Origin of the sequence: Streptomyces mirabilis, from assembly GCF_018310535.1 — a bacterium.
Classification (GTDB): domain Bacteria; phylum Actinomycetota; class Actinomycetes; order Streptomycetales; family Streptomycetaceae; genus Streptomyces.
This window is the reverse complement of sequence record NZ_CP074102.1, coordinates 2,753,540-3,210,151: the sequence shown is the minus strand read 5'-3', so window position 1 is coordinate 3,210,151 and position 456,612 is coordinate 2,753,540. Positions and strand designations below refer to the sequence as shown.

Below are 456,612 nucleotides of genomic sequence, written 5' to 3'. Positions count from 1 at the left end.
GAACCCAGCTCCTCGCGCGCGGTGTTGAGCTTCTCGGTGCGCTGGGCCACGTCGTCGAGGAGGGAGTCGACGCGCTTGCGCTGCTGCGCGGTCTTCTCCCTCGTCGCGTTGTACTTCTCGGTCGCCGCCTCGGCCTGGTGGTAGAGGTCGTCGACCTTCTTCTCGACCTCTTCGACGCTCGGCTTGGGATCGGCCGAGGGCGCGGCGTTCGCCGTCTGGGAGAGCAGGGCCACGGAGGTGAGGGCCGCCGTGGCGAGGGCGGGGGTCCGTATACCCGCTATGCGTGTACCCGTAGGACTCCACTTGCGATGCGACGCCAAGGTGGCGACTCCTTCCGTCATCCGCCTACCGAGTTAGCTGTCGGGTTCGGGCGGGTGATTCCGGAAGGTTTGCCCTACGGTCCTTGTCCCAGCGGACAGTTGGACCGATTCACCCCAAGGTCGGTTGGGTCCCCGGCTCCGGCTGCCGCGTGGGCGCACCGGACTCGGCGGAGGCCGCACGGCCCGGCGGTGTTCGCCGGTTGGGTCGAGCGGCCTGCCCGGCACGCTAGCCAACTCATAAGTGTTCTGTGAAGTTTGATGTGCGATATGCCCGATACATTTTCGTGACCTTGATCCTGGAGGCCATTGATCGGGACCGACTGTGGCTGACCGTAATGAAACGATCCTGAACGGTGACGGCGTCCGCGGCGGAAAGAGTGGCGGAAAGGAATCAGGCGCGGTCACGGAAAGAGATCATGCGCGATCGCGGAAAAACCGGTCGGGTTTCCAGGGTGGCCGCGGGTTGTCAGTGGGGCCGCCTAGACTCGGAGAGCGATGAGCAGCCTCTTTGATGACAGCTTTCTGGCGGACCTCCAGCCTTCCGGGGCCCACGAGGAAGAGCCCCCGCCGCCGCCCGAGGACGGGGCGCCGGAGCCGCTTCCGGACGACCTGTTCGGCGGCCGCTTCGACGTGCCCGCGAGCCGGGACGCCTACTACCGCGACGGCGCGCCCCGCCCCGCCGTGGACCCGGCGGCCCTGCTGGACGGGTTGAACGAGAACCAGCGCGCGGCCGTGGTGCACTCCGGCTCCCCGCTGCTCATCGTGGCCGGCGCGGGCTCCGGCAAGACCCGGGTGCTCACCCACCGCATCGCCCATCTGCTGGGCGAGCGTCATGTCCACCCCGGCCAGATCCTCGCGATCACCTTCACGAACAAGGCCGCGGGCGAGATGAAGGAGCGTGTCGAGCAGCTCGTCGGCCCGCGCGCGAACGCGATGTGGGTGATGACCTTCCACAGCGCGTGTGTGCGGATCCTGCGCCGCGAGAGCAAGAAGCTCGGCTTCACCTCCTCGTTCTCGATCTATGACGCCGCCGACAGCAAGCGGCTGATGGCGCTCGTCTGCCGTGACCTGGATCTCGATCCCAAGCGCTTCCCGCCCAAGTCCTTCAGCGCCAAGATCTCGAACCTGAAGAACGAGCTGATCGACGAGGAGGACTTCGCCGCCCAGGCCGCCGACGGCTTCGAGAAGACCCTCGCCCAGGCCTACGCGATGTACCAGTCGCGGCTGCGCGAGGCCAACGCGCTCGACTTCGACGACCTGATCATGACCACGGTCAACCTGCTGCGCGCCTTCCCGGACGTCGCCGAGCACTACCGGCGCCGCTTCCGCCACGTCCTGGTCGACGAGTACCAGGACACGAACCACGCGCAGTACGCCCTGGTCAGGGAGCTCGTCGGCCCGGCCGCCGGTGACCGGCCCGAGGACGCGCCGCCCGCCGAGGGCGAGCTCGGGCCCGCCGAGCTGTGCGTCGTGGGCGACGCCGACCAGTCGATCTACGCCTTCCGCGGCGCGACCATCCGCAACATCCTCCAGTTCGAGGAGGACTACCCGGACGCGACGACGATCCTGCTGGAGCAGAACTACCGCTCCACCCAGACGATCCTGTCCGCCGCCAACGCGGTCATCGAGCGCAATGAGTCCCGCCGCCCCAAGAACCTGTGGACCAACGCGGGCGCCGGTTCGAACATCACCGGCTATGTCGCCGACACCGAGCACGACGAGGCCCAGTTCGTCGCCGACGAGATAGACCGTCTCACCGACGCGGGCGAGGCCAGGGCGGGCGACGTCGCCGTCTTCTACCGGACGAACGCCCAGTCCCGTGTCTTCGAAGAGATCTTCATCCGCGTCGGCCTGCCCTACAAGGTCGTCGGCGGCGTCCGCTTCTACGAGCGCAAGGAGGTCCGGGACGTCCTCGCGTACCTGAGGGTCCTGGCCAACCCCGAGGACTCGGTCCCGATGCGCCGCATTCTGAACGTTCCCAAGCGCGGGATCGGCGAGCGCGCCGAGGCCATGATCGACGCGCTCTCGCAGCGCGAGAAGATCAGCTTCTCGCAGGCGCTGCGCCGTGTCGACGAGGCGTACGGGATGGCGGCGCGGTCGACGAACGCCGTGAAGCGGTTCAACACGCTCATGGAGGACCTCCGCACGATCGTCGAGTCCGGCGCGGGTCCGGCGACCGTCCTGGAGGCGGTGCTCGAGCGCACCGGCTACCTCGCCGAGCTGCAGGCCTCGACCGACCCGCAGGACGAGACCCGGATCGAGAACCTTCAGGAGCTCGCAGCCGTGGCCCTGGAGTTCGAGCAGGAGACCGGCGAGGGCGAAGGCGAAGGCACGGGGGCGACTGCGGGTACGGCGGATGTCGGCGCCGGTGCGGCTGCGGGTGCTGGTACGGCGTCCGGTGGGCTCTCCGCGTTCCTGGAGCGGGTCGCGCTCGTCGCCGACTCCGACCAGATCCCGGACGAGGAGGACGGCAACGGCGTCATCACCCTGATGACCCTCCACACCGCCAAGGGCCTGGAGTTCCCGGTCGTCTTCCTCACCGGCATGGAGGACGGCGTCTTCCCGCACATGCGCGCGCTGGGACAGGTCAAGGAGCTGGAGGAGGAGCGGCGCCTCGCGTACGTCGGCATCACGCGCGCGCGGGAGCGGCTGTACCTCACCCGTTCGTCCATGCGCAGCGCCTGGGGTCAGCCCTCCTACAACCCGCCGTCCCGTTTCCTGGAGGAGATCCCGGAGACGCACCTGGAGTGGAAGCGCACCGGTGCGACCGCTCCGGTGTCCTCGGGGCCCGTCTCCGGTGTGGCCGCCTCGCTGTCGTCCTCGCGTTCGCGGTCCGCGGCGTCCGGCGCCTCCGGCTTCGCGACGCGCCGCGGGATCTCGGAGAAGCAGGTGGTCTCGCTGGCGGTCGGCGACCGGGTCACCCATGACCAGTTCGGCCTGGGCACCGTGGTCGGCGTGAAGGGAACGGGCGCGAACGCGGAGGCGACGGTCGACTTCGGCGAGGCGAAGCCGAAGCGGTTGCTGCTGCGGTACGCGCCGGTGGAGAAGCTGTAGTCCTACGGGTTCTACGGGGCGGCAGCTCGGAGCCCGGCGACGGCGTTCGGTCACGTCGTCGGGTGAGTCGGGTGAGGAGCCGGTGGGTTACGTCGGGTCCAGGCCGTGGCTGCGCAGCCACGGCAGCGGGTCGATCGCCGAACCGCCCGCGGGGCGTACCTCGAAGTGCAGGTGCGGACCGGTCGAGTTGCCGGAGTTCCCGGAGAACGCGATCTGGTCACCGGCCTTCACGACCGTCCCCGACGGCACCTTGTAGCTGGAGAGGTGGCAGTACCAGGTCTCCGTGCCGTCCATCGCGGTGACGATCGCCATGTTCCCGTACGCGCTGTTCCACTGCGTCCGTACGGTGCCGTCGGTCGCGGCCATCACCGGCGTGCCGTACGACACCGGGAAGTCGATGCCCGTGTGCACGGACATCCAGTTGATGCCGGCCTGGCCGAAGTAGGCGCTGAGGCCCTTCTGCGTGACCGGGAGCACGAATTTCGGCCGCAACCGCTCCTTGCGGGCCGCCTCCGCCGCCGCCTTCTGCTTCTCGGCGGCCTGCTGAGCCTTGAGGTCGATACGTTCCTGCGTCCGGCTGGCCCGGTCGGCGAAGTCGTCCGCGCCCGCGGAGAGGCTCTGGAGCTGGGTGTCCAGTTTGTTGTTGGCGGCCGACGGCTTCACCGCGGTCCCGTCGGACGCGCTGAGGGTCGTGTTGTCCTTGCTGTCGTTCCCGCCGATGGTGCCCACGGAGGCGGCGGCGATCCCCGCGACCCCCATCACACAGGCCGAGGGAACCGCGACGGTCAGCAAGGCGGAACGCTTCGCCGGGGTGCGCCGCCGGGAACGGGACGCGGACCGGTTCGCGACACGGGGGGCCGGAGTGACCTCTTCCATGTCCTCGAGCAGCGGCGCGTCCTGCGCGTCACCGGCGTCCTCGAACTCGTCCTCCGCGGCGCCGGGTTCCTCGTACGACACCTGCTCGAAGGCCGCGGTCGCCTGCTGGTCGAAGGGCCGGTCGTCCACGTCGGACTCGGGCACCGGCTGATGCTCGTAGGCCTCGGCGGCGAGCTGCTGCTCGTACGACTCGGCCTGCTGGTGCTGCTCGTACCCCTCGTACGGGTCGTGTTCGCCCGCGGTGTTCCACTGCGTGGCGTCGTACGCGCCCGTCTCCTGGGTGTGCGCGGTCCACTGCTGGGTCTGGCCGGTCTGTTCGGCCTGGAGCCAGGCGGCCGCGTCCCACTGGCCGGTGCCCTCGGGGCCCGGGCGCTGCGCGGGGATGTCGGCGAGCTGCTGGTATCCGCTCGCCCAGGCGGTCGTGTCGTAGGCACCGGTGTCGTACGCGGCCTGGTGCTGCGCGGCGTACGGGTCGTAGTGCGGCGTCTGGTGACTGCCGGTGCTCCACTGCGTGGCGTCGTACGAACCTGTGCCGCCGCCGCCCGACATGTCGCCGAAGAGGGGGTCCGCCGCGAAGGTCGAGGTCTCGAAACCCGTGGTCTCGAAGCTTCCGGTCGCGTAGGTACCGGAGGTGGCGTAGCCGTCGTACGAGGTGAAGTCGCCGTACTGGGCTTCCTGGCCACCGTACGACGCATAGGGCGCCGCGGCGGCATCGGAGGCCGGAGCCGGGGGCGTTACGGTCCCCGACGGGTGACGGTCGTTCACCAACTTCTCTTTCGCCTCGACAACAGGGGCTGGCAGAGCAGTGCGGTGACTGTACCCGGCGGTACGCGGGCGCGACAATCTTCGGCAGGTTTCCTCCACTCGGGAAACGGGCATTCGGCCGTGTTTCGGGGGAGGGCGGGCACGGCTTTGGCCTGGCGTTCGATTGCCGTTCGATGTTGGGGGTGTTCCGTGGAGGCGTTACGCCACTGTCAGACCCCCTGTCAGACCCCCGGTTTCGGCGGCGGGCGCGGCGGTGGGGCGGGCCTGCGTCTCCTCGAAGTCGAGTGCCTGCCGTATCCCGGCGGCGACCGCGGGGTGGACCGGCAGGGCGAGATGTCCGATTCCGCTCACTTGGACGCTCTGTGCGAGCAGGTCCGGATGGTCGATGGAGGCGGTCTCCAGCGGGTCCATCAGATGGTCGAGGTCGCTCCAGAAGCTCACGAACTGCGTACGGCAGTCGGGCGCGGGCTTGTGCAGCTCCTCGATCACCTCCGAACCCGGACGCATCTGACGGACGATCGGGTGCGCGTTCATCAGCGGAATGACCTTCGTGCCGGCGTGTGGCGTGCCGAGCGTGACCAGGGTGCGGACGCGCAGGTCTCCGCCGAGGCGCTGGACGTAGTAGCGGGCTATCAGTCCGCCGAGGCTGTGGCCCACTATGTCCACCTGATCGCGCCCGGTGCGCTCGCAGATGTCCTCTATGTGCCGTCCGAGCAGCTCCGCGGCGGCGCGGATGTCGTTCGTCAGCGGCGAGTAGTTGAGCGACTCGATGTGCTGCCTGCCGTGCTGTGCGAGGTTGCGGCGCAGCAGCACGAAGACCGAACGGTTGTCGATGAAGCCGTGCAGCAGCACGACCGGCGGCTTGGTCCCGGTGGGCAGCCGGGGCGCGTCGGGCGGGGGGAGCGCGGGGGTGCCGCGGCGCTCCTGGGTGATGCCGGACGGATAGAGGAGGAGGTGCCCGGCGAGGATGGCGATCTCCAGGGCCGTCGCCTTCAACAGGGCCACCGAGAGCCCGGGCAGTCTGCCGGGCAGCAGACGCCGGTGGAGAGGGAGAAAGGGCAACTCAGCCCCGGTGACCTTCATGGCCGACCTCCAGTCGGCACGCGACGGGACCGCTCTGTCCCCCGTGTGCCCTCGTGGAAAGCCGCGGTGGTGGTGCCGGTGGCGATGGCGTGGGCGGTGGCCGACGGTGCGTCCGTGGCGTGTGGTGCGCCGGTGACGCGACGGGATTCCCTGCCGTCGTGCTCCCGCCGGTGCGCCGCACCACCGTCGCGCCTCCCTGATGCGACGGTGGTGCTGCCACCTGCTGGCGGCTCTCCTTGCGCAGGCTCCGGCCACGGCCCGCGCGGCGCAGATCCCTGCGGCGCGTGTGCCGCAGAAACGCGGAGCGGTGCGCGGCGAATGTGTCCCACCGTGTGATTTCCCCCTCGGTCTTCAGCGGGAAACTGCGGTTTGCACGGATCTGACGATAACGTTCGTTCACTTCCCCTGCCGGAGCGGCGCGGGGCGGTTGATGAAGTCCGTTCATGGAGGCAGTGATGGGTGTGGCAGCCGGTCCGATCCGCGTGGTGGTGGCCAAGCCGGGGCTCGACGGCCACGATCGCGGGGCCAAGGTGATCGCGCGGGCGCTGCGCGACGCCGGTATGGAGGTCATCTACACCGGGCTCCACCAGACCCCGGAGCAGATCGTCGACACCGCGATCCAGGAGGACGCCGACGCGATCGGCCTCTCGATCCTCTCCGGTGCCCACAACACACTGTTCGCCGCCGTCATCGATCTCCTCAAGGAGCGCGACGCGGAGGACATCAAGGTCTTCGGCGGCGGGATCATTCCCGAGGCGGACATCGCGCCGCTCAAGGAGAAGGGCGTCGCCGAGATCTTCACGCCGGGCGCGACGACCGCCTCGATCGTGGAGTGGGTCCGGGCGAACGTACGCCAGCCGGCGGGCGCGTAGCACCTCTCCTGTGGGGGAGCGGTCCCCATGGCTCGTGGGGCGGCTGCGGGTGGGTGGGGGCTGGTCGCGCAGTTCCCCGCGCCCCTCAAGGGGCGCTCCTGTCAGTGTGGGCCCGCACCATCCAGCTCCGATGACATCACCGCGCGCAGACGCAGTGTGGTGACGAGGCGTTGGAAGGCCTCCGCCCAGTAGCCACCGGCACCGGGCGCCGCGTTCTCCGGCTCGTCGGCGACCGCCGTGAGTCCCTCCAGCCGCCCGGCCTCCGCCGGATCCAGGCACCGCTCGGCCAGCCCCATCACCCCACTGAAGCTCCATGGATAACTCCCCGCGTCCCGCGCGATATTGAGCGCGTCGACCACCGCCCGTCCCAGGGGCCCCGCCCACGGCACCGCGCAGACTCCGAGCAGCTGGAACGCCTCGGACAACCCGTGCGTGGCGATGAACCCGGCCACCCACTCGGCCCGCTCGGCGGAGCCCAACGTGGCGAGCAGTTTCGACCGCTCCGCCAGTGACACCGCCCCCGGCCCGCCGGCCTCCGGAGCCGACGGGGCGCCGAGGAGCGCCCGGGACCAGCCCGGGTCCCGCTGCCGCACCGCCGCCCGGCACCACGCGGCATGCAGCTCGCTCTGCCAGTCGTCCGCCACCGGAAGCGCCACGATCTCCTCCGGCGTACGTCCGCCGAGCCGTCGCGACCATGTCCCGAGCGGCGCTGCTTCGACCAACTGGCCCAGCCACCACGACCGTTCCCCTCGTCCCGCCGGAGCTTTCGGTACAACACCGTCGCGCTCCATGCTCGCGTCGCACTCGTGCGGCGCCTCGACGACGATCGAGGGTGTGACCCGCGTGCGGTCGACGGCCACGCACGAGCCGGCCCGCGCCCCCATCCGCGCGGCGAGCGCCGAACCGGGCAGCGCGGACAGCAGTTCCGCCGCCGTGGCCCGGACGTTGCGGCTCCGGTCGGCGAGCGCCCGCTCCAGGAACGGTTCGTCCGCCGCGCACAGCCCGGAGCGCAAGGAGTCGAGGAACATCAGCCGGTCCTCGGCCCGCTCGGTCGCCCACGTGGTGGCGAGCAGCTCGCGCGCGGCCCTGGGGTCCTGGGCCCGTATCGATGTGAGCAGTGCGACCCGCTCGGCGAAGAGTCCCTCCTGCCAGAGCTGTTGCGCGCGCCCGGGGTCCTCTGGACCGGGCAGCGCGGTGCCGCCGCCGGGCAGCGAACGCAGGGCGAAGCGCCACTCCGGGTTCAGCCGGGCGAGCCACAGGGCGCGCGGCCCCGCGAAGGCCAGGGCCGCCGGCCGCAGGTCCGTACGGCCCCGGGCCGCGTCGAGAAGCGCGGGCAGTGTCTCCGGGGGTGGCGCGAAACCCCGTGCGTTCGCCAGCGCGAGCCACTGCGGCAGCAGCTCCATGAGGTCGGGTGCCGTGCCCCTGCGGCCACCGCCTCCCGTGCCGGGCCGGTCCGCCAGCAGCGTCGCGAGTCGGTGGGTGGCGGCGGACGGGAGGGCCGGTCGTGGGTCGGGCGCGGCGGGCTCGGGACGGGCGGCCGCCCGCGCGGCCCGCACCCCGGCCCGCCGCCGCAGGGTTTCCACGGCGGCCGCGTCCAGCAGGGCCACCGGCGCCTCGCGTCCGGCGGCCCAGGCCGGAGGCGGGCGCCGCTCGGTCCCCAGCAGGGCCATCGTGACGAGCTCCTCCCAGGAACCCCCGACGGGCGCGCCCGCGGAAGCGGAGGTCGTGTTCATGAGCGTCCTTTCCGTGGGGAGGCGGTGGTGGGAACGGAAGTGGTGATGCGAGCGACGGAGGTCGGGCGGGTGGTGTGGGTGGTGCCGGTGATGCTGATGGTGCGGGCGGAGCCGATGGTGCGGGTCGTGCAGGAGTTGTCGGCGGTACGGGTCGTGCCGGTGGTCAGCACAGTGACACCGGCTCTCCGTCGCCCTCCGGCCAGGCCGTCAGGGGAGTGAAGCCGTGGTGGCCACACTCTCCGAAGACCGTGACGGGGGCGCCGCCGGAGAGGGCGGCGAGGCGCCACAGGCCGGGTCGGGAGAGAAGGGAAGGGGCGATCGGAAGTCCGAAGTCGCCCTCGGCGTCCGCCAGTTGCCAGGTGTCGTCGACGGGGGTGGGTATCACCCGGGCCAGCGTGACCGGCTGGGAGTCGAGCCAGGGGTCAGCCCGCAGGGCCTCGCCGAAGCGGGCCGCCGCCTGCGGAGTGGTCAGCCCCGGCGGTCGTGTCCGCGCGGGGGCGGGCGGTGTGAACCGCTCGCCCAGGGCCGCTCGGAGCTGTCCGGCGCCCGGATACGCGGACACCTCCGCCTCGAAGGCCAGCCCCACCGGCAGCGTCAGCTCCGGCGCGCGGCCGGCGGCCCCATAGGAGAGGAGCAGCACGGTGCGGTCGGTCTCCGCGCCGTAGAGCCAGATCCTGCGGGTCGTGAGCCGGGTGTCCGCCGTGTCGTGCTGGGCGAGGACCAGCCAGCGGTCCCGCACCGGCGGGCCGTCCGCAGAACCGGGCAGCCCCACCCGCGAGCGAACCGTCGCGGCCAGATCGTCCGGCAGCCGCTCACGGCGCAGCCAGCCCTGGTCGAGGAGATGGAGCAGCGCGCATTCCTCCAGCAGCCGCACCGGCCAGCCGGGTCCGGAGGAGGGAATCGCCCCCAACTCCCTGACCCGCGCGGCCAGTCCGGGCGCCTGCGCGTCGACCATGCGGGCCGCTGTCTCCTCCCACATCCCGTACCCCGCCTGCTCGGCCGACGCGAGGCCGCCCCGCAGCAGGTCCGCCAACCGCTGCTCCAGCTCCGCCGCCCCCGCGGTGATCCGCTCGGCCCGCCGCTGCGCCCTGCGCCGCGCCGCCTCCGGATCGCCCGGTGACGCCGTCCCAGATGCCCCGCCCGTCGTCCCCTTCTCCCCCGCTCGCTCTCGTCTCTCCTCTATCCACTGCTCCGCCCAGTGCGGCGCCGGCCCCCGCGACACCGAACCGTCCTCGCCCGCCCAGAGCAGCAGCAGTCCCAGCGCGTGCTTGCACGGGAACTTCCGGCTCGGGCAACTGCACTTGTACGCGGGCCCGGTGGAGTCCGCGATGTCGATGACCGTCTGATAAGGCCTGCTGCCGCTTCCCCTGCACAGTCCCCATACCGTCCCCTCGTCAGAACTGCCTGCCTCCGACCACGGCCCGGCCGCGCCGAGCTTGCTGCCGGCCGTACGTGACGCGGCATCAGGCGCCAGTGCCAGCACCTGATCCGCCGTCCAGCGCACCCCCTGCTGAGTCATGTCATCGAAGGTAGGTCCCGCCACTGACAATCGACCTTCGCGAGAGCATTTGTGCAGGTCAGAGCGCATTGTCAGTGGCGTGGTGCACGGTGGAACCAGATCCGAACCGGCCGAGCCGGAGGGGGAGCGAGCCATGTCTGTGCCCGTTGAGTCCGTTGAACCGACGACCGTCCGTCCGCCCGTGAGCGAGGGCCTGGGCGAAGGTGTGAGCGCAAGCGTGCGCGAGAGCGCGGGCGAGGCGCTGCGACCCCATGCCGAGCACGCCTTCGCCGCCGAACTCGCCGTGCTGGCCGCGCAGGACGACCGGTCGCGGCCCGCCCGCTGGCGGCTGTCGCCATGGGCGGTGGCGACCTATCTGCTGGGCGGCACGCTGCCGGACGGCACGGTGATCACACCGAAGTACGTGGGACCGCGCCGCATCGTCGAGGTCGCCGTCACCACGCTCGCCACCGACCGCGCCCTGCTCCTGCTCGGCGTGCCCGGCACCGCGAAGACCTGGGTGTCCGAGCACCTGGCCGCGGCGGTCAGCGGCGACTCGACCCTGCTGGTGCAGGGCACGGCCGGCACACCGGAGGAGGCGATCCGGTACGGCTGGAACTACGCGCAGCTGCTGGCCCACGGCCCCAGCCGGGACGCGCTCGTGCCGAGCCCGGTCATGCGCGCCATGGCAGAGGGCATGACGGCCCGAGTGGAGGAGCTGACCCGTATCCCGGCGGACGTACAGGACACGCTGATCACGATCCTGTCGGAAAAGGTCCTGCCGATACCGGAGTTGGGCCAGGAGGTGCAGGCCGTCCGCGGCTTCAACCTGATCGCCACCGCCAACGACCGCGACCGCGGGGTGAACGAGCTGTCCAGCGCCCTGCGCCGCCGCTTCAACACGGTGGTGCTGCCCCTGCCGGAGAGCGCGGACGCCGAGGTCGACATCGTCTCGCGGCGTGTGGACCAGATCGGCCGGTCCCTCGACCTGCCCGCCGTGCCCGAGGGCATCGACGAGATCCGCCGTGTCGTCACCGTCTTCCGCGAGCTGCGCGACGGGGTCACGGCCGACGGACGGACAAAGCTGAAGTCGCCCAGCGGCACGCTGTCCACCGCCGAGGCGATCTCGGTCGTCACAGGCGGCCTGGCCCTCGCCGCCCACTTCGGCGACGGCATCCTGCGCGCGTCCGACGTGGCGGCCGGCATCCTCGGCGCCGTCGTCCGCGATCCGGCCGCCGACCGGGTCATCTGGCAGGAGTACCTGGAGGCGGTCGTCCGCGAGCGGGACGGCTGGAAGGACTTCTACCGGGCCTGCCGGGAGGTGAGCGTATGACGGCCTTCACGGCGGGGCCGTTGCTGCTGGGGGTGCGGCATCACGGCCCGGGGTCGGCCCGCGCCGTGCGGGGCGCGCTGGAGGCGGCGAAGCCCGAGGTCGTACTGATCGAGGGACCCCCGGAGGCGGACGCGCTCATCCCGCTCGCCGCCGAGAAGGACATGCGTCCTCCCGTCGCACTCCTCGCCCATGTCGTGGACGAGCCCGGCCACTCCGCCTTCTGGCCGCTCGCCGAGTTCTCCCCCGAGTGGGTGGCGATCCGTTGGGCCCTGGAGCACGGGGTCCCGGCCCGCTTCATCGACCTCCCGGCGACCCACACGCTGGCGTGGGGGAGGGAAGAGGAGAAGGAGGCGGCGGAGGAGCAGGGGCAAGGAGAGAAGGGGGAGAGGGAGGCCGGTGTATCCGACCCATCCGTCGTCGCGGACGTGCGGATCGACCCCCTCGCAGTCCTCGCGGAGACGGCCGGTTACGACGATCCCGAGCGCTGGTGGGAGGACGTGGTCGAGCACCGGGGCGGGGCCGGGAGCGGGGCCGACCCGTTCGCGCCGTTCACCGCGCTGGAGGAGGCGATGGGGGCACTGCGGGAGGCCTACGGAGTCGGGGGACACGACCGGGACCTGGTGCGCGAGGCGTACATGCGGCTCCAGATGCGGGCGGCGCAGCGGGAGTTCGGGGAGGAGGTGGCCGTGGTGTGCGGGGCCTGGCACGCGCCCGCGCTGCGGCAGAAGACGACCGTGGCCGCCGATCGGGCGCTGCTCAAGGGGCTCCCCAGGGCCAAGGCCGACATGACGTGGGTGCCGTGGACGCACCGGAGGCTGTCGCGGGTCAGCGGGTACGGCGCGGGCATCGACTCGCCGGGTTGGTACGGGCATCTGTTCGCCGCCCCGGACCGTCCCGTCGAGCGCTGGATGACGAAGGTGGCGAGGCTGCTGCGCGACGAGGACCGGATGGTGTCGTCCGCGCACGTCATCGAGGCGGTACGGCTGGCCGACACGCTCGCCGCCATGCGCGGTCGCCCACTGCCCGGGCTGACCGAGACCACCGATGCCGTACGGGCGGTGATGTGCGAGGGCTCGGACGTGCCGCTGGGGTTCGTGCACGACCGGCTCGTGGTCGGCGATGTGCTGGGCGAGGTGCCTCAGGCCGCTCCCGCGGTGCCGTTGCAGCGCGACCTCGCGCGTGCGCAGAAGCGGTTGCGGCTCAAACCCGAGGCGATGGAGCGGCAGTTGGAGCTGGACCTGCGGGGGGAGACCGACGCCGGGCGGAGCAGACTCCTGCACCGGCTGCGGCTGCTCGGTATCGCGTGGGGGGAGCCCACCGCCTCGCGCGGCAGCACCGGCACCTTCCGGGAGACCTGGCGGCTGCGCTGGGAGCCGGAGCTGTCCGTGCGGGTCGCCGAGGCCGGGGTCTGGGGCACGACGGTGCTGTCGGCGGCGACCGGCAAGGCCGAGGCGGACGCCGTCGCCGCGCACGCCCTGGCCGACGTCACGGCACTGGCCGAGCGCTGTCTGCTCGCCGAACTCCCGGACGCGCTGCCCGTGGTGATGCGGGTCCTCGCCGACCGGGCCGCGCTGGACGCGGATGTCGGCCACCTCGCCCAGGCCCTGCCCGCGCTGGTCCGCTCCTTGCGGTACGGCGATGTGCGCGGCACGGACACACACGCTCTCACGGACGTCGCCGTGGGTCTCGCCGAGCGGATCTTCGTCGGGTTCCCACCGGCCTGCACGGCCCTCGACGCCGAGGCCGCCGAGCACATGCGACGCCATGTGGACGCGGTGCACGGCGCGGTGGGGTTGCTGGGGGAGCCGGGCACGCCGGCCTCCGGCGGGATGCGTGAGCGCTGGCACTCCGTACTCCGGGTGCTGGCCGGGCGGGACACCGTGCCGGGGGTGATCCGTGGGCGAGCGGTGCGACTGCTGCTGGACGAGGGGGAGTTGGGGCAGGACGAGGCCGCGCGGCTCATGGGTCTCGTGCTGTCGCCGGGTACGGAGCCGGGGGACGCGGCCGCGTGGATCGAGGGGTTCGTCGGCGGTGGCTCCGGGGGCGGGATGCTGCTCGTGCACGACGAGCGGCTGCTCGGTCTGGTGGACGCGTGGCTGACCGGGGTGCCGGCGGAGGCGTTCACCGATGTGCTGCCGCTGCTGCGGCGCACGTTCTCGGCGTACGAGGCAGGAGTGCGCAGAACGCTGGGTGAGCTGGTCCGGCGCGGCCCGGGGGCGCGGGGGAGCGCCGAGGCCGCCGCGTCCGGCATACCCGGGTTCGCCCCCGACCTCGACCCCGAGCGCGCCGACGCGGTCCTGCCGGTGCTGAGCCTGCTGCTGGGGCTCGACGAGTCCTACGACGACGACTTTGCGGGGGTGGCCCGATGACAGCGGCACCTGGGGAAGCAACCGGCTCGAACGGGCCGGCCGGGCCGGCCGGGCCGGCCGGACCCGCCGGACCCACCGAAGTCGCCGGCGAGCGGCTGCGGCGGTGGCGGCTTGTGCTCGGGGGTGAGGAGGCGGACGGCACCGGATGCGTGCTCGCGGGGCAGGACGCGGCGATGGACGGGGCGCTCACCGCGTTGTACGGGAAGGGCGGCAAGGGGCGGTCCGGGCGGGACCGTTCGGCGGGGCTCGGGACGTCGGCGCCGTCGGTCGCGCGCTGGCTCGGGGACATCCGGACGTACTTCCCCTCGTCCGTCGTGCAGGTCATGCAGCGGGACGCCATCGACCGGCTCGGGCTGTCCACCCTCCTGCTGGAGCCCGAGATGCTGGAAGCGGTCGAGGCCGATGTGCACCTGGTCGGCACGCTGCTCTCCCTCAACAAGGCCATGCCGGAGACGACGAAGGAAACGGCCCGGACCGTCGTGCGCAAGGTCGTAGAGGATCTGGAGAAGCGCCTCGCGAGCCGCACGCGGGCGACTCTCACCGGTGCCCTCGACCGCAGTACGCGCATCAGCAGACCCCGTCACCAGGACATCGACTGGAACCGCACGATCGCGGCGAACCTGAAGCACTACCTGCCCGAGTACCGCACGATCGTGCCCGAACGGCTGATCGGCTACGGGCGTGCCTCGCAGTCCGTGAAGAAGGAGGTCATCCTCTGCGTCGACCAGTCGGGATCCATGGCGGCGTCCGTCGTCTATGCCTCCGTGTTCGGCGCCGTTCTCGCGTCGATGCGGTCCATCGCCACCCGGCTTGTCGTCTTCGACACGGCCGTCGTCGATCTGACCGACCAGCTCGACGACCCGGTCGACGTCCTCTTCGGCACCCAGCTGGGCGGCGGTACGGACATCAACAGGGCGCTCGCGTACTGCCAGTCGCAGATCACCCGGCCCGCCGACACGGTGGTCGTGCTCATCAGCGACCTCTACGAAGGGGGCATACGTGACGAGATGCTCAAGCGGGTCGCGGCGATGAAGGCGTCGGGGGTGCAGTTCGTGACGCTGCTGGCGTTGTCCGACGAAGGGGCGCCCGCGTACGACCGTGAGCACGCGGCGGCGCTCGCGGCGCTGGGCGCACCGGCGTTCGCCTGTACGCCCGACCTGTTTCCCGACGTGATGGCGGCGGCGATCGAGAAGCGCCCGCTCCCGATACCGGACACCGCGTGAGGAGGCGTGAGGAGGCGTGAGGAGGCATGAGGAGTGTGGGAAAGCGGACATGACTACCCATCGGTAGCAGTGGCGACAGGGGGCTTGCGCGACCTCGGGAGACCCGTGCGAGGATCGACGCCTCTTCCCGCCGCATGAAGGATCACCCCGTCTTGACCCCGCCCGCCGCCGAACTGCCCTTCGCCGGTGCCGCTCTGCGCCTGACGCGCACGGCGGCCGGGCGACGTGCGCTGCAACTGGCACTGCTGGTGGCCGGGTTGTTCGCACTCGGGCTCCTCTGCGGGGAGCGGGCGCATGCGGCGGACGGGACGGACGGGTTGGTGCCGACGGTTCCGGCGAGTTCTTCGGTACGGGTGGTGAAACCGGCTGCTCCGCTCCCGGTGGCGCACTCGGCGGCCCAGGCTGTCACTCACGTCACGGACACCGTCGCTCAGGTCGGCGGCACCGTCACCCGGGTGACCGACACCGTCCGGCACGTCGTACGGCCGGCTGCCGACAGCGTAGTACGGCCGGTCGGTGATCTCGTGGAGACGGTGACCGGCGAGTTGGGCCAGGCTCCGCCGAAGTCCCTGCCGCCCCTTCCCTCGTTGCCGTCCAGGTCCTCTCTGCCTTCGCTGCCGGAGCTGCCCGGTCCGCCGGCGCTTCAGGGTGCGGGGGGTCAGGTTCCGTCCGCCGGTTCGGGGCCCCATCAATCGGGTGCGGGTGCCGTGACCTCGTCGTCGCACGCGGTGGTGCGGCATGCGGACCCCGGGCCCGTCGGCCCGGCGTACCACGGTCCCACCCGCCTCGGTACGGACACCGACGGTGTCGCCGTGAGTGGCGAGCACCGAGGTGTGGCGCCGGGGCCCGACCGTCAGGCACCTCCCGGCGACCCCACGGGCGCACTGGGCGGTCAGTCTGCCGTCGACAACGGCACGCCGCGCCACGGCGATCCTCAGGCTGTCACTCCGAGCCACCGGGCGCCGCTGCGGCTCGTGCCCGGCGTTCCCGCGGCGGTGACCGCGGCCGGGATCCGGGACAGGCACCGGGACATTCCGGTCTTCCCCGGCTAGGGCAGTCCTTCCCCCGCTGTCGACCTGCCGCGCGGGGGCGGAAACAGGTCTGCCCGCCGTCCGGACCCACTCCGGTCCCACTCCGGTCCCACTCCGGTCCCACTCCCGTCCCTGTCCGGACCCACTCCGGTCCCTGTCCGGACCCTCTCCGGTCCCCGGACGGAAGCCCAGGACTCTCGGAAACCCGAAGGATCTGACGTACACATGAACAAGAACATCCGCCGTTCCCTCGTCATAGCCGCCGGTGTCACCGGCGCGTGGGCGCTCGGCTCCGCCGTCGCCAGCGCCGATGAGCTGCCCTCTTCGTCGGCGTCGCTGCCCGACGCGACCGTGGGCGACACGGACACCTCCGCAACGGACACCGCCGCCACGGGGACCGGCAAGGTCGGCGACACCGCCGCCAAGACGGTGTCCACGGTCGAGGACACCGCCCGGACCGCCGTCACCCACCAGACCAAGAAGACCGCCCCCACGGTCACCCACCCCTCGGCCCCGCAGGACGAGGTCGACTACCTCTTCGGCCCGCTCTCGGCCTTCGCGCCGCAGCTGGACCGGAGCTCCGTCGACGAGACCGCGGCGGCCGCCCTGCCGCCGGTCGCGGCCGGCGCCGTACAGGGTGTCACCCCGGTCGTGCACCACGCCGTCGCGCAGGTCGCCGACGACACCGCCGCCTCCGTTCTGCCTCCCGTCGCCGCCACCGCCGTGCACGGCGTGGTCCCGGTCGCCGGGCAGGCGGTCGGGGACACGGGCGCTCTGGCGTCCGGAGCGGTGGGCGGTGTGCGGCCGCTCGCGGGCGGGGTCGTGGCCGACGCGGGCACCCTCGCGCACGGCGTCACCGGCCAGGTTGCCCCCTTCGCGCAGGGTGTCGTCGGCGCCGTACAGCCGGTCGTCGACCTCGTGCGGCCGGTCGTGGCGGGCGTCGAGGGCAGCGCCACCGGTCTGGCCTACGGCGTCCGAGGGAATGTCGGCGGCTTCGCGGGGGGCGTCGTGGACGACGTGCGGCCGTTCGCCGGCGGCGTGGTCGGCCAGGCCGGCCCGCTCGCGGGACACGCGGTCACCGGTGTCCAGGGCGTGGCCGAGTCCGTCACGCCGAGCTATCTGCACCACGCCCAGTACGGCGGCACGTACAGCGTCTGACCGCCCCTCCCGCGGTACGGCGCTACCGCTGTACCCACTGTCCGACTCCGCGGGGCCACGGTCCCGGACGGCCGAAATCCGTCGGCTGTGTCCGACCGAAACCCCGCGGATGGAGAGGGTGGTCCCCATTGGGGTGAGGACCACCCTCCCCGGGCCCCTCAGGGGCTGTTCGAGGGGCCTCACCAGGCAAACCCCAGCCTGGTGAGGCCCTGTCCCGGCCAGATCTGTGACAGGTATCACCGCTCAGGTGTGACCTGCGATTTAGGGACCCACGTCCTGCGGCGATAACCTGCGAGACGGACATGCCGCGCGCTCGGACATCGTGTGCGCCACCCTTGTGACAGCGGACGTCACGTTGCCCTTCGCGGCACGCCCACGCATCCAACGAACCGCGAGATCACTGATAGGGACGGACGCGCGTGGACCTGTTCGAGTACCAGGCGAGGGACCTCTTCGCCAAGCACGGTGTACCGGTGCTGGCCGGTGAAGTCATTGACACGCCTGAGGCAGCCCGCGAGGCGACCGAGCGTCTTGGCGGCAAGTCCGTCGTCAAGGCCCAGGTGAAGGTCGGTGGCCGCGGCAAGGCCGGCGGCGTCAAGCTCGCCGCCACCCCGGACGAGGCCGTCGCCCGCGCGACGGACATCCTCGGCATGGACATCAAGGGCCACACGGTCCACAAGGTGATGATCGCCGAGACCGCGCCCGAGATCGCCGAGGAGTACTACGTCTCGTACCTCCTCGACCGCACCAACCGCACCTTCCTCGCCATGGCGTCCGTCCAGGGCGGCGTGGAGATCGAGGTCGTCGCGGAGGAGAACCCCGACGCCCTCGCGAAGGTCCCGGTCGACGCCAACGAGGGCGTCTCGATCGAGAAGGCCCGCGAGATCGTCGCCCAGGCGAAGTTCCCGGCCGAGGTCGCCGAGCAGGTCGCCGAGATCCTGGTGACGCTGTGGGACACCTTCATCAAGGAGGACGCCCTCCTCGTCGAGGTCAACCCGCTCGCCAAGGTCGCCGACGGCCGCGTCATCGCGCTCGACGGCAAGGTGTCGCTGGACGAGAACGCCGAGTTCCGCCAGCCGGAGCACGAGGCGCTGGTCGACCACGCCGCCGCCAACCCGCTCGAGGCTGCGGCCAAGGCCAAGAACCTCAACTACGTCAAGCTCGACGGCGAGGTCGGCATCATCGGCAACGGCGCGGGTCTCGTCATGAGCACCCTCGACGTCGTCGCCTACGCCGGTGAGAACCACGGCGGCGTCAAGCCCGCCAACTTCCTCGACATCGGCGGCGGCGCCTCCGCCGCGGTCATGGCGAACGGCCTGGAGATCATCCTCGGCGACCCGGACGTCAAGTCCGTCTTCGTCAACGTCTTCGGTGGCATCACCGCCTGTGACGAGGTCGCCAACGGCATCGTCCAGGCGCTCCAGCTGCTCAAGGACAAGGGCGAGGAAGTCACCAAGCCGCTGGTCGTGCGTCTGGACGGCAACAACGCCGAGCTGGGCCGCAAGATCCTGTCGGACGCCAACCACCCGCTGGTCCAGCGCGTGGACACCATGGACGGCGCGGCCGACAAGGCCGCCGAACTCGCGGCTGCGAAGTAAGGGACGAGGGAAACAACCGCCATGGCTATCTTCCTCAACAAGGACAGCAAGGTCATCGTCCAGGGCATGACCGGTGCCACGGGCATGAAGCACACCAAGCTCATGCTGGCCGACGGCACGAACATCGTCGGTGGCGTGAACCCGCGCAAGGCGGGCACGTCCGTCGACATCGACGGCACCGAGATCCCGGTCTTCGGTACGGTCGCCGAGGCCATGGAGAAGACGGGCGCCAACGTCTCCGTCCTCTTCGTGCCGCCGGCCTTCGCCAAGGCCGCCGTCGTCGAGGCGATCGACGCGGAGATCCCCCTCGCGGTCGTCATCACCGAGGGCATCGCCGTCCACGACTCCGCCGCCTTCTGGGCGTACGCGAAGTCGAAGGGCAACAAGACCCGCATCATCGGCCCGAACTGCCCCGGTCTCATCACCCCGGGCCAGTCGAACGCCGGCATCATCCCGGGCGACATCACGAAGCCGGGCCGCATCGGCCTGGTCTCGAAGTCCGGCACGCTGACGTACCAGATGATGTACGAGCTCCGTGACATCGGCTTCTCGTCCGCCGTCGGCATCGGTGGCGACCCGATCATCGGTACGACGCACATCGACGCGCTCGCCGCGTTCGAGGCCGACCCCGACACCGACCTGATCGTCATGATCGGTGAGATCGGCGGCGACGCCGAGGAGCGCGCGGCGGACTTCATCGCCAAGAACGTGACGAAGCCGGTCGTCGGCTACGTCGCCGGCTTCACCGCGCCCGAGGGCAAGACCATGGGCCACGCCGGCGCCATCGTCTCCGGCTCCTCCGGTACGGCCGCCGCGAAGAAGGAGGCCCTCGAGGCCGCCGGCGTCAAGGTCGGCAAGACGCCGACCGAGACGGCGAAGCTGGCCCGCGAGATCCTCGCCGGCTGACCTTCTCCAGGCTGGACCTTCTCCAGACTGAACGGGCTCGCATCCCCACGGGGGTGCGAGCCCGTCGTCGTACCTGGCACAGCCCGTCGTCGTACCCCGCTCGGCCTGGTCCCGGAACCAGCTCAGCCTGGTTCCGGAACCAGGCGCTCCGGCCCGCTGGCCGTCTCCCCCTTGAGCTTGGCGCGCAGGGCCAGCTCCTCCGCGGACAGCGGCCCGGGCGCGACCCGGGGCGGCACCCCGAGCACCGTGGCGCCGGGCGCCAGCGGCGGTTCGTAGTGGTCCGGGGCCGTACGGAGCGTCAGCGTCGTGGCGCCGATGAGGACGACCGTGAAGGCGATGGCGGCGCGGGTCCAGTGCCGGGCGCGCTGCTCTCCGCCCCAGCGGACCGTGGTGGGCTTCGCGGCGCGCAGCCGCTCGGCGGAGGCGACCTCGGCGAGTCGCCGGTGCAGCTCCTTCGGCTCCGCCAGCTCCGGCAGCCGCTTGGCCACGGCCTCGCGCGCGTGCAGCAGCCGGTTGGCCGCCGCGGGCGTGCTCGCCTCCGTCTCGGCCGCGGTCTCCGGCAGATCGAGCCCGACCCCGTCGTAGAGCAGCAGGGTCCGCCGGTACACGGGCGGCAGCTGCAGGAGTACGTCGAGCAGCGCGCGGTCCGCGGGGGCGGTGGGCGGCGGCTCCGGGTCGCGGTGCCGGGGGCGCAGTCTGTGCCAGGGCGAGAGCGCGAACTCGTGCGCCGTCGCCCGCACCCACCCCGCCGGATCGCGGTCCATGGCCACCTCGGGCCAGCGGTGCCAGGCCAGCTGGAAGGCGCGCTCCACCGACTCGCGGGCCAGTTCACGCCGCCCGGTGAGCAGGTAGGTCTGCCGTACGAGGGCGGGGGCGCAGAACGCGTAGAGGGCGTCGAAGGCCTGATCGGGCGTCAGGGGAGCCGAAAGGGGTTCGAGTTCGGCTTCGGGGGCGAGTTCCGGTTTGGGTTCGAGCGCGAGTTCGGAGGCGGGTGGGGTTTCGGAGGGCGGCTCGGGGGTGGTTTCGGCGTGGTCGGGGGACGCTTGTACGGGGCCGGTGGCGGCGCCGACGAGCGCGGGAGCCGGGTTCTCCTGATGGGTGGTCACCTCCTCAGTGCCCGTCAGCAGCCGTGCGTACGCGTCCCGTCTACTGCCGCTCGGCGTCGTACGGCCGTTCTCCCACGAGTGCACCGTCGCACGGGTGACGCCCACCGCGGCCGCGATGTCGGCCTGGCTCAGCGACTGGGCCTCGCGCAGGCGGCGGCGCTCCTTGGGGGAGGGCAGCGGGGTCTCAGGGGTGCGTGTCATGTCGGACCCCATAGGGTGCCCCTTAGTACGAAAAGGTACATAGCTGCATATTGAGCGACACATCCAAGGTTCGCCTGTTACGAGGAGAAAGCGCGTGTCGTTGGGAGCATGGCGGACGTGACCCAAATGACCGCCCGCAGACTGTCGTTGTCGCCCCTGCTCACCCGGATGCGTCACCGTTCACCCGGACTGGGCGCCAGCCTCCTGGGTGGCGCCCTCGCGGCGGGGCTCGGACTCGGCTCGTTCGCCGTCCTCGTCATGATGCTGTGGATCAGCTCGCCCTATCCGGACAGCGGGCCGAGTGGATCGCTGCACGTGGCCGCCGCGTTGTGGCTGCTCGCGCACGGCGTGGAGCTGATCCGCACCGAGACCCTGTCCGGCCTGCCGATGCCGGTGGGTGTGACACCGCTGCTGCTGGTCGTCCTGCCCGTGTGGCTGCTGTACCGGGCGGCGCGCGGTGTGGCGGACGCCGAGGCCGGGGCGGAGCCGGGCACGGTGTGGACGGGGGTCGTCGGGGGCTATCTGACGGTCGGACTTGCGGCCGCGCTGTACTGCTCGGGCGGGGAGTTGCGGCCGTCGTGGGTGTGGACCGCCGGATGCCTGCCGTTGCTCGCCGGGAGTGCGGCGGCCGTGGGGGTGTGGGCGGCGTACGGTCGCGCCGACTTCCCCGTGCCCGCGCGGGTCCGGCGGTTGCTCGCCGTGGTGCCCGCCGGTCGACGCCGTTGCTCGCCCGAATTCTTCGCGGCCTCGGCGCGGGCGGCCGGGGCCGGGGCGGCGGTGCTCGTCGGGGGTGGCTCGCTCTTGGTGGCGGCGTCGCTGGTGTGGCACGGCGAACCCGCCCGGGACTCGTTCGCGCAGCTCACCGAGGTGTGGTCGGGGCGGTTCGCGGTACTGCTGCTCTGTCTGGCGCTCGTGCCGAACGCGGCGGTGTGGGGGGCCGCGTACGGGCTCGGGCCCGGGTTCGTGCTGGGGGCCGGGCATGTCGTGGGGCCGTTGTCCGCGGCGGGGCCGGGGCCGTTGCTGCCGGCGTTTCCGCTGCTGGCGGCGGTGCCGGTGCCGGTGCCGGTGCCGGTGTCGGGGGCGGTGTGGAGTGAGGTGGGGATGGGGGTGCCGGTGGCGGCGGGGGTGACGGTGGCGTGGTTCCTGGTGACCGCGGGGGCGCCGGGGGAGGGGCGTGAGGCCTGGTCGTGGGGGCGGGTCGTGGTGGGGGTGGGGGTCGCGGCCGTGATGTGCGGGCTGGTGATGGCGGTGCTTGCCGGGGTGGCGGGTGGGCCGTTGGGGGTGGCGGCGTTGGCTCACTTCGGGCCGGTGTGGTGGCAGGTGGGGGGAGCGGTGGTGGTTTGGACGGTGGGGGTGGGGGTTCCCGTGGGGGTGGGGTTGTGGGGGTGGAAGCTTCGGCGGCGGGGGGTTTCTTGGCCTACGTGGCTCTCTCGGCCCTCGTGGTTCTCGTGGGGGTCGTGCCGGTTGTGGTTCTCGTGGGGGTTCTGGGCGGGGCGGTCGCGGGGGGACGGAGGTCAGGTGGGGGTGACTCCGTCGGTGGGGGCGACTTCGGCCCCTGTCCCTGCCCCTGTCCTTGCCCCTGCCCCGGCCTCCGGGCCGGCTTCGGATCCGAGCTTGGAGCCGTACGACTTGTTGCCCTCCGATGGTGGGGAGGCGACGTCCTTGGCGGCGCCGCCTGAACAGGGTGAGTGAGGAGCCCTCGGTTTCCTCGCCCCCGCCGCCCCTACCCATTCCCGTCCTCTGGGGCGCAGCCCCAGACCCCGTCCGGGGCTGCGCCCCTGGGCTGTGGTGGCGTTTGCCGCGGATGGTGGGGGCTGGGCGCGCAGTTTCCCGCGCCCCTGACGGGGGCGCGTTCGAGCTAGCTGTGCGTTCCCAATTCGAGCTAGCTGTGCGTTCCCAAGACGCCCCTCAGGTCCTTCGGGAGGAGGTCGTTGCAGGACTGTTTGGCGGCGTTGGTGAGGGCGTCGTTCGTGCAGGAGTAGTAGTCGCTGTACACGAGCTGCGCGGTGAAGGTCGCGGCGACCATGACGATGGCCAGGGACGCGGTGACGAGGCCGCTCACCGCGGCGGTCGTCTGGGGGCGGGTGTTCGCTTCGGGGGCCGGGGTGTCCGGGTCCGGCGTGCGGGGCTTGGCGCGCAGGGCACTGCCGCCCCAGTACAGGGCGAGCGCACCGAGCAGCAGTGCCACGTACGGCCAGCTGAACAGGGCGAAGAAGAACGCCCACATTCCGGAGAGCAGCGCGTAGCGCGCGCGGCGCTGGGCGGGGTCCGTCGGGTCCCAGCGCATTCCGGCGCCCGGCCCACCGCCGGGACCTTCCGGGCCGCCCTGACCCTGCGGAGCCCCGGGACGGTCGCCGAAACCGCCGCCGGACGAACGCCCAGGCTGCCGGTCGCTCCACTGACTGCCCCAAGGGGACTGTCCGGGGGCGGAACCGTCGTTCTCGTTCGGGCTCTGGCCGGACGCGGGACGTCGAGGCTGCCAGGGGCGGTCGGGCGTGCCCTCCGGCGGCGGAGCGAAGGGATTGTCCTCGGAGCCGGAGCCGGAGCCGGAGCCGGAGCCGGAGTCTGTGTCCGGGCCGCGTCCGCCCGCGGAACCGTTCGCCCCCGCGGGCGTGTCCCCGCTCTCCCGCGGCGGGGTAGGCGAAGGGCGCCGCTCGCGCAGCAGGAGCGGAGGGAGTCGGAGACTGCGGTCCGGCATCAGGTGTGCGTCTTCCCCTTGGTGGTTCTGGCGGGCGGCGTGTCCACACGGCATCGTGCTCGCGACGCGCACCCCGAGCGTCCTGCCCGGGGCTCGCGCCCCGGGCGTTCGTTTCCAGGATCAGGACCCGGGATTCGCACCCCGGGTACCGATCCGTGGAGTCCCTGCCCCGGGTTTTCCGTCCGAGGCCCTCGCCCCGGACGTTCGCCCCCGGGGCTCGTACCCCGAACGTTCTACCCGTCCCAGGTCAACGTCCCAAGCGCACAGGGCGTTCCCCGTGCTGAACGGTGTTCCCGGGAGGATCCACCGCAGACGCTACCTTCCGGCCACGCCCCCGTCCCGTGGGGGCCGCCCGGTGTGCCGGTATCGTTGCTGACGGTCGGCCGCTTCGTAGACTTCCCCGTATCCAGGGGCGCGAAGCATTCGTACGACCGTACAAACGCTCCCCCGAGAAAGGGCCCCGTCGTGGCCAAGACCAAGCGCCTCGTCGTGCTGGTCTCCGGATCAGGCACGAATCTGCAGGCACTGCTCGACGGCATCGCCGCGGGCGGGCCGGAGGCCTACGGGGCCGAGATCGTGGCCGTGGGCGCCGACCGTGACGGCATCGAAGGGCTCGCCCGGGCCGAGCGGGCCGGGATCCCCGCCTTCGTCCGCCGCGTCAAGGACTACGACACCCGGGACGAGTGGGACCACGCGCTCGCCGAGGCCGTCTCCGACCACGAGCCCGACCTGGTGGTCTCCGCGGGGTTCATGAAGATCGTGGGGAAGGAATTCCTCGCCCGGTTCGGTGGGCGGTTCGTCAACACGCATCCCGCCCTGCTGCCGAGTTTCCCGGGGGCCCACGGCGTACGCGACGCGCTCGCGTACGGCGCGAAGGTCACCGGCTGCACCGTCCACTTCGTCGACGACGGCGTCGACACCGGACCGATCATCGCTCAGGGCGTGGTGGAGGTCCGGGACGAGGACGACGAGAGCGCTCTGCACGAGCGCATCAAGGAAGTCGAGCGAAGACTGCTCGTCGATGTCGTGGGGCGGCTCGCCCGCAACGGCTATCGCATTGAGGGACGAAAGGTAGTTATCCAGTGACCGCCGACAGCACAGTCACGGCCGAGAGCACCGAGGGCACCAAGCGGGTCATCCGGCGCGCGCTCGTCAGCGTCTACGACAAGACCGGGCTCGAAGAGCTTGCCCGCGGGCTCCACGAGGCCGGTGTCGAGCTCGTCTCCACCGGCTCCACCGCCGCCAAGATCGCCGCGGCCGGGGTCCCCGTCGTCAAGGTCGAGGACCTGACCGGCTTCCCCGAGTGCCTCGACGGCCGCGTCAAGACCCTGCACCCCAAGGTCCACGCCGGCATCCTCGCCGACCTGCGTCTGCCCGACCACCAGCGGCAGCTGGAAGAGCTGGGCGTCAAGCCGTTCGACCTCGTCGTCGTCAACCTCTACCCCTTCCGCGAGACCGTCGCCTCGGGCGCGACGCCCGACGAGTGCGTCGAGCAGATCGACATCGGCGGGCCTTCGATGGTCCGAGCCGCCGCCAAGAACCACCCGTCCGTGGCCGTCGTCACCAGCCCCGACCGGTACGGCGACGTCCTCGCCGCCGTGAAGACCGGCGGCTTCGACCTCAAGACCCGCAAGCGGCTCGCGGCCGAGGCCTTCCAGCACACGGCCGCGTACGACGTCGCCGTCGCCTCCTGGTTCGCCTCCGAGTACGCCCCCGTCGACGCCTCCCGGTTCCCCGACTTCCTCGGCGCCACCTGGGAGCGCGCGCACACTCTCCGCTACGGCGAGAACCCGCACCAGCCCGCCGCCCTCTACACCTCGGGCACCGGCGGTCTCGCGGAGGCCGAGCAGCTGCACGGCAAGGAGATGTCGTACAACAACTACACGGACACGGACGCCGCGCGCCGTGCCGCGTACGACCACGAGGACCCCTGCGTCGCGATCATCAAGCACGCCAACCCGTGCGGCATCGCGATCGCCTCGAACGTCGCCGAGGCGCACCGCAAGGCGCACGCCTGTGACCCGCTGTCCGCGTTCGGCGGGGTGATCGCGGTCAACCGGCCGGTGACGAAGGAGATGGCGGAGCAGGTCGCCGAGATCTTCACCGAGGTCATCGTGGCGCCCGAGTACGAGGACGGCGCCCTCGAAGCCCTCACCAAGAAGAAGAACATCCGCGTGCTGCGCGCCCACCGTGCGCCCGCGAACCCGGCCGAGCTCAAGCCGATCGACGGCGGCGCGCTGCTCCAGGTCACCGACCGCCTCCAGGCCGACGGCGACAACCCGGCGAGCTGGACCCTGGCGACCGGCGACGCCCTGAACGAGGGCGAGCTCGACGAGCTGGCCTTCGCCTGGCGGGCCTGCCGCGCGGTGAAGTCCAACGCGATCCTGCTCGCCAAGGACGGCGCCTCGGTCGGCGTCGGCATGGGCCAGGTCAACCGCGTCGACTCCGCGAAGCTCGCGGTCGAGCGGGCGGGCGCCGAGCGGGCCCGCGGGTCGTACGCGGCCTCGGACGCGTTCTTCCCGTTCCCGGACGGTCTGGAGATCCTCGCCGAGGCGGGCGTCAGGGCCGTGGTCCAGCCCGGCGGTTCGGTCCGTGACGAGCTGGTGGTCGAGGCCGCGAAGAAGGCGGGCATCACCATGTACTTCACGGGGACGCGGCACTTCTTCCACTGATCCGCGGCGGGTCGGTGCGTGCGCGGCGGTCCACCGGGGTTCCGGTGGGCCGCCGCTACCGTGCGGGCGCGGTGGTGGCGGCGCCCTTGACCGCGCGTTCGCAGTTCGGCCAGTCGTGGAAGTCGCGCTTCTTGCTCCACAGGCGTTGGGCCGCCCTGATGTTCCACTCCGGGTCCAGCGCCTGACGTGGGGTCCCGCCCAGCTCGCGCAGGCGCAGGTCGGAGATCTGGAACAGACCCCAGTTACGGGTGCCGTTGGTGTTGGGCAGGATGTGCAGCGGGTCGAGGAACGACTGGCAGTCCGCGATGGCGACCGCCGCGTCGGGTGCGTCGGTGAAGACCGCGCGGATGTGCGCCCGTACCTTCGCCGGCGGCCAGACGGTCATGCGTACGTTCGAGGTGTAGAGCGCCTTCTTGGTGGCGTCCCCGACGACTCCGTTGGGCTGGAGACCGGTGAACACCTGGAAGGCGGTGACCCGGCGCAACGTCTGCGGGCCGAAGTCCGAGTCGACGTCGATGTCCGCGCCCTTGGCGTGCAGCAGCCGTTGTACCTCGCCCACGCACGCGTCGTGCTGGCCCATGGCCACCACGGGCTGACAGGCGGCCGAGAAGAGCAGACGGCCGTCCGCCGCGGAGCCGCCGCCGCTGCCGGATGACGGGTGATCGGTCGTCAGGGCCCAGGCGGAGACACCGAGCGTCAGGACCACGGCCCCGATCACGACGACGCGGAACCGCCCCTGCCGGAACTGGTCAAGACGGAAACGGCCCTGACGGGCCGGCGGAACGGGCCCGACCTCCACCGCCGCCGACTCCTTGTCACCGTCACTGTCACCGTCGTCACCGTCCACGAGATCAGTGGCGACAACGGCATCTGCGGGATCCACCGCGTCCCCTGCGGCCTCCGTCCCCGTCTCCGCCTCCGCCTCCGCCTCCGACTCTGTCCCCGTCCCCGTCCCTGTCTCCGTCCGGGCGGCGTCGGCCAGGGCCCACTGCCGGTGCAGCGTCCGCAGTTCGTCCGGGGTCGCGCCGCAGGCGGTGGCGAACCGGTGCACGCTTCCGTAGTCCTGGGGCACCGAAGTGCCGCGGCAGTAGCGGTGCAGTGTGGACCCGGCGGTGCCGGTCCTCTTGGCGAGGGCCTCGTAACTCAGACCTGACCGGTTCTTCAGCGAACGCAACAACGCGGCGAACCGTTCGGTTTCCGGGCACGCGGGCATCGCTGTTCCCCCCTGGCACTTACGGCACGCTGGTCAGACGTTGCAATGGCTGGACACAGTAGCCGTCCCACGGCCGTCCCAAGGGTTAGAGAACGCGCCAAGTAGCGGGCGTCCGGCCGTCCCGGCGTCCCAGCCCGCCCGGTCTCCTTGCCCGGCCGGGACACGCGTTGCCACCTTCTGGCTGTCCGATCACCAGCAGCCGCATCGCAAGGAGAAACAGACCCATGAACCTTTCCGTACGTCGTCCGCGCCGCCTCTCCCCGCTGCTCGCGACCCTCGCCGTCAGCGCGGCGGCCGCCACGACGCTGGCCCTGCCCGCCTCCGCGTCGGCGGCGCCCGCCTCGGCCGCCGCCGTGGACTGCGCGTCGGGTGACGTCTGCTTCTGGACCGGCTTCAACTTCACCGGCAGCAAGTGCTCGTGGAGCGTCGCCGACCCCGATTGGCAGAGCGGCGCCATCAAGTGTTCCTGGGCCGCCACGACGAACGTGAAGTCGGTGTGGAACGCCGGCACCGGCTCGTACAGCGGTGTCGCCTTCTACGCGAACACCAACTACAACAGCCGGATCGGCTGCACCCGGCAGCAGCAGGGCGGCAACCTCGCCGGTACGTACAAGGTGCGGTCCCACCAGTGGATCACCGGTAACTGCGGCTGAGCCCTGGCGCACGTGCGCGGCGGTGGCTTCCGGCCCCCTCGGGGGAGGGCCGGAAGCCACCGCCGCACTTCTTTGCGCTCTCTGTACCCCTAGGGGTACGCCGGTGGGGCCGCACCGCCCAGGTCGCCCAGCCAACGGCCTCTACCTCACATGGCCGGAAGTCGGCCTGGAAGTCGGCCTGGAAGTCGGCCTCGTGGCGGCCGTGCCGCCGGTGGCCTCAGACCGAGTACTTCGGACGGTCGAACCAGGCGGCGCCGTCCGCCTTGCCGACGAACACCGCGATGAGGATGGCGAGCACGGTGTGCACCAGTCCGATGACGATGAACGGGTAGATACCGAGGACCGCGGTGAGGATGCCGAACACCAGTGCGGCGATGCGGACGCCGCTGCCGCCGTTCGCGCACTTGACGCCGAGCCAGATCGCGAAGACGCCCCACGCCAGGACCGCGACCGTGATGCCCCACAGGACACCGGCCGAGTAGTCCGCGAGCTGCTGGAACTGGACGTCGTTCTTGAGGTCCGCGTTGTTCTTCGCGGCGGAGACGGCGAGCGCCGAGATCGCGATCAGGATGGCGCCGAGCACCTGGAGACCGCCGATGACGAACAGCATCACGCGCGCGGCCTTGACCGTGCCGGGCATCTCCATCGGGCCGCCGGGGTAGCCGCCGTACGGCTGCTGGCCGAGCTGCGGGGCCTGCGGGTAGCCGTAACCGGGCTGCTGCGGGGCGCCCTGGGGGTAGCCGTAGCCGGGCTGGCCCTGGGGCGGGTAGCCGGCCGGCTGGCCCTGCGGGGGACCGTAGGGGTTGTTCGGGTCGCCGAAACTCATGGCGGGTTTTCCTCCGTTGCCTGGTGCGGGGACGCGCGGCAAGGTGCGGAGGAGAGTTCTACAGAGCGGTCCGTCCCCCCGGTACTGTCCGCGGCACTGTGATGTTCATCGTTCTAAATGCCTTACTTATTTGTCCAGGGCCCTTCCGATTGTGTTGTGCAGGTGTTGTGCAAGCGCAACATCGCTGATCACGGCTGATCGCGGCTGGTGGCGGAGGGAAAGGAGCGCCCGGATTGGAACCGGGAGCGGGTCATCCGCGAGGATGGGGCCATGACCGCCCAGATTCTCGATGGCAAGGCCACCGCAGCCGCGATCAAGTCCGATCTGACCGCCCGCGTGGCGGCCCTCAAGGAGAAGGGCGTCACGCCCGGCCTGGGGACCGTCCTGGTCGGCGACGACCCCGGCAGCCAGAAGTACGTCGCGGGCAAGCACCGCGACTGCGCCCAGGTCGGTATCGCTTCCATCCAGCGTGAACTGCCCGCGACCGCCACGCAGGAGGAGATCGAGGCGGTGGTGCGCGAACTCAACGAAGACCCCACCTGCACCGGCTACATCGTCCAGCTCCCGCTCCCCAAGGGCATCGACGAGAACCGCATCCTCGAACTGATGGACCCGGACAAGGACGCCGACGGCCTGCACCCGATGAACCTCGGGCGGCTGGTCCTCAACGAGCCGGCCCCGCTGCCGTGCACCCCCAACGGCGTCCTCACCCTGCTGCGCCGCTACGGCGTGGAGATCAAGGGCGCCGAGGTCGTGGTCGTCGGCCGCGGGGTGACCATCGGGCGTCCGATGCCGCTGCTGCTGACGCGGCGCAGCGAGAACGCCACGGTCACCCAGTGTCACACCGGCACCCGTGATCTCTCCGCGCACCTGAAGCGCGCCGACATCATCGTCGCCGCGGCCGGATCCGCCCACCTCATCCGCGCCGAGGACGTGAAGCCGGGCGCCGCCGTCCTCGACGTCGGTGTCTCGCGCAGCGCCGAGGGCAAGATCGTCGGAGACGTCCACCCGGACGTCGCCGAGGTTGCCGCGTGGATCTCCCCGAACCCCGGCGGCGTGGGCCCGATGACCCGCGCCCAGCTGCTCGTCAACGTGGTGGAAGCGGCGGAGCGCAGTGTCGGCTGACGGCGGGCCCGAGGACGCCGCGGCCCGCGACACCGACCCCGACGCCGAGTCGGCCGTACGGGAGGACGCGTCCGCGAACGGCGGGTCGGCCGTGCGGAGGGCGAGGGCGGTGAAGGGTGAGTCCGTCGTGCGGAAGGCGGGGTCCGTGAACGGTGAGTCCGTCGTGCGGAAGGCGGGGTCCGTGAACGGTGAGTCCGTCGTGCGGAAGGCGGGGTCCGTGAACGGTGAGGCCGGTTCGGGGAAGGCGGGGTCCGTGAACGGTGTGGCGGGTGTGCGGGAGGCGGAGGGCCCCGAGGGCGAGCCGGGTGCGCTCGACGCCGTGAGCGCGCCCGACGCCGAGGGGAAGCCGCGCCGCACCACACGGCGCTTCCCCCTGTTCACGCGGGACACCGCGCGGCCCGAGGGCGGCGGCCGGGCGGCGGGCGGCGACGCCCCGGCCCCGGCCCGCCAGTGGCCGATCCTCGCCGTGCTGTCGTCCGTCGGACTCGGCCTGCTGCTGACCGCCCTCGACGTGTTCCGGCTCGGCACGGTCCTGATCGGCGCCGCGCTGCTGGCCGGCGCCGTGATGCGCTGGATGCTGCCCGACGTGGGCATGCTCGCGGTCCGCTCCCGCTTCACGGACATGCTCACGTACGGAGTGCTGGGCGTCGCCATCGTGCTGCTCTCGCTGATGGCACAGCCCAACCCGTGGCTGGTCATCCCGTTCCTGGACGACACGCTGCACTTCACCGTCCGCTGAGACCCCCGCGCATGCCCTGAAGCAGGGCGCGGCCCGTCCCCTCCCCCGAGTAAGGACGGGCCGCGGCCGGGCGGCCGGACCGCCCGGGTCAACCCTTCTGCACAGGCACCGCCTGTTCAACAGCCGTCAGTTCCCTGTGGCACGGAAGTGACCATTCCGCCACGGTGTCCGCGTCGCGTGACGGGAACCGTCCACCGTCCGGCGTCGTCAATCGCTCACGGGGAACGACACGGGAGCGCCTGGGAAGCGCTGCGGGAGGTGGGTGAGCGATGGGTGCCTGGCAGCCGCTGCCGGAGGAGCTTCCTGCGGAGGTACGGCACTTCGTCGAGCAGTTGCGGCTGCTCAAGGACCGCACCGGGATGAGCCTGGTCGCGCTGGGCACGCGTACCGCGTACAGCAAGTCCTCCTGGCAGCGCTACCTCAACGCGAGCCAGCCGCCGCCCCGCCAGGCGGTCGTCGCCCTGTGCCGGGTCGCGGGTGTCGCGGGCGAGGAGACCGAACGTTTCGGGGTGCGCTGGGAACTGGCGGTGCGGGCCTGGCCGCGCGAGCCCGTGCCGCCCGTACCGCCCGTACGAGTACCGGTGGGCGGTCCCGTCCCCGGCCCCGTCTCCGTACCCGGCGGTGAACCTGCTCCCGGCGCCGAAGCCGCCGTCCCCGCCACGTACGCCGTTCCCGCCGCGCGCGGCCGTGACGGCTACGAGGAGGACCCCACGCTCCCGTGGTGGGACCTGCTCGACGAGGAGTCGTCCCGGCGGCCCCCCGCGTCCCGTACGTCCCGCCTCCTCCTCTACGCGGCCCTGCTCGCCGTCGTCCTCCTCCTCGCCGCCGTCGTGGGTGCCGTCACCCTCGGGTGAGCTGAGCGTTCTCGTGACGGGTGAGGTCGCGCCTGTGTTCCCGTTGTGTCGATGTCTTGACAAGTTCAAGGATTTACCCTGATCCGTCCCAACAACCCGGTTAGCGTGGCCAATCGGGACGGTACCGGACGTCCTGTTGCGGAGGACGAGGGTCCGATTGGCGGCCATGACGTCGATGGGACAATGGGCCGCAGCCCGCGGGGCGTGCAACGGTGCATGCCCGGGCCCGAATGCTCCCGTGCGCCCCCATCCCGGGAACTGAGATCCTGACCGATCGCATCCCTGTGGGTAGCCAGAACGGTGACCGTCGGGGGCCGGGGGGACTCGGCGCAGGGGTGCCGAACACGCGGGGGAACAGTCAGGCACGTACGGGGGGAAAGAAGCAGGGGGGAGCAGTAATGCCTCGTTGGAGGGACTTGCCGGATGAACTCGATCCGCAGGTCAGGGAGTTCGCCAGCCAGCTGCGTCGGCTGGTCGACCGGAGCGGGCTGGGCATCGCCGCGGTGGCCGACCGTACGGGCTACAGCAAGACGTCCTGGGAGCGGTACCTCAACGGTCGGCTCCTCGCGCCCAAGGGCGCGATCGTCGCCCTGGCCGAGGTGACCGGGACCAATCCCATCCATCTGACGACCATGTGGGAGCTGGCCGAGCGTGCGTGGAGCCGCTCGGAGATGCGCCACGACATGACCATGGAAGCGATCCGGATCTCCCAGGCGCGCGCCGCGCTCGGGGAGTTCGGGGCGCCCCCGGCGAAGAAGAGCAACGGCAAGCAGGCCCGTAAGGGCGGCAGCGCGACCGCGACGCCCGGCATCACGCCCGGGATCGCCGGGCCCGCGGGGGTGTCGCCGACGGTGCCACCGCAGCCGTCCGCCACGGAGGTGGAGGACTCGTCGTACGGCTCTTCGTCGTCGCTCGGGGGTGGGGCGCGCGGGGGTGCCGGGTACGGCGGGTCCTCTTCGGGCGGGCCTTCGGGTGGACCTTCGTCCGGTGGGGGCTCGCGTGGCGGGGGCTGGGGGGTCGTCGCCACGCCGTCCGGTGACGGGGGGCGGTACGGGCCGTCGACTCCGGCGGGGGCTGCGGGACCGGGGGGTTCTGCGGGGCCGGGGGCTTCTGCGGGTTCTGCGGGTCCGGGCGGTTCTGTGGGTCCGGCCGGGCCTGTCGGTACCGGTGGGTCGGGTGCGCCCGTGGGGGGATCCGCGGACGCGGCGGCGCGGCGTAAGCGGCGGCTGACGATGTTCCTCGCGGGGGTTGTGGGTGCGCTCGTGGTGATAGCCGCGGTCGTGTACTTCACCGGGGGCGACGACAGCAAGAAGGCGCAGAGCGCGCCCAGGACGCCCTCGACGTCCGCCGCGGTCAATCCCGATCTGCCGGCGGGGGTGAAGTGCAGTGGCGCCGGTTGCACGGGCAAGGACCCGGAGAACATGGGGTGCGGTGGGCAACTGGCGACGACCAGCACCAGCATCACCGTCGGTACCACCCTCGTCGAGGTGCGCTACAGCAAGACCTGTGCCGCGGCCTGGGCCCGCATCACCCAGGCCGTGATCGGTGACTCGGTGCAGGTGACGGCCGGTACCGCTGCCAAGCAGACCGGGACCGTCGACAATGCCACCGATGCGTACACCCCGATGGTCGCCGTCAAGGACGCCGCCGAGGCGAAGGCGTGCGTCACGTTGAAATCGGGCCAGAAGGGCTGCACGAAGTGAATTAGCCCGGGGAACTTGGCTGGGGCGGGTGGGCACGCACAACACGGTCCCTCGCCCCCGCCGCCCCCACCCGTCTCATACCCGGGGGCTCCGCCCCCAGCCCCCCGATCGGCCTGAACGCCCTCGTCCTCGAACGCCGGACGGGCTGAAGACATGGCCTGGCCCGGGTGGGCGGGGCATTGGTCTCCGTCCTCGTCCTCAGGTGTCGGACGGGTTGAAGGCGCGGTGTGGTCGGGGTGGGTGGGGTATCGGTCTCCGTCCTCGTCCTCAGGTGTCGGACGGGCCGCGCCCCTCAGGGGCGCGGGGAACTGCGCGCCCAGCCCCCACCAACCGTCGGCCAAAAGACAACAGGCGGCCGGAATTTCGGGGCGTAGCCCCGCCTCAGGGGCGCGAGGAACTGCGCGGGCAACCCCCGCTCACCCGCAGTCGGAGAACCCACCCTCCGAATCCGAGCCCCCAGGAATGTTCCGGCGCCGCTGGGGCAGGCGCACCGTACCCCCACGGGATCCGGCCCCGGCCGGTCACCCCGACGGCGGCCGTCGTGTCATCCTCTCCCGGACCGACGGCCGCCCCGCCGGGGGGTTGTGGGGTGGGCCACACGGGACCCGGCCGTCCGGGATCCTGGATGCGCGATAGCCTGACGGCGGATCTCTCTTGACGCCGAGAGATCGATCATCGGTTCCTTTGATCGATCATTGCGGTGGACGCAGGGGACGATCCTGCACCCCGGGGCAGGGACGCCCCACCGCCTGCTGTCATACGGAGAACGCCATGACCCGCACTCCCGTGAACGTCACCGTCACCGGCGCGGCCGGCCAGATCGGTTACGCCCTGCTCTTCCGCATCGCCTCCGGCCAGCTGCTCGGCGCGGACGTGCCGGTCAAGCTGCGCCTCCTGGAGATCACGCCGGCGCTGAAGGCCGCCGAGGGCACCGCGATGGAGCTCGACGACTGCGCCTTCCCGCTGCTCGCGGGCATCGACATCACTGACGACCCGAACGTCGCCTTCGACGGCACCAACGTCGGTCTGCTCGTCGGCGCCCGCCCCCGTACCAAGGGCATGGAGCGCGGTGACCTGCTCTCCGCCAACGGTGGCATCTTCAAGCCGCAGGGCAAGGCCATCAACGACAACGCCGCGGACGACATCAAGGTCCTCGTCGTGGGCAACCCGGCCAACACCAACGCCCTCATCGCCCAGGCCGCCGCCCCGGACGTACCGGCCGAGCGCTTCACCGCGATGACCCGCCTGGACCACAACCGTGCGCTGACCCAGCTCGCGAAGAAGACCGGCTCCACGGTCGCGGACATCAAGCGCCTGACCATCTGGGGCAACCACTCCGCCACCCAGTACCCGGACATCTTCCACGCCACGGTCGCCGGCAAGAACGCCGCCGAGGTCGTGAACGACGAGAAGTGGCTCGCCGAGGACTTCATCCCGACCGTCGCCAAGCGCGGTGCCGCGATCATCGAGGCCCGTGGCGCGTCCTCCGCCGCCTCCGCCGCCAACGCCGCCATCGACCACGTGTACACCTGGGTCAACGGCACCGCCGACGGTGACTGGACCTCCATGGGTATCCCGTCGGACGGTTCCTACGGCGTGCCCGAGGGGATCATCTCCTCCTTCCCCGTCACCACCAAGGACGGGCAGTACGAGATCGTCCAGGGCCTGGACATCAATGAGTTCTCCCGCGCCCGTATCGACGCCTCCGTCAAGGAGCTCGAGGAGGAGCGCGACGCGGTCCGCGGTCTCGGTCTGATCTGACGTACCCGACTCACCTGAGTCACTCGCAACTCATCGGCCCCGTCCGGGAAGTGTCCCGGGCGGGGCCGACGCATGCGTACAGAAAGTACGCATCGAACGTACGTGCTTTCTCGCTGTATGCGGGGGTGCACGGGGAGTAACTCTCGCTATCGTCGTGACGTACGGTCCGGTAGGGGAGCGCAGGGCTGCTCAAGAGAGCTGGGGCGCGGCCGGGGGAGACACACGGGGGTGGTCCCAGTGACGGAATCGGAGAGACGGTACGCACACAGCGAGGCGACACGGCTGTTGTGTGCCGGAGTGCATCTGGACACCGTGTTCCGGGCACGGGTCATCGACGAACTCATAGGGCACGAGGAGCGGCCCGCGGCGCCGTCCCTCGGTGTCGACGTCGTCGCCGTGCTCGCGCACGCGCTGCGGGCGCGCCGCAGGGAGGCCCTGACCGGGCTCGGGCTGCTGGCCATCTGGATCGTGTTCTTCCTGGTGGAGATGGTCCGGGCCGCCACCGGCGTCGCGGACGCGGGAGCCCAGGGCTTCGCGGAGGCGTTCGGCGCCCTCGCGGTGTTCTTCTACGCCGCCGTCTGCTTTCTGCTGTGGTCCGCGCGGGCCGCGTCCGGGTGGGGCATGAGCATGTACGCCGCGAGCCGGGACGAGTCCGCCCGGCTGCGTCTGCCACGCAGGGCGACCGCCTGGGGGCTCACCTTCATGGCGCGCGCCGCGGAGCTCGCCTACTGGGTCTACGCCCTCACCCAGTTGCTGCACGACCCCTTTCTGGTGATCTTCCCGCTCCTGCTCACCTTCGTGATCGGTGCCCACCGCTCCCAGGTGGCCGCGGTCATGAGCGTCGAACTCTCCCGGGACGCCTTCGCCCGTACGTCCGTGGCACTGCCCATGGGCAGCGAGCGTCAGCTCCGGGTCGCGCGGGCCGTCACCTGGGAGCAGCACGCGTCCGTGGCGCTCTACGACGCCCACCGGCCGTTCGTCGGTGCGGGAAAGCCGTACGAGCCCTGGTCGTTCGCGATGGAGATCACCCCCGCCAAGAAGCCGTTCGACGGTCTGAACGGCAAGCTGCCCGAGCAGACAGGCGACGGTTCGGCGAACGGGCACCGGCCGCCGGTGCAGTTGACCAACCGGCAGATCCTCGATCTGGTCGTACCGAAGCTGGAGGCGCTGCGGGAGTCCGCCGCGCGCACCAGCCGGGACCGGCTCAAGGACCTGGAGGTCGAGGAGTTCGTCTACCTGCCGTACGGCGTGGGCCGCAACCAGGGTGTGTACGAGCCGTCGTCGGCCCGGCTGCACCTGGACGGGGCGGTGGACGAGGGCGGCGAGGCGCGCCGTCACTTCCTGCGCGTCAGGGTCGGTGCCTGGGACGAGCAGGTCGTGGTCTCGGTGCTGGTCCGCGTCCACACGCAGGGCGGGATGCTGGTCCTGGAAGTCGTACCGCACGTGCTGGGGCCGATCTTCGAGGAGTACCGGCGCGTCGACTTCATCGCGGCCTCCGGCGAAGGCGCGACGGGGCGCGAGGTGCTGCGGACGGTGCTGTCCGCCCCGTCGACGGGTGTGGTGGCCGGGTTCTCCATGCTGCGCACTCTCGCCCAGTGCCTGCGCACCTGGCTGGCCCGGCCCGAACAGGCCCCACCGGACGCCCCGTTGGTGTCCGTGCGGGAGATGGGCAGCACCGACCGGCTGTCGCTGTTCCAGGAGATGGACGTCAGTCGTTACATCAAGACGGTCGAGGACCGCATCGCGAGCGGGGTGCGTGAGGCGCTGCGGCGCAGCGGCTGCGAGACGGGCAGCTTCGAGCAGAACATCTTCAACGTGGCCGCGGGCGGCCAGTTCATCGGGCAGATGAGCGGTGGCACCGCGGTGGGCCGGATCAGCAAGAGCGCCGTCTCCATGGGCAGTGGGGGCGCGTCGTACAACGAGGGGAACAGGGATGACTGAGGGCTCGGGCGGGCGGGTCGACCGGATCACGCGCAGTGCGGTGAACTTCGGCGACCACGGCACCGCGAACTATCACGAGGCGCCGCCCGCGGCCGGCGCCGACGAGACGACCGTGGCGCTCCTGGAGGCCGTCCGCACATTGCGTGAGCATCTGCGGCTGCTCGCGGAGACCGACGACACGACCGGGCTCGACGGCGAACTGGCCGTGGTGCAGGGGGAGATCGAGAGATCGGGTCAGGCGGACCCGGCGCGGCTCGGCCGGCTGCGGATGCGCCTGGAGACCGCCGCCGCGGCCGTGGCGGGGCTGGCGTCGACGGCGGCCGTGGTGCAGGTGATCGCGCAGCTGGCCGGATAGGGCCTGTCGTTTGGATCAGGTCGTTTCAGGAGACGGGGCTCGATCAGTGCTGGTGTGCGTGCCAGACCCCGCGGCCCAGGCCTGATCCGAACGACAGGTCCCAGCGGTCGGCGCGGGATCGGTCTAGTGGGAACGGGGTGACGAGGTGGCGCAACGGTGGGATGAGGACCGCCAGCGGTGGGTCGACGACGACGGTGCGGGCGGGCAGGGCAGAGCAGGGTCCGGCGGTGGCGGGGTGCCACCGGACGCGGAGCAGCAGTGGTGGGCGTCGGCGACCCAGGCGGGGCCGCCGCGCCCGCCCGAGACGCCTCTGCCGCCACCGTCGTGGTCCGGGCCCGGCGGGAGTCCCGGCGGCGGCCGGGGGCCGGCCCCCACGGACTCGCGCCGGCTGCTGGTGGTGATCGTGGCCGTCGCCGTCCTCGCGGGCGGCGTCGGAGGCGCGGTGTGGGCGCTGACCAGGGACGACTCGTCCGGGCACACCGGCGCGGACCCGTCGCGCCCGGCGGTGACCGTCACGGCGACCCAGAGCGTTCCTTCCCCGGACACCGGGTACACCTCCGGGAGTCCGGACACCTACGCCGGCCCCGGCGAGTCCAGCGACCCGGCGACGCAGCCCACGACCCCGGAGCCGTTGCCCGGCTACAGCAGGTCGGTGGATTCGGTCGGCTACACGGTGGACGTGCCGGACGGCTGGGTGCGCGAGGAGGTGCAGGGCAAGCTGGCGCCGGTCGTCACGTACACGGCCCCCGGTGGCAGCAGCAGGCTCATGCTGTTCGAGGTCAAGGAGAGCTCCCTGGCCGAGTCGTCGTCCCAGGCCGAGGAGATCTCGCAGAAGCTCCCGGGGTACCGGCTCATCGAGCGGCAGAACGGGTCCGACTGGACGGAGGTCACCTACCGCTACGACAGCCCGCAGAAGGGCGCCACGCACGTGGTCGACCACCGCTTCCGCGCCGCCGACGGAACGCTCTACGCGATCAACGCGAGCGGTCCCGAGGGCGTGGACATGACCGGCCCGCTCACCACGGCCCTGAACTCCTTCTGCCCCACCGGCACGAACTGCGCGAGCAGTACCTAGGGCCTGTCGTTCGAATCCTCCGACGGGCGGGGCAGCCGCTTCTCGAACCAGTGGGCGGCGTAGACGTTGTCGTCGTAGCGCGGGATCTCGGTGTAGCCGCACGCCCGGTACATCGCCTGCGCCTCGGTGAGCACCGCGTGGGTGTCGAGGCGTACCACGCCGTACCCGCACGCGACGGCCGCCCGTTCCAGTCCGTCGAGGATCCGGCGGGCGAGGCCGAGCCGCCGGGCCTCGGGCCGCACCCACACGTGCCGGATCTCGCCGGTGTCCGGTGTGAGCCGCCGCAGCGCCCCGCACCCCACGGGACGCCCTTCCTCGTACGCGACCAGGAAGGCACCCGAGTCCCCGGACACCTCGTCGGGCCGTACGAGGGCGTCGGGGTCGAAACCCTCCGGGAACCGCGCGTCGATGTCGGCGGCGTACCCGGCGAGGCAGTCGCGCGCGTCACGCGAGGCACCGTCGACGGACTCGACGGTGATCGCGGCCAGCCGCAGCAGCCGTTCGGCGGCAGTGATGGCGGCGGTGAGTTCGCCGCGCCGGCGCTCGTCGAGGGAGCCGAGCAGTCCCTTGGCCAGCGCGTCGGCCCGCCGGTTCTGCTCCTCGACCTCGACCCGCCCGGCCGGCGTCAGCTTCGCGACCCGCAGTCGGCTGTCCTCGGCCGGCACGCTCACCCGCACCAGCCCCTGCGCCTGAAGCGCCCGGACCATCCGGCTCAAGTACCCGGCGTCCAGGCCGAGCCGGCCGCGCAGCTCCCGCAGCGAGGCCCCGTCCCCGATCTCGAACAGCAGCCGCGCCTCGCCGAGCGGCCGGTCCTGCCCGAGGTAGTGGTCGTCGAGGGCTCCGATGCGCCGGGTGAAGTACCGGTTGAAGCGCCGCAGCGCCCGCACATCCTCCGCTGACACCGACAGAGTCATCCTTTGACTCTAGTCAAAGAAAGCCACCTCCGGGGTGCCGGTCACTCTCAGCCTGTGTTTTGCGGTTTCTGGTCGTATTTCTTCCTATTTTTCAGTGACGCCGGGCACTTTTGGTCACTGGTTGTGCATGCATTCCGGGTCGAGGGGCAGGCGCTCCCGGTCCCCGAGAGTGACACGCGTGTCACATACGGACACGCAGGGGCACGGAACAGGAACGGAAGGCAACACCGACCATGGCCGGACACCAGGCGCACCAGGCTCAGCAGGCACAACAGACGCTTCACGTGGGTGGAGAGTGGCGGGGGGCCGTCTCCCGTGCCACCCGCGAGATCCTCGATCCCGCGGATGCCAAGCCGTTCGCCGTGGTCGCGGAGGGTGACGAGCGGGACGCGGACGCGGCCGTCGCCGCCGCCCGCCTCGCCTTCGACACGGGGGAGTGGCCCCGTACCCCCGTCGCCGAGCGCGCCGCGCTGCTGCGCCGTGTCGCCGACCTCCTCGTCCGGGACCGGGAAGAGCTCGGGCTGCTGGAGAGCCGGGACGCGGGCAAGACCCTCGAAGAAGGGCGCGTCGACATCGACTGTGTCGCGGACGCCTTCCGGTACTTCGCCGACCTCGTCGTGGGGGAGGGTGGCGGGCGGGTCGTCGACGCCGGGTCCGACGACATCCACAGCGTCGTCGTGCACGAGCCCGTCGGTGTATGCGCGTTGATCACCCCCTGGAACTATCCGCTTCTGCAGGCCAGTTGGAAGATCGCGCCCGCCCTCGCGGCCGGGAACGCCTTCGTGGTCAAGCCGAGCGAGATCACCCCGCTGACGACGATCGCGCTGATACGGCTGCTCACCGAGGCCGGACTCCCCGCCGGGGTCGCGGGCCTCGTGACCGGCCCGGGGCACACGGTGGGCGCCCGCCTGGCCGAGCACCCCGACGTCGACCTCGTCTCCTTCACCGGCGGCCTGGTCAGCGGCACGAAGGTGGCGCGGGCCGCCGCGGAGAGCGTCAAGAAGGTCGCCCTGGAGCTCGGCGGCAAGAACCCCAACGTCGTCTTCGCCGACGCCTGCGCCACGGACGAGGACTTCGACACCGCCGTCGACCAGGCTCTCAACGCCGCCTTCATCCACAGCGGCCAGGTCTGCTCGGCCGGATCCCGGCTCATCGTCGAGGAGTCCGTGCGCGAGCGCTTCGTCGCCGAACTGGCCCGCAGGGCAAGCAGGATCAGGCTCGGACGCGGCACCGAGGACGGCGTCGAGTGCGGCCCCCTCGTGTCGGAGGGGCAGCGCGAGAAGACCGAGGCGTACGTCGCCTCCGCACTCGCGGAGGGCGCGGTGCTGCGGGCGGGCGGCCGGCGCCCGGAGCCGTCCGCCGAACGGCCCGCCACCGGGTACTTCTACGAGCCGACCGTCCTCGACCAGTGCCACCGGGAGATGAAGGTGGTCCGCGAGGAGGTCTTCGGGCCCGTCCTGACCGTGGAGACCTTCCGCACCGAGGACGAGGCCGTCGCGCTCGCCAACGACACCGAGTACGGGCTCGCGGGCGCCGTCTGGACCACCGACGCGGGCCGCGCCCGCCGCGTCGCGGGACGGCTGCGGCACGGCACCGTCTGGATCAACGACTTCCACCCCTACCTCCCGCAGGCGGAGTGGGGCGGCTTCGGGAAGAGCGGCGTGGGGCGCGAACTGGGCCCGGCGGGCCTCGCCGAGTACCGCGAGACCAAGCACGTCTACCAGAACCTGGCGCCGAAGCCGGTCCGCTGGTTCGCGGGCGGACCCCAGTGACGTAACCCCACCACCCCACACAGCACTTGCACCTTGCACCCTGGAGCACCCCCATGCACGAAAGCACGCACGAGAACGCGTCCGAGAACACGTACGACTACGTCGTCGTCGGCGGCGGCACGGCAGGCTCCGTCATCGCCTCCCGTCTCACCGAGAACGCCGACGTGACGGTCGCCGTCATCGAGGGCGGTCCCAGTGACGTCGGCCGTGAGGACGTCCTCACCCTGCGCCGCTGGATGGGCCTGCTCGGCGGCGAACTGGACTACGACTACCCGACGACCGTGCAGCCGCGCGGCAACTCGCACATCCGGCACAGCCGGGCCCGCGTCCTCGGCGGCTGTTCGTCCCACAACACGCTGATCGCGTTCAAGCCGCTGCCGTCCGACTGGGACGAGTGGGAGACGGCGGGCGCCAAGGGCTGGGGCGCGGTGCCGATGGAGGCGTACTTCGCGCGGCTCCTCAACAACATCGTCCCGGTCGACGAGAAGGACCGCAACGCCATCGCCCGCGACTTCGTCGAGGCCGCCCAGGGCGCGCTGGGCGTGCCCCGCGTCGAGGGCTTCAACAAGAAGCCGTTCACCGAGGGCACCGGCTTCTTCGACCTCGCCTACCACCCCGAGAACAACAAGCGCTCCAGCGCGTCGGTCGCGTATCTGCACCCGGTGATGGACGAACGGCCCAACCTCACGCTGCTGCTGGAGACCTGGGCGTACCGGCTCGAGCTGGAGGGGACGCGCGCCACGGGCGTGCACGTACGCGCCAAGGACGGCACGGAGAGCCTCGTACGGGCCCGGCGCGAGGTCCTGCTCTGCGCGGGCGCGGTCGACTCGCCGCGGCTGCTGCTGCACTCCGGGATCGGACCCGCCCACGACCTGGCGGAGCTCGGCATACCCGTCGCCCACGACCTGCCCGGCGTCGGCGAGAACCTGCTCGACCACCCCGAGTCGGTCATCGTCTGGGAGACCGACGGGCCGATCCCGGAGAACTCGGCGATGGACTCCGACGCGGGCCTGTTCGTGCGCCGCGACCCCGAACAGGCGGGCCCCGACCTGATGTTCCACTTCTACCAGATCCCCTTCACGGACAACCCGGAGCGGCTGGGCTACGAACGCCCGGCGCACGGCGTCTCCATGACCCCCAACATCCCCAAGCCGCGCAGCCGCGGCCGCCTCTACCTGACCAGCGCCGATCCATCGGTCAAGCCCGCCCTGGACTTCCGCTACTTCACGGACGAGGACGACTACGACGGCCGCACCCTCGTCGACGGCATCCGCATCGCCCGCCGGATCGCCCGCACCGAGCCGCTCGCCGGCTGGCTCAAGCGCGAGGTGTGCCCCGGGCCCGAGGTCACCGACGACGAGGAGCTGGGCGCGTACGCCCGTCAGGTCGCGCACACCGTCTACCACCCGGCGGGCACCTGCCGGATGGGCGCCACTGATGATCAACTGGCCGTGGTAGACCCCGAGTTGAGGGTACGCGGCCTCGACGGCCTGCGGATCGCCGACGCGTCCGTCTTCCCGACGATGCCCGCCGTGAACCCGATGATCGGAGTGCTCATGGTCGGGGAGAAATGCGCGGAGCTGATCGGGGGCGGTGCGTGATGAGTACTGATTCCGTCTTCTCCGTCGACGGCCTGTGGAAGGTGTTCGGGCCGAAGGCCGAGCGCGTCCCCGCCGACCCCGAGCTCGCCGCCCTCACCCCCGCCGAACTCCGCTCCCGCACCGGCTGCACGGCCGCCGTCCGGGACGTGAGCTTCGACGTCCGCAAGGGCGAGGTCTTCGTCGTCATGGGCCTGTCCGGCTCCGGCAAGTCCACGCTGGTCCGCTGTCTCACCCGGCTGATCGAGCCGACCGCGGGCGCGATCGTCATCGACGGCGAGGACGTACGCGCCATGGACAAGAACCGGCTGCGGGAACTGCGCCGCCACCGCGCCGCGATGGTCTTCCAGCACTTCGGCCTGCTCCCGCACCGCTCGGTGCTCGACAACGTGGCCTACGGCCTGGAGATCCAGGGTGTCGGCAAGGCGGAGCGCCGCGAGAAGGCCGCCGAGGTCGTCGCCAAGGTCGGCCTCGAGGGCATGGAGCAGCGCAGGCCCGGCCAGCTGTCCGGCGGCCAGCAGCAGCGCGTCGGGCTCGCCCGCGCGCTCGCCGTCGACCCCGAAGTCCTGCTCTTCGACGAGCCGTTCAGCGCGCTCGACCCGCTGATCCGGCGCGACATGCAGGAGGAGGTCATCCGGCTGCACCACGACGAGGGCCGCACGATGGTCTTCATCACCCACGACCTCAACGAGGCGCTGCGCCTCGGCGACCGCATCGCGCTCATGCGCGACGGCCGTGTCGTCCAGCTCGGCACCCCCGAGGAGATCGTCGGCTCGCCCGCCGACGACTACGTCCGCGAGTTCGTCCGGGACGTACCGCGCGAACAGGTCATGACCGTCCGTACGGCCATGCGGGCCGCGTCCGCCGCGGAGGCCGCCCGGGGCCCGGCGCTCGCTCCCGACGCGACCGTCTCCGAGGCCATCGAGGCGGTGGCCCGCTCGGGCGACCCCGCCCGCGTGATGGACCATGGACGCTGCGTCGGCGTCGTGGACCCGGCGGCGCTGCTCGGCGTGGTGGCCGGCGCGGACACGCCCGCAGCCGGGGCGCCGGACGGCCCCCGTGGGGAGGCCGCCTGATGGCCACCGTCACCGCGACCGTCGGTCACTCCGGCATCGCCGCGCTGCTCAAGAACCTCGGCAGACACCGGGCCGTCGGCAAGCTGCTGCTGCTCGCCGTCGCGGCGGCCGTGATCGTCCCGGTCCTCGACTCCCACTGGGCGAGCGGCACCTGGCCGGGCGCCCTCACCGTCGACCTCTCCGCACCCCTCGGCCGAGCCAGCGGGTGGATCATCGACAACCGGGACAGCCACCCCCTGTTCCTGTACTTCTTCGGGTACGTCAGCAGCGCCGTCGTCCTCTCCGTGCGCGCCGTCTACGTGGTGCTGCTCGCGGCGGGCTGGGCCGGTGTGACAGCCGTCGCGGCACTCGTCGCCTGGCGCACGGCGGGCGTACGGCTCGCGCTCGGCACGGCCGCCGCGTTCCTCGCCTGCGGACTGCTCGGCATGTGGGTGCCGACCATGCAGACCCTCGCGCTCATGGTGGTCGCCGTCCTCGCGTCCGTCCTGCTGGGCGCGCTGCTCGGCCTCGCCGCCGGGCTCTCCGACCGCACCTACCGCGCGCTGCGCCCCGTCCTCGACACCATGCAGGTGCTCCCGGCGTTCGCGTACCTCCTCCCCGTCGTCCTCGTCTTCGGCATCGGCGTCCCCGCCGCCGTCCTCGCCACCGTCGTGTACGCCGCCCCGCCCATGGCCCGCCTCACCGCGCTCGGCCTGCGTGACGCCGACGCCGGGGTGATGGAGGCCGTCACCTCGCTCGGCGCCACCGCCCGTCAGCGCCTGCTGACCGCCCGCCTCCCGCTGGCCCGCAAGGAACTCCTCCTCGGCCTCAACCAGACGATCATGATGGCCCTGTCCATGGCGGTCATCGCCTCCGTGATCGGCGCGGGCGGCCTCGGCGACCGCGTCTACCAGGCCCTGGCCTCCGTCGACGTGGGCGCCGCACTCGCCGCCGGTATCCCGATCGTGCTGCTCGCGGTCGTCCTGGACCGGGTGACGGGAGCGGCCGGGGAGCGGCTCGGCTCGGACTCCGGGGCGACGGCACTGCGCTGGGTGTACGCCGCTGCCGTGGCCCTCGTCGTGGCGCTGGCCGGACACCTCACCGGCCGTCTCGACTGGCCCGCCTCCTGGACCCTCTCCATCGCCGAGCCCGTGAACCGCGTCGTCGACTGGATGACCAACCACCTGTACTCCGGCGTCCCCTACATCGGCGGCACCGCCGACTGGGCGGGCCACTTCACCACCTGGGTCCTGGACCCCGTCCGGGACGGCCTTCAGTGGCTGCCCTGGTGGTCGGTCCTGCTGATCGTCGCCGCCCTGGCCTGGCTGATCGGCACGTGGCGCACCGCCCTCACCGCGGTCCTCGCGATGGCCGCGATCGGGGTGCTCGGCGTGTGGAAGCCGTCCCTGGACACGCTGTCGCAGGTCCTCGCGGCGGTCGCCGTGACCCTCGTGCTCGGCTTCGCGACCGGCATTGCGGCGGCGCGCAGCGAGCGCGTCGAGCGGCTGCTGCGGCCGGTCCTTGACGTCTTCCAGACGATGCCGCAGTTCGTCTACCTGATCCCGGTGGTGGCGCTGTTCGGCGTGGGCCGCGCGCCCGCCGTGGCCGCCGCGGTCGTCTACGCGCTGCCCGCCGTCGTCCGCATCACCACCCAGGGCCTGCGCGCCGTCGACCCGGCCGCGCTGGAGTCGGCCCGCTCGCTCGGCGCCACCGGCGCCCAGCAACTGCGCCAGGTCCAGCTGCCGCTGGCCCGCCAGTCGCTGCTCCTCGCCGTGAACCAGGGCGTCGTGCTCGTCCTCGCCGTCGTCATCATCGGCGGTCTGGTCGGCGGTGGCGCGCTCGGTTACGACGTCGTGTTCGGCCTCGCGCAGGGCGACCTGGCGACCGGTCTCGTCGCCGGCGCGGCGATCGTCTGCCTCGGCCTGATGCTCGACCGGGTGACCCAGCCGACCGCGCGGACCACGAAGAAGGGAGCGTGACATGCGCCTTCGTACGACTTCGGTGATGGCCGGTGCGGCCGCGCTGCTGACGCTGACCGGTTGCGGCGCCGTCGACATGACCAAGCAGGCCTCGCCCTTCGCGAACGCGCGGGGCTCGAAGAGCCTGACCCTTTCCGTCCAGTCCTGGGTGGGCGCACAGGCCAACGTGGCCGTCGCGCAGTACCTGCTGGAGCACGAGCTCGGCTATCGCGTCGACACCGTCCAGGTCGACGAGGTCCCCGCGTGGGACGCGCTCAGCCAGGGCCGGGTCGACGCCATCCTGGAGGACTGGGGCCACCCCGACCAGGAGAAGCGGTACGTCGAGGACAAGAAGACGATCGCCCCCGGCGGGGACCTGGGCGTCACCGGGCACATCGGCTGGTACGTCCCGACGTACTTCGCCAAGCAGCACCCCGACGTGACCGACTGGAAGAACCTCAACAAGTACGCCGACCAACTGCGCACCGCGGAGAGCGGCGGCAAGGGCCAGCTCATGGACGGCTCACCCTCCTACGTCACCAACGACAAGGCCCTGGTGACCAACCTGAAGCTGAACTACCAGGTGGTGTTCGCCGGTTCGGAGGCCGCGCAGATCACCCAGATGAAGCAGTTCGCCAAGGAGAAGAAGCCCTTCCTCACCTACTGGTACTCGCCCCAGTGGCTCTTCAAGAAGGTCCCCATGACGGAGGTGAAGCTGCCGCCGTACAAGGAGGGCTGCGACGCCGACGCGGCCAAGGTCGCCTGCGCCTACCCGCACACACCGCTCCAGAAGTACCTGAACGCCGACTTCGCGAAGAGCGGCGGCAAGGCGGCCGCCTTCCTGAAGAAGTTCAAGTGGACCACCGAGGACCAGAACGAGGTCTCCCTGATGATCGCGAACGACAAGCTGTCGCCGCAGGACGCGGCGAAGAAGTGGGTCGACAGCCACGCGTCGACGTGGCGCGCGTGGCTGTCGTGACCCCGGCTATCTCAGGTGCGCGGCGATCTCCCGCAGTGCCCCGGTCGCGCGGCGCTGGAGGCCCGGCCCGAAGGTGATCCGGGTGGCCCCCAGCTCGCCGAGTTCGGCGGCCCGGGGGCCGTCGAGCCGTGCGAACACGTTGATCGGGCCCTGGATCCCCGCCCGCAGCAGCGGCAGTACGCCGACGGGGGCGCCGATCGGATACACGCAGTCGGCGCCCGCCGCGACGTACAGCGCGGCCCGCTCGATCGCCCGCTCCGGATCACCGTCCCCGCGGGCGAAGGTGTCGACGCGGGCGTTGACGAAGAGCCGGTCGCCCGCGGCGGAGCGCACCTCGGCCAGCCAGTCGGCGTGCCGGGCCGGGTCCTTGAGGGCTCCGCCGTGGGAGTCCTCAAGGTTGCACCCCACGGCCCCCGCCTCCAGCAGGCGTGCCACCAGCTCCTTCGGCGCGAGCCCGTACCCGTCCTCGACGTCCGCCGACACCGGCACCTCCACGGCCCGCACGATCCGCGCGACCGCCGCGAACATCTCGGCGGCGGGCGTGGCCCCGTCCTCGTACCCGAGCGAGGCGGCGATCCCCGCGCTGGGCGTGGCGAGCGCGGGGAACCCGGCGTCCACGCACACCCGCGCGGAGACGGCGTCCCAGGGGCCGGGCAGGACGAGGGGATCGTCGGGGAGGCGATGGCGATGCAGTGCCCGTAAGACCTCGACCCCGCTCACGGCGCGTATCCCCCCGGCGGGATCCGACGGCTCACCATCACCCGGTTCCAGCCGTTGATCGCGGTGATCAGGGCGATGAGGTGCGCGAGCCGGACGTCGTCGAAGTGCTCGGCCGCCCGCGCGTACACCTCGTCCGGCACGAAGCCCTCCGTCAGGACGGTCACCGCCTCCGTCAGCGTCAGCGCCGCCCGCTCGCGCTCGCTGTAGAGATCCTCCGCTTCCTCCCAGGCGTTGAGGAGCTGGATGCGGTCCTCGGACTCGCCGTTCTTGCGGGCCAGTTCGAGGTGCATGTCGAGGCAGAACGCGCAGTGGTTGAGCTGGGAGGCGCGGATCATGACGAGTTCGGCGAGCGCGGGCTCGCCGAGCCCCTTCTTCGCGGCGGCGCTCAACGCGGACAGGGCCCGCCCGACCGCCGGGTCGAGCACCTTCGGGCGCTCCCTGGCGGGTTCGGCGCGCTTCGTCACTGGTGCTGGCCCGCCTCGTAGTGGCCCGGGACCATCCGCGTGCTCACGCCGAACCGGTTCCACGCGTTGATCACCGTGATCGCGGCGATCAGCTGCGCCAGCTCGGCCTCCTCGAAGTGCTGTGCCGCCTTCTCGTACACCTCGTCCGGTACGAACCCGTCGGTCAGGACGGTCACGGCCTCGGTCAGCTCGATCGCCGCGAGTTCCTTCTCCGTGTAGAAGTGCTTCGACTCCTCCCACGCGCTGAGCTGGACGATCCGCTGCACGCTCTCCCCGGCGGCCAGCGCGTCCTTGGTGTGCATGTCGAGACAGAACGCGCAGTGGTTGAGCTGCGAGGCACGGATCTTCACCAGCTCGCGCAGCTTCGGCTCCAGCCCCTGCTGCGCGGCCGTCTCCAGCCGGAGCATGGCCTTGTAGACCTCGGGGGCGTGCTTGGCCCAGTGCAGTCGGGGGCTGTGCTCGGGGGCGTACTCGGTGGTGGTGGCGGTGGTGGCGTCGTTCGTCGTCATGTTCTCGACCCTACGAGCGAAGCAGCCCAGGAGTATGGTCCATTTACATGGCGAAATCATGGGCCACTTTCGGGGTCGACCTGCACGTTGAGCCGACCGGACCCGGTGTCCGCAGAGGTCTGACGGAAGCCCTCCGCGAGGCGGTCCGCAGCGGCCGCCTCGCCCCCGGCACCCGGCTGCCCTCCTCCCGCTCCCTCGCCGCCGACCTGGGTATCGCCCGCAACACGGTCGCGGAGGCGTACGCGGACCTGGTGGCGGAGGGCTGGCTCACCGCCCGCCAGGGCTCGGGCACGAGCGTCGCACGCCGCCCGGTGCAGGCCCCCTCCACCACCTCCGCGCCCGGCCGCCCGGCCCACGCCCGCCCGGCGTACGACCTGGTCCCCGGCTCCCCCGACCTGTCCTCCTTCCCCCGCGCGGCCTGGCTGAAGGCCTCACGCCGCGCCCTGGCCGTCGCCCCGCACGAGGCCCTCGACTACGGCGACCCGCGCGGCCGGGTGGAACTGCGCACCGCCCTGGCCGGATATCTGGCCAGGGCCCGGGGCGTTCGCACGGACCCGGAGCACATCGTCATCTGCTCAGGCTTCGTGCACGGCCTGATGCTGCTCGGCCAGGTGCTGCGTGGGCGGGGACTGACCTCGCTGGCCGTGGAGTCGTACGGGCTCGACGTCCACTGGCGGCTGCTGGAGCAGGCCGGACTGCGGACGGTGCCGCTCGGATTCGACGAACTCGGCACGCGTACGGAGGAGTTGGCGGCCGGTCCACAGGGCGGGGACGCGCTGGGAGGCGTACGGGCGGTGCTGATGACCCCCGCCCACCAGTTCCCGATGGGCGTACCGCTGCACCCCGACCGGCGGGCGCAGGTGGTGGACTGGGCGCGGCGTGGCGGCGGTCTGATCCTGGAGGACGACTACGACGGGGAGTTCCGCTACGACCGCCAGCCGGTCGGCGCACTCCAGGGCCTCGACCCCGATCACGTGGTCCATGTGGGCACGGCCAGCAAGTCCCTGGCCCCCGGTCTGCGGCTGGGCTGGCTGGTGCTGCCGCCGTCGCTCGCCCCGGAGGTGGTCGCGGCGAAGGGCGGGGTGGACTGGTCGTGCGGGGTGCTGGACCAGCTCACCCTGGCGGAGTTCATCACGTCGGGCGCCTACGACCGCCACGTCCGGGCGTCCCGGCTGCGTTACCGGCGCCGCCGGGACGCCCTGGTGGCGCGGCTCGCCGAACAGGCCCCCGGAGTCCGGGCCACGGGCATCGCGGCGGGCCTGCACGTGGTGCTGCGCCTGCCGCCCGGCACCGAGCAGGAGACGCTGCGGGCGGCGGCCTGGCAGGGGCTCGCGGTGCACGGGCTCGACCGCTACCGCCACCCGGAGTCGCCCGCCGAGCGGACCGACGCGCTGGTGGTGGGGTACGGGACACCGCCGGACCACGGGTGGTCGGGGGCGCTGGACGCATTGTGCGCGGCACTGCCTTTCGACAGCACTTTCAACGGAACGTTCAACAGCACTTTCGACAGCACCTTCAACGGTACTTTCCACAACGAGGGAGTCGGCGGCCCTTTTCATGGAATAGAGTCGCCTCATGAGCAATAGTGAAGCCCTGTCCCGTGTGGCCCTGAAGACGATTACCCCCGAGGCGTCCGGCGCCATGGGTGCCCTGCACGGCGCCGCCGTTTCCGCGGCCCAGGACGCCAAGGTCGAACCGGAACTCCTGGAGCTGATCAGGATTCGCGCCTCGCAGCTCAACGGCTGCGCGTTCTGCCTCGACATGCACACCAAGGACGCCCGCGCCGGGGGTGAGACCGAGCAGCGGATCTACGCCCTGAACGCCTGGCGGGAGACCCCGTTCTTCACCGAACGGGAGCGTGCCGCACTGGCGTTGACCGAGGCGGTGACACTGGTCCACGACGGACACGTGCCGGACGCGGTCTACGCCGCGGCGGCGGAGGTCTTCGACGAGGCCCAGATCGCGGCGCTGATCTGGGCGGCCACCGTCATCAACGCGTACAACCGGATCGCGATCGCGACCCGTATGGTGCCGGGCGCCTATCAGCCCGCCCAGAAGAAAAGCTGAATTCGGGTACGAGGGAGAGTGCCGGGTCGAATTGAATTCGACCCGGCGTTTTTTCCCGGTGATCCCGTCTTTTTTCCCGGTGATCCCGCCCGGAATCCGGTCGACTCCGGAATTCAGTCGACCGGCAGCGGTTCCATGACGTCGTGCAGCCACTGCCGCCATTCCGGGGCGCGCACGGCCGGCGCCGGGCTCATCGGCCGCGCCGTCCAGGCGGTCACCGGCCGGATCCCGTGCAGCGCGTTCACGAGCCACACCTCACGGCCGTCGAGCTCGGCCACGGTCCGTTCGCGGTGGGCGACACGGATCCCGGTCCGGTGGGCCCGCTCCTGGATGAGGCCGGCCGTCACTCCGGCCAGGACGGGCAGCTGCGGCGAGGGCGAACACAGGGTGTCGTCCTCCCACCACAGCACGCTGGCCGTGGCCGCCTCCAGCACCACACCGGAGGACGCGATCAGCACCGCCTCCTCCGCGCCCTCCCCGGAGGCCCGCCGCCTCACCCGGGCCAGGGTGTCCAGGTCGGGCCCCTTGCGTCGGGGGACGGTCCGTGGATCGCTCTGCCCCGCCGCCCAGACCCGCACGCCCGTGCCGAGCGGCGGCGCGTGCCGCAACAGCAGCCGCAACTCCATGGAGCCCGCGGCGAGTTCGACCCGGGGGAACCACTCCCCGGTGCGCGGCAGCGCGGCGGTCATGTCCCGCCAGAACGCGACGAGCCGGTCCAGCGGTGGGCCGCCGCAGTCGCCGCAGGCCCGCAGGAAGCGTTCCCGGTGCCGGTCGAAGCCGCGCATCCGGCCGTCGCGCAGCAGCCACGAGTCCGCGACGAGCAGCCGCCCGCCCGGCAACGTGCCGGGGGCCGGTCCGGAGGTCAGCCCACGGCCGGGTGACCACGCCAACAGCTCCTCCGCGATGGCCGGTTGTGTCACTGCGTACCCCTCTCGGTCTCAGTACTTGCGGCCCGCGACAGCGGGCGAACCGTTCCGTGGCCCGTACGGCGCGTGCTCCAGCCAGGAACCGCACCACGGCAGCACGGGCGCGAGCGCCGCCGCCGCCCGCTGCTTGACCCGGACGATCCGGCGGTGCGGCCGCAGATGGTCCAGCGCGCTGCCGGCGGCCGCGCTGTTGAACAGGGCCGCCGCCCGCCGGACCTCGGCGAACCCGGCGACCGCGGCGGCCGTCCCGTCGGCGATCGCCCGCGCGGCCGCCGCCGCGTCCGCGATCCCGCTGTTCATCCCGCGCGCGCCGAACGGCGGGAACAGGTGGGCGGCCTCGCCGACGAGCAGCACCCGCCGCTGCGGGTCGCTGAACGAGGCGGCGACCTTGCGCAGGAAGCGGTACGTCGACACCCACAGAACGCGCTCGGCGTACCCGTCGTCCACCACCGCGGGCAGCCATTCCCGTACGGCCTCCTCGGTCCCGTACGCCTCCTGCGTGTCGTCGTCACGGCACTGCAGGTCGACCTGGAAGCCCCCGGTGAACGGCACCTGCATCACACTGCGGCCGCCCACCCCCGGATGCTCGTAGTGGAAGACCCGCTCCAACGGCAGCTCGGCGTCCGGCAGGTCGGCGACGTCCACGACGACGTGGAAGCCGTCCGCGCGCGTCCCCTCCATCGGGATGCCCAGCTCGCCCCGGACCGCCGAGCGTGCCCCGTCCGCGGCGACGGCGTACGTGCCCGTCCAGACGCGGCCGTCCGCGCCGCTGAGCACGACCTCCGTCGGTGCGACGCGCACCCCCGTCACCCGCGCCCCCCACGCGAACTCCACTCCGGCCGCCTCGCACGCGGTGCGCAGGAAGCGCTCGGTGTCCACCTGACGCAGGCTGGTGAAGGGCGGGAGGCCGGGCGTGGACGGCGGCGGGAAGGTGCGGGCGTACACCTCACGGCCCCGGTACAGGGTCCGTCTGGTGTGCCAGGTACGCCCGTACGCCGTGATCTCGGCGGCCAGCCCCGGGCGCATCCCGTCGAGCAGCCGCAGGGTCTCCCGGTGTACGAACAGGGCGCGGCTGCCCGGGCGTTCGCGCTCCTGGGGGTCCGCCTCCAGGAGCACGACCGGCAGCCCGTGCGCGCGCAGCGCGAGCGCCGCCGACAGCCCCACGGGCCCGGCACCCACCACGAGGACCGGATGGCCGGAGGCGCCGCTCACGTGCGCGCGCCCTCGGCCAGCATGCGGGTGATCTCCACCCGCTTCACCTTCCAGGTCGCGGTCATCGGCAGCTCCTCGAAGCGCCACTGCCGGGGCTCGGCCAGGGGCGGCAGATCGGCCGTGGCCTCCCGCCAGCGCGCCGGGTCCAGCGGCCGTTCGCCCCGTACGCACACCACCGGCACCGGTTCCCGGTCCGCGCCGGGCACGATGACCACCTCACGCAGTTCCTCCAGCCGGTCCATCAGGGCGTCCTCGACCTCCAGATTGCTGTGCACCGAGTCGATCCGATCGATCTCACGGTCGATCAGATACAGCCCGCCCAGCCGTCCCTGGTACCCCATGTCGCCCATCTGCCACCAGCCGCCGCCGTCGAGCTGGCGTAGGTACTGCTCCCGGGCGCCGAGGTAGGTGAGGATCCGCCCCCGGGTGCGGGCCTCGATGCGGCCGGGCGTGCCGGGCCTGGCCCGCCCGCCGGAGTCGTCAGTGACCCGGACCCGGGTGAAGCCGGGGATCCCGATCCCGACCCGGCGCCCGTCCGCGCGGGCGGCGCTGCGCCGGGTGAACCACTGGAAGGCCACCGGACCCGTCTCGCTCTGCCCGTACAGCTGCATCAGCCAGGGCATGCGCCGCTTCGAGGCGTCCAGCAGCCGCCGTACGGTGCGCGGATGGATCGCGTCGAACGTGGAGCCGTACGAGCGGACCCGGGACAGCGGCGCTCCGGGCGCGTCGGCCAGCTCCTCCCACAGCACGAACGTGTTGGGGTGGGTCTCGACGATGCCGGGGCGGTGCCGGGTCAGCAGCGGTCCCACCGTGGCCGGGTCCGGGTCGGTGATGAGTACGAGCGGGCTGCCGAAGTGCAGCAGGACGCCGAGCAGATGGTAGAAGCGCGAGTGCACGAACGACATGTGCAGCGCGGCGGTCTCGCCGCGGGTGGGCCAGCCCATCGCCTTCTGCGGGACGAGCCGGTTCCACATGGTGTTCGCGCAGTGCACGGCGAGCTTGGGCAGGCCGGTGGTGCCCGAGCTGTGGGTGATCAGGGCGGGCTGGCGCGGATGCAGCCGGACGGGAGAGGGGGTTTTTGCCCTGGCGTACTTCTCCAGGGGTTCGGCCCCGGGCGCGTCGTCCACGGAGAGCGTCCGGCGTACGAGGCTGGAGAGGTCGACTTCCTCCAGCGGGCCCTCCAGCTTGGCTCTGTCGGTGATCAGCCAGGGTTGGTGGAGCCGTTCGAGGAGCCGGCCCACCACCGGACCGGCGAGCGCGGGGGACAGGAGGACGGGAACGGCCCCGATACGGGAGACGGCGCAGGTCAGCAGAACGATGTCGACGTTGTCCCTCTTGTGGACGACCACCTCTTCCGAGGGCCGGACCCCGGCCTCCCACAGCCGTCCGGAGAGCTCCTCGACCACTTCGGCCAGCACCGGATAGCTGAGGTCGACCCCGAGGCCGGGATTGACGTCGAGCGGCCGGTCCAGGGTGACGAAGACGGCTCCGTGGCGGTCCGCCGCGTGCCGGAACATCGGGCCCAGGTAGAAACCGCGGTCGGCGAGCAGGGGCTGCTGTTGTCGCATGTGCCCGTTCCCTTCTGTCCTGTGGTCTGTGGCTGTGGTCTGTGGTCGTGGTGCCGCGGTGGTCACCAGGCGCCCTGGCGGACGAGGTGGCGGCGGAGCTTTCCGGTCGAGGTGCGGGGCAGGGACGGGACGAAACTGATGGCTCTGGGGACCTTGAACGCGGCGAGGTGCTCGCGCGCCAGGCCCACGAGTTCGGTCTCGAGACCGGACGGCCCGGACAGTCCGGAGAGGCCGGGCGGCAGGGGTGAGACGGGGACGACGAAGGCCCGCAGCCGGCTGAAGCCGCGCCAGTCGGTCATGGCCGCGACCGCGACCTCCTTCACCGCCGGATGGGCCCGCAGCACGGCCTCCACCTCCAGCGGGGAGATGGTGATCCCGCCGACCATCTCCAGGTCGTCGGTGCGTCCCAGGTGCCGGTAGCTGCCGTCCGGCTCCCGGCGCGCCCGGTCGTGGGTGGCCAGCCAGCCGCCGACCAGGGTGCGTTCCGACTCCTCGGGCCTGTTCAGATAGCCGGGCGTCAGCGTCGGCCCGCGCACCCAGAGTTCGCCCTGCGCGCCGTCCTCCACCGGCATACCGGCTTCGTCGCGCAGCTCCACCTCGAAACCGGGGACCGGGCGGCCGACCGTGCCCGGGTGGTTGTGCTCGAAGCTGTTGGCGCAGAACGCGTGACCGGCCTCGGTGGAGCCGATCTGCTCCAGGACCGGCGCGCCCAGCAGTTCGGTGACCTGCTTCCCGAGCCCCTCGGGCAGGCCCTCCCCGGCCGACACGGCGGCGCGTACGGAGACGAAGCAGGCCGCGTGACCGCTGCCCCGGTCGGCGACGAGGGCGGCGTACGCGGAGGGCACGGAGTAGAGCAGGGTGACCCGGTGCCGGGCGACGAGCTCGTCCACGGCGGCCGGGTTCGGACGCCGGTCCACCAGGACGGCGGAGGAGCCGGAGAAGAGCGGGAAGACGAAGGCGTTGCCGAAGCCGTACGCGAAGTACAGCTTCGACACCGACAGGGTGACGTCGTCCGGGGTGATCCGCAGCAGCCGCCGGCCGATGAGGTCGTGGTACGTCTTCGGGTCGCCGTGACAGTGCACGACACCCTTGGGCCGGCCCGTGGTGCCGGAGGTGTACTGGACGTAGAGCGGGGTGTGCGCGTCGACCGGGTGCGCGGCGGCCGGCTCGGCGTCGGCGGTGAGCGCCATCAGCTGGTCGGCGCCGAGACGCACGCGGTCGGTGAAGCGGTCCTCCAGGCCCGGTCCGGTCACGCAGAGCACGGCCTTGGCGTCCTTGGCCATGAACGCGTGCTCGGCCGGGGGCAGTTCGGGGTTGACCAGGACCGCGACGGCTCCCATCCGGGCGGTGGCGAGGAAGGCCGCCACCCAGGCGATCCCGTCGGGCAGCGCGAGCAGCACCCGGTCGCCCGCACCCACGCCGTGCGCGGCGAGCACACCGGCCGCACGGCCCGCGAGCTCGTGCACCTCGCCGTGCGTCCAGGCCCGGTGACCCTGGTGGAAGGCGACCCGCTCACCCCAGCCGCGCCGCTCGGCGAGCGCGGCGAGATGGGTGGCGAGATTGCCGGGGGCGTCGGCGTCGGCGTGGGTGCCGGTCGGCGACTGCGGAGTCGGCGTGGACGTGGGGATCGTCACCGGGCGGGCTCCTCTACGGCGGCGCGGCGGGGGGTGTCCGTCCGACGGGCGCTCACCCCTGCCGGGGTGGCTTCCTGGTGCTCCCGCAGGGCCCGCATCTGTGCCGCCGTCTTCAGCAGCATCTCGTCGTACTCCGCGACCGGATCGGAGTCGAGGACGATCGCGCCGCCCGCGCCCAGGTGCATCAGCCCGTCCGCGAGTACGGCGGTACGGATGACGATGCTGAGGTCGGCGCCGCCGCTGCATCCCAGGTAGCCGAGGGCCCCGGAGTACACCCCGCGCGCCTCGGTCTCCAGCGTCTCGATGATCTCCATGGTGCGCAGCTTCGGCGCGCCGGTCATCGAGCCGCCGGGGAAGCAGGCGCGCACGCAGTCCACCGCTTCCGTGTCCGGGCGCAGCCGGCCCTCGACGGTGGAGACGAGCTGGTGCACGGTGGCGTAGGTCTCGGTGGCCATGAGCCGGGAGACGCGTACCGTCCCGGTCCGGCAGACCCGGCCCAGGTCGTTGCGGAGCAGGTCGACGATCATCAGGTTCTCGGCGCGGATCTTGGCGTCGGCGGCGAGCGCGTCCCGCAGGCGCGCGTCCTCCTCCGGGGTGTCGCCCCGGGGCGCGGTGCCCTTGATGGGCCGGGCCTCGGCGACGCCGCCGCGGGTGATCCGCAGGAAGCGCTCGGGGGAGGCGCTCGCCACGTCGAGGTCGCCGAACCGCAGGAAGGCCGCGTACGGCGCCGGGTTGACGCGGCGCAGCACTCGGTAGAAGTCGTACGCGTCGGGCGGCGCGGGCAGCCGGGCGGCGTTGGTCAGACAGATCTCGTAGCTGGTGCCCGCGCGCAGTTCACGCGCGCAGGCCTCGATGTCCGCGAGGTAGGTGGCCCGGTCGCGGACGAGCCACGGCTCGGCGGCGCCGAGGTCGGGCTCGGCAGACACGGGTGCGGGCGGTAACGGCTGCGGGTCGGCGCCGACGAAGGTGAGCTGGGCGAGTGCGCCGTCGAGCCAGTCGGTGGCCTCCCGGGTGGCCTGGGGGGTGTCCTCGGCCACACAGACGGCGTAGGTGAAGCCCTCCTGGTGGTCCACCGCGATCAGCCGGTCGGCGAACAGCCAGCAGGCGTCGGGGGTTTCGGCCTGGTGGCGGTTCGGGGAGCCGCAGTCGGCCTTGGTCTCGTACCCGAAGTAGCCGACGTATCCGCCGGTGAAGTCGAAGGGCAGCCCGGTGGCGTCCACGCGCCGGTTCGCCAACTGCCGCTTGAGGTAGTCGAAGACGCTCGCCCGGACCTTGCGCGGCGGTCGTCCGGCCCGCTCGATCTCGCAGCGGCCGGTCGTGACGTCGTACCGGACGAACTCCGACAGCGGCCCGGAGCCGTCACCGAAGAACGAGAACCGTGACCGCCCCTCCTCGACCCGCGCGCTGTCCAGCCAGAACGCCCGCGGGGAGGTGGCGTACATCCGCGTGAAGGCGGCCTCCGCGTCGATGGCGGTGGCGATGCGGCGGGTGTGCAGCCGGTGGGCGGGGCGGACGGTCCGCGTGGGGCGGGAGGGCGTGGCCGGGGCGGGGATGGCCGCCGCGGACGGGGTGACCGCGGTGTTCTTCGTACGAGTCTTGCGGGCGCGTTGCGCGGTGAGGTTGCGGAAGTTCACGAGCATCCGGTGGCCGTACTCGGTGAGGACGGACTCCGGGTGGAACTGCACGCCCCACAGCGGCCGGGTGCGGTGCCGCAGTCCCATCAGGACGCCGTCCTCGGACCAGGCCGTGGCTTCCAGCGTCTCGGGCAGCGGCTCGCGCACGGACAGCGAGTGGTAGCGGACCGCGGTGAAGTGCTGCGGCAGCCCCTGGAACAGGTCCCGCTCGGCGTGCCGGATTCTCGACAGATGCCCGTGCCGGGGCTCCGGGGCGGGCAGCACCCGGCCCCGCTCCCCGAGGGCGATGCCCTGGTGGCCCAGGCAGACACCGAGCACCGGGATCGTGGACTCCGCGAGCACTCTGGCGCTGATCCCGAAGTCACGGGATTCGGCCGGGTGCCCCGGTCCGGGCGACACCACCACATTGTCGAATTCCGAGAGATCCGGAATTCTTCCGCCTGCTCCTTCGGGGGCGGCGTCGTTGAGGATCACCACCGGCTCCTCGCCGTTGACCTCGGCGATCAGCTGGAACAGGTTGTACGTGTACGAGTCGTAATTGTCGATGAGCAGGGTCTTCACCCGCCCACCTCCCTTTGATCGTTCTCGGGCCTACGCGGTCCGTCTTTTATGACGTCCGCGGAGCGCCTGGAGCGGTGGGTACAGCCATTTCTTGAAGAATCGCTGAAGTCGCGGCATGAGAATCCAGGTGACGAGGGCCGTCACACACAGACACAGCAGCAGCGTACGGATCAGTGGGTTGAGACCGCCGAGATACGGAATCACGAGCAGATTGAATAAGAGAACCGGTGGGAAGACCGCACTCATATTCACGAACCAAAGCTTCCATTTCGCGGGCGGGAGCGGTGCGGCCGGCGGTTTCGGCGCGCCGGTCTGGGCGTCGAACCAGCTCTTGGAGCCCCGCACGCTCCGCCGGCCCGTCTCCCGGGCGAACGGGTCCGCCCGGGTGGCCCACTGCGCCCGGATGATCGAGTCTTCCCAGGCCAGGGCCGACCCCTCGCTGTCGAAGCGGTAGACCACATGCCACTCCGCCTCTCCGTCGGCAAGTACACCACCCCCCAGGAAGCCCGGTTCGCGCGAGCTCGCCCGCAGCACGGCCCACCCCCAGGAGTGGAAGTCGGTCTCGCGGCCCGGGATCACGTGATACGCCACGGTGACGGTTACGGGATTCCTGGTCACGCTACCGAGTACGGAAAGCGCATACAGCGCGTTCAAATATTCAACGAAGTTTTTCGAGTGTCCGGATCGTGACCTTTTGTTTATCTTTCGGTTATCTTGACATCTTCTGTCGATCGATACTCCTGGTAACTCTCCCGTGATTTCCGAAAGTGCTTGCGGGGTCCGTCGATAAAGCTGCACGATCGCCATTCATCGCCGCTGTGGCCCCCATCTGTCACCAAGAAGGAGATCCCATGTCCAGGTACGACTGGAATATGAACCACGAGGGAATCGAGCGGGCGCGTTCCGTGATCGAATCCGCTCGGAAAGAGGTCACCACCCACCCGATTTACCAGCGGATAGGCAGCCGGGAGGACATGGCGACGTTCATGGCGCACCATGTGTTCGCGGTATGGGACTTCATGTCGCTCCTGAAGTCCCTCCAACGGGAACTGACCTGCGTCGACGTCCCCTGGGTGCCGCGCGGCACGGAGGTCGGCCGGCGCCTGATCAACGACATCGTCCTGGTCGAGGAGAGCGACGAACTGAACGGCGGCTTCACCAGTCACTTCGAGCTGTACCGCGCGGGCATGACCGAGGCGGACGCCGACGCGACCAGGATCGACACCTTCCTCGCTCTGATCACCGAGGGCCACGACGTGCCCTCGGCACTCCGGGTCGCCCAAGTCCCGGGCCCTGCCGCCGAGTTCGTCCGCACCACCTTCGAGATCATCTCGGACCGGCCCCTGCACTGCCGGGCGGCCGCGTTCGCCTTCTCCCGGGAGGACCTCATCCCCGACATGTTCGACCAGGTCATCAAGAAGGAGGGCACCGACCGCTTCCCGCTCTTCTGCGACTACCTGGCCCGACATATCGAGGTCGACGGCGAGGAACACACCCCCATGGCCATGCAGATGGTGGCCGACCTCTGCGGCACGGACGACATGCGCTGGCAGGAGGCGGTCGAAACGGCGACGCTGGCCCTTGAGGCGAGGGTCCGGTTGTGGGACGGGATCGTGGAGGCGATGGCCTGAGATCCCGGACAACGGTGGTGCCCCCGACCGGGGGCCGGGGCGCAGGTGGAGGGGCGGGGGTGTTGGTCGGCAGCCGGACCTCGATGCGCTCGGTCAGGTCGCGCGGAGATCCGCCACTGGCAGGGCGGTCGCACGCGGTCCCCGGAACCCGGCGAGTGCTCCGAAAGCCTTCTGAATGGCTGACACCAGGTCAAGACGCCTCTGTTGCAGGGCTGTTGAGGATCGCCACGTACTGTGGTGATCAACACGGCGCCCGCCAGCGCCCCTCATGCAACGGAGAAGAACCACCATGCGCCTGTGCCACGCCGCCACCGCACTCGCCGCCACGTCCGCGCTGGCCCTGACGCTCACCGCCTGCGGGAACGGCAGCGGCAACGACGCCTCGGGCGACCAGTCGTCCGCACCGACGTCCTCGTCCTCGGCCACTGCGACCGGCGGCGCCCCGGCCGAAAACGCGGATGCCGCCAAGGACGCGGGCAGCAGCACGGGCAGCGGCAGTACGGGCACCAGCACCGGCGGCACCGGCGGCACCGGCAGCAGTGGCGGCACCGGCGCGAGCCGCTGCCACACCGCCGGGCTGGGCTTCTCGTTCGGAGCCGGCGACGGCAAGGTCAGCAGCTCGGACGACCAGCAGCAGCTGGCCGTGGTGCTGAAGAACAAGACGTCCGCCGCGTGCACCATCCAGGGCTTCCCCGGGGTCGACCTGAAGTCCTCCGGCGGCAGCTGGTCGCTGACCCGCAGCGGTGCGACGCCCAAGAAGGTCACCCTGGCCGCGGGCAGCAGCACGACGTTCACCATCACCTTCCTGCCGTGGAACCAGGGCAGCGGCACCGAGTTCAAGGCCACCTCGGTCGTCGTCACCCCGCCGAACGAGACCACCTCGACCACCCTGGCCTGGCCCGGCGGCAGCGTCCTGCTCCAGGACGGCGCCACGCACCCCGGCACCTACACCGGCCCCGTCGGCGGCTGACGGCCTGTCACCGCGTCCGCCGCCGGGACGGGCTCAGTGTGAACCGGGGGCCGCGTAGCTCCTCGCGCCCCTGAAGGCCTCGGCGTGCCCGGCATTCGAGGGCGATGCCCCAACGCCGGGCCCGTCGCCCCGTCACTCCTCCTCCACCGGCGCCTCTCCGAACCGTGCCAGTGCCAATGCCCCCGCCACCGCCACCGCGAATCCCAGCACGGCCAGCCAGGCCAGGCCCTCGCGGGTGCGGTCGCCCAGCCAGATCACCCCTACCAGGGCCGGTCCGATGGTCTCACCGATGACCAGACCGGCCGTGGCCGTCGTCACCGAGCCGCGCTGCAGCGCCGAGGTCAGCAGGATGAACGCGGCGCCTCCGCCGATGAGCAGCGCGTACGTCGCCGGGTTGGTCAGCAGGGTGGCGGGTGCGAGGTCGTCGATCAGCCGTACCGACACCTCTACGACGCCGAAACCGAACCCGGCCCCGAGGCCGAGGACCAACGCCCGGCCGCGCCCGGACATCCGCCCGCCCACCAGACCGAGCAGCAGCACCACCACCGCGGTCCCCAGCATCCAGTACTTCAGCGTCATGGACCCGGCCTCGCTGCCCTCCGTCCCGGACGCCAGTCCGAGCATCGCCAGCCCCGCGCACACCACCCCTACCGCGGCCCACTCCACCCCGCTCAACCGCACATGCAGCAGCCGCGCCGCGACCACCGCCGTCACGGCGAGGCTCGCCGCCAGCGCCGCCCCGACCGCGTAGATGGGGATGGAGCGGAGTGCCGCGATCTGCAGCAGGAAGCCGAGCCCGTCCAGCGCGAGGCCCGCGAGATACCGCCACTGCCGCAGCGCCCGCAGCAGCAGCGCCGCGTCCCCGCCCGAGCCGCCGCTGTCGGCCGCCGCCCGCGCGGCGATCGCCTGCAACACCGTCGCCGTACCGAAACAGACCGCCGCACCAAGTGCGCACACCATTCCAAAGAGCACGAAGTGACTGTAGGGGACGCCGAAAATGAGGGGGCTGCCGCCCACCTGTCGGAGCCGTTCCCTAATCTGATCGCTTGCGCCCAGCAGGGCACCCACCAGGACGCTCAACAGAACGCACTGTCACGACAAACGGGGGATCGAAGATGGCGGACACACGACGGCAACTGCGCTCGGGCACGGTCGTGCTCGGCGGCATGGGACTCCTCGCGGCGGCTCTCACCGCCTGCTCCTCGGAGCCGGACAAGCGCTGCGTCGACCGCGACAGCTACACCTCGGCCAGGGGCTACAAGGTCGTCGCCGACAAGAACTGCAAGAGCACCAAGACCTCGGTCAGCAGCGGCTGGTACTACGGCGGCAAGAAGAAGAGCGGCTGGGTCGACGGCGGCTCCTTCACCAAGGCGAGCAAGGGATCCGGCAGCAGCACCGGCGGCGGCAGCCACCACTCCGTCGACCGCGGCGGCTTCGGCAGCGGCAAGGGCAGCTCCGGCGGCTGAGCGTCCCCTACGTCACCACACCTGTAGGACGCGCCCCGCACCGATCGGACCCGTACGCCATGGAACGCCGCACCATCGAGCCCCGCCCCGGCTGGCAGCAGACCGTCGAGCACCAGGGCCTCGTCTACCCGCTGACCCGCTACCCGGACGACTCCCTGCGCCCCTACTGGGACGAGAGCGCGTACTACGCCTTCTCGCTCCCGGAGGTGGAGGCGCTGGAGGAGGTCGTCGAGGAACTGCACCGCATGTGCCTGGAGGCGGCCGAGCACATCGTCACGGAGAATCGTTTCGCCGACCTCGGCATCACCGACCCGCGCGTGGTGCGGGCGGTCGCCGAGGCCTGGCGGCGCCGCGACGAACTCCCCTCCGTCTACGGCCGGTTCGACCTGCGATACGACGGCACGGGCCCCGCCAAGATGCTGGAGTACAACGCCGACACCCCGACCTCCCTCGTCGAGGCGGCGAGCCCCCAGTGGTTCTGGATGGAGGACCGTTTCCCCGGCGCCGACCAGTGGAACTCCCTCCACGAACGCCTCGTCGCCGCCTGGAAGAAGCAGTCCGCCCTCCTGCCGCCGGGCAGCCCCCTCTACTTCGCGCACTCCGCCGCCGACGAACTCGGCGAGGACCTCATGACCGTCGCGTACCTGAAGGAGACTGCGCAGCAGGCGGGCCTCGACACCGACTGGATCTCGGTGGAGGAGATCGGCTGGGACCCCCTCTCCGGCCGCTTCGTCGACAACCAGCTCCGTTTCATCCGCAGCTGCTTCAAGCTCTACCCCTGGGAGTGGCTCACCACCGACCGCTTCGCCGACCACGTCCTGGACACCCTCGACAACGGCGGCGGTACGGGCACGACCCTGTGGATCGAGCCCGCCTGGAAGATGCTCCTCAGCAACAAGGCCCTCCTCGCCGTCCTCTGGGAGCTGTACCCGGGTCACCCCAACCTCCTCCCCGCCCACCTCGACGGACCCCGGGAGCTGGCCACCACCCAGGGGTACGTCGCCAAGCCGCTCCTCGGCCGCGAGGGCGCGGGGGTGACGGTGCACGCACCGGGCGCCGCCCCCGTCGTACGCGAGGACGAGCCCTGTTGCTACCAGGAGCTGGCCCCGCTGCCCGCGTTCGACGGCAACCACGTGGTCCTGGGCGCCTGGGTGGTGGAGGGGGAGTCCGCCGGTCTGGGCATTCGCGAGTCGTCCGGGCTGATCACGGACGAGTACGCCCGCTTCCTGCCCCACGTGATCCTCTAGGGCCTGATCGGCCGGACAGGCCAAGGCGTTCAATCGGCACCCAGCACGGCACGCAGCTGAGCCAGCCCCCAGTCCAGGTCCTCCTTGCTGATGACCAGTGGCGGGGCGATCCGGACCGTGACCCCGTGGGTGTCCTTGGCCAGGACACCCCGGTCCATCAGCCGCTCGGAGATCTCGCGTCCCGTGCCGTACTCGGGGGCGATGTCGACGCCCGCCCACAGCCCCCGCCCGCGCACCGCCGTGACATGCCCCGTGCCCGTCAGCAGCCCCAGCTCCCGGTGCAGATGGTCACCCAGTTCCGCGGCACGCCGCTGGTACTCGCCCGACCGCAGCATCGCGATCACCTCAAGGGCCACCGCGCAGGCCAGCGGGTTCCCGCCGAACGTCGATCCGTGCTCACCGGGCCGGAACACCCCGAGCACCTCCCTGCTCGACACCACCGCCGACACCGGCACGACCCCGCCCCCGAGCGCCTTGCCCAGTACGTACATGTCCGGCACCACGCCCTCGTGCTCGCACGCGAAGGTGCGGCCGGTGCGCCCCAGCCCGGACTGGATCTCGTCCGCGACGAAGAGGACGTTCCGCTCCCGCGTCACCTCCCGCACCCCGGCGAGGTAGCCGGGCGGCGGCACCAGCACGCCCGCCTCACCCTGGATCGGCTCCAGCAGCACCGCGACCGTCTCCTCGGTGACCGCCGCCCGCAGCGCGGCCAGGTCCCCGTACGGCACGATGTCGAAGCCCGGTGTGAACGGCCCGAAGTCCGTCCGCGCCTCCGCGTCCGTGGAGAAGCTGATGAGCGTCGTCGTACGGCCGTGGAAGTTGTCGCTCGCCACGACGATCCTCGCCCGTCCGTCCGGGACGCCCTTGACGCGGTACCCCCACTTCCTGGCCGTTTTCACGGCGGTCTCCACCGCTTCCGCGCCCGTGTTCATCGGCAGCACCATCTCCATGCCGCACAGCTGCGCGAGCTGCGCGCAGAAGTCGGCGAACCGGTCGTGGTGGAAGGCCCGCGAGGTCAGCGTCACCCGCTCCAACTGCGCCCGGGCCGCGTCGAGCAGCCGCCGGTTGCCGTGGCCGAAGTTCAGCGCCGAGTAGCCGGCCAGCAGGTCGAGGAAGCGGCGGCCCTCGACATCCGTCATCCAGGCCCCGTCCGCCGTCGCCACGACGACCGGCAGCGGGTGGTAGTTGTGCGCGCCGTGCGCTTCGGCGGAGGCGATGAGTCGTTCGGTGGTGGTCACGGGATCTCCGTTTCCTGCAGCGCGGGGATCGCTGCCGCACGGGGGTGGGGCTCGTGGCTCTCTTCCTATCGTCGCTCGCATGGTGGACGGGGGAACCCGGCGATCCGGCGCGCCCGGTAGGCTGGCCGACGGGGCCGTGACTGGCGCGCTGGGATGGGACCGACCATCGGGGAGCGGCCCCATGAACTGTGTGCCGTGCGCCTGGGCCGACCCGTGAACGCTGAACGCCACGTCCGGAGGCCGTCAATGCCCGAGCCCCTCTCCACCGAGTCCACCGCCTTCCGCAGCGCCCTCGACGTGATCCGGGCCGTGGAGCCCCGCGTCGCCGACGCCATCGGTCAGGAAATCGCCGACCAGCGCGACATGCTCAAGCTGATCGCGTCGGAGAACTACGCCTCCCCGGCCACCCTGCTGGCCATGGGCAACTGGTTCAGCGACAAGTACGCCGAGGGCACCGTCGGCCGCCGCTTCTACGCCGGCTGCCGCAACGTCGACACCGTCGAGGCCCTCGCCGCCGAGCACGCCCGCGAGCTCTTCGGCGCCGAGCACGCCTACGCCCAGCCGCACTCCGGCATCGACGCCAACCTGGTCGCCTTCTGGGCCGTCCTCGCCGCCCGCGTCGAGGCCCCGGCCCTCGCGAAGGCCGGGGTCCGCAACGTCAACGACCTTTCCGACGCCGACTGGGCCGAGCTGCGCCAGGCCTTCGGCAACCAGCGCATGCTCGGCATGTCCCTGGACGCCGGCGGCCACCTCACCCACGGCTTCCGCCCGAACATCTCAGGAAAGATGTTCGACCAGCGTTCCTACGGCACCGACCCCGCCACCGGCCTCATCGACTACGAGGCGCTGCGGACGTCGGCCCGTGAGTTCAAGCCGCTGATCATCGTCGCCGGCTACTCCGCCTACCCCCGCCTGGTGAACTTCCGGATCATGCGGGAGATCGCCGACGAGGTCGGTGCGACCCTGATGGTCGACATGGCGCACTTCGCCGGTCTGGTCGCGGGCAAGGTCCTCACCGGCGACTTCGACCCCGTCCCGCACGCCCAGATCGTCACCACCACCACGCACAAGTCGCTGCGCGGCCCGCGCGGTGGCATGGTCCTGTGCGACGAGAGCCTCGCCGAGCAGGTCGACCGCGGCTGCCCGATGGTGCTCGGCGGCCCCCTCCCGCACGTCATGGCGGCCAAGGCCGTCGCGCTCGCCGAGGCCCGCCGCCCCGAGTTCCGCGACTACGCCCAGGCCGTCGTCGACAACGCCCGCGCCCTCGCCGAGGGCCTGATGCGGCGCGGCGCCACCCTGGTCACCGGCGGCACGGACAACCACCTCAACCTGATCGACGTCGCCTCCTCCTACGGCCTCACCGGCCGCCAGGCCGAGTCCGCGCTGCTCGACTCGGGCATCGTCACCAACCGCAACGCCATCCCCGCCGACCCGAACGGTGCCTGGTACACCTCCGGCATTCGTATCGGCACGCCCGCGCTGACCACCCGTGGCCTGGGTACCACCGAGATGGACGAGATCGCCGGTCTCATCGACCGCGTCCTCACCGCCGCCGAGGCCGGCACCACCGCCAAGGGCGCCCCCTCCAAGGCCCAGCACGTCCTGGACCCGAAGATCTCCGACGAGATCTCCCACCGCGCCACCGACCTGCTGGCCCCGTTCCCGCTCTACCCGGAGATCGACCTCGGCTGACCCGCCCCTGGCCAGGCCTTTCGGGCCCTACAGGCCAGGCCCTTGGGGCCCTACAGATCGATCAGCTCCTGTCGTGGTTCCCGCGGCGGTCCGGCGCCATCCCGCCGGGCCGCCGCGCGGCGTACGAGGACGGTGCCGCCGACCCCGAGGAGCAGACCCGCGCCCAGCCCGGGCAGCACCCGTCGCGCACGCTCCGCGACACCCCGTTTCGAGGCCGGTGCGCCTGCGGCGGCCTCGATCAGCCTCCCTCGCCCCACCACCCGCTCGAACAGCGAGCGCGGCGCGCGGTGCCAGCGGATGTCGTCGTCCACCACGTCGGGCGAGGGGTCCGTGCGTACCCAGGGCGTGCCGTCCGCGGCCAGGAACAGCTGGTCCTGGCGCGCCATGGCGACATCGCCCCCCGGCGCGCTGTCGGTCTGCGGCCAACCCCCGACCCCGCTCAGCCCCCACATCACGGTGGCCCGTACCGGCGGGAAGTCGCCCGCCGCCCACGCGTCCGGCACCCGCTCCGTCCCCATGTAGGTGGGAGTCAGCAGGTCCCACAGCTGTGTGAAGTCACGCTCCCCGGAGTGCAGCGCGGTCGTCCGCCCCGTGCCGCCCTCGACGACCAGGGCCATGTCCGGTCCTCTCCGCCCCGCGGCCGGTGCGGAAGCCCGCGCCTGGTCCGCCCCCAGCACGGCGAGCACCACACCCGCGAACACCGCGATCCCCGACCTCGCCCGTCTGCCCCGGCCCGCCATGCGTCCCCCGTCCGCCCCAGGTACGTACCTTGAGTACCCGCCCGAGTATCCGCCCGGGTCGCCCTCGGGGGGAGAGCTCTGTTCCCACCTGTTCCCGAGCTCCCGGGCACACCTGAGAGAATGGTGAGCATGGCCTCTGAACGTCCCCGCGTGCTCTCCGGAATCCAGCCCACAGCAGGCTCGTTCCACCTCGGCAACTACCTCGGCGCCGTCCGCCAGTGGGTGGCTCTGCAGGAGTCCCACGACGCCTTCTACATGGTCGTCGACCTGCACGCGATCACCGTTCCGCAGGACCCGGCGGACCTGCGCGCGAACACCCGGCTCGCCACCGCGCAGCTGCTCGCCGCCGGCCTCGACCCGGACCGCTGCACGCTCTTCGTCCAGAGCCATGTCCCCGAGCACGCCCAGCTCGCCTGGATCATGAACTGCCTCACCGGCTTCGGCGAGGCCTCCCGCATGACCCAGTTCAAGGACAAGTCCGCCAGGCAGGGCTCGGACCGCGCGTCCGTCGGCCTGTTCACGTACCCGATCCTCCAGGTCGCCGACATCCTGCTGTACCAGGCGAACGAGGTCCCGGTCGGCGAGGACCAGCGCCAGCACGTCGAGCTCACCCGCGACCTCGCCGAGCGCTTCAACGGCCGCTTCGGCGAGACCTTCACGATCCCGAAGCCGTACATCCTCAAGGAGACGGCGAAGATCTACGACCTCCAGGACCCGTCGATCAAGATGAGCAAGTCGGCGTCCACGCCGAAGGGCCTCATCAACCTGCTCGACGAGCCGAAGACCACCGCCAAGAAGGTCAAGAGCGCGGTCACCGACACGGACACCGTCATCAGGTATGACAGCGAGCACAAACCGGGTATCAGCAATCTGCTGACCATCTACTCGACCCTCACCGGTACCGGTATCGCGGAACTGGAGGAGAAGTACGCGGGCAAGGGCTACGGTGCGCTCAAGACGGACCTCGCCGAGGTCATGGTCGATTTCGTGACGCCGTTCCGGGAGCGCACCCAGGCGTATCTGGACGACCCGGAGACGCTCGACTCGATCCTGGCCAAGGGAGCCGAGAAGGCGCGCGCCGTCGCCGCGGAGACGCTCGCGCAGGCGTACGACCGGGTGGGCTTCCTGCCCGCCAAGCACTGAGGCGTACGACCGCACACACGTACCGCTGGGCAGAGCGCTGCACATCACTACGGCTGCGCCTGCCCACGACACAGCCGTGGCCTTACAGTCGATAGCCGGACGGCTGAGTACGAACCAGACAACGCGCCCGGCGACGCGAATGACAACGCAACCGGTGACGCGACCGACAACGCACCGGACACGACGACAGGAGACGACGTGGGGACCGTAACGATCGGCGTGTCGATCGCGGTCCCGGAGCCTTACGGCAGCCTGCTCCAGGAGCGGCGCGCGGGCTTCGGCGACCCCGCGGCTTGTGGCATCCCCACGCACGTCACCCTGCTGCCGCCGACGGAGGTCCACGCCGCCGACCTGCCGGCCGTCGAGGCGCACCTGACCGAGGTCGCCGTGGCCGGGCGGCCCTTCCCGATGCGGCTGTCGGGCACCGGCACCTTCCGGCCCCTGTCACCGGTGGTGTTCGTGAAGGTCGTCCAGGGCGCCGAGGCCTGCACCTGGCTCCAGCAGCGGGTCCGCGACGCCTCCGGTCCCGTGGCACGCGAACTGCAGTTTCCGTACCACCCGCACGTCACGGTGGCGCACGGCATCGACGACGCGGCGATGGACCGCGCGTTCCAGGAGCTCGCCGACTACGACGCCGCGTGGCCCTGCACGGGGTTCGCGCTCTACGAACAGGGCCCCGACAGTGTGTGGCGCAAGCTCCGGGAGTTCGCCTTCGGCGGATCCGTGGTGCCACCGCAGGCGGGCCACGTGGACGTGGAACGCGGGACCATCGCTAGCCGCTAGCCGCTAGCCGCTAGCCGCGGTCGATCTAGATCGGCAGGCGGCGGAACAGCGCTCGCGGTACGTGCCGCAGCGCCGCCATCACCAGCCGCAGCGCCCCCGGCACCCACACCGTCTCCGAGCGCCGTCGCAGCCCCACCTCGATGGCCGTCGCGACCGCCTCCGGTGTGGTGGCCATGGGTCCTTCCGCGCGCCCCGCGGTCATCTTCGTACGGACGAACCCCGGGCGTACGACCATCACGTGGACGCCGGTGCCGTACAGCGCGTCGCCCAGACCCTGGGCGAAGGCGTCCAGGCCCGCCTTGCTCGACCCATAGATGAAGTTGGAGCGGCGGGCGCGCTCGCCCGCGACCGAGGAGAGCACCACGAGGGAGCCGTGCCCCTGCGTCTGGAGGGCCCGCGCGCACACCAGCAGGGCCGACACCGCACCCGTGTAGTTGGTCTGCGCGATCCGGGCGGCGGCCACCGGCTCCCGCTCGTCCCGGGCCTGGTCGCCGAGGACCCCGAAGGCGAGCAGCACCATGTCGAGGTCGCCCTCGGCGAAGACCTTGCCGAGGACCGTCTCGTGAGACTCGGGGTCGAGCGCGTCGAAGGCGAGGGTACGGACGTCCGCGCCCAGTCCGCGCAGGTGCTCGGCGTCCCGCTCCAGGGACGGCGAGGGCCGTCCGGCGAGCCACACCGTGCGGGTGCGCCGGGCGATCAGACGGCGCGCCGTGGCCAGCGCGATCTCGGACGTGCCGCCGAGGATCAGCAGGGACTGCGGGGCTCCGAAAGCGTCCTTCATGACAACTCCTAGAGGGGTGAGGAGGCGGGACGGTTCTAGAGGTCGAGGCGGCGGGACAGGTCGGAGGTGAACACGCCGCGCGGGTCCAACTCGGCCCGCAGCTGCCGGAATTCGGTCAGCCGTGGATACATGCAGGCCAGCAGTTCCGGCCGCAGTCGCGCGTCCTTCGCCAGGTACACGCGTCCGCCCGCTCCGGCGACCTGCTCGTCCAGCTCGTCGAGGAAGGCACCGAGGCCCGGCAGGTTCGCGGGGATGTCCAGGGCGAGGGTCCAGCCCGGCATCGGGAAGGAGAGCCAGCCCGGATCGCCCTCACCGAAACGCTTCAGGACGGCGAGGAAGGACGGGCACCGGCGTTCGGCGATGCGCCGCACGATGTGCCGCAGGGCCTCCTCGCACCCGTGCCTGACGACGAACTGGTACTGCACGAAGCCACCGCGCCCGTAGACCCGGTTCCAGTGCGGCACCCCGTCGAGCGGGTGGAAGAAGGCCGAGATCCGCTGTAGCTCACCGGCACGCGCGCGGGGCGCCTTCCGGTACCAGAGCTCATTGAAGAGGCCCACCGTTCCGCGGCCGAGCAGACCCTCCGGTACGAAGGCGGGCGCGGACGGGAACCGCGGTGGGCGGAACGCCAGCGGGCGCCGGCGCGCGCGTGCGGGGAGCGCGTCCAGGGGGGCGTGCTCCCCGCGGGTGAGCACCGAGCGTCCCGTCGAGCGGCCGCGCGCGAGCAGGTCGATCCAGGCGACCGAGTACCGGTATCGGTGGTCCGTGGCGGTGAGACGGGCCATCAGGTCGTCCAGGTCCGCCGCGCGTTCGGTGTCGACGGACATCAGCGAGGTGGCGACGGGCTGGAGCCGGACGGTCGCCGTGAGGATCACCCCGGTCAGGCCCATGCCGCCCGCGGTGGCGTCGAAGAGGGGGGTGTCCCGGCCCACCGTGCGGATCGCGCCGTCCGCGGTCAGCAGTTCGAAGGAGAGGACGTGGCGGGTGAACGAGCCGGACACGTGGTGGTTCTTGCCGTGGATGTCCGCGCCGATCGCGCCGCCGACGGTCACATAGCGGGTCCCGGGCGTGACCGGCACGAACCAGCCGAGCGGGAGCAGGACTTCCATCAGCCGATGCAGGCTCACGCCCGCGTCGCAGAGCACGGTCCCGCCGGCGACGTCGATCGCGTGGACGCGGTCGAGGCCGGTCATGTCGAGCACGGCCCCGCCCGCGTTCTGCGCCGCGTCCCCGTACGCCCGGCCCAGGCCCCGGGCGATGCCTCCGCGGACCCCGCAGGCGCGGACGGCGGCCGCCGCTTCCTCGTAGGTGCGCGGGCGGACCAGACGGGCGGTGGTCGGGGCGGTGCGGCCCCAGCCCGTGACGGAGACGGGTTCGGCCGGGTCGGAGGCGGATCCGGCCGGGTCGGAGGCGGTGTCGGCAGGCATGACCGTGACCGTATCGGCGAAAAAGGCGCATAAAGCCCTCACCTCTCCCGTCGTCGCGGCTCCTCACCGAAATGGGTGATTAATGGGATGTCGTACAAGATTTCCGTAATTCTGTGGCCACTCCCTAGAAGAGTGAGATCACATGGACGACCTTGACGACATGGACCGCCGAAGGTGGGACGGCATGGACCGTCGGCTGCTGTCGGCCCTCCACGAGCGCGGCACGGATCCACGCGTGGCGGCCGTCGCACGCGCCCTGTCCTGGAGCGGGGAGCACGGCGTGCTGTGGCTCGCGGCCGGGCTCTCGGGGGCGGTGGTCGACCGCGGGCGGCGCGGCGCGTGGCTGCGCGGCACGGCGCTCACCGCCACCGCGCACCTCGCCAGCATGGGCGTGAAGCGGATCGTGCGCCGTCCACGCCCGGCGCACATCGTCCCGCTGGTGCGCACGGCCGGACGTCACTCGTTCCCCAGCTCCCACGCCGCCTCCGCCACGGCCGCGGCGGTCGCCTTCGGCGCGCTCGGCGTCCGCCCGCTTCTTCCGCTCGCCGCCGCGATGTGCCTCTCCCGGCTGGTGGCCGGCGTGCACTACCCCTCGGACGTGGTCGCGGGCGCCGCCCTGGGCGCCCTGACGGCCCGTCTGGGAGCCCGCTGGATCGAGGCCGGCCATGGCTGAACGCACGGTGCTCCTGGACCCCACGCCGACCGCGCCGGTTCCCGTGCGGACCCTCTCCGGCCTCGCCCGGGGTCTCCTCAGGACCACCCGTCCCCGCCAGTGGGTGAAGAACCTGCTGGTCGTGGCGGCCCCGGCGGCGGCGGGCCAGCTCTTCTCCCGGCACGCGGTGGTCCAACTCGCTCTCGTCTTCGTCCTGTTCACGGCCTGCGCCGCCGCCGTCTACCTGATCAACGACGCCCGGGACGCCGAAGCCGACCGCGCCCACCCGGTCAAGCGCCACCGCCCGGTCGCCGCGGGCCAGGTCCCCGTCCCCCTCGCGTACGCCGCGGGAGGCGTCCTCGCCGTCCTCGCCCCGACCGCCGCCGCCCTGCTGGCCTCCCCGGTCACCGCGGCACTGCTGACCGCCTACCTCGGCATGCAACTGGCCTACTGCGTCAGCCTCAAGCACGTCCTGGTCGTCGACCTCGCCGTCGTGACGACCGGGTTCCTGATGCGGGCGATGATCGGCGGGCTCGCCCTCGGCATCCCGCTCTCCCGCTGGTTCCTGATCACCACGGGCTTCGGGGCGCTCTTCATGGTGGCGGCGAAACGGTACTCCGAGGCCCTCCAGCTGGCCGGGAACGCCGGTGCCACCCGCGCGCTGCTCACCGAGTACACCACCGGATATCTGCGCTTCGTCTGGCAGCTGGCCGCCGGGGTCGCCGTCCTCGGCTACTGCCTGTGGGCCCTGGAGGAGGATGGCGTGCCCAGGGCCGGGGTGCTGCCCTGGCGCCAACTGTCCATGGTCGCGTTCATCCTGGCCGTCCTGCGCTACGCCGTCTTCGCCGACCGGGGCGCGGCGGGCGAGCCCGAGGACGTGGTCCTGCGCGACCGCGCGCTCGCCCTGATCGGACTGGTGTGGCTCGCGATGTACGGGCTCGCGGTCGTGAACTGGTGAGCCTCGCCCAGCGGCCCCTGACCCAGGAGCTCCTGGGCTTCGCCACCGTCGGCGTCCTCGCCTACGCCGCCGACCTCGGACTCTTCCTCTGGCTGCGCGGTCCGGCGGGCCTCGACCCGCTCACCGCCAAGGCGCTGTCGTTCGTGGCGGGCTGCTCGGTCGCCTACACCGGCAACGCGCTCGGCACCTACCGGCGCCACCCCGTGCGGGGGCCCCGCCGCTACGCCGTCTTCCTCGCTGTGAACCTCGCGGGCGCCCTCGTCCAGCTCCTGTGCGTCGCCGTCAGCCACTATGGCCTCGGGCTCACCTCGCGGCGCGCCGACACGGTCTCCGGCGCGGGGATCGGTATGGCACTCGCCACGGTCCTGCGTTTTTGGGGTACCCGGACATTGGTCTTCCGAGGTGAGGGCAGAGTCGGATCATGGACTGGCTGAAGAAGCTTCCGGGCGTGGGGCCGTTGGTCGCCCGCCTGATGGCCACGCACGGGTGGCGCTCGTACGAGCGCCTGGACCGGGTGAAGTGGACGCGGCTCGCCGCCGCGATGACCTTCATCAGCTTCGTGGCGCTCTTCCCGCTGCTGACCGTCGGCGCCGCGATCGCCGCCGCCACCCTCACCAGCCAGCGGCAGAAGGAGCTCCAGGACAAGATCGCCGATCAGGTGCCGGGCATCTCCGACCAGCTCGACATCAACGGGCTGGTCCAGAACGCCGGCACCATCGGGCTCATCGCGGGCGCCGTCCTGCTGTTCACCGGCATCGGCTGGGTCGGCTCCATGCGGGACTGTCTGCGCGCGGTCTGGGAGCTGCCCGACAGGGAGGAGAACCCCCTCCTGCGCAAGCTCCTGGACGCCGGGATCCTCGTCGGACTCGGCGGTGCCGTACTCGTCACCATCGCCGTCTCCACCGTCGCGTCCTCGCTGGTCGGCTTGACGGCCCGGCAGCTCGGCATCGGCGAACACGACTGGGGGAGTGTGCTGCTGCAGTCCGCCGCGTTCGCCGTCGCCGTACTCACCGACTTTCTTGTGCTCCTGTACGTCCTGACCCTGCTGCCGGGCGTCGAGCCGCCGCGCCACCGGCTCGTCGTCGCCGCGCTGATGGGCGCCGTCGGCTTCGAACTGCTCAAGCTGCTGCTCAGCAGCTATATGCGGGGCGTGGCGTCGAAGAGCATGTACGGCGCCTTCGGTGTGCCCGTCGCGCTGCTGCTGTGGATCAACTTCACCTCGAAACTGGTCCTGTTCTGCGCCTCCTGGACGGCCACGGGACATGCCGACTCCGGCCCGAAGCAACGTGACGACGAGCCCGACGAGCCCGCGGAGCCCGGGGACTTCGGGGAGGTCAGTGGCGGCGGCGCATCAGGTCGGGGAGGGGCCAGCGGCGGTTGACGAGGAAGACGGCGCCGGCGACCAGGGCGAGCAGGCCGCCCGTGATGGCCAGGGCGATCCCGATCCCGCTGGAGCCGTCCTTCGCCGCCGCGGAGGCGGCCACCGGCTTCGACGAGGCCTTGGCCCCCTGGCCCCCGGTCGACACCGGCGTGTTGGATCCGGCGGACGCGGTCGCACCCGCCTGCGCACCGGTGTCGACGCCCTTCGGCGGCACCAGCTCACCCACCGGTGTGACCTTGCCTGTCGCGCTGAAGCCCCAGTCGAGCAGCCGCGCGGCCTCCTTGTAGACCTCGTTGTGCTCGTCCTTCTCGGGGTTCATCACGGTGACCAGCAGCACCTTGCCGTTCCGCTCGGCGACGCCGGTGAAGGTGGCGCCCGCGTTGGTGGTGTTGCCGTTCTTCACCCCCGCGATGCCCTGGTACGTGGAGACGTCGGTGTCGCCGGTCAGCAGCCGGTTGGTGTTCTGGATCTCGAAGGACTCGCGGGTCGTCTTCCCCTTGTCGTTCTTCTTCGTCTCGCCCGGGAACTTCGCCCGCACCGTCGAGCAGTACTCCCGGAAGTCCTTCTTCTGCAGCCCGGAACGGGCGAACAGCGTCAGGTCGTACGCCGACGACACCTGGCCCGGCTGGTCGTAGCCGTCCGGGCTGACCACATGCGTGTCGAGGGCCTGCAGGTCCTCGGCGTGCGCCTGCATGTCCTTGACCGTCTGCTCGACACCGCCGTTCATCGCCGACAGCACGTGCACGGCGTCGTTGCCGGAGCGCAGGAAGACACCGAGCCACAGATCGTGCACGGTGTACGTCTCCTCCTCCTTTATCCCCACCATGCTGGAGCCCGCGCCGATGCCCGAGAGGTCGGTGACGGCGACCTTGTGCTGCTCGGTCCTGGGGAACTTCGGCAGCACGGTGTCGGCGAAGAGCATCTTCAGCGTGCTCGCCGGGGGCAGCCGCCAGTGCGCGTTGTGGGCGGCCAGCACGTCGCCCGACTCGGCGTCGGTGACGATCCAGGAGCGCGCGGTCACATCCTTGGGCAGCACCGGGGCGCTCGCGCCGAGATTCACCTGGGTCCCGGCCTGTCCCAGACGGGCTCCGCCCACCGTCGACATGTTCGCCGGGGGAGTCGCGCTCGGGCTCGCCGTCGGTGACGGCGACGACGACGGCTTGTCGGCCGCGAAGACGGGGACGGTCGTCGTCAGCGAAAGAGACAACAGGGTGGCGGAAGTGACCAGCATCGATCGCCGAATGGTCTTTTTGGTGACGGGCACGGTCGAGAAAGTACAGGGCGCGGGCCGGGAAGTCCCATCACCGGGACCTGGAGTCCCCAGGTCCCGGCCACCCCGGTGCCGGGTCCCGGCCGGCGGCGGCGATACTGGACCCATGAAGCTCAGCCGCCCCGTCTCCTGGTTCCTGCTCGCCTTCGGAGTGTGGAGCTGGATCATCTGGGTCACTTTCGTCAAGAATTTGTGGAAGGACGGCAGCGGGCTCGCGTTCAACGACGCGGGGGATCCGACGGCGTACTTCTGGGTGCACCTGACGCTCGCGGTCGTCTCCTTTGTCTTGGGGACGGTCGTCGGAGGCATCGGGTTCCGCGGACTGCGCGCATTGCGCCAGACGTCATAACAACAGGGGACGAACGGGGAACAACCGAACATAACGGCACGCGACGGGGGATACGGCGTCTTGGTCATCGTCTTCGTACTGGTGGGACTGCTCGCCCTGGCCGCGGTCGCGGGGCTGTACTGGTACGTGTGGCGCCGCTTGGTGCGCGACACGACGTCCGGTCCGGGGCTCGCCCGGCGCGCGGGCACGGTGGTCTTCGTCGCCGGGCCGGTGCTGATGATCGCCGCGGTCGCCGCGGAGCGCGTCGGTGCGCCCTTCTGGCTCCAGCGGGTGCTGGCCTGGCCCGGGTTCCTGTGGATGGCGCTGTCCATCTATCTGCTGCTGGGGGCGGTGGCGGGGGAGGTCGTACGACCCCTGCTGCACCGGGTCGTGGAGCGGCGCGAGGCCCCCTCCGCGGCCGTACCGAACCCGGCACCCGTGCCGCAGACGGAGTCGGTGCCGCACATGGAGTCGGTGCCGACGGGAGCGGCCCCCCAGGAGCTCCCGCCTGCCGAACCGCCACGACTCGTCACCACCCCCTCGCGACGGCTGTTCGTCGCGCGTGCCGTCGGCGGGGCCGCCGCGGCCGTTGCCGTGGGGACCGTGGGATACGGGACGTACGGGGTTCTGCGCGGGCCCCGGGTGAAGCGGGTCACCGTGCCGCTGGCCAGACTGCCCCGGTCCGCTCATGGGTACCGGATCGCCGTCGTCAGTGACATCCACCTCGGGCCCACCCTCGGGCGGGACTTCTGCCGGCGGGTCGTCGACACGATCAACTCGACGCAGCCCGACCTGATCGCGGTGGTCGGGGACCTCGTCGACGGGAGTGTGAAGGACCTCGGACCCGCCGCGGCGCCCCTCGCGCGGCTGCGGGCACGGCACGGCTCGTACTTCGTCACGGGCAACCACGAGTACTACTCAGGCGCCGCGCAATGGGTCCGGGAAGTACGGGAACTGGGTCTGCACCCGCTCGAGAACGCCCGGACGGAAATGGCCGGATTCGATCTCGCGGGCGTCAATGACGTCGCGGGGGAGAGCGAGGGGCACGGGCCCGACTTCGAGAGGGCGCTGGGGGACCGGGACACCGCGCGGGCCGTGGTGCTGCTCGCCCACCAGCCGGTCCAGATCCACGATGCCGTCAAGCACGGTGTCGACCTCCAGCTCTCCGGGCACACCCACGGCGGACAGCTCTGGCCGGGCAACTACATCGCGGAACTGGCCAATCCCACGGTCGCGGGCCTGGAGCGGTACGGCGACACGCAGTTGTACGTCTCCCGGGGCGCGGGTGCGTGGGGGCCGCCGACCAGAGTGGGCGCGCCGTCGGACATCACCGTCGTGGAACTGGCGTCCCTGCAAGCCTGATGGCGCGAGCCTGAGAAAAGCGCCCGAGAAAAGCGTCTGAGAAAAGCGCCTGAGAAAGCGAACCTGAGAATCGGCTGTGAAACAGGGGCGAAACGGTCTTTCCCAATACCCCGTTTGATTCTTCGGACACCTCTTCCCTCAGACGAAACACCTGTGGTTGGGTGATCCGCGTCACTGGGGAGTGACACGGGGCGTGGCCTGGGGAGGGGCGCCGATGCGATCGGTTCGCATACGAATTCTCGCGGTGCTGGTGGTACTGGCGGCCGTGGGTGTGGGCGGCTGGCAGTTACTGCCGTCGAAGGAGAACGACAACAGGACCATCACGGTCGGGACGACGGACGCCGTCACGTCACTCGACCCGGCGGGCGCGTACGACGCCGGCTCCTGGGCCCTGTTCAGCAATGTGTTCCAGTCGCTGCTGACGTTCGAGCCCGGTGGCGCAGCCCCCGTGCCGGACGCGGCGAAGAGCTGCGGGTTCGTGGGCACGGGACTGCGGACCTACGCCTGCACCCTGCGCGACGACCTGACCTTCCCGAGCGGGAGCAAGGTGACCGCCGAGGACGTGAAGTTCTCCTTCGACCGGGTCAAGGCCATCAACTCCGAGGTGGGGCCCGCGTCCCTGCTCTCCACCCTCGGCTCGGTGGACGCCAAGGGCCTCAAGGTCACCTTCCACCTGTCCTCGCCGGACGCCACCTTTCCCTTCAAGGTGGCCACCGGAGCCGGGTCGATCGTCGACCACACCCGCTACCCGAAGCGCGCCCTGCGCAAGGACGCGGGCGCCGACGGCACCGGGCTGTACGTACTGAAGGCGTATACGAAGGACAAGCGGGCCGTCCTCGCGCCCAACAAGCACTACAAGGGCGCCGTCGAGGGGAGCGGCACGCCCACCGTGCTGCGCTACTACGCCACCCCCAAGGCGCTGGAGACCGCCTGGAAGGCGAAGCAGGTCGACGTCGCGACGCGCCAGCTGCCGCCCGCGACGCTCGCCACCCTCTCGCCGAGCGACCCGAACCAGCACGTCACCGAGTCCGACAGCGCCGAGACCCGCAACCTCGTCCTCAATGTCCGCGCGAACTCGCCCCTGCGCAACCGCCTCGTACGGCAGGCCGTCGCCGCGCTGATCAACCGCGAGGAACTGGTCAGCCAGACGTACAAGGGGACGACCGATCCGCTGTACGGGCTGATCCCGGCGGGCATCACGGGGCACTCGACGTCGTTCTTCGACGCCTACCCCAAGCCCGACGCGAAGAAGGCGAAGGCCCTGCTGACCGAGGCCGGGGTGTCGCTGCCGGTGCGCTTCACCTACGGGTACGCCGAGGGACGGGGCGCCGCGGGTGAGGAGGCCACCGAGCTCAAGCGGCAGCTGGAGGCGAGCGGCCTGTTCAAGGTGGACATCAAGGGCTACGAGTGGACCGACTTCCAGAAGCGGTACGCCGAGGGCCAGTTGGACGCTTGGGCGGTCGGCTGGGTCGCCGACTTCCCCGACCCGGACACCTTCAGCACCCCGCTCGTCGGCACCGGCAACAGCATGAAGAACGGGTACAGCGACAAGGACGTGGACCGGCTGATTCAGGACAGTCAGCACTACGAGGACCGCAGCCGTACGGCGGACGACTTCCAGGCGCTGCAGGAAATCGTGGCCCGCGATGTTCCCCTGATTCCCCTGTGGCAGCGCAAGGAGTACGTACTCAGCAGCGAGGACGTCGGAGGCGGCCAGTATCTGTCCGACGGGACCGGTGTCTTCCGCCTCTGGCGGCTGAGCTGGATATGACATGTGACGTGATCTCGCGGGGTGGCCCCCCACCCCGGTGACGCAGCGCTCTCGCCCGACGCAGCACCGTGTGCGCACTATGTGCCGGTGATGTGTGCGGGGTGAGGAGCTGAGGTGTTGAGACGCAACGCGTTCCGGCTGCCCCGGCATCCGGTGTCCGTCGGACTCGCCCGGCGCCGGGTGCGCGACCATCTGCGGGACTGGGGCCACAGCCCCGACGGCCCGGCGCTCGCGGACGTCGTCCTGATCGTCTCCGAGCTCGTGACCAACGCCGTACGCCACGGACCCCTTGATGAAGGGGAGTTCGAGGTCGCGGTGACCGCCCTCGCCGACGGCTCCTGCTTCGTCGAGGTCTCCGAGGAGGGTCTCGCCGCACCACGGCTGCGGCCGGTCTCCGTGGGGGAGGAGACCGGCCGGGGCCTCCACCTCGTGGAGGGCGTCGCCGTGGCGTGGGGCGTGTGGAGCCGGGGCCGCTACGGCAAGACCGTGTGGGCCCTCGTGGCGGCCCCGGCGCCCTGAATCACGGCGCCGGGGTCGAGCCGTACGCCGTCAGGAAGCGGTCGCGGAAGGCGTCCATCTTCCAGACCGGGGTGTCCTGCTTCGGCTGCAGGCCGTCCGCCCAGTTCCAGTCGGCGATCTTGTCCAGGACCTTCGGGTCCTTGGCGACGATCGAGACCGGCACATCACGGCTGGCGTGGTTGCCGCTGACCCGGGCGATGGGCTGGTGGTCGCCGAGGAATATCAGCACGGTGTTCTTGTTGCCGTACTTCACCAGGTAGTTGATGAGGCTCGACACCGAGTACTGGATGGACTTGCCGTACTCCTGCTTCGACTTGGTGGAGTCGGTGATGATGTCCGCGGGCTTCTTGCCGGCCTTCTCGATCGCGTTGTAGATCGAGCCGTCACCGACCTGGTCCTGCGGGACCAGCTTGGGGATCGGCGCCCAGGGCTGGTGGCTGGAGGTCAGGATGATCGTCGACATCAGCGGCTTGTCGTGCTTCTTGCTGTGCACCAGACGCTCGAACGCGGTCAGCGCGTACTGGTCGGGCATGGTCGACCAGCTGAACTTCGGTCCCTTGTAGCCGAGTTTGTGGGAGTCGTAGAGCTTGTCGATGCCGTAGAACTTCTGCTCCGGCCAGGCCTTCTGGATGCCCGGCATCACGCCGACCGTGTCCCAGGCGCCCGTCTTCTTGAACGCGCCCGGGAGGGTCAGGCGCTCGCCCGCGGTGACGGTGCGGTAGCGCTGCTGGTTGCTGATCCACAGGCCCGACATGAAGGTGGAGTGACCCAGCCAGCTGCTTCCGCCGTATGTCGCCGAGGTCAGCCAGCCGCTCTTCGCCGCGAACCCGGCGTCGGTCAACTTCTTGTTCTCGGCGGTGAGCGTCGCGTCGACGCCCGGCGCCATGACCGGGTCCTCGATCGCGCTGCGGCCGTAGCTCTCGATGAAGGTGATCATCATGTCCTTGCCGCGCAGCCCGGTGAGCAGCTGGTCGGGCGGCGTGTTGGCGAAGTTGTCCTTCTTCGCGATCTTGCGGAACGCGGCCTCGTCCCGCAGCGTCTGCCGCACCTGGTCCGCCTTGAACTGGAGGGCCTGCATGGTGTGCTCCGAAGCGATGGGCACCCCCTCGGCGTACTGCACGCCCAGCGCCGCGCAGGTGACCCAGGCGATGGCCAGCACCAGCGTCGTGCGGGTCGCCGTCTCGGTGTTCCGGGCCGCCAGGTTGCCCAGTCGGATCACCGACATCGTCGTGAGGGCGAGTACGGCGATCACGAGCGTCACGGCCAGGGCCGCGATGCCGAGCGCGCCACCCTCGCCGAACGTGTCCTGGAGGTATCCCTGCGCGTCACTGAAGAGCGACCAGTCGAGGACGACGTTGAAGCCTCGCCCGAGGTATTCGTTGAAACCGATGTCGAGGAAGTTCACGACGGTCAGGGCGCCCAGGCCGAGCCCGGCGAGCACCGCCACGGCGATCCGCGGCTTGCGGGGCAGGACGATCAGCAGAGCGGCGCCGAAGATCGCCTCCACCGGGAGACGCACGAAAGCGGCCAGCCGGAACTTGTCCGCCTGGGTCGGCATGAGCAGCGCGGCGGCCACGACAGCGAGGGCCACGGCGGTGGTGGTCCACGCGAGAACGCGGGCCGCGACCGGGTACTTCTCCCGCCACCCACCCCAACCACGCCGCCGCCACCAGCGTTTGTGGGGGGTGGCGGGGGCGTCGGGGGTATCGGACGCGGCGGGGGCGGGGGCGGGTGTGGCGGCGTCCGGTCCCGGGACTTCGGCCTCCGGAACACCGGCCTCCGGGGTTTCCGCCTCGGGGGTCTCGGCCTCCGGGGCTTCCGCCTCGGGGGTCTCGGCCTCCGGGGCTTCCGCCTCTGCGGCCTCCGCCTCCGGGGCTTCTGCCTCGGGGGTCTCGGCCTCCGCGGCCTCCGCCTCTGCGGCCTCCGCCTCCGGGGCTTCCGCCTCGGGGGCCTCCGCTTCAGGAGTCTTCGCCTCTGGAGCACTCACCTCGGGAGTCTCCGCCTCACGGGTCTCCGCCTCAGAGGTCTCCGCCTCAGGGATCTTCGCTTCCGGGGTTTCCGCCTTCAGGGGGTCGGCCTCCGGGGGCTTCGTCTCCGGCGCTTCAACCTGGACGGTGTCCCTCGGAGCGGGGGCGTCCAGAGGCGTGACCTCCTGCGAGGGCAAGCCCTCCGGCGCCTCGTCCGTTTTCGACAGCTGTCGAGAGCTCGTGTTGAACGACAACCCGGCGGTCCTTCCGTGCGAAGCCCGGTGGTGGCGCGGCGGACCAGGCTGAGGTCGGGGCCGCCTTCATCTGTTGGGTACGAGGTCGTACCGGCCGGTGTTCAATCATCCGGGTTTGCTTATGTTCAAGCGAGTCACCGAGCTTGTTCAAGCACCTCACTGTGCTTGTTAAAGCAGCTCACCGCGTCGGCAGCGTCACCGTGACCTCCAGCCCCGCTCCCGGCGCCGTCCGTACCGCCACGGCACCCCCGTGCGCGGCCACCACTCCCTGCACGATCGCCATCCCCAGCCCGCTGCCCGCACCACCGCCCGCCCGGAAGAACCGGTCGAAGATGCGCGCCGCGTCCTCCTCCGCCAACCCGGGCCCCTGGTCCGCGACACACAGCCGTACGATCCCGTCCTCCCGTTCGAGACCGAGCCGCACCGGCACGTCGGCGGGTGTGTGGGTACGTACGTTGGCCACGAGGTTGCCCAGCACCTGCCGCAGCCCCGACTCGTCGGCGTGCACCAGCAGTGTCCCGTCGGCGCCCACGGTCACCGGACGCCCGGGCTGCTGGGCCCGCAGATCCTCGGCCGCGTCCCGTACGAGACGGCTCAGGTCGACGTTCTTGAAACGCAGCTCGGGGCTCTGGTCGAGGCGGGCCAGGATGAGCAGTTCGTCCACGAGGCGTCCCATGCGGTCCGCCTCGGCGTTCATCCGGTCCCAGGCCCGCAGGCGCTCACCCGGCTCGCGCAGCATCCCCTTCTCGTACAACTGGAGGTAGCCGCGGATCGCCGACAGCGGGGTGCGCAGCTCGTGCGAGGCGTCCGCGACGAACCGGCGCAGCTGCGCCGCGCTGCGCTCGCGGGTCCGGTACGCCGATTCCACCTGGTGGAGCATGGAGTTGAGGGCGAGCCGCAGTTGTTCGACCTCCTGGGTCGGATGGTGGCTGGAGGGCACGCGCCGGGTGAGGTCTCCCTCGGCGATGGCGGACGAGGTCTCCACCATGTCCTCCAGCGGCCGCATCCGGCGACTCACGCTGATCATGGTCAGCGCCGCGAGCAGCGACAACAGCAGGGTTCCGACGCCCATGTCGAGCTTGAGGGCCTTGGCGACGCCCTTGTGCAGGGCGTCGGTGGAGGCGGCGAGCAGCACGTAGGTGCCGTCGGCGAGCCGGGCCCCGGTGACCCGGTAGGAGGCGCCGTGCACGGTGGTGTCGTGCAGGGCGGGGTCGTGCGCGAGGGCGCTCGGGTCGTCCACCGCGGCGACCAGTGCGCGCTGGATGTCGGTGGGCTTGAAACCGCCGACGCTGAGGGGGGTCCCGTGGCCGTCCACCGCCGCGAAGATCGAGTCCGGCTTGTCGGACCGGTCCGCGCCGGGGACCATCCGCTCGCGTACGAAGGCGAGCGCGGTGAGTGAGTCGATCTGGTGGAGGGTGAGCCGCGAACCGGTCAGCGAATCCCGCGTCTTGGACAGTTCCGTGTCGACCTGGTCGAGCAGATAGTGCCGCATGCCCATCAGACTGACGGCTGTCGCCACGATGATGCCCAGCGCCAGCAACGCCACGTTCGTGAGCGTCAGCTTGCCGCGCAGCGAGTGGACCCCGTGGTGCCGCCGGGGGCGCCGCACACTCACATACACGGGAATCCCCACACAGAGGGGGAGCTCGGTCGGGGGTGCGGTTTCCGCGAGGGGGGAGGGCTTCGCGGGCTCCGCGGCGACCTCACGGTCCGGGGACGCCGGGGTCATGCGAGGCCGTATCCGACGCCCCGGCGGGTCTGGATCACCGGTGGGCCGAGGGGTTCGAGTTTGCGGCGCAGATAGCTGATGTACGTCTCGACGACGGTCGACTCGGCGGAGTGTTCGTACTGCCAGACGTGCCGCAGGAGTTGCTCCTTGGGCACGATCCGGCCGCCGTTGCGGACGAGGAAGCGCAGCAGGGCGTACTCGGTGGGGGTGAGCTCCACCGTACGGTCCCCGCGGTGTACGGAGTACGTCGTCTCGTCCAGCTCGAGTTCGCCGTAGCGAAGGGGCGGGCGCTGCGGAAGGACGTCGTCGGGGCGCGTGCGGCGCAGTACGGCCGTGATCCGGGCGACGACCTCGTCGATGTTGAACGGCTTGGTGATGTAGTCGTCACCGAAACCGAGCGCGCCGACGATCTCGGCGGGCGCGTCCCGCGCGGTGAGGAAGACGATCGCCAGGTCGGGTCGGCGCAGGCGCAGTTCACGGCCCAGCGCCCGCCCGTCGCCGTCCGGCAGCATCACGTCGAGCAGCGCCGCGTCGGGGCGGGTGCGTTCGGCGAGCGTGAGCGCCTGGCGGACGGTGCCCGCGGTCATCACCTCGAAGCGGTGGTAGCGCAGGGCGATGGCGAGGACGTCCGCGATGCTCGGCTCGTCCTCGACGACGAGTACGGTGGCCCCCTCGTGAGCGGTCATGCCCCCAGTATCCGCACGCGGGTCGCGCCAGGGGGCGGCTCCCCCTTTGGAGTTCCTTGAGAGTCATGGGCGGTCTGTGTCGTCGCTCGAGCGCGCCGGTCGATGGTTGGTTCCAGGACCTGGGGGACCAACCGACAACCGAACGACCGGATGACCGGTCGACTAAGGAGCGTTGAGCGTGGCGACATTGGCACGGTGGTGCTATCGGCACCGGCTGGTGGTCCTGTTGCTGTGGGTGGGGGCACTGCTCGGGCTCGGGGCCGCGGCCTCGACCGCGGGCACGGATTACGCGAACGTCTTCTCCCTTCCGAACACGGACTCCAAGCGCGCGTACGACCAGATGGAGAAGGCCTTCCCGGAGCGCGCGGGCGACACCGACACGGTGGTGTGGAAGGTCGACACGGGAACCGTCCGGGACCAGTCCGTACAGTCCCGGATCCAGCCCGCGCTGGAGAAGATCGACAAGATGGCGGGGGTCGGCGGCGTCACCAGCCCGTACGCGGGCGACCGGGGCGCGGCGCAGATCAGCGCCAACGGCAAGATCGCATACGCCCAGATCACCTTCGCCAAGCAGGCGAACGCGGTGCCCAAGCAGCTGGTGCAGGACGTGGTCGACACCGCGCAGGGCGCCGAACGTGGCGGTCTGCACGTCGAGTTGGGCGGTCAGGCGATCCAGCGGGTGCAGGAACCGCCCACCGGACTCGCCGAGATGATCGGCATCCTGGCCGCGGCGGTCGTCCTCTTCCTCGCCTTCGGCTCGCTCTTCGCGATGCTGCTCCCGATCGGCATCGCGATCTTCGGGGTGGGCACGGGCCTGTTCTCCACCCAGCTGCTCAGCCATGTGACGTCGGTGCCCGACCTGGCTCCGCTGCTCGCCACGCTGATCGGCCTCGGTGTCGGCATCGACTACGCGCTGTTCATCGTCACCCGGCACCGGCGCGGCATCCTGCGCGGCATGGACCCGGAGGAGTCGGCGGTCACCGCCCTCAACACCTCCGGGCGCGCGGTGCTGTTCGCGGGCGGCACGGTGTGCATCGCGCTCGCCGGGATGCTCGTGACCAACCTGCGCTTCCTGGACGGCGTGGTCATCGGCACCTCGCTCACCGTCGTGTTCAGCGTGCTCGCGGCGGTCACGCTGCTGCCCGCGCTGCTCGGCTTCCTCGGCTCCCGGGTGCTCAGCCGCCGCCAGCGGCGCAAGCTGGCCGCCGAAGGCCCCGAGCCGGAGCGGGCCAGCGGCTTCGCGGCACGCTGGTCGGCGAGCGTCCAGAAGCGCCCGCGCTCGATCGCGGTGATGGCCCTCGTCGTCATGGCGATCCTCGCGATCCCGGTGCTGTCGCTGCGGCTCGGCGCGACCGACCAGGGCAACGACGACGCGTCGACGACGACGAGGAAGGCGTACGACCTCCTCGCGGAGGGCTTCGGACCCGGCTTCAACGGCCCGCTCCAGGTGGTCTCCACCAGCGGCGACACGAACAAGCTGGTGCAGGGCATCCGCGCGACCGACGGCGTCGCCCAGGTCGCGGCGCTGCCGCCCGCGCAGGGCGTCACGGTGATCCAGGTCGTACCGACCACGTCACCGCAGTCCGAGAAGACGGACCAACTCATCGACACCCTGCGGGAGAAGGTGATCCCGGACGCGGGGGCGCAGGCGCATGTCGGCGGTGTGACGGCGATCTCCAAGGACTTCTCGACCGTCACGGGTGACCGGCTGCCGCTCTTCATCGCCACCATCATCGGCCTGGGCTTCCTGCTCCTGATGGTCGCCTTCCGCTCCCTGGTGGTGCCCCTCACCGCCGCCCTGATGAACCTGATCGCGGCCGCCGCGTCCTTCGGCGTCCTCGTCGCGATCTTCCAGTGGGGCTGGGGTCTGAGCCTGCTGGGCCTCGGCAAGGAGGGCCCGATCAACGCCTTCCTGCCCGTCATCATGCTCTCCCTGCTCTTCGGCCTCTCCATGGACTACCAGGTGTTCCTGGTGAGCCGGATGCACGAGGAGTGGGTGCACACGAAGGACAACGCGCGGGCGGTCCGGGTCGGCCTCGCGGAGACCAGCCGTGTCATCAACTCCGCCGCCCTGATCATGGTCTGCGTCTTCCTCGCCTTCGTCCTCAGCGGTGACTCGGGGGCGGCGATGGCGGGCGTGGGCCTCGCGGCGGCGGTCGCGCTCGACGCGTTCATTCTCCGTACGGCGCTGGTGCCGGCCGCGATGCATCTGCTGGGCAAGTCCAACTGGTGGCTGCCGGCGGGTCTGGAGAAGCGGTTGCCGCACCTGGCGGTGGAGCCTGCGGAGGAGGCGGAGTCGCTGCCGCGGGCTTCGGCGGGAGGACCGACGGTCGTGCACGGCTTCGTCCGCGACGCGGAGGGCGCGCCGGTCGACGGGGCGGTCCTCACCCTGCTCAGCAAGGGCGGGCGTCAGCTGGACCGAGTGACCTCACTGGCGGACGGCTCGTACATCGTCTCGGTACCGGCGCCCGGCACATATCTGCTGTCGGCGACGGCCTCGTCGTACGGCGCCCGCGCCCGGCACATCCTCGTGACCGACGAACCGCTGGTGCACGACCTGGAGTTGACGGAGGGGGAGGTGGACGCCGTCAATTAGCCTTCGGCTGCCCGGCCTTGAGGATCTCGTTGGCGTCCAGAGTGACCTCGGCGCCGATGGAGCGGGGAAGGATGACGATTTCGCCGGGGGCGTGCACGCGATGGGTTGCGTACGTGTCTCCGGCGGGGTCGGTGAGGACGTGGAGGCGTTGGTGTTCGCGGTCGACGACGACGTAGACGGGGACCTTGGCTTCGGCGTAGGCGGTGACCTTCGCACGGAGGTCGGTCCTCCAGTTGCTGGAGGTGACTTCGAGGATGAGGCGGAACACCACGGGGTCGTAGGCGTTGTTCTCGATGAGGTGCTCGTCGATGTCGGCTTCGACGAGGCAGAAGTCGGGGATCGCGTAATCCTCGAGACCGCCCGGCAGCCAGATGCCGATGCCTTGGAGCACCTCGGTCTCACCCTCATCGAGACCTGCTGATTCGAACGGGCGAGTCACCTTCTTGAGCGCCCGCGCGTGAGCGACGTCAGGAGAGGGCGTCACGAAGATCTGGCCTCCGATGATCTCGACGCGGCGGCCCGGAAGACGGTCCATGATGCGGTTCGCCTCGGCGATCAGCGGCCGGTCCTCATGCGGTCGCTCGACAGCTGCTGCGGACATCACGTGCCTCCCATGGGCTGGTGTCGAGAACATCATCGTAGGCCGCGTCCGTCCCCCCTGCCCCGTATCACCGGCGTCACCCGATCGTGGAGCCCCGCCCCGGATCCGGCAGCATCTTCGTCATCCCCGGCAGGAAGTCCGTGAACAGCTCGTGCACCTCGTGGACGAGCGGGCGCAGGACGCGGAAGCGGGCCAGCGAGACGCCCCGGGTGGTGAGGCGGGCGCCGCGCTCGGCGAGCCGGTAGCTGCGTTCGCGCCCCTCCGTGCGGTCGAAGACCCAGTACAGGACGAGCCCCATCTGCGACAGCCACATCAGCTCGGGCAGGACGTCCCTCAGTTCCTCCGGAACCTTCGCCTTCGACCCGGCGAGCACCTCGCGGTGTATGGCGATGGCCTCCTCGCGCGGGCCCGCCGACTCGGTGGAGAAGGGGCTGAGCGGGCTCTCCGGGTCGGCGGCGTTCTTGAAGAACTGCGCCGCGAACTCGTGGTACGGCTCCGCCACGTCCAGCCACGCCTTCAGGACTCCCGCGATCCGCGCCTCCAGATCCTTCTCGCGCTCCAGGACCGGCCGGATCGCCGCCTGGTGCTCGGCGCCGATCCGGTCGTAGAAGCCCTGGATGAGGTGCTCCTTGCCGGCGAAGTAGTAGTACGCGTTGCCGACGGAGACCCCGGCCTCCTGGGCGATCGCCCGCATGGTCGTCTTGTCGTACCCCCGCTCCTGGAACAGCCGCAGCGCGGTCTCCAGGATCAGGGCGCGGGTCTGCTCGCTCTTGGCGGGACCCTTTTCCTGGGCCTTTCCGGGCGCGCCGGTGTCGTCCGGGCCGGGGCTGTCTGTCGGTGCTGGCACGGGAACGAGCCTAACGAGTCGAACAGGAGCCGCTGTCACAGCCGGGAGGCTGGTACGTCCACCCGACGCCCGGCTCGTACACCCACCCGTCGCCCCGCCGGTACGCGCCCCCGCCCCACCCCTGCTGGGCGTGCGTGGAGCGCCACTTCGCGGCGGCGAGCATCGCGCCCTTGGCGAGCCGGGCCCCGGCCGGGGTGCTCAGCCGGTGGGCGAGCGGCCGGTGCTCGCGCAGCGCCCACAGGCAGACGACCCAGGCGGCGGCCCCGCGGTAGACCTGACCGCCGTCCCCGACGACGGTGATCTCGTCGAGGGTGGCGCGGTGGTCGAGGGCGGGGAAGAGCGCCCTGGCCTGCTCGGAACCGGCCGGCACGAGCCGCAGCGGCACCAGCTGGGGCTGCTTGCCCAGCCAGTCGCGCAGGAAGGTGCACAGCGAGCACGAGGCGTCGTAGAGGACGGTGAGCCCGAGGACCGGGACGCGTGCGGCGTCCCGGTCACGGGTGGCCTCGAGGCCGGTCACGGTGCTCACGCCCCGGCCGCCGGCGCGACCCAGTCCGTCGGCGCGACGGGCGGCAGCTGCTCCCGCTCCATGACGCCCCGCCGCCGGATCCTGTTGAGCACGTACACGTTGCCGAGGTGCATGACCCCGAGGACGAGCAGGACGACGCCGAGCTTGGTCGACAGGGCTTCGAAGATCCCGCGGGTGTCGGTGATCCTGCCGTCGTCGCCGTTCAGATAGAGCGCGACGAAGCCCAGGTTGACGAGGTAGAAGCCCACCACCAGGAGGTGGTTGACGGCGTCGGCGAGCTTCTCGTTGCCGTGCAGTACATCGGCGAGGAAGATCCGCCCGTTGTGGCTGAGCGTGCGTGCCACCCAGACCGTCAGCGCGATGCTGACCAGCAGATAGATGACGTACGCGACGACCGTGAGGTCCATGTCCCCACCCCTTCTTGAACGCGTTCAAAACGCTGTCGAGAAGGAATGTAGACCTGCTTTTGAACATGTTCAAGTCAGAGTGGAACGAGGTACGACGGAGTGAGGGGGGTCACGCCTGATGGCGGCCCAGCTCGGGCCGCTTGCCGTAGTCCGTGAAGCCGATGACGTTGCCCCAGGGGTCGGCGATCTCGACGGTCCAGCCGGTGGCGACCGGGAAGACGGGGGCGAGCGGCTGGATGCCCACCGCGGCCAGCGCGTCGGCCGTGGCCCGCGCGTCCCCGACCTCCAGCCACACCCGCGCCGAGGCCCACGCCGGCGGCCGGAGACCGAGCTCCTCCTCCAGTCGCAGCAGCAGCCCCGGTGTCTCCTTGCCCACCTTCAGCAGCGCGATCCCGGCCTCGTCGAGCCGGAACGCCACCGGAATGCCGGCCCGCCCGTAGAACTCCACCGCGGCGCCGAGGTTCCCGACGGGCAGCAGTACGTTGTCGAAGCCGAGCAGCTCGTACGACACATCATCTGACATGCCATCAGATTAGGTACGGGCCACCCCGGGAGCCCGGTGGCTGACCGTGCGGGTCCCCCGGGTGGTGCAAGGCCGAGCGCGCAGTGTCTCCTTCGAGGGCGACCGCGCGCTCGCCGTCGATCCGCTTTCCGGTACCGTGCCGGGCTGATCGTCTGTACAGACGGGCGGTTGTGTCCATACTGGTGAGGACTCAGGGGCGTTCGGGGCGTATGGGGAGGCGGCTTCGTGCGGCGGCTGCTCATGGTCGGTTTCGTGCCGTGCGGGCTTCTCGTCGGCGGTTTCTGGAGCCTTGTGCGCGCCGGAAGCTTCACGGGGCACAGCGACTGGGCCCGGGTGCTTCCTGTCGGCCCTGGCGCCACGGTCGTCGCGCTGCTGGCGCCGACCGCGTGCGCATGGCTGCTGGCCCTGCTCCTCCAGCCCTTTCAAGTCCGGGCCGTACGCGTGCTGGAGGGGTACTGGGACCGCTGGCCGGCAACCGCCCGAGTGGCCGGCGTGCTTGTGGAGATACAGCGACGTCGCCACCTGGCGCTGCGCGACAAGGCCTCCCGCCCCGGTGCGGCCTCCGCCGATGCCCTGCGGCGCCTGGCGGCCCGGCCGCCTGTCGAGGTTCTGCTGCCCACGGAGCTGGGCAATGCCCTGCGTGCCGGCGAGCTGAGTGCGGGTGAGCGCTACGGCCTGGCCACCCTGTCCGCCTGGCCGCGCATCTACATGCAGGTGTCCGACCGGCTGTCGCAGTCCCTGCGCTCCACGCGGGACGCGCTCGACGCAGCGGTCAACCTGTGCTGGTCCTTTCTGGCTCTCGCCGCCGTTCTGGCTGCCGGGCTGTACGACGAGTCCGGTGCGCGCTGGCTTCCGCTGGTGGCACTCGTCCTCGCAGCCGTCGCGTACAAAGGGGCGGTCATCGCCGCCCAGGCGTACTCCGGGTTGATGCATGTGGTCTTCGATCTGCATCGCTTCGATCTGCTGGAGGCGCTGCACCATCGTCTGCCCGCGGAACAGGAACAGGAACAGGAGGTGTTCGAGAGAGTCTCGAAGCGCTTGGTGGGACTGCGCGTACCCGACCTGCCGTACGAGCACGGCAGGGGCGTCTCAGACCCGCGCGATGCTGACGGCCGCGCAGAGACCTAGTACATGGATCGTGAACCGACCCTTGCCGCGAGGCGTTTCGGGTCCGCTGTCCGTCACTCGTGTGAGTGCGGCGCCTGTTCGGTGCACCGATACGGGACACTCCTTGGGCACCATCAACCGCACATGCCCGCCGACCGCCGTGACGTGCACCGTCACCTGGTCCTCCGTGGCGTCGATCCGCGACAGATCCGCTCGCAACTCCCCGAGCACGGCCCGTACCGTCAGCAACGGCCCTGAGCCCGCCGGTGCCACGACCCGTCCGGTCGAGAGCACTCTGGACCATCGCGTCGTCCGCCCGCTCCGGCCGGCGGACAGCACCAACACCGCACCGGCCACGGTCAGCCCGACGGGGACGAGCCAGTCCTCCATGGTCCGCTCGCCGCCTTGTTGTGACAGGGCGAGCCCGCCCAGCGCGACCGATCCGAGGATCAGCGGTCCGATCAGCGCCTCCGCCGCTACGGCCGACCGGAGCAGATTGACCAACGCCAGCCCGAGCAGTACCCAGGGCCACCACCGACCGGTCACTTGGGCCGCGCTGCGGACCCGGTCGGCGGTGTCGCCGACGGCATAGCATCCCAGGGCGACGGCGAGGAGCCCCACCCACGTGCGGGCGCGAGACGAACGGCCACCGCTCCCGCCACCGTCTGCCATCGCTGTGCGCCGTCTCCCGGTTCCAGCGGGCCGGGGGGCGGCGCCGCGGCGCACATCGTACCGAGGAGGTCAGGGAGCGGTCAGTCCTGGCAGAGCAGTGCCTTGAGCTCCGCGGCCAGGTCGATGGCCTCCTGGCCCGAGAGCTTGTACAGGGCTGGTCCGGGCAAGGGAATCGCCGGGCAGGGCCCGTCGCGCCGGGTGCCGTGCTGGAAGCGGTCCCCGTCCTTCACCAGGTAGCGGGTGATGGCGTCCTTGTCGCGGGTTTCCCACAGCCGGGACCAGTGCGGGGGATCCGCGACCGAGTAGGTGTGGTCGGGGTCGGGGCGTGCGCCGCAAACTACGCATTCGATCAACAGGAGGTCAAAGCCGGGCAGTTGGACGTCGTACATCATGGTGCCGTACTCCTCTCGACTGCTGCCTTCTCCTTCGACTGCTTCTTGTTCTCCTTCCTGCTCTCCAAGGCCTGTCGGCGAGCGAGGCGCAGGGGGAAGTAGACCGAGTACGACCAGAGGGCTTCGCCCCCGGTGGCGGCGAGGATCAGGCCGGCGGTGATCCATCGCCACAACGCCAGCGGGCCCGTCCCCTCAGGGGTGAGTACGGCGGCTACGCTCAGGAGGAGGAGCACCGTTCCGAGGTTGTACGCGATGCTCGCGAGGAACGTCTTGTCCAGCCACGTGAGGTAGTCCGTGTGCTGGTTCTCCACGAACTTCGGTTCGGGATCCTCGGCGCGCCAGTCCTTGAGGTCCTGGTACGAGTAGAGGTACTGCCGTGCCTGATAGCCGAGTTGGATGCTCGTGATGAGGCTGAGCACGGTGAGGACGAGGAGCAGCAGCGTGGGGCCCGGCCAGCGGAACTTGTCCGCGTCCGCGCAGACGACGCCGATCAGCGACAGCGCACCCGCGGTGAGCAGTGGAGCGGCGATGGTGAGAGCCACATCTGCGGCGTGCACGAGCCCGAGTGGCTTTGGATATCCGACGTGCAGGGCAGGGTCGAACTTCGCTTTGTCCATGCCGCCCCCGTTGATGTGGACATCGGGGTTCGAAGTGTGGCAGAGGGATCGGATTGACGGTATACGGTCAAATGTGGAAAGAAAAACCCGCCTCCGTACGTAGCTTGTACGGAGGCGGGGTTCTTGGTGCGAAAGCTGACAGAAGCGTCAGAAGCGACGCGTGATCAGCGCGCGCTTCACTTCCTGGATCGCCTTGGTGACCTCGATACCGCGCGGGCAGGCGTCCGTGCAGTTGAACGTGGTGCGGCAACGCCACACGCCGTCCTTGTCGTTGAGGATCTCCAGGCGCTGCTCGCCCGCTTCGTCACGGCTGTCGAAGATGAAGCGGTGCGCGTTGACGATGGCGGCCGGACCGAAGTACTGGCCGTCGTTCCAGAAGACCGGGCAGGACGACGTGCACGCCGCGCACAGGATGCACTTGGTGGTGTCGTCGAAGCGCTCGCGGTCCTCGGCGGACTGCAGACGCTCGCGCGTCGGCTCGTTGGTGTCCTTCGTGATCAGGAAGGGCATCACATCGCGGTACGCCTGGAAGAACGGCTCCATGTCGACCACGAGGTCCTTGAGGACCGTCAGGCCCTTGATGGGCTCGACCGTGATCGGCTTGTCGGGGTTGATGTCCTTGATCAGCGTCTTGCAGGCGAGGCGGTTTTTGCCGTTGATCCGCATGGCGTCCGAGCCGCAGATGCCGTGCGCGCAGGACCGACGGAAGGTGAGGGTTCCGTCCTGGTCCCACTTGATCTTGTGGAGGGCGTCGAGGACGCGCTCCTTCGGGTCGATCTCCAGCTGGAAGTCTTCCCAGACCGCCTCGGCCGCGACCTCGGGGTTGAAGCGGCGGATGCGGAAGGTGGCGGTGATGTACGGCGAGTCGGCGAAGCCCGCCTCGGGCTGGCCGGCGCTGTCCGCCTTGTCGAGGGTCGGGGTAGCCATCAGTACTTACGCTCCATCGGCTGGTAGCGGGTCTGGACGACCGGCTTGTAGTCGAGACGGATGGACTCGGTGCCGTCGTCGCCGACCTCGCGGTACGCCATGGTGTGGCGCATGAAGTTGACGTCGTCGCGGTTCGGGTAGTCCTCGCGGTAGTGACCGCCGCGGGACTCCTTGCGGGCGAGCGCGGAGACGGCCATGACCTCGGCCAGGTCGAGCAGGTTGCCCAGCTCGATGGCCTCAAGGAGGTCCGTGTTGAACCGCTTGCCCTTGTCCTGGATCGAGACGTTCCGGTAGCGCTCGCGCAGCTCGGCGATCTTCTCGACCGCCGTCTTGATCGTCTGCTCGGTGCGGAACACCATCACGTTGGCGTCCATGCACTCCTGCAGCTCCAGGCGCAGCGCGGCGACCCGCTCCGTGCCCGTGGAGTTGCGCAGGTGCTCGACCTGCGAGACGACCTGCGAGGCCGGGGCCTCGGGCAGCTCGACGTAGTCGGCCTTCGCGGAGTACTCGGCGGCGGCGATGCCCGCACGGCGCCCGAACACGTTGATGTCCAGGAGCGAGTTGGTGCCGAGGCGGTTGGCGCCGTGCACGGACACACAGGCGACCTCACCGGCGGCGTACAGGCCCGGCACGACGGTCGTGTTGTCGCTGAGCACCTCACCCTGGACGTTCGTCGGGATGCCGCCCATGGCGTAGTGCGCGGTGGGCTGGATCGGGATCGGGTCCGTGTAGGGCTCGATGCCGAGGTAGGTGCGCGCGAACTCCGTGATGTCCGGGAGCTTGGCGTCCAGCTGCTCCGGCGGGAGGTGCGTGAGGTCGAGGTAGACGTGGTCGCCCTCGGGACCGCAGCCGCGGCCCTCACGGATCTCCGTGTAGATGGAGCGCGAGACGACGTCACGGGACGCGAGGTCCTTCATGACCGGCGCGTACTTCTCCATGAAGCGCTCGCCGTCCTTGTTGCGGAGGATGCCGCCCTCACCGCGGGCGCCCTCCGTCAGCAGGATGCCCATGCGCCAGATGCCGGTCGGGTGGAACTGGAAGAACTCCATGTCCTCCAGCGGCAGCCCGCGACGGTAGACGGCCGCCTGGCCGTCACCCGTCAGGGTGTGCGCGTTGGAGGTCACCTTGAAGAACTTGCCGGTGCCGCCGGACGCGTAGATCACGGCCTTCGCCTGGAAGACGTGGATCTCGCCGGTCGCCAGCTCGTAGGCGATCACACCGGCCGAGTGCTTGACGCCGTCGACCTCGGTGATCAGCTGGTCGAGGACGTAGAACTCGTTGAAGAACTCCACGCCCTCCTTGACGCAGTTCTGGTACAGCGTCTGGAGGATCATGTGGCCGGTGCGGTCCGCGGCGTAGCAGGACCGGCGGACCGGGGCCTCGCCGTGGTTGCGGGAGTGACCGCCGAAGCGGCGCTGGTCGATCCTGCCCTCGGGCGTCCGGTTGAAGGGAAGGCCCATCTTCTCCAGGTCGAGGACCGAGTCGATGGCCTCCTTCGCCAGGATCTCGGCGGCGTCCTGGTCGACCAGGTAGTCACCGCCCTTGACCGTGTCGAAGGTGTGCCACTCCCAGTTGTCCTCCTCCACGTTGGCGAGCGCGGCGGCCATACCGCCCTGCGCGGCGCCCGTGTGGGAGCGGGTGGGGTAGAGCTTCGTCAGCACGGCGGTGCGGCTGCGCTTCGTCGCCTCGATGGCGGCGCGCATGCCGGCGCCGCCGGCGCCCACGATGACGGTGTCGTACTTGTGGATCTGCATGAGTCGGTTACCTCAGCCCCGTGCCTAGCGGATGTTCGGGTCGAAGGTGAAGATCACCAGCGTGCCCAGCAGGATGGTGAACACCGTGGCGGTGTAGAGCAGGCCCTTGAGCCACAGCCGGGTGTTCGCGCGCTCCGCGTAGTCGTTGATGACCGTGCGCAGGCCATTGGCGCCGTGCAGCATCGCGAGCCACAGCATCGCGAGGTCCCAGGCCTGCCACCACGGGGAGGCCCAGCGGCCTGCGACGAACGCGAAGCCGATCTTGGAGACACCGCCGTCGAGGACGAGCTGGATGAGCAGGTGGCCGATGACCAGGACGACCAGCACGATGCCGGACAGGCGCATGAACAGCCAGCCGTACATCTCGAAGTTGCCACGGGTGGACTTCGGGGTCTTCTTGGTGCGCTTGCGCGGGGCCTCGATGAACGGCGCCGGGTTGTCGACGCTGTACGCGGAGAACTCACCCGCGCCCTCGACGGGGCCGATACCGGAAGCGGCGGTCTCAGTGGTGGACATCGGCGTCAGCTCCCGAAGACTTCGCGGAATGCGTGACCGAGGACCGGGTACAGGGCCCCGATCATCAGCACGACCCAGATACCGACGACGGACCAGAGCATCTGCTTCTGATAGCGCGGGCCCTTCGACCAGAAGTCGACGGCGATGATGCGCAGGCCGTTGAGCGCGTGGAAGAGGATGGCGGCGACGAGGCCGTACTCCAGCAGCGCGACGATCGGATTCTTGTACGTGGACACGACCCTGTCGTAGTCCTCGGGGGAGACACGGACGAGAGCGGTGTCCAGCACGTGTACGAACAGGAAGAAGAAGATGAGGACGCCGGTGACTCGATGAGCCACCCAGGACCACATTCCTTCCCGGCCGCGGTACAGCGTTCCAGCCGGCACGGAAGAACCCTCCGGGAGCGGGGATTGGGGCCTGCCGGCTTCTGTGTCGGTCGGCCCGGCCGGGTACGGTCCACCGGCCCTGGCCATCGTAGCGACGACTTGTCGGAACGTTTACAGCGGCCCTATCTATGTGATCAAACTGGCAATCAATCAGGCACGTTCGGGCTATTCCGGACGGGCCAGGGCCCCGCGTCCCCGAGGAGGCGCGTCAGACGGCCCCTGGCCAGACGGCGCAGCTCCTCCGCCGCGACGAGCCGCTCCTCTTCGGGATCGTTTGTCAATCGTGACCGGATTCCGACGAGTACCTGATCCAGTGATTCCTCCGGGGAGAAGTCGTCCAGACAGATGACGAACACGTGCCCGAATCGGCTTTCGTAGGCCGCGTGGGCCGCGCTCAGGGCCGTGTGGGCGGCGGAGTACGCGCCGTCCGGGAGCAGTGTGAGGGACTCGCTCGCGAGGGCCTCGGTGAGGTCGGCCGGGGCGAGGTCGTAGGCCGCCTCGTCGGCCGCGGCGAGGAAGGCGTCCAGGTCCGGGTAGGGCCGGTGATCGGCCAGCCGGTGGGCCCAGCGCAGGCTGCGGCAGCAGGTCAGGAGCGCGCGCACGACGGAGTCGGCGGGCGCGGAGTTGAACGGCTCCAGGCGCGCCGGGGACGACGGCGCGCTCTTCTGCTCGGGTAGGGCGACCTGGCCGGGGAGGCGTGGAAGACGGTGCGAAGGCAGCGTGGGTCCTCGGCGGTGGGATGACGACGGGATGCCGTGACGTCCTGTGAACGTCACGTGTGGTGCGGCAGGGGAAGAAGTGAGAGTTGTGCCACCACGGTATCGACGATTGACGTGAGGTGCCCGACGGATGCCCGAATTTCACCCGGACGGGAGAGTTTCGGAACCTGCGGTGGACGGGTGCCGTGGAGAGGGGGACCGTGGAAGATCCGGGGGTGTACGACGTGAGGTGTACGAGGCGCTCGATGCGTACGACAGGGTGTGGGCCTCGGTTACCGAAGCGAAGGGCGTGGTGCGGTGAGCACGGGCAGGCGACGACGGGCGCCGGTGCAGGACGGGAAGCGGCCGGTACTCATAGCGGTCGGCGTGGCGGCGGTGACCGGTGCCGTGGTGGCGACCGTCTCGCTGTGGCCGTCCGGCGACGCCGGCGCGCCGACCGGGGCGAGCGTCGCTCCGGACCGGACGGCGGCCGGGTCAGCCAACCGGACCGGGGCCGCGCCGTCTCCCACGCCGACCCGGACCTACCCCTTCTCTCAGACCCCGCGCACCATCCCCGCCGTACGCGAGCACACCCCGGCGCGCGGCCCCGGCTGGCGTCCCGCCTCGGGCGCCCGTGTGGTCGTCGACGACGCCGGCCTCGCCGACGAGGGGAAGCTGCTCGCGGGCGAGCTGAAACTGTCGTACGCCGGACAGACGGCGGCCAAGGACGGAGACGTCGAGCTCGGCCTGAACACCAGCGGCGCCGACCCGGAGTCGTACACCCTGACCGTCAAGAACCGCCGCGTCACCATCTCCGCGCCCGGCGAGGCGGGCGTCTTCTACGGCACCCGCACCCTCAAGCAGGAGGTGCACGGCGGCGGTACGGCGTCCGAGGGCGTCGTGCGCGACCAGCCCGCCAAGCCGCGCCGCGGGTTCATGCTCGACATCGCGCGCAAGCCCTACTCCGCGGCCTGGATAGAGGACCGGATCCGGGAACTGGGCGATCTGAAGTACAACGAGCTGGGGCTGCACTTCTCCGACGACCAGGGCTTCCGCATCCAGTCGGACACCCACCCGGAGATCGTGTCGAAGGACCACCTCAGCAAGACGGACGTCCGCAACATCGTCGCCCTCGCGGAGAGCCGCCACATCCATGTCGTCCCCGAGATCGACTCGCCGGGCCACCTCGGCGCCGTGATCGCCGCACACCCCGACCTCCAGCTGCGCAGCGTCTCGGGAGCCACCCCGCGTGGCACCGTCGACATCTCCAAGCCCGCCGCGGCGAGCATCGTCGACGACCTGCTGAACGAGTACGCCGATCTCTTCCCCGGCCCGTACTGGCACCTCGGCGGCGACGAGTACCAGGCACTGACCGTGGCCAGCCCGTCGACCTCCTTCCCGCAGCTGGCCGCCGCCGCCAAGCAGGCCTACGGCCCCGGCGCCACCGTCGCGGACCTCACCACCGGCTGGCTCAACGACCGCGCCCAGGTGATGCGCGGACACGGCCGGACCCTGCGGGCCTGGAACGACGGGTTCTTCAGCGGCGGTACGGTCCAGGCGGACAAGAACCTGGAGGTCGCGTACTGGACCGGCAAGGAGCTCGGCGCGCGCCCGCCCGTCGAGTACCTGAGCGCGGGCCGCAAGCTCATCAACTACAACGACGAGTACCTCTACTACGTCCTCGGTGAGCCGCAGACCTTCGTCTACCCGACCGGGCAGCGCATCTACGAGCAGTGGACCCCGCTCGTCGTCCGCGGCACCACGCCGGTCCCCGCGAAGTACGACGGCCAGATCCTCGGCGGGAGCTTCGCCGTCTGGTCGGACCGCGCGAACTCGCAGACCCAGGACCAGGTGGCGGCGGGGATCAGGATGCCGCTGCGCGCCACGATCCAGAAGCTGTGGGATCCCGGTCGGCCCGCGCTGTCCTGGACGGATTTCAAGAGCCTGGCGAACCGGCTGGGCTGAGGCGTATCTTCCCTTTGATTCGTGTGCCGGGCGTGCCTTGGGGAGGGGCGCGCCCGGCTTCTTGTGCCGACGTGGTCTCACATGCCGGTGATTCGGGGGGTTTTCATGTCCAGTACGCCCATGCCCATGCCCGTGCCCGGGGGCACCATGGTGCCCCCGCACGGGGTTGCCCGGCTGCGCTCGCCGGTGGGCCTCGGGCGAGCGGTCGCGGTGCTGCTCGGCGTGGTCGTCGCCGTGGATCTCTTCGCGATCTGGGCGGGCGTCAAGGTGTACGACGTCACGGGCACCGTCCTGGACGGCGGGGTCGGCGAAGCCGTCCAGCGGGACGTGGACCACGCGGACTCGGTCATGGCCGCGGCCGGGGTCGTGCAGCTGGTCTCCCTGGCCGCCACGGTCGTCTTCTACCTCGTCTGGTTCTACCGGGTGCGGATCAACGCCGAGGTGTTCGACCCGTTCGGGCACGAAATGGGGCGGGTCTGGGTGGGCTGGGGCTGGTTCGTGCCAGTGGTGAACTTCTGGTTCCCGCGCCGGATCATGCTGAACACCTGGGACGCGAGCCGTCCCGCCGGCTCCCGCACCTCGCACGGGCTCGTCAACGCCTGGTGGGTGATGTGGACCATCACGCTGTTCGTCGGCCGGAGCGGGTTCGAGAGTTACCGCAAGGCCGAGACCGCCGTGGAGCTCTACGTCGCCGCGGGCGACGTGTTGTTCGCGGACGTCACCGGCGTCGTGGCCGCCGTACTCGCCATCCTCGTCGTCCTGCGGCTGACCCGGATGCAGAACGAGAAGGCCCTGCGTGGCCCGGTCCCGTCCGGAGAGCCGGTCCCGGCGCCCGTCAGGGACCACCGCTGACGGGCGGCGTTGGGCCGTTGGGGGCGGGCGGCGCGCCGGTTCGGCTGATTCCCTGGCCAACTCCCTGACCTCTGTGGTGTATTCGGCGCGGCCGAACCGAAACACCACCGGGGGGGAAACCGGCATGGGCTACTGGGGCTACTACGTCGTGGGCAGAAGCGAGAGGCCGCTCGCGGAGCTGGACGCGCTGGGCGCGGCGCACGGGATGGTGCTGCGGACCACGGCGCCCGACGGCTGGCAGGTCTGGGAGTACCCGAGCGGTGACGGCGACGTCGGGAGCATGAACACGCTCGCCCGGGAGACCGGCGCGCCCGCGCTCTTCGGGTACGTCATGAACAGCGACTGCGTGGTCGTCGAGGCGGCCGGTCCCGGGAGCGGCGCGTGGACGACCTGTCTGGCGCGCACGGCGATGGCCGCGCGTCTCGGGCAGAGCGAGGAGGGGCTCACCGTCGACGACTACTTCCTGGAGCCTCCCGACGCCGCCGCACGGGCCGTCGCCTGGGCCGCGGAGGCCGGGCACACGGTGGTCGCCGAACCCCTGCTCGCCGTGCTGACCGCGGACGCCGACCCCTTGGCCGAAAACCTGCTCTTCCGGTTCCTCGACCGGCTCGGAGTGGTGCCCCTGTGACACTCCCGCTCCGGAGCACGCAGTAAGGGAAAGTGCGGGCTCCGTAAGCGGGAGCGCCCTGTCGAGGGAGGCGTGATGAGCCTGGTGGACCTGATCGCTCAGGCCGACGAGCGTGGTCTGGCAGCGAGCGGGCTGGCTTGTTTGGATCGGTGCGTGCCCCTGCTGGGCGACGATGACGAGGTCCTGCGGCCGCTCTGGACGAGTCTCGCGGACGGCGACGCCTGGGGCGAACGGCTCGCCAAGGCACGGGCGGAACTGGACTCCGCCGACGCCGACGCCGAGTCCGCCCCCGCCCCCGGGGCCGAGGCCGCCGTGAGTGACGAGGACCGCGCCGCCGCACTCGCCCGCCGTATGCTCGCCGCCGCCCCCGACGACCCCTGCGCGTCCGCCCTGCGCGCCTGGGCCGACGCCTGTTCGGCGGCGGCCCTGCAGATCCACCGGCTCCTCGATGTCGCCGCCGACGGCGACGGCCCCCTCGTAGCGGCCGAACTGCGCCGCCAGGTGGCCGTCCTGGAACTGCTCGCGGGCCGCGGCGCGGGCGGACTGCGCCCCGCCCTGGCGGTGTCGACGGAGGGACGGCGCGTCCTGCGCGCGGTGGTGTCACGCCGGGCGCGCGGACGGTCGTAAACCTGTTTACCTGAGGGGTTCCTGTGACCGTCCTGGGGCCGGAGATGGGGGTCCTGGGCCGGTGTCGCGAAGGCGCCAGGAACACGTGACGAATCCCGCCCGGAAGGCGCTCTTCCGAGTGTGAACGCAACGAGTGCGAACCCGATCCGGGTGACCAGGCCCACCGCCGCGACCAAGCCCGTGCGCTGGGCCGCGGACACCGTCGCGACGATGCGCGAGGGCGCCCGGCTGCGCCTCGACTACTCGGCGCAGAGTCTGTGGCGCGTCGACCGGCTGATCGAGGAGATACGCCGGGAGGGGGCGCCGTACGCCGCCGTCCACACCGTGCTGCGCGGTTTCGGCGCGTACGCCGGTGAGGTCGTCGTCCGGTGCACCGGTGCCGAGTGGTGGGAGACGGGCGGCGAGCACTGGCTGCGCACCCCCGACGGGCGCCTGTGGGACCCCGTCGACGAGGCCCGCCGCTGCTACGCGGGCGACGGCTCGCTGCGGCTGCTGTGCCGCGAGGCCGGGGGATAGGGGGGAGCGTGCCGAACGGCGGCGAGATTTCCGGTTCTTAAGGTACGCGACCGTTCCCAAACGGCGGTCTCCGGAGTGAACATGAGGGCAACCGCCGGACCCGGGAGGCCTCGTGGCCGACAACCGCCGTTGGTGGGCGCTCGTCGTCATCGCGCTCGCCCAGTTGATGGTCGTCCTCGACATGACCATCGTGAACATCGCCCTGCCCTCCGCCCAGACCGACCTCCACATGTCGGACGGCAACCGGCAGTGGGTCATCACCGCGTACACCCTCGCCTTCGGCGGACTGCTGCTGCTCGGCGGCCGGATCGCCGACCTCGCCGGTCGCCGGCTCACCTTCATGATCGGTCTGTTGGGCTTCGCCGCGGCGTCCGCGCTGGGCGGCGCGGCCGCGAACTCCGGGATGCTGTTCGGGGCGCGCGCCCTCCAGGGCGTGTTCGCGGCGCTGCTCGCCCCCGCCGCCCTGTCGCTGCTCACGACGACGTTCACCGACCCCGGGGAACGCGGCAAGGCCTTCGGCGTGTTCGGCGCGATCGTCGGCGCGGGCGCGGCGTTCGGGCTGCTCGCGGGCGGCTTCCTCACCCAGTACCTGGACTGGCGCTGGTGCCTGTACGTCAACGTCCCCATCGCCCTGGTCGCGTTCGCCGGTGCCCTGGCGGTGCTCAGTAGCGGCGGCCGCTACGAGGACGCCCGCCTCGACGTGCCGGGTGCGGTGCTCGGCTCCGCCGGAATGCTCTCGCTGGTCTACGGCTTCTCGGAGGCGGAGTCGAGGAGCTGGGGCGACGGACTGGTCCTCGGACTGCTGGCCGCCGGGGTCGTGCTGCTCGCCGTGTTCGGGCTCTGGCAGACCCGCGCCCGGGTGCCGCTGCTGCCGATGTCGGTGGTCAGGGACCGGCAGCGGGTCGGGGCATTCCTCACCATCCTCTTCGTCACCATCGGGATGTTCGGGGTCTTCCTCTTCCTCACCTACTACATGCAGCGCGTGCTCGGGTACTCGCCGATGAAGACCGGACTCGCCTATCTCCCCATCACCGTCGGCATGATCACCGGCTCCACGCAGGTCGCGGCCCGCCTCCTGAACCGGGTCCCGCCGCGTGCCCTCATCGTCCCCGGGCTGCTGCTGGCCGCGGGCGCGCTGGCGATCATCGCGCAGGTCGGGGTGGCACCCGCGTACGCCTCGCACATCCTGCCCGGCATGCTGATGCTCGGCCTCGGCATGGGCACGGCGATGATGACCTCCATCTCGCTGGCCACGGTCAGCGTCGCGCCCCGGGACGCGGGCGCGGCCTCCGCCACCTTCAACACCGCCCAGCAGGTCGGCGGTTCGATCGGTACGGCGCTGCTCAACACGATCGCCGCGAGCGTGACGACCCGGTACGCGACCGCGCACGCGACCCCCGGTGTCGACCGTCGCGCCCTCGCCTCCCGGGCCGCCGTGCACGGCTTCAACGTGGCCACCTGGTGGGCGATGGGAGCGCTGTTGCTGGCCGCCCTGATCGCCGGGATCGTGGTGGACGCGGACCGGATGCCGGCCCCAGAGGGGCGACCGGCACCCGTGCCGGAGCCGGTGGACAGCAAGGGCTGACCACCGGCTCCGCGGAGGGGTGCCGTACGGGACTACGGCGTCAGCGTCTGGCCCAGGTGCGCCCCCGTCGGTGTACCGAGCTGTGTCCTGCCGTAGACCTTGGCCTGGCTCAGGCCGAGCCCTGTGCTGCCGCTGGGGACGTGGAGCAGGACGCCGTCGCCCGCGTCCTCGCCCTCCGTGCCGACCGTCAGGTCGGTGCGTCCGTATCCGGTGAGGTCGGTGAGCGATACGGCCGAGCCCAGCTGGTCGCCGGTCTCGGTGGAGCCGGGGACGCCGGAGGAGTCTTGCGAGACGGCCACCGCGCCCGAGCCGGTGAGGCCCGTCGAGGCGCCCTTGAGGAGGATCGCCGTACCCGCGTTGGAGCGGTTGACGCCGTCCCGTGTGATGGCCTCGTTCGGCGCGCCCGCGAGGACGTCCGCGTAACCGTCGAGGTTGTGGTCGCCGACCGACGCCGAGGCACCGAGCGCGTCGCCGGACTCGTTGGCGCCCGGAACGCCCGTGGTGTCCTGCTGGATCGTCGTCATGCCGGTCGTGGTGAAGCCGGTGGCGGTGCCGGGGACCAAGGTGACCTGGCCGCCGGAGACCGCGCCGGACTCGGAGGTGCTCGGTCGGATAGCCGTCACGGTGACCGGAGATCCGGTTCAGGGTCACCAACTGGCCCTGTGTGTACTTGCCGTTGTCCGCGCCCGCCGCCATCACCACGGTGCCGGACGGGTTGATCCCGTACAGCCCGAGCTTCCACGCGGCGAGCTTCGCGACGGAGTTGCGCACGGCCTGCGGCGCGATCGCGGTGTTGTAGTCGCCGAGGACCGCGACCCCGCTGGTGTCGGTGTTGAAGCCGAAGGTGTGCGCGCCGTAGACCGGCTTGTCGACGCCGCCCGCGCGGCCTTCGAAGACCGTGCCGCACTTGTCGACCAGGAAGTTGGTGGACGAAGATGCCGCGGTTGATCGACGCCGACTCGGCGCGTTGTGTCTCCGTGTCACGCGCGACGATGGACCGGATCATGGCCTGGATCGAGCCGGGCGCGCATCCGCGCATCGCCATCGGCTGATCGACGGATGGCCGCGTCACAGTCCGGCCGGCCCGGCCGAGACGGTTCCTGAGCGCTCTCGCGAGGCGTGAAGCGCGTTGAGACGCTCGAATGACGCGAATGGTTGTACGAAACCGAGAACCTCACCCCATGAAGTTCGTCACGCGCGTCACACGTGATGTTCGGCGCCCTCGTCCCGCTGGGTCTGGTGGACCGGGACGTGACCGCGCCCCGGATGTGTGCCCCGGAGGTACGGGGTCATGTGGACATGGGGGCGAGGTGCGGGGAGTCGTGGAGGAGCGGACGCCGGCCGAGGTGTGGATGCGGCGGCACGCGGCACAGTTCGTGCGGCAGATAACGGCGCGGAACCGGCTGCCGATGGACTACTCCGTGAACAGTCTGCGGGTCGTCGACTTCATCGTCGACGGGGTGCGGAAGGGGAAGTCCGAGCGCGCCGACGTACAGCACGTGCTGTTCGGGCTCGGCGCCTACACCGGTGAGGTGCTCGTGCGGCGCGCCGGGGCACAGTGGGTCGAATTCGATGCCGACCAGCGGGAGTTGTTCGGTCAGCCCGTCGGCGTACGGATGCCGGACGGGCGCGTGTGGAACCCGCTCGGCAAGGTCGTGAAACGTTTCGAGGCAGGCGAGCGGGAGTCCGTACGGATGCTGTACCTGCAACTGCACGGGCGGGCCCCCAGGCCCCTCGCCTGCGAGCCGTGGTCCGCCTGAGTGGGCAGAAGTGTCCGAGACGGCAGGGCGCCTGACACGCTGTGACATTTCTGTGGAGGCCGACGCTGATGAGCATGGAGATGTCGACGCGGCCGTCCGTGTCGGGCAGAGCTGATTCGGCGAACTCGGTGCGAACGAGGACAGTGTTGGGCCAGGGAGGGGAATCCCGCCGCGTGCAGGCGTACGACGGGGAACTGGGCGAGGCCGTCGTGCGGGCGCAGGAGGGGGACGAGGCGGCCTTCGCGGTCGCGTACCGGATTGTGCAGCCCGGACTGCTCGGGTACCTGCGTGGGATCGTCGGTGACGACGCGGAGGACGTGGCGTCCGACGCGTGGCTGGAGATCGCACGGGACCTGGGGCGGTTTCGCGGAGACGGCGCCGGGTTCCGCGGCTGGACCGCGACCATCGCCCGGCACCGGGCACTGGACCATCTGCGGCGGCTCAAGGTGCGGCCCCGGGGGACGACCCTTGAACAGGACGTACTGGAGCTGCCCGGCACGCGCAGCACACACGACGAGGCGCTGGAGACCCTCTCCACGGAGTACGCCCTGGAGCTGGTCTCGCGGCTGCCACGAGACCAGGCCGAGGCCGTGCTGCTGCGGGTCGTGGTCGGCCTCGACGGGCCTGCGGCGGCGCGGGTGCTGGGCAAGCGCCCTGGAGCGGTGCGCGCCGCCGCCCACCGTGGACTGAAGAGGCTCGCTCGGCAGCTCGGTGCCAAGAGCGTGGCGGATGAGCGACCCCGGACGCTGGGGGAGCCGGGGTGAACGGCAAGAATTCGCCGAACGGCAGGACGCCGTCGGGCAGGGATGGAAAGGGGACCGGACGTGGGTGAGCGGCAGAGCGACGGCGGAACCCCCGACCGTCGGGTCGCGCACCAGGCGAGTTCCCCGAGCGAAGAGCCCGCCGTGAAGGTTCCGCGGACTCCGACTCCCCAGGCGCCCGCTTCGGAAGGACATGCCCTGGAAGTGCTGCTCGCCGCCGCCGTGCGCGGCCGTGCGGACGACGCCGAGGCGGAGGCGCAGGCCGTCGCCGCATTCCGTGCCGCGCGGGACGGCGGCGCGCACGCCGCGCGTACCCGGAGGCGGGACGACTGGCGACCGCGTGAGCAGCGGCGGGTGGGCCGTTCGTTGAAGGCCACGTTGGCCGTGTTGCTGGCGAGCGTGACGCTGGGCGGTGTCGCCGTCGCGGCCATCGGTTCGTCGTCGGACGACGACAGCGAGGATCACGGCAGGGCCGGGATCCGGCCGTCGAGCAGCGCCCCGGGCCGGTCCGCCTCCGAGGCCGCGCAGCCGGGTGCGCCCGAGGCTCCCGATCCGTCCGCCCCCGGCACCTCCGGCCAGGCCGACCCCTCCGGCCACCCGACGCAGGCTCAGGACACGCAGGCCCACTGCCGTGCGTACGAATCGGTCAAGGGTCGGGGCAGCGCCCTGCACTCGACGGCCTGGCAGCGGCTCGTCGAGGCCGCGGGCGGCGCGGACAAGGTCGCGGCGTACTGCGCGGAGCAGTTGAGCGACGACACCAGGTCCGCGAACACGAACACGAAGAAGCCGGACAGCATGTCGAGCCCGGCCGCGACAGCCGCGGCGACGCCGAAGCCGACGAAGTCCAAGGGCAAGCGGTAAACACAGCCGGGAAGCCGGGAGGCGGTGGGCCCGAGTGTCGGCCGGTGTGCCCGACGCACGCGCTTCCGTCCTCGCCGATGGCAACGGCCGGGGCCGCCACCCCCCACAGGAGAGGCCCCGACCGTCGCGCGGCACGGGCCGCGCGGCGGCCCGTACTCTCTACAGCGCCACGGCTGCGTTTTCTGTCACACCTCGCTGTGTCACCAGTTAGTTGCATGCTGTACGAACATGGACGGGGAGCGGTTTCAGGCCGTAACGTGCCATTCGCGCCGGGGTGCGGAGGACGGACAACCGCACCCGTGAGGGGCCTAGGACCGCTACCAATTGAGGAACCACAACGGCGAGCAACCCGGTCCGCGAAAGCGGCGCCGGCTTAGGCGCAGAAGGGCGCGCGGTGCTGGGGGACGACGCGGAGCTGACCGCCGCGGTGCTTGCGGCGCAGGACGGGGACGAGACCGCGTTCCGGACTGTGTACCGCTCGGTGCACCCACGGCTGCTCGGATACGTACGGACGCTGGTCGGCGACCCGGACGCGGAGGACGTCACGTCCGAGGCCTGGCTGCAGATCGCCCGTGACCTGGAGAGGTTCAGCGGCGACGCGGACCGCTTCCGAGGCTGGGCCGCCCGGATCGCCCGCAACCGCGCCCTCGACCACATACGGATGCGCGGGCGCCGCCCCGCGATCGGCGGTGACGAGACGGAACTGACCGCGAAGGCCGGCGATTCCGACACCGCGGGCGAGGCGATCGAGGCGCTGGCCACCGACAGCACCCTCTCGCTGATAGCCCAACTCCCGCAGGACCAGGCGGAGGCCGTCGTACTGCGCGTGGTCGTCGGCCTCGACGCCAAGACCGCGGCCGAGACCCTCGGCAAGCGGCCCGGAGCCGTCCGCACCGCGGCGCACCGCGGTCTCAAGCGGCTCGCGGAACTGCTCGGCGCAGATCCGGAATCCGCCGGCGGCCTCGGTGTCGTCCCCCCACAACGAGAGTCGCGCACACGCGCGGTGACGTCCGCGGGTGTGACGCATACGCGTTCGCGGACGCAGAAGGACATGTGATGGCCGACGAGCAGGACAAGTGGCTGGACCGTGACGCCGCGGAGCGTCTGCTGCGTGGTGAGCCGCTGGAAGCCGTCGACGCCGACACCCAGGGCCGGGCCAAGCAGCTTGCCGACGTGCTCGGTGCGCTGGCTCCCGAACCCGCGCCGACCAGCGCCGAACTCCCCGGCGAGGCTGCCGCGTTGGCCGCGTTCCAACGGGTGCGCGCGGGCCGGAACGGCGAGTTGGTCCAGCTCGGCCGCCGGGGGCGCCCGAGGGCCGCGGCCCACTCCGCCGACGCGGGTCTCGTCCGGCTGGGCCGTCCGGCTCCGGCCCTGCGGGGCCCCCGTTGGGGCCGTCCGGTGCGCCTCGGGATCGTCGCCGCGCTGGCCGCGGGGATGATCGGCGGAGTCGCCGTCGCGGCCGGAACCGGAGTGCTGCCGACTCCGTTCCGTGACGACTCACCGAACCCGGCCGCGACGATTTCCGCGGCGCAGACGCCGCGGCAGCCGTCCCTGTCGCCGTCGCCCGGAGCGTCGAAGACCGATGGTTCCGAGGTGCCGGTCCCGGGAGCCACCACGAGCGCGCCGACCGGTGCCGGCTCAGGCGACGACGAGGCCCAGGGGCCCGGCGCGCCGAGCGGACAGCCCGACTCCTCCGACGCCGGGCGGTCGGCCCGCGCCCGCGAGTGGTGGGCCAAGACACGCTCGTACTGCCGCGACGTGCTGGACGGCAAGAGCCTGGAGTCCGGCCGCAGACGTGTTCTGGTGGACGCCGCGGGCGGCGGCCGGCGCGTGAAGAAGTACTGCACGGGCGTCCTGGGCCAGACGGGCGCCGCAGCGGGTGAGGGCCGGGGCGACCAGGACCAGCAGGGCGCCACGGGCTCGGACTCCGGCTCCGACCAGGGGGCCGGGGGCGGTTCCGGCGACGGCTCGGGCGGCGGCGCCGGTGGCGGGGACAACGGCGGTGACGGCGAAGGCCACACAGGTTCGGGCGGCGAGGGAGGCCACCACGGCCGCAACGGGATCCTCGCCCCGTCGCCGCGCTCGGTCGTCGCGCCGCTGCTGCCGACCTCCTGAGCAGCCGCTGCTGCCCACCTCCTGGGCAGACTTTCGGCCATCCGGACCGGGCGTGTTCTCAGCCACCCGGACTCCGAGAACCCTGCTATCTGCCCTCTGACCTGCGGTTTCGCATTCCTTCGGAATTTTCTTCCGCCCGGGTGTGACGTTTTCGGCCGCGCCGACGCAGTACTGGGTGAGCCGACTGGTCATCGGCCGTCGCACTGAGCCGGGGTTCCCCCCGTACCCAGGCCTGGTGCACATCGGCGCGGGCGGGACACGTTCCCCCGGTCCCGCCCGCGCCCCATCACTCCTTCCGCCCTCCGGGCCGGCCGTCACCAGTAGACGACGACCTTGTCCCCGTCCCGGACCTGTGCGAACAGCGCCGCGATCTTCCCCTCGTCCCGTACGTTGACGCAGCCGTGCGAGGCGCCGTAGTAGCCGCGGGCCGCGAAGTCGGGGGAGTAGTGGACCGCCTGGCCGCCGCTGAAGAACATCGCGTACGGCATGGACGTGTGGTAGATCGTCGACACGTGGTAGCGCGATTTGAAGTAGACGCTGAAGACCCCTTCGCGGGTCGGCGTGTACTGCGAGCCGAACCGCACGTCCATCTCCGAGACCGTCTTCCCGTCGATCATCCAACGCAGGGTGCGGCTCGTCTTGCTGACGCACAGCACCCGGCCCGTCATACAGCGCGGGTCGGGCCGCGCGGCGGGCTGCCCGCCGTACGGGTACAGCTCCCACGCGGCCGGCTTGTGCGTCATCCCCCGCAGCCGCTCCCAGGTGACGGCGTCCAGCTCGCCGGTCCGCGGCAGCCCGCGCTTGCCCTGGAACCCCTTCACCGCGGTGACCGTCGGGGTGTCGTACGTCCCCGTCGGCGCCGGGATGAGCCAGGCGACCTGGTGCAGCCGGGCCTGGACCTCACGGACGTCGTTCCCCTTGTCGCCGCGGGACCAGAGGACCTTGGGGGCGGCGGACGGCGTCGTGCCGCCCGGCTTGTCGTCCCCGGGCGCGGCCGAACGGTCCGTCTTCGAGGCGGACGGCGGCGTCTTGCCCTGCGTGCTCCCCGGCGTCTTCCCCCGCGCGTTCCCGTGCGCGTCCACGGCCTGGGCCGTACAGCCGCTCACCGCGACGAGTGCCACGAGGGCGGCCAGCGATCTGCTCATACCAGTCGTACGCATTCCAACCCCCGGTACGTCGTCGTGTCCCCTGAGATGCTCCCCAGGCGCGCCCGGTTGCGAACGACGCGCGATCCTGGGGAATGAAGCCTGTGAGCAATGAAGCCTGTGAGGAAGGTCCCAGCGCGGTCCTCTCCATCCCGCGCACGGCCGCCGCTACAGTCCGTGGCGAGGGTCGGACCTACCAGTAAGTAACTTCAGTGGGAGGCACAGCAATGGCGCGCGAGTCGGAGTCCGGACTGCCCATCGAACCGCTCTACGGACCCGAGGTTCTGGACGGCTGGGATCCGGCCGAGAAGCTGGGCGAGCCGGGCGCGTACCCCTTCACCCGCGGTGTCTACCCGTCGATGTACACGGGCCGCCCGTGGACGATGCGCCAGTACGCGGGCTTCGGCACGGCCGTGGAGTCGAACGCGCGCTACAAGCAGCTGATCGCGAACGGCACGATGGGCCTGTCGGTCGCCTTCGACCTGCCCACCCAGATGGGCCACGACTCGGACGCGCCGATCGCGCACGGCGAGGTCGGCAAGGTCGGCGTGGCCATCGACTCGGTGGAGGACATGCGGATCCTGTTCGGCGGCATCCCGCTGGACAAGGTGTCCACGTCGATGACGATCAACGCCCCCGCGGCGCTGCTCCTGCTCATGTACCAGCTGGTGGGGGAGGAGCAGGGCGTCCCGGCCGATCAGCTGACGGGCACGATTCAGAACGACGTGCTCAAGGAGTACATCGCGCGCGGCACGTACATCTTCCCGCCCAAGCCCTCCCTGCGGCTGATCGCGGACATCTTCAAGTACTGCAAGGCCGAGATCCCGAAGTGGAACACGATCTCGATCTCCGGCTACCACATGGCCGAGGCCGGTGCCTCGCCCGCGCAGGAGATCGCGTTCACCCTCGCCGACGGCATCGAGTACGTCCGCACGGCCGTGGCCGCCGGCATGGACGTCGACGACTTCGCCCCCCGCCTGTCCTTCTTCTTCGTCGCCCGTACGACGATCCTGGAGGAGGTCGCGAAGTTCCGCGCGGCCAGGCGCATCTGGGCACGGGTGATGCGCGAGGAGTTCGGCGCGAAGAACCCGAAGTCGCTGATGCTCCGCTTCCACACCCAGACCGCCGGGGTCCAGCTGACCGCCCAGCAGCCGGAGGTGAACCTGGTGCGCGTCGCGGTCCAGGGCCTGGGCGCGGTCCTCGGCGGCACACAGTCGCTCCACACCAACTCCTTCGACGAGGCGATCGCGCTCCCGACGGACAAGAGCGCGCGCCTGGCGCTGCGGACGCAGCAGGTCCTGGCGTACGAGACGGACGTGACGGCGACGGTCGACCCCTTCGCCGGCAGTTACGTCATCGAGAAGATGACCGACGACGTCGAGGCGGCCACGGTCGAACTGATGGCGAGGGTCGAGGAGCTGGGCGGCGCGGTGTCCGCGATCGAGCACGGTTTCCAGAAGGGCGAGATCGAGCGCAGCGCCTACCGGATCGCGCAGGAGACCGACTCCGGTGAGCGGGTCGTGGTCGGCGTCAACCGCTTCCAGCTCGACGAGGAGGAGCCGTACGAGCCTCTCCGCGTCGACCCGGCCATCGAGGCGCAGCAGGCCGAACGCCTCACCAAACTCCGCGCCGAGCGCGACCAGTCGGCGGTGGACGCGGCCCTCGCCGACCTCAGGAAGGCGGCCGAGGGCACGGACAACGTCCTCTACCCCATGAAGGACGCCCTGCGCGCCCGCGCGACGGTGGGCGAGGTGTGCAACGCGTTGCGGGGGGTTTGGGGGACGTATGTGCCGAGCGATGTGTTCTGAGGGTGCCGTTCCGGATTCGCTCTGTGAACAGGGTGTATCCGGAGAGGAGTTGGCGTGGCGGTGCCATCACGGCGGCGGACGACTGTCATCGAGGCCGAGGCCTGGCTCACCCGTGAGCTGGAGGGGTACCGGGGGGAGATCCTCTATGGGAGGCTCACCGCCACGCCGTGGGCCGACGGTCCGCATCAGGGGACACTGACGCGTCTCATCACGACGTTCTTCGACGCCGGACTGGAGCACGCAGGGCTTACGTGTCTGCTGGGGATCGGGTTGTGGCTGCCCACAGGGCCGGAGGACTTCGCCGTTCCCGACCTCTCGATCGTCGAGGCGGACTTCCTGAGCACGCACGTCCAGATCAACTGTTATGCGCCCCGCGCCTTCCGGATGGTCTTGGAGGTGACCGCCTGCAACTGGTCCGACGACCTCGGCCTCAAGGTCGCCTGCTACGCCGAGGCGGGAATTCCCGTCTACGTCGTGGTCGACCGCCGACACGACGAGGTGCTGCTCCACCAGAACCCGGTCGACGGGAGATACCCCGCGCCCCAGCGCTTCAGGCGCGGGCAGACTGTCCCCGTGCCCGAGTTCGTCGGTGTCACGCTCGACCTCTCCGTCGACACCCTCCTGGACGGGGATCGACCCTCGGCACCCGCTGGGTCCGTTGTCGTACTCTCGTGCGACACTCCACCTCATGCTTGGTGTTATCGACCTCCCGACCTATCTCGCGGGACTCGTGCTGATCGTTCTGCTTCCCGGTCCGAACTCGCTGTACGTGCTGTCCGTCGCCGCCCGCAAGGGCGTACGCACGGGGTACACGGCCGCCGCGGGTGTCTGGTGCGGGGACACCGTGCTGATGACCCTGTCCGCGGCCGGAGTCGCCTCGCTGCTGCAGGCCAACGCCGTGCTGTTCGGGATCGTGAAGTACGCCGGGGCCGGATATCTGACGTGGCTGGCGTTCGGGATGCTGCGCGCCGCGTGGAGCATGTGGCGGACCCGGCACGAGCGGGCCGAGGAGAGCGAGGCGGCCGCGGCGCCGGCGGCCGAGGAGCGGCCCTTCCGGCGGGCGCTGGTGATCAGCCTGTTCAACCCGAAGGCGATCCTGTTCTTCGTCGCCTTCTTCGTGCAGTTCGTGGATCCGGGCTACGCCTACCCGGCCCTCTCCTTCGTCGTCCTCGGCGCCTTCGCCCAGCTGGCCAGCTTCCTGTACCTCACCGCGCTGATCTTCAGCGGGACGAAGCTGGCGGCGGCCTTCCGGCGGCGCAAGCGGCTGTCGGCGGGGGCCACGACCGCGGCGGGCGCCCTGTTCCTGGGCTTCGCCGTGAAGCTCACCCTGGCCAGCGCCTAGGTGTATTGACCCGCAGGGTTGTTCACGCGGGCTTCACCCTCGCCCAGGCGGTCCGGGCGGCCACGACGGCCTACCTCTACACCCTCGGGTTCGTCACCGAGGAGCAGGGCGTCCAGCCGCTCGCCGGGGAGCGCCGCGAGGGATATGACGGGGACGACCGCGCCCGCCGGATGGCCGACTTCCCTCTGTCGGCCGCGGCGGGCGCGGAGATCTTCGAGGACTACGACCGGCACTTCGAAGAAGGGCTGGCCCTGGTGATCGCTGGGATCGGGACGCGTTACGGGATCGGCTGAGGTCGGGGCTTCGACAGCGCCGTGCGCAGTCTCGGCGTCAGCCAGTTCTCGACGTACCGGTTCAGCAGCCAGGCCAGCAGCAGCATGCTCGCCGCCGTCAGCAGGAACGTGGCGTACGAGGGGATGTGCAGCCCCTGGTGGAGTGCCTTGATGACGACCCAGCCCAGGTGCTCGTGGACGAGGTAGAAGGGGTACGTCAGCGCGCCCGCGACCGTCAGCCAGCGCCAGTTGGCCCAGCGCAGCCAGCCCAGGGCGATCGCGGCGACGGCGACGTAGCCGAAGGTGACGACGAGGACGATGCCGTAGCTGGTGCGGTAGGAGAAGCCGTTCGCCTGCGGGGCGTGCCACAGTCCCTGTACCGCGTAGTGCTGGCCGATCAGCCAGCTCACGGCCACGATGCCCCAGGCGTACACGTCCTTGCGGTCGCGGTGCACCAGGTAGAGGCCGACGCCTCCGATGAAGTACGGCGCGTACTCGGGCATCAGGACGATGTCCAGCAGCGGCATCTTGGCGCCCTGCGCGATGGCGTAGGCCAGCGTCCAGCCGGCGCAGAACATGATCACGCGGCGGCGGTTCGCGCCGGGCAGGACGATGCACAGCGCGAAGAGGGCGTAGAAGCGGACCTCCGCCCACAGCGTCCAGCACACGCCCAGTACCCGGTCGACGCCGAGCGGATACTGCAGCATCGTCATGTTGACCAGGGTGTCGCTCGGCGAGACCGTCTTGAACGCGACCATCGGCAGTGCGAACACCACCGTCACCAGGATGATGGCGGCCCAGTACGCGGGCAGCAGCCGGGAGGCGCGGGAGGCGAAGAACGAGCGCAGCGGGCGGCCCCAGCCGCTCATGCAGATGACGAAGCCACTGATCACGAAGAACACCTGGACGCCCAGGCAGCCGTACGCGAAGTACCCGTGCAGCACGGGGAACTGGTGGCGCGGCGAGCTGCCCCACGCCTTCGCGACCTCACCGTCGCGCCCGCCGTAGTGGTACGCGGCCACCATCAGCGCGGCGACCAGCCGCAGTCCGTCCAGTGCGCGCAGCCGCGTCTCCCGGGGCCCCGCCGGTTTCGCGGGGGGCGGTACGTCCGTGGGCGGCAGGACGGTGCGGGCCACGGTGCCCGTGGAGGCCACTTGGACGGCCTCGCGCGAGTCGATCACAGGTTTCCCCTCAGCGGGACTCATGGGACCCACAGCACACTAATCCGATTAATAGGGTTTACCTGGCCGTCCGACCGACGATTCGCCCGACGGTCCGTGCGCGTTCACCTGTACGTCGTTTCGGGTTCCCGGGCCGGCCCGCGACGGCCCGGCCCAGGAGCCGGATCAGCGACCCACCGCCCGCTTCAGCGAGCGGGCGCGGCGTGCCACCCGGCGCACGGTGGCGTTGCGCGGGATGAACGCCAGCTGCGCCGGGACCGCGCCGGGCAGCGCCAGCGAGGTGAGGCGCTTGCGCTTGAAGTAGCGCCGGGTGTGGTGGTTCAGATGCCTGGTCAGGAAGGTCTCTGTGGCCGGGCGCAGATCCGGGTAGATCTTCGGCTGCATCGCGAAGCCGACGGCCCGGACGAGGTCCGTCAGTTCCGCCACGTCCATGCTCCGGCGCTGCTCATTGACCGCCGACTCGTCCGTCAGTTCGGGCAGCAGCGCGTCCACGATCGTGACGGGGACGCGGTTGCTGTTCTCGTACGGCGTGAGACGGTCGAGGAGGGGGCCGGTGCCGACGCGGGCGACCGGCAGGCCGTACAGCGCCGACGCGGTGAGCAGCGCGGTGGAGAAGCAGCCGACCACCAGGGCGGGGCGCATCCGCTGGTAGAGCACCTCGGCGAGGACCGGGGTGTCGAGCACGGTGAGGTCGGCGCCGAGCTTCTCGGCCTCCTTCTCCAGCAGGCGCGACCAGCGGGCCGGGGCCGAGGGATGCGGCTTGAACACCACCCGCGTGTGGCCGAGCGCGAGGGCGCCCTTCAGCATTCGTACGTGGAGGTTCTCCTCCTCCTCGGCGGTGAGTATGTCCAGCGCGGAGAGGTACTGGCCGAGCAGGAGGGCCGGTTCGTCGATGAAGGGCAGCTCGTCGCCGGTGTCGACCAGCTCGGCGAGCACCTTCGAGAACGCGTCCGTCGGCACGATCTCCGGTTCGACGCCGAACTCGGTGAGCAGCAGCGGCTTGAGGCCGGGCACGAGGTCCAGGTGGAGCAGGCGGGTCACGCGCGTGCCGACCAGCGGGTCGATCTTGTTGCGGGTGGGGCCGTAGCTCATCAGGCCGTCCGCGTACACGGTGACGGGCGCGCCCATGAAGATCTGCGAGATGCCGAGCGCCGGGTTGACCTGGATCGACTCGACGGCCAGCTCGATGTCGTCGTCGCCGAGGTTCCAGGCGAGCCGCAGATGCCGCTCCCACAGGGGAACGTCGTCGGGCCGCGGGGCCCAGCCGCCCGGGTGGAAGGGGGAGATGGCCTCGTTCCACGAGATCACGTCGTCGAAGCGGCCGCGCAGCTGCTCGAACCCGGGCATCTCGTCGACGCCGGGCGTCGTCTCGGGCGTCGCCGCGTTGTTGGAGACGAGCAGGATGCGCCGGTCGGCGGGGCGGAAACAGTCGGTGTCCAGGGCCGCGGCCAGCGTGGCCGTGCCGTACAGCGTGGACGCCATGAAGATCTGGGTGGTCACGCGGCCACCCCCGCGGTGGGAGCCGGACGGCGGCGCAGCCGGCGCAGCCGCGTGGCGCGCTGGACGTCCATCGAGTCGAGGGCGTCGTCGAGCACGTCCTGCGGCATGTTCCGCAGAGCGACGGCGCTCATCGACTTCAGTTTCCGTGCCACTGCCGGCTCGAACCTTTCGATGGATCCCAGATGATGGGAAATAATCGCGCAATAGGTGCGCACGGCCTTGGGCAGGAGTTTTTCGGCGTCGCGGTCCGCGGCGGTTTCCGCCACCACCTGGTCGAACGCGCGAATGAAGTCGAGCTGGCGCACGTCCCCGATCTGAGTGAGAGAGGAGGCCACACCACGCCGGTAGAACACACCGAGAAGACCCACCGTGGCGAAGGATTCCGCCTCCCGGTGCAGCTTCCAGATCCAGGGCCGGTCCTCGGCCGTCCGCAGGCCGTCGGTGAAGTGCAGCAGCCCCCGGTCGACCAGCCGGCGGTGGTAGATGCCCGCCCAGGCGTAGGCGTAGTCGACGGAGGTGGAGCGGTCGGCGGGCAGTATCGCGTCGCGGGGGTTCAGTACCACTCCGCGCCGGCCGTGCGGGACCCTGTGGATGGTGCGGGCCCGCGCGGTGCACTGGACATGGTCCGTACGGACGAAGTCGCAGCCCAACTGCTCGATGGAGGCGACGAGTTGTTCGTAATAGCCGGGGGCGAGCCAGTCGTCCCCGTCGAGGAACGTGAGGTATTCGCCGTGCGCCGCGTCGATGCCCGTGTTGCGCGCGGTCGCCAGTCCTCCGTTCTTCTCGTGTCTGACATACACCGCGCCGGGGAGCTCGCGCTCCGCGCGCGCGAGAATGTCCGGTGTCTCGTCTCGTGAACAGTCGTCCACGAGAACGAATTCGAAGTCCTCACGTGCGTTCGCACGCAGGCTCTTCAAGGTGTCGGGTGCGTATTGCTGCACGTTGTAGAACGGCACGATGACGGAGAGCTTGACCACCCACGTGACGTTAGGCGGCGGCCCGGCATTCGTCTTGACCGTTGGTGAGATGTCAGGTGAACGACGCGTGGCGAAGCCGTGAACCCAGCTGATTTCCGGCTGGATCACGGCCCGATTCGCCATTCGTCGATGTGCTGTTAACCGTTTGTTGCATTCAGGTTGGGCCGCAACTCGGAATGGCTTCCTAGCGTCTTGGACGTGCCAGCAAGTACCAGGAAGTCCCTGCGGGTCGCCGTTCTCGCGGATTCCGATACCCGGTGGAAATGGGGTTCGCTCACCGCGAATCGCATTTCACCGACTGAATCGGACATTCTGCTCGACGGTTATCTCCTGCGTGGCCGAGCCACCCCCACCGCCCGCCAGCTCGAAGAAGTCGGCGTCCGCGCGGATTCCCTCCGCGAGGTCACCGCCGTCGAATTCCTGCGCGCCATGGAAGGGGAGCCGTACGACGTCCTCGTCGTCGCCCTCGTGGGCGGCGGTGTGCAGGCGATCCTGCACGGCCTGGCCCACGTCTGGGAGGGGCGGACCAAGCGGCCCGTGGTCGTCACCGGCTATGTCGGCGTCGTCTACGAGAAGCTCGCCGACGGCCTGCTGCTTCGGCACGGCGCGGACCTCGTCCTCGCCAACTCCCGACAGGACGCGGAACGGTTCCGGGCCGTGTACGAGGGAGTGGGCGCCGACGCCTCCTCGGTGACGGAGGTGGCACTGCCCTTCCTGGGCGGCGCCGGCTACGAGAAGCACGACCCGTACACGGTCGTCTTCGCCGCCCAGCCCTCCGTCCCGGAGAACCGCAAGGACCGTACGTACCTGCTGAACCGGCTGATCCAGCACGCCCGCCTCCACCCGGACCGCGAGGTGCTGCTGAAGCTGCGCTCCAAGCCGGGCGAGCACACCACGCACATCGAGGAGCTGCCCTACCAGAAGCTGGCGCAGAAGACCGACCTGCCCGCCAACTTCCGGCTGGTGTACGGCCACATGGGCGAGGTGCTCGACCGCACCGACCTGCTGGTCACCATCAGCTCCACGGCGGCCCTGGAGTCCCTGCACCGCCGTATCCCCACCGTCGTCCTCAGCGACCTCGGGGTGCGCGAGGCGCTCGGCAACCACCACTTCGTGGGCTCCGGCTGCCTCGCCTCCTGGGACCAGCTCGACGCCGGGTACGAGCCGGCGCCAGACCCGGCGTGGGTGGCCCGGCAGGGCGTCGCCGCCGACGGCCGGTACGAGACGGCCTTCGACGAGGCGCGCGCCCGGATCACCGGCCTGCTGGCGGCCCCCGGACTGCTGCCCCTCGCCCCCTACTACACGCCCGTCACCGCCCCCGGCTACCTCCCCGGGATCCTCGCCCGCCACCACCTCGCCCCGGACGGCAGCCCGCTGCCCGGCGCCCCCGCGGCCGACAAGGAGCCCAGCCCCGTACGGCAGATCGTCCGCCGGGCGGCCCGCGGCGCCTACCGCCACGGAGTGCAGCGCGTGGCCCCCGTGATCCGGCGGATGGGGGAGCTGTGACCACCGCGGATCCCTCAAGCCTTCCGCCGATCCCTCAAGCCCTCCCCATGTCCCTCGTCAAGGAGAACAGCGCATGACCAACTCGGAAGCGGGTCAAGCGGCGCCGGTGCGCCGGGTGCTCGCGGTGATCCCCGCGCGCGGCGGCTCCAAGGGCGTCCCCGCCAAGAACCTCCTGCCGGTCGGCGGAGTGCCGCTGGTGGCCCGCGCGGTGCGCGAGTGCCGGGCGACGCGGCTCGTCACGGACGTCGTGGTCTCCACCGACGACCAGGCGATCGCCGCCGCCGCCCGCGAGGCGGGCGCCGAGGTCGTGCTGCGCCCCGCCGCCATCGCCGGCGACACGGCCACCTCCGAGGCGGCCGTCCTGCACGCCCTGGACGCCCACGAGGCGCTGCACGGATCCGCGGTCGACGTGGTCCTGCTCGTCCAGTGCACCAGCCCGTTCATCACGCGGGAGGACATCGACGGGGTCGCCGGCGCGGTCGCCGAGAACGGTGCCGACACCGCGCTGACGGTGGCCAACTTCCACGGCTTCATCTGGCGCGACGCCGCCGACGAGTCCGCCGAGGGCGGCAACGGCGTCAACCACGACAAGTCCTTCCGGCCCCGCCGCCAGGACCGGCCCCAGGACCTCCTGGAGACCGGCGCGGCCTACGCCATGGACGCCGCGGGCCTGCGCAAGCACCAGCACCGCTTCTTCGGCCGCACGGAGCTGGTCCGCACCGACCCGGCCCGCGTGCTGGAGATCGACGACCCGCACGACCTCGCCCGCGCCCGCGCGCTGGCCCCCCTCTTCGACGCGAACCGCCCCGGTTCGCTGCCGACCGCCGAAGACATCGACGCGGTCGTCCTCGACTTCGACGGCACCCAGACCGACGACAGGGTGCTGATCGACTCCGACGGACGGGAGTTCGTCTCCGTGCACCGCGGAGACGGGCTCGGTATCGCCGCCCTCCGCAAGAGCGGGCTGACGATGCTGATCCTGTCCACGGAACAGAACCCGGTGGTCGCCGCCCGGGCCCGGAAGCTCAAGATTCCGGTCCTGCACGGCATCGACCGCAAGGACCTCGCACTGAAGCAGTGGTGCGAGGAGCAGGGCATCGCGCCTGAGCGCGTGCTCTACGTCGGCAACGACGTCAACGACCTCCCGTGCTTCGCCCTCGTGGGCTGGCCCGTGGCGGTCGCGAGCGCCCACGACGTCGTGCGCGGCGCCGCACGCGCGGTCACCACCGTCCCCGGCGGCGACGGCGCGATCCGAGAGATCGCCAGCTGGATCCTCGGCCCTTCTCTCGACTCCCTCGACAAGTAAGGAACTTCTCCACCATGAGCACCAACTCCCGTCTGCGCACGTTCGGTTCGAAGACCGCCGGCCCCGGCCACCCCGTCTACGTCGTCGGCGAGATCGGCATCAACCACAACGGCGAGCTCGAGAACGCCTTCAAGCTGATCGACGCCGCCGCCGAGGCCGGCTGCGACGCCGTCAAGTTCCAGAAGCGCACCCCGGAGATCTGCACCCCGCGCGACCAGTGGGACATCGAGCGCGACACCCCCTGGGGCCGCATGACCTACATCGACTACCGCCACCGCGTGGAGTTCGGCGAGGACGAGTACCGCCAGATCGACGAGTACGCCAAGAGCAAGAACATCGACTGGTTCGCCTCCCCGTGGGACACCGAGGCCGTCGCCTTCCTGGAGAAGTTCGACGTCCCCGCCCACAAGGTCGCCTCCGCGTCCCTGACCGACGACGAGCTGCTGCGCTCCCTGCGCGCCACCGGCCGCACGGTCATCCTGTCCACGGGCATGTCGACCCCGAAGCAGATCCGCCACGCGGTCGAGGTCCTGGGCAGCGACAACATCCTGCTCTGCCACGCCACCTCGACGTACCCGGCGAAGGCCGAGGAGCTCAACCTCCGCGTCATCAACACCCTCCAGGCCGAGTACCCGAACGTCCCGATCGGCTACTCCGGCCACGAGACGGGCCTGCAGACCACGCTGGCCGCGGTCGCCCTCGGTGCCACCTTCGTCGAGCGTCACATCACCCTCGACCGCGCGATGTGGGGCTCCGACCAGGCCGCCTCCGTCGAGCCGGGGGGCCTCACCCGCCTCGTCCGCGACATCCGCACCATCGAGGCCTCCCTCGGCGACGGCGTCAAGAAGGTCTACGAGTCCGAGCTCGGCCCCATGAAGAAGCTGCGCCGCGTCACGGGCGTCGTCGCCGAGGCCGAGATCGCCGCGGCCGCGGGCGAGCCGGTCGCGGTCTGAGGTCCTGACCCCTCGAACCCCCCACGCGTTACCTCCCACCTCTCTACGACAACTCCTTACGACAGGACGGTCGTACGTCGATGAGCCCCCGCGCCGGATCCACCGGCCCCCACACTCTCGCCTTCGTCGAGAGTCCGGTACAGCTCCTGAACGTGCTGGAATGGGCACACACCTCTGTCCACCACGGCACGGCGCCCGGCGCGGGGCTCACCCTCGTCGTCCTGTCCCCCAACGACCCGATGACCCGTGGCCAACTGCGCCGCATGGCCGAACTGGCCCGCGACGAGGGCCACCAGGTCCGCTGGGAGGAGGCGCGCGGTGGCACCACGGCGCCCTTCCACACCATCGGCGGCCTCGCCCCGCTGCTGCGCAGGGCCCGCCGCATCGTCATGGGAGACCCGTTCTCCCGCTATGTGCAGCTTCTTCTGACCATCACCCGCGCCCCCGACCTGGTCGTGGTCGACGACGGCACGGCGACGATGGAGTTCGTCGCCCAGCTCGCCCGTGGCGAACGCCTGGTCCGCTGGCACCGCAAGGGCGGCCGCCCCGGCCCGCGCGACCTGGTCTTCGCCCCGGTGTCCTCCTTGGCCCGGCGCCGGCTGACGCCCGGTGAGCACCGTACGGTCGAGGTGTTCTCCTCGATGCCGATCGACGAGACCCCGATCGGTGTGCGCGTCACCGCCAACGACTTCTCCTGGACCCGGGCCCGCTTCGGGCCGCCCCGCCTCACCAAGGGCGCGGACCTGGTCGGCACGTCCCTCGTCGAGACGGGTGTGGTCGACGGGGACCGCTACCTAGAGGCGGTCCGCACCCTCGCCAAGGCCCACGGCGCCACCCGCTACTTCGCCCACCGCCGCGAGAGCGCCGAGAAGCTCCACCGGCTGGCCGCGGAGACGGGCCTGGAGATCGTCCGCCCCGACCTCCCCCTGGAGCTGATCGCCCGCCGCGGCCCCATCGGCCGCACGATCCTCAGCTTCCCCTCCACGGTCGTGCACACGCTGCCGCTGGCCCTGGCCGGCACCGAGGTCCGCGTCGCCGTCTGCGACATCGACCCGGCCTGGCTGACGGAGAACGCCTCGCCACGGGCCCAGGGCTTCCTGTCCGGGGTGACGGGGACGGCCCGGGACGTACACCGGTTGTCGGCGGTGGCGGCGGTATAGGACTTTTCCTGGCCCGAAGGGCCCTTCGGGCATTCACCGCCCGGCGGGCCCTTCGGGCTTTCCGCGTTCCCGGCCCGCCACCGACACCGCCGAGAAGGTCATCGCCGACTTCGGCTTCCTGAACGAGTCGTACAACGGCTCGGTCAACCCGGCCAGGCACGCCGAGCTCGGCGGCCTGGAGGAGTCCGGCGTCGACACCGCGACGCCGTCCGCACCCGCCCTGAAGGCCACCCCCGGCGACGCGAGCCTCAAGCTGACCTGGACCGCCCCCACCCCCGCCCCCGCGCTGCCCGTCACCGACTACCGCGTCACGCTGACCGGTTCGGACGGCGCCGTCGTGGCCGTCAAGGACGTCCCGGCCACCACCACGTCGTACAGCTTCACCGGCCTGGCCCTCGGCACCTACACGGCCACCGTCGCCGCCGCGAACCTCAACGGCAACGGCCACCGCCGGGACACCCCGCTGCCCGGACAGTCCGGCACCAGCGTGCTGATGGGTCGCGCGGCCGCCTACGGAGGTCCCTTCGGCCGTCTCGACCAGCTCGCCGCGGGCGACACGTTCACCGTGACCACCGGCCAGGGCAAGGCGAAGTACCAGGTCCTCGGCCTCCGCCGGGCCGGCGACCCGGCGCCCGCCGCCGTGGCCTCCGGCAAGGGCCGCCTGGTCCTCGTCACGGCCACCGGCCCGCACTTCATGCCCGGCGGGGTGCTGCGCGTCGACGCCGACCTGATCTCCACCCCCGCCCAGACCCCGGCGGCCGTCATCCGCTCCGGCACGCTCCCTGAGTCCGAACAGCCCCTCGCCCACCCCTCCGGCGTGCCGTGGCCGCTGGTCATGTGGCTCCAGGCGCTGGTGGCCGCCGCCGTCGCCGCGGTGTGGACCTGGCACCGCTGGGGCCGGCACCAGACGTGGATCGTGTTCGCCCCCGTGGTCGCGGTCCTGGGCCTCCAGGTGGCCGTCCGCACCACGGAACTGCTGCCCAACCTGCTGTGAACTCTCCTGTGAACTCCCCGTGACCCGCCACTCCTACGAGCAAGACGAGGTGCCCGACGTGCCCGATGCGACCGCTACCCCCGATACGACGGTGGCCGACACCGTAGTCCTGCCGCCCCTCGCGTCCGTCGCGCCCATCGAGCCCGGCGCGGCGGTGGGGACCGTGCGGGGAGCCGCGAAGGGGGCCGTCGCGCCCGCGACCCTCGAAGCCCGCGCCGTCTCGGCCTGGTTCGGCAGCCACCAGGTGCTGCAACAGGTCTCCCTCACGATGCCTGCCGGGCAGGTCACCGCCCTGATCGGCCCCTCCGGCTGCGGCAAGTCGACCTTCCTGCGCACGCTCAACCGGATGCACGAGCTGATCCCCACGGCCGCGATGGGCGGCGAGGTGCTCTTCGACGGCGAGGACATCTACGCCCCCGAGCGCCGCCTGACCGACGCCCGCCGCAGGATCGGCACGGTCTTCCAGAAGCCCAACCCGTTCCCCGCCATGTCGATCTACGACAACGTGGTGGCGGGTCTGCGCCTGACGGGCACGCGCGTCGGCCGCCGTGAGAAGGACGAGCTGGTCGAGGAGAGCCTGACCAGGGCAGGCCTGTGGAAGGAGGTACGGGACCGACTTCGCCAGCCCGGCGGCGCGCTCTCCGGCGGCCAGCAGCAACGCCTGTGCATCGCCCGCGCCCTGGCCGTACGTCCCCAGGTGCTGCTGATGGACGAACCGTGCTCGGCGCTCGACCCCACGTCCACCCGCCGGGTCGAGGAGACCATCCACGAACTCGCGGGCCAGGTGACCGTCGTGATCGTCACCCACAACATGCAGCAGGCGGCCCGCGTCTCCCAGCAGTGCGCGTTCTTCCTCGCCGAGCAGGGCACCCCCGGCGGCATCGTCGAACACGGTCCCACCGAACACATCTTCGGCACCCCGGAGGATCAGCGCACGGCGGACTATGTGGCGGGCCGCTTCGGCTGACATCCTCGGCTTCCGTGATGATCAGACGCCGTACTCTCCTGACCGCGCTCGCGACCACCCCCGTCCTGAGCGGCGTCGCGGTGACCACGACCGCCACGCCCGCGGCAGCCGCCGAACCCGCCTCGAACACGGCCCTCTACGCGGACCCCACATGGACCGAGGGCGTCCACTGGGGCCGCCGCTCCAGACGCCACCTGATCGACGACCAGAGCAGGACCGACCGCGCCCCCTTCCTCCGCTCCACGGTCATCGCCCCGCACGGCGGCGGCATCGAAGGGGGCACCTCGGAACTCTGCCTGGCGATAGCCGGTTACCACCCCGCCGACCTCGCACCCACCCCGGTGGCGGGCCCGGTGCACGACTTCTGGATGTTCGAGGGCCTGATGAGCAGCGGAAACGGAGCGCTGCACGTCACCTCCACCCACTGCGACGACACGATCGCCCGCTCTCTGTGCGCGGGCAGCCTCAACGTCGTATCCCTCCACGGCTGCCAGCCGGAGCAGGCGGGCCTGGAACCAGGCGCCGCTGCCGTCCTCGTCGGCGGCCTCAACTCCACCTTCCGCCAGTACCTGATGGAGGAGTTCACCGCGGCCGACATCCGCGCGGTGACGGCCTCGGGGGAGGAGGAGATCGCGGGCATCGACCCGGACAACATCTGCAACCGCACACTCCTCGGCATGGGCGCCCAGCTGGAGATGACCACGGCCCTACGCACCGCGATGTTCGCCCCCGGCAAGAACACGGTCGCCGACCGCGCCACCAACCTCCTCCCATCCTTCTGGACCTTCACCGCCGCGACCCGCAGGGCGATCGACCGGGTGGAGGCGGGGCAGACCGCGCTGTGAGCCAGCCGTGCTGAGCGTGAGTTGTTAGGATCGCCAGTGCGAATACGGGAGTTGACGGACTGACGCGACGGGGGTCGGCGTGGGAGACCGTACGGGCCATCAGGGCAGCCCAAAAGATCTGCGAGCTTCCCACCAGGACCTGACGAAGCTGGCTGACGACCTCGACGACATGCAGGACCACTTGGACCAGCAGGTCAAGCGCATGGACTCGATCGTCGACCGCATCGAGGCGGGCTGGCGGGGCCCCGCGGCGACGGCGTACCGCGAGTTCCACCGGGCCGCAGCCGAGGACGCCGTACGCATTCGCGATGTGATGAAGCATCTGGAGCAGGCCGTGCGGCTGAGCCGCGACGGCTTCACGGAGCAGGAACTGGCCGTGGTCGAGCAGATGCGCCAGATTCGGGTGGACGTGGGCAGCGAGGTCGACCGGCTCTCCACGCCCAACCCGGACGCCGCGTCGGCGACCCCACCCGCGCGCCCGAGCAGCGGCCTCGACGCCCTCTGACCTCCCACAGACCACGAAGCACTTTTCACGTACCGGGGGAAACATGCAGCCTGGAGATGCCGCCGACGACCACATAGCCGTCTCCTTCACCACCCTTCACGACCTCGCCGTCGAACTGGAGGACATCCTCAAGAAGCTCAACGGCAAACTGGACGACCTCTACGACCGGGCCGTCCCTGTCGTCCTCTCCTGGGAAGGCGAGGCCCGCGAGGTCTTCGTCGACAAACTCGACGAGTGGGACCACTCGGCGCAGGACCTCCAGGCCGCACAGAAGTGGCTGCACGAATACGTCACGACGGGCCACGCCAACTATGCGGCGGCGAACCGGGCGGTGCTGCGGGGCTGGGGAGGTGCCTGATGGCCGACCGTCCCAGCGACGCCCAACGCAAGCAGGAGCGGGACCAGTTGACGCCGGCGACGCCCGGCAGCGGTGGTGGGTTCGACGTACAGCCACCGCACCTGTACTACTCGTCGGCAGTGGTGCGTGACGGGCAGTTCGACTACGACAAGGGCGCCACCCAGCTGGTCGAGGCGCTCAATCAGTACAGCCAGTCGGCGGGTACGGGGTGGGGTCCCGATTCCTTCGCCAACGTCTACATGCAGATCACCGAGAAGTTCATCAAGACCTGGGCGACCAGCGTGGTGAGCGTCGGCGGTGTCGCGGTCGGGCTGACGGTGACGGCCAACAACTACCAGGCGGCGGACTGGTTCGCGCGCAAAATGCAAGGACCGCCGCCACGCCGCATGCCCCCGGTCGTCATCGACAAGGAGCCCAACTACGGCAAGGTCAACGACATCAGGTGGTCCGGGACGGGCGAGGACGCCGACTCCTGGGCGATCTCCGGGGCGCTCGGCGAGATCCCGGACTTCCTCGCGGACGTGATCCGGCCGGCCATCGAGTACGGGCTCAACCTCGGCAAGACCCACGAGATCACCCCGGGTGCCCGCGAGGACGACCTCAAGGGGATGGCCACCGCGTGGCGCCAGGCCGGGAGCACTGCCCTGAAAGCGGGTGACAACTTCACCTCCGCCATCAGCTATATGACGGACCCTCAGGGCGACAGTGAGTGGCAGGGCGCGATGAAGTCGTTCTGCCAGGCGATCTGGGGGACTACCGCCTGGGGCCGCAACCGGGACGCGCAGGGCAACATTGCCCAGCAGGGCGGTCGCAGCTGGAAAACCTCGGGAACGGTGGCGCCCGCCCAACGCCGTCCGATCCTGGAGGTTCTTCACCACACCGCCGACACCATCCAGAAGACCTGCGACGACCTGGCCCAGGTGGCGAAGACCTGCCGGGAGACCACCACCAACCTGGCCAAGACCGCGGCCAAGGGGATGGTGGAGGACTTGACGACCGGGCTCGACGTGCTGGAACTGCTCGAACTCGCCGGCAGCGCCATGTTCGGCAAGCTGGTCATGACATTCCGCCAGCACATGGACCGGGCGGCCGCGGACAAGGCCGTCGAGATCTACCAGCAGAAATTCAGCGACGCGGCGAGCACACTGCTCGAGCTGGAGTGGGAACTGGACGAGGCGCTCAAGAGCGCGCCCACGTTCAACGCGGAGGAGGCCAGGGCGGAGGCCTTCGGCGCGCGGGCGCTCAACGACTTCAAAAAGGAACACAAGTGGACTGTTCCGAATGACGCGGCAGGAAACCACAAGTACCCGCTCGACCTGGCGAACCAGGAATACATCGAGAACTCGCACGGTGTCGACAAACATATTGGGAAGACGGACGACCAACTCGCCCAGCGCCTTCGGGACCAGAGCAATATTCCGGCGGCTTCGACCTTCAAGGACATGGCTGACGCCCAGAAGTACACGCAGCTCACCATCGACAAGGAACAGGCCGCGATCGAGACCTACTTGAAGAGCGGGCCTCCGTACAACCCGCCGAGCAAGGTGTTCACTTACCATGATCCGAACGGACCGGTGACGGGTACCAGCATCTCCAAGGACGACTACCAGTACGGTCTGCAGCACCGTCAGGATCCGCGGGTCGTCGAGTCCCATGGTGTACAGATCAGGGTGAAGCCGGACCCTGACCCGAACACGAAACTGGACCCCCCGTTCACGCTTATCACCTCCACACCGACGAAGAACTGAGGAGCGGCGCAGCAGCATGCTCAGCGAAGATACGCTCAACCACTTTCGCTTCGAGGGAGCACGAGTTCTGTTGTCCGTGTTCCGTGGTCGCGGTATTCCCGTGGAGCCGGAAGAACGTGACGCCGCGCTGGAACCCGCGATCCGTGCCCTGTGGCAGGCGGGTGAGGGCGGAGGGCGGAACCTCTACGAGGTGGCGGGAGAGGTACGTCTGATTGCTGACGCCCTGAGCCCGGAGGCTCGGGAGCGCGGCGGGGTGCCCGCTGATCTCGTCGAGTTGGCAGTGGGCTCGGTGCCGGACGAGCCATGGAGGGTTCTGCGGGATATCGCTCTCCAGGTGGAATCATGGCCCTCGGGATTCGTGGCCAGACTTTCTCACGCGACACCGACGAGCTGGGAACTCGGTCGCCGGTTTCCGCAGCTCGGTGAATTCCTGCTGAACTACTTCGGCCAGGATGGAATGGCGACGGACGGCGACCTGACAGAATCCGAGGGACTGCAGCTCTATATCGAGCACTGTCATCCGATCTGCCTATGGCGACTTCCTCGGATTGTGGCGGAGTGCACGGAAGCGCTGACCATTTTCCACGATGAGGAATCGCTGTCGAGGTTCTTCGATATCGAACACGGACTCGGTTCGGGAAACCTTGCATGGTCGGACTGGCTGCCACTCATCGCCGACACCTTCACCACGCACATGCGTGAACTGCACCCTCCGCACTGGGTTTCCGCGTAGTTCGCACAGCCAGGAGCCACGACATGCGTACCCGTTCCGCCACCTACCCCGACCGCGAAACCGCCCAATGGGCCACCCAGCAGGTCGTCACAGCCAACGAGCAGCTGATCCACCGCTGGCTCGCCCTGGCCACCCGCCCCCGTCTGACGATCGAGGCGTCGTGGCCCTCGCGCACCGAGCCGGTCGGCCGGGTGCTGATCCAGGCGATGATGCTGGCGGGCCGTGAGCCCGTGGACGTACGCGCGGCCCGCGTGGTGCTCAGGCGCGACGCGACCCGTCCCCATGGCTTCGTCGTCCAGGCCACCTTCCCCGTCTATCTGTAGAGCCCCGTAGAGACCAGTAGAGGCTGATCACCGTGCCCCTGAGCCCCCTCGAACACGACCGCCGCCACGGCGAACTGGACCAGGTGATCCGCGCCTACGCCGGGCAGCCCGCCGACGACACCCCGGACAAGCCCAGCCAGGCCCTGACCGCCTACCTCCGCCACACCTGGCACACCCGACCCTGGGCACTGGCCACGGCAGAGACCCAGCTGCGGGAGTACGCCCGCAACCCGCCCGGCCGACTCCGTCTGCGCCTCGGCGAGTTCTACGCGATCCCGGACGTCGGGCTGCCCGAGTCGGACATCGAGCAGTGGCTGACCTGCCTCGCCGACCACATCAAGCACAGCGTCGAGACCGGCGAGGCCCCGCCCCCGGCCACCCCCACCACCCACTGGGAATGGCACGCCCGCTCCCCCGAACTCGCCCAGTTCCTCGGCGGCTGGTTCTCCCAGGACATGCCGGACGAGTTCGACGACCACGATGCCGCCGTCGACGACTACGCGGCCGGCACCCACCCCCAGCTTGTCGCCCGCCTGGCTGGCGAACTGTGCGAACTCCTGGCCCTGGACCTGGACGAGTCCGACTACGCCTTGGCCGTCGCCGAACTGGGCATGGAGGTCGACCCACCTGCCCCCTACAGCCCCAGCGGCTGGCTCACCCTCGTCGCCGAACGGCTCGCGGCGCCGCGAGCGGACTACGGGCCGGACGCCGGTCAGTGAGGTGCGCGGCTCGGTCGCTGCCCCACGTGCACCGCGAACGCCGCCCAGGTGGACGGGGCGACCACGACTATGGGCCCGTCCACGTCCTTTGAGTCACGGACGGCGACGGTGCCGGGTATGTTGCGGGCGACTTCGACGCACTCGCCGTTGCCGCTGCTGTGGCTGGACTTGGCGAACTCGAACTGCGGCACGGCTCACAACTCCTTGCGGATACGTTCGATCAGGGCGGTGGAATCGCGAAGAGCGAGTCCGCTCCGGGCGATCCGCTCGAATGTGGCGTTGTGGCGCGCGGCGTCGGCCTCGCTCTCCAGCCACAGGGTAGACGAGGTGGTGTCCATGTAGACCACGTCCATCGCGCCGGGTTCGGCGAACGAGACGATGCTGAAGGCGCTGGTCATCCCGGGATGGGAACCGGCGAGGAAGGGAAGCACCTGAAGCCTGACATTGGGCAGACGGGACGCTTCCGCCAAGTGCGCCAGTTGTACGCGCATGACCTCGCGGCCGCCGACAAGTTGGCGCAGTGCGCCCTCGCCCACGACAGCCCACAGGCTGAGAGGGTTCGTGTCCGTCAAGCGTGCCTGCCGCGCGATCTTCGCCTCGACGAAACGCTCGATGTCGTCGGGGTCATCCCAGTCGGCGTTGCCGATCGCGAGAGCCCGGGCGTAGTCCGGAGTCTGCAAGAGGCCGGGGACGAAGGCCCCTTGCCAGGTACGGATTCCGGTCGAGATGTCCTCGAGGGCCACGTACTCAACCAGAGAGCGAAGCTCGGGGTACTGGTTCCACCATCCCTTGGCCTTACGGCGACCCCGGTCGGTCTTGGCGAGGTTCAGCAGCCGTTCCACGACCTTCGGGTCGGTCACGCCGTACACGTCGCACAGGATCTGGATGTCGGGATCGCGGAAGGGGACCCAGCCGCGCTCCATCTTGGCGACCTTGGCCGCAGTTGCCGACAGTGCCTCCGCGGCTTGTGGCTGCGTCAGGCCGGCTGTGTCACGCAGCGTCAGCAGCTCACCGCCCAACTTGCGGGCGAGGACGGTGGATACGCGGTTGCCGCGCGTGAACGGGACTGCGGTCACGTCGGATTACCTCCCGGGTCGCGGCCAGTGTGCAGGTCGCCGAGCAGGGTTGCAAAGCTGGGGGACACATTTCCCCGAGACTTCTTGCTCGCTATGTCGCCACTCCGCTACTGTCAGTTTTCAAACGACTACCCAACGGCACCAGTTGGCGGAAGCGCACCGTGCTGCCCAAACCGGCCCGCGCGGCAAAGCCACCCCACCTGGCGCCCGCCCTCGCGCAAGGAGACCCACCCCGTGACCAAGTCCTGCCCTCCCCCTCGCTTCCCCAAGGGCAACGACCGCTATGACTCCGTGGACTACACCCCCTACCCGGGCAACATCCCCCGCGCCCGCAGGCGCGTCGCCCAACTCGCCGTCGACTGGGGTCACCCCGACGCCGCCGGCGACGCGGCGCTGCTGGCGAGCGAGTTGTGCACGAACGCCCTGCTCCATGGGTGCTTACGGGACCGCCTGTTCCGCGTCGAGACGTCGCTGACCGGCAACGCACTGCGCGTCGCCGTGACCGACCCGAGAGGTGAGCGGCTGCCGTATCCGCCCACGCCCGTCGCGGATGACCAGTTCGGCCGAGGCCTCCTCATCGTCCGCGCACTCGCGAACCGCTGGTCCGTGGAGAAGCTCACCGTCGGCAAGACCGTCTGGGCGGAGCTGGAAATGCGTGGGGATCTAGATGCCTGACCACGTAGGAAACGGCGAAGACACCGGCGCGATCAAGATCCTCATGGTCGGCGGTACGGCTGTCCGATGCCGTCGACCGATCAGGCGCCCCAGGTCATCCCCGCGCCCCTCCGGCGCGGACCCAGGCGGCCCCTCGCGCCCGGGTCGACAGGGAGTGGTGTTCGGGCATCCGTGCGCATGATCTTGGTCGGGTCTGTGGGACCGTAGGGGACGGGAATGGGCTCGGTCACCCCGAGCGTTCCCCTATAGGAGTTCGCCGGCAGCCCCGGCGGACTGGATCGAGAGAGGGGCGGCGGCCCGCATCAAGGGCCCGCGTCACCCCGTGGTCACGGGCCGTCACCGCAGTCGGCCATTGTGGCGGACTTGGCAGTCGGCCATCGTCCCGGACGCGGCAGTCGGCCTTCGGCCCGGATGCGGTCCGGGCACGGCGCGCATACCGTCTGGCTCAAGATCCCATCGTCCGGAAAGGCGGGCGAGCATACCCATCCCACTGGAAACCTATGCGGCGCGTGGCCAAGTTTCTTCCCCTAACGGGCTGAAGTTTTGTTGATCGTGGGTCAGTTGGCCGCCCCGCCGCCCTACCCTTCAAAGGGTGAACCAATTGATGTCCCGAGAGTACGAGGCCGATGTCCCCGGGGGAGCAGCGCTCCCCGGCACCCTGCCCGACGCCCTGCGTGCCGAGCTGATCGCGTTCCGGCGCGACATGCACATGCACCCGGAGCTCGGCAACCAGGAGTTCCGCACCACCGCGGCACTCAAGGCGCGCCTGGAGCAGGCGGGCCTCAAGCCCCGCGTGCTCGACATCGGGACCGGGCTCATCTGTGACATCGGGATCGACGCCGGTGAAGGAGCGGGGGAGGGCGAAGGGGGCGGGGCGCGCGACCGCGCACGGGACCGTGTGGTCGACGGCGGACGCGGCATGCTCGCCCTGCGCGCCGACATCGACGCGCTGCCCATCCCGGACACGAAGAGTGACTGCGCGTACCGCTCGACCGTGCCCGGCCGCGCGCACGCCTGCGGCCACGACGTGCACACGACCGTCGTCCTCGGCGCCGGGCTCGTCCTCGCCGAGCTGCATCGCCAGGGGCTCCTGCCGCATCCCGTACGGCTGATCTTCCAGCCCGCCGAAGAGGTCCTGCCCGGGGGCGCGCCCGACGCCATCGAGTCCGGAGTGCTGGACGGCGTGGGGCGGATCATCGGCGTGCACTGCGATCCGAAGGTCGACGCCGGACGGATCGGACTGCGCCACGGTCCCATCACCTCCGCCTGCGACCGGCTGGAAGTCTCACTCGACGGCGCCGGCGGCCACACCGCGCGCCCCCATCTCACCACCGACCTCGTCACCGCCGCCGCGCGCGTCGTCACCGACGTGCCGTCCCTCGTCGCCCGGCGCGTGGACGCCCGCAGCGGGCTCGCGGTGACCTGGGGACGCGTCGAATCCGGTCACGCCTGCAACGTCATCCCGCAGCATGCCGAGCTCTCCGGGACCGTACGCTGCCTCGACCTCGAGGCCTGGCGGCAGGCGCCCGACCTGGTGCACGCGGCCATCGACGAGATCGCGAACCTGTACCGCGCCAAGTCCGAGATCAACTACATCCGGGGCGTCCCGCCGGTCGTCAACGACCCGGCGGTCACGGAGCTCCTCCATGACGCCATGACCTCGCGGCGCGGCTCGCACTCCGTCGAGGACACCGAGCAGAGCCTCGGCGGCGAGGACTTCTCCTGGTACCTGGAGCACGTGCCCGGCGCCATGGCCCGCCTCGGCGTCCGTACGCCGGGCGAGCGCACCACCCGTGACCTGCACCGCGGCGACTTCGACGTGGACGAGTCGGCCATCACGGCCGGAGTCGAGCTCTTCACCGCGGCGGCCCTGCTGGACGCGATCCGCTAGGTCTTCCAGGGCCAGTAGGTCCCCCAGGTCCGCTACGGCCTGCGGGGCCTGGCCGGCATGATCCGCCGGACAGGCCCTGGACGCGGTCCCACGAACGCGAGACGCTCACCCGGAGACGGCGCACAAATACGGCGCACAAATGACGTAGGGGTACCCGGGCCGCCGGCCCGTCCGATGCCCCGATCGGCACCCCTTTGTCCGCTTGCGTCACCCCGTCGTAACGGGTGGCGCGCAAACGTAACCCGGTGGCGGCACGGTTCGATAACGGCCAGGAGAAACACCGTTCCCCTCCCCTTCTACGCGCGTTACTGTGCGCCGAAATCGCTGCGTCGGCGGCGTGTTGGGGAAGCGGACCGGCGACGGCCGTGGGGATGAAGGGTGCTTGCTGTGCGTCTGATGTCTCGGAGGACCAGGTTCTCCCAAGCAGCGGTGGCCGTCTCGGTCATCGCCCTCGCGGCGGTCGGTTGTGGCAAGTCGAGCACCGACACGAGCAGCGACTCCAAGAAGAGCTCGTCGGGCTACGCCGGGAAGGGCATCGGTCTCGCGTACGACATCGGTGGCAAGGGCGACCAGTCCTTCAACGACGCCGCGTTCGCCGGTTTCCAGAAGGCCGAGACCGAGTTCAAGATCGGCGGCCGGGACATCGAGCCGCAGGACGGCGAGTCCGACGCCGACAAGGTGCAGCGCCTGGAGCAGCTCGCCAAGTCCGGCTACAACCCGGTGATCGGCGTCGGCTTCGTGTACGCGCCGGCCGTCAAGGAGGTCGCGGCGAAGTACCCGAAGACCACCTTCGGCATCATCGACGACGAGCAGGACAAGGCGGCGAACATAGCCGACCTGGTCTTCCACGAGGAGCAGTCCTCCTACCTCGCGGGTGTCGCTGCGGCGAAGGCCACCAAGAAGAACCACATCGGCTTCATCGGCGGCGTGGACATTCCGCTCATCCACAAGTTCGAGGCGGGCTTCGACCAGGGCGCGAAGTCGGTCAACCCGAGCATCAAGATCGAGTCGCAGTACCTGACGCAGACGCCCCAGGAGGGCGGCTTCGCCAGCCCCGACAAGGGCAAGGACGCGGCGGCCGGCCAGATCGAGAAGGGCGCCGACGTGCTCTACCACGCGGCCGGCCTGTCCGGTCAGGGCGTGATCTCCGAGGCCGCCTCCAAGAAGGTGTGGGCCATCGGCGTCGACTCCGACCAGTACGCGCAGAGCTCCCTGGCCAAGTACAAGGACTGGATCCTCGGCTCGGCCCTGAAGAACGTCGGCGGCGCGGTGTACGACCTGGCCAAGTCCGTCGTCGACGGCAAGCCGCTGAGCGGTGTCGTGCGCGGTGACCTGAAGTCGGGCGGCGTCGGCTTCGCCGACTCCAACCCGAAGTACAAGGCCATGAAGGATGTCGTCGCTGCGGTCGACAAGGCCAAGCAGGACATCATCGACGGCAAGGTCACCGTCAAGACGACCCAGTGAGTCGTGCCTGTCGCGGCTGATCACCGGTGAGGGAGCCCCCGGCCCGTTGTACGGGCCGGGGGCTCCCTCATGCATGCGGTCGTGCGGGGTCGTTGGTGAACACCTCGACGCCGGACCACGGTGCCCGACAGAACAACGCCGATACCCGGCGGGAACCTGTCGAAAAGATCAAATCTGGGCAGAATCTCGGAAAGTACCATGGTCTGATGCATGGCATCGCATACGTCGACGTCGGGTCCCGGGGCCGGGTGGCTTTGCCGAGTGGAAGCCCCAGGTGCGCCCTTGGTGTTCGGAGTTTGTTCTCCGAGGGTTCAAAACGGTCGGATAACACTCTGGCGACGTGGGTTCTCTGCTATGTCTACGCGCGTTACGCTGCGGCGGAATCAGCGCCTGGTTTGGGCGCCTGCACAAAGGAGTCACGTTCATGCGCCGGGTGTCCCGAATCGCGGTTGCGGGCGTTGCGACCGCATCCCTCGCCGTTGCCCTCTCCGCCTGTGGCGGATCGTCCACCGAAGCCTCGAGCGGCGGCTCGGCCAAGACCAAGGGCATCGGCCTTGCGTACGACATCGGCGGCAAGGGTGACCAGTCCTTCAACGACGCCGCGTTCGCCGGTTTCCAGAAGGCCGAGAAAGACCTCAAGATCGGCGGCCGGGACATCGAGCCGCAGGACGGCGAGTCCGACGCCGACAAGGTGCAGCGCCTGGAGCAGCTCGCCAAGTCCGGCTACAACCCGGTGATCGGCGTCGGCTTCGTGTACGCGCCGGCCGTCAAGGAGGTCGCGGCGAAGTACCCGAAGACCACCTTCGGCATCATCGACGACGAGCAGGACAAGGCCGCGAACGTCGCCGACATGGTCTTCCACGAGGAGCAGGCCTCCTACCTCGCGGGTGTCGCGGCGGCGAAGGCCACCAAGAAGGACCACATCGGCTTCGTCGGTGGCGTGGACATCCCGCTGATCCACAAGTTCGAGGCCGGGTACGTCCAGGGCGCCCAGTCGGTCAACCCGAAGATCAAGATCGAGAAGCAGTACCTGACCCAGACGCCCCAGGAGGGCGGTTTCTCCAGCCCCGACAAGGGCAAGGACGCGGCCGAGGGTCAGATCGAGGCGGGCGCGGACGTGATCTACGCCGCCGCGGGTCTGTCGGGTCAGGGCGTCATCCAGTCCGCCGCCTCGCACAAGGTGTGGGCCATCGGCGTCGACTCCGACCAGTACAAGCAGGACGCGCTGGCCAAGTACAAGGACTACATCCTGACTTCGGCCACCAAGGACGTCGCCGGGGCGGTCTACAACCTCGCGAAGTCCGTGGCGGACGGCAAGCCCGCGACCGGTGTCGTCCGTGCCAGCCTCGCCACCGGCGGTGTCGGCCTCGCCGACTCGAACCCGGCGTTCAAGAACAACGCCGACCTGCAGGCCGCGCTGAAGAAGGCCGAGGCGGGTATCAAGGACGGCTCGATCACGGTCAAGACCTCCTGACCCGAGTCCTGATCCCGGCCCAGGTCACGACGTCATCACCAGACGTCGAAACCATGGCCATGGCAACGCTGTAATGGCAGCGTTACGGCCACGGAACGGGGCGTGGGGAGGATGACCTTCCCGTGCCCCGTTCGCGCGGCAGAATGCTCGGATCGGATCGGATCGGACCGAAAGCAGTCCGAAAAGAACCCGGTCCGTCCGAGTGCAATTCAAAGCAGGGGCGCTACGCGCGTAGATAGGCCCCTTTTCCAAGGAGAGTGCGCCATCGACGCGTCCAGCAGCCCTCCGCTCACCGCGCAGTCGACCGCGGTCGAGCTGGCGGGGATCACCAAGCGTTTCCCCGGTGTGGTGGCCAACCATGACATCCACCTGACGGTCCGCAAGGGCACGGTCCACGCCCTCGTCGGCGAGAACGGTGCCGGCAAGTCGACGCTGATGAAGATCCTCTATGGCATGCAGAAGCCGGACGAGGGCACGATCACCGTCGACGGTGAGCAGGTCACCTTCCACAACCCCGCCGACGCCATCGCGCGCGGCATCGGCATGGTCCACCAGCACTTCATGCTCGCCGACAACCTCACCGTCCTGGAGAACGTGGTCCTGGGCAGCGAGAAGCTGTACGGCATCGGCGGGGGCGCCCGTAAGAAGATCAAGGAGATCTCCGACCGGTACGGGCTGAACGTCCGCCCGGACGTCCTGGTCGAGGGCCTCGGTGTCGCCGAGCGCCAGCGCGTGGAGATTCTCAAGGTCCTCTACCGCGGCGCCCGCACCCTGATCCTGGACGAGCCCACCGCCGTACTGGTGCCGCAGGAGGTGGACGCACTCTTCGACAACCTGCGCGAGCTCAAGTCCGAGGGCCTGGCCGTCATCTTCATCTCGCACAAGCTGGGCGAGGTCCTCTCGGTCGCCGACGAGATCACCGTCATCCGGCGCGGTACGACGGTCGGCACGGCCGTCCCCGCCGAGACGACCCCCCGCCAGCTCGCCGAGATGATGGTCGGCAGCGAGCTCCCGACCCCGGAGACCGCCGAGTCCACCGTCACGGACAAGCCGGTCATCCAGGTCGAGGGCCTCACGGTCTACGCCAGCGGTGCCCCCTCCCTCGGCGAGCTCGCCGAGCCGACGGGCGCCGGTCTGGTCATAGAGGACAGGGCCGAGACCGCCGCCGCGGTGCGTCGCATCCTCGACGACGTCACCTTCACCATCCACGCGGGTGAGGTGATGGGCATCGCCGGTGTCGAGGGCAACGGCCAGACCGAGCTCATCGACGCGCTGATCGGTCTCAAGCACGCGGACTCCGGAGCCATCAGCTTCCTCGGCGAGGAGATCACGGGGTGGGCCACCCGCAAGCGCCGTGAGAAGGGCATCGGGTACATCCCCGAGGACCGACACCGTCACGGCCTGCTGCTGGAGGCCCCGCTCTGGGAGAACCGCATCCTCGGCCATGTCACCGAGGCCCCGAACGCGAAGGGCTTCTGGCTCGACATCAAGGGCGCCCAGGAGGACACCAAGCGGATCGTCAAGGAGTACGACGTCCGCACCCCCGGTATCGACGTCACCGCCGCCTCGCTCTCCGGCGGCAACCAGCAGAAGCTGATCGTCGGCCGCGAGATGAGCCACAAGCCGCGCTTCCTGATCGCCGCCCACCCCACCCGCGGTGTGGACGTCGGCGCCCAGGCCGCGATCTGGGACCAGATCCGCGAGGCCCGCCGTGAGGGCCTGGCCGTGCTGCTGATCTCGGCCGACCTGGACGAGCTGATCGGCCTGTCGGACACCCTGCGGGTGATCTACAACGGCAGGCTCGTGGCGGACGCCGACCCGGCGACCGTCACCCCGGAGGAACTCGGCTCGGCCATGACCGGCGCCGCCTCCGGACACCTGGAGCACGTAGCGGAAAGCGCCGCCCCGGAGGACGAGGCCCGATGAAGAAGTTCGACAAGGAGCGCGTGCTCCTCGCGGTGGCCGGCCCGGTCATCGCGCTCGTCGCGGCGATCGCGCTGACCTCGGTCGTGCTGCTCGCCTCGGGCAAGAGCCCGTTCGAGCCGTACTCCCTGATGCTCCAGCAGGCGACGTACTCCGACACCCAGGTCCTGATCATCAACCAGGCGTCGCTGTACTACATCGCGGCACTCGGTGTGGCCATCGGCTTCCGCATGAACCTGTTCAACATCGGCGTCGACGGCCAGTACCGCCTCGGCGCGATGATGACCGCGGTGGTCGGCGCGCATCTCGCGCTGCCGTCCTTCCTGCAGATCCCGGTGCTCATGCTCGTCGCGGTGTTCACCGGCGCCTTCTGGGCCGGTATCGCGGGCGTCCTGAAGGTCACCCGCGGTGTGAGCGAGGTCGTCGCGACGATCATGCTCAACGCGATCGCCACCAGCCTCATCGGCTACCTCACCGCGGAGAACATCTGGGGTGTGCAGGTCGGCAACAACAACACGACCGGCATCATGAAGAAGTCCGGCTGGTTCCCTGGCATCAACCTCGGCGCGGACGTCGGCGAGATCTACGGCATGGTCTTCATCGCGATCCTCATGGGCGTTCTGTACTGGCTCGTCCTCAACCGCACCCGCTTCGGCTTCGACCTGCGCGCCACCGGTGCCTCCGAGACCGCTGCCGCGGCCTCCGGCGTCGACGCCAAGAAGATGGTGCTCACCGCGATGCTGATCTCCGGCGCGATCGCGGGCTTCTCCGGTCTGCCGCTGCTGCTGGGTGACGCCCACACCTACAGCCTGAGCTTCCCGGCCGGCCTCGGCTTCACCGCCATCGGCATCGCGCTGCTCGGCCGCAACAACCCGGGCGGCATCGCGCTCGCCGCGCTCCTGTGGGCCTTCCTCGACAAGGCGTCCCCTGCGCTCGACTACGCGACCCCGGTGGCGTACGAGAAGGAGATCGCCACGATCATGCAGGGCCTGATCGTCTTCGCGGTCGTCATCTCGTACGAGGCCGTACGTGTCTGGGGCCTGCGCCGCCAGCAGAAGCGGGTCGGTGAGGAACTGGCCGCGGCCGCCGCCAACAACAACTCCCCGAAGGAGGTGGCTGCCCGATGAGCACCGCGACCGTCGCCAAGCCGCAGGCGCAGCAGCCCGGCAAGGGCAGCCGCCGATTCTCGCTCCCCGTGCTCCTGCTGATCATTGCGGGCGTACTCATCCTGACCTCGGTCGTCCGCCTGATCACCGGCGCGGACGGCATCACCTCGACCGGACAGATGTCCACGGCGCTGCGCCTCGCGGTGCCGATCGGCCTCGCGGGCCTCGGCGGCCTGTGGTCCGAGCGCGCGGGCGTCGTCAACATCGGCCTCGAAGGCATGATGATCCTCGGCACCTGGTTCGGTGCCTGGGCCGGCTACCAGTGGGGGCCGTGGACCGGTGTCGCCTTCGGCATCATCGGCGGCTGCCTCGGCGGCATCCTGCACGCCATCGCCACGGTGACCTTCAACGTCAACCACATCGTCTCCGGTGTGGCCATCAACATCCTGGCGCTCGGCACCACCCGCTACCTCTCCAAGTTCACCTTCGAGAACGCGCCGCAGGGCTCCTCCAAGCAGTCCCCGCCGATCGACTCGCTCGGCACCTTCGACATCCCAGGGCTGTCCAGCTGGCTGACCACGCTCAACGGCAAGCACTGGTTCCTGATCTCGGACATCGCAGGTCTGCTCGGCGGACTGGTCACCGACCTGTCGCCGCTCACCGTCGTCGCGGTGGCCCTCATCCCCGCGACCTGGTGGGTGCTGTGGCGCACGGCCTTCGGCCTGCGCCTGCGTTCCTGCGGTGAGAACCCGGTGGCCGCCGAATCCCTCGGCGTCAACGTCTACAAGTACAAGTACCTCGCCGTGATCATCTCGGGCGGCTTCGCCGGCCTCGGCGGTGCCTTCCTGTCGATCGTCGCGTCCAACGTGTACCTGGACGGTCAGACGGCCGGCCGCGGATACATCGGTCTCGCCGCGATGATCTTCGGCAACTGGATGCCGGGCGGCCTCGCCCTCGGCGCGGGCCTGTTCGGCTACACCGACAGCCTCAACCTGCGCGGCGGCGGCACCAACGTGCACGCGCTGATCCTGCTCCTCGCGATCCTGCTGGTGTTCGCCGTGGCCTACCTGGCATGGAAGAAGCGGGTCGTGCCCGCGGTCATCACGGCCGTGGTCTCGGCGCTGATGTTCGTCTGGTATCTCGCCACCGACGAGGTCCCGCAGCAGTTCGTGAGCGCCACGCCGTACGTCGTGACCCTGCTCGTGCTCTCGCTGTCCGCGCAGCACCTGCGGATGCCGAAGGCGGACGGCATGCCGTACCGGAGAGGACAGGGCAAGTGACGTCCGTCGGCGCCGGGTCCACGGCCGTCGACTGGGAGGCCCTGCGGGAGCTCGCGCGGGACGCCATGTCCCGGGCGTACGCCCCCTACTCGGGCTTCCCGGTCGGCGTCGCGGCCCTCGTCGACGACGGCCGGACCGTCACCGGCTGCAACGTCGAGAACGCCTCGTACGGGCTCGGACTGTGCGCCGAGTGCGGTCTGGTCTCCCAGCTGCTGAACACCGGGGGCGGTCGGCTGACGCACTTCACCTGCGTCGACGGACAGGGCGAGATCCTCGTCCCGTGCGGACGCTGCCGCCAGCTGCTGTACGAGTTCGGTGGGGCCGATCTGCTCCTGGAGACCCCGGCCGGAATCCTGCCGCTCTCCGAGATGCTGCCGCAGGCCTTCGGGCCGGAGAATCTCACCAAGTAACGCCTGCGCGGCCCCTCCCGACAACCGGACGATGAACGACCGGTCGGGAGGGGCCGCGGATTTTCGGAAGTCTTCGGAAGGAAAGCCATGGCCATGGACGCCGTCTCCGTCATCCGCACCAAGCGGGACCGCGCCGAGCTCAGCGACGCGCAGATCGACTGGGTCATCGACGCGTACACCCGCGGCGAGGTCGCCGACTACCAGATGGCCGCCCTCAACATGGCGATCCTGCTCAACGGCATGAACCGCCGTGAGATCGCCCGCTGGACCGCCGCGATGATCGCCTCCGGCGAGCGCATGGAGTTCTCCTCCCTCTCCCGCCCGACCGCCGACAAGCACTCCACGGGCGGCGTCGGCGACAAGATCACCCTTCCGCTGGCGCCGCTGGTCGCCGCGTGCGGCGCGGCGGTCCCGCAGCTGTCCGGACGCGGCCTCGGCCACACCGGCGGCACGCTGGACAAGCTGGAGTCGATCCCCGGCTGGCGCGCCCTGCTGTCGAACGAGGAGATGCTGAACGTCCTCGACACGACCGGTGCGGTCATCTGCGCCGCGGGCGACGGCCTGGCCCCGGCGGACAAGAAGCTCTACGCGCTCCGTGACGTCACGGGCACGGTGGAGGCGATCCCCCTCATCGCCTCCTCCATCATGTCGAAGAAGATCGCGGAGGGCACGGGCTCGCTGGTCCTGGACGTGAAGGTCGGCACCGGCGCCTTCATGAAGACCATCGAGGACGCCCGCGAACTCGCCTCCACGATGGTCGGGTTGGGCACCGACCACGGAGTGAGGACGGTCGCGCTCCTCACGGACATGTCGACCCCGCTGGGCCTGACGGCGGGCAACGCGCTCGAAGTACGGGAGTCGGTGGAGGTCCTGGCGGGCGGCGGCCCGGCCGACGTCGTCGACCTCACCATCGCCCTGGCGCGCGAGATGCTGGACGCGGCGGGCATCAAGGACGCCGACCCGGCGAAGGCCCTCGCGGACGGCTCGGCGATGGACGTCTGGCGCCGCATGATCGCCGCGCAGGGCGGTGACCCGGACGCCGCGCTGCCCACCTCCCGCGAGCAGCACGTGGTGACGGCCCCGTCCTCCGGCGTCCTGACCCGCCTGGACGCCTACGACATCGGCATCGCCGCCTGGCGCCTGGGCGCGGGGCGCGCCCGCAAGGAGGACCCGGTGCAGGCCGCCGCGGGCGTCGAACTGCACGCCAAGCCCGGCGACACCGTCACCGCGGGCCAGCCCCTGCTGACCCTCCACACCGACACCCCCGAGCGCTTCGAGTACGCCCTGGAGTCGGTCGAGGGTTCCTACGACATCGCGGCCGCGGGCACGGACTTCAAGGCCACCCCCGTCGTGCTGGAACGTATCGCCTGACCTGCGCTTTCCTCGTACGGGTGAACGGGATCGGTGGACGTCCACCGATCCCGTTCGGCATGCTGGACTTGGTGACGCCTCGATTGGAGACCGCCGTGAGCGCACTCACCGTCGACCACGACCCCGAGCAGAACTGGGACGACCTCGTCCGGTTCTGGGAGGAGATGGAGTGGCCGGACGGCAGCAAGGTGGAGATCATCGAGGGGATCGTCACCGTGTCACCCGCTCCCGCATACCACCACAACGTGATCGCGGCGCGAATCCACCGCCGCCTGCTCTCCGTCATTCCCGAAGACTGGGAGGTCTTCCAAACCCTGGCGGTCGCCGTGCCCTCCCGGTTGGGCATGTTGATCCCCGACCTGGTCGTAGCGCCTGTGGTGGAGGGGGAAGGCCTGAGCAGTCACATCCCTGCAGGCATGGCGGAACTCGTCGTCGAAGTCACCTCGAAGTCCAACGCCGCGCATGACCGCGTCAGCAAGCCCGCCGCCTACGCCGCCGGGGGCACCCCCTTCTACCTGCTCGTCGACCGATGGGCGACCGGCGGCCCGACGGTGACGCTGTACGGCGAACCCGCAGGCGACGTCTACCGCGTCCTGCGTGCCGGAAAGTTCGGCGACGCGATCACGCTGCCCGAGCCCTTCGACCTCACCTTCGACACCAGCGTGTTCCCCGTCGACTGACGTACCCGAGGGGCGGCGCCCGGTTTTTGTGCGCCGACCCCTGTCGAACGCTGGTTGGCCCACCGTCAGCCGAGCACCGCCGCGATCACCACCAGCACCGGCACCGACAGGATCGTCGACAGCAGGATCGACTCCCGGGCCAGCGTCTCGCCGACCCGGTAGCGCGAGGCGTAGGTGAAGAGGTTCTGGGCGGCCGGCAGTGCCGAGGTGACCACGACGTCGAGCAGCGGCGCGCCGTGCAGCCCGAACAGGCCCACGGCCAGGGCCCAGGCGGCCAGCGGCTGGCCCACCGACTTCAGGGCGACGGACAGCAGCACCGGATACCGGTCCGCGCCCCGGCCGGGCAGCGTGCTGCCGCACAGCGAGATGCCGAACGCCAGCAGCACCGCGGGCACCGACATGTTGCCGATCAGCGTGAGCGGGTCCATGACCGGCCCCGGCAGCGTCAGACCGGTCGCCGACACCGCGACCCCGGCGAGGGAGCCGACCGCGATGGGATTGCGCAGCGGTGTGACGAGCCGCTGCCACAACGGGCCCTTCTCGCCCTTCCCCGACAGATCGAGGACGGTGAGCGCGATGGGCGTGACCATGATCTGCTGGAAGAGCAGTACAGGCGCGACGAGCGAGGCGTCCCCCAGCACGTACACCGCGATCGGGATACCGAGGTTGCCCGAGTTGACGTAGCTGGAGCAGAGCGCGCCGATCGTCGTCCGGCCCACGCCCCAGCCGCGTACGACCCCGATCGCGACGAAGACGCCGGCCGCCGCGGCCGTGCTCATCGCCGTCACCAGGAGCCGGCTGGAGAAGATCACCGACAGGTCGGCCCTGGCGAGCGTGGTGAACAGCAGCGCGGGGGAGGCCACGTGGAAGGCGAGCTTCGTCAGCACCTCCCGCCCGTTCTCCCCGAGATAGCCGCGGCGCCCGATGACGTAACCGACCCCGATGACGACGGCGATGACCGCGAAGCCCGTCAGCACCCCTTGCACGGTGCCTCCTTCGAGCGGAGGAGGCCGTCGGGTATCACGGAAGGCGCTGATTCATGGGGCATACACCCAACCCTCTGTGGCGGGAGGGGCGCAGGTCAATGTGATCCTTTGCGGGCGCGCGCCTCGAACGGGTCCGCTCTCCGCGATGAGTTCCGTGCCCCCGGCCGGTCTACTGACCGTGGACGCCACGACACCCGCCGTACTCGTGCTGCCCGGCCCCGTCACCCGTGACCAGGTGCCGAGGCTCTGTGACGATGTGCGCGCGCGGCTGGCGGCGACCGGTGCCGGGGTGGTGGTCTGCGACGTCGCGGGCCTTGGTCCACCCGGCCTGGCCACCGTCGACGCCCTGGCCAGGATGCAGCTCGCCGCCCGCCGGGCCGGGGGCCGCATCCGCCTGCGGGCCCCGGCCCCACCGCTTCTCCTGCTTCTCGATCTAGTCGGACTCCGCTTCGAGCTGGAGGGGGAGGCCGAAGAGCGGGAACCAGCGCTTGGTGTCCAGGAAGCAGTGGAACCCGGTGATGCGGCCGTCTGAGATCTCCAGCGCCTGGATCGCCCAGGCACTGAAGCCGCCCTCCTCCGGGTCCGGCTTGTAGTGCGCGAATCCCGGCAGACCGTTGACCGCGACCGGCAGCAGGCGCGAACCCGCGCAGGAGGCACCGAGGGTCGTCATGAAACCGGTGATGTCGCCCGTGCCGCGCAGCCACAGGTCGAACGGCGGCATCGTCATGATCGCGTCCTCGTGGAGCAGCGCGGTCAGCGCCGTCATGTCGTACCCCTCGAACGCCGCGACATAGCGCTCCAGGAGCTTCTGCTGCTCCTCGTCGAGCGGGTCGGAGACGGCGGCCTCGGCGCTGTCGCTCTCCGCGAGGGTCGCGCGGGCCCGCTGCAACGCGCTGTTGACCGAGGCGACCGTCGTCCCGAGCAGTTCGGCGACCTCGGCCGCCTTCCAGGCCAGGACCTCGCGCAGGATGAGCACGGCGCGCTGCTTGGGCGGCAGCTGCTGCAGGGCGGCCATGAAGGCGAGGCGCACCGATTCCTTGGCCACCGCGGCCTCGGCCGGGTCACTGATCGTGGGCAGCACACGCGCGTCGGGCATCGGCTCCAGCCAGACGTTGTCCGGGCGCGGGGTGAGCGCCGCCTGAGCCAGGGGTGAGGGACCACTCAGATCCATCGGACGAGCCCTCCGGTTGCCGGCGTTCAGCATGTCGAGGCAGACGTTGGTGGCGATCCGGTACAGCCAGGACCGCATCGACGAACGGCCCTCGAACTTGTCGAAGCTCCGCCAGGCGCGGACCATCGTGTCCTGCACCGCGTCCTCCGCCTCGAAGGAGGAGCCGAGCATGCGATAGCAGTACCCGGTCAGCTCGACCCGGTGCTTCTCCAGCCGGACGTCCAGATCTGTCGTCGTCGCCGTACCGTCGCTCATGGCCAACCCGCCCCTATGGCTGTTCCCGTCGTACCGTCGCCTCGTTGCGCCGGCACTTCGGAAGCTACCGCAGCCCACTGACAATGGCCCCCGAAGTGGGAAAAAGCGCAGCTCAGACCAATTGCTTCACGGACATGAGCAGATGCCGGTACGCACCGTCCGCCTCGCCCCCGGCGTCGGCCTCCGCTTCGGCCCCGGCCGCCGATTCGGCCCCGCTCAGCAGCGCCCGCTGCCCCGGCCCCAGCAGCTCCAGCCGTATCCGCGGCTCCTCGAAGGAGTTCAGGGCGTCCAGCAGATACGCCGGGTTGAAGGCGACGGTGAGCTCCGCCGTGCCGGTCAGCGCCGCGGGCAGCCGCTGCGAGGCCACGTCGTCGGCGTATCCGGCGCGCAGCAGAACGGATCCCTCGCCGTCACCGGTGAAGTCCAGCCGCACGGGACTGTTCACCTCGGCGACGACGGCGACGCGCCGTACGGCCTCCGCCAGCGCCTCGCGCTCCACCTCCGCGACCGCGGCGTCGGACACCGAGAACAGCGAGCCGTGCCGCGGCAGCCGCCCCTCCATCAGCCGCACCGCCGTCCGCATGGACCCACCCTCGAAGCCGATCATCCCGCCGCCCGCGGGGTCGAGCCCGATGCGCACCTCACCGGAGCGGGCCAGCGAACGGGCGATCTCGTGCAGCCGACGCGCGGGCAGCAGCGCCTCCACGACGTCGTCGAGGGGGGCCTCGGGTTTCCAGGCCAGGGCGCGCACGGCGTACCGGTAGCGGTCCGAGGCGGAGAGTGTCATTTCCTCGCCGGACAACCGCAGTTGTACGCCGGTGAGGACCGGCAGCGTGTCGTCGCGCCCGGCCGCGACGGCGACCTGGGCCACGGCGGTCGCGAACGCGGCGGCGTCCACGGTGCCGCGCGGCTCGGGTGGCACCGGCAGCGCCGGGTACTCGTCCTTGGGCAGCGTCGACAGACCGAACCGTGTGCCACCCGCCTCCACCGTGAACCGCGTCCCCTCCAGCGCGCAGCTCACCTGCCCCTGCGGCAGCACCCGGCAGATGTCCAGCAGCCGGCGCCCCAGCACGAGGATCCGGCCGTCCGCCCCCGTCTCGGCATCGATCTCGATGCTCGCCGCCGCCTCGAAGTCGAACCCCGAGATACCGAGCCGTCCCGGACCGGCCTCCAGCAGCAGCCCGCCCAGCACCGGTACCGGCGAGCGGCTGGGCAGGGTGCGGGCTGCCCGGGCCACCGCCTCGGCGAGGTCGTCGCGATCGACGCGGAACTCCATGAAAGATCCCCCTGTTCGGGCCAGTTGACCGGGTGGAGGCTAGGTGCCGCCACTGACAACGGGGTCCGACCAGGGGGAACGCAGGAGCTGGGACGCTCAGTGCGCCAGGGCAGGCTCGCGGCGGGCCTGTGTGCGGGCCGCGTGGGAGCCGAGCAGCGTGATCGTGACGACGCCGAGGACCGCGAACAGTCCGAGTGTCACCGTCCCGGCCCACCCGCCCGCGTGGAAGGCGACCGCGCCGAGCGTGCTGCCCGCGCTGGAGCCGATGTAGTACGCGGACTGGTAGAGGGCCGAGGCCTGGGCGCGGCCCTGCTTGGCGGTGTGGCTGACCGAGGAGGACGCCACCGCGTGGCCCGCGAAGAAGCCCGCGGTGATCAGCACCAGGCCGAGCAGGACGAGGGGGAGGGAGTCGACCAGAGAGAGGAGCAGGCCGGCGGTCGTGGTGCCGCCCGCCAGGTACAGGGAGCCGCGCCGGCCCAGGCGGGCGACCAGCCTGCCCGCCGTGGACGCCGACACCGTACCGACCAGATACACCAGGAAGATCGAGCCGATGATGCCCTGGGGGAGGGAGAACGGGGCCTCGGTCAGGCGATAGCCGATCACCGTGTAGACCCCGCCGAAGACCATCATGAACAGCGCGCCGATCGCGTACAGCCGGCGCAGCAGCGGGTTCGCGAGGTGGTCACGGACCGTACGGGCCAGCACCCGCGGCCGCAGCGAGCCGGGCGTGAAGTGCTTCGGCGCGGGCAGCAGCAGCCGGAAGGCGACCGCGCAGGCCACCGCGATGATCCCGATCGTGGCGACGGCCACCCGCCAGCCCCACTCCTGCGCGACCCAGCCGGTGATGACCCGGCCGCTCATGCCGCCGACGCTGTTGCCCGCCACGAAGAGGCCGATCGCCGTGATCAGGGCCTTGGGGCGGACCTCCTCGGCCAGATAGGCCGTCGCGGAGGCCGGAAGCCCCGCCAGGGCCGCGCCCTGCACCGCCCGCAGCGCGACCAGTGCGCCGATCGACGGGGCGAAGGGGACCAGGAGCCCGACCGCCACCGCGACCGCCAGCGACGCCGTCATCAACGTACGCCGTCCGAAGCGCTCCGACAGCGCGCTCATCGGGAGAACGAACAGCGCGAGGCCGCCCGTCGCCGCCGACACCGTCCAGCTCGCCTCGCTCGCGCTGACCCCGAAGTCCGTGGAGACGAGCGGGAGGAGGGCCTGCGTGGAGTAGAGGAGCGCGAAGGTCGCCACACCCGCGAGGAAGAGCGCGAAGCTCATTCGGCGGTAGCCGGGCCCACCCGGGGTGAGACGGGAGTCGACGGCGGCGGTGGAGGACGTGGCGGAGGAGGTGGCGCCCACGGTGGTGGACGCCCCGGTACTGGCGGAAGGCATGCTTCGAAACTAAAGATTCGTCGCTCATCCGTCCAATGCATGGAATCGCCATAATCGTTCCCATGGTGCATCAGCAAAGGTCACAGGCTCACCTGTCACCGTCCAGTGACACAGAAGACAGCGCGGGAATGTCGAGGTTGCTCGCCCCACGCCTCGCGTACTTCGCCGGCGTCGCCCGCACGGAGCACGTCACGCGCGCCGCGCAGGAGATGCAGGTCCCCCAGTCGACCCTTTCGCGCGCCATGGTCCGGCTCGAACAGGACCTCGGCGTCGATCTGTTCGCACGCCGGGGCCGCACGGTCTCCCTCACCCCCGCGGGCCGTACGTTCCTCTCCTCCGTCGAACGGGCCCTCGCCGAGATCGAGCGCGCAGCCGAGGAGGTGCGCGCGGACGCCGACCCGGCCACCGGCAAGGTCGCGTTCGGCTTCCTGCACACGATGGGATCGGAGACCGTCCCCGGCCTGATCCGCGCCTTCCGCGCCGACCACCCCCGGGTCCGCTTCAGCCTCGTCCAGAACTACGGTGAGGCGATGCTGGAGGGGCTGCGCTCGGGCGAGCTGGACCTGTGCCTCACCTCGCCGGTGCCGGACGCGCCCGACCTGGTGGGCCGCCGCCTCGACGAGCAGAAGCTCCGGCTCGTCGTCCCGGCCGACCACCGCCTCGCCGCCCGCAAACGCATCCGCCTCGCCGAGGCCGCCGACGAGACCTTCGTGACCCTCGAACCCGGCTACGGCATGCGCCGCATCACCGACGACCTCTGCCAGGAGGCCGGCTTCAGGCCCCGGATCGCCTTCGAGGGCGAGGAGGCCGAGACCCTACGGGGCCTGGTGGCCGCCGGCCTCGGAGTCGCCCTCCTGCCACCCCCGGCCGTGCCCCGCCCGGGGGTGGTCGAACTGACGGTCACGGCCCCGAGAGCGGTCCGCGAGATCGGGGTGGCATGGCTGGACGGCCACCCGGACACCCCACCGGTGGCGGCCTTCAAGAAGTTCCTGCTGTCGAGGAGGGGCCACCTGCTACCGGACTGAGGGGCGGACGCGCCCCGCTTTCAGGGGCGCGAGGCTGTGACATGTGCGGCTCCGCCGCGTGGGCGCGACCAGCCCCCACAGACCCGCAGCGAACCCACGACCTATCGACGCAACGCCTTCCCGAAGCCGGAGGCAAGCGGCATCCGCAACCCCAACGGCGGCGGAGCGGCCAGCGCATCCTCCAACGGCCGGGCCAGCCCGCGCCCGAACAACGCCCCCATCACGAAGTCCTCCGCCAGAGCGTGCACTTCGGACCGGTACTGGTGCAACCCGTGCCCGTCGGAGTGGACCTCGAACCGGCAGATGTCCCGGTTGGACTTCTTCGCCCGCGCCGCGAGCCGGAAGGACAACTCCGGGTCGGTGCGCTCGTCGTTGGTGCCGTGCACGATCAGCACGCGCCGCCCGGAGAGCTGCTTCACCGGTTCGAGTGGCGCCGCCACGTCGTCCTCGGGCAGCCAGGGGGCGAGCGCCAGAACGGAGTTGACGGCGGTGTGCCCGGCCGCCCGCAGCGCCGCCCGGCCTCCCATGCCCACACCGGCGAGGCACACCGGCACGTCCCCGTAGCGGCGTACGACCTCGTCGGCGGCCCAGGACGCGTCGCTCGCGAGATGCGCCTCGCTGCCGTTCCAGCCGCGGAAGCGGTAGTGCACGACATGGGTCGCCAGGCCTTCCGCGCCTCCCGCGCGCATGAGCCGGCGGCCGAGCGCGCGTACGGAGGCGGTCGCCAACATCGGGGACGGTCTGCGCGCGGAGACCTCGTCGCCGCCCGGGAGCAGCAGAACCACTCCGCTGACCGCCGTCGGCTCCGGGCCGATCGCCCTCCCAAGCCGGGCCCTGCGAACCGGCGTCGCTTGCTGTGCCATGACAGAACAGTGTCAGAAGTGACCGTGTACGCCACCCGTCCGCCTGGTCACCGTTACGTATCGACGGACGGCGTGACAGGAGATCTACGCGCGTAGGGTCTACAGTGCGAAAATGACGAGCCAGATCCAGAACACCCCGAGCTCGGAACAGATCCGCCGGGCACCCAAGGTCCTGCTGCACGATCACCTCGACGGGGGCCTGCGCCCCGGGACGATCGTGGAACTCGCCCAGGAGACAGGCTATTCCGGGCTCCCCGAGACCGACCCCGACAAACTCGGCGTCTGGTTCCGCGAGGCCGCGGACTCCGGGTCCCTGGAGCGGTACCTGGAGACCTTCGCCCACACCTGTGCCGTCATGCAGACACGCGAGGCGCTGGTGCGGGTCGCCGCCGAGTGCGCCGAGGACCTCGCCGAGGACGGGGTCGTCTACGCCGAGGTGCGGTACGCGCCGGAACAGCACCTGGAGGCCGGGCTCACCCTCGAAGAGGTCGTCGAGGCGGTCAACGAGGGCTTCCGGGAGGGTGAGCGGCGTGCCCGGGAGAACGGCCACCGCATCCGGGTCGGCGCCCTGCTCACCGCCATGCGGCATGCGGCCCGCGCCCTGGAGATCGCCGAACTGGCCAACCGCTACCGCGATCTGGGAGTGGTGGGCTTCGACATCGCGGGCGCCGAGGCGGGCTTCCCGCCCACCCGTCACCTCGACGCCTTCGAGTACCTCAAGCGCGAGAACAACCACTTCACCATCCACGCCGGCGAGGCCTTCGGGCTCCCCTCCATCTGGCAGGCGCTCCAGTGGTGCGGCGCGGACCGGCTCGGCCACGGTGTGCGGATCATCGACGACATCCAGGTCGCGGCGGACGGCTCGGTGAAGCTCGGACGGCTGGCCTCGTACGTCCGTGACAAGCGCGTCCCGTTGGAACTGTGCCCCAGCTCCAACCTCCAGACCGGCGCCGCCGACTCCTACTCGGAGCACCCGATCGGTCTGCTGCGGCGCCTGCACTTCCGGGCGACCGTGAACACGGACAACCGGCTCATGTCAGGGACGAGCATGTCGCGCGAATTCGAGCATCTGGTCGATGCGTTCGGTTATTCGCTCGATGATATGCAGTGGTTCTCTGTCAATGCTATGAAGTCAGCATTCATTCCTTTCGATGAACGACTGGCGATGATCAATGACGTGATCAAGCCTGGATATGCAGAGCTCAAATCCGAATGGCTGTTCCAGCAGACCGCCTCCACCAGTGGTTCCTTGGAGGAACGGGGCTGATCGAAGGAGCGAAAAGCAGCCGGGTCTTCACTTGTTCTCCATGACTCGGCTGCTTTTTGATGTTTGCGGAGGGTGGCTCTGCGTGTTTACGTTTTTGGACCGCTCACATCCCCGTCACACGGATCCAAGGACGCATTCAATATGAAGCAGTCTGCTGCCAAGACCCTCGGTGTCGCCGCTCTCGGTGCCGCATTCGCCGCCGTCGGCGCGGGCGCCGCGAACGCCGCCCCGGCCGTGCCGGACGCCTCCCAGGCGCTGGGTACCGTCACCCAGACGCTGCCCGCGCAGAACGCCGCGGCGGCGCTCCCGGGTGCGGGAGAGGCGCTCACCCACGGGCAGGGCGCGCTCGGCGCGGGGGTGGCCGCGGCCCAGCCCGCCATCGCGAAGGTCCTTGCCGACGGGCCGGCGGCGCCGGTGGCCGGGCTGCTCGGGGGGCTGCCGCTGCAGGGCCTGCCGACGCACGGTCTGCCGGTGAACGGGCTGCCGCTCGGCTGACGCCTTCCGCTTGTTTCGGCCTTTCGCCTGTACGAACGCCGGTGGGGCGCACCCTGATTGGGGTGCGCCCCACTGGCGTGTCGTGCCGTCGGAGCGGCTGGGGGTCACCAGGCCGTGCGGGCCTTGTCCTCGGAGGGGAACAGGATCCACAGCGCTATGTAGAGCAGGAACTGCGGGCCCGGGAGCAGGCAGGAGAGAACGAAGATCACGCGCATCGTGGTCGCGGAGGTACCGAAGCGCCGCGCCAGCGCTGCGCACACTCCGCCGATCATGCGGCCGTTGGTGGGGCGGGCAAGGGCGGTCATGAGGGCTCCTTCGTGAACCGTGGCTGGACGCCGGGATGTCGGCGCATCGAGGTCTTCTTCGATGTCTTCAACGCTACGGTGACGAAGCGGGCGAAGCGTCGCTCTACGGGGCGATGCCGACCCTGGGAATCGTCGGGGTCCGACCCTGAGCCATGTCCTCCCGGGGGAGGGCCGCGCGGCGCCGGGTCTCGGCCCGGCGGCGGAGCCTGACCCTGGCGGCCGGCACGATCGCGAGATGGGCCAGGGCGACGCCGACCGTGTTGAGCAGCAGGGAGTCGACGTCCACGACCTGGCCGGGTACGCCGGTCTGCAGCAGTTCGATGCCCAGCGAGATCAGGGCGCCGGCGGCGACCGTGCGGACGAGGGAGCCGAGCGGGGATGCCGTCAGCTTGCCGCCGGCCATGGGGAGCAGGACGCCGAGCGGGGCGAGCAGGCCGAGGCCCTGACCTATCCGGCGGGCGGCTTCCGCCGGGCCCAGCGCGAGGTCGGCCCTGATGCCGGCGAACGGGCGGAGATTGGCGGGGCTCACCCAGGGGACGTCCAGGGGACGCAGGGTGAGCCAGGCGACGAGCGCGAGATGTGCGACGAGGAGGAGAGCTCCTGTCGCACGGACGCGGGTCACGGCGCTGCCGCCGCCTTCGCCTTGACGTTGCACGCCTCCCAAGACGCGGGGGTCGGCAGGATCGGTTCCGGGTTGTCGGTGAGCTTGGGTCTGAGGGGTGAGGGATGCGCCACACGTACGGTGCGGAGCGGGCACGGTTCGGCGTCCGCGGGCCGGTGGGGGCGGGTCGCGCAGTTCCCCGCGCCCCTGAGGCCGGGGCTTCGCCCCGGATCCGCGGCCGCGCGTATGTGTTCGGCTGCCGGCCGGTGGGGGTTGACCGCGCAGTTCCCCGCGCCCCTGAAAGCCCGCACTCCGGCCGGCGTCTTCAGCCCGTCCGGCGTTTGAGGACGAGGAAACAGTTGCGCGAACGATTACGCGCCGGAGATCGGCCTGGACGGCGGGGACTTGGTGGTGGGGTTGGCGCGGACGTCGGTGGGGCACTCGTAGCTGCGCAGTGGGGTGGTGTCGGGGCCGCCGAGGATGACCGAACCGTCGTCCTGCGCGGCGGCGGAGTCGGAGAAGGTGCAGATGATCTGGGCGAGGGCGGCGGAGGTCAGGTTCTGGGGCGGGGTGCTGAGGCGGAGCGCGTCCTCGGGGTCCTTGGGCCGAGGCCCGCTCACCGTCATCCCGCCCCGCACGTCGGTCGTGTAGCCGGCCTGCTGCTCGGGCGTGGAGGGCGTCTCGGCGAGCTCGTCGAGGAGCCCCTGCGCCACCAGAACCCGCCGCGCCCCCTCCGCCGTACCGTCGGGAATCCGCACGGACCGGTCGACCGTCACCAGTTGCCCGGAGCAGATCAGGAAGACCTGGACCGGGATGCCACGGGAGGTCTGGGTGGTGATGTCCGGGCCGGACAGCGCGCACGGGACCCGGGACGGCGCCGGGCCGAAGTCCGTCGGGACCTGGGTGGAGCGGATACCGCAGCCCGCGAGCAGGACGGTGAGGAGGGGGAGGGAGAGGAGGGAAAGGGAGGCGAGAGGCGTCCGTCGGCGCCCCTCTCGGCCTCGTACCAAGGTCGTCATCCGGCGCTGCCCTCCGTACCGTTCCCGTTCCTTCCGCGCTCGCGCTCGTCGTCGGCGAGCAGCTCCGACGCGTCCTGTGGGAGGCGGAGCGTGAAGACGGCGCCCCCCTTGGGCGCGTTGGCCGCGGTGATCTCGCCGCCGTGGATGTGCGCGTTCTCCAGGGCGATGGACAGGCCCAGACCGCTGCCCTCGGAGCGGGGGCGGGAGGCGCTCGCCTTGTAGAAGCGGTCGAAGACGTGCGGGAGGACGTCCTCGGGGATGCCTGGCCCGTGGTCCTGGACCTCGATGAGAAGGTCGTCGGCCTCTTCGCGGACCGAGACACGGACCGGGCTGCCGCCGTGCTTGAGCGCGTTGCCGATGAGGTTCGCGAGGATCACGTCCAGGCGGCGCGGGTCGAGGCGCGCCATGATGCCGCGCTCGGCGTCCAGGTCGACGGCGTCCAGCCAGGCGCGTGCGTCTATGCACGCGGTGATCTGGTCGGCGATGTCCACGTCGTCGAGGACCAGCCGGGCGGTGCCCGCGTCGAAGCGGGTGACCTCCATGAGGTTCTCGACGAGGTCGTTCAGGCGGCGGGTCTCGCTGACGACCAGCCGGACGGCCGGTTCGATCATCGGGTCGACGCTGCCGGTCTCCGCGTCGAGTTCCTCTTCCAGGATCTCCGTCACGGCGGTGATCGCGGTGAGCGGCGTACGGAGTTCGTGGGACATGTCCGCCACGAAGCGGCGGGACGCCTCTTCGCGGGCGCTCATGTCGTCCACGCGCTTTTCGAGGGACTCAGCGGTGTGGTTGAACGTACGGGAGAGGTCCGCGAGCTCGTCCGTACCCGAGACGCGCAGCCGGGTGTCGAGCTTGCCCTCGCCCAGGCGGCGGGCCGCGATGCCGAGGCGGTGCACCGGCTTGAGGACCGTCGTCGCGGCGGCCTGGGCGAGCAGCGCCGAGCCGATCAGGGCCAGGCCGGTCGCGATGCCCAGTGACCAGGCCAGCGAGTTGAGGTCCTTGGCCTCGGGCTCCAGGGACTTGAGCATGTAGCCGGTCGTCGTCCCGCCGATCACCTTCGCGCCGCCGACCAGGTACGGCTTGTCGTGGTCGGTGATGCGCTGCCAGTACAGGTGGTAGGTCGACTTGTTGTTCGAGGAGAGCGGCTGCTCCTTGTTCACGGCCTTCTGGAGGGACTTGGGTACGTCGTTCAGTGTGAAGGTGTCCAGCGCGGAGTTCCCGATGACCGTCTTGCCGTTGCCGTCCTGGGCGACGAGGAGCACGCTGAAGCGCTGGCTGCTGTTGGCCATCTGGCCCGCCGTGCGCTGCAGTTCGTCCTGCGCCGGGTGCACCGGCAGCATGCTCGCGTGGTTGCGCATCTCCTGCTGGAAGTCGCGCAGCACCGCGTCCTGCGTACGCGTCAGCACCGCCTCGCGGTTGAGCCAGTACGCGATGCCCGACGCCGACACGGCGGCCGTGAGCGCGACGAGTCCGAACACCACGACCAGCCGCAGTCGCAGGCTCGTGAAGCGCAGTCCCGCCAGGATCGCCCTGCGCGCCGCGGCCCAGCCGCGGAGCTCGTCGTGCGGTGGGGTCACTGAGGAGTATCCAGTCGGTAGCCGACTCCGCGGACCGTACGGATCAGGGTGGGCGAGGACGGAACGTCCTCGATCTTCGCGCGCAGCCGCTGGACACACGCGTCCACCAGCCGCGAGTCGCCCAGGTAGTCGTGCTCCCACACCAGTCGCAGCAACTGCTGGCGGGACAGCGCCTGTCCGGGCCGGCGGCTCAGCTCCAGGAGCAGCCGCAGCTCGGTGGGCGTCAGCTGCAGATCCTCGCCGTTCTTGGTGACCGTCATGGCCGCCCGGTCGATGACGAGGGAACCGAACGTCGCCGAGTCGTTGGCCTCGCGCTCCCCGCGCCGCAGCACGGCCCTGATACGGGCGTCGAGTACCCGCCCCTGCACGGGCTTGACGACATAGTCGTCGGCGCCGGACTCGAGCCCGACCACGACGTCGATGTCGTCGCTGCGCGCGGTCAGCAGAATGATCGGCAGCTGGTCCGTGCGCCGGATGCGCCGGCACACCTCGAACCCGTCGATGCCGGGCAGCATCACGTCCAGCACGATCAGATCCGGCCGCTGCTCACGCAACAGTTTCAGACCGTCCTCGCCGGTGGCAGCGGTGGCCACCCGGTGTCCCTGGCGCGTCAAAGAGAGCTCCAGGGCCGTACGGATGGCGTCGTCGTCCTCGATCAGCAACAGGGAAGGCACGAACGTCATTCTGGCCCATGGCGAGGGACTCTTTCGACAGTTGGAGCGCTCCCATCCATCTCCCGCACAGAAGGGGGCCTCCGAAGGGCGTCCGCGGAGGCGTACCGCTCTCCTCTGTGACCTCGCTGTGATCGTGCCGTGACGCGCCTGGGGAGGGGCCCTGTGACAGGTCTGTGACAGTCGGCGGACACGGCCATGAAGTGGCCTGGGCAAGCTTTTCGACACAAGCAAGAGAGCAAGACGGCAAGACCGCAACACAGCACGACGGAACGAACCGAAGAACCGGAACTCCACGACGGGGGGCGCGAGATGAACACGCTGCACAGCACCAGCACTAGCGCAGTTGTCACGCGGCTCCACGACGTCAGGGGTTCGGAGAAGTCCGGTGCCGTGAGCGGGCGGGGGTGCGCTCGCGGCACCGGGCGTCAGCACACCACGTACATGACGGTGGTTGACGCCTTCACGGGGGAGAGCGGCGGTAACGGGGGAGCTCACGGGGGAGCCGCGTACAGGGAGGTCACGGGGGAACGTCGCTCGGTGTCGGAGGCGGAGTTCACCGCCTACGTCCAGGAGCGCCGAGCCTCCCTGTACGCAACCGCCTACCACCTGACCGGGGACCGCTTCGAGGCCGAGGACCTGCTGCAGAGCGCGCTGTTCTCGACGTATCGGGCCTGGGACCGGATCAGTGACAAGGCCGCGGTGGGGGGCTACCTCCGCCGCACCATGACCAATCTGCACATCAGCGCGTGGCGTCGCCGCAAGCTGAACGAGTACCCGACCGAGGAACTGCCGGAGACCGCCGGTGACACGGACGCGATGCGCGGCACCGAGCTGCGCGCCGTGCTGTGGCAGGCGCTGGCCCGGCTGCCCGAACTCCAGCGCACCATGCTGGTCCTCCGTTACTACGAGGGCCGCACGGACCCGGAGATCGCGGAGATCCTCGACATCAGTGTCGGCACGGTGAAGTCGAGCATCTGGCGGTCGCTGCGCCGGATGCGCGAGGACGAGGTCCTCAGCTTCGGCCGTGACGAGGAGGAGTCCTTCGGGGAGCTCGTCGCCTGAAGGTCTGTGGGGGGAAGCAGGTAGCCGGTTGTACCGGTTGGTACGGGGGAGCGGTACCGGGGGAAAGAAACCAACGGGGTCGGGGGACCCCTGCGGAGCACGGGGGAAACGAGAAAAGGTCCGGGCGGACGGGGGGTCCGCCTGGGCCTCTTTTCGTGTCTGGTCTCTTTGCGTGTTTCCGTGAAGGGGCCCGTACTACGCCGGTGTCGTGCAGCGTCCGGCGGCCGCCGCGGTCAGTCGGCCCAGGGCCTCGGCCTTGTCGCAGGGGTGGGCGCCCAGCGCGCTCTGCCGGGCCACGATCGAACGTTCGGCGCGCATCAGGCGCCAGCCGCGGCGCAGCAGGAACGGGACCGACTTGCGGCCCTCCCGCAGATCCCGCAGGAAGCGGCGGCGGAACGTGGTCAGCGGGCCGCGGGACAGACACAGCGCGTCGGCCAGCATCCCCAGTTCCCGGCAGCGCTCGACGATCTCGGCGGCGAAGATGCCCTCCGCGATGAACAGCGGGGTCCGGCCGATGTGCAGGGCCTCCGCGCCGGTACGGGCGCTCAGCGAGATGTCGTAGACGGGAACGGTCGTACGTCCCGTACGGCACAGCTCCTCGATCGCCGCGACCGCGATGTCCGCGTCCCACGACTGCGGATGGTCCCAGTCGATGTCGGAGCTGCCCTCGACCTGGGGAAGCGTCGGGTCGGTGCCCTCTTTGTAGAAGTCGTCGAGGCGGAGCACGGGAAGCCCGGAGTCGGCCGCGAGAAGGGACTTTCCAGAGCCGGAGGGGCCGCAGAGCAGCACCACGCGGGTGGGTATCGGAGGATGGGAACCCAATTCTCTGTACCTTCTGTGACTCGGCCGGGCCACGCCGCGCTTCGGCAGGCCTCCGGAACATTATCCCGAAGGATTATCTGGGTTACGTCCGTATGTGTGTTGACCCGGACAGGGGAATCCGCCGCCATCGCCGCCCGGAACGGCATCCGGGTCAACTACTCTGCGTGCGAATCCCGTTGCTCTCCGCTCGCATTCGTTACGTTCACCGAAGAGGACATCCGATGGCGCGACACGCACACCAGCAGACCCCCCTGGCCCGCACCACCGCGCGCATCGCCGTCGCGTTCGGGGTGGTCGCCGCCGGTGCGGCCGCCGCCGCGAGTCCGGCCGTCGCGGACGCGGCCCCCGCCGTGGATCTGATGCGCACCCAGCCCACCTCGCTGGGCAACCTCGACCCGCAGGCGGGCCTGGGGGCCCTGACCGGCACGGTGGGACATGTCACCGGTCCGGTCGCGGGCCTCAAGCCCAACCCGCTCGCCGGCACGGGGGTCGACCCGCTCGACAACGGGGTGGGCACCCAGCTCGCGGACTTCAAGCCGCTGACCTCGCAGGCCCTGACGGGGCCGCTGGCGCAGGCGCCGTCGCTGGGGAGCGTGCCGGTGGTGGGGCAGGCGTTGGGGTTGCTGGGGGGTGTGTGAGTGAGCTCTCCCGCGCCCCTGGACGGGGCGCGGGGAACCTCAGTAGGACGAGCCGGATGCGCCGAGCGCGCCCGTCGGGTGCCAGACCGTCTTCGTTTCCAGGAAGGCCGTCAGGCGCTCGATGCCGGGCGTCTGCGAATAATCCACAGGCTGTGGACGGACGACCCGCTTCAGGTTGTCGGCCGCGGCGATCTCCAGTTCCTTCGCCAGTACGGCGTCCGCGCCGGCGAGGTCGATCGCGTTGACGTCCTGGTGCGCGGCGAGGGGAGCGGCGATCTCCGCCGTCTTGCCGGAGAGGACGTTGACGACGCCGCCCGGCAGGTCGGACGTGGCCAGCACCTCGCCCAGCGACAGCGCCGGGAGCGGGGACTTCTCGCTCGCGATCACGATCACCGTGTTGCCGGTCGCGATCACCGGGGCGATCACCGAGACCAGGCCCAGGAAGGACGACTCCTGGGGGGCGAGGACGGTGACGACGCCCGTCGGCTCCGGGGTCGAGAGGTTGAAGAAGGGGCCCGCGACCGGGTTGCCGCCGCCCACGACCTGGGCGATCTTGTCGGTCCAGCCCGCGTACCAGACCCAGCGGTCGATCGCCGCGTCGACGACCGCGGCAGCCTTGGACTTCGACAGGCCCTCCGCGTCCGCGACTTCACGGACGAACTGGTCCTTGCGGCCCTCCAGCATCTCGGCGACGCGGTAGAGGATCTGACCGCGGTTGTACGCCGTCGCGCCGGACCAGCCGCCGAACGCCTTGCGGGCGGCGACCACCGCGTCACGGGCGTCCTTGCGGGAGGAGAGGGGCGCGTTGGCCAGCCACTTGCCCTTGGAGTCCGTCACCTCGTACACCCGGCCGCTCTCGGAACGCGGGAACTTCCCGCCCACGTACAGCTTGTAGGTCTTGAAGACGCTCAGTCGCTGCTGCTCGGTCTTGTCGGTCTTCTCAGACATCGAGGTACGCCTCCAGGCCGTGGCGACCGCCCTCGCGGCCGAAGCCCGACTCCTTGTAACCGCCGAACGGCGAGGTCGGGTCGAACTTGTTGAACGTGTTGGCCCAGATGACGCCCGCGCGCAGCTTGCTCGCGACGGCGAGGATCCGGGAGCCCTTCTCGGTCCAGATGCCGGCGGAGAGGCCGTACTGGGAGTTGTTGGCCTTGGCTACGGCTTCGTCGGGGGTCCGGAACGTGAGGACGGACAGGACCGGGCCGAAGATCTCGTCGCGCGCGATGGTGTGCGCCTGGGTGACGTTCGTGAAGAGCGTCGGGGCGAACCAGTAGCCGGAGGAGGGGAGTTCACAGGCCGGGGACCAGCGCTCGGCGCCCTGGGCCTCGCCCTGCTCGACGAGCGAGGTGATACGGGACAGCTGCTCGGCGGAGTTGATCGCGCCGATGTCCGTGTTCTTGTCCAGGGGGTCGCCCAGGCGGAGGGTGGACAGGCGGCGCTTGAGCGAGTCCAGCAGCTCGTCCTGGATCGACTCCTGGACGAGGAGACGGGAGCCCGCGCAGCAGACCTGGCCCTGGTTGAAGAAGATGCCGGTGACGACGCCCTCGACGGCCTGGTCGATGGGGGCGTCGTCGAAGACGATGTTCGCGCCCTTGCCGCCGAGTTCGAGGGTGACCTTCTTGTCCGTGCCCGCGACCTGGCGGGCGATCGCCTTGCCGACGGCGGTGGAGCCGGTGAAGGCCACCTTGTTCACGTCGGGGTGCTCGACGAGCGCGGCGCCCGTGTCGCCGTATCCCGGAAGGATGTTGACGACGCCCTTGGGCAGGCCCGCCTGGCGGCAGATGTCCGCGAAGAACAGGGCGGACAGGGGGGTCGTCTCGGCGGGCTTGAGGACGACCGTGTTGCCGGTCGCCAGCGCCGGGGCGATCTTCCACGCCAGCATCAGGAGGGGGAAGTTCCAGGGGATGACCTGGCCCGCGACGCCCAGGGGACGAGGGCTGGCGCCGAAGCCGGCGTGGTCGAGCTTGTCGGCCCAGCCCGCGTAGTAGAAGAAGTGCGCGGCGACCAGGGGGAGGTCGGCGTCGCGGGTCTCCTTGATCGGCTTGCCGTTGTCGAGGGTCTCCAGGACGGCGAGCTCGCGGGAGCGCTCCTGGATGATCCGGGCGATGCGGAAGAGGTACTTGGCGCGCTCGGAGCCGGGCAGCGCCGACCACTTCTCGAAGGCCCTGCGGGCGGCCTTCACGGCGCGGTCGACGTCCTCCGCGCCCGCCTGGGCGACCTCGGACAGGACCTCTTCGGTGGAGGGGGAGACGGTCTTGAAGACCTTGCCGTCCGCCGCCTCGGTGAACTCGCCGTCGATGAACAGGCCGTAGGAGGGCGCGATGTCGACGACGGAGCGGGACTCGGGCGCCGGTGCGTACTCGAAAGCGGATGCGGATGCCATGGTGATCAGTCCACCGTCACGTAGTCGGGGCCGGAGTAGCGGCCGGTGGCCAGCTTCTGACGCTGCATCAGCAGGTCGTTCAGGAGCGAGGACGCGCCGAAGCGGAACCAGTGGTTGTCCAGCCAGTCCGCGCCCGCGGTCTCGTTCACCAGGACCAGGAACTTGATGGCGTCCTTGGTGGTGCGGATGCCGCCGGCGGGCTTCACGCCGACCTGGACGCCGGTCTGGGCGCGGAAGTCGCGGACCGCCTCCAGCATGAGGAGCGTGTTCGCCGGGGTCGCGTTGACGGCGACCTTGCCGGTCGAGGTCTTGATGAAGTCCGCGCCGGCCAGCATGCCGAGCCAGCTCGCGCGGCGGATGTTGTCGTACGTCGAGAGCTCGCCGGTCTCGAAGATGACCTTCAGGCGGGCGCTGGTCCCGCAGGCCTCCTTCACGGCGGTGATCTCGTCGTACACCTTCATGTACTTGCCCGCGAGGAACGCCCCGCGGTCGATGACCATGTCGATCTCGTCGGCACCGGCGGCGACCGCGTCGTGTACGTCGGCGAGCTTCACGTCGAGGGCCGCGCGGCCGGCCGGGAAGGCGGTGGCGACCGAGGCGACCTTCACGCCGGAGCCGGCGACGGCGTCCTTGGCGGTGGCCACCATGTCGGGGTACACGCAGACGGCCGCGGTGGTGGGCGTCGTACGGTCCGTGGGGTCGGGGTGGACCGCCTTGGCGCCGAGCGCCCGGACCTTGCCCGGGGTGTCCGCGCCTTCCAGCGTCGTCAGGTCGACCATCGAGATGGCGAGGTCGATGGCGTACGCCTTCGCGGTCGTCTTGATGGAACGGGTGCCGAGCGAGGCGGCGCGAGCCTCCAGGCCGACCGTGTCGACGCCGGGGAGCCCGTGGAGGAAGCGGCGCAGCGTGCTGTCTGACGCGGTTACGTCGCCGAGTGCGGGTGCAGTGGTGGGCATGGTCACGAGCTGAGCATATCTACGCGCGTAGCGGCTGTACAGCCCCGGGGGTGGGTGTGGGGGAGTGCGCACCGGGCGAGTCTCGCCCCCGCCGCCCCCACCCCCCAAGCTCTCGGCTTCGCTCGAGCAGGGGACCCCCATCATCCCAGGGGCTGCACCCCTTCGACCCCTGCGGGGCTGCGCCCCCGGTCCTCTGCGGGGTTGCGTCCTGGAGCGTCCTCGCTTTCGAGCGTCGGGCGAGCCGTGGTTTTTAGGGGCACGGGGAACTGCGCGGCCGGGCCCCCACTCGCCCGCAGCCGAGCGACCAGGAGCGGCCGGGGGATTCGGGGCGGAGCCCCGCGGACGCCTGGCCGTAACGAAGCGGCGGCGTGGGGCGGGGGTGAAGGAAGTGTTCAGGGGGCGTCGGGCAGAATCGGGGGCATGACGACCCCGGATGACCAGCCACCCGTGCCGGACGCCTCGCGACCCGAGTCGCAGGACCGGATCTACCGGTCACACGCCGGCATCGCGGGCGGCGTACTGCTGCTCGCCATCACGGGCTGGCTCGGCATCGACGCGCTGGTCTCCGGCCACGGCCGCACCCCCTGGCTGGCACTCGCCGCGCTGATCCTCCTGGTTCCGCTGGTGGCCGCCTTCACCCTGCGCCCCGCGGTCTACGCCAACGAGGACCGGCTGCGTGTCCGTAACCCGTTCCGTGTCGTCGTGCTGCCCTGGAGCAAGGTCGCCTCACTGCGTTCCGGGTACTCCAACGAGGTGGTCGACACCGAGGGCGCCAAGTTCCAGCTCTGGGCGATCCCCGTCTCCCTGCGTGCCCGCAAGTCCGCGGCCCGACGGCAGGCGCGCAACGCCGCCGCCGACAGCAGCGGACGCACCTCCTCGGTGGCGAGCGGGCCCACCCGTTCCCAGGCCGACCAGGTCATGGACGACCTGCGCGAACTCGCCGAGGCCCGGGCGGCCACGGAGGGCGCGCAGGGCGAGGTGAGCGTGCGGTGGGCGTACGAGGTCATGGGTCCCGCACTCGCGGGGGCCGTGGTCCTGGCGATCCTGCTGGCGGTGGGGTAGCCCCCGCCTGCCGCACGCAGGCCCCGTGTCAGCTCTCGGCTCGTCACGGCTCGTCCCGGCCTGTCTCGGCTCGTCCCGGCCTGTCACGGCGCGCTCGGCCACACCAGCGCCATGTACCCGCTCCAGTACGCCGAACCCAGCAGCGCCGCGGTCAGGGTGAGGGCCCGGAAGCGGGGTGAGGCGCGGGACAGATGGAGGGCCAGCGGGAGCAGGAGCGGGAAGCCGGGCAGGAGGAAGCGGGCGCGGGGGAAGTAGACGCCGCCGCTGCCCAGCACGATCAGCAGCAGGACGCCGGTGAAGACCAGCAGGGGGAGCGGCTGCCGGTCCCAGGCGCCCAGGGCGAAGAGGACCACGGACACGATCAGCGTGACCGTCACCATCACCAGGAAGAGCTCCGGCCTGGAGTCGTGCGCCAGGACCTCCCCCATACGGCGCAGGGTCTCCGCGCCGCCGTCCCAGTCGTTGTGCCACAGCCGCTGTACGGCGAAGTAGCCGTCCCATCGGCCCAGGCGCACGCCCACCCAGCCGACGTACCCGAGCCAGCCCGCCGGGGCGAGGGCCGCGGCCGCGAGGACGCGCGGCGAGAAGCGGCCCCGCAGGGAGAGCAGGGCCGTGACGGTGACCGCGGCCGCCGCCGCGATCCCCGTCGGGCGGGTCAGGCCCGACAGCGACGCCAGGGTGCCCGCCCAGAGCCAGCGGCCGGTGAGCACCGCGTACAGCGACCAGGCCGCGAACGCCGTGAAGAGGGACTCCGTGTAGCCCATCCACTGGACCAGGCCGACCGGGAGAGCCGCCCACAGGAAGGTCAGCAGCAGGGCCACGCGCCGGCCGTGGAGATGGTGGCCGACGGCGAAGACTCCCCACGCGGCGACGAAGGAGGCGGCGATCGAGATCGCCACGCCCGTCGTGGCGCGCGTACCCGGGGTCAGGACCGCGACCGCCTTGACCAGGAACGGGTACATCGGGAAGAACGCGAGGTTGTTCGCGTCGTACCGAGTGCCCAGGTGGTGGGTGTAACCGTGCTGGGCGATGCCCAGGTACCAGTCCGCGTCCCACTGCGTGGCCAGGATCGGCCACAGGCCGTGGTGCTGATGGTGCGCCCACTGGGCGAGGAGCAGCAGGCTCAAGAGGCGTACGGCCCCGTAGGCGAGGAGAGCGGGGGCCGCCCGGCGCAGGTGGGTGCGGAGGGCGCACAGAATGCCTGTGCTCGCATTCGTGCCCCCAACCGTGCCCGTACTTGCGTTCGGGTTCGCGGGGAATTCGCCGGGAGCGTTCCGGGGTGGGGAGGATGTCGGCCGGGAAGCGGTCGAGGACACGCGGCAGCTCCTGGGGCTCGGCGGTGCGCTACCGCCAACCGTTCCTCGGTCGGATGGTGGCGCACCGGAGCGCTGCGTCAACTGCCGGGCGGAAATCACCCGTAAGTGGCTGAGTCCTGGACCTGGGCCCTCGCGGAGGCGCGGGATCCGAGGCGCGGGATCCGAGGCGCGGGATCAGATGCCGGCCGCCGCCGACAGGTCCCGCTTGATCCCCGCGAGCAGCTCGGCGGCCTTCGCGTGGGCCGTGGGCAGCTCGGCGTGCGAGCCGACCGGGACCACGACCTCCAGGTAGCACTTCAGCTTGGGCTCGGTGCCGCTGGGGCGGACGATGACGCGGGCGCCGTCCAGCGTGTAGCGCAGCCCGTCGGTCGGCGGAAGCGTGTCCGTGCCCTTCGTCAGGTCCTCGGACCTGGTGATGGGCAGGCCCGCCAGCTCCGTCGGGGGCTGCTCGCGCAGTCGGCCCATCGCGTTCGCGATGACCGACAGGTCCTCCACGCGGACCGAGAGCTGGTCGGTGGCGTGCAGACCGTGCTCCACGGCGATGTCGTCGAGGAGATCGAGGAGGGTGCGGCTCTCCTCCTTCAGCTCGGAGGCGAGTTCCGTGATGAGCAGGGCCGCCGTGATGCCGTCCTTGTCGCGTACGCCGTCCGGGTCGACGCAGTAACCGAGCGCCTCCTCGTAGCCGTAGCGCAGGCCGTCCACCCGGGCGATCCACTTGAAGCCGGTGAGGGTCTCCTCGTAGGGGAGGCCCGCCTTCTCGGCGATCCGGCCGAGGAGGGAGGAGGAGACGATCGACTCCGCGAAGGTGCCGCGCGCGCCGCGGTTCACCAGGTGCTGGGCGAGCAGCGCGCCGACCTCGTCGCCGCGCAGCATCCGCCAGTCGGCACCGTCCCTGACGGCCACCGCGCAACGGTCCGCGTCCGGGTCGTTGGCGATGATCAGGTCGGGGCCGGTCTCGCGGGCCTTCGCGAAGGCCAGGTCCATCGCGCCGGGCTCTTCCGGGTTGGGGAAGGCGACGGTGGGAAAGTCGGGGTCCGGCTCCGCCTGCTCGGCGACGAGCGCGGGCTCCGCGAAGCCGGCCCGGGCGAAGGCGGCGAGCAGGACGTCCTTGCCGACGCCGTGCATCGCGGTGTAGACGGTGCGGGCGGTGCGGGGGGAGCCCTGGGCGAGGACGGCGTCCGTACGGGCCAGGTAGGCGTTCAGGACGCCCTCGTCGAGGGTCTCCCAGCCGGAGTCCGGGCGGGGGACGTCGGCGAGGCTGCTGACAGCGGCGATCTCGGCGGCGATCCCGGCGTCCGCCGGGGGGACGATCTGCGAACCGTCGCCCAGGTAGACCTTGTAGCCGTTGTCGCGGGGCGGGTTGTGGCTGGCGGTGACCTCCACGCCGGCCACGGCGCCGAGGTGCCGTATGGCGTACGCCAGGACGGGGGTGGGCAGGGGGCGGGGGAGGACGGCGGCCCGCAGGCCCGCGCCCGTCATCACCGCGGCGGTGTCGCGGGCGAAGTCGGCGGACTTGTGGCGGGCGTCGTAGCCGATGACGACGAGGCCGTCCGTCTCGCCCTGCTTCTTGAGGTACGCGGCCAGGCCGGCGGCGGCGCGGATGACCACCGCGCGGTTCATGCGCATCGGGCCCGCGCCGAGTTCGCCCCGGAGGCCGGCGGTGCCGAACTGGAGGGTGCCGCTGAAGCGTGCGGTGAGCTCGGGGACGTCCTTGGCGGCGATGAGCTCGGCGAGTTCCTCGCGGGTTTCCGGGTCGGGGTCCTCGGCGAGCCATGTCTCGGCCCGTGCGATGAGTTCGTCCTGCACGTCGGGTGAACCTCTCTGTTTGTGCTGCCCTTGGTGTGTACCCGGCCAGGGGTGCCTTCTCTCGCCCCCGCCGTGCCTACCCGTCCGGGTGCGATGGTCGGCTGCGGGTGGGTGGGGGTTGCCCGCGCCGTTCCCCGCGCCCCTGGGGTCGGGGCTTCGCCCCGGATCCCCGCCGGTGCGAAGTGCCTCGGCTGCGGGCCGGTGGGGGTTGCCCGCGCCGTTCCCCGCGCCCCTGGGGCGGGGCTTCGCCCCGCATCCGCCGTCCGCCTTTTGCCTTTTGGCTGCCGGTTGGTGGGGGCTGGTCGCGCAGTTCCCCGCGCCCCTGGGGCGGGGGCTTCGCCCCGCATCCGCCGTCCGTCCTTTACCTTTTGGCTGCCGACCGGTGGGGGCCGGTCGCGCAGTTCCCCGCGCCCCTGAAAGCCCCGGCCCGCGTCTTCAGCCCGTCCGGCGTTCGAGGACGAGGCCGTTCAGGCCGACAGAGGGGTCTGGGGGGTGCAGCCCCCAGGGATGGGACGGGTAGGGGCGGCGGGGGCGATGAACCCCTACAGGCGGTCCAGGACCTGGGTGAGGAGGGCGCCCATGCGGGTTGCGGAGTCGCGGCCCGCCTGGAGGACCTCCTCGTGGTTGAGGGGCTCGCCCGTCATACCCGCGGCGAGGTTGGTGACGAGGGAGATGCCGAGAACCTCCGCACCGGCCTCACGCGCGGCGATCGCTTCGAGAACCGTCGACATGCCGACGAGGTCCGCGCCGAGGACACGGGCCATCCGGATCTCGGCCGGCGTCTCGTAGTGCGGCCCGGTGAACTGCGCGTAGACGCCCTCCTCCAGGGTGGGGTCGACCTCCTTGCAGAGGGCGCGCAGCCGCGGCGAGTACAGGTCGGTGAGGTCGACGAAGTTCGCCCCGACGATCGGGGACGTCGCCGTCAGGTTGATGTGGTCGCTGATCAGCACCGGCTGGCCGGGGCGCATGTCCGCACGCAGACCACCGCAGCCGTTGGTGAGCACGATGGTCTTGCAGCCCGCGGCGACGGCGGTACGCACGCCGTGCGCGACGGCGGCGACTCCGCGGCCCTCGTAGTAGTGGGTGCGGCCGAGGAAGACCAGGGCCCGCTTGTCACCGATCTTGTACGAGCGGATCTTGCCGCCGTGCCCCTCGACCGCCGGCGGGGGGAACCCGGGCAGCTCGGTGACCTGGAACTCGGCCTCGGGGGTGCCGAGGGCGTCCACGGCCGGAGCCCAGCCGGAGCCCATCACGAGCGCGACGTCGTGGGTCTCGGCGCCCGTGAGCTCCCGCAGGCGGGTGGCGGCGGCGTCGGCGGCGGCGTGGGGGTCGCCCTGGATGTCGTCCGGAAGAAGAGATGCGTTCACGCGCATGAGGGTAGCCGGTCCAGGCCTACGCGCGTAGATGACAGAGGTCACGGTCTTGCGATCGTTGTCTTGTTGTTTCCGACGAAGGGGTGGGAACGGGGTGGGCCGGCGTTTCCCGCGAGGGGTGTCGTCGGCAGGGGCGCTCGGGGCGCGGGAAGGGCCCTCAGCAGGGACGCTTGCGCAGCTCCATCACATAGTCGTGGGGCGCGCCCGCCGACTCCGCCGCGTCGGCGATCTCACCGAGGTAGCGCGCGGAGGGGAGTCCGCCCTCGTACCCGTTCAGTACGTACACCCACGCGGGTTCCTCGCCCTCCAGCGTGTGCACCCGTACGCGCATCCGGCGATATATGTCGAGGCCCACGCCCTCCCAGCGGTCCATGGAGTCCTCGTCCAGGGGGGCGATGTCGTACAGCGCCACGAAGACCTGCGAGCGGGGGGCCTCGACGAGGGTCACCAGCGCGCCTTCCCAGCCCATGTGCTCGCCCCCGAACGTCAGCCGCCAGCCGTTCAGCCAGCCCGTGGCGCGCAGCGGCGAGTGCGGGGCGCGGCGCGTCATGAGCCGCGGGTCGAGATTGCCGGCGTACGCGGCGTAGAGCGACATGAGGTCGAGGGTACGGCAGGGAACACAGGAGCCTCTTGCGTAACAGAACGCATGGGCGCATAACCGGTGAGCGCATAACGGAAGGGGCTCGGATGGGGGCGGGCGCGGCCCCCGGGCGGAAGCATCTTGAAGCGTGCGGGACAATGGAGTACGTGACTCGGATCGTGATCATCGGTGGCGGACCCGGCGGATATGAGGCGGCGCTGGTTGCCGCCCAGCTCGGCGCGGAGGTGACCGTCGTCGACTGCGACGGTCTGGGCGGGGCGTCGGTGCTCACCGACTGCGTGCCGTCGAAGACCCTTATCGCGACGGCCGAGGTGATGACCACCTTCGACTCGTCGTACGAGGAGCTGGGGATCATCGTCGCCGACGACACCCCACCCATGGAGCAGGCGGCCCGGGTCGTCGGTGTCGACCTCGGGAAGGTCAACCGGCGTGTGAAGCGGCTCGCGCTCGCGCAGTCGCACGACATCACGGCCTCCGTGACGCGGGCCGGCGCGCGGGTGCTGCGCGGGCGTGGACGACTGGAGGGCATGCAGGCCCTGGACGGCTCGCGCAAGGTCGTCGTACGGGCCGTGGACGGGACCGAGGAGACACTCGTCGCCGACGCGGTGCTGATCGCCACCGGCGGGCATCCGCGTGAGCTGCCCGACGCGCAGCCGGACGGTGAGCGGATCCTCAACTGGACCCAGGTCTACGACCTCGACGAGCTCCCGGAGGAGCTCATCGTCGTCGGTTCCGGCGTCACCGGTGCCGAGTTCGCCGGTGCCTACCAGGCGCTCGGGTCGCGCGTCACGCTCGTCTCCAGTCGCGACCGCGTGCTGCCGGGCGAGGACCCGGACGCCGCCGCCGTGCTGGAGGACGTGTTCCGGCGCCGTGGCATGAACGTCATGGCCCGCTCCCGCGCCGAGTCCGCCAAGCGGGTCGGCGACCGGGTCGAGGTCACGCTCTCCGACGGCCGGGTCATCAGCGGCTCGCACTGTCTGATGGCCGTCGGAGCCATCCCGAACAGCAGCGGCATGGGTCTGGAGGAGGCCGGGGTCCGGGTCAGGGACTCCGGGCACATCTGGACCGACAAGGTCTCCAGGACCACCGCCCCGGGCGTGTACGCCGCCGGTGACGTGACCGGCGTCTTCGCCCTCGCCTCCGTCGCGGCGATGCAGGGACGTATCGCCATGTACCACTTCCTGGGCGACGCGGTCGCTCCGCTGAACCTGAAGACGGTCTCGTCCAACGTCTTCACCGACCCCGAGATCGCCACCGTCGGCTACACGCAGGCCGACGTGGACGCGGGCAAGATCGACGCCCGGGTCGTCAAGCTGCCGCTGCTGCGCAACCCGCGCGCCAAGATGCAGGGCATCAGGGACGGCTTCGTCAAGATCTTCTGCCGCCCCGGCACCGGGATCATCGTCGGTGGCGTGGTCGTCGCGCCACGTGCCTCGGAACTGATCCATCCCATCTCGATCGCGGTCGACAACAATCTGACGGTCGAACAGATCGCGAACGCGTTCACCGTGTACCCCTCCCTTTCGGGCTCGATCGCCGAGGTCGCACGGCAGTTGCACACCCGCAAGGCGGGCGACGAAGGCTGACGTCTCACCTCGACTTCCCGCTGGTCACGGGGAGTTGTCGACCATTCGTACGGCATAGGCGGCGCGAGTAGGCGCGTATACCACTTCGCGTACTGCCATGCGAACAACTTCTGTTATTCGGCGCAAACTGCTGAAAGCAGACGGTCGTTGGGGTTACTGTCAGTTTCGTGTTCGCTGCAGAACGTCGCCAATTGATCCTCGAAATGGTGCGAGCGAACGGGGCCGTGTCGCTCCGTGAGCTCGCCCGCGTCGTCCAGACCTCCGAAGTGACCGTACGGCGGGACGTGCGCGCACTGGAGGCAGAAGGACTCCTCGACCGCCGGCATGGCGGTGCGGTATTGCCGGGCGGGTTCACGCGGGAGTCCGGCTTTCCGCAGAAATCGCATCTCGCGACCGCCGAGAAGACGGCCATCGCCGATCTCGCCGCGGGTCTCGTCGAAGAGGGCGAGGCCATCGTGGTGGGCGCGGGCACCACGACGCAGGAGCTGGCACGCCGGCTCGCGCGGGTCCCCGGGCTGACCGTCGTCACCAACTCCCTGCTGGTGGCGCAGGCGTTGGCCCATGCCAACCGCGTCGAGGTCGTGATGACCGGCGGCACCCTGCGCGGTTCCAACTACGCCCTGGTCGGCAGCGGTGCCGAGCAGTCCCTCCAGGGGCTGCGGGTCTCGCGGGCCTTCCTCTCCGGTAGTGGGCTCACCGCCGAGCGTGGCCTGTCCACCTCCAACATGCTGTCGGCGTCCGTCGACCGCGCGCTGGTGCAGGCCGCCGGGGAGGTCGTCGTCCTCGCCGACCACACCAAGCTCGGCACCGACACCATGTTCCAGACGGTGCCGACCGATCTGATCACCCGCCTGGTCACGGACGAGCCGCCCGCGCACGACGACCGCGCGGTCACCGAACTGCAGGCCCTGGCTGACCAGGGCGTACAGATCGCGGTGGCCGGGCAGGCGGGCGGCGGTGCGGGAGGGGATACGGTCCCGACGGGGCGCCAGCCGCGCCGCGACATGCCCCTCCCCGGTCCGCGCCGCGGCCAGGTGCCGGGCGCGGGACCGCAGTTGCGCAGCGCCACCGTCCTGGGCGAGCAGTCCCCGGGAGAGCGGGCGCGAGTGGCGGATTTGCGCCGCCGCTGACCGACTCGACCGGCCTGCACCCCCATGGGCCGTATGGCGTACGCCGGGCACCCTCCACTCGGCCGTCCCCCGGCCGCGATACGGGGAAGCGGTGCAGCTCACGGCACACGAGTGCGGTTTGTCCGCATGTGCCCCGGCTTGCGACGGCTCCTTGTCCACCCGCAACCTGTCCCTGACACGGCGACGGGAGGCGGTGACGTACAGGTGAACGACGGATCGCGCCGTTCGCACCAGCGACGGATGCGGTACGTCGTCCTGGGGAGCCGGCCCGCCCGCGGAGCGGGGGCGGTGGCACGGGCCCGTACGGCGGGGACGGCGATCCGGCGTGCCGCGGAGCGCGACGCGGTGCCGGTGAACCAGGGGCTGCGGGTGGCCGCGGCGTACGCATGGCGGCTGCTGGTGCTCGGGGTGGCCGTGTACGCGGCTTTCAAGATTGTGGGCCGGTTGCAGCTCGTCGCCGTGGCGCTGTTCCTCGCACTGGTGGTCACCTCGGTGCTGCGTCCCCTGGCCGATCTGCTGGCGCGGCGCATGCCCCGGCCCCTGGCCGTCGTGGTGAGCGTGATGGGCAGCCTGGCGCTGATACTCGGGCTGCTGGCGCTGGTCGGCAGCCTGGTCGCGGGCGAGTCGGACCAGTTGGGGCAGGAGTTCGCCGGGGGTATCGGGCGGATCCAGCGGTGGCTGGAGGGCCCTCCCTTCCGTGTCCGCCACACCGTGCTGTCGAACCTTCAGGGCAAGGTGACGACGTACGTCAAGGAGCACCGCTCCACACTGATCAGCAGTGCGCTCAGCGGTGCCGGGCGGGCGGTGGAGGTGCTGACCGGAGCGGTGCTCGCGCTGTTCTGCTCGCTGTTCTTCATCCACTCCGGGGACAGGTTCTGGCACTGGTTCCAGGGCCTGCTGCCCGAGAGCGCCCGGGATCCCTGGGGCCGCGCGGGACGGGTCGCGTGGCGGACGTTCGCCGGGTACACCCGCGGCATCATCATCGTGGCCGCCACCAACGCCGTACTGGTCGGGATCGCCCTGTTCGCGCTGCGCGTGCCGCTGGCCCTGCCGCTGACCCTGCTGGAGTTCTTCGCCGCGTTCATCCCGCTGGTGGGCTCGCCCATCGCGCTGGGCGTGGCCACGGTCGTCGCGCTGGCCTCACGGGGGCCGGTCATCGCGCTCGTGGTGCTCGCCCTGATCGTGGTCGTCGGCCAGATCGAGGGCCATGTCCTGCACCCGCTCGTGCTGAGCTGGGCGGTCCGGCTGCACCCGGTGGTCGTGGCCCTGTCCGTCATCTCGGGCGGCATCCTGGCCGGTGTGATCGGCGCGGTCGTGGCCGTCCCGATGGTGTCGGTGGCCTGGTCCGTGATCAGCGAGATGCGGGCCCGGCCCGAGCCGGCCCATCCCGGCCGCTCACCCGGCTGAGACGACGAATTCCCCGGCCCGCCACCGGGAGGGACGGTCTGCGGGTCGCCGCCGGGGAAGAGGATCCCCTGCCCGCCACCGGAAACGCCGAAGCGCCCGTCGGACCGATTGCTCGGTCCGACGGGCGCTTCGGATGTCGTACGACGGTGTCGTCAGTCCTTGATCTCGCAGATCGCGGCGCCGGAGGTGATGGACGCGCCGACCTCCGCGCTCAGGCCCTTGATGGTGCCGGAGCGGTGGGCGTTGAGGGGCTGTTCCATCTTCATGGCCTCCAGGACGACGACGAGGTCGCCCTCCTTGACCTCCTGGCCTTCCTCGACCGCGACCTTGACGATCGTGCCCTGCATGGGCGAGGCGAGCGTGTCACCGGAGGCGACCGGGCCGGACTTCTTGGCGGCGCGGCGCTTGGGCTTGGCGCCGGCGGCGAGGCCGGTGCGGGCCAGCGACATGCCCAGCGAGGACGGCAGCGAGACCTCCAGGCGCTTGCCGCCGACCTCGACGACGACCGTCTCGCGACCCGGCTCCTCGTCGGTCTCGGTGTCCGCGGGAGCCGTGAAGGCGGGGATCTCGTTGGCGAACTCGGTCTCGATCCAGCGGGTGTGGACCGTGAACGGGTCGGCGGAGCCCGTCAGTTCGGGGGCGAAGGCCGGGTCCTGGACCACCGCGCGGTGGAACGGGATGGCGGTCGCCATGCCCTCGACCTGGAACTCCTCGAGGGCGCGGGCGGCGCGCTGGAGCGCCTGCTCGCGGGTGGCGCCGGTGACGATCAGCTTGGCGAGCAGGGAGTCCCAGGCCGGGCCGATCACACTGCCGGACTCGACGCCCGCGTCCAGGCGGACGCCAGGACCCGACGGCGGGGCGAACAGCGTCACCGTGCCGGGGGCGGGCAGGAAGTTGCGTCCCGGGTCTTCGCCGTTGATGCGGAACTCGAAGGAGTGGCCGCGCAGGGCGGGGTCGCCGTAGCCGAGTTCCTCGCCGTCGGCGATGCGGAACATCTCGCGGACGAGGTCGATGCCGGCGACTTCCTCGGTGACGGGGTGTTCGACCTGGAGGCGGGTGTTGACCTCGAGGAAGGAGATCGTGCCGTCCATGCCGACGAGGAATTCGACGGTGCCGGCGCCGACGTAGCCGGCTTCCTTGAGGATCGCCTTGGAGGAGGAGTACAGCTCCGCCACCTGGGCGTCCGACAGGAACGGCGCCGGGGCCTCTTCCACCAGCTTCTGGTGGCGGCGCTGCAGCGAGCAGTCGCGGGTGGAGACGACGACGACGTTGCCGTGGGTGTCGGCCAGGCACTGGGTCTCGACGTGGCGGGGCTTGTCGAGGTAGCGCTCGACGAAGCACTCGCCGCGGCCGAAGGCGGCCACTGCCTCGCGGACGGCGGAGTCGTAGAGCTCGGGGACTTCTTCGAGGGTGCGGGCGACCTTCAGGCCGCGTCCGCCGCCGCCGAAGGCGGCCTTGATCGCGATCGGCAGTCCGTGCTCTTCGGCGAAGGCGACGACTTCGTCGGCGCCGCTCACCGGGTCGGGGGTGCCCGCGACGAGGGGGGCGCCGGCACGCTGGGCGATGTGGCGGGCGGAGACCTTGTCGCCGAGGTCGCGGATGGCCTGCGGGGGCGGGCCGATCCAGGTCAGGCCGGCGTCCAGGACCGCCTGGGCGAACTCGGCGTTCTCCGACAGGAAGCCGTAGCCCGGGTGGATGGCGTCCGCGCCGGAGTCCTTGGCGGCCTGGAGGACCTTGGCGATGTCCAGGTAGCTGGTGGCGGGGGTGTCACCGCCCAAAGCGAACGCCTCGTCCGCCGCCCGGACATGCGACGCGTCCCTGTCTGGTTCCGCATACACGGCAACGCTCGCGATCCCGGCATCCCGGCACGCCCGGGCCACGCGGACAGCGATTTCGCCACGGTTGGCGATGAGCACCTTGCGCACGATGGCTCCCTCCTTGAAACAAGCCGAGTTTAGGGACTGCCGACACGACCTTTCGACCCGTCCCCAATGGTGAGCTTGCCCACACGGAGCGTGATTCGAGGCTCGCTCGACCCGCGAGATCCCTTGTCACACCGCGGTACGCAGGAATCCTTGGCTGAACCCTAGCCCTCCTCTGTGGCCAAGGTCTCTGTGCGGCCGTGCTGCGACGCACAGCGTTTCTTTGTGGAGTCCCTACGAATGGCCCAACGATTCTTTGCCCGCGGCCGAACCCTTGTCCCGGCGTTTACCCGTTAGTAGCGTTCGGGAGGTCTCGAACATACTTGGGGTAACAGCACTCGGAAGTGGGTGGGGACCGGTGGTGCGTAGACCGGTGGCGTGGGTGGCGGCGATCGTGCTCTTCGTGGAGGCGATCGGCATCGCGCTGCTGAACTGGTTCCTCGGCGTGGTCGTCGACCGCCAGGACATGTCCCTGGCGGGTCTCGACTCGAACATGATGTCCGTCTCGTCCAAGGTCGGGGGGCTGGTCTTCGGCTTCTACTTCGCGCTGTGCGGCGTCGCCGCGCTGCTCGTCGCGGTGCGCGGCCGCGCCCCTGGTCTCTTCGGCCGCATCCTGCTGATCAGTGCCGCAGTGGTGCACGGTCTGCTCGGCGCGTTCACGGTGGGTCTGGTGGGCTGGGGCGCGTTCGTGTTCATGATGGTGGCGCTCGGGCTGATCGTGTTCACTCTGTTGGCCTTCGACCGCGGGGCGGGTCCCGCCGACGCCGCGCCGGGCGACGGCGCGGGCGGCGAGGACGGCAACGGAGGCACGAACGGCGGAACGAACGGCGGTACCGGGGGATCCCCGGTCACGGCGCCCCCGACGCCGAGCGCGTCCTGATCACTTCTCCCGCGGGGCCCACAACTCCGTGATGCCCACGCCCAGTTCGGCCAGCAGGCGGCGCACCAGCGGCAGGGAGATGCCGATGACGTTGCCGTGGTCTCCGTCGATGCCCTCGATGAAGGGGGCCGAGCGGCCGTCGAGCGTGAAGGCCCCGGCGACGTGGAGCGGCTCGCCCGAGGCGACGTAGGCGGCGATCTCGGCATCGGTCGGCTCGCCGAAGCGGACCACCGTGGACGCGATCGCCGACGCGTAGCGCTTGGCCGTCGTGTCGTAGACGCAGTGCCCCGTCTGGAGGGTGCCGGCCCGGCCGCGCATCGCCTTCCAGCGTGCGGTGGCCTCCTCGGCGTCCGCGGGCTTGCCCAGCGCCTCGCCGTCCAGGTCGAGGACCGAGTCGCAGCCGATCACCAGGGCGCCCTGGACCTCGGTCCGGGCGGCCACGACGGAGGCCTTGGCCTCGGCCAGGGCGAGTGCGAGTTCGGCGGGGGTCGGGGCGGAGACAGCGTCCTCGTCGACGCCGCTCACGATGACCTCGGGGTCGAGTCCGGCCTGGCGCAGCAGGCCGAGCCGGGCGGGGGACTGCGAGGCGAGCACGAGGCGGCGGCGCGGCTGATCAGTCATGCGGTCAGGGTATCGGCGTGGGCGTGTCGCCCCCTGTCGCCCCGTCTCACATCACGCCCACCACGTCACGCCCATCACGTCACACTGATCACATCACGCCGAGGACGATCATCGCGAGCAGCATGGCCAACGCCATGAGAAGGCCGAGCCGCCGCAACATCTCCTGCATGTCGCGAAGTTCCTTGGGCGGCTCGTTCTCCGGGTCGGACCACAGCATGCCTCCGATCGTGCGGCGGCGAGGGCGCCGACCGCCTGAGTACGCATACTCAACTTGCTCTCGACCCGATTAAACGGGTCCAGGGTTCCTTTAACGCGTGTCCGCCTGCTACGGTCATGGCATTTACTAAAGGAACTCTGGTCCCTTTTAGGGAGGCAGCTGCCGTGTTCACCACCGCCTGGACCGCATCGCCCCAGCTCCCCGCCGTGGGCTTCACCCCCAACTGGTCCCAGGAGGGTTTCTGGCGTCAGTCCCTGCGCCAGGTCGTCCGCATCGGGGCGGGTGGCGGCCGGGTTCGTATACGGCTGTCGAACGCGTACGGCACCTCGCCGCTGCGGATCGCCGGGGCCACCGTGGCCCGTGCGGGCGCGGGGGCCGGTCTCGAGCCCGGCTCGCTGCGGCGGCTCACCTTCGAGGGGGCCGGGGGCGTCGAGATCCCGGCGCGCGGACAGGTCGCCAGTGACCCCGCCGAACTCGTGGTGGAGGCCCTGGAGTCCGTGACCGTCACCCTGTACCTCGACGCCGTCACCGGGCCCGCGACCTTCCATGCCCAGGCCTTCGCGACGAGCCACCGGGGCGAAGGGGACCGCCTCGACGACCTCGACGGCGACGGATTCGGCGAGACGAGCGAGTCCTGGTACTTCCTGTCGGCCGTCGAGGTCGACGCGGGCCGTCGGGACGGTGTCGTGCTCTTCGGGGACTCCATCGTGGACGGGTTCGGCTCGACGCCGGGCGCGAACCGCCGCTGGTCGGACGCGCTCGCCGAGCGCACGGGGCGGCCCGTTCTGGGCGCGGGCATCGGCGGGAACCTGTTGCTGAACGACTCCGCCTGGTACGGGGAGAAGGGCGTCCGGCGGTTCGGGCGGGACGTTCTCGAACAGGCCGGGGTCGAGGCGGTCGTCGTGCTGCTGGGGCTCAACGACATCGGGTTCAGCGAGACGGACGAACAGCCGACGTACAAGCCCGCACCGGTGCTGGCGTCCGATGAACTCATCGACGGGTACCGGGAGTTGATACGACAGGCGCGTGGGCGGGGGCTGCGGGCGATCGGGGCGACGCTGCTGCCCTTCGGGGGGTCCGATCACTGGGGTGAGCGGGCGGCGAAGGTGAGCCGTGAGGTGAACGGGTGGATTCTCGGGGCGGGGGAGTGGGACGCGGTGGTGGATCTCAACGAGGTGTTGGCCGATCCGGGCGATCCGGATCGGCTACGGGGTGTGTACGACTTCGGCGATCACCTGCATCCCAATGACGCCGGGTACGGGGTGATGGCCGAGGCGGCGGCGGGGTGCTTCTAGGCAGGCCAGTACGTGCGCGTCCAGGCCGTGGGGCCCGGCTGGGGCAGGTGCTGGCCGGCTATGCGGGACGGGTCCGACCAGGAGTCCCGGGTGCCGGGCGCGCCGGGTGGCGTGGTGGTCGCCACCGCGGCGCGCGCTCGGACCACCGCCAGGGCGGCGGCCAGCTCCTCCGGGGTCGGATTGCCCCGTACGACCTTGATCGTCATGTCTGCTCCCAAGGGTCCGGGGTTCTAGAGCGGGATGTTGCCGTGCTTCTTCGGAGGGAGTGATTCCCGCTTCGTGCGCAGCTGACGCAGGCCCCGTACGACGTGGGAGCGGGTGTCGGAGGGCATGATCACCGCGTCGATGTAGCCGCGCTCGGCCGCCGTGTAGGGGTTGAGGAGGGTGTCCTCGTACTCCTGGATCAGGCGGGCCCGGGTGGCGTCACCGTTTCCGGTGCTCTCGGCGTCGGCGATGGTGCGGCGGTGCAGGATGTTCACCGCGCCCTGCGCGCCCATCACCGCGATCTGGGCGGTCGGCCAGGCGAGGTTGAGGTCCGCGCCCAGGTGCTTGGAGCCCATGACGTCGTAGGCGCCGCCGAAGGCCTTGCGGGTGATGACCGTGATGAGCGGGACGGTCGCCTCGGCGTAGGCGTAGATCAGCTTGGCGCCGCGGCGGATGATGCCGGTGTGCTCCTGGTCGACGCCCGGGAGGAAGCCGGGGACGTCCACGAACGTGATGACGGGGACGTTGAAGGCGTCGCAGGTGCGCACGAAGCGGGCCGCCTTCTCGGACGCGTCGATGTCCAGGCAGCCGGCGAACTGCATCGGCTGGTTGGCGACGATGCCCACCGGGTGGCCCTCGACCCGTCCGAAGCCGGTGAGGATGTTCGGCGCGAACAGCGCCTGGGTCTCGAAGAACTCGGCGTCGTCCAGGACGTGTTCGATCACCGCGTGCATGTCGTACGGCTGGTTCGCGCTGTCCGGCACGATCACGTCCAGCTCGCGGTCCTCGTCCGTGAGGGCGAGGTCCGCCTCCTCGGGGAAGACCGGGGGCTCGCTGAGGTTGTTGGACGGCAGGTACGACAGCAGCTGCTTGACGTACTCGATGGCGTCCTTCTCGTCGCCCGCCATGTGGTGGGCCACACCCGACACCGCGTTGTGGGTGCGCGCGCCGCCGAGCTCCTCGAAGCCGACGTCCTCGCCCGTCACCGTCTTGATGACGTCCGGCCCCGTGATGAACATGTGCGAGGTCTGGTCGACCATGACCGTGAAGTCGGTGATCGCGGGGGAGTACACCGCGCCGCCCGCGCAGGGGCCGACGACGAGCGAGATCTGCGGGATGACGCCGGAGGCGTGGGTGTTGCGGCGGAAGATCTCGCCGTACATGCCGAGCGCGCTGACGCCTTCCTGGATGCGGGCGCCGCCGGAGTCGTTGATGCCGATGACCGGACAGCCGGTCTTCAGCGCGAAGTCCATCACCTTCATGATCTTCTGGCCGAAGACCTCGCCCAGGGCGCCGCCGAAGACGGTGAAGTCCTGGGAGAAGACGGCGACCGGGCGGCCGTCGACCATGCCGTAGCCGGTGACGACACCGTCGCCGTAGGGCCGGTTGTTCTCCATGCCGAAGTCGGTCGAGCGGTGCTGCGCGAACTCGTCCAGCTCGACGAACGAGCCCTCGTCGATCAGCAGCTCGATCCGCTCACGGGCTGTCAGCTTGCCCTTGGCGTGCTGCTTTTCGACAGCGCGTGCCGAGCCGGCGTGCGTCGCTTCCTGGACGCGGCGCCGCAGGTCCGCGAGTTTGCCCGCGGTCGTGTGGATGTCGGGGTGGTGCAGCTCTTCCGGCTCGGACATCGGGGTGCGGCTCCCTGCCTGCTCAGTGGGAAAATGAGGGTGATGTGCTCAGGGGGTTGCTACTGACTCGTAGGGTAGTGGTGCCGATACCGTTCGGCAGTGCGGCGTTTACCACACCTAGGGTGGGTTGCATGACGCCGCGAGATGCTTCAGACGCGAACGACAACCGGTGGTCCGACCTGGACCGTCCACCGCTGAACGGGACAGCCCTGCGCCGGGCTCTGGTGCGCGAGGGCGGGCTCTGGGGTGATGTCCGGGTCACGCCGCGCACCGGGTCCACCAACTCCGACCTCGTGGCCCTCGCCACGGACGAGAAGGCCGACGAGGGCGTCGTCCTCGTCGCCGAGGAGCAGAACGCCGGGCGGGGCCGCCTGGACCGCCAGTGGACCGCACCGGCCCGCTCGGGCCTGTTCTTCTCCGTGCTGCTGAGGCCCACCGGGGTTCCCGTCGAGCGCTGGGGCTGGCTCCCGCTGCTCACCGGGGTCGCGGTGGCCACGGCCCTGTCCCGGGTGGCGGGCGTCGACACGGCACTCAAGTGGCCCAACGACCTGCTGGTCACCGTGGACGGCGAGGAGCGCAAGACGGGCGGCATCCTCGCCGAGCGCGCCGGGAACGACGCGGTCGTCGTCGGCATCGGCATCAACGTCACCCTGCGTGAGGACGAACTCCCCGTGCCCGGCGCGGGCTCCCTCGCCCTCGCGGGCGCCACGACCACGGACCGTGACACGGTGCTCCGGGCCGTCCTGCGCTCCCTGGAGCAGTGGTACGAGAAGTGGCGGGCCGCGGGCGGCGACCCCGCCGCCTCCGGTCTCCAGGAGACGTATGCCGCGGGATGCGCGACCCTCGGAAGGGTGGTGCGGGCCGAACTGCCCGGCGGCACGTCGATCACCGGGGAAGCGGTGGCGGTCGACGGGGACGGGCGTCTGGTCCTGGCCACGGAGGAGGGCGTACAGCAGCCGGTGGGAGCGGGGGACATCGTCCATCTGCGACCGGCCTGAGCCGAGGAGGTCGGCAGACCGTACTCAGCTGTGGAGCCCGGAACCGATCGTGGTGCCGAGCTCCGGCCGGGCGTACGAGTCAGGAGTGAGCCAGCGCACACCTGCCGTAGAGTTGAGCGCGGTCGATACCTGACCACGGCAGATCGGAAGGGCAGCAGGCGTGACCGTCGACGACACGGGCTCCGGCACGGGTGCACACGCCCCCGACGGTGAGCCGGGGCGTACCGCCGGGCCGGTCACCGACCCGGCGCCCGCACGCGTCGACACGAACGGTGACATGGCCGCCGGGCCGACCGGCGAGACGACCGGGCGGATGGACGGGCAGAGCCGCTTGGAGGCGCAGAACCGGATCGACGAGGAGTCCGTCGACTCCGGCGAGGACCCCCTCGCGCTGCGCCTCGAAACGCTCATCCTCGGCGCCGAGCGCCGCTACACCCCCTTCCAGGCGGCCCGCAGCGCAGGCGTCTCCATGGAACTGGCCTCCCGTTTCTGGCGGGCCATGGGCTTCGCCGACATCGGCCAGGCCAAGGCGCTGACCGAGGCCGACGTGCTGGCGCTGCGGCGCCTCGCCGGTCTCGTCGAGGCGGGCCTGCTGAGCGAGGCGATGGCGGTCCAGGTCGCCCGCTCCACCGGGCAGACCACGGCCCGCCTCGCCGAATGGCAGATCGACTCCTTCCTGGAGGGCCTGACCGAGCCCCCCGAGCCGGGCATGACGCGCACCGAGGTCACCTACCCCCTGATCGAGCTGCTCCTGCCCGAGCTGGAGGAGTTCATCGTCTATGTGTGGCGCCGCCAGCTCGCCGCCGCGACCGGCCGGGTCGTCCAGGCCGGTGACGACGAGGAGATGGTCGACCGCCGTCTCGCCGTCGGCTTCGCGGACCTCGTCGGCTTCACGCGGCTGACGCGCCGGATGGAGGAGGAGGAACTCGGCGAGCTCGTCGAGGCCTTCGAGACCACCGCGGCCGACCTGGTGGCCGCGCACGGGGGGCGCCTCATCAAGACCCTCGGTGACGAGGTGCTGTACGCCGCGGACGATGCCGGGATCGCCGCCGAGATCGCCCTGCGCCTCATCGAGACGATGGCCAACGACGAGACGATGCCGGAGCTGCGCGTCGGCATCGCCTTCGGCACCGTGACGACCCGCATGGGCGACGTCTTCGGTACGACGGTGAACCTCGCCTCGCGGCTCACGTCGATAGCGCCACGGGATGCCGTGCTGGTGGACGGCGCCTTCGCGGAGGAACTGATCCGCACCAGGGACGCGCCCGCCTCCGAGGCGGAGGCCGCCGAGGCCGCGGTCGCCGCGGAGAAGGAGGGCGAGGAGCCACCCGTCTACCGCTTCGCGCTCCAGCCGATGTGGCAGCGCCCCGTCCGCGGCCTCGGCGTGGTCGAACCATGGCTGCTGGCCCGCCGGAACGGCGACCAGCCGTAGGTCCTGTTTCTTCAATGGCCTCCGGCGGGGCCCGCCAGATCGTTCACACAGATGCCGACGATCGGCACGCACAGACCCGGCGGGTTCTGGCCGGGCGTCGGGGTCGGGGCGTGGGTGGTGGGGCTCGGGGCCGGCGGCTGCTGCGTGTGTGACTGCGACGGTACGACGACGGGCGCGGTCGGGATGCCGGTGGTGTCCGGCAGGCTCCCCACGGGGGCGCTCGCCCGGGCGGACGGGATCGTCGCCGTCGATGAGGGTGCGGCGGCCGTCGACGGTGCCGTGGCCGCCGGGCTCACGCCCGGGGCCGGGGTCGTGCTCGCCCCGCCCCGCGCGGCGGTCGCGCCCGCGGACGCGGGAAGCGCGGAGGGCGCGGCCCACACCGTCGGCGCGGCGTCGATCGCCTCGTCCGTGGCGACCCCGGGCCTCGGCTCGGCCTCCGCGTTCCCGCTCCCGCCGCCGACCACCGACTCCGGCGCCATCCGCGCCAGACTCAACGCCCCCGCGGCCAGGGCGAGCCCACCCACGGCGAACAGCGCCCGCCGGGGCCGCGGCTTTCGGTGCCGCCCCCGCCCGGCCCGCTCCCGGAGCGGACCGATCGACTCGTCCTCCGCGAGGCTCGCGGAGGCGCCACCGGCGGGTGCGGGGTCTGCCGCCGGGCGACCGGCCGGCGTGCGGTCGGCCCCCGCAGGGCGGGGCACGGGGAGGGTTGCCGCGCCATCGGCCCCCACTGAGGTGGCCCCGGCCACGCCACCGGTCGGCCTGGGATCCGCCGTCGCCCGGTCGGCGGGCGGGCGGCCGATCGACGGATCGGCTGTCGCCGTGCGCCCTGCGGGAACGCGGCCGGGTGCCGCGGACCCTGCCGCGGGCCGGTCGCCCGGCACCCGGGCCATCAAGGGGTTGGCGGTCGGCACACGCCCCGCCCGGCGGGTTGCCGAGCCGCCGGGCGGCGAGGGGGCGGCCGACGGCCGCGCCCGCGTGCCCGCGGAACCTTCGGAGGAGCCCGCCGAACCCCCGGCGGGACTCGCCGGAACCCCGGAGGGACCCGGGCCCCCGGGTTCACGCGTACCCGGAGGTACCGGTGCGCGCCAGGCCGTGGGCAGGGAGTACGGGGTGCGTGGAGTGTCCGTCGGTGTTCTCGACTGCCTCGTCACGTCTGTCGTCGTGCCGTTCGTCATGGTCATCCCTCCCCGATGTGCCGCGCCCCCCCCCGAAGCGCCGGGCGGTGCGCAGGTTATGCGTCTTTTGGGGGCGTGGGGCGGGAGTTGGGCGGGATGTCACTCGAACGGGGAGCGGCGGTCGAAGGGAGGGGAGGGAACGGGTTTCGCCGGGCGAGGGTGGCTGCGATGATCGGAGGCATCGGGAGTTAACCTGCGTTAACCGTTCACCGGGAGGGTGTCATGGCGGAGCAAGGGGACGAGCGGCGGTTCGGGGAGTTCGTCGTCGTACGGCGGCACGGGTACGTCGCGGAGCTCGCCCTCGACCGGCCGAAGGCCATGAACGCCGTGTCCACGGACATGGCCCGCTCCATCACGGCCGCCTGCGAGGCGCTCGGCGGCGAGCGCGACGTACGCGTGGTCGTGCTGACCTCCACCGCCGAGCGCGCCTTCTGCGTCGGCGCCGACCTGAAGGAGCGCAATTCCTTCAGCGATGCCGACCTGGTCCGCCAGCGCCCCGTCGCGCGGGCTGCGTACACCGGCGTCCTGGAGCTGCCGATGCCGACGATCGCCGCCGTGCACGGCTTCGCGCTCGGCGGCGGCTTCGAGCTGGCCCTGTCCTGCGACCTGATCGTGGCCGACCGTACGGCGGTGCTCGGGCTGCCCGAGGTGTCGGTCGGGGTGATTCCCGGAGGTGGCGGTACGCAGTTGCTGCCGCGGCGGGTCGGGGCGGCCCGCGCGGCCGAGCTGATCTTCTCGGCGCGGCGGCTGGAGGCGGATGAGGCGCGGGAGTTGGGCCTCGTCGACGAACTCGTGGACGCGGGCCAGGACCGTACCGAAGCCCTCGCGCTCGCCGACCGTATCGCCGCCAACTCCCCCGTCGGCCTGCGTGCCGCCAAGCGCGCGCTGCGGCTCGGGCACGGGCTCGACCTGCGCGCGGGCCTGGAGGTGGAGGACGCCGCCTGGCGGTCCGTCGCCTTCTCGGGGGACCGTGCGGAGGGCGTCGCCGCGTTCAACGAGAAGCGCAAGCCGCAGTGGCCGGGGGAGTAGTCCCGCACGCTTCCCGGCGCCCTCCGGCCGGTACGGCCACTCGGACCCCTGTTCGCCTCACCAATATCCCGAATCGCCGTAAATATCCCTAGCCTGGAGTGATGGGTGAGGACAGACGGCTGAGGGCCGTGGTGGAGCTGGCGCAGGGGATGGCGGCGGCACGCACCCCGCGCGAGTCCTGGCGGGCCGCGGCGCTCGGTGCATGCCACGCGCTCGCCGGGAGCTTCGCCGCGCTCTCCGTGTGGGAGCGCGAGCTCGGCCGGCTGCGGGTCCTGGTGAACGTGGGCGAACGCGCTCCGGACGAAGAGGAGTTCCCGGACGGCGAGGCCTACCCCGTGCACCAGTTCCCCGAGATCACCGAGTTCCTGCACGAGCGCTGGGCCGGCGGCGGCGGCCCGAACGCCTGGGTGGAGACCGCCGAGGGGCCGGCGGCCGGTCCCGTCGGCCACTGCCACCTGGGGGCACCTCCCAGCGTTGGCTGGGGGAGGGCCGCCGCCCTGCGCCGGCGCGGCCGGGGCTGTTGCGTCGTCGCCCCGATCGTGCTGCACGGGCGGGCGTGGGGCGAGCTGTATGTGGCCCGCCCGGCCACGGCCCCCGTCTTCGACCGGGCCGACGCGGACTTCGCGACTGTACTGGCCTCCGTCGTCGCCGCCGGGCTCGCCCAGACCGAGCGACTGGAGGAGGCCCGGCGGCTCGCGTTCACGGACGCCCTCACAGGACTCGCCAACCGCCGCGCGGTCGACGTACGCCTGGACGAGGCCATCGAGCTGCACCGGCAGGAAGGGGCCGCGGTCAGTCTCGTCGTCTGTGACCTCAACGGACTCAAGAACGTCAACGACACCCGCGGGCACGCCGTCGGCGACCGGCTCCTGGAACGGTTCGGATCGGTGCTGTCGCTGTGCGGGGCGATGCTCCCGGGCACCCTCGCCGCCCGCCTCGGCGGTGACGAGTTCTGCCTGCTCGCGGTCGGCCCGCCGGCCGACGAGGTCGTCCGCATCGCCGACGAACTCTGCCGTCGCGCCGCCGAGTTGGAGCTGGGGGAGGGGGTGGCGTGCGGGGTCGCCTCGACCGCGGACCCGATCGGTCCGGTGCGCTCGGCGCGACGGCTCTTCCGGCTGGCCGACGCCGCCCAGTACCGCGCGAAGGCCGTACGGGCCGCGAAGCCCGTCGTCGCCGGGCGCGAGGGCCCCGACGACCCGGTCGTGCGTCTCGCCGACGCGCCCTCCCCGGCGCAGGGGGAACGCCGCCGCTTCCGGGGGCGCCACGAGCACCCCCGCCCCTGAGTCCGCGCGGGCGTGTGTGACGTACGTCGAAGTAAGGGGTCAACCGCCCACCCACTAGTGACATCATCGAATTCACTGCGTACGCTCCTGAATATGGATATGCACACTGTGGTGGTGGGGACGTCCGGAGTGACCGCGTCCGACGTTCTCGCCGTGGCGCGCGGCGGCGCCCGGATCGAGCTCTCCGAAGAGGCGGTGGCGGCCCTCGCCGCGGCCCGCGAGATCGTGGACGCGCTGGCCGCCAAGCCGGAGCCGGTCTACGGCGTCTCCACCGGGTTCGGCGCCCTCGCGAGCCGGCACATCAGCCCGGAGCTGCGCGCCCAGCTGCAGCGCAACATCGTCCGCTCGCACGCCGCAGGCATGGGCCCGCGCGTGGAGCGCGAGGTCGTCCGCGCGCTGATGTTCCTGCGGCTCAAGACCGTCTGCTCCGGGCACACCGGTGTGCGGCCCGAGGTCGCCCAGACCATGGCCGACATCCTCAACGCCCGGATCACCCCGGTCGTCCACGAGTACGGCTCCCTCGGCTGCTCCGGCGACCTGGCCCCGCTCTCCCACTGCGCGCTGACGCTGATGGGCGAGGGCGACGCCGAGGGCCCCGACGGTGTCGTACGGCCCGCGGGCGAGCTGCTCGCCGAGGCCGGCATCACCCCCGTCGAACTGCGCGAGAAGGAGGGCCTCGCCCTCCTCAACGGCACCGACGGCATGCTCGGCATGCTGGTCATGGCCCTCGCCGACCTGGAGACGCTCTACAAGTCGGCCGACGTCACCGCCGCGCTCTCCCTCGAAGCCCTCCTCGGCACGGACAAGGTGCTCGCACCCGAGCTGCACGCCATCCGCCCGCACCCGGGACAGAGCGCCAGCGCCGCCAACATGCTGGCCGTGCTGAAGGGCTCGGAGCTCACCGGCCACCACCAGGACGACGCCCCGCGCGTCCAGGACGCCTACTCCGTGCGCTGCGCCCCGCAGGTCGCGGGCGCCGGACGCGACACCCTCGCGCACGCCCGGCTCGTCGCCGAGCGCGAGCTCGCCTCCGCCGTGGACAACCCGGTCGTGCTGCCCGACGGCCGCGTCGAGTCGAACGGCAACTTCCATGGCGCCCCGGTCGCCTACGTCCTCGACTTCCTCGCCATCGCCGCCGCCGACCTCGGCTCGATCGCCGAGCGCCGCACCGACCGGCTGCTCGACAAGAACCGCTCGCACGGTCTGCCGCCGTTCCTCGCGGACGACGCGGGCGTCGACTCGGGCCTCATGATCGCCCAGTACACCCAGGCGGCGCTGGTGAGCGAGATGAAGCGCCTCGCCGTACCGGCATCCGCGGACTCCATCCCCTCCTCCGCCATGCAGGAGGACCACGTCTCCATGGGCTGGTCGGCCGCGCGCAAGCTGCGCACCGCCGTGGACAACCTCACCCGTATCGTCGCGATCGAGCTGTACGCGGCCACCCGGGCGATCGAACTGCGCGAGGGCCTGACCCCGGCTCCCGCCTCGCAGGCCGTCATCGGTGCCGTCCGCGCGGCCGGCGTCCAGGGCCCAGGCCCCGACCGCTTCCTCGCCCCGGACCTGGAGGCGGCGGACGCGTTCGTGCGCGGCGGTCAGGTGGTGGCGGCAGTGGAACCGGTGACCGGACCGCTGGCCTGACCGGAGTACCGCGGGCCGCCGCTGTCACAGCGGCGGCCCGAAGTGTGCTACTGTCTCATTGATACGTTTTTGGTACCCATTTACTTTGTGCGCCTGATCGGAATCCTCCGCAGGCGCGTTTTGTTTTACCGGCATCTCCGGCTTTTCCCGGTGCATCTCCGGATTGGGGCCCTACCTATTCAGGAGAAAAACATGGCAACTGGCACCGTGAAGTGGTTCAACTCGGAAAAGGGCTTCGGCTTCATCGAGCAGGACGGCGGCGGCCCCGACGTCTTCGCCCACTACTCCAACATCGCCAGCTCCGGCTTCCGTGAGCTGCTGGAGGGCCAGAAGGTCTCGTTCGACGTCGCGCAGGGCCAGAAGGGCCTGCAGGCGGAGAACATCATCCCCGCCTGATTTCGGGGACGCGCTTTTCCAGAGCCGGGGCCCGCACCTTCGGGGTGCGGGTCCCGGCTCGTGCTGTGAGTGCTTGTCAGTTGCGAGCGCTGTGCGTGCAGTCCGTGGGGCCCAGGAAGGAAATCCAGATCCAGCATGACTCGATCCGAACGTCCCGTCCGTAAGCGGCCGGCAAACGCACGCGGTGGCGCCCAGACCGGCGGCTTCGCGAAGGGCGCGGGCCGCGGCGGCGGCCGTGGCACCGGCAAGGGCCCGGCCCGCAAGGCCGTGGCGCCGCAGGAGTTCTCCCTGCCCGAGACCATCACCCCGGCGCTGCCCGCCGTCGACTCCTTCGACGCGCTCGACATGCCGGCCGCCCTCACCAAGACCCTCGCCGCGCAGGGCGTCACCGAGCCCTTCCCGATCCAGGGCGCGACGCTGCCCAACTCCCTCGCCGGACGCGACGTCCTGGGCCGTGGCCGCACCGGCTCCGGCAAGACGCTCGCCTTCGGACTCGCCCTGCTGGCCCGTACGGCGGGTCGCCGGGCGGAGTCGAAGGCGCCGCTCGCGCTCGTCCTCGTCCCCACGCGCGAACTCGCCCAGCAGGTCGACGACGCGCTCACGCCGTACGCCACCGCGGTCAACCTGCGCGTGGCCACGGCCGTCGGCGGGATGTCGATCGGCCGGCAGGCCGGCACGCTGCGGCGCGGCGCCGAGGTGCTCGTGGCCACCCCCGGGCGGCTCAAGGACCTCATCGAGCGCGGCGACTGCGTCCTCGACCAGGTCGCGATCACCGTCCTCGACGAGGCCGACCAGATGGCCGACATGGGCTTCATGCCGCAGGTCACCGCACTGCTCAAGCAGGTCGAGCCGGGCGGTCAGCGACTGCTCTTCTCGGCCACGCTCGACAAGAACATCGACCGGCTCGTGAAGATGTTCCTCACGGACCCCGTGGTGCACTCCGTCGACCCCTCGGCGGGTGCGGTGACCACCATGGAGCACCACGTGCTCCACGTCGCCGACGAGACCGACAAGAAGGCCGTCGCCCTGCGGATCGCGGCGCGCGACGGCCGGGTGATCCTCTTCGTCGACACCAAGCGCGGCGCCGACCGGTTCACCAAGCGGCTGCTCGCGAGCGGCGTCCGGGCCTCCGCGCTGCACGGCGGGCGCAGCCAGCCGCAGCGCAACCGCACCCTGGACCAGTTCAAGAACGGTCAGGTCACCGCGCTCGTCGCCACCAACGTCGCGGCGCGCGGCATCCACATCGACGACCTCGACCTCGTGGTCAACGTCGACCCGCCGACCGACCACAAGGACTACCTGCACCGCGGCGGACGCACCGCCCGGGCCGGTGAGTCCGGCAGCGTCGTCACCCTCGTACTGCCCGAGCAGCGGCGGGAGATGACGCGGCTGATGGCGGACGCCGGCATCACCCCGCGCACGGCACGGATCGCGTCCAGTGACGAGGAACTCGCCCGCCTCACCGGCGCCCGCGAGCCCTCCGGCGTCCCGGTCGTCATCGAGGTGCCGCAGCCGGCCGAACAGCCGAAGAAGCGGTCACGGCCGCGGGTCGGAGGCGGGGCGAGGCGCCCGGCCGGAGCGGGTTCGGGTGCGGGTTCGGAGTCGCAGGGCCGTCAGCCGCGGCGTGCCGCCGGCGGCACGTCCGGTGGCGGCACGGGCGGCGGTACGGGGGGTGCGGGTCGCTCCGGTGGCCGTGGACGTGCCCCGCAGCAGCAGCGGCGTACGGAGCGCGGCGGGCAGGGCGGCGGCGGGCGTCGCGCTGCGTAGCCGCTCCGCTTGTGGCTCGGTTCACATCAGCGGGCCGGTGGGGGCTGCTCGCGCAGTTCCCCGCGCCCCCAGGGGCGCGCCCCTGGGGGCGCGCTCCCTAGGGCGCCGGAGGTTCTCAGTAGTCGTCGAAGTTGCCCAGGAAGCCCGGGTCGATCTTGTCGAGTTCCAGGCCCGTGCCTCGGTGCAGATCCATGAGCTCCGACATGTGGACGGCGCGGCGGCGGGCCGCGGGAAGGTCGCGGCGGTTGGCGGCCGTCCACAGCACCGGGTCGAAGGTGATCCCGTGGGACCCCGGCATGGGCCCCGTCTCGGCGCGCCAGCCGGGCCAGCGCAGGGTGTCGTAGAACTGCTCTATGCCGCCTTCGTCCAGGAGCCAGCTGAGCCAGTCCGCGTGGCCCACGCCGAGCGCGTCCCAGCGCAGCGAGTCCGGTGCGAAGTACAGCACCTCGCCGGGACCGCCGGGGCGGTTGGCCTGCGCGGGGTCGGGTCCGTTGACCACGAAGACGCCGCCGAGGACGTCATGGGCGATGACGAGCCCGCCCTCCGGCCGCCACGCCGGGTCGAACCGCTCGGGGAGGTCGTTGACCTCGGCGAAGCTCGGCGTCCCCGCAGGCGCGTCGTCGTCGGGGCTGCCGTAGATGCGCAGCCAGCCGCTGTCCAGCAGCACCCCGCCGCAGTTGAGCACGAAGGAGCCGAGCCAGGAGCGCGCGGTGAGTTGCAGTTGCAGCAGGGATCCACGGGCCTGCGCCGGGTCCACCGGCAGCACATCCATGGACACCCTGCTGTTGGAGATCGCCTCGGAGAGGAGCGGCCACGCGGGCTCCTCGACATCAGTCAGCTCGGTCAGGTCTCGCATGGGTATCCCGTGGGTTCCGGGCCGGAGCGTCGCGCTCAGAAGGCCGCCGTGCGCTCCCGGCGCACCGAGTAGGTCACAAAGCCGGCGCCGAGGCCCAGGAAAAGGGTTCCGCCGATGACGTACGGCGTCGTGTTGACGCTTCCGGTATCGGCGAGCCGGGTTCCGCTGTCGTGCGACCCGGTGGTGTCGGAGCCTGTGTCGTTCGCTCCGGCGTCGCTCGCATCGGCGACGCCCGACTGGGTGTCGCTCGACTCCGTGGACGCCTGCACCGCGGTTCTCGACGTGGTGTTCGTCGACATATTGCTGTGCTGAGCAGGCTTTTCCGGGGTCGCGTTGGCGGACGGGACGAACCACAGGGCCCCCAGAAGGGTTCCCGCTGCGGTGGCGGTCAGCAACGAGCGACGAGCGGCGGACACGTAATATCGATCCCCTTGTGGCGCTGGCGAATTGGCCGTGTGGGCCGATGCTAATGAAAGGCGCGGGTCGTGGGAAAGTCGCGGGAGCCACGGGCCGTACGCTCCGTCTCATGAGTACTCCTGAGACATCACGATTTGTCCGGCTTCGTGTGGAGCTGGTGTTGGAAGTCGACGACGCGGACGCCGTCACCAAGGCCGCGTTGCGCCGCATCGCGGACGACTCCGGTATGCCGGCCGACGAGCGGACCCACGCCGAGAACGCAGTGACGGAAGACACTGCCGAGGCCCTCGCCTATCTCGTCGACCCGTTCGACCTGGTCAGCGAAGTACCCGGGGTCGACCTCGCCCAGGCTTCCTGGAGCAGCGAGCCGATCGACTACGACCCCGATTCGCCGGAATGGGACCTCGACGAGGATGATGGCGGCGAGGATGACGACGAGGAAGTCGGAGTCGGCTGACGCCTCTTGGGGAAAATGTGACCCCGGGTGGCAACCGCTGCCCGGGGTTTTTCGTCTCCGACGACGCACCGACCACCTCCGTACCAGAAATTCGGTCCGGCTGTCGGTAACCACTCGATCGGGGTCCGGCGGCCCGGGTCGATTCGGTTGACGCCGTCGATCGACGTGGTGTTACCCACACCTCAGAAGTATGTGGAACGGGACGAACCGGTCCTAGCGTGGATGGTTCGAACGGGGCTTATGTGGTTTCAGGTGATTCGGCAACGATGGAGAAGCGTGTGATGACGGACAGTAAGCGGCGCAAGGGTCTGATGGCCGCGTCCGCACTGCTCGGCGGAGTGCTGGTGCTCTCTGCGTGCAGCAGCGGGGGCGGCAGCAAGGCCAGTGCCTCGGACGGCGAGACCTCGCAGGCCCAGGCCGACGCGGCGGCGGCCAAGAAGAGCTCCCAGGCCCAGATCAAGATCACGCCCGCGGACGGTTCCGACAACGCCTCCATCAACAACGCCGCGGCGGTCACCGTGAGCAAGGGCACGCTCTCGTCCGTCACCATGACGACCGAGACGGGCACGGCGGTTTCCGGTCAGATATCCGCCGACAAGAAGAGCTGGAAGCCCACCTCCCAGCTCGAGCGCGCCACTACGTACAAGGTGGCCGCCGAGGCCACCGACTCCGCGGGCCTCGTCGCTCACGAGAACGCCTCGTTCACCACGGTCTCCCCGGCGAACAGCTTCATAGGCAACTTCACGCCGGAGGACGGTTCCACCGTCGGCGTCGGCATGCCGGTCTCGATCAACTTCAACAAGGCGATCACGAACAAGGCCGCCGTGCAGAAGGGGATCACCGTCTCCTCCAGCAGCGGCCAGGAGGTCGTCGGCCACTGGTTCAGCGCCAACCGCCTCGACTTCCGTCCCGAGAACTACTGGACCGGCGGCTCCACCGTCACCCTCAAGCTCAACCTGGACGGCGTCCAGGGCGCGAGCGGTGTCTACGGCGTGCAGCAGAAGACGGTCACCTTCAAGATCGGCCGCAACCAGGTCTCGATCGTCGACGCGCAGACCAAGACCATGAAGGTCACGCAGGACGGCAAGACGATCAAGACGATCCCGATCTCCTCGGGATCCCCGGAGCACAAGACGTACCAGGGCCAGATGGTGATCTCCGAGAAGTTCAAGGAGACCCGGATGAACGGCTCGACGGTCGGCTTCACGAAGACCGACGGCAAGGGCGAGTACGACATCAAGGACGTGCCGCACGCCATGCGTCTGTCGAACTCCGGCACCTTCATCCACGGCAACTACTGGGGCGCGAAGTCCATCTTCGGCGCGGTGAACACCAGCCACGGCTGTGTGGGTCTGTCCGACACCAAGGGTGCGAACGACCCGAACACGCCCGCGGCCTGGTTCTACGACCACTCGCTGATCGGTGACGTCGTGGTCGTCAAGAACACCGGCGACAAGACCATCGCCCCGGACAACGGCCTCAACGGCTGGAACCTGAGCTGGTCCGCCTGGAAGGCCGGCTCGGCAGCCTGATATCCCGCTCCACCCTCCCCTGTTCGCCGATGGCGGCGGTGGCCCCTCACGGGCCGCCGCCGCCATCGGCGTTCTCACAGCCTTCAGGGACCGCCCACAGGTGAATTCCCGGGCTGCCACAGCCTTCTCATCCTTCTCTTATGCGGGGCTTATCCCGCCATCACGCGCCGTACCTAGCTTTCCGCCATGTTCTTCACCTACCTGAGGCGCGAACTGCGCCGCCGCAGGAAGGCGGCGCTCGTCGTCGCCTCCGGACTCGCCCTGGGCATCGCCCTGGTCATCGTGGTCAGCTCCGTGTCGTCCGGCATGGAGAAGGCGCAGGGCAAGGTCCTCCAGTCGCTGTACGGACTGGGTACGGACATGACCGTCACCAAGGCGGCGGCGCCGGCGACGAGCACCAGCCAGCGTCCGCGCTTCAACTTCGACGCGAACGACAACGGCTCCACCAAGGAGCAGAGCAGCGACCGCGTCATGGTGCAGGGCTTCCAGACCCTGGCCGCCTCCACGGTCACCAAGGTCGACTCCCAGAAGGGCGTCGCGGACTCCGTCGGCGGGCTGAGTCTCCAGGTCATCAGGATCAACGGCCAGTTCACGCGGGGTCAGTTCCGCCAGCAGAACCAGAGCGGTGGCGCCGCCCAGGGCGGCGGGCGCCCGAACGCCCAGCAGTCCCCGCAGGGCCGTGTCGAGGGCGGCGGCGCCAACTTCGACGTCAACAACTACTCGGTGTACGGCACCGACGTCACCAAGCCCGCCCTCGGCCCGCTGACCTCCTCGAAGATCACCAGCGGTCGTACGTTCAAGACGTCCGAGACCGATACCAAGGTGGTCGTCGCCGACGTCTCGTACGCCAAGGAGAAGAAGCTCAAGGTCGGCTCCACCGTCACCATCAAGAGCGTCAAGTACAAGGTCATCGGCATCGCCACGCCCGACAGCGGTGACGCGGCGGCCAACCTCTACATCCCGCTCAAGCAGGCGCAGACGCTCAGCGGCTCCAAGGACAAGGTCACCACGATCTACGTCAAGGCGTCGGACTCGCAGCAGATCTCCAGCGTGAAGAGCACCATCCAGAAGAACATCTCGGGGACGACGGTCACCACCTCCGCCGATCTCGCGTCCACCGTCTCCGGCTCCCTCTCCACGGCTTCCAGCCTCGCCTCCAACGTCGGCAAGTGGCTGTCCATCGCGGTGCTCGTCGCCGCGTTCCTGGTCGCCGGTCTGCTCACCTCCTCCGCCGTGTCGAGGCGCGTGCGCGAGTTCGGCACCCTCAAGGCGCTCGGCTGGAAGTCGGGCCGGGTGACCCGGCAGGTCGTCGGCGAGGCCATGGTCAACGGCCTGGTCGGCGGCGCCCTCGGTATCGCGATCGGCCTCGCGGGCGCCTACGTCGTCACCGAGATCAGCCCCACCCTGCAGGCGCAGGTGGGCGGTTCGGGCGGCGGCGGAGGCCAGGGCGGCCCCGGTGGCGGCTTCGGCGGTCCCGGCCGGCAGGCCGCGGCCAAGGCCCTCGACGTCGCGCTCACCGCGCCCGTCAGCCTCGGCACCATCGTCGGCGCGGTGGCCCTCGCCGTCACCGGCGGTCTGATCGCCGGCGCCTTCGGCGGCTGGCGTGCCTCCCGGCTCCGTCCCGCGGACGCCCTGCGCCGCGTCGAATAGGCCCCAGCCCCTTTCGAGGGGGTGCCCGCCGTCGCCCGCTGTACCGGGCACCCCCTTCACCTCATCCAGGAGTTGCACCATGTACGAACTCAGAGGCGTCACCAAGCGCTATACCCGGGGCAAGGAGACGATCGACGCGCTCGCCGGGGTCGACCTGACCATCGCGGACGGCGACCGGCTCGTCATCCAGGGACCCACCGGTGGCGGAAAATCCACCCTTCTTCAGATGCTCGGCGGTCTCGACCGGCCCACCGCGGGCAGCGTCGAACTCGACGGTACGGACATGGCCAAACTGTCCGAGGCGAAGCTCACCAAAGTGCGCAGCGAGAACATCGGATTCGTCTTTCAGAGCTTCAACCTGATTCCCACGCTCACCGCCCAGGAAAACGTGGAGACCGCCCTCGTGCCCCTCGGTGTGAAGGTGAAGGAACGGCGGCAACGGGCCGCCGACGCACTGGAGTCGGTGGGGCTCGCCGAGCGGCTCGGTCATCTGCCCGCCGAGCTCTCCGGTGGCCAGCAGCAGCGTGTCGCCATCGCCCGCGCCCTGGTCAAGCAGCCGAAGGTGCTGCTCGCCGACGAGCCCACCGGCAACCTCGACGAGTCCATGCGCGACGAGATCATGGAGGTGCTCGAGGCCATGTGGAAGGAGCACGGGCTCACTTTCATCATGGTCACGCACGATTCCGCGATCGCGAAGAAGGCCCCGCGCCTCGCGACGATTCGCAAGGGGAAGATTTCCGTCAAGGAAAACGCGGGTGCCTAAAGAAGTGCAAAAGGAGCGTGCGGGAGCTTAGCGGAACAACTCCGTCAACTCTTCACCCTCGCCCCGCTATTGAGGGGGCGATCACCCCCCGGGCATACTTGCGTATTCCGGGGGGTGTACGTGCATGCGTACGAGGCTTCCCCCGACCGGATGAACGGGGATTCGTCCGGACCTGATCTCCAGGGGGAGACTTGCGCAGACAAGTGAAAAGAGCGTGTGCTGCGAGCATCGCCATGGCGGCGTCCGTGGCGCTGGCGGCGGGTATGACCAGCCCGGCGTCGGCGCGGGCGGAGCAGCGCGCGGCGGGCGTGTCCGCGGCCGGGAAAGCGGCCGGGATCACGGCCAAGCACCGCATCACCCTGATCACCGGTGACCGGGTGGTCGTCGATGCCAAGGGGCGCGTCGTCGGCTTCGAGCGGGCCAAGGGCCGCGAGCACGTGCCCGTACAGATCCGCAAGGCCGACGGCCACACCCTGGTGGTGCCGGCCGACGCCCAGGCGCTCATAGCCGGCGGCAAGCTCGACCGGCGGCTCTTCGATGTCACCGAGCTCAACAAGGCGGCGGTCCGCAAGTCCCAGCAGCGGGGCCTGAAGGTGATCGTCGGCTACCGGGGAGCCGCGGCGGCCGCCAAGGCCGACGTCCGCGAGGCCGGCACGCTCCGCAGGAGCCTGAAGGCGCTGAACGCGGACGCGGTGCAGACGCCGCAGCGGGACGCGGCCGAGCTGTGGTCCGCGGTCACCGACGACGGGAAGACGGCCTCCGGCATCGCGCACGTCTGGCTGGACGGCGTCCGCAAGGCGAGCCTCGACAAGTCCGTGCCGCAGATCGGCGCCCCCACGGCATGGGCCGCCGGATACGACGGCAAGGGCGTCAAGATCGCCGTCCTGGACACCGGCGTCGACGCGAGCCACCCGGACCTCAAGACCCAGGTGATCGAGTCCAAGAACTTCTCCACCGCCGCCGACGCCACCGACCACTTCGGCCACGGCACCCACGTCGCGTCCATCGCGGCGGGCACCGGCGCCAAGTCGGGCGGCAAGTACAAGGGTGTCGCGCCCGGTGCGAAGATCCTCAACGGCAAGGTCCTCGACGACACCGGCAGCGGCGACGACTCGGGCATCCTCGCGGGCATGGAGTGGGCGGCCGAGCAGGGCGCCGACATCGTGAACCTGAGCCTGGGCGGCCAGGACACCCCCGACATCGACCCGTTGGAGGCCGAGGTCAACAAGCTCTCGGCCGAGAAGGGCATCCTCTTCGCGATCGCGGCGGGCAACGAGGGCCCCGAGTCGATCGGCTCGCCCGGCAGCGCGGACGCCGCGCTCACCGTCGGCGCCGTCGACGACAACGACAAGCTGGCGGACTTCTCCAGCACCGGCCCGCGCGTCGGCGACGGCGCCATCAAGCCGGACGTCACCGCGCCCGGCGTGGACATCACGGCGGCGGCGGCCCCGGGCAGTCTCATCGACCAGGAGGTCGGTGAGAAGCCCGCGGGCTACCTGACCATTTCCGGTACGTCGATGGCGACCCCGCATGTCGCGGGCGCCGCGGCCATCCTCAAGCAGGAACACCCGGACTGGACGTACACCGAGCTCAAGAGTGCGCTGACGGGCTCCGCGAAGGGCGGCAAGTACACGCCGTTCCAGCAGGGTTCGGGCCGGATCGCCGTCGACAAGGCGATCAAGCAGACCGTGATCGCCGACCCGTCGTCGGTGAGCTTCGGCGTCGCGCAGTGGCCGCACACCGACGACACGGCGACGACCAAGCAGCTGACGTACCGCAACCTCGGTACGAAGGACGTCACCCTGACCCTGGCGATCTCCGCGACCAACCCCAAGGGCCAGGCGGCTCCGGCGGGCTTCTTCGCGCTCGGCGCCAAGACGGTCACCGTCCCGGCGGGCGGCAAGGCCGCTGTCGACGTCACCACGAACACGAAGCTCGGCGGCACCCTCGACGGCGCGTACTCGGCGTACGTGACGGCGAGCGGCGGCGGCCAGGCCGTGCGCACGGCCGTCGCGGTCGAGCGCGAGACGGAGTCGTACGACGTCACCTTCAAGTACGTCAACCGTGCCGGTGAGACGCCCACGCACCTCACCGACCTGGAGGGCTACTCCGGCCTCGGTGAGGCGCGGGACTACACGTCGCAGAGCACGTCCGACACCGCGACCCTGCGTGTTCCCAAGGGCAAGTACGTGCTCAACTCCCTCTTCGTGAAGGACCTGGTCGAGGCGAAGGGCGGGGTCGACTGGCTGATCCAGCCCCGGCTGAGCGTCACCAAGAACACCACGGTGACCCTCGACGCCCGAACCGCCAAGGGCGCCGACATCACGGTGCCGGACGCGGGGGCGAAGCCGCTGTCGGCACTCGTCAACTACTTCGACGACGCCACCGGGCTCGGTACCGGCATCGGCCTGGGCTCCTTCCAGGACGTGCGCGTGGCGCACGTGGGCCCGGCGGTCTCCTCCGGCCTCTTCCAGAGCTGGTCCGGGCAGTGGAGCAAGGGCGCGGGCGCCGAGTACGACACCTTCACCGGTACCAAGACCACCAAGCTCCAGGGCGCGCACGTCAAGCACTACAAGGCGAGCGAGCTGGCCAAGGTGAAGGCGAACCTCGGGGCCGCGGCCTCCGGTAAGACGGGCGCGGTCACCGCGTACGGCTTCCTGCCCGACGACGACAGCATGAGCGTCGGGGTCAGCCAGAAGCTGCCGTCCTCGCGCACGCTGTACGTGTCGACCGGTGAGAAGGTCCAGTGGGCGTTCGACTTCGAGCAGGACGCCGGCGTCGACGCCACCGGGACCCCGATCATCGAGGCCTACTACACGGACGACTATCCGCAGATCCTCAAGGCGGGCAAGAGCTACACGAGGACGTACAACACGGCCGTCTTCGGTCCGAAGATCAACGCGGACTACGGCGTCTTCCGGGAAGGCAACAGCATCGCTGGCTACCTGCCGCTGTTCGCCGACGGGGGCGGTCACCCCGGCTCCTCGCTGTACACCTCGGTGACGACGACGCTGTACCGCAACGGCGCGAAGGTCGGCTCGAACGACGACCCGCTCGTCGGGATGAAGGAGTTCAAGGTCCCGGCCGCCGAGGCCACCTACAAGCTCACGACCTCGGTCAAGCGCACGGTGAAGGTCGCCGCGGCCTCCACACGGATCGACGCGAGCTGGACCTTCAAGTCCAAGAAGGCCGACTTCGCGAAGCTGCCCACCTCCACGGTCCGCTTCAACGCCACCACCGGCCTCGACAGCCGTGTCGCGGCCGGCAAGACGGTCACGATCCCGGTCTCCGTGCAGGGCTCGGCCGCGGGCAAGAACCTCAAGTCGCTGTACGTATACGTCTCGTACGACTACGGCCAGACCTGGAAGATGCTCAAGGTCAAGAACGGCAAGATCACCGTCAAGAACCCGGCGAAGGGGAAGGGCATCTCCTTCCACGCGAAGATCACCGACAAGCAGGGCAACAAGTCGACGGTCTCGATCTACAACGCGTACTACGGAAAGTGATCCCGTAGCGCGGCCATGTGAAGTGTGCCGATAGCGAACGGCCCGGCGGAAGAGCAGCTTCCGACGGGCCGTCCGTGTTTCCGTGGGCCCATGACCACCCAGACCGTGGAGTACATCCGCTACCTCATTCCCGAGGAGAAGTCCGCGGAGTTCCTGGCCGCCTACACCCGGGCCGCGGCCCAGCTCGCCGCGTCCCCGAGTTGTGTGGACTACGAGCTGGCGCGCTGCGAGGAGGACTTCGAGCACTTCGTCCTGCGCATCACCTGGACCTCGACCGAGGACCACGTCCAGGGCTTCCGGAAGTCGGAGCTGTTCCCCGGCTTCTACGCCGAGATCCAGCCCTACATCCCCTACATCGAGGAGATGCGCCACTACACGCCGACGACGGTACGGGGCGTGGGCGCGTCGGTCCCCACCCTCTACGCCTGGGCCGGGGGCGCCGAGGCCTTCGCCCGCCTCACCGAGGCGTTCTACGACAAGGTCCTCAAGGACGACGTCCTCGCACCGGTGTTCCAGGGTCTGGCCCCCGAACACGCGACCCATGTCGCCCTCTGGCTCGGCGAGGTCTTCGGCGGTCCGCCCGCCTACTCCGAGACCGAGGGCGGCCATGGCCACATGGTCGCCAAACACCTCGGCAAGAACATCACCGAGGCGCAGCGGCGCCGCTGGGTCAACCTGCTCCAGGACGCGGCGGACGACGCGGGCCTGCCTACGGACGCCGAGTTCCGCTCCGCCTTCCTCGCCTACGCCGAGTGGGGCACACGCCTGGCCGTCCACTTCTCCGCCCCCGACGCGACCCCTCCGGGAGACCAACCGGTACCGAGGTGGACGTGGGGAGCGGCCCCGCCGTACCAGCCCTGACCGGGGCTTTCAGGGGCGCGGGGAACTGCGCGAAAGCTACTGGGGCGTCGTCGCGCCCGCGCGGGTCGCGTCCGTGCCCCAGCTGGCCAGCAACCGCAGCGCCTCCGCCGAGGCGGACCCCGGTTCCGCGTGGTAGGTGACCAGCGACTGTTCGCTGTCGTCGGGCAGCCGGAACGACTCGTACTGGAGGGAGAGATCACCCACCAGCGGATGCCGCAGCCGCTTCACCCCGTGGCTCTTCTCCTTCACGTCGTGCGTGGCCCACAGGCGCCGGAAGTCCTCGCTCTTCACCGAGAGCTCACCGACCAGGGCCGAGAGTCGCGGGTCGTCCGGGTGACAGCCCGCGTCCATGCGCAGCAGACAGACGATGTCGATCGCCTTCTGCTCCCAGTCCACGTACAGATCGCGGTACTCGGGCTTCAGGAACACCAGCCGCGCCCAGTTCCGGTCCTGCGGCGCCAGCTCCGACCAGTCACCGAACACGGCCGCCGCCATCCGGTTCCAGGCCAGGATGTCCGAGCGCCGCCCGCTGATGTACGCGGGGACGCCGTCCAACGAGTCCAGCAGCTGCCGCAGCGCCCCCCGTACCTGCTGCGGCCGCGCCGGCTGCTTCTTCTTGTGCGCCTTGGGCTTCGCGAGGTGCGTGAGATGCGCGTGCTCGGCGTCCGTCAGCCGCAGGGCGCGGGCGATCGCGTCGAGTACCTCCGCCGACACGTTCCGTCCGTTGCCCTGCTCCAGACGCGTGTAGTACGCCACGGACACCCCGGCCAGCTGCGCCAGCTCCTCGCGCCGCAGCCCGGGCACCCGGCGGTGCCGGCCGAAGTCGGGCAGCCCCACGTCCTCCGGCTTCAGCCGGGCCCGGCGGGTGCGCAGAAACTCGCTGAGCTCGGCACGCCGGTCCAGGGGTGGGGAGGGCTGTTCGTCCATACGTCCAGTATTCACGGTCGTACGCCGGTGAACCTGACCCCGCCAGTAGTAGGACCAGCGAACGTACGCAAAGCCGTGACCTGGGTGAAGGCTCTCCCGTGGGGCAGGCTGAGCAGCGTGCCCGACCGAAGGCAGCCGGGCACAGGACTTACCACTCCCTAGGAGAACCCCCGGCATGACCACTGTTGCTGCGTACGCCGCCCCCGCCGCCAAGGCTCCGCTGGAGCGCACCACCATCGAGCGCCGCCCGGTCGGTGAGTTCGACGTCCTGATCGACATCAAGTTCGCCGGTATCTGCCACTCGGACATCCACCAGGCCCGGGAGGGCTGGGGAGAGGCGATCTTCCCGATGGTGCCGGGTCACGAGATCGCCGGCATCGTCTCCGAGGTCGGCTCCGGCGTCACCAAGTTCAAGGTCGGCGACCGTGTGGGCGTCGGCTGTCTCGTCGACTCCTGCCGCGAGTGCGATAACTGCAAGGCCGGCCTGGAGCAGTACTGCACCGGCGGCGGCGTGGGCACGTACAACGCCCTCGACAAGAACGGCGAGCCGACCTACGGCGGCTACTCCGAGAAGATCGTCGTCGACGAGAACTACACCGTCCGCATCCCCGACGGCATCTCCCTCGACGTGGCGGCGCCGCTGCTCTGCGCCGGCATCACCACGTACTCCCCGCTCAAGCACTGGAACGCCGGCCCCGGCAAGAAGGTCGCGATCCTCGGCATGGGCGGCCTCGGACACATGGGCGTCAAGATCGCGGACGCGCTCGGTGCCGAGGTGACCGTCCTGTCGCAGTCCCTGCGCAAGAAGGACGACGGGCTGAAGCTGGGCGCCGACCACTACTACGCCACCAGCGACCCGAAGACCTTCGAGGAGCTGCGCGGCACCTTCGACCTGATCCTGTCGACCGTGTCCGCCCCGTTGGACCTGGACGCCTACCTGTCCCTGCTGAAGACGGACGGCGCCTTCGTGAACGTGGGCGCCCCGGAGGAGCCCGTCAAGCTCAACCTCTTCTCCGTGATCGGCGGCCGCAAGACCCTCGCCGGTTCCGGTATCGGCGGCATCCAGGAGACCCAGGAGATGCTGGACTTCTGCGCCGAGCACGGCTTCGGTGCCGAGATCGAGCTGATCAGCGCGTCCGAGATCAACGACGCCTACGAGCGGGTGCTGGCGAGCGACGTCCGCTACCGCTTCGTGATCGACACCGCCACCATCTAGTCACGGACGGAGTTCGGAGGGCGCCGATCGGTCGTACGACCGATCGGCGCCCTCGGCGTTTCCACCGTACGTACAGCAATCCCGTCAGCGGCGGCCCGACCTGCCCAGCAGCCAGAGCAGATAGGGACCGCCCACCAAGGACGTGAGCGCCCCGACCGGGATCTCCAGCGGCGGCACCAGCGTGCGGGCCACCAGGTCGGCGCCGACCACGATCAGCGCGCCCGTCAGGGCGGAAGCGGCGAGGGGGAGTTGCGGGGTGCGGGCGAGGCGGCGGGCCAGTTGCGGGCCGGTGAGGGCGACGAAGCCGACCGGGCCGGCCGCGCCGGTCGCGACCGCGGCGAGCACCACCCCGAGGACGGTCAGGCCGAGCTGGGTGCGCTGGACGCGGACGCCGAGCGCGGCGGCCGTGTCGGCGTCCAGCCCGAGCGGGCGCAGCGCGCGGCTCGCCCACACCAGGGCGGGCAACGAGAGGAGGAGGACCCAGGCGAGGGGGCCCGCCTGCTCCCGGCCGCGCCCGTTCAGACTGCCCGTCAGCCACAGCTTGACCTGCTCGGCGGCGGCCAGTTCGCTGTCGGTGAGGTAGAGCTGGACGACGGCGGAGAGGGCGACGCCGATGCCCACGCCCGTCAGGACGAACCGGCTCGGCTGCATTCCGTGCCGCCAGGCCAGTACGTAGACCAGGGCGGCGGCCGCGAGACCGCCGGTGACGGCGACGGCCGGCAGCGCGCCGGGAGAGGTGACGGTTCCGGTGGCCAGCGCCAGTACGGTCGCGGCGGCGGCACCGTGCCCGACCCCGATGACGTCCGGGCTGGCCAGCGGGTTGCGCGTCACGGTCTGTACGAGTGCCCCGGAGAGCCCGAGCGCCGCCCCGACCAGCGCGCCGAGCACGATCCGCGGGATCCGCAGTTCGCCGACGACCAGGTCGTACAGGCCGCCGTGGCCGCGCAGCACCCGCCAGACCTCGCCCGGCGGGACGTACGTCTGCCCGACGCATGCCGCGAGCAGCATCGCGCCCGCGAGGAGCAGCAGGAGGACGGCGACGACGGCCGCGGCGCGCCGGTGCAGGAGGAGGGAGAGGCGCCGGTGGCGGAGTACGGAGAGCCCGGCCGAGTGCGGGTACGTGGTGCGGCTCGCGGTGGGCTCGGTGGGCGTCGTGGGGGCCGTGGTCACGAGGCCATGCCCTTCCGCCGTACGAGTACGACCAGGACCGGTACGCCCACCAGCGCGGTCATCACTCCGGCCGGCACTTCCGCCGGGGCGCGTACTACCCGGCCCGCCACGTCCGCGGCGAGCAGCAGGGCGGCGCCGAGGAGTGCGGAGAGGGGGAGGGTCCAGCGGTGGCCGCCACTGACCAGTCGGCGGGCGAGGTGGGGGACGGCGAGGCCGATGAAGGCGATGGGGCCCGCGGCGGCGACCGCGGCCGCGGTGAGCACGGTCGCGCCGAGCGCCGCACAGCCCCGTACGAGCGTGACGCGGTGGCCGAGCGCCCGTGCGGTGTCGTCGCCGAGCGCGAGCGCGTCCAGGCCGCGGGCGCAGGCCAGCACGAGGAGTGCCCCGGTGGCGAGGAAGGGCAGCATGTGCCCCACCGTTTCCGCGTCGCGCCCGCTGAGCGCGCCCACCTGCCAGAACCGGAACTGGTCCAGCGTGGCCGAACTCGACGTCAGTACGACGGTCGTGGCCCCCGCCGTCATCGCCGACAGCGCGGTTCCGGCGAGCGCCAGCTTCACCGGGGAGGCTCCGCCGCGTCCGCGCGAGGCGATGGCGTACACGACGCAGGCGGCGAGGACCGCGCCGGTGAAGGCGTACCAGACGTACCCGTCGAAGCCGTTCGCCCGGCCGAGCGCGATGGCGAACACGACACCGGCCGCCGCGCCCTGACTGAGGCCGAGGATGCCGGGGTCGGCGAGCGGATTGCGGGTGACCGCCTGGAGCGCCGCCCCCGAGAGTCCGAGGGCGGCACCGGCGGTCACTCCGATCGCGGTCCGCGGCATCCGCAGGGACCGTACGACCAGCGCGTCCGGTGAATTCCCGCCGTGCACCAGCGCGTCGAGGACGGCGGACAGCGGGACGGGGCGGGTGCCGACGGCGAGGCTGAGGGCGGCGGCGGTGACGGCGAGGAGGAGGGCCACGCCCAGCCAGGTCGCACGCCGCACGCCCGCCGGGGCGGATGTGCGGCGTGCGGCAGAGGTAGGACCGGTCACTTGCCGAGGGTGTCCGCGAGCTGTCGTACGACGAGGCGGGCGGCGGTGGGGCCGGCGTTGAGGTACCAGGGGTCGTCGTCGACCTTCACGGCGTGCTTGGCCTTGACCGCCTTCATCGACTTCCACAGGGGGCCGGCGAGCACGCTGCCCGCGTCGGTCTTGGAGGCGTCGCCCTGCACCGAGTAGAAGATCCAGTCCCCGTCCGCGACATCGACGCTCTCCGCCCCGATGTCCTGCGAAATGGCGTTGAACTGCTGCGACTTGGGCCGGGCGAGCCCCATGTCGACGGCGATGGAGCCGGTGAACGACGACACTCCGAACATCCGCGTCCGGTCCGGCGTGAACCGCAGCATGGACACGGCGGGATCGCCGAGCTGCTTCCCCCGCGTGGCGGCGTCGCTCACGATGCCGTCGAGCAGTGCCTGCGCCTTGTCGCCCTTGCCGACCGCGTCACCGACGAGGAGCAGATCCCGCTTCCAGTTGATGCCGTTGCCGGCCGTCACGACGGTGGGCGCGATCTTCGACAGCTTCGGGTAGAGGTCGCCGAGCGAGTCGTTGATCAGGATCAGATCGGGCTTGGCGGCGGCGAGCGTCTCCAGGTTGGGCGCGGTACGGGTCCCCGCGTCGGCCATGGCCGACAACTGCTTCTTGTACGTGGGGAAGGCGCCGTTCAGATAGTCCGGCGCCAGCCCGGCGTTGTCCGCGCGGGTCGTCACGGTCGGCACGATGCCCAGGGTCAGCAGGTCGTCCAGCTGTCCGGTGCTGAGCGCGGCGATCTTCTTGGGCGCGCTCTTGATCTCCGTCTTGCCCTCGAAGTGCCCGACGGTCCGAGGGAATTCGCCGTCCTCGGCGCTCCCCGCGCCCATCCCGGCGGCGACAGCGCCGGGGGCGACGGAGGGGCCCTCGGAGGCCCCGCTCACGAGATTGCGGTCGCCGCTGGAGGTGTTCTTGCCCCGCGAGGAGCCGTTGTCCCCGTCACCGCTCCCGGACGAACATCCGGCCAGCAGGCCGCCGACGACGGCAACGGCCAGGACGGCCTTCGACCCCAAGGTACGCACGAGTACTCCGATCAATGGATAAGGCAAGCCTAACCTTAGCCTCCGTTTCGGGGTGACGGGGTCTGCTCCGATGGGGGACACACCGTGCCGGGTTCGAGGACATATCAGCGTAAAACGTGTGTTATTCATTCATGCACTCACCTACGCGGCGCACCGTGCTCGGTGCCTCGATCGCGGCCGCCGGCTCGGGACTCCTGGCCGGCTGCTCCGGGTCCGACTCTCCCTCCGGACCTGGCTCGCACCCCGGCCCCGGCGAGCACCAGGGGAGCGGCCACGGCGGCAGACCCTTCGTCCCCAGGGGACCCAAGGGGTACGTGAACCCGTCCGATCCCGAGGTCCTCGCAGTCGAGAGGAAACGCGGGTCCGGCCCCGTTCGCTCGTTCAGGCTCACGGCCGCCGAGACGACCCTCGACCTGGGTGGACGGACCGTCAGGTCATGGGCGTACGGCGACTCGCTGCCCGGCAGGGAGGTGCGGATCAAGTCGGGCGACATCCTCGATCTCAACCTGGCCAACCATCTGCCCGTGTCCACGACGCTGCACTCGCACGGTGTCCGCATGCGCTGCGACATGGACGGAGTGCCCGGCCTCACCCAGCACCCCATCAGGCCCGGCGCCGACTTCAACTACCGCTTCGCCGTGGACCACCCGGGCACGTACTGGCTGCACTCGCACTCGGGGCTGCAGCTCGACCGCGGCCTGTACGCCCCGCTGATCGTCGAGGACCCCAGGGAGCCGTTGTCCTACGACAAGGAGTGGGTCGTCATCCTGGACGACTGGGTGGACGGCGTGGCCGGCTCCACCCCCGACGGTGTGCTCGCACAACTGCTCGACGGCAAGGGCATGGCGACGGGCATGGGCATGGGTGAGGACGACGAACCCGGGGGCAAGGCCCATGACAAGGCCGCCCACGAGAAGCCCCACGGTCCCTCCCGCGTCCTGCGGAACTCCCACAGCCGCATCCTGCACAGCGAGGGAGGCAGCGTCGACTACCCGTTCTACCTGGTCAACGGCCGTCTCCCAAAGGCTCCTTCGGTCTTCCGGGCCCGCAAGGGGGACCGCATCCGGCTGCGGATCATCAACGCCGGCGCCGAAACGGCCTTCCGGGTGGCGCTGGGCGGCCACGAGATGACGATCACGCACACGGACGGCTACCCCGTCGAGCACACGCAGACGGACGCGCTGCTGCTCGGCATGGCCGAACGCTACGACGTGCTGATCACCGCCAAGGACGGGGTGTTCCCACTGGTCGCGCTCGCCGAGGGCAAGAACGCCAGGGCCCTGGCCGTCCTGCGCACCGGCAGTGGGGACAATCCCCGCCCCTCCGTGCACCCGGACGAACTCGACGGCAAGCTCGTCCCGGCCAGACGCCTTGTGCCGGACGACTCCGTGGCCCTCAGCGACGACGAACCGGACCGCGAGCTGCGCATCAGACTGACCGGCGGGATGAAGAAGTTCGACTGGGCCTTCGACCACCGGCCGTACTCCGTCGAGCAACGCCACCCGGTCAGCTACGGCGAACGGATCCGCCTGACCCTCATCAACGCCACCGACATGTGGCACCCCATGCACCTGCACGGCCACACCTTCGCCCTCACCGGCTTCGGCGTGGTCGGCGCCCGCAAGGACACCGCCCACGTGGTGCCGCACCACAAACTCGTCGTCGACTTCTACGCCGACAACCCGGGCCTGTGGATGCTCCACTGCCACAACCAGTACCACTCGGAGTCCGGCATGATGACGATCCTCGGCTACCGGAAGTGAGGCATCAGCCACCGACGGGTTGTCACTTGATCACGCGGAAGCGGGGTGATCCGGCCGGGCGGCCAGGAACTCCCGGTCGTCGACGTGGCTGTACGGGCCTCGGCGAGGCGAGCTTCCGCGGACGGGCGGTCGTGCCGTCGCATCCTCCGTACATCAGCCGCGGCGCTGCCACCAGCGGCGCTTCGGTCGGGGTGTCGGAGGAAGCGGTTCGGTCGGTTCATGGGCTGTCGCGGTGTCCGGGGCAACGGTGCGCAGCGCGGTGCGGATGCGGTCGAAGGTCGCGATCGTGTGGTGACCGTCGCCGGGCAGCGCCACCCCGACGCAGACGCACAGGAACTGAGTTCGTGGCCGCCTTCGCGCCGGCCCTGGCCGCGCTCGACGCCAAGAACGCCCCGTCCTGAATCCTCACCGTGCGGACCACGTGCGCGGGGGATACGCTTTTGACGGCAAGGTCAGGTTCTCCGGGCGGTTTTGCAGACGCCGAGGCCTCATTCGCGATGATCGATTCTTCCTGCGGAAACCTGCCGACTCCCTTCTTCGAGGAAGGCGTGACTCGCGCTTCGGGCGCCGTAGGAGTGCTGCCTCAGGACCCGCGGCTTCGCGGTCCCTGCAATGGAGGTCGGGATGAGAGTTGTCGTTGATCTTTCCCGGTGTCAGGGGTATGCGCAGTGTGCGTTCCTGGCCCCGGACGCGTTCCGGATGCACGGCGAGGAAGCGCTGATGTACGCCTCGAACCCTGACGACGCACAGCGCCAACAGGTGTTGCGCGCCGCGGCGGCCTGCCCGCTCCAGGCCATTCTGGTCGACCAGCTGGAGGGCCGGGACGCGCCGGTGGGGACGTCGCCGTCATGAGCACTGCCGACACCCTGCAGGGGTTCAAGCGTGACGGCCGCGTCGTGATCGTCGGGGCGTCTCTGGCGGGACTGCGCGCCGCGGAGGCCCTGCGCGACGAGGGGTTCACCGGGAAGCTGACCATGATCGGTGACGAGTTGGGGGAGCCCTATGACCGCCCCCCGCTGTCCAAGCAGGTACTGACCGGATGGGTGCCGGCCGACGGCACCACCCTGCCACGGCGTCGTGACATCGACGCGGAGTGGCTCCTGGGCGTCCCCGCCGACGGACTGGACCTGGCGGCCAACCACGTGCGGCTCGCCGACGGCCGCACGATCCCCTTCGACCGCATGCTGATCTCCACCGGCGTACGGGCCCGGCCCTGGCCCGTCGAGGCCGAGGCGGCCCTGGACGGTGTGTTCGTGGTCCGCACGCGCGAGGACGCCGCCGGCCTGCAGCGGGCGGTCGCCGCCGGGCCCTCCCGCGTACTGATCATCGGCGCGGGCTTCACCGGCTCCGAGATCGCCTCCGTCTGCCGTGAGCGCGACATCCCGGTGACCGTTGCCGAACTGGCGCCGTCCCCGCTGGTCGGAGGACTCGGCGCCATGATCGGCGAAATCGCGGCGGACATGCAGCGCGCCCACGGCGTCGACCTGCGCTGCGGAGTCAAGGTCACCCAGCTGGAGGGCGACGCGCAGGGGCGGGTTCGCCGCGCCCACTTCTCCGACGGCAGTGCGGTCGACGCCGACGTGGTGGTGGTGGCGCTCGGGGGCATCCGCAACACCGAGTGGCTGCGCGACTCGGGACTGGCGGTGGGCGTATGGGGAGTCGCCTGCGACGCGGGCTGCCGCGCCTTCGACCTCAACGGCCTGGTCACCGACGACATCTTCGTCGCCGGAGACGTGGCACGCAGCCCGAACCCGATCTACGAGTACCGGTTCATCTCGCTCGAACACTGGGCCAACGCCGTGGAGCAGGCCGAGATCGCGGCGCACAACATGGTCAGCACCCAGGCGGACCGCTGGCCGCACCTGTCCATCCCGGCGTTCTGGTCGATCCAGTTCGGCGTCAACATCAAGTCCGTCGGTGTGCCGACCTACGCCGACGAGGTCGTCATCACCCAGGGATCCGTGGCCGACCACCGTTTCGTCGCCGCATACGGGTACCAGGGCCGTGTCACCGCGGCGGTCAGCTTCAACAACGCGAAGTGGCTGGACCACTACCGGAAGCTGATCGAGACGGCCGCGCCCTTCCCGCCCCCCTGCCCCACGCCCGACCAGCCCGTCGACGCGAAACCGGTACCCGTCGACTTCCCCGGCCCCACTCTGCTCGCTCAGGGCGCCACGGTGGTCGTCACCGGCCATGACCCGGGCGAGCGGCGCGTCACCGCCATGCGGCAGCACCGCTAGGAGGGAACAGGAGGGAAAGCGACATGACCACGACCGAGACGCCCGGCATCCTGCCCCGGATCCTCGACTACTCCACCCGGGCCGACCCGTACCCGCTCTACGCCGAACTGCGCAGGACTCCGGTGGCCCTGCAGGAGGACGGCAGCTACGTCATCAGCACCTACCGCGAACTCAGCGGCATCCTGCACAACCCGCACCTGAGCTCCGACGTCCGCAATCTGACGCATCCGATGCCCGCGATGCAGGAACGCGCCACGCCGTCGTTCATCAACCTCGACCCGCCCGAGCACGACCGTCTGCGGCGCCTGGCGATGCGTCACTTCGGCCCCCCGCACACCCCGGGACTCGTGACCGGTATGGAACCAGACCTGACCGCCATCGTCTCGGGTCTGATCGACGACTTCGCGGGCAAGGAGCGGATCGACATCGTCGACGACTTCGCCTACCCGTTCCCCGTCACCGTGATCTGCCACCTGCTCGGTGTGCCGCGCGAGGACGAACCGCGTTTCCACGTGTGGGTGAACGCCATCATCGACTCGATCGACTTCAACCCCAAGACCGACCCGCAGGAGAAACTGGACAACGGCGTACAGGCCACCAAAGACCTGCGCGAGTACCTCGGCGGACTGCTGGAACAACGCCACGGCCGCCCCGGCGACGACCTGCTGACACGGCTGGCCAACGACGACGGGCCCGACGGGCGGATGACCGACGCCGAAATCGTCAGCACCGCCAACCTGCTGCTCATCGCCGGCCACGAGACCACCGTCAACCTCATCACCAACGGCATGCTGACGCTGCTGCGCCACCCTGAGGTGCTGCAACGCCTGCGCGCCGAACCGGACCTGGTCGTACGGCTGGTCGAGGAACTGCTGCGCTACGAGCCCCCCGTGCACATCATTCCGTGGCGGGCGGCGTACAGCGACATCTCCGTCGGCGACACCGTCATCCCCAAGGGCTCGAAGGTCATGCTCATGCTCGCCTCGGGCAGCCGCGACCCGGACCGCTTCCACGATCCCGACCGCTTCGACCCCGATCGCCAGGACAACCAGCACCTGGGCTTCGGCAGCGGCATCCACCTGTGCTTCGGCGGCCCGATGGCCCGACTGGAAACCCAGATCGCCCTGACCGAACTGGTACGCCGCCTCGCCGACCCCACGCTGGTAACCGACCCACCCCCGTACCGCCCCAGCCCCGTCCTACGAGGCCCCATCCACCTACTCGTCGACCAGAACTGACAGCGCGTTCGAGTCCGGCACGTCGCTGCTCGTGTCGCCCCTCATCGGTTTGGCGACCGTCCGTTAGGCTCACGTCGCCACACAGGACCCGGTCTTCACGGAGGGCAGCACGGCGGGGATGAATCGAGAGCGCCTCGTCAGAACGCTGACCTTCTGGCTGCGTCCTGCCTTCGCGTTGCGGGTCATCAACCGGTTTCAGAAGATCGTGGGTTTCGACCGCTCGATGGCTCTGGCGTCCAGCGCCTTGACGGCGTTGGTCCCGCTCTCCATCCTCCTTGGCGCCGTCCTCGGCAACTTCGTGCACTACGACGCCGCCGAGCGGATCATCAAGCGCTACAACCTCACCGGAGCAGGCGCCATGGCGGTCAGCTCCCTGTTCTCTCCTGCCGAAGGCACCAGTGCGAGCGTGGGCATCTTCGGGGTGGTGTTTCTGACGATCTCGGTGCTCAGTTTCGCGCGAGCCGTGCAGCGGCTCTTCGAACAGGCATGGGAACTCAAGCCTCTCAGTGTGCGCAACACGCGCAACGGCTTGTGGTGGATCCTCACTCTCGGTGGCTATGTACTGGTCACCGCGATGCTCTCCGCGCTCCTTGGCGGGGGTCCGATGGGTCTTGTCGCCTCGGTGTGTCAGGTACCGGTGACCGCCGCATTCCTTGTCTGGAGCGGCTGGATCCTGTCGGCGAAGCGGATCAGCCGGCCGGACCTGCTCCCCTTCGGCGTCACCGCCGCCGTTCTGACGGTGGCCTATTCCGTGGGCGCAACCATCTACATGCCGCGCCTCTTCAACTCCTCCGCCGCACGCTACGGGGTGGTCGGTGCCGTCTTCGCGATGATCTCCGCCCTCTTCGCAGCCATGCTCGTTCTGGTCGCGTCGGCGGCACTGGGACGAGAAGTACGAGACGAGCTCAGCCGGATCCGTCAGGGCCACCGCCCTTCCGACCACGAGGTCCACCGACAGTGGGACAGCGTGGTCGAGCAGACCCGGTCACGGTGGCGGACGGCACGGGAACAGGTCTCTCATCATCAGATCAAAGGCTCGAACCATTGAGTGGGCGGGGCAGAGGAGAAGGGACCGCTGACCTCGAACGTGCCCCTGCCCATCCCATACGTGCGGCAGCCGTCCGTTGCCGCATGCCCTGTCAGCGGTGAGGCCGTCAGGCTTCCTGCGTGATCCGCCCGGACCAAGCTCATCGATCACTGCGCGACCCTAGACGCGCCGGCACTTCCTCGCCGAGGGGATAGGGCCGCTCCTCGGGCAGCAGAGCGGTGGCCCGGTCGAGCTCGCCTTCCCGCACGAGCCCATGGATCTCGGCAGCGAGCGGGGTCACATCCTCCACCCCCACGATCCACTCGTCCGCGTACCGCCGTACGGCCTCACCCGCGAGGCCGGGCTGCAGCGAACGGTATGGCAGCGGATTGAGCCGCACATCGCGCTCCGGGGCCCACTGCACCCGGGTCGGAGCCTGCCTCAACTGCCGCTCCCATGCCGCCCTCACGGTCGTTACGCAACACAAGGTTGCGGATCGTCGACGTGGTCACTAGGGTCATACGCAACCGATGGTTGCTTATTGGAGGTCCGTTGTGGAGTTCGGAAAGCTGGAACGCGAGATCCGCATCGACGCGGCACCGGAGATCGTGTTCGACGTGGTGAGTCGTCCCGAGCACATCAAGATGTGGTGGTCCGACGACGCGTCGTTCGAGCCCACGCCGGGCGCGGTCGGGGAACTGGTGTGGGGCGACCGCGCCGCGGTCGAAGCGATCACGGTGGTCGACGTGGATCCGCCCCGCAAGTTCACGTTCCGCTGGGTCGCTCCTGATGGTCAGCTGCCCGACGCGGACAACTCCCTCCTGGTCACCTTCGAGCTCGAGCCCTCCGGTGACGGCACGATTCTGCGCCTGACCGAGAGCGGCTGGCGGGAGAAGGGCTGGGAAGCCGCTGTGCTCGAGGAGGCCTTCCACGACCACGAGCGCGGCTGGGACATGTTCCTGTCCAGGCTGCGGAGCTACGCCCCTTCCGTGGTGACGCGATGACCGTCGCCTTCGACGACGAACTCTGGTCGGCGATCGGCGACCCGATCAGACGCCGCCTGCTCGACCTGCTGCTCGCGGAGGGCGTCGGTACGCCGACCAGCCTGAGCGATCGTCTCCCGATCTCACGCCAAGCGGTCACCAAGCACCTGGGCGTCCTCGATCGCGCAGGCCTCGTGCACGCGACACCGATGGGCCGCGAACGGCGCTACGAAGTCGACGAGGCACAGCTCACCCGCGCCGTCCGGCAACTGAATGAAGTGGGCAAGAACTGGGATGCACGACTGAACCGCATCAAGCGCATCGCAGAACAGATCCAGCGTCAGAAACACGACTGATCAACAGGCCACCGGAAGAGATCACTGGCGACCTATCACCCTGGGAGGACTCACATGAGTGCATTGCTGCTCGGCGGCAAGAACGCCGTGATCTATGGAGGCGGGGGCGCCATCGGCGGCGCCATCGCACGGGTATTCGCCCGGGAAGGCGCGAGGGTCTTCATCGCCGGGCGGACGCAGGCGAAGCTCGACGCCGTGGCGCGCGATATCGCCGCCACGGGCGGAACGGTCGAGACCGCTCAAGTCGACGTCCTCGATCAACCCGCGGTCGAAAAGCACGCCGATGCCGTCGCGGCGACGGCCGGCAGCATCGACATCGCCCTCAACGCCGTGAGTGTCATGCACGACCAGGGGACTGTGCTGGCTGACCTCTCGCTGGAGGAGTTCATGCGGCCGATCGACGGCTTTCTGCGGACGCTGTTCATCACAAGCAAGGCTGTGGCACAGCACATGGGTCGCGAACGTCCCGGCGTCATCCTGACGTTGTCCGAGCCGGGTTCCAAACTGCCTGTTGGCGGCATCCTGGGGCACAGCGTGAGCGCGGCCGGCAAGGAGGCCTTCTCCCGGGTTCTGGCCGCGGAACTGGCACCCAGCAACATCCGGGTGATCTGCATCCGTCCACACGCTGTCGTCGATGCGCCGGCAGCGGGTTCCTACACCAAGGACCTTTTCAAGCAAATGGCGGCAGCGGGCGGACAGTCGGTCCAGGAAATGCTCGAAGGCGGGGGAATGGTGCAGGGGACGCTTCTGAAGAGGCTGCCTACGCTCTCTGAAATCGCCGAGACGGCCGCGTTCCTGGCTTCAGATCGAGCTGGAGCCATGACCGGAACCATCGCCAATCTGTCCGCCGGCGCACTGGTCGACTGAGGCGGCCGTGTCCGATCAGGCCGACGCTTTGTCCGATCAGGCCGAGAAGGCCAAGCTGCTTCGTTCCCTGCACATCCCGGGTAGTCGTCGGCGCCGAGCTCGAAACCGGAAGCCTTGTCGTCGATCCGGTCGGCAGCGGTGAGCATGAGGATCGGGATGCCGCTGCCGGAGGCGACGATGCGCCGGGCGACCTCGTCGCCGGAGGGGCCGGGGATGTCGCGGTCGAGGACCGCGAGATCACCCGGTCCAGCCACAGGACGTACTGTGCGGTTTCGACCAGGACCGAGCAGCCCGCCCCGAGCGCCAGGATCCGCGGCACGGACGCCAGCGCCGCGAACCGCATCGGGGCGAAGAACCCCTGCGACGCGAAGACCAGCAGATTGCCGACGATCCCGAGCGGCCCCATCGTGACCAGGTCCCGCAGCGGTACCAGGCTCACCCGACGTGGAGCGGTGCCCGGCCCGGCGCCCGGCATCATGGTCAGCCATAGGAACGGCACCGTCCCCAGGACCATGCCCACCTCGGCCAGCGACTTGCGCCACGCCCACTCCGATGTGACGCCGGTGGCACGCCGAACGCGCGCCAGAGCCCACACCACCAGCGCGGCCAACGGCAGCGCGACCAACGTCATGAGCACCACACCGTTGAACGTGTCGAAGCAGCCGTGCCACCGCCCGGCCATGCACATCGGAGCGGACATCATGAGCGGCCGCCGTACGACGAACACGGCGCTCGCCAGGCCGAGGATCGCCAGGCCGAGAAGCACGATCCCGCGCGTGCGACGGGGCGGTGCTGACAGGGATGCGGCGCGGTTCATGCCCCCATTGGAGACGGAAGAATGTTGCGGTGGCGTATGCGATTTTCCATACGCCCGCGATACACGGAACCCCCGGCATCAAGGAACTGGCACAAGCCGGCAGTGAGATGGCCCCGCCGCTGGTGATCGCGCCGGCCCAGCTACTGCAGGTGCTGGAGGAGCACACCGGTGCCCCGGTAGCCGCCTTCGGCGATGCTCGGAGCTCCGCGACAGACCCGGTCAACGCCGGATTCGGTGAACGCCCGGCAGTCGTTGCGGGTGCCGGGCAGCGGATGGCCGATGGCCGATGGCCACCACAAGGCGACTGTCGGCGGCGATGACGACCTGCGGATTTGTCGAGTACCGGGCCCGCAAGGGTCCGGCACGTCCTCGGTCAGCGGATACGGCCGCTCCTCGCGCAACAGCACGGCGGCCCGGTCGAGTTCACCGGCCCGGACCAGGGAGCGCACCTCCCTGGCGAGCGGCGTCACGCCCTCGATACCGACGATCCGCTCGTCGGCGTACCGGGCCGGGGCCCTCCTCGCCAGGCCGAGTTGGAGCAAGCGGTACGGCCGCGGCGCGAGCCGCAGATCCAGCTCGGGATCCCACTGCATACGCGCGGACGCCCTCCTCGACTCCCGCTGCCCTACGGCCTGGTTCTCGTGCAACCCGCGCGCATAGTGCGACAGGCACGCCTCGCGCAGCGCCCACTCAAAGCTTTCACGCTCGATCTCGACAGCCAGTACGGTCCCGCGGACCTCCCGGACGGCGGGCAGATCGTGGATGCCGTGTGGAGCGCACGGATGCCGCGCTGCGGTTCTTCCATGGCGTATCCGGGCAGCCAGTGATTTTGGACCGCCTTCCGCGAGGCGACGTGGCTTGAGAGTCCCGTTGAGGAACCGCTTCATTGGCACCGTGACCATGGCACCGATGGACGGCAACCAGACTGTCGCCGGACAGATCTCACTCGGCGACGTCATCGCTCAACTACGCCGGCGCGGGCCGGTCTTCCATTCCGAAGCCGATCTGCAGCACAGTTTCGCTCGGGTGCTTTGGGAGCTGGCGCCGGACGTGCTTTCCAGGCTTGAAGTACCGCAGAGGCTGGTGGGCAAGACCGAATGCCTGGACCTTCCGTGTGTCGGCCCCTCGGTCAGCGTTTCTGCCGCCGGTCGGACCAGAACGGTCTTGCCATCACGCTGACCAACGACGCGTCTCTGTGGACTGCGCCCGGTGCCGGCCGTGGGCAGACTCGGGATCGAGACTTCAGCTACGTCGCTGTGCCCGTCGCTCCGGCTCCAGACGCGGCTGACGACATGCCCGCGCAGGGGCAGTCAGCGAGGGACGCCGGCCGTCGCCCGAGCGTTCCGGACCGGCCGCACCCTTAGGCTCGTGATCACGCGCAGCCTGTGAGGTGGTGATCCGGTCTCGGGCCCCTCCCTGCCGTCGGCGAGGTGCCATCGCCATCGAAGGTCGGAGCGCCACTGGCGGACGCTCATCGGTCATGAGTTGTTGGGTGCATGGGTGATGGCCAGCAGGGCCATGTCATCAGTTCTTCGGCCACCGGTGTGTCGGCACTGGTCGGCAATCAGAGCGTCAAGAAGAGCATCCGGGCCGGCACGGAGATGTTCCGTGCACGTGCCGATGGGGTCGAAGAAGGTACCCGTCTCGTCCCGTGCTTCCGTGAGTCCATCGGTGTAGAGCAGCAGACTGGCCCCTTCGGGGAACGGCACCGTGTCGACGCACTCAGGGTCGGCGTCGAGGGTCCCCAAGCCCAGGGGCAGACTTCGCCTACCGGGCTCGACATACTGCACCGTGTCTCCCAGGATCCGCAGGGGCGCCGGGTGGCCGCGGTTGATCAACCGAACTTCGTTGCCCCGCCGGGGGAACTCGACCAATACGCCTGTGACGAACCCTTCGAGCTCGGTCAGGTTCCCTGACTGCTGGGTCTCGAGGACGACGGCCTGCTCCAGCCGTTCCGAGAGACCGGTCAGGGTGGGCTCGTGCAGGGCTGCCTCTCGAAAAGTCCCGATGCCGACCGCGACCGCCCTGACTGCCCCCATCCCCTTGCCGCGCACATCGCCGATCACGCAGCGCACGCCGAACGGAGTGTCGACCACTACGTAGAGGTCCCCGCCGATCTGAGCATCCGCCCGAGCAGCCTCGTAACGTGCAGCAAAGCGCAGCGGACCGATTCTGTCCGGAGGGTGTGGCAGGACAGCACGCTGAACAGCCGCCGCAATGTCACGTACGGACTCCAGCTGCGTTTTCCGGTGGTACAAGAGGCGATTGAGGAAACTCGCGATCACGGTCACTGTCGCAACCGTGATCAGCTCGCTGATCGCGATCGCACTCCGGCGATAGCCGAAATACCGGAACATCATCCAGTCGATGACGAGCGCAAGCACCCCAGTGAGGACGGTGCCCCGCAGAGACAGCAGAGGAGCGGCCGACAAGATCGCAGCCGCATAGAGGGCCGCAGCGCTGACGGTGCGGGGCGTGTTGAGGTCGATCAATACGGCAAGCAGAAGCAGGACGGCCGGCAGGAGACGGCTCCACTTCCCCGCCCACTTCCACGCTCCCAGCCTTGCCACGCGTAGCTCCTGATGTTGCTGGGCTCCTGGGCTCCTGGGCTGCTCAGGCTAGCCGTCCCCTGCCCGCCCCGCTCCTCCGCGCCACCCGGCACGCTTACGCCGTGTTCCCACCCACGCCGGGCTACCACCCGAGCGGAGTACGTCATGGTGACTCATGCCGAAACGTCACCAAGCCCCTCGAGCAACGACGGCTTGATCCACGTCAACCGGGACAGCCTTGGAGGCCATCTCATGTGGCTGGTCCGAACGCCGTCATCCGGCAGCCACCACCTCCCCGGCCATGACCTGGGGAGGGTTGGGGAGCAGTGAAGCAAGGTTGTCCCGCACGAAGTCCGCAGCCCTCGAGATCGATTCGTCGGCACCGGCCTGGTCCTGGAAGACGCTGGTCGAGACCATCACTCCGTCCCCGGTATCGATCCAGTAGTAGGCCACGAAGCCGGAGACCTGGCGCATGAGCGGCACGAACCCCTCGTTCACGAGACGTGCGGCCTCGGCCGAATCGGTCACCCCTTCGTACCGCCGGACTGCTGCGTACATCGCCAATCTCCTCACGGAGTTCTGGGTTCGTCCTCTGCTGAGACGTCGTACCCCTGCGACGGCTGTCCGGCCCACGAGGCGTCCGAGAATCACCTGAAGGGCCGCCTTGTGTGATCCGAACGGCGGCCGCCGGCCCGGACGCACGGCTCTGCGCACGTCTGCCACGAGACGGCATCGACGTGGAGCAGAGCAGCCTCGGCCGATGGCGTGTCAGTTCGTGAACCTGGCGCTGTCGAGTCCTCAACTCAGTCGGGTTTCACGACCGCGTGGTCCAGCTGCCCGACCAAGCACGACCGCTTGACCGGATGCCGCCCTGCGGCAGCGCGGTTCGCCGGGGCCGGGGCGGGTGCGGGGTCCGTCCGGCGGTGATCTCCTCGTAGCGGACGGTGAGGCGTTCGAGGGCGCTCCAGACCTGCCCGGTTCGCGGCGAGTTGTCTTGCTCACGCAGTGGGCCGTTGCTAAGCCTTGGGCACTCAACTCTACGGAGGACGTTGTGTATCAAGAGCCCCCTCTTCCCGTTCCTCCGCGTTCACATGCCCGGGGATTCATCTGCGCCGTCGCGGCCATCGCCCTCGTGACGCTCACCGCCGCGACAAGTCCCCCCGACGCGGACACCCGGACCGCGGCGGTCCCGGCATCCGTGGTCCGCGAGTGGAACGCCATCGCCACCGACACGATCAAGACCAGCCTCGGCCCGCGCCCCTCCGGGCAGGCAGCGATCTGGGAGGGGTTCGTCTCCGTCGCCGTGTACAACGCCGTGGTGGGGATCGAAGGCGGCTACGCCCTGTACAAATGGCGCGAGCGCGGTCCGGCCAAGGCATCCTCCGCGGCGGCCGCCGCCACTGCGGCCCACGACGTGCTGCTCACCTACTTCCCTGCCTTCAAGGAGCGGCTCGACACCGCCTACGCGAACTCGCTCTCCGCTCTACCGGCCGGTCAGGCCAGAGACCGGGGCGTTGGCTACGGAAAGCGCGCCGCCGCCCGCATCATCGAACTCCGCGAAGGGGACGGAAGGTTCGCGGACGTTCCTTTCTCCGCTTCCCCGGCACCGGGGGTCTGGCGGCCCACCCCGCCCGCGTTCCAGCCCTTCATCGACACCTGGCTCGCCAGGCTCCGCCCTCTCCTGCTCGCCTCCCCGCAGCAGTTCCGCCCCGGCGGACCACCCGCCATCTCCTCGGCCGCTTACGCCGAAGATGTCCAGGAGTTGAAGGCCATGGGCGCGAAGACCGGCTCGGGCAGGAGCGCGCAGCAGACCGAGACCGCCCTCTTCTTCAGCGGCAACCTGGTCGAACAGGTCCAGACAGCCGTACGAGACCACGCCACCCGGCACCGGCTCGGCATCGCCGAGACGGCCCGGCTGTTCGCCGCGGTGAACGCGTCGGCGACCGATGCCGTCGTCACGGCATGGGACGCCAAGCTCCACTACGGCTCCTGGCGGCCGATCACCGCCATCCGCCTCGCCGACACCGACGGCAACCCCGCGACGACGGCAGACCCGGCCTGGGAGCCGCTGCTCCTCACCCCGCCACACCCGGACTACATCGCCGGCCATACGACCGTTGCCGCTGCCGTGGCACGCGCCCTGACCGGCGTCCTCGGCACCTCGCGCATCGACCTCTACGTCCCCTCCGAGGTCACCGGCACCACGCGCTTCTACGGGTCCGCCGACGACCTCAACCGGGACGTCGTCGACGCCCGTGTGTGGGGCGGCGTCCACTCCCGCACGGCGGACGTGGTCGGCTGCCGGGCCGGCACCCACATGGCCGCCTGGGCGCTGGACCACTACTTTCAGCCGGTCGCCAAGGACGGCACCCAGCCGTCCCCGCCGACACGAACGGCTCGGCAGGACAGGCTCGCCGAGCCGAAGTGCGGCGAGACCGACTGAACCACAGAGCCGAAGAGGATCTGGCGTCGCGCCGGGCTTCCGATCCGCCGCGACAGCGTCCGGTGGAACAGACACGCCCTCGTCGCGGGTCACACGTGCGGCAGGGGCTGCGGCAGGGGCTGCTCCGTCCAAACGGTCTTGCCGTCGTGGGCATAGCGGGTGCCCCACCGCTCCGTGAGCTGCGCGACCAGGAAGAGCCCGCGGCCGCCCTCGTCCGTGCTGAGGGCCCGTCGGAGGTGAGGGGAAGTGTGGCTGGTGTCGGACACCTCACAGATCAGGCAGTGCGTACGGATGAGGCGCAGGGTGACGGGGCCGGCCGCGTACCGGTAGGCGTTGGTGACGAGCTCGCTGGCGACCAGCTCCGTGGTGAAGGCCAGTTCCGGCAGCCCCCATTCGGTCAGTTTCTCCGTGGTCAGCTGCCGGGCACGGGCAGGGGCGGTTGCTTCCAGGGGCAGCTGCCAGGTGGCGACATCCTGTGGCGGTAGCACCCGGGTACGGGCGATGAGCAGCGCGACGTCGTCGGTGGGGAGGTGCTCCTTCGGCAGCAGCGCTTCGACCACGGCATGGCAGGTGCTGTCCAGAGGATTCGCGACGTGGGTGAGGCATTCGTCCAGGTGCTCCAGCGCGGCGTCGATGTCGCCGTTGCGCGCCTCCAGAAGACCGTTGGTGTAGAGCGTGAGCAGGCTGCCCTCGGGGAGGTCGAGGTCGTACGTTTCGAATGGCAGCCCGCCCAGACCCAGCGGTGGACCCGCGGGCAGGTCGAGCACGGTCACCTCGCCGTCCGGGGTGGACACCATCGGTGCCGGGTGACCGGCGCGTGCCAGGGAGCAGTGCCGGGAGACCGGATCGTAGACCGCGTACACGCAGGTGGCCCCGAGCATCTGCTCCACGGTGGACCCGCTGCCGTCGGCGTTCGCCTCCAGCTCGGCGGCCAGCAGGCTGACCAGATCGTCCAGCCGTGCCACCACCTCGTCCGGTTCCAGGTCGAGGCTGGCCAGGGTGCGCACGGCGGCGCGCAGGCGGCCCATGGAGGCCGCGGCGTGGAGCCCGTGGCCGACCACGTCTCCCACGACGAGTGCGACCCGGGCCCCTGACAACGGGATCACGTCGAACCAGTCACCGCCGATGCCCGGTTCACCGCTCGCCGGGAGGTATCGGCAGGCCACCTCGACCGCCGGCAGGTCGGACACCGCGCTCGGCAGCAGACTGCGCTGCAGAGTCAGAGCGGCGCTCTGCTGCTGGGTGAAGCGGCGCGCGTTGTCGATGCAGACGGCCGCACGCGAGGAGAACTCATGGGCCACCGCGGCATCGTCGTCCTCGAAAGGCTCCGAATGGCGTACTCGCCACAGGCTCACCACGCCCAGTACCAGGCCGCGAGCCACCAAGGGCACCACGATCAGCGAATGAACGCCGAGACCCATGGCGATCTCGATCCGCCGACGGTCCATGGCGTACCACTCGGGGCGGAGGGACAGCAGCCGGTCGAGAATCGGGCGGCGCTCGGCCAGGCAACGCGCCTGCGGAGAATCCGGAAGGAGCGGGACCACCTCGCCCTCCTGGTACGGGACCCGGCGTTCTGGAGGCGAGAGGGCTACCCGGAGCAGCGGACCTCTCGCACCGGGGGGTGGTTCGTCACCAAGTGTCACCGACTGCAGAAGGTCCACCGAGCAGTAGTCCGACAGGCCGTGTGCGGCCACCTCGGCCAGTTCCCGGGCCGTCTGGGCCACGTCCAGTGAGGTTCCGATCCGGGCGCTTGCCTCGTTCAGCAGGGCGAGCCTGCGTTGGGCCCGGTGGCGGTCGGTCACGTCCTCGATCGTCTCGGCCACGCCGAGCACCCGGCCCGAGGGGTCTTCCATCCGGAACGCCGAGACGGACACGATCCGGTCCCGGCCCGGATCATGGCGTGCCCGGGCCGACTGCTCCGTGAAGATCAACGGCTCGCCGGTCTCCAGGACGTGCCGTACCCGCTCCTCGGTCGGACCCGCGTCCTCGTCGACCATGAATTCGCGGGGGCGACGGCCCACCGGCGCCTCGGCCGGGACACCGCTCGCCTTCTCGACCGCACGGTTGACCCGGATCACTCTGCTGTCCGGGCCGTAAGTGACCAGACCGATCGGGGACCGGCGGTACAGGCCGTCCAGCAGCGCACGGTCCCGCTGCCAGGCACTGACCTCCGCGGCGGGGGCTCCGACCAGGACCCACTCCTGACTGTCCCCGCCCCGCGTGATCGCGCGGGCCCGGAAACCCATCTCCACCCGCCGTCCGTCGCGGTGCCGGACGGGCAGGATCCCGAACCAGCCGCCCGTCCTCATGGCGTCCACGACGACGGACCGCGCGACAGGCAGGTCACGGGCGTCGACCAGGAGGTCCTGCCACGCCCGTCCGATCACTTCCTTGGCCGGATAGCCCAGCAACTCCTGTGCACGTGCGCTCCAGCCGACCACGGTGCCTTGATCGTCGAGCGCAGCCGAGGCGCCACGCCCGAGCGCGAACGGATCCTCAGGACTCTCGCTGAAGTGCATCGACGGCGTCCCCATAGCCACCACCTTGCCTGTGTGACTCCGATGTTCCTCCCCACGGTCTCCGTTCGCGACCTCCCGTTCCTCCCGGCCCGGCGGTCCGGCAGGAGTGGTACGGCGATCAGGCGCTACGGCGAGACTCACCCCTCGGCGAGAGCCACGCCGACCGGGCACGAAACGCCCGTCCCGCCCATGCCGCAGTAGCCCGCCGGGTTCTTGTCGAGGTACTGCTGGTGGCGGCTCTCGCTCGACCAGCAGGGGTGTTTTGGCCCGCGCTGTCGGCTGCGCAGTGCTCGACGAAGCGAGATCGGCCGTGCGGTATTCGGCTCGCTGGACGCCGCCGTGGGACCGCCGGCCCTCCCCGCCGGGCCGAACGTCACTGGCCGCCGGAGCGGCGCGGTGCTGTCATGGGTAGGGGAGACGGCGTGGCCGAACGGCCGCGGAGGCCGGGGCGCCGTCCCGTCGCGAAGCGGAGGAGGCCGATGTCATGCTGCACCGCCGCACGGTCGGTGACGTGATGACCGAGGAGGTCATCACCCTCCGCCCCGACACACCGTTCCACGAGATCGTCGCCCTGCTGGACGCGAACGACATCGCCGCGGCCCCGGTCATCGACGACGAGGGCGCCCCCATCGGCGTCGTGTCCGCGTCGGACGTGCTGCGGCACGAGACCGGCATGCCCGAACCGCAAGGGCAGGACGGGAACGACGAGCGCGCCTGGGGCAAGGCCCGGGCCAGGACCGCGAGCGCGCTCATGAGCAGCCCCGTCGTCAGCGCCCGTGCCGACTGGACGATCCCCCGGGCCGCGCGGGAACTCCGCAGGCGGCACGTCAAGCAGCTGCCCGTGGTCGGCGACCACGGGCTCCTCGCCGGCATCGTCAGCCGCAGCGACCTGTTGGACACCTTCATCCGCTCCGACGTCGAGATCCGCGGCGAGGTCGTACGGGACGTCCTGGGGCGCATCCTCGGCCTGGAAGAGGGCACCGTCGTGGTCGAGGTCCGGGACGGGGCCGTTACCCTGCGGGGTCACGTTCCGGAACCGCGTCTCGTCCCGGTGGTCGTGGGCCTGTGCCAGGGCGTCGACGGTGTCGTCGCCGTGGATGCCCACCTCGCGTCCGCCCGGGCGGACTAGTCGTTGGTGACTTCGCGGGCCGGAGCGATGCGCGTCGAGCCGTACGCCCCTGTTTGATCGCTCGACGTCCTGGACTCACGGAACTGCCCAAGCAGGTACCCGTACGGGTTCCGTCGCAACTCAGGACCTGCTCGCCGACAGCGGGGTCTTTTCGGGCACCAAACACTCGCTTCCTCCACCGCGCCGACCCGGCAGCGTACTTCGACGTAGGCCACCGTGGCCGCGCCGGCCGCTGGGTAGCCGGTGATCCACGCGAGGCGCCGGCTGTGCGGGCAGGCTGATCTCCGGAGAGTACGCCTGGTAGACGGTGATCGTGGATTTTGCACAGGCCGCACGGATCCTGCGGTGCGGTTCTTCCACGGCGTACAGCGCGGGGCACGATCCGCGAAATCGAGTGCCTTGTCCGTCCCGGATTTCCGCGTAGATCACGGGAAGGGCATGCCGTCGCAGCAAGGTACGCCCAGGTCGGGTTGAAGCCGAGCGGACAGTAGCGCCCGACGGCACACCTCAGGGCCGTGTGACGTCGGGCGAGTGGCAACTGCTCGTCGCGCACCCTGCGCGGGTAGGTTCTGAAACCCGCCCGGCGACGTCAGCCTTCGGCCTTGGCAACGCCGATCGGGCAGGACACACCGGTTCCGCCCGACCCGCAGTACCCGTCCGGGTTTTTGCTGCCCGAAAGGTACTGCTGGTGATAGTCCTCGGCCGGGTAGAAGGTACGGCTTTCCGCGGGGAGGAGTTCGGTGGTGATGGTGCCGTAGCCGGAGGAGGTCAGGACCTTCTGGTAGGCGGCGCGGGAGGAGGCCGCGGTGGCTGCCTGGGCGGGGGTGTGGGTGTAGACGGCGGAGCGGTACTGGGTGCCGACGTCGTTGCCCTGGCGGAAGCCCTGGGTCGGGTTGTGGGACTCCCAGAAGACCTGGAGGAGGCGCTCGTAGGAGATGAGGCCGGGGTCGTGGACCACGCGGACGACCTCCGTGTGGCCGGTCAGGCCCGAGCAGACCTCCTCGTAGGTGGGGTGCTCGGTGAAGCCGCCCTGATAGCCGACCAGGGTCGTGTACACGCCCGTCGGGAGCTGCCAGAACTTGCGCTCGGCGCCCCAGAAACAGCCCATGCCGAAGTCGGCGATCTCCAGGCCCTCGGGGTAGGGGCCGAGGAGGGGGTTGCCGAGGACGGTGTGGCGGTCGGTGACCGTGAAGATCGGCTCCGGGCGGCCGCGCAGTGCCTGTTCGGCGGTCGGGAGCTGAGGGGTACGGCTGTGCAGGAACATGTGGTCTCCACGGGGTCACAGGGGCACGGGGCCGGGGCGCCGTGGTGTTTTCAACGTGTGAGCCCCGGTCGTGATTCCGGGGCTCGTACGTCCTCAGCGGGGCAGTGACGCCGGCGTTCCGCCGTTCGCCTCGTAGCCCGCCACCGCCAGGGCGCGGTAGAGCGCGTAGTCAGCCGCCGGGTCGGGTGTGAGGGTCCAGGGGAGGGCGCCCACGTGGCCGTCCACGTGCACCAGCTGGTTCATGGCCTCCGCCCAGCGCTCGCCGCGGACCAGGAAGAGCACCAGGAGGTGGCGCACGTGCGCCAGCATCGGGTCGTCGGGGCGGGCCGCGTGCACCGCGTAGAGCGCGCCGTGGACCGCCTTGGTGACGACCTCGCTCTGGTAGAAGCCGCGGACCAGGTTCACCTCGGGGAGGTGCTCGAAGACCGCGAAGAGCGGCATGGCGGCCAGCAGGGAACCCTGAGGGGCGCGGGCCGCCGCGGCCTCCGCGAAGGAGTACGCCACCTCGCGCGAGCCGTGCCACTTCTCGCACCAGTAGTGCAGGGCCGCCAGATGCGCGCCCATGTGGGCCGGCGCGCGGTCCAGGATCTTCAGCCAGAGCGCCTCGAACTCAGGCCGGGAGTAGGCGAGTCCGCGGGCCACCGACAGTTCGATGATGTACGGGATCGGGTCACCGGGGGAGAGCAGGGCCGCCTCGCCGCATGCCGTCCTCGCCTCCTCCATGATGATCCGGAACTCGTTCGTCCCCGGTGTCGACGTCCGCCACGCCTGCTGCACCAGGAACTCCGCGTGCACCGCCGCGCCGCCCGCGTCCTTGGGCTTCTCGGCCCGCCACACCCGCAGCCACTGCCCGCCCGGCGTCTCGCTGACCCCGCCCGGGCGCTGCTGCAGCTCCAGGGACGCGGCGCCGGCGAAGGCCTGCACCCGCTGCCAGCGCGTCTCGCCCGAGATCTCCGTGCCCGCCAGGAGCTGCGAGGCCGCTTGGTAGTCCTGTGTGCGCTGCACCAGGTCCAGGACGTCCAGGAGGTCCCCGTCCGGTCCGGGCATGCGGATGTCCAGCTCCTCCTGACGCAGGAATCCGTAGTTCTCCGGGTCCGCCGCGTCCGGGTCGCCGGGCGAGACCAGCTGAATGCCGGTGCGCCTGCGCCTGAGGACCGGCAACAGGACCAGGCTGAACATGGCCAGCGCCATCAGGACCCAGAGAATCTCCATGCCTCAAGCGAACCAGACGGGTCCGACAATTGGCCAACCCGGTCCGGTCCCGGCCGCCCGCGCAGACCACGAGGTGCCTCCGCGCAGACCACGAGGCGCCCCGCACAGGCCGTGAGCCGCCATCAGCCCCGCGGGCGCACTACGCTCGGGACCCATGAGCGACAGGCACATCAGTCAGCACTTCGAGACCCTCGCGATCCACGCGGGCAACACCGCCGATCCCCTCACCGGCGCGGTCGTCCCGCCGATCTACCAGGTCTCGACCTACAAGCAGGACGGCGTCGGAGGGCTGCGCGGCGGTTACGAGTACAGCCGCAGCGCCAACCCCACCAGGACCGCCCTGGAAGAGAACCTCGCCGCCCTGGAGGGCGGTCGTCGCGGCCTCGCGTTCGCGTCCGGACTGGCGGCCGAGGACTGCCTGTTGCGTACGCTGCTCAGCCCCGGCGACCACGTGGTCATCCCGAACGACGCGTACGGCGGTACGTTCCGCCTCTTCGCGAAGGTCGTCTCGCGGTGGGGCGTCGAGTGGTCCGTGGCCGACACCAGCGACCCGGCCGCCGTACGGGCCGCCCTCACGCCGAAGACCAAGGTCGTGTGGGTGGAGACCCCCTCCAACCCGCTTCTCGGCATCACCGACATCGCCGCGGTCGCGCAGATCGCGCGTGAGGCGGGCGCCCGGCTCGTCGTCGACAACACCTTCGCCACCCCCTACCTGCAGCAGCCGCTCGCGCTCGGCGCGGACGTCGTCGTGCACTCGCTGACCAAGTACATGGGCGGCCACTCGGACGTCGTCGGCGGCGCGCTGATCGTCGGCGACCAGGCGCTCGGCGAGGAGCTGGCGTACCACCAGAACGCGATGGGCGCGGTCGCCGGGCCCTTCGACTCCTGGCTGGTGCTGCGCGGCACCAAGACGCTCTCGGTGCGCATGGACCGGCACAGCGAGAACGCCACCAAGATCGCCGACATGCTCACCCGGCACGCGCGCGTGACCCGCGTTCTCTACCCGGGCCTCCCGGAGCACCCCGGTCACGAGATCGCCGCCAAGCAGATGAAGGCGTTCGGCGGCATGGTCTCCTTCCAGGTCGAGGGCGGCGAGGAAGCGGCCGTCGAGGTCTGCAACCGCGCCAAGGTCTTCACCCTCGGTGAGTCCCTGGGCGGCGTGGAGTCCCTGATCGAGCACCCCGGGCGCATGACGCACGCGTCCGCCGCCGGTTCGGCCCTGGAGGTCCCCGCCGACCTCGTCCGCCTCTCCGTAGGCATCGAGAACGTCGACGACCTGCTCCAGGACCTGCAGCAGGCCCTCGGCTAAACCCACCACCGGCCCCTCGGGGTCACCAGCCCGTCAGCGGTGGGGTCGTCTGCGAAGGCGGCTCCACCCAGGGACGGGCCATCGACGCCCACACCACGAAGGCGACGGTCGCGGCGAACAGCAGCAGCCACATCACCCGCCGGGCCAGCGTCCTGCGGCGCAGCATCCGGCTCCCGCGGCGCACGACGTCCGCGTACAGGTCGGGCGGCACGGGGGGCTGCTTCTGCTCCAGCAGCCGCCGTACGTTCGCCTCGCGCTCGGGCAGGTTCACGACCGCATCACCAGCCTCACGACCACACCACCGTGCTTCATGACCACACCACCGTGCTTCATGACGGCACCACCTTCGCCATGGTCGGTGCCGGTCCGCGCGGTGGGTGCAGCAGTGTCGTCATCGCCCGGGCACAGATCGCCCGGACCCGTTCCACGGGGAGCCCGAGCAGGGCCGCAGTCTGTTCCTCGGCGACCCCCTCGTACATCCTCAGGACCAGGATCAGCCGCTCCTGGGGCGTCAGGCGGGCCAGGACGGCCACGGAGCCCGGGCCGGAGCCGGATGGGGATGGGGATGGGGATGGGCGGGAGCGTCCCAGAGCCCCGTACTGGTGCCACGCCCCACGCGCGAAGCGGACGGCCAGCTGCTGGCGGGCCCGGTCGTACGGGTCCTCACCGCGCAGCCGGTCCCAGGAGGCGTACGTGTGGGCGAGTGCCAGCGTCAGCAGGCGCCGCGCGCGCGGATTGGCGTTCGGCGGCTCCGCCGTGAGCAGTGTGGCGGCATGCAGCAGCCGCCCTGCCGCGCCCGCGACGAACGCCTCGAACTCCCGGGCCCGGCGGGCGCTTTGGAACGCACGCCGTTCTCGCACCACGCCTCCCGCCCGAGGACGACCCTGACGGAACCAAGGGCCCGGCCGTGTACGACGGGCCGCACCGTGTGCGACAAGGACCCGGTCTCATATGAGGCCAGACGCGGCCCCGCGGTCAAGAGTCCGGCGGGCACACACGTGTGAAGGCTCAAGAAGGCGGCGGGAGGCTCAGGAAGCCGGCTGTTCCCCCGCCGTGCCCCCTGTCGTGGCCATCCGGGACGAGAGAGCGCTGTTGAAGCGAGTGAGGAGCGAGCAGAAGGCCTCGCGCTCCTCCGGCGCCCAGTCGTGGGTCAGCTCGGCCATCAACTGGCGCCTGGAGGAGCGCACTTCGTCGAGGCGGGACTGCCCGCGCGGCGACAGCTGGAGCACCACGGCGCGTCCGTCCTCGGGGTGCGAGGTCCGCTTGACGAGACCGGTGTCGACCAGCGGGGCCACCTGCCGGGTGACCGTCGAGGAGTCGATGCCCATGCTCGCGGCGAGCGCCTTGACGCCCATCGGACCTTCCTTGTCGAGGCGGTTGAGCAGCAGGTATGCGGCGCGGTCCATGGAGTTGCGGACCTGCCCCACCCCACCGAGCCGGGTCTGTTCGGCACGGCGCGCGAACAATGCGACCTCGTGCTGAAGCGTGTCGAGAAGACCGGTGTCACCGACGGTCGTCATGTCCATCGACATCTCTGGTGTTGTGGGCATGGCCGGGGGCTCAATTCATGCGTGGGGAGCTGGGTTGGGGGAAAGGGTACGCGGCTCGGACGCGGGTCGTACCGACGCTGAGTAAAACCGGTCTCGGCCCGTGGTCACACCAGGAGTCCTCGGGTGTGAACTGCGAGACTGGTGGTCATGAGCTACAGCACGGCCGACTCCTTGCCCAGGGTGACTCTGGACGACGTACGAGGCGCCCAGAAGATGCTCACGGGCGTGGCGCGGATGACCGCGATGGAGGGCAGCAGGTACCTGTCCCAGCTGGTGGGCGCCCCGGTGCACTTCAAGTGTGAGAACCTCCAGCGCACCGGCTCGTTCAAGCTGCGTGGCGCGTATGTGCGGATCGCGGGGCTGCTTCCGGAGGAGCGCGCCGCGGGTGTGGTCGCGGCCAGTGCGGGCAACCACGCGCAGGGCGTCGCCCTCGCCTCCTCGCTGCTCGGCGTGCGCTCCACGGTCTTCATGCCGACCGGCGCCCCGCTGCCGAAGGTCGCGGCCACCCGCGACTACGGCGCCGAGGTGAGGCTGCACGGTCAGGTGGTCGACGAGACGCTGGCCGCCGCCCAGGAGTACGCGGCCGAGACGGGCGCGGTGTTCATCCACCCCTTCGACCACCCCGACATCATCGCGGGTCAGGGCACGGTCGGCCTGGAGATCCTGGAGCAGTGCCCGGAGGTGCGCACGATCGTCGTCGGGATCGGCGGCGGGGGGCTGGCCGCGGGTATCGCGGTCGCGGTGAAGGCGCTGCGCCCCGATGTACGGATCATCGGCGTGCAGGCGGCGGGCGCGGCAGCGTATCCGCCCTCGCTGGCCGCCGGGCGCCCGGTGTCGGTCGACAACCCGGCGACGATGGCCGACGGCATCAAGGTCGGACGGCCCGGCGATGTGCCGTTCCGGATCGTCGAGGAGCTGGTGGACGAGGTCCGCACGGTGTCGGAGAGCCACCTGTCGAGCGCGTTGCTGCTCTGTCTGGAGCGGGCCAAGCTGGTCGTCGAACCGGCGGGCGCGAGCCCCGTCGCGGCGTTGCTGAGCGAGCCCGGGACCTTCGAGGGCCCGGTCGTCGCGCTGCTGTCGGGCGGCAATGTGGACCCGCTGCTGATGCAGCGCATCCTGCGCCACGGCATGGCAGCGAGCGGTCGCTACCTCGCGGTCACGCTTCGGCTGACGGACCGTCCCGGTGCTCTGGCCACACTTCTCGGGGTGTTGTCAGTGGCGGACGCTAACGTCCTCGATGTGAGTCACGTACGGACCGATCCCCGGCTCGGGCTCACGGAGGTGGAGGTCGAGCTGCACCTGGAGACGAAGGGTCCGGAGCACTGCGCCGAGGTCGGCCGCGCCCTGCGCGAGGCCGGCTACACGGTCATCGAATGATCGACTGACATTCATCGTTCGAGGTCAGGACCCCTGTCCTCGAGGCTTGGAAGAATCTGTTGAGTAACGCGATACATCGCGTTATGGTGTGTGTCGCGCCCGGTCCCCGCCCGGCCTCTCGCTGCGCTCGTCGCAGTCTGTGGGGCGGGACGAGACGGGCAAAGGTAAGAAGTTACCGTGAAAATTCCCCAACGACGTGGAGAACTCACATGCCAGGCGCCATCTATGCCGAAGGCCTGGTGAAGACCTTCGGTGACGTAAGGGCTCTGGACGGCGTCGATCTCGATGTCCCGGAAGGCACCGTCCTGGGCCTGCTGGGACCGAACGGCGCGGGCAAGACGACCGCCGTCCGCTGTCTGACGACCCTCCTGCGCCCCGACAACGGCAAGGCGGTCGTCGCGGGCGTCGACGTGCTCAAGCACCCCGACGCGGTGCGGCGCAGGGTCGGCCTCTCCGGACAGTTCGCGGCCGTCGACGAGTACCTGACCGGCCGCGAGAACCTCCGGATGGTCGGCCAGCTCTACCAGATGAGGGCGAAGGCCGCGAAGGTCCGCGCGGCCGAGCTCCTCGAGCAGTTCAACCTGACGGAGGCCGCCGACCGCCCCGCGAAGACGTACTCGGGCGGTATGCGCCGCCGGCTCGACCTGGCCGCCGCGCTGGTCGTCTCACCGCCGGTGATGTTCATGGACGAGCCGACGACCGGCCTCGACCCGCGCAACCGGCAGCAGCTGTGGGAGGTCATCAAGCAGCTGGTCTCCGGCGGTACGACCCTGCTGCTGACCACGCAGTATCTGGAAGAGGCCGACCACCTCGCGCACGACATCTGTGTGGTCGACCACGGCCGTGTGATCGCCCGTGGCACCGCAGACCAGCTCAAGGCACAGACAGGCGGCGAGCGCGTCGAGGTCGTCGTGCACGAGCGTGAGCACATAGCGACGGCCTCGGAGGTGCTTCGCGGCTTCGGCAAGGGCGAGGCGACCGTCGAGGAGCACACCCGCAAGCTCACCGTGCCCGTCACCGGCGGCGCGAAGCTCCTCGCGGAGGTCATCCGCGAGCTGGACTCCCGCGGCATCGAGATCGACGACATCGGGCTGCGCAGGCCCACGCTCGACGACGTCTTCCTCTCCCTGACCGGGCATGTCGCCGAGGTGAAGGACGAGGAGAGCGGGGCGGCGGGGGACGCGAGGGGCCGCAAGCCGAAGGACCCCGCGAAGAAGGACCCGGCGAAGGACGAAACCGCGCAGACGGAAACCGCGCAGACGGAGGCCACGAAGTGAGTGCCGTGACAGACGCCGTCCCCGCGACGGCCCCCCAGGGCGCCGTCATCCAGTCCGTGCGCGACTCCCTGGTCATCGCCCGGCGGAATGTGATCCGCATGACCCGGATTCCCGAGATGGTCATTTTTGGGCTGATCCAGCCCATTATGTTCGTGGTGCTGTTCAGCTATGTGTTCGGCGGTTCGATCAACGTCCCGGGTGCGGGCCTCAGCCCGTCCGGATACCGCGAGTTCCTGATGGCGGGCATCTTCGCGCAGACCGTCACCTTCGCCACCGCGGGCGCCGGAGCGGGCATCGCCGACGACATGCACAAGGGCCTCATCGACCGCTTCCGCTCGCTGCCCATGGCGCGCGGCGCGGTCCTGACCGGCCGGACCCTCGCCGACCTGGTGCAGACGGCCCTCACCCTGATGGTCCTCGCGGTCGTAGCCGTCCTGGTCGGCTGGCGCACGCACGAGAACTTCGGCAAGGTGCTGGCCGGATTCGGCCTGCTGCTCCTGCTCGGCTACGCGTTCTCGTGGATCGGCGCGCTGATCGGCCTGTCCGTACGCACCCCCGAGGCGGCCACCTCCGGCGGCCTGATCTGGCTGTTCCCGCTGACGTTCATCTCGAACGCGTTCGTGCCGTCGGAGAACATGCCGTCGTTCTTGCGGACCATCGCGAACTGGAACCCGTTCAGCGCCACCGTGCAGGCCTGCCGGCATCTCTTCGGCAACCTCCCGGCGGGCTATCCGGTGCCGGACGCCTGGCCCATGCAGCACCCGGTGTGGGCATCGTTGCTGTGGTCCGTGCTGATCGTCGTGGTGTTCCGAACGCTCGCGGTACGCAAGTACCGTCGCGCAGACGCTTGATCACGCTTCTTCACTGCGCCCCCTGCATGGCCGCCGACTAGGCGCAGCCTGACCGAGCAAAGATGGACCAGAGGCCCTGGCAGACGCCGGGGCCTCTCTCGTTGCCTGTCAGGAGGTGAGGATGGAGATGCCGTCTCCGAGCAGCTTCAGCCCGAGAACGAAGAACAGGACTCCCATCACGGCGACATTGTGCTGGGCTGCCCAGTCCTTCCAGTTGCCGAGCGTGGTTCTGGCTCGCTCTCCTCCGAGCAGGAAGACTCCCAGTGGGGCCAGCAGGCCGAGGGTGGCGATCAGGACGAAGATCGCCAGCGAGGCGATCTCTTGCCCGACCGGCAGTCCGGCTGAGCCGATGGAGGCGGCCGCGGCGATGGTCAGCGGGGCGTTCTTGGCGTTGAGCGCGGCCAAGGCCAGGCCGAGTCCGAAGATCTTGACCGGCGTGAGGCGGTCGATCGCGCCCATCCACTTCGGCAGCTGGGCTTGTGAGGCATCCTTCGGCCGCCGGTGCCACAGCCGGGCGCCGAAGAGGACGAGGAGCACGCCCAGCGCGAGCTTGAGGGCTCCCACCCAGGTGGCCGGGTGATTGTGGGCGGAGGCATTTGCGGGGGAAGCGATTGCCAGCATCACCGCGCCCAGTGCCGAGAGCCCCAGGATCCAGCCGACGGTGAAGAGGGGGCCGTTGAGACGCCCCCGAGGCGTGGCGAGTATGAGGATGATGGCGATGATCGGGAGCGGACTGATCGCGACGCCGGCCGCAAGACCCAGCACGTCACCGAGAACTTTGCCCATGATTACCTCCTGGTGGATGGGGCAGGGCGGCGATCGAGTTGAGCAAGGCTTGGTGCGAGTGGGTGACCCGGCTACCTGTGCGGCCGGCTGTGGGACTGTCGTGGACCTGCGCCGGAACTGCTGGGGGTCCTGGGCCGGGGGCGCAGCCGTCCCGGAAGTGGTCCCTGTGAACGCCGAACTCCTCGGCACGGCCCTGGGAAAGCGGCTGCCCGGGAACGTGACGACGACCGACTCGGCAAGTTCCCGTTCCATCTTCCTGCGCCTTTCAGGATCTGTCCTCGGGAGCTCCTCAGGACTCGGGAGCTCCTCAGGACTCGGGCACCCTGGCCTTGGTCGGCCGACCGCCCGCATTGCCGCCTTCTCGGAACTGGACGGCAAGTCGGTACCCGAGGCGGCTTGCCTTACCCCCGGAGGGAGACGCCGATCACGTGTCGCCCTGGCGCTGGACGACGGACACCCATGGTCGAGGGTGCGAGGCGGTGCGCGTGGAGTAAGGATTGGACGTGAGGGCGATGGCGCCTCATATCCGAGCGCCTGGCGACCCTCAGACCTATCCGTGGCAGGAGAATCTCACGATGACCGCGACGACAGGTGCCACCCCATCGGCTCACCCCGAGCGCCCGGGCAGGTCGGACGGGGTCTGTGGCGAGTTCACTGTCATTACCAAGATCAAGCCGGGCCATGCTGATGCGTTGCGTGAGGATCTCGCCATGCTCGCCAGCGGGTCGGCTGATGCGAAATCCCGTGCGGCGCTGCACCAGATCGGCACCCTGCACGACGCACGGCACGTGATCTTCGACAACGACACCCGGTTCATGTTCGCCAGTGTCTTCGACGGCACCTGGGACACCTACATCGACGACTTCGCCCAGACGGTGATCGGGGCGAACTTCGACAAGGTCTTCTCGCACAGCGAAGGGTTCCCCGGCGTCGCTGACCCAGGGGTGAAGGACTGGTTCGTCGCCCACCAGGCCCCTGCGGGCGTCTTCGTCAGCTCGTACCCCGATCTGACCGTTCAGCAGATCTGGAAGGACCAGCGCGTGGAGGAGGCGTTCGAGGCGGTGCTGGACACCGCTGAGTTCCGGGCGGCGCTGGACAACCCGGCGAACGCCGAGTTGCTGGCCACGCCGGCCTTCCAGAAGCTGCTGGAGGAAGCCTCCGCATAGAACCCGAACACAACCAACCCTCGGAGCCGACCCCACATCTGTGGACCGCGTCAGCGGGCGCGGGTCGGCACTGCGGGGCTGCCCGGGCAGACGCCGATGTGGAGGCACAAGCAAGCATGAATGCAACGGCAAGCAGCAGTGCGGCCGGCGTGGGCGTGGAGATCGACGACGTCCAGAGCGGGGCACTGCGTCCACGGCCCGTGCCGTACGAGGGAAAGTTCGTCTTCCTGCGCGTCGACGACCGCCATGCCGGGCGAGCCCTGCTGCGGCGGCTGCTCCCGGTCACCGCGGGTGGTCTGCCCGGCGTGGACCGGAGCCAGGATGCCTGGGTGGCCCTGGCGTTCACCTACCAGGGACTGGAGGCCCTGGGCGTGCCTCAGGAGTCGCTGGACAGCTTTCCGCGGGCGTTTCGTGAGGGCATGGCCGCTCGGGCGGAGTTGATCGGTGACGTGGGCGAGAGCGCCCCGGCCCACTGGGAGGCACCGTTCGGAACGGGCGACATCCATATCGCGTTGAGCGCACTCTCCTCAGATACGGCGCAGCTGGACAAGGAGCTGGAGCGGGCCCGCGTCGCCTACGAGGACACGCCCGGTGTCCAGGTGATCTGGCAGCAGGAGGTCCACCAGCTCCCGACCGGGCGCACCACCTTCGGCTTCCGTGACGGCATCAGCCATCCGAACATCGAGGGCGTCGGACTGCCCGGCTCGAACCCGCAGGAAGCCCCCATCAAGGCGGGCGAGTTCATCCTCGGCTACCCCGACGAGACCGGCAACCTGCCGCCCATGCCCAGCCCCGATGTGCTGGGGCGCAACGGGACCTACGCGGCTGTGCGCAAGGTCCACACCAACGTGGCGGCCTGGCGCCGGTACCTGCGCGCGAACAGCTCCGGTGCCGAGGAGGAGGCACTCCTGGCGGCGAAGATGGTCGGACGCTGGCCCAGCGGGGCGCCGCTGACGCTGGCGCCGGAGCACGATGATCCGGAGCTGGCGGCCGATCCGCACCGCATCAACAATTTCCTGTACCGGGAGAACGACGATCGCGGCTACCGGTGCCCCGCCGGTGCGCACATCCGGCGCACCAACCCCCGCGATTCCACCATCATCGGCGACGCACGGATGCACCGCCTCATCCGCCGCGGCACCACCTACGGCCCGCCGCTACCAGAGGGCGTGCTGGAGGACGACGGCGCCGACCGGGGTCTGGTCGGAGTCTTCCTCGGAGCACACCTTGAACGGCAGTTTGAGTTCATCAAGGCCGAGTGGGTCAACGACGGCAACTTCATCGGCTACCCCGGCGAGAAGGACCCGGTGGCCGGGCATCACGGCGGAACCGGCAGCGTCACCATCCCGGAGAAGCCGGTCCGGCGCCGCCTGCAGAACCTGCCCAGCTTCGTGGTGACCCGGGGCGGTGAGTACTGCTTCGTGCCGGGTCTGCGCGCCCTGCGCTGGCTCGCCGAACTGGAGGACTGAGGGCAGTTCCTCCCCCCTGAGGCCCCACCACGGTCTTCGAGAAGAGGTCGACGTCATGGCAGCACAGTTCGTCCGCTACACGCCGGACGTCGAAGACGACGACCCGCACTTCGACCAGAACGTGCAGACGGTGATCGAAAAGACCGAGAGCTACATCGCCGAGTCGGTCGAGGCCGGTGGCACCGGCCGGGCCCTCCGCGACGCCCACGCCAAGGGCTACGGGCTGGTCCGGGGGGAAGTGGAGATCCTGGACGGGCTTGCGCCCGAGTACGCCCAAGGCATCTACGCGACTCCGGGAACCCACGATGCGCTCATCCGCTTCTCCAACGGCTCGCCGCACGCCGGAGCCGACGCGCGACTGGGCGCCGCCACCGGACTGGCGCTGAAGATGTTCGACGTCCCCGGCCCGACCCTGCTGGAAGACGAACCGGACACTGGCACGTTCGACTACGCCAACATCAACGGGCCGATCTTCTTCTGCAACACGGTCGAGCACTACCTGTTCATCCAGGAACTGTTCCTGAACGCGCCGGCCTACTTCTCCCAGGGCCGACCCGGCGCGCATCGCTTCTTCACCGAGTTCGTGACCGGCAAGGGAACGCTGGACCAGGACAACTGGGCGTGGGACGAGTTCCTGGCCTTCCTGCGGCTGTCGAAGACCCCTCCGGCAAACCTGCTGCTGTCGAGTTACTGGACGATGGGCGCGGTCCGGCACGGGGACTACATCGCCAAGGTGCGCATCACCCCCGATCCGTCCTGCGCCGCCGCGGTGGTCCGGCGCACCATCGACCCGACCTCCGCGCAGGAGGTCTTCCGACCGGCCCTGCAAGCCGAGCTGCAGGAGCGGCCCTACGCCTTCGACATCCAGGTCCAACTCTGCACCGACCTGGAGCGGATGCCGGTGGAGGACACCACCGTGGAGTGGCCCGAGCAGCTCTCGCCGTCCGTCACCGTGGCCAGACTGCGGCTGCCGCAGCAGGACATCTCCGGCCCGGAAAACCTGGAGAAGATGGACGCGCTGTCCTTCACGCCCTGGCGGGTCACCGCCGAGCACGCGCCCCTGGGCAACATCATGCGGGCCCGCAAGGAGGTCTACCGCCACTCCTCCATCGAGCGTCACCGACTCAACCAGCAGCCGCGCACCGAGCCCCGCAGCGCCGACGAGGTACTCGGCCCGGCCCGATGAAGCCGCTGCGGCGGCCTTTCGGCCAGTGCCTCGGCACTTCCCGGGGAGGCTCGGTCCCCTTCAGTTCATCGCCGGGACATGGATGACGACTTTTCCCCGCCGATGCTTCCTGCGCAGCGCCTCATACGCGTTGCGCGTCTCGGTCAGTGCGACGACGCGGTCCACGACCGGGGCGAGTCGGCCGTTCTCGATGAGCCGGGTGATCGCATCCAGCTCGTCGTGGTTCGGCTCGACGATGAAGAACGCGCCGCGGGCACCGTGCTCGGCTGCCTTCCTCGGATCTGGCGGCGACACGATGCTGACGAGGACACCGCCTGGCCGCAGGACGGTCCAGGACCGTGTCTGCGTCTCGCCCCCCACCAGGTCCAGAACGGCATCGACGTCGTTGACGTGGTCCTCGAAGCGGGTGCCCGCGTAGTCCAGGACCTGTTGGGCGCCGAGGCCGGTCACGAAGGCACTGTCCTGTGCGGCCGCCGTCGCGGTGACCTGTAGGCCGAGGGCGGAGGCTATCTGTACGGCGAACGAGCCGACGCCCCCCGCCCCGCCCAGGATCAGGACATGCTGTCCGGCCTTCACAGCGGCGTGGTCCACCAGCGCCTGCCAGGCGGTGAGCGCCGCCAGTGGAACAGCCGCCGCCTTGTCGTGTTCCAGCCCTGCCGGTTTGGCCGCCAGAACATCGACCGGCACGCTGACGTACTCGGCGGCCGCACCGTCACGTGTGAACGGGATGAGCCCGTAGACCTCGTCCCCCACGGCCACAGCGGTGACCCCGGGACCGAGCTCGGACACGACCCCGGACACCTCATGAGAGGGGACGATGGGGGTGCGGTCCTTGCCTGTCGCGTCGAGGCGGTCGGTCCAGGTGGCGTCCCAGGTGAGCTCGTCCGAGGTGATGGAAGCCGCCCGAACGGCGACGAGCACCTCGCCCGGTGCAGGCCGCGGACGCGGCGCCATCTCGTACACGAGCTGCTCGGGTCCGCCACGACTGTGGGCCCGTACGGCGTGCATGGTGTTCACGACGTGATCACTCCAAGAAGTCGGCCCGCCTCCCCTCTTCAGGGTCGCTCGCGGAACGCGCTCTCGACAGTCGGCCGCTCGGCTACCCGGGCTGTGGCTCCTCGTAGGGGATGCGGCGCAGGTGCACGACCGCGCCCAGGGTGCCCCACTCGTGGCCGCCGAGCTTGGTGAGCGGACGCAGACGTTCGGAGCTGGGCCGGTCGTCGACGATGTACTCCTCGTTCACTGCGGCGTGGAGCACCCGTCCGAAGACGAGGGTGGAGTTGCCCATCCGCAGGGTGGTGTGCGAACGGCACTCCAGGACGACGGGGGAGGCCGCCACCCTGGGCGGCCGTACATGGAGGCTTGGTTCGCGGTCGATTCCCGCGACGTCGAATTCGCTCACCGTCCGGGGGAAGTCGGTGGCAGTCGAGTTGATCAGCTCCAGCAGCGGTTCGGAGGAGAAGTTGACGACGAACTCCCCGGTGTCCTCGACATTGCGCAGGGAATCCTTGCGGCCGATCGAGGTGAACTGCACGATCGGCGGGTCGGTACTGGCGATGCTGAAGAAGGAGTGCGGGGCGAGGTTCTCGGTGGAGCCGTCCGACGTGACGGTGGAGATCCACGCGATCGGACGAGGGATGACAACCGACGTCATGAACCTGTAGAAGGCAGCCCCGCCCATGGCCTCGGGGTCGTAGTCGATGCGCATGGTGACAAGTCTCAAGTTCCACACGCTGTGGACGGGGCGCGGCACGCCTGACGGTGGTGACGCGGGTGTGACGATGCCCCCGGCGTGGCCGGGGGCATCGTCGCTGTGGTCGGTCCCGGCTCAGCCCTTGTAGGGCTCGGCCTTGAGGATCTTCACCGAGGCGAGCTTGCCGTTGGGCAGCTCGTACTGGGCGTCCTCGCCGATCTTCTTGCCGTTCACGCCGGAGCCCAGGGGGGACTGGGGCGAGTAGGTCTCGATGTCGGCGCTGGCGTACTCGCGCGAGGCGAGCAGGAAGTCCAGCGTGTCGTCCTCGTCGCCGTCGAAGGCGATGGTGACGACCATGCCGGGGGCGACCATGCCGTCCGCCGCGGGAGCCTCGCCCACCTTGGCGTTCTCCAGGAGCTGGGTCAGCTGGCGCACACGGAGCTCCTGCTTGCCCTGCTCTTCCTTGGCCGCGTGGTACCCGCCGTTCTCGCGCAGGTCGCCTTCCTCGCGCGCGGCCGCGATCTTGCCGGCGATCTCCGTGCGCGCAGGACCAGACAGGTAGTCCAGCTCGGCCCTGAGCTGGTTGTACGCCTCCTGGGTCAGCCAGGTGACGTTCTCGCTGGTCTGGGTCACAGGTGCTCCTCGTAGGTACTGGGAATACAAAGCATCGCCCTACCCAGAAGAATGTGCTTTCACGGGTGGGCGAAACCACGAGCCTAACAATTCCCAGGCAGAAGGGGGAGGACATAAGACATCAGAATTACGTCAACGCAGGTCAGCGCGTAGGTACCACGGGTGGTGCCGGAGGCGGCGGGCGGTGCAAGGGGTACTACAGCGGGTGGTGTCAGTCGGCGTGGCAGCCGAGCAGCTCCGCCGTGCCGCCGCGGGAAGTGGTACGGAGCGTGACGACCTTGTCGATACGGGAGGAGTCCTGGTCGAAACGGAAGTCCGCGCGGCCCACCTCGCTGCCGTCGTCGGCCTGCGAGCGCAGTGTGCAGTAGCCGTGGGCGCCCGCGTCCTTGCGCACCTCCAGATGCACCTCGACCGCGTTGTCCGAGACGGCCTTGAAGGTGATCACCTCGGCGCTGATCTTGTTCGAGAAGACGTAGTAGTACGCGAACCAGCCCATCAGGGCGAGCAGGGCCACGCCCAGCACAGTGCCGATGACCTTGAGTTTCCGGTCCGCGCGCTCGTCCTCGGAGCGGCCGTACCGGCCCTCGGGCAGCTGTGTGCTCGCCGTGCTCATGATCGTCCTCTCGGGGACGGGGTCCCGGAATTATTCGTCCCCCGATTCCGTCACTATAGAAGCCGCCCATGACGCCGAAACACGCCGGGCGCCGACTTGCCGACTGGCCTCACGGCCGACTTACTGAGGATCGAGTCTTGACTGACCAGCTGCGACTGATGGCCGTGCACGCCCACCCCGACGACGAGTCGAGCAAGGGCGCGGCCACCATGGCGAAGTACGTGTCCGAGGGGGTGGACGTGCTGGTCGTGACCTGCACGGGCGGGGAGCGCGGCTCCATCCTCAACCCGAAGCTCCAGGGCGACCAGTACATCGAGGAGCACATCCACGAGGTACGCAAGAAGGAGATGGACGAGGCCCGCGAGATCCTCGGCATCAAGCAGGAGTGGCTCGGATTCGTGGACTCCGGCCTTCCGGAGGGTGACCCGCTGCCGCCGCTGCCCGAGGGCTGCTTCGCGCTCGAGGACGTGGACAAGGCGGCCGGAGAGCTGGTCAGGCAGATCCGCTCGTTCCGTCCGCAGGTGATCACCACGTACGACGAGAACGGTGGTTATCCGCACCCCGACCACATCATGACCCACAAGATCTCGATGGTGGCGTTCGAGGGGGCGACGGACACCGAGAAGTACCCGGAGTCCGAGTACGGCCCAGCGTTCCAGCCGCAGAAGCTCTACTACAACCAGGGCTTCAACCGCCCGCGCACCGAGGCGCTGCACAACGCGCTGCTGGAGCGCGGTCTGGAGTCGCCGTACGGGGACTGGCTGAAGCGGTGGAGCGAGTTCGAGCGCACCGAGCGCACGCTGACCACGCACGTTCCGTGCGCGGACTTCTTCGAGATCCGTGACAAGGCGCTGATCGCGCACGCCACGCAGATCGACCCCGACGGCGGCTGGTTCAAGGTCCCCATGGAGATCCAGAAGGAGGTCTGGCCGACCGAGGAGTACGAGCTCGCCACCTCTTTGGTCGACACCTCCCTCCCCGAGGACGACCTCTTCGCGGGCATCCGCGACAATGCCTGATATGAGCGCAAGCCTGGCACTGACGCACCTCGTTCCCCTCGCCAAGGAGGTCGACGAGAACAAGGTCACCCCCGGCGTCCTCGGTTTCATCGTCTTCGCGGCGTTGGCCCTGGCGGTGTGGGGCCTGATGAAGTCCATGAACCGGCACATGGGGAAGGTCACCTTCGAGGAGGACCCGGAGCGGCCCGGGAAGGGCGCCGCGGCGGCCTCCGGCAAGGGGAGCGGCCCCGGCGGGAAGGCCTCGCCCGCGAAGGGCTGAGCCTGGTGTGCGGACTCCGGCCACGGGTGGCCGGAGTGCGCACCCTCACCCTCGGCACCGTCCTTTCGTACGCAGGGGTCCCTCCGTACGCTGGGGCGGCCGTCGGCGCGGTCACACCGTGGCCCGCTCCAGCCTGTTGTCCATGCCGCACTGCAGGGCGTACGCGAGGCCGAGCGGGTTGCTCCACGCGTCGGCGAAGTGCCGGGCGAGCCCGTGGACGATCCCGCCCGCGGTCTCCCGCCCGCCGAGATAGCGGGTGACGTAGGCGTGGGCGTACTCGGCGGCGAACAGCTGCGGCATCTCGATCTGCGGCGCCAGCACCCCGCCCGCGCCCGCCTCGATGAGCGCGCCGCCCAGGCGCGCCGGCTCGGCGGTGGCGGGCAGCCCGGCGTAACCGGCGTTGAGGAACACCAAGGGGCGCTGCGCGAGCAGAGGGTCGGCGGGGCCGCGCTCGGCGAGGACCGCAGGGACGTCGATGTCCTTGCCGTCGCTCAGCCGCAGGACGAACAGCGGGGCCCTGTCGTCGGCGACGGGTCTGAAGTGCCCGTGGCACCAGAAGTACATCAGCTGCTCGTCGAGCCCGTCGGAGCGCAGGGCGCGCAGCAGCTCGTCGCGCAGGGCGCGTTCGACGCGGACGGTGCCGGTGGCGAGGGCGCTTTCGACCTCGGCGGCCAGGGTGACGCCCTGCGGGTCGATGCCCTTGTCGTGGTTCAGGCTCACCACCGGTGACGAGGGCGGCAGCCCGGCGTGCTCGTCGTCGGCGGGTACCGGGAAGCGCGGGTGGTGGCCGCCGGTCTGCTCGATCTGGTGCCGGTAGCCGAGGAAACGGCGGAAGGTGTCGCTGCCGGGGCCACCGGGCCCGTTCGCGGTGTCCTCGGGCAGCGCGAGCATCGGCCAGGGCAGGAACAGGTCGGAGTCGACGCGGATGCGCAACGGCTCCTCGCGGCTCAGCGCGCCGGTCAGGATCTCGCCGAAGCGCCGGGTGCCCCGGCCGCCGTCGCCGAGCAGCTCCCCGTACAGCAGGTGGGAGCCCTGGCGGGCGAGCTCGTCGAGGATCCCGCGCAGTTCCTCCCGGGGTTCGGCGGTGAGATCCGGGCAGGTGGCGTACGGGAAGTGAGGGCGGCCCCCGACCGGGATCCCACGCTCGTCCACGGGCTGGAAGTCGACCAGTTCCCGTTTCCACAGCGCCCGCAGATGCGCCGCGGCGGCGGTGACGGCGGCCGGCTTCACATTCAGCCTCAGGGCGTGCTCTGTCGCGGACGGGGGCACGGCCGGGCCGTACACCCGGGCCCGGATGTGGTCGTCGGCGTGGGCGTCGAGAGCGAGGACCAGGTCCGGGTGACGGACGGTGGGGGCCGGGTGGCGGGTGAAGCCGCGGCTGGGGTCCTGGACGACCTGGCTGAGAAGTTCGCGGGCCATCGGGCTCAGGCCCTCCGCGCGGACGCGGGGCGGGGCGCGGGAGTGGCCGCGGTGGGCCGGTGCGGCCCCGGATCGGACGGGACCACGTCGATCTCGGCCTCGACCCGCTGGAGGACGGTCCCGGTGGCCGGGTCCTCGACGGTGAAGCGCAGCCGGTGCGAGCCGGGGCGGTGCGGGGTGAAGCGGAACTCCGCTCCGTCGGCGGGGACGCCGTGTGGGGGGTCGATCTCCGCGTGGCCGAGGGAGGCCGCGCGGGCCGTGAGCGGGGGGAGCGGGACGGTGGACCAGGGGTGCCCCGGCCCGGGTACGACCTGGAGGGCGATACGGGCGGGCACGTCCGGGACGGGTATGTCGTCGAGAAGGGTCAGCCGGACGTGGGCCCGGAAGTCGTCCGGGCGGTCGCGGTCACCGGGGCGCGGGAAGCCGGGACGCGGTTCGGGCTGGGTGTCACGGGCCGCGCGCGGGATCAGCGGATCGCCGGCCTCGGTCCACCCGAGCGTGTCCAGCAGGGCGGCGGGGTAGCGGCAGGCCAGTTCGTACGGTGGCTCGCCACCCGGGTACCGTCCGGCTTCGGCGAGGTCCACCCAGGCCTCGCCCGCCTCGTCGCCGATCCCATGGAACACATGGCGGATCTCCGCCGCCCACTCGCCGTTCAGGAAGCGGTGGGCGGGGGAGCGGAGCGCGTACTCGAGCATGGTCCAGGCCCGCCCGTGCGGGCAGTCCGCCTCTTCGAAGAGCGACAAGGCCCCCTCGAACAGCCGGTCCGCCTCACGCCGACGCTCATCCGTCCCGCCCGTTCGATCCACGCCGTCCGTCCCGTCCGTACGAGCCAGGGTCAGCGCGTGGTGGTGCAGTGTCCATGCCGTCCCGAGCCGGTCGGAGACCTCATGGAAGCGGCGCAGGACGTCCGTGAACTCCTCCTGCCAGGGAAAGCCGGGCTCGTCCGCCTTTGCCACGGTCCACCACAGGTGCGCCCAGGCGGCGCCGCGCCGGTCGCCCGCGCGCGCGTGCAGCCGACGCGCCTCGGCGAGGGCGTCCGGGGCCGGGGCGCCCGACCGAGCGGCCGGCCGCGCGAGTTCGCCGCTTGCCCACGCCACACCCCGGGCCTCACTGATCGCCCGGAACGTCTCCCGCGCGGCGCCCAGCAGCCTCCGCGCGTCCTCGGCCCGGCCGCGCAACAGGCACATCCGCCCGTACAGGAAGACCGCCCACGCCTCGCCGCGCCGGTCGCCCGCGACCTGGTGGGCCTCCACGGCCCGCCTCAGCAGCGGTCCGGCCGCCCGCGGATCACCCCGGTCGCAGTGGACGGCGGCCCGGGTGAGCAGCACCCAGCCGTCGGCGCACCGGTCTGAAGGGAGGGCGGAGAGGCGCTGCTCGGCCTCGCCGAGGCGGCCCCTGCGGTGGGCGGTGACGGCCCGTTCGAGGAGGACCGTGTGGTCGTCGGGGGCGTGGGCCAACGGTGGAGTGGTGCCCTCCCGGGCGTCCGTCGAGCCCACCAGAAGGAAGGACTCCGACCCGGCGAAGGCGTTGATCAGGTCGGAGAGAAGGGACCCGTCAGCCGTCCCGGTGGGGATTCCGTCGGCCGTCCCCGCGGGGACTCCGTCCACCACCACGACACAGGGATGTACGGCGAACACGCCCCGGCAGGCCTCGACGACCGTGTCCGCCACCTCGCCCGGCGTCCGCCCGGCCTCCCCCGACCGCTCCCCGGCGTCCGCCACCCGTAATCGGTGCACCGGAAGTCCCGCCTCGTCCGCGACCTCTCGTGCCACCGCGTCGAGAAAGGCGGACCGGTCGGAGTCGGGTCCGCCGCTCACCACCAGGAGCCGCTTGGTCTCCAACTCCCGCCGTGCCGCGGCGAGTTCGCGCGTGCGCCCGACGAACGACACCGAAGTCCCCCTCGTACCCGAACATCCCCACCGTGCTAGCGCGCCGCGGTCACCGTCACCCCCATGACCTCCCGGGCATGCCGGCTCGGCACCATTCCCAGGCGCCAAGCCTGCCATCCCGCGTCCAGGTCGACCCCCCGTTCGAGCAAGAGTTGGTACGCCTCCACGTAGTCGTCGAGCCTTCCGTCGCGGAGCGGGTGGCCGGTGCGGGAGAGCTGCGCCAGTTCCTCCTGGGCGACGGCGCTGCCCACTTCGAGGCCGCCCGGGGAGCCGTACGGCAGAAGGGTGCACCTCAGGAACCTGGCCCAGTCCTCGCCGCGCCGGTCCCCGTACGAGGCGAACAGGCCGGCCGCCTCGTCGCACAGGGCGAGGGCGCCCGGCGTACGGGCGTTTCCGGCGTCGACCACCGCCAGCTCCAGGCAGGTCCACGCCTCGCCGTGGGCCACGCCGATGCGCTGGAAGTCGGCGCGCGCGTCCACCAGGAGCTGGCGCGCGAAGCCCGAGTTGCGCAGGGAGCCGGTCTGGGCGGCCCGTTGGTCTCGGGTGACGCGCGCCGAGTGGTGGCGGGCGCAGGCGAGCCCGTACACGTCCCGCATCCGCGAGAACATCGTGCGGGAGCGCTCCAGTTCACGGACGGCCTGGTCCAGGTTGCCGGTCTCCTCCAGGGACTGGCCCAGGTAGTAGATCGTCCATGCCTCGCCGCGCGCGTCCTCGTTCTCCCGGTGCCGGGAGGCCGCCTGGCGCAGGCCGTCGACCGCGGTGGACGGGTCGCCGTCGACGAGGCGGGCGCGGGCCAGCTGGGTCAGGGCCCAGGCCTCGCCGCGGGCGTCGCGCGTACGGCCGTACAGGTCGAGCGCGTCACGCAACTCCCGTTCCGCGCACGGTACGTCGCCCATCCGCAGGCCCAGCTGGCCGAGCTGGAAGTGGGCCCACGCCTCGCCGTGCACGGACTCGCCCGCGCGGTGCAGGACCAGGGCCTCGGTGAGCAGGTTCAGGGCGAGGTCGAGATGGCCCCGGTCGCGCTCCACGGCGGCCAGCGCGTGCATCGTCCACGCGCGGTCCGTCGCCAGCTCGGGGGAGGCCTGCAGCTCCATGGCCTCCTGGAGCTTGGCGGCCGCCTCGGTGAGGTTGCCCTGGTGGTGGAGGGTGATGCCGAGGGAGCCCAGGGCCCGGGCCGCGCCCGCGTCGTGGTGCGCCTCGAAGTAGAGGTTCACCACGGACGACAGGGTGGTGTGGGCCTTGTCCAGCTCGCCGAGCTGGCGGGCCGCGATACCGGTGCGCCACTGCACCGAGCGCACCAGCAGGCCCTGGTCGACGGCCTGCGTCAACTCGCTGATCTCACCCAGGCGGTAGAGGTCCCCGCGCAGCAGGCAGTAGTCGCACAGGGCGCCGAGGAGGTTCAGTACGGCCGCTTGGTTCACGCCTTCCGCGTGGCGCAGGGTGGCCGTGATGAAGCTCGACTCGTCGTCCAGCCAGCGCAGGGCCGCGTCGAGGGAGGTGAAGCCGTGCGGCCCGAACTGATCCGCCCGCGTCGACGTCTTGCCGTCGACCAGGCGGATCACCGAGTCGGCCAGCTCCGCGTAGTTCACGATCAGGCGTTCCTGGGCCGCCGTCCGCTCGGACGGCTCCTCCTCGTCGAGCAGCCGTGCCTGGGCGAAGGCCCGGACGAGGTCGTGCAGCCGGTAGCGGCTGCCGCGGACGTGGTCGATGAGGCCCGCCTGTGCGAGCGCGGTGAGGTGGCGGGTGGCCTCCTGCTCGTCCGTCGCGAGCAGGGAGGCCGCGGCGGCGGCGCCGAGCGAGGCACGGCCGGCCAGCGCCAGTCGGCGCAGCAGGCGCCTCGCCGTGTCGGTCTGGTCGGTGTAGCGCAGCCACAGCACCCGCTCGACCGGCTCCACGGGGCCGTACGCGCCGAGGTCGGAGGCCAGTTGGCGCGGGGTGCGCGGGCCGAGGGAGGAACCCGCGATGCGCAGGGCGAGGGGGAGGCTGCCGCACAGCTCCCGTACCTGGTCGGAGGCTTCGGCGTCGTACGGGTCCGGCTTCTCCTGGGCCGCCGCGTTCAGCAGTTCCTCGGCGCCCGCCGCGTCCAGGGCGTCGACCGGGAGCTGGTGCACCCAGGCGGCGAGGTCGGCGGGCAGGTCGAGCGGTTTGCGGGCCGTGACCAGGACCAGGCTCTCCGAGCGCTCGGGGATCAGGGCGCGGACCTGCTCGGCGTCGCTCGCGTCGTCGAGCACGATCGTGACGGGCAGGCCCGTCAGATGCTGGTGGTACAGCTCGCTGAGGCGTCTGACCTGCTGGTCCTGCGAGGAACGCTCACGGAAGAGGAGCTGCTCGCGGGGTGCGCCGAGCCGGTTGAGGAGGTGGAGCATGGCGTCGCGGGTGGTGAGGGGAGGCTCCTCGGTGCTGTCGCCGCGCAGGTCCACCACGCACGCGCCGCGGAACTGGTCCTTCAGGCTGTGCGCCGCCCGGATCGCGAGGGTGCTGCGGCCTGAGCCGGGGGCGCCGTGCAGGACGACCACGGTCGGCTTCGTCTCGGTGCCGGCGCGAGCCGCGTGCACCCACTGCGCCACCCGGGACAGCTCGGTCCGGCGCCCGGTGAACGGGCCGGCCGGCTCGGGAAGCTGCCCGAACGACTGCTCCAGTACGTTGCGTCTGCGCGCCGCGGCACTCTTGTCGGTGCGCCGCAGCTGGGGAGCGCCCTGCTTGGCCCCCGCGGAGGCGCTGAGCACCCGATGCTGATCGAGGAACGGCCGGATGCCCCGTACCTCCAGCGCCGTCAGCCACTGGAGCCGCAACTGCTCGGGGCCGCCCGGCTGGCCCAGGGCTCCCGCCCGGCGGCTCGCGGCCGGTACGTGCGAGGCGGTCACCTTGAGCACGGTGGCCGCCGCGCCCACCACGGCGACGCTCGCCCCCGCGCCGACGGCCGTTCCGGCGCCCGTGCCCAGTGCCAGGTCCGCCGCGCAGGCCGCGACGGCGGCAACCACCGCCACCAGCAGGGGAGTTCCGGCGCCCTCCCGGGCGTACCGCTGTCCGAACGTCAGCCGGCCGGCCTCCGCCTCGTCCAGCGCCCGGGTGTACGTCCCATACTCCTCGGCGGCGGCCCCTGCCATGGTGTCGAGCGCGGCCCGGGCCCGTGACAGCAACACGGTCCCGTCACTCCGCCCGCCCGAGCGCCGCACCTCTTCCTCCACGGCCCGGGCCAACAGCCGCTCGGCCTCCGCCCGATGGCCTTCCCGCATGTCACGTCCCCCTCCGGCGGCAACTCCTTTGATTTCCAGTGTCCTTCGTGGGGGACGTGAGCGCGAGGGTGCGACGCGATCAATGGGCGGCTGCGCCCGGCGCGTCAGGGGCGGAGGACTGCGGCAGGATGGACCCATGCCGAACCGACTGGCCCATGAGACGTCCCCGTATCTGCTCCAGCACGCCGACAACCCCGTCGACTGGTGGCCCTGGTCGGCCGAGGCCTTCGAGGAGGCCCGTGAGCGGGGTGTGCCCGTACTGCTCAGCGTCGGATACAGCAGCTGTCACTGGTGTCATGTCATGGCGCACGAGTCCTTCGAGGACGAGGCGACCGCGGCCTACCTCAACGAGCACTTCGTCAGCGTCAAAGTCGACCGCGAGGAGCGGCCCGACGTCGACGCCGTCTACATGGAGGCCGTGCAGGCGGCCACGGGGCAGGGCGGGTGGCCCATGACCGTGTTTCTCACGCAGGATGCGGAGCCCTTCTATTTCGGGACGTACTTTCCGCCCGCGCCCCGGCACGGGATGCCGTCGTTCCGGCAGGTGTTGGAGGGGGTGCACGGGGCCTGGGCCGATCGCCGGGGCGAGGTCGCCGAGGTCGCGGGGAAGATCGTGCGGGATCTCGCCGAGCGGGAGATGAGTTTCGGGAGCGGCGAGGTGCCCGGCGAGGAGGACCTGGCCGGGGCTCTGCTCGGGCTCACCCGGGAGTACGACGCCTCGCGCGGCGGTTTCGGGGGCGCGCCCAAGTTCCCGCCGTCCATGGTGATCGAGTTCCTGCTGCGGCATCACGCGCGGACCGGTTCCGAGGGCGCTCTCCAGATGGCGCAGGACACCTGTGAGCGGATGGCGCGGGGCGGGATCTACGACCAGTTGGGCGGGGGGTTCGCGCGGTACTCCGTGGATCGCGAGTGGGTTGTGCCCCATTTTGAGAAGATGTTGTATGATAATGCACTTTTGTGCAGGGTTTATGCGCATCTCTGGCGTTCGACCGGCTCCGAGCTCGCCCGTCGCGTCGCCCTGGAGACAGCCGACTTCATGGTGAGCGAACTCCGCACGAACGAGGGCGGGTTCGCCTCCGCGCTCGACGCCGACAGCGACGACGGCACGGGGAAGCACGTCGAGGGGGCGTACTACGTGTGGACCCCGCGGCAGCTCCGTGAGGTTCTCGGCGCGGAGGACGGCGAACTCGCCGCCCGGTACTTCGGGGTGACGGAGGAGGGGACCTTCGAAGAGGGCTCCTCCGTGCTGCAACTGCCGCAGCAGGACGAGTTGTTCGACGCGGAGAAGGTGGCCGACATTCGGCGTGGGCTGCTCGCCGCGCGGGCCGAGCGGCCCGCTCCCGGGCGCGACGACAAGATCGTCGCCGCCTGGAACGGGCTCGCCGTCGCCGCCCTCGCGGAGACCGGCGCCTACTTCGACCGCCCCGACCTCGTGGACGCCGCGATCGCCGCCGCGGATCTCCTCGTACGGGTGCATATGGACGACCGGGCGCAGCTGTCCCGTACCAGCAAGGACGGGCGGGCCGGGGCCAACGCGGGGGTGCTGGAGGACTACGCGGACGTCGCCGAGGGGTTCCTCGCGCTGGCCTCCGTCACCGGGGAAGGGGTGTGGCTGGAATTCGCCGGGTTCCTGCTGGACCAGGTGATCGTGCGGTTCACCGATCCCGAGTCCGGCGCGCTGTACGACACCGCGGCCGACGCCGAGCGGCTCATCCGCCGGCCCCAGGACCCCACCGACAACGCCACGCCCTCCGGCTGGAGCGCGGCGGCCGGTGCCCTGCTGAGCTATGCCGCCCAGACCGGAGCCGAGCCCCATCGGGCCGCCGCCGAAAGGGCGTTGGGCGTCGTGAAGGCGCTCGGGCCGCGCGCTCCCCGTTTCATCGGCTGGGGGCTCGCGGTGGCGGAGGCGCTGCTCGACGGGCCGCGGGAGGTCGCGGTCGTGGGGCCGGAGGGGCATCCCCTGACAAAGGCCCTGCACCGGACGGCGCTGCTCGGTACCGCGCCGGGTGCCGTGGTGGCCGTGGGCACTCCGGAGAGTGACGAGCTGCCGCTCCTCGCCGACCGCCCCCTCGTGCAGGGCGAGCCCGCCGCGTACGTCTGCCGTAACTTCACCTGTGACGCTCCGACGACCGATCCCGACCGGCTTCGCACGGCTCTGAGCGGCTGAAACGCAGATCATCGGCCTGCTCATCAACCGGTTGAAACGCGACCAGCGTTCGAATTGTTCAGCAAATGATCCGACTGTGATGAAACACGCTCTTCACCAGAACAGTCTGTGCGCTTCACAGATCGCCCATAGTCTCTGCACCATGACGCGGCGGATGTGACACATCGTCGCGACTGGGGGTTTTGGGATCTGGGGGGATCTGTTGCTCACGTCTGTCTTTATTGCTGCCGTTTCACTGGCCCTGTTCTGGATGGCGGCGTTCACTCTCTGGTGGCAGATGCACGCGTGGCGCACGCCCGAAGTGCTGGCGTCCACCCGGTTCAGCAGACCGGACGGCGATGACCGGCTGGCGTTCTCGCTGCTGCTGCCGGCCCGCCACGAACAGGCCGTGCTCGACCACACCATCCAGCGACTGCTGGAATCGAGCCACACCGACTTCGAGATCATCGTCATCGTCGGGCACGACGATCCGGAGACCACCGAGGTCGCCCGGCAGGCCGAGGCCCGCGACGAGCGGGTGCGGGTCGTCGTCGACCACCACGAGAAGAAGAACAAGCCGAAGGCCATGAACACCGCGCTGCCGCACTGCCGCGGCGATGTCGTCGGGGTCTTCGACGCCGAGGACCAGGTCCATCCGGAGCTGCTCGCCCATGTCGACCACGCGTTCCGCACGACGGGTGCGGACGTCGTCCAGGGCGGGGTCCAGCTCATCAACTTCCACTCCAACTGGTACAGCCTGCGCAACTGCCTGGAGTACTTCTTCTGGTTCCGCTCGCGGCTGCACCTGCATGCGCAAAAAGGTTTCATCCCGCTCGGCGGCAACACCGTCTTCGTACGGACGGACGTACTGCGGGAAGCGGACGGCTGGGACCCCGAGTGCCTCGCCGAGGACTGCGACCTGGGGGTACGGCTCTCCAGCGTCGGCAAGAAGGTCGTCGTCGCCTACGACTCCGACATGGTGACCCGGGAGGAGACCCCGGGCAGCCTGGTGTCGCTGATGAAGCAGCGCACCCGGTGGAACCAGGGCTTCCTGCAGGTCTACCGCAAGAAGGACTGGAAGCAACTGCCGGGCTTCGGGCAGCGGTTGCTCGCCCGCTACACGCTGATGACGCCGTATCTGCAGGCCGTCTCCGGGGTGGTCATCCCGCTCAACGTGGCCATCGCGCTCTTCCTCGACGTGCCCGTCGGGATCGCCTTCATCACCTTTCTGCCGGCCGTGACCGCCCTGGTCACCTTCGTCTTCGAGCTCGTCGGACTGCACGACTTCGGCAAGCAGTACGGGCTCCGCGTCCGATTCGTCCACTATCTGAAGCTCGTGGTCGGTGGCCCCTTCTATCAGGTGCTCCTCGCCGGTGCGGCCGTCCGTGCCGTCTGGCGTGAGCAAAGGGGCCGCAACGACTGGGAGCTGACCAGCCATGTCGGTGCGCACCTCACCGAGGCCGAAGCGACCCACTAGGGCCCGAGGCCACCCACCGGGCATCCGATCCGAGATCCGGCGGGACGGCCTTGGTTCCGTATGCCCTGGCGCCGCAGGCCTTGGGCCCGTATCTACCGAAACATACCGAAAGTCCCGAGAGGACCTTCCCGCGTGACCTCGACACTTCCCGCGGTGACCACGTCCACGGTCCCCGCGACGCGACCCACCGTGCCCGACATCGTCCACGACCGCCCGCCGCTCCAGCGGCTGCGCACCTCGCGCGCCGACCTGCTGCTGTGCGGCACCCTGCTGCTGGCGATCATCGTCGTGCAGGGCTGGAACATCACCGACTACCCGGCCCTCAGCGACGACGAGGGCACCTACCTCGCCCAGGCGTGGGCCGTGCAGCAGGGCAAGGGCCTCGCGCACTACACGTACTGGTACGACCACCCGCCGCTGGGCTGGATCCAGATAGCCGCACTGACCTGGATCCCCGCCCACATCAGCCCCTCGCTGATGACGGTCGGCTCGATGCGTGTCGCGATGCTCGCGGTCAGCGCCGCCAGCGCGGTCCTGCTGTACGTCCTCGCGCGCCGTCTCTCGCTGCCGCGCTGGGCCGCGGGCCTCGCGATGGTCCTCTTCGGGCTCTCCCCGCTGTCGGTCGTGCTCCAGCGCGAGATCTTCCTCGACAACATCGCGGTGATGTGGACGCTGCTCGCGTTCTGCCTCGCCGCGTCCCCGAGCCGGCACCTCTGGCACCACTTCGGGGCGGGCATCGCGGCCGCGGCCGCCGTGCTCACCAAGGAGACGATGCTCGTCGTCCTGCCCGCACTCCTGGTCACCATGTGGCGCCACGGCCACCGCGACACCCGCAAGTTCGCGCTCACCGGAGCCATCACCGCCTGCGCCCTGATCGGCCTCGCGTACCCGCTGTTCGCCCTGCTCAAGGGTGAGCTGTTCCCGGGCGCGGGCCATGTCTCGCTCTGGGACGGCATCACGTACCAGATGAGCCGACCCGGCTCCGGCTTCATCCTCGACCCCGGCACCGGCTCGTCCGGCGTGCTGCACTCCTGGCTCTACTACGACCGGGTGCTGATCATCGGCGGCCTCGCCGGAGCCCTGCTGCTCCTGGCCACCTGGCGGTGGTCCGTCACCGCCCGGGCCCTCGCCGGACCCGCCCTCACGGTGGCGATCCTCGCCCTGGTGGCGCTGCGCCCGAGCGGCTATCTGCCCGCGATGTACATCATCCAGGCGCTGCCGTTCCTCGCGCTGGTTCTCGCCGGAGGCGCCGCCAGCCTCGCCCATCTGGTGCTGCGCAGGTGGCGGAGCGACGAGGAGAAGTCGTACGTCACCTGGGGACGGCGGGTGACGGCGGCCGCGCTCGTGGCGGTCGCCGCGCTCTACGTGCTGCCCCGCTGGTACGACGGCGACCACACGGCCGTCACCGCCGACGCCAACGCCCCCTACCGGGCGGCGGCCACCTGGCTGAAGACCGAGGTCCAGGACCCGGCGGCCACCCGGGTTCTGGTCGACGACGCCCTCTGGCTCGACCTGGTCCACGACGGCTACCGGCCCGGGCTCGGCGTCATCTGGTTCTACAAGGCGGACCTCGACCCCGCGGTGACCAAGACGATGCCGCGCGGCTGGATGGACATCGACTACGTCGTCGCCTCCCCGACGGTGCGGCGTGACGCGGTCGACCTGCCCAACGTCAAGGCGGCCATCGAACACTCGACGCCGGTCGCCACCTTCGGCAAGGGCGCCGACCGGATCGAGATCCGGCGGATCGACGGGAGCACGGGAAACACCATGACCACGACGACGTCCGGGGGCAGTCGATGAGCAGCTTCGAGAGCACTGTCCCCGAGGAGCTCGGCGATCCGGCCGTACGGGCGTCCACCGCGAGTGAGCCGGAGGGGCGCGCCGGTGTCGAGAGGGCGAACGCGCGGAGGCCCGAAGGGTTGAGCACGATCGCCCTCTCGACACCGGCTGGAGCGCCCCGGAGGCGAGCCGAGCGCGAAAACGCAGTCCCTGAACCGGGCGCCGTCACCATCGTCGTACCCACCTTCAACGAGTCCGCGAACATCCGCGAACTCCTGCGCCGGATCACCGAGTCGGTGCCCTCCCGGCTGCCCTGCGAGGTCGTCTTCGTGGACGACTCCACGGACGACACCCCCGAGGTGATCTCCCGGGAGGCGCAGGACTGCCCGTTCCCGGTGACCGTGCTGCACCGCGAGGAAGCCGTGGGCGGGCTCGGCGGCGCCGTCGTCGAGGGCCTGAAGGCGGCGAGCTCCGACTGGATCGTCGTCATGGACGGCGATCTCCAGCATCCGCCGTCCCTGATACCGGAGTTGGTGGCCTCGGGGGAGCGGTCCGCCGCCGGGCTCGTCGTCGCCAGCCGGTACATCAAGGGTGGCAGCCGCGAGGGCCTCGCGGGCGGCTACCGCGTCGCCGTCTCGCGCGGCGCGACCTGGCTGACCAAGACGCTCTTCCCGCGCCGGCTGCGCGGCATCAGCGATCCGATGAGCGGTTTCTTCGCGATCCGTCGCAGCGCGGTCACCGCCGACATCCTCCAGCCGCTCGGCTACAAGATCCTCCTCGAACTCGCCGTCCGCAGCCGCCCCCGCCAGGTCACCGAGGTGCCCTTCGTCTTCCAGGACCGGTTCGCGGGCGAGTCCAAGTCGACCGCGCAGGAGGGCTTCCGGTTCCTGCGCCATCTCGTCGGGCTGCGCACCGCCTCGCCGGTCGCCCGGATGGTCGTCTTCGGCCTGATCGGCGCCACCGGCTTCCTGCCGAACCTGCTCGGCCTGTACGCGCTCACCGCCGCCGGCATGCACTACGTACCGGCCGAGATCCTCGCCAACCAGCTCGGCGTCGCCTGGAACTTCCTGCTCATCGAGCATCTGCTGTTCCGCGAGCGCCGCAGGCACCGCACCTGGTGGGACCGGGTGGGCCGGTTCGGGCTGCTCGCCAACGCCGACCTGGTGCTGCGCATCCCGCTGATCGCCCTGTTCGTCGGCCACTTCGGGATGGGCGCTCTGTCCGCCACCGCGCTGGCCCTGGTGATGACCTTCGTCCTGCGCTTCGTGGGCACCGAGGCGCTGGTCTATCTGCCGCGCCGCAGCAGCGAGGCTGCGGGCGGGAGCCGCACAGCAAGGAGAGCCGCGTGAAACATCTGGCACGACCCAGACGGAGAACCTCACTGCTGGCCGTGGCGGGCCTGGCCGCCGGGCTGCTGCTCGTCTCGCCCCAGCCCGCCTCCGCCGCCAACCTCGTCACCAACCCGGGTTTCGAGACCGACGGCACGGACGGCATGCCGTCCTGCTGGGAGAAGTCCGGCTGGGGCGACAACGACTTCACCTTCGCCACCGTCGCCGACTCCCACTCCGGCTCCAAGGCCATGAAGGTCACGCTGACCCGGCGCGTCGACGGTGACCGCAAGGCCCTGATCACGGAGTCCGCGACCTGCGCGCCGGTGGTCACCGCGGGCAAGCAGTACGACCTCGGCCTCTGGTACAAGTCGACGACACCGGACACCGCGATCACCCTCTTCCGGCACGACACCACGGCGGGCTGGCAGTACTGGACCGACCTCAAGACGCTGGACATGGCGGCGAGCTGGACGCAGGCGAGCGTCCGTACGCCCGCCGTCCCGGCCGGTACCGACCGCATCACCTGGGGCGTCTCGGTGTACGGCACCGGCTCGGCGACCACCGACGACTACACGATGGAACAGGTCTCCGACCCGATCCCGCCGGCCACCTGCACCGCCACCGCCGACGAGTGCGCGGGCGGCCGCTGGGACGTGCTGCCCACGCAGAACCCGGTGCGCTCCATGCACTCCGTCGTCCTCAACAACGGCAAGGTGTTGTTGATCGCCGGGTCCGGCAACAGCGAGGAGAACTTCGACGCGGGCACCTTCACCAGCGCGGTCTACGACCCGGTGAAGGGCACGTACAAGGTGATCCCCACGCCGAAGGACATGTTCTGCTCGGGGCACGTCCAGCTCGCCGACGGGCGGGTGCTGGTGATGAGCGGCAACAAGGCGTTCCCGGTCGCGGGCGGGCACGGCTACGAGGGGTACAAGGACTCGTACATCTTCGACCCGGTCACCGAGACGTACAGCAAGACCAACGACCTGAACGACGGTCACTGGTACCCGTCGGCCACCGAGCTCGGCAACGGTGACGTCATCTCGTTCGGCGGACTGCGCGAGGACTCCACCGGGTCGGTGACGGCCGAGCGCTGGTCGGCGGCGCAGCAGCAGTGGCTGCCGTTCACGCAGGTCAACCAGACGTGGTCGTACTGGGGTCTGTACCCGTCGATGATCCTGATGCAGGACGGGCGGCTCTTCTACTCGGGCAGCCATGTCTTCGGCAACGGCACGCCCGGCACGGGCTCGGCGATCTACGACTACGACGCGAACACCGTCACGGCGATCCCCGGGCTCCAGAGCAAGGACGAGCGCGACCAGTCCGCGAGCGTGCTGCTGCCCCCGGCCCAGGACCAGAAGGTGCTGACGATCGGCGGCGGCAACATCGACTCCAACCCGGAGGCGAACCGGCTCACTGACATCATCGACCTGAAGGCCGCGAACCCGGCGTACACCGTCGGCCCGCAGATCCCGCAGGGCACGGTCGACCTCGGCAACGGCAAGGTCGCCGAGACCGGCAACCAGGGCAAGATGTACGTCTCCGCCGTCCTCCTGCCGGACGGCAAGGTGCTGGAGACGGGCGGCGGCCTGCACAACCGCGCCAACCCGGTCTTCGAGGCGTCGATGTTCGACCCGGCGACCTCCACCTTCGACCCGGTGGCCGCCGACCCCGAGGCGCGCGGCTACCACTCCTCCGCGTTCCTGCTGCCCGACGGCCGGGTGATGGCCACCGGCGACAACCCGGGCAACGGCACCTGGAACCACAACGTGTCCATCTACACCCCGCCCTACCTCCTCAAGGGCACCCGTCCGACGATCACCTCGGTGATCGACAACGAGTGGGTGTACGGGGACACGCAGCGCATCACGGTCGACCGGCCCATCGTGAAGGCCGAGCTGATCCGCCCGGCCGCGGTGACGCACTCCTCCGACCCGAACCAGCGTTTCGTGGACCTGCCGCTGTCGGTGGACGGCAACAACGTCGACCTGAACGTGACGAGCAACCCCAACATGGCCCCGCCGGGTTGGTACATGCTCTTCGCGGTCGACGCCAACGGCGTCCCCTCGGTCGCCAAGTGGGTCCACCTCCAGGGCCCCGCCGCCCTGGCCACGGACACCGCCTCGGCGCACGTCCACTCCTTCGCCGACTCCCTGGAGGGCACGGTCACCAAGGGCGGCAAGAAGCGCACCTCGCAGAAGGTCAGCACCACGATCTCCGGCTGCGACCGGCACTACGGCACGATCAACGTCTGCGTGCCGACCGTCTTCCCGGACGGCGTCAAGAAGACGACGGCGTCGCGCTGCGCCTGGCTGAAGACGAACGACTACGGCCGTCTGAAGGTCAACGGCAAGGACGACCCGCTGGGTCTCGACCCGAACAAGGACGGGCTGGCCTGCGGAGCCAAGGACCTCAAGCGCCGCTAGGCGTCTGGCTCCCGAACTCGGCGAGGGCGCGCTCCACGATGGCCTCAAGGCTGTCGTGGTGCGCGCCCTTCCAGTAGGCGCGCCCGCACTCCTCGCACTGGGCGAACACGTCGTAGGACCGCTCGGTGCCGCCTTCCAGCTGGTCCACGACCTGCTCCTTCGTGGCCTCCTTGAGCAGGCCGTTGCAGGCGGTGCAGCGCGTCCAGGGCCTCAGCTCGGGTGCGAACCGGCCGAGTACGTCCCGGAGTTGGTCATCGGGTCGGGTGCTGTAGACGAACGCGCCCGCCCACAGCTCGCGGCGGCGCAGCAGCCCCCGGTCGCGGCTGAGCATCACGCGCTGCTCGGCGGCGGAGCGCGCGGCGAGGGCCGGGTCGCCGATGTCCGTCGACTCGTACGCCGCGTCGATTCCGAGGAGGCGCAGCCGGCGCGCGAGGGTGCCGAGGTGGACGTCGAGGAGGAAGCGGAGCGGCGCGCCGGGGACCTGCTGGGGGCGCGTCACGGGCTGTACGGTCACGGACTCGCCGGCCGCCGGGATGTGCGACACGGGCAGTTCCCGGCCGTCCACGAGGAGTGTGCCGACCTCGGTCAGCGGAACGCCGAGGGATTCGACGACATGGCCGAGGGTCGAGACGCCGTCGGTGGTGAGGGCCCGGCGCCGCTCGCGCGGGACGAAGACCGTCAGTTCGGGGGCGAAGGCGACGTGGATCTCGGGTCCGTTCACCCGGTCAGGATGTCACGCCGGAGAGCCCTGGTCTCGGGTGTTTTCGGTGGGGAGGCCGTGTTCCAGGACGTCCATCGTGCGGTCCACCAGATCCGAGAACTCGTCCCGGTGGTCGTTCTCCGCCCAGTACAGGGAGGTCTCCATCAGGCCGCCGATGAGCGCCATCGCGTAGACCCGCACCTCCAGGCTGTCCGGGTCCCGGCCGGTGCGTTCGCCGATCGCCTGGCAGAGCATGTTGCCGGTGACCGACATGCTCTCCATCATCCGCGAGCGCACCGCCGGGACCTGGACCATCAGGTGGGTCCGCAGCCGGGACACCTCGGGGTCATCCTTGATGCCGAGCCGGATGGCCTTCTGCATCACATAGCGGAGGGTGTCCATCCACGGCTCGTCGGTGGGCCGGGCGCGGAGTTCCTCCATGATGAGCGGGTCGAACTCGTCCGTGAGGACGATGTCCTCCTTGGTGGGGAAGTAGCGGAAGATCGTCGACGGCGACACCTCGGCGCGCTCGGCGATCTGCTCGATCGTCGTCGCGTCGTACCCCTGTTCCTTGACCAGTGTGTACATCGCGGTGCGGATCGCCTCGCGGGTCTTGATCTTCTTGCGCTCGCGGAGTCCCAGCTGAGGGCGGTCGGCGGGGCTGAAGGGGGAGGGTGCGGCCGTCATGTTGCTCATTGTCCGGCATCCGCCGCAACGGTGACCATGGCCGGGTCCGCGTCCTCCTTCGTGGCGTGCGCGACGGGGGTGTTGGGCAGGAAGGCCGCGGCCAGCAGGGCGGTGACGAGGGCCGCGACGCCGCACACCAGCAGGACCAGGCCCATGCCGTGGACGTACGCGCTGTTCGCGGAGGCCACGAGATCGGCCGAGCCCGCCTTCTGGGCGACGATGTGCGCCGCGACCACGGACTCCCCGGCGGTGTCGGCGGCCTTCGCGGGCAGACCGGTGACGTCGAGGCGGTCGCGGAAAGTGCCGGCCAGCAGGCTGCCGAGGAGGGCGATGCCGATCGCGCTGCCGACCTGGCGCGTCGTCATGAGGAGCCCGGAGCCGCTGCCGGCCCGGTCGCGGGGCAGGGCGCCGAGGGCGCCGTCCATCGCGGGGACGACCGAGAAACCGAAGCCGAAGCCGGTGATGGACAGCCACAGCGCGGTGAAGCCGTAGCCCGAGTCGACGGTCGTACGGCTGCCGAGCAGCGCGGCGAAGGCCAGTACCACCAGTCCCGCGCTGACCACCGCGCGGGAGCCGAACCGGGCGACGACCGGCTGTGCGGCCCGGGCCGCGACGATCAGGCCGCCCATCATGGGCAGCAGCCGCAGGCCGGTGCCGAAGGCGTCGTGGCCGAGCACCGCCTGGAGATACGGCGGCAGCACGAACAGCAGGCCGGACAGGACGAACATCACCAGCGTCGCCGCGATCGTGTTGAACAGGAACCCGCGGTGGGTGAGCAGCGACATGTCGAGCATGGGGCGTTCCACGCGCCGCTCGCGCAGCACCAGGGCGGTGATCAGAACGGCGGCCCCAGCGAGCATGCCCACGATCAGCGGGTCGCCCCAGCCGCGGCTGGGCGCCTCGATGATCGCGTAGATGAGGGCGCCGAGGCCTGCCGCGGTGAGCGCGGTGGAGAGGGTGTCGACCTTGGGGGAGGCGGGGTCGCGGGTCTCGGGCAGCAGGAAGACGCAGGCGGCGATGCCGATCGCGGCCATCGGGACGTTGACCAGGAAGACCGAGCCCCACCAGAAGTGGTTGAGCAGCCAGCCGCCGATGATCGGGCCGAGCGGCAGACCGAGCGACGAGGCGGCGGAGATGATGCCGACGGCCTTGGTGCGCTCGTCGGGTCCGAAGAGCGAGGGCAGCACGGACAGGGCGAGCGGCATGACCAGCGCGGCGCCGAGGCCCATCACCGTGCGGGCCACGATGACCCAGTTGACGTCGTCGGCCAGGGCGCCGGCCACGGAACCGGCGAGGAAGATCCCGAGCCCCACGACGAGCATCCGCCGCCGCCCGAACCGGTCGCCGAGCAGTCCCGCCGGGAGCATCAGCGCGGCGAAGACGATCACGTACGCGTCCGCCATCCACTGCTGCTGGCCGGTGGTGGCGCCGAGTTCGCCCGCCATCGTCGGCAGGGCCACGTTGAGGATCGTCGTGTCGAATCCGAGCGTGAGCATGCTCGCGACCAGGGCCCCGAGGGCCCACCAGCGGCGCGGGTCGCGCCGTACGCCATCGTCTTGCGTGACAGTAACCATGAAATGAAAGTAACTGTCAAAAGGTGGCGCATGTCAATGGGGCTGCACTGTCAGGGCATACAAAAATGGCCACGGCTCGGAAGCCGTGGCCATTCAGGGAGGAAGGGGGGTGCGTTACCCGTGCTGGTAGGCCACCAGTGAGATGCCCACGTAGTGCACGACGAACGCCGCGAGAGTGAGGGAGTGGAAGACCTCGTGGAAGCCGAACCAGCGGGGTGAGGGGTTGGGGCGCTTGATCCCGTAGATCACACCGCCCGCGCTGTAGAGCAGTCCGCCGACGATCACCAGGACCAGCACGGCGATGCCGCCCGTGCGCATGAAGTCCGGGAGGAAGAAGACGGCCGCCCAGCCCATCGCTATGTAGCAGGGGGTGTAGAGCCAGCGCGGGGCGCCGACCCAGAACACCCGGAAGATGATGCCCGCCGCCGCGGCGGCCCAGATGCTCCACAGGAGCCACTGTCCCTTGGCACCGGGGAGCAGCAGCATCGTCAGCGGTGTGTAGGTGCCCGCGATGATCAGGAAGATGTTGGCGTGGTCGAGTCTGCGCAGCACGCCGTCCATCCGCGGGCTCCAGTTGCCGCGGTGGTAGAGCGCGCTCACTCCGAACAGGAGGCAGGCCGTCAGGACGAAGATCCCGCAGGCGATGCGGGCCCGCGTGGAACTGGCCAGAGCGGTGAGCACCAGACCGGAGATCAGGACGGCCGGGAACATGCCGAGGTGCAGCCAGCCGCGGAGCTTGGGCTTGACCGGATGCGACGGGGAGTGCGCTGCGGGACTGCGGCCTGCGGCCGGCGAGTCCGTGGGCGCGTCGGGGACGGGCGCAGTCATAGGTGGAATCCTACCTACGGAACCGTAAGTTACGTGTCAGTACGGCGCACTGAACAGCCAAGAATGGCCATGTTCTCACGAGCGTGGCGCAAGGCGGCGCACGCGCAAAAAAACCTTCAGCTGAACCCAACGTGTACGCAAAGAATCGCGGATACACGTGGCGATGGTCACTCCGCTCACGTGTGAGGCCCTCTGGACATATGGGCGAACCCGTCGGATGATCAAATGAGTGCGGTCGGCACCGGATGAGCGCCATGGGTCTCTACACCCCGAAGCATCCGGGTCGCAGCCCCCACGGGGCCTCAACAAAAAACCCCTCATCTAGGAGCAATCGTGGCGCGCGACATCGCGGCTCCCTCCACCGTCCCCACCCAGCACAAGGAACTGATCTCGTGGGTCAACGAGATCGCAGAACTGACCCAGCCGGACAACGTGGTCTGGTGTGACGGATCCGAGGCCGAGTACGAGCGCCTGTGCGAGGAGCTCGTTCACAAGGGCACCTTCAAGAAGCTCGATCCGATCAAGCGCCCGCATTCCTACTACGCCGCTTCCGACCCGACCGATGTCGCGCGGGTCGAGGACCGGACGTTCATCTGCTCCGAGAAGGAGGAGGACGCGGGCCCGACCAACCACTGGAAGGCGCCCGCCGAGATGCGGGAGATATTCGCGGGGGAGAAGGGCATCTTCCGCGGCTCGATGAAGGGCCGGACGATGTACGTCGTCCCGTTCTGCATGGGCCCGCTCGGCTCCGACCTCTCCGCGATCGGCGTCGAGATCACCGACTCCGCCTACGTCGCCGTGTCCATGCGCACCATGACCCGCATGGGACAGCCCGTCCTCGACGAGCTCGGGACCGACGGCTTCTTCGTGCGTGCTGTGCACACGCTCGGAGCGCCGCTGGCCGAGGGCCAGGCGGACGTGCCGTGGCCGTGCAACTCCACCAAGTACATCTCGCACTTCCCCGAGTCCCGCGAGATCTGGTCCTACGGCTCCGGCTACGGCGGCAACGCGCTGCTCGGCAAGAAGTGCTACGCCCTGCGCATCGCGTCCGTCATGGCGCGTGACGAGGGCTGGCTCGCCGAGCACATGCTCATCCTGAAGCTGACCCCGCCCACCGGTGAGTCCAAGTACGTCGCCGCCGCCTTCCCGAGCGCCTGCGGCAAGACCAACCTCGCCATGCTGGAGCCCACCGTCTCCGGCTGGACGGTCGAGACGATCGGCGACGACATCGCGTGGATGCGGTTCGGCGAGGACGGCCGGCTGTACGCGATCAACCCCGAGGCCGGTTTCTTCGGCGTCGCGCCCGGTACCGGTGAGCACACCAACGCCAACGCGATGAAGACGCTGTGGGGCAACTCCGTCTTCACCAACGTCGCGCTCACCGACGACAACGACATCTGGTGGGAGGGCATGACGGAGGAGACTCCGGCCCACCTGACCGACTGGAAGGGCAACGACTGGACGCCGGAGTCCGGTACGCCCGCCGCCCACCCCAACGCCCGCTTCACCGTCCCCGCCTCGCAGTGCCCGATCATCGCGCCCGAGTGGGAGGACCCCAAGGGCGTGCCGATCTCGGCGATCCTCTTCGGCGGACGCCGCGCCACCGCCGTACCGCTGGTGACGGAGTCCTTCGACTGGAACCACGGCGTCTTCCTCGGCGCCAACGTGGCCTCCGAGAAGACCGCCGCCGCCGAGGGCAAGGTCGGCGAGCTGCGTCGCGACCCCTTCGCCATGCTGCCGTTCTGCGGCTACAACATGGGCGACTACATGGGGCACTGGGTCGACGTCGCCAAGGACAAGGACCAGGCGAAGCTTCCGAAGATCTACTACGTGAACTGGTTCCGCAAGAACGACGCGGGCAAGTTCGTGTGGCCGGGCTTCGGTGAGAACAGCCGCGTCCTGAAGTGGATCGTGGACCGCCTCGACGGCAGGGCCGAAGGCGTCGAGACCCCCATCGGCATCCTGCCGGCCAAGGGCGCCCTGGACACCAAGGGACTCGACCTCTCCGAGGCAGACCTCGACTTCCTGCTCACCGTCGACAAGGACGTGTGGCGCGAGGAGGCGGCGCTCGTGCCCGAGCACCTCAACACCTTCGGCGAGCACACCCCGAAGGAACTGTGGGACGAGTACCGCGCGCTGGTGCGGCGCCTGGGCTAGCCCCCAGTGGACGGCGGTCTCGCGGCCGCAGTCCACCCTCGAACTCCGCGGCCGGTCCGACTTGCCCTGACCTGCGACGTCGCCAGGCCGGCCGCGGGGGCGACATCACGAACGGGCCCGGTGTGCGCGCCGTACAACGACGTACGGTGCGCACATCGGGCCCGTTTTCGTACACGGCACGATGTGGCCGGCGGCGGCGACTTCGCGTGATCCGCATCGGTCCTACCCTTATGCGCGCCATGAACGGTGTGAAAAGGGCTTATTCATGGGTAATTCGCCTATGGTGACGTCATGCGCGGAATCCTGTTGGCCGGGGGCACCGGCTCGCGACTTTGGCCGTTGACCCGCTCGGTGTCGAAACAACTGTTGCCGGTGTTCGACAAGCCCATGGTCTATTACCCGCTAACCACACTGGTGATGGCCGGTGTCCGCGAGATTCTGATCGTCACCACCCCCGAAGACCAGTTCCAGTTCCGTCGTCTGCTCGGCGACGGCACCCAACTGGGCCTGCGGCTGGAATACATGGCACAGGAGCGTCCGGAGGGCATTGCTCAGGCTTTCGTACTGGGAGCCGACTTCATCGACGGTGAGCCGGTCGCCCTGATTCTGGGCGACAACATCTTCCACGGCAGCGGCCTTGGCACACGGCTGGCCCGCCACGACGATCTGAAGGGCGGCAGGGTGTTCGCCTATCAGGTCGCCAACCCCTCGGCCTACGGCGTGGTGGAGTTCGACGAACTGGGCCGAGCGCTTTCCATCGAAGAGAAACCGGACCGGCCCCGCTCCCGGTACGCCGTGCCCGGACTGTACTTCTATGACAACCAGGTCGTGGACATCGCCCGCGCTCTACGGCCGAGTGCCAGGGGCGAGTTGGAGATCACCGACCTCAACCGCGTCTATCTGGAGGCCGGGGCGCTGCACGTCACCCGGCTCGACCGGGGCACCGCGTGGCTTGACACCGGAACCTTCAACTCCATGGTTCAGGCCTCGGAATTCGTTCGGGTGATCGAGGAGCGCCAGGGCTTCAAGGTCGGCTGCGTCGAGGAGGCGGTCTGGCGGGCAGGCCTGATCGACGACCACCGGCTCCGGCAGCTGGCCCAGCCGCTGCTCAAGAGCGGATACGGCCAGTATCTGCTGGGGCTTCTGGAGGACTCCCGCTACGTCGTCATGCCCCAAAGGGGCAGTGGATCGCGTCGCGAAGAACCGCTGCGGACAGGGCCGGGAGCTCCTGTGTGACGGTGATCGCCGCCGCCCGTCCCACCACCCTGCCCGCACAAGATGTGGGTGGACGGCGGCGGCCACCGGCACCCGGGAGAGCCGGTCCGGACGGACGCCCCGGCGAATGCCTTCGAGGCCCGATCAGCTCCGGTGGTGCGGCATCGCCTCCCGGTGGTGCAGCAGCACGAAGCCGCTCTGCTCCGCCACCAGGTCGTACCCCGTACGGCGGTTCTCCGCCAACTGCGACTGTTCCGCTTCAATGCTCAGTGGCTCGCCCGGCCACCCTCGTCCACTGTCCGGAACCCATGTGTCCACCATGATCCACTGAGGGTTGGGGCGGCTGCCCGGCGAGCCGTAGAGGCCGACGCTCGTACGGTGGACGAGCTGGGGTGCCAGCTCGTTGGACGCCTGGACCCTGGCGCCGTCGGGGATCTTGTCCATCAGGTGATGGGCGACGGCGACGCGAGGGTCGGTCCGCCAGGTGTCCGGCTGGACCAGTTGGAACAGAGAGAAGTTCGGAAGGACCATGAGGGTGATCGCGGCGGAGCCCACGAGGTAGCGGCGCAGACTGCGCCCGCTCGTCCCACGTCGCACCAGGGCGTCGATGAAGGCCGCGAAGACGATCGGCATCAGGACGAGCGAGTAGTGGAAGCCGGTCCCCCAGTGCAGGCTGTTGCTCGACGTGAAGCGCCACACCAGAGTCGGCAGGGCGACCCACAGCAGCGGGGACCGCATCGCCAGGAACACGGTGGGGGCGAGCACGAGAAGGAGTGTCGACACCTTGGTCTCGGGGGTGACCAGACCGATCGTGCCCCGGTGGAGCAGATCCAGCAGACCGCCCGCACTGGCACTGCCGACTCCAGGTGCTCCGGAACCGTCTTCGACCAGGGACCAATAGGCGAAGGACCCGCTCGGGTTGAAGGCCGGCAGAACCACGAACAGCGCCAGCACCGTCCCGCAGAGGCCGGCTGTGGCCGTGAACATTCCGAGCCCGCGATCGCCCCGCCGGGCGATGACGAGACCGATGAGGAGAACCGTGAGTCCGAGGTCTTCCTTCACGAACAGCAGGGGAAGAGCCCAGCACGCCGCGGCCATCAGCCGGTCATTCCCGAGGGCGGTCAGCGAGAACGCCAGGAGCGGAGCGGCGAAGGCCACTTCGTGGAAGTCGTAGCCGACCGCACTCGCGATTCCCCAGGCGAGCCCGTAGCAGGCACCGATCACCGCGCCGGCCGGGCCGCCCAGAGTTCGGCGCGCCCAAAGGGTCAGAGGGGCGACGCTCACCGCGATGAGCGCGGCCTGCACGACGAGAAGCGTTTCCGCCCCCCGCCACACCCAGTAAAAAGGCGCAACGAGCGCCAGGATGGGAGAGAAGTGATCCCCCAGGACGGGAAAGCCCTGGCCCTTCACTTCGGAGACCGGCAAGTGTCCTTCCGCGTATGAGCGGACGACCTGTTCGAAGATTCCCAGGTCATAGCTGCTCGTGAGCATGCGTTGGTGGAGACGGAGCGATACCGCCGAGTACATGACGAACAGTGCTCCCGCCATGGCCCAGATCCACCATGTGCCGTCGAAGAGGCCCTTGGGAGGCGGGTCGGACATCGCCTCTTTCTGCAAGGGCGGTTGTTGCGTCGGGACCGTTGCGTTTTTGGTGTGCGATGTCTGCATCGAGAGCCCTTCGGGAAACCGGGAGTGGCGGCCATCAAGATGCCAGCAGCGTGCGGTATTCGACCTCGGCCAAACTCCCGTGTAGTCAGAATCCTCCGAATGGCCGCACGCGACCGCCGCCGTGCGGCCTAAAGTCCCGCGACGGATGTCCCGAAGACACGGACGTAGTAGTCGGTGAAAAGACCTGTGCGGCGGAAGGAAGCAATCACGTGAGACCACTTGGCATCGAAGGGGCCTGGGTGGACACACCCAAGGCGTTCGCGGACAGCAGGGGGCGATTCCACGAGTGGTTCAAGAGCGACAGGTTCCACGATTCCATCGGCCAGGGGTTCCCACTCGAGCAGGCGAACTGCTCTCGCTCGGTTCGCGGAACTCTTCGCGGTATCCACTATGCGTCGGTCCCGCCGGGGCAGGCCAAGTACGTCACCTGCGTCAGCGGCGCCGTCCTCGACGTGGTGGTCGACATCCGCACCGGCTCCCCGAGTTTCGGGAAATGGGAGGCGGTTCGGCTCGATGACACGACGCACCGCTGCGTCTACCTCTCGGAAGGGCTGGGCCACGCCTTCATGGCGTTGGAGGACAACTCCACCGTCGTATACCTGTGTTCGCAGGGGTATGCGCCGCAGCGTGAGCACGGGATCGACCCGCTCGACCCGACGTTGGCCATCGCCTGGCCCGAGGACCTCGCACCGTGCCTTTCCGACAAGGACGCCGCGGCGCCCACGCTGGCGGAAGCCGAGCGGCAAGGTCTGCTGCCCTCCTTCGAGGACTGCAGTGCGTATCGCAGAAGTCTCGTGAGCAGGGACTGAGAAAGCTGCCCTTCGGCACAGCCCCGCCCTTGCGGCGGGGCGGCTCGCCGCCCGGATCAGAGGGTGTCAGCCTCCACGACATCGCGCTGTGAAAAGTCAGTACTACGCCGGATCAGCACCTCTCCGCCCGGCAATGGAAAATCCGGGGAAATCGCGGAGAAATTCGGCTGTTGTCGTCCCGGTCGTGCCGGATCGTCCGCCATTGAGGCCGCACGGGTGATCCTCGTTTACGACACGGGGCAACTCGTGATCATTCAATCGCGGAGAGTAAAGAATAGAGCTGTCCGTAGCCGTGGGCGTAGGCGTAGCCGTAGGCGACGCGACACGCTTGCGAGTAAAGCGCACCGAGTGCGCGCGCATGCGATGTGGTCACTCCAAGTTCGCAAGAAAGGTTCTCTGGTGAGCCGTAGAACGATCCGAAGTTCCCGCTTGAAGACCGCCACTCTGGTGTCGGCAGGTGCGCTTGCTGTCGCGCTCAACGTCGTCCCGAGCACGACGGCCATCGCCGACGCGATCCACAGGTCCGGCGCCGACGTCAGCGCGGGGCTGCCCGGCCCGAACGGCGTCAAGAGCGCCGTCGGCGGCGGTGGTGGTGGTCATGGTGACCGCGGGCCGCAGGGACCGCGCGGCCACGAGGGCAAGCGGGGCCCCCAGGGTCCGCAGGGTCCGCAGGGCCCCCAGGGCCCCCAGGGCCCCCAGGGCAAGAAGGGGCACCAGGGCGCCCAGGGTCCGCAGGGTCCGCAGGGTCCGCAGGGTCCGCAGGGTCCGCGGGGTTACCAGGGTGCGCAGGGCGCCCAGGGCGCCCAGGGCGAGCAGGGCGAGCAGGGTGTGCAGGGCAACCAGGGTGCTCAGGGCGCCCAGGGTGCTCAGGGCGCCCAGGGTGCTCAGGGCGAGCAGGGTGTGCAGGGCAACCAGGGTGCTCAGGGCGCCCAGGGTGCTCAGGGCGCGCAGGGCAAGACCGTCCACACGTACGTCGTCCACGACTCGTTCACCGAGCCCACCAAGTTCGTGGACATCTTCTGCCTGCCCGGTGACGAAGCCACCGGCGGCGGATACTCTTCAGGCGGCGCCAACGTCGCGCTCAACAGGCCCATCCCCAGCGCAACAGGAAACACCCCCATTGGGTGGCAGGTTGGCACCCCGGCCGCCATCGCGGCACCGCCCGGGTCTTCCACGACCGACGGCTACGTGGTCTGCAACGATCTGTAACTCCCACGCGAACGGTGGCGCACTGTCGGCCATCCGCTTTCGCTGAGATCGAGCGAACGGTGCCCCCGAGGCTTCGGCCTCGCGGGCACCGTCCGCGTTGTGTCCGCGTCCGCGACCTGGCGTCCGAAGCTTCGGTGCTGGACCCCGGGCAGTAAGAAAGACTCTGAGAACTATGCGCATCCTTGTGACCGGCGGCGCTGGATTCATCGGTTCGGAATACGTCCGGCGGCGGCTGAATTCGGACCCGACAGCGCGGATCACCGTCCTCGACAAACTCACCTATTCGGGGGTCGAGGCAAATCTGGCACCGGTGGCTGAACACCCGGGCTACACCTTCGTGCGGGGCGACATCTGCGACCCGGGTGTCGTCGACCAGGTGATTGCGGGCCAGGACGCGGTGGTCCATTTCGCCGCCGAGTCGCATGTGGACCGGTCGATCGACGGGGCCGGTCCGTTCGTCCGCACCAATGTGATGGGCACGCAGGTGCTCCTGGACGCGGCTCACCGGCACGGCGTCGGCCGCTTCGTCCATGTGTCCACCGACGAGGTGTACGGCTCGATCAGCGAAGGCTCGTGGACCGAGGGGTGGCCCCTGGCGCCCAACTCCCCCTACTCCGCGTCGAAAGCCGGCTCCGACCTGCTGGCGCTCGCCTACCACCGCACCCACGGCCTGGATGTCGTGGTCACCCGGTGCACCAACAACTACGGGCCGTACCAGTTTCCCGAGAAGGTCGTCCCGCTCTTCATCACCAACCTGATCGACGGGAACACGGTCCCCCTGTACGGAGACGGCCGCAACCTCCGCGACTGGCTGCACGTCTCCGACCACTGCCGGGGCATCGACCTGGTCCTGCACGGCGGCAGGGCCGGGGAGGTCTACCACATCGGCGGCGGGACCGAGCTCAGCAACCACAAGCTCACCGGCCTGCTGCTGGACGCGGTCGGCGCGGGCTGGGACAGGGTCGAGTACGTGGCCGACCGCAAAGGCCACGACCTGCGCTACTCGCTGGACGACAGCAAGATCCGCGAGCAACTCGGCTACGCGCCGCAGGTGTCGTTCACGGAGGGCCTGGCCGCCACGGTCGCCTGGTACCGCGAACACCGCTCCTGGTGGGAGCCGCTGAAGGAGAGGGCCGTGCTGTGACGACCACGAGCTGGCTGGTGACCGGTGCGCGCGGACTCCTCGGCCAGGACGTGCTGGCCGAACTCGCTGCCGATCCGGATGCCGCGGTGACGGGACTGGGCCGTGACCAGCTCGACATCACCGACCCGACGGCCGTCCGCGCGGCCGTCACCGGTCACGGGGTGGTCGTCAACTGCGGTGCCTGGACGGATGTCGACGGCGCCGAGCGGGCGGAGGCGGCGGCCACAGCCGTGAACGGCGCAGGCGTCCGCCACCTCGCGCGCGCCTGCGCGGACAGCGGCGCCCTGCTGCTGCACATCTCCACCGACTACGTGTTCCCGGGCGACGCCCGTCGGCCGTACCCCGAAGACGCACCGACGGGCCCCGTCAACGCGTACGGACGGAGCAAACTGGCAGGGGAGCGGGCAGTCGCCGAACTACTGCCGGGCACCGGCTACATCGTGCGCACCGCCTGGCTCTACGGCGCGCACGGCCCCAATTTCGTGGCCACCATGCTCGAACTGGCAGCCCGGCGCGAGACTCTGGACGTGGTGGCCGACCAGCACGGCCAGCCCACCTGGTCCCGTGCGCTCGCCCGGCAGCTGGCGGCCCTCGGCCGTGCCGCCCTGGCCGGTCGGGCACCGGCAGGCATTTACCACGGTACGGCGGCGGGCCACACCACGTGGTGCGGCCTGGCGCGTGAGACCTTCCGTCTCAGCGGACTCGATCCCGAGCGCGTCCGCCCGGTCGACTCGGACAAGTTCCCGCGTCCGGCCGCCCGTCCGGCGTTCGGTGTCCTCGGCCACGGCAACTGGCTGCGGGCCGGTCTCGCGCCACTGCCCCGCTGGGACGACCAGCTGACCGCGGCCTTGAAGGCGCCCGCCTTCGGCGCTCTGGCCGTCGCGGCGCGCACGAGCGGCGGAAGCCTGCCGACCTGAGGAAGCCAAGGTCACGACCGGGACGAGAAAGGGCTGAAGCACGAAGCGCACCCGGCGAACGCGGGAAGGCGCCCGGCGGAACTCGACAGTCCCGCCGGGCGCCTTCCCGCGTACAGGGCCTAAACCAGCAGCGGTCCGCCGCACCGCGGGGTGCCCTCCTTCATCGCGATGAGGTTGGCGACCACGTACGAGATGCCCTTCTGGGAGTGCCACTCGGTCGGGAAGTAGGTGACCAGCCGCGACGACTGGAACCGGGCCTCGATCTCGGGCACGAAGGCACGGTACTGGTCGTCCGTGTAGTACCAGAACGAGTTCTCGTTGTAGTAGGCGACGTGCGCCGGGTTCTGGTAGGCCCCGCGGCCGTCCGAGCTCGGCGACATGACGAGGAGCATGCCGCCGGGCGCCAGCAGCCGGTACAGCTCGTTGATCAGAGGCACCTTCGCGGGCACGTGCTCGAAGAACTCCACCGCCCGCATCAGGCCGACGGAGCCGTCGGGCAGGTCCAGCTTCCCGGGCAGGGTCGCGACGATGTCGACGCCCTCTTCCGGGCGCTGGTCCACGCCCACATAGCCGGGCGGCTTCCGGCGGGCCGCGCCGAGGTCCAGCGCGACCAGTCCGCGCCGCTGGGTCCAGGCGAGGGCGTTGGCCTCGATGTACTTGTCGTAGAGGGCGACGGTCTCGCGCTGGATGTGTTTGTTGATCTCCGGGTCGCTCTGGGTGTTAGCGGGGTGCACCCGCTGGAGGTACAGGCAGCGGTTGATGTGGTGGAAGTCGCCGATGTGGAAGAGGCGGCACATCAGGTCCTGGTCGTCCAGCACCGTACGCGCGGCGTCGTACCCGCCGGCCTTCTCGTAGCTGTCCTTGCGGAACGCGCGCACGTGGTTGGGCGCGTACCAGATGTAGGCGACGTTGTGCGGCGTCGGCGCCAGGGAGATGACCTGGAGCAGCTTGCGGCCGTCGACGTTCACCTCCTCGTACTGCCAGCCGCACGATTCGTCGAAACGGCTCTCGTCCCGCTTCCCGTCCTCGGTGATCTGCGCGGTGTTGCTGTAGACGAAAACGGCCTCGGGATGCGCGTCGAACGCCTTGCCGAGCTCCGTCAGGCAGGCCTTGGCCAGGAGATCGTCGTGGTCGAGTTCCACGAGGATCTCGCCGCGCGCCAGTTCACAGGCCCTGCGCTTGGCGGCGCCGACGCCGCGGAGGTCGTCCGCGATCTCCACCCGGACCCTCGCGTCGGGTCGCTCCGGCCGCCACCGGGCGCCGTTGTTGAGCAGGACGATCCACTCCCAGTCCGAACAGGTCTGCGCCTGCAGGGTCGCCAGGCACTCATCGAGAAAACGGGGCTGGTGGCTGGGCGTGAAGACGGAGAACCTCGGAGTCGCGGTCGACGTCATCTGGTGCTCCCTGCTTGGCTCGATGTCGGGGAGGGTGTTACGGAGTCCCCGAAGCTTTCGGGTACTTGGGAACGGAGGGAGGGATCGATCGCGACGGCATGACGGAATGCTTCCCCGGCCTCGTCGTCGCGGTCCTTTTCCGCCAGGACCTGCCCGAGTTGCAGATAGGCCGTTCCCGCCTTCGGATCGGCGGCGATGCACTTCTTCAGGAGTCCGATGGCCCGGTCGGGGTCGCTCGACTTCAGCAGGATGGCCTCGTTGAAGAGAGCCGACGTGAACGACGGATCGATCTCCAGGGCCTTGTCATAGGCTGTACGGGCATCGTCCGGCTTGCCGCCCTGCTGCCCGATGACGCCCAGGTTGTACCAGGCGACCTTGTTGCGAGGGTCCAGTTTCAGCAGCCGCCTGTAGGTATCGGCCGCCCCGTTGGAGTCGTGGACCTCACTCTGTTGCAGAAGGGCGGTCTGCATGAGCACGTCGACCTGATGACGCTTCGTCAAGGTTCCTGGCGCGGACTTGGATTCCGTGGCCGGGGTCGGATGGGGCTGAATCGCCCAGACGGTCACGCCTGTGGCAATCGCCAGCGTTCCGGCGAGCCCTGCCCACAATCGCCTACGTTTCACTTGGTCACATCTCGTGGAATAGTGAGGGACGGATGGATGCGGCTGATCTCAGGTGGCCGACAGCGAAAGACCTTGGCGTCGCCAGCGTTACCGGAACCCGAACCAACGTCATCTTCACCGACGTTACGAGGCCGCCCTGATGAGCCGCCATGCGGCAGGCGCTTGGGATGTGCAGACCACCCGAACGCCCCCTTCATCCTCTGATAGGCCATCATCACCGCGCTCACACCGATGAACGACGGCCGGAAGAGGCTCGACCTGTCGGAGTCCGACGTCGACTTCCCGCTCAGGCCGGCCGCAGCGAGCCAATGCCCACGGGTCGTGCGACGCCCTGGTGGTCGTCCCGGCCCAGCGCGACTTTCCTCGGCCCGCCGATCCCTCACCCCCGCCCGGCGCCACCCGAAGATCCCGTCACCGCATCCGGCGAGCACCCCCCGAGGTCACGCATTTTCCCCGTTCGCCGCCCGCCCCACCAACGCCTCCCAGCCGCCCGAACCGGCCTGGCCCAGGGCCGATGACGGCTCACCGCGAGCGGCCGCGGTCCTCCAGATAGCGCGTGTGCGACTCCTGGCGCCGGGCCTCGACCTCCCGCAGAGCCGCCGCGAGCCGGTCCCCCTCCTCGTGCAGCAGGGTGAGCTGGCGCTCCAGGTGGCGTTCCGGCGGTTCGGTGCCGGGCGTCAGCCGGGTCCACCACCGTGTCCGTACGAAGGTGTCGACGGCCTCGGGAATGTCCTGCCGTACGGCACGGGACAGCGCGTGCACGCCCTCCGGGTCCTGCGCGAGCACCTCGGCGACCCAGCCGGGATCCAGCAGCGCGGTCAGGAGCTCGGTCAGTTCGGTGAGCCGGCCCGCCGCCGCCGGGGGCAGTTCCACACCGTCCAGATACTCCCGCAGGCGGCCGAAGTCGCCACGTAGCTCATCCAGTTGGGCTGAGGGGTCCGGGAAGTCCGGCAGCGGAGGGCGCTCCGGCGGGGCGATCAGGGCGCCCGCCCCGTACAGCCCCGCGACGACGACCGGCCAGTACGGGCCCGCGACCCCCGCGAAGGTGAGGGCCAGACCGACGAGCCCGCAGGCACTGCCGGTGAGGTTCTTGCGGGACTCCAGATACCTCAGGGGGTTCTTATTGGTAGCCACGGATCTCCTCGAATGCGCCGTCGAGCGAACCCTTGCGGGCGTCGAAGAGGCGGCCGCCGGTCAGGTCGGCGATGTGCTGGAGCTCGCCCCGGTCGGAGTCGCCGAACAGGATCGGGAAGACCGGGATCTCCTTCTGCCCGTCCGGCAGCCGGCCGTAGAAGCCGTCGAAGTCCTCGGGGTCGGCGCCGCTCGTGTTCTCGCCGTCCGTCATCAGCACGATCGACGTGAACGTGTCGCCGCCCGCGCCCAGATGCTCGTACGCCTTCTCCAGCGACGTGTAGATCGCGGTGTTGCCGGAGGCGCTGAGGGCCTCGGCGTCCTTGCGGATGCCGTCGAGACCGGCCCCCGGGTCCTCGGGCCGCACCACGTGCGTGTGGACGCTCTTGACCTTCGAGCCGAACGGCATCAGCGTCACCTCCTCGCGGTCGCGGAAGTCGCCCGTCAGTCCGGTGAGCGCCTTCTTCAGCCGGGCGAGCCGACCGCCGCCCATCGAGCCGGAGGTGTCGAGGACGTACACGGTCCGGGAGGGCCGACGGAGCTTGTTCTCGTAGGAGTCCAGGAGGCGGTCGGCGACGGACCGGCTGCCGGGGAAGGCGAGTTCACGCCGTCGGCCGGTGTCGAGGCCGGCCGCCGGGGCGACGGAGGCGACGACCGGGCGGCGCCGCGTCTGCTGCGTGATCTCCCGCTGGACGGCCGGAGCGCGCAGCGCCTCGGTGAGGCGGCGGACACTCTCGCGGGTGTCCTTGCTGGAGGAGGCGAGCGAGGAGAGCGGGTAGTCGGCGGTCACCACGCCGTCGCGCGGGCGGATGACCGTCAGCCCCTTCATGCCCTTGAGGATCGACTCGTAGTTGAGCAGGGCGTCCACGGTGCCGCGCCGCTCGTACGCCGTCGCCAGCCAGCCCGAGGACCCCGACGTCAGCTTCTGCCCCTTGAAGAACTCCTTCAGCCGCGGGGTCGCCTTCGCCACGTCCGCGTCCGTGAGCGCCGACTGCGCCCCGGACAGGCCCGAGGCCACCGAGATCAGCGTGGAGAAACCGGAGTTGGAGCGGGCCGGATCGGTCATGCCGTATGTCAGCTTCCCGTCCGCGACGGCCTTGTCGACCTGCGACCAGGTGACGTCCTCGGGCTTCCAGCCCAGCGCGCTCACGGTCGCCGGCTTCACCCCGATCGCCACCGAGCTCGACATGATCGGCGTCTGGGAGACGACCTTCTTCGCCGCTTCGGGGCGCAGCCGCAGATAGTCGTCGGAGGACAGCCACAGCGCGTCGTACGCGCCGTCCACCTTGCCCTTCGCGAGCAGGTCGACGGCGGAGAGGGTGCCCATGTAGGTGGGGCGGACCTTGATACCGGTGTCCTTGCGGACCTGTTCGAGGATCGGCGCCATGTCGCTCAGCTCGCTGGAGGCGAGGACGCGCAGGGTGCCGGGCTCGGGGGCGTTGCTGTCGGACCGCTGCTTCTGGTCCTGCGCCGTGCAGCCGGTGACCGCGGCGGTGGCCGTGACGGCGAGCAGGGACACGACGGCGTAGGCCGTACGACGTCTCACGCGGAGCCCCCTTCCAGGGCGCCCTGCGAGCGGCTGCGCTCCAAGTAGGCGTTCGCGTACTGGAGTTCGGATGCGAGGGACTCGACGGTCGCGGCCATCGACTCGGTCGCCCGGACCTTGTACGTGTCGATGGCGTCGAGGGTGCGGTAGATCTGCTGGAAGGCGGTGCGCAGGGTCTCCGCGCCGACGGCCGGGTCGGCGGCGATGCGCTGGATCTCCCCGCTCTGGGTGGCGAGCATCTCGGCGTTGCCGCGGATCAGGTCCTCGGTCGTGCCGCGCAGGGCGTTGACCTGGTCGACGACCTTGCGCTGGTTCTCGAGGGCGGAGGCCAGCATCACGGAGATGCGCAGTGCGGACACCGTGGTGGTGGCGGCGCGGTCGACGCCCTTGATGAGCTCGTCGTTGTTGCGCCGGACCACGTCCATGGCCAGATAGCCCTGCGCGCACACCGCGAGCTGGGTCAGCAGGTCCTGGTGCTTCTGCCGGACGGGGAAGAGGACGTCGGCGCGCAGGGTGTCGGCCTGCGCGGGGTCCACGGCCTCGGCGGCGGCGATGTGCTCCTCGACCGCCGTGTCCAGGGCCCGGGTGAGGACGACGTACTCCTGGAGCTTGCCCATCGTCTCCCAGAGCCGGACGCGCTCGGTCTGCAACGCGGCGTTGTCGCGGCGCAGTTCGTCCTGGCCGCCGCGCAGCGAGCCCACGATCTTGTTCAGGGTGGCCTGCGAGGAGGCGTACTTGGCGACGTGGTCACGCAGCTTGTTGCTGCCGGGCAGCTTGGACAGGAACTTCCGGCCCTTGCTCGCGGGCAGGTCCCGCGGGTCCAGGTCCTCGACCACACGGCGGAGTTCGACCAGCGAGCCCGCCACGTGCGACTGGGCGTCCCCGCCCTTGTCGGGCAGGCTGCGCAGGGTGCGCTCCAGCATGCGGTTGGACTGCGCGGCGGCGCCCCGCATCTCGCTCGCGCCGAGGCCCGCGATCTCCCCGACCTTGCCCGCGAACTCGGGCGAGCGGGCGTCGAGGGCGGCGAGAGAGCCGACGTACTCGGCGGCCCGGCGCGCCATCTCGTCCTGCACGGACGGGTCGACGGGCACCAGCCCGCCCGCCTTCTCACGGGGCACGGGCGCGACGGCCTCGGGCGGTGTGAGGGTGAAGGTGTCTTCGGTCGTCACTTGCTTTTCCCCCCTAGTTCCCGGCCCGGCGCGCCATCTCGTGCAGCACCTTGTAGGCGGGCACGGGCGCCTGCCGGACGCCGGTCAGCTTCTGGTTGAGATAGGTGGCGTGGGCGGCGGTGGCCGCCGTGAACTCCCCGGTCGCGCCCTGCGGCCGGAACCCGTGCTTGACGGCGAGCCTGCGCAGGGTCGGGTCACTGCTGAGGAGCTCACCGAGCGCGCGGCCCTCGGGAGTGAGGGGTACGACGGTGTGGTCGCTGTTCGCCGTGGTGTCCGGGTAGAGGACGGTGAGGTCACCGACGTCCTGGCCCTGGTTGAGCAGCGCGGCGACCTGCGACTCGTACACGAGCACGAGCGGGTTCCCGGCCCCGCTGATGAAGTCACGGAACGCCGCGTCCGTGCTGGACTGCTGGGCGCCCTGCACGCTGACGAGCTTGTGCATGAGGGGCGCGGTGCGCCCGACGGCGGCGGCGCTGGACGCGACCCGGCCGCCGTCGGCGACGTACGAGGCGGCGGCGAGGTAGAGCGCGCCGGAGTTGGAGGTGTCCGGATCGGTGCTGGCGATGAAGAGCGTGCCGGTCAACTCGCCGTGCGCCGCAGCCCCCTTGAGCTGCTGCCAGGTCCGGTCCCGCCCGGCGGCCTTGAGGTACGCGGCCATCCTGAGCGTGCCGGTGCCCTTGCCGACGGTCGCGAGCCCGTTCGCCGCCAGAACCTCGGCGGCGCTGCGGTGCGCGACGACCACGAGGGGCGAGTAGAACGGGCGCGGCAGCGGCTGCCGTACGTGGTACTTGGCGGCCAGCTCGTCGGCCGGGGCCTGGCTGGAGGGGAAGGCGAAGTCGTACCCCTTGAGGTCCAGGCCGTCCATGGCCCAGGACCCGGAGGTCTCCGTCTTCACGGTGAAGCCCTTGGCAGCCAGGGCCTTCACCACGTCGGGATCGGCGAAGAACTCCGCCTTCTCCGATCCGATCACTCCTTGCACGGTCTTCGTTGCCGTGCCCTTGTCCTGACCTTCGCGGCCCCCGATGACGGCTGCTACCACGCCGCCGATCAACAGGACCGCCAGGACGATTCCCGCGATGCGTCTCACATCGAGGAGAGTGCTCCCGGAACCCAACATTCCCGGCCGCGCCGGGTGAACGGAGGGTGTCCGACCGATCTCGGTATGCAACCGGAACGGCGGCCTCCTGCTGCGGGTGTCACCAGGTGGAGGGCGCGGGGCTCACCAGGGGAGGGTGCCTCCGTTCTCCACGAAGGCGCCGCTCGGCGCGTCCGCGCCCGCGGCGGCGGTGGCGACGATGATCGAGTCAAGGGAGCTGCCGACGTTGACGACGACGGGGTGCTCCGCCTTCCGCAGCAGGGGGAGGAAGGCGTGCAGGGTGCGGACGGGGCCGAGGACGTTCGTGTCGTAGACCCGTTGCAGGTCCGGACCCGTCAACTCCTCAACAGGCTTGGCGGGTTGGGTGATGCGCGCGTTGTTGATGAGGATGTCGACGTGTGGCCTCCTCGTGGACGCGGTCCGCGCCGCCCGGGCGGTCGGACAGAGCCCTCCGCGTCGGGGGGACTGGCAGTACCAGGCTGTGGCGGCGCCGGGGGAGCACCATGGAGGGGTGAGCCAACGAGACCCTCGGGACCATCGCGAGCACGGAGAGCTCGGTACCGCGCTGCGGTACTGGCGCGACCGGAGCACACCCCAGGAGGCCGGGCTGCCGAGGGGCGGCGCGCGGCGGGCGCCCGGACTGCGCAGGGAGGAGCTGGCGCAGCTCGCCGGGCTCTCGGTGGACTATGTCACCCGCCTCGAACAGGGCCGCGCCACCGCCCCCTCCGACCAGGTGGTCGGCGCGCTCGCCCGCGCCCTGCGCCTGTCGGAGCCCGAGCGCGACCACCTCTACCGGCTGGCCGGGCAGGCACCGCCCGCGGCCGGACACATCTCGCAGCACATCCCGCCGAGCGTGCAGCGCCTCCTGGACCAGCTGAGCCAGTCCCCGATCGGGGTCCACGACGCGGCGTACAACCTCATCTCGTGGAACCCGCTGTGGGCCGCGCTGGCGGGGGACCCGTCCGGGTGGCGCGGGCGGGAACGCAACTACGTGTGGCGGCAGTTCACGGGTCTGCCCAGCCGCACCACGCACACCCCGGAGCAGGAGCAGAGGCTGCGCACGGCCCTGGTGTCGGATCTTCGGTCCGCCACCGCCCGCTATCCCGACGACCGGGGGCTGCGCTCGCTGATCGCGGATCTGCGGCGGGAGAGCGAGCCGTTCCGTGAGCTGTGGGCCTCGCACGCGGTCGGATTCCACAAGGCCGACACCAAGACGGTCCACCATCCCGAGGTGGGGACGATCCTCCTGGATTGCGACACGCTCGCGGTGCCGGGCGGGGACCTGCGGATCACGATCTGCTCGGCCGCGCCGGGCACGGAGGCGGCGCAGCAACTGGCGCTGCTCGCGACGCTCGGGTTGCAGACGACGGCCACTGCCCTCGGCTGACCGATGGGTGTGTGGCACCCGGTCCGCACGTCGCTGCGGGTGCGCGCGGACCGGGGCCGTACAGGGGGAGCCCGGGGGCTCGGACGCGGGCTCTCAGCGAGCCGCGAGTTCGCGGGGTTCGGCGGCCGGGGCGTGGGCGTCCATGCGCTCGGCGGCCAGGATCGCGCCCGCCGTGTCCGCGCGGGACGCGGCGACGACGAGGGCGCGGCCGGCGAGGGCGTGGGCCCGCTGGTGGAGAGCGACGACGTGCGGCTCGCGCACGGCGGCGGCCGACGACGCGCGGACCGGCGCCACTCCTCCCCGCAGCCGCGCCACCTGCTCGGCGAGCCGCTCGGCCGCCGCGTCCAGGTCGGCGGACGCTTCGATCGCGCGGATCTCGTCGGTCACCGCGAGGAGCGCCGCGAGGTGTCCGGCGAGCTGGATGTCCAGCTCCTCCTCGCGCGACCGGTGGGGAAAGTCGGAGGGGGCGCCGGCCGTCGTGTGGACCGACTTGGTGCGGATCGGTTCGTACATGGGGACGGCCTCCTGTGGTCTTTCAGGAAATCATCCTAGCTTGGATTTCGTCTAAAGTTGAGCCATGTCGCACATCTTGTCGTGTCGCGTACACAGCGTGAGTGTCAGGGCTGGCTGTAGCCGTCCAGGAAGTTCCCGATCCGGGTCACCGCGTCGGTCAGATCGCCCACGCTCGGCAGGGTGACCACCCGGAAGTGGTCCGACTCGGGCCAGTTGAAGCCGGTCCCCTGGACGACCATGATCTTCTCGCGGCGGAGCAGGTCGAGGACCATCTGCCGGTCGTCCTTGATCTTGAAGACCTTCGGGTCGAGTCGCGGGAAGAGATACAGCGCGCCCTTGGGCTTCACGCAGCTCACGCCCGGGATCTGGGTCAGCAGCTCGTAGGCGACGTCCCGCTGTTCCTTCAGCCGGCCGCCGGGCAGCACCAGGTCGTTGATGGTCTGCCGCCCGCTGAGCGCCGCGACCACGCCGTGCTGACCGGGCATGTTCGCGCACAGGCGCATGTTCGCGAGGATCGTCAGGCCCTCGATGTAGGAGTCGGCGTGCGCGCGGGGGCCGGAGATCGACATCCAGCCGACCCGGTAGCCCGCCACCCGGTACGCCTTCGACATGCCGTTGAAGGTGAGGGTGAGCAGGTCGGGCGCGACCGAGGCGGTCGGGGTGTGCGTGGCGTCGTCGTAGAGGATCTTGTCGTAGATCTCGTCCGAGCAGACCAGGAGGTTGTGGCGGCGGGCGATGTCGGTGAGCCCGCGCAGCATCGCCTCGTCGTACACCGCGCCCGTCGGGTTGTTCGGGTTGATGATGACGATCGCCTTGGTGCGGTCGGTGACCTTGCGCTCCACGTCCGCGAGGTCGGGCATCCAGTCCGACTGCTCGTCGCAGTGGTAGTGCACGGCGGTGCCGCCGGACAGGGACACGGCGGCGGTCCACAGCGGGTAGTCCGGCGCCGGTACGAGGACCTCGTCGCCGTCGTCCAGCAGCCCCTGCATCGCCATCACGATCAGCTCGGACACGCCGTTGCCGATGAAGACATGCTCGACGTCGGTCTCGATGCCGAGGGTCTGGTTGTGCATCACGACGGCGCGGCGGGCGGCGAGCAGGCCCTTCGCGTCGCCGTAGCCGTGCGCGGTCGACACGTTCCGGAGGATGTCCTCCAGGATCTCGGGCGGGCACTCGAACCCGAACGCGGCCGGATTGCCGGTGTTCAGCTTGAGGATCCGATGACCCGCCGCTTCCAGCCGCATCGCCTCCTCGAGCACCGGGCCCCGGATCTCGTAACAGACGTTGGCGAGCTTGGTCGACTGGATCACCTGCATGACGGTGAGCTTACGGCCGCGTAACGCTCGGCGGGGGGTGTTTTCCACCACGTGAGACGTGGCGTTTTGGGTCGCTTTCTTCCCTACGTTGTGCCGTAAGCCCTTGCGGTCCTTAGAATCCGCGCCCATGTCCTGGCAGAACGGTGAGAACGAGGCCGAGCCGAGGGTGTACCTCCCGAGCGGCGACGGCGAGGCGCCTCCGGTGTACGAGGCGTACGCGGATCCGGCGGCGGCGCACGGCTGGCAGGACGCGTACGACGGGCCGGGTGCGGAGAGGATCGACGACGGGTCGGGGGCGGGGACGGGCGGCGACGGGTCGGGGGCGGGGACGGGCGGCGACGGCGCCGCGGCGCGTACCGGGACCGGCCGCCGTGGCGGCTCGCGGCGCCGCCGCCCGGAGCGGCTCCCGCGGCGGCGGGGGGCGGTGGCCGGCGGGGTGGTGTGCGCGGTCGTCCTCGCCGTGGTGCTCGTGCGGCTGTTCGACTCCGGGTCGTCCGGGGGCTCCTCGCCCTCGGGGCGGAGCGACGGTGACGGCCGGGGAGCGTCCGCGTCCCCGGAGCCGACGGCTTCCGTGAGCGGCTCGGCCGCCGACGAGGCGGGGACGGCGCCGGGCGACTCGCCCGCCGCCTCCGGTGCGAACGCCGACCGGACCTCCCCGGGCGCGTCCGCGTCCACCTCGGCGGCGCCGTCCACCACGGCGCCGCGGCCCCCATCGGCAGGGACCTCCGCCTCTGCCTCTACCGCCACCACCCCCACCGCCAGCCCCACCGCGACCGCGGGCCACGGCGCCGCCAACGGCAATCCCGGCCACGGCCAGGGCGCCAGCAAGCGGCCGAAGTAGCCGTCGGCTCGCTCGCGTATACGACACGCCCCGTCCCGTCACTCCGGCATGCTCATGGCCGGAAACCGCTCCTTGTCCCTCCCGCCCCCTCGATTGACAATGCGCATGACAAGACTGGAAGTGGCCGGAAGATCTCCGGTCGCCCAAGTCGCAAGAGGGGACCCCCACATGAGAAAGCCTCTCGTCGCCGCGCTCTTCGCCCTGGTGATCACCGGGGCGGGCGTGGCACCCGCGGTCGCGGCACCCGCACCCGCGGCGGCGTCCACATCCGCATCCACGTCCGCGTCCGCGGTCAAGGCGGACACGAAGGCGGCGGCGCCGACCCTCCAGGCCGTCAGCCTCGCCGGGACCGTCGCGCTCAGCAACTGCTCCGGCTCCGTCATCCGCTTCCCCAACTCCGCGGACAGTGACCCGGCGCTCGTGCTCTCCAACGGCCACTGCCTGGAGACGGGCTTCCCGGAGCCCGGTGAAGTGATCGTCGACCAGGCGTCCAGCCGTACCTTCGGCCTGCTCAACTCCGCCGGGACCCGGGTGGCGACCCTGCGGGCCAGCAAGGTCGCGTACTCGACGATGACCGACACGGACGTCACGATCTACCAGCTCACCAGCACCTACACGACGATCAAGAACTCGTACGGCATCAGCGCGCTGACCGTGCAGGACACGCACCCGACCGTCGGCACCGCCATCACGGTCGCCTCCGGTTACTGGAAGCGGCTCTACAACTGCAGCATCGACGGGTTCGCGTACCGCCTCAAGGAGGGCGACTGGACCTGGAAGGACTCCATCCGCTACACCTCCGCCTGCAACACCATCGGCGGCACCTCGGGCTCGCCGGTCATCGACCAGTCCACCGGCAAGGTCGTCGCCGTCAACAACACGGGTAACGAGGACGGCGAGACCTGCACGGTGAACAACCCCTGCGAGGTCGACGCGAGCGGCAACGTCACCATTCACCCGGGCATCAACTACGCCGAGGAGACCTACCAGATCCCGGCCTGCTTCACGACCGGCAACAAGCTCAGCCTGAGCGCGAGCGGATGCACCCTGCCCAAGCCGTGACCTCTGTGCGGCGGCGGGCGGTCACCGGGGAGTCCGGCGGACCGCCCGCCCCGCCAGCACGTCCGTCCGCCGCCCGTCCTCGATCACGAACCTGCCGTCGATCAGGACGTACGGGATGCCCGTGGGGAGTCTGCGCGGGTCCTCGAACGTCGAGCCCGCCGCGACCGTGGCCGGGTCGAAGAGGACCAGGTCGGCGCGGTACCCCTCGCGGACCAGGCCGCGGTCGGGCAGCCGCAGCCGGGCGGCCGGGTGGCCGGTGAGATGGGCGACGCACTCCTCCAGGGAGAGGACGCCCAACTCCCGTACGTACTTCCCCAGATACTGCGGGAACGTGCCGTACGCGCGTGGGTGCGGCTTGTCGCCGCGCAGGATGCCGTCCGAACCGCCGGTGTGCACACGGTGCCGCATGATCGCGCGGACGTTCTCCTCGTGGCCGACGTGCTGGAGGATCGTCGGTCCCAGCCGGTCGTCGAGGAGGAGACGGCGGGCGGTCGTCCAGGGGCTCTCGCCGAGCCGGTCGGCGGACTGCCGGACCGTGCTGCCGACGTACGACGCGAGCGCCGGGTCGGTGACTCCCGAGATCTCGATCGTGTCCCACTCGATGGGCACGCCGTGGCAGCCGTCGGCCCCGATCACCTCCATGTGGTGCCGGATGCGTTCGGCCGTCTCCTCGTCCTTCAGGCGCGCGAGGATCGCCTCCGGGCCGCCCTCGCTCGCCCAGCTCGGCAGCATCGCCACGAGCGTGGTGCAGCCGGGGGTGTAGGGGTACGTGTCGAGGCTGATGTCCGCGCCCGCGGCGAGGGCGTCGTCCAGGAGGGCCAGCAGCTCCGGGGCCCTGCCCTCGTTGACGCCGAAGTTCATGGTGGCGTGGGCGAGGTGGAGCGGGCAGCCCGCCTCGCGGGTGAGGGCCACCATCTCCTCGTACGCCGCCAGGGCGCCCGCCCCGTACGAGCGGTGGTGGGGGCAGTAGTAGCCGCCGTACTCCGCCACCACCCGGCACAGCTCGGTGAGTTCGGCGTCCTGGGCGTACATGCCGGGGGTGTAGGTGAGGCCGGAGGACATGCCGACGGCGCCCTCGCGCATCCCGTCGGCCACCAGTCGCCGCATCCGCTCCAGCTCCCGCGCCGTCGCGGGTCGGTCGTCCCAGCCGACGGCGAGCATCCGGACGGTGCCCTGCGGGATCAGATACGCGGCGTTCACCGCGATGCCCGCGCCGTCGAAGCCGTGGTCGAGCCGGTCCAGGTACTCGCCCACCGAACGCCAGCCGAAGTCGATGTCGTCACCGGGGCCGTTCCAGCCGGTGATCGTGGACCGGACCTCCGCGAGGGTGCGGTCGTCGACCGGCGCGTACGACAGCCCGTCCTGGCCGATGACCTCCAGGGTCACCCCCTGTGCCGCCTTCGCGCTGTGGTCCGGGTCGCGCAGGAGGGCGAGGTCGCTGTGGGCGTGCATGTCGATGAAACCGGGGGAGAGGGCCAGGCCCTCGGCGTCAAGGACCCGCCGGGCGACCGGCCGCAGACAGCCGGCCGCCGCCCCCTCCTTGAGCACGGTGGTGATCCTGCCGCCCTCGATGCCCACGTCGGCGCGGTACGAGGGGCCGCCGGTGCCGTCGACGACCTCCGCGTCGCGGATGACGAGATCCATCACAGGGGCCTCCAAGGAACATTCGTCACAACGGCCTCTCAGAAGAACGTACGGACGTAGTCCACGACCGTGCCGTCCGCCTCCACCAGCGGAATCAGCTGCCACTTGTCGAAGGACGTGCAGGGGTGGGACAGCCCGAGGCCCACCCAGTCCCCGACCTGGACATCCGCCTCCGGGTCCGTGCGCAGCCACGCGTGCTGGTCGGAGAGCGCGGTCACCGTCAGACCCGTCGCCGGCCGCTCGGCACCGTCCCGCCGCACCACCTGGACCTCGGGCAGATCGAGGTCGTACGCCGCGTCGCGCTTCCCCGCGTTGACGAAGGCCTGCTCGGGGGAGGGCCGGGAGACGACCTGGGCCCAGAGGCGGAACGCGGGGTGCAGCGCGCCCTCCTCGGGGACCCGGGTGAAGGGGGTCAGCCGACGGTAGTGGCCGTCGTCGTGCGAGACGTACGCGCCCGAACGCAGCAGTTTCAGTACGGGCAGGGAGAGATCGGGGAGCTCGGAGAAGACGTCCGCGACGGCGTCGAACCAGGCGCTGCCGCCCGCGCTGACGACGATCTCCGCCACTCCTTCGAACCGGCCCGCCTTGTCGAAGTCCACCGCCAGCGCGGTCAGCCGCCGCAGCCAGGCGTGCACACGCTCGGGGTCCGCCCCCGGGACCTCGCCCTCGTAACCGGCCACGCCGACCAGCCGCAGGGTCCGCGTCGCGGCCACCGCGTCCGCGACCGCCGTGCACTCCGCCTCCGTACGCACCCCGGTGCGGGCCCCCGCGCCGGCGGCGAGCTCGACGACCACGTCCACCGGACGGGTGGAGCCGTGCAGCGCCGCGTCCATCAGCTCGACGCCGCGCACCGAGTCGACGTAACAGACGAAGCGGAAGTCCGGGTCGGCCGCCAGCTCGGACGCGATCCAGCGCAGCGCCGCCGCGTCGACGAGTTCGTTCGCGAGGAAGATCCGCTCGATCCCGAATTCCCTCGCCACGCGCACCTGGTGGGGCACGGCGAGGGTGATGCCCCAGGCGCCGTGCTCGATCTGCCGCCAGAACAGCTGGGGGGCCATCGACGTCTTGCCGTGCGGGGCGAAGGCGAGGCCGTGGCGGACGGCGTACGTCTCCATCAGTTCCAGGTTGTGCGTCAGGCGCTCGGCGGACAGGGCGAGGACGGGGGTGGTGAAGCCGCCGGTGAAGAGGTCGCGGCGCTGGGCGGCCAGCTCACCGACGGTCAGACCCTCGGCGTCCGGGGGGAGGCCCTTGAAGCGGTGGTCGACGCGGTCCGTGGCGAGACGGTCCGCCGCCAGACGGGCGGCGGCTTCGGAGGCGGTCATGGGGCCATCCCTTCCAGTGCGCTGCACTCTGTTGCATCATGTGCAACGGTCATTGCGTATGTCGTTTACTGCTGTCTAACATCCCAGCCAACGCAGGGTCAACGGTGCCGCCCGGTCCCCGTCGGCCGCGAGAGCGAGGAGCCCCAGACATCGTGACCCCCAACGGACCTGTCGACGCCCCGGACGTCGTGGATGTCGTCGCGCTCGGCGAGTCCATGGTCACGTTCCTGCCCACCCGGCCGGGGCGCCTCGCCGATGTGCCGTCGTTCGAGCGGGGGATCGGCGGAGCCGAGTCCAACGTGGCGTGTGTGCTCGCCGCGGCCGGGCACACCGTGCGCTGGGTCGGCCGGGTCGGCACCGACGGGTTCGGCGACCACCTCGTCGAGGCGATCGCCGCGTACGGCGTCGACACCTCCGCCGTACGACGGGATCCCGCGCGCCCGACGGGCATCTACTTCCGCACGGCGGGCGACCGGGCGAGCGACGCCCACGAGGTCGCCTACTACCGGGCCGGATCCGCCGCCTCCGCGATGAACAGGGACAACGTGGACATGGGCGCCCTGCGGTCGGGCCGCGTACTGCACCTGTCCGGCATCACCGCGGCGCTGTCCGAGGACTGTCTCGGCCTGATGCGCGAACTCACCGCGCCCCGCGCGAGGCGCCCTCTCGTCTCCTTCGACGTCAACCACCGCGCCGGGTTGTGGCGCGACGCCGACGGGCCGCGCGTCCTGCTCGACCTCGCGCGCGGCGCGGACATCGTGTTCGTCGGGGACGACGAGGCCCGCGCCGCCTGGGGGCTGCGCGGGGCGCGGGCGATCCGCGACGCGCTGCCGGAACCCGCCGTCCTCGTCGTCAAGCGGGGCGGGGACGGAGCGACCGTGTTCGAGAGGGCCACGGCGGGCGCCGCCCAGGACGCCCCCGACACCACCACGTTCGTACGCGCCCTGCGCGTCGACGTGATGGCGGCCGTCGGCGCGGGCGACGCCTTCGCCGCCGGGTTCCTCTCCGCCACCCTGCGCGCACTGCCCGCCCGGGACCGGCTCCGGCACGGCCACCTCATGGCCGCCGCCGCCCTCACCGTCCACGGCGACCTCGCCGTACCCCCCTCCCGCGACCACGCCGACCGGCTGGCCGCTCTGGACGACGACGCGTGGGAGACACTTCGACTCGGCCCCGGCTGGACCGAAGCCGTCACGCGGGCCCAGGAGGAGGTACGTACCCCATGAGCCAGACCGTCGACCGAGCGCTGAGCATCTTGCCGCTGCTCGCCGAGGGCCCCGCCGACCTCGGCCAGGTCGCCGACCGCCTCGGCGTCCACAAGTCCACCGCGCTCCGCCTCCTGCGCACCCTGCACGAGCACGGCCTCGTCTACCGCCAGTCCGACCAGCGCTACCGCCTCGGCGCCCGCCTCTTCGCCCTCGCCCAGGAGGCCGTCGAGAACCTCGACGTCCGCGAGATCGCGCACCCCCACCTCGTACGGCTCAACGAGACCTGCGGGCACACCGTCCACCTCGCGGTGTACGAGGAGAACGAGGTCCTCTACATCGACAAGGTGGAGAGCCGCTACCCGGTGCGCATGTACTCGCGGATCGGGAAGCCGGTCGCCATCACGGTCGCCGCCGTCGCCAAACTCCTCCTCGCCGATCTCCCCGAGCCCGAGCGCCGCGCCGTCGCGGACAAGCTCGACTACCCCATGTACACGGCCCGTTCGACCCCCAACGCACCTGCCTTCCTCAAGGAGTTGGCCACGGTGCGCGAACAGGGCTGGGCCACCGACCTCGGTGGCCACGAGGAGTCCATCAACTGCGTCGCGGCCCCCATCCGCGGCGCCGACGGACGCGTCGTCGCCGCGATGTCGGTCTCCGCGCCGAACGTCGTCGTCACCGCCGACGAACTCCTCACCCTGCTCCCGCTGGTGCGCCGGACCGCCGACGCCATCAGCCACGAGTACTCCGGCAAGCCCCCAGCCAAGGAAGAGAGTGCCCGACGTCCATGACCGAGAAGACCGCCCTCACCCCCAAGACCCACACCACGCCGCCGGCGAAGTTCTCGCACGGCGTGAAGAAGGGGAACATCCTCCAGGTCGCCGGACAGGTCGGCTTCCTCCCGGCCGAGGAGGGCAAGCCGCCCACGCCCGCCGGTCCCACTCTGCGTGAACAGACCCTCCAGACCCTCGCCAACGTCCAGGCGATCCTCGAAGAGGGCGGCGCGAGCTGGGACGACGCGATGATGATCCGCGTCTACCTCACGGACGTCGACCACTTCGCCGAGATGAACCAGATCTACAACACCTATTTCGAGGAGCAGGGCCTCACCGCGCCCCCCGCCGCCCGCACCACGGTCTACGTCGGCCTGCCGGCCGGCCTCCTCATCGAGATCGACGCGCTCGCCGTACTGGGCTGAGCGCCCCCCTCCAACTCCCGCACCCCGTACGTCATCACGGCACGGCGTCCATCCCCATGGGACGCCGTGCCGCGATCCCCCCTGCCCGAAAGCCGCATGCCCCACTTACCCGACTGCAGAGGTCCTCCGCTCATGTCCTCACCCCTGCCCCTGCTCGCCGCCACCACCGCACCACCGGCCCCACCCCACACCGGCGGCCTGATCGCCCTCATCCACGGCACCGCCGGTCTGCTGACCGTCGCCGCGCTCGGTATCGCCCTGCTTCTCGTCCTGATCATCAAGGCGAGACTCCAGCCCTTCGTGGCGCTGCTCGCGGTCTCCATAGCCGTCGGCCTCGCGGCCGGTCTCTCCGTCACCGAACTCTTCGGCACGGTCCAGCGCTCCGACGCCGTCTCCCTCATCGAGTCCGGCATGGGCGGCACCCTCGGCCACATCGCGATCATCATCGGGCTCGGCACGATGCTCGGCGCGATCCTCGAAGTCAGCGGCGGGGCGGAGGTGTTGGCGTCCCGGCTGCTGAACCTCTTCGGTGAGGAGCGGGCGCCCCTCGCCATGGGCCTCACCGGCCTCATCTTCGGCATCCCCGTCTTCTTCGACGTCGGCATCTTCGTCCTCGCACCGATCGTCTACGCGGCCGCCAAGCGCGGCGGCAAGTCGATCCTGCTCTACTGCCTGCCGCTGCTCGCGGGTCTTTCCATGACCCACGCGTTCCTGCCGCCGCACCCGGGCCCGGTCGCCGCCGCGGGACTGCTCCACGTGCAGCTCGGCTGGGTCATCCTCATGGGCATCGTCTGCGGCATCCCCGCCGTGCTCGCCGCCTGGGCCTGGTCCGCGTGGATCGGCAGGCGGATCTTCGTCCCCGTGCCGCAGGACATGGCCGAGGCCGCCGACGAGGCGAGGGCCGCGCTGGTCGAGGAGCAGCGGGCCGCCGGGGTCGCGCCGCAGGAGAAGCCGGTGCCGCTCGGCACGGTCCTGGCCATCATCGGTACGCCGCTGGTGCTGATCCTGCTCGCGACCTTCTCCTCGATCGCCTTCGACCCCTCCACGGGCCGCTCGGTCATCGAGTTCTTCGGCCACCCCTTCGTCGCGCTGACGATCGCGCTGCTGCTGGCGTACTACCTGCTCGGCATCCGCCGCGGCTGGTCCCGCAAGTCGCTGGAGACGGTGTCCACGGCCTCGCTGAAGCCGGTCGGCAACATTCTGCTCGTGGTCGGCGCGGGCGGGGTCTTCGGCGCGGTCCTCAAGGGCAGCGGGGTCGCCCAGGCACTCTCCGACACCTTCAACGACGTCGGCCTGCCGGTGATCGTCCTCGCCTACCTCATCTCCCTGGTCCTGCGTGTCGCCCAGGGCTCGGCGACGGTCGCCATCGTCACCACGGCCGGCATCGTGGCCCCGCTGCTGACCGAGGGCGACCACTCCCAGGCCTTCGTCGCCCTGGTCATCATGGCGATCTCGGCGGGCTCCATCTTCGCCTCGCACGTCAACGACGGCGGCTTCTGGATGGTGGCGAAGTACTTCGGCATCTCCGAACGGGACACCCTCAAGACCTGGACGGTCCTGGAGTCGGTGCTGTCGGTGGCGGGCTTCGCGGTGGCGGCGGTGGTGAGCCTGTTCGTGTAGGTACGGGGCGTCTTCGTACAACGGTCGCGTTGCCAACTTGGGGGCTGGCTGTGTCCGACACAGGATCTTCGACCATACTGCCCGCTGTGGAGCAGCGCATAGGTTCGAAGAGCCAGCCCCTGGACGCCGCCGCGGTGAACCCGGCGTACATCCCCGGGCTCACGTCACCCGCGAAGGCGGAGCCGAAGGACGCGGCCGTCGAGGAGGCCGAGTCCGAAGAGACCGCCTCCGAAGAGGTCGCGTCCGAGGAGGCGGTTGTCGAGGACGCCGCCCCCGAGGACGAGGTCTCCGAGGAGGCGCCCGCCGAGGCCGAAGAGGAGGCCACCTCCGAATCCGACTCGGACTCCGAGCCCGAACCGGACCCGGACGGGCCGGTGTTCGAGGCGTCCGACCGGCGCGCCTCGATCAAGGCCGACCAGGGCGGCGTACGGCTGCGTCTGGACGACCAGGAGGCCGAGTTCCGCTGGGACGAGATCGGCGCCGTCGAGACGGAGTCGCCCCGCTTCGGGAAGCGGTTCACCATCACGGTGCACACCCCGGACCGTCGCTGGTACCCGATCGAGATCGAGGCGACGGCCCGGGCGCGCTTCAAGGAGTGGGAGGACCAGCTGGACGCGGTCCTGGACGCCTACTTCGAAGACGGTGAGGATTCCGAGGAGGCCCCGGACGAAACTGCCCCGTAAGGGGCGTGGGGAACTGCGCGACCAGCCACATCCGGCCCGCAGTTCCCCACCGACCGGTCTGTCCCGCTCCTAGCTGCAGTACTGCGTCGCCTTCCCGATCGACCGGTACATGCAGTCCGCGTTCTCCAGCAACTGCAACACCGCGTCCCGGTTCCGTGAGGTCTCCCGCTCGATGACCTCGTCGGGCGGGTAGAACCCACCTCCGGAACTGGACGTCGGATACATCTCGAAGGTGTAGTCGAAGATCTTCTGACTGCCCCAGAGGTAGTCGTCGATCGACCCGTCGGTGATGTAGAGGTCGCTGGACTGCTCGGGGGTGTACCCGTTGCTGGCCGCCATCTTCTGGCCGACGGCTTTGAACGCGGCGGCGTCGTCCGCTGTCATGCCGGTCGCGGTGTCGGCGGTGGTGTACCCGAAGGGCCACAGCACGAGTTCGCTGTACGTGTGGAAGTCGATCCCGGCCTTGATCTGCTGCTTCCCGCCGACGACCCGGCTCCGCACGAAGTCGGCGACGACCTTCACCTCGGGCGCGGACTCGGCGGAGGCGCCGCGGTAGGTCTCGGAGGACGTGGAGCCGGAGGAGCCGCCGCAGCAGCCCCACTTGTAGTTCCAGTTGCGGTTGAGATCCGTACCGACGTACGAGGAACCGGAGTTGGGCTGGCGGTTCTTGCGCCACGAGCGGTAGGAGCCGGTCGCGATGTCGTACTCGCCGCCGTCCGGGTTGAGGTCGGGGACGATCCAGATCTCGCGGTTGTTCACCATGTCGGTGACCCGGGAGTCGCTGCCGTACCCGGCCCCGAGCTCGCGCAGCAGATACAGCGCCATCTCGACGGTCAGGTGCTCTCGGGCGTGCTGGTGGAAGGTGAGGAGGACCTCGGGCTCGTTCTCGTCGGTGGCCACGTTGTCGCTGACCTTGATGGCGACGATGTCCCGGCCCTGGTACGACTTCCCGATCACCCGCTTGCTCATGATGCTCGGGTAGGCCGCGAGCCGCTGGTCGATCTCCGTGTTCATCTCGGCGTAGTTGTGGTACTTCGAGTCGGCCGAGGGGAAGTCGAGGAGGCGGACGTCGCCGGCGCCGCTCGACCGGTTCGGCGCGGACCCCAACAGCGAGACCTCGTAGCCGAGTCGGCGCAGTTTCGCGACCTGGTCGGCGCGGCCCGAGACGACGACGGTCTCCTCGTCGGCCTCGTCCACGGTGACGCCGGTCTGCTGGATGGCGGTGCGGGTCACCGGGGTGGTGCTCTGGTGGATCTCGTACTGACGGATGTCGTCGGCCGAGGGTGCGGGGGCCTTCGCTCCCGTCGCCGTGGCGTGGGTGGCGGTGGCGGTGATCGGGGCGGCGAGGGCGAGCGCGAGCAGGGTCGCGAGGGTGACGGTGCGCCTGCCGCGTCTGTGAAGTCGCATGAATTCTCCTTGGCGGAGTGTGGGGGGTGGAATCAGTGCGACGTACGGAGTGCGGGTGTGGCGCTCATGGTGAGTGCTTGGCATGGGCAGGTCAAGAGACGACAAAGAGCCGGTGGCGGAAACCGGTCATGCGTCGGACCCCGCCGACAGGTCTGCCCGACGGGGCCCGACGCGTGAGAGCGGCGAGGGAACTCAGCCCAGACCGCGCCACTTCGCACTGAGGGCGATCGCCCGGAGCTGCTTCGTCGTGAGGGCGGGGGCGGTGCGCGTCGCGGCGGTCTCCTGGCTGCCGGAGTTGAAGGCACTGACCACCACACGGAACCCGTCGGTCCTGATGGTGTCGGCGGTCCACATGACGACGCCGGCGCCGCCCTTCTCGCCCGGCTCCTCGTGCGTGACGACCTTCGTGCCGTCGGCCAGCTTCTCGGCGTCCGCCCCGAAGAGCTGGTGCTCGACGGCCGACATGTTCGGCTGCACGTTGATCTGGACCAGGCTCCTGCCCTTGCCGTCGTCGACGACGACATAGCCGTACCCGCTGTCCGGGCCGCTCTTGGCGACCACCTTGACGCCCTTGGGAAGCAGCGAGACGAGCGTCGAACCGATCGCGCGGCCGCTGACGCCGGAGGGCTGTGTCGCAGCCGCCGTCGGGGCCTTGGGATCCACCGGGATCGCGTCGACGACGCCCAGCCACACGCCGGCCGTGGCGAGAGTCTTCAACCGCGCCGGGGAAAGGGGTGGTTCGGCCCTGCTGACCGGCGCGCCCTTCTCGGCCGCGGCGTTCCATTCGCTCACGCTGACGTGCTGACCCTTGGGGGTGACGAGGTCCGCCGTCCACAGCTTCGTGTCCGCGCGGCGGTCCGGGTACTCGTACCCCTGGAAGACCTTGAGCGCCGAGCCGTCGGGCAGCCTGGTCACGGCGCAGCTGTCGTACCGCGTCAGGACCTTGTCCGGGCACTCGACGGTCTGGCGGGCCTGCTCGGTGCCCGGCAGGACCCGGTTGAAGCCGACGGCGATGGCCGCCTCGCCCTTGCCGTCGTTGTGGACGACCTGCGCGTACGGCGGCAGCTTCTCGTCCGTGCCGCGTGCCTCCGCCGTGCCGAACTTGCCCCGAGGGAGCAACTTCTTGAGGATGCCGATCAGTTCGTCGCCGGTGTACGACACCTTGGGGGCGGCCGAGGCGACGGGGGTCTTCGCGCCGGTGGCCACGGACTGCCGCCCGTCGTCGCCCCCGGGGACGAGGAGTGCCCCGCCGAGACCCACGAGCGCGACCGAGGCCACGCCCCCCACGACGGCGGCCCTGCGCCGCAGCAGCAACCTGTGGCCGCGCGCCTCGCCGGCCGCGACCAGGGCACGCCGGTCGGTCTCGTAGGCCCCGCCCGCGTGGTGCAGGGCCTCGCCGAGCCGTTCCTCGAAACGGTCCTCGTGGTCGTGTCCTCGGTGGTGGTCGTGGTATCGATCGTGGTCGCGGTCGTCAACGGGCATGGCGAATCACCCTCTCTGCTCTCCGTAAGTGCTGTCTGTCGGAGCGGTCTGTAAGGTCGTCGGCGCCGGCGCCGGGCCGGGGTCAGGATCTGGCGTGCTCGCCGAGGGTGTCCCCGAGCAGCAGCCGCAGCCGGGCGAGCGCGCGGGTGCAGCGGGTGCGTACGGCGGCCGAGCTGACGTTCATGGCCTCGGCGGTCTCCTCGACGCTGCGGTCCTCCCAGTAGCGCAGCACGACCACGGCCCGGTCCTTGGCGGACAGCCGGCCGAGTGCCTCGACCAGGGTCAGCCGAAGGGGTGTGTCGGTGTCGGCCGCGCGCGGGTCGGGAAGGTCGGGGAACTCGTCCGTGGCGCGTTCCCGGCTGCTGCGGCGCCGCTGGTGGGCGAGGAACGTACGGGTGAGGACGGTCTGGGCGTACCCGGCGGGGTTGTCGACGCGGGAGACCCGGTACCAGCGGACGTACAGGCGACCGAGGGTCTCCTGCACCAGATCCTCGGCGAGATGGGTGTCCCCGCCGGTGAGCAGACAGGCGGAACGGTAGAGATGCCCGGCCCGCGCCGCCGCGAACTCGGCGTACTCGTCCCCCCGGACCTGTCTCATCCCGCCCCCGTGTCTTTGGTATCGCGGCCTTCACTCCCTTGATGCGCCGGCCCCCCGGAAATGTTTCAGGGGACGGAAAGAAGGTTCAGAGGGGGCCTACAGGGAGCCCTCCACGTAGGGGATCCGCGTACGCCGGGTAGGTTGCCGGAGTGACAGACCAGCCGCCCGCTTCCACCCCACCGGGCTTCGGCCCGCCCCCGCCGCAGTACGCCCCAGGGCCACCCCAGCCCTCGGCGCCCGGACCGGAGTTCCTGGCGGTCGACAAGCACAACTCGGTCGTTGTCGACGCGTCGGGTGTGGCCTTCGAGATGTACGACATCACGGTCGACTTCCCCTGGGTCGAGATCCGCAGCGTCCACTACAAGGCGAGCCCCAACGGCAAGGCCCTGATGGTCGCCGTGGTCCACCTGGACGGCAGGGTCTACGAGTGCGTGGTGACCGCGAAGCCGCGGGAGTTGTTGCGGGGGTGGTTCGCACAGTTGGCGTGGGTGCTGGGGTACTACCGGCCGTTGGGGTAGCCGTCCGGCGGCTCAGAGGAGGTGGTCGGCCCTGCCCGCCTTGATGTCGAGGATCATGGTGCGGAGCGCTTCGCGGGTGTCGGTGAGGTAGTGGTCTTCGGCGCCGGCTATGGCGATGTAGGCGTTGCCGTCGGGGTCGGTGCCGAGGCGGAAGCAGCTGGCTCCTTCGCCGCAGAACGCGTCCTCCCAGGTGATGTTGTCCATCGGGCGTCTCCTCACAGACTGTTGGCGATGTCGCGGATGAAGTCTCGTGATGCCTCTGGGGAGAGGGCCATGCGTTCCATCCAGTCCAAGTGCGCACGGTACTTGGCCAACTGCGCGGCACCGCCGAGGAATTCCGGGCCGTGTGAGTTGTCGACCTGGACGGTGTCGAGCTGCGGCACGGACGCTTCCAGGTAGTTGACCGTGTTGCCGGCGCCGGGGAACGTCCCTGCGGCGAAGGGGATGACCAGGACACGGATCGGTGGGCGCTCCGACAGACTGAGCAGGTGCTCCAGCTGGGCGCGGGCCACCTTGCGGCCACCGAACTGCATGCGCAGCACGGCCTCGTGCACCAGGCCGACGTACTCGGGCGGGTTCTCGCCTTCCAGTACTTGCTGCCGCTCCACTCGGTAGGCGAGTCGCAGGGCGACCTCGCGCTCGGGCAGCGGTGGCAGTACGGCCCTGAAGAGTTCGAGTGCGTGATCGCTGGTCTGCAGTACCCCCGGAACATGGATGGTGTGGGCCGTGCGCATCCTGACCGCGTATGACTCCAACTCCGCGATGTCCAGCAGGCTGGAGGGAAGGGAGCCCCGGTAGCGCTCCCACCAGCCACGACCGCTGGGCTGAGCCATGGCCACCAGCGCCTCCACGTACGCCGGGTCCGAGCAGTCGCAGTTGCAGGCGAGGGTGCGCAGCCGCTCTGGGCTGATGGTACGGATGCCCGTCTCTACGTTGGAGATCTTCGCCCGGTCGAGACCGAGCAGCCCGGCGGCATGGTCTGCGGTCATTCCCGCCGCCGTCCGCATCTTGCGCAGCTCGGCGCCCAGACGCTTCTGACGCTCCGTGGGTGTCGTCCTCGGTGGCATGGCCTCCCTCTCGCGCGGCTCGGCAGCAGTCTGCCGTTACTGGCCGTCGATGGACCACGTATGGGTCAATTTCTCTATTGAGGTGGCAATGTAACCATCACTCGCTCTACGTTGAGTAACGCACCTGCTACTGACGGCAGTTGGAAGTGCATCGCAGGCCCCTGCCCGCGACAAGCCACCGCTGCCCTCCCCCCTCAGGAGGACCGATGTCCCCATGCCCCCTCGCGACCGCCTACCCCGCCGACCCCACCCGGCCCAGCCCCGAAACCCTCGCGTACAGCCTCACCCTCCCGGCGGCGCTGGCCAGCCCGACGCTCGCGCGAGCGGCCACGCGCGCGTTCCTCGCTGCGCACGACCTGCGCGACATCATGGACGCGGCACTCCAGGCGGTCGGTGAACTGAACGCGGCCGCGTGTCAGTTCACCGAATCCCCCGACTTCTACCTGTCGCTCCGCTATCGGGGTGACGCCTTCCGCGTGATCGTCTACGACCGTCACCCACGCCACACCCACCCCCGCCTGGCCGCCGCCTGCGACGCCCGCCGCCGCGCGGCCCTGCGGGTCCTGGCCTGCGTATGCCGGGCCTGCGACGGCGACTGGGGCTTCGGGGAGTCGCGGGAGCCGGGCGGGGGGACGCGGATGTGGGCGACGCTGCCGCGGGCGAGCGCGGCTGAGTACGGATCGGAAGCGCCGTTCATCTCGCTGAGGGCTGTCCCGTAAATGATCTACGCCATGTCGGTTGACCAGCTTGGTTTCCGTCAGTTGGCGAGGCTGAGGTTGTGGAGTCGGGCGATGCCGAGCATGGCGTGGTGGAGCCGACATACTCCAGCAGCGCGCCGACCTCGCTGGTGAACGATCCCGTCTGTGGGCCGAGGAGGACCTGAGTGGTCTCGAGCAGCTCCTCTGCTTCGCCGCGCCTGCGCCGCATCTGTCGCAGCACGGCGACCGTGTCGCCGCTTTCACCGTCGCGGCGAGCGGCATCGGCGAACGCGGGGGCCACCGCGGCGGACGTGGACGGCGCGTCCACGACTCCGCACCAACCGAGCCGGAGAGGCGCTCCTGCCTGATGGAGGCTGGTGAGTGCCTGTCGATAGGAGGCGATCAGTCCGGTCTCCAGGTAGTCCACGCCCAGTTCCTCGCAGTAGTGCCGAAGGAGGACCCGGGCCTTGCGCAGGTTGGGACTGGGCATGGCTCGCGCCGCCACGGGGCTCCCTCGCCTCATCGGCCGCCGGCAGGCGTTCCTGTGAGGCGCGAGGACCGCCCAGGTAGGTCTCTCTCGGTCGCAGCTGGCGTCCCGGCTCAGCCCAGCTTGTGCCTGTGGTCGGGAAGGGCGCCTGACCTGCCTGTTCTTCTGCGCCCGTCAGGGCGTGAGCAGGTCGGCGAGTTCTGTTCGGGAGCTGATGCCGAGCTTGGGGAACGCGCGGTAGAGGTGGTGGCCGACGGTGCGTGGGCTCAGGAACAGGTGCGTGGCGATTTCGCGGTTGGTGGCGCCGGTGGCCGCGAGGCGGACGACTTCGCGCTCCTGGGCGCTCAGGCGGGTCAGGGGGGAGTCGGTGGCGTCGGACGGGTCGTGGGTTTCGCCGGCTGCCTGGAGTTCCGTGCGAGCGCGGTTGGCCCAGGGTCGGGCGTTCAGCTGATCGAAGATTTTCAGTGCGGTGCGCAGTTGGTCGCGGGCGTCGATTTTGCGGCGCGAGCGGCGCAGCCATTCGCCGTAGAGGAGTTGGGTACGCGCCCGATCGAAGTCATTGCCGTCGGTGTGCAGGTCCAAGGCGGCCAGATAGTGCTGCTCGGCCTGTGTGTCCGGGCTGGTCAGGGCCGCGCAGCGGTGCGCTTGGGCCGTGAAGTGGAGCTGGCCGAGGTCGGCCGCCCATGTCATGAGCTGGTCCGCGGGTGCCCGCGCCCCTTCCGGATGTCCGGCGCGCACGGCCGCCTCGATCAGATCCGGCAACAGGTGCCGGGCCAGGAAGGGGTGGCCCGCCGCCTGCCGGGCGGCCTCCAGGTGGCGCAGCGCGTCCTGCGCCCGCCCGAGGGCGAGGTCGAGCAGCCCCAGCGCCCACAGCGCCTCCGCCGCGCCCCGTCCGACCTCGCGCGGGCGGGTGTACTCCAGTGCCTGTTCGGCCATTTTCCGGGTCTGCGCCTCCTCCCCTTGGGTGGCGGCCAGCACCGCCAACAGGGCGCGCAGATGGGCTGCTCGGTGGTCCAGGTCGTAGCCGTCGGCCAGCCGGAGCGCTTCGGTGGCGTGTGCGTGCGCGTCGTCGAGCCGGCCGAGCGCCAGCTCCACCTGGGCGCGCAGATGCAGCGTGGTGGGCAGCCATCCACCGATACCCTGCTCGCGGCAGTGGGCGACCGCCGCGGCGGCCAGTTTGTGCGCGGTCGCGTGATCGGCGATCAGGTGGCAGTAGATCGCGGTCACCAACTGGTCCATGAGCCCGACGTCAGCGAGGCGTCCGGCCCGTACGAGAGTGTCCAGGGCCCGGCGCGCGCCGGGCAGGTCGCCCGCCAGGAGGCGGGCGGGCACGGCCAGGATCGGCAGATGGGGTGTGCGGACGCCGATCTCCACCATGAGGGGTGCGTCGCCCGCGCAGAGGGCCGCGTGGATGGCGTCGGTCAGCAGCGGCGCGAGCTTGTCGGGGCGGTCGGCCGAGATCGTGTCCGCGCAGTCGGCCAGGATGCGGGCGGCCCGGCGGGGGCTGCCGTAGCCGAGCTCGACCACGGAGCGTACGCGGGCGAAGTCCGCCGCCATCCCTGGGTCCCGCAACGGCAGTGGCACCTGGTCGGTGAGAGCGCGGCACCGTTCGTCCTGGCCGGCCTCGCTCGCCTTCTGCGCGGCGGTGATCAGCCGGCGGGCGTGCCGGTGCGGATCGGCGGTCAGGCGGGCGGCTCGCTCGTACGCCGCGGACGCGGACGCCATCGCCTGCCTGGTTCCGGCCCACTCGGCGACCCGTTCCAACTCCGCGGCGACCTCTTCGTCCGGGCCGGTCGTCGCGGCGGCCAGGTGCCAGGCGCGCCGGTGCGCGTGCTGGGCACCGTCCAGGTCCGCCGCCAACGCCCGGTGCGCCGCGATCCGCCAGGCCAGCGGGGCCTGTTGGTAGGCGGCGAACCGGATGAGGGGGTGCCGGAAACGCAGTTTCTGCGCGGAGACGAAGACCAGTCCGGCCCGCTCGGCGGGCTCTAGATCCCTGACCTCCCCGTCGAGTCGGCCCGCGGCTGCCAGCACGGTGGGAAGGTCCCCGGTGTCGTCGGCCGCGGCCACCGCGAGAGTGCGCTGGGTCGCGTCGGGAAGGCGGCGGATCTGCTGCGCGAACGCGTCCTGGAGCTGATGGGGCAGCTCGGGCCGCGCCTCGGCCGGCGCCAGCGGCCCCAGCTGTCCGGCGCGTTGCGCCGGGGTCAGTGCGGCGGCCAACTCCCGCAGCGCCAGCGGGTTTCCCTGCGCCTGGTCGAGGATGTGCTCGGCGACCGGGGGAGCGAGGCCGGGCAGCAGCGCCACGGCCGACCGCCGGTCTATGCCGGTGACGTGTACGCGCGGCAGCGCCTTCGATCCGCTCTCCGGCGAGGTGCCGCGGGTGGCGAAGAGCATGACGATGCCTTCGTCCCGCAGCCGCCGGGCGGCAAAGGTCAGCGCGTCCCCGGACGGCCGGTCGAGCCATTGCAGGTCGTCGACCAGGCACAGCAGGGGGTCGTCCGTGGCCGCCTCGGACAGCAGCGACAGCGTGGCGAGCCCCAGGGTGAGTCGGTCCCGTACGGGCTCGTCGCTCAGGCCGAAGACGGCGCGCAGAGCTCCGGCCTGCGGTCCCGGCAGCCGGTCGAGTAGATCGAGCACCGGCAGGAAGAGCTGATGGAGCCCTCCGAAAGCGAGCTCCATCTCCGACTCGATGCCCTCGACCCGCAGCACGCGCATGCCGTCCGCGTGGGCGGCCGCATGCTCAAGGAGAGTGGTCTTGCCGATGCCGGCCTCGCCGTGCAGCAGCAGTGAACTGCTCGCTCCGCGCCGAGAGTTGGCGAGCATCCGCTCAATGTGGCGTCGTTCGTCTGCGCGCCCCTGCACCGTCCGCTCCCCCCGGCCAGCAACCGAGCATCATGATCGACACTGTACGTCGGGGGAGGGGCGATGCCGCAACGGGCCGTCCTCAGGCGCCTTCGAGCACCGGCCAGATCTCGATGGTCTCCAAGGTGCCGAGCCCCTTGGCGAGTTCCACGGCTTCCTCACGGTCGGCCACGTCGATGACGAACCAGCCGCCCAGGGTCTCCTCGCCGGGGTGTGCGGGCCCGTCGGTCACCGTGGCGGGCGCTGCTTCGGTGGTCTTGCGCAGGGTCGTCGCGGAGGCCGACTCGGTGTCCAGGGCATCGCCACTGATCAGTTTGCCTGCCGCCGCGATCTTGCCGATCCAGGTCTCGTACGCCGCTCGGTGAGCTGCCTGGTCGGTCCGGATCCGGTGGCGCGACTCATCGGTCTCGAAGATCACGAGTGCGTACTTCATGAGTGTTCCCTTTCGTTCCCTCGTTGTTCGTTGCTTCGTTGCGTGCGGACACGGACGCCGACGCGGGCGAGTGCGCCGATTTCCAGCGCTGTCCACAGAGCTCCGTCCGGGCCCAGAGCGATCCCGTGCGGTTCCGAGCCCGGGGTCGGCAGGTCGTGCACGGTGACAGTGCCGTCGGGGGTGAGGGAGCCCACCCGGTTGCCGGCCCACTCGGTGAACCACAACGTGCCGTCGCTGCCGGGGGTGATGGCATGCGGCCGGGACGTGCGGTCGGGCAGCGGGAACTCGGTGATCCCGCCGTCGGGAGTGATCCGCCCGATCTGCCCTGCACCGATCTCGACGAACCAGACTGCCCCGTCGTGCCCGGCCGTGATGCCCACCGGGCCGGCGGACCTGGTCGGCAACGGGTGCAGAGTGACGGCTCCGTCCATGCCGATCCGCCCGATCGCGTCGGCCTGGTTCAGGGTGAACCACATCCCGTCGTCGGCGCCTGCCGTGATCGCGGAGGGGCAGGACCCCGTGGCCGGCAGCGGGAACTCGGTCACCCGGCCGTCGCTGGTGATCCTGCCGATCCGGTCGGCGGCGGTCTCGGTGAACCACAGCGCTCCGTCCGGGCCGGCGGCGATTCCGAACGGACCGCACTCCGCGGTCGGCACGGTGAATTCCTCGACCTTGCCGTCGAGGGCGATCCGGCCGATGCGGTGCGCCCGGTGCTCGGTGAACCACAAGGCGTCGTCCGGCCCGACAGCGATGATCGTCGGCCCGCAGTCCGGATCGAGTTGATGGTGCGTGAGTACCCCTCCGGGCACGAGACGCCCGATGCCCCCGCTGTGAACCAGCGTGAACCACAGCGCCCCGTCCGGGCCCGTGGTGAGCGCGTAGGGACCGCTGTCACTCCCGGCCAACGTGAACTCTTCGATGAAAACCGGCATCGGACCGGCTCTCCTCTCTTCATACGGCTCATACGGCTCATACGGCTCTCTTCATACGGCGCGCCCGCTGCCGCCCTTCATCAACCGTCCGTCTCCCTCGGGCGAGGGGGCCTCCGTCTCTCCGCCCTACGCCACCGGCGCCGAATACAGCATGCGGATCTCCGAAGTCCGGTAGCCGGCGCGGGCGAAGGCCGCGGCCATGGGGGCGTTGCCGGTGTCCGTGGTGGCTGTGATCAGTTCGGCACCGGACTCCGTGTGGATGAGGGTGATCTCGGTGAGGAGGTCGTCCACGTACCCATGGCCGCGGAACTCGGGGACGACGCCCAGGTAGCCCACGTTGCGGGCATACGGTGTCGCGGAGGGGAGGGCGAGGCCCGCGACCTGCCCGTCCGGGGTGTGGGCCACGCGCCACCACTCGCGCCGACCGGGGCAGCCGAGATAGAAGTCCATCTCGTCCCTGGCCGTGGCTTCGGCGCCCTTGACGGCGATGTTCCTGCGTGTCTCGTCGTCCAGGCTGCCGACGGCTATCCGACGGAACAGCCGGAGGAACTCCTCGTCCGAAGCGGGGGCGAACGTCAGCCGGCCCCTGGACGTGGGGAGGCCGACGTCGGCCGTCCATTGCAGGCGCAGCCGTTCCACCTCGTGTGTGAGGCCCGCTGCCACGGCGGCCCGGCGCCGCCACTCCACGGCGGCCACCGCGGCCGGGGTGTCACGCCAGCCGACGGGCAGCGTCAGGTTGTACAGCGGAGTTTTGGGCGCACCGGCGTCGGCGAACGCCCGCAGCGCGGCGGTCAGCAGCCCGGCCGCCACCTCCGCGCGGTCGGGGAGCGCCGGGTCGACATGCAGACAGTCCAGGGCGACGGGGTGAGCGCTGTCCTGCTGCCCCCACCACAAGGAACGGCCCACGATCCGCCCGTCGTCCTCGGCGATCCAGGTCCACTCCGGCCGGTACATCCCCTGCTTCAACTCGTCCAGATAGCGGTCGGCGTCGATCCAGCCCACCGGTTCATCCACGATGACTGCTGCGACACGCTCTTGATCGGCCTCGGTCGTGGGGCGAAACAACATCTGTGCTCCTACTGCTTGGTGTACGTGGTGACCGTCGCGCCGGTGGCGAAGACCCGGAAGTCGGTCAGCGTGAAGGCGGCAGGGTCGAATGCCGCGTGGAACAGCGGAACGCCGGCCCCGAACACCACCGGGTGGCGGTGGACCACGAGCTTGTCGACCTCGCGCAGCAAGCGCCCGGCCAGCACCGGGCCGCCGCACAGCCAGACGCCCATGCCCGGCCGCCGCTTCAGCCCGCGGACGAACTCCGCCGGGTCCCCGGCGACGACATCGACCCCTGACGCGGGTCGTTTCAGGGACGAGGAGACCACGTACTGCCGCAGCCAGGGATACGGGCTGTCCGCACCGGCCGCCCGAGCGGATTCGTAGACGCCGCGCCCCATGACGACCGTGTCGAACAATCTGTTCGCCGTGCTGACGACGCCCAGCGGCCTGCGGGCATGGTCCGGAACGGTCTCGGGGTACTCGGCCAGAACGGCGGCCTTGAGATCGCCGTCGAAGGCGAAGGGGTCGCACTGTCCGTCAGGACCGGCGGTGAAGCCGTCGACACTGCAGCCGACGAGGTACGTGAGCAGACGCATGCGGGTCCGATTCCGATCCGTTGCCACCAGGGACGAGATGACACTAGGCACCCCGATTCAGGAGGGCATCGGTCATCGCGACGTAACGTGACCCGCCTCGCCCGGGACGGCATCGGTAGCGGTGTCGGGGTCGGTACCGGCGGGCCGGGGTGTCAGGGCCGCCCCTTCTCCCACGCCTCCCGATCCCCTGTGTACCGAGGGGGCTCCGCGACGATCGACCGGGTCTGGGCCGTGCCACGGCCCAGGTGCCGGCGCACCGTGCCCCTGACTCGGGACGCGCAGGAAGCGATGAAGTGGTCGCAGACGGTGCGGAGTTCACCGAACCAGCGGCAACCCGACCAGACAGACCTCCCCGCCTGGAAAGAGGAACGGGTTGTCGGAGCTGTTTCAGCGGGTGCCGGCGCCCGCACCGCCGCTACGAGCGCAAACCCGACCACTTCCTGGCTTTCACCGCGATCGCGGCCATCCCCATCTGCTACCGCCGACTCCCGAAATGAAATGGCCTGTCAGCCGCGCTCCCGGCTGCGCCAGGTGCGTCAACCGGTCCGGTCGTCGCCATCCCGGTGTAGTCGGAAAGCCGGGACCCGCGCATGTCTCCCGCTGTTGCCCCCGTCATCCGTCACAGGTGGATTCATCACATCGGCGCATTATCAAACGCAACGCCGACAGGCGAGTGCCGGCCACCCCTGCATGGGGTGGCCGGCACCGTGTCCGGCCGAAGGGCGCCTTTCTAGCCGAGCCCGTGCACGTGCGGCCCCACCGAGTTCGACCACGCGTTGCCCGCCGCCGCGTCCCAGTTCGTCGACCAGGTCATCGCGCCGCGCAGGTCCGGGTAGGTCTCGGAGGGCTTGAAGGAACCGCAGTTGGTGCCCTTGGCCAGGCAGTCCAGGGCGTTGTTCACCACGGAGGGCGAGACATAGCCGCTGCCCGCGCCGCTCGTGGAGGCCGGGAGGCCCAGGCCCACCTGGGAGGGGGCCAGGCCGCCCTGGAGCTGGATGCAGGCGAGGGCGGTGAGGAAGTCGACCGAGCCCTGGCTGTAGACCTTGCCGTCACAGCCCAGCATCGAACCGCTGTTGTAGTACTGCATGTTGACGACCGTCAGGATGTCCTTGATGTTCAGGGCGGTCTGGAAGTACGTGTTCGACGTGGACTGCATGTCGATCGTCTGCGGGGCCATGGTGATGATGAGAGACGAGCCGGCCTTCGAGGAGAGCGACCGCAGGGCCTGCGTCATGTACGTCGCGTTGAGGCCGTTCTCCAGGTCGATGTCGACGCCGTCGAAGCCGTACGTCTGCATGAGGGAGTAGACGGAGTTCGCGAAGTTCGTCGCGGACGTGGAGTCGCTGATCGACACGGTGCCGTTCTGGCCGCCGATGGAGATGACGACCTTCTTGCCCGCGGCCTGCTTGGCCTTGATGTCCGCCTTGAACTGGTCGACGGTGTAGCCGCCGAGCCCGGCCGAGTCGAGGTTGAAGGTCACCGCGCCCGGCGTGCCCGTCGCGTCCGCGAACGCCACCGCGATGATGTCGTACTGGGACTGCACGTCGGAGATCTTCTGGACCGTCGCGCCGTTGTTGAAGTTCTGCCAGTAGCCCGTGACGGCGTGCTTGGGCAGGGTGCCACCGCCACCGCCGCCCGAGGAAGCGGTCGTCGTGCCGGTCACCGCCGTCGACTTCGTCGACTCGCCCGCCGCGTTCGTCGCCGTGACCTGGAAGGAGTACGAGGTGGAGGCCGCGAGGGACGAGACGGTCGCCGATGTTCCCGTCGTCGACTGGACCTTCGTACCCGCCTGGTAGACGTTGTAGCCCGTCGCGCCCGACACCGTGTTCCAGGAGAGGGAGACGGAGGAGGACGTGGTGGAGGAGACCGTCAGGCCGGTGGGTGCTGCCGGGATCGTGGGCGCCGGGTCGCCGCCTCCGCCGCCGTCGGGGCCGAAGACCGAGAGATCGTCGGCGTAGTACGGGGCCTGGCCGTACCACCCGTGCGTGTACACCGTCACCGAGGTCGTTGACGCGCCCGTGGTGAAGGTGGTCGAGAGCTGTTTCCAGGAGGCGGAGTCGGGGGTCCAGGTCGAGACGTCGGTGGTGCCGGTGCCCGTCACGCCCAGATAGGCGTACCCGCCCTGCAGCCACGCGCTCAGTGTGTACGTCGAGTTGGGCTTGACCGCGACGGCCTGGGTGCACTGGGCGTTGTCCTGCCCGGCGGGCGTGCCCTTGAGGGCGGCCGAGCCGCCGTGCACCGGCGAGGAGACGGTCGTACCGCTGCCCGCCGTGCAGGTCCAGTTGCTCAGGCCGGACTCGTAGCCGCCGTTCTTGGCGTTGTTGACGTCCGCCGCCTGGGCCTGGCCGGCCAGACCGGTGAGGGAGAGGACGGAGGCGGTGACGACGGCGGCGAGGGCGCCCGCCCATCTCCGTCGGGGCGGTCGGGGCATACGTATGACGCGGTCCACTGGGACCTCCGGTGAGGGGAGGGGAGGGGAGGGGGGAGAGGGGGATGCGGAACGGTGGCCACCGTCGTACGTTGCTGGCGTACAAGTTGGTCCAGACCAATTGGGTTGTCAAGACCTCTGGTGGGTGACAGGGGTGACCGGTTGCCTCAACGGGCCCCAAGTGTGGGCGACTTGTGGCATATTCGTCTCACTCTCCGTTGATCAAGGCCGTACCTTCCGTGAGTTGATGTGGAAGATTCGGTGTTGAGGCGGCCATGCCGTGGATATGGTGCTGATGCAAGAGGACGTCACAGGGGCCATCTGAGGCGGTGGTCGACCACCCCGCCACAGTGAACGGGGTGTGTGCAGCGTGCCGACCGCGATAGCCGTCACCAGTCCCGATCTGGTGCTCCCGCCGCACGACCGGCAGACCCCACCCGCCGTGGTCCAGCCCCTCGACAGCCTCGAAAGCTCCCTCACGGGCATGCACGCCCTCATCGAGCAGCACGGGTACGTCATCTCGCTCTACCCGGCCTCGGTCGAGGACGCGGTCACCCGGCGGCTGCACACCGTCCGCTCCGTCCTGGAGAGCGACCGCATCGCCCTGCTCGGCATCGACCTGCCACCGCTCGGAGTGGCGTTGCTGGCCCAGCAGTTGCGGCAGCTGTCGGTCTGCGACTTCAGCCCGGGCGTGCTCGCCTCCTCCGCCCGGCTGCTCGCCCACTACATCTACGCCGGCGCCCTGCTCGGATCGGTCGCCAAGCTCGACCGGGTCCCGGTGACGCTGAAGTCGCACGCCAAGTCATGGGTGCCGGGCGCCCAGTTCGCCGTACTGTCCCATCCGCGCCCGCAGCTGGCCCGGATCGGGCAGGACGAACTCCCCGGACCCGAGTTCGGCACCCGGCTGCTCGTCGCCGCGGGCCAGCCGCCCTCCGACTGGGTCACCGCGACCCTCGCGCCCGCCTGGAGTGTGCAGGGCGTCGCGACCGTACCGCTGCCGCAGGAGTCGGCGCGCTGGTGGGGCACCACCAAGCTCGCCGAGTTCGCCGCCGGTCTGTACGACGTCTCCGTGCTCTACCAGCTCGTGTCGTCCGTCCGCCGGGAGGAGTGCCACTGGTGCGGCCTCGAACTCATCGGTGACCGCTGCGGGTTCTGTGCCGCGCCGCTGCCCCCGCCTTCCGAGCTTCCGGCGGCCACTGTGCGGGCAGCATCCTCAGTACGCGCTCTGCCCCGAGGCGCCACGTAAGCCACGTCCGTACGCCCGAACAACACGCTGATCGACACGTCGAACAACACGTCGAAGAACACGTCGAAGAACACACGCTGAACCACGCCAGGCACGACCGCTCGACCCCGCCCGTCCCCGCCCCACGATCGAGGTTGTCCGCGTCATGAACTCACGCCAGCGCCGCGGCGTCATCCTGCTGGTCCTCTCGGTCCTGTGCGCCCTGGGCGCCTTCGCCGGAGTGCTCTCGGTGATCCGCGACGTGAACTCCAAGGTCGGCCCGGAGGTGGCGGCGTACCGCCTGAAGGACGACATCGCGCCCTACAAGGAGCTGTCGGCCGACCAGTTCCAAAGGGTCTCGATGCCCAAGCGCTGGCTGTCGAGCACGGCGGTCACGAGCCTTGGCCAGATCCGCGGGAAGATCGCCGTCACCCAACTGGAGAAGGGCTCCCTGCTCCAGACCGACATGATCGTGGACCGGCCCGCGCTGGAGGCGGGCCAGCAGGAGATCGCGATCATGATCGACGCGGCGACCGGTGTGGCCGGAAAGATCGACCCGGGCTCCAGGGTCAACATCTACGCCACCTTCAAGGCCGAGAACGACAAGCAGAAGGACCAGTCCAAGGTCATCGTGGCGAACGCCCGCGTCATCGACGTCGGCAAGCTCACCGCCCTCGACCCCGGGCAGTCCAGCAACGACCGGCGCAACAGCGCCACCCAGGCCGTCCCCATCACCTTCGCGCTCGACACCGCCGACGCCCAACGCGTCGCGTACGCCGAGTCGTTCGCCGAACACGTCCGCCTCGCCCTGGTCGCGGGCGGCTCCGACGCGACCGTCGCCCCCGGCGACCGTACGTACACCCTCGACGAGGACAAGTAGGAGGCCGCGCATGAGGTCCATCCCCACGGGACTGCGCCGATGGCCCCGCACGAGGCCGACGACTACGGGGTCGACGACTACGAGGCCGACGACTACGGGGTCGATGACTACGGGGCAGCGCCGATGACCATCCGTATCCTCCCGGCCGTCAGTGACGTCGACTCGGCCCGCGCGCTCGCCACCCTGCTGAGCCAGCTCGCGGACGCCGAGCCGGCCCCGCCCGTCCCCGACTCGACGGCGCTCCTCGACACCCTGGCGCGGCTCGCCGCCGAGTCCCTCGACGAACTGCCCGAAGTCGTCCTGGTCCACGAACGCATAGGTCCCGTACCGGCGTTGGACCTGATCCGCGACGTGGTCATGCGCTTCCCCGCGATCGGCGTCGTCTTCATCACCGCGGACACCAGCGCCGGTGTCCTCACCGCCGCCATGGACTCCGGCGCGCGCGGCATCATCGGCCTCCCGCTGGGCTACGACGCCCTCGCCGAACGCGTCCAGGCCGCCGCCGGGTGGTCGCTCGGCATGCGCCGGCACCTCGGCAGCGGCACGCCCGAGCTGTACGCGGGCCCCGGCGGCACCGTCGTCACGGTCACCGGGGCGAAGGGCGGCGTCGGAGCGACGGTCACCGCCGTCGAACTCGCCCTCGCCGCACAGGCGTCGGGGCGCAGCGTCGCGCTGGTGGACCTCGACCTCCAGTCCGGGGACGTGGCCTCGTACCTGGACGTCCAGTTCCGGCGGTCGATCGCCGACCTCGCCGGAATCAGCGACATCAACCCCCGCGTCCTCCAGGATGCCGTCTACACCCACGACAGCGGAGTGGGCCTGCTGCTGGCCCCGGCCGAGGGCGAACGCGGCGAGGAGGTCACCGACCGGGTCGCCCGCCAGGTGCTGAGCGCCCTGCGCTCCCGCCACGACGTCGTGGTCGTCGACTGCGGCGCCCAGATGAACTCCGCGACCGCCGCGGCCGTCGAGATGGCCGACCGGGCCCTGCTCCTCGTCACCCCCGACGTGGTCGCCGTGCGCGCCGCCAAACGCATGGTCCGCATGTGGGACCGCCTCCAGATCCGCAAGGCGGAGGAGACGACCACGGTCGTCAACCGTTTCGGCCGCGGTACGGAGATCCAGCCCTCCCTCGTCGAACGCGTCACCGGCACCAAGGTCGCCCGCACCCCCGTCCCCGCCGCCTTCAAGGAACTCCAGTCCGTCGTCGACGCGGGGCGCCTCCAGGACCTGGACACCCGCTCGACGGTCAAGCAGGCGCTGTGGACGCTGGCGGGGGAGCTGGGGCTGGTGGTCGCCCAGGAGACCGGCGGGGGAGGCGGCAGGCGCCGCAAGGCCTCCTCGGACCGGGGCGCACTGGCCCTGCGGCGCAAGGGCGGCGACCGGGGCGCGGTCACCCTCGAATTCGCCGGTATGTTCCCCATCCTGCTCGTCGTGATGACGATCCTGTGGCAGTGCGTGCTGTACGGCTACTCGTACTCGTTGGCCGGGAACGCGGCGGACGAGGCGGCGCGGGCGGCGACGGCGGCGTACGCGGTCAACGGTGACGTACCCGGGGCGTGCCAGACGGCCGGGAGCAAGCATCTGCCGGGCGCCTGGAACGGTGCCCAGATCAGCTGCGCCGCGTCGGGCTCGGTGATGAAGGCCACCGTCGACGTCAAAGTGCCCCTGTTCTTCCCCGGCTTCGACGCCGGGTGGCGCGTGAAGGGGAACGCGGGCGCCGCGCTGGAGGGGAACAACGGATGAGGCCCCTACGGTGGCTGAAGCGCCGGCTCCGTGACGACCGGGGCGTCTCCATGCTGGAGTTCGCCGGGTTCCTGCCCATCCTGCTCGTCATCGGGATGGCCGCCATCCAGCTCGGCCTCATCGGCTACGGGATCAACCAGGCGGGGACGGGGGCGCGGGCGGCGGCACGGGTCGAGTCACAGGGCGGCGACGGCACCGCGGCCGGACAGGCCGCCGTGAGCGGCTGGCTCAAGCCGAACGTGACGCCCGACGAGGGCGCCGACCTCACCACGGCGACGGTCACCGTGAGTGTCCCCGGAGTGATCCCCCTCTTCGGCCCCTACACCGTCACCCGCCACGCCACCATGCCCACCGACAACTGAACCGGAAACGGACAACCGACCAATGACCGGGAGGAGCTGAACCCATGAGCCTGCGCAGCCGACTCTCCACCCCCGACGAGTCGGGCCCCGCCCGCGAGGACGGACACCTCGTCGCCGTCTACCGAGCCAAGCTCCTCGAGGAGATCGACCTCGCGGAGATGTCGAGCCTGGCGGCAGCCGAACGCCGGGTACGCCTGGAGCGCGTGCTCGGCCACATCATCAGCCGCGAGGGCCCGGTCCTGTCCTCCGCCGAGCGCTCCCAGCTGATCCGGCGGGTCGTCGACGAGGCCCTCGGCCTCGGCGTCCTCGAACCGCTCCTCGCCGACGCGTCGATCACCGAGATCATGGTCAACGGGCCGGAGTCCATCTTCGTGGAGCGCGCGGGACGGGTCGAACAGCTCCCTCTCCGCTTCGCCTCCCACGACCAGCTGATGCAGACCATCGAGCGCATCGTCTCCACGGTCAACCGCCGCGTCGACGAGTCCAACCCCATGGTCGACGCCCGGCTGCCCACCGGCGAGCGCGTCAACGTCATCATCCCGCCGCTCGCCCTCACCGGCCCCACCCTCACGATCCGCCGCTTCCCCCGCGCGTACACCCTGCCCGAACTCATCGATCTCGGCTCGCTCGACGAGCAGATGCTGATGCTGCTCGCGGCCTTCGTGCGGGCCCGTTTCAACGTCATCGTCAGCGGCGGTACCGGCAGCGGGAAGACCACCCTGCTCAACGCCCTCTCCGGCCTCATCCCCTCCCGCGAGCGCATCATCACCATCGAGGACTCGGCCGAACTCCAGCTCCAGCAGGAACACGTCATCCGGCTGGAGTCCCGCCCCCCGAACGTCGAGGGCAAGGGCCAGATCACCATCCGCGACCTGGTCCGCAACTCGCTGCGTATGCGCCCCGACCGGATCATCGTCGGTGAGGTCCGCGGCGGCGAGACCCTCGACATGCTCCAGGCGATGTCGACCGGTCACGACGGGTCCCTGGCCACCGTCCACGCGAACTCCGCCGAGGACGCCCTCATGAGGCTCCAGACCCTCGGCTCGATGTCCGAGGTCCAGATCCCCTTCGAGGCGCTGAAGGACCAGATCAACTCGGCCGTGGACGTCGTCGTCCAGCTCACCCGCCACGCCGACGGCTCCCGCAAGGTCACCGAGATAGCCCTGATCGTCTCGCACGGCCGCGAGCAGTTCCGTGTCGTCCCCGTCACCCGCTTCGTCCCCCGCCCCGCCGGCCCCGACCGTGTCGTGCACGGCCGTTTCGAGCACCTTCCGCTGCCGCGCCAGGTCGCCGAGAAGCTGTACGTCGCCAACGAACCGCTGCCGCCCGCGTTCGGCGTGGCCGAGGTCCTCGACGTACTCGACACGAGGCGGGCCATCGGATGACCAACCCCGTCCACGAAGGGAGGCAGCCATGAACGACCCCGCACTCCTCGCCCTCGGCGCCACCGTGCTGTGCGGCACCCTCGCCGTCGCGGGCGTCCACACGTACGCCTCGGGCCGTGCCCAGCGCCAGGCCCTCGTCGACCGCCTCTCCGGCGGCGGCCCGCTGCGCACCGCGGCCGGCCGCGTACGCCGTTTCGCCGCGATCGACCGCCGGCTGCGCCGGACCCGCCTCGGCCGGGCGATCCACCTGCGCCTGTCGGCGACGGGCCTGGACGTGACGGCGGGGGAGTTCGCCACGTACGTCACCGCCGTCGTCGTCGCGCTGTGGCTGATGGCCGCGTCGGTGCTGGCCCCCTTCTTCGGTCCGATCGCCGCCCTCGTGGGCGTGTGGAGCGCGGCCATCTTCCTCAACTGGCAGCGCCAAAAACGCATCGAGGCCTTCATCGGCCAACTCCCCGACGTGGCACGTCTGCTGGCCAACGCGACCGCCGCGGGGCTGGCCCTGCGGACGGCACTGGCGATGGCGGCGGAGGAGCTCGAAGCCCCCGCGGGCGAGGAACTCGCGCACGTCGCTGACCAGTTGATGCTGGGCCGCACCATCGACGACGCCCTCGGTGAACTCTCCGAGCGCCTCCCCTCCCGCGAGCTGATCGTTCTCGTCACGACCCTGGTCCTCGCCAACAAGGCGGGCGGCTCGGTCGTCAGCTCCCTGCGCAACCTCACCCACACCCTGGAGGACCGCAAGGAGACCCGCCGCGAGGTCCGCACCATGCTTTCCGAGGTCAACGCCACCGCCTTCACGGTCCCGATGCTCGGTCTGGGCTCGCTGCTCCTGATCAACTCCTCGAACGAGGGTGCTCTCGCCCGCGTCACCGGCTCCGGCCTCGGCCAGACCCTCGTCCTGATCTCGCTGGGCCTCTACACCGTCGGCTTCTTCGTCATCCGCCGCCTCGGCAAGATCGAAGTCTGAGAGAGGAGGGGTCACGTTGCTCGCGCTGCTGCTCGCCCTCCTGACGGCCGGGGCCGTCGCGGGCGCCCTGCTGGGCATCCGCATGATCCGCGCCGACGCCAAACTCCCGAGCGACCTCGCGCTCGCCCTGGAGGTCGGCGGAACCCGCGTCTCCACCGCCGAGTCCGCCGTCGACCGCCTCGGCATGCGCTTCGCCCCCACGGTCCTGCGCCTCATGGGCCCCCGGCGTGTCGAGGCCAAACGCCGCCGCATAGACATGGCGGGCAACCCCGGCGGCCTGACCCTCAACCGCTATGCCGCCCGCCGCGCGGTGTACGGCATCTTCGGCGTCGTACTCGGCCTCGTCTTCCTCTCCAACGGCCAGCTCCTCTTCGCCGTGCTCACCCTGACCTTCGGGCTCGTCGCCGCCGACGCCCTGATCTGGCAGGCCGTCCGCGAACGCAAGGAGGTCATCGACCGCACGCTCCCCGACTTCCTCGACGTCCTCGCGGTCGTGGTCTCGGCGGGCCTCGGCTTCCGCCAGGCGCTGGACCGGGTCGCGGAGAAGTACGAGGGCCCCTGGGCGGACGAACTGCGCATCACGCTGCGCCAGATGGACATGGGCGTCAGCCGCCGCCAGGCCTTCGACGAACTGCGCAAGCGCAACTCCTCCGAGCAGGTCGCCCAGTTCGTCTCGGCGCTCCAGCAGGGCGAGGAGCTGGGTTCCCCCATCGCCGAGACCCTCATCCAGCTCGCCACGGACATGCGCCGCACGGACGCCCAGAACGCCCGCCGCCGCGCCGCCAAGACCATCCCCAAGGCGACGATGGTGACCCTCGTCTTCATGCTCCCGGCGACGATGATCCTGATCGCCACGGGCATGTTCCTGGGGTCGGGCACGAACTTCGGTTCGATCCTGGGCCGCTGATGACCAGCCGCCGTACTCCCCTGCCGAGGCCGTCACCGCTCTCGACGCTCTCGCTGTGGCTGTCGCAGCCCCCGCCGTGGCTGTCCCGCCTGTGGGCGCGGCGGCACCTCGCGAGCACCGAGGACGGCTACCTGGCCGACGACGCCCCGGCCCCCGGCAGCGTCCGCCTCCAGCTCAACGCCCTCCAGGCGCTGTGCCGCCAGGCCTTCGGCGTCCGCCTCGCCGCGATCGCGATCGGCGCTCCCTTCGCGATGACCAATGCCGTGAACGGCCCACCCCGTTACACGGTCCTGGTGGCCGCCGTCCTCGGCGTCATGGGCTCGTACGCCATGCTCAGGGACTGGGACCGGTTCGGCCCGCGCCTCCTCGCGCACCCCGGTCTCATGGCCGTGGACCTGACCTTCGGCGCGGTCCTGCTGCTGACGGCGTCCCCCGCGTCCCCCCTCGCGTACGCGACGGTCTGCACCCCACTCCTGGCGGGCCTGCTGTACGGCTGGCGCGGATCGGGCATCTTCACCGGCCTCCAGCTGATCGTGCTGGTGACGGTGTACAGGGCCTGGCAACACCACCCGGGGTCGGGCGCCAGCACCCTGCTCGTCGCGGGCTTCTGCGTCGGCGCGGGCATCATCGGTGTCACCCTGCGAAACCTGATGTTCCGCTTCGGGACGGCGAGCCAGGCGCTGTCGGAGGCGAACTCCCGCCTGGCCGTCGCCGAGGCGGTGGAGTCCGAACGGGCCCGCCTGGCCCGCGAGATGCACGACTCGGTCGCGAAGACCCTGCACGGCCTGGCCCTGGCGGCCGAGGCCCTCGCCGCCTCGGCCGCCGCCGGGGACGCGGATCGGCACACGCTGGGGCGGCAGGCGACGATCGTCGCGGGCGCGGCCCGCCGGGCGGCCGTGGAGTCCCGCGACCTCCTCTCCGACCTGCGCCGCCACACGGACCTCGCGCGTGCGAACACGGACGTCCTGTCCGAACTCGACTCCCGGGTACGGGCCTTCGAGTCCCGCACCCACCTCCCCACTTCCCTCCACCACCGGGGCGAGCCCCCGATCCTCCCGTACGCCACCGCCCACCACGTCCTGGCGATCGTGTCCGAGGCGCTGGAGAACGCGCACCGCCACGCGGACGCGACGCGGGTGACGGTGGAACTCGACGTGTCGGAAGCCGAGTGCGCCGTACGCGTACGGGACGACGGAGTCGGTCCGCCCCCGCCCGTCGCCCTCGACGACCTGACCAGATCCGGCCATTTCGGTCTGCTCGGCATGGCGGAGCGAGCCGCGTCGCTGGGCGGCCGTGTCGAGCTGCACCGTTCCCCGCAAGGAGGCGCGGAGATCCATCTGACCCTCCCGCGGTCCTCCGCCGTCCCCCACCCTCCCCCCATCCCCCAAGAGGAGGCCGCACATGCCTGACCAGGCACTTCCCGGCCCGAACCTCCGTGTACTCGTGGCCGACGACAACCCGGTCGTCCGGGCCGGCCTGGCCGCGCTGCTCGACGGCCATCCGGACCTCGAGGTCGTCGCGCAGGCGGCCGACGGCGAGGCGGCCATCGCGGCCGCCACCCGACTGCGCCCGGACGTCGTCCTCCTCGACGTCCGCATGCCCGGCACGGACGGGCTGACGGCTCTTCCCGCCCTCTCCCTGCTCGCCCCCGTGATGATGCTGACCTACAGCCGCGAACCCGAGGTCGTGGCCGAGGCGTTGCGCCGGGGCGCGGTCGGCTATCTCGTCCACGGCGAGTTCACGGCCGCCGAACTGACCTCCGCCGTACGGGAGGTACGGCACGCGGTACGGCACGCGAAGGCGACCGTCCCGGATTCACTCGGTGTTTCGTACGAACCGAACGATTTTCCTTCGCATCTGCAACCACTTGTGGGACAGTCGTCGAAGGCTCGCCCCGGCTACGCGGCGAGGCTGCGCCGGCGCGTGCCCAACCGGCTCAACTTCGGCCTTAGTTCACGGGAGGTGGAGGTCATGGATCTCATCGCGTCCGGCATGAGCAATCGGCAGATCGCCGCCGCCTGCTTCATCAGCGAGAAGACCGTCAAGAACCACATCAACCGCATCTTCGCAAAGCTGCACAGTTCCTCGCGCAGCGAAGCGATCGCCCACTGGCTGGGCACGGCACGTGAGGGGTGGAGCCGATGACTCCACCGACAGGAAGTTGGGTCCCTGGGCCCACCCGGAGTAGGCGGGGTCTCACGTACGGTGCTCGGGTCGGTAGTGGTGGCGTCGGGCGGGAGGACAGGGGCCATGGTGACGAGGGACTGGACGCTGAGGGCGGGAGTCCGGGTGGAGACCTGGGCGAAGACCGTCGCCGGTCGGATGCGGGGCCGTGGACGGGATGCCGGCGCCGGTTTCGTGGAGTACGCCGGGTTGATGATCATCATCGCGGGGATCTTTACGCTGATCGATCAGATCGGCCTGGACGGGATGATCTCGGGAGCGATCCGGACGGCAGTCACCCAGGTCACCGGCGGTGGCGGCGGCTGATCCACCCGGCCTGCAGCGACCGAGGACAGAGCCTCCCCATCTACATCTGGCTGACGGGGATTCTGCTCTTCGCCGCGCTCGCCTTCTTCGTGTTCGCCCAAGCAGCGTCCGCCCGGAATGGAGCTCAATCCGCGGCGGACGCTGCGGCGTTGGCGGCCGCACGGGACTCCCGCGACGAGCTGATGACGGGCCTGGCGGGGGCCGTGGGCACGGACGGCCACTGGCTGGACTGGCTCAAGGGAGACCTGTTCAAAGGCACCGGAGCCGCGGCTGCGGCCGGTCGGTTGGCCGGTGAGAACGACTCGACAGTGCAGGGTTTCACCCCGACCGCAGTGAACGGATTTCCGGGCTACCGGGTGGATATCGAGACCCGGTACACGGTTGGCAAGTCGATCATTCCCGGCACGGACAAGCACGCGACGGCCCATGCCGTCGCTGTCATCCAGCCGCGCTGCGACTTCGATCCGGCCGCGGATCCCAAGAAGCCCGTGGAACTGAACTGCGACGGACAGACCGTCGACATCGACCCCGGAAAGTTCCATCCGGTCGACCTTCCGGACGCGTCCGTGCTGTTCTCTGTGCATCTGGCCGAGTGAGAGGAAGCCGTACCCATGGATCTCCGGCACACCATGAAGGGCCGACGGGCACTGGCCGCAGTGGCCATCACGACTGGGTTGCTCCTCACGGTGTCCGGTTGCGGCGGGGGAGACGGCGGTGACAAGCCGAGCGCGACTTCGACCTCCCAGTCGAGCAATGGCGGCGGCGGAAGCAAACCGCAGGCGTCTTCGACACCGAGTCAGGTGGCGGCGCTGGCGGAGGTCAAGGGCGGCGACATCACACTCACCGTCACCTCGGCCGCCCGTGACCAAGGCGGCTATGTCACCGTGAGCGGCAAGGTGACCAACGGTGGCGGCCAGTTCTGGATCGCATCGAACTGGCGTGGGGACGAGCGGGAGTTGAGCGGGAACGGCGCCTCGCTCGCCGGAGCCTCCCTGATCGACAGCAAGGGCAAGAAGAAGTACCTCGTCCTGCGGGACACTCAGGGGCGCTGCCTCTGCACGAAGTTCGACGGCGGTGGCGTGGAAGCGGGCCAGTCGGCAGACTGGTTCGCCCAATTCCCCGCACCCCCCGCCGACACCACCAACGTCGACTTCCAGGTCGGCTCCATGCCCCCCGCCTCCATCCAGATCTCCGGCGGCGAGTGACCATGGCCCTCGCACCCCGCAGCGCCGCGACCACGCTCACGGCCCTCGCCGTACTGGCCGCGCTGAGCCTCGCCGGCGGCCCCGCGCACGCCGACGGCACCGACCCCAGCGCCCCGCCGGGCAGCGTCACCACCTCCCCACCCCCCACCGTCGACCCCACCAGCCCCGGCCTGAAGCTCGCCGACGGTGCCACGCTCGCGCCTGCCAAGGTGTTGGACATCAAGTCGGTCGTCGAGGACCTCGGTGGTGAGGAGCGGCGGGAGGACACGAACTCGGACGTGACGTTCGCGTTGCAGGCCGAGGTGTTGTTCCCCAAGGACAGTTCGAAGCTGAACCCCGACGCCCGTTCCCGTATCCAGGCGATCGCGGACGAGATCAAGAACCAGAAGGCGACGACGGTCAGGGTGTTCGGGTTCACCGACAACCTCGGCTCGTACGCCCACGGCCTGGTCCTCTCCAAGAAGCGCGCGGAGATCGTCCACGACGAGCTGGCGGCGGCGCTCGGCTCGACGGACGTCACCTTCGAGGTGCGCGGCTACAGCGAGGACTACCCGATCGCGGACAACACCTCGGAGGAGGGCCGCCGGAAGAACCGCCGGGTGGAGGTGACGTTCCCACGTGGCGCGGCGAACAGTGGTTCCTCGGGAGCCCAGAGCTGAGAACCTGGTGTCATGAGGAGAATCGTCCTGATGATGTCGGTGTCCCTGGACGGATTCATCGAGGGACCGAACCGCGAGATCGACTGGCACCGCGTCGACGCGGAGCTGCACCGCCACTTCAACGAGGAGATCAAGAAGCTCGGCGGCCTGCTGGACGGCCGGGTGACGCACGAGCTGATGGCCGGGTTCTGGCCGACGGCCGACCAGGATCCGGACAGCCCGGACAGTACGGCCGAGATGGTCGAGTTCGCGGGGATCTGGCGGGACATCCCCAAGTACGTGTACTCGCGGACGCTGGAGCGGGCCGACTGGAACACCACGATCGTCCGGGACGTCGTACCGGACGAGGTCAGGGCGCTCAAGGAACAGCCCGGCGGGGACCTCGGCCTCGGCGGCGCCGACCTCGCGGCCGCGTTCCTGCGGCACGACTTGGTCGACGAGTTCCGGGTGTACGTCCATCCGGTGCTGATCGGCCGCGGCAAACCCCTGTTCCCGGAGTCGCACACCCCGACCAATCTGCGGTTCGTCGAGTCACGGGCCTTCGGCAACGGGGTCGTACTCCTGCGCTACGAACGCGACAGCACCGCCATCGCCCCCGCCACCACCACTGCTACCGACCCCGGAACCGCCGACACGTAAACGTGTTGTCCGCGAGCCGGGACATCGGTAGGAAGGCTCCATGACTGTTCTCGGCGTTGTGTTCCGGCCCCAACTGCCCCCCGAGCGGCTGCGGGACGTCGCGCGCGCGGCGGACGACGCGGGCCTGGAGGAGCTGTGGCTGTGGGAGGACTGCTTCCTCGAAGGGGGCATCTCGGCCGCGGCGGCCGCTCTCGCCTGGACCGAACGGGTCCGGGTCGGCGTGGGCCTGCTGCCCGTCCCGCTGCGGAACGTCGCCGTCACCGCGATGGAGGCCGCCACGCTGCACCGGATGTTCCCAGGGCGCGCGATCCTGGGCGTCGGCCACGGCGTACAGGACTGGATGGGGCAGGTCGGGGCGCGTGCGGAGTCGCCCGTGACGCTGCTGCGCGAGCACCTCGACGCGCTGCGCGCGCTGCTGCGGGGCGAGCGGGTCAGCACGGACGGCCGGTACGTGAAGCTGGACGGCGTCGCCCTCGACTGGCCCCCGGCGGCGGCACCGGAGGTGCTCGCGGGCGCCACCGGGCCGCGTTCGCTCCGGCTCTCGGGGGCCGCCGCCGACGGCACCGTCCTCACCGCCGCCACCGCGCCGGAAGGGGTACGGCGGGCGCGCCGACTCATCGACGAGGGGCGGGAGTCGGCGGGCCGGACCGACCACCACCGGGTGGTCGTCTACCTCCACACGGCCACCGGACCGGACGCGGCGGCGCGGCTGCGCGCCGAGATCGAGGCGAACGGTGAGGATCCGCTGCCGGAGCACGGCGTCGCCGGGGACGCGGACGCGGTGGCCAAGGCCGTACAGCGCCTCGCGGAGGCCGGCGCCGACACCGTGGTCCTGCAGCCCACCGCCGACGAACCGGACCCCGAGGCCTTCATACGGTTCGCGGCCCGAGAGGTCCGGCCGCTCATCGGGTAGGCCGGTCGTTGTCGGTGCCCGCTGCCAGACTCGTCGGTATGAGCGATGACGACGTACGACTGAGGGACGCGGTCGAAACCGACCTCGACCTGTTCCTGGTCTACGAGCAGGATCCCGAGGCGGCCCGGCGGTCGAGGTTCGAGCCCCGGACGCGGGAGGCGTTCATGTCCCACTGGAGGACCAGGGTCCTCGGTGACGACACCGTCCTCGTGCAGACGGTCACCGTGGACGGTGTGCCGGCCGGGAACGTCGTCTCCTGGTGGGAGGGCGAGCGGCGCTTCATCGGCTACTGGTTCGGCCGCCCGTACTGGGGCCGGGGGATCGGCACCAAGGCTCTGGCCCGCTTCCTCGAGCTGGAGAGGAACCGCCCCCTGTACGCCGATCCCTTCACGGGCAACACCGCGTCCCTACGCCTCCTGGAACGGCACGGCTTCCAGCACCACGGGCCCATCCGCCACGGCAACGACGACCACACCCTGCTCGTACTCCCCGAGGAGTGAAAGCACCGGCGACGAGCGCCCTGGACACCTGGCCCCGGAACCCCGTTGCCCGGTGGAAAACGCCTCGCCTCCCCACCGCCCCGTTGAGAAGATCCCCCCATGACCACCATTCGTACCTTCGAAGCTCTCGTCGACGAGGCCGTGGCCGCGTCCGTCGAGGGGTGGGACTTCTCCTGGTTCGAGGGGCGCGCCACCGAGGAGCGGCCCTCGTGGGGGTACGCGCGGGCGATGGGGGAGCTGCTGGCGCAGGCGTCCGCCGCGCTGGACATCCAGACCGGTGGCGGTGAGGTGCTGGCCTCCGCGCCGACACTGCCCCCGCTCACCGCCGCCACCGAGGGCTGGCCCCCGAACGTCGCGAAGGCCACCGCCCTGCTCCACCCCCGTGGCGCCGTGGTCGTCGCCTCTCCCGAGGACGCCCCGCTGCCCTTCGCGGACGGCGCCTTCGACCTGGTCACCAGCCGGCACCCGGTCACGACGCACTGGGCCGAGATCGCGCGCGTCCTGCGCCCCGGCGGCACGTACTTCTCCCAGCAGGTCGGCCCGGCGAGCGTCTTCGAACTCGTCGAGTACTTCCTCGGCCCGCTGCCGGAGGACGTCAGGAACGGCCGGCACCCGGACCACGCCCGCGCCGCCGCCGAGGCCGCCGGGCTCGACGTCGTCGACCTGCGCGCGGAGCGGCTGCGCGTCGAGTTCTACGACATCGGTGCCGTCGTCCACTTCCTGCGCAAGGTGATCTGGATGGTCCCCGGCTTCACCGTCGACCGCTACCGGACCGAGCTGCGTGCGCTGCACGAGCGGATCGAGGCGAAGGGCCCGTTCGTCGCCCACAGCGCCCGCTTCCTGATCGAGGCGCGCAAGCCGCGTCGTTCCTAGGGGTCCATGGGGATCCCCGGGAGGGCTCATGGTCGGGCTCATGCGTGCGGGCCCGCCGTCACCCTCCCCACCACCAACTCCGCCCCCGCCTCCAGGATTTCACCCACTCGTTCCACCTGCTGCGCCAACTCCCGTTCCCGCGCCGCCGTCAGCCCTTCCAGCGGCTCCACGGTGATCGTCGTACGCCGTCCCCGGCGCCGCTGGTGCCAGACCCCGGCCACCACGCCGTCGACCAGCAGCACGGGGAAGTTCCCGGCCTGGCCGCCCGCGAGGGCACGTGCGTACGCAGGCCCGGGGAACAGCACCTCGCGGGGCCCCGCGGCGATGGCGTACGCGTCGAAGTACGGAAGCAGCCGCACCCCGCTCATCGGCGCCCCCGGGAACTCCGTGTCGCCCGCCGCGACCCACGCCGGCCCCTCGAAGTCGACCTCCTCGATGACCCCCGTACCCGCCAGCGAGGCGAAGAGCTCGGTGGCCCAACCACGCGGAGCCGCGGCCCACTTGGCGAACCGCCCCGGCGTCGCCGGTCCGTACGCGCGCAGATAGCGCCCTACGAGCAGGGCGAGCCCCTCGTCGGCGGCGAGCGGCTCGAAGTGCGGGGGCCGGGTGTACGTCGCCTTGCGGCCCCGGTTCGGGGCGAAGCACAGCGCGCCGCGCTGACCCGCCCGGTGCATGACCTGCCGCCAGCGCGGCCACATGCCCTGGAACGCGGGCATCACCAGGTCCCCGGCCCAGGACCCGGTGCGCGCCACCACCTCGTCGCTCAACTCGTCGATGGTCAGCCGAGTGCCGTCCAGGGCGTCCCCGATCGCCGCCACGACCTCGTCCGCCTGCTCCTCGGTGAGCCGGACGGCGGGCGCGGAGGGGCTCCGGCCGGACGGGATCGCCGTCAGCGCGGCCGTCCAGAGGGGGAGTTCCGCGGTGGGGAGCAGATGTACGGTGCCGCGCGGACCGTACGTCTTCACCAGCGACCCGTCCTCCCAGAGCGCGGCGCGTACGTCCGCCCGAGTGACTCCCTCGGCGCGTACGCCCACCGACACCTCGGCCGCCGACAGGACTTGTGCGTGCGCGCCGAGCATCGCGCCGACGGTGTCGGCGACCGGAGTCCCGCCGCGCGCCGGAACGGCCAGGAACTGGCGTTCCATTCGCCGCGCGCTCGCCTCGTTCCATGTGATCTTCAGGGTCATGCGGCGAAGGTAGGCGGGAATGAGGTCAGATCCTGGCCGCTGGAGCATCCGGGAACCGATTGACCGAAAACACCCTGATGCGACCAGCCGTGGGTGAGATGTCCGTCCGTATGACGGACTTCTTCACAGGGTTTCCACATCGTTATCGGGGGTGGGTCGTCTGGGGTGTTCGCCTCACGTAAGTTCAGACCAAGGTAATTCGCGTGAGCAAAGCTGCGCGTGTGGCACCGCGCAGTGGAGGGGGCTGCGCGGTGCTGCGCTCCCTGCCTGAAGTCACGTCACCGGTCGTGCACCGTGACCTGTGCCCCGCGCCGTACGCCCCATCGCTCCATCGCCCCGGCCTCCGCCTCCAGAATGTGGCGGGAGCGTGGGCGGGGGCGCCCCATGCGCCCCGGCTTCATCGTCCGCACCGCCAAGACGCGGAACTTCCGGTCCAAATAGGCGACGTCGATCGCGAACCGCATCCCCAGGGTGTGCACCGCACTGGCGGGCGAGAGCAGCAGGGCCCCGTCGATCCCGTCGCGCCCGAGCAGTCCACGGCGCCGGGCGCGGGCCGACACGGCGATCTCCAGCGGCACCGGTGCGGGGATCCCCGGCGTGGTGAGCATGGCCATGGGTGCGAAGTTAGCGGCGCCGTCAAGCGGGCGACGCGGGCGCGCGTCACTCTCCCGGAGTATGTGGGGGCGAGTCGGCAGGGAAGACCCAGTTGGTCGCAAACCCTCCGGATCTCTCCGTTTACCTCTCCATTCCCTTTGAATCCGCTGTGATTCGGCCATGGTCAAGCCTTGAATGAGAGGTTCCGCGACCACCGTGGCGTCGTCGCCCGATTTCGGAGAGTAGTTGTGGCACGCCGATGCACGCAGCATCACTTACGAAGGGTTATGGTGGAAACCCCCCCTCGGGCCGGTCCGTCTCCCCCCCACGGACCGGCCCGTTTTTTGTGCCCCACACCCCACCCCACCGCCTCCCGCGCCTGCGCCCCCGTGCGCCCCCCTGCCCTCGGGAACCGGTCCTGGTGACACAGCGCCCCCACCCCGGCCCACTTGTCGGACCACAGACACCTCTTGCGGGGCCGTTGGTTTCGCGGGGGTAGGCTTCGCCCCCGGGGACCGCCATATGGACAGGGGTTGCGCTGAGCGAGGCCGCTCTGCCGCGCCCGTCCGATCCGCACGGAGGGGCTGACAACACGTGAACCTGCGGGACAACCTGCGCCGGCTGCTGCTCAGGTTCTACACACGCAGGGTGGAGGGCCACCTCGACCACGACCAGGTGCCCAAGCACATCGGCGTCATCATGGACGGCAACCGGCGCTGGGCGAAGGCGGCGGGCAGCACGGCCGCCCAGGGGCACCGCGCCGGTGCCGACAAGATCGAGGAGTTCCTCGGCTGGTGCTCGGAGACCGATGTCGAGGTCGTCACTCTCTGGCTGCTGTCGACGGACAACTTCGACCGCCCCGAGGACGAGCTCGTCCCCCTGCTCGGCATCATCGAGGGCGTCGTACGCACCCTCGCCGCCGACGGCCGCTGGCGCGTGCACCACGTGGGCACGCCGGACATCCTGCCCTCCCAGATGCAGACCGCGCTGAAGGAGGCCGAGGAGGCCACCGCGCACGTCGACGGGATAGTGGTCAACGTCGCCATCGGCTACGGCGGCCGCCAGGAGATCGCCGACGCCGTGCGCTCCATGCTCCTGGACGCCGCCGACAAGGGCTCCTCGATCGAGGACGTCGCCGAGTCCGTGGACATCGACCTCATCGGCAAGCACCTCTATACGAGTGCCCAGCCCGATCCGGACCTGGTGATCCGCACCAGCGGCGAGCAGCGGCTGTCCGGATTCATGCTCTGGCAGACCGCCCACTCGGAGTACTACTTCTGCGAAGTTTTCTGGCCGGCGTTCCGCAAGGTCGACTTCCTGCGCGCCCTGCGTGACTACGCGGCGCGACACCGCCGCTACGGAGGCTGACCCAGGGGGGTGCGAGGGGTGCGCGTCATCCGGAGTTAACGAACGCGTGGTCACATGCTCTTGCATGGCCGCGCATGTTCGAGGGCATAAGCCATGCAGGTCGACGCCCGAACCACGGGTGTCGTATCTCAGCGGACGGCACGGGGCCGTCCGCCCGGGAGGCCCTTTGCACCAGCCCGACCGTGCGGTCCGTACGGACGAGACGGAGGGCCGGTCTCCGGCCCGCGCAATGCGGCCAGGACCGGTCCAGCTCCTCTCCGTCGCTCCCCGACCTCATCCGAGGGGGTACGTCCTTCCGTGGTGACCAGCACAAAGCGTCGTATGCCAGACCGGCGCACCTATGTTCTCGACACCAGCGTCCTGCTGGCCGACCCGAACGCCCTGAGCCGCTTCGACGAGCACGAGGTCGTGCTTCCGATCGTCGTGGTGACGGAACTGGAGGCCAAGAGGCACCATCCCGAGCTCGGCTACTTCGCCCGGCAGGCACTGCGCCTGCTCGACGAGTTCCGGGTGCGGTTCGGCCGCCTCGACGCCCCCATCCCGATCGGGGAACTCGGTGGGACCGTACGCGTCGAGCTCAACCACTCGGACCCCAGCGTCCTGCCCAGCGGGTACCGCCTGGGGGACAACGACTCCCGCATCCTCGCGGTCGCCCGCAACCTGCAGGCCGAGGGGTACGACGTCACCGTCGTCTCGAAGGACCTGCCGCTCAGGATCAAGGCCTCGTCCGTCGGCCTCCTCGCCGAGGAGTACCGCGCGGAACTGGCCATCACGGGCTCCTCCGGCTGGACCGGAATGTCCGAACTGACCCTGTCCGGTGAGCAGGTGGACATCCTCTTCGAGGACGGACACGCGTACGTCCCCGAAGCGGCCGACCTGCCGGTCCACACCGGTCTGACGATCCAGTCGGAGCGCGGCAAGGCCCTCGGCCGTGTCACCTCCGAGGGCAACGTCCGGCTGGTGCGCGGCGATCGGGAGGCCTTCGGCATCAAGGGCCGCAGCGCCGAGCAGCGCATCGCCCTCGATCTGCTGCTCGACCCCGACATCGGGATCCTGTCGATGGGCGGCCGGGCCGGCACCGGCAAGTCGGCGCTCGCGCTCTGCGCGGGCCTGGAGGCCGTGCTGGAGCGGCGTCAGCACCAGAAGGTGATGGTCTTCCGGCCGCTGTACGCGGTGGGCGGGCAGGAGCTCGGCTATCTGCCCGGCTCCGAGGCCGAGAAGATGGGCCCCTGGGCGCAGGCGGTCTTCGACACGCTGTCGGCGGTCACCTCGCGCGAAGTCATCGAGGAGGTCACCGCGCGCGGCATGCTGGAGGTCCTGCCGCTCACCCACATCCGCGGCCGCTCCCTGCACGACGCCTTCGTGATCGTGGACGAGGCCCAGTCACTGGAACGGAACGTGCTGCTGACCGTTCTGTCCCGTATCGGCGCCAACTCACGGGTGGTTCTCACCCATGACGTGGCACAGCGGGACAATCTGCGTGTCGGCCGGTACGACGGCGTGGTCGCCGTCGTGGAGAAGCTGAAGGGTCATCCGCTCTTCGCGCACGTGACGCTGAACCGCTCCGAGAGGTCCCAGATCGCGGCGCTTGTGACCGAAATGCTGGAGGACGGACAGATCTGACCCACCTGGCTCCATCTGGCTCCATCTGGCTCCATCTGGCTCCACCTGGACCCATCTGGTACTGCTTGCCCCGGTTGGTCAAAACGTGGTGGATGCACGGTAGTTGACGCCGCCCGGCAAAAGGCGAAGAGCCTAGCCGGGCGGCGTCTTCGTGCGCGCTTGTTTCCGCAAAACTCCTGGGGCAAACGGCGTGTGAGCTTTCACACGCAACTGGGAATTGCCTCGCGGCGTCGGGTTACGGCAGAGTCTCATTCCTGTCAGGCCCCGCATACGACACACGTGTACCCCCAGCGGTACCGCACCTCAGGAACACCAGAACTCCATAGAGTCGTCGTATGCCGCCCGCGCATCACGCGGCACTTCCGTCACGGGAGTTGCCCACCGGGCCCGTGCCTCCCGTGACCCCGCAGTTGGGAGGCCAGCGTTCAGGGGCACGATTGCGTCCGCGAGGGTCACCTAAGCGGGCGATGCTGGAAGGAAACCGTGTGAGCCGGATTTCGGTCCGGGGACTCGCAGTGGCCTCGGCCACCGCGGTCACCGCTGTCGGCGCCGTGAGTGGTGTTGCCTCGGGCAACACTGGCCAGCCGTCGAACGACGCCGAGGCGACGGCGAGTGACTCGACTCTCCTCGCGGACATACCTGCGGGCCAGCAGGCCCAGGTGCAGACCGCGTCCCTGACGCAGCAGGCCGATGCACAGGCCATCGCCGCGGACGCGAGCGCCAAGAAGGACGCGGAGGAGGCTGCCCGCAAGCAGGCTGCCAAGGACGCGGTCGCGAAGCAGAAGGCCGCGGCGGACGCCAAGGCGCGCAAGGAAGCCGCGGAAGCGGCCAGCCGCTCCGAGACGCGGGCCGCTGTCAGCCTGGCCCCGCAGTCCTCGTACACCGTTGCCGAGGTCCAGGCCATCGCGCGCCAGATCATCCCCAGCGGTCAGTTCCAGTGCTTCAGCAACATCGTGGACCACGAGTCCACCTGGAACTACCGGGCCCAGAACCCCTCTTCCGGCGCCTACGGTCTCGTGCAGTCGCTGCCCGGCAGCAAGATGGCGTCGGTCGGTGCCGACTGGCAGACCAACCCGGCCACGCAGATCAAGTGGGGCCTCAACTACATGAACGAACGCTACGGCAGCCCCTGCGACGCCTGGTCGTACTGGCAGGCTCACGGCAACTACTGAGCCGTCGTCACCTCCGGCCGCTCAACCTTTCGAAGCCCCTCCCCGTCCTAGGGTGAGGGGCTTCGGCCATGTACGGTCGGAACCGACGACTCCAGGGGGGAGTGGTGGGGAGAAGCGGGGGAAAAGGACGGATCATGTCGAGAGTGCCAGGGTTGCTCGGCCGGCTCGGCGCCAAGCTGACGGAGCTGGGTGCGCGGTTGGACGAGCGCCGCGCCGAGGTGGAGAAGGAGTCGGGGGGCTCGCTCGACCTGAGCGACGAGACCGACGACCGGTCGCCGCGCGGCTCGACGACGGTACGGGCGGACGCGAAGCCTTCCGCACCCCCTGCCGACGCCACTCCCGAACGTGAACCTGGATCCGAATCCGAGCCCTCCGTCATGTTCGTCCCCGCCCCCCACTACACCCATGGGCCGCAGACGCACACTCGGCCCGATCCCGTCCTGGCCGTGCCATGGGGGGTACGGGTCGCGGCCGAGGCCGGCTGGCGGCTGCTCGTTCTCGCGGGCACCCTCTGGGTGTTGATGCGGGTGATCAGCGCCGTACAACTGGTCGTACTGGCCTTCGTCGCCGCGCTGCTCATCACCGCGCTGCTTCAGCCCACCGTGGCGCGCCTGAAGAGAGTGGGATTCCCCAGGGGCCTCGCCACCGCGCTCACCGCGATCCTCGGCTTCGTCATCATGGGGCTGGTCGGCTGGTTCGTGGTCTGGCAGGTCCAGGAGAACATCGACAACCTCTCGAACCAGATCCAGGACGGCATCGACGAGTTGCGCAAGTGGCTCCTCAACAGCCCGTTCCATGTGACGGACAAGCAGATCAACGAGATCGCCAAGAACCTGCGGGAGGCGATCGGCGCGAACACGGACCAGATCACGTCGGCGGGGCTGGAGGGCGTGACGGTCATAGTGGAAGCGCTGACCGGCATCCTCCTGACGATGTTCTCGACGCTCTTCCTCCTCTACGACGGCAAGCGCATCTGGGAGTGGACACTGAAGCTGGTGCCCGCGGCGGCGCGGCCGGGGGTGGCCGGGGCGGGGCCCCGCGCGTGGCGGACCCTGACGGCCTATGTGCGCGGCACGGTGATAGTGGCTCTGATCGACGCGATCTTCATCGGCCTCGGCATCTACTTCCTGAACGTCCCCATGGCCGTGCCCCTCGCCGTCTTCATCTTCCTCTTCGCGTTCATTCCGCTGGTGGGCGCGGTGATGTCGGGGGCGCTGGCGGTGGTGGTCGCGGTGGTGACGCAGGGTGTGTTCACCGCGCTGATGACGCTGCTCGTCGTTCTCGCGGTCCAGCAGATCGAGGGCCACATCCTCCAGCCGTTCATTCTGGGGCGGGCCGTGCGGGTGCATCCGCTGGCGGTGGTGCTGTCCGTCGCGGCGGGTGGGCTGGTCGCCGGGATCGGCGGGGCCGTGGTGGCGGTGCCACTGGTGGCGGTCACCAACACGGTGGTGGGCTACCTGCGTTCGTACTCCCGCGAGCCGGGACTCCGCCATGCGCCGGAGCCGCGGGGCGCCACAGCGATCGATGTGGCCCCGGTACGCCCCCCGTCCCCGTAACGATTCCCTCCGGGCGGGTGGGGGCTGGTCGCGCAGTTCCCCGCGCCCCTGAGGCGGGGCTTCGCCCCGGATCCCCCGCCTACCCGGATTCGTTTGGCTGCGGGCCCGGTGGGGGCTGGTCGCGCAGTTCCCCGCGCCCCTAAAAACCCGGGGCGCCGGGGCGCAGCCCCGTGCCCCAGGGGCGCGGGGCTGCGCGCCAAGCGCCCCCACTCACCCGCAGCCAACGAACCCACCCGGGGGTCTGGGGGCGGAGCCCCCAGGTAGGGACGGGACGGGTAGGGGCGGCGGGGGCGAGAAACCAAGGCCCCGCCCACCCGACCAGGGTGAACGGGGCCCGAGCAAAGCGGCGGAGGTTACTCCGCGAGGACGGCTTCGGCGTCCAGCGTCGTGGCGACCGCCTGGATCACAGAAGCGATCTTGAACGCCTCCTGGATCGTCTCCCGGTCGACGCCCGCCTTGCGGAGCACCTGCTCATGGGAGTCAAGACACTGACCGCAGCCGTTCACCGCGGACACCGCCAGCGACCACAGCTCGAAGTCGACCTTCTCGACACCGGGGTTGCCGATGACGTTCATCCGCAGACCGGCCCGCAGGGTCCCGTACTCAGGGTCCGACAGCAGGTGCCGCGTGCGGTAGAAGACGTTGTTCATCGCCATGATCGCGGCAGCCGACTTGGCGGCGGTGTACGCCTGCGGCGACAGCTGAGCCTTCGCCTCCGGCTCCAGCTCCCGCAGCACCCGCGGCGACCGCGCCGCGATCGCACACGCCAGCACCGTCCCCCACAGCCGCTGCTGCGGAAGGTCCGAGTTGCCGATGACCGAGCCGAGGTTGAGACGCAGGTCCTTCGCGTAGTCCGGCAGGGCGGACTTCAGTACGTCGAGGGCCATGGAGGGTTACTCACCCGCCAGGAGTGCCACCGGGTCGAGGGTGTTCTCGCCCTTGGTCCAGTTGCACGGGCAGAGCTCGTCCGTCTGGAGCGCGTCGAGGACCCGGAGGACCTCCTTGGGGTTACGGCCGACGGAACCGGCGGTCACCATGGAGAACTGGATCTCGTTGTTCTGGTCGACGATGAACACCGCGCGCTTGGCGAAGCCGTCCTCGCCCTCGATGCCGAGGTCCCGCATGAGCTCGTGCTTCGAGTCGGCCATCATCGGGAAGGGCAGGTCACGCAGGTCGTCGTGGTCCTTGCGCCAGGCGTGGTGCACGAACTCGGAGTCGCCGGAGAAGCCGAGCACCTGGGCGTCACGGTCGGCGAACTCGTCGTTCAGCTTGCCGAAGGCCGCGATCTCGGTCGGGCACACGAAGGTGAAGTCCTTGGGCCATGCGAAGATCACCTTCCACTGACCCTCGTAGGTCTTGTGGTTGATCTGCTGGAACTCCTCGCCCTTCTCCAGCGAGACACAGGCGGTCAGATCGAACTCGGGGAACTTGTCACCGACAGTGAGCACACGCTCTCCTTGCAGCGAGGAAAAGCCCTTTTTGGGGGCGTTTCCCGGGGGTTGGACGATGCTGATGTTGGCACATGCTGCATTGATTACGGAAATAGCTACACTCGGTCGTGTTGATCGACTGCAATTATCAGTGACTATGAGTGAGAGGTGCGGCCATGGCCAGCCCGATGGGCAACGCAAGCTCCAAGGGCCCCATGAGCGGCAAGGGAGCCATGAGTGGCAAGGGAGTCATGAGCCCCAAGGGGAACGGGCGCCGTCAGCCGAGCCTCGCCCAGCTGCGCGCCTTCGCCGCCGTGGCCGAACACCTGCACTTCCGTGACGCCGCCGCCGCGATCGGCATGAGCCAGCCCGCGCTGTCCGGCGCGGTCTCCGTCCTGGAGGAGACGCTCGGCGTGACCCTCCTGGAGCGTACGACCCGCAAGGTGCTGCTCTCACCCGCCGGCGAACGTCTCGCCGTACGCGCGAAGGCGGTACTGGACGAGGTCGGCGCGCTCATGGAGGAAGCGGAGGCGGTACGGGCGCCGTTCACCGGGGCGCTGCGCCTCGGCGTCATCCCCACCGTCGCGCCCTACCTCCTGCCCACCGTCCTCAACCTGGTCCACGACCGCTACCCGGACCTCGACCTCCAGGTCCACGAGGAGCAGACCGCCAACCTCCTCGACGGGCTGACCTCCGGCCGTCTCGACCTGCTGCTGCTCGCCGTCCCCCTCGGTATGCCCGGCGTGACCGAACTCCCGCTGTTCGACGAGGACTTCGTGCTCGTCACCCCGCTCGACCACTCGCTCGGCGGCCGGGAGGGAATCCCCCGCGAAGCCCTGCGCGAGCTCAACCTGCTTCTGCTCGACGAGGGACACTGCCTGCGCGACCAGGCCCTCGACATCTGCCGGGAGGCGGGCCGGGAGGACGCCCCGGTCACCACCACGGCCGCGGGCCTGTCCACCCTGGTCCAGCTCGTCGCCGGCGGCCTCGGCTGCACCCTGCTGCCGCGCACCGCCGTCAAGGTCGAGACGACCCGCAGCAACCAGCTCCTGACCGGCTACTTCGCGGACCCGGCGCCGACCCGCCGGATCGCGCTGGCGATGCGGGCCGGGGCCGCGCGCGGCGGCGAGTACGAAGAACTGGCCGCCGCGCTCCGAGAAGCGCTGCGACCGCTGCCGGTACGGGTGTGGGACCGGGACGCCTGAGCGTCCCGGTCCACGGGCCCCGTCACTCGGTGCGCAGTCCGTCCGGCCGCATCAGCCGCAGCAGTGGCGGCAGGCTGAGTGCGGTCACCAGCAGGACGACTCCCGCGCCGATGCCGGTCATCGACAGCAGGCTCGGCCAGTCCACGCGCACCGAGACGCTCGTCATCTTCTGCAGGACCACGCCCAGGGTCACACCGACCACGGAAGCGAGCAACAGACCCAGCGCGATCGGGATCGCGGTCTGCCAGAGCACCGACAGGCTCAGCGTGCGGCGTCGAGTGCCGAAGGCGACCAGGACGGAGAGCAGTTTCTTTCGCTCGCGCAGCTGTTCCAGCTGTGAGACCAGCAGGCTCGCGCCGATCAGGAACAGGACGCAGGCCGCGCCGACGGACAGGCCGGTGCGGATGGAGGTGTAGCGGTTGTCCTGCTCGGTCGACGCCCAGGTCCAGGCGTGGGCCAGCGGGCTGAGCTTCGCCGTGGTGTTGCGAACGAGGTCGTAGACGTCCGGTGCCGACTGGTCGATCTGCAGGTAGGCGCTGCCCTCGATCGCCTGTGCGGCCCCGGCCGGCAGTGCGCTCGGGGTGAACAGGATGCCGCCGGTCAGACCGTTCGTCGCGTCCGTGCGGATTTGGGCTGCCTTGATGTCCTGCGGCACGGTCCAGGCGGCCTGCCTGCCCCTGAAGCTGTCGGAGTAGGAGGGGTCGATGTAGAGGGTTCGGCCGGGCTTGCCGAGCTTCGCCGCGTCCAGGTCGCTGTCGTGGCCCTTGACGAGGAAGACGTCGCCGTCGCGGCACGTCGGCAGCGTGGCCACCTCGCGCAGCGACGCGCAGTTGCCGACGGTCGCGGTCGTGGACGTGTTGGGGTCCCGCTTCCGGTCGCCCAGCGAACCGGAGCCGATCGCGGTGACCTGTCGTACGCCCTTGGTCCGCGCGAACTGCTCGCGGGCCTGGTCGAGCGGGACGTCGTACGGGAGGCGGATCTGCATCTGCGCCCGCTGGAGGTCGTTCGACGTGTCCTTGGTGTAGTCGCCCTCGACCCCGGCGAACAGCATTTGCAGGGCGATGGCGCCGGCCACCGCGACCGCGATGCCGTTGACCATGCGGGCCGCCGTTCCGCTGCTCAACTGGAGTCTGCGGATGGCGAGTTGCCAGGACACCGAGCCGGATCCGAGCCGGGCGACGACCGTTTCGACGATCCAGGGCAGCAGCGCCGTGACGCCGATCAGGAGCAGCAGGACACCGCCGATCACCAGGTACTGGTTGAAGTTTCCGCTGGTGTTGCCCTTGCCGATCATCGGGTAGAGCATCGCGAGTCCGCCGATCGGCAGCAGCAGTCGCCACCACAGTCGGCGCCGCGCGGGCTTGGCCGCACGGACCACTCCGAGCGGCTCGATGACGACCCCGCGCAGTGCGAGCAGGGTGACGAGGACCGCGGCCGCGGGCACCGCGACCGCGACCAGGGCGGCCAGTGCGGGCGTGGGGTTCAGATAGCTCGGGAACACGCTCTTGCCGAAGATCTCGACGGATCCCGCCAGTTGACGGGCCAGCAGGAAGAAGACCGTGCCGAAGGCGAGCCCGAGGACGGCGCCCGAGAGGGCCTCGCCCGCGGCGATCCGCCGGGTCATCCGGCTGTCGGAGCCGACCAGGCGCAGTGCCGCGAGCCGCCGGTCGCGCCGCTCGCCGCCGAAGCGCACGGCCGCGGCGATGAAGACACCGACCGGCAGCAGCAGCACCACGAAGACGACGATGATCAACAGGAGGAGTACCGGGTCCAGTTTGTCGGGCGGTCCGAGGGGCTCCCCGAAGTGGTCGATACGGGTCACTCTGGAGCCGTCGATCCTCGGGGCGAGGTTGTCGGCGCCCGCGTAGAAGCTGAGTTCGTTCGCGCCGACGAGACCGGGCTCCCCGATGGTGCCGATGGTGCGGTAGGGCAGCCGCTCGCGTAGCAGTTTCCCGCTGCCGGACTTCAGCAGGTCCGCCAGCGCGGGGGAGACCACCATCTCGCCCGGCGCCGGGATCTTCTTCACCCCCGGCGGCAGCGGCGCCCGGGCCCCCTCGGGTTGCACCTCGCGTCCGCGGATGTCCTTGTCGCGGTAGGTGTCGTCGACGGCCGCGACGAGAAGGGTCCGATCGGACGCCTTGGGTATGCCCACATCGGTGAACGTGATGTCCGTACGGGCCTTCTCGCGGTCGCTGCGGGCCTGGAGCGCACTCGGCAGCGCCGTGGTGAGCAGCAGCAGCGCGACGCCGAGCCCGACCCCGACGGCCGTGAGGACCGCACGCATCCAGCCCTCGCGTCCGCCGGTGAAGGCGAACTTGGCGCCCATGGCCAGGTCTCTGGACCACTGCCGAACGCTGGGAGCGGCGCTCATACGATCCGCTCCATGTCGCGGGACTTTCCGTCGCGTACGACGATCTCGCGGTCCGAGTAGGCGGCCACCCGTGCCTCGTGCGTGACGAGGACGACGGCGGCGTTGGTCGAGCGGGCCGCCTCGGTGAGCAGATCCATCACGCGTTCGCCGTTGAAGGAGTCGAGTGCTCCGGTGGGCTCGTCCGCGAAGAGTACGCGCGGGCTGGTGACCAGTGCCCGGGCCACGGCGACCCGCTGTCCCTGGCCGCCGGATATCTCGCCCGGCCGCTTGCCCTTGAGGTCGTCGACCTCCAGCCGTTCCATCCAGGACAGGGCGGTTCGCTCGGCCTCCTTGCGCCCGGTGCCGTTGAGCCGCAGCGGGAGGGCGACGTTCTCGACGCAGGTCAGTTCGGGAACGAGCTGCCCGAACTGGAACACGAACCCGAACTCGCTGCGCCGCAGCGCGCTGCGCTGGGCGTCGTTCATGGTCGCCATCTCCTGGCCGTTGTAGACGATGGACCCGGAGTCCGGTGTCACGATGCCGGCCAGGCAGTGCAGGAGGGTCGACTTGCCGGAGCCGGAGGGGCCCATCACGGCGACGACCTCGCCCGGGTGGATGGAGAACTCGGCGCCGTCGAGGGCGCTGGTGGGGCCGTACGCCTTGCGCAGGTCGTGGGCCGTGAGCAGGGAGCCTGCGGGGGTCATCGGGTTACCGCCTCGGCGAGTTTTTCGAGGCGCGCTGCGGTGAGCTCCAGCCACCGCAGGTCGGCCTCCAGGTGGAAGAGGGCGTGGTCGCAGATCAGCTGGTCGGCGAGGTCGCCCTTGCGCTTGCGGTCCGTCAGGATGCGCATCATCCGCAGGTGCTCGGAGCGCTGTGTGTCGAGGATCTCGGACGCGTCCCGGTGCGTGAGCAGCGCGAGGACGACCTTCGTGTAGAGGGTCGACTGCAGATACGGCTCGGGCTTCTCCGGCGTCGCGAGCCACTGCTGTACGTCGGTGATCCCGGCCTCGGTGATCGCGTACCGCTTCCGCTCCGGGCCGCCGCCCGCCTCGATCCCGTCGACCTCGACGAGTCCGTGCTTGAGCAGCCGCGACATCGTCGAGTAGACCTGGCCGTAGTGCAGCGGCCGGTCGTGACCGAACTTCTCGTCGAAGGCCCGCTTCAGGTCGTAACCGTGACGGGGCCCGGACTCCAGGAGTCCTAGGAGGGTGTGACCGATGGACATGCCGAGCACTCTACACACGGCGTATACACCGCACGTATACACGCTGCGAATAGATCATGGTGAACCCCGCGTCCGCGCAGGTCACCCCCGATTGTCACGGTTCCGTCACCACGATTCCCCCGCCCCCGCCGCCCCATCCCCGGGGGGAAGCTTTTAGGGGCGCGGGGAACCGCGCGCCCAGCCCCCACCGGCCCGCAGCCGAAGAGCCACCCCCGGCCCCCAGGGGGCGGCGGAGCCTATTCCTCCGGTTCCCCCGTCGCGGAAGCGGCGGGTCGCCCCCGCCGAGGAATCGGTCCCGCTCCACCCGGCAACCGCCCCGCCTCCGCAAGCGCCCGCCGCAACAGATACTCGACCTGCGCGTTCGCAGAGCGCAGCTCATCCGCCGCCCACCGCGCCAGTGCTTCATGGACAAGCGGGTCCAGCCGCAGCAGAACCTGCTTGCGCTGCTGCGGCTGCCGCTGCGGCTGTGGCCGACGCTCGGGGACCGACCCCCCGGAGGGATCCGTCACTGGTAGAGGGACCCCGTGTTCAGGACGGGCTGGGGAGCCCGGTCACCGCACAACACCACCAACAGGTTCGACACCATCGCCGCCTTCCGCTCGGGGTCCAGCTCCACAATGTCCCGCTCGGTGATCCGGGCGAGCGCGGCCTCGACCATCCCGACCGCCCCGTCCACGATCTCCCGCCGTGCCGCGACCACCGCCCCGGCCTGCTGGCGCTGAAGCATCGCGGAGGCGATCTCGGGAGCGTACGCGAGATGCGTGAAGCGCGACTCGATGATCGAGACCCCGGCCGCCTCCACACGCGCGTGCAGTTCGACGGCGAGCTTCTCGGTGATCTCCTCGGCGTTGCCGCGCAGCGAGAGACCGTCCGCGTCGTGGGCGTCGTAGGGGTACTCGATCGCGATGTGCCGTACGGCCGCCTCGGTCTGCGTGGCGACGAACTCCAGGAAGTCGTCGACCTCGAAGGTGGCCTGCGCGGTGTCCTCGACCCTCCAGACCACGACCGCGGCGAGCTCTATCGGATTGCCGTAGGCGTCGTTGACCTTGAGGACGGCGGTCTCGTGGTTGCGTACCCGGGTCGAGATCTTCGTGCGGGAGGTGAAGGGGTTCACCCAGCGCAGCCCGTCCTGGCGGATCGTCCCCCGGTACCGCCCGAAGAGCTGGACGACCCGCGCCTCACCGGGCGCCACCGTGTTCAGTCCGCACATCGCGATGAACGCGGCGAGGCCGATCAGGATGCCGGGAACGATCAGCGCGGCCTTGGCCCCGCCGGCGTCGACCGTCGTGGCGGCCGCGATCATGCCGGCGCCGAGCAGCAGCCCGACCAGCCCGAACAGCAGCGCGAGGCCGCCGCCGATGCTGTGCGCGGCGAACTCCCGTACCCGCGGATCGGGCATCCGCGGCACATCCGCGAGAGAGGTGGGGTCGCTGGGAGTGGAGTCGTGTTCCGGCATGGGTGCCCCCCGTTTTCGTGCGGCGGAAGCCCGTGTGACTCCCACCCGTCCAAGGCCATGGGCCTATCTAAGTGATATCACTTTACCCGGCAGGGCAACCTTCCACCCCTCCAAGTCGTCGGTTGAGATGGGGCGGATGCGAAGTCCTGAGTAGTACGTGCTGATTGTCACGTCCGCAAAAGACCGGATCGACAGCCCTTTGTCATAGCGCGTGGTGTTAGTTTGCTGAGCTGACCTCAGCGGCGAACCTGCGTGACGCGCGAACACGAACGCGACACCCGAGCGCGTGAGTGAACGCGGCAGGACACGCGTACAAGAGAGCGCGACACGAGAGCGAGCGGAGCGGACGCAGCCATGGGACGAGCGGAAGAGAGACGAGCGCGGCAGCACGGTGGCCGCCGCGCGGCGGCCATGCCCTCGTCCGGAGGAAAGCCCCGCCGCACCGGCATACGCCGGTTCGTGAACTGGAAGACGATCCTCGGCACCTTCCTGGGCTTCTGCCTGCTCGGCATGGGCGCCTTCATCGTGCTCTACATGGTGGTGTCCATACCCCAGGGCAACGCGGCCGCCACGCAGCAGAGCAACATCTACAAGTACAGCGACGGCAGCACGCTCGCCCGAACCGGCAAGGTCAACCGCGAGATCGTCGGCCTGGACAAGGTGCCCAAGGACGTCCAGAAGACCTTCGTCGCCGCGGAGAACAAGTCCTTCTACAAGGACGCCGGCGTCGACCTCAAGGGCACGGCCCGCGGTCTGATCAACACCCTGTCCGGCAAGGGCAAGCAGGGTGGTTCGACGATCACCCAGCAGTACGTCAAGAACTACTACCTCACCCAGGACCAGACCGTCACGCGCAAGCTGAAGGAACTGGTCATCTCGCTGAAGCTGGACCGTCAGCAGTCCAAGGACGACATCCTCGCGGGCTACATCAACACCAGCTACTACGGCCGCAACTCCTACGGCATCCAGGCGGCGGCCCAGGCGTACTACGGCAAGGACGCGAGCGGCCTCTCCGTCGAGCAGGGCGCGTACCTCGCCTCGCTGCTCCAGGCCCCGAGCCAGTACGACTGGGGTGCCGCCACGCCCACCGGTAAGCGGCTGGTCACGGCCCGCTGGAACTACACCCTCGACAACATGGTCGAGGAGGGCTGGCTGCCCGCCGCCAAGCGCGCGACCATGAAGTTCCCGGTCCCGCAGGACCCCAAGGGTGTGCCCGGCATGGAGGGCCAGACCGGCTATCTGGTGGACGCGGCCAACAGCGCGCTGGCCAACCGGCTCGTGACCCAGGGCGCCGCCGCCAACTACGACGACGCCAAGGCGCTGGTCGACGCGGGCGGCTGGACGATCACGCTCAACATCGACAAGAAGAAGCAGACGCAGCTGGAAGTCGCCGTCAAGACGAAGCTCACCGGCAAGCTGGACGCCAAGAAGCGCAAGGTCGACGGTGACGTCGAGGCCGGTGCCGCGTCCGTCGACCCCAAGACCGGCAAGGTCGTGGCGATGTACGGCGGCGAGGACTACTTCAAGCACTACGTGAACAACGCGACCCGCCGCGACTACCAGCCCGCCTCCACCTTCAAGCCGCTGATCTTCGCGGCGGCCCTGGACGAGCAGGCCAAGACGCAGGACGGCCAGGACATCACGGCGGACACGGTCTACGACGGCACCAGCGGTCGCTCCGTCAAGGGCAGCAGCATCGGCTTCGCGCCGCCCAACGAGGACGACCAGAACTACGGCGACGTCACCGTCCAGACCGCGATGAACAAGTCCATCAACTCCGTCTTCGCGCAGATGGGCGTCGACGTCGGAATGGACGAGGTCCTCAAGGTCGCCGGCAAGCTCGGCATGGACACCAAGGGCATGCAGGCGGTGCCCGCGCAGACCCTCGGCACGATGGGCGCGAGCCCGCTGGAGATGGCGGGCATCTACGCGACCCTCGACAACCACGGCCGCAAGGTCACCCCGGCCGTCGTCGCCTCGGCCGAGCACAAGGACAGTTCGGTCGACTTCCCGAACCCGATCGGCGACCAGGTCATCAACTCCCAGGCGGCCGACACGGTCACCTCGGTACTCACCGGCGTGGTCAATGACGGTACGGCCCAGGTCTCGGTGGCCCAGGCGGTCGACCGCAACGACCAGCAGGTCGCGGGCAAGACGGGTACGTCCGACAACAACAAGTCGGCCTGGTTCACCGGGTACACGCCGAACCTGGTCACCTCGGTCGGTCTGTTCGGAGAGGTCCCCAAGGACCGCAAGGACACCGGTGGCAAGGTGGTCAAGCAGGGTACGCAGGTCTCCCTGAAGGGCGCCGCGGGCGGCGGCCGCGTCAACGGCGGTGGCTTCCCGGCCCAGATATGGGCGGCGTACACCTTCAACGCGATGGGCAGCGTCACCACGTTCGACCTGGACACCACCCAGGGCGCGGCGATGGAGCCCAGCACCACACCGACGATCAGCGAGACGCCGAGCGACACGCCCTCGCAGACCCCGACCACCGAGCCGCCGACGAGCGAGCCGCCCACCACCAGCGAGCCGCCGACCCCGACGTCCGAGCCCCCGACCACCCCGGCGACGACACCCCCGACGACTCCGACGGGGACCCCGACGGACGAGATCACACCAGAGGACCCGTTCAACCCGAACAACCAGCAGTGACCGACAAGGGCGCGAAGACCGGTACGGCCGGTCTTCGCGCCCTTGTCGTGCGTTGTGGAGTGTTCAGCCTCCGTTGACGTTGTGGGCGATCCGGTCGCCCAGTTCCTTGTCGATGTTGCGCCAGTACTGCAGGGCGCGGTCCAGGACCGGACGGGAGACGCCGGCCTTCAGGTGGCCGCTGACGTTCGAGACCAGGCGGTCGCGGGCCGCGTCGTCGAGGACCTGGCGGACCATCGTGCCCGGCTGGCCCCAGTCGTCGTCCTCGCTGTGCAGCTTGTACGCCTCGCGCACCAGCTCGCCCGTGGCCTCCCAGCTCGCCGGGTCGCCGAACTGCCCGTAGTCGGCAGCGGGGCCGCCGTAGGAGTTGGGCGCGTACGGGCGGGCCGCGAGCGACGGCTCGTAGCGCATCGGGCCGTCCTTGGCGTACGAGTTCACCGGGGCGTGCGGGCGGTTCGGTGGCAGCTGGGCGTAGTTCGGGCCGATCCGGTACCGGTGTGTGTCCGGGTAGGAGAACAGCCGGCCGAGCAGCATCTTGTCCGGTGAGGGACCGACGCCCGGGACCAGGTTCGAGGGCTCGAAGGCGGCCTGCTCAATGTGGATGAAGTAGTCCTCGGGGTTTTTGTTGAGGGTCATCCGGCCGACGTCGATCAGCGGGTAGTCGCCGTGCGGCCAGACCTTGGTCAGGTCGAAGGGGTTGAAGCGGTAGTCCGCCGCGTCCTCGAACGGCATGATCTGGACCTTCAGGCTCCAGGTCGGCGCGTTCCCGGACTCGATCGCCTTGTAGAGGTCCATGCGGTGCAGATCCGGGTCTGTACCGGCCAGCTCGTCGGCCTCCGCCTGGGTGAGGAAGTCGATGCCCTGGTCGGTCTTGAAGTGGTACTTCACCCAGAACCGCTCACCGGCGCCGTTGATCCACATGTAGGTGTGGGAGCCGTATCCGTTCATGTTGCGGTAGGTCTTCGGGACGCCCCGGTCGCCCATCAGATAGGTCACCTGGTGCGCCGACTCGGGCGAGAGCGTCCAGAAGTCCCACTGCATGTCGTTGTCGCGCAGCCCGTTGTCGGGGCGGCGCTTCTGCGAGCGGATGAAGTCCTGGAACTTGATCGTGTCGCGCACGAAGAAGATCGGGGTGTTGTTGCCCACCAGGTCGTAGTTGCCCTGCTCGGTGTAGAACTTGAGCGCGAAGCCACGCGGGTCGCGCCAGGTGTCGGGCGAACCCTGCTCGCCGGCCACGGTGGAGAAACGGGCCAGCATCTCGGTGCGTTTGCCCGGCTGGAAAAGGTCGGCCTTGGTGAACTGGCTGACATCGTTGGTTACTTCGAAGAACCCGTATGCGCCACTGCCCTTGGCGTGCACCACCCGCTCGGGGACCCGCTCCCGGTTGAACTGGGCCATCTTCTCGATGAGGTAGTGGTCCTGGAGCAGGATCGGGCCGTCGCGACCGACGGTCAGCGAGTGTTCGTCGCTCTCCACCGGAATGCCGACGTTGTTCGTGGTGTACGGAGCCTTCTGGGGTGCCTGCGTCACGAGCGTCCTCCCGTCAAGAAGAGAGTCGTCAGATCGCTTCGCTCACCTCAGCAGTCAACTCTGCCGACAGGATGTCGGCAACCGGGCCGCCGTGGGGCGAGGTGCATCGCGTACCCCTCCGCCCCCGGTCCATTCAGCTCCGGTTCAACTCGAACCAGACCACCTTTCCGGTGCTCAGACGCGTGGCGCCCCACCGTCTGGCCAGTTTGTTGACCAGATAGAGGCCACGCCCGCCCTCGTCCGTGGCGCGCGCCTGCCGCAGCCTGGGCAGCTGCGGCACGTCGTCGCCGACCTCGCAGCGCAGCACGTCCGTACGCAGCAGACGGAGGGTGACCGGGCGTGACGCATAGCGCACGGCGTTGGTGACGACCTCGCTGACCAGCAGCTCCACGGAGTCGCTCATGTCCTCCAGGCCCCAGCGGGACAGCGCCCGGCGGGCCAGGCGCCGGGCCCGGCCGGGGGCCGCGTCCTCCGGCTCCAGGTGCCAGTACGCCACATCGCTCGGCGCGATCCCGTCGAAGCGGGCGGCGAGCAGCGCGATGTCGTCGTCCCGGTCACCCGGACCGAGCATGTCCAGCACCTCGTCGCAGAGCGCTTCCAGCGGCGGCGGATGGTCCGGGCCGGTGAGCTGCGCGGTGGCGGCGAGCTTCTCGCGCAGCTGCTCTATGCCGGTCCACACGTCCCTCAGGCGCGACTCGACCAGGCCGTCCGTGTACAGCAGGAGCGTCGCCCCGGCGGGCGCGTCCAGCTCGACCGCCTCGAAATCCACTCCTCCTACGCCGATGGGGGCGCCCGGCGGCACCCGCAGCACCTCGGCCCGGCCGCCCAGGTGCAGCAGCACCGGCGGCGGATGGCCCGCGTTGGCGATGGTGATCCGGTGCGCGACCGGGTCGTAGACGGCGTACAGACAGGTCGCCATGCGGTCGGTGCCCAGGCGCTGGGCCTGCTCGTCCAGGTGGTGCAGCACCTCCTGCGGGGGCAGGTCGAGCCCGGCGAGGGTCTGCGCGGTGGTGCGCAGCTGGCCCATGATCGCGGCCGAGGTCATGGAGTGGCCCATGACGTCACCGACGACGAGGGCGACGCGGCTGCCCGGCAGCGGGATCGCGTCGTACCAGTCGCCGCCCACCCGCGCGGTCTCCGCGGCCGGCAGATAGCGCGAGGCCAGCCGCACTCCGGTGGGGCGCGGCAGTGTCTCGGGCAGCATGGTGCGCTGCAGCTCGTCGGCGATGTACGCCTCGCGGCCGTACAGCACCGCTTTGTCGATGCCGAGCGCGCTGTGCGTGGCGAGCTGGGCCGCGACCAGCAGATCGTCGGTCTCGAACGCCATCCGCTCGGGGCGGCGCACGAACAGCGCCGCGCCGATCACCCGGCGCCGCCCGCGCAGCGGGGCGAGGATCGCGCGCTGGCCGGTGGGCACGATCAGCTCGTCGCCGAGCAGCTCGGGCAGCGCGGCCCGGGCGGCGGGCGCGTCCGCGAAGACCGGGCGCACGCCGCGCAGCACCTCGGCGAGGGCGCCGCCGGGGCGCACCTCGCACAGCTCGGCCGTCATCGCCGAAAGTTCGTTCGGCTCGGGCCGCAGCGCGGGCATGAAGCCGTTCTCGGTGTCCCGTTCCTCGGGGATCCGGTCGGTGCGCCGCAGCCGCAGTACGAGGGGCCCGGTGGGCCGCTCGTCGCCGACCGGCAGCGGGTCGCGCAGATAGACGAGGATCGCGTCCGAGAAGGTCGGCACGGTGGCCCGGCACAGACCCATGACGATCTCGTCCAGGTCGATGCCGCGGGCGATCCGCCGGGTCGCCGCGCCCACGAAGCGCAGCCGGTCCCCGTCACGCCGCATCGGCATCGGGCCCGCGTGCGGCAGCCCCTGTCCGGTACGCCGGTCCGTGCCCGTGGAGTTCCCGGACGGCCGGTCCCCATCCATGCCCGGCTGGGCCGGGATGCCCTCGGGAGCCGGGCGCGGGCGGTGCGCGTCGGGCTCGCTGGCCGAGGGCTGGGAGTGCTCGGGCCCGGGGGAGGCGGGCGGCGGCGTGGACGCGCCGGTGCCCGAAGGCGACGGCGTGTCGGTACTCGCCGACGCCTGCGTGGCGGACGATCCGTGCTGGCCGCAGGGCGTGCTCGGAGCGGAACCGGTGGGGGCGTCGCCGGTGCGGGCGGGTTGTGCGGGTAATGCGCCGGGCGCGCGCAGCGGCTCCGGGGTATGGAGGAGCGCCCCGCGGGGGTCCGCGGGGGTGGAGGGCCGGCCGGCGCCGCTCTGGCGGCGCTCGTGCGAGGTGGGGTGCTCCGTCACGCGTGTCGAATCCATCCGTCCGGGGCTGCGCGCCGTGCGTGCAGTTCGTCCCGCAGCCCCGATACCCGGAATGTGTGTCCCGGGAACGGAATCTGCGCGTCGTCAGGACGGGGCCTGCCCGTCGCCGACGTGAACGCCGTCGTCGGGCCGAACGCCCTGTGCGGCCCGGTGGGCCGTCCGCCGACCGTACCGCCGTGGCCCTCGTACCCCTCGCTCACGTCCTGCCGCCCCTCGGTGACGTATGGTCAAGCCCAGCGCATGCTGCGGGAGTTGCTGCTGTGCGCCCTTGCGGAGGACGATCCTACGGTTGTACCACGGGGGCGCATCAAGGGTCTCATGAGGACACGTGCGCGGGCGTACGGTCCCAGTCATCCGGCAGGGAAGGAACCGGCCAGGCGGGATCCGGGCGCCAGTGCTGCCAGCCGTCCGAGAACGGCGCGCCCCAGGCACGGATCACCTCCACCGCGCAGTGCCCTGCCTCTCTTACCTGTGCGGCCAGTTGAGTATCCATCAATCCGGCCTGTTGCGCCTGTGCGAACTCGTCTTCGTCGAGCCAGTGCCAACTGCGGTCCGGGTGCACGGAGATGTCCAGGAAGTGATCCTCGGAGTCGACCCCGCCCTCCCAACGGGCGAGCGGCGCCTCCAGGTTCACGTACCAGTTCTTGAACCGCCAGCCCGGTTCCCAGAACAGCCACACCGACCAGGGCTCGCCGGGCCTCGCCAGCTTCAGCACTCCGTTGCCGAACCAGCGGCCCCGCTGCACCGTTCGCGCCTTGGTGTAGCGGGACTCCAGCGGTTCTCCGTGCACCGGTGTACCGTCGGCGAGCACGGGCTTCACACACTCCGTGCCGGGCGCCATCCACACCGCGAGCAGTTCCTCGTCGTCCCGTACGACGGTCACGGGGCGGCAGATGTGGAACTGCTCACCGGCGTTCTCCCGGTACCGCCACAGAATGTGACTCCCGGGGGCCCAGTACACCGTCGACCCGCCCGCCGCCACTCGCCTCACCGCTCCACCCTCTGCCATGACCAGATATTAGGTGCCACAGGCATACGACGCTGCGGTGCGCGTCACGGTTCGCGCCATGGAGCGAATGACGTAACGAAGGCGTCATCCAATGGCTTCCAAGGTCATCCGGGGGGTGAACGCCGTTTACGGATGCGTCATCCTCAGGACATCGAGCGCCTCGTCCAGCTGTTCCAGGGTGAGGTCACCGCGCTCCACGTACCCGGACTCCAGGACGACCTGGCGGATCGTCCTGCGTTCCGCCAGCGCCTTCTTGGCCACCTTGGCGGCCTCCTCGTAGCCGATGTACTTGTTGAGCGGTGTCACGACCGACGGCGAGGACTCGGCGTACTCGCGGGCCCGTTCGCGGTGGGCGACGATCCCGTCGACGGTGCGGTCGGCGAGCAGGCGCGAGACGTTGGTGAGGAGCCGGACGGACTCCAGGACGTTCTTCGCGATGACCGGAAGCATGACGTTCAGCTCGAAGTTGCCGGCGGCCCCGGCGACGGCGACCGTCGCGTCGTTGCCCATCACCTGGGCCGCGACCATCAGTACCGCCTCGGGAATGACCGGATTCACCTTGCCGGGCATGATCGAGGAGCCGGGCTGGAGGTCGGGCAGGCTGATCTCGGCCAGCCCGGTGCGCGGACCGGACGCCATCCACCGCAGATCGTTGGCGATCTTCGTCAGCCCGACCGCGATGGTCCGAAGCTGCCCGCTCGTCTCGACGATCCCGTCCCGCGCGCCCTGCGCCTCGAAGTGGTCACGGGCCTCGGTGAGCGGCAGCCCGGTGGCCCGAGCCACCTCCGCGATGACGGCCGCGGAGAATCCGGGCGGCGTGTTGATCCCGGTGCCCACGGCGGTCCCGCCCAGCGGCAGTTCGGCGAGCCGGGGCAGCGAGGCCCGGAGGCGCTCGACGCCGTACCGCACCTGCGCCGCGTACCCCCCGAACTCCTGCCCGAGCGTCACCGGCGTGGCGTCCATGAGATGCGTACGCCCCGACTTCACGACGTCCGCGAACTCCTCGGCCTTCCGCTCCAGGGCGGCGGCGAGGTGTTCCAGGGCCGGAACGAGATCCCGCGTGACGGCGGCGGTGGCCGCGATGTGGATCGAGGACGGGAACACGTCGTTCGACGACTGCGAGGCGTTCACATGGTCATTGGGGTGTACGTCCCTGCCGAGCCGCTCGGTCGCGAGCGTGGCGATGACCTCGTTGGTGTTCATGTTGGAGGACGTTCCGGAACCCGTCTGGAAGACGTCCACCGGGAAGTGCGCGTCCCAGCGCCCCTCGGCGACCTCGCCCGCCGCCTCCTGGATGGCCTCGGCCACGTCCTTGTCGACCACCCCCAGCTTCGCGTTGACCTTGGCGGCCGCGCCCTTGATCAGCGCCAGCGCCTCGATGTGCGCGCGCTCCAGACGCTGACCCGAGACGGGGAAGTTCTCCACCGCCCGCTGGGTCTGGGCCCGCCACTTCGCGTCCGCGGGCACCCTGACCTCACCCATGGAGTCGTGCTCGATCCGGTACGGGGCTGCCTGTTCGTCGGCCATCGACGATCACCTCCAGTGGGGACAGCATCGCGGACGTGCCCCGTGTTCCCGGCAAGGCGGCTCCCGTTTCTCCCGGGGAGTCAGCTCCGTGAGCCGCCGAGCGGGCCGGTGCACGCCGACGTCCCGCCGACCTTGGCGCAGGCCTCCGCCCCGCGCGGGCTCGACGCGGCCAGCATCGGGCTGCTGTAGCCGTCCGAGGGGTCGCCCCGGTAGGCGGCGGACAGCTCGTCCTGGTCGGATCTGATCGAGATCTCCCGCGCCCCGCCGGTCCTGGTGCGGACCTCCGACCAGACCGTCGCGCACGAGGGGGAGAAACGCAGCAGCACGACCTGCCCGGCGCGCGTGACGGTGCTCTCCGTACGAGCGTCACGGCCGCAGGCCTCGGAGGTCGGGAACTGCCCCTGGCAGTCACGGCCCCGGCAGGAGGCGCTCGTGGGGGCCGCGGGCTGGTCGGGGTCGAGGACGTCGGCGGCGCCCGCGGTGACCACCACCGTGGCCGCCATCGCCGCAAGGGCGATGACGGCCCGGTCGGCCCCCCGGACGCGCCGGCCCCGAACCGGCGCGTCCGGAACCGCGGCCTGTGGGACCGGGGCCCCCAGGGGCGGGGTCGCCGCCCTTGACTGGGCCCGGGACGCGGCGTCCCACAGGGAGAGAAGAGGACCCGGGTCGGTGTCCGCCAGACGGCCGAGCGACTCGACCGCCGAGCGCGGCGGAAACTGATCGCCGCTCAGATAGCGGTGCCAGGTCGACTTGCTGAACGGGGTGACGGAGGCCAGCGCGGCCAGACTCAGGCCCGTCCGCTGCTTGAGGCACCGGAGCCGCTCCATCAGCAGCTGCTCCTCGTCGATGTCCTCCGTGCCGATGCTTTCCGTGCCGATGCTTTCCGTGTCGATGTGCCCCGTGTTGATATGTTCTGTTTTTGTACGTACTGCGTTGCTGTGTTCTGTCTCGTCCAACGAGTCGGGCAGCGGCTGTCTCTTGACCCTCACGTGGCTCTTCCTCTCGCTCCCTCGCCCTGCCGGGGTGACCGCCCTGATGTGTTCCCTCGCACGGCCCCCGGGCACACCCCGATCGCCCGAATGCGAACCGAATATGAAGGGGAGTTGACCTGCTGTTTCGTCAGGGGAGTGGGGTCGTCGGCTGATCGACTTGTCCTACCGGGCCGGCGGGGCGGATCTCGCCCCGCCGGCCGGCGCCGGAACTCAGGAGGCGAGCGGCGGGGCGGTCGTCAGCACCAGCGGACGGCGCGGCTGTTGCGGACGTAGTGGGCGGAGACGTAGCCCCGGCCGTGGGCGAGCTTGTACCAGCGCGAGTTGCCCATGACGGAGGAACCGTTCCTCTTGCAGACGAGAGTCACCACGCGGCCGGCCCGACGCGAGCCGACGACCCGGTAGCCGGTGCCCGGACCGGACCGGACGTTCAGACGCGTGTGGCGGGTGGTCACCCGGCCCAGGACGTGCCGGGCGTGGTGGTGCGTGTGGGTGATCACGTAGTGCTTGTGGTGGTACCTCGGGGCCAGTGACAGGGCGTGCGAGGCGCGCTGGAGGCCGGGGATCGAGGACTGCGAAGACGCCGGGTACCAGCTCGACGACGCGACCGGCGAGGACGCGGCGCCCCGGGCGGGAACGTGTGGAGCGGCCGGGGCGGCGGAGGCGACGGCTGTCACCGGGAAGACGGCGACAGCCGCGATCGCGGCCACCAGGCCGTTGCGCAAAGTGCGACCAATCATGGGATTTCCCTCCGAGATGACCTGCGGACCACAGGCTGCGATCCGGTCATCACGGAGGGTTTCCGGCATAGCTCACAAAAATGCTGTCCCACTCGTTCCTGGGACGAAGTGGGACAGCATCGGGGCGTGGCGGGACACGTCCAGGCAGCGAACAGCCGCCTCTGGCGTCCCGGGACGCTACGCCAGCCCAGGCCCCCGCACCGGGATCGACGTGAACGTCGGGGAGGGTGCCGGGTCCTTGAAGAAGTCGTTGCCCTTGTCGTCGACGACGATGAACGCCGGGAAGTCCTCGACCTCGATCTTCCAGACGGCCTCCATGCCGAGCTCCTCGTACTCGACGACCTCGACCTTCTTGATGCAGTCCTGGGCGAGCCGCGCGGCGGGGCCGCCGATGGAGCCGAGGTAGAAGCCGCCGTGCGCGTCGCAGGCGCCTGTGACCTGCGCGGAACGGTTGCCCTTCGCGAGCATCACCTTGGAGCCGCCCGCGGCCTGGAACTGCTCCACATAGGAGTCCATGCGGCCGGCGGTGGTGGGGCCGAACGAACCCGACGCGTAACCCTCGGGGGTCTTGGCCGGACCGGCGTAGTACACCGGGTGGTCCTTCAGGTACTGCGGCATCTCCTCGCCCGCGTCCAGCCGCTCCTTGATCTTGGCGTGCGCGATGTCGCGCGCCACGACGAGCGGGCCGGAGAGCGAGAGCCGGGTCTTGACCGGGTACTTCGTCAGCTCGGCCAGGATGCCGTCCATCGGCTGGTTCAGATCGATCCGGACGACGTCGTCCCCGGCGGAGTCCAGGTGCTCGTCCGTGGTCTCCGGCAGGAAGCGCGCGGGGTCGGTCTCCAGCTGCTCCAGGAACACGCCCTCGGCGGTGATCTTCGCGACGGCCTGGCGGTCGGCGGAGCAGGACACCGCGATCGCGACGGGGCAGGACGCGCCGTGCCGCGGCAGACGCACCACGCGCACGTCGTGACAGAAGTACTTGCCGCCGAACTGCGCGCCGATGCCGATCTTCTGGGTCAGCTCGAAGACCTTCTGCTCCAGGTCCTTGTCCCGGAAGCCGTGCCCGAGCTCCGAGCCCTCGGCCGGAATCTCGTCCAGGTAGTGCGCGGAGGCGTACTTCGCTGTCTTCAGGGCGTACTCGGCGCTCGTGCCGCCGACCACGATCGCCAGGTGGTACGGCGGGCAGGCGGCCGTGCCCAGTGAACGGATCTTCTCCTCCAGGAACTTCATCATGGAGGCCTCGTTCAGAACGGCCTTCGTCTCCTGGTACAGGAAGCTCTTGTTCGCCGAACCGCCGCCCTTGGCCATGAACAGGAACTTGTAGGCGCCGCCGTCGGTCGCGTACAGCTCGATCTGCGCCGGAAGGTTGGACCCGGTGTTCTTCTCCTCCCACATGGTGAGCGGAGCCATCTGCGAGTAGCGCAGGTTCAGCTTGGTGTACGCGTCGTAGATGCCGCGCGAGAGGGCCTCCTCGTCGCCGCCCTCGGTGAGCACGTTCTGTCCGCGCTTGCCCATGACGATCGCGGTGCCGGTGTCCTGGCACATGGGCAGCACGCCGGCGGCCGCGATGTTCGCGTTCTTCAGCAGGTCCAGGGCGACGAACTTGTCGTTGCCGGACGCCTCGGGGTCGTCGATGATGCGCCGCAGCTGCGCCAGGTGCGCGGGCCGCAGATAGTGCTGAATGTCGTGGATGGCCTCCGCGGCGAGCTTGCGCAGCGCCTCCGGCTCGACCTTGAGGAACGTGCGCCCGTCGGCCTTGAAGGTGGAGACACCCTCGGAGGTCACCAGCCGGTACGGGGTGGTGTCCTCTCCCTGGGGGAGCAGATCGGTGTACGCGAACTCAGGCACTAGCCCATTCCTCACTCGGCAGACAGCGGCATGCCTCCATTGGCAGCGTCCACCAGCGTAGAACCTGGCGGGGACGGTGAGTCTGTGAGGTAAGGCTCAGTTGGTGTGAAGGGCCGGTTTTCCACAGGTCGCGAGAAGAGGTAGTCGCGATCTATCGCGTTTGGGTACGCTGCTGTCGTGGACCTTCAGAAGCGCACCGAAACCCGGGCCTCCGACGCCGACCGTGACCGGATCGCCGACATTCTGCGCGATGCCCTCGCCGAGGGGCGCCTCACCGCCGACGAGCATGCCGAGCGGGTCGAGGGGGTGCTGGCCACGAAGACGGTGGGAGAGCTCGACCGGTTCGTCCAGGACCTGCCCGCCGCGCGCGCGGGCCGCGCGACCCCCGCGTACACGTCCGTGCCCAACCGCCCCCAGCCGGGCGGCATCCCGGCCGAGGCCGACGAGAACGTGGTGGCGGTGTTCAGCGCCGCCGTGCGCAAGGGCCGCTGGCGCGCCGGGCGCCGCATCCACGCGTACGCCGTTTTCGGCACCGTCGACATCGACCTCAGCGAGGCGATCTTCGAGTACCAACAGGTCGTGATCAAGGCGATTTCGGTCTTCGGCAACGTCGAGATCAAGGTCCCGGAGAACGTCTCGCTGCGCGGCAGCGGCGGCGGAGTCCTCGGCAACTTCGAGACGCACACCACGGACGCGGGCGACTCCGACGCCCCCGTGGTCTACGTCGAGGGCTTCGCGGTGCTGGGGAACATCGAGGCACGGCCCAAGCGCGGCAAGCTCGTCGCCGACATCCTCGACCGCACGATGGACCGCGTGGACAGGACTTTGCGCAAGCACCTCGACCGTTGACGCCTGTGAACGCGACGGCGCGCGGGGCGCATTGGTCCACTCACCCGCGCCCCGTTTTGAACGACCGGCTCCGCTCTCGGGAACTCAGTGCATAGGCGCGCGCACAGCGGGTAGGGCTTGCTGCATCGCCTCTTGGAGGGCGCTGTGGGACTTCCCGCGGTGCCCGGCACGCCCGCGAAGCCGTCGTCAGGAGTAGACCGTGCTGCAACCGCCGCATCAGTCCCTGCAGGTAGCTGCCGTTCCGGCCCAGCGGGCGCCAGTGCGGGACAGGGATCAGGAAGCCCCATGGCACACGGAGGCGGTGTGCCGCAGGGACGAGGCCGGCCTGTTCTTCGCGCCCTCCAAGGAGCCCACGGCCGCCCGGCTGTCCCGCGAGGAGGCGGCGAAGCGCGTCTGCGCCCGCTGTCCCGTCATGGTCGAGTGCCGCGAACACGCGCTGCTGCAACCCGAACCGTACGGAGTGTGGGGCGGCCTCACCGCCGCCGAGCGCCGCGTGGTGCTCGCCCGGCGCCGCCGCCGCGACCTGGAACTCAAGAAGGCCGCCCGCGGCACGATAGCCGCGGCGGGCTGATCGCACGTACGCCAAAGGGGCCGCCCTCCGCACAGGGCCGGCCCCTTTGCCGTACGTACTTCTTTGCGTTTGCCGTACGTACTTCTTCACGCGCCCCGTAAGGCAAGCGCCCCGCAAGGGGCGCGGAGAACTGCGCGACCGGCCACGACGCACCAGCAGTGACCCGCAACCCGCAGTTCCCCGGCATTCCCAGCGGAGCGCCCCGCGGAACTACTTCGCTCGGTCGAAGTCGATCGCGCTGTACGCCCGCAACTTGCTCAGCCGATGCTCCGACCGAATCTGGCGGACCGTACCCGACTTGGACCGCATCACGATCGACTCGGTGGTCGCGGTCTCCGCCCGGTAGCGCACCCCGCGCAGCAGCTCCCCGTCCGTGATCCCGGTGGCGACGAAGAACACGTTCTCGCCGGAGACCAGGTCGTCGGTGAACAGCACACGGTCGAGGTCGTGCCCGGCGTCCACCGCGCGCTGCCGCTCCTCGTCGTCCTTGGGCCACAGCTTGCCCTGGATGGTGCCGCCCAGGCACTTCACGGCGCAGGCGGAGATGATGCCCTCGGGCGTACCGCCGATGCCGAGGAGCAGGTCGATGCCCGTGCCCTCGCGCAGCGCGAGGATCGAGCCCGCGACGTCGCCGTCGGAGATCAGCTTGATCCGGGCGCCGGTCTCGCGGATCTCCTTGATGATCCCCTCGTGGCGTGGCCGGTCGAGGATCACGACGGTGACGTCCTCGGGCGAGGACTTCTTGGCCTTGGCGACCCGTCGGATGTTCACCGAGACGGGCGCGTTGATGTCGACGAAGTCGGCGGCCTCCGGCCCGGTGACCAGCTTGTCCATGTAGAAGACCGCGGACGGGTCGAACATGGTGCCGCGGTCGGCGGCGGCCAGCACCGCGATCGCGTTCTCCATGCCCTTGGCGGTGAGCGTGGTCCCGTCGATCGGGTCGACGGCGATGTCGCACTCGGGACCGGTCCCGTCGCCGACGCGCTCCCCGTTGAAGAGCATCGGGGCCTCGTCCTTCTCGCCTTCACCGATGACGACGACGCCGTTCATCGAGACGGTGGAGACGAGGGTCCGCATGGCCCGGACGGCGGCGCCGTCGGCGCCGATCTTGTCGCCGCGGCCTACCCAGCGGCCCGCGGCCATCGCGGCGGCCTCGGTGACCCGGACGAGTTCCAGGGCGAGATTTCGGTCGGGGGCCTCGGAAGGGACCTCGAGTTCGGACGGCAGATGATGCTCGGTCATCGGAGCGCACCTTTCTGATACGACGACGGCCGGATGAGGGTGTGCCCCGACTCTATCGTCAGGCTGACAAAATGAGCAGGGGGCCCCACGGATGAGCAGGCCAGGGCACCTGCGACGATAGGGGCGTGGCAGGTACGAAAGGCAAGCAGAGCGTCCGGGACATGCTCCTCTCCCTGGGTCTGATCGGGCTCATGGCGGGCGTGATCTACATCTTCATCCCGCATGACGACTCCGCGCCTCCTCTCAAGCGCGTCGACTACCGCGTCGAGCTGCTCACGGCGCGCCGCGCGGCGTCGTATCCCGTGGCGGCACCCGTGGGTCTGCCGACGGCGTGGAAGGCGACCTCGGTGCGGTACGACGGCACCGAGTTCGATGCCTGGCACCTGGGCTTCCACGACCCCGACGGTCAGTACGTGGCGATCGAGCAGTCCACTCAGCGTGCGGCCGCCTTCATCGACTCGGCCAGCCAGGGCGCCAAGGAGACGAAGGCCACCCAGCGGATCGGTGACGCGACGTGGCAGCGGTACGAGGGCGACACGTACGACGCCCTCGTGCTCAAGGCCAAGGGGGCGACCACCGTGGTGACCGGGACGGCGTCGTTCGGGCAGCTGACGAAGATGGCGGAGGCGCTGAAGACGTCGTGACGTCGTGATGCGTCTGCGTGATACATCCACGTGAGACGTGAGAAGGGCCCCCGGCGCCATTGCCGGGGGCCCTTCTCGTTCGCGTACGCGCCGGGGCGTACGCGGGGGCTCAGACGGTCGTGATGACCTGGTCGAACTCCAGGCGCGGGGAGCGCGGGAACCAGGCGTCCTCGCCCGGCTTGCCGATGTTGACGACCATCAGCGGGGTGTGGTCGTCGTCCAGGAACTCCTTCTGGACGCCCGCGAAGTCGAGGCCGGTCATCGGGCCGGCGGCGAGGCCGGCGGCGCGGACGCCGATGATGAAGTACGCGGCCTGCAGGGCGGCGTTCAGCGTGGCGGCACCCTCACGGGCCGGGCGCTCGGCGAAGAAGACATCCTTGGCCTGCGGGAAGTGCGGGAACAGGGCGGGGAGCTCCTCGTGGAACTCGTTGTCCGCGGAGAGGATCGCGACCAGCGGGGCGGTGGCGGTCTTGGGCTGGTTGCCCTCGGCCATGTGCTGCACCAGGCGCTCGCGAGCCTCGGCGGAGCGGACCAGGGTGACGCGCAGCGGCGACTGGTTGAAGGCGGTCGGGCCGTACTTGACCAGGTCGTAGATCGCCTGCACCTGCTCGTCGGTCACCGGCTCGTCGGTGAACGTGTTGGCGGTACGGGCCTCGCGGAACAGCAGGTCCTGGGCGGCGGGGTCAAGAACGAGAGACATCAGAAACCTTCTCGGGATGTGCGGTCGATCCGGGGGGATCGGCTGGCGGTGTCGACACTACGCGGAGGAGGTTTAAGGTTCAACCAAATCCGGGGTGAGGTGATCCGCTTCACAGGGAGCGAGGGGGAACGAGGTCGCTTCCGGGCGCCAGGGTTCCGGGGGAACGACGAGGCCGCCGTCACCGAGCGGGACGGCGGCCGGGTGTCACTGGGGATGTCGCCGGGTGTCACCGGCTGCGGAAAGCCGGGTGCCACCGGCTGCGGAAGAGGGCGAGTGTCGTCACGTCACTCGGAGTCGCGGCCCCCGTCTTCGTCCCCGCCCTCCGACTCCTCCTCGGCCAGCGCCGCGTCCAGACGGGCCCGTGCGCCCTCCAGCCAGCGGCGGCAGACCTTCGCCAGCTCCTCGCCCCGCTCCCAGAGCGCCAGGGACTCCTCGAGCGTCGTGCCGCCCGCCTCCAGTCGGCGTACGACCTCGATCAGCTCGTCCCGCGCCTGCTCGTACCCGAGCGCCTCGTGCACCTTGCTGGTCATGCGCCCACCCTATGCATCGACTCGTACCGTGAATTCACCCTCGGCGACCCGCGCCCGCAGCGCCTCGCCCTCCGCCACCTCGTCCGGATCCCGGACCACGTGACCGTCGGCCTTCTGGAGCACCGCGTACCCCCGTTGGAGGGTCGCGGCGGGGGAGAGGGCCACCACACGCGCGTGGGTGTGCGTCAGCTCCGAGTCGGCGCGGTCGAGCAGATGCCCGAGCGTGCGCCGCCCGCGGTCCAGCAGCGCGGCGACCTGGTCGGCGCGCTCGTCGACCATCCGGTGCGGATCCTCTATCGAGGGCCGGGCCAGCGCGTGCGCGAGCCCGCGCTCCTCCCGGTCGATGAAGGACTGGACGCTCCGCCGCGCCCGGTCCCGCAGGAACCGCACCCGCTCGTACTCCTCCCCGACGTCCGGCACGACCTTCTTGGCCGCGTCCGTCGGCGTGGACGCGCGCAGGTCGGCCACGAAGTCCAGCAACGGGTTGTCGGGCTCGTGCCCGATGGCCGACACGACCGGCGTACGACAGGCCGCGACCGCCCGTACGAGCTGTTCGTCCGAGAACGGCAGCAGGTCCTCCACGCTGCCGCCGCCGCGCGCCACGATGATCACGTCCACGGCGTCGAGCGCGTCCAGCTCCTTCACGGCCTGCACGACCTGCGGCACCGCGTGCACCCCCTGCACGGGGACGTTGCGCACCTCGAAGCGGACGGCCGGCCAGCGATGCCGCGCGTTCTCCAGCACGTCCCGCTCGGCCGCCGACGCCCGCCCGCACACCAGCCCGATGAGCTGCGGCAGGAACGGCAGGGCCTTCTTGCGATCGGCCGCGAACAGTCCCTCGCTCGCCAGGGACTTCTTCAACTGCTCGAGGCGCGCGAGGAGTTCTCCCACGCCGACCGGCTTGATCTCGGTGGCCCGCAGCGACAGCTGCCCACGCGGCGCGTACCACTCCGGCTTCGCCAGGACGACGACGCGGGCGCCCTCGCTCACCACGTCCGCCACCGCCTCGAACACCTGCCGGTAGCAGGTGACGCTCACCGAGATGTCGTACGACGGGTCGCGCAGGGTCAGGAAGACGACGCCCGCGCCGGGGCGCCGCGACAACTGGGTGATCTGCCCCTCGACCCACACCGCGCCGAGCCGGTCGATCCACCCTCCGATGAGCCGCGACACCTCACCGACGGGCAGTGGGGCGTCCGCGGACGTGTTGAGAGCCATGCGCCCGAGACTAACGGCCCCCACTGACACGAAGCCCGCACGCGTTCTTGGCGCGGAGTGCCGTGGTTTTCCTGGCGCGGAGCGCCGAAGCAGCCCCGCTCCGCTGCACGCGGACGCGCCCCCGCTGGGCCGGCAGCGCCCACGCCCCCAAGGCCAACCACACCGCACCGACCACCTGAGCGGCCCCGGACGCCTCCACGATCACGGCAACAGTGACCGCCGAGGCCGCGCCGCAGTCCGTACCTGGCACCGGTCTCGGCGGCCGCTGCGGCGGTGGTCTGCGTGCCTCTGCGTGTCTCTGCGTGTCTCTGCGTGTCGGACATCGTGCCTCCCGGGGGTCGCGTCCCGCCCACCCCGCTCAGCTCCCCCTCCGTCTCCCCAAGGAGGCGATCTTTGACGCGCCGAGTGCGGCCTTACGATGGGTGCCATGACTGCTTCGCCTGGCCGCCGTGTCCTGCTCGCCGCCCCCCGTGGCTACTGCGCGGGCGTGGACCGCGCCGTGATCGCCGTCGAGAAGGCCCTTGAGCAGTACGGGGCCCCGATCTATGTCCGCCACGAGATCGTCCACAACAAGTACGTCGTGCAGACCCTGGAGAAGAAGGGCGCGATCTTCGTCGAGCAGACGGCCGAGGTCCCCGAGGGGGCCATCGTCATGTTCTCGGCGCACGGCGTCGCCCCGGTCGTCCACGACGAGGCCGCCGCCGGCAGGCTCGCCACCATCGACGCGACCTGCCCGCTGGTCACCAAGGTCCACAAGGAAGCCGTCCGGTTCGCGAACGAGGACTTCGACATCCTGCTGATCGGCCACGAGGGCCACGAGGAGGTCATCGGCACCTCCGGCGAGGCGCCCGACCACATCACTCTCGTGGACGGCCCCGAGGACGTCGCCAAGGTCGAGGTCCGCGACCCCTCCAAGGTCGTCTGGCTCTCCCAGACCACGCTGTCGGTCGACGAGACGATGGAGACGGTCGACGCGCTGAAGGAGAAGTTCCCGCAGCTCATCTCCCCGCCCAGCGACGACATCTGCTACGCCACGCAGAACCGCCAGCTGGCCGTGAAGCAGATGGGTGAGGAAGCGGACCTGGTCATCGTGGTCGGCTCGCGCAACTCCTCCAACTCCGTGCGTCTCGTCGAGGTCGCCAAGCTCGCGGGAGCGCGGGCGGCGTACCTCGTGGACTTCGCCGACGAGATCGAGGAGGACTGGCTGGAGGGTGTGACGACGGTCGGTGTCACCTCGGGCGCCTCCGTCCCGGAGGTCCTGGTCGAGCAGGTCCTGGAGTGGCTCTCCGCCCGTGGCTTCGAGGACGTCGAGATCGTCAAGGCGGCCGAGGAGTCCATCACCTTCTCGCTGCCCAAGGAACTGCGCCGCGATCTGCGCGCGGAGGCGGCGGCGCTGGTGGAGCAGCGCACCGCGGCCGGTGCTTCCGCCCCCTCCGAGAAGTAACTGTCAGTCGTACGACGTAGCGTAGGGCCATGCAGATCTTCGGTGTGGACATCGGCGGATCCGGGATCAAGGGTGCCCCTGTGGACCTGGACCGCGGCGAACTGACGGAGGAGCGCTACAAAGTGCTCACTCCCCATCCGGCGACCCCGGACGCGGTGGCCGACGGCGTGAAAGAGGTCGTCGGCCACTTCGGCTGGACGGGACCCGTCGGCATCACCTTCCCCGGGGTGGTCACCGGCGGCGCCACCATTCGCACGGCTGCCAATGTCGACAAGGCGTGGATCGACACCGACGCGCGGGCCCTGCTGGCCGACCGGCTGGGCGGCCTCCCGGTGACGGTGCTGAACGACGCGGACGCGGCGGGCGTCGCCGAGATGCAGTTCGGCGCCGGGCGCGACCGTCAGGGCACCGTCCTCCTGCTCACCTTCGGCACGGGTATCGGCAGCGCGCTCTTCGTCGACGGCGAGCTGGTTGCGAACACCGAGCTGGGACACCTCGAGCTGAACGGCCACGACGCGGAGAAGCGTGCCTCCACCAAGGCCAAGGAGGACCACGAGCTGACCTGGGAGCACTGGGCGCGCCGGGTCACGAAGTACCTCGCCCATGTGGAGATGCTCTTCTCTCCCGAGCTCTTCATCATCGGCGGCGGCGTCAGCCGTAAGGCCGACAGGTTCCTGCCGCTGATCGAGGGCATCAAGGCGGAGATCGTCCCGGCGCAGCTGCAGAACAACGCGGGGATCGTGGGTGCGGCGATGCGGGCGGCGAAGTCCGCGTAGGCCCTCCGGGGCGCAGGCGGCGGCACCGGGAGCCCGGCGCCCGTGTGGTGGCGCCCGTCGTGTCCGTCGCGCCCCCGGTGCCTGTCCTGTCCGTCAGACAGGACGGCGGCGCGGCCGGATCCCCGGGCGGGGCCCCTGGGCCGCCCTGCGCTGGGCGGCCCTGCGGATCATCAGACGGACCTTCCGTACGGTGGTGATGACCCCCGCGACCAGCGTCCCCCCGTACAGCCATCCCGCCTGGGTCGCCAGCGCGGTGACCAGCCCCATCAGCTCGCCCCCGGTCCCGCCGCCCCCGTCGGCGATGGGCAGCAGCCCGAACGCGAAGGCGATGGGCACGACGACGGGCGCGGTGACGAGGTCTCCCCTTCGCACCCACAGCGCGGTCAGGGTCGCCACCGGCAGGAACAGCACCCCGTAGACCACCAGCGACGCCCCGAAGAGCAGCTGGTCGAGACAGGCGAGCGCGAACATCGTCGCCCCGCAGAACAGTCCGCCGCCGAGCCCGGTGAGCCGGGGGTTCGGCATCCGCCGTCGCGTCGGAGCGGGCCTGGGCGCGGGCCTGGGCGCGGGTGCGGGCCGCCGCGCGGGGGGCGTACCCCTGCGTACGCCGTCGGCCGTGGCGCGCCCGGTCTGGGCAGGCAGGGGTGCGCCGCGTCGCGGTCTGTACTGAGGGGGACGCGTCCTGTGTTGCTCCACTGGACCAACTTAGGTCGGTTTATGTGCGGAATAGCCCCTCAGACACGCCGATGGGCCGACCTTGGCCATGCGTTCGATACGTCGCCGGTAAGGGACCTCGCACCCCGTAGACTGGTGGATCGGCCCGCGCACCTTCGCGGACCTGTCGCCCACCCTCACGTACGGGAAGTCGCAACGTGTCGCTCACGATCGGAATCGTCGGTCTGCCCAATGTCGGCAAGTCGACCCTGTTCAACGCCCTGACCAAGAACGACGTGCTCGCGGCCAACTACCCGTTCGCCACGATCGAGCCCAACGTGGGCGTGGTCGGCGTCCCCGACGCCCGGCTGACCAAGCTGGCCGAGATCTTCGGCTCGCAGCGCGTCCTTCCGGCGACGGTCGACTTCGTCGACATCGCGGGCATCGTGAAGGGTGCCTCGGAGGGCGAGGGCCTCGGCAACAAGTTCCTCGCGAACATCCGTGAGTCGGACGCGATCTGCCAGGTCATCCGCGCCTTCAAGGACGAGAACGTCGTGCACGTCGACGGCAAGGTCTCGCCCAAGGACGACATCGAGACGATCAACACCGAGCTGATCCTCGCGGACCTCCAGACCATCGAGAAGGTCCTGCCGCGCCTCCAGAAGGAGTCGCGCATCAAGAAGGACATCGCTCCCAAGGTCGCGGCGGTCGAGGCGGCCAAGGAGATCCTGGAGAAGGGCGACACGCTCTTCTCGCAGGGCATCGTCCAGGGCTCCGGCAACGAGGAGCTCCTGCACGACCTCCACCTCCTGACCACCAAGCCGTTCCTCTACGTCTTCAACGTGGACGAGGACGAGCTGGTCGACGAGGACTTCAAGGCCGAGCAGCGCACCCTGGTCGCCCCCGCCGAGGCGATCTTCCTCAACGCCAAGCTGGAGGCGGACCTCGCCGAGCTCGACGAGGAGGACGCCATGGAGCTTTTGGAGTCGGTGGGCGCCGAGGAGCCGGGCCTCGCCACCCTCGCCCGCGTCGGCTTCGACACTCTCGGCCTGCAGACCTATCTGACGGCCGGCCCCAAGGAATCCCGCGCCTGGACCATCAAGAAGGGCGACACCGCCCCTGAGGCCGCCGGAGTCATCCACACCGACTTCCAGAAGGGCTTCATCAAGGCGGAGGTCATCTCCTTCGAGGACCTCGTCGACACCGGCTCGGTCGCCGAGGCCCGCGCCAAGGGCAAGGCCCGCATGGAGGGCAAGGACTACGTCATGCAGGACGGCGACGTGGTGGAGTTCCGCTTCAACGTGTAGCGGCCGCGACACCGCGGAGGCGATGCGTCAGTAAACGTGCAGGTCAGATGGGGTCGTCCCAAGTCGGGGTCGGCCCCGTCGGCGTACCCGGTGTATTGGCGTGGTACCCGTTTGTCGTGTGGTGGCCGCCGCGTGCCGAATCGTCCAGGTCGGGGTTCACGAGACCTGTGCAAGGTGCTGGGTGAGTTGTTCGAGCACGTTCCAGGCGCGGGGGTCGGTGCCGTCGCCGAGGGCGTAGTGCACGGCAGGTCGCGCCGTGCGGCCGAGTCGGGTGGGGACGAGGTCGAGGGGCGGGCGGAGGGCCCTGTCGAGGTCGATGTCCCTGACTGATTCGGATCCCAGCGTGTACGAGACCGGGATGGGCGGGGTCTCGAAGTGCGCGGGGACGGTCAGGTCGCGGCGGGCGCTGCGAAGTGAGGTGAGCATGCTCGTGAGGCCGTGCTCCGCGGCGAGGGTTTCAGCGAGGGGCTCGATGGCGTGCAGGGGCGGGGTTTCGTCCTTGCCATGGCCGAGGGTGAGGGTGATGTCCTGCTCGACGCCGGCGGGAGTGCGCGTGACGCGGACGGTGGCGATGGCCGGCCGGTCGGGGTGGCCGACGGCGATCAGCCAGGTCGGCCGGGGGGCGCGGCGACGGGCGAGATCGGTCAACTGGCGGGTGGACCACAGGAGGTTGACGGGCTCGGCGGTGCTCCATCCGGCGGGTGCGGTGCCGGTGAGGGTGTGCCAGGCGGCTTCCAGGGCGCGGCCGAGGACCAGGTCTTCGTCGGCGGGGTGCAGGGTGCGTAGGGAGATGATGAGCTGGCGTTCGCCGGCGTCGGGGCCGGCCTTGAAGGCTTCGGCGACGGAGGCCGTGCCGTTCTCGTCAAGGGCGGGGGTGAAGGTGCCGCCCTTCCAGTGGAGTACGGCGCCGGAAAGGCCGTCGTAGAAGCCGTGGTCCGGGTCTTGGACGACCCAGCGGTTGGGGTGGCCGAGCAGGGCGGTGCGGGTGGGCAGGGTCAGGCGGGTGGTGGGTGGGGTGACGATCTGCAGGGCGCGGTCGTCGGTGGTCGCGCCGCGCAGGGCGTCGGAGAGCCAGCTGGTCATGGTGACGAGGGGGCGGTCCTGGATGACCACGGCCGCCTTGGTGGTGAGGACGTCCACTGCCGGGGATGACGTGGCGGGGACGGGCACCGCGGAGATGTCCGTGGTGAGCGGGACGACGTCGGTGGAGGACGCTTCCGGGGGCCACACCATGCCGCCCAGGACGGTGGCGAGGCGTCCGGCGAAGGAGCCCGCGAGCCGGCCGCCTTCCGCGACGGCGGTGGAGGCTCGGGCCTCGGTCCACCACACCGGGCTGTCCGGGGCACCGGAACTGATGCCGAGGAGGCGGGTGGTCTCCCCGGGGACCTGGACCAGGATGGGCGCCTCGATCGAGACGAGAGGGCGGCCGTCAGGGGCGCAGAGCTGGATGACAGCGCCGTCGGCCAGGGTGTTCACGCCGAGGTCGGGGCCGCCGGCGTAGAGGCCCGCGAGGAGTGTGCGCAGGTCCGGCATCTTCGGGGTGAGGGCGATGACGTCCTTGGTCACGGCTGTCCGGCCTCTTCGTCCGCCTCGTCTGCGAGCGCGGTCTGTATGAGTTGGTGGTGGCGGCCTCGGCGGACAAGAGTGCCGCGGCCGGGCGGTTGCGCGGAGGCGTACAGGCCGGGGAAGAGCTGGCCCTCGGTGCGGTCGCCGGTCATGAGGAGTGCGGTGGCGCCGGTCTCGCGCAGGGCGGTCAGCAGGGGTTCGTACAGGGCGCGGGAGGATCCGGCGGTGCGGCGGGCGATGACGAAGTGGAGACCGATGTCCTGGGCGGAGGAGATGTACGGAAGGAACGGAGCCAGGGGCTGCTGGCCGGCGGTGGTGAGGATGTCGTAGTCGTCGACGAGGATCACGATGCGCGGCCCCGTGAACGCGGGCTCCGCACAGACCGCGTCCGGGTCCGCGGTCTCCGGCAGGCGTTTCTCCAATTCGGTGGCGATGCCGGTGGCCAGCGCTGCGGCCAGCTTCGCGTTGTGGGCGTAGCCACCGCGGTACGGCTCCGGAACGACACCCCGCAGGCCGCGGCGCGGGTCGAAGAGGCCGAACACCAGCTCCTCGTCTCCGTGCCGGTCGACGAGTTGACGGGCCAGCAGTTTCAGCAGGTTGGTCTTGCCGCACTCGTTGTCACCGAGGATCAGCAGGTGCTGATCGCTTCCGAAGAGGTCCAGCAGCGCGGGGGCGAGCGCGTCCTGGTCCACGCCCATGGGGATTGTCCTGGGTTCGGCGGCCGCTGAGGGGAGTTTTGCCGCGGGGAGCCGTGTGGGGAGCACCCGCACCGGGGTGGCGACGTCGCCGTGCCAGCCGGCACGGATCGTGCGGGCGGACCGTTCGAGGACGGACGACAGGTCGTCCGTGATGGGGCGGTTGTCGATACGGGGCAGCGCGACCTGCGCGAACAGCTTCCCGTCCGTCAGGACACGGCCCGGGGTGTCGGGGGAGAGCGTCTCGGACAGCTTGCGGTCGATGGAGGAGTCGGCCGGGTCGTTGAGGCGCAGTTCGACGCGGGTGCCGAACATCGACTGGGTAGCGATGCGGACGTCGTTCCAGCGCAGCATTCCGGCGACGACGTGGATGCCGTATCCGCCGCCGCGCTTGAGCAGATCGGCCACGGCGTCGTCGAGGTCGGCGAACTCGTCGCGCAGTGCGCCGAATCCGTCGACCAGCAGCACGATGTCGGTCGAGCCGAGCTGGGGCAGCCTTCCTTGGGCGCGCAGGTGACGCAGTTGGTCGATGGAGTCGATGCCGTACGTGCGGAAGAGTTCCTCGCGTTGGCCGAGCATGGTGCGGACCTCGGCGACCGTGCGGGCGGCCCGCTCGTGGTCCGCCCTCCCCGAGATGCCGCCGACATGCGGCAGTCCAGCCAGCGCGGACAGACCGCCGCCGACCAGGTCGAGGCCGTAGACGGCGACGTCGTACGGGGTGTGGGTGAGCGCCAGGGAGAGGGCCAGGGTGCGCAGCAGGGTGGTCTTGCCGGACTGCGGGCCGCCGATGACGGCCGTGTGGCCGCCGGCGACGGTCAGGTCCAGCAGCCACGGCTGCTGCCACTGCTTGGCCGGATCGTCCAGGATGCCCAGCGGAACGCGCATCGCGCCGTCGCGGTGCGCGAGCCTGAGGCCCTCCGTGTCGGCTTCGAGGGGACCGGCCGCGGTGTCGAGGGTGATGGCGTCAGGCAACGGCGGCAGCCAGATCCGGCGTACCGGCGGGGCCGCGGTGGCGAGTTGGCCGACCATCACCGACATCACCGTCGGCCCGGTCTCGCGCTTGGTGGCGGCGTACTCCTCCGCGGCATCCTCATGGGGTGTGCCGAGCGTGTTGTACGTCGGATACGGCCAGGCGAGCGGTTCGTCGTCCTGCTTGTCGCGCAGGACGGGCCCGAGGTGGGCGCCGGAGACGTACCCGGCCTTGAAGCGTTCGTAGGTGGAGGTGTCGACCTTCAGATAGCCGAAGCCCGGCAGTGGCGGCAGGTGGAAGGCGTCGGTGGTGTCCAGTACGGTGCGCGACTCGTCGGCGGAGAAGGTCCGCAGGCCCAGGCGGTACGACAGGTACGTGTCCAGGCCCTTGAGCTTGCCGCCTTCGATGCGCTGGCTGGACAGCAGCAGGTGGACGCCGATGGAGCGGCCGATGCGGCCGATGGACAGGAACAGGTCGATGAAGTCCGGCTTGGCGGTCAGGAGTTCACCGAACTCGTCGATGACGACGAACAGGTGCGGCAGCGGTTCGAGGTCCGGGCGACCGGTGGCGCGCAGGGCGGCGTAGTGGCCGATGTCGGCGATGTTGCCGGCGTCCTTGAGCACCTGCTGGCGGCGCTTCACCTCGCCGGCGAGACTGCTGTGGACGCGCTCGACGAGCCCGGCCTGGTTCTCCAGGTTGGTGATCACGCCTGCCACGTGCGGGAGGTCGGTGAACGGGGCGAAGGTGGCGCCGCCCTTGTAATCGACCAGGACGAGGGCAAGGTCTTCGGGGGAGTGGGTGGCGGCGAGCGCGAGGACGAGGGTACGCAGCAGTTCGCTCTTGCCGGAGCCGGTCGCGCCCACGCACAGCCCGTGCGGGCCCATGCCGAGCTCGGAGGACTCCTTCAGGTCCAGCAACACGGGCTCGTGACGGTCCGTCAAGCCGATGGGTACGCGCAGGAACGCTCGCTCGCCGCGCGGCGCCCACAGTCTTTCGATGTCGAGTGCCGCAGGGTCGTCGATGCCCAGCAGGCCGGGGAAGTCCACCGGCCCGGAGACGGGGGTTCCCTCGGCCGTGGACTCCGCCGACAACCTGACGGGGGCCAGCATCCGGGCCAGTCCCTCCGCGCCCGCGACGCTCACGGCGTCCGACGAGCCCGGCGTCACCGTCGATGTCTCGCGCAGGTCCTCCACGATGATCCGGTCGCCCTCGACGGTGACGCGGACCGCCACCTGATCCGGCTCGTGCACCTGCTGCTCCAGCAGATGCAGCACGGTCACGCCCATGTCCGGCAGATCAACCGCCGTGTCGGGGCGGGGCAGATCGGTGGCCGTCTCGCCGTACTCGTCGCTGACGACCAGCAGCCGACCGGTCATCCGCAGCGCGCCTCGGTCCGACAGTCCGCGCCGCACCTCCGCCGCGTACGAGGCCCGCTGCAGCAGATCATCGCGGCACAACGCGGCCAGCTGGGCCAGGCTCGGCGCGATCCGGCGGGCGGCGACCGGACCGTCGTGCTCGGACGGATCCAGTATGTGGGGCAGCCACTTGGCCCACTCCCACTCGGCCAGCTTCTCAGCGGGTACGCCGAGCGCGACGGCCACGTCGTCCGGTGCGTGCGTGACCGCCGTCTGGACCAGCAACGCGCGAGCCACCCGCAGCACACCCTCGCGGTCCCCTACGACGCTGACGTTGCCCGCCCGGTCCAAGGGCACGGTGAGGGGGAAGTCCGTCGCCGTGCCGAACCGGTGCTGCAGGGCGCGGGCCTCGTTGAGCATGAACGGGTCCGGTGGAGTCAGGACCCCGCCCGCGCTGTTCTGCCCGACCACCAGCTCCTGCACCAGGACGTTTCCGGTGCCCACCCGTACCCGCAGGAAGTCCGGGTCCTGACGGCGCCGCTCCCACAACCGTGCCGGATCGCGCACCAAGTCGTACAAGGCCTCGGGCGGTGGATCCAGCAGCTGGGACTGTCGACGCCGCTCCCGCTCGTCGGTGCCGAGCTCGTCGCGCAGTTCCTCCAGGTATTCGAGGTAGCGCTCGCGCTGGGTGCGCCGGGTGCGCTGTGCCTTGCCCCGCTGGGACAGGAACAGTGCCACCGCGCCGAGCAGCGCGAAGACCAGGACGATCGCGCCGAGCGCGGCGAACTGGCTGTTGCGGATGACGGTCATCATCACGACCGAGCTGATGACACCGGCCATCGGCAGCAGCGCGGTCGCCGCGTTGCCGATCTTCCCCTCGGGCAGGTTCGGCGGCGGCTCGATCGAGCGCGGCCGGGCGGGGGCGAGGGGGCGGGTGGAGCGCGCGGGCCGGTGGACGAGGTGCTGGGTCACGGACGGGCCTTTTCTCGAACGGGTCCTGAAGCCTGGCTCGTGCTCATCGCACCCTCACCGCACGGTGCATCGCCTCCGCGGCCAGGCGGACGGCGGCGTCCCGGGTGGCCTGGCCCAGCATGGCGGTGTGGATGGGGCCTCCCTGGGCCAGATGCCGGTCGTAGCGGAGCGGGACGACGGACACGCCCGTCTCTCGCAGGTGCGCGGCGGCCGTCTTCTCGTCGAGCGTGGCGTCGGGGGAGCTCGCGGACAGCGCCACGACGGTGCCGGCCAGGGCGGAGTGCGGCAGCTGGGCCAGCCAGTCCAGGACCTGCCGGGTGCCGTTGACGCCCTCCGCGGTCATCGGGGCGACCACCACCCGGGCATGCGCGGTGTCCATCGCCGTACGCGCCACTTCACCGGGCAGGGTCTCGCAGTCCACCACCGTCACCGCGAAGTAGCGCCGCAGCGCCAGTGTGACCGTGCGGTAGGTGCGGACGTCCATCGGCGCGCCGACGCGCCCCTGGCTCGCGGGCAGCAGCCAGCCACCGTCGGACACCGGAACCAAGTAGCCGGTGACGTCGGTGAGTTGCATCGCGGGGGTGAGGATCTGCGCGAGGTCCGCGCACGACCAGCGCACTGATTCGGCACCCAACCGTACGGGGAGGGTGCCGAGTGCGGCATCGGCCTCCAGGGTGAGGACAGGGTCGTGTCGGTAGTGGTTGAAGGTGCGGCCCAGCAGGGCGGAGACGGTCGACTTGCCCACTCCGCCCCGGATGGACGTGACCGCGATGACTCGGCCCGTGGTGACCGGCTGCTGCAACTCCCGGGCGAGGCGTGTCTCTTCGGTGACGTCCTGGGTGGCTGACGAGGCGAGTTTGCGGAGCGTGCGTCCGGTGCGGCGGGACACCGAATCGCCGTGCTGGGGGCGACCCAGAGCGTGTGCCAGGCGGGGGTCGACGGTGGGCACGGACTCCGGGGTGTGCAGGGGAAGCCGGGGATCACGGGGTGACCGGACAGCGGGTTCCGGCTTCGGCGCCGGGGCGGCGTGCCGAGGGAAACCCTCAGAGGCGGTGGGACCCGTATCGGTGGGCGGCTCCGGTGCTGGGTGCGTCAGTTGAGGCCGCACAGGGGGCTCGGTGGACTCGGAGGCGGGCTCGGCCGCTTCGTCCGCTGTACCGCGCTGCCCCAACTGCCGCAGCACGTCCTGCTGCCAGTCCCCTCCCTGAGCCATGGAGTTATCCCTACGCGAAGGTGTCGAGCAGACGCCCGTACACACCGAAAGCCCCGATGACGAGGGGGAAGAGGGCGATGACTCCCACCGATTCGAGCACGTCGCCGAAGCGCCGCAGCCGGATCCGCACATGCTCGGCGGGCTGCACCGCCAGCACCATCAGCGGCAGCACGGCCAGCGTGACGAGCAGGGCCAACGACCCCACCGCACCGGAGTGCTCCTGCCACACTCCGACGAGCCGGACGGCGACCACGGCACCTGCCCCGAACAGTGCCACGACCTCGGTGACGAGCGGGAAGGCACGTGCCCGCAGTGCCAGAACGACCGTGACCACCACGGCGAGCAGGACGGTCCATGCCGAAGGCGCCCGCAGTACGAGCAGCCCCGCCGCCATGGCCGAGGCGGCCAGGACGAGGGTGGCGAGCGCCAGGCCACGATGAGTGGCGGTCAGGGCGGTGCTGACCTGATAGCGGCTGACGGACGCGCCGCTGGACCGCCGGTCGTCCAGCCCGGACAGGCCGGACGCCATGAGCGCGAGCCGCGGCAGCACGCCGAGGGCGACAACCGAGACGACGCTCAGCACCGCCCCCACGTGAGCCTGCTCCACTGACGTACCCGCGCCCGACTGGACAGCCACCGCAACCTCCCAGCAGAGGACACAGCCGACGACCGTGGCGGCGCCGACGAGGCCGCCGCGGCCCAGTGCCGTGAACCAGCCCAGCAGGAGCAGCGTCACAACGAGTGCGACCGCGACGCCGGCCAGCCGCGCCGCGCCGGACCAGGCATGGGCATCGGCCAGGGTCCATACCCCGAGGGCCCCGACAGTCCCCCCGGTGACCAGGAGCGTGGTGGCCAGGCCACGTCGCCCGGACCGCCCGAAGAGAGCCCCCGCGAGTGCGGACACGGCGGCGACGGTCACCAGAGTGCTGCCTACCACCGGCAGCGCGAACTCGCTGCGGGCCAGGGCCGCGGCCAGGACGGCCCAGCCGACCGTCGCGACTCCCGAGACGATGCGCCGGGACGCAGGGCTCCACCGCCATGCACGTACATTCAGCTCGTCGGCGACCTCATCAGTGACGTCGTGCACCACGGGCGCCGCGGGGGCGTCCTCCAGCCGCACGAGCCGCAGGACGGCGCCGTCCGGAATCCCCGCCGATTCCAGCGTGCTGTCGTGCGCGAGCGCCGAACCCTCCGTGGTGACGAGGTGCCGCGACTCTGGCCGGGCCGATGCCCGATCGTCCAGCAGCCGCATCACTTCGGGCAAGAGCAGCCCGACTGGTTCCTGAGAGGGCAGGACGAGGTCGATCCGCCTCCGCTCGCCGATCAGAGTGACCCGGCTCAAAGCAGTCCGGTTCGGCGTCGTACGGCTCAGGGACCCCGCAGATATCACGCGTTCGAACCTATCATCGAGTCATTGGGTGGAAGACGCCGAAGGCGCCGCGGAAGGCGAGGAAGAGGGCGCGGAGGGGCCGTACGGGCTTTTCCCGATGACCCGGTGCGAAACGAACGACCAGCCCACGCACCCGGCGCACAACACCGCCGCGACCACGATCCCGGCGAACACCTTGCCGAGCCGCTCGTCCACCGACCGCCGCTGCCGCTGCGTCCCGAACAAGACGGCATCCCGCAGCCGCCGGCGCCGAACCGACACCGACTCCAGCAATTGGCTGTCGTAGTCCTGGGCTGCCACAGGTATTCGTTGTCCGTTTCAGTTCTCAGAGTGAGGTATCGGCTGTCAGGTGGCGTACTCGCCCACCCAGTTGTGCTGCAGAAGGGCTTTGGGCAGGTACTCGGACTCGACCTCGATGGGGAAGTCGTTGTCATAGGCCATGCAGGCGATGGCGAGTGGGCCGAGAGCGACCAGGCCGTCGCTGCTCAGGGATCGTGCTTCGTCGCCGGTCCAGTACTGCTTGTGCCAGGTGAGGGCTTGGACCAGTGACCTATTGAACTCATCGGTCTCTTGACGGTTGTAGAGCTGGAAGAGCTCGAGTGGTGGATACAGGAGCATCAGCATGGTGTCCCTGTCGGCGACCTGGGCCACGTCGGGGTCTGTGCCTTTGACCGCAGCGACCAGTTTGTCCCACGTGTTTGCAGCCTGGCCGTGCCAGTAACTCTGCAGAGCCTCCACCCAGTCGTAGGTGTACTCGTCGAACAGAGCGCCGGACGCACGGAGGAACGACACAGGTACTTGCATCAGCCGGTCGAGGCGCTCATTTTCACGGCAGATCATCGCCAGGTAGACCGAGGTGATCCAGGCTCCCGCGTGCGTATAGGACGTCGGGCCGGTCGCCGGGAGGTTCTTCACCTGTCCGGTGCTCCCGATACGGCAGGGTACGGGGCCTTCGACTGCCGTGGCCGAGTCGAACAAGGCGGAGCCGACCTGCATGGCCGTGACCCACGCCTCCCACGTTTCGAACTTCGATGCGTAGGGATCGATCGCACAGCGCGTCTGCGCCAGTGTCAGACTGGTGCTCAAGGCTTGGCCACGTCCGATGTCGTCCGGTTCGTCAAGCTCACCGAGGACCCAGTCCACGGTCTCGTTGAGTACCGCCAGACCCTCTGCCGCGTTGTCCGTGGGGTAGTCGTGGCGAGGAATGCGCGTGATCACGTAGGCCTCAGGTGGGGAACTCGCCGAGCTGGCCGTGCTGGAGGCCGCGCAGATTCAGGAAACACGTTACTCATCTTCACTGACTTGAGGTGTCAAGTGCAGTGTGAGTTCCGCACTGGCGAGCATCCTCGTGATCTCAATGGGAAGGTTATCAAATTCGGTCATAACGACGTCAGCCGGGTCGATCCTACGGATCTCCCCATCGTGACCCTGCGCCTCGATGACGTAGCGGTAGCCGCGAGGCGTTGTTGAATCATCTACTACATCCCAGCGGGCGCCGTGCCTCTGAATCAGAAAATCTGCCACATACGACAGCAGGTCGCTATGCAACGTTACCCAGTCCGATTGCTCGAACTGACCGAGGGGGAGACGTGACACGTAATTCTGCAGGGCGGGAATCAGGCTCAACGGGTCTCGGGTGTAGGCATCTGGAAGAACTCCCAACATGTCGGCGATATCGATGATCGTCCGACGTCCCTCCTCGATCCATCGTTCAAGATTCGGGTCGGGAGCGCTTGCCCTCGCCATTTCTGACACCTTCCGCTAAAACTGATTCTTACTTCTTGGGGGCCGGACCGTATTCGACAAATATGATGCGAGCCTGAACGAGATAATTTCGGAGAGCCTGGGATGGAGGTGCGTGCATAAACACCCATCGAGGATCATATTTGGGATCCAGGCGTCGCAATGTGAGATCTTTGTTGATCTGTTCGATTATACCCTTGTTGAGTGGAACCTCTCCCTTGACGACCTGGTTCGTTCCGTCGGCGAGTTTGACCGTTCGGAATTCCAGGTAGTGCTTGATTTCGACAGCCAAAGTCCGGCCGCCCGGCATATCCACAGGCACGTCCACTTTGCGACCACCCGGGGTCTCCACAGGGTAATAGGGGTGGTTGTGGGTCGGAACCCGGTAGTGCCGCTCAGAGCCACCACCGAACATCTCCCTGCCTATCTCCTCCGCAGTGGTATAGCGATGGCGCCCGGCACGCAGGGCACGCAGCTCGCGCAGAGACAGCTCCGCTTGGCCGGGCGGCAGGGTGGGACGCGTGAAGTCGGGCTCACCGTCTCCTTCACCGTGCTGCCGTGCTTCGGAGGACGCATCCGTGCCGTCGGTGGCCGCTGCTTCCTCGTGCCCCTCGCGTGGTTCGTGAGCGTTTGCGTGGGCGGTCTCGTGACCATGTGTTGGCTCGTGAGGGCTGCCGGCATCAGATTCCCCTGAGCCGTCAGCGCCTTCCGAGGCGTGCCCGCGGCGGCCGTCCGTATACGCATCCCCGGAGCGCGGTTCACGGCTCGTGGCACCAGCCCCGTGACGAACGCCGCCACGTGCGCCATTCGCATCGGTGGCAATTGGACCCGTACCCGATGACGACGCCCCAGAGTCCGCACCATGCGTTGAGGCGGCTCCGCCTTTCGGGACATCACGCCCGCCGCTACTGAGGGCATCGCCCCTGCCCCCGGCTGGGGTGCCGTGGCTGGCCTGGGGCGGGAGGTTTTCCCCTGCATGAGCAGTGGCTCCGGGGACGCGTGAGGCAGCGCCCACCCCCGCGGGCTCCCGCTGCTGCGCGGGCGTCTCTTCCGGCGTGGGCCGTGCGTCCGCGGACGCTTCCTGGCGCGGCGTGTCCCCGACGACGTTGCCGTGCTTGTCGACGGGGATGAACTTGCCGTCCTCGATGACGACTTTGGAGCCGTCGCCGAGTTCGATGACGCTGTGGATGCGCTGGGAGTCCGCCGAGGCGCCGATGCCGGTGCGGATTCCGGCGGTGAGGTCGGAGAGCTTGGGCAGTGTGCTGATGGCTTTGCCGGTCGCTTTGAGGCCGACGGCGACCGGGTCGATGTACTCGCCGACCTTGGCGGCGATCCCGGCGCCCTTGGCAACCGCGCCGACTTCCCCGCCCTTGGCCGCGACGGCCAGGGGGCCGGCGCCGAGGGTGAGGCCGTTGAAGACGACCGTTGCCGCGGCGCGGGCGGGGTTCTCGCTCCACATGTCCCAGGCGACCATGGACTTGGCGAAGTCCTTGGCGGCCTTCTTCTGCCGGACCTCCGTTGCGCTCTCCTTGTCCGGGCCGATCGCCCAGTCCATGAGCGCGTCGTACGGTTTGGCGGTGTACTGGCCGATCCCGCTGACGACGTCCCCGAGATGACCCCAGGCGTCCCCGGCCGCGTCCGAGCCGTTCCAGCCGACCAGGGTGCCCAGTCCCTTGATGCCGCCCCAGATGTTGTCGATGACGAGGCCGTCCCAGAAGAAGCTCTTGGCCCAATAGCCGACCTCCCACGCGTGGTGGGACTCGCTTTCCGGGACCCCCCAGGGCGTCTTCTTGGCGTGCTTGAGGACGTCGAGGTCGTAGCCGTACATCACCGTCTTCTTGTCGACGGTGTGGTGACCGTCGTCGACCACGAACTCCGGCCCGCCGACGAGGGACGAGATCTTGGTGGCGGCCCGGCGCTCAGCCTCCCGGAAGGCGCTCTCCGCGGTGGCGACGCCGTCCATGAGCTCCTGGTGACGGTGGATCTTGTCCCCGTCGTACGTCCAGTCGTCGTCGCCCTCGACGCTGTCGACGAACGCGAAGGCGTCCGTCTTGAGCTGGGCGAGCCTCTTGGCGAGCGGACGGGCCTCGACGGAGTACGTGTCCAGCGCGTCCGCGACCGTCTCCAGCTTGGTGGCGAAGATATCCGCCTTGTCCATCACCGGCTGTGTGGTCGCGAAAAGGTCGTCGGCCTCCGGAGCGGTGTAGAAGGCCTCCAGCATCTGGAAGCGGGAGTGCACGTCCATCCCGCCGTCGCGGATCCCGATGGCGTCGCCGCGCAGCCCGGAGGTGTCCTTGTCCAACTGGTTGAAGTCGCCGGTGAACTGGGGTATGCCTGACGGGTCGATCACTTGGCGCCGCCGTCCTTGCCCGTGCCGCCCCGACCCGGCAGATCGATCTTCGGTGCGCCGAGCGCCTTGTGCTCGGCCTGGGCGGCCATTTCGAGATCTCCGGCCACGTAGTACGCGGTCGCCTCCCGCGCCCCGTTCACCGACTTCGCCGCCCGCGCGCCGAGGAACAGCACGTCACCCGCGGTCTTCTCGACGAAGATGGCCAGCGCCGCGCCGATCGCGCCGGTTGGCGCGGCCCCGCAGTACGGTCCGCTGACCGTGCCGGCCGAGGTGGCCGCGCTCTCCACGTCCGTCCCGTACGTCTTGACGTCCTTGGCCACGTCGTCCATCGCGTCCGCGACCAGCGAGGTCACGAACTCGACGCCGGACGACGAAATGTCCCACCCCGACATGCCAAACCCCCGTGGAAACGTTCCTGCTTACTACGGCCCCGGCTTCGGTCAGCCGATGTTGTCGACGGCGGCGCGAGCCTTGGCCATGGTCGACTGTGCGGTGCCGTCGTTCTGCTCCAGCGTGGTGCGCACAAGCCGGATGATGTCGCGGACCTCGTTCGCGGCGCGGTTCCAGCGCTGCTCCTTGCCGTGGTACTCGTCGGCGACGCCGTCGGCCGTGAAGTCGGCCATCGCGGCCTGCACCGCGCGGTCGCGGTCGCCGAGGACGCGCTCCAGCTGGCCGATGATGCCCTGCAGGCTGCCCTGTACCTCGGTGGAGGCGCCGGTGTCGTACGAGCGACGGTCCAGATTCTGACCCATGATCAAGCTCCCCCTCGGTGACGACTATCGGGCGCCGAAGCGGGCGGCATCGAAGTTGGACTGGCCCATGTTCTGGTGGGCGTTGTCCTCCTGCTCCAGGTCACCGGAGCCGAACGCGGTGTCCATCCCGCCCTGGCCGCCCAGGATCGCGCCCAGCGACCCGTTCAGCGCGTTCGTGATGTCGTCCGTGTGCGCCTTGAACGAGTCGAACGCGGCCTTGCCCGCCCCGTTGAACTTCCCCTCCAACGGCTCCGCCGCCTGCACCAGCCAGCGGATCAGCGTGCCCAGGTCCTCGGTTGAGCCGAGCGTGCTCTTGCCGAGATCCGCCAGGGTCGACGACCCCATGTCGAACTTCATCCACTCGCCCCCGTAAGTGTGTTGTGTACCACGGTCGTTCGACCGCCCCGACGTGCCCGCGCGTCATGCACGCCTCACGGTCGCCGAACATCCTCTCGCATCACGCGTTGCAGACGCAACGCAATAGGGTGCGAAGTGGCGCGATCCATTCCATGGCACGGGAGCTGACGGAGGGTCAGCTGACCGGGACCCGGAAGTCCCGGCCAACGACCCAGCCGATCAACGGTGTTCGGGAGGGCGAGGACGAGGGCCGGACAGGGCCCTGATCGTGAAATCCGGGAGGACTGTGCGGCCGTCACTCGGGGATGACGGAGTCAGCCGATGGCGTATGCGCGGTACACGGTCTGCACCGAGCGGTCGCCGTTGGAGTCGGTCACCTCGGAGCGCAGGGCGATGGCGCCGGAGGCCGGATTGTGCACCGAGACCTTCCAGGAGGAGCCGGAGCGGGTGACGGCGGCGGCCTTCCAGGTCTTGCCTCCGTCGGCGGACGTCCAGACCCGTACGGTCTTGACCGCCACCTTGGTGAACTTCACGTCCGGGTCCTGGGAGCCGCGCCCGGCGCTGACGGTGACCGTCGTGGTGCTGTCGGCCGCCGCCTGGTTGCGGTTGTTCAGGCCGGCGGGCAGGAACCGCGTCAGGAAGACGGGCGCGACCGCCGACTTGGCCGGGTCGGCCTTGAACCGCCAGTCGAGGGTGACGCGCGGGGACAGCATGCCGGACGGGAAGGTGATGCCCGGGCGGTAGCGGTGGGCGTCCACGGTCAACCGGTACCAACCGGCCGCGTGGATACGGGCGGAGAAGTCGGGGTCGGAGCGCCAGTTGGTCAGGGTCTGCTTCTTGACGGTGGTGCTGCCCTTGTACAGGGCCACCGACTCCTTCGTCGGGTCGGCCCAGCCCACGTCGGGGTCGCCGATCAGGGATCCCGGATAGAACTGGACGGACTTCTGCCGGACCATGGGCAGGGAGTGGAGCGGACTCCACGCGGCGCGGCCGAAGGACTGGGTGACACTCTGCCCCGCCTTCAGTGTCCTGGCCGCCGGGAAACCGCCGCCGACGTCGTCGCCGTTGTCGGCGAAGATGTCGGCGCGCGGCTGCCAGCGCCCGGGAGTCACATGGGCGGTGGCGCTGTACGGCGCGTTGGCGTCGTGGACGTCGGCGTACAGGTCGGTCGTGCAGTCCGAGACCTTCGGCAGGGCCTGGAGCGCGGTGTCGTTCCGACGGGCCATCTGCGTCCCGCTGCGCACCGAGAAGCGCATCGCCGCCAGCCCCGAGCGCTTGAACGACCCGCCCGGCTGTGCCGGGATCCCGGTGGTCTTCTTCACCGCGACGTAGGTGTCGTTCCCCGTCCACTGCGCCAGGTATCCGAACTGCAGCAGCTTGGAGGAGTTGGGAATGGCGTAGAGGGACCCCGCGGTGTTCCAGCCCGCCACGCTGAAGGCGGAGGGCATGTTGCCGACGGTGGCGGCGCACACCTGTCCGCTGATCTGCGGCGGCCCGGTCACGTCGGCGGGGGTGTCGAGCGACGCCTTCACCGCTTTGCCCTTGCGGGCGTCGAGCGTCACCGAGGCCCTGCCCGACACCGACACGACCTGCGCGCCGAGGGTGTCGGTGCCCAGCCCGTTCGCGGCGCTCTCGTAGATGTCGGTCATCGCGATGTAGCGCCCCGAGGGCAGGTTGATCCGCTTGCCGGACGCGACGCTGTACGACTCACCGGACGGAACGGCGACGACGGTGACCGTCGTCGCGACCTTACTGCCGTGCCGCCCCAGCGTGGCGACGGTCAGTGAGGTCGACGCCGCCTGCGCGGAAGCCGCCGGAACGAACAACGGCGCCAGCACGGCCACGCCCACGAAAGCGAGCGGCATCCGTCTTGCTGTACGTCTTGCAGTCATGACTCCCCCTCCAGCTCCGGACCCCGACCCCGAAGCCGCCCAATCGTAGCCCTGCCGCCGACGTGTTCGATCAGGCCCCCGCCCCTCGCGCCCGGGCAGGCGGCGGTGGCCCCGCAGGGCCAACGGGCGGGCCGTGAAGCCCTGTTCGGTCGACCGTGCTTCCGCGCACCCGGAGCCGGATCGGGTTGTCGGCGGTGGGCAGTAATGTCGGGCCGGTGGGGAAACGTGAGCGGAGTCTGCTCGCCGAGGGCGTCGGACTGCACGAGGCCGCGCGGGGTGTGCTCGCCGATCACGCCCGCGCGCTCGAAGCGGTGCGCGCGGCGCTGGCACCGATCCACGCCGAACTCGTCGGCAAGGAGCTGGAGTCCATCCCCGTCTCCCGGCTGAAGGACGTCACCGAGGGGCGGTTGCGGCTCGGGGCGCTGGAGACGGCCGGGTTCGCGTCGGTGCGGGCGGTGTACGAGGTGGGGCGGTACGAGCTGCGGCAGCTGCCGGGGGTGGGCGCGCAGACCGCCGACCGTGCCCTCGCGGCGGCGCGGCAGCTCGCGCGCGCGGTGGAGGAGACCGTCTCCGTACGGATGGACGTCGACCGGCCCGAGCCCCGTACGACCGCCCTGGTGATCGCGCTGCGCACCCTCGTCGAGGCCGGTCCCGAGCTGCGCCGGGCCGTGGACGCGGCGACGCGGCTCGACGAGCGGCTCGGGGCGCTGCTGCCCGCGGCACGGCCCGCCGGCGGACGGCTGGGGATGGTGCTCGCGGGGCGGGAGCGGCGGCAGAGCGCGCTCGACGCGATCGCCGAACTGCGCGAGCTGACCGGCGACGCGGGCGCCCGTGACGTACGCCTGCTGCTCGCGCAGGCCTCGACCGACCTGCTGCGGACGCCCGCCTCCGAGATCGAGGCGTGGGTCGACTTCGAGTTGCGCTCCGCGGAGTACTACAGCCAGCTCGCCGAGGTCTGCGAGCACCGTTCGGACGTGGCGGCCGCCGAGGGCTTCCTGCCGTCGGAGGTCGCCGAGCGGGTGCACGCCCAGGCGCTGGACGACACCCGGCGCCGGGTCTCGCTGCGCGGCTACCAGGACTTCGGCGCCCGGTTCGCGCTCGCCCAGCGCCGGGTCGTCCTCGGCGACGAGATGGGGCTCGGCAAGACCGTGCAGGCCATCGCCGTACTCGCGCATCTCGCGGCGGACGGACACAGCCACTTCCTGGTCGTCTGCCCGGCGAGCGTACTGATCAACTGGACGCGCGAGATCGGCGCGCGCAGCACGCTGCGGGCCCTGCCGGTGCACGGCGCGGAGCTGCTGGACGCCTACGAGGAGTGGCGGGAGCGCGGGGGCGTCGCGATCACCACGTACGACATGCTGCACCGCCTGCCCGCCCCGGAAGGCGAGGGAACGAAGCCGGGGATGGTGGTCGTCGACGAGGCGCACTACGTGAAGAATCCGGACACCCGCCGCTCCAGGGCGGTCGCGGCCTGGACGGGGCAGTGCGAGCGCGTCCTGTTCCTCACCGGGACGCCCATGGAGAACCGGGTCGAGGAGTTCCGCACCCTCGTCCGCTACCTCCAGCCGGCCCTCCTCCCCGCGATACGGCACACCGCCGCGGCAGCCGGCCCGCACGCCTTCCGCAAGTCCGTCGCCCCCGCCTATCTGCGCCGCAACCAACAGGACGTCCTCACCGAACTGCCCGCGCTGGTGGAGGTCGACGAGTGGGAGGAGTTCAGCGCCGCGGACCGGGAGGCCTACCTCAGGGCCGTCGAGGACGGGAATTTCATGGCGATGCGCCGGGCCGCGTACGTCGACGCGGAGAAGTCCGCGAAACTCGGGCGACTGCGCGAACTGGTGGCCGAGGCTGCGGAGAACGGCCTGAAAGTGGTGGTGTTCTCCTACTTCCGCGATGTGCTGGCACTGGTCCGACAAGCCTTGGGCGAGGGCGTGTTCGGGCCGGTCTCCGGTGCCGTGCCCGCCGCGCGCCGGCAGCGCCTCGTCGACGACTTCACGGCCTCTCCCGGTCACGCGGTCCTCCTCTGCCAGATCGAGGCCGCCGGTATCGGCCTCAACCTTCAGGCCGCGTCCGTGGTCGTCCTGTGCGAACCGCAGGTCAAACCCACGATGGAACACCAGGCCGTGGCCCGCGCCCACCGCATGGGCCAGGTCCGCCCCGTCCAGGTGCACCGCCTCCTCGCCACCGACAGCGTCGACCAGCGCCTGCTGCACATCCTCAAGAACAAGAGCCGCCTCTTCGACGCCTACGCCCGCCGCAGCGACACCGCCGAACAGAGCCCGGACGCGGTCGACATCTCCGACAGCGCCCTCGCCCGCCGCATCGTGGAGGAGGAGCAAATACGACTGGCGGGCGGCGTGGGGCCGGGGCAGGCTGGTGCGCGGGAGCCGTGAGGGTCACGGCTGCGTGGACCAGGGGGCGCCATGAGCAAGGTGTGGCTGATCACGGGAGCCAGTAGCGGGTTCGGGCGGGCGATCGCGGAGGCGGCGCTCGGGGCGGGCGACGTGGTCGTCGGCGCGGCGCGGCGCGTGGAGGGGCTCGCGGATCTCGTCGCCGCGTACCCCGAACGGGCCGAGGCGGTGCCGTTCGACGTGACCGACGTGACGGCGGCCGAGGACGTCGTGCGGGGGGTCGTGGAGCGGCACGGGCGGATCGACGTGCTCGTCAACAACGCCGGGCGCACGCACGTGGGGGCCATGGAGGAGACCGGGGACAGTGAGCTGCGCTCGCTCTTCGATCTGCATGTGTTCGGTCCGGCGGCGCTCGTGCGGGCCGTGCTGCCGTACATGCGGGCCGAGCGGTCCGGCGCGATCGTGCAGATGAGCAGCATGGGCGGGCAGATGTCCTTCGCGGGCTTCTCGGCGTACTCCGGTACGAAGTTCGCGCTGGAGGGGATGTCGGAGGCGCTCGCCGACGAGGTGAAGGAGTTCGGGATCAGGGTGCTGATCGTCGAGCCCGGCGCGTTCCGCACCGCGCTGATGGACAGCACCCGTGCGGGCGTCAGCCCCGACCTCGGCGTGTACGACACCTCGGTCGGCGCCACCCGCCGCATGGTCGAGACCGCCGACGGCACCCAGCCGGGCGACCCCGCGAAGGCGGCGGCCCTCGTCCTGGCCGCGCTGGACGCCGAGCACACCCCGCTGCGCCTGCCCCTCGGCGACGACGCCGTCACCGCCGTACTCGACCACCTCGACCAGGTGCGCGGTGACATCGCGCCCTGGGAGAAGCGCACGCGGAGCACGTCCTTCGACGAGTGACCGCCGACGGGGCGTTGTCAATCCTGGGGCCGCCCGGACCGCCTATCCCCGGGCCGGCCCCGTCTTCACGCCCGCCCCGCACAACGGCACCACCGCCGTACGTCCCCCGAGCACCCCTTCCCGTACCGCCGCCCAGCACGCCACTCCCGTCGACTCGACGTACAGGCCCCGTGACGCCAAGTCCCTCTGGGCGTGGCGGATCTGGTCCTCCGTCACCGTGAGGAACGTGCCGCCGAAGGCGCGTACGGCGCGCAGGATCTGGCGGGCCCGGGGCGGGCGCGGGATGGCGATGCCCTCGGCGAAGGTGGGGGCCGGGGGAGTGACGCCGACCAGGTCGTCCGCGCCCTCGGCCCAGGCGTGCGCGAGCGGCGCCACCGCGGCGGCCTGGACGGCGTACAGCGCGGGCCGCCGGTCGATGAGCCCCGCCCCGTGCAGCTCGGCGACGGCGAGGGCGGCGCCGAGAAGCAGCGTGCCGTTGCCGACGGGGACGACGATGACGTCGGGCAGGCGCCCTCCCAGGTCTTCCCAGAGCTCGTGCACGTACGTCTTCGTACCGTGCAGGAAGTACGGGTTGAAGACGTGCGAGGCGTAGAACGTGCCCGGGAGGTCCGCGGCCTCGCGCGCCGCCCGGGCCGTCGCCTCCCGGTCCCCGTCCACGACGTGCGTCCGCGCCCCGTGCGCCTCGATCTGCTCCAGCTTCTTCGGCGACGTGTCTTCGGGGACGTACACCGTGCAGGGCAGTGCGGCCCGCGCGCAGTACGCGGCGATCGCCGTCCCCGCGTTTCCGCTGCTGTCCGCGATCACCTGCCGTGGCCCCAGCCGCAGTGCCAGCTCGGCGAGCAGGACGGCGCCGCGGTCCTTGAAGGACAGGGTCGGCATCAGGAAGTCCAGCTTGGCCGAGATGCCCCCGCGCAGCTCCACCAGCGGGGTACGGCCCTCGCCCAGGCTGACCGTGGGTGCGGCCAGCGGCAGGCACTCCGTGTACCGCCACAGTGAGTTCACGCGTCCGGTCAGGGACTTGAGGGGCGCGGGGGTCGGCGCGAAGTCCAGGTCGAGCGGGCCGCGGCAGAGCGGGCAGCACCAGTCGAGCGAGCCGCCGGGGACGCGTGTACCGTCCGCCGGGCAGAAGCAATCCGGCAAAGGTGTCATGGGCGCAGGCTATGCGTGCACCTCGACATCCTCGGGGAACGGCTCCGGCTCCGTGACCCACCCCGCCGCGAGGACGAGCCGCGAGGTGCGGTGCAGAGCGAGGAAGCCGAAGGGGCGGTCGAAGGTGGCTTCGATCGTGGTGGTGACGTAGCGGAGGTCGGGGATGCCCACGGCTGCGATGCCGAAGGCTGTCACCGCCGCGGCCCGGAAACCGAGGGCGCCGAACTTCGCCATGGCGGACTGGCGGGCGGAGGCCACCGCCAGAGGCGGCCGGTCGCCGATGCCAGGAAAGTGCCCATGGCTCAGGTCCCTCGCGGTGGTGAGTCCGAACAGGCCGTGCCGTTCCAGCAGATCGTGGTCGGCCGTCAGTTCGTACGCGACGGTCGTGACGTGAAGAGTCGGCGGCTGGGGCCGTTCACGGCGCTCCTTCACTACGCGCAGGCCGGGGCCCACATCGCCGTAGGGGAGCTGTGGACCGGGTACGACCGACCGGGTGCGGGCGAGGATGTCCATGCCCGCGCCCAGCACCTGCCCAGGGCTCATCCGCTCCTCGCCGAGCAGGAGATGGACGTCGATGCCGTTGCTGCCCAGCACCTTCAGTTCGGTGACGCACCCTTCCGGCGTGTCCGCCATGCCGATCCGGTCGAGCAGCGTGCTGCTGCGGTGGAGCCCCAACAGGGTTCGTTCCTGCCACGGTCCCGTCTCCGGCAGCAGCGGGTACTCCTCGAAGGGGCGCAGCCACTGGGTCCGCAGGGCGAGTGCGCTGGCCAGTACGAGCAAGGTCTCCTCGGACAGCTCGATCGGCAGGCGCTCGATGAGTCCCGCCGTCCGTCGCGCCGCCCACGCGTCGAGCGTTTCGTGGTCGGTGGCCGGGTCACCGGTGAGCTCTCCGCGTGTCCCGTCGGGCAGCCCCGCTGCCCACTTCTCGCGTACCTCCAGCTTCCGGTCGTTCCACAGCCCGACGGCCGAGTCCAGCCCCCGAATCGCGTTGAGCGCGCCCATGAACTCCCTTGCGTGGTGAGCCGCTTCGTCAGCGGGAAATCCCACCGCGGCCGCCAGTTCCGCCCGCGTCGCCCCCGTCGCCCCGTCCGCCAGGAACCCGAGCAGCGGCCACACCCCCGCCGCAGAGAACACCGTCCCGGTGGATGTCTCGCGCGCCCATCGCGACGTCAGCCCGTTGACCGCGCCGATCGTCGCGTTCGTGATCCGCATTCCGTCCCCGCCCCCGGCCATGCCGCCCCACCGTGCCGCACTTACGATGCGCCCAACTGTGCGGCGAACATATGCCCGTCGTACGTCGGTGCCGTCATGGTTTTTCCGTACGGCCGAGCCCGCCCGGACTAGGAGCAGAGCACTCGTGGCCATACCCCCGCCGCCCGGGCCCGAGCGGCCCGAGGGCCCGTACCCGCCGCTCGTTCAGGGGCCGTATCAGGGGCCGTACCAAGGGCCGTACCAGGTCTGGGGTCAGGGCTACTCCCCGTACAACCGTCCCGCGCCCGTCAACGGGCTCGCGATCGTCGCGCTGGTGTTCGGCATCCTCTGTTTCCTGCCCGCCGTCGGGCTGGTCCTCGGGATCGTCGCGCTCGCGCAGATCAAGAAGCGGGGCGAGCGGGGCAAGGGGCTGGCGGTGGGCGGCATGGTGATGTCCTCGCTCGGTGTCGCGCTGCTCGTCCTGGCCGTCGCCACCGGCGGCGCGAGCGACTTCTGGGACGGCTTCAAGGGCGGGATGAACGACTCGGCGGGCAAGGGCACGGGCACGGTCTTCTCGCTCGGGAAGGGGGACTGCTTCGACGAGCCGGGCGACTCGCCGAAGGGTACGACCGTCCGCATCGACAAGGTGCCGTGCGCCGCGAGGCACCACGCCGAAGTGATCGCGAACTTCGCCACGAGCGGCGCGCGTTACCCCGGCCGCGGCAGTCTGCTCGATGTCGCCGACGCCAAGTGCCGCGCGTTCGAGCGCGCGTACACGATGGACGCCTGGGCCGTCCCGGACGATGTCCGGCTGTACCACTTCATCCCGACCCGCGACAGCTGGAACCTCGGTCGTCACTCGATCATCTGCATGCTGGAGAGCGGGGACGGCAAGAGCGGCCTGAAGGGTTCGCTGCGCAAGGACGGCTTCACCCTGAACGCGGACCAGTTCGCGTATCTGCAGGCCGCGGACACGCTCGACGAAGCCCTGCGCGCGGCGCCCGCCGCGAAGTACGTCGACGACGACCTGCGGGGTTACAAGGAGTGGGCGACCAAGGTCTCCGTCGCGCTCGACGACGAGGCGCATCTGCTGCGCGGACACGGCTGGTTCCCCGCCGCCGAGAAGCCCGTCGCCACCCTCGTCGACGACGTCGAGGCCTCGCGGAAGGAGTGGGTGAAGGCGGCGGCCGCCACGGACGCGGGTACCTTCTCCGCCCACTACAAGAAGGGCCTGAAGCTCATCGACCCGAGGAGGACGGTCACCGCACGCAAGGTTCTGGGCCTCACCACCACCCCGCCGTCGAGCGACGGGGGCGGGGGCGGCCGGGGCGACGGGGGAAGCAGTGGCGGCCTGGAGGTGTGACGCGGGCTATAGCGGGGAGAAAGTGCCTGGGTAAAGCCCTCGGCGAGGATCAGTAATCACATCGAGTGATTCTCTGGCCTTCGCTTGCATGGCACAACCCACGGTTGCCAGGCTGTAGCTGTCTGTACAACCTGATGGGAGCGGCCAGTGACTTTCGGTGAGCAGCCGGCGTATCTGCGTGTCGCGGGTGATCTCCGCAAGAAGATCGTCGACGGTTCGCTGCCACCGCACACCCGCCTCCCCTCCCAGGCCAGGATCCGCGAGGAGTACGGCGTCTCGGACACGGTCGCCCTCGAAGCGCGCAAGGTGCTGATGGCCGAAGGTCTGGTCGAAGGCCGCTCCGGCTCGGGGACGTATGTGCGGGAGCGGCCGGTGCCGCGCCGGGTGGCCCGTTCCGGGTACCGCCCGGACAGCGGCGCGACCCCCTTCCGCCAGGAGCAGGCGGACCTGGCCGTGCGCGGCACCTGGGAGTCGCGCAGCGAGCAGGCCGAGGCGAGCGGCGCGATCGCCGAGCGCCTCTCGATCCGGCCCGGCGACCGCGTGATGTGTACGAACTACGTCTTCCGGGACGCCGGCGAGGCGATGATGCTCTCCACCTCCTGGGAGCCCCTCGCCGTCACGGGCCGCACCCCTGTGATGCTCCCCGAAGAGGGCCCGCTCGGGGGCATGGGCGTCGTCGAGCGGATGGCGGCCATCGACGTGATCGTGGACAACGTCACGGAGGAAGTGGGCGCCCGTCCCGGCCTCGCCGAGGAACTCCTCGCGCTGGGCGGTGTCCCCGGGCATGTGGTCGTCGTCATCCAGCGGACGTACTTCGCCTCCGGCCGTCCGGTGGAGACGGCCGACGTCGTCGTACCGGCGGACCGGTATCGCATCGCGTACCACCTGCCGGTGAAGTAGCCGTAGGAGTTCACGGGCGGTCGGCGTCCGCGGGGCGGGTACCCCCTGGCTGCCGGGCGAGCGGACCGCCAAGTGCCCCGCGTGCGAGGTCGGTTGCAATCTGGCCTTTCTCAAATGCCCTGCCCCCGGCGGAGTTCGCGCTGCCTGACGGGCGCACGGAGGGCGCTCGACGGCGCGTTCGTACCCATGCGCCCCCTCCGTCTTGGCTGGTTGCGTACCTCTTTGTGTAAAGGCGTATTCGCTGCGTGAAGGTTAGGCGTACGCTCGGGCATATGCGGATTGCGGTTTCCTTAGGGTGTGGGGCACGGCGCGGGCCGGGGGCGGGAAGTGGAGGGGCTCGATGAACGACGGCACGATCACTCTTCCCTGGCTCGTCATACGGCAGGACGACAACGGCAATCGCTACCGCGTCGGCAGGTACGCGACCCGGGCCGAGGCCCAGAAGATCGCGGACAGCCTCGACGACCGCGGCCACAAGCAGCTCTACTGGGTCGAGCGGATCGCGCAGAACGGATCCAGGTGACGGTGTGACGGCCCCGGTCCGACGTCCTGTCCGTGTCCGGTGTGCCCTGCCGTAGGCTCCGGCGCATGGACGAAACGATCGTGGTGGTGGGTGGCGCCCTGCTGCACGACGGACGCCTCCTCGCCGCGCGCCGCAGCGCACCCCCCGAACTGGCCGGACGCTGGGAGCTGCCCGGCGGCAAGGTGGAACCGGGCGAGGCCCCCGAAGTCGCCCTCGTACGCGAACTGCGCGAGGAACTCGGCGTCACGGCGGAGTCCGTCGAGCGTGTCCCGGGGGAGTGGCCCCTGCGGACGCCGTACGTCCTGCGTGTGTGGACCGCGCGGCTGCTTCCCGGCTCGGCCGACCCCATGCCCCTCGAGGATCATGACGAGCTGCGCTGGCTGAGCCCGGACGAGCTCTGGGATGTGGATTGGCTGGACCAGGACGTCCCCGCCGTGAAGGCGGTGCTGCGGCGCTGGGACGGCTGAGGCGCCGGCGGGCCGCAGGACCGGGCTTCGCGCAACGGCTCCTCTCGTCGCGCGCAACGGCTCCTCTCTTCGGGGGACACCGGTGACATGCGAGGTGCGGGCGCGGGCGCCGGTGCGCGGCGCTGTGTGTACGGCTTTCGGGGGCGGGAGAGCGCGAGCCGTGTCCGCGGCCCGAAGTCCCGTACGCCGTTCGTGCCACAGTGCACCCACATGTGCGGTAAAGCTTCCCGGATATCGGGTATGTGCCCATTAACCCCACGAAACCGGACATGGGTGGGTTCCTGGCCTGGGAAGTGATCGGCGTGATCGACACCGAAGGCGACTGTGCCGAGTGGAGTTTTCCCGCGGAGCCCGGTGCCGTTCGTACCGCCCGTGCCGTCGTCCGGGGGCAGCTGCGCACCTGGGGGCTGGATTCCCTCGGAGATGTGACCGCGCTGCTGGTCAGTGAGCTGGTGACCAACTCGCTGCGGCACGCCACCGGCCCCATCGGTGTCCGTCTGGTCAGACCCGGGGGGCTGCCCGGTGCCCTCCTCGTGGAGGTGTCCGACCCGTTGCCCGACCCGCCCCGTGAGCGGTCAGCGGACGCGGACGACGAGAGCGGTCGAGGGCTGCAACTGGTGGCGGGGTCGTCGCGGCGTTGGGGTACCCGGCCCGGGGACACTGGAAAGACGGTGTGGTTCGAACTCGGGGTGCCCGGCTGAGGGTGCCGACGGTGCCGGGCCGAGGGCGTGGACGGTGCCCGGTTGAGGGGTCGGGCGGTGCCCGGTCGAGGACGCTGACGGTGCCCGGCTGAGGGTGCGTCGGCTGCCGTGCTGAGGGTGTGTCGGGCGGAGGGCGGGGCGACCGATTGGTTCAGGCCACCAGAGTTGTCCGGAGTCTTTGATTCGAGCGGGCGCCACCTGGTTAGAAGACTGGGAGTATGTCGCGGCCGGTCCAAAAACCATCGGGACCGTGCTGTGATCGTGAACACCGTGTTGTGCGGCGCCGTAGTGCTGGATACTGCGGGCAGCCGCCCCCGGTGACCGGTGCCGGACGCGGTGAGCTGGAGGGGACGGTTCGCGTGAGCGAGATACCAGCGAAGGCCACGGAGTCCGAGGACCCGTCGGACGGCGCGAGGTCGGGGGCCGCGGGGGATTCCGCCGTGGCCGGAGCGACGGGCGGGGCGATGGGCGACGCCATGACCCGACCGCGAGGCGACGCGAGAACCGAGCCGACGAACACACCATGGGGCGGCACACCCGCCGGAGCGAGCGGCGACGCCAGGCCCCGGACGGCGGGCGCCTCGACGGGCTCCCCGACGGGCGATCCGACGGAAACGGGCACGGACGCGGCCACGGACATCGGCGCGGACATGCACCGGACCACGGCCAAGTCGCCTGGTGGACCGCAGGGCGGAGCGTCCGTCGAACCGTCCGTCGAACCGTCCGGAGAGCCCATGGGCGACGCGATGTGGCAGAGCAGCCCGCCCGGTTCGATCTACGACTACATCAAGGTCGCCTCGTTCTCCATCGGTGCCGACGGCCTCGTCGACCAGTGGAGCCTGCGTGCCGAGCAGCTCTTCGGGATATCCCCCGAGCGCGCCCTCGGCATGGACCCCATCGAGGCGTTCTTCGAACCCGACCAGCGCGAGCGCGGCCAGCGCAAGATGGCGGAGATCCTGGACGGCCGCGAGTGGACCGGTGTGGTCCCCTTCCGCATGCCGGCCACCGAGGACGGTGGGCCGGGTGACGAGGGCCTCGCCGAGGTCTATGTGATGCCCACCACGACGGAGGACGGCGAGCGGGCCGCCGTGTGCATCGTCGTGGACGTCCGGACCCTCCGCAGCATCGAGACGGACCTCGCCGCCTCGCAGGCGATTTTCGGTCAATCTCCGTTCGGCTTCCTGCTCATTGACACGGATCTGCGGGTCCGGCGCGCCAACAAGCGGTTCGCCTCGGTGTTCGGCGGAAACGTGGAGAGCCACCGTGGCCGTACGGTCCACGACTATCTGCCACGTTCCGAGGCCGAGCGGGTCGCCGCGACGCTGCGTCGCGTCCTCGAAACCGGCGACTCCATCACGGACATGCACGTCACCGGTTTCATACCCGGCTCCGACGAGCGCCGGCACTGGTCGATCAACCTCTACCGCGTGCACAGCGGCAGCGGCCGCCCCATCGGTATCGCCTGGCTCGGAACCGACATCACCAGCCGCCGCGCCGCGGCCCGGGAAGCGGCCGCCGCGCGGCGCAATCTCGCCCTTCTGAACGAGGCGGGCGCCCGCATCGGCAACTCCCTCGACCTGGAGACCACCGCGCGCGAACTCCTCGACGTCGTCGTGCCCGGCTTCTGCGACCTCGCCACCGTCGACCTCTACCAGGGCCTGCTGGCGGGCGACGAGACCCCGCGGGCTCTCGCCGACGGCAGCGCGGAGCTGCGCCGGGTCGCCTTCGCCAGCGCCGTGTCCGACGCGCCGTTCATCGGCGGACCGGCCCCCGTGGCCGTGGGCGCCGTCCATCACTACCCGTTCAACTCGCCCTGCGCGGACGCCCTGCGCACCGCCCGCCCCCAGCACGTCCCCGCCGAGGACGGCGGGCTCATCCAGTCCACGCTGGCGGTCCCGATGGTCGCCCACGACACGGTGGTCGGCCTCGCCCAGTTCTCCCGTACGAAGGGCAGCGAGCCGTTCGGCGACCGCGACCGGGCGCTCGCGGTGGAACTCGCGGCGCGCGCCGCGGTCTGCATCGACAACGCCCGCCTCTACCGCCGCGAGCACGAACGCGCGCTGATCCTGCAGCGCTCGCTCCTCCCGCCGGGCGACCCGGAGGCCTCCGGCCTGGACATCGCGTGTCGGTACCTGCCCGGCAACGCGGCCACCGAGGTCGGTGGCGACTGGTTCGACGTCATCGAACTCCCCGGTCACCGCACGGCGTTGGTCGTCGGCGACGTCATGGGGCGCGGTCTGCGCGCGGCGGTCGCCATGGGTGAACTGCGCACCGCGGTCCGCACCCTGGCCCTTCTCGACCTCGAACCCGCCGAAGTCCTCTCGGCGTTGGACGAGATCGCCCGCGGTCTCGGCACCCCCGGCGGGGTCCAGCAGGCCACCCGCGCGGCCCGCCAGCCCCGCGACGCCGACCTCTCCGAGGTGTATTTGGCGACCTGCGTGTACGCGGTGTACGACTCCGTGACCCGCCGCTGCACCTTCGCCAACGCGGGCCATCTGCCGCCGGTGCTCGTCGAACCCGGCGAGAGCGCGCTGATGCTCGACGTGCCGCCGGGCATGCCCCTCGGGGTGGGCGGCGAGCCCTTCGAGGAGGTGGAGGTCGAACTACCCGAAGGCGCACTGTTGGCGCTCTACACGGATGGACTGGTCGAATCGCGCGATCACCCCCTCGACGAGGGCCTGCAGGCTTTCGTCGGCGCGCTCACCGACCCCTCCCGCCCCCTGGAGGACGTCTGCGACCACGTCCTCAACACCCTCGACACCCACCACGGCGAGGACGACATCGCGCTGCTGATGGCGCGTGTCCAGGGGCTGCCCGCCGACTCCGTGGGCGACTGGACACTGCCGCGCGAGCCGCGCAGTGTGGGGCGGGCCCGTGAGTACGCGCGCACCCAGCTCACCGCCTGGGACCTGGAGCCGCTCGTCGACACCGCCGAGCTCCTGGTCAGCGAACTCGTCACCAACGCGCTGCGCTACGGCGAGGGCGAGATCAGGCTGCGCCTGCTGCTGGACCGGACCCTCGTGTGCGAGGTCTGGGACGCGGGCCTCGTCCAGCCGCGCCGGCGCCGCGCCCGAGACACGGACGAAGGGGGCCGGGGGCTGCAGCTCGTCGGTCTGCTCTCCGCCGCGTGGGGCTCGCGGCGGACGCCGCGCGGCAAGACGGTCTGGTTCGAACTCCCGCTCCCGGACGGCGGCACGCCCCTCACGGACCCGGCGGAGGCGTTGCTGAGCCTGTTCTGACCGCACAGTTCCCCGCGCCCCCAAGGGCCTCTGCGCCCCCTAAGGTCCCTGCACCCCTGAAAGCCCCGCACCCTCAGAAGTCCCTGCGCCCGCGTGTCCTCGGTCCGCCGAAGCTCGCCGCGGGGGCGTTTGGGGTGTCGTCCAGCAGGATCCCGCCGAGCACCGCACCGCCGACGCCCGCATCCTCGGGTCCGGCATACGGATTCCCGTACGCCCGCACGTCCCGCTCCGCGAGCTGCTGGGCCTCCAGGGCGAGCCCATCGGCGCGCCGGACGTCGACGAGGGTGCGGGGCGCGAGCGCGAGGTGCCGCTCCGCCTCCGACAGCCGGGTCCGGGCCTCGACCCCGACCGCTCCCCGGTGCGTCGTGACGAAGTCGGAGGCGAGGGCGACGGCACTGCGGGCCGGAAGGAGCGCGTGGTCGAGGAAGGCCCGGTCCAGGAAGGCCCGGTCGACGGGGACGCGGTCCTCGGCGAGGAGCGGTGCCGTGGCGTCGGCGACGCGACGGAGGGCGCCGAGGGGGTCGTACGGACGGACGCCGCCCGCGATCTCCCGCCGCACGTCGGCGACGGCCGACGCGGCGTGCGTGATCCGACCGGGCAGCGCACCGACGGCCGGGAGGCCGCGCGCCGCCGCCAGCTCGGCCCGCGCGTCGCGCAGTGCCCCGGGCAACAGGGTCGCCGCGGAGGCGAGTTCGGAGGCCAGCCGGTCGATACCGTCCATGAAGAGGCCCGCCTGGTCGACGGCGGCCTCGGCGGCCCGCAGATACACCGTCGCCCGCGCGCCCTCCCCCCGGTCCAGGTACTGCCGGGCCTGGTTCAGGCGGGTGGTGGCGAACACGAGCCGGTCCTTGGCCTGTTCGACGTGGCCCGCGACGGAAAGGGACGCGGAGGGCGCGTACCGCTCGCGCAGCTCGCTGAGTGTCGCCTCCGCGGCCGGGGTGCGCGCGGCGAGCTCCCGGAAACGGGCCTGCGCCGACTCCAGCGCGGCAGGCAGCGTCCGTTCCAGGGCGCGCAGCAGGTCGAACCCGGGCGCCTCCGCGTCCAGCCGCCGCCCCGCCTCCGAACAGCGCGTGGCGATCTCCTCCAGCAGCTCCCGCCTCACGAGGCTGTCGTCCGTCCGGGAGTCGTCCAGCCGCTGCCACAGCCGGAAGGAGGCCATCAGCTCGGAGCGCGCGAACGCCAGCGCCTCCGAGTACGTCTCGACGGCCTCCTCTCCGAACTGGTCCGCGGCCCGATCGAGTTCCTCCGTGCCGGTGCGTACACAGTCGTCGATCTCGACGAGCAACCGCCTCGCCCGCCGGTCGAGTTCGGCGAACGGCACGGGGTGCGGGGTGCCGCCACCGGGTGTCGTACGGGTCCGGGCCCGCCGTGTCCGCCGCGCGTACGAGTACGCCGCCAGCGCCCCCGCGGCGACCACCGCGACGAGGGGCAGCACGAGATCGGCGGTGCTCGTCCCGCCCCGCCCGGGCGCGGCCCGCACCTCGTCGGCACCCGCCCGTGCGACGGGCAGCAGCAGCCACCCCACCGCCAGCAGCCCCCCGAGCACGGCATGCGCCACCCGTACGGCTATGTGGGACGTGGCTCGGCGCGACCGGCTTCGGCTCAGGGGCGACGTCACATTTGGGAGCGTATGACCGCTTGCGCCGGGGCGCGACCGGGGGTGCGCCGAGGCGGTGCCGCTTAAGGTACGGGAGATACGGGGGCGTACGGAGGGGGCACGGGGGATGGACAAGCAGCACACGGGGACCGGGGTGGAGCCGGTGGAGGAGACGACGGCGACACCGGCCGGGGCGGGGACGGACACCGGGGCGGGGACAGAGAGGGGAGCGGGCGGGCCGGAGGACGACGGGGGCCGTACCTCCCCGAGCCGTGTCCCCGCCTGGCTTCGAACGGTGGGCCGGGGCTGGCGGCACCCCCGCCTCCGCTGGCCCAAACGGGTCGCGCTCGCGCTCGTTCTGGTGTCGGTGCTCTCCCTGCTCGCCGTGGGCACCGCCCTGCGGGTCAACTACGCCGGAGACCCGGGCTCCGGTACCTGGACCAGGAACCGTGACGCCCTCTGGATGGGCCACGCCTGGGTGGACGGCCGGAAGAAGGACGCGGACGTCAAGGCGCTCGCGGAGCGGCTGCGGACGACCGGGATCCGGGATCTGTACGTGCACGCGGGACCGCTGGAGCACGACGGGACCCTGCCCGAGTCGGCGTACCCGAAGGCGCGTTGGCTGGTCGAGGCCGTGCACCGCGAACTGCCCGGCGTCCGCGTCCAGGCCTGGCTCGGCGACGTGCTCGCCACCGAGGGGGAGGTCGGGATGCGCCTGGAACGGGCGGCCACCCGGGCCGCCGTCGTCCGCTCCGCCGGACAGATCCTCGACGCCGGTTTCGAGGGCGCCCACTTCGACCTGGAGCCCCTGCACTCCGGCGACTCGAACTACCTTTCCCTGCTCGATGATCTGCGCCGCGTCACCCGGGCCCACGACGCCCAGCTCTCCGTCGCCGCCCACCAGATCGACCCGCTCCCGAACCTCCACTCCGTCGCGGGCGCCTTCACGGCACACCCCAAGTGGTGGTCCCAGTCGTTCTTCGGGCAGGTCGCCCGCCGGGTCGACCAGATCGCCGTGATGTCGTACGACACGGCGCTTCCGCTGGAGAGCCTGTACGGGGGTTACGTCGCCGAGCAGACCTCCCTTGCTCTCGAAGTCACCCCGAAATCGACCGACCTGCTGATGGGGCTGCCCTTCTACTACGAGGACAACATGGACCACCACGGCTCCGCCGAGACGGTCGCGGCGGCCGTCCGCGGCGCCCGCCTCGGTCTCTCCCGCACCGACCGCACCCGGGAACACTTCGGCGTCGCCCTGTACGTGGACTTCGCCGCCCGGGAGAAGGACTGGACGGCGTACGAGGAAGGCTGGGTCCGGTGACGGTCACCCGCAGACCGCTCACGAGGGACGAGCTGGCGCCCCTCGCCCGTGCCGCCCTCGGCCCGGCCCGGACGCTCACCGCTGTCACCCGTCTGCGCGGCGGCAGCAAGAAGGGTGTCTACCGGCTCCTCCTCGACGACGGCTCCAGCGCGGTCGCCTATGTCTGGGACCCGGCCGAGGACTACTGGGACGCGGAGCCGGCGGACCCCCGAGACTCCTTCTCGCACGCCTCCGGGCTCGACCTCTTCACCGCCGCGTACGACAGACTCACCGCCCTCGGCATCCGCACCCCCCGCCTGCTGTTCGCCGACCGCACACACACGCGCGTGCCCTCGGACGTTGCCGTGGTGGAGGACATACGCGGCGGCAGCCTGGAGGACCTGCTGCACCGCGACCCCGAGGCCGCCGCGGGGCCCCTGCGGGAACTGGCCGAGGCCCTGCGCACCCTGCACGCCCACCCCGCACCACGCCACGGAAAGGTCGCCGTCGTCGACAACGGCGGCAGCGCGCACGGCGGTTCGTGCGAGCAGGTCGTCCTCGAACGGGCGCTGGCCGACCTGGCGGAGGCCAGCGCACGCGACCCCCGGATCGCCGCCGTACGCGAGGCCCTGCACGACCGTCTGCACACCCTCGCCGAGAGGGTCCGCCCGCGCAGCCGCGTCGGCCTGGTCCATGGCGAACTCGGCCCGGACCACGTGCTCGTGGACGAGCACGGCCACCCCGTCCTCATCGACATCGAGGGCCTGCTCTACTTCGACGCCGAGTGGGAGCACGTCTTCCTGCGACAGCGCTTCCACCACGGCTACGACGCCTACGCAGCACTGCGCGCCGACGGCCTCGACGAGGACCGGCTGCGCCTCTACCGCCTGGCCATGCACCTCTCACTGGTCGCGGGCCCGCTCCGGCTCCTCGACGGCGACTTCCCGGATCCGGAGTTCATGCGGGCGATCGCGGAACACAGCATCGGGCAGACCCTCACGCTGCTGGAGAACCCCGTGCCATGATCTGAGGGCGCGCGCCGGTTCGGCGCGCTCTGGGGGAGGGGGAAGCCCGTGCACCTGTATCTGGTGGCCTTCGCCGCGCTGGCCATGACCGGCGCGGCGCTGATGGGGATCGCCGGGATCGTCACGGGCTGGGTGCCGCCCTGGCTGCGCCCCCGTGTCTTCCGGCCGAAGCTGTGGGGGTACGGCTCGGTGGTGGGGGCCGTCGGGATGTCCCTGTACTTGTTCATCGGCCCGTTCCGAGGGCCCGACCTCGGCATGGCGCCCTTCGCGATGACCGGTATGGCCCTGTTCATCGCGGGGCTCGTGCTCCAGATAGCCTCCCGGAGTCCCGGTCGCGCCGACGCCCCCGAACGCCGATGACAGGGCCCTGGCTCTTCGCCGCAGGCCTCGGCGAGGGCGTGGTCCTCGGACTCGCGGCGGCCGTCGGGATCGTCGCCGTGCGCGGCGGCCGGGTGCCGGGCTGGGAGCGTCGCCCCGTCGTCCGGCGCCGCCTGTGGGGCCAGGGCGCGCTGGTGCTGACGGCGGCTCTCGCCCTCGAGTCGCTGAGTCTGGCCTTCCCAGGCCCCGGCTTCCTCCAGTTCGCCGTCGCCGTCGTGAGCGGCGCGGGCCTGATCACCGGGGCCGCCCTGATGTACCGGGCGACCCGAGACCGCCGCCGCGGCCCCACCGCTCCTACGACGACGAATCCCGCCTCCTGATCTTCGACCCCAGCCACACCAGCGGGTCGTACTTGCGGTCGACCGCCCGTTCCTTCAGGGGGATCAGGGCGTTGTCCGTGATCTTGATGCCCTCGGGGCAGACCTCCGTGCAGCACTTGGTGATGTTGCAGTAGCCGAGGCCGTGTTCGTCCTGGGCGGTGCGCTTGCGGTCCAGGCCGGTGTCGGCGGCCGAGTCCAGCGGGTGCATGTCCAGTTCGGCGACGCGCATCAGGAAGCGCGGGCCCGCGAACGCCGCTTTGTTCTCCTCGTGATCGCGCACGACATGGCAGGTGTCCTGGCACAGGAAGCACTCGATGCACTTGCGGAACTCCTGCGAGCGGTCCACGTCCTCCTGCTGCATGCGGTACTCGCCGGGGCCGAGACCGGCCGGGGGGACGAACGCGGGGACCTGCCGCGCCTTCGCGTAGTTGAAGCCGACGTCCGTGACGAGATCCCTTACGACCGGGAAGGCGCGCAGCGGTGTGACGGTGATCGTCTCCTCCCGCGTGAACACCGACATGCGCGTCATGCACATCAGCCGGGGGCGCCCGTTGATCTCCGCCGAGCACGAACCGCACTTGCCCGCCTTGCAGTTCCAGCGGACGGCCAGGTCCGGGGCCTGGGTCGCCTGGAGCCGGTGGATGATGTCCAGCACCACCTCACCGTCGTTGACCTCGACCGCGAAGTCCTCCAGGCCGCCGCCCTTCGCATCCCCGCGCCACACCTTGAAGCGGGCCTCGTAGCTGCTCACTCGTAGAGCTCCTCTTCGGCGAGGTACTTGACCAGCTCCTCCTTCTCGAAGAGGGCGAGCAGGTCGGGACGAATGGGTTCGGTGCTCTCGCGGCTGAGGTCGATCTGGCCGTGCACCGGGTCGGTGGCCGCCAACCCGCCCGTGGGATCCGTGAGTTGACACAGGAGGTTGACGCGACGCCAGGTCCGCTCCATCGTCGGATGGTCCTCGCGGGTGTGGCCGCCGCGTGACTCCGTGCGCTCCAGGGCGGCGCGGGCCACGCACTCGCTGACCAGGAGCATGTTGCGCAGGTCGAGGGCGAGGTGCCAGCCGGGGTTGAACTGCCGGTGGCCCTCGACTCCGGCCCGCCGTGCCCGTACCCGCAGCTCCGCGAGTTTCTCCAGGGCCTGTTCCATCTCGGCCTCGCGGCGGATGATGCCGACCAGGTCGTTCATGGTCTGCTGGAGTTCCTGGTGGAGGGTGTAGGGGTTCTCGGGCGGGCGTCCGCTCTCCGTACCGGGCTCCGGACCCTCGGCCGAGAAGGGCCGCAGGGCCTCGGCCGCCGCCGTGTCGATCTGGATGTCGTCCACGGGCGGGCGGTCCCCGGCCAGGTCGGCGGCGTACTCGGCGGCGTGCAGTCCCGCCCGTCGCCCGAAGACCAGCAGGTCGGAGAGGGAGTTGCCGCCGAGCCGGTTGGAACCGTGCATGCCGCCCGCGACCTCACCGGCGGCGAACAGCCCCGGTACGCCGCGCGCGGCGGCCGAGTCCGACTCGACCGCGATGCCGCCCATCACGTAGTGACAGGTGGGCCCGACCTCCATCGCCTCCGCCGTGATGTCGACGTCCGCGAGCTCCTTGAACTGGTGGTACATGGAGGGCAGCCGGCGCCTGATCACCTCGGCGGGCATCCGGGTCGACACATCGAGGAAGACCCCGCCGTGCGGTGACCCGCGACCCGCCTTCACCTCGGAGTTGATGGCGCGGGCGACCTCGTCACGCGGCAGCAGCTCCGGGGGACGCCGGTTGTGGTCCGGGTCCTCGTACCAGCGGTCGCCCTCCTCCTCGGACTGCGCGTACTTCTCCTTGAAGACGTCCGGGATGTACTCGAACATGAACCGCTTGCCCTCGGAGTTCCTGAGCACCCCGCCGTCCCCGCGCACCGACTCGGTGACCAGGATCCCCTTCACCGACGGTGGCCAGACCATGCCCGTCGGATGGAACTGCACGAATTCCATGTTGAGCAGCGGCGCTCCGGCGAGCAGCGCGAGGGCGTGTCCGTCGCCCGTGTACTCCCACGAGTTCGACGTCACCTTGAACGACTTGCCGATACCGCCGGTGGCGATGACGACGGAGGGAGCTTCGAGCACGAAGAAGCGCCCGGACTCGCGCTCGTAGCAGAACGCCCCGGAGACGCGACTGCCGTCCTTCAGCACCCTTGTGACGGTGCACTCCTGATACACCTTCAGCCGGCTCTCGTACTCGCCCGTCTCCTTCATGTCCTCCTGCTGGAGCGACACGATCTTCTGCTGGAGAGTCCGGATGAGCTCGAGCCCGGTCCGGTCGCCGACGTGTGCGAGCCGTGGGTACTCGTGGCCGCCGAAGTTGCGCTGCGAGATCCGCCCGTCCTTCGTACGGTCGAAGAGGGCGCCCCAGGTCTCCAGCTCCCACACCCGGTCCGGGGCCTCCTGCGCGTGCAGTTCGGCCATCCGCCACTGGTTGAGGAACTTGCCGCCCCGCATGGTGTCGCGAAAATGGACCTGCCAGTTGTCGTGCTCGTTGGCGTTGGCCATGGCCGCCGCGATGCCGCCTTCGGCCATCACCGTGTGCGCCTTGCCGAACAGCGACTTGCAGATCACGGCCGTACGGGCGCCTCGTTCGCGCGCCTCGATGGCGGCGCGCAGTCCGGCGCCCCCGGCACCGACCACGACGACGTCCCACTCCTGCCGGTCGACCACGGACATCAGAAGGCCCCACTCATCTAGAAGAAGCGCGGATCGTCGAAGGCGCCGGACGCGAGCAGATACACGTAGAAGTCGGCGAGCGCCACGCTGATCAGCGACGCCCACGCGAGCAGCATGTGACGGGCGTTCAGCTTCCCGACCCACTGCCACATCCGGTACCGCACGGGATGTTTGGAGAAGTGCTTGAGCTTGCCGCCGACGATGTGCCGGCAGGAGTGGCAGGACAGGGTGTACGCCCAGATCAGCGTGATGTTGAGCAGGAAGACCAGGGTGCCCAGGCCCATGTGGCCCCAGCGGTAGTGCTCGTCGCGGAAGGAGAGCACGGTGTCGTAGGTCAGGATCCCGGCGACGACGATCGCGGCGTAGAAGAAGTACCGGTGGATGTTCTGCAGGATGAGCGGGAAGCGGGTCTCGCCGGTGTACTTCTTGTGCGGTTCCGCCACCGCGCAGGCCGGGGGCGACAGCCAGAAGCCGCGGTAGTAGGCCTTGCGGTAGTAGTAGCAGGTCAGCCTGAAGCCGAGCGGGAAGATCAGGATGATGATGGCGGGGGAGATGCCCCACCAGCTCCCGAAGAGGTCCGCGTTCGGGCCCGCGTGCATCGTCCGGCACCGCTCGGCCAGACAGGGCGAGTAGAACGGCGAGACGTACGGCGCCGAGTAGTAGTTCGTGTCCGCGAACGCGCGCCAGGTCGAGTACACCACGAAGGCCAGCAGCCCGACCGCGGTGACGGCGGGCGCCAGCCACCAGCGGTCGGTGCGCAGATGCGGGGCGGTGATCGCGGCGCGCGTACCGGTCCGTACGCCGCCGCTGTTCGGATGTGGTTCCGTACCAGTGGTCAAGGGAGAGCTCCGGTCGGGGTCGGGTCAGGGGGCGTGCCGGTCGCGGGCGCCGAGACCCTCGTCGTCCGAGTCCGTCCACAAGGCGTTGTCGTACGGAGTGTCGGGGATGGCCACGAGATCGGGGCGCCGCGGCGAGGTGACGCCGTGGGCCGTCTCGCGCAGCAGCGCGACGCTCTCGCGCAGATGGTCGGCGTCGGCACGGACGCGGCGCATCTCGAGCCCGCCGCTGCCGATTTGCTGTTCCAGGCGGCCCACCGACCGGTTCAGGTCTTCGAGGCAGCGCTGCACTGACATCAGGTCGTCTTGCACGGACATGACGTGACCTCACTTCCGTGGGCCGTCTGGGCCCTGGGTGGCAACGTTCATGCGCCTGCGAGTGTTGCGCGTCACACCTGCCGGTGTGAAGGGACGTGCACCAATTGGCGGGCGTGCGCTGGGGGCGCCGTCCCCTGGGGGTTGCGCCCCCAGACCCCCGCTTCGGCTTGAACGGTCTCGTCCTCAAACGCCGGACGGGCTGAATCGAGTCGGCCGGCGTTACGCCGCACGGGTGTGCTTGCTCTCGCTCCTCGCGTGTCGCCACCGGCAGGCGAACCCTTTCCTCTTCAGTGGGTCCGTAGATCTGATCAACTCCTTATATCGGTAAATATACCGCCAAACATGATCAGAAACCCTGTTCGCCCGCGGAGCGGCTTGTCCTGGAGGTATCAGAGATGTCCCACGACGGCGTCGGACTGCGCGCGGTGATGCGCTCGGTCGCGTTCCTCACCGCGGGCGCACTCGCGGTACCCGCCCTCACCGCGTGCAGCGCGGACGAGGAGGTCGCCAAGCCCGTCGCCGCGCAGGACATCGCGCCCGCGACCCGCGACCGCATCGAGGACGGCGGCACCCTCCGGTGGGCGGTGGACGCCGTACCGCAGACCCTCAACACCTTCCAGGCGGACGCCGACGCCGGCACCTCCCGGATCGCCGGCGCCGTACTGCCGTCCCTGTACCGCCTCGACTCCAACGGCATCCCCCAGCTCAACCCCGACTACCTCGAATCGGCCAAGATCGTCGAGAGCGAGCCCAAGCAGGTCGTCCTCTACAAGCTCAACCAGCAGGCCGTCTGGAGCGACGGCCGCGAGATCGGCGCCGCCGACTTCGCCGCCCAGTGGCGTGCCCTGTCCGGCAAGGACAGCGCGTACTGGACGGCCCGCAACGCCGGCTACGACCGCATCGAGAAGATCGAGCAGGGCAAGAACAACCTGGAGGTCCGCGTCACCTTCAGCCGCCCCTACGCCGACTGGAAGTCGCTCTTCTCACCGCTGTACCCCAAGGACGTGATGGGCACCGCGGACGCCTTCAACGACGGGGCGCGCACCAAGCTCCAGGCCACCGCGGGCCCGTTCACCCTCCAGAAGATCGACCACAAGGACGGCCAGGTCCTCCTCACCCGCAACCCGCACTGGTGGGGCCGCCCCGCCAAGCTCTCCGAGATCGCGCTGGTCGCCGTCCCGCGCGACAAGCGGGCCGAGGCGCTCGCCGCCGACAAGGTCGACCTGGCCGAGATCGACCCCGAAGAGGCGGGCCGGATCACGCTCGCCGCCCGCGACAAGGGGACCACCCCGCCGCAGGGTCCGGGGGTCGCGTCCGACGAGACCAAGGCCCGCAAGGAGCAGAGCGCGGTGATCGCGACGTACGCCCGTCAGCAGACGGCCCTGCGCGACTTCGTGGTCCGCAAGTCCCTCGAGCCCGCCTACACCCAGCTGGCCCTGAACGGCTCCGAGGGCCCGCTCGCCGACGAGCGCGTCCGTCGCGCCGTCGCCCGCGCCATCAACCGCGACGAACTCGCCAAGGCCGTCCTGGGCCCGCTGGGCCTGCCCGCCGTCCCGGTCGGCAGCCATCTCGCGCTCTCCGGCCAGCCGGCCTACGCCGACAACAGCGGCGCGCTCGGCGGTCAGGACACCAAGGAGGCGCAGGCGCTGCTGGCGGATGCCGGATGGGTGCCCGGGGGACCGGTGAACGAGCAGCAGCAGAAGAAGGACAAGGACAAGGCGGCCGGGCCCGAGGGCAAGAAGGCGGACTCCGACGCCGACGCGGACGACGGGACGTTCATCGTCGGCGAGGACGACAAGAACGGCGAAGCCGGCCGGGACAAGAAGGACCCGAAGGACCACGCCGATAAGCAGGGGAAGCAGCACGCGGACGACCAGGCCGACAAGCACCTGGACGGCAGGCAGTACGCCCCCAAGGACAACCGGCAGGGCGGAGCGCCGGGCGCCTACGCGCCCAAGGGCACGGCCGCCCCGGCGGGCGCCGCGGCCGGCGCGCTCGCCAAGGACGGCAAGGCGCTGACGCTGCGCTTCGTCCTGCCCTCGGGTCCCGGTTCGGACTCGCTGCGCACGGTCGCCGACCAGATCTCCCGGATGCTGGAGCGCATCGGCATCCGGACCGAGACGACCAAGGTGCCGGACGACAGCTATTTCAAGGACCACATCGCTTCAGGCCAGTACGACCTGGCGCTGTACTCCTGGCCCGCCTCGGCCTTCCCCGCCACCGACGCCCGCCCGATCTACGCGAAGCCGGTCCCGGCAGCCGACGGCTCCCTCGCCGTCGAGCAGAACTACACCAGGGTCGGAACCGACCAGGTCGACCAGCTCTTCGACCAGGCCATCGCGACGCTGGACGAGGACGAGTCGCGTTCCCTGGTCCGCAAGGCCGACGCCCGGATCTGGGCCGCCGCCGGATCGATTCCCCTCTATCAGCGCCCCCAGCTCACAGCCACCCGCCTGAACCTCGCCAACGCCGGTTCCTTCGGATTCCAGACCCCCCTCTACGAGGACATGGGCTTCCTGAAGAAGGGCGTGCAGGGGGGAACGGCAACAAAGAAGGACAAGTAAGAAGGGCACGTAAGAAGGGCGAGCAAGGTCGCCCACGGCCTCCGCGGACTAGCCCGCGGAGGCCGTGCCCGTCAAGGCCACGTACCATGGGGTAAGGCCGTGGCGTGTCCAGCCCGGCAGGGTCCGCGTAGCACTGACGTACGCGCAGGCCGTCCACTCACTCCGGGAGAAGCGCCTCAATATGGCCACGCGCCACGACATCCGCAACGTCGCCATCGTCGCCCACGTCGACCATGGCAAGACCACCCTGGTCGATGCCATGCTCAAGCAGGCCGGTGCCTTCGCCGCGCACGCCGCCGAGTCGCTTGACGACCGCATGATGGACTCGAACGACCTGGAGCGTGAGAAGGGCATCACGATCCTGGCCAAGAACACGGCCGTGAAGTACCACCCGAAGGATGGTGGTGAGGTCATCACCATCAACATCATCGACACCCCGGGCCACGCCGACTTCGGTGGCGAGGTCGAGCGCGGTCTGTCGATGGTGGACGCGGTCGTCCTCCTCGTGGACGCCTCCGAGGGTCCGCTGCCGCAGACCCGCTTCGTGCTGCGCAAGGCGCTGCAGGCCCGCCTGCCCGTCATCCTGTGCATCAACAAGACGGACCGTCCCGACTCGCGCATCGACGAGGTCGTGAACGAGGCGTACGACCTCTTCCTCGACCTGGACGCCGACGAGGACCAGATCGAGTTCCCGATCGTCTACGCGTGTGCGCGTGACGGCGTCGCCTCCCTGACCAAGCCGGAGAATGGCACGGTCCCGCAGGACAGCGACAACCTGGAGCCGTTCTTCACCACGATCCTGGAGTCCGTCCCGGCCCCGTCCTACGACGAGTCCGCCCCGCTCCAGGCGCACGTCACCAACCTGGACGCTGACAACTTCCTCGGCCGTATCGCGCTGCTCCGCGTCGAGCAGGGCGAGCTGCGCAAGGGCCAGACCGTCACGTGGATCAAGCGCGACGGCTCGATGTCCAACGTGCGCATCACCGAGCTGCTGATGACCGAGGCGCTCACCCGCAAGCCGGCCGAGAAGGCGGGCCCGGGTGACATCTGCGCGGTCGCCGGTATCCCGGACATCATGATCGGCGAGACGCTTGCCGACCCCGAGAACCCGATCGCGCTGCCGCTGATCACGGTCGACGAGCCGGCCATCTCGATGACCATCGGTACGAACACCTCGCCGCTGGTCGGCCGCGGCGGCACCGGCAAGGGCGCCACCGCCAAGGCCGCGGTCAAGGACCGCAAGGTCACCGCCCGCCAGGTCAAGGACCGTCTCGACCGCGAGCTGGTCGGTAACGTCTCGCTGCGGGTGCTGGACACCGAGCGTCCGGACGCCTGGGAGGTCCAGGGCCGTGGTGAGCTCGCGCTCGCCATTCTGGTCGAGCAGATGCGCCGCGAGGGCTTCGAGCTGACCATCGGCAAGCCGCAGGTGGTCACCCAGATGATCGACGGCAAGGTCCACGAGCCGGTCGAGCGCATGACGATCGACGTGCCCGAGGAGCACATGGGCGCGGTCACGCAGCTCATGGGCGTCCGCAAGGGCCGCATGGACAACATGTCGAACCATGGCTCGGGCTGGGTCCGCCTGGAGTTCGTCGTTCCCTCCCGCGGCCTCATCGGCTTCCGGACCGAGTTCCTGACCGGTACGCGCGGCACGGGCATCGCCCACTCCATCCACGAGGGCCACGAGCCGTGGTTCGGCACGCTCACGACCCGTAACAACGGTTCGCTGGTCGCCGACCGCTCCGGCGCCGTCACCGCGTTCGCGATGACGAACCTCCAGGAGCGCGGTGTGCTGTTCACCGACCCCGGCACCGAGGTGTACGAGGGCATGATCGTCGGCGAGAACTCGCGTGCCGACGACATGGACGTGAACATCACCAAGGAGAAGAAGCTCACCAACATGCGCTCGGCCGCCGCCGACTCGTTCGAGGCGATCGTGCCGCCGCGCAAGCTCTCCCTGGAGCAGTCCCTCGAGTTCTGCCGCGACGACGAGTGCGTCGAGGTGACCCCGGAGGCCGTGCGCATCCGCAAGGTCGTCCTCGACCAGAAGGAGCGCGGTCGCAGCGCCAGCCGCGCCAAGCACGGCTGACCTCGGCCGTTCCGCAGTGATTTCGGGCACCTCGCATTCGCGGGGTGCCCGACGCGTTGGGGGGCGCGCCGAGCGCGACGCGCGGTTTGCGCCGCGGTACGGGGCTGCGATAGGGCGGAGAGCGAGGGGAGGGTAGGGAAAACCCTTCATTACGGAGGAGTAGTCCTCCAAATTGGCCGGTTCCCACTACCCTGCAATCACGTGGGTCCCGGCCGCACGGCGCGTCTTGGTGCCGTGATCACACCGTCGGGGACGCACTCGCTTGATCAGCGAACGGCCTTGTCGTGGAAGCCCGTTGACCGCGCAGAGGGGCAGTTGCCTCCGCCGGTCCGGGGTGGGTGGGCACGCCGATGGCACCCCCACATGACGGCCACGATAGCCGCAACCCCTTTTTTCGCTCCGACCGTCCGCAATGCGGACGGTCGAGACCGATAGATGTGTAACAAGTCCGTTTCGCAGGGATCTTTCAGCAAACCCTTTGTCCGGATTTTGGAAGAAGTAGGCGACAGGTGTGATCGAACCGAGACCTTGTGAGTGTGGTCGGGGTCTGGCCCATGGCAGATAGTTAGGCGCGTAGAGCTCGGATCAACGGGCCATACGCCTTCAGGTGGCGTCGGCTTGCGAGCGCAGGGGGCACCAGCACTTTCTCCGTCCCAAGTGTCGGCAATGTGACTAGTGCTCCCTTTTGCGGTGAACCAATGGACTCATGAGGAGGAACCCATGCGCGGTGCCAAGAGCGCCAAGTGGGTCGCGATAGCCGCGGTTGTGGCGCTGGGAGCGACCGCCTGTGGTGGTGGCGGTGGCGACAAGGGCAGCGACAGCAAGGCCGCCGTCGACCCGGCCGGTAAGTTCTCGGTCGAGGTGGGCGAGCCGCAGAACCCGCTGCAGCCGGCCAACACCATGGAGTCCAACGGCAGCATTGTCATCAAGTCGCTCTTCTCGCAGCTCGTGAGCTACGACGACAAGGGCAACATCGTCTACGTGAACGCGCAGTCGGTGGACACGAAGGACAACAAGACCTTCACGGTCAAGCTGAAGTCGGGCTGGAAGTTCCACGACGGCACCCCGGTGACCGCCACGTCCTACGTCAAGGCGTGGAACTGGGCTGCCGCCCCGGCGAACAAGCAGACCAACAGCTTCTGGTTCTCCGACATCGCGGGCTACGACGACGTCGCCCCGGCGAAGGGGAAGCCGAAGGCCACGACGATGTCCGGTCTGAAGGTCGTCGACGACAGCACCTTCACGATCACGCTGACCAAGGCGATCCCCTACTACGTCTACAAGCTCGGCTACGAGGTCTTCTCGCCGCTGCCCGAGTCCTTCTACAAGGACCCGAAGGCCGCGGGCGAGCACCCGATCGGCAACGGCCCGTACAAGTTCGTCAGCTGGGCGCACAAGAAGCAGATCGAGGTCGCCAAGTTCGACGGCTACCAGGGTCCGGACAAGGCCAAGAACGGTGGTGTGCTCTTCAAGAACTACACCAACCTGGAGACGGCCTACGAGGACCTGAAGTCGGGCAACGTCGACGTCCTGCGTCAGATCGCCCCGAAGGACCTGCCGGTCTACAAGTCGGACCTCGGCAGCCGCGCGGTGGACAAGGCGTACTCGGCGATCCAGACCATCGCGCCGGCCTTCTACACCAAGCAGTGGAAGAACATCGACCCGAAGGTCCTGCAGGGCCTGTCGATGGCGATCGACCGCGCCACCATCACCAAGACGGTGCTCCAGGGCACCCGCGAGCCCGCCACCGGCTGGGTCGCGAAGGGCGTCCTCGGCTACGAGCCCAACGCCGGCGGCGACGTCTTCACGTACAACCCGACCAAGGCCAAGCAGCTCATCAAGGACGGCGGCGGCGTCCCGGGCAACGCCATCACCATCCAGTACAACGCGGACGGCGGCCACAAGGAGTGGGTGGAGGCGGTCTGCAACTCGATCACCAACGCCACCGGCGTCAAGTGCGCGGGTGACTCCAAGGCCGACTTCCAGGCCGACCTCAACGCGCGTGACGCCCAGCAGGTCAAGTCCATGTACCGCAGTGGCTGGGTGCTCGACTTCCCGATGAACGCCAACTTCATCCGTGACCTGTACGGCAGCAAGTCGGACGGCAACCAGAGCGGCTTCTCGAACAAGAAGATCGACGCCGACATCGCCGCGGCCGACACCGCCAGCTCGCTCGCGGACTCGGAGAAGAAGTACCAGGACATCGAGAAGGAGCTCGTCAACTACATGCCGAGCATTCCGCTCTGGTACTACAAGGTCAACGCGGGCTACTCGGACAAGGTCACCGGCGTCGCGTACGCCCAGGACGGCGACCCGATCCTGACCGGCGTTCAGGTCAAGAAGTAACCGCAATCAGCCCGTGATCCCGGGTGCGGCGCCGCCTCGTGCGCCGCGCCCGGGGGGACGGCAGCGGCCGGGGGGCCCTTTCCACGCGCATCGTTCAGGGGTGCGCGGGGAAAGGGCCCGTCGGCTGTCGTCGTAGTAACTACATGGAGGCACGATGGGGCGCTACGTCGCACGACGACTGCTCCAGATGATCCCGGTCTTCATCGGGACAACCCTGCTGATCTTTCTCATGGTCTACGCCCTGCCCGGCGACCCCGTGCGAGGCCTGTTCGGCGACAAGGGCGGAAGCCCTGCCGTCATCGCCTCACTGAGACATCAGTACGGCCTGGACCAGCCGATCCTGGTGCAGTACTACCACTACATGAAGGACATGATCCTTCACTTCGACTTCGGCACGCAGATCGCGAGCGGCCGCCCCGTCACGGACGTGCTCGGCGAGGCGTTCCCGGTGACCCTCCGTCTTGGCGGGCTGGCCTTCGCCATCGAGTTGGTCCTGGGCATGGCCCTGGGCATCTGGGCGGGCCTGCGTGCCGGGCGGTTCGCGGACAACGCGATCCTGCTGGTCTCGCTGCTGCTGATCTCCGTTCCGGTGTTCGTTCTCGGCTTCATCCTGAAGGTCGTCTTCGCCTTCCAGCTCAACTGGCTGCCGCCGAACGTGAACGACTCCACGAACTTCAACGAGTTGCTGATGCCGGCGTTCGTCCTCGCGACCGCCTCGCTGGCCTATGTGACCCGGCTCACCCGTACGTCGGTCGCCGAGAACCTGCGCGCCGACTACATCCGTACCGCCGTCGCCAAGGGCCTGCCCCGGCGTCGTGTGGTGGGCGTCCACCTCATGCGCAACTCGCTGATCCCCGTGATCACCTACCTGGGCACCGACATCGGCGCGCTGATGGGCGGAGCCGTCGTCACCGAGGGCCTGTTCAACATCCAGGGCATCGGCGGCACGATCTACCAGTCCATCGTGCGGCGTGAAGGCACCACGCTCGTCGGCCTGGTGACCATCCTGGTGCTGGTCTACCTCCTCGCCAGCCTGCTCGTCGACCTGCTGTACGCGGTCCTGGACCCGAGGATTCGCTATGCCTGACGTGACCAAGACCGACGTTCAGACGGCGGTGGCGACCGAGGGCGAGGCCACTCCGGTGGCGGTCCCCGTGACCAAGCCGGAGAAGTCCCGCAGCCTGTGGGGCGACGCCTGGAACGACCTCCGGCACAGCTGGATCTTCGGTGTCTCGGCGGTGCTGATCGTGCTGCTGCTGACCATCACCTTCTTCCCGGGGCTGTTCACCGACACCGACCCGATCAAGGGCGACCTGGCCAAGCACTTCCTGCAGAAGCCGAAGCTGGGCCATGTGTTCTCCGCGGACTGGCTGGGCTACGACCAGCAGGGCCGCAGCGTCTACGCCCGCACCATCTACGGCACCCGGGCCTCCGTGGCCGTGGGCTTCGGCACCACCCTCGCGGTGACGGTCGTGGGTGGCCTGATGGGCATGATCGCCGGATACTTCGGCGGCATCGTCGACTCGATCCTGTCGCGTCTGACGGACGTCTTCTTCGGCATCCCGTTCCTGCTCGCCACCATGGTCGTGCTGACCTCCTTCCCGGACCGCACGACCTGGGTCGTCATCGGCGCGCTGGCCGCCTTCGGCTGGACGCAGATCGCCCGTGTGATGCGCGGCGCGGTGATCACCACGAAGCAGGCCGACTACGTACACGCGGCCAAGGCCCTGGGCGCGAGCACCCCGCGGATCATGTTCCGGCACATCCTGCCGAACACCCTCGCCCCCGTGATCGTCGTCTCCACCATCTCGCTCGGCGTCTACATCTCCGCCGAGGCGACCCTGTCCTTCCTGGGCCTCGGCCTCAACGGCGTGTCCTGGGGCAACGACATCTCGGACGGCGGCAACCAGATCCGCGTGGCGCAGTGGATCATGCTCTATCCGTCGATCATGCTCAGCATCACGGTGCTGGCGTTCATCATGCTCGGTGAGGCCGTCCGTAACGCCCTCGACCCGAAGCTGCGCTGAGGGAGGCGTACGTGACCATCATCGAAGACTCCGTCCCGGTGCCCGCCCCGCGTAAGGGCGGCACCGACGACGGGCCGCTGCTCGAAGTGCGTGACCTGCACGTCGAGTTCCACACCCGCGAGGGCGTGGCCAAGGCGGTCAACGGTGTCAACTACAGCGTCAGTGCGGGCGAGACGCTCGCCGTGCTCGGCGAGTCCGGCTCCGGCAAGTCCGTGACCGCGCAGGCGATCATGGGCATCCTCGACATGCCGCCGGCGAGGATCCCGCAGGGTGAGATCCTCTTCCGCGGCCAGGACATGCTCAAGATGTCCGGCGAGGAGCGCCGCAAGATCCGCGGCCAGAAGATCGCCATGATCTTCCAGGACGCGCTCAGCTCGCTCAACCCGGTCCTGTCCGTCGGCTACCAGCTCGGCGAGATGTTCCGGGTGCACCAGGGCCTCTCCAAGAAGGAGGCCAAGGCCAAGGCGATCGAGCTGATGGACCGGGTGAAGATCCCGGCCTCCGCGGCCCGCGTGAACGACTACCCGCACCAGTTCTCGGGCGGTATGCGCCAGCGCATCATGATCGCGATGGCGCTGGCCCTGGAGCCGGACCTGATCATCGCGGACGAGCCCACCACGGCGCTCGACGTGACGGTCCAGGCCCAGGTCATGGACCTGCTCGCGGACCTTCAGCGCGAGTACAACATGGGCCTGATCCTGATCACCCACGACCTCGGCGTCGTCGCCGACGTCGCGGACAAGATCGCCGTGATGTACGCGGGCCGGATCGTGGAGCGTGCCCCGGTCCACGAGCTGTACAAGCGCCCCGCGCACCCGTACACGCGGGGTCTGCTGGACTCGATCCCGCGCCTGGACCAGAAGGGCCAGGAGCTGTACGCGATCAAGGGTCTGCCGCCCAACCTGCTGCGCATCCCGACCGGTTGCGCCTTCAACCCGCGCTGCCCCAAGGCCCAGGACATCTGCCGTACGGACGTCCCGGCGCTGCTCCCGGTCAGCGAGCAGGACGGCACCGAGCTGGTCGGCCGCGGTTCGGCCTGCCACTTCTGGAAGGAGACGATCCATGGCTGAGCTCAGCAAGAACGACGAGCAGGAGGCCACCCCGAACGTCTCCGACGTGGAGGTCGTCGACGCCCACTCCGAGGCGGAGGCGGTCGCGGCGATCGAGGCGCCCGTCGACCGTGGCGAGCCGATCCTGCAGGTGCGCAACCTGAAGAAGCACTTCCCGCTCACCCAGGGCATCCTGTTCAAGCGGCAGATCGGCGCGGTGAAGGCCGTCGACGGTATCTCGTTCGACCTGTACCAGGGTGAGACGCTGGGCATCGTGGGCGAGTCCGGCTGTGGCAAGTCCACCGTGGCCAAGCTCCTGATGAACCTGGAGCGGGCCACCGCGGGCGAGATCTTCTACAAGGGCCAGGACATCACCAAGCTGTCCGGGCGCGCCCTGAAGGCCGTGCGCCGCAACATCCAGATGGTCTTCCAGGACCCGTACACCTCGCTCAACCCCCGCATGACGGTGGGCGACATCATCGGTGAGCCCTTCGACATCCACCCCGAGGTGGCTCCGAAGGGCGACCGGCGGCGCAAGGTCCAGGACCTGCTGGACGTGGTCGGCCTCAACCCCGAGTACATCAACCGCTACCCGCACCAGTTCTCCGGCGGTCAGCGTCAGCGCATCGGCATCGCCCGTGGTCTCGCGCTCAACCCCGAGATCATCATCTGCGACGAGCCGGTGTCGGCGCTGGACGTGTCGGTGCAGGCGCAGGTCATCAACCTGATGGAGCGGCTCCAGGACGAGTTCAACCTGTCCTACCTCTTCATCGCGCACGACCTGTCGATCGTCCGGCACATCTCGGACCGGGTCGGCGTCATGTACCTCGGCAAGATGGCGGAGATCGGCAGCGACGAGCAGATCTACGACCACCCGACGCACCCCTACACCCAGGCGCTGCTGTCGGCCGTCCCGGTGCCGGACCCGGAGGCCCGTGAGCACCGCGAGCGGATCATCCTGACCGGTGACGTGCCGTCCCCGGCCAACCCGCCGTCCGGCTGCAGCTTCCGCACCCGCTGCTGGAAGGCCCAGGACAAGTGCTCCGTGGAGATCCCGATCCTCGCGGTGCCCGAGGTGTTCATGGGCGTGGACTCGCCTGCGGCGCATGAGTCGGCGTGCCACTTCGCCGAGGAGAAGGACATCGTGCACGCGTCCTGAGCACCACGCGTCCCGTGATCGACCGGCCGGTTCCCGGCACCGCCACCGCGGTGCCGGGAACCGTCTTTTTCGGGTGAGGGAAGATCGGGCGGGGAAAGATCGGGCGAGGGCCGGGTGGGGGAAGATGCTGCATCACGTCGAACTGTGGGTGCCGGACCTGGAGCGCACGGTCCGCTCCTGGGGATGGCTGCTGGAGCGCCTGGGCTGTGAGCCGTACCAGGAGTGGCCGCAGGGCCGCAGCTGGCGCCGGGGCGAGACCTATCTCGTCGTCGAGCAGTCGCCCGCGCTGAGGACGGACTCCCACGACCGCCTGCGCCCCGGCCTGAACCACCTCGCCTTCCACGTGCCGGACCGCACCGAACTCGACCGGCTTGTGGCCGAAGCACCCAGCCACGGCTGGTCGCCCCTCTTTTCGGACCGCTATCCGCACGCGGGCGGCCTGGAGCACTGCGCCGCGTATCTGGAGGACGCGGACGGCTTCGAGGTGGAGTTGGTGGCGCGCGCCTGACGCATGTCGCGCCTGACCCATGTCGCGCCTGACCCATGTCGCGCTGACACATATGGGTGTGCGATCCCACGTACGGGTGGGCTGAATGTGCGGTATGCGCCTTACCGGTTGATATTGGCCGGTAATGGAACAGCGCCGCGGCGCTGGCGGCAGCGCACTCTGGGAGGCACTCCATGCGTGGAGCGACGCACGCCAAATGGGCCGCCGGCGCGGCGGCGGTGGCCCTCGTGGCGACCGCCTGCGGTGGCGGGGGCGGCGGGGGTGGCGGCAGTGGCGGCGCGTCCGGAGTGCTCAGTTCCTCCTGGGGAGATCCGCAGAACCCGCTGGAGCCGTCCAACACCAACGAGGTGCAGGGCGGCAAGGTCCTCGACATGATCTTCCGGGGTCTGAAGCGGTACGACGCCAGGACCGGCGCTGCCCAGAACATGCTGGCGCAGAAGATCGACACCTCGGACTCGCAGAACTTCACGATCACCGTCAAGGACGGCTGGAAGTTCAGCAACGGAGAGCCCGTCACCGCCCAGTCCTTCGTGGACGCCTGGAACTACGGGGCCAGTCTCAAGAACAACCAGAAGAACGCCTACTTCTTCGGGTACATCGAGGGCTACGACAAGGTCCACCCCGAGACGGGAACGCAGAGCGCGGACACGCTGTCGGGACTGAAGGTCACCGGCGCCCACACCTTCACCGTCAAGCTCAACCAGAAGTTCTCGACGTTCCCCGACACCCTCGGCTACGTGGCCTTCGCGCCGCTGCCCAAGGCGTTCTTCAGCGACCACGCGGCCTGGCTGAAGAAGCCGATCGGCAACGGGCCCTACACCGTCGACTCGTACGCCAAGGGCTCGATGATGTCCCTGCGGAAGTGGGACGCGTACCCGGGGACGGACAAGGCGCAGAACGGCGGGGTGGACCTGAAGGTCTACACGGACAACAACACCGCCTACACCGACCTGATGGCGGGCAACCTCGACCTCGTCGACGACGTGCCCGCCGCTCAGCTCAAGAACGTGAAGAGCGACCTCGGCGGCCGGTACATCAACACCCCGGCCGGCATCATCCAGACCATCGCCTTCCCGTTCTACGACAAGGCCTGGGACAAGAGCGGCATGGAGAACGTCCGCAAGGGCCTGTCCATGGCGATCAACCGGGACCAGATCACCAGCACGATCTTCCAGAAGACCCGCACCCCGGCCTCCGACTGGACCTCACCGGTGCTCGGCGCGGCCGGCGGCTTCCAGGACGGCCTGTGCGGCGCCTCCTGCCGGTACGACCCCGCGCAGGCGAAGAAGCTGATCCAGGACGGCGGCGGACTGCCCGGCGGCCAGATCAAGATCTCGTACAACGCGGACAGCGGCTCCCACAAGGAGTGGATCGACGCCGTCTGCAACTCCATCAACAACGCGATGGGCAACGACAAGGCCTGCGTCGGCAACCCCGTCGGCACCTTCGCCGACTTCCGCAACCAGATCGGGCAGCACAAGATGCCGGGTCCCTTCCGGGCCGGCTGGCAGATGGACTACCCGCTGATCCAGAACTTCCTTCAGCCGCTGTACTACACGAACGCCTCCTCCAACGACGGCAAGTGGTCCAACAAGGACTTCGACAAGCTCGTCGACCAGGCGAACGCCGAGACCGACAAGGCCAAGGCCATCCAGCTCTTCCAGCAGGCCGAAGGGGTCGTACGGGACAACATGGCCGCCATCCCGCTCTGGTACCAGAACGGCAGCGCGGGCTACTCGGACAGGATCTCGGGCGTGGCGCTCAACCAGTTCAGCGTGCCCGTCTACAACGAGATCAAGGTCAGCTGAGCCGTCCACGGGGCAAGCGACGGGTTGCTGAAGCGAACCCGGGCGCGGGCCCCGTACAACCTCCGGAGCCCTCATGGGACGGTATGTGATCCGGCGTCTGCTCCAGATGATCCCGGTCTTCATCGGCGCCACGCTCTTGATCTTCCTGATGGTGAACGTGATGGGCGACCCCATCGCGGGGCTGTGCGGCGAGCGGCAGTGCGACCCAGCCACCGCCGCCCAGCTGCGCAAGGAGTTCGGCCTCGACAAGCCGCTGTGGCAGCAATACCTCACGTACATGGGCAATGTCTTCACCGGCGACTTCGGCACCGCCTTCACCGGGCAGCCGGTCACCGAGCTGATGGCGACCTCCTTCCCCGTCACCATCCGGTTGACGATCGTCGCCATCCTCTTCGAGATCGTCATCGGCATCCTGCTGGGCGTCGTCACCGGGCTGCGCCGCGGCCGGCCCGTCGACACCGGTGTCCTGCTGCTCACCCTCGTCGTCATCTCCATCCCGACCTTCGTCACCGGATTGCTTTTGCAACTGCTCTTCGGTGTCGAGTGGGGCTGGATCAGACCTTCGGTCTCCCCGGACGCCACCTTCGGCGAACTGATCGTGCCCGGACTGGTCCTCGCCTCCGTCTCCCTCGCCTACGTCACCCGGCTCACCCGGACCTCCATCGCCGAGAACAAGAGGTCCGACTACGTCCGTACGGCCGTCGCCAAGGGCCTGCCCCGGCACCGGGTGATCACCAAGCACCTGCTGCGCAACTCGCTGATCCCCGTGGTCACCTTCATCGGCACGGACATCGGCGCGCTCATGGGCGGCGCGATCGTCACCGAGCGGATCTTCAACATCCACGGCGTCGGCTACCAGCTCTACCAGGGGATCGTGCGGCAGAACACCCAGACCGTGGTCGGCTTCGTGACCGTCCTCGTGCTCGTCTTCCTGGTCGCCAACCTGCTCGTCGACCTCCTCTACGCCGTACTCGACCCGAGGATCCGCTATGCCTGAGCAGCCGCCGCCGTACCGGCGGGAGGGCGCCATCGCCGCGACCGGCGCGGGCGGCGCCATGGACCTCGCCACGAGCGAGGGCGCCACCCTGGAGCGGACGCCCGGCGGTCCCGAGGGCACGGGCCCTCAGGAGAAGCCCAGGAGCCTGTGGTCCGACGCCTGGCGCGATCTGCGGCGCAACCCCGTCTTCATCGTCTCCGGGCTCCTCATCCTCTTCCTGGTCGTCATCTCCCTGTGGCCCTCGCTGATCGCCACCCAGAACCCCCTCAAGTGCGACCTCGCCAAGGCCCAGGAGGGCTCGCAGCCGGGACACCCCTTCGGGTTCGACGGGCAGGGCTGCGACGTCTACACACGGGTGGTGTACGGAACCCGCGTCTCGATCAGCGTCGGCGTCTGCGCGACCCTCGGCGTCGCGATCCTCGGCTCGGTGCTCGGCGGGCTCGCCGGGTTCTTCGGCGGAGTGGGCGACTCGGTCCTCTCCCGGATCACCGACATCTTCTTCGCGATCCCTGTCGTGCTCGGAGGCCTGGTCCTCCTCTCCGTGGTGACCAGCAACACCATCTGGCCGGTCATCGGGTTCATGGTGCTGCTCGGCTGGCCCCAGATCTCCCGGATCGCGCGCGGCTCCGTCATCACCATCAAGCAGAACGACTACGTCCAGGCCGCCCGCGCCCTCGGTGCCTCGAACTCCCGGCTGATGCTGCGGCACATCACCCCCAACGCCGTCGCGCCGGTCATCGTCGTCGCCACCATCGCGCTCGGCACCTACATCGCGCTGGAGGCGACGCTCTCCTACCTCGGTGTGGGCCTGAAGCCCCCCACGGTCAGCTGGGGCATCGACATCTCCTCGGCCTCCGCCTACATCCGCACGGCCCCGCACATGCTGCTGTGGCCCGCCGGCGCCCTCGCGATCACCGTGCTCGCGTTCATCATGCTCGGCGACGCGGTGCGCGACGCCCTCGACCCGAAGCTGAGGTGACGGCCGTGCTGCTCGAAGTACGCGATCTGCACGTGGAGTTCCGCACCCGGGACGGGGTCGCCAAGGCCGTCAACGGGGTCGACTACGGCGTGGACGAGGGCGAGACGCTTGCCGTCCTCGGCGAGTCCGGCTCGGGAAAGTCCGTCACCGCGCAGGCCGTGATGGGCATCCTCGACATGCCACCCGGGAGGATCACCGGCGGCGAGATCCTCTTCCAGGGCCGGGACCTGCTGAAGCTCAAGGAGGACGAGCGGCGCAAGGTCCGCGGCGCCGAGATGGCGATGATCTTCCAGGACGCGCTGTCCTCCCTCAACCCCGTGCTCAGCGTCGGCGACCAGCTCGGCGAGATGTTCACCGTGCACCGGGGAATGTCCCGCAAGGACGCCCGCGCCAAGGCGATCGAGCTGATGGACCGGGTGCGCATCCCGGCCGCCGCCGACCGGGTGCGCGACTATCCGCACCAGTTCTCCGGCGGTATGCGCCAGCGCATCATGATCGCCATGGCGCTGGCCCTGGAGCCCGCCCTGATCATCGCCGACGAGCCGACCACCGCCCTCGACGTGACCGTCCAGGCCCAGGTCATGGACCTGCTCGCCGAGTTGCAGCGCGAGCTCGACATGGGGCTCATCCTCATCACCCACGACCTCGGCGTCGTCGCGGACGTCGCCGACCGGATCGCCGTCATGTACGCGGGCCGGATCGTCGAGTCCGCGCCGGTCCGCGACATCTACAAGGCCCCCGCCCACCCGTACACCAAGGGCCTCCTGGAGTCGATCCCGCGCCTCGACCAGAAGGGCCAGGAGCTCTACGCGATCAAGGGCCTGCCACCCAACCTGATGCACATCCCGCCCGGCTGCGCCTTCAACCCGCGCTGTCCGATGGCTCAGGACATCTGCCGCACCGAGGTGCCGCCGCTGTTCGAGGTGGACCGTGCAGAGGCGGACCGTGCAGAGGCGGACCAGGAAGCCGGGGCCCGCACCAGCGCCTGCTTCTTCTGGCGGGAGTGCCTCGATGGCTGAGGCGATTCTGGAGGTCAGCGGCCTGGTCAAGCACTACCCGCTGACGCGGGGGATCCTCTTCAAGAAGCAGATCGGCGCGGTCAGGGCCGTCGACGGAGTCGACTTCGAACTCGCCGCGGGCGAGACCCTCGGCATCGTCGGCGAGTCCGGCTGCGGCAAGTCGACGGTCGCCAGGATGCTGGTCAACCTGGAGAAACCGACGGACGGGACGATCAAGTACAAGGGCGAGGACATCACCAAACTGTCCGGCAAGGCGCTCAAGGCCGTACGCCGCAACATCCAGATGGTCTTCCAGGACCCATACACCTCGCTCAACCCCCGCATGACCGTCGGCGACATCATCGGGGAGCCCTACGAGATCCACCCCGAGGTCGCGCCCAAGGGCGACCGCAGGAGACGCGTCCAGGACCTGTTGGACGTGGTCGGCCTCAACCCCGAGTACATCAACCGCTACCCGCACCAGTTCTCCGGCGGCCAGCGCCAACGCATCGGCATCGCACGGGGGTTGGCGCTGCGCCCCGAGATCATCGTCGCCGACGAGCCCGTCTCCGCGCTCGACGTCTCGGTGCAGGCGCAGGTGATCAACCTGATGGAGCGGCTCCAGGACGAGTTCGACCTGAGCTACGTCTTCATCGCGCACGACCTCTCCATCGTGCGGCACATCTCCGACCGGGTCGGCGTGATGTACCTCGGACGGATCGTGGAGACCGGCAGGGACGCCGAGATCTACGACCACCCGACGCACCCGTACACGCAGGCCCTGCTCTCCGCCGTGCCCGTACCCGACCCGGAGGCCCGCGAACGCCGGGAGCGGATCATCCTCGCCGGAGACGTGCCCTCCCCGGCGAACATCCCCTCCGGCTGCCGCTTCCGCACCCGCTGCTGGAAGGCCCAGGAGCGCTGCGCGCTGGAGGTGCCGCTGCTCGCGGTGCCCGCGGAGTTCCGCTTCGTGGTGGGCCCGGCCGCGCACGACTCGGCCTGCCACTTCGCGGAGGAGAAGCGGGTCGTACCGCCGGAGGAACCGCCCGAGCGGGCGACATAACCCCGCAAATGCTGGCGAACTTCGTTAACACGCAGGCAACTTGGCCGAAGCGGCACCGATATACGGACGCGTCAAGGTAATCAGCGTACGGCCGTGCGGGTGCCGTAGATGGGCCGGGGCGCGCCATGTCGCCCCGGCCCGTCGCATGTGTTCAGCCGGTCATGCCCAGTGATCGCTTCAGGAAGTCCACCTGGAGCAGCAGGAGGTTCTCCGCGACCTGTTCCTGCGGGGTCATGTGGGTGACGCCCGACAGGGGCAACACCTCGTGCGGGCGGCCCGCGGCCAGCAGCGCCGAGGAGAGCCGCAGGGCGTGCGCGACCACCACGTTGTCGTCCGCGAGGCCGTGCACGATCATCAGCGGCCGGTGCGGTTCGGCGGGCGCGGACAGGCCGTCGTCCGTGATCAGCGAGCTCTTCGCGTACGCCTCCGGGGCCGCCGCCGGATCGCCGAGGTAGCGCTCCGTGTAGTGGGTGTCGTACAACCGCCAGTCGGTGACCGGGGCGCCCGCGATGCCCGCGTGGAAGACGTCGGGGCGGCGCAGCACGGCGAGCCCCGCGAGCCAGCCGCCGAACGACCAGCCCCGGATCGCCACCCGGGACAGATCCAGTGGGAACCGCTCCGCGAGGCCGTGCAGCGCGTCGATCTGGTCGTCGAGGGTGAGTGTGAAGTCGTCGCGGACCGCCTTCTCCCAGGCGGGGGAGCGGCCGGGGGTGCCGCGGCCGTCGGCGACGACCACCGCGAAGCCCTGGTCGGCGAACCACTGCGAGGTGAGGTGCGCGTTGTGCGCGGCCAACACCCGGGGGCCGTGCGGACCGCCGTAGGGGTCCATGAGGACGGGGAGGGGAGTGACACCGTCGTAGTCAGTAGGCATAAGCAGGGCGCATGAGATTTTCCGTGCGCCCCCCTCGGTGAGCGTCACGCGCGGGGACAGACCGGGACTTTCGGCATACGACGTGACAGTCGCCGTCCTCTTTCCGTCCCGCAGTACCTGCACCTGGGCGCCCGGGCGGTCCGGCACCGAGGAGACCAGCACGGTCACGCCCCCGCCGCGCACCGCCGCGTGCACGCCGGGTTCCTGGGAGAGACGCTCGACACCGAGCTCGTTGACGCGGTAGACATGCACCTCGCCCGTCTCCGGGGCGGTGGCCGCCTCGCCGGCCGACGCCGAGATCAGCACGTCGTCGTCCGAGACGTCCAGCACCGCGCGCACATGCAACTGCGGTCCTGTGAAGGGGCGTTCGCCGAAGGCCAGGACCCGCGCCCCGCCCTCGTCGGCGATCCGTACGAGCTGTCCCGCAGGGCTCCAGCACGGCACGCCAGGGAAAAGATCAAGCCATTGTCGATCTTCGTCGGCGTGCACCATCCGGGTCGCCCCGGTATCAGGGTCCACGGCCAGGAACAGCTGGCTGCGCTGGTCCCGCGCCTGCACCAGGATCAGTGGCGCGCCCGCCGCTGACCAGTGCACATGCGCCAGATACGGGTAGTGCGCCCGGTCCCAGACCACCTCCGTGCGCGCCCCGTCGAGGCTGATCACGAAGAGCCTTACATCCGCATTGTCCGTTCCGGCGGCCGGGTAGCCGACCTGTTGCGGAGCGCGTTCCGGTTGTGCGGGATCGGAAATCCACCAGCGCCGGACGGGCGCGTCGTCGACCCGCGCGACCAGCAGCCGGTCCCCTTCCGGAGACCACCAGAAACCGCGCGAACGCCCCATCTCCTCGGCCGCGATGAACTCGGCCAATCCATAGGAAACCGTCCCCGAATCCGCCCCGGACTCCGGCTCCACGAGCGCCCGGTCACCCTCCCCCTCGGCGCCGACGACCCGCAGGGCGCCCCCGCGGACGTACGCCACGAGCCGTCCGTCGGGCGAGGGGCGCGGATCGATCACCGGTCCCGGGACCCGGAGTTCACGTGCCGTACCGGCCCGCAGCTCCGCCGTGAAAAGCCGCCCTGACAAGGCGAAAGAGGCCAGCTCGACCGCCGTGTCCGTGGCATAGCCGACGATCCCCGCGCCGCCCTCGCGACTGCGCTCGCGGCGTGCCCGCTCCGCCGCCGACAGGCGCTCGGTGGCGCCGCCGAGCAGCGCCCGCGGGTCGGCCGCGACGCGCTCCTGCCCCTCGGCTACATCGAGGACCCACAGCTGATTCGCCCGGTCCGTACCGGAGGAGGACCTCAGGAACACCACCCGGGAACCGTCCGGGGAGACGGTGAACGCGCGGGGCGCGCCGAGGGTGAAGCGCTGCGTCCGGGCGTACCGGCGGGGGAAGGAGAGAGGCTCGGTCGTCATGCCTTGACCATATTGGCCATGCGCCCCCTTGTGCGGCCGTGCGCCGATCGATGCGCGCGTATGGATAGTTATGATCACTGGCGGTGTGTGGGTATGAACCCGCTGGCCGCTGTATGGATTTACCGACCCCCATGTCCGACCCCCCATGTCCCTGGGATCTTTGGAGGTGAGCCGCCGTGGCACTCTCGATTTCGGCGGTGGTGCTGCTGGCGATCATCGTCGTCATCCTGGTCAGGAAGTCCGGGTTGAAGGCCGGCCATGCGGTCGTGTGTGTCCTGTTCGGCTTCTATCTCGCCTCTTCGACGATGGCCCCCACGATCAGCGACCTGACGACGAACGTCGCGGACATGATCGGCAGCTTCAAGTTCTGACGGGGAGCCTCACGTCCTGACGGGCACCCTCACGTCCTGACGGGGAGCTTCGGTGCCACGACCCGTGCCCGCCTCGGCGGTGGGCCGGGCGCCTCGTAGGGTGGGTTCCATGACGGAACTGCCCGACCGGCGTCTGCTCCTGGTGCACGCGCATCCGGACGACGAGTCGATCAACAATGGCGCGACCATGGCCAGGTACACGGCCGAGGGCGCCCATGTGACGCTGGTGACCTGCACCCTCGGCGAGGAGGGCGAGGTCATCCCGCCCGAGCTGGCGCATCTCGCGCCCGACCGCGAGGGCGGGCTCGGCCCGCACCGGATCGGTGAGCTGGTCGCCGCCATGAAGGAGCTCGGGGTCACCGACCACCGCTTCCTCGGCGGTCCCGGGCGCTTCGGCGACTCCGGGATGATGGGCCTGGAGCAGAACCACCGCGCGGGCGCCTTCTGGTCCGCCGACGTCGACGAGGCCGCGGAGTACCTGGTCGAGGTGATCCGCGAGGTCCGCCCCCAGGTGCTCGTCACCTACGACCCCGACGGGGGCTACGGACACCCGGACCACATCCAGGCCCACCGCGTCGCCGTGCGCGCCGTCGAGCTGGCCGCGGACCCCGCCGTCCGCCCCGACCTCGGCGCGCCCTGGGAGATCGCCAAGGTCTACTGGAACCGCGCCCCGCGCTCCGTCGTCGAGGAAGGCTTCCGACAGCTGCGCGAGGCCCTGCCCGGACTGCCCTTCGAGCGCTCCGCCGCCGTGGCCGACGTACCCGGCGTGGTCGACGACACGGTGGTCACCACCGCGATCGACGGGACCGCGTACGCCACCGCGAAGGCCGCCGCCATGCGGGCGCACGCCACCCAGATCGAGGTGGCCGAACCCTGGTTCGCGCTGTCGAACGCACTCGCACAACCGCTGTTCACCACCGAGTACTACGAGTTGGTGCGCGGGGAGCGCGCGGGACCCGGTCGTGAGACCGACCTCTTCGCGGGGATCGAACAGGGTTCCACGGGGACCGAGCAGAGATCCACGGGGACCGAGCAGGGAAAGGCGGACGCGTGATGAGCATGTCGGGACAGCGGGGGAGCGCGCTCGCCCAGCCGCTGCCAAGGCCTTCGGCCGGGCGGATCGTGGCCCACCTGGGCCTGTTCCTGCTCGGCGCGGTGGTCGGGGCCGCCGGGACGCTGGTGCAAGCCGCCTGGTTCCCGGGCGGGTTGCTGCTCGCCCTGGCCGGCGCGGCCGGGCTCTTCCTGGGCGGATCGCGGGCGACCGGCTCCCGGGCCGGCGCCGTCGCGCCCGCCGTGGGCTGGATGATCGCGGTCGTCCTGCTCACCTCCGTCCGCCCGGAAGGGGACTTCTTCTTCGGCGCGGGATTCGGTTCCTACCTCTTCCTGCTCGGCGGGATGGCCGTGGCTGTGATGTGCGCCACGCTTGGTCTGGGGCGGCAACCGCACGACTCCGTCGTCCGACTTGGGAAGTGACGTACCACTTCGCCGTACCGGACACGTGCGGGTCCCGTGCGAATTTCCTGGGCGGGCGAGGTTTGCGCGCCGAATACGGCCAGTATGGTGGTGCGCGCCGCCGAGCTGCCCGAGATGAGGTCGAGTAAACGGGCGGCGGAGCCAACCGGGAGAACCTGCCTTGAGTCGTGAAACTGACAGTTCGTCCTCCGGGCCCAACGGGCGCGGTGGAGCCGCGTACCCGTCGGGGACGCCCCCCTATGGGACCCCCACGGTTTCCGAAAACGGTGCCGACGCGGGCCGTTCGGCCGGCGGTACCCCGCCGGAGGAGCGCAAGACCGAGACCACGCTGACGACACGGATCCGGATCAACATCCCCGGATCGCGGCCCATCCCGCCGGTCGTCGTGCGCACACCGGTCGGGGACACCGAGTCGCCCGCCGAGTCCGCCGGTTCCGCGGGAGCCCCGGCGGAGGCGCAGCGTGCCGTGAGTGCGCCCGTGGCAGCGTCCACGGCCACCGAGACCTCGGCCGAAGCCGCCGCCGCGGGCGGTGCTCCGGCCAGAGAGAAGACCAGCGACTGGTTCGCACCCCGCAAGTCCGGTGCGCCGGGCGGCGGCCCGGGCGGCGGGTCCACCAACGGGGCGGGCCTGCCCGGCGGTTCGGGACCCACGGGTCCCGGGGCGCCGCAGGGCGCCGGTCCCCTGGGCGGCGCGGGCGCTGCCCGGCCCGGCGGGGCGAACGCGCCCCGCCCCGGGAGCGGCGGTACGAACGGTGCCGGGCTGCCCGGTGCCACCGGCGCCGGACCCGTGGCCCCCGGTCACGGCGGCGGCACCGGTTCCTTCGACGTCTCCGCGGCGCTGGGGAACACGGCTTCGTTCCCGGCCATAGGAAGCGACGGCCCGGGCGGGCCCGGCGGCCCAGGAGGCCCGGGTGGCCCCGCAGGGCCGGGTGGCGAACCGCGCCGCGACGACCTCCCGTACTTCGCGGAGAACTTCTCGGAGAAGGGCCGGGGCGGTCCCGCGGGCCCGACCGGCGGTCCGGTCACCGGTGACGGCCCGTTGGTGCCGCCGGTCGGCCCGGGCGTGGCTCCGGGCAGCCTGGCCGCGGGACCCGGTGGCCCCGGTGGTCGTGGCGTCCCCGGCGGGCACGGCGCGGCCGGCCTCGGTACGGGGTACCCCGGTGGCGGCCTCAGCGACGACACCGCGATCCTCACCCCGCAGAAGCCCGCGCCCGATCCGGGCGGCCAGGGCTACGGCGGCCCCGTGGACAACGTCTCCGGGCACACCCTGACCAGCGGCATCCCTGTTGTGCCAGCCGCCCAGAACTCCCCGTTCGGGCCGGGCTCGCACACCGACGGACCGCTGCCGCACACCCCGCCGAAGGCGCCCGAGCCGGCCCCGAAGCCCGCCGCCTCCTCGAAGAAGCCGGCGAAGAAGAAGGGCCGCAGCAAGCTGACGCTCCTGGGCGTCGGCGTGGTGTTCATCGCCGGTGCCGTCTACGGCGCGGGGCTGCTGATGAACCGCTCGGACGTCCCCAAGGGCACCACGGTGCTCGGCGTCGACATCGGCGGCGGCACCCGCGACGAGGCCGTCAAGAAGCTCGACGACGCCTTCGGGGCCCGTATGAACAAGGCGCTCCAGCTGTCGGTGGACGGCACCACGGTCTCGCTCAAGCCGGACCAGGCCGGGCTCCAGTTCAACGCCCAGGACACGGTCCGCGCCGCCGCGGGCAGCGACTACAACCCGGTCTCCGTGATCGGCTCGCTGTTCGGTCAGCAGCGCGTCGTCGAGCCGGCGATGCCCGTCGACGAGGAGAAGCTCCAGGCCGCCCTGGAGCGCACCGCGGCCGGCTCCGGTTCGGTGAGCGACGGCACCATCAAGTTCGAGTCCGGCAAGGCCGTCGCCGTGTACGGCAAGGCGGGCAAGGGCATCGACGTGGCGGCCTCGACCCAGGCCGTCGAGGACGCGTACCGCGCCCAGGTCGAGACCGGCACCACCACCCCGGTGAAGGTCGCCACCACGACCCGTCAGCCGACCGTCTCGAACGCCGAGGTCGACCGCGAGATGAAGGAGTTCGCCGAGCCCGCGATGTCCGACCGCGTCACCATTCAGACCGATGCGGTGCACAGCATCCCGTTCGGCTCCTTGTCACTGCCGAAGATCCTCGGCTTCAAGGCTGTCAACGGCAAGCTCGTGGAGACGTACGACCTCAAGGCGCTCAAGGCGGCGTACGGCGCCACCTTCGACGGCGTGCAGATCCAGACCGCGAGCGGGAAGCGCGCTGTCACGCCGCAGGACGTCGTCACCGCACTGGGCAAGGCTCTGCGGGGCAAGACGAAGGCACAGCGCATCGGAGTCATCGACATCAAACCGAGCTGACCTCTGGTCGTCCGGATGAACGGAGCCCCTGCCCGCACCGGGCAGGGGCTCCGTCGTCGCGGGGCGAACGCGTGGAGGCCCGTCCTGGGAGGACGGGCCTCCACGGGCTTCACGAGGTCACGGACGCGTGATGCAGTACAGGGCTATGTAGCCCTTGACGCCCTGGTAGTTGATCGCGATCCAGAAGTATCCGTCGGTGTGGCCGCAGGCGGTGTAGGTGCCGCCCTCCGAGGCCCCGCCGCAGTCCGCCCCCGCGCCCTTGGGGAAGAGCCCGAGGGCGGTCGAGCCGGTCGACTTCGACTGCCGGATCCGTACGCTCTCCTTGGCATGGCAGTTGATGTCCTGGACCGAGACCGTGTCCGACGGCGCCGCCTGCGCCGGGGCGGCGAAGGTGAGGCCGGCGACGGCGACCACGGCGGTGGCGGCGCCGGCAAGAAGTTTGCGCATCGCAGTTTCCCCCTTGTGGTGGTTGTGCCTGGCGGGTCAAGCCGAGCGGCGATCAAAATACTCATCTTGGCGCGTCCATGCCACCGATTACCGGCATGTGCATACGCGCTCCACGCGCACCGAGGCCGCCACCGTGCCGAAGGGGCCGACCAGCACCAGGCAGGACATGACATCTGTCATCCGGCACTCAGGACCGCCGACACTGCCGGGCACCGGGCCCCCGCGGCCACGATGGTTCCCATGACGACAACAGCGGCACCCGCCACCACCCCGGTGGTCGGGTTCGACCAGGTGAGCAAGAGCTACGGGAACGTACGGGCCGTCGACGGGCTGACACTCGACCTGCGCCCGGGCGAGACCGTCGCCCTCCTGGGTCCCAACGGCGCGGGCAAGTCGACCACGCTGGACCTGCTCCTCGGCCTCAAGCACCCCGACACCGGCGCGGTCCGGGTGTTCGGCGCCGGCCCCCGCGAGGCGATCGTCGGCGGCCGGGTGGGCGCCATGCTGCAGAGCGGCGGCCTGATGGACGAGGTCACGGTCGGCGAGCTGGTGAAGCTGGCCTGCGATCTGCACCCGAAGCCGTACAAGGTCAGTGACGTGCTGGCCCGCGCGGGCATCTCGCAGATAGCCGACCGCAAGGTCAACAAGCTCTCCGGCGGCCAGGAACAGCGCGTCCGCTTCGCGCTCGCCACCGCCGGCGCCAACGACCTCATCGTCCTGGACGAGCCCACCACCGGCATGGACGTCTCCGCCCGCCAGGCCTTCTGGGCCACCATGCGCGAGCAGGCCGACCAGGGCAGGACCGTCCTGTTCGCCACGCACTACCTGGAGGAGGCCGACGCCATCGCGGACCGCGTCCTCGTACTGCACCGGGGCCGCCTGCTGGCCGACGGCACCGCCGCCGAGATCAAGGCGAAGGCCGGCGCCCGCCGTATCGCCTTCGACCTGGAAGGCCCCATCGACGGGGCCCCGTTGCGCGCCCTGCCCTTCCTGACCTCGATCGACGTCTCCGGGCACACCGTCCGCATCCAGTCCTCCGACGCCGACGCGACCGTACACGCGCTGTACGGGCTCGGCCTCTACCCCCGCAATCTCGAAGTCGCCGGGCTCGGACTCGAGCAGGCCTTCGTCGCCATCACGGCCGCCGAGGAGGCGAAGTCGCAGTGAACAGCCTCATCAAGCTCGAGATCACCCGCGCCCTGCGCAACAAGAAGTTCCTGTTCTTCTCGGTGGTCTACCCCTCGGCCCTGTTCCTGCTCATCGCGGGCAGCGCCGACAGCACCACCAAAGTGGACGGCACCGGGCTCACCCTGCCGACCTTCTTCATGGTCTCCATGGCCTCCTTCGGCGCCCTGACCGCGGTCCTGATGGGCAACAGCGAACGCATCGCGAAGGAGCGCGAGAGCGGCTGGGTACGGCAGCTCAGGCTCACCACCCTGCCGGGCCGCGGCTATGTCCTGGCGAAGACCGCCAGCGCCGCCGTGATCAGCCTGCCGTCGATCGTGGTCGTCTTCGCGGTCGCCGCCGCCGTGAAGCACGTACGGCTGGACGCCTGGCAGTGGCTCGCGCTCACCGGCGCGATCTGGGCCGGCAGCCTCGTCTTCGCCGCGCTCGGCGTGGCCATCGGCTATCTCGCGAGCGGCGACGCGGTCCGCCCGATCACGATGATCCTGTACTTCGGGCTCTCGGTGCTCGGCGGCCTGTGGATGCCCACGACCACCTTCCCCGACTGGCTCCAGAAGATCGCGTCCTGGCTGCCCACGCACGCGTACGCTGCCCTCGGGCGATCCATCGAACTGGGCGACGCCCCGCACGCGAAGGACCTCGTCATCCTCGCCGTCTCCTTCCTCCTCTTCGCGGGCGGCGCGGCATGGCTGTACCGGAAGGACACGCTGAAGGCGTGAGCAGCGTCGGCATCGGGCAACCCCCGCAGAATCGCAGGCAGAAGATGGTCAAGGCCATCTGGACCGGCATCTGGCTCGTCTATCTGAGCGCCCCCGTCAGCGACCTGGTGCACGGCGGGCACAGCACCGGTGTCGTCGTGCTCGGCTGGTTCGGCCTGGTGGCCTTCGTCGGGTGGTACGGGGCGCTGGTCTTCCGTACCGGCCGCGGCGAGACGACCCCCTTCGTGTTCGTCTCGCTCGTGGTCCTCGCGGCCGAGGCCGCCCTGCTCTCCTTCACCCTGGGGCGGGAGTGGCTCGTCCTGTTCGTGTACGTCTCGATCGCGTCCGGCGCGGTACTCCCGCTGCGGCTGGCGCGCTGGGCCATCCCGGCCGTCTCCGCCGTGCTGACGGCGATCGCCCTGGCCGTCCCGGGCGGCAAGGCGTATCTGGCGGGGCTGCTCATCCCGGCGTTCCTCGGCGGGTTCGCCATGACCGGCGTCCGCGAACTGATCCGCACCACGATCGCGCTGCGCGAGGCCCGCGCGACGGTCGCCCAACTGGCCGCGAACGAGGAGCGCCTGCGCCTGGCCCGCGATCTGCACGACCTGCTGGGCCACTCGCTCTCCCTGATCACCCTCAAGAGCGAGCTGGCCGGCCGGATGCTCCCCGACCACCCCGAGAAGGCGGCCCAGCAGGTCGCCGACATCGAACAGGTCAGCCGGCAGGCCCTCGTCGACGTGCGCGAGGCGGTCACCGGCTACCGGCGGCCCCGGCTGTCCGGCGAACTCGCGGGCGCACAGGTCGCGTTGACGGCGGCGGGCGTCACCGCGGACCTGCCCGCCGAGCCGGACCTCACCGATGTCGCCGAGGAGAGCGAGTCCGCGCTCGCCTGGGCGCTGCGGGAAGCGATCACCAATGTCGTACGGCACAGCGGGGCCCGGCGCTGCACCGTGGAGCTCGTCCGCCGCCAGACACTGGACGGCCCGGTGCTCGAACTGAGCGTGGAGGACGACGGTTCGGGCGGCTCGGGCCACGGGCCGGGCAACGGTCTGACGGGGCTGACCGAGCGGCTGGAGAAGGCGGGCGGAGCCCTGGAGACGGGCCGGGTGCGCCGCGGCTTCCGGCTGGTCGCACGGGTACCGGCACAGGCCCCCTTCGAGGCCGCCGATCACCCCGTAGGATCCGGTGCATGAGCCGCACGATCAAGGTCCTGCTCGCCGAGGACCAGTCGATGGTCCGCGAGGCGCTGGCCGCGTTGCTGGGCCTCGAGCCCGACATCGAGGTGGTCGCCCAGGTGGCGCGCGGCGACGAGGTGCTGGCCGCGGCCCGCGCCCACGACGTGGACGTGGCGCTCCTCGACATCGAGATGCCTGGCAAGACGGGCATCGAGGCGGCGGCCGAGGTCCACAAGGAACTCCCCGGCATCAAACTGCTCATCCTCACGACCTTCGGCCGCCCCGGCTATCTGCGCAGCGCCATGGAGTCCGGCGCCGACGCCTTCCTGGTCAAGGACGCCCCGGCCGCCCAACTCGCCGCGGCGGTCCGCAAGGTGCTCGCCGGCGAACGGGTCATCGACCCCACCCTCGCGGCCGCCGCCCTCGCCGAGGGTGCCAACCCCCTGACCGACCGCGAGCGCGAGATCCTCCGCGCGGCGGCCGACGGCTCCACCAACGCCGAACTGGCCACCGCCCTCCACCTCTCCCAGGGCACGGTCCGCAACTACCTCTCGACAGCGATCCAGAAGCTGACGGCACGCAACAGGGCGGAGGCAGTCCGGATAGCACGAGAGAAGGGCTGGTTGTAATCACCGTCGAGGCAGGCGCCCCTGAAAGGGGCGCGGGGAACTGCGCGACCAGCCGAATCGGACCCGCAGTCGCCCTGTGTCTCCCAAGCCCCACGGCGCAAAGGCGAACTCAGTTCAACATCGCCCGAGCCGCCCGAGCCTGCCCCCGAACCTTCTCCGCCGAAGGCGGATCCACCGCGGCGACCACATCGGCGTAGGCATCCAACTCCGCAGCTCCACCCAGAAAATCCCCACGCTGCACAAGCAACTGCGCCCGCTCGTACCGCAACCGCGCGGGATGCGAAGGCAACAGCAGCGACAACTCCACGGCCCACAGGCCGACATCCGACCGCTCCGGCCGCGCCGCCGCCCACGCCCGGACGTTGTTCAGGATCCGCACGACCACGTCGAGCGGAGGGGCGGGGACGAGCATCGAGGGATCGAGAGGCGCGCCGGTGGCGCCCTGCACGAGCAGCTCGGCATCGGAGCCGCTCAGCACCCGCCCCCCGTCGAAGGGGTCCGCGAGCACCTGCTGCTCGGCAGGCCCGAAGCCCACCACGAAATGCCCGGGCAGGGCGACCCCGTACACCGGCGCGCCGGCCCGCCTGGCCACCTCCATCCACACCACGGAGAGCAGGATGGGCAGCCCGCGCCGCCGCCGCAGCACCGCGTGCAGCAGCGACGACTCCAGCCGTTGATAGTCTCCGGGCGAGCCCCGGAACCCGCAGCGCCCGCCGAGCAGCTCGGCGAGCGCGGTCGCCCAGGGCAGCGCCCCACCGGGCCGGAACGGCAGCTGTCCGGCGAGCCGGTCGAGTTCGATCTGCGCCGCGTCGGTCCCCGCCTCGTCCAGCGTGCCGTCCGCCGCCGCCCCGATCAGCAGACACAGCGCCGCCAGGTCGGGCCGCTCGGACCGCGCCTCCTCGGCGAACCTGCGCCGCACCTCGGCGGCCCGCTCCGGCTCCGGGGGATGGGGGGAAGGCATGGCGGTCTCGTACCCCTTCACGCCGGTCGACGGCGGTCGTCGGCGGACACCTGAGGCGCACGGTAGTGGTGGTACGTGTGATGCGCCGCGAAGCCCATCCCGGCGTACAGCGCCCGCGCCCCGGAGTTGTCCGCCTCCACCTGGAGCCAGGCCGCCGAGGCGCCCTCGTCCAGGGCACGACGGGCGAGCGCGGCCATGACGGCGGTGGCGAGGCCCCGGCGGCGCTGGGCGGGGTCGACCTCGACGGCCGCGAAACCGGCCCACCGCCCGTCGACGACACACCGCCCGATCGCGGCCGGAGGCTCCCCCTCGGGGCCGGGCACCGTCGCGAACCACACCGAGGGCCCGCTGCCCAGGACGTGCAGCGCGACCTCGCTCACCCCCTTGCGCTGGTAGCGGCCCAGCCATGCCTCGTCGGCCACGCGGGCGAGGACCACCCCGGAGGCCTCCGGGGCCTCGCGGTCGGCGAGCGGCGCGAGCGCGCCGATCCACAGCCCGGCGCTCACCTCACGCGCCCAGCCGCGTGCCTCCAGCTCCGCGCACAGCACCTCCTGGGTGCCCTCGGCCCCGGTGGCGGTCTGGACGTAGGCGGGCAGGCCACGGGCCGCGTACCAGTCACGTACGTACGTCAGCGCCTCGTCGAGCGGCACGCCCGGGTCACCGAGCGGCAGCACGGAGTTCGCGCGCCGGGTGAACCCGGAGGCCGCCCGCAGCTCCCAGTCGCCGAGCCGTTCGCTCTCCACCGGCTGCCAGGCCCGCGCGGTGACCCGCGCCAGCTCCTCGTACGAGGCAGCGGGGCCCCGCCGACGCGCCGGGGCGGCCGGTACGACTTTGCCCGCGACCAGCGAGGACTCCGGAATCCGGACGATCTCGCCGTCCCGCCGTGTGATCAGCAGCACACCCGTGTTCCATGATGTGAGAACACCGACCGTGTCAGTGAACTTCTCACCCCCGGTGGCACCTTCGATATCTACGATCATCCGCCGAACAGAGACACGTTTGCCCACGTCAGCAGCGGTGATTCGGACCTCGAGACGTCCGGCCGCAGAGATTTCCACAGGTCAGTTCACCCCTCCTGTATGGATCACGCCCCGGAACGGAGATACTAGGTGCGGGCATCGACGACGCCGCGCTCCCGCGCGCCAGGCGGCGGAGCCTATGGAGGCCCGCCAGCGCCCTATCGAGGAGGAACGACAGCGTGACCTACGTCATCGCGCAGCCTTGTGTCGACGTCAAGGACAAGGCGTGCATCGAGGAGTGCCCGGTCGACTGCATCTACGAGGGCTCACGGTCCTTGTACATCCACCCGGACGAATGCGTCGACTGTGGAGCCTGTGAGCCGGTGTGCCCGGTCGAGGCGATCTTCTACGAGGACGACACTCCCGAAGAGTGGAAGGACTACTACAAGGCGAACGTCGAGTTCTTCGACGAACTCGGCTCGCCCGGCGGCGCCAGCAAGCTCGGTCTGATCGAGCGCGACCACCCCTTCATCGCAGCGCTGCCGCCGCAGAACCAGTAAGCGGCCGCACCTACGCGCCGCCTCGGTCCCGTACGGCCCGATCCCCTCGATCGCCGTGCGGGGCCGAGGCGTTTGCCGTAGCAGCCCGTACCGGCCGCAGGCGCGCAGGCCGTGTGTGTACGGGGCGTACGAACGAGAAAGTGAGCCCGATCCCGTGTCCGCAGTCTCCGACCGGCTTCCCACCTTCCCCTGGGACAAGCTGGAGCCCTTCAAGGCGACGGCCGCCGCTCACCCGGGCGGCATCGTCGACCTGTCCGTCGGCACCCCGGTCGACCCGGTGCCCGAGCTGATCCAGAAAGCTCTGGTCGCGGCCGCGGACTCGCCGGGCTATCCCACCGTGTGGGGCACGCCCGAGCTGCGGGACGCGCTCACGGGCTGGGTGGAGCGGCGGCTCGGCGCGCGGGACGTCACCCACCACCACGTGCTCCCGATCGTCGGCTCCAAGGAACTCGTCGCCTGGCTCCCCACCCAGCTGGGCCTGGGCCCCGGCGACAAGGTGGCGTACCCGCGCCTCGCGTACCCGACGTACGAGGTCGGCGCGCGCCTGGCCCGCGCGGACCACGTGGTCTACGACGACCCCACGGAGCTGGACCCGGCCGGCCTGAAGCTCCTGTGGCTGAACTCCCCGTCGAACCCGACGGGCAAGGTCCTCTCCGCCCAGGAACTCACCCGGATCGTCGCGTGGGCCCGCGAGCACGACATCCTCGTGTTCTCCGACGAGTGCTACCTCGAGCTGGGCTGGGAGGCCGATCCGGTCTCGGTCCTGCACCCGGACGTCTGCGGCGGCTCGTACGAGGGGATCGTCTCGGTCCACTCGCTCTCGAAGCGCTCGAACCTGGCCGGCTACCGCGCCGCGTTCCTCGCCGGTGACCCCGCTGTCCTCGGCGACCTCCTCCAGATCCGCAAGCACGGCGGCATGATGACGTCCGCGCCGACCCAGGCCGCGGTGGTCGCCGCCCTCGCGGACGACGTCCACGTCCGCGAACAGCGCGAGCGCTACGCGGCCCGCCGCACCGCCCTGCGCGAGGCGCTGCTGCGCCACGGCTTCCGCATCGAGCACAGCGAGGCGAGCCTGTACCTGTGGGCCACCCGCGGCGAGTCCTGCTGGGACACCGTCGCCCATCTGGCCGAACTGGGCATCCTCGTCGCCCCGGGCGACTTCTACGGCGAGGCGGGCGAGAACTTCGTCCGCGTGGCCCTGACGGCGACGGACGAGCGGGTGGCGGCGGCGGTAGAACGCCTGGGCTAAGAAACCCCCTGGCGAGGAGCGCGCCCTTCAGGGGCGCGGGGCTCTGACATTTGCGGCTTCGCCGCGTGGGCGCGCCCAGCCCCCACCGGCCCGCGCATCACGACCCGGCATGAGCGAAGGGGTCCAGGGAAACTCCCCGGACCCCTTCGCCGTACAGCTACAGCCTGTGCACGGCCCCGGCGGCTAGCCGAGCGGCAGCCCCTTCAGCGGCAGCTGCCCCGTCGGCAGGCCACCCTTGGTCACCGCGTCCGTCGGAAGACCACCTCCGGCGGTCTTCGCGGTGTCACCGAGCAGACCCCCGGCCTGCCCCGCGGCGTCCCCGGCCACCTTCTGCGCGGCTGGCGTCGCCGTCCTGGCGACACTGCCACCCGTCTTGCCCGCGGCCGGGACGGCCTTCTTGAGGGCGTTGCCGCCGGTCGTGCCCGCGAGCCCGGTGACGTTCTGCGTCGCACCGTCGACCGTGTTGCCGACGTGCGCGCCGTCCAGAGCGGTGAGTCCGCCGAGGTTGGGCGTGGCCGGAAGTTCGGCCGCCGCGCTGGCGGAGCCGGCCGCACCGACCACGGGCGCCGCTCCCGCTGCGATGAGCAGCGCGGCACGGGCGATCCGGCGGGTCAGGGGGAGGGACATGATGCTCCTTAGACGGAAGAGAACGGTGAAGTGTCCACCCGTGCCCGGGAGTTGACCGTTCGGCCGCCGACCGGCTGTCGGGCGACCCGTTGATCGTTCCGGGCTCGGACGCAGTGACTACCGCTCGAGACCCGCGAAGGTTGCGGTGGCCCGACGTAAAGAGTTGGTAATGCGTCGCATTATCGGTTGTGGATAAAAACGGGCAAAGGGTATCCGGTCGGAAAGTCTGCCGAATCCTTACGGCCCTTTGTTTTCAAGGGGTCCGGCAGATTCTGGGGTGAGCACGCGAAAACCTGCTCGCAGCGGTAACGCGCCACGCCGCGCATCCCCCGTACAGGTGAGGCCCCGTACTACTGCGCGGTGACGATGCGGACCTCGGCGGCGGACTGCGTCGTCGTCGAACCGCCCTTGGCGTCCGTCGCGCGCCACTCGCCGTTCCTTTCCCCTGCCGTCCACTCCCGCCCCGCGTAGGAGACCCGTTGGATGTGCAGCGCCGAGGAGTTGGCCACCGCCCAGTGCGCCAGCTCCCAGCCACGCTGGCGGACGGTGGAGCCGCCCGTGGGGTCCTTGCGCACGGGCACGGTCACGGTCCGGCCGGAGACGGTCGACGAGGGGGTCGGCGTCGGGGAAGCCGCCGACGAGGCGGAGGAGCCCGCGGTGCTCACATCGGCTCCCGCATCCTGCACCACCTCGCGCCCGAAGTCCCGCACGAGCGCGGCGCGCACCGAGTCCGGGCCGCCGACCGGGGTCGCCCCCGGGCGGCCCTCACAGGTCAGCGTGGCCGCCGCGCGGCCGGTCAGGGCCGCGGCCAGCAGCGTTGCGTCAGGTTCGTGCTTCGCGTACGCCTGCGGATAGCCGCTGCGCTGCACGCGCTGCGCGGCGACGGTGAGCGGCAGCCGCATGTAGCCCGGCACCTTGGCCAGGTGTTCGTAGAACATGCCGGCCGCGTACGTCGGGTCCATGATCTGCTTCGTCGTCCCCCAGCCCTGCGAGGGGCGCTGCTGGAACAGACCGAGCGAGTCCCGGTCGCCGTGCTGGATGTTGCGCAGCCCCGACTCCTGGAGCGCGGTCGCGAGGGCGATGGCCACGGCGCGCTCCGGCAGCCCGCGGGTGGTGCCGACCGCCGAGATCGTCGCCGCGTTCACCGCCTGCTCCGGGGTGAACTCGTACGACGCGCCGTCGCTCTTGCCCGAGACGACTCTGCAGCGCGGCGCACCCGTCCCTCCTGTGAGGTACTGCACCGCGAGGTACCCCGCGAGCGCGAGCATAACTACGACGGCCGCCCCGAAACGGAAGAGGCGGCCGCGCCGGACGGGAGTGGGGGACGGCTCTGGCACGCGTACAAGGTACTGGAGGCGACTGCTGGCGACGTATGGGGTTGTGGACAACCCGTGCGCGGCAGAGCGCCGAGCAGGGGGCGCTAGGGTCGAGGGCATGGCCGACACCACCCTTGACCTCACGCTGGACGCCGCCGAGCTCACCGCGCGGCTCGTCGACTTCCCCTCGGAGAGCGGCAACGAGAAGCCGCTCGCGGACGCCGTCGAGGCCGCCCTGCGCGCCCTGCCGCATCTGACGGTCGACCGGTACGGCAACAACGTCGTGGCGCGTACGAACCTGGGGCGGCCCGAGCGTGTGATCCTCGCCGGCCACATCGACACGGTCCCCATCGCCGGCAACGTGCCCTCGCGCCTCGACGAGGACGGCGTCCTGTGGGGCTGCGGCACCTGCGACATGAAGTCCGGCGTCGCCGTACAGCTGCGTATCGCGGCCACGGTCCCCGCCCCCAACCGTGACCTCACCTTCGTGTTCTACGACAACGAAGAGGTCGCCGCCCACCTGAACGGCCTGAAGCACGTCGCCGAGGCCCACCCCGACTGGCTGGCGGGCGACTTCGCGATCCTCCTGGAGCCGACGGACGGCCAGGTGGAGGGTGGCTGCCAGGGCACGCTCAGGGTGTTCCTGAAGACCAAGGGGGAGCGTGCCCACTCCGCGCGCGCGTGGATGGGCTCCAACGCGATCCACGCGGCGGCCCCGATCCTCGCCAAGCTCGACGCCTACGAGCCGCGCACGCCGGTCGTGGACGGCCTCCAGTTCCACGAAGGCCTCAACGCCGTCCGCATCGAGGGGGGCGTGGCCACCAACGTCATCCCCGACGCCTGCACCGTCGTCGTCAACTTCCGCTACGCGCCCGACCGCAGCGAGGCGGAGGCCGAGGCCTTCGTCCGTGACTTCTTCGCCGACTGCGACATCGACGAGTTCATCGTCGACGACCACTCCGGCGGCGCTCGGCCCGGCCTGACCCATCCGGCCGCCGCGGCCTTCCTGGCTGCCGTCGGCGGCGAGGCCCGTCCCAAGTTCGGCTGGACGGACGTCGCCCGCTTCAGCGCACTCGGGGTGCCCGCGGTGAACTACGGGCCCGGCGCGCCGCTCCTCGCCCACAAGGTGGACGAGCGGGTGCGGGCGTCGGAGATCCCGGAGGCGGAGGAGCGTCTGCGCGCCTGGCTGACGTCCTGAGGCTCGCCCGAACCTTTGTGGTGCACGGCGGACATGCGCATGTCCCCCCTCCGTAACCAGCCTGGATCTACGCTGGGGCTGAACCACCGGCAAGCGGAGGGAGCGCACATGGCTACTGGCAACCCCGAGGGCAAGAAGCAGCCACCGGAGGAGCAGCGGCTGGGGCCGGTACTGCGCAGGCGGGGCCAGGTGCAGTCGAGCACCACGGACCAGCGGCTGCTGGACGCGGGCGGCCCCTCCGACTGGGTGCACACCGACCCCTGGCGAGTCCTGCGCATCCAGTCGGAGTTCATCGAAGGCTTCGGCACGCTCGCCGAACTCCCGCCCGCGATCAGCGTCTTCGGCTCCGCCCGTACGCCGGTGGACTCGCCCGAGTACGAGGCGGGGGTGGCGCTCGGCCGAGGCCTGGTCGAAGCCGGCTTCGCCGTCATCACGGGCGGCGGGCCCGGCGCGATGGAAGCCGCCAACAAGGGCGCCTGCGAGGCCAAGGGCATCTCGGTCGGCCTGGGCATCGAGCTACCCTTCGAACAGGGACTCAACCCCTACGTCGACATCGGCCTCAACTTCCGGTACTTCTTCGTCCGCAAGATGATGTTCGTCAAGTACGCCCAGGGCTTCGTGGTCCTGCCCGGCGGCCTCGGCACCCTCGACGAACTCTTCGAGGCCCTCACCCTCGTCCAGACCCAGAAGGTCACCCGCTTCCCGATCGTCCTCTTCGGTACGGCGTACTGGGGCGGTCTCGTCGACTGGCTCAAGAACACCCTGATCGCCCAGGGCAAGGCCTCGGAAAAGGACCTCCTCCTGTTCCACCTCACGGACGAGGTGGAGGAAGCGGTGGCCTTGGTCTCCAAGGAGGCAGGCCGGTAGAGGGGCGGCCCCGCAAGGGGCGCGGGGAACTGCGCGACCAGCCCCCACTCGCCCGCAGCCGAAGAATGCACCTCGGGGGTCCGGGGCGGAGCCCCCAGGTCAGGAACGAGTAGGGGCGGCGGGGGCGAGGAAGGTCTACGCCAGGCCCCGGCGGGCCACCGTCGGAGGGCGGTGGCCCGCGATCGACGTCACCATGTCCAGGACCTGACGGGTCTCGGCGACCTCGTGGACGCGATACACCTGCGCCCCCAGCCACGCCGATACCGCCGTCGTGGCCAACGTCCCCACCACCCGCTCCTTCACCGGCCTGTCGAGCGTCTCCCCGACGAAGTCCTTGTTGGAGAGGGAGACAAGCACGGGCCACCCCGTCTCCACCATCTCGCCCAGCCGCCGAGTCGCCTCCAGGCTGTGCCGGGTGTTCTTCCCGAAGTCGTGCCCGGGGTCGATCAGCACGGACTCCCGGGGCACGCCCAGGGCCACCGCCCGCTCGGCCAGCCCCAGGGTCACCCGCAGAATGTCGGCCATGACGTCGTCGTAGGTGATCCGATGCGGCCGCGTACGAGGCTCGGCGCCCCCGGCATGGGTGCACACCAGCCCCACCCCGTACCGCGCGGCCACCTCCGCGAGCCGAGGATCCACGCCACCCCACGCGTCGTTGAGCAGATCGGCCCCCGCCTCGCAGACCGCCTCCCCGACCTCGTGCCGCCAGGTGTCGACGCTGATGATCACGTCCGGGAACCGCCGCCGCACCTCGGCGACGAAACCCACCGTGCGGCGCGCCTCCTCCTCGGCGGTCACCTCTTCCCCGGGCCCGGCCTTCACCCCGCCGATGTCGATGATGGCGGCGCCCTCGGCCACCGCCTGCTCCACGCGGGCGAGCGCGGGCTCGTCGCGGAAGGTGGCTCCCTGGTCGTAGAAGGAGTCCGGGGTCCGGTTCACGATGGCCATGATCACCGGCTCGTGCGGGTCGAATTCGTGCCTGCCCAGCCTGAGCATCCCCTGTGACCTCTCCTAGTAAGTCCCGCTGCTTAGCCGCCTGCGACCTTAACTGTCAGACTCGCATGGCACGATCGGACCCTGACACTTTCGGCGCCGGACCGCTTCGGCACTCGTCAGACGTTTTCAGTAGCTTCAGTACTTTCGCGCCGACGCCCAACGCGTCGGCACCAGAGCGTGGGGACCTCAGCGATGTTCATGTTCTTGTTCCTGGTCGTCGCGCTCGCCGTCGTGGTCGCCGCGGTGACACTGTCCGTGGTGGGCGGCGGCGAGAGCGCCCCCCTTCCCGATGCCGAGCCCGATCGGCTGGTGGACCCGCTGCCCCAGGACCGGCCGGTGAACCGCGCGGACGTGGAGTCCGTGCGCTTCCCGCTCGCCGCCCGCGGCTACCGCATGGCGGACGTGGACGACGCCCTCGGCCGGCTCGGCGCCGAGCTCGCCGAGCGGGACGCCAGGATCGCCGACCTGGAGGCGGCGCTGGCCGGCGCCCGCGCCACCGCGACCACCTCGCTGCGCAAGCCGGCCGAGGGGGAGCAGCAGTGAGCGATGCGCTCGCCGGGCCCGACGGCGCGCTGCGCTGCCCCTGGGCCCTGTCCACCGAGGACTACGTCTCGTACCACGACAAGGAGTGGGGCCGCCCGGTCCACGGCGACGACGCGCTGTACGAGCGACTCTGCCTGGAGGCCTTCCAGTCGGGCCTGTCCTGGATCACGATCCTGCGCCGCCGGCCGGGTTTCCGGGCCGCCTTCGCCGACTTCGAGATCGCCTCGGTGGCCGCGTTCACGGACGACGACAAGGAGCGCCTCCTCGGTGACCCGGGCATCATCCGCAACCGCGCCAAGATCGAGGCGACCGTCGCCAACGCGCGCCTGCTGGCCGACTGGGCGCCGGGCGAGCTGGACGAGCTGATCTGGTCCTTCGCCCCGGACCCGGCCACCCGCCCGGCCCCGAAGCGGCTCGCCGACGTCCCGGCCGTCACCGACGAGTCGACGGCCCTCTCCAAGACCCTCAAGAAGCGCGGCATCCGCTTCGTGGGCCCGACCACGGCCTACGCGCTCATGCAGGCGTGCGGCCTGGTCAACGACCACCTGGCGGACTGCGCGGCCAGGAGCGCCCCCTAAGGGGCACGGGGAACCGCGCGACCAGCCACAGACGGCCCGCAGTTCCCGTACCGACCTCCGACCGCCGAATCCAGCGAAGCGTTACCGCCCCAAGTACTTCGGCTTCTCCTTGTTGACGAACGCCTGCACCGCGATCACATGGTCCTCGGACGCCCCGGCCCGCGCCTGCAGCTCGTCCTCCTTCTCCAGCGTCTCGTCCAGAGAATGAGTGAGCCCGTACGCGACGGCCTCCTTCAGCGCGGCGTACGCGACCGTCGGCCCCGCCGCCAGCGCTCGCGCCACCTTCTCCGCCTCGACGCGCAGCTCGGACGCCGGGACGAGCCGGTTGGCGATCCCCAGCTCGAAGGCCTCCTGCGCGGTGATGCTGCGCGGGAAGAGCAGCAGATCGGCGGCGCGGCCCGGTCCGATCACCCGCGGCAGGGTCCATGACATGCCCGAGTCGGCGGTCAGCGCGACCCTGGCGAAGGACGTGTTGAAGGCGGCGGTATCGGCGACGATCCGGTAGTCCGCGCAGAGGGCGAAGCCGAAGCCGGCTCCCGCGGCGACGCCGTTCACCGCGGCCACCACGGGCTTCGCGGCCCCGGTCAGGGCGCGCACGATCGGGTTGTAGTGCTCGCGCACGGTGCTCATCGTGTGCTGCGACCCCGACTCCTTGTCGGCGGCCAGCAGCCCGATGTGCTCCTTGAGGTCCTGCCCGACGCAGAACGCCCGGTCACCTGCGGCGGTGAGCAGGATCGCCCGTACGCCGCCGTCCGCCGCGGCGGCCCGGGCCGCGTCCCGGAGGGCGACCTTGGTCTCGGTGTTCATCGCGTTCATCGCCTCGGGGCGGTTCAGCGTGATGGTCGCGAGTCCGTCGCTCACCTCGTAGAGCACGGTGTCGGCCATGGTGGGTTCCCTCCGGTGTCGCGGCTCCGACGTACTGGTCGGTACGTCCTGGGTGCGAGGACAGCATGCAGGACAGCATGGCGGAGATCACGGTCCGGGGCGTGGACAGGACATGTGACCTGCGTCAAAGAATTCCGAGCCGTGGAAGTCGATGCAGCGGCGCAGTATCGCAGTCACATCGCCGAATTGAGTGGTTTTGCTCAAGCGCGTTGCGCAAGCGATGCCGACTGATGTTGGTCATCGGGTCCTGAGATGCGGGATAATGGCCTGGAAGCAATGTGTTCGATGCCGGTGACGTGTGTCCTATGAGGGGACGTGCGTGCCCTTCAAGGGGCCGTCGGCGACGATGAGCTGGTTTCAGGAAGGGGAACGAGCATGGCGGCCATGAAGCCGCGGACGGGCGATGGCCCGCTCGAGGTGACCAAGGAGGGGCGGGGCATCGTCATGCGCGTTCCGCTCGAAGGCGGCGGTCGGCTCGTCGTCGAGCTGACCCCTGACGAGGCCGACGCGCTCGGCGACGCCCTCAAGAAGGTCGTCGGCTGACGCGGAACGCGACCATACCTTTTCAACTGCCCCGGCACCGTATTCGGTGCCGGGGCAGTGGTTTTCCTGGGGTGCGGCAGCGGCGTACCCCTGTGTATCGACGCAGGTCAGACATTTGTTGCGGGCGCGAGACCGAGCGTGCGGTCAGCGCTTGACCCCGCACAGCAACCCGTCGCCCACCGGCAGCAGCGAGGGCACCAGGTCCTGACTCTCGCGCACCGCGCGCAGCAGTTCGCGCAACCGGCCGACCTCGGCGGGCTGCGGGCCCGATTCGACCGTGCGGCCGTCCGCGAAGACACCCTCGAAGACGACCAGCCCGCCCGGACGCAGCAGACGCAACGATTCAGCGAGGTAGTCCAGGCACTCCAGACGGTCGCCGTCGCAGAAGACGAGGTCGTAGCCGGCGTCCGCGAGCCGGGGCAGGACGTCCAGCGCGCGGCCGGGGATGAAGCGGGCGCGGTTGCTGGCGAAGCCGGCCGCGCGGAAGGCCTGGCGGGCGAACTGCTGGCGGTCCGGTTCCGGATCGACGGTGGTCAGTACCCCGTCCGGCCGCATGCCGTGCAGCAGATGAATTCCGGAGACGCCGGTCCCGGTACCGATCTCCGCCACCGCTTTCGCGTCCACGGTGGCGGCGAGCAACCGCAGCGCGGCGCCCGTGCCGGGCGACACCGGGCGCAGCCCTGCCTCGCGGGCCCGGTCGCGGGCCCAGCGCAGCGCTTCGTCCTCGGCGACAAAGGCGTCGGCGAACGCCCAGCTCGTCTGCCGGTTGCCGGTAATGACCCTCTCCCTGTCCCCGTGGTTGCCTGGGCGTGACTGTATCCGTTGGTGCCGGGAACCCGCAGATGGGACCAGGCGTTTAGAGGGGTGCGGAAACAGAGCGGGGGGAAGTCGATGGAACAGCGCGCGGAGCGGGGTGTGGAGCGGGGTGGCGATCACATGCTGACGCAGCCATATGAGCACGTATCAAATTCTCGTAAAACCGCTTATCCGGAGCTAACGGGCGAGGTGGCTATGGTAGGGGCTCCACTGGACACCACCAGAGCCGACAGGGGAGGTGCGGCTGCGCCTGTGGATCGGGGCGGGGTGCTGCGGCGCCTTCTCAGATCGGCGGGTGAGCCGAAATCCGTGACCGACATCGCTGACAAGTTCCATGCTGCTGCCCCGACGCAGACCGCGACGTTCACCACCGACGCGGAGTCGCAGGCGTGGACTCCGCCCACCTGGGAGGAGATCGTCAGCACGCACAGCGGCCGGGTCTACCGGCTCGCCTACCGCCTGACGGGCAACCAGCACGACGCCGAGGACCTCACACAGGAAGTCTTCGTCCGCGTCTTCCGCTCCCTGTCGACCTACACGCCCGGCACCTTCGAGGGCTGGCTGCACCGCATCACCACGAACCTCTTCCTCGACATGGTGCGCCGCAAGCAGCGCATCCGCTTCGACGCCCTCGGTGACGACGCGGCCGAGCGCCTGCCCAGCCGCGAGCCCTCCCCGCAGCAGGTCTTCAACGACGCGCACTTCGACGCGGACGTCCAGCAGGCGCTGGACACCCTCGCGCCCGAGTTCCGCGCCGCGGTCGTCCTCTGTGACATCGAGGGACTTTCGTACGAGGAGATCGCCGCGACCCTGGGCGTCAAGCTCGGTACGGTCCGCAGCCGGATCCACCGTGGCCGTTCGCAGCTGCGCAAGGCCCTCGCACACCGGTCTCCCGAGGCCCGTGCCGAGCGTCGCGGCTTCGCGATCACAGGAGTTCCCGCGCTGGGAGGAGGGGGCGCGACCGCGTGAGTGGATCCCGGCCCAACCCTACGGAGCGGCGTGTTGCCGACCAGCATCTTGGGGACCGACTGTCCGCCCTGGTGGACGGAGAGCTCGGTCATGAGTCGCGCGATCGCGTCCTGGCCCACCTCGTCACCTGCGCGAAGTGCAAGGCCGAGGCGGACGCCCAGCGCCGACTGAAGAACGTCTTCGCGGAAGTCGCCCCTCCGCCCCCCTCCGAGAGCTTCCTGGCCCGTCTCCAGGGACTTCCGGGGGGAGGTGACTTCGACGGCGGTGATGGCTCACCGTTCGGCGGGGGCGGATTCGGCGGAAGACTCCCCCCCGGCGCCCCGGTGACCGGCGTCTTCGGAGTGCGCGGAGAGCCCTTCGGGTACGTGCCCGCCGCGCCGCACGGCGACGTGCTGCCGCCCGACTCCGGGCGCGGTTTCCGGATCCATGACGTCAGCCGTCACGAGACCGACCGATCGGCCTCGCGCGGGCTGCGCTTCGCCTTCGCCGCCGCCGGCGCGGTGTCGCTGGCCGCGGTCGCGCTCGGCGGGGTGTCGACCGGAGTGCCGGCCGACACCACGGACGCGCGCGGCGGCTCCGGCGGCAGCAATGTGACGCCGGCGCGTACGCCGGGCTCGGGGCCCGCGACGGCTCCCGAGACACAGCGTCGCCGCTCCGACGGGCCGCTGCTCGCCCAGGGCGAGCGTTCGCTCGGCGTGGCGCCCGCGGTGCCCACCTCGGTGTCCGCACCCCTGCTCCCCGGAGTCCCCGCTCCGGTGACCCGGGCAGACGACGTCATGCACACGCTGACCACCCCCGTCGTGGCCGGTGCCGCCGTGATGTCCCCGCTCATACATCCGCTCACCGAGGCCCAGCCGATCGCGCAGACCTCCTGGTCGACGCCGCCCGGCCTCACGCCTCCGCGCCTGCTCGCCGCCCCCGCCGGCACCCCGTCCCCCTCTTCCTCCCCGAGCCCCTCCTCCCGTACCGCCCACTGACCGGCCCTCTGCGCCCCGGCCCCGGAACCTGGTTGAATCCAGGCTGGGCCGCGTCCGCCGGAGGGATTCCCGGGCGCGGAGTCGGCAATCTGCGGTGACCGTCGGCGTGTTGTGCCGCGGGCCAGGTGTGGGGAGAGCATGAACGAGGGGAAGCCCACGAAGGCGAAGTGGTGGAGTCGGCCCCGCCCGGTCCCTCCGGGGGTCGGCGCGGTGGGTCCGGTCGAGGGCATCTCCGGGGCAGAGACGGACCACAGGTCCGACGGGGACCACAGGCCTGAGGGCGACCGCAGGTCCGACGGGGACTACAGGTCCGACGGGGACTACGAGCTGGACCGGCCGTCGGTGGGCGCCGCCTCATCGGGCACGACTCTGTCGGGCGCCGCCCCGTCGAGCACGGTCTTGTCGGGCGACGCCCCCTCGGGGGCCGGCGCCGGGAGTGACAGCGACGGCGACTTCGAGCTGGAACGCCCTGCTCTGGCTCAGCAGGGCGGCGGGCCCGGTGCCGAAGAGGCCGGTGGGCCGTCCGGCGCGGCGCCCGCCGACCAGGCCCCGGTGGCCGCCGTACCGGCGCAGCAGGCCCCCGTCGACCGCCCCGGGCCCCTGCACGACCCCGACCCCTACAGCACCCCGCCGTACGGCGAGCCGGGCCCCTGGGCGCCCGCCCCGCCCGTCCAGCACCCGGCGGCCACCCCCGCTCACGGCACCGCCGTGCCCCCGGGCCCGCCCTCCGCCCCGTACCCGAGCAACCCCCACCCGGCTCCCACCCCGTGGCAGAACTACGATCCCTGGGCCGCCCCGGGACCGCTCCAGCAGAACGGGGCGGCTGTCGAGACGAAGACCCAGCGGCGTAAGCGGGCGAGGAAGGCGTTGGTCCTCGGGGCCGTCGCGCTCGCTGTCGTCTCCGGAGGCGTCGGGGGCGCCGTAGGGGCCTATCTGGAGCGCAACGGCGGGGTCGGTGACGTCACACTGCCGCAGGCCGCCAAGGAGGCGCCCGGGCGGGCCCCGGACAGCGTGGCCGGGATAGCGGCCCGCGCGCTGCCCAGCGTGGTCACCCTGCATGTGCGCGGCTCCAGCGAAGAGGACACCGGCACCGGGTTCGTGCTCGACACCCGGGGTCACATCCTCACCAACAACCACGTGGTCGAGCCGGCCGGCAGCGGCGGCGAGATAACCGTGACGTTCAGCGGCGGCGAGAGCGCCAAGGCCACCGTCGTCGGACACGACAGCGGCTACGACCTCGCCGTGGTCAAGGTGTCGGGAGTCCGTGGGCTCCGGCCCATGGCGCTGGGCAACTCCGACAGCGTCCAGGTGGGCGACCCCGTCGTCGCCATCGGCGCGCCCTTCGACCTCGCCAACACCGTCACCTCCGGGATCATCAGCGCCAAGGAGCGGCCCATCACGGCGGGCGGCGAGAAGGGCGACGGGAGCGACGTCTCGTACGTCGACGCGCTGCAGACCGACGCGCCCATCAACCCCGGCAACTCCGGCGGCCCCCTCCTCGACACGCGGGCCCGCGTCATCGGCATCAACAGCGCCATCCGCTCCGCCGACAACGGCACCGACCTCCAGGGCGGTCAGGCCGGTTCCATCGGGCTCGGCTTCGCCATCCCCGTCAACCAGGCCAAGCGTGTCGCCGAGGAGCTGATCAACACCGGCCGGGCGACCCACCCGGTGATCGGGGTCATGCTCGACATGAACTACACGGGCGACGGCGCCCGGGTCGGGACGAAGGGCGGCGGCGCGCCGGTCACCGCGGGCGGCCCCGGGGCCAAGGCGGGCATCAAGGCCGGCGACGTCATCACCGAGGTCGACGGACAGCGCGTCCACTCGGGCGAGGAGCTGATCGTGAAGACCCGCGCCCACCGTCCCGGCGACCGGCTGCGGCTGACCCTCCGACGGGGCGGCTCGCAGCGGACGGTCACTCTGGTCCTCGGCTCCGCGAACGGCGGCTGACCTCTTTCGACAGCAACTGACATGAACTTCACAGGAGGGACCCCAGGCCCGTGCTGAGCGGCGAACATCCGGGGAAACTCGTCGTGTACACGAACCCGGAAGGCCCGGGACAGTTCCGGACGGACGGGATCGACGGGTACCGTGGATCCCGGCCCGGACCACGGAAGAATCCCGAGGGCCGAGGACTGAGGACATCGCAAGGAGCTTCAGGTGTTCAATGACATAGGACCGCTCGAGCTGGTGACGCTCGTTGTCCTCGCCGTGCTCGTCTTCGGTCCGGAAAAGCTCCCGAAGATGATCCAGGACGTCACCCGCACCATCCGTAAGATCCGTGAGTTCTCGGAGAGCGCCAAGGCGGACATCCGCGAGGAACTCGGCCCGGAGTTCAAGGACTTCGAGTTCGAGGACCTCAACCCCAAGACGTTCATCCGCAAGCAGCTGGACAACGACGAGCTGGGGCTCAAGGAGATCCGCAACGGCTTCGACCTGAAGAAGGAGATGGCCGAGGTCACGGACGCGGTGCACAGCCGCGACACGGACTCCTCCTCGTCGTCCTCTTCGTCTTCCCCGTCCTCGTCCTCCGGTTCCTCCGGCGGTTCGATCGACATGACCAAGAAGCCCGAGAAGAGCGACCCGGACGAGCGCCCGCCCTTCGACGCGGACGCCACCTGAGTGGTGCCCGCAGGCGTGTGACTCGGCCTGAAAACGGCGCGTGCACGCCCTACGCGCCGGGTGCTTTCCCTGCTGCTCGGAGTGGTGTGGCTATGCTGCCCAGTTGTTGTGCGGACTGCTGAGGACGCCCGAGGGGGGCGGGCCGCCCGGTCCGACGAGAGCAAGGAGGCGTCCGGGCAGATGGAGACGACAAGTCGGGTAGGCGCGCAGGCGCCGGCCGCGGAAGGCGGACAGCAGCTCCCCTCCGCCCGCCGCACGGCCGAAGGCTACCTGCTGGCACCCTTTCCGTGGTACGGCCTTGACGAGGCCTTCACGGGGCCGCGCTGGCTGATGCAGGTCGGTACGTCGGCGGACGGTGCCGTCGAGCACGGTTCGATCGGGCACGGGGAAGAGCCCTCGGTGCGCAGCGAGTCCACGGAGGACAAGGAGCGGTTCGCGGTCGTGGTGACCGTCGCGGCCAGCCCCTCGCGTCGCAGCGCGGACGGTTCGGGGCTCCTCGAGGCCACGTCGGTGTCCTCGGCGGCCTGGCTGGCCGGTGTGGGGCTGCTGTCCTTCACCTGGCCCGGCCAGATGGACCACACCCGGCGGGACGACTGGCTGGACCAGCAGACCGAGACGGCGTGGGTCCTCGCGGACGACCTCGAAGGGCCCGACTGGTCCTCGCTCTCCCTCCCCGTGGACGGCGTCCCCACGCCGTTCCACTACCGCGAGTTGGAGTTCGGCTGGGTCCTCGCGGGTTCCACCCAGATGGGGGTCCATGTGGGGGCGTACGGCCGGGGGATGAGCGCGTACGGGCTGGGCTTCGCCATGATCAAGGACATCGCGGCGTACGCGTGACGGTGCCCTCCGGGACGGGAGGGGGACGGGAACGCGGGCCGAGGTAGGGCTGTGGCTCGTTCGGCGGCTGCGGGTCGTCTGTGGCTGGTCGCGCCATCGCGGCGGAGCCGTATATGTCACAGCCCCGCGCCCCTTCGGGGCGCTCCCCGGCGGAGCGCCCCTGGCTACGTGCTGCTGGGGAATGGGCTAGAACTTGTTCCTCGGGGTGATGCCCAGGGACATGCCGGACAGGCCGCGCTGGCGGCCGCCGAGCTTGCCCGCGATGGCGCGCAGGGCGGAGCCCGCGGGGGACTCCGGGTCGGTCAGGACGACCGGCTTGCCCTCGTCGCCGCCCTCGCGGAGGCGGACGTCGATCGGGATGGAGCCGAGGACGGGAACGCTCGCGCCGGTGGTGCGGGTCAGGCCGTCGGCGACCGTCTGGCCGCCGCCCGTGCCGAAGACGTCGACCATCTCGCCGCAGTGCGGGCACGGCAGGCCCGACATGTTCTCGACCACGCCCACGATCTTCTGGTGGGTCTGGACGGCGATGGAACCCGCGCGCTCGGCGACCTCGGCCGCCGCCTGCTGCGGGGTGGTGACGACCAGGATCTCCGCGTTCGGGACCAGCTGGGCCACCGAGATCGCGATGTCGCCCGTGCCCGGCGGGAGGTCGAGGAGCAGGACGTCCAGGTCGCCCCAGAAGACGTCCGCCAGGAACTGCTGGAGGGCGCGGTGGAGCATCGGGCCGCGCCAGACGACCGGTGCGTTGCCCGGGGTGAACATGCCGATGGAGATGACCTTCACGCCGTTCGCGGACGGCGGCATGATCATGTTCTCGACCTGGGTCGGACGGCCGTGCGCACCGAGCATGCGGGGCACCGAGTGGCCGTAGATGTCCGCGTCGACCACGCCGACCTTGAGGCCGTCGGCCGCCATCGCCGCCGCGAGGTTCACGGTCACCGAGGACTTGCCGACACCGCCCTTGCCCGAGGCGACCGCGTACACGCGCGTGAGTGAGCCGGGCTTGGCGAAGGGCACCTCGCGCTCGGTCTGGCCGCCGCGCAGCGCGGTCGCCAGCTCCTTGCGCTGCTCGTCGCTCATCACGTCCAGGGTCACGTCGACGCGGGTGACGCCCTCGACCGCCGAGACCGCCTCCGTCACGTTCTTCGTGATGGTCTCGCGCATCGGGCAGCCGGAGACGGTCAGATACACGGTGACCGCGACCGCGCCATCCGCACCGATCTCCACCGATTTGACCATCCCCAGCTCGGTGATGGGTCGCTGGATCTCGGGGTCGTTCACCGTCGCCAGTGCTTCGCGCACCGCGTCTTCCGTAGCCATAGGACGATGGTACGGCGCCCGGCCCCGGGCCCGGAAAGCCCCGTCAGCGGTCGTCTACGTCACGTCGCGACGGCCGTTCTGCCGGGAATACGACCCGGCCGTCGGAGCGGTGTTCCTCCAGCTCCCTGATCAGGTCCTCGAATTCGGAGCGGATCCAGTCGCGGGTGGCGACCTCGCCGAGGCCCATGCGCAGGGCGGCGATCTCGCGGGTGAGGTACTCGGTGTCCGCGATCGAGCGCTCGTTCTGCTTGCGGTCCTGTTCGAGGTTGACCCGGTCGCGGTCGTCCTGGCGGTTCTGCGCGAGGAGGATCAGCGGGGCGGCGTAGGAGGCCTGGAGCGAGAGCATCAGGGTCAGGAAGATGAACGGGTACGGGTCGAAGCGCAGATGGCGCGGTGCCGCGACGTTCCACACCAGCCACACGATGATGACGACCGTCATCCAGACGATGAACCGTCCGGTGCCGAGGAAACGCGCGATCCGCTCCGACAGCCGCCCGAAGGCCTCCGGGTCCCACTCGGGCACCAGCCGGCGGCGCGGCGGCATCGGCTGGTCGAGGCGGGTGCGGGGCCGGGTGGTGGCGGTCGCCCCGGTGGCGGCCCGTTCGCGGGTCTCGCGGTCAGGCCCCATCGCGCCCCCCTTCGTCCACGCCTTCGCGGTCGTCTTCCCGGTCGCCTTCCTCGTCGTCGCCCCGGTCGTCTTCGCGGTCGCCCTCGCGTTCGCCCGGGAGCCGCTCCTGAGGTTCGTCCAGACGCTCGTCCTGCGATTCGTCCTCGTTCAGATGGAACTCGGTCTCGCGCCAGTCCTCCGGCAGCATGTGGTCCAGTACGTCGTCCACGGTCACCGCGCCGAGCAGCGAGCCGCTCTCGTCGACGACGGGCGCGGCGACCATGTCGTACGTGGCGAAGAACCCGGCGACGACGGGCAGCGCCGCGTCCGGCGCGAGCGCCTGCAGATCGCCATCGAGGATCGAGCTGACCAGCGTGTACGGCGGGTCGCGCAGCAGCCGCTGGAAGTGCACCGTGCCCAGGTACTTGCCGGTCGGTGTCTCGTCCGGCGGGCGGCACACATACACCTGCGCGGCGAGCGCGGGGGACAGGTCGGGGTTGCGGACCCGGGCGAGTGCGTCGGCGACCGTGGCGTCGGGCCGCAGCACGATGGGCTCGGTCGTCATCAGACCGCCGGCGGTCCGCTCCTCGTACGACATCAGCCGTCGTACGTCGGCCGCGTCGTCGGGCCGCATCAGCGTCAGCAGCCGCTCCACGTCGTCCTCGGGCAGTTCGGCGAGCAGGTCGGCCGCGTCGTCGGGGTCCATCGCCTCCAGGACATCGGCGGCGCGCTCCTCCTTGAGCTTGCCCAGGATCTCGATCTGGTCGTCCTCGGGGAGCTCCTCCAGGACGTCGGCGAGGCGGTCGTCGTCCAGGGCGGCGGCCACCTCCCCGCGCCGTTTCGGCGACAGGTGGTGCAGGACATTGGCGAGGTCGGCCGCGCGCAGCTGCTCGAAGGTGGCGAGGAGGCTCTCGGCGCCCTGTCCGTGCTCCTCCAGCGAGAAGCCGGTGACGGCGGACCAGTCGACGGTCATCGTCTCGCCCTTGGTGCGCCGGAAGGTCCCGCTGCGGCCCTTGCGCACGAAGACGCGGCCGATCTCCCACTCCCGGCGGGCCGGCAGCTGCTGGACGGACACGTCGAGCACGGTCACCTCCTCGTCGGTCTCGACGATCCGGACCCGCCGGTCGAGCAGTTCACCGAAGACGAGCCGCTCGGTGGGCCGCTGTTCGAAGCGGCGCACGTTCAGGACTCCGGTGGTGATGACCTGGCCGGACTCGATGCCGATGACACGGGTCATGGGCAGGAAGATGCGCCGCCGGGTGGAGAGTTCCACGACCAGCCCGAGCAACCGGGGCGGGCGGCGCCCGACGCGGAGCATGGCGACCAGGTCCCGCACGCGGCCCACCTGGTCGCCGTTGGGGTCGAAGACGGCGACACCGGCGAGGTGCGAGACGAAGATCCGGGGGGCGCCTGCGGCCATGCCCGCGCCTCCTTCTTTCCGTGTTGCTCTTTCTTTCCGTGTTGCTCCGGACGCTTGCCGGCTTTCTCTGTACGGGCGTTTCGTCCCGACCTGTCCGCTCAGGTGGGCTTCAGGCTAGCCCGCCCCGGTCGGATACGCCCTGGTGAGCGGTCCGGACGGACTGGCTCCGCCGGGCACGCGCGGCACGGGTACGCTGCCGTACGCCGTTGGGGACACCCGGCACGGCCACCCCGGCATGGGCACCCGCACGGACACGCGCACCCAGACGCGCATGGACACCCGCATGGACACCCGTATGAAAGGCAGCCCTACCTGTGACTGCGATTTCCCAGGGCCGTACCCGCAGGGCCGCACTGGTGGGCGCGATGTGCGCACTGGTCGTGACGGGGACGGGGCTGACGGGATGCGGTGGTGAGGATCCGGACGCGGGCACGAACGGGGTGGGGAAGCTGTCCGCCACCGAGATCGAGTCGAAGACGCGCAAGGCCGCCACGTCCGCCGAGGCGGTGCGACTCGCCGGGACCGTGGTGTCGAACGGGCGCACGTACAAGCTCGACATGCGGCTGAAGTCCGACGGCGGCACCGGTTCCGTCACCTCGGAGGGGGCGAGCTTCCATCTGCTCCGGGTCGGCCGGCACCTCTTCCTCAAGGCCGACGCCGAGTTCTGGAACCACCAGGCCGGCAAGAGCGGTGCCACGTCCGCGGACACCGCGGCCGCCGACAAGCTCGACGGCAAGTTCGTGAAGGTCCCGAGCGGCGACCCGGCCTACAAGCGCTTCATCAGCTTCACGGACAAGGACGTCCTGCTCGACGGTCTGCTGACCCTGCACGGCTCCCTCGCCACGGACGGCCACCACGAGCAGTCCGGCGTCCGCACCATCCGCATCACCGGCGACAAGGGCGCGGGAGGCACCCTGGACGTCTCCCTGAAGGGAACCCCGTACCCGCTGCTCCTGGTCCGCGCGGGCGACGCGGGCACGCTCAGTCTCACCGACTGGGGCAAGAACTTCGCCCTCGCGGAACCCGCCAAGGACGAGACCGTGGACTACGGCAAGCAGCTGCCGACGTCGTAGCCCTGGGGCCTGTCCGGCGGACAGGCCCTAGCGGCGGCGTCCCCGCTTTTTGAAGAGCAGGCGCGGTACGGCGGCCGGGATCGGTTGCCGGGTGGTCGCCGGGGACGGGATCGGCGCGGCGGCCAGCGAGCCGTCCGGCAGCGGGAGTGTGCCCGCCCGGGGCTCCAGGCGCAGCACCCGGCACTCGCGGGCCCAGCGGGCCGGCATCTCCTCGCCGTCGGGCGCGTTCAGGCGCTTGCCCTTGAGCTCGGCGACCGTCGCCTCCCACGCGGGGGAGCCGGGCGCGAGTTCGACCACCTCCGCGGTCCACGCGACCAGCCGCCCGCCCTTGTCCTTGCTGCGGACGACGACGACCGCGTCGCCCCCGTCGACGAGCCCGGGCAACGGCTGCTCACCGGGCCCGTCGCCGACCAGACAGGCCCCGCCGTCGTGCCACACGTGCCACAGGGCCCGGGTGGGCGCCTCGGCGCCCGGCGCCTCGTGCGCCGGCACGCCGCCGCTCCGTACCCAGATCAGCCCGGACTTCTTCGTGGCCTCCTCGACGAGGGCCCGGTCGAGCAGCTGTTCCGTCATGGGCCCAGCCTATCCAGGGGCGCGCGGCGGCCGCCCGGTGCGATCAGAGCCAGCCGTTGCGCTTCAGGATCCGGTGGATCGACAGACACATCCCGACCGTGGCGCCCAGCACCAGCGGGTAGCCGAACTTCCAGTGCAGCTCCGGCATGTAGTCGAAGTTCATGCCGTACACGCCACAGACCATCGTCGGTACGGCGATGATCGCGGCCCAGGAAGTGATCTTGCGCATGTCCTCGTTCTGCGTCACGGACGCCTGCGCGAGGTTGGCCTGGAGGATGGAGTTGAGCAGTTCGTCGAAGCCGAGGACCTGTTCCTGGACGCGGGCGAGGTGGTCGGCGACGTCGCGGAAGTACTTCTGGATGTCCGGGTCGATCAGCCGCATCGGGCGCTCGCTCAGCAGCTGCATCGGGCGCAGCAGCGGGGAGACGGCCCGCTTGAACTCCAGCACTTCGCGCTTGAGTTGGTAGATGCGGCCGGCGTCCGTGCCGCGCGGAGTGCCCTTGCGGCCCGGCGAGAAGACCTCGGTCTCCACCTCGTCGATGTCGTCCTGCACGGCGTCCGCGACCGCGATGTACCCGTCGACGACGTGGTCCGCGATGGCGTGCAGCACGGCGGAGGGCCCCTTGGCGAGCAGCTCGGGGTCGTCCTGCAGCCGGTGCCGCAGCGCCCGCAGCGAGCCCTGCCCGCCGTGCCGGACGGTGATGAAGAAGTCCCGCCCGGTGAAGCACATGACCTCGCCGGTCTCCACGATCTCGCTGGTGGCGGTGAGTTCGTCGTGCTCGACGTAGTGGATGGTCTTGAAGACGGTGAACAGGGAGTCGTCGTAGCGCTCCAGCTTGGGCCGCTGGTGGGCCTGGACGGCGTCCTCGACGGCCAGCGGGTGCAGCCCGAACTCGCCCGCGATACCGGCGAATTCGGCCTCCGTGGGCTCGTGCAGGCCGATCCACACGAAGCCGCCGTCGCGGTGTACCAGCCGCATCGCCTCCTGGGGCGTCAGCGGCTCGGGGGTCCGGATGCGGGCACCGTCGCGGTAGACGGCGCAGTCGACCACGGCGGAGTTGGTCCCGGGGGCGCGGGTGTGGTCGTACGAGCCACTGTCCTTGCGCAGCGAGGGACGGGGACGGACCGCGGCACGCAGGTCACGAATCATCGACATGACGGGCTCCTTCGCAACGGAGGCGACCGACGACGGTTGAAACTACCCGGAATGGGGACGTCCTGACTGCGGATGTTTGGCACGTCCACAAAGCGGGGAGCACCGCACCGTCGCGGTGGCAGCTTCGCTACTGATTCAGATCAGACAGATCGGATGGATCAGGCGGAAACGAAGCGCTCTTCCGTGGTGCACCGGGACAACGCTGACACGTATGCACACGTTTGCAGGAGGAAGCAGCCGACAGAGCTACGGGAGCCGGGGAGCGGCTGGAACCAGCTACAGAACTTCAGCGACCGGAAGAGCGGGTGGTACTGCCAGGTCGACTTCGGTCCATTGCAGCCCCACCTCCTCCGGTCGGTCCCCCGTGAGGGACGATCCATCCCCCGTGGGGGAGCTGGCTCCCCCCGTGGGGAAGACAGTCAGTCTCAGTGCGTCGGAGCTTGAGAGCGACGCTTCTGCGTGCTGCCCCGACCAGCGGCCAAGACTATCAGCGCACTGAAGCGTCAAGCCGCCGCTTTGCCCGTTACTGACGAGTTCTATGCTCGGCTCATGGCTGATGTTCTTCCTTTGGTCGAGGCCCGGTTGCGCTCCGCGCTGGGCGAACCCGACGCCCGGGCCGCGGTCACCTTCCTCGGCACCGACCGCATCGAAGTGCTGCGCTTCACGGAGGGTGACGTCGTCCGCTACGCCACGCTCGGTATGTCCGCCCAGCCGATGGCGGACCCCACGGCGGTCCTCGCCGACCCGGTGAAGGGCCCGCGCGCGGAGCTGGTCCTGTCCGTCCGCCCCGGCGCCGCCGACACCGACAAGGTGCTCCGCCCGCTCGCCGTGCTCGCCGCGTCCCCGCAGGTCGAGGGGCTGATCGTGGCCCCCGGTGCCTCGCTCGACGTGGGCGGGGCGCTGTGGCCCGGCGCACCGTTCACCTCGGTTCTGGTCGCGGAGTCCGGTGGCCTGGTCGAGGACCTGGAGCTGGACGCGCCCGCCGATCCCGTACGGTTCCTGCCACTGCTCCCGATGACGCCGAACGAGGCCGCGTGGAAGCGCGTGCACGGCGCCGGGGCCCTTCAGGAACGCTGGCTGAACGGCGGAACGGACCTGCGCGATCCCTCGCGCAAGTCCGTTCCGCTGGATTGAGTACTTCTCGCCCGTCCTTTCCCGCCGACCTGAGAGCAGGTCGGTTTCCTGGCCGAAAACAGTCAGCCGGCGAACACGGTCACACTGTCCTCGGCGGCGTGCTTGGGCTGGAGTTCCTCGGCCTCGTGGGAGAGCGCGTTCCGCCGTACGTAGACCACGACCGCGCCGATCGCGGCGGTGATCGCGGCCACCACGAACGGGATGTGGATGTCGCTCCACTCCTCGATCTTCGGAGCGAAGTAGGGCGCGGCCGCGGCGGCGAACCACCGGACGAAGTTGTAGCCGGCGCTCGCCACCGGGCGAGGCGCGTCCGACACGCCGAGCGCCAGCTCGGTGTAGACGGTGTTGTTCACGCCGATGAAGGCGCCCGACAGGATCGTGCAGACCACGGCCGCGGTGTGGTTGCCGTACCCGAGCACGAGCACATCCGCGGCGAGCAGGACCAGGGAGCCGCCCAGCACCTTGAGCGAGCCGAACCGTGCCTGCATCCGCGGCGCCACGATCACCGAGAAGACGGCGAGCAGCAGGCCCCAGCAGAAGAACACGGCGCCCGACTTGTAGGGGGTCATGTTCAGCACGAACGGGGTGAAGGCCAGCACGGTGAAGAACGTGTAGTTGTAGAAGAACGCCGACACGGCCGCCGAGGCGAGGCCGCCGTGGCCGAGCGCCTTGATCGGGTCGAGCAGTGAGGTCTTCTTCGCGGGCCTCGGCTGCTCCTTCAGGAACGCCGTGATGCACAGGAAGCCGACCGCCATCAGGAACGCGGTGCCGAAGAAGGGGTAGCGCCAGCTGGCGTTGCCGAGCAGGGCGCCGAGCAGCGGCCCGCACGCCATGCCGAGGCCGAGCGCGGACTCGTAGAGCAGGATCGCCGCGGCGCTGCCGCCCGCCGCCGCTCCGACGATGACGGCGAGGGCGGTGGAGACGAACAGTGCGTTGCCCAGGCCCCAGCCGGCCCGGAAGCCGACGAGTTCGCCGACCGAGCCGGACGTGCCCGCGAGCCCCGCGAAGACCACGACGAGCGCGAGGCCGAGCAGCAGGGTCTTCTTGCCGCCGATGCGGCTGGAGACGAAGCCGGTCACCAGCATCGCGACCGCGGTGATCAGGAAGTACGAGGTGAAGAGCAGCGAGACCTGGCTCGGGGTGGCGTCCAGGCCCTTGGCGATGGAGGGCAGGATCGGGTCGACGAGCCCGATGCCCATGAAGGCGACGACGGACGCGCCGGCGGTCGCCCAGACGGCCTTCGGCTGCCGCAGGATGCTGCCCGCACCGGCGTCGAACGTGTCCCCCTCGGCGGGACCTCCCGTGTTGTTGATCATGCTCGCTCCTCGACTGCGTAGGGAGAGATCGGCGGCCATGGATCGTTGGCCAGATCGTTGGCGTATACACATAATAAGTTAGAAGGGCTAATTAATGCAAGCTGCATCTAGTTCCATCGGGTGACCGGCGCGCTCCGGACGGGTGATCGTCCTTGACGCGGCGAAAGACGGGGAGGACCGTTGGGCCCTATGAGGGGCGAACCCAGTTGCCCGAAGTGTGGTGGCCGGGTCAGGGCTCCCGGCCTCTTTGCCGACTCCTGGCAGTGCGATGTGCACGGGACCGTGTATCCGCTGCAGCCCGTGATCCCGCCCAGCGTCGAGGCCCTCGGTGTAGTGGTGCACCGTGCCCGGGTGCCGGTGTGGATGCCGTGGCCGCTGCCGGTCGGCTGGCTGTTCACCGGCGCGGCATTCGCCGGTGACGATCGAAGCGGAGGGCGCGCGACGGCCGTGGCCTGCTCGGGCCCCGGACCGCTCGGCGGCGTCGGTGAGCTGATCCTCGTCGCCGAGGAGCTCGGCGTCGGCCTCGGCGCGCGGTACGCGGGCATCGACGGACCCGACCCGGGGCCGTACATGAACGTCGAGAAACCACCTCAGGCGAAGGTCCTCGCGGCCGGTCGCCCGACCCCGCTCTGGCATGTGGCAGGCAGCCCCGACGACCGTGCCGTCTTCGCGGGCGAGGCGCTGGGGCTGTGGGTGTGGGCGGTGGTGTGGCCCGAGCAGACGGGGCTGCTGATGTACGACGAGCTGGTGCTGACGGATCTGCGGGATGCGGGGGCGGAGGTGGACCTGTTGCCGTGCGGGGCGTTGTCGCCGCGGATCCTGGAGCCCTAGTGCTCCGCTGTGGTGCGGGGTGCCTCGGGTGGTTGCGTGCGGGTTGTTCTGGGGCGGATGCGCAGCTCCCCGCGCCTCTGACGGGGCGTTGGAACCATGGCGCGCTCACAGGGTGAGCGTAGGGGGCGCTCGGCGGGTACGGGTGTGACGGAGGCGCTCAGGAATCCCGTTATCCTTGAGCGGTCCCGCCCATCCCGTCACCGCCTGGAGTCCGCGTCGTGCGCATCGATCTGCACACCCACTCCACCGCGTCCGACGGTACGGACACCCCCGCCGAGCTGGTGCGCAACGCCGGCGCTGCCGGTCTCGATGTCGTCGCGCTGACCGATCACGACACCAGCCGCGGATACGCTGAGGCGCTGGCCGCGCTGCCCGAGGGGCTCACCCTCGTCACGGGCGCCGAGCTCTCCTGCCGCCTCGACGGCGTCAGCATGCACATGCTGGCCTACCTCTTCGACCCCGAGGAGCCCGGGCTGCTCGCCGAACGCGAACTGGTGCGCGACGACCGCGTGCCGCGCGCCCGGGCCATGGTCGCCAAGCTCCAGGAGCTCGGCGTGCCGGTCACCTGGGAGCAGGTCGCGCGCATCGCGGGCGAGGGTTCCGTCGGGCGGCCGCACGTCGCCTCCGCCCTGGTCGAGCTGGGGGTCGTGGACAGCGTCTCCGACGCCTTCACGGAGAACTGGCTGGCCGACGGCGGGCGGGCCTACGTGCCCAAGCACGAGACCGACCCCTTCGAGGCGATCCGCCTCGTCAAGGCCGCGGGCGGCGTGACCGTCTTCGCGCACCCGGCCGCCGCCAAGCGCGGCCGGACCGTGCCGGAGTCCGCGATCGCCGACCTGGCCGCCGCCGGCCTCGACGGCATCGAGGTGGACCACATGGACCACGAGCCGGCCACCCGCGCCCGGCTGCGCGGCCTCGCCGCCGACCTGGGACTGCTCGCCACCGGGTCCAGCGACTACCACGGCAGCCGCAAGACCTGTGTGCTCGGGGAGTTCACGACCGACCCCGAGGTGTACGGCGAGATCACCCGGCGGGCGACCGGGGCGTTCCCCGTGCCGGGCACCGGCGGAGCCTGACGCCCGCCTTCACGCCCCAGGTTCCTCGAAGCGCCCGACAAGGCGCCCGACAAGGCGCCCGGCAAAGCGCCCGACGCAGGCCGTCGTGTGCCTCCGTTCCGCCCGGCGGAACGCCTTTCCCCAGCGGTGGCGGCTGACCTCGCCGCGCCGATCTCCCCACCTTCGCAAGGCCTTATTCACTCATGTTCGACGTCGCCGTCTTCGGCTCCCTCTTCCTCACCCTCTTCGTCATCATGGATCCCCCCGGGATCACCCCGATCTTCCTCGCGCTCACCGCGGGACGCCCCGCCAAGGTGCAGAAGCGGATGGCCCTCCAGGCCGTCTGCGTGGCCGGCGGAGTGATCGCCGTCTTCGGCCTCCTCGGCCACCAGATCCTCGACTACCTGCATGTGTCCGTGCCCGCGCTGATGATCGCGGGCGGGCTGCTGCTCCTTCTGATCGCCCTCGACCTGCTGACCGGCAAGACCGACGAGCCCAAGCAGACCAAGGACGTCAACGTCGCCCTCGTACCGCTCGGCATGCCGCTGCTCGCGGGCCCCGGCGCGATCGTGTCGGTGATCCTCGCGGTCCAGAAGGCCGACACCGTCGCCACGCAGGTGTCCGTGTGGGCCGCGATCCTCGCCATCCATGTCGTCCTGTGGCTGGTCATGCGCTACTCGCTGCTGATCATCCGTGTCATCAAGGACGGCGGTGTCGTGCTGGTGACCCGGCTCGCGGGCATGATGCTGTCCGCGATCGCCGTGCAGCAGATCATCAATGGGATCACCCAGGTGATCCGGGCGAGCTGACCGTGAGCCTGTGAGAACGCGCAAAGCCCCGTACGGCATCGTGCCGTACGGGGCTTTGAAATCTGAAGGCGTCCGCCCGGAGGTGAACTGCTCCGTGACTGCTTCGAACTGCTCTGAAATGTTATGAAGCGGACGATTCGGCCGGGCGGATCCACAGTCGCTGCCCGATGGCGGCGGCCTGCTGAACGATCCGGTTGACGGAGGCGGCGTCTACAACGGTGGTGTCCACGGGCGTGCCGTCGACATCGTCGAGTCGCATGATTTCGAAGCGCATGGGCTTCTCCCTTCGTCTGGTCATCCTCCTGAGGAGAACTACTGGTGTGTGGTGCGCGAGGCGTCGGTGCTCCCGCTTCCGTTCGTATTCAACGGGATGCGTGTTACAAACATTCCCTACGCTAAGGAAATTTTTCGAGAACCTAATTACTGTCGGGTAAGAAGTCTGAAGGAGACTGAACGGGACCGGTTGTGTTCGCAGCGTGACCGCCGGGACAATGGAGGTGATGAACGACGACCACGCGGCGCTCGGCGCCCGCATCGACCGCACGAACGAGCTGCTCCAGCGCATGCTCGCCGAGGTGGCGAAGACGCCCTCGACCCATGCGATCTTCGTCGACGCCGGATACCTGTACGCGGCCGCGGGGCGGCTCGTCGCCGGGACCGAGGACCGCCGCGCCTTCGACCTCGACGCCGAAGGCCTCATCGAGGCGCTCATCGACAGGGCCCGCACCATCTTCGCCGACAGCAGGCTGCTGCGCGTCTACTGGTACGACGGCGCGCGCCGTCGTATTCACACCGCGGAACAGCAGTCGATCGCCGAACTCCCGGACGTCAAGGTCCGGTTGGGCAACCTCAACGCCAACAACCAGCAAAAGGGCGTCGATTCCCTCATCCGCTCCGACCTGGAGTCCCTCGCCCGGCACCGCGCCATCAGCGACGCCGCGCTGCTCGGCGGCGACGAGGACCTGGTGTCGGCGGTCGAGGCGGCGCAGGGGTACGGGGCGCGGGTCCACCTCTGGGGCATCGAGGCGCCCGAGGGCCGCAATCAGGCCGAGCCGCTGCTGTGGGAGGTCGACAGCCAGCGCACGTTCGACCTCGAATTCTTCAAGCCGTACGTGTCCCGGCGCACCTCCGCGACCTACGACCCGACGGCCGCGAGCCGGCCCACCCGCGAGGACGTGCGGTTCGTGGGCGCCCAGATCGCCGCGAAGTGGCTGGCCGCGCGGGGGCGCGAGGCGCTGGTGGAGCTGCTGCCCGGCCACCCCTACCTGCCCGGCTCGGTCGACCAGGATCTGCTGGTCGAGGCCGAGGGGCTGCTGCAGTACTCCCTGCGGGGCCAGGCGGACCTGCGCCGCGCGCTGCGGGACGGCTTCTGGGAGCACTTGCAGGCGCAGTACTAGCTCCTGCCGGTCCGCCCCCCGGTTACCGGTCCGTGTGGTCCCAGAACTTGGCGAGGGCGAGGGCCGTCTGCTCGGGCTGGTCCGTGTTCGGGGAGTGCTCGGCTCCGCGTACGACCGTGCGCCGGGCCTTGAGGCGTACGGCCATGTCGTCCAGGAGCGGCACCGGCCAGGTGTCGTCGAACGCTCCGGACAGCACATGCTTGGGCAGGCGTACGGCGGCCAGCTCGGCGACGCGGTCGGGCTCCGTGCACAGCTGACGGCCCGTCGCGATCAGCTGGGCCGGCCGGGTGGCCAGCCAGCGGCGCCGCAGGTCCTCACGGTCGTCCAGCCCACCGTCGAGACCACCGGTGTCGGTCTCCTCCGGCGGTTCCATCGCCTGGATGGCGTCCCACACCTGGGCCATGTCCATCACGGCGAGGGCGTCCCGGAGCAGTTTGACGCGCTGCTGCTGGGAGGTGGAGATCTGGGCGGGGCCCGAGGCCATGAGGGTGAGTGAGGCGAAGGGGGCCGGGTCGAGGAGGACGGCGGCGCGGGCGACCAGTCCGCCGAGGGAGTGGCCGACGAGGTGCACGGGGGTGTCGAGTGCTGCCGCCTGCGCGAGCACGTCCTTCGCCAACTCGGCCTGCGCGTAGGCCGATTCGTCGTGCTCGGGACCGTCGCTCTCGTACTGCCCGCGGCCGTCCACGGCGACGGTACGGTACCCACGCGCCGCGAGCGGCTCGTGCAGCGCGATGAAGTCCTCCTTGCTGCCGGTGAAACCCGGCAGCAGCAGCACGGTTCCCTTCAGCTGCGCCCGCGGCGCGGCGTCGAGCGCGGCGAACTCGCCGCGGGCGGTGCGGAGACGGTAGGCACGGACACCGGCGGGCGGCGCGAAGGAGGGGGGCCTGCTCATGCCCCGAGGTTATCGGGCGGGGCTGCGCCCCGGATCCCCCGCCCGCCCGTAGTTGTCCAACTGACGGCCGATAGGGCCACCGGGGCACAGCCCCGTGCCTCAGGGGCGCGGGGGACTGCGCGACCAGCCCCCACCGGCCCGCAGGCAACAAACACACCCGGGGGGTGGGAGAACGCCGATGGCCCGGCCCACCGCATGTGGGACCGGGCCATCGGGCTGAGGATCAGCTCTCCGCGGGCTCCGCGGCAGCCGCCGCCTTGCGCGTACGCCGACGGGGCGTTGCCGCCTCCGGCGCCGCGTCCGCGGCGACCGCGGACTCCACGACCTTGCGCGTACGACGACGCGGCTTGGCCTCCGGCTCGTCAACGGCGGCCGACTGGGCGGGAATCGCCGCCTCGACGGTCTCCGCGACGGCCTTGCGCGTGCGGCGACGGACGGGCTTGGCCGCCACCGCCTCGGCGCTGTCCACGGCCGCTTCGGCGGGCGCCTCGGCCGTGGCCTTGGCCCGCGTACGCCGCGGCTTGGTGGCGGGTACCTCCGCCGCGGCCTCGACCGCGTCCACCACGGCCACCGCCGCCTTGCGCGTACGCCGCGGCTTGGCGACCGGCGCCTCGGCGACACCCTCCGCCGTGTCGACCGCGACCTCCGCGGGCTCCGCGGCCTTGCGGGTACGGCGCCGCGGCTTGGCCTCCGGGGCCTCGACGACGGCGGCGGCGGTCTGCGCCGGAATCTCGGCCTCGACGGTCGCGACGGTGTCGACGGTCTCCGCGACGGCCTTGCGCGTGCGGCGACGGACGGGCTTGGCCGCCACCGCCTCGGCGCTGTCCACGGCCGCTTCGGCGGGCGCCTCGGCCGTGGCCTTGGCCCGCGTACGCCGCGGCTTGGTGGCGGGGGCTTCCGGCGCGGCCTCGACCACGCCCTCGGCCGTGTCGACGACGGCTTCGGCGGCCTTGCGGGTCCGGCGACGAACCGGCTTGGCCGGAGCCTCCGCGACGGCCTCGGCGACGGCTTCCACGACGGGCGCGGATTCCGCGACCACGGCCACGGTCTCGACCGGGGCGGGAGCGGCCTCCGCCGTCTTACGGGTCCGCCGGCGACGCGGCTTCGCGACCGCGTCCTCCGGCGTGGCCTCGATCGCACCCTCGGCCGTGGAGACCGCGGTCTCCGCGGTCTGAGGGGCCTCGCTCACCGACGGCTCGGAGACCGTGGCGGCAGCCGCCACCGTCTCCGCCGTACCCCCGGCGCGCGTACGGCGACGGCGGCGCGGGGTGCGGGGCTCGGTGGCCTCCGCGTCGGCGGGCTCGGTGGTCGCCTCCGGAGTCGGCGTCGTGGACGTCTCCTCCAGCGCGGCACCGTTGCGCGTACGGCGACGGCGGCGGGGCGTGCGCGCCGGGCGCTCACGCTCGCGCTCCACGGGCGCTGGCGCCGACGAACGGCCACCGCGGCCGCGCGGACCGCCACGCCCGCCGGTCTCGCCGAGGTCCTCGACCTCTTCGGCCGCGAGGCCGGCGCGGGTGCGCTCGGAACGCGGCAGGACACCCTTGGTGCCTGCCGGGATGTTCAGTTCCTCGAAGAGGTGCGGGGACGTGGAGTACGTCTCCGGCGGGTTGCTGAAGCCGAGGTCCAGCGCCTTGTTGATGAGCTGCCAGCGCGGGATGTCGTCCCAGTCGACGAGGGTGATCGCGATGCCCTTTGCGCCCGCGCGGCCCGTACGGCCGATGCGGTGCAGGTACGTCTTCTCGTCCTCGGGGGACTGGTAGTTGATGACGTGGGTGACACCCTCGACGTCGATGCCGCGGGCGGCGACGTCGGTGCAGACGAGGACGTCGACCTTGCCGTTGCGGAACGCGCGCAGGGCCTGCTCGCGGGCGCCCTGGCCGAGGTCGCCGTGGACCGCGCCGGAGGCGAAGCCGCGCTGCTGGAGCTGGTCGGCGAGGTCCGCCGCCGTCCGCTTGGTGCGGCAGAACACCATCGCGAGCCCGCGGCCGTCGGCCTGCAGTATGCGTGCGACCAGCTCGGGCTTGTCCATGTTGTGCGCGCGGTAGATGAACTGCGCGGTGTTGCGGACCGTCGCGCCCTCGTCGTCCGGCGCCGTGGCGCGGATGTGCGTGGGCTGCGACATGTAGCGACGCGCGAGACCGATGACCGCACCCGGCATGGTCGCCGAGAACAGCATGGTCTGACGGCGGGCCGGCAGCATGTTCATGATCTTCTCGACGTCGGGCAGGAAGCCCAGGTCGAGCATCTCGTCGGCCTCGTCGAGGACGAGCGCCTTGATGTGCTTGAGGTTGAGCTTCTTCTGGCCCGCGAGGTCCAGCAGTCGGCCCGGGGTGCCGACGATGACGTCGACGCCCTTCTTGAGGGCCTCGACCTGCGGCTCGTACGCCCGGCCGCCGTAGATGGCGAGAACGCGTACGTTGCGGACCTTGCCGGCGGTCAGCAGGTCGTTGGTCACCTGGGTGCACAGCTCGCGCGTCGGGACGACGACGAGGGCCTGCGGGGCGTCGGTGAGCTGCTCGGGCTGGGCCCGGCCCGCCTCGACGTCCGCGGGGACGGTGACACGCTCGAGGAGCGGAAGGCCGAAGCCCAGCGTCTTGCCGGTGCCGGTCTTGGCCTGGCCGATGACGTCGGAGCCCGAAAGGGCTACGGGGAGCGTCATCTCCTGGATGGGGAAGGGGGTGATGATGCCGACGGCTTCAAGGGCCTCGGCCGTCTCGGGAAGGATTCCGAGCTCTCGGAAAGTCGTAGTCAGGGTGCTGCCTCTTCTGTGTACGCGGTGCGAGGCGAGCGCGGGGGTCGTGTCGGGGACCGTGCCGGGGACGTCGGCCGCTCTTGACGGGCGGGCCGAGTGGCATGGGACCACTGCCGACGCTCGAGCTCTCGTACCGCTGAGGGTTCCCTCCGGATGTCGTACGCAATGTGCCGTACGGACGAGGAGGGCTGTCGGGTCGGAGCCGATCGGGCCACCGACCGGGCATCCTCATTCGTGCGGCCCGTCGAATACTCGCCGGGCGCATTACCACCATACCCCGGAATCGCGCATATGCGATGGCCGATTTGGTCACGTAGTCGTCGTCACACTGATTGACCAGGGACTTCCCTGTTGCGTCGAGCGGGCTATTGTGCGCTTCATGACGACGCCTGACAACGCCGCTGACCAGTCCGCCGAGGCCACCGACAAGACCACCCCCGCGGCCACCGGAGTCGCCGCGCAGAACTGGGACACGGCCGCCGCCGACCCCCAGTACCGCGCAGCGGTCGTGGACCTGCTCGGAGCGCTCGCGTACGGCGAGTTGGCGGCGTTCGAGCGGCTTGCGGAGGACGCCAAGCTGGCCCCGACGCTCAGTGACAAGGCGGAGCTGGCGAAGATGGCGTCGGCCGAGTTCCACCACTTCGAGCGGCTGCGGGACCGGCTCGCCGCGGTCGGCGCGGAGCCGACCGAGGCGATGGAGCCGTTCGTCGCCGCGCTCGACGGCTTCCACCGGCAGACGGCCCCCTCGGACTGGCTGGAGGGCCTCGTCAAGGCGTTCGTCGGCGACTCGATCGCCAGTGACTTCTACCGGGAGGTCGCCGCACGCCTCGACGCCGACACGCGCGGGCTCGTGCTCAGCGTCCTCGACGACACCGGGCACGCGAGCTTCGCCGTCGAGAAGGTGCGCGCCGCCATCGACGCGGACCCGCGCGTGGGCGGCCGGCTCGCGCTGTGGGCGCGGCGGCTGATGGGCGAGGCGCTGTCGCAGTCGCAGCGGGTCGTCGCGGACCGCGACGCGCTGTCGACGATGCTCGTGGGCGGTGTGGCGGACGGGTTCGACCTCGCGGAGGTCGGCCGGATGTTCTCGCGGATCACCGAGGCCCACACCAAGCGGATGGCGGCACTGGGCCTGGCTGCCTAGAACCGGTCTCCCCGGTTTCCTCGACCATCTCGGGGCTTGCCGTCCTCAGGAGTTTCGCCGTCGCCCGCATCGGTCACGCCGTCGCCGAGCGGCGGCGAAATCTTTCCGCGGGGCGCAGCAGGAGCGACAGCAGCGCGGCGCAGACGATCGCGGCGCCGGCGAGGATGACCAGGAAGTGGCCGGATCCGAGCGCCGTGTGCGTCAGGAAGGCCCCGAACAGGGCTCCGGCGACACCGGTCGACAGGACCAGGCCGCGGCTCGGCAGTCGGTGCGGCAGTCGGTACGCCGCCCACCATGCCAGGGCGAGACCGAGCATCGCGGCGCCGAGCGCTTCCAAGAACATGGTGAGGGTCCCTCCCGCACGGCCGGTGCAAATCGGTCGTAGCGGGTCTACCCCCGAGGTGCGGAACGCAATCCTCCCCTGTGGATGTTCTGTGCTCCATCCGTGGTGGTGAGACCACGTGTACGGGCCCGGCGCGACGCGCGCGGAGGGGCCTGTTCCGCGCATGCGAAGGGGCCCGGTGACAGTGTCACCGGGCCCCTTCCGCTCGCCTGAACTACAGCGCGCTGAATCCCACCTTGCGCTGCGTGGGCTCGCCGAGCTCCACGTACGCGAGGCGGTCGGCCGGAACCAGGACCTTGCGGCCGTGGTCGTCCACGAGGCTCAGCAGCTGCGACTTGCCGGCCAGCGCCTCGGACACCGCGCGCTCGACCTCTTCCGGGGTCTGACCGCTCTCCAGAACGATCTCGCGGGGCGCGTGCTGCACGCCGATCTTGACCTCCACGGCTTTGTCCCTCCGACGGTCAGTCATGTGCGCGTCTCTCCGCGCCGTACGCTGCACACATTAGCCCGGTGAGGGGACGTGCACGTTCCGGCCGAGAACGCCAAGAGCGAACAGCGGACGGGAACAAAGAGACGGTCAGGCGTGCGTCAGTGGTGATCGGTCCCGTGCAGCGGGAAACCCGCGATACCCCGCCAGGCCAGTGACGTCAGCAGCTGCACCGCCTGGTCGCGCGGGACGCTGCGGTCGCTGTGCAGCCAGGAGCGGGCCACCACCTGTGCGAGGCCGCCCAGGCCCGAGGCTAGGAGCATCGACTCGGCACGCGAGAGACCGGTGTCCTCCGCGATGACCTCGCAGATCGCCTCCGCGCACTCGTGCGTGACCTTGTCGACGCGCTCGCGGACCGCGGGCTCGTTCGTCAGGTCGGACTCGAAGACGAGCCGGAAGGCGCCGCCGTCGTCCTCGACGTACGCGAAGTAGGCGTCCATGGTGGCGCGGACGCGCAGCGAGTTGTCCGTGGTGGACGCGAGCGCCGTCCGTACCGCCTGCAGCAGGGACTCGCAGTGCTGGTCCAGCAGCGCGAGGTACAGGTCGAGCTTGCCCGGGAAGTGCTGGTAGAGAACCGGCTTGCTGACGCCCGCGCGCTCGGCGATGTCGTCCATGGCGGCCGAGTGATACCCCTGCGCAACGAATACTTCCTGGGCGGCGCCGAGGAGCTGGTTGCGTCGGGCACGGCGCGGCAGGCGAGTGCCCCGCGGGCGTGCCGCCTCTGTCTGCTCGATGGCTGTCACGCCGCCTCCCAAAATTGTCCACATGCGGTGTGCGCCGCGCCGCCATCGTACTTTTCGGTAACCCCGCTGTGCGCGGTGCGAGCGCAGAATTTCACGGACCGGACGCGTGCGATAACGACACAGAGGGTGATGAACAGGGTGAGAAGGGCGTGAAGCCGTGCCGGATACCGCTGGTCGGCGGGGTCCGGTCACATACGGTCATCCCCTGTAGTCGTCCTCGTTGAGCCGGACGACCCTGGCCTGCTCGGCGAGGTCGGCCTCGTTGGCGTTGAGGGGGTCACCGGGGGGTTCCGGGTCGATGTCGTCCGCCGGATCCAGTTCGCTGAGCTGCTCGGCGAGATCCGCCTCCGGGGCTTCCGGGTCAACGATCTCCCGGAACCGGTCGTCGAAGGTCTCGGGGTCTGTCGGGTCGACTGTCATGGTTCCTCTTCCCGAGCGGTGCGAGTGCGCTCCTGGTGTACGGATCCTGAGGTTCGGATCCTGACGTACGTACGAGTGCCCTCGTTCGAAGCCTAGGAGACACCCGATCGGGGCGCTAGACGATCCGCGCACGATCTGTGACAGCGAACACACGAACCACTGCGTGATCGTCTCGTAACATTGCCGCATGTCTTCGACCGAGCTGCCCGCCGCGCTGGCCACCACCGTCACGCCGAGGGTCGGGACCGTCCGGGTCGCGGAGGGGGAGCGCCTGCGATCGGTCGGTCTGCCCGGGATCACCCTGACTGTGCGTTCGAGACCACCCGCGCGCGAGGGACTGCCGCCCGCCCTGTACGTCCATGGGCTGGGCGGTTCCTCGCAGAACTGGTCGGCGCTGATGCCGCTGCTCGACGGGCTCGTGGACAGCGAGGCGCTCGATCTGCCCGGCTTCGGGGACTCGCCGCCGCCGGACGATGGCAACTACTCGGTGACCGGGCACGCGCGCGCGGTCATCCGTTATCTCGACGCGGCCGAGCGCGGCCCCGTGCACCTCTTCGGGAACTCGCTCGGCGGAGCGGTCGCGACGCGCGTCGCCGCCGTACGCCCCGACCTGGTCGAGACGCTCACCCTGATCTCGCCCGCGCTCCCGGAGATCCGCGCGCAGCGCACCGCGTGGCCGACCGCGCTGCTCTCGGTGCCGGGGGTGGCGCGGCTGTTCACCCGGCTCACCAAGGACTGGAGCGCCGA

415 protein-coding genes, 12 pseudogenes and 2 riboswitches (2 of these 429 only partly in view) are annotated in these 456,612 nt (G+C 70.4%); of the genes and pseudogenes, 234 read left to right on the top strand and 193 right to left on the bottom strand.

The window, feature by feature from the left end; all coding sequences use genetic code 11:
- Nucleotides 1-320, bottom strand: the 5' end (the start) of a protein-coding gene (locus SMIR_RS14030; RefSeq protein WP_212727071.1) for a C40 family peptidase. It extends 850 nt beyond the left edge of the window; the window shows 320 of its 1,170 coding nt (coding positions 1-320); the start codon lies at nt 318-320; its stop codon lies off the left edge, out of view.
- A gap of 7 nt (nt 321-327) precedes the next feature.
- A riboswitch (cyclic di-AMP (ydaO/yuaA leader) is annotated at nt 328-500 on the bottom strand.
- A 315-nt stretch (nt 501-815) separates the two neighbouring features.
- Here SMIR_RS14030 and pcrA point away from each other — a divergent pair.
- Entirely contained in the window at nt 816-3,374 is a 2,559-nt protein-coding gene (pcrA, locus tag SMIR_RS14025; RefSeq protein ID WP_168494752.1) for a DNA helicase PcrA, read from the top strand.
- A gap of 87 nt (nt 3,375-3,461) precedes the next feature.
- On the opposite strand, the gene SMIR_RS14020 is transcribed toward pcrA, so the two are convergent.
- Nucleotides 3,462-5,129, bottom strand: coding sequence for a M23 family metallopeptidase (locus SMIR_RS14020; RefSeq protein WP_168494754.1), 1,668 nt, complete (start codon nt 5,127-5,129; stop codon nt 3,462-3,464).
- Between the two features lie 84 nt (nt 5,130-5,213).
- Entirely contained in the window at nt 5,214-6,098 is an 885-nt protein-coding gene (locus tag SMIR_RS14015) for an esterase/lipase family protein (protein WP_212727070.1), read from the bottom strand.
- A gap of 455 nt (nt 6,099-6,553) precedes the next feature.
- Between SMIR_RS14015 and icmB the strand changes: the two genes are divergently transcribed.
- Entirely contained in the window at nt 6,554-6,970 is a 417-nt protein-coding gene (gene icmB, locus SMIR_RS14010; protein WP_067366859.1) for a coenzyme B12-dependent isobutyryl CoA mutase small subunit, read from the top strand.
- Nucleotides 6,971-7,071: 101 nt separating this feature from the next.
- Here the strand turns inward: icmB and SMIR_RS14005 are convergent, their stop codons facing one another.
- The 3 genes from SMIR_RS14005 to SMIR_RS13995 are packed head-to-tail and all read right to left on the bottom strand — an operon-like array spanning nt 7,072 to nt 10,222.
- A complete protein-coding gene (locus tag SMIR_RS14005) occupies nt 7,072-8,703 on the bottom strand; it encodes a DUF5691 domain-containing protein (RefSeq protein ID WP_212727069.1) in 1,632 nt (543 codons plus the stop codon).
- Nucleotides 8,700-8,873 (bottom strand): hypothetical protein, encoded by a 174-nt coding sequence (locus SMIR_RS14000; RefSeq protein WP_212727068.1) that lies wholly within the window; start codon nt 8,871-8,873, stop codon nt 8,700-8,702. The genes SMIR_RS14005 and SMIR_RS14000 overlap by 4 nt, the downstream gene beginning before the upstream one ends.
- Nucleotides 8,867-10,222 (bottom strand): SWIM zinc finger family protein, encoded by a 1,356-nt coding sequence (locus SMIR_RS13995; RefSeq protein ID WP_212727067.1) that lies wholly within the window; start codon nt 10,220-10,222, stop codon nt 8,867-8,869. Before SMIR_RS13995 ends, SMIR_RS14000 begins: the two co-directional genes overlap by 7 nt.
- 133 nt (nt 10,223-10,355) lie before the next feature.
- On the opposite strand from SMIR_RS13995, the gene SMIR_RS13990 reads away from it, so the two are divergent.
- From SMIR_RS13990 to sucD, 7 genes are all read left to right on the top strand, one after another.
- On the top strand, nt 10,356-11,534 hold the full coding sequence (locus tag SMIR_RS13990) for an ATP-binding protein (RefSeq protein WP_212727066.1): 1,179 nt from the start codon (nt 10,356-10,358) through the stop codon (nt 11,532-11,534).
- A complete protein-coding gene (locus SMIR_RS13985; RefSeq protein WP_212727065.1) occupies nt 11,531-13,903 on the top strand; it encodes a DUF5682 family protein in 2,373 nt (790 codons plus the stop codon). The genes SMIR_RS13990 and SMIR_RS13985 overlap by 4 nt, the downstream gene beginning before the upstream one ends.
- Complete coding sequence (locus SMIR_RS13980; protein WP_249938425.1) at nt 13,900-15,126, top strand: VWA domain-containing protein; 1,227 nt, start codon at nt 13,900-13,902, stop codon at nt 15,124-15,126. Before SMIR_RS13985 ends, SMIR_RS13980 begins: the two co-directional genes overlap by 4 nt.
- Before the next feature lie 152 nt (nt 15,127-15,278).
- Nucleotides 15,279-16,178 (top strand): hypothetical protein, encoded by a 900-nt coding sequence (locus SMIR_RS13975; protein WP_212727064.1) that lies wholly within the window; start codon nt 15,279-15,281, stop codon nt 16,176-16,178.
- A 204-nt stretch (nt 16,179-16,382) separates the two neighbouring features.
- Entirely contained in the window at nt 16,383-17,315 is a 933-nt protein-coding gene (locus SMIR_RS13970; RefSeq protein WP_212727063.1) for a hypothetical protein, read from the top strand.
- 419 nt (nt 17,316-17,734) lie between these two features.
- Complete coding sequence (gene sucC, locus SMIR_RS13965) at nt 17,735-18,913, top strand: ADP-forming succinate--CoA ligase subunit beta (RefSeq protein WP_168494767.1); 1,179 nt, start codon at nt 17,735-17,737, stop codon at nt 18,911-18,913.
- A 21-nt stretch (nt 18,914-18,934) separates the two neighbouring features.
- A complete protein-coding gene (gene sucD, locus SMIR_RS13960; RefSeq protein WP_075028438.1) occupies nt 18,935-19,819 on the top strand; it encodes a succinate--CoA ligase subunit alpha in 885 nt (294 codons plus the stop codon).
- A gap of 122 nt (nt 19,820-19,941) precedes the next feature.
- Here the strand turns inward: sucD and SMIR_RS13955 are convergent, their stop codons facing one another.
- A complete protein-coding gene (locus tag SMIR_RS13955) occupies nt 19,942-21,126 on the bottom strand; it encodes a helix-turn-helix domain-containing protein (protein ID WP_168494769.1) in 1,185 nt (394 codons plus the stop codon).
- Between the two features lie 108 nt (nt 21,127-21,234).
- Here SMIR_RS13955 and SMIR_RS13950 point away from each other — a divergent pair, with 108 nt between their 5' ends.
- A complete protein-coding gene (locus SMIR_RS13950) occupies nt 21,235-22,818 on the top strand; it encodes a cell division protein PerM (RefSeq protein WP_249938424.1) in 1,584 nt (527 codons plus the stop codon).
- A gap of 190 nt (nt 22,819-23,008) precedes the next feature.
- On the opposite strand, the gene SMIR_RS13945 is transcribed toward SMIR_RS13950, so the two are convergent.
- Nucleotides 23,009-23,824, bottom strand: coding sequence for a hypothetical protein (locus SMIR_RS13945; RefSeq protein ID WP_212727061.1), 816 nt, complete (start codon nt 23,822-23,824; stop codon nt 23,009-23,011).
- Between the two features lie 465 nt (nt 23,825-24,289).
- On the opposite strand from SMIR_RS13945, the gene purN reads away from it, so the two are divergent.
- Both purN and purH read left to right on the top strand, forming a co-directional pair.
- Entirely contained in the window at nt 24,290-24,910 is a 621-nt protein-coding gene (purN, locus tag SMIR_RS13940) for a phosphoribosylglycinamide formyltransferase (RefSeq protein ID WP_101400198.1), read from the top strand.
- Nucleotides 24,907-26,496: a bifunctional phosphoribosylaminoimidazolecarboxamide formyltransferase/IMP cyclohydrolase gene (gene purH, locus SMIR_RS13935; RefSeq protein ID WP_168494776.1), complete on the top strand. Its 1,590-nt coding sequence runs from the start codon at nt 24,907-24,909 to the stop codon at nt 26,494-26,496. The genes purN and purH overlap by 4 nt, the downstream gene beginning before the upstream one ends.
- 55 nt (nt 26,497-26,551) lie before the next feature.
- Here the strand turns inward: purH and SMIR_RS13930 are convergent, their stop codons facing one another.
- The gene (locus tag SMIR_RS13930) at nt 26,552-27,709 is read right to left on the bottom strand and encodes a helix-turn-helix domain-containing protein (RefSeq protein ID WP_168494778.1); all 1,158 of its coding nucleotides are present in this window, start codon (nt 27,707-27,709) and stop codon (nt 26,552-26,554) included.
- A 224-nt stretch (nt 27,710-27,933) separates the two neighbouring features.
- On the opposite strand from SMIR_RS13930, the gene SMIR_RS13925 reads away from it, so the two are divergent.
- Nucleotides 27,934-28,362 (top strand): peptidase inhibitor family I36 protein, encoded by a 429-nt coding sequence (locus tag SMIR_RS13925; protein WP_168494780.1) that lies wholly within the window; start codon nt 27,934-27,936, stop codon nt 28,360-28,362.
- Between the two features lie 217 nt (nt 28,363-28,579).
- Here the strand turns inward: SMIR_RS13925 and SMIR_RS13920 are convergent, their stop codons facing one another.
- Entirely contained in the window at nt 28,580-29,188 is a 609-nt protein-coding gene (locus SMIR_RS13920) for a proline-rich domain-containing protein (RefSeq protein WP_168494782.1), read from the bottom strand.
- A gap of 270 nt (nt 29,189-29,458) precedes the next feature.
- On the opposite strand from SMIR_RS13920, the gene SMIR_RS13915 reads away from it, so the two are divergent.
- The 8 genes from SMIR_RS13915 (at nt 29,459) to SMIR_RS13880 (ending at nt 38,741) form a co-directional block, all read left to right on the top strand.
- The gene (locus SMIR_RS13915; protein ID WP_054233749.1) at nt 29,459-30,313 is read left to right on the top strand and encodes a bifunctional methylenetetrahydrofolate dehydrogenase/methenyltetrahydrofolate cyclohydrolase; all 855 of its coding nucleotides are present in this window, start codon (nt 29,459-29,461) and stop codon (nt 30,311-30,313) included.
- 253 nt (nt 30,314-30,566) lie between these two features.
- Nucleotides 30,567-31,052, top strand: a complete 486-nt coding sequence (locus SMIR_RS13910; protein ID WP_422664516.1) for a DUF3017 domain-containing protein — start codon at nt 30,567-30,569, stop codon at nt 31,050-31,052.
- Between the two features lie 269 nt (nt 31,053-31,321).
- Nucleotides 31,322-31,906 (top strand): helix-turn-helix domain-containing protein, encoded by a 585-nt coding sequence (locus SMIR_RS13905; RefSeq protein ID WP_168494784.1) that lies wholly within the window; start codon nt 31,322-31,324, stop codon nt 31,904-31,906.
- 398 nt (nt 31,907-32,304) lie between these two features.
- Nucleotides 32,305-33,609, top strand: coding sequence for an XRE family transcriptional regulator (locus SMIR_RS13900; RefSeq protein WP_212727060.1), 1,305 nt, complete (start codon nt 32,305-32,307; stop codon nt 33,607-33,609).
- 771 nt (nt 33,610-34,380) lie between these two features.
- Nucleotides 34,381-35,370: a malate dehydrogenase gene (locus SMIR_RS13895; RefSeq protein ID WP_212727059.1), complete on the top strand. Its 990-nt coding sequence runs from the start codon at nt 34,381-34,383 to the stop codon at nt 35,368-35,370.
- Between the two features lie 297 nt (nt 35,371-35,667).
- Nucleotides 35,668-37,311, top strand: coding sequence for an AbeC-like domain-containing protein (locus SMIR_RS13890; protein WP_212727058.1), 1,644 nt, complete (start codon nt 35,668-35,670; stop codon nt 37,309-37,311).
- Nucleotides 37,304-37,666 (top strand): hypothetical protein, encoded by a 363-nt coding sequence (locus SMIR_RS13885; protein WP_212727057.1) that lies wholly within the window; start codon nt 37,304-37,306, stop codon nt 37,664-37,666. The genes SMIR_RS13890 and SMIR_RS13885 overlap by 8 nt, the downstream gene beginning before the upstream one ends.
- A gap of 145 nt (nt 37,667-37,811) precedes the next feature.
- Nucleotides 37,812-38,741, top strand: a complete 930-nt coding sequence (locus SMIR_RS13880; RefSeq protein ID WP_212727056.1) for a serine/threonine kinase C-terminal domain-containing protein — start codon at nt 37,812-37,814, stop codon at nt 38,739-38,741.
- Here SMIR_RS13880 and SMIR_RS13875 read toward each other — a convergent pair.
- Nucleotides 38,738-39,655, bottom strand: coding sequence for a bifunctional helix-turn-helix transcriptional regulator/GNAT family N-acetyltransferase (locus SMIR_RS13875; RefSeq protein WP_168494794.1), 918 nt, complete (start codon nt 39,653-39,655; stop codon nt 38,738-38,740). The genes SMIR_RS13880 and SMIR_RS13875 overlap by 4 nt on opposite strands.
- A 233-nt stretch (nt 39,656-39,888) precedes the next feature.
- Here SMIR_RS13875 and SMIR_RS13870 point away from each other — a divergent pair, with 233 nt between their 5' ends.
- From SMIR_RS13870 to SMIR_RS13850, 5 genes are read left to right on the top strand one after another with little or no spacing between them, the layout of a single operon-like run.
- Nucleotides 39,889-41,427 (top strand): aldehyde dehydrogenase family protein, encoded by a 1,539-nt coding sequence (locus SMIR_RS13870; RefSeq protein ID WP_168494796.1) that lies wholly within the window; start codon nt 39,889-39,891, stop codon nt 41,425-41,427.
- A 53-nt stretch (nt 41,428-41,480) separates the two neighbouring features.
- A complete protein-coding gene (locus SMIR_RS13865; protein WP_168494797.1) occupies nt 41,481-43,028 on the top strand; it encodes a GMC family oxidoreductase in 1,548 nt (515 codons plus the stop codon).
- Nucleotides 43,028-44,101, top strand: a complete 1,074-nt coding sequence (locus SMIR_RS13860) for a quaternary amine ABC transporter ATP-binding protein (RefSeq protein ID WP_248003079.1) — start codon at nt 43,028-43,030, stop codon at nt 44,099-44,101. Before SMIR_RS13865 ends, SMIR_RS13860 begins: the two co-directional genes overlap by 1 nt.
- Nucleotides 44,101-46,059: an ABC transporter permease gene (locus SMIR_RS13855; RefSeq protein WP_168494802.1), complete on the top strand. Its 1,959-nt coding sequence runs from the start codon at nt 44,101-44,103 to the stop codon at nt 46,057-46,059. Before SMIR_RS13860 ends, SMIR_RS13855 begins: the two co-directional genes overlap by 1 nt.
- A 1-nt stretch (nt 46,060) precedes the next feature.
- The gene (locus tag SMIR_RS13850) at nt 46,061-47,017 is read left to right on the top strand and encodes an ABC transporter substrate-binding protein (protein WP_168494804.1); all 957 of its coding nucleotides are present in this window, start codon (nt 46,061-46,063) and stop codon (nt 47,015-47,017) included.
- 6 nt (nt 47,018-47,023) lie between these two features.
- Here the strand turns inward: SMIR_RS13850 and SMIR_RS13845 are convergent, their stop codons facing one another.
- From SMIR_RS13845 to SMIR_RS13835, 3 genes are read right to left on the bottom strand one after another with little or no spacing between them, the layout of a single operon-like run.
- Nucleotides 47,024-47,737, bottom strand: a complete 714-nt coding sequence (locus SMIR_RS13845) for an isocitrate lyase/PEP mutase family protein (protein ID WP_168494806.1) — start codon at nt 47,735-47,737, stop codon at nt 47,024-47,026.
- Nucleotides 47,734-48,201 (bottom strand): carboxymuconolactone decarboxylase family protein, encoded by a 468-nt coding sequence (locus SMIR_RS13840; protein WP_248003080.1) that lies wholly within the window; start codon nt 48,199-48,201, stop codon nt 47,734-47,736. The genes SMIR_RS13845 and SMIR_RS13840 overlap by 4 nt, the downstream gene beginning before the upstream one ends.
- A complete protein-coding gene (locus SMIR_RS13835; protein WP_168494810.1) occupies nt 48,198-48,710 on the bottom strand; it encodes a carboxymuconolactone decarboxylase family protein in 513 nt (170 codons plus the stop codon). Before SMIR_RS13835 ends, SMIR_RS13840 begins: the two co-directional genes overlap by 4 nt.
- 47 nt (nt 48,711-48,757) lie before the next feature.
- Between SMIR_RS13835 and pdxR the strand changes: the two genes are divergently transcribed.
- Both pdxR and SMIR_RS13825 read left to right on the top strand, forming a co-directional pair.
- A complete protein-coding gene (gene pdxR / locus SMIR_RS13830) occupies nt 48,758-50,296 on the top strand; it encodes a MocR-like pyridoxine biosynthesis transcription factor PdxR (RefSeq protein ID WP_249938423.1) in 1,539 nt (512 codons plus the stop codon).
- Nucleotides 50,286-50,777: a carboxymuconolactone decarboxylase family protein gene (locus SMIR_RS13825; RefSeq protein ID WP_212727055.1), complete on the top strand. Its 492-nt coding sequence runs from the start codon at nt 50,286-50,288 to the stop codon at nt 50,775-50,777. The genes pdxR and SMIR_RS13825 overlap by 11 nt, the downstream gene beginning before the upstream one ends.
- Nucleotides 50,778-50,890: 113 nt before the next feature.
- On the opposite strand, the gene SMIR_RS13820 is transcribed toward SMIR_RS13825, so the two are convergent.
- From SMIR_RS13820 to SMIR_RS13795, 6 genes are all read right to left on the bottom strand, one after another.
- Nucleotides 50,891-51,697, bottom strand: a complete 807-nt coding sequence (locus SMIR_RS13820) for an aminotransferase class IV (protein ID WP_212727054.1) — start codon at nt 51,695-51,697, stop codon at nt 50,891-50,893.
- 18 nt (nt 51,698-51,715) lie between these two features.
- The gene (locus tag SMIR_RS13815) at nt 51,716-52,915 is read right to left on the bottom strand and encodes an FAD-dependent monooxygenase (RefSeq protein ID WP_168494812.1); all 1,200 of its coding nucleotides are present in this window, start codon (nt 52,913-52,915) and stop codon (nt 51,716-51,718) included.
- The gene (locus SMIR_RS13810; RefSeq protein ID WP_168494814.1) at nt 52,912-54,483 is read right to left on the bottom strand and encodes a class I adenylate-forming enzyme family protein; all 1,572 of its coding nucleotides are present in this window, start codon (nt 54,481-54,483) and stop codon (nt 52,912-52,914) included. Before SMIR_RS13810 ends, SMIR_RS13815 begins: the two co-directional genes overlap by 4 nt.
- A gap of 62 nt (nt 54,484-54,545) precedes the next feature.
- Nucleotides 54,546-56,111, bottom strand: a complete 1,566-nt coding sequence (locus SMIR_RS13805; RefSeq protein ID WP_212728354.1) for an AMP-binding protein — start codon at nt 56,109-56,111, stop codon at nt 54,546-54,548.
- Nucleotides 56,112-56,113: 2 nt separating this feature from the next.
- Entirely contained in the window at nt 56,114-58,312 is a 2,199-nt protein-coding gene (gene pabB / locus SMIR_RS13800) for an aminodeoxychorismate synthase component I (protein ID WP_168494816.1), read from the bottom strand.
- A gap of 30 nt (nt 58,313-58,342) precedes the next feature.
- Nucleotides 58,343-58,930: a putative antibiotic biosynthesis monooxygenase gene (locus SMIR_RS13795; RefSeq protein ID WP_099946583.1), complete on the bottom strand. Its 588-nt coding sequence runs from the start codon at nt 58,928-58,930 to the stop codon at nt 58,343-58,345.
- A 233-nt stretch (nt 58,931-59,163) separates the two neighbouring features.
- Between SMIR_RS13795 and SMIR_RS13790 the strand changes: the two genes are divergently transcribed.
- Entirely contained in the window at nt 59,164-59,943 is a 780-nt protein-coding gene (locus SMIR_RS13790; RefSeq protein WP_211118785.1) for a DUF3050 domain-containing protein, read from the top strand.
- A gap of 289 nt (nt 59,944-60,232) precedes the next feature.
- Nucleotides 60,233-60,913 carry a DUF4232 domain-containing protein gene (locus tag SMIR_RS13785; RefSeq protein WP_212727053.1) on the top strand — a complete coding sequence of 227 codons (681 nt, stop codon included), beginning with the start codon at nt 60,233-60,235 and terminating at the stop codon, nt 60,911-60,913.
- Nucleotides 60,914-61,045: 132 nt separating this feature from the next.
- Here SMIR_RS13785 and SMIR_RS13780 read toward each other — a convergent pair whose 3' ends face one another.
- Nucleotides 61,046-61,873, bottom strand: a complete 828-nt coding sequence (locus SMIR_RS13780; protein ID WP_168501247.1) for a DMT family transporter — start codon at nt 61,871-61,873, stop codon at nt 61,046-61,048.
- A gap of 155 nt (nt 61,874-62,028) precedes the next feature.
- Here SMIR_RS13780 and SMIR_RS13775 point away from each other — a divergent pair, with 155 nt between their 5' ends.
- The gene (locus SMIR_RS13775) at nt 62,029-62,379 is read left to right on the top strand and encodes a hypothetical protein (RefSeq protein WP_168494820.1); all 351 of its coding nucleotides are present in this window, start codon (nt 62,029-62,031) and stop codon (nt 62,377-62,379) included.
- Nucleotides 62,380-62,438: 59 nt separating this feature from the next.
- Nucleotides 62,439-63,626, top strand: coding sequence for a glutathionylspermidine synthase family protein (locus SMIR_RS13770; RefSeq protein ID WP_168494822.1), 1,188 nt, complete (start codon nt 62,439-62,441; stop codon nt 63,624-63,626).
- A 29-nt stretch (nt 63,627-63,655) separates the two neighbouring features.
- Here SMIR_RS13770 and rocD read toward each other — a convergent pair whose 3' ends face one another.
- Nucleotides 63,656-64,864, bottom strand: coding sequence for an ornithine--oxo-acid transaminase (rocD, locus tag SMIR_RS13765; protein WP_168494824.1), 1,209 nt, complete (start codon nt 64,862-64,864; stop codon nt 63,656-63,658).
- A 126-nt stretch (nt 64,865-64,990) separates the two neighbouring features.
- Nucleotides 64,991-65,078, top strand: a riboswitch (ZMP/ZTP riboswitch).
- Between rocD and SMIR_RS13760 the strand changes: the two genes are divergently transcribed.
- Nucleotides 65,060-66,556 carry a glycine hydroxymethyltransferase gene (locus SMIR_RS13760; RefSeq protein ID WP_168501248.1) on the top strand — a complete coding sequence of 499 codons (1,497 nt, stop codon included), beginning with the start codon at nt 65,060-65,062 and terminating at the stop codon, nt 66,554-66,556. It overlaps the preceding riboswitch by 19 nt.
- 50 nt (nt 66,557-66,606) lie before the next feature.
- Here the strand turns inward: SMIR_RS13760 and SMIR_RS13755 are convergent, their stop codons facing one another.
- Complete coding sequence (locus SMIR_RS13755) at nt 66,607-67,296, bottom strand: hypothetical protein (RefSeq protein WP_212727052.1); 690 nt, start codon at nt 67,294-67,296, stop codon at nt 66,607-66,609.
- Between the two features lie 129 nt (nt 67,297-67,425).
- Here SMIR_RS13755 and trpS point away from each other — a divergent pair, with 129 nt between their 5' ends.
- Nucleotides 67,426-68,439 (top strand): tryptophan--tRNA ligase, encoded by a 1,014-nt coding sequence (trpS, locus tag SMIR_RS13750; protein ID WP_168494828.1) that lies wholly within the window; start codon nt 67,426-67,428, stop codon nt 68,437-68,439.
- Between the two features lie 198 nt (nt 68,440-68,637).
- A complete protein-coding gene (locus SMIR_RS13745) occupies nt 68,638-69,222 on the top strand; it encodes a 2'-5' RNA ligase family protein (protein ID WP_168494830.1) in 585 nt (194 codons plus the stop codon).
- A 25-nt stretch (nt 69,223-69,247) separates the two neighbouring features.
- On the opposite strand, the gene dprE2 is transcribed toward SMIR_RS13745, so the two are convergent.
- Complete coding sequence (dprE2, locus tag SMIR_RS13740; protein WP_168494832.1) at nt 69,248-70,003, bottom strand: decaprenylphospho-beta-D-erythro-pentofuranosid-2-ulose 2-reductase; 756 nt, start codon at nt 70,001-70,003, stop codon at nt 69,248-69,250.
- Nucleotides 70,004-70,038: 35 nt separating this feature from the next.
- Entirely contained in the window at nt 70,039-71,430 is a 1,392-nt protein-coding gene (gene dprE1 / locus SMIR_RS13735; protein WP_168494834.1) for a decaprenylphosphoryl-beta-D-ribose oxidase, read from the bottom strand.
- Nucleotides 71,431-71,572: 142 nt separating this feature from the next.
- Here dprE1 and SMIR_RS13730 point away from each other — a divergent pair, with 142 nt between their 5' ends.
- From SMIR_RS13730 to SMIR_RS13715, 4 genes are read left to right on the top strand one after another with little or no spacing between them, the layout of a single operon-like run.
- Nucleotides 71,573-72,103 (top strand): phosphatase PAP2 family protein, encoded by a 531-nt coding sequence (locus tag SMIR_RS13730; RefSeq protein WP_168494836.1) that lies wholly within the window; start codon nt 71,573-71,575, stop codon nt 72,101-72,103.
- Nucleotides 72,096-73,040, top strand: coding sequence for a decaprenyl-phosphate phosphoribosyltransferase (locus tag SMIR_RS13725; RefSeq protein WP_168494838.1), 945 nt, complete (start codon nt 72,096-72,098; stop codon nt 73,038-73,040). The genes SMIR_RS13730 and SMIR_RS13725 overlap by 8 nt, the downstream gene beginning before the upstream one ends.
- Nucleotides 73,037-73,474: a GtrA family protein gene (locus SMIR_RS13720; RefSeq protein ID WP_168494840.1), complete on the top strand. Its 438-nt coding sequence runs from the start codon at nt 73,037-73,039 to the stop codon at nt 73,472-73,474. The genes SMIR_RS13725 and SMIR_RS13720 overlap by 4 nt, the downstream gene beginning before the upstream one ends.
- Nucleotides 73,462-74,421 (top strand): YihY/virulence factor BrkB family protein, encoded by a 960-nt coding sequence (locus tag SMIR_RS13715; protein ID WP_168494842.1) that lies wholly within the window; start codon nt 73,462-73,464, stop codon nt 74,419-74,421. Before SMIR_RS13720 ends, SMIR_RS13715 begins: the two co-directional genes overlap by 13 nt.
- On the opposite strand, the gene SMIR_RS13710 is transcribed toward SMIR_RS13715, so the two are convergent.
- The gene (locus SMIR_RS13710; protein WP_348774741.1) at nt 74,375-75,685 is read right to left on the bottom strand and encodes a D-alanyl-D-alanine carboxypeptidase family protein; all 1,311 of its coding nucleotides are present in this window, start codon (nt 75,683-75,685) and stop codon (nt 74,375-74,377) included. The genes SMIR_RS13715 and SMIR_RS13710 overlap by 47 nt on opposite strands.
- On the opposite strand from SMIR_RS13710, the gene SMIR_RS45135 reads away from it, so the two are divergent.
- The 4 genes from SMIR_RS45135 to SMIR_RS13695 all read left to right on the top strand — a co-directional run bounded on the left by SMIR_RS45135 (nt 75,663) and on the right by SMIR_RS13695 (nt 79,671).
- A complete protein-coding gene (locus tag SMIR_RS45135; RefSeq protein WP_527252131.1) occupies nt 75,663-76,040 on the top strand; it encodes an SCO4848 family membrane protein in 378 nt (125 codons plus the stop codon). The genes SMIR_RS13710 and SMIR_RS45135 overlap by 23 nt on opposite strands.
- Nucleotides 76,041-76,100: 60 nt before the next feature.
- Nucleotides 76,101-77,381 carry a metallophosphoesterase gene (locus tag SMIR_RS13705; RefSeq protein ID WP_168494846.1) on the top strand — a complete coding sequence of 427 codons (1,281 nt, stop codon included), beginning with the start codon at nt 76,101-76,103 and terminating at the stop codon, nt 77,379-77,381.
- A 214-nt stretch (nt 77,382-77,595) separates the two neighbouring features.
- Nucleotides 77,596-79,152, top strand: coding sequence for an ABC transporter substrate-binding protein (locus SMIR_RS13700; RefSeq protein ID WP_168494848.1), 1,557 nt, complete (start codon nt 77,596-77,598; stop codon nt 79,150-79,152).
- Nucleotides 79,153-79,266: 114 nt separating this feature from the next.
- Nucleotides 79,267-79,671 carry an ATP-binding protein gene (locus SMIR_RS13695; protein ID WP_168494850.1) on the top strand — a complete coding sequence of 135 codons (405 nt, stop codon included), beginning with the start codon at nt 79,267-79,269 and terminating at the stop codon, nt 79,669-79,671.
- Nucleotide 79,672: 1 nt separating this feature from the next.
- Here SMIR_RS13695 and SMIR_RS13690 read toward each other — a convergent pair whose 3' ends face one another.
- The 3 genes from SMIR_RS13690 to SMIR_RS13680 all read right to left on the bottom strand — a co-directional run bounded on the left by SMIR_RS13690 (nt 79,673) and on the right by SMIR_RS13680 (nt 84,307).
- Nucleotides 79,673-81,892 carry a sulfatase-like hydrolase/transferase gene (locus SMIR_RS13690; protein WP_349636904.1) on the bottom strand — a complete coding sequence of 740 codons (2,220 nt, stop codon included), beginning with the start codon at nt 81,890-81,892 and terminating at the stop codon, nt 79,673-79,675.
- A 178-nt stretch (nt 81,893-82,070) separates the two neighbouring features.
- Entirely contained in the window at nt 82,071-83,621 is a 1,551-nt protein-coding gene (locus tag SMIR_RS13685; RefSeq protein ID WP_212727051.1) for a HAMP domain-containing sensor histidine kinase, read from the bottom strand.
- Nucleotides 83,618-84,307 carry a response regulator transcription factor gene (locus tag SMIR_RS13680; protein ID WP_054233711.1) on the bottom strand — a complete coding sequence of 230 codons (690 nt, stop codon included), beginning with the start codon at nt 84,305-84,307 and terminating at the stop codon, nt 83,618-83,620. Before SMIR_RS13680 ends, SMIR_RS13685 begins: the two co-directional genes overlap by 4 nt.
- A 187-nt stretch (nt 84,308-84,494) precedes the next feature.
- Here SMIR_RS13680 and SMIR_RS13675 point away from each other — a divergent pair, with 187 nt between their 5' ends.
- Nucleotides 84,495-86,903 (top strand): MMPL family transporter, encoded by a 2,409-nt coding sequence (locus SMIR_RS13675; RefSeq protein WP_168501250.1) that lies wholly within the window; start codon nt 84,495-84,497, stop codon nt 86,901-86,903.
- On the opposite strand, the gene SMIR_RS13670 is transcribed toward SMIR_RS13675, so the two are convergent.
- The 5 genes from SMIR_RS13670 to SMIR_RS13650 form a co-directional block, all read right to left on the bottom strand.
- Nucleotides 86,896-87,504 (bottom strand): Uma2 family endonuclease, encoded by a 609-nt coding sequence (locus tag SMIR_RS13670; RefSeq protein ID WP_212727050.1) that lies wholly within the window; start codon nt 87,502-87,504, stop codon nt 86,896-86,898. The genes SMIR_RS13675 and SMIR_RS13670 overlap by 8 nt on opposite strands.
- A 76-nt stretch (nt 87,505-87,580) precedes the next feature.
- A complete protein-coding gene (locus SMIR_RS13665; protein WP_099942999.1) occupies nt 87,581-88,351 on the bottom strand; it encodes a TetR/AcrR family transcriptional regulator in 771 nt (256 codons plus the stop codon).
- 10 nt (nt 88,352-88,361) lie between these two features.
- A complete protein-coding gene (locus SMIR_RS13660) occupies nt 88,362-88,868 on the bottom strand; it encodes a thiol-disulfide oxidoreductase DCC family protein (protein WP_168501251.1) in 507 nt (168 codons plus the stop codon).
- A gap of 5 nt (nt 88,869-88,873) precedes the next feature.
- The gene (locus tag SMIR_RS13655; RefSeq protein ID WP_168494854.1) at nt 88,874-89,284 is read right to left on the bottom strand and encodes a hypothetical protein; all 411 of its coding nucleotides are present in this window, start codon (nt 89,282-89,284) and stop codon (nt 88,874-88,876) included.
- A 109-nt stretch (nt 89,285-89,393) separates the two neighbouring features.
- Nucleotides 89,394-89,807 carry a VOC family protein gene (locus SMIR_RS13650; RefSeq protein WP_212727049.1) on the bottom strand — a complete coding sequence of 138 codons (414 nt, stop codon included), beginning with the start codon at nt 89,805-89,807 and terminating at the stop codon, nt 89,394-89,396.
- 225 nt (nt 89,808-90,032) lie between these two features.
- Here SMIR_RS13650 and SMIR_RS13645 point away from each other — a divergent pair, with 225 nt between their 5' ends.
- Complete coding sequence (locus SMIR_RS13645; RefSeq protein WP_212727048.1) at nt 90,033-90,935, top strand: hypothetical protein; 903 nt, start codon at nt 90,033-90,035, stop codon at nt 90,933-90,935.
- Here the strand turns inward: SMIR_RS13645 and SMIR_RS13640 are convergent.
- The 8 genes from SMIR_RS13640 to SMIR_RS13605 all read right to left on the bottom strand — a co-directional run bounded on the left by SMIR_RS13640 (nt 90,897) and on the right by SMIR_RS13605 (nt 96,954).
- Nucleotides 90,897-91,586 (bottom strand): hypothetical protein, encoded by a 690-nt coding sequence (locus SMIR_RS13640; RefSeq protein WP_212727047.1) that lies wholly within the window; start codon nt 91,584-91,586, stop codon nt 90,897-90,899. The two genes, SMIR_RS13645 and SMIR_RS13640, sit on opposite strands and share 39 nt — an antisense overlap.
- A gap of 80 nt (nt 91,587-91,666) precedes the next feature.
- Nucleotides 91,667-91,978, bottom strand: coding sequence for a hypothetical protein (locus SMIR_RS13635; protein ID WP_168494858.1), 312 nt, complete (start codon nt 91,976-91,978; stop codon nt 91,667-91,669).
- Nucleotides 91,975-92,595 (bottom strand): hypothetical protein, encoded by a 621-nt coding sequence (locus SMIR_RS13630; protein ID WP_212727046.1) that lies wholly within the window; start codon nt 92,593-92,595, stop codon nt 91,975-91,977. Before SMIR_RS13630 ends, SMIR_RS13635 begins: the two co-directional genes overlap by 4 nt.
- Before the next feature lie 147 nt (nt 92,596-92,742).
- Entirely contained in the window at nt 92,743-93,522 is a 780-nt protein-coding gene (locus SMIR_RS13625) for a succinate dehydrogenase iron-sulfur subunit (protein WP_075028383.1), read from the bottom strand.
- Nucleotides 93,522-95,276, bottom strand: coding sequence for a succinate dehydrogenase flavoprotein subunit (sdhA, locus tag SMIR_RS13620; protein WP_168494860.1), 1,755 nt, complete (start codon nt 95,274-95,276; stop codon nt 93,522-93,524). The genes SMIR_RS13625 and sdhA overlap by 1 nt, the downstream gene beginning before the upstream one ends.
- A gap of 24 nt (nt 95,277-95,300) precedes the next feature.
- Nucleotides 95,301-95,792 (bottom strand): succinate dehydrogenase hydrophobic membrane anchor subunit, encoded by a 492-nt coding sequence (locus SMIR_RS13615; RefSeq protein ID WP_054233701.1) that lies wholly within the window; start codon nt 95,790-95,792, stop codon nt 95,301-95,303.
- A 5-nt stretch (nt 95,793-95,797) separates the two neighbouring features.
- Nucleotides 95,798-96,178, bottom strand: coding sequence for a succinate dehydrogenase, cytochrome b556 subunit (gene sdhC / locus SMIR_RS13610; RefSeq protein ID WP_079064942.1), 381 nt, complete (start codon nt 96,176-96,178; stop codon nt 95,798-95,800).
- Between the two features lie 146 nt (nt 96,179-96,324).
- A complete protein-coding gene (locus tag SMIR_RS13605; RefSeq protein ID WP_248003085.1) occupies nt 96,325-96,954 on the bottom strand; it encodes a 2-oxo-4-hydroxy-4-carboxy-5-ureidoimidazoline decarboxylase in 630 nt (209 codons plus the stop codon).
- Between the two features lie 240 nt (nt 96,955-97,194).
- Here SMIR_RS13605 and SMIR_RS13600 point away from each other — a divergent pair, with 240 nt between their 5' ends.
- The 6 genes from SMIR_RS13600 to SMIR_RS13575 all read left to right on the top strand — a co-directional run bounded on the left by SMIR_RS13600 (nt 97,195) and on the right by SMIR_RS13575 (nt 103,049).
- Nucleotides 97,195-98,841, top strand: a complete 1,647-nt coding sequence (locus tag SMIR_RS13600; protein WP_422664429.1) for a beta-N-acetylhexosaminidase — start codon at nt 97,195-97,197, stop codon at nt 98,839-98,841.
- A gap of 126 nt (nt 98,842-98,967) precedes the next feature.
- Complete coding sequence (locus SMIR_RS13595) at nt 98,968-99,693, top strand: DUF4328 domain-containing protein (protein WP_168494862.1); 726 nt, start codon at nt 98,968-98,970, stop codon at nt 99,691-99,693.
- A gap of 124 nt (nt 99,694-99,817) precedes the next feature.
- A complete protein-coding gene (locus tag SMIR_RS13590; protein ID WP_168494863.1) occupies nt 99,818-100,321 on the top strand; it encodes a hypothetical protein in 504 nt (167 codons plus the stop codon).
- Between the two features lie 75 nt (nt 100,322-100,396).
- Nucleotides 100,397-100,948, top strand: a complete 552-nt coding sequence (locus tag SMIR_RS13585) for a hypothetical protein (protein WP_212727045.1) — start codon at nt 100,397-100,399, stop codon at nt 100,946-100,948.
- Nucleotides 100,949-101,068: 120 nt separating this feature from the next.
- Entirely contained in the window at nt 101,069-101,464 is a 396-nt protein-coding gene (locus SMIR_RS13580) for a hypothetical protein (RefSeq protein WP_168494866.1), read from the top strand.
- A gap of 112 nt (nt 101,465-101,576) precedes the next feature.
- Nucleotides 101,577-103,049: a DHA2 family efflux MFS transporter permease subunit gene (locus SMIR_RS13575; RefSeq protein WP_168494868.1), complete on the top strand. Its 1,473-nt coding sequence runs from the start codon at nt 101,577-101,579 to the stop codon at nt 103,047-103,049.
- Nucleotides 103,050-103,081: 32 nt separating this feature from the next.
- Here SMIR_RS13575 and SMIR_RS13570 read toward each other — a convergent pair whose 3' ends face one another.
- On the bottom strand, nt 103,082-103,672 hold the full coding sequence (locus SMIR_RS13570) for a hypothetical protein (RefSeq protein ID WP_349636903.1): 591 nt from the start codon (nt 103,670-103,672) through the stop codon (nt 103,082-103,084).
- Between the two features lie 41 nt (nt 103,673-103,713).
- Between SMIR_RS13570 and SMIR_RS44590 the strand changes: the two genes are divergently transcribed.
- Nucleotides 103,714-103,848 carry a hypothetical protein gene (locus SMIR_RS44590; protein WP_349636902.1) on the top strand — a complete coding sequence of 45 codons (135 nt, stop codon included), beginning with the start codon at nt 103,714-103,716 and terminating at the stop codon, nt 103,846-103,848.
- On the opposite strand, the pseudogene SMIR_RS44585 reads toward SMIR_RS44590, so the two are convergent.
- Nucleotides 103,803-104,033: pseudogene (locus tag SMIR_RS44585) on the bottom strand (N-acetylmuramoyl-L-alanine amidase); the annotation flags it as partial. The gene SMIR_RS44590 and the pseudogene SMIR_RS44585 sit on opposite strands and share 46 nt — an antisense overlap.
- Nucleotides 104,034-104,401: 368 nt before the next feature.
- On the opposite strand from SMIR_RS44585, the gene SMIR_RS13565 reads away from it, so the two are divergent.
- The 5 genes from SMIR_RS13565 to SMIR_RS13545 all read left to right on the top strand — a co-directional run bounded on the left by SMIR_RS13565 (nt 104,402) and on the right by SMIR_RS13545 (nt 108,546).
- Complete coding sequence (locus tag SMIR_RS13565) at nt 104,402-104,809, top strand: hypothetical protein (protein ID WP_168501253.1); 408 nt, start codon at nt 104,402-104,404, stop codon at nt 104,807-104,809.
- A gap of 146 nt (nt 104,810-104,955) precedes the next feature.
- Nucleotides 104,956-105,573, top strand: coding sequence for an RNA polymerase sigma factor (locus SMIR_RS13560; protein WP_168494870.1), 618 nt, complete (start codon nt 104,956-104,958; stop codon nt 105,571-105,573).
- 60 nt (nt 105,574-105,633) lie between these two features.
- Entirely contained in the window at nt 105,634-106,431 is a 798-nt protein-coding gene (locus SMIR_RS13555; RefSeq protein ID WP_168494872.1) for a hypothetical protein, read from the top strand.
- A gap of 394 nt (nt 106,432-106,825) precedes the next feature.
- Nucleotides 106,826-107,488: an RNA polymerase sigma factor gene (locus SMIR_RS13550; protein ID WP_168494874.1), complete on the top strand. Its 663-nt coding sequence runs from the start codon at nt 106,826-106,828 to the stop codon at nt 107,486-107,488.
- Nucleotides 107,488-108,546 (top strand): hypothetical protein, encoded by a 1,059-nt coding sequence (locus tag SMIR_RS13545; protein WP_168494876.1) that lies wholly within the window; start codon nt 107,488-107,490, stop codon nt 108,544-108,546. The genes SMIR_RS13550 and SMIR_RS13545 overlap by 1 nt, the downstream gene beginning before the upstream one ends.
- 314 nt (nt 108,547-108,860) lie before the next feature.
- Here SMIR_RS13545 and SMIR_RS13540 read toward each other — a convergent pair whose 3' ends face one another.
- Nucleotides 108,861-109,691: a L,D-transpeptidase family protein gene (locus SMIR_RS13540; RefSeq protein ID WP_422664428.1), complete on the bottom strand. Its 831-nt coding sequence runs from the start codon at nt 109,689-109,691 to the stop codon at nt 108,861-108,863.
- A gap of 227 nt (nt 109,692-109,918) precedes the next feature.
- Between SMIR_RS13540 and SMIR_RS13535 the strand changes: the two genes are divergently transcribed.
- The 4 genes and pseudogenes from SMIR_RS13535 to SMIR_RS13520 form a co-directional block, all read left to right on the top strand.
- Complete coding sequence (locus SMIR_RS13535) at nt 109,919-111,499, top strand: acyl-CoA mutase large subunit family protein (protein WP_168494878.1); 1,581 nt, start codon at nt 109,919-109,921, stop codon at nt 111,497-111,499.
- A gap of 54 nt (nt 111,500-111,553) precedes the next feature.
- A pseudogene (locus tag SMIR_RS13530) lies at nt 111,554-112,045 on the top strand (Uma2 family endonuclease); the annotation flags it as partial.
- A gap of 142 nt (nt 112,046-112,187) precedes the next feature.
- Nucleotides 112,188-112,841, top strand: a complete 654-nt coding sequence (gene leuE / locus SMIR_RS13525) for a leucine efflux protein LeuE (RefSeq protein WP_168494880.1) — start codon at nt 112,188-112,190, stop codon at nt 112,839-112,841.
- Between the two features lie 20 nt (nt 112,842-112,861).
- A pseudogene (locus SMIR_RS13520) lies at nt 112,862-113,134 on the top strand (TetR/AcrR family transcriptional regulator C-terminal domain-containing protein); the annotation flags it as partial.
- On the opposite strand, the gene SMIR_RS13515 reads toward SMIR_RS13520, so the two are convergent.
- The 3 genes from SMIR_RS13515 to SMIR_RS13505 form a co-directional block, all read right to left on the bottom strand.
- Entirely contained in the window at nt 113,119-114,318 is a 1,200-nt protein-coding gene (locus SMIR_RS13515; protein WP_168494882.1) for an acyltransferase family protein, read from the bottom strand. The pseudogene SMIR_RS13520 and the gene SMIR_RS13515 overlap by 16 nt on opposite strands.
- 141 nt (nt 114,319-114,459) lie before the next feature.
- A complete protein-coding gene (locus tag SMIR_RS13510; protein ID WP_168494884.1) occupies nt 114,460-115,794 on the bottom strand; it encodes an alpha-2,8-polysialyltransferase family protein in 1,335 nt (444 codons plus the stop codon).
- A complete protein-coding gene (locus tag SMIR_RS13505) occupies nt 115,791-116,771 on the bottom strand; it encodes a glycosyltransferase family 2 protein (RefSeq protein ID WP_168494886.1) in 981 nt (326 codons plus the stop codon). Before SMIR_RS13505 ends, SMIR_RS13510 begins: the two co-directional genes overlap by 4 nt.
- A 198-nt stretch (nt 116,772-116,969) precedes the next feature.
- On the opposite strand from SMIR_RS13505, the gene SMIR_RS13500 reads away from it, so the two are divergent.
- The 4 genes from SMIR_RS13500 (at nt 116,970) to SMIR_RS13485 (ending at nt 121,696) form a co-directional block, all read left to right on the top strand.
- On the top strand, nt 116,970-118,277 hold the full coding sequence (locus tag SMIR_RS13500; RefSeq protein ID WP_168494888.1) for a DUF6716 putative glycosyltransferase: 1,308 nt from the start codon (nt 116,970-116,972) through the stop codon (nt 118,275-118,277).
- A 73-nt stretch (nt 118,278-118,350) separates the two neighbouring features.
- A complete protein-coding gene (locus SMIR_RS13495) occupies nt 118,351-119,583 on the top strand; it encodes an N-acylneuraminate cytidylyltransferase (RefSeq protein ID WP_101400268.1) in 1,233 nt (410 codons plus the stop codon).
- A gap of 14 nt (nt 119,584-119,597) precedes the next feature.
- Nucleotides 119,598-120,536 carry an N-acetylneuraminate synthase family protein gene (locus SMIR_RS13490; protein ID WP_101400269.1) on the top strand — a complete coding sequence of 313 codons (939 nt, stop codon included), beginning with the start codon at nt 119,598-119,600 and terminating at the stop codon, nt 120,534-120,536.
- Nucleotides 120,537-120,616: 80 nt separating this feature from the next.
- Entirely contained in the window at nt 120,617-121,696 is a 1,080-nt protein-coding gene (locus SMIR_RS13485; RefSeq protein ID WP_168494890.1) for a hypothetical protein, read from the top strand.
- Between the two features lie 33 nt (nt 121,697-121,729).
- Here the strand turns inward: SMIR_RS13485 and SMIR_RS13480 are convergent, their stop codons facing one another.
- Nucleotides 121,730-121,993 carry a hypothetical protein gene (locus tag SMIR_RS13480; RefSeq protein ID WP_168494892.1) on the bottom strand — a complete coding sequence of 88 codons (264 nt, stop codon included), beginning with the start codon at nt 121,991-121,993 and terminating at the stop codon, nt 121,730-121,732.
- Between SMIR_RS13480 and SMIR_RS13475 the strand changes: the two genes are divergently transcribed.
- The 9 genes from SMIR_RS13475 to SMIR_RS13435 all read left to right on the top strand — a co-directional run bounded on the left by SMIR_RS13475 (nt 121,917) and on the right by SMIR_RS13435 (nt 128,888).
- Nucleotides 121,917-122,690, top strand: coding sequence for a sortase domain-containing protein (locus tag SMIR_RS13475; RefSeq protein WP_349636927.1), 774 nt, complete (start codon nt 121,917-121,919; stop codon nt 122,688-122,690). The genes SMIR_RS13480 and SMIR_RS13475 overlap by 77 nt on opposite strands.
- 163 nt (nt 122,691-122,853) lie before the next feature.
- Complete coding sequence (gene pstB, locus SMIR_RS13470) at nt 122,854-123,657, top strand: phosphate ABC transporter ATP-binding protein PstB (protein ID WP_168501255.1); 804 nt, start codon at nt 122,854-122,856, stop codon at nt 123,655-123,657.
- Nucleotides 123,658-123,674: 17 nt separating this feature from the next.
- Nucleotides 123,675-124,502, top strand: a complete 828-nt coding sequence (locus SMIR_RS13465; protein ID WP_212727044.1) for a poly-gamma-glutamate hydrolase family protein — start codon at nt 123,675-123,677, stop codon at nt 124,500-124,502.
- Nucleotides 124,503-124,581: 79 nt separating this feature from the next.
- Nucleotides 124,582-125,007 (top strand): WXG100 family type VII secretion target, encoded by a 426-nt coding sequence (locus SMIR_RS13460; RefSeq protein ID WP_211118789.1) that lies wholly within the window; start codon nt 124,582-124,584, stop codon nt 125,005-125,007.
- 43 nt (nt 125,008-125,050) lie between these two features.
- A complete protein-coding gene (locus tag SMIR_RS13455; RefSeq protein WP_168494897.1) occupies nt 125,051-125,365 on the top strand; it encodes a WXG100 family type VII secretion target in 315 nt (104 codons plus the stop codon).
- On the top strand, nt 125,365-127,113 hold the full coding sequence (locus SMIR_RS13450) for an RNase A-like domain-containing protein (protein WP_212727043.1): 1,749 nt from the start codon (nt 125,365-125,367) through the stop codon (nt 127,111-127,113). Before SMIR_RS13455 ends, SMIR_RS13450 begins: the two co-directional genes overlap by 1 nt.
- A gap of 16 nt (nt 127,114-127,129) precedes the next feature.
- On the top strand, nt 127,130-127,846 hold the full coding sequence (locus tag SMIR_RS13445; RefSeq protein WP_168494899.1) for a hypothetical protein: 717 nt from the start codon (nt 127,130-127,132) through the stop codon (nt 127,844-127,846).
- A gap of 23 nt (nt 127,847-127,869) precedes the next feature.
- Nucleotides 127,870-128,169 carry an RNase A-like domain-containing protein gene (locus tag SMIR_RS13440; protein ID WP_168494900.1) on the top strand — a complete coding sequence of 100 codons (300 nt, stop codon included), beginning with the start codon at nt 127,870-127,872 and terminating at the stop codon, nt 128,167-128,169.
- Between the two features lie 32 nt (nt 128,170-128,201).
- Nucleotides 128,202-128,888: a contact-dependent growth inhibition system immunity protein gene (locus tag SMIR_RS13435; protein WP_212727042.1), complete on the top strand. Its 687-nt coding sequence runs from the start codon at nt 128,202-128,204 to the stop codon at nt 128,886-128,888.
- Here the strand turns inward: SMIR_RS13435 and SMIR_RS13430 are convergent.
- Together SMIR_RS13430 and SMIR_RS13425 are read right to left on the bottom strand one after the other, a co-directional pair.
- Entirely contained in the window at nt 128,882-129,079 is a 198-nt protein-coding gene (locus tag SMIR_RS13430) for a DUF397 domain-containing protein (RefSeq protein ID WP_168494902.1), read from the bottom strand. The two genes, SMIR_RS13435 and SMIR_RS13430, sit on opposite strands and share 7 nt — an antisense overlap.
- A gap of 3 nt (nt 129,080-129,082) precedes the next feature.
- Nucleotides 129,083-129,964, bottom strand: a complete 882-nt coding sequence (locus tag SMIR_RS13425; protein ID WP_168494904.1) for a DUF5753 domain-containing protein — start codon at nt 129,962-129,964, stop codon at nt 129,083-129,085.
- A 234-nt stretch (nt 129,965-130,198) separates the two neighbouring features.
- On the opposite strand from SMIR_RS13425, the gene SMIR_RS13420 reads away from it, so the two are divergent.
- The 10 genes from SMIR_RS13420 to SMIR_RS13375 all read left to right on the top strand — a co-directional run bounded on the left by SMIR_RS13420 (nt 130,199) and on the right by SMIR_RS13375 (nt 142,238).
- The gene (locus SMIR_RS13420) at nt 130,199-130,639 is read left to right on the top strand and encodes an ATP-binding protein (protein WP_248003087.1); all 441 of its coding nucleotides are present in this window, start codon (nt 130,199-130,201) and stop codon (nt 130,637-130,639) included.
- Between the two features lie 604 nt (nt 130,640-131,243).
- Entirely contained in the window at nt 131,244-132,530 is a 1,287-nt protein-coding gene (locus SMIR_RS13415; protein WP_168494908.1) for an amidohydrolase, read from the top strand.
- 396 nt (nt 132,531-132,926) lie between these two features.
- Nucleotides 132,927-133,994 carry a BMP family lipoprotein gene (locus tag SMIR_RS13410; RefSeq protein ID WP_168494910.1) on the top strand — a complete coding sequence of 356 codons (1,068 nt, stop codon included), beginning with the start codon at nt 132,927-132,929 and terminating at the stop codon, nt 133,992-133,994.
- Nucleotides 133,995-134,418: 424 nt separating this feature from the next.
- Entirely contained in the window at nt 134,419-135,468 is a 1,050-nt protein-coding gene (locus SMIR_RS13405) for a BMP family lipoprotein (RefSeq protein ID WP_168494912.1), read from the top strand.
- 345 nt (nt 135,469-135,813) lie between these two features.
- Nucleotides 135,814-137,394: an ABC transporter ATP-binding protein gene (locus tag SMIR_RS13400; protein WP_422664427.1), complete on the top strand. Its 1,581-nt coding sequence runs from the start codon at nt 135,814-135,816 to the stop codon at nt 137,392-137,394.
- Complete coding sequence (locus tag SMIR_RS13395; protein WP_168494914.1) at nt 137,391-138,518, top strand: ABC transporter permease; 1,128 nt, start codon at nt 137,391-137,393, stop codon at nt 138,516-138,518. The genes SMIR_RS13400 and SMIR_RS13395 overlap by 4 nt, the downstream gene beginning before the upstream one ends.
- Entirely contained in the window at nt 138,515-139,777 is a 1,263-nt protein-coding gene (locus SMIR_RS13390; RefSeq protein WP_168494916.1) for an ABC transporter permease, read from the top strand. Before SMIR_RS13395 ends, SMIR_RS13390 begins: the two co-directional genes overlap by 4 nt.
- Nucleotides 139,774-140,187 (top strand): cytidine deaminase, encoded by a 414-nt coding sequence (locus tag SMIR_RS13385; RefSeq protein WP_101400289.1) that lies wholly within the window; start codon nt 139,774-139,776, stop codon nt 140,185-140,187. The genes SMIR_RS13390 and SMIR_RS13385 overlap by 4 nt, the downstream gene beginning before the upstream one ends.
- An 87-nt stretch (nt 140,188-140,274) precedes the next feature.
- Nucleotides 140,275-141,558, top strand: a complete 1,284-nt coding sequence (locus SMIR_RS13380) for a thymidine phosphorylase (RefSeq protein WP_101400290.1) — start codon at nt 140,275-140,277, stop codon at nt 141,556-141,558.
- Nucleotides 141,559-141,653: 95 nt separating this feature from the next.
- Nucleotides 141,654-142,238, top strand: coding sequence for a Uma2 family endonuclease (locus SMIR_RS13375; protein WP_212727041.1), 585 nt, complete (start codon nt 141,654-141,656; stop codon nt 142,236-142,238).
- 65 nt (nt 142,239-142,303) lie between these two features.
- On the opposite strand, the gene SMIR_RS13370 is transcribed toward SMIR_RS13375, so the two are convergent.
- On the bottom strand, nt 142,304-143,224 hold the full coding sequence (locus tag SMIR_RS13370) for an AEC family transporter (RefSeq protein ID WP_168494922.1): 921 nt from the start codon (nt 143,222-143,224) through the stop codon (nt 142,304-142,306).
- Nucleotides 143,225-143,369: 145 nt separating this feature from the next.
- Between SMIR_RS13370 and SMIR_RS13365 the strand changes: the two genes are divergently transcribed.
- Entirely contained in the window at nt 143,370-143,756 is a 387-nt protein-coding gene (locus tag SMIR_RS13365; protein WP_168494924.1) for an STAS domain-containing protein, read from the top strand.
- Here the strand turns inward: SMIR_RS13365 and SMIR_RS13360 are convergent.
- The 3 genes from SMIR_RS13360 to SMIR_RS13350 all read right to left on the bottom strand — a co-directional run bounded on the left by SMIR_RS13360 (nt 143,658) and on the right by SMIR_RS13350 (nt 147,312).
- Complete coding sequence (locus SMIR_RS13360) at nt 143,658-144,650, bottom strand: sigma-70 family RNA polymerase sigma factor (protein WP_168494926.1); 993 nt, start codon at nt 144,648-144,650, stop codon at nt 143,658-143,660. The two genes, SMIR_RS13365 and SMIR_RS13360, sit on opposite strands and share 99 nt — an antisense overlap.
- Nucleotides 144,651-144,762: 112 nt before the next feature.
- Nucleotides 144,763-145,926, bottom strand: coding sequence for a DNA polymerase III subunit beta (dnaN, locus tag SMIR_RS13355; protein ID WP_168494928.1), 1,164 nt, complete (start codon nt 145,924-145,926; stop codon nt 144,763-144,765).
- A gap of 96 nt (nt 145,927-146,022) precedes the next feature.
- Nucleotides 146,023-147,312, bottom strand: coding sequence for an MFS transporter (locus tag SMIR_RS13350; protein ID WP_168494930.1), 1,290 nt, complete (start codon nt 147,310-147,312; stop codon nt 146,023-146,025).
- A gap of 62 nt (nt 147,313-147,374) precedes the next feature.
- Here SMIR_RS13350 and SMIR_RS13345 point away from each other — a divergent pair, with 62 nt between their 5' ends.
- Complete coding sequence (locus tag SMIR_RS13345; RefSeq protein WP_101400295.1) at nt 147,375-148,337, top strand: LysR family transcriptional regulator; 963 nt, start codon at nt 147,375-147,377, stop codon at nt 148,335-148,337.
- Between the two features lie 101 nt (nt 148,338-148,438).
- Here the strand turns inward: SMIR_RS13345 and SMIR_RS13340 are convergent, their stop codons facing one another.
- Nucleotides 148,439-149,200, bottom strand: a complete 762-nt coding sequence (locus SMIR_RS13340; RefSeq protein WP_168494932.1) for a prolyl oligopeptidase family serine peptidase — start codon at nt 149,198-149,200, stop codon at nt 148,439-148,441.
- A gap of 112 nt (nt 149,201-149,312) precedes the next feature.
- Here SMIR_RS13340 and SMIR_RS13335 point away from each other — a divergent pair, with 112 nt between their 5' ends.
- Nucleotides 149,313-150,467, top strand: a complete 1,155-nt coding sequence (locus SMIR_RS13335; protein ID WP_168494934.1) for an adenosine deaminase — start codon at nt 149,313-149,315, stop codon at nt 150,465-150,467.
- Between the two features lie 141 nt (nt 150,468-150,608).
- The gene (locus tag SMIR_RS13330) at nt 150,609-150,962 is read left to right on the top strand and encodes an ATP-binding protein (protein WP_212727040.1); all 354 of its coding nucleotides are present in this window, start codon (nt 150,609-150,611) and stop codon (nt 150,960-150,962) included.
- Nucleotides 150,963-151,066: 104 nt separating this feature from the next.
- Here SMIR_RS13330 and SMIR_RS13325 read toward each other — a convergent pair whose 3' ends face one another.
- The 5 genes from SMIR_RS13325 to afsQ1 all read right to left on the bottom strand — a co-directional run bounded on the left by SMIR_RS13325 (nt 151,067) and on the right by afsQ1 (nt 155,135).
- The gene (locus SMIR_RS13325) at nt 151,067-151,267 is read right to left on the bottom strand and encodes a PspC domain-containing protein (RefSeq protein ID WP_054233643.1); all 201 of its coding nucleotides are present in this window, start codon (nt 151,265-151,267) and stop codon (nt 151,067-151,069) included.
- Nucleotides 151,268-151,370: 103 nt separating this feature from the next.
- On the bottom strand, nt 151,371-151,922 hold the full coding sequence (locus tag SMIR_RS13320) for a VanZ family protein (RefSeq protein ID WP_168494936.1): 552 nt from the start codon (nt 151,920-151,922) through the stop codon (nt 151,371-151,373).
- A 317-nt stretch (nt 151,923-152,239) separates the two neighbouring features.
- Nucleotides 152,240-152,887 carry a hypothetical protein gene (locus SMIR_RS13315; protein ID WP_168494938.1) on the bottom strand — a complete coding sequence of 216 codons (648 nt, stop codon included), beginning with the start codon at nt 152,885-152,887 and terminating at the stop codon, nt 152,240-152,242.
- Nucleotides 152,884-154,560, bottom strand: coding sequence for an ATP-binding protein (locus tag SMIR_RS13310; protein WP_422664426.1), 1,677 nt, complete (start codon nt 154,558-154,560; stop codon nt 152,884-152,886). The genes SMIR_RS13315 and SMIR_RS13310 overlap by 4 nt, the downstream gene beginning before the upstream one ends.
- The gene (gene afsQ1 / locus SMIR_RS13305) at nt 154,458-155,135 is read right to left on the bottom strand and encodes a two-component system response regulator AfsQ1 (protein WP_054233761.1); all 678 of its coding nucleotides are present in this window, start codon (nt 155,133-155,135) and stop codon (nt 154,458-154,460) included. The genes SMIR_RS13310 and afsQ1 overlap by 103 nt, the downstream gene beginning before the upstream one ends.
- Nucleotides 155,136-155,444: 309 nt before the next feature.
- Here afsQ1 and SMIR_RS13300 point away from each other — a divergent pair, with 309 nt between their 5' ends.
- Nucleotides 155,445-156,197, top strand: a complete 753-nt coding sequence (locus tag SMIR_RS13300) for a SigE family RNA polymerase sigma factor (protein WP_168494942.1) — start codon at nt 155,445-155,447, stop codon at nt 156,195-156,197.
- A 195-nt stretch (nt 156,198-156,392) separates the two neighbouring features.
- On the opposite strand, the gene SMIR_RS13295 is transcribed toward SMIR_RS13300, so the two are convergent.
- On the bottom strand, nt 156,393-157,019 hold the full coding sequence (locus SMIR_RS13295; protein WP_168494944.1) for a uridine kinase family protein: 627 nt from the start codon (nt 157,017-157,019) through the stop codon (nt 156,393-156,395).
- A 221-nt stretch (nt 157,020-157,240) separates the two neighbouring features.
- On the opposite strand from SMIR_RS13295, the gene SMIR_RS13290 reads away from it, so the two are divergent.
- Complete coding sequence (locus SMIR_RS13290) at nt 157,241-157,657, top strand: hypothetical protein (RefSeq protein WP_168494946.1); 417 nt, start codon at nt 157,241-157,243, stop codon at nt 157,655-157,657.
- A 39-nt stretch (nt 157,658-157,696) separates the two neighbouring features.
- Here SMIR_RS13290 and SMIR_RS13285 read toward each other — a convergent pair whose 3' ends face one another.
- The 3 genes from SMIR_RS13285 to deoC are packed head-to-tail and all read right to left on the bottom strand — an operon-like array spanning nt 157,697 to nt 160,996.
- A complete protein-coding gene (locus SMIR_RS13285) occupies nt 157,697-158,605 on the bottom strand; it encodes an aldehyde dehydrogenase family protein (protein ID WP_168494948.1) in 909 nt (302 codons plus the stop codon).
- On the bottom strand, nt 158,598-160,040 hold the full coding sequence (locus SMIR_RS13280; RefSeq protein ID WP_168494950.1) for an aldehyde dehydrogenase family protein: 1,443 nt from the start codon (nt 160,038-160,040) through the stop codon (nt 158,598-158,600). Before SMIR_RS13280 ends, SMIR_RS13285 begins: the two co-directional genes overlap by 8 nt.
- A gap of 5 nt (nt 160,041-160,045) precedes the next feature.
- Complete coding sequence (gene deoC / locus SMIR_RS13275) at nt 160,046-160,996, bottom strand: deoxyribose-phosphate aldolase (RefSeq protein WP_168501258.1); 951 nt, start codon at nt 160,994-160,996, stop codon at nt 160,046-160,048.
- A gap of 420 nt (nt 160,997-161,416) precedes the next feature.
- Here deoC and SMIR_RS13270 point away from each other — a divergent pair, with 420 nt between their 5' ends.
- Nucleotides 161,417-162,058: a PH domain-containing protein gene (locus SMIR_RS13270; protein ID WP_168494952.1), complete on the top strand. Its 642-nt coding sequence runs from the start codon at nt 161,417-161,419 to the stop codon at nt 162,056-162,058.
- A gap of 83 nt (nt 162,059-162,141) precedes the next feature.
- On the opposite strand, the gene SMIR_RS13265 is transcribed toward SMIR_RS13270, so the two are convergent.
- The 4 genes from SMIR_RS13265 to SMIR_RS13250 form a co-directional block, all read right to left on the bottom strand.
- A complete protein-coding gene (locus SMIR_RS13265) occupies nt 162,142-163,257 on the bottom strand; it encodes a putative hexosyltransferase (protein ID WP_248003696.1) in 1,116 nt (371 codons plus the stop codon).
- A gap of 291 nt (nt 163,258-163,548) precedes the next feature.
- Nucleotides 163,549-165,180, bottom strand: coding sequence for a phospho-sugar mutase (locus tag SMIR_RS13260; RefSeq protein ID WP_168494955.1), 1,632 nt, complete (start codon nt 165,178-165,180; stop codon nt 163,549-163,551).
- Between the two features lie 542 nt (nt 165,181-165,722).
- Complete coding sequence (locus SMIR_RS13255) at nt 165,723-166,547, bottom strand: purine-nucleoside phosphorylase (protein ID WP_168494956.1); 825 nt, start codon at nt 166,545-166,547, stop codon at nt 165,723-165,725.
- A 163-nt stretch (nt 166,548-166,710) separates the two neighbouring features.
- Entirely contained in the window at nt 166,711-167,148 is a 438-nt protein-coding gene (locus SMIR_RS13250) for a gamma-glutamylcyclotransferase family protein (RefSeq protein ID WP_054233631.1), read from the bottom strand.
- A gap of 143 nt (nt 167,149-167,291) precedes the next feature.
- On the opposite strand from SMIR_RS13250, the gene SMIR_RS13245 reads away from it, so the two are divergent.
- The 3 genes from SMIR_RS13245 (at nt 167,292) to SMIR_RS13235 (ending at nt 171,277) form a co-directional block, all read left to right on the top strand.
- Nucleotides 167,292-168,740, top strand: coding sequence for an NAD(P)H-quinone dehydrogenase (locus tag SMIR_RS13245; RefSeq protein ID WP_168494958.1), 1,449 nt, complete (start codon nt 167,292-167,294; stop codon nt 168,738-168,740).
- A gap of 167 nt (nt 168,741-168,907) precedes the next feature.
- Nucleotides 168,908-169,870 (top strand): DeoR/GlpR family DNA-binding transcription regulator, encoded by a 963-nt coding sequence (locus SMIR_RS13240; RefSeq protein WP_101400310.1) that lies wholly within the window; start codon nt 168,908-168,910, stop codon nt 169,868-169,870.
- A gap of 240 nt (nt 169,871-170,110) precedes the next feature.
- Nucleotides 170,111-171,277 carry an AI-2E family transporter gene (locus SMIR_RS13235; protein WP_168494960.1) on the top strand — a complete coding sequence of 389 codons (1,167 nt, stop codon included), beginning with the start codon at nt 170,111-170,113 and terminating at the stop codon, nt 171,275-171,277.
- 152 nt (nt 171,278-171,429) lie between these two features.
- On the opposite strand, the gene SMIR_RS13230 is transcribed toward SMIR_RS13235, so the two are convergent.
- Nucleotides 171,430-173,202: an acetyl/propionyl/methylcrotonyl-CoA carboxylase subunit alpha gene (locus tag SMIR_RS13230; RefSeq protein WP_168494962.1), complete on the bottom strand. Its 1,773-nt coding sequence runs from the start codon at nt 173,200-173,202 to the stop codon at nt 171,430-171,432.
- 355 nt (nt 173,203-173,557) lie between these two features.
- Between SMIR_RS13230 and SMIR_RS13225 the strand changes: the two genes are divergently transcribed.
- Nucleotides 173,558-174,079, top strand: a complete 522-nt coding sequence (locus tag SMIR_RS13225; protein WP_168494964.1) for a hypothetical protein — start codon at nt 173,558-173,560, stop codon at nt 174,077-174,079.
- Here SMIR_RS13225 and SMIR_RS13220 read toward each other — a convergent pair whose 3' ends face one another.
- Nucleotides 174,080-174,700: a Maf family protein gene (locus SMIR_RS13220; protein WP_168494966.1), complete on the bottom strand. Its 621-nt coding sequence runs from the start codon at nt 174,698-174,700 to the stop codon at nt 174,080-174,082. It lies immediately after the preceding gene.
- Between the two features lie 88 nt (nt 174,701-174,788).
- Nucleotides 174,789-174,917, bottom strand: a complete 129-nt coding sequence (gene mmpB, locus SMIR_RS44300; protein WP_096239832.1) for a morphogenic membrane protein MmpB — start codon at nt 174,915-174,917, stop codon at nt 174,789-174,791.
- 164 nt (nt 174,918-175,081) lie between these two features.
- On the opposite strand from mmpB, the gene SMIR_RS13215 reads away from it, so the two are divergent.
- Complete coding sequence (locus SMIR_RS13215) at nt 175,082-176,212, top strand: SGNH/GDSL hydrolase family protein (protein WP_249938421.1); 1,131 nt, start codon at nt 175,082-175,084, stop codon at nt 176,210-176,212.
- Here the strand turns inward: SMIR_RS13215 and SMIR_RS13210 are convergent.
- Nucleotides 176,209-176,418 carry an acyl-CoA carboxylase epsilon subunit gene (locus SMIR_RS13210; protein WP_168494970.1) on the bottom strand — a complete coding sequence of 70 codons (210 nt, stop codon included), beginning with the start codon at nt 176,416-176,418 and terminating at the stop codon, nt 176,209-176,211. The genes SMIR_RS13215 and SMIR_RS13210 overlap by 4 nt on opposite strands.
- Nucleotides 176,419-176,442: 24 nt before the next feature.
- Nucleotides 176,443-178,044: an acyl-CoA carboxylase subunit beta gene (locus SMIR_RS13205; RefSeq protein WP_168494972.1), complete on the bottom strand. Its 1,602-nt coding sequence runs from the start codon at nt 178,042-178,044 to the stop codon at nt 176,443-176,445.
- A gap of 131 nt (nt 178,045-178,175) precedes the next feature.
- On the opposite strand from SMIR_RS13205, the gene SMIR_RS13200 reads away from it, so the two are divergent.
- Nucleotides 178,176-179,042: a biotin--[acetyl-CoA-carboxylase] ligase gene (locus tag SMIR_RS13200; protein ID WP_168494974.1), complete on the top strand. Its 867-nt coding sequence runs from the start codon at nt 178,176-178,178 to the stop codon at nt 179,040-179,042.
- Nucleotides 179,043-179,202: 160 nt separating this feature from the next.
- Entirely contained in the window at nt 179,203-180,474 is a 1,272-nt protein-coding gene (locus SMIR_RS13195) for an adenylate/guanylate cyclase domain-containing protein (protein ID WP_168494976.1), read from the top strand.
- Nucleotides 180,475-180,485: 11 nt separating this feature from the next.
- Here SMIR_RS13195 and SMIR_RS13190 read toward each other — a convergent pair whose 3' ends face one another.
- Nucleotides 180,486-181,172 carry a hypothetical protein gene (locus SMIR_RS13190; RefSeq protein WP_249938420.1) on the bottom strand — a complete coding sequence of 229 codons (687 nt, stop codon included), beginning with the start codon at nt 181,170-181,172 and terminating at the stop codon, nt 180,486-180,488.
- 699 nt (nt 181,173-181,871) lie between these two features.
- Here SMIR_RS13190 and SMIR_RS13185 point away from each other — a divergent pair.
- The 5 genes from SMIR_RS13185 (at nt 181,872) to SMIR_RS13165 (ending at nt 187,762) form a co-directional block, all read left to right on the top strand.
- Nucleotides 181,872-182,678: an enoyl-CoA hydratase/isomerase family protein gene (locus tag SMIR_RS13185; RefSeq protein ID WP_168494978.1), complete on the top strand. Its 807-nt coding sequence runs from the start codon at nt 181,872-181,874 to the stop codon at nt 182,676-182,678.
- Between the two features lie 101 nt (nt 182,679-182,779).
- Nucleotides 182,780-183,961, top strand: a complete 1,182-nt coding sequence (locus SMIR_RS13180) for a GGDEF domain-containing protein (protein ID WP_212727038.1) — start codon at nt 182,780-182,782, stop codon at nt 183,959-183,961.
- Between the two features lie 99 nt (nt 183,962-184,060).
- Nucleotides 184,061-185,599 carry a histidine ammonia-lyase gene (gene hutH, locus SMIR_RS13175; RefSeq protein WP_101400321.1) on the top strand — a complete coding sequence of 513 codons (1,539 nt, stop codon included), beginning with the start codon at nt 184,061-184,063 and terminating at the stop codon, nt 185,597-185,599.
- Nucleotides 185,600-185,791: 192 nt separating this feature from the next.
- On the top strand, nt 185,792-185,995 hold the full coding sequence (locus SMIR_RS13170) for a cold-shock protein (protein WP_028803001.1): 204 nt from the start codon (nt 185,792-185,794) through the stop codon (nt 185,993-185,995).
- A 135-nt stretch (nt 185,996-186,130) separates the two neighbouring features.
- Complete coding sequence (locus tag SMIR_RS13165) at nt 186,131-187,762, top strand: DEAD/DEAH box helicase (protein ID WP_212727037.1); 1,632 nt, start codon at nt 186,131-186,133, stop codon at nt 187,760-187,762.
- Between the two features lie 115 nt (nt 187,763-187,877).
- On the opposite strand, the gene SMIR_RS13160 is transcribed toward SMIR_RS13165, so the two are convergent.
- Together SMIR_RS13160 and SMIR_RS13155 are read right to left on the bottom strand one after the other, a co-directional pair.
- Nucleotides 187,878-188,618 carry a DUF2625 family protein gene (locus SMIR_RS13160; protein ID WP_168501261.1) on the bottom strand — a complete coding sequence of 247 codons (741 nt, stop codon included), beginning with the start codon at nt 188,616-188,618 and terminating at the stop codon, nt 187,878-187,880.
- 35 nt (nt 188,619-188,653) lie between these two features.
- A complete protein-coding gene (locus tag SMIR_RS13155) occupies nt 188,654-189,034 on the bottom strand; it encodes an LPXTG cell wall anchor domain-containing protein (RefSeq protein ID WP_248003090.1) in 381 nt (126 codons plus the stop codon).
- A gap of 110 nt (nt 189,035-189,144) precedes the next feature.
- On the opposite strand from SMIR_RS13155, the gene SMIR_RS13150 reads away from it, so the two are divergent.
- The 6 genes from SMIR_RS13150 to SMIR_RS13125 all read left to right on the top strand — a co-directional run bounded on the left by SMIR_RS13150 (nt 189,145) and on the right by SMIR_RS13125 (nt 197,804).
- A complete protein-coding gene (locus tag SMIR_RS13150) occupies nt 189,145-189,492 on the top strand; it encodes a hypothetical protein (protein ID WP_101400325.1) in 348 nt (115 codons plus the stop codon).
- A 281-nt stretch (nt 189,493-189,773) separates the two neighbouring features.
- Nucleotides 189,774-191,024 carry a L,D-transpeptidase gene (locus SMIR_RS13145; RefSeq protein ID WP_168494982.1) on the top strand — a complete coding sequence of 417 codons (1,251 nt, stop codon included), beginning with the start codon at nt 189,774-189,776 and terminating at the stop codon, nt 191,022-191,024.
- Nucleotides 191,025-191,210: 186 nt separating this feature from the next.
- The gene (locus SMIR_RS13140) at nt 191,211-192,674 is read left to right on the top strand and encodes an ABC transporter permease (RefSeq protein WP_168494984.1); all 1,464 of its coding nucleotides are present in this window, start codon (nt 191,211-191,213) and stop codon (nt 192,672-192,674) included.
- Nucleotides 192,675-192,753: 79 nt separating this feature from the next.
- Nucleotides 192,754-193,437, top strand: coding sequence for an ABC transporter ATP-binding protein (locus SMIR_RS13135; RefSeq protein ID WP_168494986.1), 684 nt, complete (start codon nt 192,754-192,756; stop codon nt 193,435-193,437).
- Between the two features lie 233 nt (nt 193,438-193,670).
- Nucleotides 193,671-196,943: a S8 family peptidase gene (locus SMIR_RS13130; protein WP_248003091.1), complete on the top strand. Its 3,273-nt coding sequence runs from the start codon at nt 193,671-193,673 to the stop codon at nt 196,941-196,943.
- A 90-nt stretch (nt 196,944-197,033) separates the two neighbouring features.
- The gene (locus tag SMIR_RS13125; protein WP_168494988.1) at nt 197,034-197,804 is read left to right on the top strand and encodes a group II truncated hemoglobin; all 771 of its coding nucleotides are present in this window, start codon (nt 197,034-197,036) and stop codon (nt 197,802-197,804) included.
- Nucleotides 197,805-197,840: 36 nt separating this feature from the next.
- Here the strand turns inward: SMIR_RS13125 and SMIR_RS13120 are convergent, their stop codons facing one another.
- A complete protein-coding gene (locus tag SMIR_RS13120; RefSeq protein ID WP_168494990.1) occupies nt 197,841-198,731 on the bottom strand; it encodes a helix-turn-helix domain-containing protein in 891 nt (296 codons plus the stop codon).
- Nucleotides 198,732-198,906: 175 nt separating this feature from the next.
- Between SMIR_RS13120 and SMIR_RS13115 the strand changes: the two genes are divergently transcribed.
- Entirely contained in the window at nt 198,907-199,947 is a 1,041-nt protein-coding gene (locus tag SMIR_RS13115) for an NAD(P)-dependent alcohol dehydrogenase (protein ID WP_054234752.1), read from the top strand.
- Nucleotides 199,948-200,031: 84 nt separating this feature from the next.
- Here the strand turns inward: SMIR_RS13115 and SMIR_RS13110 are convergent, their stop codons facing one another.
- The 3 genes from SMIR_RS13110 to SMIR_RS13100 are packed head-to-tail and all read right to left on the bottom strand — an operon-like array spanning nt 200,032 to nt 203,206.
- The gene (locus SMIR_RS13110; protein ID WP_212727036.1) at nt 200,032-201,117 is read right to left on the bottom strand and encodes a FecCD family ABC transporter permease; all 1,086 of its coding nucleotides are present in this window, start codon (nt 201,115-201,117) and stop codon (nt 200,032-200,034) included.
- Complete coding sequence (locus SMIR_RS13105; RefSeq protein ID WP_168501264.1) at nt 201,114-202,100, bottom strand: FecCD family ABC transporter permease; 987 nt, start codon at nt 202,098-202,100, stop codon at nt 201,114-201,116. The genes SMIR_RS13110 and SMIR_RS13105 overlap by 4 nt, the downstream gene beginning before the upstream one ends.
- Nucleotides 202,101-202,144: 44 nt before the next feature.
- Nucleotides 202,145-203,206 (bottom strand): iron-siderophore ABC transporter substrate-binding protein, encoded by a 1,062-nt coding sequence (locus tag SMIR_RS13100; protein ID WP_248003092.1) that lies wholly within the window; start codon nt 203,204-203,206, stop codon nt 202,145-202,147.
- 131 nt (nt 203,207-203,337) lie between these two features.
- On the opposite strand from SMIR_RS13100, the gene SMIR_RS13095 reads away from it, so the two are divergent.
- The 5 genes from SMIR_RS13095 (at nt 203,338) to SMIR_RS13075 (ending at nt 209,495) form a co-directional block, all read left to right on the top strand.
- Nucleotides 203,338-204,969 (top strand): multicopper oxidase family protein, encoded by a 1,632-nt coding sequence (locus tag SMIR_RS13095; RefSeq protein WP_168494996.1) that lies wholly within the window; start codon nt 203,338-203,340, stop codon nt 204,967-204,969.
- Between the two features lie 624 nt (nt 204,970-205,593).
- The gene (locus tag SMIR_RS13090; RefSeq protein WP_097224946.1) at nt 205,594-205,821 is read left to right on the top strand and encodes a ferredoxin; all 228 of its coding nucleotides are present in this window, start codon (nt 205,594-205,596) and stop codon (nt 205,819-205,821) included.
- On the top strand, nt 205,818-207,209 hold the full coding sequence (locus SMIR_RS13085) for an NAD(P)/FAD-dependent oxidoreductase (protein ID WP_168494997.1): 1,392 nt from the start codon (nt 205,818-205,820) through the stop codon (nt 207,207-207,209). Before SMIR_RS13090 ends, SMIR_RS13085 begins: the two co-directional genes overlap by 4 nt.
- A gap of 23 nt (nt 207,210-207,232) precedes the next feature.
- Nucleotides 207,233-208,447 carry a cytochrome P450 gene (locus SMIR_RS13080; protein ID WP_168494999.1) on the top strand — a complete coding sequence of 405 codons (1,215 nt, stop codon included), beginning with the start codon at nt 207,233-207,235 and terminating at the stop codon, nt 208,445-208,447.
- A 118-nt stretch (nt 208,448-208,565) separates the two neighbouring features.
- On the top strand, nt 208,566-209,495 hold the full coding sequence (locus SMIR_RS13075) for a YhjD/YihY/BrkB family envelope integrity protein (protein ID WP_248003093.1): 930 nt from the start codon (nt 208,566-208,568) through the stop codon (nt 209,493-209,495).
- A 139-nt stretch (nt 209,496-209,634) separates the two neighbouring features.
- Here the strand turns inward: SMIR_RS13075 and SMIR_RS13070 are convergent.
- A pseudogene (locus tag SMIR_RS13070) lies at nt 209,635-209,940 on the bottom strand (DUF4291 family protein); the annotation flags it as partial.
- An 88-nt stretch (nt 209,941-210,028) separates the two neighbouring features.
- Between SMIR_RS13070 and SMIR_RS13065 the strand changes: the two are divergent.
- From SMIR_RS13065 to SMIR_RS13055, 3 genes are read left to right on the top strand one after another with little or no spacing between them, the layout of a single operon-like run.
- A complete protein-coding gene (locus tag SMIR_RS13065; protein ID WP_168495004.1) occupies nt 210,029-210,478 on the top strand; it encodes an SRPBCC domain-containing protein in 450 nt (149 codons plus the stop codon).
- Complete coding sequence (locus SMIR_RS13060) at nt 210,475-210,813, top strand: ArsR/SmtB family transcription factor (protein ID WP_168495006.1); 339 nt, start codon at nt 210,475-210,477, stop codon at nt 210,811-210,813. The genes SMIR_RS13065 and SMIR_RS13060 overlap by 4 nt, the downstream gene beginning before the upstream one ends.
- A gap of 54 nt (nt 210,814-210,867) precedes the next feature.
- Nucleotides 210,868-211,680, top strand: a complete 813-nt coding sequence (locus tag SMIR_RS13055; protein WP_168495008.1) for an SDR family NAD(P)-dependent oxidoreductase — start codon at nt 210,868-210,870, stop codon at nt 211,678-211,680.
- A gap of 76 nt (nt 211,681-211,756) precedes the next feature.
- Here SMIR_RS13055 and SMIR_RS13050 read toward each other — a convergent pair.
- From SMIR_RS13050 to SMIR_RS13035, 4 pseudogenes are all read right to left on the bottom strand, one after another.
- Nucleotides 211,757-211,970, bottom strand: a pseudogene (locus tag SMIR_RS13050) (response regulator); the annotation flags it as partial.
- Nucleotides 211,913-212,497, bottom strand: a pseudogene (locus SMIR_RS13045) (VanZ family protein); the annotation flags it as partial. The pseudogenes SMIR_RS13045 and SMIR_RS13050, both read right to left, overlap by 58 nt.
- Before the next feature lie 149 nt (nt 212,498-212,646).
- Nucleotides 212,647-212,842, bottom strand: a pseudogene (locus tag SMIR_RS13040) (IS5/IS1182 family transposase); the annotation flags it as partial.
- A 47-nt stretch (nt 212,843-212,889) separates the two neighbouring features.
- Nucleotides 212,890-213,384, bottom strand: a pseudogene (locus tag SMIR_RS13035) (DUF4291 family protein); the annotation flags it as partial.
- Between the two features lie 22 nt (nt 213,385-213,406).
- Here SMIR_RS13035 and SMIR_RS13030 point away from each other — a divergent pair.
- Nucleotides 213,407-213,676 carry a hypothetical protein gene (locus tag SMIR_RS13030; RefSeq protein ID WP_168495010.1) on the top strand — a complete coding sequence of 90 codons (270 nt, stop codon included), beginning with the start codon at nt 213,407-213,409 and terminating at the stop codon, nt 213,674-213,676.
- 299 nt (nt 213,677-213,975) lie between these two features.
- Here the strand turns inward: SMIR_RS13030 and SMIR_RS13025 are convergent, their stop codons facing one another.
- Nucleotides 213,976-215,067 (bottom strand): PP2C family protein-serine/threonine phosphatase, encoded by a 1,092-nt coding sequence (locus SMIR_RS13025; RefSeq protein WP_168495011.1) that lies wholly within the window; start codon nt 215,065-215,067, stop codon nt 213,976-213,978.
- Nucleotides 215,068-215,319: 252 nt separating this feature from the next.
- On the bottom strand, nt 215,320-215,604 hold the full coding sequence (locus SMIR_RS13020; protein WP_101400339.1) for a hypothetical protein: 285 nt from the start codon (nt 215,602-215,604) through the stop codon (nt 215,320-215,322).
- Between the two features lie 574 nt (nt 215,605-216,178).
- On the opposite strand from SMIR_RS13020, the gene SMIR_RS13015 reads away from it, so the two are divergent.
- Nucleotides 216,179-217,489 (top strand): vanadium-dependent haloperoxidase, encoded by a 1,311-nt coding sequence (locus tag SMIR_RS13015; RefSeq protein WP_211118791.1) that lies wholly within the window; start codon nt 216,179-216,181, stop codon nt 217,487-217,489.
- An 89-nt stretch (nt 217,490-217,578) separates the two neighbouring features.
- Here the strand turns inward: SMIR_RS13015 and SMIR_RS13010 are convergent, their stop codons facing one another.
- Both SMIR_RS13010 and SMIR_RS13005 read right to left on the bottom strand, forming a co-directional pair.
- Nucleotides 217,579-220,026: a SpoIIE family protein phosphatase gene (locus SMIR_RS13010; RefSeq protein WP_168495013.1), complete on the bottom strand. Its 2,448-nt coding sequence runs from the start codon at nt 220,024-220,026 to the stop codon at nt 217,579-217,581.
- A gap of 122 nt (nt 220,027-220,148) precedes the next feature.
- Nucleotides 220,149-220,253: pseudogene (locus SMIR_RS13005) on the bottom strand (peptide-methionine (S)-S-oxide reductase MsrA); the annotation flags it as partial.
- A 242-nt stretch (nt 220,254-220,495) separates the two neighbouring features.
- Between SMIR_RS13005 and SMIR_RS13000 the strand changes: the two are divergent.
- Nucleotides 220,496-221,140, top strand: a complete 645-nt coding sequence (locus SMIR_RS13000; protein WP_168495015.1) for a CBS domain-containing protein — start codon at nt 220,496-220,498, stop codon at nt 221,138-221,140.
- Between the two features lie 589 nt (nt 221,141-221,729).
- On the opposite strand, the gene msrA is transcribed toward SMIR_RS13000, so the two are convergent.
- Nucleotides 221,730-222,404: a peptide-methionine (S)-S-oxide reductase MsrA gene (gene msrA, locus SMIR_RS12995; RefSeq protein WP_168495017.1), complete on the bottom strand. Its 675-nt coding sequence runs from the start codon at nt 222,402-222,404 to the stop codon at nt 221,730-221,732.
- A 93-nt stretch (nt 222,405-222,497) separates the two neighbouring features.
- Nucleotides 222,498-223,616, bottom strand: coding sequence for a hypothetical protein (locus tag SMIR_RS12990; protein WP_168495019.1), 1,119 nt, complete (start codon nt 223,614-223,616; stop codon nt 222,498-222,500).
- Nucleotides 223,617-223,770: 154 nt separating this feature from the next.
- On the opposite strand from SMIR_RS12990, the gene SMIR_RS12985 reads away from it, so the two are divergent.
- Nucleotides 223,771-224,925 (top strand): cystathionine gamma-synthase, encoded by a 1,155-nt coding sequence (locus SMIR_RS12985; protein WP_168495021.1) that lies wholly within the window; start codon nt 223,771-223,773, stop codon nt 224,923-224,925.
- A gap of 22 nt (nt 224,926-224,947) precedes the next feature.
- Here SMIR_RS12985 and SMIR_RS12980 read toward each other — a convergent pair whose 3' ends face one another.
- The 3 genes from SMIR_RS12980 to SMIR_RS12970 all read right to left on the bottom strand — a co-directional run bounded on the left by SMIR_RS12980 (nt 224,948) and on the right by SMIR_RS12970 (nt 226,457).
- The gene (locus tag SMIR_RS12980; RefSeq protein ID WP_168495023.1) at nt 224,948-225,196 is read right to left on the bottom strand and encodes a hypothetical protein; all 249 of its coding nucleotides are present in this window, start codon (nt 225,194-225,196) and stop codon (nt 224,948-224,950) included.
- A 58-nt stretch (nt 225,197-225,254) separates the two neighbouring features.
- The gene (locus SMIR_RS12975) at nt 225,255-225,785 is read right to left on the bottom strand and encodes a sigma factor-like helix-turn-helix DNA-binding protein (RefSeq protein WP_212727034.1); all 531 of its coding nucleotides are present in this window, start codon (nt 225,783-225,785) and stop codon (nt 225,255-225,257) included.
- A 168-nt stretch (nt 225,786-225,953) separates the two neighbouring features.
- The gene (locus tag SMIR_RS12970; RefSeq protein WP_101400352.1) at nt 225,954-226,457 is read right to left on the bottom strand and encodes a MarR family winged helix-turn-helix transcriptional regulator; all 504 of its coding nucleotides are present in this window, start codon (nt 226,455-226,457) and stop codon (nt 225,954-225,956) included.
- A gap of 165 nt (nt 226,458-226,622) precedes the next feature.
- On the opposite strand from SMIR_RS12970, the gene ilvA reads away from it, so the two are divergent.
- The 3 genes from ilvA to SMIR_RS12955 all read left to right on the top strand — a co-directional run bounded on the left by ilvA (nt 226,623) and on the right by SMIR_RS12955 (nt 229,980).
- Nucleotides 226,623-227,852, top strand: coding sequence for a threonine ammonia-lyase (gene ilvA / locus SMIR_RS12965; protein ID WP_212727033.1), 1,230 nt, complete (start codon nt 226,623-226,625; stop codon nt 227,850-227,852).
- A gap of 209 nt (nt 227,853-228,061) precedes the next feature.
- A complete protein-coding gene (locus SMIR_RS12960) occupies nt 228,062-229,129 on the top strand; it encodes an efflux ABC transporter ATPase subunit, DrrA-related (RefSeq protein ID WP_249938419.1) in 1,068 nt (355 codons plus the stop codon).
- Complete coding sequence (locus tag SMIR_RS12955; RefSeq protein ID WP_212727032.1) at nt 229,126-229,980, top strand: ABC transporter permease; 855 nt, start codon at nt 229,126-229,128, stop codon at nt 229,978-229,980. The genes SMIR_RS12960 and SMIR_RS12955 overlap by 4 nt, the downstream gene beginning before the upstream one ends.
- A gap of 108 nt (nt 229,981-230,088) precedes the next feature.
- On the opposite strand, the gene SMIR_RS12950 is transcribed toward SMIR_RS12955, so the two are convergent.
- On the bottom strand, nt 230,089-230,766 hold the full coding sequence (locus SMIR_RS12950) for a GAP family protein (protein WP_168495029.1): 678 nt from the start codon (nt 230,764-230,766) through the stop codon (nt 230,089-230,091).
- Between the two features lie 512 nt (nt 230,767-231,278).
- Between SMIR_RS12950 and SMIR_RS12945 the strand changes: the two genes are divergently transcribed.
- From SMIR_RS12945 to SMIR_RS12935, 3 genes are all read left to right on the top strand, one after another.
- Nucleotides 231,279-231,932 carry a hypothetical protein gene (locus tag SMIR_RS12945; RefSeq protein WP_249938623.1) on the top strand — a complete coding sequence of 218 codons (654 nt, stop codon included), beginning with the start codon at nt 231,279-231,281 and terminating at the stop codon, nt 231,930-231,932.
- Nucleotides 231,933-232,048: 116 nt separating this feature from the next.
- Nucleotides 232,049-233,401 (top strand): Dyp-type peroxidase, encoded by a 1,353-nt coding sequence (locus SMIR_RS12940; protein ID WP_168495033.1) that lies wholly within the window; start codon nt 232,049-232,051, stop codon nt 233,399-233,401.
- 55 nt (nt 233,402-233,456) lie between these two features.
- Nucleotides 233,457-234,587, top strand: coding sequence for a catalase family protein (locus SMIR_RS12935; protein ID WP_168495035.1), 1,131 nt, complete (start codon nt 233,457-233,459; stop codon nt 234,585-234,587).
- A gap of 60 nt (nt 234,588-234,647) precedes the next feature.
- Here the strand turns inward: SMIR_RS12935 and SMIR_RS12930 are convergent, their stop codons facing one another.
- From SMIR_RS12930 to SMIR_RS12915, 4 genes are all read right to left on the bottom strand, one after another.
- On the bottom strand, nt 234,648-235,595 hold the full coding sequence (locus SMIR_RS12930) for an NADP-dependent oxidoreductase (protein ID WP_168501266.1): 948 nt from the start codon (nt 235,593-235,595) through the stop codon (nt 234,648-234,650).
- A 91-nt stretch (nt 235,596-235,686) separates the two neighbouring features.
- Nucleotides 235,687-236,295: a flavin reductase family protein gene (locus SMIR_RS12925; protein WP_168495036.1), complete on the bottom strand. Its 609-nt coding sequence runs from the start codon at nt 236,293-236,295 to the stop codon at nt 235,687-235,689.
- Nucleotides 236,296-236,415: 120 nt separating this feature from the next.
- Nucleotides 236,416-236,913: a transcription elongation factor GreA gene (gene greA / locus SMIR_RS12920; RefSeq protein WP_168495037.1), complete on the bottom strand. Its 498-nt coding sequence runs from the start codon at nt 236,911-236,913 to the stop codon at nt 236,416-236,418.
- A gap of 211 nt (nt 236,914-237,124) precedes the next feature.
- Complete coding sequence (locus tag SMIR_RS12915) at nt 237,125-237,526, bottom strand: DUF4307 domain-containing protein (RefSeq protein ID WP_168495038.1); 402 nt, start codon at nt 237,524-237,526, stop codon at nt 237,125-237,127.
- 158 nt (nt 237,527-237,684) lie between these two features.
- Here SMIR_RS12915 and mca point away from each other — a divergent pair, with 158 nt between their 5' ends.
- Nucleotides 237,685-238,545, top strand: a complete 861-nt coding sequence (gene mca / locus SMIR_RS12910; RefSeq protein WP_075032337.1) for a mycothiol conjugate amidase Mca — start codon at nt 237,685-237,687, stop codon at nt 238,543-238,545.
- On the top strand, nt 238,538-238,804 hold the full coding sequence (locus SMIR_RS12905) for a hypothetical protein (RefSeq protein ID WP_211118795.1): 267 nt from the start codon (nt 238,538-238,540) through the stop codon (nt 238,802-238,804). The genes mca and SMIR_RS12905 overlap by 8 nt, the downstream gene beginning before the upstream one ends.
- 111 nt (nt 238,805-238,915) lie before the next feature.
- Here SMIR_RS12905 and SMIR_RS12900 read toward each other — a convergent pair whose 3' ends face one another.
- From SMIR_RS12900 to SMIR_RS12890, 3 genes are read right to left on the bottom strand one after another with little or no spacing between them, the layout of a single operon-like run.
- Complete coding sequence (locus SMIR_RS12900) at nt 238,916-240,223, bottom strand: hypothetical protein (protein WP_168495040.1); 1,308 nt, start codon at nt 240,221-240,223, stop codon at nt 238,916-238,918.
- 5 nt (nt 240,224-240,228) lie between these two features.
- The gene (locus tag SMIR_RS12895; protein WP_212727030.1) at nt 240,229-242,112 is read right to left on the bottom strand and encodes a tetratricopeptide repeat protein; all 1,884 of its coding nucleotides are present in this window, start codon (nt 242,110-242,112) and stop codon (nt 240,229-240,231) included.
- A gap of 35 nt (nt 242,113-242,147) precedes the next feature.
- A complete protein-coding gene (locus SMIR_RS12890; RefSeq protein ID WP_212727029.1) occupies nt 242,148-245,348 on the bottom strand; it encodes a tetratricopeptide repeat protein in 3,201 nt (1,066 codons plus the stop codon).
- A 136-nt stretch (nt 245,349-245,484) separates the two neighbouring features.
- Here SMIR_RS12890 and SMIR_RS12885 point away from each other — a divergent pair, with 136 nt between their 5' ends.
- The 5 genes from SMIR_RS12885 to SMIR_RS12865 all read left to right on the top strand — a co-directional run bounded on the left by SMIR_RS12885 (nt 245,485) and on the right by SMIR_RS12865 (nt 254,510).
- Complete coding sequence (locus tag SMIR_RS12885; RefSeq protein WP_212727028.1) at nt 245,485-247,515, top strand: thioredoxin domain-containing protein; 2,031 nt, start codon at nt 245,485-245,487, stop codon at nt 247,513-247,515.
- 202 nt (nt 247,516-247,717) lie between these two features.
- The gene (locus SMIR_RS12880) at nt 247,718-248,971 is read left to right on the top strand and encodes a glycosyltransferase (protein WP_168495047.1); all 1,254 of its coding nucleotides are present in this window, start codon (nt 247,718-247,720) and stop codon (nt 248,969-248,971) included.
- A gap of 132 nt (nt 248,972-249,103) precedes the next feature.
- Nucleotides 249,104-250,774 (top strand): ArnT family glycosyltransferase, encoded by a 1,671-nt coding sequence (locus SMIR_RS12875; protein ID WP_212727027.1) that lies wholly within the window; start codon nt 249,104-249,106, stop codon nt 250,772-250,774.
- Nucleotides 250,771-252,102, top strand: coding sequence for a glycosyltransferase (locus SMIR_RS12870; RefSeq protein ID WP_248003096.1), 1,332 nt, complete (start codon nt 250,771-250,773; stop codon nt 252,100-252,102). The genes SMIR_RS12875 and SMIR_RS12870 overlap by 4 nt, the downstream gene beginning before the upstream one ends.
- 5 nt (nt 252,103-252,107) lie before the next feature.
- Complete coding sequence (locus SMIR_RS12865; protein ID WP_212728351.1) at nt 252,108-254,510, top strand: galactose oxidase early set domain-containing protein; 2,403 nt, start codon at nt 252,108-252,110, stop codon at nt 254,508-254,510.
- Here the strand turns inward: SMIR_RS12865 and SMIR_RS12860 are convergent.
- From SMIR_RS12860 to trhA, 4 genes are all read right to left on the bottom strand, one after another.
- Complete coding sequence (locus tag SMIR_RS12860) at nt 254,497-255,231, bottom strand: Mut7-C RNAse domain-containing protein (RefSeq protein ID WP_212727026.1); 735 nt, start codon at nt 255,229-255,231, stop codon at nt 254,497-254,499. The genes SMIR_RS12865 and SMIR_RS12860 overlap by 14 nt on opposite strands.
- 12 nt (nt 255,232-255,243) lie before the next feature.
- A complete protein-coding gene (locus SMIR_RS12855; RefSeq protein WP_168495053.1) occupies nt 255,244-255,906 on the bottom strand; it encodes a TetR/AcrR family transcriptional regulator in 663 nt (220 codons plus the stop codon).
- Nucleotides 255,903-257,471 carry a DHA2 family efflux MFS transporter permease subunit gene (locus SMIR_RS12850; protein ID WP_212727025.1) on the bottom strand — a complete coding sequence of 523 codons (1,569 nt, stop codon included), beginning with the start codon at nt 257,469-257,471 and terminating at the stop codon, nt 255,903-255,905. Before SMIR_RS12850 ends, SMIR_RS12855 begins: the two co-directional genes overlap by 4 nt.
- Nucleotides 257,472-257,585: 114 nt before the next feature.
- Nucleotides 257,586-258,299 carry a PAQR family membrane homeostasis protein TrhA gene (gene trhA / locus SMIR_RS12845; protein ID WP_168495058.1) on the bottom strand — a complete coding sequence of 238 codons (714 nt, stop codon included), beginning with the start codon at nt 258,297-258,299 and terminating at the stop codon, nt 257,586-257,588.
- A 333-nt stretch (nt 258,300-258,632) separates the two neighbouring features.
- Here trhA and SMIR_RS12840 point away from each other — a divergent pair, with 333 nt between their 5' ends.
- Both SMIR_RS12840 and rfbA read left to right on the top strand, forming a co-directional pair.
- Nucleotides 258,633-260,456 (top strand): phosphoenolpyruvate carboxykinase (GTP), encoded by a 1,824-nt coding sequence (locus SMIR_RS12840; protein ID WP_168495060.1) that lies wholly within the window; start codon nt 258,633-258,635, stop codon nt 260,454-260,456.
- Nucleotides 260,457-260,747: 291 nt separating this feature from the next.
- A complete protein-coding gene (gene rfbA / locus SMIR_RS12835; RefSeq protein ID WP_168495062.1) occupies nt 260,748-261,692 on the top strand; it encodes a glucose-1-phosphate thymidylyltransferase RfbA in 945 nt (314 codons plus the stop codon).
- A gap of 123 nt (nt 261,693-261,815) precedes the next feature.
- On the opposite strand, the gene SMIR_RS12830 is transcribed toward rfbA, so the two are convergent.
- Nucleotides 261,816-263,273, bottom strand: coding sequence for a DUF2079 domain-containing protein (locus SMIR_RS12830; protein ID WP_248003097.1), 1,458 nt, complete (start codon nt 263,271-263,273; stop codon nt 261,816-261,818).
- A gap of 275 nt (nt 263,274-263,548) precedes the next feature.
- Here SMIR_RS12830 and SMIR_RS12825 point away from each other — a divergent pair, with 275 nt between their 5' ends.
- From SMIR_RS12825 to rfbD, 4 genes are all read left to right on the top strand, one after another.
- Nucleotides 263,549-264,148, top strand: a complete 600-nt coding sequence (locus tag SMIR_RS12825; protein ID WP_168495066.1) for a dTDP-4-dehydrorhamnose 3,5-epimerase family protein — start codon at nt 263,549-263,551, stop codon at nt 264,146-264,148.
- A gap of 429 nt (nt 264,149-264,577) precedes the next feature.
- The gene (locus SMIR_RS12820; RefSeq protein ID WP_212727024.1) at nt 264,578-265,357 is read left to right on the top strand and encodes a hypothetical protein; all 780 of its coding nucleotides are present in this window, start codon (nt 264,578-264,580) and stop codon (nt 265,355-265,357) included.
- 172 nt (nt 265,358-265,529) lie between these two features.
- The gene (gene rfbB, locus SMIR_RS12815) at nt 265,530-266,501 is read left to right on the top strand and encodes a dTDP-glucose 4,6-dehydratase (RefSeq protein WP_168495068.1); all 972 of its coding nucleotides are present in this window, start codon (nt 265,530-265,532) and stop codon (nt 266,499-266,501) included.
- Nucleotides 266,498-267,418: a dTDP-4-dehydrorhamnose reductase gene (rfbD, locus tag SMIR_RS12810; RefSeq protein ID WP_249938418.1), complete on the top strand. Its 921-nt coding sequence runs from the start codon at nt 266,498-266,500 to the stop codon at nt 267,416-267,418. Before rfbB ends, rfbD begins: the two co-directional genes overlap by 4 nt.
- A 119-nt stretch (nt 267,419-267,537) precedes the next feature.
- Here the strand turns inward: rfbD and SMIR_RS12805 are convergent, their stop codons facing one another.
- The 7 genes from SMIR_RS12805 to SMIR_RS43455 form a co-directional block, all read right to left on the bottom strand.
- The gene (locus tag SMIR_RS12805; protein ID WP_168495070.1) at nt 267,538-268,812 is read right to left on the bottom strand and encodes a glycosyltransferase; all 1,275 of its coding nucleotides are present in this window, start codon (nt 268,810-268,812) and stop codon (nt 267,538-267,540) included.
- Complete coding sequence (locus SMIR_RS12800; RefSeq protein ID WP_212727023.1) at nt 268,809-269,435, bottom strand: tetratricopeptide repeat protein; 627 nt, start codon at nt 269,433-269,435, stop codon at nt 268,809-268,811. Before SMIR_RS12800 ends, SMIR_RS12805 begins: the two co-directional genes overlap by 4 nt.
- 522 nt (nt 269,436-269,957) lie before the next feature.
- The gene (locus SMIR_RS12795) at nt 269,958-270,569 is read right to left on the bottom strand and encodes a hypothetical protein (protein WP_248003100.1); all 612 of its coding nucleotides are present in this window, start codon (nt 270,567-270,569) and stop codon (nt 269,958-269,960) included.
- On the bottom strand, nt 270,556-272,112 hold the full coding sequence (locus SMIR_RS12790; RefSeq protein WP_211118796.1) for a vWA domain-containing protein: 1,557 nt from the start codon (nt 272,110-272,112) through the stop codon (nt 270,556-270,558). Before SMIR_RS12790 ends, SMIR_RS12795 begins: the two co-directional genes overlap by 14 nt.
- Nucleotides 272,109-273,281 (bottom strand): toxic anion resistance protein, encoded by a 1,173-nt coding sequence (locus SMIR_RS12785; RefSeq protein ID WP_168495075.1) that lies wholly within the window; start codon nt 273,279-273,281, stop codon nt 272,109-272,111. Before SMIR_RS12785 ends, SMIR_RS12790 begins: the two co-directional genes overlap by 4 nt.
- 13 nt (nt 273,282-273,294) lie before the next feature.
- Nucleotides 273,295-274,368: a substrate-binding domain-containing protein gene (locus SMIR_RS12780; RefSeq protein ID WP_249938417.1), complete on the bottom strand. Its 1,074-nt coding sequence runs from the start codon at nt 274,366-274,368 to the stop codon at nt 273,295-273,297.
- Between the two features lie 132 nt (nt 274,369-274,500).
- Entirely contained in the window at nt 274,501-274,968 is a 468-nt protein-coding gene (locus SMIR_RS43455) for an SDR family NAD(P)-dependent oxidoreductase (protein WP_248003101.1), read from the bottom strand.
- On the opposite strand from SMIR_RS43455, the gene SMIR_RS12770 reads away from it, so the two are divergent.
- On the top strand, nt 274,889-275,764 hold the full coding sequence (locus tag SMIR_RS12770) for a helix-turn-helix transcriptional regulator (RefSeq protein WP_248003102.1): 876 nt from the start codon (nt 274,889-274,891) through the stop codon (nt 275,762-275,764). The genes SMIR_RS43455 and SMIR_RS12770 overlap by 80 nt on opposite strands.
- Before the next feature lie 93 nt (nt 275,765-275,857).
- Here SMIR_RS12770 and SMIR_RS12765 read toward each other — a convergent pair whose 3' ends face one another.
- Nucleotides 275,858-276,277, bottom strand: coding sequence for an SCO4983 family protein (locus tag SMIR_RS12765; protein WP_168495081.1), 420 nt, complete (start codon nt 276,275-276,277; stop codon nt 275,858-275,860).
- A 104-nt stretch (nt 276,278-276,381) separates the two neighbouring features.
- A complete protein-coding gene (locus tag SMIR_RS12760) occupies nt 276,382-277,593 on the bottom strand; it encodes a pyridoxal phosphate-dependent aminotransferase (RefSeq protein WP_168495083.1) in 1,212 nt (403 codons plus the stop codon).
- 127 nt (nt 277,594-277,720) lie between these two features.
- Between SMIR_RS12760 and SMIR_RS12755 the strand changes: the two genes are divergently transcribed.
- The gene (locus SMIR_RS12755; protein ID WP_168495085.1) at nt 277,721-278,434 is read left to right on the top strand and encodes a hypothetical protein; all 714 of its coding nucleotides are present in this window, start codon (nt 277,721-277,723) and stop codon (nt 278,432-278,434) included.
- Nucleotides 278,435-278,602: 168 nt separating this feature from the next.
- Nucleotides 278,603-279,496 carry a S1 family peptidase gene (locus tag SMIR_RS12750; RefSeq protein WP_168495087.1) on the top strand — a complete coding sequence of 298 codons (894 nt, stop codon included), beginning with the start codon at nt 278,603-278,605 and terminating at the stop codon, nt 279,494-279,496.
- Nucleotides 279,497-279,517: 21 nt separating this feature from the next.
- On the opposite strand, the gene SMIR_RS12745 is transcribed toward SMIR_RS12750, so the two are convergent.
- Nucleotides 279,518-281,140, bottom strand: coding sequence for an N-acyl-D-amino-acid deacylase family protein (locus SMIR_RS12745; RefSeq protein ID WP_168495089.1), 1,623 nt, complete (start codon nt 281,138-281,140; stop codon nt 279,518-279,520).
- A gap of 38 nt (nt 281,141-281,178) precedes the next feature.
- Nucleotides 281,179-282,462 (bottom strand): amino acid deaminase, encoded by a 1,284-nt coding sequence (locus tag SMIR_RS12740; RefSeq protein WP_168495091.1) that lies wholly within the window; start codon nt 282,460-282,462, stop codon nt 281,179-281,181.
- A gap of 152 nt (nt 282,463-282,614) precedes the next feature.
- On the opposite strand from SMIR_RS12740, the gene SMIR_RS12735 reads away from it, so the two are divergent.
- From SMIR_RS12735 to SMIR_RS12715, 5 genes are all read left to right on the top strand, one after another.
- Entirely contained in the window at nt 282,615-283,688 is a 1,074-nt protein-coding gene (locus SMIR_RS12735) for a sugar kinase (RefSeq protein ID WP_212727021.1), read from the top strand.
- Nucleotides 283,685-284,458, top strand: a complete 774-nt coding sequence (locus tag SMIR_RS12730) for an IclR family transcriptional regulator (protein ID WP_168495093.1) — start codon at nt 283,685-283,687, stop codon at nt 284,456-284,458. Before SMIR_RS12735 ends, SMIR_RS12730 begins: the two co-directional genes overlap by 4 nt.
- Nucleotides 284,455-284,865, top strand: a complete 411-nt coding sequence (locus SMIR_RS12725; protein WP_054234976.1) for a RidA family protein — start codon at nt 284,455-284,457, stop codon at nt 284,863-284,865. The genes SMIR_RS12730 and SMIR_RS12725 overlap by 4 nt, the downstream gene beginning before the upstream one ends.
- 132 nt (nt 284,866-284,997) lie before the next feature.
- Complete coding sequence (locus SMIR_RS12720) at nt 284,998-286,485, top strand: GntP family permease (protein WP_168495095.1); 1,488 nt, start codon at nt 284,998-285,000, stop codon at nt 286,483-286,485.
- An 86-nt stretch (nt 286,486-286,571) separates the two neighbouring features.
- Nucleotides 286,572-287,168: a hypothetical protein gene (locus tag SMIR_RS12715; protein WP_212727020.1), complete on the top strand. Its 597-nt coding sequence runs from the start codon at nt 286,572-286,574 to the stop codon at nt 287,166-287,168.
- 69 nt (nt 287,169-287,237) lie between these two features.
- Here SMIR_RS12715 and SMIR_RS12710 read toward each other — a convergent pair whose 3' ends face one another.
- The 3 genes from SMIR_RS12710 to SMIR_RS12700 form a co-directional block, all read right to left on the bottom strand.
- Nucleotides 287,238-288,575 (bottom strand): M14 family metallopeptidase, encoded by a 1,338-nt coding sequence (locus SMIR_RS12710; protein ID WP_168495099.1) that lies wholly within the window; start codon nt 288,573-288,575, stop codon nt 287,238-287,240.
- A 192-nt stretch (nt 288,576-288,767) separates the two neighbouring features.
- The gene (locus tag SMIR_RS12705; RefSeq protein WP_212727019.1) at nt 288,768-290,057 is read right to left on the bottom strand and encodes a hypothetical protein; all 1,290 of its coding nucleotides are present in this window, start codon (nt 290,055-290,057) and stop codon (nt 288,768-288,770) included.
- 82 nt (nt 290,058-290,139) lie between these two features.
- A complete protein-coding gene (locus tag SMIR_RS12700) occupies nt 290,140-290,655 on the bottom strand; it encodes a SigE family RNA polymerase sigma factor (RefSeq protein ID WP_168495103.1) in 516 nt (171 codons plus the stop codon).
- Nucleotides 290,656-290,804: 149 nt separating this feature from the next.
- On the opposite strand from SMIR_RS12700, the gene SMIR_RS12695 reads away from it, so the two are divergent.
- The gene (locus tag SMIR_RS12695) at nt 290,805-291,173 is read left to right on the top strand and encodes a hypothetical protein (protein WP_212727018.1); all 369 of its coding nucleotides are present in this window, start codon (nt 290,805-290,807) and stop codon (nt 291,171-291,173) included.
- Nucleotides 291,174-291,185: 12 nt separating this feature from the next.
- Here SMIR_RS12695 and SMIR_RS12690 read toward each other — a convergent pair whose 3' ends face one another.
- The gene (locus SMIR_RS12690) at nt 291,186-291,377 is read right to left on the bottom strand and encodes a hypothetical protein (protein WP_168495107.1); all 192 of its coding nucleotides are present in this window, start codon (nt 291,375-291,377) and stop codon (nt 291,186-291,188) included.
- Nucleotides 291,378-291,388: 11 nt separating this feature from the next.
- Nucleotides 291,389-292,240 (bottom strand): helix-turn-helix domain-containing protein, encoded by an 852-nt coding sequence (locus SMIR_RS12685; RefSeq protein WP_212727017.1) that lies wholly within the window; start codon nt 292,238-292,240, stop codon nt 291,389-291,391.
- Nucleotides 292,241-292,446: 206 nt separating this feature from the next.
- On the opposite strand from SMIR_RS12685, the gene SMIR_RS12680 reads away from it, so the two are divergent.
- On the top strand, nt 292,447-292,959 hold the full coding sequence (locus SMIR_RS12680; RefSeq protein ID WP_212727016.1) for an ATP-binding protein: 513 nt from the start codon (nt 292,447-292,449) through the stop codon (nt 292,957-292,959).
- A gap of 325 nt (nt 292,960-293,284) precedes the next feature.
- Here SMIR_RS12680 and SMIR_RS12675 read toward each other — a convergent pair.
- The 6 genes and pseudogenes from SMIR_RS12675 to SMIR_RS12650 form a co-directional block, all read right to left on the bottom strand.
- Nucleotides 293,285-293,431: pseudogene (locus tag SMIR_RS12675) on the bottom strand (acyl-CoA desaturase); the annotation flags it as partial.
- Nucleotides 293,432-293,599: 168 nt separating this feature from the next.
- A complete protein-coding gene (locus SMIR_RS12670; protein WP_282190321.1) occupies nt 293,600-296,284 on the bottom strand; it encodes an ATP-binding protein in 2,685 nt (894 codons plus the stop codon).
- A gap of 82 nt (nt 296,285-296,366) precedes the next feature.
- Nucleotides 296,367-296,717: a YciI family protein gene (locus SMIR_RS12665; RefSeq protein WP_168495115.1), complete on the bottom strand. Its 351-nt coding sequence runs from the start codon at nt 296,715-296,717 to the stop codon at nt 296,367-296,369.
- Nucleotides 296,714-297,649 carry a Vgb family protein gene (locus tag SMIR_RS12660; RefSeq protein ID WP_249938416.1) on the bottom strand — a complete coding sequence of 312 codons (936 nt, stop codon included), beginning with the start codon at nt 297,647-297,649 and terminating at the stop codon, nt 296,714-296,716. The genes SMIR_RS12665 and SMIR_RS12660 overlap by 4 nt, the downstream gene beginning before the upstream one ends.
- Before the next feature lie 126 nt (nt 297,650-297,775).
- A complete protein-coding gene (locus SMIR_RS12655; protein WP_212727015.1) occupies nt 297,776-298,717 on the bottom strand; it encodes a GNAT family N-acetyltransferase in 942 nt (313 codons plus the stop codon).
- A gap of 8 nt (nt 298,718-298,725) precedes the next feature.
- Nucleotides 298,726-299,295, bottom strand: coding sequence for a dihydrofolate reductase family protein (locus SMIR_RS12650; protein WP_212727014.1), 570 nt, complete (start codon nt 299,293-299,295; stop codon nt 298,726-298,728).
- 380 nt (nt 299,296-299,675) lie between these two features.
- On the opposite strand from SMIR_RS12650, the pseudogene SMIR_RS12645 reads away from it, so the two are divergent.
- Nucleotides 299,676-299,792, top strand: a pseudogene (locus SMIR_RS12645) (IS5/IS1182 family transposase); the annotation flags it as partial.
- A gap of 233 nt (nt 299,793-300,025) precedes the next feature.
- Here the strand turns inward: SMIR_RS12645 and SMIR_RS12640 are convergent.
- Nucleotides 300,026-301,726 carry a chitinase gene (locus SMIR_RS12640; RefSeq protein ID WP_211118799.1) on the bottom strand — a complete coding sequence of 567 codons (1,701 nt, stop codon included), beginning with the start codon at nt 301,724-301,726 and terminating at the stop codon, nt 300,026-300,028.
- Nucleotides 301,727-302,093: 367 nt separating this feature from the next.
- Between SMIR_RS12640 and SMIR_RS12635 the strand changes: the two genes are divergently transcribed.
- The 17 genes from SMIR_RS12635 (at nt 302,094) to SMIR_RS12555 (ending at nt 316,474) form a co-directional block, all read left to right on the top strand.
- Nucleotides 302,094-302,969 carry a hypothetical protein gene (locus tag SMIR_RS12635; RefSeq protein ID WP_168495121.1) on the top strand — a complete coding sequence of 292 codons (876 nt, stop codon included), beginning with the start codon at nt 302,094-302,096 and terminating at the stop codon, nt 302,967-302,969.
- A gap of 145 nt (nt 302,970-303,114) precedes the next feature.
- Nucleotides 303,115-303,828 (top strand): Flp pilus assembly protein CpaB, encoded by a 714-nt coding sequence (gene cpaB / locus SMIR_RS12630; protein WP_168495122.1) that lies wholly within the window; start codon nt 303,115-303,117, stop codon nt 303,826-303,828.
- A 123-nt stretch (nt 303,829-303,951) separates the two neighbouring features.
- On the top strand, nt 303,952-305,571 hold the full coding sequence (locus SMIR_RS12625; RefSeq protein WP_168501274.1) for a CpaE/TadZ family protein: 1,620 nt from the start codon (nt 303,952-303,954) through the stop codon (nt 305,569-305,571).
- Complete coding sequence (locus SMIR_RS12620; RefSeq protein ID WP_248003103.1) at nt 305,568-305,933, top strand: TadE/TadG family type IV pilus assembly protein; 366 nt, start codon at nt 305,568-305,570, stop codon at nt 305,931-305,933. The genes SMIR_RS12625 and SMIR_RS12620 overlap by 4 nt, the downstream gene beginning before the upstream one ends.
- A gap of 44 nt (nt 305,934-305,977) precedes the next feature.
- On the top strand, nt 305,978-307,318 hold the full coding sequence (locus tag SMIR_RS12615) for a TadA family conjugal transfer-associated ATPase (protein WP_168495123.1): 1,341 nt from the start codon (nt 305,978-305,980) through the stop codon (nt 307,316-307,318).
- Nucleotides 307,319-307,346: 28 nt separating this feature from the next.
- Nucleotides 307,347-308,288, top strand: coding sequence for a type II secretion system F family protein (locus tag SMIR_RS12610; RefSeq protein WP_101400393.1), 942 nt, complete (start codon nt 307,347-307,349; stop codon nt 308,286-308,288).
- Nucleotides 308,289-308,304: 16 nt separating this feature from the next.
- Nucleotides 308,305-309,195 (top strand): DUF5936 domain-containing protein, encoded by an 891-nt coding sequence (locus tag SMIR_RS12605; RefSeq protein WP_168495125.1) that lies wholly within the window; start codon nt 308,305-308,307, stop codon nt 309,193-309,195.
- Nucleotides 309,195-310,604 (top strand): sensor histidine kinase, encoded by a 1,410-nt coding sequence (locus SMIR_RS12600; protein WP_212727013.1) that lies wholly within the window; start codon nt 309,195-309,197, stop codon nt 310,602-310,604. The genes SMIR_RS12605 and SMIR_RS12600 overlap by 1 nt, the downstream gene beginning before the upstream one ends.
- A complete protein-coding gene (locus tag SMIR_RS12595) occupies nt 310,597-311,340 on the top strand; it encodes a response regulator transcription factor (RefSeq protein WP_212727012.1) in 744 nt (247 codons plus the stop codon). Before SMIR_RS12600 ends, SMIR_RS12595 begins: the two co-directional genes overlap by 8 nt.
- Nucleotides 311,341-311,484: 144 nt before the next feature.
- Nucleotides 311,485-311,685, top strand: coding sequence for a hypothetical protein (locus tag SMIR_RS12590; protein WP_422664538.1), 201 nt, complete (start codon nt 311,485-311,487; stop codon nt 311,683-311,685).
- Nucleotides 311,682-312,281 carry a pilus assembly protein TadG-related protein gene (locus SMIR_RS12585; RefSeq protein WP_283959585.1) on the top strand — a complete coding sequence of 200 codons (600 nt, stop codon included), beginning with the start codon at nt 311,682-311,684 and terminating at the stop codon, nt 312,279-312,281. The genes SMIR_RS12590 and SMIR_RS12585 overlap by 4 nt, the downstream gene beginning before the upstream one ends.
- Before the next feature lie 15 nt (nt 312,282-312,296).
- Entirely contained in the window at nt 312,297-312,890 is a 594-nt protein-coding gene (locus tag SMIR_RS12580) for a hypothetical protein (RefSeq protein WP_168495133.1), read from the top strand.
- 2 nt (nt 312,891-312,892) lie between these two features.
- Nucleotides 312,893-313,549 carry an OmpA family protein gene (locus SMIR_RS12575; protein ID WP_168495135.1) on the top strand — a complete coding sequence of 219 codons (657 nt, stop codon included), beginning with the start codon at nt 312,893-312,895 and terminating at the stop codon, nt 313,547-313,549.
- Nucleotides 313,550-313,561: 12 nt separating this feature from the next.
- On the top strand, nt 313,562-314,188 hold the full coding sequence (locus SMIR_RS12570) for a dihydrofolate reductase family protein (RefSeq protein WP_212727011.1): 627 nt from the start codon (nt 313,562-313,564) through the stop codon (nt 314,186-314,188).
- Between the two features lie 40 nt (nt 314,189-314,228).
- The gene (locus tag SMIR_RS12565; protein WP_212727010.1) at nt 314,229-315,101 is read left to right on the top strand and encodes an LLM class flavin-dependent oxidoreductase; all 873 of its coding nucleotides are present in this window, start codon (nt 314,229-314,231) and stop codon (nt 315,099-315,101) included.
- A 38-nt stretch (nt 315,102-315,139) separates the two neighbouring features.
- On the top strand, nt 315,140-315,601 hold the full coding sequence (locus SMIR_RS12560; protein WP_168495141.1) for a GNAT family N-acetyltransferase: 462 nt from the start codon (nt 315,140-315,142) through the stop codon (nt 315,599-315,601).
- Nucleotides 315,602-315,700: 99 nt separating this feature from the next.
- Nucleotides 315,701-316,474 (top strand): class I SAM-dependent methyltransferase, encoded by a 774-nt coding sequence (locus SMIR_RS12555; protein ID WP_168495143.1) that lies wholly within the window; start codon nt 315,701-315,703, stop codon nt 316,472-316,474.
- Nucleotides 316,475-316,512: 38 nt separating this feature from the next.
- Here SMIR_RS12555 and SMIR_RS12550 read toward each other — a convergent pair whose 3' ends face one another.
- Nucleotides 316,513-317,661 carry a winged helix DNA-binding domain-containing protein gene (locus SMIR_RS12550; protein ID WP_212727009.1) on the bottom strand — a complete coding sequence of 383 codons (1,149 nt, stop codon included), beginning with the start codon at nt 317,659-317,661 and terminating at the stop codon, nt 316,513-316,515.
- A 278-nt stretch (nt 317,662-317,939) separates the two neighbouring features.
- Nucleotides 317,940-318,275, bottom strand: a complete 336-nt coding sequence (locus SMIR_RS12545; protein WP_168495147.1) for a DUF192 domain-containing protein — start codon at nt 318,273-318,275, stop codon at nt 317,940-317,942.
- A gap of 574 nt (nt 318,276-318,849) precedes the next feature.
- On the opposite strand from SMIR_RS12545, the gene SMIR_RS12540 reads away from it, so the two are divergent.
- From SMIR_RS12540 to SMIR_RS12525, 4 genes are all read left to right on the top strand, one after another.
- Nucleotides 318,850-319,623 (top strand): isoprenyl transferase, encoded by a 774-nt coding sequence (locus tag SMIR_RS12540; RefSeq protein ID WP_101400405.1) that lies wholly within the window; start codon nt 318,850-318,852, stop codon nt 319,621-319,623.
- A 297-nt stretch (nt 319,624-319,920) separates the two neighbouring features.
- Nucleotides 319,921-321,246, top strand: coding sequence for an RNA 5'-3' helicase PhoH2 (gene phoH2, locus SMIR_RS12535; RefSeq protein ID WP_168495149.1), 1,326 nt, complete (start codon nt 319,921-319,923; stop codon nt 321,244-321,246).
- A gap of 485 nt (nt 321,247-321,731) precedes the next feature.
- Entirely contained in the window at nt 321,732-322,418 is a 687-nt protein-coding gene (locus tag SMIR_RS12530; protein ID WP_248003104.1) for an aggregation-promoting factor C-terminal-like domain-containing protein, read from the top strand.
- 134 nt (nt 322,419-322,552) lie between these two features.
- Complete coding sequence (locus SMIR_RS12525) at nt 322,553-323,974, top strand: AI-2E family transporter (RefSeq protein ID WP_168495151.1); 1,422 nt, start codon at nt 322,553-322,555, stop codon at nt 323,972-323,974.
- Between the two features lie 353 nt (nt 323,975-324,327).
- On the opposite strand, the gene SMIR_RS12520 is transcribed toward SMIR_RS12525, so the two are convergent.
- Both SMIR_RS12520 and SMIR_RS12515 read right to left on the bottom strand, forming a co-directional pair.
- The gene (locus SMIR_RS12520; RefSeq protein ID WP_212727008.1) at nt 324,328-324,861 is read right to left on the bottom strand and encodes an alkyl hydroperoxide reductase; all 534 of its coding nucleotides are present in this window, start codon (nt 324,859-324,861) and stop codon (nt 324,328-324,330) included.
- A gap of 6 nt (nt 324,862-324,867) precedes the next feature.
- The gene (locus SMIR_RS12515) at nt 324,868-325,422 is read right to left on the bottom strand and encodes a peroxiredoxin (protein WP_054235005.1); all 555 of its coding nucleotides are present in this window, start codon (nt 325,420-325,422) and stop codon (nt 324,868-324,870) included.
- Between the two features lie 233 nt (nt 325,423-325,655).
- On the opposite strand from SMIR_RS12515, the gene SMIR_RS12510 reads away from it, so the two are divergent.
- Nucleotides 325,656-326,609, top strand: a complete 954-nt coding sequence (locus SMIR_RS12510) for a LysR substrate-binding domain-containing protein (RefSeq protein ID WP_168501277.1) — start codon at nt 325,656-325,658, stop codon at nt 326,607-326,609.
- Nucleotides 326,610-326,631: 22 nt separating this feature from the next.
- Here SMIR_RS12510 and SMIR_RS12505 read toward each other — a convergent pair whose 3' ends face one another.
- From SMIR_RS12505 to SMIR_RS12490, 5 genes are all read right to left on the bottom strand, one after another.
- Nucleotides 326,632-328,980 (bottom strand): ABC transporter permease, encoded by a 2,349-nt coding sequence (locus tag SMIR_RS12505; RefSeq protein WP_168495153.1) that lies wholly within the window; start codon nt 328,978-328,980, stop codon nt 326,632-326,634.
- Nucleotides 328,977-329,663, bottom strand: coding sequence for an ABC transporter ATP-binding protein (locus SMIR_RS12500; protein WP_168495154.1), 687 nt, complete (start codon nt 329,661-329,663; stop codon nt 328,977-328,979). Before SMIR_RS12500 ends, SMIR_RS12505 begins: the two co-directional genes overlap by 4 nt.
- Nucleotides 329,660-330,184: a PadR family transcriptional regulator gene (locus SMIR_RS12495; protein WP_168495155.1), complete on the bottom strand. Its 525-nt coding sequence runs from the start codon at nt 330,182-330,184 to the stop codon at nt 329,660-329,662. The genes SMIR_RS12500 and SMIR_RS12495 overlap by 4 nt, the downstream gene beginning before the upstream one ends.
- 236 nt (nt 330,185-330,420) lie before the next feature.
- Complete coding sequence (locus SMIR_RS43450; RefSeq protein ID WP_101400411.1) at nt 330,421-330,693, bottom strand: type II toxin-antitoxin system antitoxin; 273 nt, start codon at nt 330,691-330,693, stop codon at nt 330,421-330,423.
- Entirely contained in the window at nt 330,690-331,640 is a 951-nt protein-coding gene (locus SMIR_RS12490) for an SPFH domain-containing protein (protein ID WP_212727007.1), read from the bottom strand. Before SMIR_RS12490 ends, SMIR_RS43450 begins: the two co-directional genes overlap by 4 nt.
- Nucleotides 331,641-331,994: 354 nt before the next feature.
- Here SMIR_RS12490 and SMIR_RS12485 point away from each other — a divergent pair, with 354 nt between their 5' ends.
- Nucleotides 331,995-334,295 (top strand): transglycosylase domain-containing protein, encoded by a 2,301-nt coding sequence (locus SMIR_RS12485; RefSeq protein WP_212727006.1) that lies wholly within the window; start codon nt 331,995-331,997, stop codon nt 334,293-334,295.
- 63 nt (nt 334,296-334,358) lie between these two features.
- Here the strand turns inward: SMIR_RS12485 and SMIR_RS12480 are convergent, their stop codons facing one another.
- From SMIR_RS12480 to SMIR_RS12450, 7 genes are all read right to left on the bottom strand, one after another.
- Entirely contained in the window at nt 334,359-335,822 is a 1,464-nt protein-coding gene (locus tag SMIR_RS12480) for a catalase (protein WP_168495158.1), read from the bottom strand.
- A gap of 133 nt (nt 335,823-335,955) precedes the next feature.
- Nucleotides 335,956-338,121: an ATP-binding SpoIIE family protein phosphatase gene (locus tag SMIR_RS12475; RefSeq protein ID WP_212727005.1), complete on the bottom strand. Its 2,166-nt coding sequence runs from the start codon at nt 338,119-338,121 to the stop codon at nt 335,956-335,958.
- Nucleotides 338,122-338,440: 319 nt separating this feature from the next.
- Nucleotides 338,441-339,133, bottom strand: a complete 693-nt coding sequence (gene fomD / locus SMIR_RS12470) for a cytidylyl-2-hydroxypropylphosphonate hydrolase (RefSeq protein WP_211118800.1) — start codon at nt 339,131-339,133, stop codon at nt 338,441-338,443.
- A 126-nt stretch (nt 339,134-339,259) separates the two neighbouring features.
- Nucleotides 339,260-340,660, bottom strand: a complete 1,401-nt coding sequence (locus tag SMIR_RS12465) for a class II fumarate hydratase (RefSeq protein WP_168495159.1) — start codon at nt 340,658-340,660, stop codon at nt 339,260-339,262.
- 80 nt (nt 340,661-340,740) lie between these two features.
- Nucleotides 340,741-341,649 (bottom strand): helix-turn-helix domain-containing protein, encoded by a 909-nt coding sequence (locus SMIR_RS12460; protein ID WP_212727004.1) that lies wholly within the window; start codon nt 341,647-341,649, stop codon nt 340,741-340,743.
- A gap of 239 nt (nt 341,650-341,888) precedes the next feature.
- A complete protein-coding gene (locus tag SMIR_RS12455; RefSeq protein WP_168495161.1) occupies nt 341,889-342,389 on the bottom strand; it encodes an SH3 domain-containing protein in 501 nt (166 codons plus the stop codon).
- A 177-nt stretch (nt 342,390-342,566) separates the two neighbouring features.
- Nucleotides 342,567-344,237, bottom strand: coding sequence for a fumarate hydratase (locus SMIR_RS12450; RefSeq protein ID WP_168495162.1), 1,671 nt, complete (start codon nt 344,235-344,237; stop codon nt 342,567-342,569).
- 177 nt (nt 344,238-344,414) lie between these two features.
- Here SMIR_RS12450 and SMIR_RS12445 point away from each other — a divergent pair, with 177 nt between their 5' ends.
- The gene (locus SMIR_RS12445) at nt 344,415-345,086 is read left to right on the top strand and encodes a DUF1707 SHOCT-like domain-containing protein (protein ID WP_168495163.1); all 672 of its coding nucleotides are present in this window, start codon (nt 344,415-344,417) and stop codon (nt 345,084-345,086) included.
- Between the two features lie 199 nt (nt 345,087-345,285).
- The gene (locus SMIR_RS12440; protein ID WP_075028724.1) at nt 345,286-345,657 is read left to right on the top strand and encodes a WhiB family transcriptional regulator; all 372 of its coding nucleotides are present in this window, start codon (nt 345,286-345,288) and stop codon (nt 345,655-345,657) included.
- A gap of 210 nt (nt 345,658-345,867) precedes the next feature.
- On the opposite strand, the gene glpX is transcribed toward SMIR_RS12440, so the two are convergent.
- The gene (gene glpX / locus SMIR_RS12435; protein ID WP_168495164.1) at nt 345,868-346,899 is read right to left on the bottom strand and encodes a class II fructose-bisphosphatase; all 1,032 of its coding nucleotides are present in this window, start codon (nt 346,897-346,899) and stop codon (nt 345,868-345,870) included.
- A 125-nt stretch (nt 346,900-347,024) separates the two neighbouring features.
- Between glpX and SMIR_RS12430 the strand changes: the two genes are divergently transcribed.
- Nucleotides 347,025-347,543 carry a DUF4245 domain-containing protein gene (locus tag SMIR_RS12430; RefSeq protein ID WP_168495165.1) on the top strand — a complete coding sequence of 173 codons (519 nt, stop codon included), beginning with the start codon at nt 347,025-347,027 and terminating at the stop codon, nt 347,541-347,543.
- A 109-nt stretch (nt 347,544-347,652) separates the two neighbouring features.
- Here the strand turns inward: SMIR_RS12430 and SMIR_RS12425 are convergent, their stop codons facing one another.
- The 3 genes from SMIR_RS12425 to xseA all read right to left on the bottom strand — a co-directional run bounded on the left by SMIR_RS12425 (nt 347,653) and on the right by xseA (nt 349,991).
- The gene (locus tag SMIR_RS12425) at nt 347,653-348,243 is read right to left on the bottom strand and encodes a malonic semialdehyde reductase (protein WP_168495167.1); all 591 of its coding nucleotides are present in this window, start codon (nt 348,241-348,243) and stop codon (nt 347,653-347,655) included.
- Nucleotides 348,244-348,527: 284 nt separating this feature from the next.
- A complete protein-coding gene (locus tag SMIR_RS12420) occupies nt 348,528-348,773 on the bottom strand; it encodes an exodeoxyribonuclease VII small subunit (protein ID WP_168495169.1) in 246 nt (81 codons plus the stop codon).
- Nucleotides 348,774-348,782: 9 nt separating this feature from the next.
- Nucleotides 348,783-349,991, bottom strand: coding sequence for an exodeoxyribonuclease VII large subunit (xseA, locus tag SMIR_RS12415; protein ID WP_168495171.1), 1,209 nt, complete (start codon nt 349,989-349,991; stop codon nt 348,783-348,785).
- 418 nt (nt 349,992-350,409) lie between these two features.
- Between xseA and SMIR_RS12410 the strand changes: the two genes are divergently transcribed.
- Entirely contained in the window at nt 350,410-351,435 is a 1,026-nt protein-coding gene (locus SMIR_RS12410; protein WP_168495173.1) for a 4-hydroxy-3-methylbut-2-enyl diphosphate reductase, read from the top strand.
- A 29-nt stretch (nt 351,436-351,464) separates the two neighbouring features.
- Nucleotides 351,465-352,211, top strand: a complete 747-nt coding sequence (gene ppgK, locus SMIR_RS12405) for a polyphosphate--glucose phosphotransferase (RefSeq protein ID WP_168495175.1) — start codon at nt 351,465-351,467, stop codon at nt 352,209-352,211.
- A gap of 93 nt (nt 352,212-352,304) precedes the next feature.
- Here ppgK and SMIR_RS12400 read toward each other — a convergent pair whose 3' ends face one another.
- Nucleotides 352,305-352,736, bottom strand: a complete 432-nt coding sequence (locus tag SMIR_RS12400; RefSeq protein WP_422664425.1) for a DUF6542 domain-containing protein — start codon at nt 352,734-352,736, stop codon at nt 352,305-352,307.
- Between the two features lie 347 nt (nt 352,737-353,083).
- Between SMIR_RS12400 and ychF the strand changes: the two genes are divergently transcribed.
- Nucleotides 353,084-354,172, top strand: a complete 1,089-nt coding sequence (gene ychF / locus SMIR_RS12395; RefSeq protein ID WP_054228266.1) for a redox-regulated ATPase YchF — start codon at nt 353,084-353,086, stop codon at nt 354,170-354,172.
- A 156-nt stretch (nt 354,173-354,328) separates the two neighbouring features.
- On the opposite strand, the gene SMIR_RS12390 is transcribed toward ychF, so the two are convergent.
- The 12 genes from SMIR_RS12390 to SMIR_RS12335 form a co-directional block, all read right to left on the bottom strand.
- Nucleotides 354,329-355,738, bottom strand: a complete 1,410-nt coding sequence (locus tag SMIR_RS12390; RefSeq protein WP_168495179.1) for a DUF6177 family protein — start codon at nt 355,736-355,738, stop codon at nt 354,329-354,331.
- Nucleotides 355,735-359,730 (bottom strand): type VII secretion protein EccCa, encoded by a 3,996-nt coding sequence (eccCa, locus tag SMIR_RS12385; RefSeq protein ID WP_212727002.1) that lies wholly within the window; start codon nt 359,728-359,730, stop codon nt 355,735-355,737. Before eccCa ends, SMIR_RS12390 begins: the two co-directional genes overlap by 4 nt.
- A 43-nt stretch (nt 359,731-359,773) precedes the next feature.
- A complete protein-coding gene (locus tag SMIR_RS43440; protein WP_248003106.1) occupies nt 359,774-360,943 on the bottom strand; it encodes a CpaE/TadZ family protein in 1,170 nt (389 codons plus the stop codon).
- Between the two features lie 10 nt (nt 360,944-360,953).
- Entirely contained in the window at nt 360,954-362,333 is a 1,380-nt protein-coding gene (eccD, locus tag SMIR_RS12375) for a type VII secretion integral membrane protein EccD (protein ID WP_168495183.1), read from the bottom strand.
- Nucleotides 362,334-362,354: 21 nt separating this feature from the next.
- Nucleotides 362,355-362,633 (bottom strand): hypothetical protein, encoded by a 279-nt coding sequence (locus tag SMIR_RS12370; protein WP_168495185.1) that lies wholly within the window; start codon nt 362,631-362,633, stop codon nt 362,355-362,357.
- Between the two features lie 45 nt (nt 362,634-362,678).
- Complete coding sequence (locus SMIR_RS12365; protein ID WP_212727001.1) at nt 362,679-363,551, bottom strand: immunity 49 family protein; 873 nt, start codon at nt 363,549-363,551, stop codon at nt 362,679-362,681.
- 66 nt (nt 363,552-363,617) lie between these two features.
- Nucleotides 363,618-364,079 carry a hypothetical protein gene (locus SMIR_RS12360; RefSeq protein WP_212727000.1) on the bottom strand — a complete coding sequence of 154 codons (462 nt, stop codon included), beginning with the start codon at nt 364,077-364,079 and terminating at the stop codon, nt 363,618-363,620.
- 28 nt (nt 364,080-364,107) lie between these two features.
- Entirely contained in the window at nt 364,108-366,297 is a 2,190-nt protein-coding gene (locus SMIR_RS12355; protein ID WP_212726999.1) for a hypothetical protein, read from the bottom strand.
- 125 nt (nt 366,298-366,422) lie between these two features.
- The gene (locus SMIR_RS12350) at nt 366,423-366,818 is read right to left on the bottom strand and encodes a DUF6507 family protein (RefSeq protein ID WP_212726998.1); all 396 of its coding nucleotides are present in this window, start codon (nt 366,816-366,818) and stop codon (nt 366,423-366,425) included.
- A 48-nt stretch (nt 366,819-366,866) separates the two neighbouring features.
- Nucleotides 366,867-367,178, bottom strand: coding sequence for a pore-forming ESAT-6 family protein (locus tag SMIR_RS12345; RefSeq protein ID WP_101400457.1), 312 nt, complete (start codon nt 367,176-367,178; stop codon nt 366,867-366,869).
- A gap of 24 nt (nt 367,179-367,202) precedes the next feature.
- Nucleotides 367,203-367,535 (bottom strand): hypothetical protein, encoded by a 333-nt coding sequence (locus SMIR_RS12340; RefSeq protein WP_101400458.1) that lies wholly within the window; start codon nt 367,533-367,535, stop codon nt 367,203-367,205.
- Between the two features lie 314 nt (nt 367,536-367,849).
- Entirely contained in the window at nt 367,850-369,400 is a 1,551-nt protein-coding gene (locus SMIR_RS12335; protein ID WP_212726997.1) for a hypothetical protein, read from the bottom strand.
- Nucleotides 369,401-369,642: 242 nt separating this feature from the next.
- Here SMIR_RS12335 and SMIR_RS12330 point away from each other — a divergent pair, with 242 nt between their 5' ends.
- Together SMIR_RS12330 and SMIR_RS12325 are read left to right on the top strand one after the other, a co-directional pair.
- Complete coding sequence (locus tag SMIR_RS12330) at nt 369,643-371,820, top strand: DEAD/DEAH box helicase (protein WP_248003108.1); 2,178 nt, start codon at nt 369,643-369,645, stop codon at nt 371,818-371,820.
- Between the two features lie 30 nt (nt 371,821-371,850).
- Entirely contained in the window at nt 371,851-372,684 is an 834-nt protein-coding gene (locus SMIR_RS12325; RefSeq protein WP_168495193.1) for an oxidoreductase, read from the top strand.
- A gap of 42 nt (nt 372,685-372,726) precedes the next feature.
- Here SMIR_RS12325 and SMIR_RS12320 read toward each other — a convergent pair whose 3' ends face one another.
- Together SMIR_RS12320 and SMIR_RS12315 are read right to left on the bottom strand one after the other, a co-directional pair.
- A complete protein-coding gene (locus tag SMIR_RS12320; RefSeq protein WP_168495195.1) occupies nt 372,727-373,833 on the bottom strand; it encodes a pyridoxal-phosphate dependent enzyme in 1,107 nt (368 codons plus the stop codon).
- Nucleotides 373,834-373,842: 9 nt separating this feature from the next.
- Nucleotides 373,843-375,066, bottom strand: a complete 1,224-nt coding sequence (locus SMIR_RS12315) for a serpin family protein (protein ID WP_248003109.1) — start codon at nt 375,064-375,066, stop codon at nt 373,843-373,845.
- Nucleotides 375,067-375,190: 124 nt separating this feature from the next.
- On the opposite strand from SMIR_RS12315, the gene SMIR_RS12310 reads away from it, so the two are divergent.
- From SMIR_RS12310 to SMIR_RS12285, 6 genes are all read left to right on the top strand, one after another.
- Nucleotides 375,191-376,387 (top strand): DUF4190 domain-containing protein, encoded by a 1,197-nt coding sequence (locus SMIR_RS12310; RefSeq protein ID WP_168495197.1) that lies wholly within the window; start codon nt 375,191-375,193, stop codon nt 376,385-376,387.
- Between the two features lie 147 nt (nt 376,388-376,534).
- Nucleotides 376,535-377,287, top strand: a complete 753-nt coding sequence (locus SMIR_RS12305; protein ID WP_168495199.1) for a GntR family transcriptional regulator — start codon at nt 376,535-376,537, stop codon at nt 377,285-377,287.
- A 340-nt stretch (nt 377,288-377,627) separates the two neighbouring features.
- Nucleotides 377,628-377,810, top strand: a complete 183-nt coding sequence (locus SMIR_RS12300; RefSeq protein WP_101400465.1) for an SPOR domain-containing protein — start codon at nt 377,628-377,630, stop codon at nt 377,808-377,810.
- Between the two features lie 65 nt (nt 377,811-377,875).
- Nucleotides 377,876-378,277 (top strand): (deoxy)nucleoside triphosphate pyrophosphohydrolase, encoded by a 402-nt coding sequence (locus tag SMIR_RS12295; protein WP_168495201.1) that lies wholly within the window; start codon nt 377,876-377,878, stop codon nt 378,275-378,277.
- A 269-nt stretch (nt 378,278-378,546) separates the two neighbouring features.
- Complete coding sequence (locus SMIR_RS12290; protein WP_168495203.1) at nt 378,547-378,978, top strand: ATP-binding protein; 432 nt, start codon at nt 378,547-378,549, stop codon at nt 378,976-378,978.
- 359 nt (nt 378,979-379,337) lie between these two features.
- Nucleotides 379,338-382,217: a SpoIIE family protein phosphatase gene (locus SMIR_RS12285; protein WP_248003110.1), complete on the top strand. Its 2,880-nt coding sequence runs from the start codon at nt 379,338-379,340 to the stop codon at nt 382,215-382,217.
- Between the two features lie 73 nt (nt 382,218-382,290).
- Here SMIR_RS12285 and SMIR_RS12280 read toward each other — a convergent pair whose 3' ends face one another.
- Nucleotides 382,291-383,835, bottom strand: coding sequence for a coiled-coil domain-containing protein (locus SMIR_RS12280; protein ID WP_168495207.1), 1,545 nt, complete (start codon nt 383,833-383,835; stop codon nt 382,291-382,293).
- Between the two features lie 106 nt (nt 383,836-383,941).
- Here SMIR_RS12280 and SMIR_RS12275 point away from each other — a divergent pair, with 106 nt between their 5' ends.
- From SMIR_RS12275 to SMIR_RS12260, 4 genes are read left to right on the top strand one after another with little or no spacing between them, the layout of a single operon-like run.
- Nucleotides 383,942-385,135 (top strand): glycoside hydrolase family 18 protein, encoded by a 1,194-nt coding sequence (locus SMIR_RS12275; RefSeq protein ID WP_248003111.1) that lies wholly within the window; start codon nt 383,942-383,944, stop codon nt 385,133-385,135.
- Nucleotides 385,132-386,139, top strand: coding sequence for a phosphotransferase family protein (locus SMIR_RS12270; RefSeq protein WP_168495209.1), 1,008 nt, complete (start codon nt 385,132-385,134; stop codon nt 386,137-386,139). Before SMIR_RS12275 ends, SMIR_RS12270 begins: the two co-directional genes overlap by 4 nt.
- A 48-nt stretch (nt 386,140-386,187) precedes the next feature.
- Nucleotides 386,188-386,499 carry a hypothetical protein gene (locus tag SMIR_RS12265; RefSeq protein WP_168495211.1) on the top strand — a complete coding sequence of 104 codons (312 nt, stop codon included), beginning with the start codon at nt 386,188-386,190 and terminating at the stop codon, nt 386,497-386,499.
- Nucleotides 386,496-386,837, top strand: a complete 342-nt coding sequence (locus tag SMIR_RS12260; protein WP_168495213.1) for a hypothetical protein — start codon at nt 386,496-386,498, stop codon at nt 386,835-386,837. Before SMIR_RS12265 ends, SMIR_RS12260 begins: the two co-directional genes overlap by 4 nt.
- Here the strand turns inward: SMIR_RS12260 and SMIR_RS12255 are convergent.
- The 4 genes from SMIR_RS12255 to SMIR_RS12240 are packed head-to-tail and all read right to left on the bottom strand — an operon-like array spanning nt 386,812 to nt 390,682.
- Nucleotides 386,812-387,588, bottom strand: coding sequence for a succinate dehydrogenase/fumarate reductase iron-sulfur subunit (locus tag SMIR_RS12255; protein ID WP_168495215.1), 777 nt, complete (start codon nt 387,586-387,588; stop codon nt 386,812-386,814). The genes SMIR_RS12260 and SMIR_RS12255 overlap by 26 nt on opposite strands.
- Nucleotides 387,585-389,528: a fumarate reductase/succinate dehydrogenase flavoprotein subunit gene (locus SMIR_RS12250; protein WP_212726996.1), complete on the bottom strand. Its 1,944-nt coding sequence runs from the start codon at nt 389,526-389,528 to the stop codon at nt 387,585-387,587. The genes SMIR_RS12255 and SMIR_RS12250 overlap by 4 nt, the downstream gene beginning before the upstream one ends.
- A 17-nt stretch (nt 389,529-389,545) precedes the next feature.
- Nucleotides 389,546-390,367, bottom strand: a complete 822-nt coding sequence (gene sdhC / locus SMIR_RS12245; protein ID WP_168495219.1) for a succinate dehydrogenase subunit SdhC — start codon at nt 390,365-390,367, stop codon at nt 389,546-389,548.
- Between the two features lie 24 nt (nt 390,368-390,391).
- On the bottom strand, nt 390,392-390,682 hold the full coding sequence (locus tag SMIR_RS12240; RefSeq protein ID WP_168495221.1) for an Rv0250c family protein: 291 nt from the start codon (nt 390,680-390,682) through the stop codon (nt 390,392-390,394).
- A 395-nt stretch (nt 390,683-391,077) separates the two neighbouring features.
- Here SMIR_RS12240 and SMIR_RS12235 point away from each other — a divergent pair, with 395 nt between their 5' ends.
- From SMIR_RS12235 to SMIR_RS12175, 13 genes are all read left to right on the top strand, one after another.
- A complete protein-coding gene (locus tag SMIR_RS12235) occupies nt 391,078-393,246 on the top strand; it encodes an ABC transporter family substrate-binding protein (RefSeq protein WP_212726995.1) in 2,169 nt (722 codons plus the stop codon).
- 181 nt (nt 393,247-393,427) lie between these two features.
- Nucleotides 393,428-395,335, top strand: a complete 1,908-nt coding sequence (typA, locus tag SMIR_RS12230; RefSeq protein ID WP_168495225.1) for a translational GTPase TypA — start codon at nt 393,428-393,430, stop codon at nt 395,333-395,335.
- A 720-nt stretch (nt 395,336-396,055) separates the two neighbouring features.
- Nucleotides 396,056-397,681 carry a peptide ABC transporter substrate-binding protein gene (locus tag SMIR_RS12225; protein WP_168495227.1) on the top strand — a complete coding sequence of 542 codons (1,626 nt, stop codon included), beginning with the start codon at nt 396,056-396,058 and terminating at the stop codon, nt 397,679-397,681.
- A gap of 154 nt (nt 397,682-397,835) precedes the next feature.
- The gene (locus SMIR_RS12220; protein WP_168495229.1) at nt 397,836-398,768 is read left to right on the top strand and encodes an ABC transporter permease; all 933 of its coding nucleotides are present in this window, start codon (nt 397,836-397,838) and stop codon (nt 398,766-398,768) included.
- Entirely contained in the window at nt 398,761-399,708 is a 948-nt protein-coding gene (locus tag SMIR_RS12215) for an ABC transporter permease (protein WP_168495231.1), read from the top strand. Before SMIR_RS12220 ends, SMIR_RS12215 begins: the two co-directional genes overlap by 8 nt.
- Before the next feature lie 11 nt (nt 399,709-399,719).
- Nucleotides 399,720-400,778: an ABC transporter ATP-binding protein gene (locus SMIR_RS12210; RefSeq protein ID WP_099920801.1), complete on the top strand. Its 1,059-nt coding sequence runs from the start codon at nt 399,720-399,722 to the stop codon at nt 400,776-400,778.
- Nucleotides 400,771-401,916, top strand: a complete 1,146-nt coding sequence (locus SMIR_RS12205) for an ABC transporter ATP-binding protein (RefSeq protein ID WP_212726994.1) — start codon at nt 400,771-400,773, stop codon at nt 401,914-401,916. Before SMIR_RS12210 ends, SMIR_RS12205 begins: the two co-directional genes overlap by 8 nt.
- A gap of 124 nt (nt 401,917-402,040) precedes the next feature.
- Nucleotides 402,041-402,424, top strand: coding sequence for a VOC family protein (locus SMIR_RS12200; RefSeq protein WP_212726993.1), 384 nt, complete (start codon nt 402,041-402,043; stop codon nt 402,422-402,424).
- Between the two features lie 173 nt (nt 402,425-402,597).
- Complete coding sequence (locus SMIR_RS12195) at nt 402,598-404,232, top strand: peptide ABC transporter substrate-binding protein (RefSeq protein WP_212726992.1); 1,635 nt, start codon at nt 402,598-402,600, stop codon at nt 404,230-404,232.
- Between the two features lie 73 nt (nt 404,233-404,305).
- Entirely contained in the window at nt 404,306-405,229 is a 924-nt protein-coding gene (locus tag SMIR_RS12190; RefSeq protein WP_168495239.1) for an ABC transporter permease, read from the top strand.
- A complete protein-coding gene (locus SMIR_RS12185; RefSeq protein WP_168495241.1) occupies nt 405,222-406,208 on the top strand; it encodes an ABC transporter permease in 987 nt (328 codons plus the stop codon). The genes SMIR_RS12190 and SMIR_RS12185 overlap by 8 nt, the downstream gene beginning before the upstream one ends.
- A gap of 5 nt (nt 406,209-406,213) precedes the next feature.
- Nucleotides 406,214-407,227 carry an ABC transporter ATP-binding protein gene (locus SMIR_RS12180; RefSeq protein WP_212726991.1) on the top strand — a complete coding sequence of 338 codons (1,014 nt, stop codon included), beginning with the start codon at nt 406,214-406,216 and terminating at the stop codon, nt 407,225-407,227.
- Nucleotides 407,220-408,269 (top strand): ABC transporter ATP-binding protein, encoded by a 1,050-nt coding sequence (locus SMIR_RS12175; RefSeq protein ID WP_168495245.1) that lies wholly within the window; start codon nt 407,220-407,222, stop codon nt 408,267-408,269. Before SMIR_RS12180 ends, SMIR_RS12175 begins: the two co-directional genes overlap by 8 nt.
- 151 nt (nt 408,270-408,420) lie before the next feature.
- Here the strand turns inward: SMIR_RS12175 and SMIR_RS12170 are convergent, their stop codons facing one another.
- Nucleotides 408,421-410,553: a S9 family peptidase gene (locus SMIR_RS12170; RefSeq protein WP_212726990.1), complete on the bottom strand. Its 2,133-nt coding sequence runs from the start codon at nt 410,551-410,553 to the stop codon at nt 408,421-408,423.
- A 176-nt stretch (nt 410,554-410,729) separates the two neighbouring features.
- Here SMIR_RS12170 and SMIR_RS12165 point away from each other — a divergent pair, with 176 nt between their 5' ends.
- The 4 genes from SMIR_RS12165 to SMIR_RS12150 all read left to right on the top strand — a co-directional run bounded on the left by SMIR_RS12165 (nt 410,730) and on the right by SMIR_RS12150 (nt 414,756).
- Nucleotides 410,730-410,924 (top strand): hypothetical protein, encoded by a 195-nt coding sequence (locus tag SMIR_RS12165; protein ID WP_054228237.1) that lies wholly within the window; start codon nt 410,730-410,732, stop codon nt 410,922-410,924.
- 109 nt (nt 410,925-411,033) lie between these two features.
- The gene (gene mshB / locus SMIR_RS12160) at nt 411,034-411,978 is read left to right on the top strand and encodes an N-acetyl-1-D-myo-inositol-2-amino-2-deoxy-alpha-D-glucopyranoside deacetylase (protein WP_212726989.1); all 945 of its coding nucleotides are present in this window, start codon (nt 411,034-411,036) and stop codon (nt 411,976-411,978) included.
- Nucleotides 411,978-412,397 (top strand): DUF6113 family protein, encoded by a 420-nt coding sequence (locus SMIR_RS12155; RefSeq protein WP_168495251.1) that lies wholly within the window; start codon nt 411,978-411,980, stop codon nt 412,395-412,397. Before mshB ends, SMIR_RS12155 begins: the two co-directional genes overlap by 1 nt.
- A 160-nt stretch (nt 412,398-412,557) precedes the next feature.
- Complete coding sequence (locus tag SMIR_RS12150) at nt 412,558-414,756, top strand: peptidoglycan binding domain-containing protein (RefSeq protein ID WP_212726988.1); 2,199 nt, start codon at nt 412,558-412,560, stop codon at nt 414,754-414,756.
- Nucleotides 414,757-414,873: 117 nt separating this feature from the next.
- On the opposite strand, the gene SMIR_RS12145 is transcribed toward SMIR_RS12150, so the two are convergent.
- Complete coding sequence (locus SMIR_RS12145; RefSeq protein ID WP_212726987.1) at nt 414,874-415,203, bottom strand: SH3 domain-containing protein; 330 nt, start codon at nt 415,201-415,203, stop codon at nt 414,874-414,876.
- Nucleotides 415,204-415,521: 318 nt separating this feature from the next.
- Between SMIR_RS12145 and SMIR_RS12140 the strand changes: the two are divergent.
- The 4 genes and pseudogenes from SMIR_RS12140 to SMIR_RS12125 all read left to right on the top strand — a co-directional run.
- Nucleotides 415,522-416,370 (top strand): annotated as a pseudogene (locus tag SMIR_RS12140) (ABC transporter ATP-binding protein); the annotation flags it as partial.
- Nucleotides 416,367-417,107: an ABC transporter permease gene (locus tag SMIR_RS12135; protein ID WP_212726985.1), complete on the top strand. Its 741-nt coding sequence runs from the start codon at nt 416,367-416,369 to the stop codon at nt 417,105-417,107. The pseudogene SMIR_RS12140 and the gene SMIR_RS12135, both read left to right, overlap by 4 nt.
- The gene (locus SMIR_RS12130) at nt 417,104-418,279 is read left to right on the top strand and encodes a sensor histidine kinase (protein WP_168495259.1); all 1,176 of its coding nucleotides are present in this window, start codon (nt 417,104-417,106) and stop codon (nt 418,277-418,279) included. Before SMIR_RS12135 ends, SMIR_RS12130 begins: the two co-directional genes overlap by 4 nt.
- On the top strand, nt 418,276-418,890 hold the full coding sequence (locus SMIR_RS12125) for a response regulator transcription factor (RefSeq protein WP_168495261.1): 615 nt from the start codon (nt 418,276-418,278) through the stop codon (nt 418,888-418,890). The genes SMIR_RS12130 and SMIR_RS12125 overlap by 4 nt, the downstream gene beginning before the upstream one ends.
- A 109-nt stretch (nt 418,891-418,999) precedes the next feature.
- On the opposite strand, the gene SMIR_RS12120 is transcribed toward SMIR_RS12125, so the two are convergent.
- Nucleotides 419,000-419,851: a transglutaminase family protein gene (locus SMIR_RS12120; RefSeq protein ID WP_212726984.1), complete on the bottom strand. Its 852-nt coding sequence runs from the start codon at nt 419,849-419,851 to the stop codon at nt 419,000-419,002.
- Nucleotides 419,852-419,868: 17 nt separating this feature from the next.
- Complete coding sequence (locus SMIR_RS12115) at nt 419,869-420,909, bottom strand: GNAT family N-acetyltransferase (RefSeq protein WP_212726983.1); 1,041 nt, start codon at nt 420,907-420,909, stop codon at nt 419,869-419,871.
- Nucleotides 420,910-421,049: 140 nt separating this feature from the next.
- Between SMIR_RS12115 and fdxA the strand changes: the two genes are divergently transcribed.
- Nucleotides 421,050-421,370, top strand: coding sequence for a ferredoxin (gene fdxA / locus SMIR_RS12110; protein WP_018089397.1), 321 nt, complete (start codon nt 421,050-421,052; stop codon nt 421,368-421,370).
- Nucleotides 421,371-421,524: 154 nt separating this feature from the next.
- The gene (locus SMIR_RS12105; RefSeq protein WP_168495265.1) at nt 421,525-422,619 is read left to right on the top strand and encodes a bifunctional succinyldiaminopimelate transaminase/glutamate-prephenate aminotransferase; all 1,095 of its coding nucleotides are present in this window, start codon (nt 421,525-421,527) and stop codon (nt 422,617-422,619) included.
- Nucleotides 422,620-422,802: 183 nt separating this feature from the next.
- Here SMIR_RS12105 and SMIR_RS12100 read toward each other — a convergent pair whose 3' ends face one another.
- Nucleotides 422,803-423,246 carry an ATP-binding protein gene (locus tag SMIR_RS12100; RefSeq protein ID WP_168495267.1) on the bottom strand — a complete coding sequence of 148 codons (444 nt, stop codon included), beginning with the start codon at nt 423,244-423,246 and terminating at the stop codon, nt 422,803-422,805.
- A 350-nt stretch (nt 423,247-423,596) separates the two neighbouring features.
- Nucleotides 423,597-424,583 carry a VldE C-terminal domain-containing protein gene (locus SMIR_RS12095; protein ID WP_168495269.1) on the bottom strand — a complete coding sequence of 329 codons (987 nt, stop codon included), beginning with the start codon at nt 424,581-424,583 and terminating at the stop codon, nt 423,597-423,599.
- A 97-nt stretch (nt 424,584-424,680) separates the two neighbouring features.
- Between SMIR_RS12095 and dapE the strand changes: the two genes are divergently transcribed.
- Both dapE and SMIR_RS12085 read left to right on the top strand, forming a co-directional pair.
- Nucleotides 424,681-425,760 (top strand): succinyl-diaminopimelate desuccinylase, encoded by a 1,080-nt coding sequence (gene dapE / locus SMIR_RS12090; protein ID WP_168495271.1) that lies wholly within the window; start codon nt 424,681-424,683, stop codon nt 425,758-425,760.
- A 108-nt stretch (nt 425,761-425,868) separates the two neighbouring features.
- Nucleotides 425,869-426,627, top strand: coding sequence for an LOG family protein (locus SMIR_RS12085; protein WP_101400501.1), 759 nt, complete (start codon nt 425,869-425,871; stop codon nt 426,625-426,627).
- A gap of 135 nt (nt 426,628-426,762) precedes the next feature.
- Here SMIR_RS12085 and folP read toward each other — a convergent pair whose 3' ends face one another.
- Complete coding sequence (gene folP, locus SMIR_RS12080; protein ID WP_168495273.1) at nt 426,763-427,623, bottom strand: dihydropteroate synthase; 861 nt, start codon at nt 427,621-427,623, stop codon at nt 426,763-426,765.
- A gap of 192 nt (nt 427,624-427,815) precedes the next feature.
- On the opposite strand from folP, the gene SMIR_RS12075 reads away from it, so the two are divergent.
- Nucleotides 427,816-428,166, top strand: coding sequence for a DivIVA domain-containing protein (locus SMIR_RS12075; protein ID WP_101400503.1), 351 nt, complete (start codon nt 427,816-427,818; stop codon nt 428,164-428,166).
- Nucleotides 428,163-428,744: a DNA-3-methyladenine glycosylase I gene (locus SMIR_RS12070; RefSeq protein ID WP_168495275.1), complete on the top strand. Its 582-nt coding sequence runs from the start codon at nt 428,163-428,165 to the stop codon at nt 428,742-428,744. The genes SMIR_RS12075 and SMIR_RS12070 overlap by 4 nt, the downstream gene beginning before the upstream one ends.
- An 81-nt stretch (nt 428,745-428,825) precedes the next feature.
- On the opposite strand, the gene chcB is transcribed toward SMIR_RS12070, so the two are convergent.
- Nucleotides 428,826-429,629 (bottom strand): 2-cyclohexenylcarbonyl CoA isomerase, encoded by an 804-nt coding sequence (gene chcB, locus SMIR_RS12065; RefSeq protein WP_212726982.1) that lies wholly within the window; start codon nt 429,627-429,629, stop codon nt 428,826-428,828.
- Between the two features lie 375 nt (nt 429,630-430,004).
- Between chcB and SMIR_RS12060 the strand changes: the two genes are divergently transcribed.
- Nucleotides 430,005-430,172: a DUF3117 domain-containing protein gene (locus SMIR_RS12060; protein ID WP_003966491.1), complete on the top strand. Its 168-nt coding sequence runs from the start codon at nt 430,005-430,007 to the stop codon at nt 430,170-430,172.
- Between the two features lie 144 nt (nt 430,173-430,316).
- Here SMIR_RS12060 and SMIR_RS12055 read toward each other — a convergent pair whose 3' ends face one another.
- The gene (locus tag SMIR_RS12055) at nt 430,317-430,841 is read right to left on the bottom strand and encodes an O-methyltransferase (RefSeq protein WP_054228219.1); all 525 of its coding nucleotides are present in this window, start codon (nt 430,839-430,841) and stop codon (nt 430,317-430,319) included.
- A 414-nt stretch (nt 430,842-431,255) separates the two neighbouring features.
- On the opposite strand from SMIR_RS12055, the gene sigE reads away from it, so the two are divergent.
- From sigE to SMIR_RS12030, 5 genes are all read left to right on the top strand, one after another.
- A complete protein-coding gene (sigE, locus tag SMIR_RS12050; protein ID WP_168495278.1) occupies nt 431,256-431,957 on the top strand; it encodes an RNA polymerase sigma factor SigE in 702 nt (233 codons plus the stop codon).
- Nucleotides 431,954-432,934, top strand: coding sequence for an anti-sigma factor family protein (locus SMIR_RS12045; protein ID WP_212726981.1), 981 nt, complete (start codon nt 431,954-431,956; stop codon nt 432,932-432,934). Before sigE ends, SMIR_RS12045 begins: the two co-directional genes overlap by 4 nt.
- 138 nt (nt 432,935-433,072) lie before the next feature.
- Nucleotides 433,073-434,887, top strand: a complete 1,815-nt coding sequence (locus SMIR_RS12040; RefSeq protein WP_168495282.1) for a trypsin-like peptidase domain-containing protein — start codon at nt 433,073-433,075, stop codon at nt 434,885-434,887.
- A 210-nt stretch (nt 434,888-435,097) separates the two neighbouring features.
- Nucleotides 435,098-435,559, top strand: a complete 462-nt coding sequence (locus tag SMIR_RS12035) for a sec-independent translocase (RefSeq protein ID WP_101400508.1) — start codon at nt 435,098-435,100, stop codon at nt 435,557-435,559.
- Between the two features lie 180 nt (nt 435,560-435,739).
- Nucleotides 435,740-436,396 carry a hypothetical protein gene (locus SMIR_RS12030; RefSeq protein ID WP_211118802.1) on the top strand — a complete coding sequence of 219 codons (657 nt, stop codon included), beginning with the start codon at nt 435,740-435,742 and terminating at the stop codon, nt 436,394-436,396.
- 186 nt (nt 436,397-436,582) lie between these two features.
- Here the strand turns inward: SMIR_RS12030 and SMIR_RS12025 are convergent, their stop codons facing one another.
- Genes SMIR_RS12025 through SMIR_RS12015 form a run of 3 tightly spaced genes read right to left on the bottom strand, consistent with a single transcriptional unit; the run spans nt 436,583 to nt 439,743 of the window.
- Nucleotides 436,583-437,716, bottom strand: a complete 1,134-nt coding sequence (locus tag SMIR_RS12025) for an Mrp/NBP35 family ATP-binding protein (protein ID WP_075028788.1) — start codon at nt 437,714-437,716, stop codon at nt 436,583-436,585.
- A 43-nt stretch (nt 437,717-437,759) separates the two neighbouring features.
- The gene (locus SMIR_RS12020; protein ID WP_168495287.1) at nt 437,760-438,344 is read right to left on the bottom strand and encodes a DUF1003 domain-containing protein; all 585 of its coding nucleotides are present in this window, start codon (nt 438,342-438,344) and stop codon (nt 437,760-437,762) included.
- Nucleotides 438,334-439,743, bottom strand: a complete 1,410-nt coding sequence (locus SMIR_RS12015; RefSeq protein ID WP_168495289.1) for a magnesium transporter MgtE N-terminal domain-containing protein — start codon at nt 439,741-439,743, stop codon at nt 438,334-438,336. The genes SMIR_RS12020 and SMIR_RS12015 overlap by 11 nt, the downstream gene beginning before the upstream one ends.
- 365 nt (nt 439,744-440,108) lie before the next feature.
- On the opposite strand from SMIR_RS12015, the gene SMIR_RS12010 reads away from it, so the two are divergent.
- Nucleotides 440,109-440,816 carry a hypothetical protein gene (locus SMIR_RS12010; protein ID WP_211119066.1) on the top strand — a complete coding sequence of 236 codons (708 nt, stop codon included), beginning with the start codon at nt 440,109-440,111 and terminating at the stop codon, nt 440,814-440,816.
- 27 nt (nt 440,817-440,843) lie between these two features.
- Here the strand turns inward: SMIR_RS12010 and SMIR_RS12005 are convergent, their stop codons facing one another.
- Both SMIR_RS12005 and SMIR_RS12000 read right to left on the bottom strand, forming a co-directional pair.
- The gene (locus tag SMIR_RS12005) at nt 440,844-441,389 is read right to left on the bottom strand and encodes a hypothetical protein (RefSeq protein ID WP_212726980.1); all 546 of its coding nucleotides are present in this window, start codon (nt 441,387-441,389) and stop codon (nt 440,844-440,846) included.
- Nucleotides 441,390-441,432: 43 nt separating this feature from the next.
- Nucleotides 441,433-442,545, bottom strand: coding sequence for a magnesium and cobalt transport protein CorA (locus tag SMIR_RS12000; RefSeq protein ID WP_168495291.1), 1,113 nt, complete (start codon nt 442,543-442,545; stop codon nt 441,433-441,435).
- Between the two features lie 549 nt (nt 442,546-443,094).
- Here SMIR_RS12000 and SMIR_RS11995 point away from each other — a divergent pair.
- Entirely contained in the window at nt 443,095-443,679 is a 585-nt protein-coding gene (locus tag SMIR_RS11995; RefSeq protein ID WP_075028794.1) for a suppressor of fused domain protein, read from the top strand.
- Between the two features lie 62 nt (nt 443,680-443,741).
- On the opposite strand, the gene SMIR_RS11990 is transcribed toward SMIR_RS11995, so the two are convergent.
- Nucleotides 443,742-444,995 (bottom strand): MFS transporter, encoded by a 1,254-nt coding sequence (locus SMIR_RS11990; protein ID WP_168495293.1) that lies wholly within the window; start codon nt 444,993-444,995, stop codon nt 443,742-443,744.
- A 189-nt stretch (nt 444,996-445,184) separates the two neighbouring features.
- Between SMIR_RS11990 and SMIR_RS11985 the strand changes: the two genes are divergently transcribed.
- The 3 genes from SMIR_RS11985 to SMIR_RS11975 all read left to right on the top strand — a co-directional run bounded on the left by SMIR_RS11985 (nt 445,185) and on the right by SMIR_RS11975 (nt 447,690).
- Nucleotides 445,185-445,826, top strand: a complete 642-nt coding sequence (locus SMIR_RS11985) for a DUF6758 family protein (RefSeq protein ID WP_101400516.1) — start codon at nt 445,185-445,187, stop codon at nt 445,824-445,826.
- Between the two features lie 218 nt (nt 445,827-446,044).
- On the top strand, nt 446,045-446,902 hold the full coding sequence (locus tag SMIR_RS11980) for a PHP domain-containing protein (RefSeq protein WP_168495295.1): 858 nt from the start codon (nt 446,045-446,047) through the stop codon (nt 446,900-446,902).
- A gap of 182 nt (nt 446,903-447,084) precedes the next feature.
- Nucleotides 447,085-447,690, top strand: a complete 606-nt coding sequence (locus tag SMIR_RS11975; RefSeq protein ID WP_075028797.1) for a MarC family protein — start codon at nt 447,085-447,087, stop codon at nt 447,688-447,690.
- Between the two features lie 121 nt (nt 447,691-447,811).
- Here SMIR_RS11975 and SMIR_RS11970 read toward each other — a convergent pair whose 3' ends face one another.
- A complete protein-coding gene (locus SMIR_RS11970) occupies nt 447,812-447,964 on the bottom strand; it encodes a DUF8834 family protein (protein ID WP_095852725.1) in 153 nt (50 codons plus the stop codon).
- Between the two features lie 217 nt (nt 447,965-448,181).
- Between SMIR_RS11970 and SMIR_RS11965 the strand changes: the two genes are divergently transcribed.
- Nucleotides 448,182-449,087, top strand: a complete 906-nt coding sequence (locus SMIR_RS11965) for an NYN domain-containing protein (protein WP_180294196.1) — start codon at nt 448,182-448,184, stop codon at nt 449,085-449,087.
- Between the two features lie 22 nt (nt 449,088-449,109).
- On the opposite strand, the gene SMIR_RS11960 is transcribed toward SMIR_RS11965, so the two are convergent.
- Together SMIR_RS11960 and SMIR_RS11955 are read right to left on the bottom strand one after the other, a co-directional pair.
- Complete coding sequence (locus tag SMIR_RS11960) at nt 449,110-449,979, bottom strand: alpha/beta fold hydrolase (protein ID WP_212726979.1); 870 nt, start codon at nt 449,977-449,979, stop codon at nt 449,110-449,112.
- Between the two features lie 223 nt (nt 449,980-450,202).
- Nucleotides 450,203-452,638, bottom strand: a complete 2,436-nt coding sequence (locus SMIR_RS11955; protein ID WP_212726978.1) for a DEAD/DEAH box helicase — start codon at nt 452,636-452,638, stop codon at nt 450,203-450,205.
- A gap of 472 nt (nt 452,639-453,110) precedes the next feature.
- On the opposite strand from SMIR_RS11955, the gene SMIR_RS11950 reads away from it, so the two are divergent.
- Nucleotides 453,111-453,872 (top strand): ferritin-like fold-containing protein, encoded by a 762-nt coding sequence (locus SMIR_RS11950; protein WP_168495301.1) that lies wholly within the window; start codon nt 453,111-453,113, stop codon nt 453,870-453,872.
- Between the two features lie 73 nt (nt 453,873-453,945).
- Here the strand turns inward: SMIR_RS11950 and SMIR_RS11945 are convergent, their stop codons facing one another.
- The 4 genes from SMIR_RS11945 to SMIR_RS11930 all read right to left on the bottom strand — a co-directional run bounded on the left by SMIR_RS11945 (nt 453,946) and on the right by SMIR_RS11930 (nt 455,865).
- Nucleotides 453,946-454,215 (bottom strand): hypothetical protein, encoded by a 270-nt coding sequence (locus SMIR_RS11945; RefSeq protein ID WP_168495303.1) that lies wholly within the window; start codon nt 454,213-454,215, stop codon nt 453,946-453,948.
- Between the two features lie 214 nt (nt 454,216-454,429).
- Nucleotides 454,430-454,657 (bottom strand): DUF3107 domain-containing protein, encoded by a 228-nt coding sequence (locus SMIR_RS11940; RefSeq protein WP_028801993.1) that lies wholly within the window; start codon nt 454,655-454,657, stop codon nt 454,430-454,432.
- A gap of 146 nt (nt 454,658-454,803) precedes the next feature.
- A complete protein-coding gene (locus tag SMIR_RS11935; protein WP_168495305.1) occupies nt 454,804-455,445 on the bottom strand; it encodes a TetR/AcrR family transcriptional regulator in 642 nt (213 codons plus the stop codon).
- A 198-nt stretch (nt 455,446-455,643) separates the two neighbouring features.
- A complete protein-coding gene (locus SMIR_RS11930) occupies nt 455,644-455,865 on the bottom strand; it encodes an Rv3202a family protein (protein ID WP_101400523.1) in 222 nt (73 codons plus the stop codon).
- Nucleotides 455,866-456,052: 187 nt separating this feature from the next.
- Here SMIR_RS11930 and SMIR_RS11925 point away from each other — a divergent pair, with 187 nt between their 5' ends.
- Nucleotides 456,053-456,612, top strand: the 5' portion of a protein-coding gene (locus tag SMIR_RS11925; protein ID WP_168495307.1) for an alpha/beta fold hydrolase. The gene runs 430 nt beyond the window's last position; 560 of the gene's 990 nt are visible here — the first part of the coding sequence; the start codon lies at nt 456,053-456,055; its stop codon lies off the right edge, out of view.

Excerpts from the sequence above, each read along its gene's own strand:
- SMIR_RS12740 (WP_168495091.1), bottom strand. The coding sequence starts at position 282,462 with ATGACCGCCTCCGAAGCCGCCGCCCGTCTGGCGGCGGACCGTCTCGCC.
- SMIR_RS13150 (WP_101400325.1), top strand. The coding sequence starts at position 189,145 with ATGAGTACTCCTGAGACATCACGATTTGTCCGGCTTCGTGTGGAGCTG.
- SMIR_RS13205 (WP_168494972.1), bottom strand. The coding sequence starts at position 178,044 with ATGTCCGAGCCGGAAGAGCTGCACCACCCCGACATCCACACGACCGCG.
- SMIR_RS12520 (WP_212727008.1), bottom strand. The coding sequence starts at position 324,861 with ATGGCCCTCGACGTACTGAAGTCCGCCCTGCCGGACTACGCGAAGGAC.
- SMIR_RS13325 (WP_054233643.1), bottom strand. The coding sequence starts at position 151,267 with ATGACCGCCCTTGCCCGCCCCACCAACGGCCGCATGATCGGCGGAGTG.
- SMIR_RS12700 (WP_168495103.1), bottom strand. The coding sequence starts at position 290,655 with ATGAGACAGGTCCGGGGGGACGAGTACGCCGAGTTCGCGGCGGCGCGG.
- SMIR_RS13915 (WP_054233749.1), top strand. The coding sequence starts at position 29,459 with ATGACCGCCCAGATTCTCGATGGCAAGGCCACCGCAGCCGCGATCAAG.
- SMIR_RS12190 (WP_168495239.1), top strand. The coding sequence starts at position 404,306 with ATGGGACGGTATGTGATCCGGCGTCTGCTCCAGATGATCCCGGTCTTC.
- SMIR_RS11990 (WP_168495293.1), bottom strand. The coding sequence starts at position 444,995 with ATGATCAACAACACGGGAGGTCCCGCCGAGGGGGACACGTTCGACGCC.
- SMIR_RS12730 (WP_168495093.1), top strand. The coding sequence starts at position 283,685 with ATGAGCCAGACCGTCGACCGAGCGCTGAGCATCTTGCCGCTGCTCGCC.
- SMIR_RS14005 (WP_212727069.1), bottom strand. The coding sequence starts at position 8,703 with ATGAACACGACCTCCGCTTCCGCGGGCGCGCCCGTCGGGGGTTCCTGG.
- SMIR_RS12000 (WP_168495291.1), bottom strand. The coding sequence starts at position 442,545 with ATGTCGATGATTCGTGACCTGCGTGCCGCGGTCCGTCCCCGTCCCTCG.
- SMIR_RS11985 (WP_101400516.1), top strand. The coding sequence starts at position 445,185 with ATGAGGGGCGAACCCAGTTGCCCGAAGTGTGGTGGCCGGGTCAGGGCT.
- SMIR_RS13515 (WP_168494882.1), bottom strand. The coding sequence starts at position 114,318 with ATGAGTCCCGCTGAGGGGAAACCTGTGATCGACTCGCGCGAGGCCGTC.
- SMIR_RS12945 (WP_249938623.1), top strand. The coding sequence starts at position 231,279 with ATGGCGCCTCATATCCGAGCGCCTGGCGACCCTCAGACCTATCCGTGG.
- SMIR_RS13360 (WP_168494926.1), bottom strand. The coding sequence starts at position 144,650 with ATGAGCGACGGTACGGCGACGACGACAGATCTGGACGTCCGGCTGGAG.
- SMIR_RS13725 (WP_168494838.1), top strand. The coding sequence starts at position 72,096 with ATGGCTGAACGCACGGTGCTCCTGGACCCCACGCCGACCGCGCCGGTT.
- SMIR_RS13835 (WP_168494810.1), bottom strand. The coding sequence starts at position 48,710 with ATGACGACGAACGACGCCACCACCGCCACCACCACCGAGTACGCCCCC.
- SMIR_RS12745 (WP_168495089.1), bottom strand. The coding sequence starts at position 281,140 with ATGGATCTCGTCATCCGCGACGCGGAGGTCGTCGACGGCACCGGCGGC.
- xseA (WP_168495171.1), bottom strand. The coding sequence starts at position 349,991 with ATGGCTCTCAACACGTCCGCGGACGCCCCACTGCCCGTCGGTGAGGTG.
- SMIR_RS12100 (WP_168495267.1), bottom strand. The coding sequence starts at position 423,246 with ATGTCCCTCCCCCTGACCCGCCGGATCGCCCGTGCCGCGCTGCTCATC.
- SMIR_RS13945 (WP_212727061.1), bottom strand. The coding sequence starts at position 23,824 with ATGCCGGACCGCAGTCTCCGACTCCCTCCGCTCCTGCTGCGCGAGCGG.
- SMIR_RS12640 (WP_211118799.1), bottom strand. The coding sequence starts at position 301,726 with ATGCCCCGACCGCCCCGACGGAGATGGGCGGGCGCCCTCGCCGCCGTC.
- SMIR_RS13335 (WP_168494934.1), top strand. The coding sequence starts at position 149,313 with ATGACGAGCCAGATCCAGAACACCCCGAGCTCGGAACAGATCCGCCGG.
- SMIR_RS12145 (WP_212726987.1), bottom strand. The coding sequence starts at position 415,203 with ATGCGCAAACTTCTTGCCGGCGCCGCCACCGCCGTGGTCGCCGTCGCC.
- SMIR_RS13900 (WP_212727060.1), top strand. The coding sequence starts at position 32,305 with ATGCCTCGTTGGAGGGACTTGCCGGATGAACTCGATCCGCAGGTCAGG.
- SMIR_RS12260 (WP_168495213.1), top strand. The coding sequence starts at position 386,496 with ATGACAGGGCCCTGGCTCTTCGCCGCAGGCCTCGGCGAGGGCGTGGTC.
- SMIR_RS13365 (WP_168494924.1), top strand. The coding sequence starts at position 143,370 with ATGAGTTCCGTGCCCCCGGCCGGTCTACTGACCGTGGACGCCACGACA.
- SMIR_RS12850 (WP_212727025.1), bottom strand. The coding sequence starts at position 257,471 with ATGGTTACTGTCACGCAAGACGATGGCGTACGGCGCGACCCGCGCCGC.
- SMIR_RS13895 (WP_212727059.1), top strand. The coding sequence starts at position 34,381 with ATGACCCGCACTCCCGTGAACGTCACCGTCACCGGCGCGGCCGGCCAG.
- trhA (WP_168495058.1), bottom strand. The coding sequence starts at position 258,299 with ATGACTGCGCCCGTCCCCGACGCGCCCACGGACTCGCCGGCCGCAGGC.
- SMIR_RS12680 (WP_212727016.1), top strand. The coding sequence starts at position 292,447 with ATGTCCCCATGCCCCCTCGCGACCGCCTACCCCGCCGACCCCACCCGG.
- SMIR_RS12940 (WP_168495033.1), top strand. The coding sequence starts at position 232,049 with ATGAATGCAACGGCAAGCAGCAGTGCGGCCGGCGTGGGCGTGGAGATC.
- trpS (WP_168494828.1), top strand. The coding sequence starts at position 67,426 with ATGGCCTCTGAACGTCCCCGCGTGCTCTCCGGAATCCAGCCCACAGCA.
- SMIR_RS13790 (WP_211118785.1), top strand. The coding sequence starts at position 59,164 with ATGTCCAGGTACGACTGGAATATGAACCACGAGGGAATCGAGCGGGCG.
- SMIR_RS12550 (WP_212727009.1), bottom strand. The coding sequence starts at position 317,661 with ATGACCCTGAAGATCACATGGAACGAGGCGAGCGCGCGGCGAATGGAA.
- SMIR_RS12935 (WP_168495035.1), top strand. The coding sequence starts at position 233,457 with ATGGCAGCACAGTTCGTCCGCTACACGCCGGACGTCGAAGACGACGAC.
- SMIR_RS12950 (WP_168495029.1), bottom strand. The coding sequence starts at position 230,766 with ATGGGCAAAGTTCTCGGTGACGTGCTGGGTCTTGCGGCCGGCGTCGCG.
- SMIR_RS13055 (WP_168495008.1), top strand. The coding sequence starts at position 210,868 with ATGAGTGCATTGCTGCTCGGCGGCAAGAACGCCGTGATCTATGGAGGC.
- SMIR_RS13140 (WP_168494984.1), top strand. The coding sequence starts at position 191,211 with ATGTTCTTCACCTACCTGAGGCGCGAACTGCGCCGCCGCAGGAAGGCG.
- SMIR_RS11945 (WP_168495303.1), bottom strand. The coding sequence starts at position 454,215 with ATGTTCTTGGAAGCGCTCGGCGCCGCGATGCTCGGTCTCGCCCTGGCA.
- SMIR_RS13585 (WP_212727045.1), top strand. The coding sequence starts at position 100,397 with ATGAGCCTGGTGGACCTGATCGCTCAGGCCGACGAGCGTGGTCTGGCA.
- SMIR_RS13120 (WP_168494990.1), bottom strand. The coding sequence starts at position 198,731 with ATGGACGAACAGCCCTCCCCACCCCTGGACCGGCGTGCCGAGCTCAGC.
- SMIR_RS12830 (WP_248003097.1), bottom strand. The coding sequence starts at position 263,273 with ATGTCCGACCCGCCTCCCAAGGGCCTCTTCGACGGCACATGGTGGATC.
- mca (WP_075032337.1), top strand. The coding sequence starts at position 237,685 with ATGGCCGTGCACGCCCACCCCGACGACGAGTCGAGCAAGGGCGCGGCC.
- SMIR_RS12085 (WP_101400501.1), top strand. The coding sequence starts at position 425,869 with ATGGCTACTGGCAACCCCGAGGGCAAGAAGCAGCCACCGGAGGAGCAG.
- SMIR_RS12525 (WP_168495151.1), top strand. The coding sequence starts at position 322,553 with ATGTCGAGAGTGCCAGGGTTGCTCGGCCGGCTCGGCGCCAAGCTGACG.
- SMIR_RS12215 (WP_168495231.1), top strand. The coding sequence starts at position 398,761 with ATGCCTGACGTGACCAAGACCGACGTTCAGACGGCGGTGGCGACCGAG.
- SMIR_RS12175 (WP_168495245.1), top strand. The coding sequence starts at position 407,220 with ATGGCTGAGGCGATTCTGGAGGTCAGCGGCCTGGTCAAGCACTACCCG.
- ppgK (WP_168495175.1), top strand. The coding sequence starts at position 351,465 with ATGCAGATCTTCGGTGTGGACATCGGCGGATCCGGGATCAAGGGTGCC.
- SMIR_RS12120 (WP_212726984.1), bottom strand. The coding sequence starts at position 419,851 with ATGCCTTCCCCCCATCCCCCGGAGCCGGAGCGGGCCGCCGAGGTGCGG.
- SMIR_RS12545 (WP_168495147.1), bottom strand. The coding sequence starts at position 318,275 with ATGGCCATGCTCACCACGCCGGGGATCCCCGCACCGGTGCCGCTGGAG.
- SMIR_RS13280 (WP_168494950.1), bottom strand. The coding sequence starts at position 160,040 with ATGGCATCCGCATCCGCTTTCGAGTACGCACCGGCGCCCGAGTCCCGC.
- SMIR_RS12490 (WP_212727007.1), bottom strand. The coding sequence starts at position 331,640 with ATGCCGGAACACGACTCCACTCCCAGCGACCCCACCTCTCTCGCGGAT.
- SMIR_RS13565 (WP_168501253.1), top strand. The coding sequence starts at position 104,402 with ATGCGGCGGCACGCGGCACAGTTCGTGCGGCAGATAACGGCGCGGAAC.
- SMIR_RS13450 (WP_212727043.1), top strand. The coding sequence starts at position 125,365 with ATGGCCGACCGTCCCAGCGACGCCCAACGCAAGCAGGAGCGGGACCAG.
- dprE1 (WP_168494834.1), bottom strand. The coding sequence starts at position 71,430 with ATGCCTGCCGACACCGCCTCCGACCCGGCCGGATCCGCCTCCGACCCG.
- SMIR_RS12500 (WP_168495154.1), bottom strand. The coding sequence starts at position 329,663 with ATGACCCCCGCAGGCTCCCTGCTCACGGCCCACGACCTGCGCAAGGCG.
- SMIR_RS13920 (WP_168494782.1), bottom strand. The coding sequence starts at position 29,188 with ATGAGTTTCGGCGACCCGAACAACCCCTACGGTCCCCCGCAGGGCCAG.
- SMIR_RS12890 (WP_212727029.1), bottom strand. The coding sequence starts at position 245,348 with ATGCGGGAAGGCCATCGGGCGGAGGCCGAGCGGCTGTTGGCCCGGGCC.
- SMIR_RS13615 (WP_054233701.1), bottom strand. The coding sequence starts at position 95,792 with ATGTCCACCACTGAGACCGCCGCTTCCGGTATCGGCCCCGTCGAGGGC.
- dprE2 (WP_168494832.1), bottom strand. The coding sequence starts at position 70,003 with ATGAAGGACGCTTTCGGAGCCCCGCAGTCCCTGCTGATCCTCGGCGGC.
- SMIR_RS13990 (WP_212727066.1), top strand. The coding sequence starts at position 10,356 with ATGTCTGTGCCCGTTGAGTCCGTTGAACCGACGACCGTCCGTCCGCCC.
- SMIR_RS12425 (WP_168495167.1), bottom strand. The coding sequence starts at position 348,243 with ATGTCTCTCGTTCTTGACCCCGCCGCCCAGGACCTGCTGTTCCGCGAG.
- SMIR_RS13875 (WP_168494794.1), bottom strand. The coding sequence starts at position 39,655 with ATGACTCTGTCGGTGTCAGCGGAGGATGTGCGGGCGCTGCGGCGCTTC.
- SMIR_RS12205 (WP_212726994.1), top strand. The coding sequence starts at position 400,771 with ATGGCTGAGCTCAGCAAGAACGACGAGCAGGAGGCCACCCCGAACGTC.
- SMIR_RS12015 (WP_168495289.1), bottom strand. The coding sequence starts at position 439,743 with ATGGCCGCAGGCGCCCCCCGGATCTTCGTCTCGCACCTCGCCGGTGTC.
- msrA (WP_168495017.1), bottom strand. The coding sequence starts at position 222,404 with ATGTTCCTGCACAGCCGTACCCCTCAGCTCCCGACCGCCGAACAGGCA.
- SMIR_RS13315 (WP_168494938.1), bottom strand. The coding sequence starts at position 152,887 with ATGACGACCTTGGTACGAGGCCGAGAGGGGCGCCGACGGACGCCTCTC.
- SMIR_RS12710 (WP_168495099.1), bottom strand. The coding sequence starts at position 288,575 with ATGCGACTTCACAGACGCGGCAGGCGCACCGTCACCCTCGCGACCCTG.
- SMIR_RS12410 (WP_168495173.1), top strand. The coding sequence starts at position 350,410 with ATGGGTGCCATGACTGCTTCGCCTGGCCGCCGTGTCCTGCTCGCCGCC.
- SMIR_RS12650 (WP_212727014.1), bottom strand. The coding sequence starts at position 299,295 with ATGCGTCTGCTCACGTACCTCGTCGGCTGCAGTGTCGACGGCTTCACC.
- SMIR_RS13680 (WP_054233711.1), bottom strand. The coding sequence starts at position 84,307 with ATGACCGCTCACGAGGGGGCCACCGTACTCGTCGTCGAGGACGAGCCG.
- SMIR_RS13380 (WP_101400290.1), top strand. The coding sequence starts at position 140,275 with ATGGCCATGGACGCCGTCTCCGTCATCCGCACCAAGCGGGACCGCGCC.
- SMIR_RS12295 (WP_168495201.1), top strand. The coding sequence starts at position 377,876 with ATGGACGAAACGATCGTGGTGGTGGGTGGCGCCCTGCTGCACGACGGA.
- rfbB (WP_168495068.1), top strand. The coding sequence starts at position 265,530 with ATGCGCATCCTTGTGACCGGCGGCGCTGGATTCATCGGTTCGGAATAC.
- SMIR_RS13160 (WP_168501261.1), bottom strand. The coding sequence starts at position 188,618 with ATGCGAGACCTGACCGAGCTGACTGATGTCGAGGAGCCCGCGTGGCCG.
- SMIR_RS13390 (WP_168494916.1), top strand. The coding sequence starts at position 138,515 with ATGAGCACCGCGACCGTCGCCAAGCCGCAGGCGCAGCAGCCCGGCAAG.
- SMIR_RS13755 (WP_212727052.1), bottom strand. The coding sequence starts at position 67,296 with ATGGCGGGCCGGGGCAGACGGGCGAGGTCGGGGATCGCGGTGTTCGCG.
- SMIR_RS13860 (WP_248003079.1), top strand. The coding sequence starts at position 43,028 with ATGAGTACTGATTCCGTCTTCTCCGTCGACGGCCTGTGGAAGGTGTTC.
- SMIR_RS12970 (WP_101400352.1), bottom strand. The coding sequence starts at position 226,457 with ATGTCGATGGACATGACGACCGTCGGTGACACCGGTCTTCTCGACACG.
- SMIR_RS13300 (WP_168494942.1), top strand. The coding sequence starts at position 155,445 with ATGAACACGCTGCACAGCACCAGCACTAGCGCAGTTGTCACGCGGCTC.
- SMIR_RS13685 (WP_212727051.1), bottom strand. The coding sequence starts at position 83,621 with ATGACCCCGGCGTCCCCGGACCGTGAGGTCGCCGCGGAGCCCGCGAAG.
- SMIR_RS12030 (WP_211118802.1), top strand. The coding sequence starts at position 435,740 with ATGGAGACGACAAGTCGGGTAGGCGCGCAGGCGCCGGCCGCGGAAGGC.
- SMIR_RS12315 (WP_248003109.1), bottom strand. The coding sequence starts at position 375,066 with ATGGCCGGGGGCGGGGACGGAATGCGGATCACGAACGCGACGATCGGC.
- SMIR_RS12185 (WP_168495241.1), top strand. The coding sequence starts at position 405,222 with ATGCCTGAGCAGCCGCCGCCGTACCGGCGGGAGGGCGCCATCGCCGCG.
- SMIR_RS13730 (WP_168494836.1), top strand. The coding sequence starts at position 71,573 with ATGGACGACCTTGACGACATGGACCGCCGAAGGTGGGACGGCATGGAC.
- SMIR_RS13185 (WP_168494978.1), top strand. The coding sequence starts at position 181,872 with ATGGCGGAGCAAGGGGACGAGCGGCGGTTCGGGGAGTTCGTCGTCGTA.
- SMIR_RS12765 (WP_168495081.1), bottom strand. The coding sequence starts at position 276,277 with ATGTACGAACCGATCCGCACCAAGTCGGTCCACACGACGGCCGGCGCC.
- SMIR_RS12705 (WP_212727019.1), bottom strand. The coding sequence starts at position 290,057 with ATGCCCGTTGACGACCGCGACCACGATCGATACCACGACCACCACCGA.
- dapE (WP_168495271.1), top strand. The coding sequence starts at position 424,681 with ATGGCCGACACCACCCTTGACCTCACGCTGGACGCCGCCGAGCTCACC.
- SMIR_RS13925 (WP_168494780.1), top strand. The coding sequence starts at position 27,934 with ATGAACCTTTCCGTACGTCGTCCGCGCCGCCTCTCCCCGCTGCTCGCG.
- SMIR_RS13970 (WP_212727063.1), top strand. The coding sequence starts at position 16,383 with ATGAACAAGAACATCCGCCGTTCCCTCGTCATAGCCGCCGGTGTCACC.
- SMIR_RS13445 (WP_168494899.1), top strand. The coding sequence starts at position 127,130 with ATGCTCAGCGAAGATACGCTCAACCACTTTCGCTTCGAGGGAGCACGA.
- SMIR_RS12625 (WP_168501274.1), top strand. The coding sequence starts at position 303,952 with ATGACCATCCGTATCCTCCCGGCCGTCAGTGACGTCGACTCGGCCCGC.
- SMIR_RS13655 (WP_168494854.1), bottom strand. The coding sequence starts at position 89,284 with ATGGACCTCACGGTCGTCGCGTACGTCATCTATCTGCTGGTCAGCATC.
- SMIR_RS13090 (WP_097224946.1), top strand. The coding sequence starts at position 205,594 with ATGAGAGTTGTCGTTGATCTTTCCCGGTGTCAGGGGTATGCGCAGTGT.
- SMIR_RS13885 (WP_212727057.1), top strand. The coding sequence starts at position 37,304 with ATGACTGAGGGCTCGGGCGGGCGGGTCGACCGGATCACGCGCAGTGCG.
- SMIR_RS12760 (WP_168495083.1), bottom strand. The coding sequence starts at position 277,593 with ATGCAGGTGATCCAGTCGACCAAGCTCGCCAACGTCTGTTACGAGATC.
- SMIR_RS12805 (WP_168495070.1), bottom strand. The coding sequence starts at position 268,812 with ATGACGTCGACCGCGACTCCGAGGTTCTCCGTCTTCACGCCCAGCCAC.
- SMIR_RS13165 (WP_212727037.1), top strand. The coding sequence starts at position 186,131 with ATGACTCGATCCGAACGTCCCGTCCGTAAGCGGCCGGCAAACGCACGC.
- SMIR_RS12345 (WP_101400457.1), bottom strand. The coding sequence starts at position 367,178 with ATGGGTCAGAATCTGGACCGTCGCTCGTACGACACCGGCGCCTCCACC.
- SMIR_RS13290 (WP_168494946.1), top strand. The coding sequence starts at position 157,241 with ATGGCGCGACACGCACACCAGCAGACCCCCCTGGCCCGCACCACCGCG.
- SMIR_RS12610 (WP_101400393.1), top strand. The coding sequence starts at position 307,347 with ATGAACGACCCCGCACTCCTCGCCCTCGGCGCCACCGTGCTGTGCGGC.
- SMIR_RS12325 (WP_168495193.1), top strand. The coding sequence starts at position 371,851 with ATGAGCAAGGTGTGGCTGATCACGGGAGCCAGTAGCGGGTTCGGGCGG.
- SMIR_RS13010 (WP_168495013.1), bottom strand. The coding sequence starts at position 220,026 with ATGGGGACGCCGTCGATGCACTTCAGCGAGAGTCCTGAGGATCCGTTC.
- SMIR_RS13000 (WP_168495015.1), top strand. The coding sequence starts at position 220,496 with ATGCTGCACCGCCGCACGGTCGGTGACGTGATGACCGAGGAGGTCATC.
- SMIR_RS12555 (WP_168495143.1), top strand. The coding sequence starts at position 315,701 with ATGACCACCATTCGTACCTTCGAAGCTCTCGTCGACGAGGCCGTGGCC.
- SMIR_RS12595 (WP_212727012.1), top strand. The coding sequence starts at position 310,597 with ATGCCTGACCAGGCACTTCCCGGCCCGAACCTCCGTGTACTCGTGGCC.
- SMIR_RS12040 (WP_168495282.1), top strand. The coding sequence starts at position 433,073 with ATGAACGAGGGGAAGCCCACGAAGGCGAAGTGGTGGAGTCGGCCCCGC.
- SMIR_RS13650 (WP_212727049.1), bottom strand. The coding sequence starts at position 89,807 with ATGTCAGATGATGTGTCGTACGAGCTGCTCGGCTTCGACAACGTACTG.
- SMIR_RS13870 (WP_168494796.1), top strand. The coding sequence starts at position 39,889 with ATGGCCGGACACCAGGCGCACCAGGCTCAGCAGGCACAACAGACGCTT.
- SMIR_RS13780 (WP_168501247.1), bottom strand. The coding sequence starts at position 61,873 with ATGGTGTGCGCACTTGGTGCGGCGGTCTGTTTCGGTACGGCGACGGTG.
- SMIR_RS12455 (WP_168495161.1), bottom strand. The coding sequence starts at position 342,389 with ATGATTGGTCGCACTTTGCGCAACGGCCTGGTGGCCGCGATCGCGGCT.
- SMIR_RS12010 (WP_211119066.1), top strand. The coding sequence starts at position 440,109 with ATGTGCGCACTGGTCGTGACGGGGACGGGGCTGACGGGATGCGGTGGT.
- SMIR_RS13995 (WP_212727067.1), bottom strand. The coding sequence starts at position 10,222 with ATGACTCAGCAGGGGGTGCGCTGGACGGCGGATCAGGTGCTGGCACTG.
- SMIR_RS13715 (WP_168494842.1), top strand. The coding sequence starts at position 73,462 with ATGGACTGGCTGAAGAAGCTTCCGGGCGTGGGGCCGTTGGTCGCCCGC.
- SMIR_RS12400 (WP_422664425.1), bottom strand. The coding sequence starts at position 352,736 with ATGCCGAACCCCCGGCTCACCGGGCTCGGCGGCGGACTGTTCTGCGGG.
- SMIR_RS12685 (WP_212727017.1), bottom strand. The coding sequence starts at position 292,240 with ATGCCACCGAGGACGACACCCACGGAGCGTCAGAAGCGTCTGGGCGCC.
- SMIR_RS13540 (WP_422664428.1), bottom strand. The coding sequence starts at position 109,691 with ATGAGCAGATCGCTGGCCGCCCTCGTGGCACTCGTCGCGGTGAGCGGC.
- SMIR_RS13955 (WP_168494769.1), bottom strand. The coding sequence starts at position 21,126 with ATGACACGCACCCCTGAGACCCCGCTGCCCTCCCCCAAGGAGCGCCGC.
- SMIR_RS12060 (WP_003966491.1), top strand. The coding sequence starts at position 430,005 with ATGGCGGCCATGAAGCCGCGGACGGGCGATGGCCCGCTCGAGGTGACC.
- SMIR_RS13085 (WP_168494997.1), top strand. The coding sequence starts at position 205,818 with ATGAGCACTGCCGACACCCTGCAGGGGTTCAAGCGTGACGGCCGCGTC.
- SMIR_RS13775 (WP_168494820.1), top strand. The coding sequence starts at position 62,029 with ATGGCGGACACACGACGGCAACTGCGCTCGGGCACGGTCGTGCTCGGC.
- SMIR_RS14015 (WP_212727070.1), bottom strand. The coding sequence starts at position 6,098 with ATGAAGGTCACCGGGGCTGAGTTGCCCTTTCTCCCTCTCCACCGGCGT.
- SMIR_RS12350 (WP_212726998.1), bottom strand. The coding sequence starts at position 366,818 with ATGTCGGGGTGGGACATTTCGTCGTCCGGCGTCGAGTTCGTGACCTCG.
- SMIR_RS12870 (WP_248003096.1), top strand. The coding sequence starts at position 250,771 with ATGAGCAGCTTCGAGAGCACTGTCCCCGAGGAGCTCGGCGATCCGGCC.
- fomD (WP_211118800.1), bottom strand. The coding sequence starts at position 339,133 with ATGGCAGAGGGTGGAGCGGTGAGGCGAGTGGCGGCGGGCGGGTCGACG.
- SMIR_RS13145 (WP_168494982.1), top strand. The coding sequence starts at position 189,774 with ATGACGGACAGTAAGCGGCGCAAGGGTCTGATGGCCGCGTCCGCACTG.
- SMIR_RS13440 (WP_168494900.1), top strand. The coding sequence starts at position 127,870 with ATGCGTACCCGTTCCGCCACCTACCCCGACCGCGAAACCGCCCAATGG.
- SMIR_RS12240 (WP_168495221.1), bottom strand. The coding sequence starts at position 390,682 with ATGTCCGTGCAAGACGACCTGATGTCAGTGCAGCGCTGCCTCGAAGAC.
- SMIR_RS12615 (WP_168495123.1), top strand. The coding sequence starts at position 305,978 with ATGAGCCTGCGCAGCCGACTCTCCACCCCCGACGAGTCGGGCCCCGCC.
- SMIR_RS13200 (WP_168494974.1), top strand. The coding sequence starts at position 178,176 with ATGACGCCGCGAGATGCTTCAGACGCGAACGACAACCGGTGGTCCGAC.
- SMIR_RS12750 (WP_168495087.1), top strand. The coding sequence starts at position 278,603 with ATGAGAAAGCCTCTCGTCGCCGCGCTCTTCGCCCTGGTGATCACCGGG.
- glpX (WP_168495164.1), bottom strand. The coding sequence starts at position 346,899 with ATGACCGAGCATCATCTGCCGTCCGAACTCGAGGTCCCTTCCGAGGCC.
- SMIR_RS11960 (WP_212726979.1), bottom strand. The coding sequence starts at position 449,979 with ATGAGCAGGCCCCCCTCCTTCGCGCCGCCCGCCGGTGTCCGTGCCTAC.
- SMIR_RS13485 (WP_168494890.1), top strand. The coding sequence starts at position 120,617 with ATGAGCCCCCGCGCCGGATCCACCGGCCCCCACACTCTCGCCTTCGTC.
- SMIR_RS13180 (WP_212727038.1), top strand. The coding sequence starts at position 182,780 with ATGGGTGAGGACAGACGGCTGAGGGCCGTGGTGGAGCTGGCGCAGGGG.
- SMIR_RS12200 (WP_212726993.1), top strand. The coding sequence starts at position 402,041 with ATGCTGCATCACGTCGAACTGTGGGTGCCGGACCTGGAGCGCACGGTC.
- SMIR_RS13770 (WP_168494822.1), top strand. The coding sequence starts at position 62,439 with ATGGAACGCCGCACCATCGAGCCCCGCCCCGGCTGGCAGCAGACCGTC.
- SMIR_RS12580 (WP_168495133.1), top strand. The coding sequence starts at position 312,297 with ATGGATCTCCGGCACACCATGAAGGGCCGACGGGCACTGGCCGCAGTG.
- SMIR_RS13075 (WP_248003093.1), top strand. The coding sequence starts at position 208,566 with ATGAATCGAGAGCGCCTCGTCAGAACGCTGACCTTCTGGCTGCGTCCT.
- SMIR_RS12195 (WP_212726992.1), top strand. The coding sequence starts at position 402,598 with ATGCGTGGAGCGACGCACGCCAAATGGGCCGCCGGCGCGGCGGCGGTG.
- SMIR_RS12620 (WP_248003103.1), top strand. The coding sequence starts at position 305,568 with ATGAGGCCCCTACGGTGGCTGAAGCGCCGGCTCCGTGACGACCGGGGC.
- dnaN (WP_168494928.1), bottom strand. The coding sequence starts at position 145,926 with ATGGAGTTCCGCGTCGATCGCGACGACCTCGCCGAGGCGGTGGCCCGG.
- SMIR_RS13210 (WP_168494970.1), bottom strand. The coding sequence starts at position 176,418 with ATGACGATCAAGGTCGTACGGGGCAATCCGACCCCGGAGGAGCTGGCC.
- mshB (WP_212726989.1), top strand. The coding sequence starts at position 411,034 with ATGACGGAACTGCCCGACCGGCGTCTGCTCCTGGTGCACGCGCATCCG.
- SMIR_RS13630 (WP_212727046.1), bottom strand. The coding sequence starts at position 92,595 with ATGGACAAAGCGAAGTTCGACCCTGCCCTGCACGTCGGATATCCAAAG.
- SMIR_RS13590 (WP_168494863.1), top strand. The coding sequence starts at position 99,818 with ATGGGCTACTGGGGCTACTACGTCGTGGGCAGAAGCGAGAGGCCGCTC.
- hutH (WP_101400321.1), top strand. The coding sequence starts at position 184,061 with ATGCACACTGTGGTGGTGGGGACGTCCGGAGTGACCGCGTCCGACGTT.
- SMIR_RS12930 (WP_168501266.1), bottom strand. The coding sequence starts at position 235,595 with ATGCACGCCGTACGGGCCCACAGTCGTGGCGGACCCGAGCAGCTCGTG.
- SMIR_RS13825 (WP_212727055.1), top strand. The coding sequence starts at position 50,286 with ATGAGCAATAGTGAAGCCCTGTCCCGTGTGGCCCTGAAGACGATTACC.
- SMIR_RS12725 (WP_054234976.1), top strand. The coding sequence starts at position 284,455 with ATGACCGAGAAGACCGCCCTCACCCCCAAGACCCACACCACGCCGCCG.
- SMIR_RS13465 (WP_212727044.1), top strand. The coding sequence starts at position 123,675 with ATGATCAGACGCCGTACTCTCCTGACCGCGCTCGCGACCACCCCCGTC.
- SMIR_RS12985 (WP_168495021.1), top strand. The coding sequence starts at position 223,771 with ATGAGCGACAGGCACATCAGTCAGCACTTCGAGACCCTCGCGATCCAC.
- SMIR_RS13535 (WP_168494878.1), top strand. The coding sequence starts at position 109,919 with ATGGCGCGCGAGTCGGAGTCCGGACTGCCCATCGAACCGCTCTACGGA.
- SMIR_RS13850 (WP_168494804.1), top strand. The coding sequence starts at position 46,061 with ATGCGCCTTCGTACGACTTCGGTGATGGCCGGTGCGGCCGCGCTGCTG.
- SMIR_RS11955 (WP_212726978.1), bottom strand. The coding sequence starts at position 452,638 with ATGACGCTCCCCGTAGCCCTTTCGGGCTCCGACGTCATCGGCCAGGCC.
- ilvA (WP_212727033.1), top strand. The coding sequence starts at position 226,623 with ATGAGCTACAGCACGGCCGACTCCTTGCCCAGGGTGACTCTGGACGAC.
- SMIR_RS13495 (WP_101400268.1), top strand. The coding sequence starts at position 118,351 with ATGACCAACTCGGAAGCGGGTCAAGCGGCGCCGGTGCGCCGGGTGCTC.
- SMIR_RS14020 (WP_168494754.1), bottom strand. The coding sequence starts at position 5,129 with ATGCCCGTTTCCCGAGTGGAGGAAACCTGCCGAAGATTGTCGCGCCCG.
- SMIR_RS13455 (WP_168494897.1), top strand. The coding sequence starts at position 125,051 with ATGCAGCCTGGAGATGCCGCCGACGACCACATAGCCGTCTCCTTCACC.
- SMIR_RS12340 (WP_101400458.1), bottom strand. The coding sequence starts at position 367,535 with ATGAAGTTCGACATGGGGTCGTCGACCCTGGCGGATCTCGGCAAGAGC.
- SMIR_RS13270 (WP_168494952.1), top strand. The coding sequence starts at position 161,417 with ATGACGACCCCGGATGACCAGCCACCCGTGCCGGACGCCTCGCGACCC.
- leuE (WP_168494880.1), top strand. The coding sequence starts at position 112,188 with ATGCTTGGTGTTATCGACCTCCCGACCTATCTCGCGGGACTCGTGCTG.
- SMIR_RS12915 (WP_168495038.1), bottom strand. The coding sequence starts at position 237,526 with ATGAGCACGGCGAGCACACAGCTGCCCGAGGGCCGGTACGGCCGCTCC.
- SMIR_RS13810 (WP_168494814.1), bottom strand. The coding sequence starts at position 54,483 with ATGCGACAACAGCAGCCCCTGCTCGCCGACCGCGGTTTCTACCTGGGC.
- SMIR_RS13855 (WP_168494802.1), top strand. The coding sequence starts at position 44,101 with ATGGCCACCGTCACCGCGACCGTCGGTCACTCCGGCATCGCCGCGCTG.
- SMIR_RS12885 (WP_212727028.1), top strand. The coding sequence starts at position 245,485 with ATGCCGAACCGACTGGCCCATGAGACGTCCCCGTATCTGCTCCAGCAC.
- SMIR_RS13245 (WP_168494958.1), top strand. The coding sequence starts at position 167,292 with ATGGAGTACGTGACTCGGATCGTGATCATCGGTGGCGGACCCGGCGGA.
- SMIR_RS12475 (WP_212727005.1), bottom strand. The coding sequence starts at position 338,121 with ATGGATTCGACACGCGTGACGGAGCACCCCACCTCGCACGAGCGCCGC.
- SMIR_RS11965 (WP_180294196.1), top strand. The coding sequence starts at position 448,182 with ATGGAGGTGATGAACGACGACCACGCGGCGCTCGGCGCCCGCATCGAC.
- SMIR_RS12720 (WP_168495095.1), top strand. The coding sequence starts at position 284,998 with ATGTCCTCACCCCTGCCCCTGCTCGCCGCCACCACCGCACCACCGGCC.
- SMIR_RS11950 (WP_168495301.1), top strand. The coding sequence starts at position 453,111 with ATGACGACGCCTGACAACGCCGCTGACCAGTCCGCCGAGGCCACCGAC.
- typA (WP_168495225.1), top strand. The coding sequence starts at position 393,428 with ATGGCCACGCGCCACGACATCCGCAACGTCGCCATCGTCGCCCACGTC.
- SMIR_RS13980 (WP_249938425.1), top strand. The coding sequence starts at position 13,900 with ATGACAGCGGCACCTGGGGAAGCAACCGGCTCGAACGGGCCGGCCGGG.
- sdhA (WP_168494860.1), bottom strand. The coding sequence starts at position 95,276 with ATGCAGATCCACAAGTACGACACCGTCATCGTGGGCGCCGGCGGCGCC.
- SMIR_RS13950 (WP_249938424.1), top strand. The coding sequence starts at position 21,235 with ATGGCGGACGTGACCCAAATGACCGCCCGCAGACTGTCGTTGTCGCCC.
- SMIR_RS13395 (WP_168494914.1), top strand. The coding sequence starts at position 137,391 with ATGAAGAAGTTCGACAAGGAGCGCGTGCTCCTCGCGGTGGCCGGCCCG.
- SMIR_RS12335 (WP_212726997.1), bottom strand. The coding sequence starts at position 369,400 with ATGCCGCTCGCTTTCGTGGGCGTGGCCGTGCTGGCGCCGTTGTTCGTT.
- SMIR_RS12505 (WP_168495153.1), bottom strand. The coding sequence starts at position 328,980 with ATGAGCGCCGCTCCCAGCGTTCGGCAGTGGTCCAGAGACCTGGCCATG.
- SMIR_RS13235 (WP_168494960.1), top strand. The coding sequence starts at position 170,111 with ATGCGGTACGTCGTCCTGGGGAGCCGGCCCGCCCGCGGAGCGGGGGCG.
- SMIR_RS13115 (WP_054234752.1), top strand. The coding sequence starts at position 198,907 with ATGACCACTGTTGCTGCGTACGCCGCCCCCGCCGCCAAGGCTCCGCTG.
- SMIR_RS12990 (WP_168495019.1), bottom strand. The coding sequence starts at position 223,616 with ATGGAGATTCTCTGGGTCCTGATGGCGCTGGCCATGTTCAGCCTGGTC.
- SMIR_RS12900 (WP_168495040.1), bottom strand. The coding sequence starts at position 240,223 with ATGGCCCGCGAACTTCTCAGCCAGGTCGTCCAGGACCCCAGCCGCGGC.
- SMIR_RS12275 (WP_248003111.1), top strand. The coding sequence starts at position 383,942 with ATGGACAAGCAGCACACGGGGACCGGGGTGGAGCCGGTGGAGGAGACG.
- SMIR_RS13625 (WP_075028383.1), bottom strand. The coding sequence starts at position 93,522 with ATGGCTACCCCGACCCTCGACAAGGCGGACAGCGCCGGCCAGCCCGAG.
- SMIR_RS12660 (WP_249938416.1), bottom strand. The coding sequence starts at position 297,649 with ATGCCGGTTTTCATCGAAGAGTTCACGTTGGCCGGGAGTGACAGCGGT.
- SMIR_RS13985 (WP_212727065.1), top strand. The coding sequence starts at position 11,531 with ATGACGGCCTTCACGGCGGGGCCGTTGCTGCTGGGGGTGCGGCATCAC.
- SMIR_RS13020 (WP_101400339.1), bottom strand. The coding sequence starts at position 215,604 with ATGTACGCAGCAGTCCGGCGGTACGAAGGGGTGACCGATTCGGCCGAG.
- SMIR_RS12465 (WP_168495159.1), bottom strand. The coding sequence starts at position 340,660 with ATGGCCGACGAACAGGCAGCCCCGTACCGGATCGAGCACGACTCCATG.
- SMIR_RS12025 (WP_075028788.1), bottom strand. The coding sequence starts at position 437,716 with ATGGCTACGGAAGACGCGGTGCGCGAAGCACTGGCGACGGTGAACGAC.
- SMIR_RS13785 (WP_212727053.1), top strand. The coding sequence starts at position 60,233 with ATGCGCCTGTGCCACGCCGCCACCGCACTCGCCGCCACGTCCGCGCTG.
- SMIR_RS12075 (WP_101400503.1), top strand. The coding sequence starts at position 427,816 with ATGTTCATGTTCTTGTTCCTGGTCGTCGCGCTCGCCGTCGTGGTCGCC.
- SMIR_RS13330 (WP_212727040.1), top strand. The coding sequence starts at position 150,609 with ATGAAGCAGTCTGCTGCCAAGACCCTCGGTGTCGCCGCTCTCGGTGCC.
- SMIR_RS12155 (WP_168495251.1), top strand. The coding sequence starts at position 411,978 with ATGAGCATGTCGGGACAGCGGGGGAGCGCGCTCGCCCAGCCGCTGCCA.
- SMIR_RS12600 (WP_212727013.1), top strand. The coding sequence starts at position 309,195 with ATGACCAGCCGCCGTACTCCCCTGCCGAGGCCGTCACCGCTCTCGACG.
- SMIR_RS11970 (WP_095852725.1), bottom strand. The coding sequence starts at position 447,964 with ATGCGCTTCGAAATCATGCGACTCGACGATGTCGACGGCACGCCCGTG.
- SMIR_RS12125 (WP_168495261.1), top strand. The coding sequence starts at position 418,276 with ATGAGCCGCACGATCAAGGTCCTGCTCGCCGAGGACCAGTCGATGGTC.
- pcrA (WP_168494752.1), top strand. The coding sequence starts at position 816 with ATGAGCAGCCTCTTTGATGACAGCTTTCTGGCGGACCTCCAGCCTTCC.
- SMIR_RS13060 (WP_168495006.1), top strand. The coding sequence starts at position 210,475 with ATGACCGTCGCCTTCGACGACGAACTCTGGTCGGCGATCGGCGACCCG.
- SMIR_RS13905 (WP_168494784.1), top strand. The coding sequence starts at position 31,322 with ATGGGTGCCTGGCAGCCGCTGCCGGAGGAGCTTCCTGCGGAGGTACGG.
- SMIR_RS13250 (WP_054233631.1), bottom strand. The coding sequence starts at position 167,148 with ATGTCGCTCTACGCCGCGTACGCCGGCAATCTCGACCCGCGGCTCATG.
- SMIR_RS12690 (WP_168495107.1), bottom strand. The coding sequence starts at position 291,377 with ATGGACAACATCACCTGGGAGGACGCGTTCTGCGGCGAAGGAGCCAGC.
- SMIR_RS12290 (WP_168495203.1), top strand. The coding sequence starts at position 378,547 with ATGGGTGGGTTCCTGGCCTGGGAAGTGATCGGCGTGATCGACACCGAA.
- SMIR_RS12510 (WP_168501277.1), top strand. The coding sequence starts at position 325,656 with ATGAGCCCCAAGGGGAACGGGCGCCGTCAGCCGAGCCTCGCCCAGCTG.
- SMIR_RS13595 (WP_168494862.1), top strand. The coding sequence starts at position 98,968 with ATGCCCGTGCCCGGGGGCACCATGGTGCCCCCGCACGGGGTTGCCCGG.
- SMIR_RS12855 (WP_168495053.1), bottom strand. The coding sequence starts at position 255,906 with ATGAGCAACATGACGGCCGCACCCTCCCCCTTCAGCCCCGCCGACCGC.
- cpaB (WP_168495122.1), top strand. The coding sequence starts at position 303,115 with ATGAACTCACGCCAGCGCCGCGGCGTCATCCTGCTGGTCCTCTCGGTC.
- SMIR_RS12170 (WP_212726990.1), bottom strand. The coding sequence starts at position 410,553 with ATGACGACCGAGCCTCTCTCCTTCCCCCGCCGGTACGCCCGGACGCAG.
- SMIR_RS13135 (WP_168494986.1), top strand. The coding sequence starts at position 192,754 with ATGTACGAACTCAGAGGCGTCACCAAGCGCTATACCCGGGGCAAGGAG.
- SMIR_RS13170 (WP_028803001.1), top strand. The coding sequence starts at position 185,792 with ATGGCAACTGGCACCGTGAAGTGGTTCAACTCGGAAAAGGGCTTCGGC.
- SMIR_RS12755 (WP_168495085.1), top strand. The coding sequence starts at position 277,721 with ATGTCCTGGCAGAACGGTGAGAACGAGGCCGAGCCGAGGGTGTACCTC.
- SMIR_RS13635 (WP_168494858.1), bottom strand. The coding sequence starts at position 91,978 with ATGATGTACGACGTCCAACTGCCCGGCTTTGACCTCCTGTTGATCGAA.
- SMIR_RS12355 (WP_212726999.1), bottom strand. The coding sequence starts at position 366,297 with ATGCTGGAGGCCTTCTACACCGCTCCGGAGGCCGACGACCTTTTCGCG.
- SMIR_RS12665 (WP_168495115.1), bottom strand. The coding sequence starts at position 296,717 with ATGAAGTACGCACTCGTGATCTTCGAGACCGATGAGTCGCGCCACCGG.
- SMIR_RS12925 (WP_168495036.1), bottom strand. The coding sequence starts at position 236,295 with ATGCGCATCGACTACGACCCCGAGGCCATGGGCGGGGCTGCCTTCTAC.
- SMIR_RS12570 (WP_212727011.1), top strand. The coding sequence starts at position 313,562 with ATGAGGAGAATCGTCCTGATGATGTCGGTGTCCCTGGACGGATTCATC.
- SMIR_RS13340 (WP_168494932.1), bottom strand. The coding sequence starts at position 149,200 with ATGGCACAGCAAGCGACGCCGGTTCGCAGGGCCCGGCTTGGGAGGGCG.
- SMIR_RS12565 (WP_212727010.1), top strand. The coding sequence starts at position 314,229 with ATGACTGTTCTCGGCGTTGTGTTCCGGCCCCAACTGCCCCCCGAGCGG.
- SMIR_RS13095 (WP_168494996.1), top strand. The coding sequence starts at position 203,338 with ATGCACTCACCTACGCGGCGCACCGTGCTCGGTGCCTCGATCGCGGCC.
- SMIR_RS13125 (WP_168494988.1), top strand. The coding sequence starts at position 197,034 with ATGACCACCCAGACCGTGGAGTACATCCGCTACCTCATTCCCGAGGAG.
- SMIR_RS13415 (WP_168494908.1), top strand. The coding sequence starts at position 131,244 with ATGTCCCGAGAGTACGAGGCCGATGTCCCCGGGGGAGCAGCGCTCCCC.
- SMIR_RS13350 (WP_168494930.1), bottom strand. The coding sequence starts at position 147,312 with ATGCCTTCCGCCAGTACCGGGGCGTCCACCACCGTGGGCGCCACCTCC.
- sucD (WP_075028438.1), top strand. The coding sequence starts at position 18,935 with ATGGCTATCTTCCTCAACAAGGACAGCAAGGTCATCGTCCAGGGCATG.
- SMIR_RS43440 (WP_248003106.1), bottom strand. The coding sequence starts at position 360,943 with ATGGCTCAGGGAGGGGACTGGCAGCAGGACGTGCTGCGGCAGTTGGGG.
- SMIR_RS13130 (WP_248003091.1), top strand. The coding sequence starts at position 193,671 with ATGGCGGCGTCCGTGGCGCTGGCGGCGGGTATGACCAGCCCGGCGTCG.
- SMIR_RS12575 (WP_168495135.1), top strand. The coding sequence starts at position 312,893 with ATGGCCCTCGCACCCCGCAGCGCCGCGACCACGCTCACGGCCCTCGCC.
- deoC (WP_168501258.1), bottom strand. The coding sequence starts at position 160,996 with ATGCCCACCACTGCACCCGCACTCGGCGACGTAACCGCGTCAGACAGC.
- SMIR_RS12300 (WP_101400465.1), top strand. The coding sequence starts at position 377,628 with ATGAACGACGGCACGATCACTCTTCCCTGGCTCGTCATACGGCAGGAC.
- icmB (WP_067366859.1), top strand. The coding sequence starts at position 6,554 with ATGGGTGTGGCAGCCGGTCCGATCCGCGTGGTGGTGGCCAAGCCGGGG.
- SMIR_RS13030 (WP_168495010.1), top strand. The coding sequence starts at position 213,407 with ATGGACGGCAACCAGACTGTCGCCGGACAGATCTCACTCGGCGACGTC.
- folP (WP_168495273.1), bottom strand. The coding sequence starts at position 427,623 with ATGCTCAGGCTGGGCAGGCACGAATTCGACCCGCACGAGCCGGTGATC.
- SMIR_RS13080 (WP_168494999.1), top strand. The coding sequence starts at position 207,233 with ATGACCACGACCGAGACGCCCGGCATCCTGCCCCGGATCCTCGACTAC.
- SMIR_RS12320 (WP_168495195.1), bottom strand. The coding sequence starts at position 373,833 with ATGACACCTTTGCCGGATTGCTTCTGCCCGGCGGACGGTACACGCGTC.
- SMIR_RS12250 (WP_212726996.1), bottom strand. The coding sequence starts at position 389,528 with ATGTCCGTGGTCGACCGGCAGGAGTGGGACGTCGTCGTGGTCGGTGCC.
- SMIR_RS11975 (WP_075028797.1), top strand. The coding sequence starts at position 447,085 with ATGTTCGACGTCGCCGTCTTCGGCTCCCTCTTCCTCACCCTCTTCGTC.
- SMIR_RS12495 (WP_168495155.1), bottom strand. The coding sequence starts at position 330,184 with ATGTCCATCGGTCACACCCTCCTAGGACTCCTGGAGTCCGGGCCCCGT.
- SMIR_RS13640 (WP_212727047.1), bottom strand. The coding sequence starts at position 91,586 with ATGGCAGACGGTGGCGGGAGCGGTGGCCGTTCGTCTCGCGCCCGCACG.
- SMIR_RS13700 (WP_168494848.1), top strand. The coding sequence starts at position 77,596 with ATGCGATCGGTTCGCATACGAATTCTCGCGGTGCTGGTGGTACTGGCG.
- SMIR_RS13410 (WP_168494910.1), top strand. The coding sequence starts at position 132,927 with ATGTCTCGGAGGACCAGGTTCTCCCAAGCAGCGGTGGCCGTCTCGGTC.
- SMIR_RS45135 (WP_527252131.1), top strand. The coding sequence starts at position 75,663 with ATGGTCTTTTTGGTGACGGGCACGGTCGAGAAAGTACAGGGCGCGGGC.
- mmpB (WP_096239832.1), bottom strand. The coding sequence starts at position 174,917 with ATGCTGTGGTCCGACCCGGAGAACGAGCCGCCCAAGGAACTTCGCGAC.
- SMIR_RS12235 (WP_212726995.1), top strand. The coding sequence starts at position 391,078 with ATGTCCCACGACGGCGTCGGACTGCGCGCGGTGATGCGCTCGGTCGCG.
- SMIR_RS12360 (WP_212727000.1), bottom strand. The coding sequence starts at position 364,079 with ATGGCGAGGGCAAGCGCTCCCGACCCGAATCTTGAACGATGGATCGAG.
- SMIR_RS13670 (WP_212727050.1), bottom strand. The coding sequence starts at position 87,504 with ATGTCCGCAGCAGCTGTCGAGCGACCGCATGAGGACCGGCCGCTGATC.
- SMIR_RS12560 (WP_168495141.1), top strand. The coding sequence starts at position 315,140 with ATGAGCGATGACGACGTACGACTGAGGGACGCGGTCGAAACCGACCTC.
- rfbA (WP_168495062.1), top strand. The coding sequence starts at position 260,748 with ATGCGCGGAATCCTGTTGGCCGGGGGCACCGGCTCGCGACTTTGGCCG.
- SMIR_RS12020 (WP_168495287.1), bottom strand. The coding sequence starts at position 438,344 with ATGGGGCCTGACCGCGAGACCCGCGAACGGGCCGCCACCGGGGCGACC.
- SMIR_RS13405 (WP_168494912.1), top strand. The coding sequence starts at position 134,419 with ATGCGCCGGGTGTCCCGAATCGCGGTTGCGGGCGTTGCGACCGCATCC.
- SMIR_RS12420 (WP_168495169.1), bottom strand. The coding sequence starts at position 348,773 with ATGACCAGCAAGGTGCACGAGGCGCTCGGGTACGAGCAGGCGCGGGAC.
- SMIR_RS13345 (WP_101400295.1), top strand. The coding sequence starts at position 147,375 with ATGGTGCATCAGCAAAGGTCACAGGCTCACCTGTCACCGTCCAGTGAC.
- SMIR_RS13545 (WP_168494876.1), top strand. The coding sequence starts at position 107,488 with ATGGCCGACGAGCAGGACAAGTGGCTGGACCGTGACGCCGCGGAGCGT.
- chcB (WP_212726982.1), bottom strand. The coding sequence starts at position 429,629 with ATGGCCGACACCGTGCTCTACGAGGTGAGCGACGGACTCGCGACCATC.
- SMIR_RS11930 (WP_101400523.1), bottom strand. The coding sequence starts at position 455,865 with ATGACAGTCGACCCGACAGACCCCGAGACCTTCGACGACCGGTTCCGG.
- SMIR_RS12960 (WP_249938419.1), top strand. The coding sequence starts at position 228,062 with ATGCCAGGCGCCATCTATGCCGAAGGCCTGGTGAAGACCTTCGGTGAC.
- SMIR_RS13220 (WP_168494966.1), bottom strand. The coding sequence starts at position 174,700 with ATGACTGATCAGCCGCGCCGCCGCCTCGTGCTCGCCTCGCAGTCCCCC.
- SMIR_RS13490 (WP_101400269.1), top strand. The coding sequence starts at position 119,598 with ATGAGCACCAACTCCCGTCTGCGCACGTTCGGTTCGAAGACCGCCGGC.
- SMIR_RS12485 (WP_212727006.1), top strand. The coding sequence starts at position 331,995 with ATGGGACGAGCGGAAGAGAGACGAGCGCGGCAGCACGGTGGCCGCCGC.
- SMIR_RS13930 (WP_168494778.1), bottom strand. The coding sequence starts at position 27,709 with ATGCCCGCGTGCCCGGAAACCGAACGGTTCGCCGCGTTGTTGCGTTCG.
- SMIR_RS12905 (WP_211118795.1), top strand. The coding sequence starts at position 238,538 with ATGCCTGATATGAGCGCAAGCCTGGCACTGACGCACCTCGTTCCCCTC.
- SMIR_RS12005 (WP_212726980.1), bottom strand. The coding sequence starts at position 441,389 with ATGACGGAACAGCTGCTCGACCGGGCCCTCGTCGAGGAGGCCACGAAG.
- SMIR_RS11995 (WP_075028794.1), top strand. The coding sequence starts at position 443,095 with ATGGCTGATGTTCTTCCTTTGGTCGAGGCCCGGTTGCGCTCCGCGCTG.
- SMIR_RS12220 (WP_168495229.1), top strand. The coding sequence starts at position 397,836 with ATGGGGCGCTACGTCGCACGACGACTGCTCCAGATGATCCCGGTCTTC.
- pdxR (WP_249938423.1), top strand. The coding sequence starts at position 48,758 with ATGGCGAAATCATGGGCCACTTTCGGGGTCGACCTGCACGTTGAGCCG.
- SMIR_RS13285 (WP_168494948.1), bottom strand. The coding sequence starts at position 158,605 with ATGTCTGAGAAGACCGACAAGACCGAGCAGCAGCGACTGAGCGTCTTC.
- SMIR_RS12655 (WP_212727015.1), bottom strand. The coding sequence starts at position 298,717 with ATGTTGTTTCGCCCCACGACCGAGGCCGATCAAGAGCGTGTCGCAGCA.
- SMIR_RS13865 (WP_168494797.1), top strand. The coding sequence starts at position 41,481 with ATGCACGAAAGCACGCACGAGAACGCGTCCGAGAACACGTACGACTAC.
- SMIR_RS12225 (WP_168495227.1), top strand. The coding sequence starts at position 396,056 with ATGCGCGGTGCCAAGAGCGCCAAGTGGGTCGCGATAGCCGCGGTTGTG.